This is a genomic window from Streptomyces sp. SCA2-17, from assembly GCF_044336695.1.
In genome coordinates this window covers 3,645,975-4,098,036 of the sequence record NZ_CP117521.1, presented here as the reverse complement: position 1 = coordinate 4,098,036, position 452,062 = coordinate 3,645,975, and the positions used below count along the sequence as shown (strand labels likewise).

At 72.2% G+C, this 452,062-nt stretch carries 432 protein-coding genes, 1 tRNA gene, 2 pseudogenes and 1 riboswitch (2 of these 436 only partly in view); of the genes and pseudogenes, 203 read left to right on the top strand and 232 right to left on the bottom strand.

Annotated features, from left to right (window positions below; translation table 11 throughout):
- The 6 genes from PS271_RS18645 to PS271_RS18620 all read left to right on the top strand — a co-directional run.
- Positions 1 to 638, top strand: partial view of a hypothetical protein gene (locus PS271_RS18645; protein WP_398383118.1) — the 3' portion only. It extends 460 nt beyond the left edge of the window; 638 of the gene's 1,098 nt are visible here — the last part of the coding sequence; its start codon lies off the left edge, out of view; its stop codon occupies positions 636 to 638.
- Between the two features lie 13 nt (positions 639 to 651).
- Positions 652 to 882: a hypothetical protein gene (locus tag PS271_RS18640; protein WP_398383116.1), complete on the top strand. Its 231-nt coding sequence runs from the start codon at positions 652 to 654 to the stop codon at positions 880 to 882.
- Positions 883 to 898: 16 nt separating this feature from the next.
- Positions 899 to 2,152 (top strand): tail fiber domain-containing protein, encoded by a 1,254-nt coding sequence (locus PS271_RS18635; RefSeq protein WP_398383114.1) that lies wholly within the window; start codon positions 899 to 901, stop codon positions 2,150 to 2,152.
- Positions 2,142 to 2,492 (top strand): hypothetical protein, encoded by a 351-nt coding sequence (locus PS271_RS18630; RefSeq protein WP_398383113.1) that lies wholly within the window; start codon positions 2,142 to 2,144, stop codon positions 2,490 to 2,492. The genes PS271_RS18635 and PS271_RS18630 overlap by 11 nt, the downstream gene beginning before the upstream one ends.
- Positions 2,493 to 2,565: 73 nt before the next feature.
- Positions 2,566 to 3,345 carry a C40 family peptidase gene (locus PS271_RS18625; RefSeq protein WP_398383112.1) on the top strand — a complete coding sequence of 260 codons (780 nt, stop codon included), beginning with the start codon at positions 2,566 to 2,568 and terminating at the stop codon, positions 3,343 to 3,345.
- Positions 3,342 to 3,569 (top strand): DUF7439 family protein, encoded by a 228-nt coding sequence (locus PS271_RS18620; RefSeq protein ID WP_398383111.1) that lies wholly within the window; start codon positions 3,342 to 3,344, stop codon positions 3,567 to 3,569. The genes PS271_RS18625 and PS271_RS18620 overlap by 4 nt, the downstream gene beginning before the upstream one ends.
- Positions 3,570 to 3,619: 50 nt before the next feature.
- Here the strand turns inward: PS271_RS18620 and PS271_RS18615 are convergent, their stop codons facing one another.
- The 3 genes from PS271_RS18615 to PS271_RS18605 all read right to left on the bottom strand — a co-directional run bounded on the left by PS271_RS18615 (position 3,620) and on the right by PS271_RS18605 (position 5,801).
- Positions 3,620 to 4,090, bottom strand: coding sequence for a hypothetical protein (locus PS271_RS18615; protein ID WP_398383109.1), 471 nt, complete (start codon positions 4,088 to 4,090; stop codon positions 3,620 to 3,622).
- Between the two features lie 76 nt (positions 4,091 to 4,166).
- Positions 4,167 to 4,868: a hypothetical protein gene (locus PS271_RS18610; RefSeq protein ID WP_398383107.1), complete on the bottom strand. Its 702-nt coding sequence runs from the start codon at positions 4,866 to 4,868 to the stop codon at positions 4,167 to 4,169.
- A gap of 48 nt (positions 4,869 to 4,916) precedes the next feature.
- Positions 4,917 to 5,801 (bottom strand): hypothetical protein, encoded by an 885-nt coding sequence (locus PS271_RS18605; protein ID WP_398383105.1) that lies wholly within the window; start codon positions 5,799 to 5,801, stop codon positions 4,917 to 4,919.
- A 272-nt stretch (positions 5,802 to 6,073) separates the two neighbouring features.
- Between PS271_RS18605 and PS271_RS18600 the strand changes: the two genes are divergently transcribed.
- From PS271_RS18600 to PS271_RS18465, 28 genes are all read left to right on the top strand, one after another.
- Positions 6,074 to 6,523, top strand: a complete 450-nt coding sequence (locus tag PS271_RS18600) for a hypothetical protein (RefSeq protein ID WP_398383104.1) — start codon at positions 6,074 to 6,076, stop codon at positions 6,521 to 6,523.
- A gap of 238 nt (positions 6,524 to 6,761) precedes the next feature.
- Positions 6,762 to 7,019 (top strand): hypothetical protein, encoded by a 258-nt coding sequence (locus PS271_RS18595; protein WP_398383103.1) that lies wholly within the window; start codon positions 6,762 to 6,764, stop codon positions 7,017 to 7,019.
- Positions 7,020 to 7,021: 2 nt separating this feature from the next.
- Positions 7,022 to 7,957 carry a hypothetical protein gene (locus tag PS271_RS18590; RefSeq protein WP_398383102.1) on the top strand — a complete coding sequence of 312 codons (936 nt, stop codon included), beginning with the start codon at positions 7,022 to 7,024 and terminating at the stop codon, positions 7,955 to 7,957.
- A 48-nt stretch (positions 7,958 to 8,005) separates the two neighbouring features.
- The gene (locus tag PS271_RS18585; protein ID WP_398383101.1) at positions 8,006 to 8,476 is read left to right on the top strand and encodes a hypothetical protein; all 471 of its coding nucleotides are present in this window, start codon (positions 8,006 to 8,008) and stop codon (positions 8,474 to 8,476) included.
- Positions 8,473 to 8,613, top strand: a complete 141-nt coding sequence (locus tag PS271_RS18580; protein ID WP_398383100.1) for a hypothetical protein — start codon at positions 8,473 to 8,475, stop codon at positions 8,611 to 8,613. Before PS271_RS18585 ends, PS271_RS18580 begins: the two co-directional genes overlap by 4 nt.
- A gap of 24 nt (positions 8,614 to 8,637) precedes the next feature.
- Positions 8,638 to 9,075, top strand: coding sequence for a hypothetical protein (locus tag PS271_RS18575; protein ID WP_398383099.1), 438 nt, complete (start codon positions 8,638 to 8,640; stop codon positions 9,073 to 9,075).
- Positions 9,076 to 9,143: 68 nt separating this feature from the next.
- Positions 9,144 to 10,010 carry an AAA family ATPase gene (locus PS271_RS18570; RefSeq protein WP_398383098.1) on the top strand — a complete coding sequence of 289 codons (867 nt, stop codon included), beginning with the start codon at positions 9,144 to 9,146 and terminating at the stop codon, positions 10,008 to 10,010.
- 59 nt (positions 10,011 to 10,069) lie between these two features.
- Positions 10,070 to 10,444, top strand: a complete 375-nt coding sequence (locus tag PS271_RS18565) for a hypothetical protein (RefSeq protein ID WP_398383097.1) — start codon at positions 10,070 to 10,072, stop codon at positions 10,442 to 10,444.
- The gene (locus PS271_RS18560; protein WP_398383096.1) at positions 10,441 to 10,587 is read left to right on the top strand and encodes a hypothetical protein; all 147 of its coding nucleotides are present in this window, start codon (positions 10,441 to 10,443) and stop codon (positions 10,585 to 10,587) included. Before PS271_RS18565 ends, PS271_RS18560 begins: the two co-directional genes overlap by 4 nt.
- Positions 10,584 to 10,727, top strand: coding sequence for a hypothetical protein (locus tag PS271_RS18555; protein WP_227726523.1), 144 nt, complete (start codon positions 10,584 to 10,586; stop codon positions 10,725 to 10,727). Before PS271_RS18560 ends, PS271_RS18555 begins: the two co-directional genes overlap by 4 nt.
- Complete coding sequence (locus PS271_RS18550) at positions 10,724 to 11,161, top strand: CHC2 zinc finger domain-containing protein (protein WP_398383095.1); 438 nt, start codon at positions 10,724 to 10,726, stop codon at positions 11,159 to 11,161. The genes PS271_RS18555 and PS271_RS18550 overlap by 4 nt, the downstream gene beginning before the upstream one ends.
- A gap of 34 nt (positions 11,162 to 11,195) precedes the next feature.
- Positions 11,196 to 11,663, top strand: a complete 468-nt coding sequence (locus PS271_RS18545; RefSeq protein ID WP_398383093.1) for a toprim domain-containing protein — start codon at positions 11,196 to 11,198, stop codon at positions 11,661 to 11,663.
- A complete protein-coding gene (locus PS271_RS18540; RefSeq protein WP_398383092.1) occupies positions 11,660 to 11,995 on the top strand; it encodes a hypothetical protein in 336 nt (111 codons plus the stop codon). Before PS271_RS18545 ends, PS271_RS18540 begins: the two co-directional genes overlap by 4 nt.
- Positions 11,992 to 12,141, top strand: a complete 150-nt coding sequence (locus PS271_RS18535) for a hypothetical protein (protein ID WP_398383091.1) — start codon at positions 11,992 to 11,994, stop codon at positions 12,139 to 12,141. The genes PS271_RS18540 and PS271_RS18535 overlap by 4 nt, the downstream gene beginning before the upstream one ends.
- A complete protein-coding gene (locus PS271_RS18530) occupies positions 12,138 to 12,338 on the top strand; it encodes a hypothetical protein (RefSeq protein ID WP_398383090.1) in 201 nt (66 codons plus the stop codon). The genes PS271_RS18535 and PS271_RS18530 overlap by 4 nt, the downstream gene beginning before the upstream one ends.
- Before the next feature lie 7 nt (positions 12,339 to 12,345).
- The gene (locus PS271_RS18525) at positions 12,346 to 13,539 is read left to right on the top strand and encodes a hypothetical protein (RefSeq protein WP_398383088.1); all 1,194 of its coding nucleotides are present in this window, start codon (positions 12,346 to 12,348) and stop codon (positions 13,537 to 13,539) included.
- Positions 13,536 to 13,856, top strand: coding sequence for a hypothetical protein (locus PS271_RS18520; RefSeq protein WP_398383087.1), 321 nt, complete (start codon positions 13,536 to 13,538; stop codon positions 13,854 to 13,856). Before PS271_RS18525 ends, PS271_RS18520 begins: the two co-directional genes overlap by 4 nt.
- A complete protein-coding gene (locus tag PS271_RS18515) occupies positions 13,853 to 14,236 on the top strand; it encodes an RNA polymerase sigma factor sigma-70 region 4 domain-containing protein (RefSeq protein WP_398383086.1) in 384 nt (127 codons plus the stop codon). The genes PS271_RS18520 and PS271_RS18515 overlap by 4 nt, the downstream gene beginning before the upstream one ends.
- A gap of 238 nt (positions 14,237 to 14,474) precedes the next feature.
- Positions 14,475 to 14,744 carry a hypothetical protein gene (locus PS271_RS18510; RefSeq protein WP_398383084.1) on the top strand — a complete coding sequence of 90 codons (270 nt, stop codon included), beginning with the start codon at positions 14,475 to 14,477 and terminating at the stop codon, positions 14,742 to 14,744.
- The gene (locus tag PS271_RS18505; protein WP_398383083.1) at positions 14,722 to 15,234 is read left to right on the top strand and encodes a DUF6879 family protein; all 513 of its coding nucleotides are present in this window, start codon (positions 14,722 to 14,724) and stop codon (positions 15,232 to 15,234) included. Before PS271_RS18510 ends, PS271_RS18505 begins: the two co-directional genes overlap by 23 nt.
- Positions 15,235 to 15,262: 28 nt before the next feature.
- Complete coding sequence (locus PS271_RS18500; protein ID WP_398383081.1) at positions 15,263 to 16,108, top strand: helix-turn-helix domain-containing protein; 846 nt, start codon at positions 15,263 to 15,265, stop codon at positions 16,106 to 16,108.
- Positions 16,109 to 16,202: 94 nt separating this feature from the next.
- Positions 16,203 to 16,580, top strand: a complete 378-nt coding sequence (locus PS271_RS18495) for a hypothetical protein (protein ID WP_398383079.1) — start codon at positions 16,203 to 16,205, stop codon at positions 16,578 to 16,580.
- On the top strand, positions 16,577 to 17,119 hold the full coding sequence (locus PS271_RS18490) for an NUDIX domain-containing protein (protein WP_398383077.1): 543 nt from the start codon (positions 16,577 to 16,579) through the stop codon (positions 17,117 to 17,119). Before PS271_RS18495 ends, PS271_RS18490 begins: the two co-directional genes overlap by 4 nt.
- Positions 17,120 to 17,202: 83 nt before the next feature.
- Positions 17,203 to 17,442 carry a hypothetical protein gene (locus PS271_RS18485; RefSeq protein WP_398383075.1) on the top strand — a complete coding sequence of 80 codons (240 nt, stop codon included), beginning with the start codon at positions 17,203 to 17,205 and terminating at the stop codon, positions 17,440 to 17,442.
- 56 nt (positions 17,443 to 17,498) lie between these two features.
- Entirely contained in the window at positions 17,499 to 18,299 is an 801-nt protein-coding gene (gene dapF, locus PS271_RS18480; protein WP_398383072.1) for a diaminopimelate epimerase, read from the top strand.
- Positions 18,296 to 19,387 (top strand): D-alanine--D-alanine ligase family protein, encoded by a 1,092-nt coding sequence (locus PS271_RS18475; protein WP_398383070.1) that lies wholly within the window; start codon positions 18,296 to 18,298, stop codon positions 19,385 to 19,387. Before dapF ends, PS271_RS18475 begins: the two co-directional genes overlap by 4 nt.
- 12 nt (positions 19,388 to 19,399) lie before the next feature.
- The gene (locus tag PS271_RS18470) at positions 19,400 to 19,960 is read left to right on the top strand and encodes a cysteine peptidase family C39 domain-containing protein (protein ID WP_398383068.1); all 561 of its coding nucleotides are present in this window, start codon (positions 19,400 to 19,402) and stop codon (positions 19,958 to 19,960) included.
- Positions 19,947 to 20,318 carry a glutamate ligase domain-containing protein gene (locus PS271_RS18465; protein WP_398383066.1) on the top strand — a complete coding sequence of 124 codons (372 nt, stop codon included), beginning with the start codon at positions 19,947 to 19,949 and terminating at the stop codon, positions 20,316 to 20,318. The genes PS271_RS18470 and PS271_RS18465 overlap by 14 nt, the downstream gene beginning before the upstream one ends.
- Here PS271_RS18465 and hemC read toward each other — a convergent pair.
- Positions 20,315 to 21,262, bottom strand: a complete 948-nt coding sequence (gene hemC / locus PS271_RS18460) for a hydroxymethylbilane synthase (protein WP_398383064.1) — start codon at positions 21,260 to 21,262, stop codon at positions 20,315 to 20,317. The two genes, PS271_RS18465 and hemC, sit on opposite strands and share 4 nt — an antisense overlap.
- 138 nt (positions 21,263 to 21,400) lie before the next feature.
- Here hemC and PS271_RS18455 point away from each other — a divergent pair, with 138 nt between their 5' ends.
- Positions 21,401 to 21,694, top strand: a complete 294-nt coding sequence (locus tag PS271_RS18455; protein ID WP_398383062.1) for a DUF6087 family protein — start codon at positions 21,401 to 21,403, stop codon at positions 21,692 to 21,694.
- Here PS271_RS18455 and PS271_RS18450 read toward each other — a convergent pair.
- A complete protein-coding gene (locus PS271_RS18450) occupies positions 21,691 to 22,743 on the bottom strand; it encodes a hypothetical protein (RefSeq protein ID WP_398383060.1) in 1,053 nt (350 codons plus the stop codon). The genes PS271_RS18455 and PS271_RS18450 overlap by 4 nt on opposite strands.
- A gap of 662 nt (positions 22,744 to 23,405) precedes the next feature.
- The gene (gene ychF / locus PS271_RS18445; RefSeq protein WP_398383058.1) at positions 23,406 to 24,494 is read right to left on the bottom strand and encodes a redox-regulated ATPase YchF; all 1,089 of its coding nucleotides are present in this window, start codon (positions 24,492 to 24,494) and stop codon (positions 23,406 to 23,408) included.
- A 200-nt stretch (positions 24,495 to 24,694) separates the two neighbouring features.
- Here ychF and PS271_RS18440 point away from each other — a divergent pair, with 200 nt between their 5' ends.
- Positions 24,695 to 25,309, top strand: coding sequence for a DUF6542 domain-containing protein (locus PS271_RS18440; RefSeq protein WP_398383056.1), 615 nt, complete (start codon positions 24,695 to 24,697; stop codon positions 25,307 to 25,309).
- Here PS271_RS18440 and ppgK read toward each other — a convergent pair.
- A complete protein-coding gene (gene ppgK, locus PS271_RS18435; protein ID WP_398383054.1) occupies positions 25,200 to 25,970 on the bottom strand; it encodes a polyphosphate--glucose phosphotransferase in 771 nt (256 codons plus the stop codon). The two genes, PS271_RS18440 and ppgK, sit on opposite strands and share 110 nt — an antisense overlap.
- Before the next feature lie 88 nt (positions 25,971 to 26,058).
- Positions 26,059 to 27,051, bottom strand: a complete 993-nt coding sequence (locus PS271_RS18430) for a 4-hydroxy-3-methylbut-2-enyl diphosphate reductase (protein WP_398383052.1) — start codon at positions 27,049 to 27,051, stop codon at positions 26,059 to 26,061.
- Between the two features lie 98 nt (positions 27,052 to 27,149).
- Here PS271_RS18430 and PS271_RS18425 point away from each other — a divergent pair, with 98 nt between their 5' ends.
- The 4 genes from PS271_RS18425 to PS271_RS18410 all read left to right on the top strand — a co-directional run bounded on the left by PS271_RS18425 (position 27,150) and on the right by PS271_RS18410 (position 30,814).
- Complete coding sequence (locus tag PS271_RS18425) at positions 27,150 to 28,511, top strand: APC family permease (RefSeq protein WP_398383050.1); 1,362 nt, start codon at positions 27,150 to 27,152, stop codon at positions 28,509 to 28,511.
- Positions 28,512 to 28,551: 40 nt separating this feature from the next.
- A complete protein-coding gene (gene xseA / locus PS271_RS18420; protein ID WP_398383048.1) occupies positions 28,552 to 29,796 on the top strand; it encodes an exodeoxyribonuclease VII large subunit in 1,245 nt (414 codons plus the stop codon).
- A 10-nt stretch (positions 29,797 to 29,806) separates the two neighbouring features.
- Positions 29,807 to 30,082, top strand: coding sequence for an exodeoxyribonuclease VII small subunit (locus tag PS271_RS18415; RefSeq protein ID WP_398383046.1), 276 nt, complete (start codon positions 29,807 to 29,809; stop codon positions 30,080 to 30,082).
- A gap of 138 nt (positions 30,083 to 30,220) precedes the next feature.
- The gene (locus tag PS271_RS18410) at positions 30,221 to 30,814 is read left to right on the top strand and encodes a malonic semialdehyde reductase (RefSeq protein ID WP_398383045.1); all 594 of its coding nucleotides are present in this window, start codon (positions 30,221 to 30,223) and stop codon (positions 30,812 to 30,814) included.
- Between the two features lie 62 nt (positions 30,815 to 30,876).
- On the opposite strand, the gene PS271_RS18405 is transcribed toward PS271_RS18410, so the two are convergent.
- Positions 30,877 to 31,434 (bottom strand): DUF4245 domain-containing protein, encoded by a 558-nt coding sequence (locus tag PS271_RS18405; protein ID WP_398383043.1) that lies wholly within the window; start codon positions 31,432 to 31,434, stop codon positions 30,877 to 30,879.
- Positions 31,435 to 31,647: 213 nt separating this feature from the next.
- Between PS271_RS18405 and glpX the strand changes: the two genes are divergently transcribed.
- Positions 31,648 to 32,679 (top strand): class II fructose-bisphosphatase, encoded by a 1,032-nt coding sequence (gene glpX, locus PS271_RS18400; RefSeq protein ID WP_367137940.1) that lies wholly within the window; start codon positions 31,648 to 31,650, stop codon positions 32,677 to 32,679.
- A 161-nt stretch (positions 32,680 to 32,840) separates the two neighbouring features.
- On the opposite strand, the gene PS271_RS18395 is transcribed toward glpX, so the two are convergent.
- Both PS271_RS18395 and PS271_RS18390 read right to left on the bottom strand, forming a co-directional pair.
- The gene (locus PS271_RS18395; protein ID WP_030367536.1) at positions 32,841 to 33,200 is read right to left on the bottom strand and encodes a WhiB family transcriptional regulator; all 360 of its coding nucleotides are present in this window, start codon (positions 33,198 to 33,200) and stop codon (positions 32,841 to 32,843) included.
- A gap of 238 nt (positions 33,201 to 33,438) precedes the next feature.
- Positions 33,439 to 34,188, bottom strand: a complete 750-nt coding sequence (locus PS271_RS18390) for a DUF1707 SHOCT-like domain-containing protein (RefSeq protein ID WP_398383040.1) — start codon at positions 34,186 to 34,188, stop codon at positions 33,439 to 33,441.
- Between the two features lie 151 nt (positions 34,189 to 34,339).
- On the opposite strand from PS271_RS18390, the gene PS271_RS18385 reads away from it, so the two are divergent.
- Entirely contained in the window at positions 34,340 to 36,004 is a 1,665-nt protein-coding gene (locus tag PS271_RS18385; protein WP_398383039.1) for a fumarate hydratase, read from the top strand.
- A gap of 65 nt (positions 36,005 to 36,069) precedes the next feature.
- Here the strand turns inward: PS271_RS18385 and PS271_RS18380 are convergent, their stop codons facing one another.
- The gene (locus PS271_RS18380) at positions 36,070 to 37,620 is read right to left on the bottom strand and encodes a ricin-type beta-trefoil lectin domain protein (RefSeq protein ID WP_398383037.1); all 1,551 of its coding nucleotides are present in this window, start codon (positions 37,618 to 37,620) and stop codon (positions 36,070 to 36,072) included.
- Between the two features lie 109 nt (positions 37,621 to 37,729).
- Here PS271_RS18380 and PS271_RS18375 point away from each other — a divergent pair, with 109 nt between their 5' ends.
- The 5 genes from PS271_RS18375 (at position 37,730) to PS271_RS18355 (ending at position 45,097) form a co-directional block, all read left to right on the top strand.
- The gene (locus PS271_RS18375; RefSeq protein WP_398383036.1) at positions 37,730 to 39,124 is read left to right on the top strand and encodes a class II fumarate hydratase; all 1,395 of its coding nucleotides are present in this window, start codon (positions 37,730 to 37,732) and stop codon (positions 39,122 to 39,124) included.
- A gap of 78 nt (positions 39,125 to 39,202) precedes the next feature.
- Positions 39,203 to 39,901 (top strand): cytidylyl-2-hydroxypropylphosphonate hydrolase, encoded by a 699-nt coding sequence (gene fomD / locus PS271_RS18370; RefSeq protein WP_398383034.1) that lies wholly within the window; start codon positions 39,203 to 39,205, stop codon positions 39,899 to 39,901.
- A gap of 187 nt (positions 39,902 to 40,088) precedes the next feature.
- The gene (locus tag PS271_RS18365; protein WP_398383032.1) at positions 40,089 to 40,766 is read left to right on the top strand and encodes a class I SAM-dependent DNA methyltransferase; all 678 of its coding nucleotides are present in this window, start codon (positions 40,089 to 40,091) and stop codon (positions 40,764 to 40,766) included.
- Positions 40,767 to 40,821: 55 nt separating this feature from the next.
- Positions 40,822 to 43,470: a SpoIIE family protein phosphatase gene (locus tag PS271_RS18360; protein WP_398383031.1), complete on the top strand. Its 2,649-nt coding sequence runs from the start codon at positions 40,822 to 40,824 to the stop codon at positions 43,468 to 43,470.
- Positions 43,471 to 43,633: 163 nt separating this feature from the next.
- Positions 43,634 to 45,097 (top strand): catalase, encoded by a 1,464-nt coding sequence (locus PS271_RS18355; RefSeq protein WP_398383029.1) that lies wholly within the window; start codon positions 43,634 to 43,636, stop codon positions 45,095 to 45,097.
- A gap of 27 nt (positions 45,098 to 45,124) precedes the next feature.
- Here PS271_RS18355 and PS271_RS18350 read toward each other — a convergent pair whose 3' ends face one another.
- The 3 genes from PS271_RS18350 to PS271_RS18340 all read right to left on the bottom strand — a co-directional run bounded on the left by PS271_RS18350 (position 45,125) and on the right by PS271_RS18340 (position 52,492).
- Entirely contained in the window at positions 45,125 to 47,401 is a 2,277-nt protein-coding gene (locus PS271_RS18350) for a protein kinase domain-containing protein (RefSeq protein ID WP_398383027.1), read from the bottom strand.
- Positions 47,402 to 47,409: 8 nt separating this feature from the next.
- The gene (locus PS271_RS18345; protein WP_398383026.1) at positions 47,410 to 50,133 is read right to left on the bottom strand and encodes a protein kinase domain-containing protein; all 2,724 of its coding nucleotides are present in this window, start codon (positions 50,131 to 50,133) and stop codon (positions 47,410 to 47,412) included.
- A 100-nt stretch (positions 50,134 to 50,233) separates the two neighbouring features.
- A complete protein-coding gene (locus tag PS271_RS18340; protein WP_398383024.1) occupies positions 50,234 to 52,492 on the bottom strand; it encodes a transglycosylase domain-containing protein in 2,259 nt (752 codons plus the stop codon).
- Positions 52,493 to 52,820: 328 nt separating this feature from the next.
- On the opposite strand from PS271_RS18340, the gene PS271_RS18335 reads away from it, so the two are divergent.
- From PS271_RS18335 to PS271_RS18325, 3 genes are all read left to right on the top strand, one after another.
- Complete coding sequence (locus tag PS271_RS18335; protein WP_120753503.1) at positions 52,821 to 53,345, top strand: PadR family transcriptional regulator; 525 nt, start codon at positions 52,821 to 52,823, stop codon at positions 53,343 to 53,345.
- The gene (locus PS271_RS18330) at positions 53,342 to 54,052 is read left to right on the top strand and encodes an ABC transporter ATP-binding protein (RefSeq protein WP_398383022.1); all 711 of its coding nucleotides are present in this window, start codon (positions 53,342 to 53,344) and stop codon (positions 54,050 to 54,052) included. The genes PS271_RS18335 and PS271_RS18330 overlap by 4 nt, the downstream gene beginning before the upstream one ends.
- A 113-nt stretch (positions 54,053 to 54,165) precedes the next feature.
- Positions 54,166 to 56,484, top strand: coding sequence for an ABC transporter permease (locus tag PS271_RS18325; RefSeq protein WP_398386923.1), 2,319 nt, complete (start codon positions 54,166 to 54,168; stop codon positions 56,482 to 56,484).
- 33 nt (positions 56,485 to 56,517) lie between these two features.
- Here PS271_RS18325 and PS271_RS18320 read toward each other — a convergent pair whose 3' ends face one another.
- Complete coding sequence (locus PS271_RS18320) at positions 56,518 to 57,468, bottom strand: hydrogen peroxide-inducible genes activator (RefSeq protein WP_398383021.1); 951 nt, start codon at positions 57,466 to 57,468, stop codon at positions 56,518 to 56,520.
- Between the two features lie 165 nt (positions 57,469 to 57,633).
- On the opposite strand from PS271_RS18320, the gene PS271_RS18315 reads away from it, so the two are divergent.
- Positions 57,634 to 58,188, top strand: a complete 555-nt coding sequence (locus PS271_RS18315) for a peroxiredoxin (protein WP_120753500.1) — start codon at positions 57,634 to 57,636, stop codon at positions 58,186 to 58,188.
- Between the two features lie 11 nt (positions 58,189 to 58,199).
- On the top strand, positions 58,200 to 58,739 hold the full coding sequence (locus tag PS271_RS18310) for an alkyl hydroperoxide reductase (RefSeq protein ID WP_120753499.1): 540 nt from the start codon (positions 58,200 to 58,202) through the stop codon (positions 58,737 to 58,739).
- Positions 58,740 to 58,802: 63 nt separating this feature from the next.
- On the opposite strand, the gene PS271_RS18305 is transcribed toward PS271_RS18310, so the two are convergent.
- The 4 genes from PS271_RS18305 to PS271_RS18290 all read right to left on the bottom strand — a co-directional run bounded on the left by PS271_RS18305 (position 58,803) and on the right by PS271_RS18290 (position 64,019).
- On the bottom strand, positions 58,803 to 60,326 hold the full coding sequence (locus PS271_RS18305; RefSeq protein ID WP_398383019.1) for an AI-2E family transporter: 1,524 nt from the start codon (positions 60,324 to 60,326) through the stop codon (positions 58,803 to 58,805).
- A gap of 159 nt (positions 60,327 to 60,485) precedes the next feature.
- Positions 60,486 to 61,208 (bottom strand): aggregation-promoting factor C-terminal-like domain-containing protein, encoded by a 723-nt coding sequence (locus tag PS271_RS18300; protein WP_398383017.1) that lies wholly within the window; start codon positions 61,206 to 61,208, stop codon positions 60,486 to 60,488.
- A 404-nt stretch (positions 61,209 to 61,612) separates the two neighbouring features.
- A complete protein-coding gene (gene phoH2 / locus PS271_RS18295; protein WP_398383015.1) occupies positions 61,613 to 62,935 on the bottom strand; it encodes an RNA 5'-3' helicase PhoH2 in 1,323 nt (440 codons plus the stop codon).
- A gap of 322 nt (positions 62,936 to 63,257) precedes the next feature.
- Entirely contained in the window at positions 63,258 to 64,019 is a 762-nt protein-coding gene (locus tag PS271_RS18290) for an isoprenyl transferase (RefSeq protein WP_398383014.1), read from the bottom strand.
- A gap of 110 nt (positions 64,020 to 64,129) precedes the next feature.
- Between PS271_RS18290 and mgrA the strand changes: the two genes are divergently transcribed.
- The gene (mgrA, locus tag PS271_RS18285; RefSeq protein ID WP_398383012.1) at positions 64,130 to 65,176 is read left to right on the top strand and encodes an L-glyceraldehyde 3-phosphate reductase; all 1,047 of its coding nucleotides are present in this window, start codon (positions 64,130 to 64,132) and stop codon (positions 65,174 to 65,176) included.
- A gap of 329 nt (positions 65,177 to 65,505) precedes the next feature.
- On the opposite strand, the gene PS271_RS18280 is transcribed toward mgrA, so the two are convergent.
- The 3 genes from PS271_RS18280 to PS271_RS18270 all read right to left on the bottom strand — a co-directional run bounded on the left by PS271_RS18280 (position 65,506) and on the right by PS271_RS18270 (position 68,429).
- Entirely contained in the window at positions 65,506 to 66,771 is a 1,266-nt protein-coding gene (locus PS271_RS18280; protein WP_398383011.1) for an MFS transporter, read from the bottom strand.
- 119 nt (positions 66,772 to 66,890) lie between these two features.
- A complete protein-coding gene (locus tag PS271_RS18275; RefSeq protein WP_398383010.1) occupies positions 66,891 to 67,472 on the bottom strand; it encodes a TetR/AcrR family transcriptional regulator in 582 nt (193 codons plus the stop codon).
- A 39-nt stretch (positions 67,473 to 67,511) separates the two neighbouring features.
- Positions 67,512 to 68,429: an endonuclease domain-containing protein gene (locus PS271_RS18270; protein ID WP_398383009.1), complete on the bottom strand. Its 918-nt coding sequence runs from the start codon at positions 68,427 to 68,429 to the stop codon at positions 67,512 to 67,514.
- 115 nt (positions 68,430 to 68,544) lie between these two features.
- Between PS271_RS18270 and PS271_RS18265 the strand changes: the two genes are divergently transcribed.
- Entirely contained in the window at positions 68,545 to 68,925 is a 381-nt protein-coding gene (locus PS271_RS18265; protein ID WP_398383008.1) for a DUF192 domain-containing protein, read from the top strand.
- Here the strand turns inward: PS271_RS18265 and PS271_RS18260 are convergent.
- From PS271_RS18260 to PS271_RS18170, 19 genes are all read right to left on the bottom strand, one after another.
- Positions 68,909 to 70,282: a hypothetical protein gene (locus PS271_RS18260; RefSeq protein WP_398383007.1), complete on the bottom strand. Its 1,374-nt coding sequence runs from the start codon at positions 70,280 to 70,282 to the stop codon at positions 68,909 to 68,911. The genes PS271_RS18265 and PS271_RS18260 overlap by 17 nt on opposite strands.
- Before the next feature lie 95 nt (positions 70,283 to 70,377).
- Entirely contained in the window at positions 70,378 to 71,145 is a 768-nt protein-coding gene (locus PS271_RS18255) for a prepilin peptidase (RefSeq protein ID WP_398383005.1), read from the bottom strand.
- A 78-nt stretch (positions 71,146 to 71,223) separates the two neighbouring features.
- A complete protein-coding gene (locus PS271_RS18250) occupies positions 71,224 to 71,664 on the bottom strand; it encodes a DUF3592 domain-containing protein (RefSeq protein ID WP_398383004.1) in 441 nt (146 codons plus the stop codon).
- A gap of 10 nt (positions 71,665 to 71,674) precedes the next feature.
- Positions 71,675 to 72,250, bottom strand: coding sequence for a hypothetical protein (locus PS271_RS18245; protein ID WP_398383002.1), 576 nt, complete (start codon positions 72,248 to 72,250; stop codon positions 71,675 to 71,677).
- 53 nt (positions 72,251 to 72,303) lie between these two features.
- A complete protein-coding gene (locus PS271_RS18240) occupies positions 72,304 to 74,277 on the bottom strand; it encodes a hypothetical protein (RefSeq protein ID WP_398383001.1) in 1,974 nt (657 codons plus the stop codon).
- 97 nt (positions 74,278 to 74,374) lie between these two features.
- A complete protein-coding gene (locus PS271_RS18235) occupies positions 74,375 to 74,983 on the bottom strand; it encodes an OmpA family protein (RefSeq protein ID WP_398383000.1) in 609 nt (202 codons plus the stop codon).
- Positions 74,984 to 74,987: 4 nt separating this feature from the next.
- On the bottom strand, positions 74,988 to 75,566 hold the full coding sequence (locus tag PS271_RS18230; protein ID WP_398382999.1) for a hypothetical protein: 579 nt from the start codon (positions 75,564 to 75,566) through the stop codon (positions 74,988 to 74,990).
- Positions 75,567 to 75,609: 43 nt separating this feature from the next.
- Positions 75,610 to 76,308, bottom strand: a complete 699-nt coding sequence (locus PS271_RS18225; RefSeq protein WP_398382997.1) for a pilus assembly protein TadG-related protein — start codon at positions 76,306 to 76,308, stop codon at positions 75,610 to 75,612.
- An 11-nt stretch (positions 76,309 to 76,319) separates the two neighbouring features.
- Positions 76,320 to 76,556 carry a Flp family type IVb pilin gene (locus PS271_RS18220; RefSeq protein ID WP_398382996.1) on the bottom strand — a complete coding sequence of 79 codons (237 nt, stop codon included), beginning with the start codon at positions 76,554 to 76,556 and terminating at the stop codon, positions 76,320 to 76,322.
- Between the two features lie 218 nt (positions 76,557 to 76,774).
- Positions 76,775 to 77,830 (bottom strand): response regulator, encoded by a 1,056-nt coding sequence (locus PS271_RS18215; protein ID WP_398382995.1) that lies wholly within the window; start codon positions 77,828 to 77,830, stop codon positions 76,775 to 76,777.
- A 27-nt stretch (positions 77,831 to 77,857) separates the two neighbouring features.
- On the bottom strand, positions 77,858 to 79,243 hold the full coding sequence (locus PS271_RS18210) for a DUF8745 domain-containing protein (protein ID WP_398386921.1): 1,386 nt from the start codon (positions 79,241 to 79,243) through the stop codon (positions 77,858 to 77,860).
- A gap of 21 nt (positions 79,244 to 79,264) precedes the next feature.
- Complete coding sequence (locus tag PS271_RS18205; RefSeq protein ID WP_398382993.1) at positions 79,265 to 80,134, bottom strand: DUF5936 domain-containing protein; 870 nt, start codon at positions 80,132 to 80,134, stop codon at positions 79,265 to 79,267.
- Between the two features lie 12 nt (positions 80,135 to 80,146).
- Positions 80,147 to 81,085 carry a type II secretion system F family protein gene (locus tag PS271_RS18200; RefSeq protein WP_398382992.1) on the bottom strand — a complete coding sequence of 313 codons (939 nt, stop codon included), beginning with the start codon at positions 81,083 to 81,085 and terminating at the stop codon, positions 80,147 to 80,149.
- Between the two features lie 17 nt (positions 81,086 to 81,102).
- Entirely contained in the window at positions 81,103 to 82,440 is a 1,338-nt protein-coding gene (locus PS271_RS18195) for a TadA family conjugal transfer-associated ATPase (protein ID WP_398382990.1), read from the bottom strand.
- Between the two features lie 49 nt (positions 82,441 to 82,489).
- Positions 82,490 to 82,873 carry a TadE/TadG family type IV pilus assembly protein gene (locus tag PS271_RS18190; protein ID WP_398382988.1) on the bottom strand — a complete coding sequence of 128 codons (384 nt, stop codon included), beginning with the start codon at positions 82,871 to 82,873 and terminating at the stop codon, positions 82,490 to 82,492.
- Between the two features lie 3 nt (positions 82,874 to 82,876).
- Positions 82,877 to 83,281: a TadE/TadG family type IV pilus assembly protein gene (locus PS271_RS18185; RefSeq protein WP_398382986.1), complete on the bottom strand. Its 405-nt coding sequence runs from the start codon at positions 83,279 to 83,281 to the stop codon at positions 82,877 to 82,879.
- Positions 83,278 to 84,591 (bottom strand): CpaE/TadZ family protein, encoded by a 1,314-nt coding sequence (locus tag PS271_RS18180; RefSeq protein WP_398382984.1) that lies wholly within the window; start codon positions 84,589 to 84,591, stop codon positions 83,278 to 83,280. Before PS271_RS18180 ends, PS271_RS18185 begins: the two co-directional genes overlap by 4 nt.
- Before the next feature lie 8 nt (positions 84,592 to 84,599).
- Positions 84,600 to 85,331, bottom strand: coding sequence for a Flp pilus assembly protein CpaB (gene cpaB, locus PS271_RS18175; RefSeq protein ID WP_398382983.1), 732 nt, complete (start codon positions 85,329 to 85,331; stop codon positions 84,600 to 84,602).
- 153 nt (positions 85,332 to 85,484) lie between these two features.
- Positions 85,485 to 86,372 carry a hypothetical protein gene (locus PS271_RS18170; protein ID WP_398382981.1) on the bottom strand — a complete coding sequence of 296 codons (888 nt, stop codon included), beginning with the start codon at positions 86,370 to 86,372 and terminating at the stop codon, positions 85,485 to 85,487.
- Between the two features lie 356 nt (positions 86,373 to 86,728).
- Here PS271_RS18170 and PS271_RS18165 point away from each other — a divergent pair, with 356 nt between their 5' ends.
- A complete protein-coding gene (locus tag PS271_RS18165) occupies positions 86,729 to 88,780 on the top strand; it encodes a hypothetical protein (RefSeq protein WP_398382979.1) in 2,052 nt (683 codons plus the stop codon).
- Positions 88,781 to 88,830: 50 nt separating this feature from the next.
- Positions 88,831 to 89,406, top strand: a complete 576-nt coding sequence (locus PS271_RS18160; protein WP_398382977.1) for a hypothetical protein — start codon at positions 88,831 to 88,833, stop codon at positions 89,404 to 89,406.
- A 12-nt stretch (positions 89,407 to 89,418) separates the two neighbouring features.
- Here PS271_RS18160 and PS271_RS18155 read toward each other — a convergent pair whose 3' ends face one another.
- The gene (locus PS271_RS18155) at positions 89,419 to 89,847 is read right to left on the bottom strand and encodes a DUF3592 domain-containing protein (protein ID WP_398382975.1); all 429 of its coding nucleotides are present in this window, start codon (positions 89,845 to 89,847) and stop codon (positions 89,419 to 89,421) included.
- 43 nt (positions 89,848 to 89,890) lie between these two features.
- Here PS271_RS18155 and PS271_RS18150 point away from each other — a divergent pair, with 43 nt between their 5' ends.
- Positions 89,891 to 91,693, top strand: a complete 1,803-nt coding sequence (locus PS271_RS18150) for a chitinase (protein ID WP_398382973.1) — start codon at positions 89,891 to 89,893, stop codon at positions 91,691 to 91,693.
- Positions 91,694 to 91,774: 81 nt separating this feature from the next.
- On the opposite strand, the gene PS271_RS18145 is transcribed toward PS271_RS18150, so the two are convergent.
- Complete coding sequence (locus PS271_RS18145) at positions 91,775 to 92,632, bottom strand: S1 family peptidase (protein ID WP_398382971.1); 858 nt, start codon at positions 92,630 to 92,632, stop codon at positions 91,775 to 91,777.
- A 344-nt stretch (positions 92,633 to 92,976) separates the two neighbouring features.
- On the opposite strand from PS271_RS18145, the gene PS271_RS18140 reads away from it, so the two are divergent.
- Positions 92,977 to 94,284 (top strand): M14 family metallopeptidase, encoded by a 1,308-nt coding sequence (locus tag PS271_RS18140; RefSeq protein WP_398382969.1) that lies wholly within the window; start codon positions 92,977 to 92,979, stop codon positions 94,282 to 94,284.
- A 48-nt stretch (positions 94,285 to 94,332) separates the two neighbouring features.
- Here PS271_RS18140 and PS271_RS18135 read toward each other — a convergent pair whose 3' ends face one another.
- From PS271_RS18135 to PS271_RS18120, 4 genes are read right to left on the bottom strand one after another with little or no spacing between them, the layout of a single operon-like run.
- A complete protein-coding gene (locus PS271_RS18135) occupies positions 94,333 to 95,880 on the bottom strand; it encodes a GntP family permease (RefSeq protein WP_398382967.1) in 1,548 nt (515 codons plus the stop codon).
- Between the two features lie 30 nt (positions 95,881 to 95,910).
- Positions 95,911 to 96,315, bottom strand: a complete 405-nt coding sequence (locus PS271_RS18130; RefSeq protein ID WP_398386920.1) for a RidA family protein — start codon at positions 96,313 to 96,315, stop codon at positions 95,911 to 95,913.
- Positions 96,316 to 96,338: 23 nt separating this feature from the next.
- Positions 96,339 to 97,109 (bottom strand): IclR family transcriptional regulator, encoded by a 771-nt coding sequence (locus PS271_RS18125; protein ID WP_120753476.1) that lies wholly within the window; start codon positions 97,107 to 97,109, stop codon positions 96,339 to 96,341.
- Positions 97,106 to 98,308 carry a PfkB family carbohydrate kinase gene (locus PS271_RS18120; protein WP_398382965.1) on the bottom strand — a complete coding sequence of 401 codons (1,203 nt, stop codon included), beginning with the start codon at positions 98,306 to 98,308 and terminating at the stop codon, positions 97,106 to 97,108. The genes PS271_RS18125 and PS271_RS18120 overlap by 4 nt, the downstream gene beginning before the upstream one ends.
- Before the next feature lie 184 nt (positions 98,309 to 98,492).
- Here PS271_RS18120 and PS271_RS18115 point away from each other — a divergent pair, with 184 nt between their 5' ends.
- The 4 genes from PS271_RS18115 to PS271_RS18100 all read left to right on the top strand — a co-directional run bounded on the left by PS271_RS18115 (position 98,493) and on the right by PS271_RS18100 (position 103,306).
- Complete coding sequence (locus PS271_RS18115) at positions 98,493 to 99,788, top strand: alanine racemase (protein ID WP_398382963.1); 1,296 nt, start codon at positions 98,493 to 98,495, stop codon at positions 99,786 to 99,788.
- A gap of 97 nt (positions 99,789 to 99,885) precedes the next feature.
- On the top strand, positions 99,886 to 101,490 hold the full coding sequence (locus PS271_RS18110; RefSeq protein ID WP_398382961.1) for an N-acyl-D-amino-acid deacylase family protein: 1,605 nt from the start codon (positions 99,886 to 99,888) through the stop codon (positions 101,488 to 101,490).
- A gap of 76 nt (positions 101,491 to 101,566) precedes the next feature.
- On the top strand, positions 101,567 to 102,778 hold the full coding sequence (locus tag PS271_RS18105) for a pyridoxal phosphate-dependent aminotransferase (protein ID WP_398382959.1): 1,212 nt from the start codon (positions 101,567 to 101,569) through the stop codon (positions 102,776 to 102,778).
- Between the two features lie 96 nt (positions 102,779 to 102,874).
- Positions 102,875 to 103,306 (top strand): SCO4983 family protein, encoded by a 432-nt coding sequence (locus PS271_RS18100; protein ID WP_398382957.1) that lies wholly within the window; start codon positions 102,875 to 102,877, stop codon positions 103,304 to 103,306.
- 541 nt (positions 103,307 to 103,847) lie between these two features.
- Here the strand turns inward: PS271_RS18100 and PS271_RS18095 are convergent.
- Positions 103,848 to 104,051 (bottom strand): hypothetical protein, encoded by a 204-nt coding sequence (locus PS271_RS18095; RefSeq protein ID WP_398382956.1) that lies wholly within the window; start codon positions 104,049 to 104,051, stop codon positions 103,848 to 103,850.
- Entirely contained in the window at positions 104,014 to 104,475 is a 462-nt protein-coding gene (locus tag PS271_RS18090; RefSeq protein ID WP_398382954.1) for an ATP-binding protein, read from the bottom strand. Before PS271_RS18090 ends, PS271_RS18095 begins: the two co-directional genes overlap by 38 nt.
- 128 nt (positions 104,476 to 104,603) lie before the next feature.
- Between PS271_RS18090 and PS271_RS18085 the strand changes: the two genes are divergently transcribed.
- On the top strand, positions 104,604 to 105,908 hold the full coding sequence (locus PS271_RS18085; RefSeq protein ID WP_398382953.1) for an NsdA family TPR-like regulatory protein: 1,305 nt from the start codon (positions 104,604 to 104,606) through the stop codon (positions 105,906 to 105,908).
- 8 nt (positions 105,909 to 105,916) lie between these two features.
- Here PS271_RS18085 and PS271_RS18080 read toward each other — a convergent pair whose 3' ends face one another.
- From PS271_RS18080 to PS271_RS18070, 3 genes are all read right to left on the bottom strand, one after another.
- Positions 105,917 to 106,450: an NUDIX domain-containing protein gene (locus tag PS271_RS18080; RefSeq protein ID WP_398382952.1), complete on the bottom strand. Its 534-nt coding sequence runs from the start codon at positions 106,448 to 106,450 to the stop codon at positions 105,917 to 105,919.
- Between the two features lie 403 nt (positions 106,451 to 106,853).
- The gene (msrA, locus tag PS271_RS18075) at positions 106,854 to 107,516 is read right to left on the bottom strand and encodes a peptide-methionine (S)-S-oxide reductase MsrA (RefSeq protein ID WP_398382950.1); all 663 of its coding nucleotides are present in this window, start codon (positions 107,514 to 107,516) and stop codon (positions 106,854 to 106,856) included.
- 30 nt (positions 107,517 to 107,546) lie between these two features.
- Positions 107,547 to 108,644 (bottom strand): hypothetical protein, encoded by a 1,098-nt coding sequence (locus tag PS271_RS18070; RefSeq protein ID WP_398382948.1) that lies wholly within the window; start codon positions 108,642 to 108,644, stop codon positions 107,547 to 107,549.
- Between the two features lie 131 nt (positions 108,645 to 108,775).
- Here PS271_RS18070 and PS271_RS18065 point away from each other — a divergent pair, with 131 nt between their 5' ends.
- Positions 108,776 to 109,921, top strand: coding sequence for a cystathionine gamma-synthase (locus PS271_RS18065; RefSeq protein ID WP_398382947.1), 1,146 nt, complete (start codon positions 108,776 to 108,778; stop codon positions 109,919 to 109,921).
- Between the two features lie 105 nt (positions 109,922 to 110,026).
- Here the strand turns inward: PS271_RS18065 and PS271_RS18060 are convergent, their stop codons facing one another.
- Positions 110,027 to 110,530 carry a MarR family winged helix-turn-helix transcriptional regulator gene (locus PS271_RS18060; RefSeq protein WP_120753464.1) on the bottom strand — a complete coding sequence of 168 codons (504 nt, stop codon included), beginning with the start codon at positions 110,528 to 110,530 and terminating at the stop codon, positions 110,027 to 110,029.
- 341 nt (positions 110,531 to 110,871) lie between these two features.
- On the opposite strand from PS271_RS18060, the gene ilvA reads away from it, so the two are divergent.
- The 3 genes from ilvA (at position 110,872) to PS271_RS18045 (ending at position 114,242) form a co-directional block, all read left to right on the top strand.
- The gene (gene ilvA / locus PS271_RS18055) at positions 110,872 to 112,122 is read left to right on the top strand and encodes a threonine ammonia-lyase (protein ID WP_398382945.1); all 1,251 of its coding nucleotides are present in this window, start codon (positions 110,872 to 110,874) and stop codon (positions 112,120 to 112,122) included.
- Between the two features lie 195 nt (positions 112,123 to 112,317).
- Complete coding sequence (locus PS271_RS18050; protein WP_398382944.1) at positions 112,318 to 113,385, top strand: ATP-binding cassette domain-containing protein; 1,068 nt, start codon at positions 112,318 to 112,320, stop codon at positions 113,383 to 113,385.
- A complete protein-coding gene (locus PS271_RS18045; protein ID WP_398382942.1) occupies positions 113,382 to 114,242 on the top strand; it encodes an ABC transporter permease in 861 nt (286 codons plus the stop codon). Before PS271_RS18050 ends, PS271_RS18045 begins: the two co-directional genes overlap by 4 nt.
- Before the next feature lie 69 nt (positions 114,243 to 114,311).
- Here PS271_RS18045 and greA read toward each other — a convergent pair whose 3' ends face one another.
- Together greA and PS271_RS18035 are read right to left on the bottom strand one after the other, a co-directional pair.
- Complete coding sequence (gene greA, locus PS271_RS18040; RefSeq protein WP_398382940.1) at positions 114,312 to 114,809, bottom strand: transcription elongation factor GreA; 498 nt, start codon at positions 114,807 to 114,809, stop codon at positions 114,312 to 114,314.
- Positions 114,810 to 115,098: 289 nt separating this feature from the next.
- Positions 115,099 to 115,509, bottom strand: a complete 411-nt coding sequence (locus tag PS271_RS18035) for a DUF4307 domain-containing protein (RefSeq protein WP_398382939.1) — start codon at positions 115,507 to 115,509, stop codon at positions 115,099 to 115,101.
- A gap of 126 nt (positions 115,510 to 115,635) precedes the next feature.
- Here PS271_RS18035 and mca point away from each other — a divergent pair, with 126 nt between their 5' ends.
- From mca to PS271_RS18020, 3 genes are all read left to right on the top strand, one after another.
- Positions 115,636 to 116,505, top strand: coding sequence for a mycothiol conjugate amidase Mca (gene mca, locus PS271_RS18030; RefSeq protein ID WP_398382937.1), 870 nt, complete (start codon positions 115,636 to 115,638; stop codon positions 116,503 to 116,505).
- A 4-nt stretch (positions 116,506 to 116,509) separates the two neighbouring features.
- A complete protein-coding gene (locus PS271_RS18025) occupies positions 116,510 to 116,737 on the top strand; it encodes a hypothetical protein (protein ID WP_398382936.1) in 228 nt (75 codons plus the stop codon).
- 346 nt (positions 116,738 to 117,083) lie between these two features.
- Positions 117,084 to 119,150, top strand: coding sequence for a thioredoxin domain-containing protein (locus PS271_RS18020; RefSeq protein ID WP_398382934.1), 2,067 nt, complete (start codon positions 117,084 to 117,086; stop codon positions 119,148 to 119,150).
- Between the two features lie 11 nt (positions 119,151 to 119,161).
- Here PS271_RS18020 and PS271_RS18015 read toward each other — a convergent pair whose 3' ends face one another.
- The 3 genes from PS271_RS18015 to trhA all read right to left on the bottom strand — a co-directional run bounded on the left by PS271_RS18015 (position 119,162) and on the right by trhA (position 122,294).
- Positions 119,162 to 119,785, bottom strand: coding sequence for a TetR/AcrR family transcriptional regulator (locus tag PS271_RS18015; protein WP_398382932.1), 624 nt, complete (start codon positions 119,783 to 119,785; stop codon positions 119,162 to 119,164).
- Between the two features lie 10 nt (positions 119,786 to 119,795).
- On the bottom strand, positions 119,796 to 121,334 hold the full coding sequence (locus PS271_RS18010) for an MFS transporter (protein WP_398382931.1): 1,539 nt from the start codon (positions 121,332 to 121,334) through the stop codon (positions 119,796 to 119,798).
- A gap of 201 nt (positions 121,335 to 121,535) precedes the next feature.
- Positions 121,536 to 122,294: a PAQR family membrane homeostasis protein TrhA gene (trhA, locus tag PS271_RS18005; RefSeq protein WP_398382929.1), complete on the bottom strand. Its 759-nt coding sequence runs from the start codon at positions 122,292 to 122,294 to the stop codon at positions 121,536 to 121,538.
- Between the two features lie 272 nt (positions 122,295 to 122,566).
- Here trhA and PS271_RS18000 point away from each other — a divergent pair, with 272 nt between their 5' ends.
- On the top strand, positions 122,567 to 124,411 hold the full coding sequence (locus PS271_RS18000; protein WP_398382927.1) for a phosphoenolpyruvate carboxykinase (GTP): 1,845 nt from the start codon (positions 122,567 to 122,569) through the stop codon (positions 124,409 to 124,411).
- Between the two features lie 66 nt (positions 124,412 to 124,477).
- Here the strand turns inward: PS271_RS18000 and PS271_RS17995 are convergent, their stop codons facing one another.
- Positions 124,478 to 125,932 (bottom strand): FAD-binding oxidoreductase, encoded by a 1,455-nt coding sequence (locus PS271_RS17995; protein ID WP_398382925.1) that lies wholly within the window; start codon positions 125,930 to 125,932, stop codon positions 124,478 to 124,480.
- 276 nt (positions 125,933 to 126,208) lie between these two features.
- Here PS271_RS17995 and PS271_RS17990 point away from each other — a divergent pair, with 276 nt between their 5' ends.
- Positions 126,209 to 127,156 carry a sulfotransferase gene (locus PS271_RS17990; protein ID WP_398382923.1) on the top strand — a complete coding sequence of 316 codons (948 nt, stop codon included), beginning with the start codon at positions 126,209 to 126,211 and terminating at the stop codon, positions 127,154 to 127,156.
- 36 nt (positions 127,157 to 127,192) lie between these two features.
- On the opposite strand, the gene PS271_RS17985 is transcribed toward PS271_RS17990, so the two are convergent.
- From PS271_RS17985 to PS271_RS17975, 3 genes are all read right to left on the bottom strand, one after another.
- A complete protein-coding gene (locus PS271_RS17985; protein WP_398382921.1) occupies positions 127,193 to 127,675 on the bottom strand; it encodes a hypothetical protein in 483 nt (160 codons plus the stop codon).
- Between the two features lie 9 nt (positions 127,676 to 127,684).
- A complete protein-coding gene (locus tag PS271_RS17980) occupies positions 127,685 to 128,041 on the bottom strand; it encodes a DUF1330 domain-containing protein (RefSeq protein ID WP_398382919.1) in 357 nt (118 codons plus the stop codon).
- A 92-nt stretch (positions 128,042 to 128,133) separates the two neighbouring features.
- Positions 128,134 to 128,703: a class I SAM-dependent methyltransferase gene (locus tag PS271_RS17975; protein ID WP_398382917.1), complete on the bottom strand. Its 570-nt coding sequence runs from the start codon at positions 128,701 to 128,703 to the stop codon at positions 128,134 to 128,136.
- Between the two features lie 55 nt (positions 128,704 to 128,758).
- Between PS271_RS17975 and PS271_RS17970 the strand changes: the two genes are divergently transcribed.
- The gene (locus tag PS271_RS17970) at positions 128,759 to 129,562 is read left to right on the top strand and encodes an AraC family transcriptional regulator (RefSeq protein WP_398382915.1); all 804 of its coding nucleotides are present in this window, start codon (positions 128,759 to 128,761) and stop codon (positions 129,560 to 129,562) included.
- Here the strand turns inward: PS271_RS17970 and PS271_RS17965 are convergent.
- The 3 genes from PS271_RS17965 to PS271_RS17955 all read right to left on the bottom strand — a co-directional run bounded on the left by PS271_RS17965 (position 129,559) and on the right by PS271_RS17955 (position 133,585).
- A complete protein-coding gene (locus tag PS271_RS17965; protein ID WP_398382913.1) occupies positions 129,559 to 130,827 on the bottom strand; it encodes a DUF2786 domain-containing protein in 1,269 nt (422 codons plus the stop codon). The genes PS271_RS17970 and PS271_RS17965 overlap by 4 nt on opposite strands.
- 206 nt (positions 130,828 to 131,033) lie before the next feature.
- On the bottom strand, positions 131,034 to 132,038 hold the full coding sequence (locus PS271_RS17960; protein WP_398382911.1) for a GNAT family N-acetyltransferase: 1,005 nt from the start codon (positions 132,036 to 132,038) through the stop codon (positions 131,034 to 131,036).
- A 272-nt stretch (positions 132,039 to 132,310) separates the two neighbouring features.
- Entirely contained in the window at positions 132,311 to 133,585 is a 1,275-nt protein-coding gene (locus PS271_RS17955) for a L,D-transpeptidase (protein WP_398382909.1), read from the bottom strand.
- 337 nt (positions 133,586 to 133,922) lie between these two features.
- Here PS271_RS17955 and PS271_RS17950 point away from each other — a divergent pair, with 337 nt between their 5' ends.
- Complete coding sequence (locus PS271_RS17950) at positions 133,923 to 134,216, top strand: hypothetical protein (RefSeq protein ID WP_398382907.1); 294 nt, start codon at positions 133,923 to 133,925, stop codon at positions 134,214 to 134,216.
- A gap of 92 nt (positions 134,217 to 134,308) precedes the next feature.
- Here PS271_RS17950 and hutH read toward each other — a convergent pair whose 3' ends face one another.
- The 7 genes from hutH to PS271_RS17915 all read right to left on the bottom strand — a co-directional run bounded on the left by hutH (position 134,309) and on the right by PS271_RS17915 (position 141,678).
- The gene (gene hutH, locus PS271_RS17945) at positions 134,309 to 135,853 is read right to left on the bottom strand and encodes a histidine ammonia-lyase (protein ID WP_194962712.1); all 1,545 of its coding nucleotides are present in this window, start codon (positions 135,851 to 135,853) and stop codon (positions 134,309 to 134,311) included.
- A 118-nt stretch (positions 135,854 to 135,971) separates the two neighbouring features.
- Positions 135,972 to 137,084 carry a GGDEF domain-containing protein gene (locus tag PS271_RS17940; RefSeq protein ID WP_398386918.1) on the bottom strand — a complete coding sequence of 371 codons (1,113 nt, stop codon included), beginning with the start codon at positions 137,082 to 137,084 and terminating at the stop codon, positions 135,972 to 135,974.
- Between the two features lie 200 nt (positions 137,085 to 137,284).
- Positions 137,285 to 137,830 (bottom strand): hypothetical protein, encoded by a 546-nt coding sequence (locus PS271_RS17935; protein ID WP_398382906.1) that lies wholly within the window; start codon positions 137,828 to 137,830, stop codon positions 137,285 to 137,287.
- A gap of 90 nt (positions 137,831 to 137,920) precedes the next feature.
- Positions 137,921 to 138,715 (bottom strand): enoyl-CoA hydratase/isomerase family protein, encoded by a 795-nt coding sequence (locus PS271_RS17930; protein WP_398382904.1) that lies wholly within the window; start codon positions 138,713 to 138,715, stop codon positions 137,921 to 137,923.
- 397 nt (positions 138,716 to 139,112) lie between these two features.
- Positions 139,113 to 139,280 carry a hypothetical protein gene (locus PS271_RS17925; RefSeq protein ID WP_398382903.1) on the bottom strand — a complete coding sequence of 56 codons (168 nt, stop codon included), beginning with the start codon at positions 139,278 to 139,280 and terminating at the stop codon, positions 139,113 to 139,115.
- Positions 139,281 to 139,547: 267 nt separating this feature from the next.
- On the bottom strand, positions 139,548 to 140,636 hold the full coding sequence (locus tag PS271_RS17920; RefSeq protein ID WP_120753440.1) for an adenylate/guanylate cyclase domain-containing protein: 1,089 nt from the start codon (positions 140,634 to 140,636) through the stop codon (positions 139,548 to 139,550).
- A 91-nt stretch (positions 140,637 to 140,727) separates the two neighbouring features.
- Positions 140,728 to 141,678 (bottom strand): biotin--[acetyl-CoA-carboxylase] ligase, encoded by a 951-nt coding sequence (locus PS271_RS17915; protein ID WP_398382902.1) that lies wholly within the window; start codon positions 141,676 to 141,678, stop codon positions 140,728 to 140,730.
- Between the two features lie 173 nt (positions 141,679 to 141,851).
- Here PS271_RS17915 and PS271_RS17910 point away from each other — a divergent pair, with 173 nt between their 5' ends.
- The 6 genes from PS271_RS17910 (at position 141,852) to PS271_RS17885 (ending at position 146,715) form a co-directional block, all read left to right on the top strand.
- Entirely contained in the window at positions 141,852 to 143,441 is a 1,590-nt protein-coding gene (locus PS271_RS17910; RefSeq protein WP_398382900.1) for an acyl-CoA carboxylase subunit beta, read from the top strand.
- 41 nt (positions 143,442 to 143,482) lie between these two features.
- Positions 143,483 to 143,692 carry an acyl-CoA carboxylase epsilon subunit gene (locus PS271_RS17905; RefSeq protein ID WP_398382898.1) on the top strand — a complete coding sequence of 70 codons (210 nt, stop codon included), beginning with the start codon at positions 143,483 to 143,485 and terminating at the stop codon, positions 143,690 to 143,692.
- Positions 143,693 to 143,700: 8 nt separating this feature from the next.
- Positions 143,701 to 144,306 (top strand): hypothetical protein, encoded by a 606-nt coding sequence (locus PS271_RS17900; RefSeq protein ID WP_398382896.1) that lies wholly within the window; start codon positions 143,701 to 143,703, stop codon positions 144,304 to 144,306.
- 48 nt (positions 144,307 to 144,354) lie between these two features.
- The gene (gene mmpB, locus PS271_RS17895; RefSeq protein ID WP_398382894.1) at positions 144,355 to 144,483 is read left to right on the top strand and encodes a morphogenic membrane protein MmpB; all 129 of its coding nucleotides are present in this window, start codon (positions 144,355 to 144,357) and stop codon (positions 144,481 to 144,483) included.
- Between the two features lie 121 nt (positions 144,484 to 144,604).
- Positions 144,605 to 146,068 carry a peptidoglycan D,D-transpeptidase FtsI family protein gene (locus PS271_RS17890; RefSeq protein ID WP_398382892.1) on the top strand — a complete coding sequence of 488 codons (1,464 nt, stop codon included), beginning with the start codon at positions 144,605 to 144,607 and terminating at the stop codon, positions 146,066 to 146,068.
- A 41-nt stretch (positions 146,069 to 146,109) separates the two neighbouring features.
- Positions 146,110 to 146,715, top strand: a complete 606-nt coding sequence (locus tag PS271_RS17885; RefSeq protein WP_398382891.1) for a nucleoside triphosphate pyrophosphatase — start codon at positions 146,110 to 146,112, stop codon at positions 146,713 to 146,715.
- A gap of 13 nt (positions 146,716 to 146,728) precedes the next feature.
- Here the strand turns inward: PS271_RS17885 and PS271_RS17880 are convergent, their stop codons facing one another.
- On the bottom strand, positions 146,729 to 146,932 hold the full coding sequence (locus tag PS271_RS17880; RefSeq protein WP_398382890.1) for a hypothetical protein: 204 nt from the start codon (positions 146,930 to 146,932) through the stop codon (positions 146,729 to 146,731).
- Positions 146,933 to 147,029: 97 nt separating this feature from the next.
- Positions 147,030 to 147,461, bottom strand: coding sequence for a hypothetical protein (locus PS271_RS17875; protein WP_398382888.1), 432 nt, complete (start codon positions 147,459 to 147,461; stop codon positions 147,030 to 147,032).
- A gap of 116 nt (positions 147,462 to 147,577) precedes the next feature.
- Between PS271_RS17875 and PS271_RS17870 the strand changes: the two genes are divergently transcribed.
- Together PS271_RS17870 and PS271_RS17865 are read left to right on the top strand one after the other, a co-directional pair.
- On the top strand, positions 147,578 to 148,411 hold the full coding sequence (locus PS271_RS17870; protein ID WP_398382886.1) for a helix-turn-helix domain-containing protein: 834 nt from the start codon (positions 147,578 to 147,580) through the stop codon (positions 148,409 to 148,411).
- Positions 148,408 to 148,668 carry a DUF397 domain-containing protein gene (locus PS271_RS17865; RefSeq protein WP_398382884.1) on the top strand — a complete coding sequence of 87 codons (261 nt, stop codon included), beginning with the start codon at positions 148,408 to 148,410 and terminating at the stop codon, positions 148,666 to 148,668. The genes PS271_RS17870 and PS271_RS17865 overlap by 4 nt, the downstream gene beginning before the upstream one ends.
- Here PS271_RS17865 and PS271_RS17860 read toward each other — a convergent pair.
- Positions 148,616 to 149,785 carry a methyltransferase domain-containing protein gene (locus PS271_RS17860; RefSeq protein WP_398382882.1) on the bottom strand — a complete coding sequence of 390 codons (1,170 nt, stop codon included), beginning with the start codon at positions 149,783 to 149,785 and terminating at the stop codon, positions 148,616 to 148,618. The genes PS271_RS17865 and PS271_RS17860 overlap by 53 nt on opposite strands.
- Positions 149,786 to 150,203: 418 nt before the next feature.
- On the opposite strand from PS271_RS17860, the gene PS271_RS17855 reads away from it, so the two are divergent.
- The gene (locus PS271_RS17855; protein WP_398382880.1) at positions 150,204 to 150,770 is read left to right on the top strand and encodes a DJ-1/PfpI family protein; all 567 of its coding nucleotides are present in this window, start codon (positions 150,204 to 150,206) and stop codon (positions 150,768 to 150,770) included.
- Positions 150,771 to 150,843: 73 nt separating this feature from the next.
- Positions 150,844 to 151,620, top strand: coding sequence for an IclR family transcriptional regulator (locus tag PS271_RS17850; RefSeq protein ID WP_398382879.1), 777 nt, complete (start codon positions 150,844 to 150,846; stop codon positions 151,618 to 151,620).
- Here the strand turns inward: PS271_RS17850 and PS271_RS17845 are convergent.
- A complete protein-coding gene (locus tag PS271_RS17845) occupies positions 151,578 to 152,039 on the bottom strand; it encodes a hypothetical protein (RefSeq protein ID WP_398382877.1) in 462 nt (153 codons plus the stop codon). The two genes, PS271_RS17850 and PS271_RS17845, sit on opposite strands and share 43 nt — an antisense overlap.
- Before the next feature lie 406 nt (positions 152,040 to 152,445).
- Here PS271_RS17845 and PS271_RS17840 point away from each other — a divergent pair, with 406 nt between their 5' ends.
- The gene (locus PS271_RS17840; RefSeq protein ID WP_398382876.1) at positions 152,446 to 154,206 is read left to right on the top strand and encodes an ATP-binding protein; all 1,761 of its coding nucleotides are present in this window, start codon (positions 152,446 to 152,448) and stop codon (positions 154,204 to 154,206) included.
- 64 nt (positions 154,207 to 154,270) lie between these two features.
- On the opposite strand, the gene PS271_RS17835 is transcribed toward PS271_RS17840, so the two are convergent.
- Positions 154,271 to 154,516 (bottom strand): type II toxin-antitoxin system RelE/ParE family toxin, encoded by a 246-nt coding sequence (locus PS271_RS17835; protein WP_398382875.1) that lies wholly within the window; start codon positions 154,514 to 154,516, stop codon positions 154,271 to 154,273.
- A complete protein-coding gene (locus PS271_RS17830) occupies positions 154,513 to 154,785 on the bottom strand; it encodes a type II toxin-antitoxin system Phd/YefM family antitoxin (RefSeq protein WP_398382874.1) in 273 nt (90 codons plus the stop codon). The genes PS271_RS17835 and PS271_RS17830 overlap by 4 nt, the downstream gene beginning before the upstream one ends.
- Before the next feature lie 121 nt (positions 154,786 to 154,906).
- Here PS271_RS17830 and PS271_RS17825 point away from each other — a divergent pair, with 121 nt between their 5' ends.
- Positions 154,907 to 155,509: an SbtR family transcriptional regulator gene (locus tag PS271_RS17825; protein WP_398382872.1), complete on the top strand. Its 603-nt coding sequence runs from the start codon at positions 154,907 to 154,909 to the stop codon at positions 155,507 to 155,509.
- A gap of 14 nt (positions 155,510 to 155,523) precedes the next feature.
- On the opposite strand, the gene PS271_RS17820 is transcribed toward PS271_RS17825, so the two are convergent.
- Positions 155,524 to 156,492, bottom strand: a complete 969-nt coding sequence (locus PS271_RS17820; RefSeq protein WP_398386916.1) for a DeoR family transcriptional regulator — start codon at positions 156,490 to 156,492, stop codon at positions 155,524 to 155,526.
- Positions 156,493 to 156,712: 220 nt separating this feature from the next.
- Positions 156,713 to 158,161 (bottom strand): NAD(P)H-quinone dehydrogenase, encoded by a 1,449-nt coding sequence (locus PS271_RS17815; RefSeq protein ID WP_194959735.1) that lies wholly within the window; start codon positions 158,159 to 158,161, stop codon positions 156,713 to 156,715.
- Between the two features lie 166 nt (positions 158,162 to 158,327).
- Between PS271_RS17815 and PS271_RS17810 the strand changes: the two genes are divergently transcribed.
- From PS271_RS17810 to PS271_RS17800, 3 genes are all read left to right on the top strand, one after another.
- Entirely contained in the window at positions 158,328 to 158,765 is a 438-nt protein-coding gene (locus PS271_RS17810; RefSeq protein ID WP_030369994.1) for a gamma-glutamylcyclotransferase family protein, read from the top strand.
- Positions 158,766 to 158,881: 116 nt separating this feature from the next.
- Positions 158,882 to 159,703: a purine-nucleoside phosphorylase gene (locus PS271_RS17805; protein WP_391831564.1), complete on the top strand. Its 822-nt coding sequence runs from the start codon at positions 158,882 to 158,884 to the stop codon at positions 159,701 to 159,703.
- A gap of 440 nt (positions 159,704 to 160,143) precedes the next feature.
- Positions 160,144 to 161,820 (top strand): phospho-sugar mutase, encoded by a 1,677-nt coding sequence (locus PS271_RS17800; protein ID WP_398382870.1) that lies wholly within the window; start codon positions 160,144 to 160,146, stop codon positions 161,818 to 161,820.
- A 49-nt stretch (positions 161,821 to 161,869) separates the two neighbouring features.
- Here the strand turns inward: PS271_RS17800 and PS271_RS17795 are convergent, their stop codons facing one another.
- A complete protein-coding gene (locus PS271_RS17795) occupies positions 161,870 to 162,430 on the bottom strand; it encodes a PH domain-containing protein (RefSeq protein WP_398382869.1) in 561 nt (186 codons plus the stop codon).
- A 159-nt stretch (positions 162,431 to 162,589) separates the two neighbouring features.
- On the opposite strand from PS271_RS17795, the gene deoC reads away from it, so the two are divergent.
- From deoC to PS271_RS17780, 3 genes are read left to right on the top strand one after another with little or no spacing between them, the layout of a single operon-like run.
- Positions 162,590 to 163,573, top strand: a complete 984-nt coding sequence (gene deoC, locus PS271_RS17790) for a deoxyribose-phosphate aldolase (RefSeq protein ID WP_398382867.1) — start codon at positions 162,590 to 162,592, stop codon at positions 163,571 to 163,573.
- 17 nt (positions 163,574 to 163,590) lie between these two features.
- Positions 163,591 to 165,030, top strand: coding sequence for an aldehyde dehydrogenase family protein (locus PS271_RS17785; RefSeq protein WP_398386914.1), 1,440 nt, complete (start codon positions 163,591 to 163,593; stop codon positions 165,028 to 165,030).
- Positions 165,023 to 165,934: an aldehyde dehydrogenase family protein gene (locus PS271_RS17780; RefSeq protein ID WP_398382865.1), complete on the top strand. Its 912-nt coding sequence runs from the start codon at positions 165,023 to 165,025 to the stop codon at positions 165,932 to 165,934. The genes PS271_RS17785 and PS271_RS17780 overlap by 8 nt, the downstream gene beginning before the upstream one ends.
- A gap of 82 nt (positions 165,935 to 166,016) precedes the next feature.
- Here PS271_RS17780 and PS271_RS17775 read toward each other — a convergent pair whose 3' ends face one another.
- On the bottom strand, positions 166,017 to 166,427 hold the full coding sequence (locus tag PS271_RS17775; protein ID WP_398382864.1) for a hypothetical protein: 411 nt from the start codon (positions 166,425 to 166,427) through the stop codon (positions 166,017 to 166,019).
- Between the two features lie 195 nt (positions 166,428 to 166,622).
- On the opposite strand from PS271_RS17775, the gene PS271_RS17770 reads away from it, so the two are divergent.
- Positions 166,623 to 167,279: a uridine kinase family protein gene (locus tag PS271_RS17770; RefSeq protein WP_398382862.1), complete on the top strand. Its 657-nt coding sequence runs from the start codon at positions 166,623 to 166,625 to the stop codon at positions 167,277 to 167,279.
- A 288-nt stretch (positions 167,280 to 167,567) separates the two neighbouring features.
- Here the strand turns inward: PS271_RS17770 and PS271_RS17765 are convergent, their stop codons facing one another.
- Positions 167,568 to 168,347, bottom strand: coding sequence for a SigE family RNA polymerase sigma factor (locus PS271_RS17765; protein WP_398382860.1), 780 nt, complete (start codon positions 168,345 to 168,347; stop codon positions 167,568 to 167,570).
- Positions 168,348 to 168,561: 214 nt separating this feature from the next.
- Here PS271_RS17765 and afsQ1 point away from each other — a divergent pair, with 214 nt between their 5' ends.
- The 5 genes from afsQ1 (at position 168,562) to PS271_RS17740 (ending at position 172,404) form a co-directional block, all read left to right on the top strand.
- Positions 168,562 to 169,239 (top strand): two-component system response regulator AfsQ1, encoded by a 678-nt coding sequence (afsQ1, locus tag PS271_RS17760; protein ID WP_398382858.1) that lies wholly within the window; start codon positions 168,562 to 168,564, stop codon positions 169,237 to 169,239.
- Positions 169,240 to 169,277: 38 nt separating this feature from the next.
- Complete coding sequence (locus tag PS271_RS17755; protein ID WP_398386913.1) at positions 169,278 to 170,768, top strand: ATP-binding protein; 1,491 nt, start codon at positions 169,278 to 169,280, stop codon at positions 170,766 to 170,768.
- On the top strand, positions 170,765 to 171,385 hold the full coding sequence (locus PS271_RS17750; RefSeq protein ID WP_398382856.1) for a hypothetical protein: 621 nt from the start codon (positions 170,765 to 170,767) through the stop codon (positions 171,383 to 171,385). The genes PS271_RS17755 and PS271_RS17750 overlap by 4 nt, the downstream gene beginning before the upstream one ends.
- Before the next feature lie 125 nt (positions 171,386 to 171,510).
- Positions 171,511 to 172,065 carry a VanZ family protein gene (locus PS271_RS17745; RefSeq protein WP_398386911.1) on the top strand — a complete coding sequence of 185 codons (555 nt, stop codon included), beginning with the start codon at positions 171,511 to 171,513 and terminating at the stop codon, positions 172,063 to 172,065.
- A 117-nt stretch (positions 172,066 to 172,182) separates the two neighbouring features.
- Positions 172,183 to 172,404: a PspC domain-containing protein gene (locus PS271_RS17740; protein ID WP_398382854.1), complete on the top strand. Its 222-nt coding sequence runs from the start codon at positions 172,183 to 172,185 to the stop codon at positions 172,402 to 172,404.
- A gap of 77 nt (positions 172,405 to 172,481) precedes the next feature.
- On the opposite strand, the gene PS271_RS17735 is transcribed toward PS271_RS17740, so the two are convergent.
- Together PS271_RS17735 and PS271_RS17730 are read right to left on the bottom strand one after the other, a co-directional pair.
- A complete protein-coding gene (locus PS271_RS17735; protein WP_398382853.1) occupies positions 172,482 to 172,922 on the bottom strand; it encodes a hypothetical protein in 441 nt (146 codons plus the stop codon).
- Positions 172,923 to 173,109: 187 nt separating this feature from the next.
- Positions 173,110 to 174,225 carry an adenosine deaminase gene (locus tag PS271_RS17730; RefSeq protein ID WP_398382852.1) on the bottom strand — a complete coding sequence of 372 codons (1,116 nt, stop codon included), beginning with the start codon at positions 174,223 to 174,225 and terminating at the stop codon, positions 173,110 to 173,112.
- Between the two features lie 102 nt (positions 174,226 to 174,327).
- Between PS271_RS17730 and PS271_RS17725 the strand changes: the two genes are divergently transcribed.
- The gene (locus PS271_RS17725; protein WP_398382850.1) at positions 174,328 to 175,146 is read left to right on the top strand and encodes an alpha/beta hydrolase; all 819 of its coding nucleotides are present in this window, start codon (positions 174,328 to 174,330) and stop codon (positions 175,144 to 175,146) included.
- Positions 175,147 to 175,371: 225 nt separating this feature from the next.
- On the opposite strand, the gene PS271_RS17720 is transcribed toward PS271_RS17725, so the two are convergent.
- The gene (locus tag PS271_RS17720) at positions 175,372 to 176,358 is read right to left on the bottom strand and encodes a LysR family transcriptional regulator (protein WP_398382848.1); all 987 of its coding nucleotides are present in this window, start codon (positions 176,356 to 176,358) and stop codon (positions 175,372 to 175,374) included.
- 62 nt (positions 176,359 to 176,420) lie between these two features.
- Here PS271_RS17720 and PS271_RS17715 point away from each other — a divergent pair, with 62 nt between their 5' ends.
- Complete coding sequence (locus PS271_RS17715; protein WP_398382846.1) at positions 176,421 to 177,728, top strand: MFS transporter; 1,308 nt, start codon at positions 176,421 to 176,423, stop codon at positions 177,726 to 177,728.
- A gap of 84 nt (positions 177,729 to 177,812) precedes the next feature.
- Here the strand turns inward: PS271_RS17715 and PS271_RS17710 are convergent, their stop codons facing one another.
- The 12 genes from PS271_RS17710 to PS271_RS17655 all read right to left on the bottom strand — a co-directional run bounded on the left by PS271_RS17710 (position 177,813) and on the right by PS271_RS17655 (position 192,491).
- Positions 177,813 to 178,406 (bottom strand): Uma2 family endonuclease, encoded by a 594-nt coding sequence (locus PS271_RS17710; protein WP_398382845.1) that lies wholly within the window; start codon positions 178,404 to 178,406, stop codon positions 177,813 to 177,815.
- Between the two features lie 101 nt (positions 178,407 to 178,507).
- Positions 178,508 to 179,791: a thymidine phosphorylase gene (locus tag PS271_RS17705; protein ID WP_398382843.1), complete on the bottom strand. Its 1,284-nt coding sequence runs from the start codon at positions 179,789 to 179,791 to the stop codon at positions 178,508 to 178,510.
- Positions 179,792 to 179,887: 96 nt separating this feature from the next.
- Complete coding sequence (locus tag PS271_RS17700) at positions 179,888 to 180,280, bottom strand: cytidine deaminase (RefSeq protein ID WP_398382842.1); 393 nt, start codon at positions 180,278 to 180,280, stop codon at positions 179,888 to 179,890.
- Complete coding sequence (locus tag PS271_RS17695; protein WP_398382840.1) at positions 180,277 to 181,566, bottom strand: ABC transporter permease subunit; 1,290 nt, start codon at positions 181,564 to 181,566, stop codon at positions 180,277 to 180,279. The genes PS271_RS17700 and PS271_RS17695 overlap by 4 nt, the downstream gene beginning before the upstream one ends.
- On the bottom strand, positions 181,563 to 182,669 hold the full coding sequence (locus tag PS271_RS17690; RefSeq protein WP_398382838.1) for an ABC transporter permease: 1,107 nt from the start codon (positions 182,667 to 182,669) through the stop codon (positions 181,563 to 181,565). The genes PS271_RS17695 and PS271_RS17690 overlap by 4 nt, the downstream gene beginning before the upstream one ends.
- Positions 182,666 to 184,354: an ATP-binding cassette domain-containing protein gene (locus PS271_RS17685; RefSeq protein WP_398386909.1), complete on the bottom strand. Its 1,689-nt coding sequence runs from the start codon at positions 184,352 to 184,354 to the stop codon at positions 182,666 to 182,668. Before PS271_RS17685 ends, PS271_RS17690 begins: the two co-directional genes overlap by 4 nt.
- A gap of 267 nt (positions 184,355 to 184,621) precedes the next feature.
- A complete protein-coding gene (locus PS271_RS17680) occupies positions 184,622 to 185,656 on the bottom strand; it encodes a BMP family lipoprotein (RefSeq protein ID WP_398382836.1) in 1,035 nt (344 codons plus the stop codon).
- 355 nt (positions 185,657 to 186,011) lie between these two features.
- Positions 186,012 to 187,259, bottom strand: a complete 1,248-nt coding sequence (locus PS271_RS17675) for an amidohydrolase (protein ID WP_398386907.1) — start codon at positions 187,257 to 187,259, stop codon at positions 186,012 to 186,014.
- 113 nt (positions 187,260 to 187,372) lie between these two features.
- Positions 187,373 to 188,695, bottom strand: coding sequence for a hypothetical protein (locus PS271_RS17670; protein ID WP_398386906.1), 1,323 nt, complete (start codon positions 188,693 to 188,695; stop codon positions 187,373 to 187,375).
- Positions 188,696 to 188,874: 179 nt separating this feature from the next.
- Positions 188,875 to 189,816, bottom strand: coding sequence for an N-acetylneuraminate synthase family protein (locus PS271_RS17665; RefSeq protein WP_398382835.1), 942 nt, complete (start codon positions 189,814 to 189,816; stop codon positions 188,875 to 188,877).
- Between the two features lie 75 nt (positions 189,817 to 189,891).
- Positions 189,892 to 191,121 carry a cytidylyltransferase domain-containing protein gene (locus tag PS271_RS17660; protein ID WP_398382834.1) on the bottom strand — a complete coding sequence of 410 codons (1,230 nt, stop codon included), beginning with the start codon at positions 191,119 to 191,121 and terminating at the stop codon, positions 189,892 to 189,894.
- Positions 191,122 to 191,150: 29 nt separating this feature from the next.
- Positions 191,151 to 192,491, bottom strand: a complete 1,341-nt coding sequence (locus tag PS271_RS17655) for a DUF6716 putative glycosyltransferase (RefSeq protein ID WP_398382833.1) — start codon at positions 192,489 to 192,491, stop codon at positions 191,151 to 191,153.
- A 187-nt stretch (positions 192,492 to 192,678) separates the two neighbouring features.
- On the opposite strand from PS271_RS17655, the gene PS271_RS17650 reads away from it, so the two are divergent.
- Genes PS271_RS17650 through PS271_RS17640 form a run of 3 tightly spaced genes read left to right on the top strand, consistent with a single transcriptional unit; the run spans position 192,679 to position 196,246 of the window.
- Entirely contained in the window at positions 192,679 to 193,716 is a 1,038-nt protein-coding gene (locus tag PS271_RS17650; protein WP_398386904.1) for a glycosyltransferase family 2 protein, read from the top strand.
- Positions 193,716 to 195,104 (top strand): polysialyltransferase family glycosyltransferase, encoded by a 1,389-nt coding sequence (locus PS271_RS17645; protein ID WP_398382832.1) that lies wholly within the window; start codon positions 193,716 to 193,718, stop codon positions 195,102 to 195,104. Before PS271_RS17650 ends, PS271_RS17645 begins: the two co-directional genes overlap by 1 nt.
- Positions 195,101 to 196,246, top strand: a complete 1,146-nt coding sequence (locus tag PS271_RS17640; protein WP_398382830.1) for an acyltransferase family protein — start codon at positions 195,101 to 195,103, stop codon at positions 196,244 to 196,246. Before PS271_RS17645 ends, PS271_RS17640 begins: the two co-directional genes overlap by 4 nt.
- Here the strand turns inward: PS271_RS17640 and PS271_RS17635 are convergent.
- Positions 196,217 to 196,876 (bottom strand): TetR/AcrR family transcriptional regulator C-terminal domain-containing protein, encoded by a 660-nt coding sequence (locus PS271_RS17635; protein ID WP_398382828.1) that lies wholly within the window; start codon positions 196,874 to 196,876, stop codon positions 196,217 to 196,219. The genes PS271_RS17640 and PS271_RS17635 overlap by 30 nt on opposite strands.
- A gap of 69 nt (positions 196,877 to 196,945) precedes the next feature.
- Between PS271_RS17635 and PS271_RS17630 the strand changes: the two genes are divergently transcribed.
- Entirely contained in the window at positions 196,946 to 198,577 is a 1,632-nt protein-coding gene (locus PS271_RS17630) for an FAD-dependent monooxygenase (RefSeq protein WP_398382826.1), read from the top strand.
- A 42-nt stretch (positions 198,578 to 198,619) separates the two neighbouring features.
- Here PS271_RS17630 and PS271_RS17625 read toward each other — a convergent pair whose 3' ends face one another.
- The 3 genes from PS271_RS17625 to PS271_RS17615 all read right to left on the bottom strand — a co-directional run bounded on the left by PS271_RS17625 (position 198,620) and on the right by PS271_RS17615 (position 201,371).
- Entirely contained in the window at positions 198,620 to 199,309 is a 690-nt protein-coding gene (locus PS271_RS17625; RefSeq protein WP_398382825.1) for a signal protein, read from the bottom strand.
- Between the two features lie 89 nt (positions 199,310 to 199,398).
- The gene (locus tag PS271_RS17620) at positions 199,399 to 200,796 is read right to left on the bottom strand and encodes a GntP family permease (RefSeq protein WP_398382824.1); all 1,398 of its coding nucleotides are present in this window, start codon (positions 200,794 to 200,796) and stop codon (positions 199,399 to 199,401) included.
- A 41-nt stretch (positions 200,797 to 200,837) separates the two neighbouring features.
- Positions 200,838 to 201,371 carry a gluconokinase gene (locus PS271_RS17615; protein ID WP_398382823.1) on the bottom strand — a complete coding sequence of 178 codons (534 nt, stop codon included), beginning with the start codon at positions 201,369 to 201,371 and terminating at the stop codon, positions 200,838 to 200,840.
- Between the two features lie 128 nt (positions 201,372 to 201,499).
- Here PS271_RS17615 and PS271_RS17610 point away from each other — a divergent pair, with 128 nt between their 5' ends.
- The 3 genes from PS271_RS17610 to PS271_RS17600 all read left to right on the top strand — a co-directional run bounded on the left by PS271_RS17610 (position 201,500) and on the right by PS271_RS17600 (position 203,069).
- Positions 201,500 to 202,201 carry a FadR/GntR family transcriptional regulator gene (locus PS271_RS17610; protein ID WP_398382822.1) on the top strand — a complete coding sequence of 234 codons (702 nt, stop codon included), beginning with the start codon at positions 201,500 to 201,502 and terminating at the stop codon, positions 202,199 to 202,201.
- A gap of 95 nt (positions 202,202 to 202,296) precedes the next feature.
- Complete coding sequence (locus PS271_RS17605; protein WP_398382821.1) at positions 202,297 to 202,482, top strand: hypothetical protein; 186 nt, start codon at positions 202,297 to 202,299, stop codon at positions 202,480 to 202,482.
- Positions 202,483 to 202,634: 152 nt separating this feature from the next.
- A complete protein-coding gene (locus PS271_RS17600) occupies positions 202,635 to 203,069 on the top strand; it encodes an ester cyclase (RefSeq protein WP_398382820.1) in 435 nt (144 codons plus the stop codon).
- A gap of 511 nt (positions 203,070 to 203,580) precedes the next feature.
- Here the strand turns inward: PS271_RS17600 and PS271_RS17595 are convergent.
- The 3 genes from PS271_RS17595 to PS271_RS17585 are packed head-to-tail and all read right to left on the bottom strand — an operon-like array spanning position 203,581 to position 204,818.
- Positions 203,581 to 203,772 (bottom strand): DUF397 domain-containing protein, encoded by a 192-nt coding sequence (locus PS271_RS17595; protein WP_398382818.1) that lies wholly within the window; start codon positions 203,770 to 203,772, stop codon positions 203,581 to 203,583.
- A gap of 4 nt (positions 203,773 to 203,776) precedes the next feature.
- Positions 203,777 to 203,950 carry a DUF397 domain-containing protein gene (locus tag PS271_RS17590; protein ID WP_398382816.1) on the bottom strand — a complete coding sequence of 58 codons (174 nt, stop codon included), beginning with the start codon at positions 203,948 to 203,950 and terminating at the stop codon, positions 203,777 to 203,779.
- A 16-nt stretch (positions 203,951 to 203,966) separates the two neighbouring features.
- Positions 203,967 to 204,818: a Scr1 family TA system antitoxin-like transcriptional regulator gene (locus PS271_RS17585; protein ID WP_398382814.1), complete on the bottom strand. Its 852-nt coding sequence runs from the start codon at positions 204,816 to 204,818 to the stop codon at positions 203,967 to 203,969.
- A 32-nt stretch (positions 204,819 to 204,850) separates the two neighbouring features.
- Here PS271_RS17585 and PS271_RS17580 point away from each other — a divergent pair.
- Positions 204,851 to 205,411, top strand: a pseudogene (locus PS271_RS17580) (ATP-binding protein); the annotation flags it as partial.
- Between the two features lie 18 nt (positions 205,412 to 205,429).
- On the opposite strand, the gene PS271_RS17575 reads toward PS271_RS17580, so the two are convergent.
- Positions 205,430 to 206,959: an amidase gene (locus tag PS271_RS17575; RefSeq protein ID WP_398382812.1), complete on the bottom strand. Its 1,530-nt coding sequence runs from the start codon at positions 206,957 to 206,959 to the stop codon at positions 205,430 to 205,432.
- Positions 206,960 to 207,057: 98 nt separating this feature from the next.
- On the opposite strand from PS271_RS17575, the gene PS271_RS17570 reads away from it, so the two are divergent.
- The 5 genes from PS271_RS17570 (at position 207,058) to PS271_RS17550 (ending at position 214,921) form a co-directional block, all read left to right on the top strand.
- Positions 207,058 to 207,513: a hypothetical protein gene (locus PS271_RS17570; RefSeq protein WP_398382810.1), complete on the top strand. Its 456-nt coding sequence runs from the start codon at positions 207,058 to 207,060 to the stop codon at positions 207,511 to 207,513.
- The gene (locus PS271_RS17565) at positions 207,510 to 208,130 is read left to right on the top strand and encodes a hypothetical protein (RefSeq protein ID WP_398382809.1); all 621 of its coding nucleotides are present in this window, start codon (positions 207,510 to 207,512) and stop codon (positions 208,128 to 208,130) included. The genes PS271_RS17570 and PS271_RS17565 overlap by 4 nt, the downstream gene beginning before the upstream one ends.
- The gene (locus PS271_RS17560; RefSeq protein WP_398382807.1) at positions 208,130 to 212,923 is read left to right on the top strand and encodes a putative T7SS-secreted protein; all 4,794 of its coding nucleotides are present in this window, start codon (positions 208,130 to 208,132) and stop codon (positions 212,921 to 212,923) included. The genes PS271_RS17565 and PS271_RS17560 overlap by 1 nt, the downstream gene beginning before the upstream one ends.
- A gap of 3 nt (positions 212,924 to 212,926) precedes the next feature.
- Positions 212,927 to 213,286, top strand: a complete 360-nt coding sequence (locus tag PS271_RS17555) for a hypothetical protein (RefSeq protein WP_398382805.1) — start codon at positions 212,927 to 212,929, stop codon at positions 213,284 to 213,286.
- A gap of 144 nt (positions 213,287 to 213,430) precedes the next feature.
- Complete coding sequence (locus PS271_RS17550; RefSeq protein WP_398382803.1) at positions 213,431 to 214,921, top strand: alpha/beta hydrolase; 1,491 nt, start codon at positions 213,431 to 213,433, stop codon at positions 214,919 to 214,921.
- A gap of 12 nt (positions 214,922 to 214,933) precedes the next feature.
- Here PS271_RS17550 and PS271_RS17545 read toward each other — a convergent pair whose 3' ends face one another.
- The 7 genes from PS271_RS17545 to PS271_RS17515 all read right to left on the bottom strand — a co-directional run bounded on the left by PS271_RS17545 (position 214,934) and on the right by PS271_RS17515 (position 224,653).
- Positions 214,934 to 215,152 (bottom strand): hypothetical protein, encoded by a 219-nt coding sequence (locus PS271_RS17545; RefSeq protein ID WP_106678233.1) that lies wholly within the window; start codon positions 215,150 to 215,152, stop codon positions 214,934 to 214,936.
- A gap of 53 nt (positions 215,153 to 215,205) precedes the next feature.
- A complete protein-coding gene (locus PS271_RS17540; RefSeq protein ID WP_398382801.1) occupies positions 215,206 to 216,786 on the bottom strand; it encodes an acyl-CoA mutase large subunit family protein in 1,581 nt (526 codons plus the stop codon).
- Positions 216,787 to 217,005: 219 nt separating this feature from the next.
- Positions 217,006 to 218,319: a hypothetical protein gene (locus PS271_RS17535; RefSeq protein WP_398382800.1), complete on the bottom strand. Its 1,314-nt coding sequence runs from the start codon at positions 218,317 to 218,319 to the stop codon at positions 217,006 to 217,008.
- Positions 218,319 to 219,062, bottom strand: coding sequence for an RNA polymerase sigma factor (locus PS271_RS17530; RefSeq protein WP_398382799.1), 744 nt, complete (start codon positions 219,060 to 219,062; stop codon positions 218,319 to 218,321). Before PS271_RS17530 ends, PS271_RS17535 begins: the two co-directional genes overlap by 1 nt.
- A gap of 16 nt (positions 219,063 to 219,078) precedes the next feature.
- Positions 219,079 to 220,080: a DUF4328 domain-containing protein gene (locus PS271_RS17525; protein ID WP_398382798.1), complete on the bottom strand. Its 1,002-nt coding sequence runs from the start codon at positions 220,078 to 220,080 to the stop codon at positions 219,079 to 219,081.
- A 477-nt stretch (positions 220,081 to 220,557) separates the two neighbouring features.
- Positions 220,558 to 222,642 carry a glycosyltransferase family 4 protein gene (locus PS271_RS17520; protein ID WP_398382797.1) on the bottom strand — a complete coding sequence of 695 codons (2,085 nt, stop codon included), beginning with the start codon at positions 222,640 to 222,642 and terminating at the stop codon, positions 220,558 to 220,560.
- A gap of 367 nt (positions 222,643 to 223,009) precedes the next feature.
- Entirely contained in the window at positions 223,010 to 224,653 is a 1,644-nt protein-coding gene (locus PS271_RS17515; RefSeq protein ID WP_398382796.1) for a beta-N-acetylhexosaminidase, read from the bottom strand.
- A gap of 218 nt (positions 224,654 to 224,871) precedes the next feature.
- On the opposite strand from PS271_RS17515, the gene PS271_RS17510 reads away from it, so the two are divergent.
- The 5 genes from PS271_RS17510 to PS271_RS17490 all read left to right on the top strand — a co-directional run bounded on the left by PS271_RS17510 (position 224,872) and on the right by PS271_RS17490 (position 229,071).
- Positions 224,872 to 225,441, top strand: coding sequence for a 2-oxo-4-hydroxy-4-carboxy-5-ureidoimidazoline decarboxylase (locus PS271_RS17510; protein ID WP_398386902.1), 570 nt, complete (start codon positions 224,872 to 224,874; stop codon positions 225,439 to 225,441).
- 231 nt (positions 225,442 to 225,672) lie between these two features.
- Complete coding sequence (sdhC, locus tag PS271_RS17505) at positions 225,673 to 226,053, top strand: succinate dehydrogenase, cytochrome b556 subunit (protein WP_043190173.1); 381 nt, start codon at positions 225,673 to 225,675, stop codon at positions 226,051 to 226,053.
- 8 nt (positions 226,054 to 226,061) lie between these two features.
- Positions 226,062 to 226,538: a succinate dehydrogenase hydrophobic membrane anchor subunit gene (locus tag PS271_RS17500; protein ID WP_120756893.1), complete on the top strand. Its 477-nt coding sequence runs from the start codon at positions 226,062 to 226,064 to the stop codon at positions 226,536 to 226,538.
- Positions 226,539 to 226,558: 20 nt separating this feature from the next.
- Positions 226,559 to 228,313 (top strand): succinate dehydrogenase flavoprotein subunit, encoded by a 1,755-nt coding sequence (sdhA, locus tag PS271_RS17495; protein WP_398382794.1) that lies wholly within the window; start codon positions 226,559 to 226,561, stop codon positions 228,311 to 228,313.
- Positions 228,313 to 229,071: a succinate dehydrogenase iron-sulfur subunit gene (locus PS271_RS17490; protein ID WP_398382792.1), complete on the top strand. Its 759-nt coding sequence runs from the start codon at positions 228,313 to 228,315 to the stop codon at positions 229,069 to 229,071. The genes sdhA and PS271_RS17490 overlap by 1 nt, the downstream gene beginning before the upstream one ends.
- An 85-nt stretch (positions 229,072 to 229,156) precedes the next feature.
- On the opposite strand, the gene PS271_RS17485 is transcribed toward PS271_RS17490, so the two are convergent.
- Positions 229,157 to 229,585 (bottom strand): TIGR03668 family PPOX class F420-dependent oxidoreductase, encoded by a 429-nt coding sequence (locus tag PS271_RS17485; protein ID WP_398382791.1) that lies wholly within the window; start codon positions 229,583 to 229,585, stop codon positions 229,157 to 229,159.
- Positions 229,582 to 230,430 (bottom strand): hypothetical protein, encoded by an 849-nt coding sequence (locus tag PS271_RS17480; protein ID WP_398382790.1) that lies wholly within the window; start codon positions 230,428 to 230,430, stop codon positions 229,582 to 229,584. The genes PS271_RS17485 and PS271_RS17480 overlap by 4 nt, the downstream gene beginning before the upstream one ends.
- A gap of 119 nt (positions 230,431 to 230,549) precedes the next feature.
- On the opposite strand from PS271_RS17480, the gene PS271_RS17475 reads away from it, so the two are divergent.
- Positions 230,550 to 230,963: a hypothetical protein gene (locus tag PS271_RS17475; protein ID WP_398382789.1), complete on the top strand. Its 414-nt coding sequence runs from the start codon at positions 230,550 to 230,552 to the stop codon at positions 230,961 to 230,963.
- A gap of 4 nt (positions 230,964 to 230,967) precedes the next feature.
- Complete coding sequence (locus PS271_RS17470) at positions 230,968 to 232,155, top strand: glutathionylspermidine synthase family protein (protein ID WP_398382787.1); 1,188 nt, start codon at positions 230,968 to 230,970, stop codon at positions 232,153 to 232,155.
- A 19-nt stretch (positions 232,156 to 232,174) separates the two neighbouring features.
- Here PS271_RS17470 and PS271_RS17465 read toward each other — a convergent pair whose 3' ends face one another.
- The 4 genes from PS271_RS17465 to rocD all read right to left on the bottom strand — a co-directional run bounded on the left by PS271_RS17465 (position 232,175) and on the right by rocD (position 235,084).
- Positions 232,175 to 232,747 (bottom strand): DUF4865 family protein, encoded by a 573-nt coding sequence (locus PS271_RS17465; protein ID WP_398382785.1) that lies wholly within the window; start codon positions 232,745 to 232,747, stop codon positions 232,175 to 232,177.
- Positions 232,748 to 232,806: 59 nt separating this feature from the next.
- The gene (locus tag PS271_RS17460) at positions 232,807 to 233,187 is read right to left on the bottom strand and encodes a cupin domain-containing protein (RefSeq protein ID WP_398382783.1); all 381 of its coding nucleotides are present in this window, start codon (positions 233,185 to 233,187) and stop codon (positions 232,807 to 232,809) included.
- A gap of 25 nt (positions 233,188 to 233,212) precedes the next feature.
- A complete protein-coding gene (locus PS271_RS17455; RefSeq protein WP_398382781.1) occupies positions 233,213 to 233,776 on the bottom strand; it encodes a TetR/AcrR family transcriptional regulator in 564 nt (187 codons plus the stop codon).
- Positions 233,777 to 233,878: 102 nt separating this feature from the next.
- Positions 233,879 to 235,084: an ornithine--oxo-acid transaminase gene (gene rocD, locus PS271_RS17450; RefSeq protein ID WP_398382779.1), complete on the bottom strand. Its 1,206-nt coding sequence runs from the start codon at positions 235,082 to 235,084 to the stop codon at positions 233,879 to 233,881.
- 124 nt (positions 235,085 to 235,208) lie between these two features.
- Between rocD and trpS the strand changes: the two genes are divergently transcribed.
- From trpS to PS271_RS17435, 3 genes are all read left to right on the top strand, one after another.
- Positions 235,209 to 236,222: a tryptophan--tRNA ligase gene (gene trpS, locus PS271_RS17445; RefSeq protein ID WP_398382777.1), complete on the top strand. Its 1,014-nt coding sequence runs from the start codon at positions 235,209 to 235,211 to the stop codon at positions 236,220 to 236,222.
- Between the two features lie 103 nt (positions 236,223 to 236,325).
- Complete coding sequence (locus PS271_RS17440; protein ID WP_398382775.1) at positions 236,326 to 236,913, top strand: 2'-5' RNA ligase family protein; 588 nt, start codon at positions 236,326 to 236,328, stop codon at positions 236,911 to 236,913.
- A gap of 50 nt (positions 236,914 to 236,963) precedes the next feature.
- Positions 236,964 to 237,833 (top strand): YihY/virulence factor BrkB family protein, encoded by an 870-nt coding sequence (locus PS271_RS17435; RefSeq protein WP_398382774.1) that lies wholly within the window; start codon positions 236,964 to 236,966, stop codon positions 237,831 to 237,833.
- A gap of 94 nt (positions 237,834 to 237,927) precedes the next feature.
- Here PS271_RS17435 and PS271_RS17430 read toward each other — a convergent pair whose 3' ends face one another.
- Positions 237,928 to 239,382, bottom strand: a complete 1,455-nt coding sequence (locus PS271_RS17430) for a D-alanyl-D-alanine carboxypeptidase family protein (RefSeq protein ID WP_495656756.1) — start codon at positions 239,380 to 239,382, stop codon at positions 237,928 to 237,930.
- Between the two features lie 10 nt (positions 239,383 to 239,392).
- On the opposite strand from PS271_RS17430, the gene PS271_RS17425 reads away from it, so the two are divergent.
- Positions 239,393 to 239,698 (top strand): SCO4848 family membrane protein, encoded by a 306-nt coding sequence (locus tag PS271_RS17425; RefSeq protein WP_495656755.1) that lies wholly within the window; start codon positions 239,393 to 239,395, stop codon positions 239,696 to 239,698.
- 28 nt (positions 239,699 to 239,726) lie between these two features.
- Here the strand turns inward: PS271_RS17425 and PS271_RS17420 are convergent, their stop codons facing one another.
- Together PS271_RS17420 and PS271_RS17415 are read right to left on the bottom strand one after the other, a co-directional pair.
- Positions 239,727 to 241,280: an ABC transporter substrate-binding protein gene (locus PS271_RS17420; protein WP_398382771.1), complete on the bottom strand. Its 1,554-nt coding sequence runs from the start codon at positions 241,278 to 241,280 to the stop codon at positions 239,727 to 239,729.
- Positions 241,281 to 241,361: 81 nt separating this feature from the next.
- Positions 241,362 to 242,144: an alpha/beta fold hydrolase gene (locus PS271_RS17415; RefSeq protein WP_398382770.1), complete on the bottom strand. Its 783-nt coding sequence runs from the start codon at positions 242,142 to 242,144 to the stop codon at positions 241,362 to 241,364.
- Positions 242,145 to 242,231: 87 nt separating this feature from the next.
- On the opposite strand from PS271_RS17415, the gene PS271_RS17410 reads away from it, so the two are divergent.
- On the top strand, positions 242,232 to 242,648 hold the full coding sequence (locus PS271_RS17410) for a MerR family transcriptional regulator (RefSeq protein WP_398382768.1): 417 nt from the start codon (positions 242,232 to 242,234) through the stop codon (positions 242,646 to 242,648).
- Positions 242,649 to 242,686: 38 nt separating this feature from the next.
- Here the strand turns inward: PS271_RS17410 and pdxR are convergent, their stop codons facing one another.
- Positions 242,687 to 244,168, bottom strand: coding sequence for a MocR-like pyridoxine biosynthesis transcription factor PdxR (gene pdxR, locus PS271_RS17405; protein ID WP_398382767.1), 1,482 nt, complete (start codon positions 244,166 to 244,168; stop codon positions 242,687 to 242,689).
- Positions 244,169 to 244,215: 47 nt separating this feature from the next.
- Between pdxR and PS271_RS17400 the strand changes: the two genes are divergently transcribed.
- Complete coding sequence (locus PS271_RS17400) at positions 244,216 to 244,698, top strand: carboxymuconolactone decarboxylase family protein (RefSeq protein WP_398382766.1); 483 nt, start codon at positions 244,216 to 244,218, stop codon at positions 244,696 to 244,698.
- Between the two features lie 77 nt (positions 244,699 to 244,775).
- Here PS271_RS17400 and PS271_RS17395 read toward each other — a convergent pair whose 3' ends face one another.
- The 13 genes from PS271_RS17395 to PS271_RS17335 form a co-directional block, all read right to left on the bottom strand.
- Entirely contained in the window at positions 244,776 to 245,756 is a 981-nt protein-coding gene (locus PS271_RS17395; protein WP_398382765.1) for an ABC transporter substrate-binding protein, read from the bottom strand.
- Positions 245,746 to 247,755: an ABC transporter permease gene (locus PS271_RS17390; protein ID WP_398382764.1), complete on the bottom strand. Its 2,010-nt coding sequence runs from the start codon at positions 247,753 to 247,755 to the stop codon at positions 245,746 to 245,748. The genes PS271_RS17395 and PS271_RS17390 overlap by 11 nt, the downstream gene beginning before the upstream one ends.
- On the bottom strand, positions 247,752 to 248,852 hold the full coding sequence (locus PS271_RS17385) for a quaternary amine ABC transporter ATP-binding protein (protein WP_398382763.1): 1,101 nt from the start codon (positions 248,850 to 248,852) through the stop codon (positions 247,752 to 247,754). Before PS271_RS17385 ends, PS271_RS17390 begins: the two co-directional genes overlap by 4 nt.
- A gap of 38 nt (positions 248,853 to 248,890) precedes the next feature.
- Entirely contained in the window at positions 248,891 to 250,456 is a 1,566-nt protein-coding gene (locus PS271_RS17380; RefSeq protein WP_398382761.1) for a GMC family oxidoreductase, read from the bottom strand.
- A 73-nt stretch (positions 250,457 to 250,529) separates the two neighbouring features.
- Entirely contained in the window at positions 250,530 to 252,038 is a 1,509-nt protein-coding gene (locus PS271_RS17375; RefSeq protein ID WP_398382759.1) for an aldehyde dehydrogenase family protein, read from the bottom strand.
- 126 nt (positions 252,039 to 252,164) lie between these two features.
- Entirely contained in the window at positions 252,165 to 253,154 is a 990-nt protein-coding gene (locus PS271_RS17370; RefSeq protein ID WP_398382757.1) for a serine/threonine kinase C-terminal domain-containing protein, read from the bottom strand.
- 13 nt (positions 253,155 to 253,167) lie between these two features.
- The gene (locus PS271_RS17365) at positions 253,168 to 253,743 is read right to left on the bottom strand and encodes a hypothetical protein (RefSeq protein WP_398382756.1); all 576 of its coding nucleotides are present in this window, start codon (positions 253,741 to 253,743) and stop codon (positions 253,168 to 253,170) included.
- A complete protein-coding gene (locus tag PS271_RS17360) occupies positions 253,740 to 255,497 on the bottom strand; it encodes an AbeC-like domain-containing protein (protein WP_398382755.1) in 1,758 nt (585 codons plus the stop codon). The genes PS271_RS17365 and PS271_RS17360 overlap by 4 nt, the downstream gene beginning before the upstream one ends.
- Before the next feature lie 238 nt (positions 255,498 to 255,735).
- On the bottom strand, positions 255,736 to 256,725 hold the full coding sequence (locus PS271_RS17355) for a malate dehydrogenase (RefSeq protein WP_398382754.1): 990 nt from the start codon (positions 256,723 to 256,725) through the stop codon (positions 255,736 to 255,738).
- Between the two features lie 169 nt (positions 256,726 to 256,894).
- Positions 256,895 to 258,055, bottom strand: coding sequence for a helix-turn-helix domain-containing protein (locus PS271_RS17350; protein ID WP_398382752.1), 1,161 nt, complete (start codon positions 258,053 to 258,055; stop codon positions 256,895 to 256,897).
- 409 nt (positions 258,056 to 258,464) lie between these two features.
- Positions 258,465 to 259,691, bottom strand: coding sequence for an NADP-dependent isocitrate dehydrogenase (locus PS271_RS17345; RefSeq protein WP_398382750.1), 1,227 nt, complete (start codon positions 259,689 to 259,691; stop codon positions 258,465 to 258,467).
- Between the two features lie 124 nt (positions 259,692 to 259,815).
- Positions 259,816 to 260,352, bottom strand: a complete 537-nt coding sequence (locus tag PS271_RS17340; RefSeq protein ID WP_398382749.1) for a DUF3017 domain-containing protein — start codon at positions 260,350 to 260,352, stop codon at positions 259,816 to 259,818.
- Positions 260,342 to 261,211: a bifunctional methylenetetrahydrofolate dehydrogenase/methenyltetrahydrofolate cyclohydrolase gene (locus PS271_RS17335; protein WP_398382748.1), complete on the bottom strand. Its 870-nt coding sequence runs from the start codon at positions 261,209 to 261,211 to the stop codon at positions 260,342 to 260,344. The genes PS271_RS17340 and PS271_RS17335 overlap by 11 nt, the downstream gene beginning before the upstream one ends.
- Before the next feature lie 251 nt (positions 261,212 to 261,462).
- On the opposite strand from PS271_RS17335, the gene PS271_RS17330 reads away from it, so the two are divergent.
- Positions 261,463 to 262,065, top strand: a complete 603-nt coding sequence (locus PS271_RS17330) for a hypothetical protein (RefSeq protein ID WP_398382746.1) — start codon at positions 261,463 to 261,465, stop codon at positions 262,063 to 262,065.
- 58 nt (positions 262,066 to 262,123) lie between these two features.
- Here the strand turns inward: PS271_RS17330 and purH are convergent, their stop codons facing one another.
- Positions 262,124 to 263,674 (bottom strand): bifunctional phosphoribosylaminoimidazolecarboxamide formyltransferase/IMP cyclohydrolase, encoded by a 1,551-nt coding sequence (purH, locus tag PS271_RS17325; RefSeq protein WP_398386901.1) that lies wholly within the window; start codon positions 263,672 to 263,674, stop codon positions 262,124 to 262,126.
- 11 nt (positions 263,675 to 263,685) lie between these two features.
- A complete protein-coding gene (gene purN, locus PS271_RS17320) occupies positions 263,686 to 264,318 on the bottom strand; it encodes a phosphoribosylglycinamide formyltransferase (protein WP_398382744.1) in 633 nt (210 codons plus the stop codon).
- Positions 264,319 to 264,647: 329 nt separating this feature from the next.
- Here purN and PS271_RS17315 point away from each other — a divergent pair, with 329 nt between their 5' ends.
- Entirely contained in the window at positions 264,648 to 265,403 is a 756-nt protein-coding gene (locus PS271_RS17315) for a hypothetical protein (RefSeq protein ID WP_398382743.1), read from the top strand.
- Between the two features lie 27 nt (positions 265,404 to 265,430).
- On the opposite strand, the gene PS271_RS17310 is transcribed toward PS271_RS17315, so the two are convergent.
- The 6 genes from PS271_RS17310 to PS271_RS17285 form a co-directional block, all read right to left on the bottom strand.
- A complete protein-coding gene (locus PS271_RS17310; protein ID WP_398382742.1) occupies positions 265,431 to 267,401 on the bottom strand; it encodes a cell division protein PerM in 1,971 nt (656 codons plus the stop codon).
- 207 nt (positions 267,402 to 267,608) lie between these two features.
- On the bottom strand, positions 267,609 to 268,493 hold the full coding sequence (gene sucD / locus PS271_RS17305; protein ID WP_398382741.1) for a succinate--CoA ligase subunit alpha: 885 nt from the start codon (positions 268,491 to 268,493) through the stop codon (positions 267,609 to 267,611).
- Between the two features lie 20 nt (positions 268,494 to 268,513).
- Positions 268,514 to 269,692, bottom strand: coding sequence for an ADP-forming succinate--CoA ligase subunit beta (gene sucC, locus PS271_RS17300; RefSeq protein ID WP_367135169.1), 1,179 nt, complete (start codon positions 269,690 to 269,692; stop codon positions 268,514 to 268,516).
- 227 nt (positions 269,693 to 269,919) lie between these two features.
- Positions 269,920 to 271,134, bottom strand: coding sequence for a VWA domain-containing protein (locus PS271_RS17295; RefSeq protein WP_398382740.1), 1,215 nt, complete (start codon positions 271,132 to 271,134; stop codon positions 269,920 to 269,922).
- Entirely contained in the window at positions 271,131 to 273,665 is a 2,535-nt protein-coding gene (locus PS271_RS17290; RefSeq protein ID WP_398382739.1) for a DUF5682 family protein, read from the bottom strand. The genes PS271_RS17295 and PS271_RS17290 overlap by 4 nt, the downstream gene beginning before the upstream one ends.
- Positions 273,662 to 274,786, bottom strand: coding sequence for an ATP-binding protein (locus tag PS271_RS17285; protein WP_398382738.1), 1,125 nt, complete (start codon positions 274,784 to 274,786; stop codon positions 273,662 to 273,664). The genes PS271_RS17290 and PS271_RS17285 overlap by 4 nt, the downstream gene beginning before the upstream one ends.
- A gap of 127 nt (positions 274,787 to 274,913) precedes the next feature.
- On the opposite strand from PS271_RS17285, the gene PS271_RS17280 reads away from it, so the two are divergent.
- Both PS271_RS17280 and PS271_RS17275 read left to right on the top strand, forming a co-directional pair.
- Positions 274,914 to 276,317, top strand: a complete 1,404-nt coding sequence (locus PS271_RS17280) for an SWIM zinc finger family protein (protein WP_398382737.1) — start codon at positions 274,914 to 274,916, stop codon at positions 276,315 to 276,317.
- 362 nt (positions 276,318 to 276,679) lie between these two features.
- On the top strand, positions 276,680 to 278,233 hold the full coding sequence (locus PS271_RS17275; protein ID WP_398382736.1) for a DUF5691 domain-containing protein: 1,554 nt from the start codon (positions 276,680 to 276,682) through the stop codon (positions 278,231 to 278,233).
- A gap of 13 nt (positions 278,234 to 278,246) precedes the next feature.
- On the opposite strand, the gene icmB is transcribed toward PS271_RS17275, so the two are convergent.
- A complete protein-coding gene (icmB, locus tag PS271_RS17270; RefSeq protein WP_367135157.1) occupies positions 278,247 to 278,660 on the bottom strand; it encodes a coenzyme B12-dependent isobutyryl CoA mutase small subunit in 414 nt (137 codons plus the stop codon).
- A gap of 354 nt (positions 278,661 to 279,014) precedes the next feature.
- Between icmB and PS271_RS17265 the strand changes: the two genes are divergently transcribed.
- The gene (locus tag PS271_RS17265; RefSeq protein ID WP_398382735.1) at positions 279,015 to 279,887 is read left to right on the top strand and encodes an esterase/lipase family protein; all 873 of its coding nucleotides are present in this window, start codon (positions 279,015 to 279,017) and stop codon (positions 279,885 to 279,887) included.
- A gap of 177 nt (positions 279,888 to 280,064) precedes the next feature.
- A complete protein-coding gene (locus PS271_RS17260; RefSeq protein WP_398382734.1) occupies positions 280,065 to 281,792 on the top strand; it encodes a M23 family metallopeptidase in 1,728 nt (575 codons plus the stop codon).
- A 54-nt stretch (positions 281,793 to 281,846) separates the two neighbouring features.
- Here PS271_RS17260 and pcrA read toward each other — a convergent pair whose 3' ends face one another.
- Together pcrA and PS271_RS17250 are read right to left on the bottom strand one after the other, a co-directional pair.
- Positions 281,847 to 284,324 (bottom strand): DNA helicase PcrA, encoded by a 2,478-nt coding sequence (gene pcrA / locus PS271_RS17255; protein WP_398382733.1) that lies wholly within the window; start codon positions 284,322 to 284,324, stop codon positions 281,847 to 281,849.
- A 94-nt stretch (positions 284,325 to 284,418) separates the two neighbouring features.
- Complete coding sequence (locus tag PS271_RS17250) at positions 284,419 to 284,772, bottom strand: hypothetical protein (protein ID WP_194959684.1); 354 nt, start codon at positions 284,770 to 284,772, stop codon at positions 284,419 to 284,421.
- Between the two features lie 320 nt (positions 284,773 to 285,092).
- Here PS271_RS17250 and PS271_RS17245 point away from each other — a divergent pair, with 320 nt between their 5' ends.
- Positions 285,093 to 286,154, top strand: coding sequence for a C40 family peptidase (locus PS271_RS17245; protein WP_398386899.1), 1,062 nt, complete (start codon positions 285,093 to 285,095; stop codon positions 286,152 to 286,154).
- Between the two features lie 33 nt (positions 286,155 to 286,187).
- On the opposite strand, the gene PS271_RS17240 is transcribed toward PS271_RS17245, so the two are convergent.
- The 4 genes from PS271_RS17240 to PS271_RS17225 form a co-directional block, all read right to left on the bottom strand.
- Entirely contained in the window at positions 286,188 to 287,303 is a 1,116-nt protein-coding gene (locus tag PS271_RS17240) for an alpha/beta hydrolase (protein ID WP_398382732.1), read from the bottom strand.
- A gap of 218 nt (positions 287,304 to 287,521) precedes the next feature.
- A complete protein-coding gene (locus PS271_RS17235; RefSeq protein WP_367135145.1) occupies positions 287,522 to 288,205 on the bottom strand; it encodes a LuxR C-terminal-related transcriptional regulator in 684 nt (227 codons plus the stop codon).
- Complete coding sequence (locus PS271_RS17230) at positions 288,202 to 289,482, bottom strand: PspC domain-containing protein (protein WP_398382731.1); 1,281 nt, start codon at positions 289,480 to 289,482, stop codon at positions 288,202 to 288,204. Before PS271_RS17230 ends, PS271_RS17235 begins: the two co-directional genes overlap by 4 nt.
- A 60-nt stretch (positions 289,483 to 289,542) precedes the next feature.
- Positions 289,543 to 291,303, bottom strand: a complete 1,761-nt coding sequence (locus PS271_RS17225) for a serine/threonine-protein kinase (RefSeq protein WP_398382730.1) — start codon at positions 291,301 to 291,303, stop codon at positions 289,543 to 289,545.
- A 133-nt stretch (positions 291,304 to 291,436) separates the two neighbouring features.
- Between PS271_RS17225 and PS271_RS17220 the strand changes: the two genes are divergently transcribed.
- The gene (locus PS271_RS17220) at positions 291,437 to 292,780 is read left to right on the top strand and encodes a PspC domain-containing protein (protein ID WP_398382729.1); all 1,344 of its coding nucleotides are present in this window, start codon (positions 291,437 to 291,439) and stop codon (positions 292,778 to 292,780) included.
- The gene (locus PS271_RS17215; protein ID WP_398382728.1) at positions 292,767 to 292,961 is read left to right on the top strand and encodes a hypothetical protein; all 195 of its coding nucleotides are present in this window, start codon (positions 292,767 to 292,769) and stop codon (positions 292,959 to 292,961) included. Before PS271_RS17220 ends, PS271_RS17215 begins: the two co-directional genes overlap by 14 nt.
- Positions 292,962 to 293,149: 188 nt before the next feature.
- Here PS271_RS17215 and PS271_RS17210 read toward each other — a convergent pair.
- From PS271_RS17210 to guaA, 6 genes and pseudogenes are all read right to left on the bottom strand, one after another.
- Positions 293,150 to 293,599, bottom strand: a pseudogene (locus PS271_RS17210) (DoxX family protein); the annotation flags it as partial.
- 153 nt (positions 293,600 to 293,752) lie between these two features.
- Positions 293,753 to 294,778, bottom strand: coding sequence for a L,D-transpeptidase (locus PS271_RS17205; RefSeq protein WP_398382727.1), 1,026 nt, complete (start codon positions 294,776 to 294,778; stop codon positions 293,753 to 293,755).
- Between the two features lie 174 nt (positions 294,779 to 294,952).
- The gene (locus PS271_RS17200) at positions 294,953 to 295,810 is read right to left on the bottom strand and encodes a class II aldolase/adducin family protein (RefSeq protein ID WP_398382726.1); all 858 of its coding nucleotides are present in this window, start codon (positions 295,808 to 295,810) and stop codon (positions 294,953 to 294,955) included.
- A 39-nt stretch (positions 295,811 to 295,849) separates the two neighbouring features.
- Complete coding sequence (locus PS271_RS17195) at positions 295,850 to 296,773, bottom strand: alpha/beta fold hydrolase (protein WP_398382725.1); 924 nt, start codon at positions 296,771 to 296,773, stop codon at positions 295,850 to 295,852.
- 120 nt (positions 296,774 to 296,893) lie between these two features.
- On the bottom strand, positions 296,894 to 297,505 hold the full coding sequence (locus PS271_RS17190; protein ID WP_398382724.1) for a Uma2 family endonuclease: 612 nt from the start codon (positions 297,503 to 297,505) through the stop codon (positions 296,894 to 296,896).
- A 131-nt stretch (positions 297,506 to 297,636) separates the two neighbouring features.
- Complete coding sequence (guaA, locus tag PS271_RS17185) at positions 297,637 to 299,238, bottom strand: glutamine-hydrolyzing GMP synthase (RefSeq protein WP_398382723.1); 1,602 nt, start codon at positions 299,236 to 299,238, stop codon at positions 297,637 to 297,639.
- A gap of 364 nt (positions 299,239 to 299,602) precedes the next feature.
- Between guaA and PS271_RS17180 the strand changes: the two genes are divergently transcribed.
- On the top strand, positions 299,603 to 299,893 hold the full coding sequence (locus tag PS271_RS17180) for a chorismate mutase (protein WP_398386897.1): 291 nt from the start codon (positions 299,603 to 299,605) through the stop codon (positions 299,891 to 299,893).
- Positions 299,894 to 300,554: 661 nt separating this feature from the next.
- Here the strand turns inward: PS271_RS17180 and PS271_RS17175 are convergent.
- From PS271_RS17175 to PS271_RS17155, 5 genes are all read right to left on the bottom strand, one after another.
- The gene (locus PS271_RS17175; RefSeq protein WP_398382722.1) at positions 300,555 to 302,411 is read right to left on the bottom strand and encodes a GMC family oxidoreductase N-terminal domain-containing protein; all 1,857 of its coding nucleotides are present in this window, start codon (positions 302,409 to 302,411) and stop codon (positions 300,555 to 300,557) included.
- Positions 302,412 to 302,484: 73 nt separating this feature from the next.
- The gene (locus PS271_RS17170; RefSeq protein WP_398382721.1) at positions 302,485 to 304,131 is read right to left on the bottom strand and encodes a succinic semialdehyde dehydrogenase; all 1,647 of its coding nucleotides are present in this window, start codon (positions 304,129 to 304,131) and stop codon (positions 302,485 to 302,487) included.
- A gap of 99 nt (positions 304,132 to 304,230) precedes the next feature.
- Positions 304,231 to 305,931, bottom strand: coding sequence for a serine/threonine-protein kinase (locus PS271_RS17165; RefSeq protein WP_398382720.1), 1,701 nt, complete (start codon positions 305,929 to 305,931; stop codon positions 304,231 to 304,233).
- A gap of 93 nt (positions 305,932 to 306,024) precedes the next feature.
- Positions 306,025 to 307,632: a serine/threonine-protein kinase gene (locus tag PS271_RS17160; RefSeq protein ID WP_398382719.1), complete on the bottom strand. Its 1,608-nt coding sequence runs from the start codon at positions 307,630 to 307,632 to the stop codon at positions 306,025 to 306,027.
- Positions 307,633 to 307,740: 108 nt separating this feature from the next.
- Positions 307,741 to 308,730 (bottom strand): PLL family lectin, encoded by a 990-nt coding sequence (locus PS271_RS17155; RefSeq protein ID WP_398382718.1) that lies wholly within the window; start codon positions 308,728 to 308,730, stop codon positions 307,741 to 307,743.
- A gap of 214 nt (positions 308,731 to 308,944) precedes the next feature.
- Here PS271_RS17155 and PS271_RS17150 point away from each other — a divergent pair, with 214 nt between their 5' ends.
- On the top strand, positions 308,945 to 309,733 hold the full coding sequence (locus tag PS271_RS17150; RefSeq protein ID WP_398382717.1) for a MerR family transcriptional regulator: 789 nt from the start codon (positions 308,945 to 308,947) through the stop codon (positions 309,731 to 309,733).
- Positions 309,730 to 309,900: a hypothetical protein gene (locus PS271_RS17145; RefSeq protein ID WP_398382716.1), complete on the top strand. Its 171-nt coding sequence runs from the start codon at positions 309,730 to 309,732 to the stop codon at positions 309,898 to 309,900. The genes PS271_RS17150 and PS271_RS17145 overlap by 4 nt, the downstream gene beginning before the upstream one ends.
- Here the strand turns inward: PS271_RS17145 and PS271_RS17140 are convergent.
- The 5 genes from PS271_RS17140 to PS271_RS17120 form a co-directional block, all read right to left on the bottom strand.
- Positions 309,884 to 311,134 (bottom strand): lanthionine synthetase C family protein, encoded by a 1,251-nt coding sequence (locus PS271_RS17140; protein WP_398382715.1) that lies wholly within the window; start codon positions 311,132 to 311,134, stop codon positions 309,884 to 309,886. The two genes, PS271_RS17145 and PS271_RS17140, sit on opposite strands and share 17 nt — an antisense overlap.
- Complete coding sequence (locus PS271_RS17135) at positions 311,135 to 312,679, bottom strand: class III lanthionine synthetase LanKC N-terminal domain-containing protein (RefSeq protein WP_398382714.1); 1,545 nt, start codon at positions 312,677 to 312,679, stop codon at positions 311,135 to 311,137.
- A gap of 83 nt (positions 312,680 to 312,762) precedes the next feature.
- Entirely contained in the window at positions 312,763 to 312,969 is a 207-nt protein-coding gene (locus PS271_RS17130; protein ID WP_398382713.1) for a class III lanthipeptide, read from the bottom strand.
- A gap of 96 nt (positions 312,970 to 313,065) precedes the next feature.
- Entirely contained in the window at positions 313,066 to 313,272 is a 207-nt protein-coding gene (locus tag PS271_RS17125; protein ID WP_398382712.1) for a DUF6255 family natural product biosynthesis protein, read from the bottom strand.
- Entirely contained in the window at positions 313,260 to 313,604 is a 345-nt protein-coding gene (locus PS271_RS17120) for a hypothetical protein (protein WP_398382711.1), read from the bottom strand. Before PS271_RS17120 ends, PS271_RS17125 begins: the two co-directional genes overlap by 13 nt.
- Before the next feature lie 161 nt (positions 313,605 to 313,765).
- Here PS271_RS17120 and PS271_RS17115 point away from each other — a divergent pair, with 161 nt between their 5' ends.
- The 3 genes from PS271_RS17115 (at position 313,766) to PS271_RS17105 (ending at position 315,264) form a co-directional block, all read left to right on the top strand.
- On the top strand, positions 313,766 to 314,635 hold the full coding sequence (locus tag PS271_RS17115) for a helix-turn-helix domain-containing protein (RefSeq protein WP_398382710.1): 870 nt from the start codon (positions 313,766 to 313,768) through the stop codon (positions 314,633 to 314,635).
- On the top strand, positions 314,632 to 314,877 hold the full coding sequence (locus tag PS271_RS17110; protein ID WP_398382709.1) for a DUF397 domain-containing protein: 246 nt from the start codon (positions 314,632 to 314,634) through the stop codon (positions 314,875 to 314,877). The genes PS271_RS17115 and PS271_RS17110 overlap by 4 nt, the downstream gene beginning before the upstream one ends.
- A gap of 314 nt (positions 314,878 to 315,191) precedes the next feature.
- Positions 315,192 to 315,264, top strand: a tRNA-Arg gene (locus PS271_RS17105).
- Between the two features lie 43 nt (positions 315,265 to 315,307).
- On the opposite strand, the gene PS271_RS17100 is transcribed toward PS271_RS17105, so the two are convergent.
- Positions 315,308 to 316,534 (bottom strand): serine hydrolase domain-containing protein, encoded by a 1,227-nt coding sequence (locus tag PS271_RS17100; protein ID WP_398382708.1) that lies wholly within the window; start codon positions 316,532 to 316,534, stop codon positions 315,308 to 315,310.
- A gap of 170 nt (positions 316,535 to 316,704) precedes the next feature.
- On the opposite strand from PS271_RS17100, the gene PS271_RS17095 reads away from it, so the two are divergent.
- The gene (locus PS271_RS17095; RefSeq protein WP_398382707.1) at positions 316,705 to 317,916 is read left to right on the top strand and encodes a winged helix DNA-binding domain-containing protein; all 1,212 of its coding nucleotides are present in this window, start codon (positions 316,705 to 316,707) and stop codon (positions 317,914 to 317,916) included.
- A 206-nt stretch (positions 317,917 to 318,122) separates the two neighbouring features.
- Here the strand turns inward: PS271_RS17095 and PS271_RS17090 are convergent, their stop codons facing one another.
- Positions 318,123 to 318,878: a helix-turn-helix domain-containing protein gene (locus PS271_RS17090; RefSeq protein WP_398382706.1), complete on the bottom strand. Its 756-nt coding sequence runs from the start codon at positions 318,876 to 318,878 to the stop codon at positions 318,123 to 318,125.
- Between the two features lie 255 nt (positions 318,879 to 319,133).
- Here PS271_RS17090 and PS271_RS17085 point away from each other — a divergent pair, with 255 nt between their 5' ends.
- A complete protein-coding gene (locus tag PS271_RS17085) occupies positions 319,134 to 319,799 on the top strand; it encodes a DUF4097 family beta strand repeat-containing protein (RefSeq protein ID WP_398382705.1) in 666 nt (221 codons plus the stop codon).
- A 221-nt stretch (positions 319,800 to 320,020) separates the two neighbouring features.
- Here the strand turns inward: PS271_RS17085 and PS271_RS17080 are convergent, their stop codons facing one another.
- From PS271_RS17080 to PS271_RS17060, 5 genes are all read right to left on the bottom strand, one after another.
- Entirely contained in the window at positions 320,021 to 320,914 is an 894-nt protein-coding gene (locus tag PS271_RS17080; protein WP_398382704.1) for an AraC family transcriptional regulator, read from the bottom strand.
- Positions 320,915 to 321,028: 114 nt separating this feature from the next.
- Entirely contained in the window at positions 321,029 to 321,775 is a 747-nt protein-coding gene (locus PS271_RS17075) for a rhomboid family intramembrane serine protease (RefSeq protein WP_398382703.1), read from the bottom strand.
- A gap of 72 nt (positions 321,776 to 321,847) precedes the next feature.
- Positions 321,848 to 323,407 (bottom strand): MFS transporter, encoded by a 1,560-nt coding sequence (locus PS271_RS17070; RefSeq protein WP_398382702.1) that lies wholly within the window; start codon positions 323,405 to 323,407, stop codon positions 321,848 to 321,850.
- Between the two features lie 121 nt (positions 323,408 to 323,528).
- Positions 323,529 to 324,836, bottom strand: a complete 1,308-nt coding sequence (locus PS271_RS17065) for a M64 family metallopeptidase (protein ID WP_398382701.1) — start codon at positions 324,834 to 324,836, stop codon at positions 323,529 to 323,531.
- Between the two features lie 158 nt (positions 324,837 to 324,994).
- The gene (locus tag PS271_RS17060) at positions 324,995 to 326,314 is read right to left on the bottom strand and encodes an alpha/beta fold hydrolase (RefSeq protein WP_398386896.1); all 1,320 of its coding nucleotides are present in this window, start codon (positions 326,312 to 326,314) and stop codon (positions 324,995 to 324,997) included.
- A 336-nt stretch (positions 326,315 to 326,650) separates the two neighbouring features.
- Here PS271_RS17060 and PS271_RS17055 point away from each other — a divergent pair, with 336 nt between their 5' ends.
- The 3 genes from PS271_RS17055 (at position 326,651) to PS271_RS17045 (ending at position 330,326) form a co-directional block, all read left to right on the top strand.
- Positions 326,651 to 328,033: a helix-turn-helix domain-containing protein gene (locus PS271_RS17055; RefSeq protein ID WP_398382700.1), complete on the top strand. Its 1,383-nt coding sequence runs from the start codon at positions 326,651 to 326,653 to the stop codon at positions 328,031 to 328,033.
- A 446-nt stretch (positions 328,034 to 328,479) separates the two neighbouring features.
- Positions 328,480 to 329,190: a response regulator gene (locus PS271_RS17050; protein WP_398382699.1), complete on the top strand. Its 711-nt coding sequence runs from the start codon at positions 328,480 to 328,482 to the stop codon at positions 329,188 to 329,190.
- Positions 329,187 to 330,326 carry a sensor histidine kinase gene (locus PS271_RS17045; RefSeq protein WP_398382698.1) on the top strand — a complete coding sequence of 380 codons (1,140 nt, stop codon included), beginning with the start codon at positions 329,187 to 329,189 and terminating at the stop codon, positions 330,324 to 330,326. The genes PS271_RS17050 and PS271_RS17045 overlap by 4 nt, the downstream gene beginning before the upstream one ends.
- A 62-nt stretch (positions 330,327 to 330,388) precedes the next feature.
- Here the strand turns inward: PS271_RS17045 and PS271_RS17040 are convergent, their stop codons facing one another.
- Positions 330,389 to 330,796, bottom strand: a complete 408-nt coding sequence (locus PS271_RS17040) for an STAS domain-containing protein (RefSeq protein ID WP_398382697.1) — start codon at positions 330,794 to 330,796, stop codon at positions 330,389 to 330,391.
- Positions 330,797 to 331,263: 467 nt separating this feature from the next.
- Between PS271_RS17040 and PS271_RS17035 the strand changes: the two genes are divergently transcribed.
- Entirely contained in the window at positions 331,264 to 331,830 is a 567-nt protein-coding gene (locus tag PS271_RS17035) for a sigma-70 family RNA polymerase sigma factor (protein ID WP_398382696.1), read from the top strand.
- The gene (locus PS271_RS17030; protein ID WP_398382695.1) at positions 331,827 to 333,101 is read left to right on the top strand and encodes a maleylpyruvate isomerase family mycothiol-dependent enzyme; all 1,275 of its coding nucleotides are present in this window, start codon (positions 331,827 to 331,829) and stop codon (positions 333,099 to 333,101) included. The genes PS271_RS17035 and PS271_RS17030 overlap by 4 nt, the downstream gene beginning before the upstream one ends.
- 64 nt (positions 333,102 to 333,165) lie before the next feature.
- Here PS271_RS17030 and purU read toward each other — a convergent pair whose 3' ends face one another.
- The 4 genes from purU to PS271_RS17010 form a co-directional block, all read right to left on the bottom strand.
- Positions 333,166 to 334,059 (bottom strand): formyltetrahydrofolate deformylase, encoded by an 894-nt coding sequence (gene purU, locus PS271_RS17025; RefSeq protein WP_398382694.1) that lies wholly within the window; start codon positions 334,057 to 334,059, stop codon positions 333,166 to 333,168.
- Positions 334,060 to 334,120: 61 nt separating this feature from the next.
- A complete protein-coding gene (locus PS271_RS17020; protein ID WP_398382693.1) occupies positions 334,121 to 334,615 on the bottom strand; it encodes an SCO4402 family protein in 495 nt (164 codons plus the stop codon).
- Between the two features lie 57 nt (positions 334,616 to 334,672).
- Positions 334,673 to 335,374, bottom strand: a complete 702-nt coding sequence (locus PS271_RS17015) for a hypothetical protein (protein ID WP_398382692.1) — start codon at positions 335,372 to 335,374, stop codon at positions 334,673 to 334,675.
- A gap of 1,063 nt (positions 335,375 to 336,437) precedes the next feature.
- A complete protein-coding gene (locus PS271_RS17010; RefSeq protein ID WP_398382691.1) occupies positions 336,438 to 337,826 on the bottom strand; it encodes an NsdA family TPR-like regulatory protein in 1,389 nt (462 codons plus the stop codon).
- A 344-nt stretch (positions 337,827 to 338,170) separates the two neighbouring features.
- Here PS271_RS17010 and PS271_RS17005 point away from each other — a divergent pair, with 344 nt between their 5' ends.
- Positions 338,171 to 338,845: a bifunctional DNA primase/polymerase gene (locus tag PS271_RS17005; RefSeq protein ID WP_398382690.1), complete on the top strand. Its 675-nt coding sequence runs from the start codon at positions 338,171 to 338,173 to the stop codon at positions 338,843 to 338,845.
- Between the two features lie 82 nt (positions 338,846 to 338,927).
- On the opposite strand, the gene PS271_RS17000 is transcribed toward PS271_RS17005, so the two are convergent.
- The 3 genes from PS271_RS17000 to PS271_RS16990 form a co-directional block, all read right to left on the bottom strand.
- Positions 338,928 to 340,367 carry an FAD-dependent monooxygenase gene (locus tag PS271_RS17000; RefSeq protein ID WP_398382689.1) on the bottom strand — a complete coding sequence of 480 codons (1,440 nt, stop codon included), beginning with the start codon at positions 340,365 to 340,367 and terminating at the stop codon, positions 338,928 to 338,930.
- A gap of 145 nt (positions 340,368 to 340,512) precedes the next feature.
- Complete coding sequence (locus PS271_RS16995; protein WP_398382688.1) at positions 340,513 to 341,400, bottom strand: alpha/beta fold hydrolase; 888 nt, start codon at positions 341,398 to 341,400, stop codon at positions 340,513 to 340,515.
- Positions 341,401 to 341,923: 523 nt separating this feature from the next.
- A complete protein-coding gene (locus PS271_RS16990) occupies positions 341,924 to 342,616 on the bottom strand; it encodes an iron-dependent transcriptional repressor DtxR (protein WP_030369085.1) in 693 nt (230 codons plus the stop codon).
- Positions 342,617 to 342,813: 197 nt separating this feature from the next.
- Here PS271_RS16990 and PS271_RS16985 point away from each other — a divergent pair, with 197 nt between their 5' ends.
- Complete coding sequence (locus PS271_RS16985) at positions 342,814 to 343,572, top strand: SIS domain-containing protein (RefSeq protein ID WP_398382687.1); 759 nt, start codon at positions 342,814 to 342,816, stop codon at positions 343,570 to 343,572.
- 105 nt (positions 343,573 to 343,677) lie between these two features.
- Here the strand turns inward: PS271_RS16985 and PS271_RS16980 are convergent, their stop codons facing one another.
- Complete coding sequence (locus tag PS271_RS16980) at positions 343,678 to 345,093, bottom strand: PAS domain-containing protein (protein WP_398382686.1); 1,416 nt, start codon at positions 345,091 to 345,093, stop codon at positions 343,678 to 343,680.
- Between the two features lie 391 nt (positions 345,094 to 345,484).
- Positions 345,485 to 346,114 carry a pyridoxamine 5'-phosphate oxidase gene (gene pdxH, locus PS271_RS16975; RefSeq protein WP_398386895.1) on the bottom strand — a complete coding sequence of 210 codons (630 nt, stop codon included), beginning with the start codon at positions 346,112 to 346,114 and terminating at the stop codon, positions 345,485 to 345,487.
- A 462-nt stretch (positions 346,115 to 346,576) separates the two neighbouring features.
- Here pdxH and PS271_RS16970 point away from each other — a divergent pair, with 462 nt between their 5' ends.
- The gene (locus PS271_RS16970; protein ID WP_398382685.1) at positions 346,577 to 347,695 is read left to right on the top strand and encodes a citrate synthase 2; all 1,119 of its coding nucleotides are present in this window, start codon (positions 346,577 to 346,579) and stop codon (positions 347,693 to 347,695) included.
- Positions 347,696 to 347,734: 39 nt separating this feature from the next.
- On the opposite strand, the gene PS271_RS16965 is transcribed toward PS271_RS16970, so the two are convergent.
- From PS271_RS16965 to PS271_RS16935, 7 genes are all read right to left on the bottom strand, one after another.
- Complete coding sequence (locus PS271_RS16965) at positions 347,735 to 348,334, bottom strand: TetR/AcrR family transcriptional regulator (RefSeq protein ID WP_398382684.1); 600 nt, start codon at positions 348,332 to 348,334, stop codon at positions 347,735 to 347,737.
- Complete coding sequence (locus PS271_RS16960) at positions 348,322 to 349,050, bottom strand: enoyl-CoA hydratase family protein (RefSeq protein ID WP_398382683.1); 729 nt, start codon at positions 349,048 to 349,050, stop codon at positions 348,322 to 348,324. Before PS271_RS16960 ends, PS271_RS16965 begins: the two co-directional genes overlap by 13 nt.
- A 15-nt stretch (positions 349,051 to 349,065) precedes the next feature.
- Positions 349,066 to 350,223, bottom strand: a complete 1,158-nt coding sequence (locus tag PS271_RS16955; protein WP_398382682.1) for an acyl-CoA dehydrogenase family protein — start codon at positions 350,221 to 350,223, stop codon at positions 349,066 to 349,068.
- Positions 350,220 to 352,463: an ATP-binding protein gene (locus PS271_RS16950; RefSeq protein ID WP_398382681.1), complete on the bottom strand. Its 2,244-nt coding sequence runs from the start codon at positions 352,461 to 352,463 to the stop codon at positions 350,220 to 350,222. Before PS271_RS16950 ends, PS271_RS16955 begins: the two co-directional genes overlap by 4 nt.
- Positions 352,464 to 352,483: 20 nt before the next feature.
- Positions 352,484 to 354,085, bottom strand: a complete 1,602-nt coding sequence (locus tag PS271_RS16945; RefSeq protein WP_398382680.1) for an acyl-CoA carboxylase subunit beta — start codon at positions 354,083 to 354,085, stop codon at positions 352,484 to 352,486.
- Complete coding sequence (locus PS271_RS16940; protein WP_398386894.1) at positions 354,082 to 355,773, bottom strand: acyclic terpene utilization AtuA family protein; 1,692 nt, start codon at positions 355,771 to 355,773, stop codon at positions 354,082 to 354,084. The genes PS271_RS16945 and PS271_RS16940 overlap by 4 nt, the downstream gene beginning before the upstream one ends.
- Before the next feature lie 204 nt (positions 355,774 to 355,977).
- Positions 355,978 to 358,944 (bottom strand): FAD-binding and (Fe-S)-binding domain-containing protein, encoded by a 2,967-nt coding sequence (locus tag PS271_RS16935; protein ID WP_398382679.1) that lies wholly within the window; start codon positions 358,942 to 358,944, stop codon positions 355,978 to 355,980.
- Between the two features lie 90 nt (positions 358,945 to 359,034).
- Here PS271_RS16935 and serC point away from each other — a divergent pair, with 90 nt between their 5' ends.
- Positions 359,035 to 360,153, top strand: coding sequence for a phosphoserine transaminase (gene serC / locus PS271_RS16930; protein ID WP_398382678.1), 1,119 nt, complete (start codon positions 359,035 to 359,037; stop codon positions 360,151 to 360,153).
- A gap of 128 nt (positions 360,154 to 360,281) precedes the next feature.
- Here the strand turns inward: serC and PS271_RS16925 are convergent, their stop codons facing one another.
- Positions 360,282 to 361,394: a TolB-like translocation protein gene (locus PS271_RS16925; RefSeq protein ID WP_398382677.1), complete on the bottom strand. Its 1,113-nt coding sequence runs from the start codon at positions 361,392 to 361,394 to the stop codon at positions 360,282 to 360,284.
- 272 nt (positions 361,395 to 361,666) lie between these two features.
- Here PS271_RS16925 and PS271_RS16920 point away from each other — a divergent pair, with 272 nt between their 5' ends.
- Both PS271_RS16920 and PS271_RS16915 read left to right on the top strand, forming a co-directional pair.
- Positions 361,667 to 361,981, top strand: coding sequence for a hypothetical protein (locus PS271_RS16920; RefSeq protein WP_398382676.1), 315 nt, complete (start codon positions 361,667 to 361,669; stop codon positions 361,979 to 361,981).
- A gap of 282 nt (positions 361,982 to 362,263) precedes the next feature.
- A complete protein-coding gene (locus PS271_RS16915; RefSeq protein WP_398382675.1) occupies positions 362,264 to 362,950 on the top strand; it encodes a GDSL-type esterase/lipase family protein in 687 nt (228 codons plus the stop codon).
- A 134-nt stretch (positions 362,951 to 363,084) separates the two neighbouring features.
- Here PS271_RS16915 and PS271_RS16910 read toward each other — a convergent pair whose 3' ends face one another.
- The 4 genes from PS271_RS16910 to PS271_RS16895 form a co-directional block, all read right to left on the bottom strand.
- Positions 363,085 to 364,080 carry an aldo/keto reductase gene (locus PS271_RS16910; RefSeq protein ID WP_398382674.1) on the bottom strand — a complete coding sequence of 332 codons (996 nt, stop codon included), beginning with the start codon at positions 364,078 to 364,080 and terminating at the stop codon, positions 363,085 to 363,087.
- A 352-nt stretch (positions 364,081 to 364,432) separates the two neighbouring features.
- A complete protein-coding gene (gene thpR, locus PS271_RS16905) occupies positions 364,433 to 364,996 on the bottom strand; it encodes an RNA 2',3'-cyclic phosphodiesterase (RefSeq protein WP_398382673.1) in 564 nt (187 codons plus the stop codon).
- Between the two features lie 170 nt (positions 364,997 to 365,166).
- Positions 365,167 to 366,576, bottom strand: a complete 1,410-nt coding sequence (locus PS271_RS16900) for an MFS transporter (protein WP_398382672.1) — start codon at positions 366,574 to 366,576, stop codon at positions 365,167 to 365,169.
- Between the two features lie 28 nt (positions 366,577 to 366,604).
- The gene (locus PS271_RS16895) at positions 366,605 to 367,042 is read right to left on the bottom strand and encodes a MarR family winged helix-turn-helix transcriptional regulator (protein WP_120756994.1); all 438 of its coding nucleotides are present in this window, start codon (positions 367,040 to 367,042) and stop codon (positions 366,605 to 366,607) included.
- Positions 367,043 to 367,360: 318 nt separating this feature from the next.
- Here PS271_RS16895 and PS271_RS16890 point away from each other — a divergent pair, with 318 nt between their 5' ends.
- Positions 367,361 to 368,137 (top strand): VC0807 family protein, encoded by a 777-nt coding sequence (locus tag PS271_RS16890; protein WP_398382671.1) that lies wholly within the window; start codon positions 367,361 to 367,363, stop codon positions 368,135 to 368,137.
- A gap of 55 nt (positions 368,138 to 368,192) precedes the next feature.
- Positions 368,193 to 368,384 carry a DUF1059 domain-containing protein gene (locus PS271_RS16885; RefSeq protein WP_356279243.1) on the top strand — a complete coding sequence of 64 codons (192 nt, stop codon included), beginning with the start codon at positions 368,193 to 368,195 and terminating at the stop codon, positions 368,382 to 368,384.
- Between the two features lie 121 nt (positions 368,385 to 368,505).
- Here PS271_RS16885 and PS271_RS16880 read toward each other — a convergent pair whose 3' ends face one another.
- Positions 368,506 to 370,983 carry an HAD-IC family P-type ATPase gene (locus PS271_RS16880; RefSeq protein ID WP_398382670.1) on the bottom strand — a complete coding sequence of 826 codons (2,478 nt, stop codon included), beginning with the start codon at positions 370,981 to 370,983 and terminating at the stop codon, positions 368,506 to 368,508.
- A 120-nt stretch (positions 370,984 to 371,103) separates the two neighbouring features.
- Positions 371,104 to 371,382: a DUF2530 domain-containing protein gene (locus PS271_RS16875; RefSeq protein ID WP_367135010.1), complete on the bottom strand. Its 279-nt coding sequence runs from the start codon at positions 371,380 to 371,382 to the stop codon at positions 371,104 to 371,106.
- Positions 371,383 to 371,698: 316 nt separating this feature from the next.
- Between PS271_RS16875 and PS271_RS16870 the strand changes: the two genes are divergently transcribed.
- Positions 371,699 to 373,171, top strand: coding sequence for an NCS2 family permease (locus tag PS271_RS16870; RefSeq protein ID WP_398382669.1), 1,473 nt, complete (start codon positions 371,699 to 371,701; stop codon positions 373,169 to 373,171).
- Between the two features lie 1,343 nt (positions 373,172 to 374,514).
- Here PS271_RS16870 and PS271_RS16865 read toward each other — a convergent pair.
- Positions 374,515 to 374,856: a hypothetical protein gene (locus PS271_RS16865; RefSeq protein ID WP_398382668.1), complete on the bottom strand. Its 342-nt coding sequence runs from the start codon at positions 374,854 to 374,856 to the stop codon at positions 374,515 to 374,517.
- Between the two features lie 129 nt (positions 374,857 to 374,985).
- Between PS271_RS16865 and PS271_RS16860 the strand changes: the two genes are divergently transcribed.
- The 4 genes from PS271_RS16860 to PS271_RS16845 all read left to right on the top strand — a co-directional run bounded on the left by PS271_RS16860 (position 374,986) and on the right by PS271_RS16845 (position 378,165).
- A complete protein-coding gene (locus PS271_RS16860) occupies positions 374,986 to 375,759 on the top strand; it encodes a GntR family transcriptional regulator (protein ID WP_398382667.1) in 774 nt (257 codons plus the stop codon).
- A 17-nt stretch (positions 375,760 to 375,776) separates the two neighbouring features.
- Positions 375,777 to 376,322 (top strand): GntR family transcriptional regulator, encoded by a 546-nt coding sequence (locus PS271_RS16855; RefSeq protein WP_398382666.1) that lies wholly within the window; start codon positions 375,777 to 375,779, stop codon positions 376,320 to 376,322.
- 73 nt (positions 376,323 to 376,395) lie between these two features.
- The gene (locus tag PS271_RS16850) at positions 376,396 to 376,899 is read left to right on the top strand and encodes a YceI family protein (protein WP_398382665.1); all 504 of its coding nucleotides are present in this window, start codon (positions 376,396 to 376,398) and stop codon (positions 376,897 to 376,899) included.
- 156 nt (positions 376,900 to 377,055) lie between these two features.
- Complete coding sequence (locus PS271_RS16845; RefSeq protein ID WP_398382664.1) at positions 377,056 to 378,165, top strand: hypothetical protein; 1,110 nt, start codon at positions 377,056 to 377,058, stop codon at positions 378,163 to 378,165.
- An 18-nt stretch (positions 378,166 to 378,183) separates the two neighbouring features.
- On the opposite strand, the gene PS271_RS16840 is transcribed toward PS271_RS16845, so the two are convergent.
- Genes PS271_RS16840 through PS271_RS16830 form a run of 3 tightly spaced genes read right to left on the bottom strand, consistent with a single transcriptional unit; the run spans position 378,184 to position 381,169 of the window.
- Positions 378,184 to 379,050, bottom strand: coding sequence for an ABC transporter ATP-binding protein (locus tag PS271_RS16840; RefSeq protein WP_398382663.1), 867 nt, complete (start codon positions 379,048 to 379,050; stop codon positions 378,184 to 378,186).
- Entirely contained in the window at positions 379,047 to 380,138 is a 1,092-nt protein-coding gene (locus tag PS271_RS16835) for a FecCD family ABC transporter permease (RefSeq protein WP_398382662.1), read from the bottom strand. Before PS271_RS16835 ends, PS271_RS16840 begins: the two co-directional genes overlap by 4 nt.
- Positions 380,135 to 381,169, bottom strand: a complete 1,035-nt coding sequence (locus tag PS271_RS16830; protein ID WP_398382661.1) for a FecCD family ABC transporter permease — start codon at positions 381,167 to 381,169, stop codon at positions 380,135 to 380,137. Before PS271_RS16830 ends, PS271_RS16835 begins: the two co-directional genes overlap by 4 nt.
- Positions 381,170 to 381,359: 190 nt before the next feature.
- Here PS271_RS16830 and PS271_RS16825 point away from each other — a divergent pair, with 190 nt between their 5' ends.
- Positions 381,360 to 382,016 carry an HAD family hydrolase gene (locus PS271_RS16825; RefSeq protein WP_398382660.1) on the top strand — a complete coding sequence of 219 codons (657 nt, stop codon included), beginning with the start codon at positions 381,360 to 381,362 and terminating at the stop codon, positions 382,014 to 382,016.
- On the opposite strand, the gene PS271_RS16820 is transcribed toward PS271_RS16825, so the two are convergent.
- Positions 381,974 to 382,231, bottom strand: a complete 258-nt coding sequence (locus tag PS271_RS16820) for a hypothetical protein (protein WP_398382659.1) — start codon at positions 382,229 to 382,231, stop codon at positions 381,974 to 381,976. The two genes, PS271_RS16825 and PS271_RS16820, sit on opposite strands and share 43 nt — an antisense overlap.
- Positions 382,232 to 382,456: 225 nt before the next feature.
- Here PS271_RS16820 and PS271_RS16815 point away from each other — a divergent pair, with 225 nt between their 5' ends.
- Positions 382,457 to 382,840 (top strand): cold-shock protein, encoded by a 384-nt coding sequence (locus PS271_RS16815; protein ID WP_120757004.1) that lies wholly within the window; start codon positions 382,457 to 382,459, stop codon positions 382,838 to 382,840.
- A gap of 134 nt (positions 382,841 to 382,974) precedes the next feature.
- On the opposite strand, the gene PS271_RS16810 is transcribed toward PS271_RS16815, so the two are convergent.
- From PS271_RS16810 to PS271_RS16795, 4 genes are all read right to left on the bottom strand, one after another.
- On the bottom strand, positions 382,975 to 383,829 hold the full coding sequence (locus PS271_RS16810) for a 1,4-dihydroxy-6-naphtoate synthase (RefSeq protein ID WP_398382658.1): 855 nt from the start codon (positions 383,827 to 383,829) through the stop codon (positions 382,975 to 382,977).
- The gene (locus tag PS271_RS16805; protein WP_398386893.1) at positions 383,826 to 384,638 is read right to left on the bottom strand and encodes a futalosine hydrolase; all 813 of its coding nucleotides are present in this window, start codon (positions 384,636 to 384,638) and stop codon (positions 383,826 to 383,828) included. Before PS271_RS16805 ends, PS271_RS16810 begins: the two co-directional genes overlap by 4 nt.
- 79 nt (positions 384,639 to 384,717) lie before the next feature.
- Positions 384,718 to 385,185: a DUF2771 domain-containing protein gene (locus PS271_RS16800; protein ID WP_120757007.1), complete on the bottom strand. Its 468-nt coding sequence runs from the start codon at positions 385,183 to 385,185 to the stop codon at positions 384,718 to 384,720.
- 26 nt (positions 385,186 to 385,211) lie between these two features.
- Positions 385,212 to 386,657, bottom strand: coding sequence for an MFS transporter (locus PS271_RS16795; protein ID WP_398382657.1), 1,446 nt, complete (start codon positions 386,655 to 386,657; stop codon positions 385,212 to 385,214).
- Positions 386,658 to 386,998: 341 nt separating this feature from the next.
- Here PS271_RS16795 and PS271_RS16790 point away from each other — a divergent pair, with 341 nt between their 5' ends.
- Positions 386,999 to 387,901, top strand: coding sequence for a DUF3027 domain-containing protein (locus PS271_RS16790; RefSeq protein WP_398382656.1), 903 nt, complete (start codon positions 386,999 to 387,001; stop codon positions 387,899 to 387,901).
- Positions 387,902 to 388,109: 208 nt separating this feature from the next.
- Entirely contained in the window at positions 388,110 to 391,376 is a 3,267-nt protein-coding gene (locus PS271_RS16785; RefSeq protein WP_398386891.1) for a sacsin N-terminal ATP-binding-like domain-containing protein, read from the top strand.
- A 132-nt stretch (positions 391,377 to 391,508) separates the two neighbouring features.
- Here PS271_RS16785 and PS271_RS16780 read toward each other — a convergent pair whose 3' ends face one another.
- On the bottom strand, positions 391,509 to 391,784 hold the full coding sequence (locus tag PS271_RS16780; RefSeq protein WP_398382655.1) for a hypothetical protein: 276 nt from the start codon (positions 391,782 to 391,784) through the stop codon (positions 391,509 to 391,511).
- A gap of 219 nt (positions 391,785 to 392,003) precedes the next feature.
- Here PS271_RS16780 and PS271_RS16775 point away from each other — a divergent pair, with 219 nt between their 5' ends.
- On the top strand, positions 392,004 to 392,648 hold the full coding sequence (locus PS271_RS16775) for a hypothetical protein (RefSeq protein WP_398382654.1): 645 nt from the start codon (positions 392,004 to 392,006) through the stop codon (positions 392,646 to 392,648).
- A 27-nt stretch (positions 392,649 to 392,675) separates the two neighbouring features.
- On the opposite strand, the gene PS271_RS16770 is transcribed toward PS271_RS16775, so the two are convergent.
- From PS271_RS16770 to PS271_RS16760, 3 genes are all read right to left on the bottom strand, one after another.
- Positions 392,676 to 393,167 (bottom strand): carboxymuconolactone decarboxylase family protein, encoded by a 492-nt coding sequence (locus PS271_RS16770; protein ID WP_398382653.1) that lies wholly within the window; start codon positions 393,165 to 393,167, stop codon positions 392,676 to 392,678.
- Positions 393,168 to 393,492: 325 nt separating this feature from the next.
- Complete coding sequence (locus tag PS271_RS16765) at positions 393,493 to 393,927, bottom strand: hypothetical protein (RefSeq protein WP_398382652.1); 435 nt, start codon at positions 393,925 to 393,927, stop codon at positions 393,493 to 393,495.
- A 264-nt stretch (positions 393,928 to 394,191) separates the two neighbouring features.
- The gene (locus PS271_RS16760) at positions 394,192 to 394,677 is read right to left on the bottom strand and encodes an anthrone oxygenase family protein (RefSeq protein WP_398382651.1); all 486 of its coding nucleotides are present in this window, start codon (positions 394,675 to 394,677) and stop codon (positions 394,192 to 394,194) included.
- Positions 394,678 to 394,748: 71 nt separating this feature from the next.
- Here PS271_RS16760 and PS271_RS16755 point away from each other — a divergent pair, with 71 nt between their 5' ends.
- Positions 394,749 to 395,687, top strand: a complete 939-nt coding sequence (locus PS271_RS16755; RefSeq protein WP_398382650.1) for a LysR family transcriptional regulator — start codon at positions 394,749 to 394,751, stop codon at positions 395,685 to 395,687.
- 238 nt (positions 395,688 to 395,925) lie between these two features.
- Here the strand turns inward: PS271_RS16755 and PS271_RS16750 are convergent, their stop codons facing one another.
- Entirely contained in the window at positions 395,926 to 396,741 is an 816-nt protein-coding gene (locus tag PS271_RS16750) for a class I SAM-dependent methyltransferase (protein WP_398382649.1), read from the bottom strand.
- Positions 396,742 to 396,799: 58 nt separating this feature from the next.
- Between PS271_RS16750 and PS271_RS16745 the strand changes: the two genes are divergently transcribed.
- From PS271_RS16745 to PS271_RS16730, 4 genes are all read left to right on the top strand, one after another.
- Positions 396,800 to 397,528, top strand: a complete 729-nt coding sequence (locus PS271_RS16745; RefSeq protein WP_398382648.1) for a GntR family transcriptional regulator — start codon at positions 396,800 to 396,802, stop codon at positions 397,526 to 397,528.
- A 74-nt stretch (positions 397,529 to 397,602) separates the two neighbouring features.
- Entirely contained in the window at positions 397,603 to 397,995 is a 393-nt protein-coding gene (locus PS271_RS16740) for a DUF6415 family natural product biosynthesis protein (protein WP_398382647.1), read from the top strand.
- Positions 397,996 to 398,562: 567 nt separating this feature from the next.
- Positions 398,563 to 401,067: a helicase-associated domain-containing protein gene (locus tag PS271_RS16735; protein ID WP_398382646.1), complete on the top strand. Its 2,505-nt coding sequence runs from the start codon at positions 398,563 to 398,565 to the stop codon at positions 401,065 to 401,067.
- Between the two features lie 179 nt (positions 401,068 to 401,246).
- On the top strand, positions 401,247 to 402,893 hold the full coding sequence (locus tag PS271_RS16730) for a DNA repair helicase XPB (RefSeq protein ID WP_398382645.1): 1,647 nt from the start codon (positions 401,247 to 401,249) through the stop codon (positions 402,891 to 402,893).
- Between the two features lie 13 nt (positions 402,894 to 402,906).
- Here PS271_RS16730 and PS271_RS16725 read toward each other — a convergent pair whose 3' ends face one another.
- A complete protein-coding gene (locus PS271_RS16725; RefSeq protein ID WP_398382644.1) occupies positions 402,907 to 403,050 on the bottom strand; it encodes a hypothetical protein in 144 nt (47 codons plus the stop codon).
- A gap of 281 nt (positions 403,051 to 403,331) precedes the next feature.
- Here PS271_RS16725 and PS271_RS16720 point away from each other — a divergent pair, with 281 nt between their 5' ends.
- On the top strand, positions 403,332 to 405,410 hold the full coding sequence (locus tag PS271_RS16720) for a HelD family protein (RefSeq protein WP_398382643.1): 2,079 nt from the start codon (positions 403,332 to 403,334) through the stop codon (positions 405,408 to 405,410).
- A 15-nt stretch (positions 405,411 to 405,425) separates the two neighbouring features.
- Here PS271_RS16720 and PS271_RS16715 read toward each other — a convergent pair whose 3' ends face one another.
- On the bottom strand, positions 405,426 to 405,770 hold the full coding sequence (locus PS271_RS16715) for an ArsR/SmtB family transcription factor (protein ID WP_398382642.1): 345 nt from the start codon (positions 405,768 to 405,770) through the stop codon (positions 405,426 to 405,428).
- Between the two features lie 166 nt (positions 405,771 to 405,936).
- Between PS271_RS16715 and PS271_RS16710 the strand changes: the two genes are divergently transcribed.
- On the top strand, positions 405,937 to 407,142 hold the full coding sequence (locus tag PS271_RS16710) for an MFS transporter (RefSeq protein WP_398382641.1): 1,206 nt from the start codon (positions 405,937 to 405,939) through the stop codon (positions 407,140 to 407,142).
- Positions 407,143 to 407,202: 60 nt separating this feature from the next.
- On the opposite strand, the gene PS271_RS16705 is transcribed toward PS271_RS16710, so the two are convergent.
- Positions 407,203 to 407,901, bottom strand: a complete 699-nt coding sequence (locus tag PS271_RS16705; RefSeq protein ID WP_398382640.1) for a copper homeostasis protein CutC — start codon at positions 407,899 to 407,901, stop codon at positions 407,203 to 407,205.
- Positions 407,902 to 407,959: 58 nt separating this feature from the next.
- Between PS271_RS16705 and PS271_RS16700 the strand changes: the two genes are divergently transcribed.
- The gene (locus PS271_RS16700) at positions 407,960 to 408,631 is read left to right on the top strand and encodes an HD domain-containing protein (protein ID WP_398382639.1); all 672 of its coding nucleotides are present in this window, start codon (positions 407,960 to 407,962) and stop codon (positions 408,629 to 408,631) included.
- A gap of 32 nt (positions 408,632 to 408,663) precedes the next feature.
- Here PS271_RS16700 and PS271_RS16695 read toward each other — a convergent pair whose 3' ends face one another.
- Both PS271_RS16695 and PS271_RS16690 read right to left on the bottom strand, forming a co-directional pair.
- Positions 408,664 to 408,930, bottom strand: a complete 267-nt coding sequence (locus PS271_RS16695; protein WP_398382638.1) for a DUF4031 domain-containing protein — start codon at positions 408,928 to 408,930, stop codon at positions 408,664 to 408,666.
- A gap of 10 nt (positions 408,931 to 408,940) precedes the next feature.
- A complete protein-coding gene (locus PS271_RS16690) occupies positions 408,941 to 409,309 on the bottom strand; it encodes a DUF8819 family protein (protein ID WP_030367232.1) in 369 nt (122 codons plus the stop codon).
- Between the two features lie 54 nt (positions 409,310 to 409,363).
- Between PS271_RS16690 and PS271_RS16685 the strand changes: the two genes are divergently transcribed.
- The 3 genes from PS271_RS16685 (at position 409,364) to PS271_RS16675 (ending at position 413,031) form a co-directional block, all read left to right on the top strand.
- Entirely contained in the window at positions 409,364 to 410,383 is a 1,020-nt protein-coding gene (locus tag PS271_RS16685; RefSeq protein ID WP_398382637.1) for an SIS domain-containing protein, read from the top strand.
- Between the two features lie 172 nt (positions 410,384 to 410,555).
- Positions 410,556 to 411,494 (top strand): N-acetylmuramic acid 6-phosphate etherase, encoded by a 939-nt coding sequence (murQ, locus tag PS271_RS16680; protein WP_398382636.1) that lies wholly within the window; start codon positions 410,556 to 410,558, stop codon positions 411,492 to 411,494.
- 7 nt (positions 411,495 to 411,501) lie between these two features.
- The gene (locus PS271_RS16675; RefSeq protein ID WP_398382635.1) at positions 411,502 to 413,031 is read left to right on the top strand and encodes a PTS transporter subunit EIIC; all 1,530 of its coding nucleotides are present in this window, start codon (positions 411,502 to 411,504) and stop codon (positions 413,029 to 413,031) included.
- A gap of 11 nt (positions 413,032 to 413,042) precedes the next feature.
- On the opposite strand, the gene groL is transcribed toward PS271_RS16675, so the two are convergent.
- From groL to thrC, 4 genes are all read right to left on the bottom strand, one after another.
- Positions 413,043 to 414,665, bottom strand: coding sequence for a chaperonin GroEL (groL, locus tag PS271_RS16670; protein WP_120757025.1), 1,623 nt, complete (start codon positions 414,663 to 414,665; stop codon positions 413,043 to 413,045).
- Between the two features lie 415 nt (positions 414,666 to 415,080).
- Positions 415,081 to 415,287: a cold-shock protein gene (locus PS271_RS16665; RefSeq protein WP_120757026.1), complete on the bottom strand. Its 207-nt coding sequence runs from the start codon at positions 415,285 to 415,287 to the stop codon at positions 415,081 to 415,083.
- Positions 415,288 to 415,711: 424 nt separating this feature from the next.
- Positions 415,712 to 415,987: a ubiquitin-like small modifier protein 1 gene (locus PS271_RS16660; RefSeq protein ID WP_398382634.1), complete on the bottom strand. Its 276-nt coding sequence runs from the start codon at positions 415,985 to 415,987 to the stop codon at positions 415,712 to 415,714.
- A gap of 52 nt (positions 415,988 to 416,039) precedes the next feature.
- Positions 416,040 to 417,356: a threonine synthase gene (gene thrC / locus PS271_RS16655; RefSeq protein ID WP_398382633.1), complete on the bottom strand. Its 1,317-nt coding sequence runs from the start codon at positions 417,354 to 417,356 to the stop codon at positions 416,040 to 416,042.
- A riboswitch (SAM riboswitch) is annotated at positions 417,350 to 417,498 on the bottom strand. It overlaps the preceding gene by 7 nt.
- A gap of 174 nt (positions 417,499 to 417,672) precedes the next feature.
- Here thrC and PS271_RS16650 point away from each other — a divergent pair.
- Together PS271_RS16650 and PS271_RS16645 are read left to right on the top strand one after the other, a co-directional pair.
- Positions 417,673 to 418,647 carry a glucosyl-3-phosphoglycerate synthase gene (locus PS271_RS16650; RefSeq protein ID WP_398382632.1) on the top strand — a complete coding sequence of 325 codons (975 nt, stop codon included), beginning with the start codon at positions 417,673 to 417,675 and terminating at the stop codon, positions 418,645 to 418,647.
- Positions 418,648 to 418,688: 41 nt separating this feature from the next.
- Positions 418,689 to 420,179 carry an alpha,alpha-trehalose-phosphate synthase (UDP-forming) gene (locus PS271_RS16645; protein WP_398382631.1) on the top strand — a complete coding sequence of 497 codons (1,491 nt, stop codon included), beginning with the start codon at positions 418,689 to 418,691 and terminating at the stop codon, positions 420,177 to 420,179.
- Positions 420,180 to 420,206: 27 nt separating this feature from the next.
- Here the strand turns inward: PS271_RS16645 and otsB are convergent, their stop codons facing one another.
- The 3 genes from otsB to PS271_RS16630 are packed head-to-tail and all read right to left on the bottom strand — an operon-like array spanning position 420,207 to position 422,656.
- Complete coding sequence (gene otsB / locus PS271_RS16640; RefSeq protein WP_398382630.1) at positions 420,207 to 421,052, bottom strand: trehalose-phosphatase; 846 nt, start codon at positions 421,050 to 421,052, stop codon at positions 420,207 to 420,209.
- A gap of 31 nt (positions 421,053 to 421,083) precedes the next feature.
- A complete protein-coding gene (locus PS271_RS16635) occupies positions 421,084 to 421,362 on the bottom strand; it encodes a DUF3263 domain-containing protein (protein WP_398382629.1) in 279 nt (92 codons plus the stop codon).
- Positions 421,363 to 421,372: 10 nt separating this feature from the next.
- The gene (locus PS271_RS16630; RefSeq protein ID WP_398382628.1) at positions 421,373 to 422,656 is read right to left on the bottom strand and encodes an extracellular solute-binding protein; all 1,284 of its coding nucleotides are present in this window, start codon (positions 422,654 to 422,656) and stop codon (positions 421,373 to 421,375) included.
- Between the two features lie 171 nt (positions 422,657 to 422,827).
- On the opposite strand from PS271_RS16630, the gene PS271_RS16625 reads away from it, so the two are divergent.
- From PS271_RS16625 to PS271_RS16605, 5 genes are all read left to right on the top strand, one after another.
- Entirely contained in the window at positions 422,828 to 423,763 is a 936-nt protein-coding gene (locus PS271_RS16625; RefSeq protein WP_398382627.1) for an SIS domain-containing protein, read from the top strand.
- Positions 423,764 to 423,988: 225 nt separating this feature from the next.
- On the top strand, positions 423,989 to 424,936 hold the full coding sequence (locus tag PS271_RS16620) for an ROK family protein (protein ID WP_398382626.1): 948 nt from the start codon (positions 423,989 to 423,991) through the stop codon (positions 424,934 to 424,936).
- On the top strand, positions 424,936 to 426,099 hold the full coding sequence (gene nagA / locus PS271_RS16615; protein ID WP_398382625.1) for an N-acetylglucosamine-6-phosphate deacetylase: 1,164 nt from the start codon (positions 424,936 to 424,938) through the stop codon (positions 426,097 to 426,099). Before PS271_RS16620 ends, nagA begins: the two co-directional genes overlap by 1 nt.
- A gap of 149 nt (positions 426,100 to 426,248) precedes the next feature.
- Complete coding sequence (locus PS271_RS16610) at positions 426,249 to 427,181, top strand: 1-phosphofructokinase family hexose kinase (protein ID WP_398382624.1); 933 nt, start codon at positions 426,249 to 426,251, stop codon at positions 427,179 to 427,181.
- Between the two features lie 34 nt (positions 427,182 to 427,215).
- Entirely contained in the window at positions 427,216 to 428,058 is an 843-nt protein-coding gene (locus tag PS271_RS16605) for a class II fructose-bisphosphate aldolase (RefSeq protein ID WP_398382623.1), read from the top strand.
- Here PS271_RS16605 and PS271_RS16600 read toward each other — a convergent pair.
- On the bottom strand, positions 428,042 to 428,989 hold the full coding sequence (locus PS271_RS16600) for a carbohydrate-binding protein (protein WP_398382622.1): 948 nt from the start codon (positions 428,987 to 428,989) through the stop codon (positions 428,042 to 428,044). The two genes, PS271_RS16605 and PS271_RS16600, sit on opposite strands and share 17 nt — an antisense overlap.
- A 129-nt stretch (positions 428,990 to 429,118) precedes the next feature.
- Positions 429,119 to 430,879 (bottom strand): diguanylate cyclase CdgB, encoded by a 1,761-nt coding sequence (cdgB, locus tag PS271_RS16595; protein ID WP_398382621.1) that lies wholly within the window; start codon positions 430,877 to 430,879, stop codon positions 429,119 to 429,121.
- 331 nt (positions 430,880 to 431,210) lie between these two features.
- Here cdgB and PS271_RS16590 point away from each other — a divergent pair, with 331 nt between their 5' ends.
- Positions 431,211 to 431,771, top strand: a complete 561-nt coding sequence (locus PS271_RS16590) for a flavin reductase (RefSeq protein ID WP_398382620.1) — start codon at positions 431,211 to 431,213, stop codon at positions 431,769 to 431,771.
- 36 nt (positions 431,772 to 431,807) lie between these two features.
- Here PS271_RS16590 and arfB read toward each other — a convergent pair whose 3' ends face one another.
- On the bottom strand, positions 431,808 to 432,236 hold the full coding sequence (gene arfB / locus PS271_RS16585; protein ID WP_398382619.1) for an alternative ribosome rescue aminoacyl-tRNA hydrolase ArfB: 429 nt from the start codon (positions 432,234 to 432,236) through the stop codon (positions 431,808 to 431,810).
- A gap of 226 nt (positions 432,237 to 432,462) precedes the next feature.
- Between arfB and PS271_RS16580 the strand changes: the two genes are divergently transcribed.
- On the top strand, positions 432,463 to 433,038 hold the full coding sequence (locus PS271_RS16580) for a TerD family protein (RefSeq protein WP_030367208.1): 576 nt from the start codon (positions 432,463 to 432,465) through the stop codon (positions 433,036 to 433,038).
- Between the two features lie 149 nt (positions 433,039 to 433,187).
- Here the strand turns inward: PS271_RS16580 and PS271_RS16575 are convergent, their stop codons facing one another.
- Positions 433,188 to 434,411 (bottom strand): Cmx/CmrA family chloramphenicol efflux MFS transporter, encoded by a 1,224-nt coding sequence (locus PS271_RS16575; RefSeq protein WP_398382618.1) that lies wholly within the window; start codon positions 434,409 to 434,411, stop codon positions 433,188 to 433,190.
- A gap of 322 nt (positions 434,412 to 434,733) precedes the next feature.
- On the opposite strand from PS271_RS16575, the gene PS271_RS16570 reads away from it, so the two are divergent.
- From PS271_RS16570 to PS271_RS16515, 12 genes are all read left to right on the top strand, one after another.
- A complete protein-coding gene (locus tag PS271_RS16570; protein WP_398382617.1) occupies positions 434,734 to 435,318 on the top strand; it encodes a TetR/AcrR family transcriptional regulator in 585 nt (194 codons plus the stop codon).
- A gap of 90 nt (positions 435,319 to 435,408) precedes the next feature.
- Positions 435,409 to 436,209 carry a cupin domain-containing protein gene (locus PS271_RS16565; protein WP_398382616.1) on the top strand — a complete coding sequence of 267 codons (801 nt, stop codon included), beginning with the start codon at positions 435,409 to 435,411 and terminating at the stop codon, positions 436,207 to 436,209.
- Between the two features lie 22 nt (positions 436,210 to 436,231).
- The gene (locus PS271_RS16560; RefSeq protein ID WP_398382615.1) at positions 436,232 to 436,672 is read left to right on the top strand and encodes a luciferase domain-containing protein; all 441 of its coding nucleotides are present in this window, start codon (positions 436,232 to 436,234) and stop codon (positions 436,670 to 436,672) included.
- A gap of 131 nt (positions 436,673 to 436,803) precedes the next feature.
- Positions 436,804 to 437,571, top strand: a complete 768-nt coding sequence (locus PS271_RS16555) for an oxidoreductase (RefSeq protein ID WP_398382614.1) — start codon at positions 436,804 to 436,806, stop codon at positions 437,569 to 437,571.
- Between the two features lie 352 nt (positions 437,572 to 437,923).
- Positions 437,924 to 438,109: a tautomerase family protein gene (locus tag PS271_RS16550; protein ID WP_398382613.1), complete on the top strand. Its 186-nt coding sequence runs from the start codon at positions 437,924 to 437,926 to the stop codon at positions 438,107 to 438,109.
- A 269-nt stretch (positions 438,110 to 438,378) separates the two neighbouring features.
- The gene (gene asnB / locus PS271_RS16545) at positions 438,379 to 440,193 is read left to right on the top strand and encodes an asparagine synthase (glutamine-hydrolyzing) (RefSeq protein WP_398382612.1); all 1,815 of its coding nucleotides are present in this window, start codon (positions 438,379 to 438,381) and stop codon (positions 440,191 to 440,193) included.
- Entirely contained in the window at positions 440,190 to 441,254 is a 1,065-nt protein-coding gene (locus PS271_RS16540) for a PrpF domain-containing protein (RefSeq protein ID WP_398382611.1), read from the top strand. Before asnB ends, PS271_RS16540 begins: the two co-directional genes overlap by 4 nt.
- A complete protein-coding gene (locus PS271_RS16535) occupies positions 441,233 to 442,372 on the top strand; it encodes an acyl-CoA dehydrogenase family protein (protein WP_398382610.1) in 1,140 nt (379 codons plus the stop codon). Before PS271_RS16540 ends, PS271_RS16535 begins: the two co-directional genes overlap by 22 nt.
- Before the next feature lie 17 nt (positions 442,373 to 442,389).
- On the top strand, positions 442,390 to 443,814 hold the full coding sequence (locus tag PS271_RS16530) for a dihydroorotase (RefSeq protein WP_398382609.1): 1,425 nt from the start codon (positions 442,390 to 442,392) through the stop codon (positions 443,812 to 443,814).
- Positions 443,815 to 443,829: 15 nt separating this feature from the next.
- On the top strand, positions 443,830 to 444,330 hold the full coding sequence (locus PS271_RS16525; RefSeq protein WP_398382608.1) for a flavin reductase family protein: 501 nt from the start codon (positions 443,830 to 443,832) through the stop codon (positions 444,328 to 444,330).
- A 226-nt stretch (positions 444,331 to 444,556) separates the two neighbouring features.
- The gene (locus tag PS271_RS16520; protein WP_398382607.1) at positions 444,557 to 444,757 is read left to right on the top strand and encodes a hypothetical protein; all 201 of its coding nucleotides are present in this window, start codon (positions 444,557 to 444,559) and stop codon (positions 444,755 to 444,757) included.
- A gap of 206 nt (positions 444,758 to 444,963) precedes the next feature.
- Positions 444,964 to 445,161: an antitoxin gene (locus tag PS271_RS16515; protein WP_398382606.1), complete on the top strand. Its 198-nt coding sequence runs from the start codon at positions 444,964 to 444,966 to the stop codon at positions 445,159 to 445,161.
- A gap of 28 nt (positions 445,162 to 445,189) precedes the next feature.
- Here the strand turns inward: PS271_RS16515 and PS271_RS16510 are convergent, their stop codons facing one another.
- Together PS271_RS16510 and PS271_RS16505 are read right to left on the bottom strand one after the other, a co-directional pair.
- The gene (locus PS271_RS16510; protein WP_398382605.1) at positions 445,190 to 445,753 is read right to left on the bottom strand and encodes a GNAT family N-acetyltransferase; all 564 of its coding nucleotides are present in this window, start codon (positions 445,751 to 445,753) and stop codon (positions 445,190 to 445,192) included.
- 34 nt (positions 445,754 to 445,787) lie between these two features.
- A complete protein-coding gene (locus tag PS271_RS16505; RefSeq protein WP_398386889.1) occupies positions 445,788 to 446,333 on the bottom strand; it encodes a GlcG/HbpS family heme-binding protein in 546 nt (181 codons plus the stop codon).
- A gap of 312 nt (positions 446,334 to 446,645) precedes the next feature.
- Here PS271_RS16505 and PS271_RS16500 point away from each other — a divergent pair, with 312 nt between their 5' ends.
- The 4 genes from PS271_RS16500 (at position 446,646) to PS271_RS16485 (ending at position 451,201) form a co-directional block, all read left to right on the top strand.
- On the top strand, positions 446,646 to 447,794 hold the full coding sequence (locus tag PS271_RS16500; protein WP_398386887.1) for a sensor histidine kinase: 1,149 nt from the start codon (positions 446,646 to 446,648) through the stop codon (positions 447,792 to 447,794).
- A complete protein-coding gene (locus PS271_RS16495; RefSeq protein ID WP_398382604.1) occupies positions 447,791 to 448,558 on the top strand; it encodes a response regulator in 768 nt (255 codons plus the stop codon). Before PS271_RS16500 ends, PS271_RS16495 begins: the two co-directional genes overlap by 4 nt.
- 422 nt (positions 448,559 to 448,980) lie before the next feature.
- Positions 448,981 to 450,600: a M4 family metallopeptidase gene (locus tag PS271_RS16490; protein WP_398382603.1), complete on the top strand. Its 1,620-nt coding sequence runs from the start codon at positions 448,981 to 448,983 to the stop codon at positions 450,598 to 450,600.
- A 103-nt stretch (positions 450,601 to 450,703) separates the two neighbouring features.
- Positions 450,704 to 451,201 (top strand): hypothetical protein, encoded by a 498-nt coding sequence (locus PS271_RS16485; protein ID WP_398382602.1) that lies wholly within the window; start codon positions 450,704 to 450,706, stop codon positions 451,199 to 451,201.
- Positions 451,202 to 451,213: 12 nt separating this feature from the next.
- Here the strand turns inward: PS271_RS16485 and PS271_RS16480 are convergent, their stop codons facing one another.
- Positions 451,214 to 451,918: a pentapeptide repeat-containing protein gene (locus PS271_RS16480; RefSeq protein WP_398382601.1), complete on the bottom strand. Its 705-nt coding sequence runs from the start codon at positions 451,916 to 451,918 to the stop codon at positions 451,214 to 451,216.
- A gap of 132 nt (positions 451,919 to 452,050) precedes the next feature.
- On the opposite strand from PS271_RS16480, the gene PS271_RS16475 reads away from it, so the two are divergent.
- A protein-coding gene (locus PS271_RS16475; protein WP_398382600.1) for a zinc-binding dehydrogenase crosses the window boundary here: on the top strand, positions 452,051 to 452,062 show its 5' end (the start). The gene runs 996 nt beyond the window's last position; 12 of the gene's 1,008 nt are visible here — the first part of the coding sequence; the start codon lies at positions 452,051 to 452,053; its stop codon lies off the right edge, out of view.

The following is a 452,062-nucleotide window of genomic DNA, read 5'->3' as shown; positions in this document are numbered from 1 at the left end:
CGCGGGGCGCGGCGAGCGGCGTCGCGACGCTGGACTCCTCCGGCCGCGTGCCGGCCGCCCAGCTCCCCGAGACCCTGCCGAACGTGTGGGGGCCCGACGACCACGGGCTCGTTGCGTGGGCCTTCGACCCGGCGGTGGCCAACTCGACGGGGCTCTATCCCGGCTCCGGGCCGATCCGCGTCACGGCCGTACGGCTGCGCCAGTCCGCGCAGGTGAGCCGGATCGTGTGGCACGCCACCGGCTACGCGGGCGGCCTGACCTCCGGCTCGTGGGCGGCGATCTACGACGCGAGCGGCAATCGCGTCGGGACGACGGGGGACATGTCGACGGCGACGTACGAACCGGCGGAGGTGCACACCGGGGGCGGCGCGGCCATCAGCTCGCCCCTGACCTCTGCCGTCACGCTGGCCGCCGGGACGTATTACGTCGCCTGGCGGATGCAATACAACACGACGACGGGCGATGGCCCCATGCTCCTCGCGGCCGAGTCGAGCGCGGGCGCCCCGCCGAACTTCTTCGGCCTCAACTCGCTGAAGAGGTTCGGCTACTACGCCTCCGGGGGCACGACCGCCCCGACCTCCATTGCCGTCGCTTCCATGCTCAACGGGGCCAACAGGTTCTGGGCGGCCCTCGCGTGACGAAAGGCCCTTCGTGAAAGCCATCTCCGCCAGCGTCCCGTTCCACCGGACCGGCGAATACCAGAAGGTCTACGGCCAGGTGGAAGTCGCCATCGGCGAGCCGTTCGCCTCCTACCCGGATCTGACCCCGCAGGAGCGCGAGGCCATCCTCCAGGCCGCCATCACCGCAATCCGCGGCGCCCTTCCGGCCGACCTGGAGTCGATGTTCCCCACTCTGCGCGTCGCCGAGGACCGCACCCTTTGAAAGGAGCTCGCCCTACGTGGCGATCACGTCCTACCCCTTCGACGGCCAGGCCGTCACCGAGAGCCAGTTCAGCCAGCTTTTCCGCGAGGCCGCGGACTCCGGAGTCGCCGCGTCGGCCGGGTCCAGCTCGTTCAGCGTCAGCGCCGACGGCACGGCCATGTCCGTCAAGGTCCAGCCCGGCTTCGCTGTGGTGCGGGGGCACGCCGTGCTCTCCACCGCAGTGGAGACGCTCTCGATTGCGGCGGCCGGCACGTCCGCGCGGTACGACCGAGTCGTACTGCGACTCGATCCGGCTGTGAACCAGATCACTCTGGCCGTTCTGCAGGGTGCTGCGGGCGGCAGCGTCCCCACCCTCACGCAGACCGACACGGGCATCTACGAGCTGCCGCTCGCGACCATCACCGTCGGCGCGAACATCACCGCGATCACCTCGGCCTCGGTGAACAAGGAGCGCTCCTTCGTCGGCAACTCGGTCGGCGCCTGGATCGACGCGACTCGCCCCGCCACCCCGCGCCTGGGCAAGCTCGGATACAACTACGACGCTGACGCTTTCGAGTTCTGGGACGGCTCGGCCTGGAATCCGCTGGTCTCCTCCGTCTCCTGGTCCAGCCTGACCGGCAAGCCGAGCACGTTCACGCCGTCCGCCCACGCGCATGACTGGTCCGAGATCACTGGTCGGCCGGCATCGCTGCCCCCGACCGCGCACAAGCATGCCTGGACCGACATCACCGGGACGCCTTCGACGTATCCCCCGTCCTCCCATTCGCACACGTGGGGGAGCATCTCCGACAAGCCGTCCACGTTTCCGCCGTCCGGCCACTCGCACGGGTCGTATCTGGAGGCCGGGGACACGATCGCGTGGGCCAACGGCTCGAAGCAGCCGCACAACAACAGCGCTTCCGGCTCGGGGACCTGGTACGCGGTGTGGGTCGAGGGCGACGGCCGGTTCTGTCGCAACACCTCCAGCATCCGGTTCAAGGAGAACGTGCGGGACTTCGAGATCCGTCCCGAGGACGTGCTCGCATTGCGTCCCGTCATCTACGACCGCAAGGCGTCCGAGGAGACGCCCGAACCTCGCAAGAACGAGGTGGGCCTCATCGCGGAAGAGGTCGAGAAGTCCCTCCCCTGGCTCGTGAACTACCTGGACGGCGAGGTCGACGGCCTGCGTTATGACCTCCTCGGCGTGGGGCTGGTGGCAGTCGCCAAGCAGCAGGCCGCGCGCATCGAGCGGCTGGAGGCCCTCGTCGAGGAGCTCGCCCGTGCCTCTTGAGCCCTCGGTGCAGGTCGCTTTCGTCTCTGCCGGCGGGGCCGTCACCGTGGCCCTCGTCGGAGTCCTCGTCGAACTCGTGCGCCGCCAGGGCGCCGCGCTGGCCGAGGTGCGCGAGCACACCCAGGAGGCCCGGGACCAGGTCTCCAACGATCACGCGACGAATCTCCGCGATGACCTCGACCGGGTCATCCACGGCCTCGATCGCGTCCTCGACGGCCAGGCCCAGCACACCCGGGACATCTCGTCCCTGCGCTCGGAGCTGGCCCACGAGCGGACAGAACGTCTCGCAGTCGCCGAGCGGCTCGACTCGCACATCACCACTTCTGTCCCCACCCCATAAGTCCCCTCCCCCCACCAAGGCCCTGTCCCCGACGGACGGGGCCTTTCGCATGTCCCGAAGGAGACCCCTATATATGGGCGACGCCCAGAACATAATCAAGATCGCTAAGGATCAGGTCGGCTACCACGAGGGCCGCTCCGGCGGTCACTGGAACAACGACCAGAAGTTCAGCGACGAGACCCCGGGCCTTGAGTGGTCCGACCGGATGGCGTGGTGCGCCACCTTCGTCTCCTGGTGCGCCATGAAGGCCGGACTCGCCTCCATCTACCCGCGCACCGCCTCCTGCCTCGACGGCGTGGCGTGGTTCAAGGCCCGCAAGCGATTCAGCGAGTACCCGGCCGTGGGCGCCCAGGTCTTCTACGGCTCCGGCGGCGGCACGCACACCGGCCTGGTCGTGTCCTTCGACGCCGACACGATCACTTGCGTGGAAGGCAACAGCAACGCGGACGGCTCGGCCGAGGGCGACGGCGTCTATCTCAAGACCCGCAACCGCCGGGACGCCTACGTGTACGGGTACGGGTACCCCGCGTTCAGCGAGGGCATCGAGTCGGCCGACCCGGCGTGGAAGGACAAGGCGCCCGCCCAGCCCGCCTCGCAGATCACCGCTCTGGCCGCAGGTGTGAAGCCGGGCGCGCGGCACGCCCAGGTGCGCGAGCTTCAGCAGCTCCTGATCAAGGCCGGGTACGGGCCCATCCCGGGCGCGGTCACCGACCTGTACGGCCCGGAGACGCAGCGGGCGGTGGGTCGCTTCCACGACGCCAATCCGCGGTACCGCTCGGCGGGCGTGGCCCACGACCCGAAGATCGGGCCGTCCGGATTCCTCGCCCTTCAGAAGCTGGCGGGCCGCCGATGAGCAAGATGAAGACGCCCGGCTTCAAGCCGATCAGCCTCGTCGCCCTGCTGCCCGTCCGCTACCGCTCCCGCGTCGGCGCGTTCCTCGCCGCGCTCGGTGTGGTGGTCTCCATCGCGTCGATCGTCTACGCCGACTCACCGGAGGTGGCCGTCATCGTGCAGATCCTCACCGCGCTCGGTGTGGTCGCCCCGAGCGAGGACGACTCGCCGGAGGAGCCGCAGTAATCCCAAGCCCCCCGCTGGCCCGTGTGGTCGGCGGGGGGCTTCGCTGCGTTTCAGGAGCCGGATGCGTCCTTGCTGGCACTGCCGGCCTTCTCAGCCTCGATCTCCTCCAGGGTCATCCTGCGAGCCCCGAGTCGCCCACGGCCAGTCGTCTTCTTGGCCGCGGCCTTCTTGGCCGTCGTCTTCTTCGCCGTCGCCTTCTTCGCGGCCGTTGCCTTCTTGGCGACCGTCTTCTTCGCGGGGGCGGCCTTCCTGGCGGGAGCCGCCTTCGGGGCCGCCGGAGGCGCAGTCTCCTCGGGGGCCTCTTCGGCGGGCGGCGTGGGCTCGGTGGCGGCAGCCTCTTCCTCGGCGAGGGACGCGAGGGACGCGCCGGGGTAGAACAGCTTGAGCAGGGGGGCCGCGTCGTCGAGGCACAGATCCTTGCGGATCGGCTCGCCGCCCTCCACGGCGAGCATGTACTTCCGGGCGGGGACGTCCCGTCGTTCGCATTCGTCGCAGACGAGCATGGTGACCTGTACTTCCACTTCTTCGTGTCTCCTCGCCGTACGGGACGTTCGTCTCGGTGATTGTCCCGTACGGCGGGGAATGGCGGGGTCTGGTTCAGCCGGTCGGGGCCTCGTTGAGCCGGGCGAGGTAGCGCGAGCCCTGACGGCGGTCACGGCCCATGGCCTTGGCAAGGGCGGGACCGGTGACCTTCTTTCCTTCGGCCTTGATCGCGTTCGCGGCGGCCTTCAGCTCCTCCAGGCTGGGACCGGGGCGGCCGGGGCGGCGTCGCTCGCGGGCCTGGGCCACCTCGTCGACCGGCACCTCGATGTCGAGGGCCTCCTGCTGGGGCTCGCCCTGCTCCGGCTCGGTCGGCATCTCGTTCTCCTGGTCCACGTGCGCGGTGACCGGCTCGGCGGCGGCTTCCCGGCGGGCGGCTCGGATGATCATGTGGGCGACGTGTCCGACGACGATGGCCGGCACCGAGGAGACGGCGGCGGTCAGCGCCATGGAGGACTGCATGTATCCGGCGGCTATCCAGTGGGCGACGACCTGACCCGAGAGGGTCATGGCCAGGGCGCAGATGGCCCCGACGATGGCCGTGCCCCGGCCCTTCTCGCCCTTGCGCCTGGTCTCGACGAACCAGACGGCGAAGGCGGTGTAGACGGACATGCAGACCGGCATTCCGGCCGCGACGATCTCGCCCCATCCGGCGGTGCGGGCGAGCTGGTACTCGCCAGGGGCGGACATCGCCAGGGCGACGGCGAGGACCAGGCCGCCGAGGACGTAGGCGTACCAGGGCAGGCGGGAGCTGGGCATGGGTGTCCTATCGAGTGGTGCGGTGAGGAAGGTATGCGAGGGCGCCGGTCAGGCGCGGGCGGCCTTGCGGGCGCGGATGGAGGCGATCAGCTCCGCCCCAGCGCCGGTGACGTGGCCCAGGAAGTCGTGCTCGGTCTCGGCTCCGCGGGCGAGCTCGGCGAACAGCGGCGAGGGAGCGATGCCAGCGCACACGGCGCAGATGCCGGAGCCCTGGCCTGCGGGCAGGAGTCGGCCGCAGCCGTCCGAGGCGCAGTCGGCGTAGGTCTTCCACTGGCGCCGGGGGGCGGGCATCTTGCGCTGGAGGCGGTCACCGATGAGCTTCGCGGCGGAGTACACGCGCGGCGGGAGGCCCTGCACCATGGCGTCGGTCAGCTCGGCGACGGTCGCTCCGCGACGCAGCCACTCGGCAGCAAGGGGGGCGAGGGCTGCGGCCTGGCGGGCGGAGAGCTTCAGGCGGGTGTCGATCGCACCGAGGCGGGCCAGCAATCGCGCGGCCTCGGTCGTGTGCTCGTTGTCGCCCTCCCCTTCGTTCGCCGGGGTGGCGTCGGTGTCAGGGGAGGTGGGAGGGGCCTTGGTCTCGTTCTTAGAGACAAGATCCTTAACGACCGAAGGGAGCCTTCCCGCAGCTCCGGGCGTCGCGGGGCCGGTTCCCGGCACAGGGGGAAGCGGAGAGAAGGTCTCCTGCGGGGTGTCGAAGACGTAGGTGTCCGTGCGGACCCGGCCCCGCTCGTCGCGGTAGGTGTGGCGGAAGTAGTACCGCTTGGCTATGAGCTCGTCCACCGCGTCGCGGATGCCTTTGCGGCCGATCCGCGGGTTCTTGTCGGCGAGCTTGCGCACGTCTTCGTCGGCGCCGTCGGGGAGGCTGAGGAGGTAGCCGAGGATGCCCCGGGCGGTGAAGGACAGCTCGCGGTTGCGGAGCACGTCATTGCCCACGATCGTGAAGTTTGCACGCCGAGGGGTACGCTGAATACGCACTGGGAGGTCTCATCTCCTGGTGTCATGCCCGGTCAGCGGTTCCAGCGCCAGCCGGGCTCGGCCTCGGTCTGCGTTCCAGCGCAGGTCGAGGCCCTCTTGTATGTGCCGTCGGCGTTCCAGCGCCGACGATCTTGGCGGGTCACAGTTTGACAGCCAAGTGAACCTTACGCAACTATGGCAATGCAGTGATCATCCTCAAGCATGAGTGAACGTGAGACGGAAGGAGGACGATGGGCGCCAAGAAGATCCGCGACGAGGACGAGGTCATCAAGTGGTTCCGCGAGGGCAAGACCTACGAGTTCATGATCGACTACTACAAGAAGCACTACAACGAGACGACCACGAAGGCCATGTGGTCAACCTTCCGTCGTCGCAAGAAGCTGCCCCGGCGCAACGTCCGTAACGCGGACCTCATCCCGTGGAAGGTCGAGGAGCAGCATCGCTACGACTATCCGGTGATGATGCTCCGCGCCGAGGCCCGCAGGCTGGCCGGCGAGACGCTGACCAAGGCGGACGAGAAGCGTCTGGCCTCGTGGAAGGCGGAGCTGAAGGCGGAGGACCTCGTCGTGCACTACGACCCGGAGACCAAGGACGGCTGGTTCCTCATCCCGCGCTCGGACGGTGACCACGAGCTGATCCACCCGCCAGTGAAGGCGACCGGGCGTAAGCCCCTGGACTGAGCCTCACCCTCGAACGCCTGTTCGTATCCTCCCCCCGTCGGATCACCGGCGGGGGCTTCTCATTCTCAGGGCGTATACAGGAACTCCACATTCCGCTTACTGTTTAGTAACCCCCTAGGGGGCAGCTCAGGGGGCGTGTGGGGGATCACAGGCCCGGCATCTCGCTCGGGTTGACACAGGTTTTACCGAGACATAGAACTGAGCTAGTCACAGGTTAAACAGAAGGAACCGTTACCTGATGAGCGCAACTGTGTCCCGGGGGGACACCATGCGCGTCGCCGAGGGTGTCGCGCTGTACGTCAACGACGAGGAGTGGGAGTACCACATGACCCTCGATCAGGACGTGAGACCGAATACGGTGCGCTCAGCTCTCGACGCGATACGGGCCATGGGTCTTGAACCGCTGGACGAGGACGAAGGTGAACCGTTCTTCCTTGACGACGGGCGCATCCGGATGGAGCTCGCCCGGTTCGACGACTTTGAAGGGGCCGCTTAGCTGTGCGATTCGTTGAGATACCCACGCCCGCTCCGGGCGTTCCCCGCGATGGCTGGGGCCGCCCGCTGGTCATCCCGAAGGAGGGCGGCAGACCCCGGCCTCTGACCCGGACCACCACGTTCATCGACGCCATCGAGGACAAGTCGGCGCTGAGCGCATGGGGCAGGCGCATGACGCTGGTCGGCGCCGCCCGGCAGCCGTCCCTCCTGGACGCGGCCCGCGCCCTGGACCCCGAGAACGCCGACGACAAGCGCCAGCTCAACGCGCTCGCGGACCGCGCGGTGGAGTTGTCCGGTGCCCACTCCAAGCGCGAGCGGGGCACGCACCTGCACACCTTGTCCGAGTACGCCGACCGCGGCGAGGCCCTGCCGGCCACCGCCTCGCGAGCCGACCTGCGGGACATGTCCGCCTACATGGCCCAGACCGTGGACTTCGACATCAAGGCCGTCGAGCAGTTCGTCGTCGTCCCCGAGCTCGGCGTCGGCGGCACCTTCGACCGCCTGCTGTCCTACAGCGGCCCCGGCCCCAACGGCGAGCCGATCGAGGGCCTGTTCATCGGCGACCTGAAGACCGGCAGCGTCCAGTACGGCGCCCTGAAGATGGCCTCGCAGCTCGCGGTGTACGCGCACGGTGAGTTCTACGACTACAGCCGCTTCCCCGTGGACGCCTCCGACAAGAAGGCCCTGGCCGCCTGGAAGAAGACTGCCGTGCCGGCCGAGGAGGCGGCGAAGGCGTACGCCCCGCTGCCCGAGGTCTCGCAGGAGTGGGGCATCATCATCCACCTGCCCGCAGGTTCGGGCGAATGCGCCCTGTACTGGGTGAACCTCGAGACCGGCTGGCGGGCCGCCAAGCTCGCCCGCGACATCCGGCAGATGCGCGGCGTCCGCGACGCCATGCGGCCCTGGGTGACCCGCATCACGCACGCGCAGGCCGCTTAAACCGGCCAGAGCTGTTAACCTTAATCAAGCCCCGAGAGAGACGACGGAGTGAGTCAGTCGCACGAGCACGGCATCAGCGTGACCATCAAGTACGGCGAGGGCTATAAGGACACCTGGGCGGTCTTCCGAGGCCCCTCGGAGGTCGTCCGCGCCCAGATCGTCGATTACTTCGGCTTCGATAGTGAACCTGTAACTAACCTGTCGTTGAGCGAGCTGGTGGTGGAAGCGACCAGCATCGCGCACGGTACCGGCAACATCGCCGGCCTCCTCGGCGGCCGGATCATCCCCGAGCAGGCGACGCCCGCACAGGGCGGCGAATCGGACCCGTGGGCGCAGGCCCAGGAAGCCCGGCAGCCGGAGGCCAAGGAGGAGCCGAACGGCTGGATTCTCGGCGAGATCGCCAAGCAGACCAGCATCGAGGGCCTCCAGCGGCTATGGGCCGCCAACCAGCCCTTCTTCTCCGACCAGTCCGTCATGGCCGCCTACAAGGCCAAGGGGCGAGAGCTGAAGGCCGCATGAGGGCCCGTCCCGTCCTCGCCGTGACCGTCGCCGCGGCCCTGCTCGCGGCCTCCATCTGGACCTGGGTTGCAGCCCCCTGCGGGCTGTGGACCTTCGCCAAGGCGGGCGACGTACCGGCCCGCTGCATCAACGAGTAACCGAACACCAGGAGACAAGACTTAGTGACCCTCAACTTCAAGGAAATCCCCACCCAGGGCGGCGGCTGGTTCAAGCCCAAGGAGAACCTCGACGCCATCGCCATCCTCATCGAGGTCAACTCCTTCGACCGGCAGCGCCCCACCCCGAACGGCCCCAAGGACTCGGCGTTGTGCGACATCTCCGTCTTCAAGTCCCGCGAGCAGCTCGACGCCCTCAACCCCGAGATCAACAAGGGCACGCGAGTCGAGCAGACGCTCCTCGCCCGCGACCTTGAGACCGTCGTCGGCAGCGCGACCATCGTCACCCTGGCCCAGGTGCCCGCGAAGCGACCGGGCGGCCATCCCGCGTGGGTGTGGAGGCCGGTCTCGGACGCCTCTGTCCGCCAGGCCGTCATCGACTACGCCACCAAGCGCGAAGCCGCGGTGGCCCAGGCCGTCGCGGACGCGCCCGACTTCGACTGACACAGCCAGACGCGGGGGCCGGTCTGCGGGCCGGCCCCCTGCCCCACCCCTGAGAGGAGAGCCCCGGTTTGCTCACCCCCGCAAGGTCGCTCGCCCTCCATGCCGAGTCCGGCAAGGAACTGCCGCGCGTCGAGGCATTCGAGGCGCTCTACGCGCTCGGATGCCGCCCCCGGCACGGCGAAGTCGTGATGATCGCGGGCCGTTCGGGCACGCAGAAGTCGGGCTTCGCCCTGTACTGGGTGGCGCAGATGAACCTGCCCACCTTGTACTTCAGCGCGGACATGTCGGCCTTCACCGCGTCCTCGCGCCTGGCGTCGATGGCGACCGGCGACACCACGGAGATGGTCGAGGCCGGCATGGCGGCCGGTGGCCGACACCGCCAGGAGTACCTGTCCGCGCTCGCGGGCTCGAACATCACCTTCGCCTTCGGCAGCCCGATCACATGGAAGGCAGTCGACGAGGAACTGGAGGCGTTCATCGAGCTGTGGGACGCGTTCCCGCAGGTCTTCGTGTTCGACAACTTGATGGACTTCGACTCGGCAGAGAGTGACTACACGGAGCAGATGTCGGTGATGAGCAACCTCACCGAGCTGGCCCGCGCGACCGGCGCGACGGTGATCGTCCTGCACCACGCCTCGGACAAGTCCTGGGAGGCCAAGAGCGATCCGTGGGCGCCGCCGTCCCGTGATCAAGTCAAGGGCGGGCTGTCGGAGAAGCCGGAGCTGTCGTTGTCGGTGGCGCTGGACCCGACCTCGTACGAGTACCGGGTCGCGGTGATCAAGCAGCGCATGGGCGCGTGCGACCCGACCGGGAAGCGGTACGCGTCGATGCGGTGCCACCCGGAGGTGACGCGGTTCTCCAAGCTGGAGACGCGCATCCCGCTCGCCTCGCCGACCCAGCCCTGGTCGCCGACGAAGATCCTGAACGCCGCCTAGTCTGTTAACCTTAATCAGCCCGCCGTAGCGGGCGTTTTTCCGAGGAGAAGTGTGAACCTGTGACTGAGATAGCGACGCGCAACCGGGCGAACAAGCGCAAGGGCGCGCAGTGGGAGACGGAGCTGCGCGAGGGTCTGCGGGCGATCGGTGAGGACGTGGAGAGCCTCCGCCTGGCCGGCACCGAGGACGAGGGCGACATGGTCATCCGGGAGGCCGACGGCCGCTTCCTGGTGATCGAGGCCAAGAACGCGAAGTTCGAGCCCGGCCCTTTCCTGGACGAGGCGATGCGCGAGCGGGAGAACTTCGCCAAGCACCGCACCCTTGACCCGGCCCTCGTGGACTCGGTGGTGGTGGTCAAGCGGCGCGGGAAGTCCTGGCGGAAGGCGTTCGTGCTCACCACGGTCGAGGAGTATTTCGACCTGGACCCCGAGTGATTACGTACGAGGAGGAAGCCGAGCTGGTGCGCCTGGCGAAGGAGCTCGGCGACCTTTTCGCCGAATTCACCGAGCCGCAGGGCCTTACCGAGCTCGGCTTCGACACGAGCGGCTGCTTCTTCCGGGGGGAGCGCATCGCGTGATCCCGGCCGAGGAAGTGCTCGGGTTCGAGGCGTTCCTCGACTGCCTGGGCGACTGCGAATTCGACGCCCCCCTCCTGATGGAGATCGAGGAGTTCTACGAGGTGCCCATGGGCGACCTGGACAGGTGGATGCTGCCGTGAGATTCCAGCGCATCGACCGAGGCCGCGACGACGGCCGCGAGGAGAAGCCCACGCTGGAGGCGGTCTTCGGGCACTACGACCTCGACTACAACCCCGAGCGGGCCATCGGCATGGCTCCCTGCCCCCTGCACGAGGACCGGACCCCGAGCTTCTCCTACAACCTCGACCGGCAGGTGTGGAAGTGCCACTCCTGCCAACGGGGCGGCGACAGCTACGAATTCATCATCCACTACGAGACGACCGTCAACAGGAACGAGATAGCTTTTGTCGGAGCCAAGTCTCTTGCAGCCTCTCTCGGCCTCGCAACGAGCGATGCTGGAGGAGGCGACGAGCACCTATCAGGCAGCTCTTACGGCGGACGCCGCAAGGTATCTGCTGAACCGAGGGATCGGAAAGGCGGAGGCGGGTACGTACCGGCTTGGCGTCGTCGGTAACGACGCCTTCCCCGGCCACGAGCGATTCCGCGGAATGCTCGCCATCCCCTACCTCGACCGCAATGGGCAGCCGCTCACGATCCGGTTCCGCTGCCTGGAAGAGCACGACCACCGGGCCCATTTCCACGGCAAGTACAACACCCTCAAGGACGACCCGCCGCGCATGTACGGCGTCGACTCGGTGCACACGGCCGGGGACACCATCGACGTCACCGAGGGCGAGCTCGACCGCATCATCCTGCGCAAGCTCGGCCTCCACGCGGTCGCCATCCCCGGCGCCGCCCTGTGGCTCGGCCGGCATCGCCGGATGCTCGCCGGGTTCAACCGCGTCCGCGTGTGGGGCGACCCCGACGACGCCGGGTCCGACTTCACCGCGAAGGTCTGCCGCTCCCTGCCCCGCTCCGCCCGGGGCATGAGGCTGCGGCTCGGTGACGTGACCGAGACCTACATGCAGGGGGGCGCGGCTGCCCTCCTCGACCTGACCAAGGAGGACGAGAAGTGACCGAGCCCAAGACGAAGCGGCCGGCATCCGTGACCGCGATCCTCTCTGAGGTCCGCGCTGCCCGGAAGACCATCGACGAGCGCCTGGTGCCCGTGGCCGGTGGCCGGCATCCGCACAAGGGCCGCGACCATCACCAGCGCGAGGCGAACCGCTGGCGCTCGATCGACATCAGCCGGGACTTGGACGGCGTGCCGGGCTGGGACTCCACCCTCCTCGCGGGCACCTTCGGCGCCCTGGCCGAGCAGGACCCCAAGCACGTGCGCGGCGGGCTCGTCCGGCTGGCAGCCCTCGCCGTGGCCGCGGTGGAGTCCATCGACCGGGAGGCGGCGTGACGGAGGCGGAAGTGCTGCACGAGGCCGCCGAGCGGCTGCTCAAGCACGAACTCAAGGACCCGTTGGGCGCCGACTTCTACGTCCCGCTCGGGCTCGGCGAGGCTGCGCGACTGCTGCGCGAGTGGGCGGAAGAGGGTGGGCAGTGACCGACCTTCCCGGCAACCCCGGCCCGACCCTTCAGCGCATCTACGACGAGTTGGAGCCCAGCGAGCGCGAGACGGTGATGATCCGGCTCCTGGACGGCTCCTCGGCCGAGCGGCTCGCCCTGGTCCTGCGCAAGCACGGCCACACCGTCAGCGCGTCCACCATCCGCACGTACCGGCGTTCCCTTTTGGAGGCTTAGTTAACCTGTGACTGAAACCCTGCTGGCCGACCTGCTGGCCACGCCCACCCCACCGCCCATACCCACCCGCCAGGCCGACCCGGAACGCGACTACACGCGGCAGATCGAGGTCTCCGGCGACGCGGCCGAGGTCACCGTGCGCGGCCCGGCCGAGATGGACCCGGACTCCTCGGCGGCCGATGTCCTGCGGGCCCACCGTCTCGACCCCGCCGAGTGGGAGGTCACGGGCTTCCGGTCGAGCGAGTGGACCATGGCGTCCGGCGAGCCGGGCGTCTCCGCCCGCTTCTCCTTCAGCCGCCGCAAGGGCCAGCCTGCCGAGCGGCCCAGCGTCGACGAGCTGCTGGCCGTCTTCGACCAGCACACCCCGCCCGTCCGCACCGCACTGGACACCAAGGGCGAGTGGACCTACGTGGTCGCCCTTGGTGACATGCAGCTCGGCAAGCTCGACGGCGACGGCCCCGAGGGCACGCTCCGCCGGGCGATGGACTGCATCGACAAGGCCGCCGACCTGCTGTCGGAGTACCGCCTGCGCTTCGACATCGACCACGTTCACCTGGCTTGGTTGGGTGATCATGTCGAGGGTTTCGTCTCCCAGGGCGGAGCGAACACCTGGAGGACACAGCTCACGCTCACGGAGCAGATCCGGCTGACCCGGCGCCTGATGGCGCACGCCGTGCTGAAGCTCGCCCCGCTCGCCTCCCGGCTGACGGTCGTCGCTGTCCCCGGCAACCACGGCGAAGCCGTCCGCCCGAACGGCCGGGGCGTCACCCGCTACGACGACAGTCACGACACCGACGCCCTGATCTCGGTCGCCGAGGCCCTCAGCCTGGCGGGCGAGGAGTACGCGCACGTCGAGGTGTTCGTCCCCGACTCGGACGAGCTGACCGTGGTCGTCGAATGCTCCGGCACCGTCATCGCGCACGCGCACGGCCATCAGTGGCGCAGCGGAAAGCACTTCGAATGGTGGAAGGGGCAGAGTTTCGACAAGACCTCGGCCATGCACCAGGCCGACGTTCTGCTGGCCGGCCACCTCCACCACGAGCACGTCGACACCGACGGGCCCAGGACGTTCGTGCAGATCCCGGCCATGGAGTCCGAGTCGACGTGGTGGCGGCACCGTACCGGCACCCGAGGCGCTCCGGGCCTGATGGTCATGGTCACCAAGGACGGCGAGGTCCCGGTGAAGGAAGTGGTCCGGTGAGCGAAGCCGCGGACTGGTCCGTCCTCACCCCCGACGTGACGGCCCTCGCGGGCCGGGCTGCACGGCGCATCGCGGACGGCTACGAGGACCGGCTCACGATGGAGTACGACGACGCATTCCAGGAGGCCCTGCTCATCCTGGCGACGAAGGCCGGCATGGTGCGCGAGTGCCTCGCCGACCCCGAGCTCGGCCTCGGCGTCCTGTACCACCGGCTCGTCCTCGACCTCACGGACCTCGTCAAGACGCAGGCCCGGCACCGCGCCCGGCACACCTCCTACGAGGCGGCCTGCGACGCCGCCGAGACGGGGCGCGTGTGAGCGGCTACGACAGGCGGCTGGTGGAACACCTCATGCCGGCCGTCTGGGACGTGGAGGCTGCGTACGGGATCAGGAACCCAACTGCGCCGGACTCGGACATGCCCAAGGGCGCCGTCGACAAGAAGGCCGCGGGCACCCTCTTCGCCCACCTCGCCGACATCCGCCAGGCGTGGAAGACGTGCGAGCTGTCCCTCGGCGAACGCCGAGCCCTGTTCCTGCGATACGCCCTCGACTGGCCGGATGATCTGATCGCGGCCCGCGACGGGGTCACGGACCGGGCGGTGCGGTACCGGCTCGAGCGGGGCGTTGGGAAGCTCGCCGCCCACCTGAACGGCGCCGAGTACGTGGACGGGTACGACCAGATTGGGGAAGCAGCCTGAACAAGGCGCTACCCGAAGGTGTGATCGTCAGGCAGTGAGGCCGAAGGTGGGCCGCGGGCGGCGATTGAATCCAGCCATCACCAGAGCGCTGCGACTGAACCACTGGTCGCAGCGCTCCCGCCCCACGTAAGGTCAACTTCCCCGGCACCTGGCAAGTTCGGGCAAGGTCCTCGCTCTCCAGCGAACTCCCGGGCAAGCTCTGGCACGGGAGTTATCACCGGCGACGGAGGAGGACATCATGGCCCTGCGCATGCTCGGTAAGGACCCGAACAGCCCTGACGGCAACTCGCCCACCATCTACGTGGACGAGGAGGCGGACAGGTACCTCGTCCAGGGGTACAAGGTTCTGGACGAGGAGCGGCTCAATCAGTTGAACCTCCCCGCGCACGAAGGGGCGGTTGAGATCCCCCGCTACATGGTGCAGTTCTTCCTGGCAGAGGACAGGGAGGCCGCCGCCAAGGACGCCGAGCCGGAGGTGGAGAAGGTTGTCGAGTCCCCCGACGTTTAAGGAGCTGTTCCGCAACTGCCAGCGGACGGCCGTACACCTGGAAGCCCGCGACGCCTACAGCAAGACGGACTCCGCCTTCGTCGACTGGAAGGCCGGCAAGCCGATCAACCCGGCCGAGCGCTGGGCGGCTTGGCACGGCATTGTCTCGGAGGCGGCCTCGCGAGGTGTCGAGGTTCGCCGGGCTCGCATCGTGTCGATGCCCGTCAGCGAATACATCCGCTTCGAGCACAGCGTCACCGATGGGCTGAACATCGCGGCGGGTGAGCAGGTGCGATGGCTTCCTCGGCGAGACGCTTCGGATCTGCTCCTTCCGGGCAACGACTTCTGGCTCTTCGACTCCCGGCTGCTGTACCTGAACCACTTCGACGGGGAAGGTGAGCCCACGGAGCCCGAGATCACAGAAGACCCGGAGATCGCGAAGCTCTGTGGGGCCGCGTTCGAGGCCGTCTGGCTCAGGGCGACGCCGCACGCAGAGTTCGAAGCGTACTGAGCCCTTCGCATAGGACCGTAACCCTCAAATGGAACCGCCGGCATCTTCGAGCGCCCAGGAAGCCCGCAAGGCGCTCGGGAAACGACTCGCGGAGATCCGGGTAGCGTCCGGACTCACCAAGCGTGCTCTTTCCGCGACTCTGGGCTGGCACGAGTCGAAGGCTTCGCGCTTCGAGAGCGGCGCACGCGCCCCCTCGGAGCGCGACCTTCGCGATTGGTGCAGGGCGTGTGGGGCAGAAGACGAGGCCGAGGATCTCGTCACGACGGCCCGCGGAATCGAGGGCATGTACGTCGAGTGGCGCAAGATGGAGCGCCACGGGCTGAAGTGGGCTCAAGAATCCGCACTTCCCCTTTGGGAGCGGACAGAACATTTCCGGTTCTACTCGCCGTGGCTCATCCCTGGCCCAATCCAAACAGGCGCATATATCAAGGCGTTGCTGACCTCCATTCGTGACCGTCGTGGCCTCATCGACGACGTGGACTCGGCTGTTGAGGTCCGCCTGGAGAAGCAGAAGATCGTCTACACGCCGCGCACCTTCGCCATCCTCCTGGAGGAGAGCGCCCTGTACCACCGGGTTGGCGGCACGGAGGTGATGGCAGGTCAGCTCGGCTACCTGTTGAGCGCCATGGCCTTGCCCAGGGTGAGCATCGGCATCATCCCCCGCAACCTCGACCGTCCGCTCATGCCGGTCGAGGGCTTCTTCATGTTCGACGACCACACCGTCAAAGTCGAACTGGTGTCTGCGCACCTCACGGTTGTCCAGAAGCACGAACTTGCCATGTATGCCAAGACGTTCACTGAGCTGAAGGAACTTGCCGTGTACGGCGCCGCAGCACGTGAACTCATCACCACTGCCATCGAATCTCTGGGGTGAACGTCGGGCAAGTTCCGGCACACTCCTGGAGCCTTTTGCCACCCCCTTCTTAGTTTTATAGCCATCGCTCAAAACTTGCCCGGAGGGGGCAGTGATGACTTTGGCAAGTACCGGCAAGACCGCCGAGGAAGCTGCGGTCGGCGAGCTCCCCATCGACGTTGAGGGAATCTCCTCGCGTACCGAAGCCGCCCTCGCCTTGCGGATGGACACCACCACTCGCGAGGTCATGGACGGCATAACGCCGGCCATCGTCGGTCACCTGAACCTCCTGCTCCGTGAGGAGCTGGGAGCGGACGAGGACCAGGGAGTGAAGGCGCTGGTCCGCCAGGGCCGCACCCTGATCGACTACAGCAACCGGCCGTCCGAAAGCACCCCGACCTTCGGCGCGTTCCTCTACCTGCGGGACGCCGCCCTCCTGACTCGACGGCTCCTGTGGATCTACACGCAGCACAATGGGCTGGGTGCGCCGTGAGCGTCGGGGAGGACCAGATCGTCCGGGAGCTCAACGGCTACATCCACAGACACCCAGAAGACCAGATGGCCTTGATGCCGGCGTACGACGCCGCGCTCGACCACTCGCGCCGTCAAGCCTGCACGCACAACCAGCGCTGCCCCCTCATCATGACTGCGGCCGTCGTCGTCGACGAACAGGACCGCGTCCTGTGCCTGCGGCACGAGGGGGGCTTCGCCCTCGCGGAAGCCCAGCCGGAGGACCAGGACAACTCGCTCGCCGAGGCGGCCCTCCGCCTCCTGGCCGAGGAGGTTGGCATCCGGGACGTGTGGACCCAGCCCGCCGACGAAGGCCCCTTCTTGGTCGACGCGACGGAACCGAGGCGGCACGCGTACGGACCGCGCCTCCGTGTCGGCTTCCGCTACCTCTTCCGAGCGCACTCGGGCGCGGTCTTTCCCTCATTGATCGACATGGGCGCGGCGGCCTGGGTGCCTCTCGCCGAGATCGGCATCACGTCGCTCCGCAGCCGCCTCGAAAGCCTTCTGATCGGAACCCGATGAGTCACCGGAATCAGCAACTCGCCTACGTCCTCAGCCTCGCAGCCATTGGCGGAGCCCTCCTGCTGGGAATCTGGAGGGGCTGAATGTACGAGCGCAGGAGCAAGGAGCAGCCCTCCGAGCCGCCTCCGCCGGTCGGAACGATGAAGGTCACCAAGCCGCCGACCGATGTCCGCATAGGGGACTTCATCCTCCTCGATGGCAGCTACCAGCGAATTCGGGACATGAGGGCCGCCGGCCCCCGCCGCATTCTGCACTTCGCCGGGCACGCGCCGCTGATCATGCACGCACCCGAGACCATTTGTCGGCCCATTTCGCCGCACTGAGCGCAGCAGTTCGGTCGCCACCTCCCATGTCACCTCATCACGCGAGGAGCTTTGCCGTGCGCTTTCGCAAGATCCACGGAGCGGGCAACGACTTCGTCCTCTTCACGAACCCCAGCCCGCGAGCCGAAACGGACTGGGCCAAGGAGGCGGAACGCCTCTGCGCCAGACGGACCGGCGTGGGGGCGGATGGCCTGGTCGTCAGCCGCTTCGTCAACGACACTCCTGCGGTGCTCGAAGTCGACTGCTTCAACGCGGACGGCTCGACCGCAACGATGTGCGGCAACGCGCTGCGCTGTGCGGCGTGGGCGGCCCAGTGCGATCAGGGCTTCCGAACGATGCAGCTTCACATGGCCGGCGTCATGCACGAGGCCACCGTCGACACAGGCACCGTGTGGGTCACGGCCGAAGTGGGCGCCATCCAGCCCCGCGTCTTACAGACGATCATCAACGGCAGGCCGACGTGGTTCGACAGTGCGCACACCGGCACGGAACACGTCGTCGCCATCGTGGAGAACGTGGACGCCATCCACGCCGAAGTGGTCGGCCGAGTCGTCCGGCACCACAAGAACGTGGCGCCGCTCGGCACGAACGTGAACTTCGTTCAGCGCCTCGGCTCCCAGGCGCTCAAGATCCGCACCTACGAACGCGGCGTGGAGGCAGAGACGCTCTCCTGCGGCAGCGGAGCCGTAGCAGCCGTCGTCATCGCCACCATGCGCGGCCTCGTCGCCAAGCGCGAGGTCACCGTCCACAACCAGGCCGGTGAACCGCTCATCGTCCGTCCGCACGACGACCGCCCGGATCGGTCCGCCTGGGTTGGCGGGCCGGTCACCCAAACCTTCGAAGGGGTACTCGCATGACCGTCTTTCTCGACTCCAGCTCGACGCAGGCGGCACACACGGCCGCCGAGGAACTCCGCGGGTGGGGGCAGAGCCGACAGGGCCTCGGCGTCGCCCTCATCTACGGGCCGGTGTCCGCCGAAGACAGGCTCTACCACTCCAAGTGCCCCGTCGAGCAGCGGTCCGTGACCGCCCTGGGCGAGGCGCTCGAAGAGATCGGCGCGCGGTGGAACGTGCTGGACCCCACTCAGCCCGACTTCATCAGGGAGCTGGTCTCGTACGACGTGGCCCTCTCGAACCTGCACGGTCCGTACGGCGAGGACGGCCGCCTTCAGGGCCTGCTCGACTACCTTCGCGTGCCCTACTGCGGCAGCGGGGTCGCGGCCTCCGCAGTGGCCGCCGACAAGATCCTCTGCAAGCGGGTCATGCTGACCCTCGGTGTCCCGACGCCCGGTTGGCGCGTCTGGTCCGGCGGTCCGGTGAACTGGGGCAGCCGGGCCGTCATGGTGAAGCCTCCCTTCGGCGGGTCCAGCGTGGGCATGAGCCTCGTCCGCGACGCGGCCGACCTGCCCCGCGCCCTGGCGGAGGCTGCCGGCGAAAGCGACGACGAGGTGCTCGTCGAGGACTACGTCGTCGGTACCCCCGTGACCGTGGGCATGCTAGAGCTTCCCGGCGGCTCGGTCATGATCTTCCCGCCTCTGACCACCGAGGCGACCGACGCCGAGTTCTACGACGCCGACACCAAGCTCGACGTGGACTCCAAGGGCGCCGTCACCGTCCGCGCCGCCGAGCTGGAGACCGTACCGACGAACCGGATCTCCAGGGATGTCCGGACGCTGTGGGACGGGATCGGACTGCGCGGCTCGGCCCGCATCGACTTCATCGTCACCGAGGACGGCGACGCGTACGTGCTGGAAGTCAACAGCACGCCGGGCATGTCCCGTGACAGCAACTTTACGGTCGGGGCGGCGATGGTCGGGCTCACGCACACGGATGTCGTACTGGCGATGCTGCACGAGGCCCTGGTCCGCCCGCCGTACGATGTTCCCCTGCCCACTCCCGTGTTCTCCAGCACCACGGCGACTCGGGAGGCTGCCGTCTCCCTGTAGGAGCCCGCCACTGTGCCGCGCGTCCACAATGTCCCCCTGTGCCGACAGCTCATCAACCCCGCCGAATGGGATCTGCACGGCGGATGGGCACTCGGAGACAGGATCGAATGGTCCAACCGGGCGTGCGGCCTGGCATCGCTGAGAGCGATCCTGCTCGCCTACGGGCGCGAGGCGCCCACGGTGACGGAGCTCCTGAAACTCGCGGTCAAGCAAGACGTTCTCACCCCGCGTGGAGCCCTTCACGCGGGGATTGCGAGCCTGGCGAGCGACCTCGGAGTGCCGTCCCACGCGGAGCCCGTGCCCGTCGAGGAACTCCTCACCCGACTCGACGATGCCCCGCTCATCGTGTCCGTGACCGAGCAGTTCCCCGACGACGGCCGAGCAGGCGGCCACCTCGTCATCCTTCGCGGCTACGAGGACGGCCCCGACCCGCTGGTCCTCTTCCGAGACCCGTCGGCGTGGGGTCAGACGCACGATCGCGTCACGCTCAGCCGCCTGTCCCATTCCTACACTGGCCGCGCGATCACCTTCGCGCCCCTGACCTCAACGGAGACTTTCGATGGCCGAGGCTGACGGCGAGACGACCGAGGCCGCAGGCGGCCGGAGGATCGCCGTACTCGGAGAAATGCTGGAGCTGGGCGATGAAGCGGTGGACGCTCACCGCGAGATCGGCCGCTTCGCGGCCGAGAGCGGCGTCGATCTCGTCGTGGCGGTCGGCGGAGACCTCGCGAAGCAGCTCGCCCTCGCGGCGGGCGCGGCAGGCGTCCCAGACATCGCGTTCGTCGGCGACAACGCGACCGCTGCCGCCTACCTCGACTCCATCCTCAAGCCCGGCGACGTTGTACTCGTGAAGGCATCGCGCGGCGGCCAACTCTGGCAGATCGCCCAGGCCCTCACGGGGCAGCCCGTCACCAGCCTCGGAGACCACTAGTTGGGTCCTCGTGCCCCCGAGTCGCCACGCACCACGTCAAGAATCGCTTGCGCACCCTGGTCGATGAGGTCCGCGGCCAGGGCTGCACCGAGCTTTTCCGGATCGTCGGACGGACCGACCAACGCCCCCGAGGCGCGCTGCCGGCCGTCCAGCGAAGTCACCTGGCCGTAGATTCTGAGGCTCCCGTCTAGCAGGGTCTCGGCGTAGGCACCTACGGGCACGCTGCACCCGCCGTGCAGCTCGGCTAGGAACGCGCGCTCCGCCCGCACCTGGGCGTCGACCGTCACGTCACCGACCGTGGAGAGAATCGCTCGGACGGCCGTGCTGTCCTCGCGAACCTGAATGCCGAGCGCCCCTTGCCCGGGGCTCGGCGGGAAGAGGTCGAGCGGGAGTTCCTCTCCGATCGCATCCTCCAGGCCGAGTCGACGCAGGCCGGCCACCGCGAGGACCACCGCGTCCAGCCCCATTGTTTCGATCTTCTTGAGGCGGGGCGGAACATTGCCCCGGATCGGCACAACTTCGAGGTCAGGGCGTACGGCGAGAAGCTGCGCGACCCTGCGAGGTGCGCCGGTGCCGACCCTTGCACCCTTCCGCAGCCCGGCCAGCGTCGAGCCGCAGAGCGCGTCGCTCACGTCCTCCCGTCCCGGCGGAGGCAGCAAGACAAGCCCTGGCGGATTGGAGGTAGGAAGGTCCTTCATGGAGTGGACGACCACGTCCACATCTCCGCGGACCAGTGCGGCTTCCTGTTCGGTGCTGAACGCCGACCCTCCGCTGGTGGCGGACACGCGCGACAGGAGGGACCTGCGGTCCTTGTCGCCCCCCTCCAAGATCGCACGGTGGGTGAAGGTCGTGTCGGGGAATCGCTCGCGGAGCGGACGCAGGTACTCGCGCACCTGAGCTTTGGCGAGGCTGCTTGCGCGCGAGCCGACGAGGTACTGAACCACCGTGACCTACCCTCCGGGCCTGACAGGTGGTCACCAGACTAGAAGCGGACGCAACGTGCTCATGCAGACACGAGGTCGGCATGGGCGAGTTACCACTACGCTCCCAGCGGAGCCACCACCGACGTAAGGAACGGCAGGATGGACGACGAACCGCTGTCGGAGTGGGCGGAACGCCGCGACGCGAAGATCGGTCGGCTTCGCGCGGTGCCCATCATTTCCGGCGACGGCCCCAAGGGTTCACACGTCAACCCGGACGCTCCCCGCGCCATCGAACGATGGAACGGGCACGCCTGGGAGCCGTACGCATTCGCGTCCAGCCTCGCCGAGGCTCAGCGCATCCTGTACCCCGAGGCGCAGAAGCCCGCGGCTCCGCCTGCCGGCCCGGCGCGGCAGCCGCTCGCACCGGGCACCGGCAGGCACAGGAAGCCCTAGGGCTGCCCCGGAGCGTCGGCCCCTCCGGGGGCGGACAGGCGCGGCTCCACCGCTTCAGCGGCCGGGGCAGGCCGCTGAGGCTCCTCGGGTGCGGCCGGGGCGGCGGAGGGCTCGGCGGTCGGCTGAGGCTGCTCAGGCTCCGGGAGGGACTCCAGGGCCTCTTCAGCGGTCGCGGCGGCCTCCTCCGCTGCGGCTGAGTCCCCGGGCTGGGCACTGTCCTCGGTGGCCGCTGTGATCACAGCGTCGACCACCTCTCCTATCGCCACCCTCGGGATGTCCTCGTGGCCGCCCTCGACGGTTTCCGTCTCGGTGGCGACGGTCACCACATCCGTCTGCGGGTCTGTGACAGTTACCGAGACCGTGCTCGGCGGGGCCTCGGGGGTCTGCTCGACGGGCGCGGTGACCTCGACCGTGACGGCCATGTTGTCGGTCACCTGCGACTCGGCGGTGACGGTGACCATGCCGCCCTCGGGCTCGCCGACGGTGAATGTGGGCACGGTGCCCGGCTGACTGATGGCGAACATGTACGAGCGGAAGGGGTTCATCCTGCCGAGCAGTTGCTCGACGGGCTCTTCAATGGGGTCCGGGAGTACGGTCTCGGCCGACCTCTTGAGCTGCTCCTTGAGGCTCGGCTTCTCGGACTTGTTCTCCTTGCCCTTTTCCTTCATCTGCCCAGGGGCATCTTGCCGGCCGGGCGATTTCTTGCCCTCGGCCGGACGGCTCGCTGCGGCGCCAGGGTCGGCGGCGTAGTCGCCGTCCTCCACTGAGCTCTGCTCCGCTGGGGCAACCTCGCGATAGACCGGTCCGGAGGCCAGGAATGTCACGCCGCCACCGCCGGTCGGCGGCCTCACGCTCGGCTTGACGACCGGCGCGGCCTCGTCAGCTTCCCCGTAGGCGAGCGCGTGAGCGTCCTCGGCCGAGACGCCCCGCCGCAAGGCTTCCTTCACGACGGCCTGGCGCTGTTCATCGGTCAGCGGTACTCCGGCGATTCCGCCTCGCCCGTCGAAGTACGTCGGGACGTACCCCTTCTTGGGGTTGTGGCGGTACACGTCGCCCACCTCCGGATCAATGCCCGGGGCGGCGTCTGGAACTGAAGGGGCGGGCCTCCTGTGCTTGCTCTGGGCCCCTTCTTCGTGAGCGGTCTGCGAGATGCCCATGGTGCCTGTATAGACGGCGGCGGTGGCCACTAGACCCCATGCAGTGATCGCTGTCTTTCTCTGCGGCTCGCCCTTCGCCGGCAGTGCGAGCGCACGGGACACAAGGCTTCGTTGGCAGGACAAAACAAGCTCCCCCGATCAATTGGAACGACAGCTTCCGCTCAGTAGAACACGGGAACGCTCGTTCGAAACTCGCGGGTAGCTTTCTGATCTTGAAAGTCATCCTTGGGGTTGATTGGGTCTAACCGCAGGGATGAGAAGTCGGTATTGGTTGGCCCGCTGAAAGGCGCGTCGGCGTGAATCCGATCACTTCGCTTGTTGAATTCCTAACCGCAATTGGGCGGCGCCTCGACCCGCATCCAGCACGGTGGTGCGGCACCTCTCCGTGAAGTCAGCACCAAGTCAGTACGGCATGGCGTCCGAGGGGTGATGAGGGGTGCTTCCAGGTCAGCACCAAGTCAGCACGGGAACGAAAAGGGGGCCTGGCCCCGAAGGACCAGACCCCCTCTGACCTGCATGTTTGTCAGATCAGTCGAGCCGTGCTATGTGACCCGCTACACGTTGAACCTGAACTCGACGACATCGCCGTCCGCCATCACGTACTCCTTGCCCTCCATGCGGGCCTTGCCCGCCGAGCGGGCCTCGGCCACGGAGCCGGTCGCGACGAGGTCCTCGAAGGAGATGACCTCGGCCTTGATGAAGCCCTTCTGGAAGTCCGTGTGGATGACACCGGCCGCCTCGGGGGCCGTGGCGCCCTTCTTGATCGTCCAGGCGCGGGACTCCTTGGGGCCGGCCGTCAGGTAGGTCTGGAGGCCCAGGGTGTCGAAGCCGACGCGGGCGAGGGTGGCCAGGCCCGGCTCCTCGGCGCCGACGGACGCCAGGAGCTCCATGGCGTCCTCCTCGTCCAGCTCGGCCAGGTCGGCCTCCAGCTTGGCGTTGAGGAAGATGGCCTCGGCCGGGGCGACCAGGGCGCGCTGCTCGTCCTTGAAGCCCTCGTCGGTCAGCTCGTCCTCGTCGACGTTGAAGACGTAGAGGAAGGGCTTGGTGGTGAGCAGGTGGAGGTCGTGCAGGAGCTCCGCCTTCTCCGAGCCCTGGACGATGCCGGCGGAGAAGAGGGTCGTGCCCTCCTCCAGGAGCGCCTTGGCGGCCTCGACGGCCGCGACCTTCGGGGCGACGTCCTTCTTGATCCGCGACTCCTTGACCAGGCGCGGCAGGACCTTCTCGATGGTCTGGAGGTCGGCGAGGATCAGCTCGGTGTTGATCGTCTCGATGTCGTCCTTGGGCGAGACCTTGCCGTCGACGTGGACGACGTTCTCGTCCTTGAAGGCGCGGATGACCTGGCAGATCGCGTCGGACTCACGGATGTTCGCCAGGAACTTGTTGCCCAGGCCCTCGCCCTCGGAGGCGCCGCGGACGATGCCCGCGATGTCGACGAAGTCGACCGTGGCGGGCAGGACCTTCTGCGAGCCGAAGATCTCCGCGAGCTTCTGCAGGCGGGCGTCGGGAACGCCGACGACGCCCACGTTCGGCTCGATGGTGGCGAACGGGTAGTTGGCCGCCAGCACGTCGTTCTTGGTCAGGGCGTTGAACAGGGTCGACTTGCCGACATTGGGCAGACCGACGATTCCGATCGTGAGCGACACGTGGCGACTTCCCGTAGGTTCCAAAGGGTCCGCGGCCCGTGGCGGGCCGGTCATGGCCCACTGCCGGGCCGGTCATCCAGTCTACGGGGCCGCCCCGCCGGGCGGCCCCGTGCGGACTATCAGTCGAACGCACGGCCAAGGTGGCTCAAACCGCGTGTCCCGTGCCGGATTCCTCCCGCCCGCCGACCTAGTTTGGTCAGGTGGAGCAACCCAGCACGCGCACGCCCCGGGGCAAGGCCCGCCGTGTCCCTCCCGTGCCGCGGCCGGCGGCGCCCGTGGGACAGGGCGCGGCCGCCGGCCTCCGGCGGCCCCGCGGCGGGCCCTCCGCCCCGCGGCTGCGGGGCCTGGGGCGGCTGCCGGCGCCCCGGCTGACCGGGCTCGGCAGCGGCCTGCTGACCACCCTGTGGATGCTCGGGGCCGGCTGGCTGGACTCCGTGACGGGCCGCTCCCCCGGCTTCTACGGGGTCGCCTTCCTGCTCGCGGGCGCGGTGTGCGCCCTGTGGGTGCGCCCGGCCGATCTGGCCACCGCGCCGGTCGCCGCCCCCATCGCCTTCGCGGTGGGGTCGGTGCCCCTGGTGGACGCCGGGGGCGGCGTGGGCAGCAGGGTCATGGGCCTGGTCACCCTGCTGTCGCTCAACGCGGGCTGGCTCTACGCGGGCACCCTGCTGACCGCGCTCGTCGCGCTCGCCCGCCGGGTCGCGGTCGTCAGGCGGCGGAGGCGGGGACGGCAGCGCCGGACGCAGCGGCAGCGGCCATCGCGGCCCCCACGATCCCCGCGTTGTTCTCCAGCACAGCGGGCACGATCTCGGCGCTGACGCCCTCGATCAGCGGCAGGAACTTTTCGGCCTTGCGGCTCACGCCGCCCCCGATGATGAACAGGTCGGGCGAGAACAGCATCTCCACGTGGGCCAGGTAGCGCTCCACGCGCCGGGCCCAGTGGTGCCACTTCAGGCCCTCCTCCTCCTTGGCGCGGGTCGAGGCGCGGGTCTCCGCGTCGTGGCCCTGGAGCTCCAGGTGGCCCAGCTCCGTATTGGGCACGAGCTTGCCGTCGCTGAAGACGGCGCTGCCGATGCCGGTGCCGAAGGTCAGCATGATCACGGTGCCGTTGCGGCCCCGGCCGGCGCCGTGGGTCATCTCCGCCAGCCCGGCCGCGTCGGCGTCGTTGAGCACGGTGACCGGGGCGCCGATCCGCTCGCCGAGGAACCGGGCGGCGTCCCAGCCGACCCAGCCCTTGTCGACATTGGCGGCCGTACGGGTCGTGCCGCCGACGACCACGCCGGGGAACGTCGCCCCCACGGGCCCGGCGGGCGCCCCGAAGTGCTCCACGACCTGCCGGACGCAGTCCGCGACCGCGTCGGGGGTCGCCGGGCGGGGAGTGAGGACTTTGAAGCGCTCCTCGGTGAGCTCGCCCCGCTTCACGTCGACCGGCGCGCCCTTGATGCCCGATCCGCCGATGTCCACGCCGAATACGTTCATGGCCACCACGCTACGGCGTGGTGGCCATGTGCGCAGGGGTCCTGCGCGGGTGTGCGGCGGGGCTCCTGATGCGGACCCGCGCCCGTCCTTACGCGGACTCGCCGCCGGTGAGCTTCGAGGCCGCCTCCGCGCGCAGGTCGCGGCGCAGCTCCTTGGGGAGCGAGAAGGTGATGCTCTCCCGGGCGGAGGTGATCGTCTCGACGTCGCCGTAGCCGCGCTCGGCCAGCCAGTCCAGGACGCCCTCGACGAGGATCTCCGGGACGGAGGCGCCGGAGGTCACGCCGACGGTGGAGACGCCGTCCAGCCACGCCTCGTCGATCTCGTCGGCGTAGTCCACGAGGTGGGCGTCCTTGGCGCCGGCGCCCAGGGCGACCTCGACCAGGCGGACGGAGTTCGAGGAGTTCTTCGAGCCGACGACGATCACCAGGTCGGCGTCGGCGCCCATCTGCTTGACCGCGGTCTGCCGGTTCTGCGTGGCGTAGCAGATGTCGTCGCTCGGCGGGGAGAGGAGGTTCGGGAAGCGGCCCTTGAGGGCGTCGACCGTCTCCATGGTCTCGTCGACCGAGAGGGTGGTCTGGGAGAGCCAGACGACCCGGTCCGGGTCGCGCACCTCGACGTTCGGCACGTCGCCGGGGCCGTCGACGAGGGTGATGTGGTCGGGGGCCTCGCCGCTGGTGCCGATGACCTCTTCGTGGCCCTCGTGGCCGATCAGGAGGATGTCGTAGTCCTCCTTGGCGAAGCGGACGGCTTCCTTGTGGACCTTGGTGACCAGCGGGCAGGTGGCGTCGATGGTGGCGAGCTTGCCGCGCTCGGCCTCCTCGTGCACGACCGGGGCGACGCCGTGCGCGGAGAAGATGACGATGTTGCCCTCGGGCACCTCCTCCGTCTCGTCGACGAAGATCGCGCCCTTCTTCTCCAGGGTCTTCACCACGTATTTGTTGTGGACGATCTCATGACGCACGTAGACGGGGGCGCCGTACTGCTCCAGGGCCTTCTCGACGGCGATCACGGCGCGGTCCACACCCGCGCAGTAGCCACGGGGGGCGGCGAGGAGGACCTTGCGGGCGGTGGGTGCAGTCATGCCGTCCATCGTAAGGGCCCGCGGTGCCGACCGGCGGCGGGCGGCGGGGTGGGGCACGATGACGGAAGCCGCGATTCCGTCAGCTTCAGGGACAGCCCATGACCGCACCCGTGACCGCAGCGCCCGGCGGCACCGGCGGAAAGCTCCACCGCACCCTCACCTTCCGGGACCTGGTCGTCTACGGGATGCTCTTCATCGCCCCCATGGCGCCGGTGGGGATCTTCGGCACGCTGGACGCGAAGTCGCACGGGGCGGTGGCCCTGGTCTACGTCGTCGCGACCGTCGCGATGGCCTTCACGGCCTTCTCGTACGCGCAGATGGTGCGGGTCGCTCCGCAGGCGGGCTCGGTCTACACCTACGCGCGCGTGGGGCTGGGTGAGGGGCCGGGGTTCGTCGCGGGCTGGATGGCCCTGCTGGACTACCTGCTGATCCCGGCGGTGGCGTACCTGTTCTCGGGCATCGCCCTGCACGCGCTGGTGCCGTCGGTGTCGCAGTGGGTGTGGACGGCCGTCGCGGTGGCGGTGACGACCGCGCTGAACCTCGCGGGCGTCCGGACAGCCGCCGTGGTCGGCTTCCTGGTGCTGGCGATGGAGATCGCCGTGCTGCTGGTCTTCGTGGTCTGCGCGATCTTCGCGCTCTCGGACCGCGGGGCGCAGCGGGACTGGCTGTCGCCGCTGACCGGAGAGGCCGGCTTCACCACGGGGGCGGTGGTCGCGGCGGTGTCGGTGGCGGTGCTGTCGTACCTGGGCTTCGACGCGATCGCCGCGTTCGCGGAGGAGGCGGCAGGGGGCTCCGAGCGGGTGGCGCGGGCGGTGGTGACGTCCCTGGCGGTGGCGGGCGTGCTGTTCGTTCTCCAGACGTACCTGGCGGCGCTGCTGGCGCCCATGCCGGCGGCGGAGCTGGCGGCGAACCCGGCCGCGCAGGGCTCGGCGTTCTACGACACGGTGGACTCGGCGACGGGCCGCTGGCTGCACGACCTGGTGGCGGTCAGCAAGGCGGTCGGGGCGGCGTTCGCGGCGCTGGCCGGGCAGGCCGCGGCGGGGCGGCTGCTGTTCGCGATGGCGCGTGACCGGAGGCTGCCGGGCGTGCTGTCGAAGGTGGACCGTGCCTCGGGCGTCCCGCGCGTGGCGGTGCTGGGGGCGGCGGTGGTCAACCTGGTGGCGGCGGTGTGGGCGGCGCGGCGGGACGACGGGCTGGACCGGCTGGTGTCGGTCGTGGACGTGGGGGCCCTGGTGGCCTTCGCGCTGCTGCACCTGTCGGTGATCGGCTGGTTCGCGGTCCGGAGACGGGGCGGCGAGCTGCGGCCCGTACCGCACGTGGTGGTGCCGCTGCTGGGACTGGCGGTGGTGATCGCGGTGATCGTCAAGGCGGCTCCCACGGCCCAGCTCGTGGGCGGCGCGTGGCTGGTGGCGGGCCTGGGGGTGCTCGGGGCGGAGGTGTTCCGTAAGGGCCCGGAGTAGGGGCCGCCCATTGTCAGCGCCCCCCACTACGCTCGCCCCCATGGCCCTCAACACGTCCCCCGAAGCCCCCGTCCCCGTGGGGCAGGTCTCGCGGCTCATCGGTGGCTGGATCGACCGGCTCGGCGCGGTGTGGGTCGAGGGGCAGATCACGCAGATCTCCCGCCGCCCCGGCGCCGGAGTCGTCTTCCTGACGCTGCGCGACCCGGCGCACGACATCTCGCTGTCCGTCACCTGCTACCGCGCGGTCTTCGACCGCGTGGCCGACATCGTCTCGGAGGGCGCGCGCGTCGTCGTGCACGCCAAGCCGGAGTGGTACGCGCCGCGCGGCCAGCTGTCCCTGCGGGCGGCGGAGATTCGGCCGGTGGGCGTCGGGGAGCTGCTGGCGCGGCTGGAGCAGCTGAAGAAGTCCCTCGCCGCGGAGGGCCTGTTCGCGGCCGGCCGCAAGCGGCCGCTGCCGTTCCTGCCGCAGCTGATCGGCCTGGTCTGCGGCCGGGCCTCGGCCGCCGAGCGGGACGTCCTGGAGAACGCCCGGCACCGCTGGCCCGCGGTCCGCTTCGAGGTCCGCAACGTGCCCGTGCAGGGCGTGCACGCGGTGCCGCGCGTCATCGAGGCCGTCGAGGAGCTCGACAAGGCCCCGGACGTGGACGTGATCATCGTGGCGCGCGGCGGCGGCAGCGTGGAGGACCTGCTGCCGTTCTCCGACGAGCGCCTCGTACGGACCGTGGCCGCGTGCCGCACGCCGGTGGTGTCGGCGATCGGCCACGAGCCGGACTCGCCGCTGCTGGACCTGGTCGCCGACCTGCGCGCGTCGACGCCGACGGACGCGGCGAAGCGCGTCGTGCCGGACGTCGGCGAGGAGCTGGCCCGCGTCCGCCAGCTGCGCGAGCGGGCCCTGCGCTGCGTCACCGCGCACCTGGACCGCGAGGAGCGCGGCCTGGCGTCGGTACGGGCCCGGCCGTGCGTGCAGCGCCCGCAGCGGATGGTGGAGGAGCGCGACGCCCAGGTCGGGGCGCTCACCGACCGCGCCCGCCGCACCCTCGGCCATCTGCTGGACCGCGCCGACTCGGAGCTGTCGCACACGCACGCGCGCGTGGTGGCCCTCTCCCCGGCGGCCACGCTGCGCCGGGGCTACGCCGTACTCCAGCACGCGGACGGCTCGGTGGTGCGGGACGCGGCGGAGGTGAGCGCGGAGGAGGAGCTGCGGGCGCGGGTCGCGGAGGGCGAGTTCACGGTGAAGGCCGTCCCCGGCTCCGTCACGGGGCCCGCTGTCGGACCCCCCGCATAGGCTGGTGGCCATGGCGACGACAACGGATGCGGCGGCGAACGCGCTGGGATACGAGCAGGCTCGCGACGAGCTGATCGAGGTCGTGCGCCGCCTGGAGGCGGGTGGCACGACGCTGGAGGAGTCGCTGGCCCTGTGGGAGCGCGGCGAGGAGCTGTCGAAGGTGTGCCGGCGCTGGCTGGAGGGCGCGCGGGCCCGGCTGGACGCGGCGCTGGCCTCCGAGGAGGCGGCGGAGGACGCGGGCGGGGCGGCCGAGGGCGGCCCGGAGGGCTCCGAAGACCAGGGCTGACCTGGGCGTACGTCATCGGGAGAGGACGTGTCGGCTTACCCTTCCCCTACCTAGTTGAAGTTTCAGTTGAATTTTCATCCACTTGGCGTAAAGTAGACCTCGCAAGCCTCCCTTTACGCATGCAAGTAGGTGTCTCCCATGTCCCTCGCCCTCGACTCCGCCGCTCAGGACCTGCTCTTCCGTGACGCGCACACGGCCAGCGCCTTCGCCGACGAGCCGGTGACCGACGAGCAGATCCAGGCGATCTACGACCTGGTGAAGTACGCCCCCACCGCGTTCAACCAGTCGCCGCTGCGCATCGTGCTGATCCGCTCCGCGGAGGCCCGCGAGCGCCTCGCGCCCCTCATGGCCGACGGCAACCGCGACAAGACCATGGCCGCGCCGCTCGTCGCGATCCTCGCCACGGACAACGAGTTCCACGAGGAGCTGCCGACGCTGTTCCCGCACTTCCCGCAGGCCAAGGACGTCTTCTTCGCGGAGCGCCCGGTCCGCGAGCAGTCCGCCGCGGCCAACGGCGCCCTCCAGGCCGGCTACTTCATCCTGGGCGTCCGCGCCGCCGGCCTGGCCGCCGGCCCGATGACCGGTTTCGACTTCGCAGGCGTCCAGAAGGAGTTCCTGGACGGCGACCACACCCCGCTGATGATCGTCAACATCGGCAAGCCGGCCGAGGAGGGCGCCTACCGCCCGCGCTCGCCGCGCCTGTCCTACGAGCAGGTCGTCACGACCGTCTGAGCCCGCGACTCCGCCCGCGCGCCGTCACGCGCGGGCGATCCGGCGGCACCGGCCGTCGCGCTCTAGCCCTTTTCGGCCGCCTTCACGGCGCCCTTCTCGGCCTTGAGCGCGGCGGCCATCTGCATGAGCCGCTCGTGGGAGGCGGTGCCGGTGACGACCGTGGTCACGCCCTTCTCCTCCCGCACGAGCGCGTTGTACTTCTCGCCCTCGTACTGCCGCCACGTGACGTCGCCGACCCGCTCCGTCTTCGGCGTCTTCTCCGCACGCTGGCTCGCGTCGTCGATGAAGGCCCCGGCCGGCCCGTCGCTCTGCTCGACGGCCACGTACTCGGTGTCCGGGTCGAGGAAGCCCAGGTGCCAGACGGAGCCGTCCTTGCCGCCCGCCTTGTACGAGACGGAGGTCGCGCGCCAGTCGCCGCCGAGCCCGGCGGGGGCCGCGACCGGGTACGGCGCCGCGCGCCGCGCCGTGTCCAGCTCGACGCGGTAGTCGACGGTGCGCACCGGGTCGTTGTTCTCGTCGTGCGGAATGAAGACATAGCTGACGAAGGCCACGGGGATCACCGCCGCCAACGCGAGCACCATGTTCCGTACGGTCTGCGCCTTGGGATTCCTACCTGCCACGCCCCCATCGTCCCCCATGGCCCGGCCGATCTTCCCGCGGCCCCTCCGGAAGGCTCCTCCGGGAGGCTCCCGCCGCCCCCTTGACGCCGCTCATGCGTGGGGCCCTCTGCTCACTCTCGCAGTGAACAGATAAAGTCATCAGCACCCTCACCTTCTGCCCCTTTCGGGGGAGAGGTTCCTGCGGCCGTCGCCGTACAGAAAGGTTGCGCTCCGATGACCGAGCATCATCTGCCGTCCCAGCTCGAGGTCAGCCCCGAGGCTCCCGACCGCAACCTCGCCCTGGAGCTCGTCCGGGTCACCGAGGCCGGTGCCATGGCATCGGGCCGCTGGGTCGGCCGGGGCGACAAGAACGGCGCGGACGGCGCCGCGGTCAAGGCCATGCGCGCACTGATCGGCACCGTCTCGATGAACGGCGTCGTCGTCATCGGCGAGGGCGAGAAGGACAACGCCCCCATGCTGTACAACGGCGAGCGCGTGGGCGACGGGACCGGCGCCGAGTGCGACGTCGCCGTCGACCCGGTGGACGGCACGACCCTCACCGCCAAGGGCATGGCCAACGCCGTCTCCGTGATGGCCGTCGCCGACCGCGGCACCATGTTCGACCCGTCCGCGGTGTTCTACATGGACAAGCTGGTCACCGGCCCGGAGGCGGCGGACTTCGTCGACATCAACGCCCCCGTCGCCGTCAACATCCGCCGGATCGCCAAGGCCAAGCACTCCTCGCCCGAGGACGTCACGGTCGTCGTCCTGGACCGCCCCCGCCACGACGGGCTCGTCAAGGAGATCCGCGAGGCCGGCGCCCGCATCAAGTTCATCGCCGACGGCGACGTGGCCGGCGCGATCATGGCCGCCCGCGAGGGCACCGGCGTGGACCTGCTGCTGGGCATCGGCGGCACGCCGGAGGGCATCATCGCGGCCTGCGCGATGAAGTGCATGGGCGGCACCATCCAGGCCCGGCTGTGGCCGAAGGACGACGAGGAGCGGCAGCGCGCGATCGACGCGGGCCACGACCTCGACCGCGTCCTGCACACGAACGACCTGGTCAGCGGCGAGAACGTGTTCTTCGTGGCGACGGGCATCACCGACGGCGAGCTGCTGCGCGGGGTGCGGTACCGGGCGGAGACGGCGACCACGCAGTCGCTCGTGATGCGCTCGAAGTCGGGGACGATCCGGCAGATCGACTCGACGCATCGTCTGTCGAAGCTGCGTGCCTACAGCACGGTGGACTTCGAGCGCCCCAGTTAGGGGTTCCACGTGACGGCCGCGGCGCGTGCGGATTCCGCCGGACCCTCGCCGTCGTGACGTCCCGCCGTTGCGGCGGGGAGACTTCTCGGGCCTCCGGCCCCCATCCCTCGGCCGCGGGGCGGTCTCCGTTCGGAGACCGCCCCGCGGCCGAGGGATGCACTTCAGCCCGCGGCAGCGACCCTCGTGGCGCGCGCCAGCTCCGCCTCGCGCCGGCGGCGGCGAGCCAGCACCACGCGGCGCTCGGCCGCGGTGAGACCGCCCCATACCCCGTAAGGCTCCGGCTGCAACAAAGCGTGCTCGCGGCACTCGACCATCACGGGGCAACGGGCGCACACGCGCTTGGCGGCCTCTTCACGCGACAAGCGGGCAGCCGTCGGTTCCTTGGATGGTGCGAAGAAGAGCCCGGCTTCATCCCGGCGGCACACCGCCTCCGAATGCCAGGGGCCGGCCTGATCCCGCGCGGACGAAATCCGCGGGGACGGTACGGCGGCTTCCTGCAGGGGCTGATGCGGTAGCAGCACGGTCTACTCCTGACGACGGCTTTTGCTTGGCCGGTTGAGTCACCCTTGCCCGCCTCCACTGCGCACGGCCATTCGCACCGGCAGCCGTACGAGAGACGATGCACCAAGCTTTACCCGCTGTGCGCGTGCTTATTCACACCGTTGCCATGAGCGGAACGCCGTAACCCGCAGTAAGTTTGCGGCAACAGGCCGCACGAGCCGCCGGCGGGCCGCCGCACGGACCGGCATCAGCCCGCCATCAGCCGCCCGCGCGAAGGTTCTTGAGCCGCTTACCCCGCTTCGGCTTCGCGTCCACCCCGCCGAAGACCGCGAATCCGGTGAGGGAAACGACCGGAGCGTCGGGGTCCGGCGCCTCGACCGTCTTCACGTCGAAGCCGCCGAAGACGCCGGTGCCCGTGGAGCGCAGGGTCACGTTCTCCGGGACCCTGATCTCGATGCCCCCGAAGATCGCGGTGGCGTTGATGACGATCTCCTGCTGCTCGAAGACCGCCTCGGTCAGATCGATCTCGATGCCGCCGAAGAGCGCGAACGCGTTCGTGCGCCGGCTCACCCGCCAGCGCCCCTTGCGCACCGCGCCACCGAAGATCGCAACGAGGTTCTCGGCGACGCCCGTGCCGGCGGGATGCGCCGGGGCGCCGTAGGCGCCATGGGAGCGCGCGGGCGCCGGGTGCTCGCCCCGGCCGGCTGCCGGCAGGTCGCTCACCAGCGGTTCCAGCTCGCCGAGCGTCTTGGCGCCGTAGACCGCACCGATCCGCTCGGAGTGCTCCTCGGCGGTGATCCGCCCCTCCGCCAGGGCGTTGCGCAGGATGTCCGCGAACCGGTCGCGGTCGGCGTCGGAGGCGCGCAGCGCGGGCGGCGCCGGGGCCGGGGCGGGCGCGGGCGCCCCCGGCTGCGGGCTCTGCTGCGGACTCCCCTGCGGGCCCTGGGGGCCCTGCGGGCGCTTCTCAAGGGAGTGCTTATCGAACGATGGCTCTTCCACGGCAAGCAAGCGTAGCCAATCGCGATAGATCGCGATAGGGGGCGGGCGGGGCACGGGTGAGCCTTACCTCACAAGAACACTCCCCCGCGCGCCGCCTACGCTGGTAGGCGCTGTCGAGGACGCCAGCCACCGCCGCCTGCCGAGTGAGGAACCCGCCGCAATGTCTGCCTCTGAGTTCGCCTATACGGACCTCCTGCCCCTGGGCGAGGACAACACTCCGTACCGCCTGGTCACCTCCGAGGGCGTGTCGACCTTCGAGGCCGACGGCCGCACGTTCCTCAAGGTGGAGCCCGAGGCGCTGCGCACGCTGGCCGCCGAGGCGATGCACGACATCTCCCACTACCTGCGCCCGGCCCACCTCGCGCAGCTGCGCCGCATCCTCGACGACCCCGAGGCGTCCGCCAACGACCGCTTCGTCGCCCTCGACCTGCTCAAGAACGCCAACATCGCCGCGGCCGGCGTGCTGCCGATGTGCCAGGACACCGGCACGGCCATCGTCATGGGCAAGCGCGGCCAGAACGTGCTGACCGGGGGCGAGGACGAGAAGGCCCTCTCGCACGGCATCTTCGACGCCTACACGAAGCTCAACCTGCGCTACTCGCAGATGGCCCCGCTGACCATGTGGGACGAGAAGAACACCGGCTCCAACCTGCCCGCGCAGATCGAGCTGTACGCGACCGACGGCGGCGCCTACAAGTTCCTCTTCATGGCCAAGGGCGGCGGCTCGGCCAACAAGTCCTTCCTCTTCCAGGAGACGAAGGCCGTGCTCAACGAGGCGAGCATGATGAAGTTCCTGGAGGAGAAGATCCGCTCGCTCGGTACGGCCGCCTGCCCGCCGTACCACCTGGCGATCGTCGTCGGCGGCACCTCCGCCGAGTACGCGCTGAAGACCGCCAAGTACGCCTCCGCGCACTACCTGGACGAGCTGCCGGAGGAGGGCTCCGCGCTCGGCAACGGCTTCCGCGACAAGGAGCTGGAGGACAAGGTCTTCGAGCTGACGCAGAAGATCGGCATCGGCGCCCAGTTCGGCGGCAAGTACTTCTGCCACGACGTGCGCGTCGTCCGCCTGCCGCGGCACGGCGCCTCCTGCCCGGTGGCCATCGCCGTCTCCTGCTCCGCCGACCGCCAGGCCCTCGCGAAGATCACGCCCGAGGGCGTCTTCCTGGAGCAGCTGGAAACCGACCCGGCGCGCTTCCTCCCGGAGACCACCGACGAGCATCTCGAATCCGAGGGCGACGTCGTCCGCATCGACCTCAACCGCCCCATGGACGACATCCTCGCGGAGCTGACCAAGTACCCCGTGAAGACCCGGCTCTCGCTGACCGGACCGCTCGTCGTCGCCCGCGACATCGCACATGCGAAGATCAAGGAGCGGCTGGACGCGGGCGAGGAGATGCCGCAGTACCTCAAGGACCACCCGGTCTACTACGCCGGCCCGGCCAAGACCCCGGAGGGCTACGCGTCCGGTTCCTTCGGCCCGACGACGGCCGGCCGCATGGACTCCTACGTCGAGCAGTTCCAGGCCGCGGGCGGCTCCAAGGTGATGCTCGCCAAGGGCAACCGCAGCAAGCAGGTCACCGACGCGTGCGGCAGCCACGGCGGCTTCTACCTCGGCTCGATCGGCGGCCCGGCGGCCCGCCTGGCCCAGGACTGCATCAAGAAGGTCGAGGTCGTCGAGTACGAGGAGCTCGGCATGGAGGCGGTCTGGAAGATCGAGGTCGAGGACTTCCCGGCGTTCATCGTCGTGGACGACAAGGGCAACGACTTCTTCGTGGACCCGGCCCCGGCCCCGACGTTCACGTCGATTCCGGTGCGGAGTTCCTGACGCCGGACGTTCCCCGCGCCCCTTCAGGGGCGCGGGGAACTGCGCGACCAGCCCCGTCCGGAGCGTCAGACGAAGCGCTGGCCCGCTGACCCGTCACACTTCTGGAGCCGTACGGGGTCCTTCGCCGACGCCAGCGTCAGGCACAGGTCCGGCGCGGCCTCGGGCCGGTAGCCGTCACCGCCGCGCGTGAAGCGCTGGTTCGCGCCGCCGTGGCAGTCCCACAGCACCACGGCCGTCCCCGCCGCGTACTTCCCGCCGGGAACGTCCACGCACCGGTCGTGCGACAGCGCCGTCCGCAGCGCCTTCGTCCCGGAGTCGTAGCCCCACTCCTGGTTGCGGTTCCCCGTGCAGTCCCAGCCACCGACGGCGGTGCCGTTGCGGCTGCTCGCCGCGTAGGCGTCGACGCAGGTGCCGGTGGCCTCGTTCTTCAGGGGCCGGAAGGCATCGTCCCACGCGCCCTTGGTCAGGACGGGCGTCCCCGTGCTCGCGGGGTCGGCGCAGCCGGCCTCCTGCAAGCCGGAGCGGTAGAGCTGGGTCAGGCAGGACGCGAACGCGCCGTGGCCGCGCTGGTTGGGATGGAAGGACTGCCGGACGGAGTTCTCGTTCGGCGGGAAGGGATTGGCCACGTCGACGTACAGCCCGCGGGCCCAGGTGTTGTCCGTGCACACCTCGTGGCCGTGGAAGAGGCGGGAGTTGTCGAGGTAGACGGCTCCGGTGTCGCGGGCGGCCTTGCGCATGCCGCGCTCGAAGGCGGGCACGGCGGCGTTGCGGCCCCAGGCGGCGTCGGAGGTGTAGCCGACGCAGCCGCCGGGGAGCTTGCCCGGGAAGGACGGGTTGTCCTCGAAGTCAGGGCCGATGGGGCTCGGGTAGCCCATGACGACGAGCTTGTAGTCGCCGTCGGCGTAACCGGCGTCCTTCATGACCGTGCGCAGGTCCCGTACGGTCTGCTCGACCTTGGGCACGAGGCCGTCGACGCGGGCCTGCCAGCCGGGCGCGTACTTGGGCGCGCACGTGCCCTGGAGGGTCAGGTAGCGGGTGACGCAGTCGGTCATGACGGGCCCGAACTGGAGGTCGTCGTTGGCGCCGGCGACGAGCAGGACCATCTTCACGCGGGTGTTGCGGGCCTTGACGGCGAGGCTGTCGCTCTGGACGAGCTCGTCCGCGTACTGCTTGCTGCCGCCGATGCGGATGTTGGCGGTGGAGGCCCCGGAGCAGGCGACGTTGTAGGTGACGTCGGCGGGGATGGCGGTGCGGTGGATGGCGGATTCGGGCGAGCGGTGGCACCAGTTGTCCGGGCCGTTCGTGCCCGGCTCGTAGGTGCCGACGCCCTCGCCCGATATCTCGCTGTCGCCGAGCGAGAGCAGTGAGGTCTTGCGCTCCTCCAGGGGGCGCACGGCGGCGTCCCCGTAGAGCTTGACGGCTTCGGCGGCGCGGATCTTCTCCAGCTCGGGAGCAAGGGGTGCCGCGGCGGCGGTGCGGGCCGCGGGGTGGGGCGCGTGAGGTGCGTGGGCCGCGTGGGCGGTGGGTCCGGTGACCGCGAGGCCGCCGAAGGCCGCGGCGAGCGCGGCGACGGCGGCGAGCGAAGAGCGCAGGGTGGGTCTGCGTCCGCGTGTCAAAGTGGCCTCCCCGATTTCAGTTGTTACCCGCGGTATTTACTAGGCGGTAGTGCCTTTTGGGAACACGGTGAACCGGACAAACGCTTGCTCTGTCAGGAGGTAAGTGACGATGACCGATGGTGAGCAGTACCGGATCGAGCACGACTCGATGGGCGAGGTGCGGGTGCCGGCGGACGCCAAGTGGCGGGCGCAGACCCAGCGCGCGGTGGAGAACTTCCCGGTGAGCGGGCAGCGGCTGGAGCGGGCGCACATCGCGGCGCTGGCCCGTGTCAAGGCCGCCGCGGCCAGGGTCAACGCCGAGCTCGGCGTGGTGGAGAAGGACGTGGCCGAGGCGATCGAGGCCGCCGCGGGAGAGGTCGCCGAGGGGCGCTGGGACGACCACTTCCCCGTGGACGTCTTCCAGACCGGCTCCGGCACCTCCTCCAACATGAACGCCAACGAGGTCATCGCCACCCTGGCGAGCGAGCGCCTGGGCCGCCCCGTGCACCCCAATGACCACGTGAACGCGTCGCAGAGCTCCAACGACGTCTTCCCCTCCAGCATCCACATCGCGGCGACGGCCGCCGTCACCGGCGACCTCGTCCCCGCGCTGGAGCACCTCGCCGCGGCCCTGGAGCGCAAGGCGGAGGAGTTCGCCGAGGTCGTCAAGTCCGGCCGTACGCACCTGATGGACGCCACTCCGGTGACGCTGGGCCAGGAGTTCGGCGGCTACGCCGCGCAGGTCCGCTACGGCGTCGAGCGGCTGCGCGCCTCCCTGCCGCGCCTGGCCGAACTGCCCCTGGGCGGCACGGCGGTCGGCACCGGCATCAACACGCCGCCCGGCTTCTCCGGCGCCGTCATCGCCGAGGTCGCCCGCACCACCGGGCTGCCGCTGACCGAGGCCCGCAACCACTTCGAGGCGCAGGGCGCCCGCGACGGCCTGGTGGAGACCAGCGGCCAGCTGCGCACGGTCGCCGTCGGCCTCACCAAGATCGCCAACGATCTGCGCTGGATGGCGTCCGGGCCGCGGACCGGCCTCGCCGAGATCAGCATGCCCGACCTCCAGCCGGGCTCCTCGATCATGCCGGGCAAGGTCAACCCGGTCATCTGCGAGGCCGTGCTGATGGTGGCCGCCCAGGTCACCGGCAACGACGCGACGGTCGCGACCGCGGGCGCCGCCGGGAACTTCGAGCTCAACGTGATGCTCCCGGTGATGGCGAAGAACGTCCTGGAGTCGGTGCGGCTGCTCGCCAACGTCTCCCGGCTGCTGGCCGACCGCACGGTCGACGGCATCACGGCCGACGTGGAGCGCGCCCGGGAGTATGCGGAGTCGTCCCCGTCCGTCGTCACGCCCCTCAACCGCTACATCGGCTACGAGGAGGCGGCGAAGGTGGCGAAGAAGTCCCTTGCGGAGCGGAAGACGATCCGCCAGGTCGTCCTCGAATCGGGCTACGTGGAGCGGGGCCTGCTGACCCTGGAGCAGCTGGACGAGGCGCTGGACGTCCTGCGCATGACGCGTCCGTAGGCGGGCCGGGCGGCGGGAGGGGGCGTCGTGCGTCATACGTCACGGCGCACCCGCGCCGCCCGCGCCTAGGATCTCCGCATGACAGCGGACGCGGATGCAGAGACGGTGGACACGGCAGGCGCAAGTGCGAGCGCGCTCTGGGCGCCGGGGGAGCAGATCCTCTGGCGCTACCGGGGCAATGCCACCGACCGCGTCCACATCTGCCGTCCCGTCACCGTCGTCCAGGACACCGGGGACCTGCTCGCCGTATGGGTCGCGCCGGGTACCGCGTGCGTGCGCCCGCTGCTCGCCGACGGCACCCCGGTCCACCAGGAGCCGCTCGCCACGCGCTACACCAAGCCCCGCACCACGGGCGTCGCGCCGTGGGCCGGCACGGGCGTGCTGAAGCTCGCCCGGCCCGGCGAGCCGTGGTCGGTCTGGCTGTTCTGGGACCGTGACTGGCGCTTCAAGAACTGGTACGTGAACCTCGAGGAGCCGCTGGCCCGCTGGGCGGGCGGCGTGGACTCCGAGGACCACTTCCTCGACATCGCCGTCTACCCGGACCGCCGCTGGGAGTGGAAGGACGAGGACGAGTTCGCGCAGGCGCAGCAGGCGGGCCTGATGTCCGCCGGGCAGGCCGAGCGGGTGCGCGCCGCCGGCCGGGCCGCGGTCGAGCGGATCGAGGCCTGGGCCGCGCCGTTCGCCGCGGGCTGGGAGGACTGGCGGCCGGACCCGGCCTGGCCCGTACCCGCCCTGCCGGCCGACTGGGACCGTTCCCCGGCCCGGATCCGGGCATGATCCGCGGGGAATCGGCGGGGAATCGGCAGGAAGGCGGCCAACCGCTTGGCACCCGCCCGCCGGGCAACCGTAGGATCGGCCTCCGCGGTACTGCACAGCAGCACGGCACGAGCACGGCAAGAACAGAGCACGGCATGTGACGCTTGTTCAGGGAATACGGTCAACGGTCACAGGGAGGGCGGGCGCCGTGAGCGGTGACGGGAACCGGCGGGACTACGACGGCTACGCCCGCGCGGGGCTGGACCGCAGCGGTCAGGCGGAGGCCTTCGACGCGATCGGCCACCGCTACGACGAGGCCTTCCCGCACAAGGAGGGCCAGCTCGGCGCGGGCGCCTGGCTCGCGGCCGCGCTGCCGCCCGGCTCCCGCGTCCTCGACGCCGGCTGCGGCACCGGCCTGCCGACCGCGCGGCAACTGACCGACGCGGGCCACCGCGTCGTGGGCGTCGACCTCTCCCCCGGCATGCTGGAGCTGGCGCGGGGCAACGTCCCCAAGGCCGAGTTCCACCTCGCGGACCTGGCGGACCTGCGGGACGGCCGCCTCGGCGAGTTCGACGGCGCGGCCGCGTTCTTCTCGCTGCTGATGCTGCCCCGTCCGGAGATCCCGCACGCGCTGCGGATGCTCCACGGGCTCCTGAGACCCGGCGGGTTGCTCGCCCTGTCGATGGTCGAGGCGGACGTCGACGACTACGCGATGCCGTTCCTGGGCAACACGATCCGGGTATCCGGATACCTGCGGGACGAACTGCGCCAGGTCGTGGGCGAAGCGGGTTTCGAAGTCGCCGGGGAGCACTCACTGGCGTACGCCCCGGCGAGTACGGACGTGCCACCCGAGATCCAGCTCTTCCTCAATCTGCGACGCGCCTGACCCACGGTGCACCCGCGCGAGCGGGCGCACGGTCCCGACGGATGGAACCCCACGCGTGACGGAGCACACCGACTCCCACGGAAACCAGCGGATCGCCGCGGTGCGGCAGGCCGCCGCGCCCGCCGCTGCCGCTGCCCCGGATCCGGAACCGGGTCGTCCCCGGTCGGCCCCCGAGCCGGGGCCGCAGGGCGTACCGCCCCAGCGGCGCGAGGACGCCCACGCGGGCACGCGCCCGGCCGCGGACGACCCGGCGGGCGCGGGCACGCGTTCCATCTCGCACCCCGAGCCGGGCGAAGCCCCCGGCCCGGGGGCGAGCCTCCCCCGGGCGAAGGGCACGCGGCCCGGCACGCCCCGCGCTCCCCGCCCCCGCACGGCGGACGCCCCGGCCACGGACTCCCCGGCCACGGGCACCCGGGCCGGGGAACCCCGCACGCCCAGGTCCCGGCCCACCGGATCACGGGCCGACGGGCCCGAGGCCGGCGGACCCCGTGCCGCCGAAGCCCCGGCTGCCCGGTCCCGCGCCACCGCCACCCCGGCCGACAACCCCCGGCCCACCGGATCCCCGGCCGACGGGCCCGAGGCCGGCGCGCCCCGGACCACGGAACCCCGTACGGCGAAGTCCGGCACCACCGGAACGCAGGCCGCCACCTCCCAGGCCACCGGACCCCGTCCTGCCGGATCCCCGGCCGACGGGCCCGAGGCCGGCGGACCCGGTGCCGCCGAGTCCCCGGCCGCCAGGCCCCGCGCCACCGCCACCCCGGCCGACAAGCCCGAGGCCGCCGGGTCCCCGGTTACCCGGTCCCGTGCCGAGCGGCCCCATGCCGCCGCCGCGGCCCCCGTCGTGTTGCCCGCCGGGATGGCCGAGCGGGAGGCCGTGGCGGCCTCTGACAACGATGCCCGGGAGGGTGCGCCGTCGCCGCAGGCGGTGCGCACCGTCAGCCACCCCGCCCCGGGCGGGCCGGACGGCGGCGGGGGCGGCCACGCCGGCGGAGGCGAGCGGCTGCGGTTCGTCGGGGCCGCCACGCGGCGGATCGCGCGCGGCATCGACCTGGACGAGATCGTGCTCGGCCTGTGCCGGGCCACCGTGCCGACGTTCGCCGACGCGATCCTGGTCTACCTGCGCGACCCGCTGCCGGTCGGCGACGAGCGGCCCGTCGGCCCCGTCGTGCTGCGCCTGCGCCGCACCGACCAGCTGCCCGAGCACGTGCGCGGCACGGGCGAGGGCGACGCCGCGGACCCGGAGGCCGAGCGCCCCGAGCCCGCGCCGGACCTCGCCGGCTGCGCCGCCGAGCGCTGCGAGGTGCGCATAGGAGGGCCGCTCGCGGAGGTGCTGCGGGGCGTCAGACCGGTCTTCGGGGACTCCTCCGCCGCGCGGGCGGCCCTTCCCGAGCTGCTCGGCGACGACCGGCCCGTCCCGGACCGGCAGCGCACGATCCTGGCGCCGCTGCGGGGGCGGCGCCGGGTGATCGGCGCCGCGGTGTTCGTCCGCCGCCCGGACCGGGCGGCGTTCGAGAACGACGACCTCCTGGTGGCGGCGCAGCTGGCGACGCACACCGCCCTGGGCGTCGACAAGGCCGTGCTGTACGGCCGCGAGGTCTACATCGCGGACGAGCTGCAGCGCACGATGCTGCCGGACTCGCTCCCCCAGCCGACCGGCGTCCGCCTCGCCAGCCGCTACCTGCCGGCCGCCGAGACGGCCCGCGTCGGCGGCGACTGGTACGACGCGATCCCGCTCCCGGGCAACCGCGTCGCCCTCGTCGTCGGCGACGTCATGGGCCACTCCATGACCTCCGCCGCGATCATGGGCCAGCTGCGCACGACCGCGCAGACCCTGGCGGGCCTGGACCTGCCCCCGGCCGAGGTGCTGCACCACCTGGACGAGCAGGCCCAGCGCCTGGGCTCGGACCGCATGGCCACCTGCATGTACGCGGTGTACGACCCGGTCGCGCACCGCATCGTGATCGCCAACGCGGGGCACCCGCCGCCGATACTGCTGCACCGCGGCGGCCGCGCGGAGGTCCTGCGCGTCCCGCCGGGCGCGCCGATCGGCGTGGGCGGGGTCGACTTCGAGGCCGTGGAGCTGGACGCGCCCGCGGGGGCGACGCTGCTGCTCTATACGGACGGCCTGGTGGAGTCGCGGATCAGGGACGTGTGGACCGGCATAGAGCAGCTGCGCGAGCGGCTGATCGAGACCGCCCGGCTGACCGGCCCGAACCCGCCGCCCCTGGAGCCCCTGTGCGACGAGGTGCTGGGCATGCTCGGCCCGGGCGACCGGGACGACGACATCGCCCTGCTCGCGGCCCGTTTCGAGGGCATCGCGCCCAGCGACGTCGCGTACTGGTTCCTGGACCCGCGCCCGCAGACGGCCCGCCAGGCGCGCCGGCTGGCCCGCCGCGCGCTCACCCGCTGGGGCCTGGAGGAGCTCACGGACGCCGTGGAGCTGCTGGTCAGCGAGGTGATCACGAATGCCGTGCGGTACGCGGAGCGGCCGATCACGCTGCGCCTGCTCCGTACGGACGTGCTGCGCTGCGAGGTGGGCGACGACGTGCCGCAGCTGCCGCGGCTGCGCCAGGCCCGGCCCTCGGACGAGGGCGGCCGCGGGCTGTACTTGGTGAACCGGCTGGCCCGGCGGTGGGGCGCGACCCGGCTGAGCACGGGCAAGGTGGTGTGGTTCGAGCTGGCGCTGCCGCCGCACGCCCGGTGAGGCGCGCCGCATGAGGCGGCGCCCGGCCCTTCACTCGTACGCGGTGAAATTCTGGACAGTGTCCAGACTGCGGTTGCCGACACCCCGTCGGCGGAGTTGACTGGCGGGGTGGAGGGCGGCATCGCCGTGCGCCCTCACCATTCCCCGTACCGGGAGGCGTCCCATGACCGATTCGGCGCAGCAGACCCCGTACACCACGAACAACGTCGGCATCCCCGTCGAGAGCGACGAGCACTCCCTCACCATCGGTGACACCGGCCCCATCCTGCTCCAGGATCACTACCTGATCGAGAAGATGGCCCAGTTCAACCGGGAGCGGGTCCCCGAACGGGTGGTCCACGCCAAGGGCGGCGGCGCGTACGGCACGTTCCGCGTGACCAACGACGTCAGCCAGTTCACCAAGGCGGATCTCTTCCAGCCGGGCCGCAGCACGGAGATGCTGGCCCGCTTCTCCACGGTCGCCGGCGAGCAGGGCAGCCCCGACACGTGGCGCGACCCGCGCGGCTTCGCCCTGAAGTTCTACACCCGGCACGGCAACTACGACCTGGTCGGCAACAACACCCCGGTCTTCTTCGTCCGCGACCCGCAGAAGTTCCAGGACTTCATCCGCTCGCAGAAGCGCCGCCCCGACAACGGCCTGCGCGACAACGACATGCAGTGGGACTTCTGGACCCTCTCCCCGGAGTCCGCCCACATGGTCACGTGGCTGATGGGCGACCGCGGCGTGCCGCGCACCTGGCGGAACATGAACGGCTACAGCTCGCACACCTACCTGTGGGTCAACGGCGGCGGCGAGCGGTTCTGGGTCAAGTACCACATCAAGACCGACCAGGGCATCGAGTTCTTCACCCAGGCGGAGGCCGACCGGATGGCGGCCGAGGACGCCGACTTCCACCGGCGCGACCTCTTCGACTCGATCAGGGGCGGCAACGCCCCGTCGTGGACGATGTACGTCCAGGTGATGCCCTTCGACGACGCCCCGGACTACCGCTTCAACCCCTTCGACCTCACGAAGGTGTGGCCGCACGGCGACTATCCGCTGATCGAGGTCGGCCGGATGACGCTCGACCGCAACCCCGACGATTTCTTCGTCCACATCGAGCAGGCCGCCTTCGAGCCGTCGAACCTGGTGCCGGGCATCGGCCCGTCGCCTGACAAGATGCTGCTGGGCCGGCTCTTCTCCTACCCGGACACGCACCGCTACCGCATCGGCCCGAACTACGCGCAGCTCCCGCCGAACCGCCCGCACTCGACCGTCAATTCGTACGCGAAGGACGGCCCGATGCGCTACGAGCCGGCGAACGTCGCCCGCCCGTACGCCCCCAACTCCTACGGGGGCCCCGCGGCCGACACCGGTCGCTTCGGCGACATCGCCGGCTGGTACGCGGCGGGCGAGATGGTCCGCGAGGCGTACAAGCTGCACCGCGAGGACGACGACTGGGGCCAGGCGGGCACGATGGTCCGCAAGGTCCTCGACGACGCGGCCCGCGACCGCCTCGTCTCCAACGTGGCGGGCCACGTCAGCAACGGCGTGAGCAAGCCGGTGCAGGAGCGCGCCGTGCAGTACTGGCGCAACATCGACAAGGAAGTGGGCGACCGCATCGCCACCAAGGTCAACGGCGGCTGACCGGCCCGGCCGCGGGCCGGCCGCGGGTTAAGGGGCGTAGCCGGAGAGGACGGTGCCGTCGGGGTAGGCGAGGAAGACCGCCTGCCCCACGGCCAGGGTCTGCGGAGCCAGCTGGGACTTGGACCAGCTGTGGCCGTCGTATCTCTTGCCCCGGCCCAGCCGCGCTCCCCGGTCGGTGCCGTAGGCGTAGAGCTCGTCGTTCGTGGCGATCAGCGCGCGGTCCCCGCCGAGCACCGGCAGGCTGTCCTTGAGGTCGTCGGCCCACAGCTTCTCTCCGGAGGCGGCGTCGTAGCCGGCGAGTTCCTGGTCTCCCTGGACGACGAGCACGCCGCGGTCCCCGACCGCGGGGGGCGCGGTGACGCGGGTGCCGGGGGCCAGCACCGTACGCGGCTCCAGGGTGCGCGCGTCGAGGACCTTGACCCCGAGGTCGCCGTTGAGGGCGCAGAGCAGGGCGTCCTTGTGCGCGAGGGGCATGGCGCACATGAGGCCGGGGCGGCGGGCCGCCTCCTTGCCGTCGCGGGTGCCGAAGGCGTACGTGGTGGTGGTCGACGACAGGTAGAGCCGGTCGCCGTGCACGAGCAGGCCGCCGAGGTCGCCCTTCTGCTCGGTTTGCCACAGCTGCTGGTGGCCGGCGTCGGCGCGGTGGGCCGTGATGCGGGTGCCGGGCTCATCGCCGTCCGCGCTCCAGACGGCGTAGAGGACGCCGCCGGACAGCTCCATCGCGCTGAGGAAGGTGCCGGCCGGTGCCGCGAGCGACCAGCGCCGCTGTCCGCCCGCGGAGTCGACGGCGGTGATGCCGCGGCCCTGCGGGACGTACGCGGTGCCGCCGGCGACGGCGGGGGCGGGCATCCCGGCCTTCGCCCCGCCCTCGGCGGTGATGTTCCACAGCCGCTTGCCCGTTGCGGCGTCCAGTCCCGTGGCGCCGCCGGCGGCGGTGCCGCAGACCAGGGCGGGGCCGCTGAGGGCACAGGCGGTCGCGCCCTCGTCCAGCCGGGTGTTCCACGGCGACCAGCCCGCCGGGCGGGCGGCCCGGTCGCGGGCGGCGGCCCCGAACTCCCTGCTGTGCCCGGCGTTGCCGTAGGGCAGGACCACGCGCGCGGCCTTCGCCCCCGCGGCGGCCGCGTCGGCGCCTGCCGCGGCGGCGTCCCCGGAGGCGTCCTCGCCTCCGGTGAGCTGCGGGAGCGCCACCGCCGCCCCGACCGCGGCGGCGGCCAGGAACGCGCCGACGCCTGCGAGCACGGCCTTGCGGCGCGAGCGCCGCGGGGCGGGGGGCACGGGCATGGCGGGGGCGTGCCCCAGCTGGGTGGGAACGTGCGGGACCACCGGCGGATGCGCGGGCCGCCGCGGTGCGGAGCGTACGGCGCCCGCGGGCGGGGCTCCGGCGCTCGGGGACCCGGTGCCCGCTTCGGCCCGTACGACGGCGGCCGCCGCCGCCTCGTGCTCGGCGAGCAGGGCCCGTACGGCGTCCGGCCAGGCGCAGGGCGGGCCGGACAGTTGCTCCGCGAGTTGCTGCGGCGTGGGGCGGTCGGCGGGGTCGAGGGCGAGGCAGGCGGTGACGGTCTCGCGCAGGCCGGCGGGGAGGGCCGCGAGCGTGGCCGGGTCGGCCTCGGCGCGCGAGATGCGGTAGACGACGGCGGCGAGCTCCTGGTCCTCGAACGGGCCGCGGCCGGTCGCGGCGAAGCACAGCACGGCGCCGAGGCAGAAGACGTCGGTCGCGGCGACGACGGCGCGGCTGCCTTCGAGGTGTTCGGGCGCCATGAAACCAGGCGTGCCGACGACGAGCCCGGCGGTGGTCAGGGCGGTGGCGTCGAAGGCCTGGGCGATGCCGAAGTCGATGAGCCGGGGGCCGTCCGCGGCGAGCAGGACGTTGCCCGGCTTGAGGTCGCGGTGCAGGACGCGGGCGGCGTGCACGTCGGCCAGCGCCCGGGCGAGGCCGGCGCCCAGGGCGCGGACGGCGCCGGCGGGCAGCGGGCCCGTCCGGGCGACGGCCTCGGCCAGCGAGGGGCCCGCGACGTACTCGGTCGCGAGCCAGGGCAGGGCGGCGCCGGCGTCGCCGTCCACGAGAGCGGCCGCGTACGGGCTGCGGACGGCGCGCGCGGCGTCGATCTCCCGGCGGAAGCGGGTCCGGAACTCCGCTGTCAGGTCGAGGTCCTGACGGACCGTCTTGACGGCGACGAGCCCGGTGCCGGCGGCGCCGTCCATGCGGCGCGCGAGGTAGACCTCGCCCATGCCGCCCGCGCCCAGCGTGCCCAGCAGGCGGTACGGGCCGGCCGTGCGCGGCGGCCCGGTGAGTGGTTGCGGCACGTGTTCCCCTAGTGCGGCAGCTCGACCGAGCGGATGGTGCCCTGGTCGTAGACGATGTGGACGACGCCGCCGATGGGCAGGGCGGCGGGCGGCCGGACGGACTTGGCGATGTCGACGCCGTTCTTCTTGTCGTAGGCGGGCTCGGGGCGGTCGCCGGGGGCGCCCTCGACGGGGGTCGTTCGCCCCTGCCCGGCGTCGAGCGGGGCCTGGACCAGGGCGCTGTTCGTGGCGAACACCAGCCGGTCGCCGACGATCAGCGGCGGGGACGCCAGGGTCCGCGGGAACGGGGCGTCGGTCTTCGGGGCCGTGCGGGCCAGCTCGGGCGTGCGGCCCGTGCGGTCGGCCACGACGACGCGCGAGGCCTTGTCGTCCACGCCCACGACCACCTTGTCGTTCACCGCCGTGATGCGCAGGTCGCGCCGGGCGGTGGCGTCCGCCAGGGGTACGTCCTGGCCTGCGGCGAGGCTGCGGGCGTCGAGCTGGTGCAGCGTCAGGCTGCCGCCCGTGCCTCCGCCGTGCTCGCCGCACAGGACCGAGCCGCCCTGGAGCAGCAGCTCCGTGCAGCCGTTCGCCACGGGCTCGCTCTCCCCGCGCTCGGCGCCGGTCGCGGCGTCGTAGGCGCTCACGCCGCGTTCGGAGCGTGCGTAGACGATGCCGTCCCTGGCCGCGACCGGTGCGAAGTCCTGCTGGAAGGCGCGGGCGAGCTGCACGCTGGCGAGGCGCTTGCGCCACAGTTCGCGGCCGTCGGAGAGGTCGTAGGCGTACAGGTCGTAGCCCTGGCCGGAGACGTTGACGCCGACGAAGGCGCGGCCGTCCACAACGAGGGGCTCGCCTTTGAAGGCCCCTTCGCCTTCGGGGCTCTTCTCCCAGCGGACCTTGCCGCTGGCCGCGTCCCGGGCCTGGATCCGGCCCCCGGCCGCGACGACGGCCGTGCCGGCGCGGACGGCGGGCGGCAGGCCGCCGCCGGGAATCATGATCAGGCCGGTGGGGCTGATCATGGCTGTGGTCCCGGTCTCCTCCGGCCTCTTGACCGGGTCGTACCGCCACAGTTGCTTGCCGTCCTTGGTGCCGACGGCCTCGTAGGAGCCGTCCACGAGCCGGCAGACGAGGGCGGTGGCGTCGGCGGCGCAGCCGAGGGGGCCCTTGGAGAGGCGGCCGGACCACGCGTGCCAGCCGGCGGGGCGGGCGGCGGCGTCCGGGGCCGGGAGCGTGCCCGACCTGTCGGGGCCGCCCGCTTCGTCGACACCGTCCTGCCCGGCCGCCGGGGCCTTGCCGGACGCGGCGGCCTCCGGCTTCCCGTCGGCGTCGCCGCCGCCGGAGCGGGTGCCCTGCCAGACCCCGAAGACGACCGCGCCGGCGACGGCGAGCGCGGCGACCCCGGCGATCCCGAGCTTGACCACGCCCCGGGCGGGCCGGCCCGCCTTGGCCTGCGGGGCGCCCATGGTCGGCAGGTCATGCCCGAAACCGGGCCCGCGCCCGGCCACCGCGGCGACTGGCGGTGCCGTACGCGCCTCAGGCCGGTCCGGCACCGCCGGATACCCCACCGGGGGCTGATCACCGTCGCGGCGGGAAGAACTACCCGGCCCAGCCGAACCCGCCGCTCCCACCCCGCCGCCACGGCGCTCAACCCCCGCGGCGACGCCCGGCGGTGTCGTACGAACCTCAGCGCGGCCCGGCACCGCCGGATACCCCGCCGGGGGCTGATCACCGTCGCGGCGGAAGGAAGCGCCCGGCACCGCCGCGTCCCCCGCCAGAGGCTGATCGCCATCGCGGCGGGAAGAAGCGCCCGGCGCCGCCGCCCACCCCGCCAGGGGATGGCCCCCGTCGCGGCGGAAGGCGGGGGCCCCCGCCGCCGCGGCCGCCGCCGCGTCGTCGTGGGCGATCCGTTCCCGGACGGCCGCCGGCCAGGCGAAGTCGCCCTCCGTCGGGGGGCCGAGGCGGGCCGCCAGGGCTTCCGTGCCGGGGCGGGCCGCGGGGTCGGGGCGGAGGCAGTCGGCGAGGACGGCCCGGAGGGGGTCCGGGACGGACGACAGGTCGGCCTTCGCCTGGAGGACGCGGTGGAGGACCGCGGCGAGCGGCCCGTCGCCGAAGGGGTCCTCGCCGGTCGCGGCGTAGCAGAGCACGGAGGCGAGGCAGAAGACGTCGGAGGCGGCGACGACGTGCCGGCCGCCCCTGACGTGCTCGGGGGACATGAAGGCGGGGGTGCCGACCATGAGCCCGGTGCCGGTCAGGGTGGTGGCGTCGGGGGCGCGGGCGACGCCGAAGTCGATGAGCCGGGGCCCGTCGGCGGCCAGCAGGACGTTGCCGGGCTTGAGGTCGCGGTGGAGCGCGGGCGCGGCGTGGACGGCGTGGAGGGCCCGTACGAGGTGGGCGCCGAGGGCCTGGACGGTCGTGGCCGGGAGCGGACCGGCGAGGCGTACGGCTTCGGCGAGCGTGGGCCCGGGCACGTACTCGGTGGCCAGCCAGGGCGGGTCGGCGTCGGCGTCGCCGCCGGTCAGCCGGGCGACGTAGGGGCTGTCCACGGACCGGGCGACGGCGATCTCGCGCCGGAACCGGGCGCGGAAGCCTGGCTCCCCGGCGAGGTCGGCGCGGACGGTCTTGAGGGCGACCGTGCCCTCGGGGCCGCGCGCGAGGTGGACGTCGCCCATGCCGCCCGAGCCGAGCCGGGCGAGGAGCTCGTAGGGTCCGATCCGCCGCGGCGTCGTCTCCCGCAACGGTTCCAGCACGGCCACGCTCGCGTCCCCCCACAGCTCTGGTACCGAGGTACCGAAAAACCCCGGCCGCTCACCCTACACAGAGGGTGAGCGGCCGGGGCCTGCGGTTGACGGTTGGTCAGTTGTGGATGGGGTCGCGGTTGCCGTTGGGCTCGAGGCCCCCGCCGCCGGTGGGCGGGATGCTCGGCGGCTTGCTGCTCGGGGTGACCGGCGGGACCGGGGGCCGCGAGGACGGGGGCGGCGACGACGGACCGTGGGACGGGGACCGCGAGGAGGAGGACGACGGCGACTGCGAGGGCCGGGAGGCCGACGGCGACGGGCTGTGCGACGGCGGCGCGGAGGGGGTGGACGAGGCGGGCGGGCCCGGGATGGCCGGGACCGTCGTGCTCATGTTGGTGTCGAGGTCGAACTCCTCGGCGTCCGAGCCCTGGAGCGCGTCGGCGGTGTAGGCGGCCCAGATCCTGGCCGGGTACGTACCACCGTTGACGCGGCCGTTGCCGCCGGTGCCCTTGAGGGTGACCTGCTTGCCGCCCTCGCCCTCGCCGAACAGGCCGATGGCGGTGACCAGGTCGGGGGTGTAGCCGGTGAACCAGGCGGACTTGTTGTCGTCCGAGGTACCGGTCTTGCCCGCGACCTGGCGGCCGACGCTCTGCACGACGGAGGCCGTACCGTCGTCGACCACGCCCTTGAGGACGGTGGTGACGCCGTCGGCGGTGTTGCGCGAGACCGCGTCGCCGCCGATGGGGTTGTCGAGCGTCAGCTCCTTGCCGTTCTGGGAGGCCGACTTGATGATCGAGGGCGTGACCTTCTTGCCGTGGTGGGCGAGGGTCGCGTAGACGCCGGCCATGTGCAGCGGGCTGTTGCCCATGGAGCCGAGCGACATGGCGGGCTTCTCCACGAAGTCCTTGACCTTGCCGTTCATGCCCATGTCGACGGCGGTCTTCTTCACCTCGGGCAGGCCGACGTCGATGGCCATCTGCGCGAAGACGGAGTTGACCGAGTCGTTCATGGCCTTCTGCACGGGGATCATGCCGTGCGAGTAGCCGTCCTCGTTCTCCGGCGCGAAGTGCTCGTCGGTGCCGGTGACCGCGCGCTCGGAGGTCGAGTCGTAGAGGGTGCCCGCGTTGATGCGCACCTTGTTCTGGGTGGTCGACTTGTTCTCCAGCGCCGACGCGAAGATCAGCGGCTTGAAGGTCGAGGCGACCTGGTAGTCCTCGCGGGTGGCGTTGTTGGTCCAGTGCTGGAGGGCGTCGGTGCCGCCGTAGAGGGCGACGACCTTGCCGGTCTTCGGGTCGACGGACGCGGCGCCGACCTGGACGTTCTTGTCGACCGCGCGGGCCTTGGGGTCGAGGTCGTCGAGGAGCTTGTCCTTGACGGCCTTCTCCAGGGCCTTCTGCTTCTTGTTGTCGACGCTGAGGGTGATCGTCCAGCCGCCGGCGTCGAGGTCGCTCTCGGGGCGGCCGTCCTTGACCAGCTTCTTGCGCATCTCGGCCTTGGCGGCCTCGATCAGATAGCCGTTCTGACCGGTGAGGCCCTTGGCGGCCGGCGGCTTGCCGGGCTCCTTGAACTGCATCCCGGCGCGCTTGCCCTTGTCGAGCCACTTCTGCTCGACCATCTTGTCCAGGACGTAGTTCCAGCGGGCCTTGGCGTTCTCCTTGCCCGCCGGGGTGGCCACCGACCAGTCGTACTGGCTGGGGGCCTGGAGCAGCGCGGCGAGGTAGGCGCCCTCCTCCAGGGTGAGCTTGTCGACGTCCTTGTTGTAGTACGCGCGGGAGGCGGCCTGGATGCCGTAGGCGCCGCGGCCGTAGAAGCTGGTGTTCAGGTAGCCCGCGAGGATCTCGTCCTTGGACGTCTCCTTCTGCACCTTGAGGGAGATGACCAGTTCCTTCACCTTGCGGGTGACGGTCTGGCGCTGGTCCAGGTAGTAGTTCTTCACGTACTGCTGGGTGATGGTCGAACCACCCTGCTTGCCGCGGCCCATGACGGTGTTGAGGACGCCTCGGGCGGTGCCCAGGACGTCGACGCCGGGGTCGGTGTAGAAGTTCTTGTTCTCGGCGGCGACGACGGCGTGCTGGACGTCCACCGGGATCTTGGAGAGCGGGACTTCCTGCCGGTTCACGTCACCGCTGCGCGCGATGATCTTGCCGTCGGCGTCCTTGAAGATGTTGCTCTGCAGCTTGGCCTGGCTGTTGCCCTTGGGGATGTCCACGTAGAGGTAGAGCGCCACGCAGGCTCCCGCCCCGAGGGCGATGAGCGCCACGAAGTAGGCGAGCAGCTTCTTCCAGGTGAAGAAGCGGCGTATGCCGGTCTTCTTGGCTTTCTTGCCCTTTGCTGTGCGGGTGCTTTTCTGCGCCCGTCGCGCTTCCGCTCGGCCCATCTCTCCCGTAGCTCCAGTCTTTCCGCCCCCAACCCAGCTCATGAAGCTAACACCGCAACTGTCACCAAACGCCCATTGATCAAGGCTTTGGGGCACGTGACATACAGCACCCCGGCTGGCGGGAACCGGGCGCGGCTCAGCGCGGGAAACCGTACAGGGCTTCGATCATGAACCTTCACCAGCGGGCGTTCTGTACGCGGTCGGCCGGTGCGTACGGAGATCAGGACGGGCCGTCCCGTCGGCCACTCCGCCAGCGATAGGCGAAATCAAGCCAGCTACTCATGGCACGTATACATGCGGTGTATACACACGGTGTACAGTCCCGCTCATGTCCATCGGTCACACCCTGCTCGCGCTCCTGGAGTCCGGCCCGCGCCACGGCTACGACCTCAAGCGCGCCTTCGACGCCCGCTTCGGCCACGACCGGCCGCTCCACTACGGCCAGGTGTACGCGACCATGTCGCGCCTCCTGAAGAACGGCCTGGTGGAGGTGGACGGGATCGAGCACGGCGACGGTCCCGAACGCAAGCGCTACGCCATCACCGACGCCGGCATCACGGACGTGGGGCGCTGGCTCGCCGAGCCCGAGAAGCCCGAGCCGTATCTGCAGTCCGTCCTCTACACCAAGGTCGTCGTGGCCCTGCTGACCGGGCGCGACGCGGACTCCCTCCTGGACGCCCAGCGCGCCGAGCACCTGCGGCTGATGCGCGAGCTCACCCGGCGCAAGGTGAGCGGCGACCTCGCGGACCAGCTGATCTGCGACCACGCCCTCTTCCATCTGGAAGCGGACCTGCGGTGGCTGGAAATCACCGCTGCCCGCCTCGACCAGCTGGCCGCGGCGGTGCGCCCGTGACCGCCTCCTCCCCCGCGCCCCCGTCCGGCTCCCTGCTCGCCGCGTCCGGGCTGCACAAGGCGTACGGCCCGACGACCGCGCTGGCCGGCGCGGACTTCTCCGTCCACCCGGGCGAGGTCGTCGCCGTCATGGGCCCGTCGGGCTCCGGCAAGTCGACCCTGCTGCACTGCCTGGCCGGAATCGTTCGCCCCGACGCCGGCAGGGTCCGCTACGGGGCGCGCGACTTGTCCGCCCTCTCCGACGCCGAGCGCAGCGCTCTGCGGCGCACCGAATTCGGCTTCGTCTTCCAGTTCGGCCGGCTGGTGCCGGAGCTGACCTGCCTGGAGAACGTGGCGCTGCCGCTCCGGCTGAACGGCGTCCGGCGCAAGGAGGCCGAGGCGCGGGCGGTGCACCGGCTGGAGCAGCTGGAGGTCGCCGACGCCCGCGGCAAGCGGCCCGGGGAGATATCCGGCGGCCAGAGCCAGCGCGTCGCCGTGGCCCGCGCCCTCGTGACCACCCCGCGCGTGATCTTCGCGGACGAGCCGACCGGTGCCCTGGACTCCCTCAACGGCGAGCGCGTCATGCGGCTGCTGACCGCGGCCGCGCGCGACACCCGCGCCGCGGTCGTCCTGGTCACCCACGAGGCGCGCGTCGCCGCGTACTCGGACCGCGAGGTCGTCGTACGGGACGGGCGGGCGCGCGACATGGCGGGAGTGGGGATGTCGTGAACGCACACGAGAACGGGTCCGGGCACGAGGGCGCGCCTCCGCGCCCCGGCCACGGCCCCGCCGACCGGCCCACCGGGCCCACCGGCGCCGCGGCCTGGCTCCGCGACCTGCGCATGGGCGCGCGCTTCACGGTCGCCGGCGGCCGCGAGGGGCTGCTGCGCGCGGCGCTCACCGCGCTGGCGGTCGGCCTCGGCGTGGCCGTCCTGGCGATCGCGGCGTCCGTGCCGCACCTGCTGGACGAGCGCGAGCGGCGCACGACGGCCCGCCAGGTGAGCACGCCCCTGGAGTTCGAACAGGCGGGCCACGAGCTGCGGAAGAGCAGCAGCACCCTGGTGTACCGCGACGCGAGCACCGAGTTCCGCAACCACAAGGTCGGCGGCGCGCTGCTGCATCCCGAGGGCCCCGGCGCCCCACTGCCGCCCGGCGTGACGGCCCCGCCCCGGCCGGGCGAGATGGCCGTCTCCCCCGCCCTCGGCAGGCTCCTGGACTCCGACGCGGGGAAGCTCCTGCGCGAGCGGCTCCCCTACCGGACCGCGGGCACCATCGCGCCCGCGGGCCTCATCGGCCCCAGCGAACTCTTCTTCTACGCGGGCGACGACAAGCTCGCACCGGGCGACGGCGCCGTGCGCATCGACCGCTTCGGCGACGGGGAATCCGGCCCGCCCACGGACGGCGGGGTCGTCATCCTGGTCGTCCTCGGGTGCGTGATCCTCATGCTGCCGGCCGGCGTCTTCATCTCGGCCGCCGTCCGGTTCGGCGGCGAGGGCCGGGACCGGCGGCTGGCGGCCCTGCGGCTGGTCGGCGCCGACGGCGCCACGACCCGGCGGATCGCGGCGGGCGAGGCCCTGTGCGGAGCGCTGCTCGGCCTGCTCGTCGGCACCGGGATCTTCCTCTTCGCCCGCGGGTTCGCCCCGCACCTCACCATCCGCGACGTCACCCTCTTCGCGTCGGACGTCACCCCGTCTCCCGTCCAGGCCGCGCTGATCGCCGTCGCCGTGCCCGTACTGACCGTCGTGGTGACCCTGTCCGCGCTGCGCCGCGTCGCCATCGAGCCGCTCGGCGTCGTCCGCGGCGCGCCCGCCCGGCGGCGCAGGCTCTGGTGGCGGCTGCTGATCCCCGCCGCGGGCCTGGCGCTGCTGGTCCCGAGCACGGTGACGGCCGCCTGGAGCCCCTACTACGGGCCGGTGGAAACCGCCATGGTCGCCGCGGGCGCGGCGCTCCTGCTGATCGGCGTCGCCGCCGTCCTGCCGTGGCTGGTGGAGGCGTGCGTCGCCCGGCTCCGCGGCGGGCCGCTGCCCTGGCAGCTGGCGACGCGGCGGCTCCAGGCCGGCAGCGGGCCGGCCGCGCGGGCGGTCAGCGGCATCACCGTCGCGGTGGCGGGGGCGATCGCCGTCCAGATGATGCTGTCCGGCATGCAGAGCGGCAGCGACAGGCCCGGCGGCAGCGTCGCGAGCTGGTCCCAGCTGCAGGCCTCGTACCGCCCGGGCACGCCCGAGGAGATCAGCGCGTACACGAAGGCGTTCCGGGCGACACCCGGCGTGCAGGACGCCGTCGCGTTCGTGGAGCAGTACGCGACCGTCCCCGGCAAGGAGCACGACGTCACCACGGTGCACGTCGCCGACTGCGCCGTCCTGCGCACGCTGGCCAGGATCGGCTCCTGCCGCGACGGCGACGTCTTCGTGGCCGCGGAGAAGGACGGCGACGTCGACACCGCCCACCGCTTCCCGCCGGGCACCGCGCTGGAGATGGACGGCTTCGAGCGGTCGAAGGAGCGGGGAACCCCCGCCTACCGGTGGACGGTTCCGGCCTCCGCGCGGGTCGTGGAGACCCTCCCCGGGCCGACCGGCGACCACCAGCACGGCATCCTCGCCACCCCCTCGGCCATCGACGCGCGGGCGATCCCGGACGCCAGGACGACCGTGCTGGCCCGGGTGGACCCCGGCGACCGCGACGACGCCGTCGAGCGGTTCCGCAACACCGCCGCGGCCATCGACCCGGGCATGCGGGTGTGGCGCCTGGGCGGCGTGGTGAAGGAGAACCACCTGGCGGCCGTCGAGGAGGGACTGACGACCGGCGCCGTCTGCGTGCTCGCGTTGATCGCGCTGAGCATGCTCGTCGGCACGCTGGAGCAACTGCGCGAGCGCAGGCGCGCCTTGTCCGTGCTCGTCGCCTGCGGAACGAGCCGCGCGACGCTCGGCTGGTCGGTGCTGTGGCAGACCGCGGTCCCCGTAGTGCTGGGGATGGCGCTGGCCGTCGGGGCCGGGCTCGGCCTGGGGCGGCTGCTGCTCGCCCTGGTGCACGAGGGGGTACGGGACTGGTTCGCGTTCGTCCCCCTGGTCTGCGCGGGGGCGGGGATGATCGTCCTGGTCACCGTGGCGTGCCTGCCCGCGCTGTGGCGGCTGACACGGCCGGAGGGGCTGCGGACGGAGTAGCACTCGGAGGGCCGCCCGCGGCCCCCCGCCCGCTCAGGCCGCCGCGATCCGCACCGGCAGCTTCCGCAGCTCCTTGCGCAGCGCCGCCGCGAACTGCCCGAACTCCCCCTGCCGCGCGGCGCCCGTCCGCATCGCCAGGGCGATCCTGCGCGAGGGCACCGGATCCGCGAACGACCCGGTGGCGAGCTGGGCGTTGCGCTCGGTCTCGACGCGCAGGGCCGTGCGCGGCAGCAGGGTGACGCCCATGCCGCCGCCGACGAGCTGGACGAGCGTGGAGAGCCCGGCCGCGCTGGTCGTGCCCGGCGCGCCGGACGTGCGGCCGACTTCGCGGCAGATGTCCAGGGCCTGGTCGCGCAGGCAGTGGCCCTCGTCGAGGAGGAGCAGGTCGAGCTCGCGCAGCGCCTCGCGCGGGATGTCGCCCCGCCCGGCCAGCCAGTGGTCGCGGGGCATGACGAGCACGAAGTCCTCGTCGAAGAGGGGCAGTTCGGTGATGCCGGGCACACCGAGCGGGACGGCGAGCAGCAGCAGGTCGAGCCGGCCCTGGGTGAGCCCGTCGAGCAGCGAGGACGTCTGCTCCTCGTGGACCTGGAGGTCGAGGTCCGGGTAGGCGTCGTGGACCAGGCGCAGGACGGTCGGCAGGAGGTACGGCGCGACGGTCGGGATCACGCCCAGGCGCAGGACGCCGGTGAAGGGCGCGCGGGCCGCGTCGGCCTCCTCCATGAGCGCGGCGACGGCGTCGAGGACGGTGCGGGCGCGGGCGGCGAGCCGCTCCCCCGCGGGACTGAGCAGCACCTTTCTCGTCGTACGCTCGACGAGCTGGACGTCGAGGACCTCCTCCAGGGCGGAGACGGCCCCGGAGAGCGCGGGCTGGCTCATCCCGAGGGCCGTGGCGGCGTCGCGGAAGTGCAGGTGTTCGGCGACGGCGGCGAAGGCCCGGAGCTGGGCGAGGCTGGGCTGGCGGGGACGGCCGCCCCCAGGGCTCATGGCAGCAGCGACTGCCGGTGCGGATGACATTTGATAAGCACCTCCGATCAACATCACCCAGTCTAGCTATTTCCGTTATCAATGCTCCCTGTGGCAGGGTGGCTCATGTCCAACCCCGAAGGAAACTCCTGTCACGGAGCTTCCTGCTCGCTGCAAGGAGAGCGCGTGCTCACTGTTGGTGACAAGTTCCCCGAGTTCGACCTGACCGCTTGTGTGGACCTCGACGCGGACAAGGCTTTCGCGCAGATCGACAACAAGACCCACGAGGGCAAGTGGAAGGTCGTCTTCTTCTGGCCCAAGGACTTCACCTTCGTCTGCCCGACCGAGATCGCCGCGTTCGGCCAGCTGAACGACGAGTTCGCCGACCGTGACGCCCAGATCCTCGGCGTCTCCGGCGACTCCGAGTTCGTCCACCACGCCTGGCGCAAGGACCACAAGGACCTGCGCGACCTGCCCTTCCCGATGCTGGCCGACGCCAAGCACGAGCTCATGCAGGCCTGCGGCGTCGAGGGCGAGGACGGCTACGCCCAGCGCGCCGTCTTCATCGTGGACCCGAACAACGAGATCCAGTTCGTCATGGTGACCGCCGGTTCCGTCGGCCGTAACCCCAAGGAGGTCCTCCGGGTCCTCGACGCCCTGCAGACGGACGAGCTGTGCCCCTGCAACTGGTCCAAGGGCGAGGAGACGCTCGACGCGGTCAAGCTCCTCTCCGGCGAGTGAGCTGATCTCCCATGGCGCTCGATGAGCTGAAGTCCGCCATACCGGACTACGCCAAGGACCTGAAGCTGAACCTCGGCTCGGTCATCGGCAACTCCGACCTCCCGCAGCAGCAGCTGTGGGGCACCGTCCTCTCCTGCGCGATCGCGACCCGCTCGCCGATCGTGCTGCGCGAGCTGGAGCCGGTGGCCAAGGCCAACCTGTCGCCCGAGGCGTACACGGCCGCCAAGGCCGCCGCCGCCATCATGGCGATGAACAACGTCTACTACCGCACCCGGCACCTGCTGTCGGACCCGGAGTACGGCAACCTGCGCGCGGGCCTGCGGATGAACGTCATCGGCAACCCGGGCGTGGACAAGGTCGACTTCGAGCTGTGGTCGCTGGCCGTCTCGGCCATCAACGGCTGCGGCCTGTGCCTCGACTCGCACGAGCAGGTCCTCCGCAAGGCGGGCGTCTCGCGCGAGACGATCCAGGAGGCGTTCAAGATCGCCGCGGTCCTGCAGGCCGCCGGCGCCACCCTGGACGCCGAGCAGGTCCTGGCGGACAACGCCTGACCCGCACCTCGCACGTGAGTGGGCCCCGGACGTCACCGACGTCCGGGGCCCACTCGTCTGTGCTCAGCCGGCCGGCTCCGCCGGGGGCGGCGGCCCGTCCGGCGGCGCCGCGGCCAGGGCCTTGTCCCTGGTGTACGCGCGGAGATATCCGACGACCGTATTGGTGACGGCGACCAGCGGGACGGCGACCACCGCGCCGCCGATGCCCGCCACCAGCGAGCCCGCGACCACCGACAGGACCACCGCGAGCGGGTGGACGCGCACGGCACGGCCGAGGATGAACGGCTGGAGGATGTGGCCCTCGATCTGCTGCACCGCGAGCACCACGATCAGCACCATCAGGGCCGTGAACACGTCCTTCGTCACCAGCGCCACCACCACCGCGAGCGCGCCGGAGACCACGGCGCCGACCAGCGGCACGAAGGCGAACAGGAAGATGAAGACGGCCAGCGGCACCGCGAGCGGCACCTTGAGGAAGAACAGGCCGATGCCGATGAAGATCGCGTCGATCAGGGCCACTATCACCGTGCCGCGCACGTAGGCCGTCAGCGTCGCCCACGCCCGCGGGCCCGCGCCCGCCACGCCCTCGCGCGCCGCCGCCGGGAACAGCTTCAGCAGCCATCCCCAGATCCGCGGCCCGTCGTAGAGCAGGAAGAGCGTGCTGAACATCGCCAGCAGGATGCCGGTCAGCACCTCCAAGATCACCTGGACGCCCTCTATGCCGGCGGAGGTGATGTCCTTGGTGTTGGCGCCGATGGCCGTGCTGAGGTTGTCGGCGATGTTGTTGATCTGCGTCTCGGTGACGTGGAACGGGCTGGTCAGCAGCCAGTGCTTCAGGTCCTTGATGCCCTGCTGCACCTGCCCGGACAGGTCGTCGAGGTTGTCCGTCACCTGCCACACCACGAACCAGCCGACCAGGCCCATGACGACGAAGCCGGAGATGAAGGTCATGGCCGTGGCGAGCCCCCGCGGCACGCCACGTCTCTTCAGCCAGGCGACCGTGGGCTGGAGCAGCGCGGTGATCAGCAGGCCGACGACGAAGGACAGCACCACCAGGCGGACGGCGCTGATCACCCGCATCAGCACCCAGAGGGTGCCGGCCAGGATCAGCAGCCGCCAGCCGACCTCGGCCGCGACCCGCACGCCCCAGGGGACGGCGGCGACGGGGTCGGGACGGGCGGGGACGGCGGGGGCGTAGCCGGGAGGCGGCGGTACGTGGTCGCCTGCGGCGGGCGTGGCGCCGAGGACATGGCTGCCGGCGGATGCCGCACCGGCGGCCTGCGGCTCGCCCGGCCGGCCGGGCATGCCGACGCCGGGGCTGCCGGCGTGACCGGGACGATCGGCACCACCGGGGCTGCCCGCGCCGCCGGAGGGGCCTGCACCCTCGGACGGGCCCGCGCTGCCGGAACGTATCGGCAAGGAGGTTCGTACGGGATCGGCGGCTCCGAGCGGCTCGGGGGCACCGCCGGCACCGGCGGCGGCGCCTTCCGGCACACCCTCCGCCTCGGCCGAGCGCTCCTCGAGCCGCCGGGCGAGGCGGGTCAGACCCGCCCCCACACCGCCGACCCATCGTGGCAATCTGGACATTTCTCTTCCTCTACCCCCACTCCCCCGTGGCCAGGGTGAACGTTACCCGTGCCGCGTCGCCGGGAAGGACGGGGAAAGACGGGACGAGCCCCCGGTCTGGTGAAGACCGGGGGCTCGCTGATGCGGGAGGTGACCGGCGTTACGGCCGGGCGCCGCGCCCTAGTACCACTGGTTGGCCTGCCAGAACGACCAGGCGCCGCAGGGGCTGCCGTAGCGCTCGTTCATGTAGCCGAGGCCCCACTTGATCTGGGTGGCGGGGTTGGTCCGCCAGTCGGCGCCGGCCGAGGCCATCTTGGTGCCGGGCAGCGCCTGGACGAGACCGTACGCGCCGGAGGAGGCGTTGGTCGCGGTGTAGTCCCAGGTGCTCTCGTTGTTCACGATGTTGCTGAAGCACTGGAACTGATCGCCGGGGACCATGGAGCGGGCCATCGCCTGGACCTCGGCGGTGGAGTAGGAGCTCTTGGCGGGGAAGGACGACGCGTCGCGCGTCGCGGAGCGGCTGCCGACCTGCTCCTTCTCCTCCTTCTCGCGCTCCTTGGCCTTCTCCTCGGCCTCCTTCTTCTTGGCCGCTTCGTCCGCGGCTTCCTTCTTCGCGGAGGCGTCCTCGGCGGCCTGCTTGCGCGCGGCCTCCTCGGCGTCCTTCTTGGCCGCGGTCGAGGCGGCCTCGGACTGCGTGTCCGCCTGCTGGGTCAGGGAAGCGGCCTGTGCCCGGACGTTCTGTCCTGCGGGGATGTCCGCGAGGAGCGTCGTGTCCGCTGCGGTCGCCTCGACCCGGTCGGTCGTGCCCTGGTCATGGCCTGCAGCGACACCTACGACGGCGCCGACGGTGGTGACCGCGGTGGCGGATGCCACGGCGAATCCCCGGACCGAAATCCGGCTCACACGTTTTCCTTCCAGCATCGCCCGCACGGGTGACCTCGCGAGCGCGATCGTGCCCCTGGCGCTGGCCTCCGTAACGGTCACGGGAGGCACGGGCCCGTGGGGCCTCCCGCGAGGGAGGTCCGCGTGACGCTCGGGCGGCATACGGCGGCGCTGTTCAGTTCTACGAGCTGGCTATGCACTACCCCCGGAGGGGCTTCAAGTGCCGTATGCGGGGCCTGACAGGAGGCAGACTCTGCCGGAACGGGAGGCCCGGAGGCAATTCCGGGTTACGTGGGAAAGGTCACACCTCGTTTATGCCCGGGCATTTACGGAAAGCCCGGCGCACGGCAGTGGCGCGCGGCTAAGCTCCTTGGCTTTGCCGCGCGCCACCGCCGGCGTCGGACCCGTCAGATCCGTCAGACCCCTCAGATCCTGCCGTCCTCCAGCATTTCGGTCACCAGCGCCGCGATCGGTGAACGCTCCGAACGCGTGAGCGTGACGTGCGAGAAGAGCGGGTGTCCCTTCAGCTTCTCGACGACGGCGACCACGCCGTCGTAGCGCCCCACGCGGAGGTTGTCGCGCTGGGCCACGTCATGGGTGAGCACCACCCGCGAGTTGGCGCCGATCCGGGACAGAACGGTCAGCAGGACGTTCCGTTCGAGCGACTGCGCCTCGTCCACGATCACGAAGGCGTCGTGGAGGGAGCGGCCGCGGATGTGGGTGAGCGGCAGCACCTCCAGCATGCCGCGCTCGACGACCTCGGTGATGACCTCGGAGCTCGTCACCGCGGAGAGGGTGTCGAAGACGGCCTGGGCCCACGGGCTCATCTTCTCGGCCTCGCTGCCCGGCAGGTAGCCCAACTCCTGCCCGCCGACCGCGTACAGCGGCCGGAAGACCATCACCTTGCGGTGCTGCCGGCGCTCCAGGACGGACTCCAGGCCCGCACACAGCGCCAGCGCGGACTTGCCCGTGCCGGCCCGGCCGCCCATCGACACGATCCCGATGTCGGGGTCGAGCAGCAGGTCGAGCGCGACGCGCTGCTCGGCGCTGCGGCCGTGGATGCCGAACGCCTCGCGGTCGCCGCGCACCAGCCGCACCGAGCCGTCGGCGGCGACCCGGCCGAGGGCCTTGCCGCGCTCGGACTGGAGCACGAGGCCGGTGTGCACGGGCAGTTCCGCCGCCTGCTCGATGCGGGCGACCTCGGCGGCGAAGAGCTCGTCGACCTGCTCGGCGGTGACGGTGAGCTCCGCCATGCCGGTCCACCCGGAGTCGGTGATGGCCAGCTCCGCGCGGTACTCCTCCGCGAGCAGGCCGACCGCCGAGGCCTTGATCCGCAGCGGCAGGTCCTTGGAGACGACCGTGACGTCGTACCCCTCGGCCTGGAGGTTGCGGGCGACCGCGAGGATGCGCGAGTCGTTGTCACCGAGGCGGAAGCCGGCGGGCAGTATGCCCGTATCCGAGTGGTTGAGCTCGACCCTGAGCGTCCCGCCCAGATCACCGATCGGAATCGGGGAATCCAGTCGGCCGAATTGCACCCGGTACGTGTCCAGCAGACGCAGCGCCTGCCGCGCGAAGTAACCGAGCTCCGGATGGTGCCTCTTGGCCTCCAACTCCGTGACCACCACCACGGGAAGCACGACCTCGTGCTCCTCGAAGCGGGACATGGCGCCTGGGTCGGCCAGCAGGACGCTGGTGTCGAGGACGTAGGTGCGCCGGTCGTTCTCACGGCGCTTCTTGCTGGTCACCACGGGTGGACGAACCCCCTCGGGGAGGTCGGGGCGCGACGGCGTCGCCGGGGACTGGGCCGGGGAGCAAGCCCTTCGAGGGCCGGACCGCAGCCCTCCGCGGGCGGAGCCGCGCGGCCGCACAGAGCCGCTCGGTCCGCACGGTCGTCGTCCGTGTGCAAAGGGCCTCCCGGGCGGGCGGCCCCATGCCGCCCGCTGGCAGAGCGACGGTCTTAGGACAGACCGCCGGCCTGGAGGGGATATTCCCGCTGGACCGCTTGACCATGCAACGGCATATGCGGTGACGTGGTGAGCCGCCGCTCCGTCAGGAGCCGTACCTGAGCCGTCAGGAGCCGTACCGCCGGTGCCTGGCCGCGTAATCGCGCAATGCGCGCAGGAAGTCGACCTTCCGGAAAGCGGGCCAGAAGACCTCGCAGAAGTAATACTCCGAGTGCGCGCTCTGCCAGAGCATGAAACCCGACAGCCGCTGTTCACCGCTGGTGCGGATGATGAGGTCCGGGTCGGGCTGGCCGCGTGTGTACAGGTGCTTGGTGATGTGCTCGACATCGACCATTTCGGCCAGTTCCTCGAACGACGTCCCGTTCTCGGCCGCTTCGAGCACCAGCGACCGCACCGCGTCCGCGATCTCCTGCCGGCCGCCGTAGCCGACGGCCACGTTGACCAGTATGCCGCGGGTGCCGATCGTGTCCTGCTCGGCCTCCTTCAGCACCTGCTGGGTGCGGGCCGGCAGCAGGTCCATCGTGCCCACGTGGTGGACGCGCCAGCGGCCGTCCGCGGCCAGGCCGCGCACCGTGTTCTCGATGATGCCGAGCAGCGGGTTGAGCTCCACGGCCGGGCGGTCGAGGTTGTCGGTGGAGAGCATCCAGAGGGTGACGACCTCGACGTCGGTCTCGGCGCACCAGCCCAGCAGCTCGGAGATCTTGTCGGCGCCCGCCTGGTGTCCCTGCTCGGTGGTGCGGCCGTCGGCGCGCGCCCAGCGGCGGTTGCCGTCGAGGATGACGCCGATGTGCTTGGGCACCTGCGCATGGTCGAGGCGGCCTTCCACCCGGCGTGCGTAGAGCCTGTACACCAGGTCGCGCAACTTCACGTTTCCAGCCCCTCCAAGCCACGGCGGTCGCCCCGAGGGCGCCACATTACTGCCCGCGTGTCACGGGAACCCAACTCGGTCTGTCACAAGACCGTGATAGTCAGATGCACATGACCGATTCCACACATTCCGCTCACTATCGAGCGGCCGATAACCGCTACGACACGATGGAGTACCGGCGCACGGGCCGCAGCGGCCTGAAGCTGCCGGCCGTCTCCCTGGGACTGTGGCACAACTTCGGTGACGACCGCAGCCTGGAGTCGCAGCGCGCCATTCTGCGCCGCGCCTTCGACCTCGGGGTCACGCACTTCGACCTGGCCAACAACTACGGGCCGCCGCCCGGCTCCGCCGAGCTGAACTTCGGCAAGATCTTCGCACAGGACTTCAGCGCCTACCGCGACGAGATCCTGGTCTCGACCAAGGCCGGCTATCTGATGCACCCCGGGCCGTACGGCGAGTGGGGCTCGCGGAAATACCTGCTGTCGTCGCTGGACGCGTCGCTGCGCCGGACGGGTCTCGACTACGTCGACATCTTCTATTCGCACCGGTTCGACCCGGAGACGCCGCTGGAGGAGACGATGGGCGCGCTCGCGTCCGCCGTCCAGCAGGGCAAGGCGCTCTACGCGGGCGTGTCCTCCTACAACGCCGAGCAGACCGCCGAGGCGGCCCGGCTGCTGCGCGGCATGGGCGTGCCGGCCCTCATCCACCAGCCGTCGTACTCGATGATCAACCGCTGGACCGAGGACGACGCGCTCCTGGACACCCTGGAGGCGGAGGGCATGGGCTGCATCGCCTTCGCGCCGCTCGCGCAGGGCCTGCTGACCGACAAGTACCTGCACGGCATCCCGGAGGGCTCGCGCGCCTCGCAGGGCAAGTCCCTGGACCCGGGACTGCTGACCGAGGACGTGGTGGGCCGGCTGCGGGGCCTGAACGCGATCGCCGGGCGGCGCGGGCAGTCGCTCGCACAGCTGGCCCTGAGCTGGGTGCTGCGCGACCCGCGGATGACCTCGGCGCTGATCGGCGCGTCGAGCGTGGCCCAGCTGGAGGCGAACGTGGCCGCGCTGGGGGCGCCGAAGCTGACCGAGGAGGAGCTGGCGGAGATCGACGCCCTCGCGGTAAGCACCGAGGGCGTCAACATCTGGGCCCGCCGGGGCTGACCCCGGGCCTGAGGGGCCCGGGTCGCACGGATCGTCACCCAGGGTGATGAAGGGGAAAGAAAACGGGCCGGTCCGTGGGGGGGATACGGACCGGCCCGAGGGGGGGTTTCCACCTTAACCGGTCTGAGGCGGTGCTCGTTGCACCGGCGAGGGTGACGACCCGCGTGATGCTGACACTGGGTGACTTTTTGATCATGAACGGGCGGGCCGGGGCGGGTGCGCCCGGAGGCCCCGGGGGCCCGCCAGTACTGGGCCTACGGCGTAGAACCGGCCATTCCGCGATCGGCTCCGGCGGGCGCTTGGGCACACTTCGATAACGTCCGGAAAAATCACGGCCGACTTGACGCGGCGATGGGCCCGGGCGCGTCGGAGGGCCGTCCGGGGGACGCGGGGAGCCGTTCGGGGGAGGGTGCGGGTGCGGCTTCTGCGGCTGCGCCGCGACCAGCCGGGGTGGCGGCCGTCTTCCGGCGGGCGAGGTCGGGGACGAGGGTGACGAGCCCGACGACGGCCAGGGCGGCGCCGAGCCACAGCGGGGCGCGCAGGCCGAAGCCGTCGACGGCCAGGCCGCCGACCGAGGAGCCGATGACGATGCCGAGGGTGATGCACGAGGAGTGGATCGTGTTGACCAGCGGCCCGGCGTTGCCGGCGCGCTGGACGCGGGTGACCATCGCGGGGTTCATGGTGACGCCGACCAGCCCCATGCCCACCGTGAACGCCACCGCCGGGACGGGCAGGTGCGCGGTGAGGGCGAAGCCGGCGAGGAAGAGGGCGTTGAGCGCGAGGCCCCACAGCAGGACCGGGACGGCGTGGCGGTCGGCGAGGCGGCCCACGACCCAGTTGCCGGCGACGGTGGCGGCTCCGTAGGCGATGAGCAGCACGGGGACGGCGCCCGCGGAGAATCCGGTGAGCCCGGTGAGGACCGGGTTGAGGTAGCTGAACGCGGAGAACGTCGCCCCGATGACGAACGTGCTGGTCGAGAGCGTGAGCCAGAGCTTGCGGCGCTTGAAGACGGCCAGCTCCCGGCGGAGGCCCCCACCCTCGGCGGCGCGCTCGACGGCGGGGATGCCGGCGGCGGTGCAGAGCGCGGCGAGGGCGGCGAGGCCGGAGATGGCCCAGAAGGCGGCGCGCCAGCCGAAGTGCTCGCCGACGAGCGTGGACAGCGGGAGGCCCAGCAGCGTGCCGAGCATGAGGCCGTTCAGGGCGACGGCGACGGCGCGGCCGCGCAGCTCGGGACGGGTGAGCTGGGCGCAGAGGGAGAGGGAGACGCCGAAGAACGCCTGTGAGGCGACGCCCGTGACGATCCGCGCCGCCAGCATGGCGCCGTAGGTGGTGGCGGTCGCGGCCAGGAGGTTGCCGGCGAGGAAGACGGCGAACAGCACCAACAGCGCGGTCTTCGGCCGCAGCCGCATCACGGCGACGGTCAGGAAGGGGCCGCCGAACGCCATGGCGAGCGCGAAGGCGGTGATGAGGTAGCCGATCTCCGGAATGGTGGCGCCGAGCCCGTCGGCCATCTGCGGCATCAGTCCGGCAACGACGAATTCGCTGGTCACCATGGCGAAGATGCCGAGGGCGAGGAGATGGACGGCGCGGGGCATGGCGGGGGTGCTCCTTGGTTGCTGGGAGAGTTGCGGAGAGAAATTTTGGATTGACCAGTACAAAACTGAGGCATGCGGGTGCCCGGCAGGACGAAGGCCGGGGGACGAAAGGAAAGCGGTCAGACGGCGCCGAGGGTGGTGCGGACGATGCCCTCCAGCGCATCCCGCCCGACACCGGCCCGCGCGGAGACGCGCAGGCCGCCGATGGCCGCGATGACGAAGTGCGCGAGCGCGCCGGGGTCCTTGGCCCGGTCGATGTCGCCGTCCCGCTGCCCGGACTCGATGGCGGCCTTCAGCAGTTCGAACCGCCGCTGATAATCGCGCTCCAGCACCCGGGCCACCTCGGCGTCCCTGGCCGCGAGCTCGATACAGGAGTTGACGACAAGACAGCCGCGGCCGTCCTCCGCGTAGAGCTCTTCTTCCTCGACGATGACACCGAGGAGCGTCCGGAGCTTGTCGCGGACGGGGAGCTCGCTGCCCAGGATGACCTCGGCGTTCTCGGTCTTGCACTCCATATAGCGGAGCAGGGCGCGCCGGAAGAGGTCGTGCTTGCTCTTGAAGGCGTTGTAGATGCTGCTCCGGCCCAGCCCTGTGGCCTCGCACAGGTCCTGGGTGGAGGTCGCCTCGTACCCGGCGGTCCAGAACGCTTCAAGCGCGGCGTCGACCGCCCGCTCCTCGTCGAACTTCCTCGGTCGGGCCATGATCCGACAGTAGCAGTTTTGGATCGGGCGATCCAATAGTCATGGATCCGTCACCTGCGAGCGGAGGCCGTCGAGGGTCTGCCGAATCGTGCGGATCATGAGCCGGGGACGGTAGAAGACGTCGTCCCGGGTGAAGCGGAGGATGCGGCGGACTCCGGGGCAGCCGGCGAGTTCGTTGAAGCGCATGGCGTCGTTCTGGTGGGCGGCCCTGGTGCCGTGCCAGGTGAACCCTTCGATTTCGATGCCGAGGCCCTCCTCGCGGAAGAGGAAATCCAGCCGCGCCCTACGCCCCCGGGCCGTCGTCACCTCGGCCTGCGATTCCGGGTGCAGCCCCGCCCGCCCCATCTCCAGGCGGGCCATGGACTCCGCCGGAGAACCGCTGGCCGGGTCCGCGAGCGCGAGCGCCCGGCGTGCCGCACGGGTGCCCGGCCGGCGCGGCGCCTCCGCCAGGGCCCGCGCGGCCTCCTCCCGGCATACCAGCCCCTGGGCAAGCACGGAATCGGCGACGATGACCGCCTCGTCCTCCGGCAGCACCCGCAGCAGATCGCACAGCGTCCGCACGGCCGTGGTGACCCGGACGCCCGACACGACCGTGACGTCGCCCTCGGGGAGCGGGACCCGGTGGACGACGGCCCCCGCCCCGCCCCTCCGGCCGGTGGAGGACGTGAACTCGGGCCCGGCGGGCCTCATCAGGGCGAATCCGTGGGCGGCGGCGGCCGCGCCATGACTCGCGACCAGCTCCGGGCGCTGCCGCTGCAGCGCCCGCACCTTCAGCCCGAGACCGGCCTTCCGGCCGGGCTCCGCCCACGCTCCGGCGTGCAGCCGGGACCAGCCCGCGCGACGGAGCGAGCGAGCCGCCCCACCGCGGGACAACCCCATGGCCACGGCCTGGGACGTCAGAACGAATCCGCCTTGCGCAACGGCCAGTTCGCGCAGGCGCGGGTGCGCTGCCTTCATCCACCAAGAACAGCGCATCTCCAGCCGCACGGCGACCCCTGTGGACAACGCGGAGCGAGTGCCGTGGCCACAAGTGATACAACGTCGAACACAAGGCGACGGAAGGACACGGGACATGGGCCGCTGGCAGGACGGTCGGGCGATGCTGCGCATCGCCGACAGCGCGACCGGAGCAGCGGTGCCGTCGGCTCCGGCGGCGATCCCGCTGGAGATCGCCTCCTCATACCGGGCGCGCACGCGCGGACTCCTCGGGCGCGACGGCATCGACGGCGCCCTCCTGCTGACGCCCGCCGGCAGCGTCCACACCTTCCGCATGCGGTTCGCCATCGACGTCGCCTATCTGGACCGCAGCCTCCGGGTGCTGGCGGTCCGCACCATGAAGCCCGGCCGGCTCGGCGCGCCCCGCCTCCGCTCCCGGCACGTGCTGGAAGCGGAAGCGGGCGCCATGGAGGCGTGGGGGCTGCGGCCGGGCGTCCGGGTCACCGTGGAGAGCTGATCCCGCCCGGCCGGGCGCGGCGCCCGCCGTGGTGACGCCTCCCGGTCCCCGGACGGGCCGCCGGACGGCGGCCGTTCCGGTGGGCGATCAGCCACCATCCGCCGAGCCAGCAGAGCAGCGCGCTCCCAGTGGAAACGCCCACGTAGCCGCCGATCCGCAACGCCTCCCGCCGCGCGCTGCCGTCGTCCGCGACGGCCTGCGGATCCGCCGTGACGCCGAACCCCGCGGCCGCGGCGTCCCCGTCGTAAGCCGGGGCGGCCTTCGGTGATCCCTCCACCGACACCCGCAGGGTCACCGGCACGGGGTGGCTGACGACCTCACCCACCTTGGGGTGCAGGCCGACCTGAAGGTAGTACCAGCCCGCGACGCGCATCGCGTTCGCCGGATCCGTACGGCCCCGGGAGCGGTTGTCGTACGCGACCGGAGCGGTGCTCAGGGAAATCGTCTCGGACGCGCCCCGGTAGTCCTCGAACACCTCTCCCGCGAAGCCCCGGGCCGGGTTGTTGAGCCCGAGCCGCACTCCTCCCGGCGCGTGGAAGCCGGGCGGCGCGAACGCCTTGGGGACCTCCGCCACGACGGAGAGGCGCTGCCCCCAGGACACGGGGATCCGGTAGAACCGGGTCTGGCCGGGCAGCGCGTCGTCCCTCCAGGCGCCCGTGGTCACGGGCGGGGCGTCGTTGAAGCCGGTGCCGCCGGCGACCCGCTTGACCGCCTTGTCCGACGAGGAGGCCGCCACGGAGCGCCAGGTGCCGGGGCCCGGGGCGGTGACCGTGCCGCCGGGCTTGAGGCCGGGCTCCGTCATGTACTTCAGCTCGGTCGGATAGACGGCTCCGGCGGTGCCGGCCGCCGCGGTCCGCTCCACGACGACGCGGTACCGGCCCGCGTACCGGCACGTGCTCGCGGCCGGGTCCGGGCCGGCGTCCGGCCGGAGCCTGCGCACCGCGTAGTCGGCCAGCGGATGGCCGCTGTCATCCTCCCGGAACCTGGCCTCGCCCGCACCGCACTCGTGCCCGTCCTCCTGCTGGAGGAGCACGCGGATTCCGTCGTCGTGCTTGACGGTGGTTCCGGGGGCGGGGGCCGCGACCGCCGAGACGTAGACGTCCGACTTCGCGTCGAGCTCCACCGCGTAGAACTTCTTCTCGCCGGGGCCGATCGTGTCCGTGTACGTCCCCGGCCGCAGTAAGGGACCGCCCGTGACGGACGCCGAGCCGGTGACCTCCTTGGCCCGGGCCGACGTTCTGTAGGCCGACAGGTCGTCGGCCTCGGCGGCGAAGGCCGCCTCTCCCTGCCCGAGCGGAAGCACGCAGAGCGCCGCCGCCGTGGCGAGGGCGGTCCTGTGCCCGCGCCGGTACCGCATCACGCGCCTCCCCGGCATAGCGAATTCGGTCCGGCCCCATCCTGCACGTGCGGGTGTCAACTGCGCAGGCGTTCCAGCCGCTCACGCCCCCTTCGTCAGCCGGAAACGCTCGCCGCACCCAGGAACAGCCCGAGCAGGGCGCCGGCGAGCATGAACGGGCCGAACGGCACGGCCGACTTCCTCCCGGCGCGGCGCAGCACCATCAGGCCGATGCCGTAGGCGGAACCCAGCACCAGTCCCAGGAAGAAGCCGGCGAACAGCACCGTCCACCCGTACCAGCCCAGGGCGGCGCCCACGAGGAGCGCCAGCTTCACGTCCCCGAAGCCCATGCCGCGGGGATGGATCAGGAAGAGGACGAAGTACACGCCGGCCAGGGCGAGCGCCCCGCCGGCGGCTCCGGCCCAGGAGCCGCCGCTGCCGTCGACCAGCGAGGCCGCACCGAGCAGGACGACGGCGGCGCCCGCCAGGGGGAGGGTCAGCACGTCCGGCAGGCGGTGCACGGTCGCGTCCACCACGGCCAGGACGGTCGCGAACGGCGTGAGCAGGAGCCAGACCGCCAGTTCGGGCCGCGGCCCGACGACGGCGGCGAGGGCGGCGCACACCAGCGTGCAGAGCAGGGGCGCCGCCACGGCGGCCGCCCCGTAGCCGGAGCAGCGCCCGGAGGCGTCCGGCGCCGTGGTCGCCGCGGTGCAGCGCGCCCGCCCGAGCCAGCCCCGTGCCCATCCCGTGAGGGGGTGGCCGGCCGGGCAGGCCGTGCGCCACGGCTCCTCGGGCTCCACGGCCAGCCGGTAGGCGGCACGGGGAACGAGGAGCCCGCTGAGGGCGCCGAAGGCGGTGGCGAGGAGGATGAGCGGCAGATGCACGTCACGACCCTACGGGCGGGCGGGCGCGCAGGCATGGGCCCAGGGGCCCAAGGGGCGGGGACACGGCCCGGCCGCGGTTCACAGGACCCCGGTGACGAGCCCCGCCACGACGACCAGAACGACGGTCACCAGTCCCAACACCGTGCCCAGGAACGCCGGTACGGCCACGGCGCCCCAGTTCTCGCGGTCGGCCACGGTCGCGGTCTTCACGGGGGCCCGGGGGTCGTAGGACACCCGCACGGGCGATCCGACGGTGAAGCCGCGGAACGCCCGCGCGTGGTCTTCGAAGCGCACTTCGCGGCCGTCCGCGTCCTCGAAGGCGAAGACGTAGTGCTTGGTGTCCGTGTCGCTGTCCGTGCTCCGGTGCCTGCGGATGCCGACGCAGCGGCCGGTCGCGCGCTCGCCGTGCCGGAGCACGCGCAGGACGGTGAAGAGACGCCGGAGGTAGTGGACGGAGAACACTCCGAAGAGCGCCGCCGCGAAGAGGGGCAGCAGGCCGTCGCCGGCACGGGCGGGCATCGGTGGCCCGTCAGCCGGTGACGCGGACGGATTTGATGATCTCGCTGATGTCGTCGTCGGAGAGCTTCCCCTTCACCGCGTTGATCCGGACCAGGAACGCCTCGTCCTTCTTGTCCATGCCTACGACGTCCACCCCGGTCATCCGGGTCCCCTTGGGGGGCGTGTTCTGCAAGCCGGTCGACGTGAACTCGTAGTCGACGCGCCGCGCGTCGTCCGTCCCCCGGACCGCGATCTTCTTCTGGCCGCCGAGCGTCGAGCCCAGCTGGACGCTGGCCTCGGCGCCGATGGCCGCCGTCTCGGCCGAGGTGGCCGTGGTGAAGTTGAGCTGCACGCCGATCTTGGCGACCGTCTTCTCACCTTCGCTGAGCACGGCGGCCGCCGCGGTGTGGCTGCCCCGGTCGGCGGCGCCGAGCTCGGTGAAGCCGGGCGGGCAGGAGACCGTGAGCCGCTGGGCGTCCAGGGACTTCCAGCCCTCGCCGGGCGCGGCGCCCGCGCCCTTCTCGCTGCCGCAGCCGGCGAGCAGCACCGCGGCCAGGGCCCCGGCCCCGGCGGCCTTCAGGGAGCGCAGCACTTGCTTCACGTCCATGCCCTTTCCATCCTGGCCATCCGGCCCTCTTCCGTCGCGTGGCGGCCCACCGGTCACTTCGCGCAGTAGCTGTACGGTACGTACCCGCGCTTGCCGTTCGCAGGTGCACCCAGGAACTGGGCCTCGTCCAGCTTCTGCTTGCTGTGCTCCGTGGTCACCTTGAAGCCGAGGCTGAGTCCCAGCGTGAGGTCGAAGCCGTACTCCGCCGCGCTGGATTCGCCGTTGTAGTGCATCTTGCTCGACATGCCCTTGTCGAAGAGGAGCCGGCCGAAGGGGTCGTCGTCGCCGGGCCGGTCCGTCGGCGCGTGGTCGCCGAACATGTACGAGAACGGGGCCGTGTTGTCGCCGGACCCGTCCAGCCATTTCTCGGCGACGGCACGGTCGGCGTCGCCCTGGTCGCCCTTGTCGAACACGATGGAGTTCGTGACCACGTCGACGTCGCTCGTCTTCGAGCTGCCGCCCGCCTTGGCGCCGCCGCCCTTCTTGTCGTCCCCGGACTTTCCGTTGTCCTTCGAGCCGGCGGCCTTGCCGCCGTCGTTGGCCTTCCGGTCGACCGTCTGGGTCATGTCGATGCGGGTGAGCTTGCCGGTCTTCTTGTCCCGGGTGACCGTCATGGTCCCGGTGCGGGCGACCGTGCCCTCGGAGGTCCCGCTGAGGCCGCCGGCCTCGACGCCGGCCTTGCCGCCGTACTCCATGCCGGCCGAGTACGTGTACGCCTTGGTACCGGTGATGTCGTTGTTGGTGAAGGTGACCTCCGGCGAGAACTTGAACTTTCCGCCCAGCTGGGCGGACAGCTTCTTCTCATCAGCGGCGGACAGCTTCAGCCCGGCTTCGGCGGACGCCTCCAGACCGATCTTGCCGTAGCCGATGTGCCGGTCCCCGAGCTTCTTCTCGATCTTCTCGCGCTCCTTGGCGTACTGGTACCCCGCGTACCAGTTGCCGCCGCCCATGCCGCCGTACTTCGCGGAGGTCTCCCAGGTCTTCATGACCTCGATGTCCTTGCGGAACTTCTCGGCCTGCTCGGGGCTGTCGAAGGCCCACGTGTCACCGTTGGTGACCTTGACGCCCGCACCGAGCTCGACCTTGTCGGTGCCCAGCTTGCCGACCTTGAGGCCCGGCTTCCACTCTCCGGTGGCCCCGACCGAGGCGGCGTCGGTGAAGGTCAGGTAGACCTTCTGGTCCTTGCCGTCGACCTTGCCGTCCCCGTTGACGTCGGTCTTCGCCTGGAAGGTCTGCTGCTGGAAGCCGTACTCGTTGCCCCACTTGAACCAGGCGATCTTGGCCTCGCTGCCGGCGGTGTCGGCGACGGTGGCGATGTTGCACAGCGGGGGTTCGTAGTCGGCGTCGGTCTTCCCCTGTGCCGTGCCACCGTCCGCCGGTCCACCGCAGGCACCGCCCAGCGCCCGGCAGATCTTGTCCTTGATCTGGCCGCCGATCGACTGCCCCACCTCCGTGGTGAGGAGAGCGGCGATGACGGCGACGACCACGACCACCGTGCCGATGTAGTCGGTGGTGGTCTGCCCGAGATCGCCCCAGGGCCGGCCGGCTCGTTCGTGGCGCCCCTCCAGGAGCCGGTCCAGCAGGAAGGCGGCCGTCCCGCCGAGGAAGAGGGAGGCCACCGCCATCCACACGCCCTCCGCGACGAGGACGTCCCGGCTGTTCACCAGGCCCCGCAGCGTCGCGGCGGCCGGCACCGCGGCCACGGCCACCGCGTGCGGCAGCGGCCGGTGCCGGTACGGCTCGCGGTGCAGCCGGGCCGCGGCCAGTCCCGTGAGCAGGGCGACGAGCGCGTTGGGCACGTGGATCAGGGCGACCCGCCAGCCGAACGCCTCCAGCCTCGCCGCCGTGCCCAAGGCGTCCAGCGGCAGGAACCCCAGCAGATAGCCGGCGGCGAACATCACCAGCAGGGCGGCCGCCCAGGCCCGCGCCAGGGCGAAGAGGGCGCCGGCGCGGGACGGGGGCAGTACTCCGGGAGCGCCGCCTCCGGGCTCCGCCGACCAGTTGTGCCGTGCTCCGCTGCCGCCCATGCCCCGCGCCTCCCCCAGGTGATCACGTTGTCGTCACGCTAGCGGGCGGGGGATGCGCGGTCTTGGGCCCGGAGACCCAATCCGGGCCCAACGGCGGTCAGTTGGAACGGGGGAAGGACACCTCCACGCGGCGGTTCTTCGTACGCCCCTCTTCCGTGTCGTTGGACGCTATGGGCGCGTCCTCGGCGTAGCCGCGGATCTCGTAGCGCACGTCGGAGCCGAGCGTCTTGGAGAGCTCCTTCTGCACGGCGTCGGCGCGCTGCTTGGAGAGCTCCATGCCGTGCTCGTGCGAACCGAGGTTGTCGGTGAAGCCGAAGACGTTGACCTGCCGGGCGTTCTGCTTCTTGATCTCGTCGGCGATGGCGGTGATGCGGTCGTTCGCGGCGGGGTTGAGGTCCGCGCTGTCCTTGGGGAAGAGCACCTCGGCCTGGAGCTGGAACTTCACGTCCGACTCGGAGTCCTCGCGGCGCTCGGACTCGCTCTCGTCGCCGACGATGGTCTTGAGGTCGAGGACCTTGGGCGGGGCGAGCGTCCTGCCGGGCTCCAGCTTGAGGCCGGGGGCCTTGGGGTCGACCTTCCCCTTGAAGACGGAAGGGGCGGCGGGCGCGTCGTCGGCCGCCGCGGTCGTGACGGCGGTTCCCGTCAGGGCGGTGGCGAGGACGGCGGAGGCCAGCAGGGTCGCGCTGTGCGTGCGGAGCTTCCTCATGGGGTCACGCATCCGTCAGCTTCAGGGTGGCCGCCTGGAACGTGGGGATCTGGATGTCCACGGCGGTCGTGCTCTTCGGCGGCGCGGGGAACTGCATGAACACCTTCTGCTCGGACTTGGCCTTGATGATCCCCAGGCTCATGCTCGCCAGCGGGCGGTTCTCCGTGTCGCGCAGCGTGTAGTAGCGCTTCTTCTCCGTGGCGTCCACGAGCGTGGCGCCTCCCAGGGAGTCACCGGCCGCCTGCTTCACGGCGATCTCCGGCCCGGACCACTGGCTGGTCTCGGTGAAGTCCTCGTCGGCCACGTTGCGGAGGGTGCCGCTGACGGTCACGAAACCACTGGCGCTGCGGGCCGCGGACGTGATGTCGAGGGAGATGCCCTGCGCCCCCTTGAGCGTCGCGATCACCTTGGTGTCGCTCGCCCGGCCGGGCCCGGAGTCCTGCTTGGCCGGCTGGTCGGCCGCGGCGGGCTTCTCCTCCTTCTTGTCGTCGCTTCCGCAGGCGGACAGCGTCAACGCGAGCGCCGCCGCCAGGGATACGGCCGCCGCAGCGCGACGCACCTGGGAGATCTGCCTCATGGCCATTACCGCTCGTCCTCTGCTCATCGTTCACGCACTCGGCGCATGGTCAGTCGGAAAGCTTCACTGAAAACAGGTCCGCCACCGTCGGGAAGTTCCGCATGCCGTCCGGGGCACCGGGGTCGAGGTCCCACGTCCGTCCGTCGGCGCAGCGCAGTTTCACGTGCGCGGGGGCGTCCTGCCCCTTCTCCGGCTTCCCGGGCTTGTCCGGCACGTCCGGCTTCCGGTCGCCCCGGGCGGGGACGTCGTCCTTCGTGTCCTTCGCGGGGGGCTGCACGGAGCAGGCCCTGGGGACGATGACGGCGGTGGCCGTGGCTTCCGGGTGTTCCTTCTCGGTGCCCGGGATCACGGAGCTGCCCATCGACTCCCGGGTGCGCACGGTGACCGTGAAGCCGGTGCGGCCCCACCCGAGGGAGCGGCAGCCGCGGTCCCCGGGGAGCACGTCGGAGCCGTTCCGCCCGGCGAACCGGCCGGCCGCCTCACAGGCGCGCTTGGTGAAGAAGCCGCGGCCCTTCAGCAGGCCGTCCCAGCTCGCCGGGTCGGCAAGGGCGTTGAGCAGCCCGGCACGGAGCTGTTCCCTGGCGTCCTGCGCCGCGGCCAGCGCCGCGGCGTCGGCGGCGGACTGGGCGCCGTTGCGCGAGGCGGCGGCCTGCCCCACCGCGAAGTACGCGAACGCGAGGAAGAGCAGGCCCGCCACCACCGTGATGTAGATGGGGAGGGCCTGCCCTGCCTCGCGATGCCGCCGCACGCTCGTGACGATCAGGTCTTGACCTTGTTGATGGCCGCCTTGATCTTGTTCTTGATGACGTCGCCGATGTCCGTGAAGCCCGCGATGGCCGCCATGATCGCGACGACCACGACGATCATTCCGATGTACTCGACGGCGGTCTGGCCCTTGGTGCGCTCGTGACGGAACATCCGCTCGATGCAGGTGTCCCGCCACGAAGCACAGCGGACCTGTGTGCCGACCGCTGTCTTCAGCAGCTTGTCGTTCATTGTCTTCCCCTCCGGCTCCGGCCGGCTCCCTGCCGGCCGTTGCGTAAGTCCGTGCGTCGCCCACGACCCGGGTTGCCACCTGGCCCGGCTCGTCCGCGACATGAGAAACGTACGCTCCGACACCGGCTCCGGTCGTGGGCCCCAAGGCCCATTGCCGGACCCAAATCCCTCCCTGGGTCTCACGGGTGACGTCCTGGGCCCGGGGCCGCGGCCGGCGCTCAGCCATGGCTCCGCCCGTTCTCCCGGGCCGCGTCGAGCCAGAGCACGATGGCCTGGCTGCGGCTGGCGGCGTGCAGCTTGGCGAAGATGCGGTTGATGTGGTTCTTGACCGTCTTCTCGCTGATGAAGCAGGTGGCGGCTATCTGCGCGTTGGACATCCCCGACGCGATCAACCCCATCACCTCCTCCTCCCGCCGGCTGAGCCCGTACCGGGCGGAGCCGCTGCCTTCCCGCCGCACGGCTTGCTCAGAGGCAGACTGTGCCACATCAGCTTGTCCCGGCGAAGGGCGTCTCAGCCGCCGCAGGGGCGCGGAAAGCCTGCGGGCATGCCCGCCTTCGCCGCTCCGGTCGCCGTTCTCCCCTCCCCGGCCTCCCGTTTCGCCGCCCGGCCCGCGAACGGGCGGCGCGGCAGGGGCCCCCGGAACCGGCGGCACCATGGGGTGGGCGGTGCCCGCCCCGCTGCCGAGCCCGTCCGGCAGCCCCTGCGCCGGCGGGCCGAACCCCGCCCCGTCCCGCAGCTGTGCCAGCAGGGCGGTGGAGGCCGTCGCCGTGAAGTGGGCCCGGCCCGCCTTGATGTTGCGCACGGCCGCGACCAGTTCGTCGGCGGTGAACTCGCCGTGCACCAGGTAGCCGCTCGCGCCCAGGCGCAGCGCCTCGTGCACGATCTCGGCCTCCTGGCTGTACGTCAGCATCATGACGGCCGACAGGCCCACGAGGTACGGCAGTGCGGAGATCCCGTCCACGCCGGGCATGCGCACGTCCAGCAGCACGACGTCCGGCCGGTGCAGGTACGCGGCCTCGTACGCCTGCCGGCCGTCGGCGGCTTCGGCGACCACCTCGATGTCCGCGCGGCCGGAGAGCAGGGCGGTGAGACCGGCGCGGACGACGGGGTTGTCGTCGGCGACGACGACGCGGAGCGGCGCGGTGCCGGCCGCGAACGGCGGTCCGGCGGGCTGCGCTTGCCCGGCCGGGGGCGCCTTCGGCTGTGCGGCCGCGGGGAGCGGGCCGGGGTGGGGGCGGGCCTGCGGCGGGGCGAAGGGGGTGTCGTGGGACATGGGCGGCCTCCTCTCGGTGGGGACGGGTCAGGGCGAGCGGCGGAACGGCCGGCGCTTCGGCGGGCTCACGGGCGGGACGGCCGGCAGGGCGGTCCAGTCCTCACCGGGGGGCGGCGGTGCCTGGACGGCCGGTCCGAGCGCCGCCAGCGGGAACTCGATGCGGACCTCGGTGCCTTGGACGGCCCGGCCCTTGCCGATCCGCAGCCGGGCCCCGATGCGTGCCGCGCGCTCCACCATGCCGACGAGGCCGAAGTGCCCGGCCCGCCGGAGGTCGTCGAGCGAGGTGCCGGGCGGCAGCCCGCGCCCGTCGTCGCGGACGCAGATGCGCAGGCTGCCGCGGATCACCTCGGCGGAGACGTCGAGGCGTTTCGCCCCGGCGTGCCGGTGGGCGTTCTCCATCGCTTCGGAGGCGATGGTGAGCAGGTGCCGGGCGACGGCCTGGGGCACGGCAGGCACGGGGGCCCGGTGGAAGGCGGCTTCCAGGCCCGTGCGGCGCCCGAAGTCGGCCACGCGGCCCTCCAGTTCCTCGGAGACGTCCACGCCCCCGTCCAGACCGGATTCCCGCCTGAGGTCGGAGAGGAGCTCGCGGGATTCGGCGGCGGCGCGGCGCGCGGACCGGGCCACCAGCTCGGCCCGGCCCTTGAGCTGCTGCGGATCCATGCGGTCCGCCGAGTGGGCGAGGCCGTCGGCCGCCAGGGCCAGGCCGTGGAGGGTCTTGGCGACGGAGTCGTGCATCTCCCGGGCGAGCCGGGCCCGCTCGCTGCCGACGGCCTCGCTCACGGCGAGCCGCGACCGGGTCACGGTGAGGGCTTCGCTCGCGGCCCCGATGCGGAGCACGAGGCCGCGCAGGGTGGAACCGACGGCCCCCGCGAGGACGCAGACGCCGGGCAGGAAGGTGACGTCGGCCGCCGTGAAGGAGAGGTGCCGGTCGCCCGCGTAGGCGAGCAGGACGATCAGGATGGTCAGGCAGGCGAAGATCCCCGCCCCGCGCAGGCCGTACACCAGCCCCGCGAGCAGCGGGGTGCAGATGGTGACGTAGGCCAGCGGGCTGTCCGGGGTCGCCGTGAAGAGCATCAGGGCGCCGAAGACCGTGTCGAGGCCCAGCAGGGCGGGGTGCCGGAGCAGCAGCGGTCCGAACCGCTCCCAGTCGCGGATGAGGATGTACGAGCCCATGAAGGTGCCGAGGACCGCGCCTCCGACGAGCCAGGTCGGCCAGCCGCGCTGGGCGCCGTAGAGCGTGAAGGGCGTGGCCAGCGCGATCATCGCGAGGCGGAAGCCGAAGACCTGCCGGCACAGCGCCTGCAGGGCGCTGAGCTGGATGGCCGGCGCGGGTTCGCCGCCGCCCGTGCCCGCCGCGGGGGCGGGAAGGGGGCCGGGCGGGGCCGCCGCCGAGGGGCCGGTGTGGTGCGCCATGGTGTCGTCGGGTCTCACGGGTCAGCCCGTCAGGCCGGAGCCGAGGAACATTCCGGCGCCGATCAGGATGATCGTCGCCGGCACCATGATCATGGTGACGATGGTGGTGGCCTTGGGCACGGCCTTGGCGGCCTTGCGCCGGGCGTTCTGGGCGTCCGTGCGGCGCATGTCGTTGGCGATGGCGATGAGCGTGTCGACGATGGGCGTGCCCAGCTCCTCGCCCTGCTGGAGCGCGGTGACGAACATGGCGACCTGTTCGGAGTCGTTGCGCTTGCGCAGCCCGGCGAAGGCCTGCCGGCGGCTGACGCCCATGTCCATCTGGCGCAGGGTGATGCGCAGTTCGTCGGACCAGGGGCCGTCGTACTTCTCGGCCGTCCGGTCGAGGGCCTGCCGGAAGCCGAGGCCCGCGGAGACGACGACGGCGAGGACGTCGAGGAAGTCGGGCAGGGTGCGCTCGATGGCCTCCTTGCGCGCGCGGATGGCCGACCAGATGCCCACCTCCACCCAGACGGCGCCGAAGCCGAGCATCACGAGGGCCAGCAGCACCTGCTGGTTGGCGACCATGGCCAGGGCGCCGATCGCGCCGGTGAATCCGTAGACGAAGCGGCGTGCGGCGTACCGGTCGATGGTGAGACCGCCCGGGTTGCCCGCCATGTCGATCCTGCGGCGGGTCTTGTTGACGCGTTCCGGGCCCATCATGCGCAGCACCATCGGCGCGTAGCGCATGCCCATGCGGTCGATGGCGGATCCCGCGGCGCTGGTGCGGGTGGCGCCGACCTCCAGGGCGATGGCGAGGTCCGGCGGGAGCTTGGCGTCGGAGCGGTAGAGCCGGTAGCCCGAGAAGACTCCGACGATGGAGAGGCCCATGACGAGGGCGAGCAGAAGTCCCATGGAAAAGGCCTCTCAGACGTCGATCTTGCCGAGGCGGCGGACGAGGAAGAACCCCAGCGTGTACAGGCCGATGGAGATGATCACGGCGCCCTGGCCGATCGCCGAACCCGTGATCTTGTCGAGGGCCCCGGGCCAGATCCGGTCCATGACGAGCATGGCGCCCAGGCCCATCGCGGGCACGATGTAGGCGGTGGCGGTGACCTGCGAGAGCTGGGTGCGCACCTCGCGGCGGGTCTCCTTGCGCTCCTCCAGCGTGACGGTGAGGTTGCGCAGCGAGCTGACGACCGTACCGCCCGCCTTGTTGGACAGGACGAGCGTGGTGACGAGGACGACCAGCTCCCGGGAGGGCAGCCGCTTGGCCAGTTCGTCGAGGGCGTCGTCCAGGGTGTGGCCGACGGCCAGCTGGTCGGCGACCCGGGCGAGCTCCTCGCCGGCGGGGTTCTCCAGCTCCTCGGCGGCCATGGCGAGCGCCGTGCGCAGGGCGAGTCCCGCCTGGGTCGCGTTGGCGACGACGCGCGAGAGCTCCGGCAGCTGGTTGATGAACTTCTCGTTGCGCTTCTGGCGCTGCCAGTTGAGGTAGGCGAAGGCACCCCAGAGGCCGGCGCCCGCCGCGATGGGGCCGAAGAACGGGGCGAGCAGCAGGCTGGCCAGCAGCCACAGGCCGACGACCGCGCCGACCATGGCGACGAAGAACTCGCCGGGGGTCAGGGTGAGGCCGGTGGCCGCGAGCCGGTGCTCGATCTTCTTGCCGAAGGCGGTCCTGCGTATCCGGCGGTCGATGCCCCGGAAGGAGCGCCGCTGTCCGCCGCCCCTCGCCCGGTGCGACCGGGCGAGCCGGTCGACCAGCGCCGCGCGCTCCGCCTTGCCCGAGGCGTAAGCGTGCACGCCCGTGATCGCGAGCACGCAGCCCAGCAGCGTGGCGCCGATCGTCAGTAGCGCGTACTTGTCCATGTCCGTGAGCAGGCTTCCTAGTTGGCTTCTCTGGTGGCGAGCTGGTCGTCGGAGGCGGCCACCCCGAAGGCGGGCGGGACGGGCTCGTTCTTGAGGTAGAGCCGGTCGGCGACGCGGCGCGGCAGCGGGAAGTAGGCGAATTCGCCGTGCACGACGCCGTCCGCCGAGATGGGCCGGGCGTGGAACCGGCACACCGTGGTGATCTTGTAGTCCTCCCGGCCGCGGGAGTCGAGGACCGCTATCTCGCTGATCTTGCGGGTGCCGTCGGCGTTGCGGCTCAGCTGGACGATGACGTCCACCGCGCTGTTGATCTGGTCCTTCAGCGCCGGGAACGGGATCTCGACCTCGGACATCGAGGCGAGCGTCTGCAGGCGCATGAGGGCGTCCTCGGCGTTGTTGGCGTGGACGGTGGCCAGGGAGCCGTCGTGGCCGGTGGACATGGCCTGGAGCATGTCGAGCGTCTCGCCGCCGCGGACCTCGCCGATGATGATCCGGTCGGGGCGCATCCGGAGCGAGTTGCGGACCAGGTCGCGAATGGTGATCTGGCCCTTGCCCTCGACGTTCGGGGGCCGCGACTCCAGGGTGATGACGTGCTCCTGCTGGAGCCGGAGCTCCGCGGAGTCCTCGATGGTGATGATGCGCTCGTGCTCCGGGATCAGCCCGGAGAGGGCGTTGAGCAGGGTCGTCTTCCCGGAGCCGGTCGCCCCGGAGACGATGACGTTGAACTTGGCCCGCACCAGCGCGTTGAGGAGCACCAGCATGTTCCCGTCCAGCGAGCCCAGGCCGATCATCTCCTGCAGGGTGTAGGCCCGGGGGAAGCGGCGGATGGTGAGCGTCGCGCCGGAGAGCGCCAGCGGCGGGATGATCACGTTGACGCGCTCGCCGGAGGGCAGGCGGGCGTCCACCATGGGGTTGGACTCGTCGACGCGCCGGTTGACGGTCGAGACGATCCGCTCGATCGTCTGCAGCAGCTGTTCGTCGGAGGCGAAGCGGAGCGGCAGCCGCTCCACCCGGCCGGCCCGCTCCACGAAGATCTGGTCCGGACCGTTCACCATGATCTCGGTGATGGAGGCGTCTTCCAGCAGCGGCTCCAGGATGCCGAGGCCGAGCGCCTCGTCCACCACGCGGCGGATGAGCATGGAGCGCTCGTGCGTGGAGAGGACCGGCCCCTCCCGGCTGATGATGTGGCCGAGGACCCTCTCCAGCCGGGCCCTGCGCTCGGCCGCGGCCAGCGAGGACATCTCCGCGAGGTCGATCTCCTCCAGCAGCTTGGCGCGGTAGACCGCGACGAGGTGGTTCTCCTCGTGCTGTCCGCCGGCCGCCTCGGGAGCGTGGATGCGCGCCCTCAGGCTCATGATCGGGACTCCTTCTGATGGGTGCTCGGGCTGGTGGGGTGGCTGCGCCTCAGGGCCGGGCGGCGTCCGCGGGCATGGTCACGGACTTCGTGGTGCTGCCCAGGTCGAACGCGATGACCGACGGGATCCGCACCGTGACCGTCGCCGTGACCTCCCCGGGCCCGGTCCGGCACCCGACCTCGGCCCGCTTCGCGATCCATCCGCTCATGGCGGCGTGCCCGGCCGCCCGGCACCCGGCCGGACCGGGGCGCGAGGCCGCCCGGGCCGCGGCGCGCGCCCCGGTGCCGGCCTGCTCCACCGCGTAGGCGGCGAGGCCGATCTGCACCAGGGCCAGCCCCAGCAGGACCAGCAGGGGGAGCATGCCGATGAACTCGACCGCCGCCTGCCCCCGGTCCCCGCGGGCCGTCCGTCGCTTCCGTCTCTCCACGGCCATCGTTCAGCCCTCCTTCGCGGCCGCGGCCTCGCCGGTGACCGTGAAGGGAAACCCGCCCAGCCCCGGGAAGACCACCGGGATCTCCAGCTCGACCTCCGCCCGGTACAGCCCGGCGCCGAAGTCGTCGCGGCACGTGACCGCCGCGGAGTCCCGCCAGTCGCCCGACAGGCTCTTCAGGGCGGCGTCGCGGCACGCGCCGCCCTCCTGCCCCGCCCTCGCGACGGCGCCCCGGCGGGCCGCCTTGTCGGCGGCGTCGCCGGCGAGGGTGTAGGTGTAGCCGGCGAGCGCGCACTCCCAGAGGACGAGCAGCACCAGGATGATCAGCGGCAGGATGCCGAGGAACTCGACGGACACCTGCCCGTGGTCGCGGTGCGCCCGCACGGCGAGCCGTGCGCGTCGCCGCGTCACCGTCCCGCTCCCGCGGTTCCGTCCGGCCCGGCGTCCGGTCGTATCTCCTCGTCGTCCCCGCGCCGCCGCAGGAAGCCGGCCGCTCCCCGGTCGCCGCGGTACCGGGGGCGCCGGCCCTTGCCGGCCGCGTGCTGGCCGGCGCTGCGCACCAGCCCCAGCTCCCCCGCCAGCGCCCACATGGCCTGCTTGACCACGCTGCGGCTGTCGAGGTCCTGCATCCGCCCGGCGTCCACCGCGGGCTGCAAGTCCTTGAAGTGGGCCGGGATGGCCGACCGGGCGACCCGCGCGCCCACGATCCGCTCGACGAGCGGCGGCTGGATCTCGGTGTTGCGCACGGCCCGGTTCACCACGGCCAGGGTCTCCTCGGCCTTGCGGACCTGGAGGCGCTCCCACATCCCCACCATGCGCTTGGCGGCCCGGACGGAGACGACGTCGGGGGTGAGGACGAGGGCGGCGATGTCCGCCATCTCGACGGCCGCCGCATTGGCTCCGGTCACCTGCGTTCCGCAGTCGATGACCACGACCTGGTAGCGGCTGCGGAGCGCGCTGACGAGCTGGCGGGCCGTCCGCTCGCTGACCTCTTCGGCGCGCTCGCCCTCGCCGGGGGCGAGCAGCAGGCCGAGACCGGTCTCGTGGTTGAAGACGACGTCTTGCAGGACGCGCGGGGAGATGTCGTGTATGTCGGCGAGGTCGGCGACGGAGCGCCGGAACTGCACGTCCAGGTACGAGGCGATGTCGCCGCCCTGCAGGTCCAGGTCCACCAGCGCGACGTGCCGGCCGGAGGCCCGGGCGGCGAGCGCGAGCTGGATGCTGATGACCGACGTGCCCACGCCGCCCTTGGCTCCGGTGACGGTGACGACCGTGCCGCCGGGCCCGCTGGGGACGTCGACGTCCGCGGCCAGGTGCTTGCGCACGCCGACGGCCCAGTTCCCGGTGGCGCGGACCCGGGCCTGGAGTTCGTCGTACGACAGGGGCAGGCCGACGACTCCCCGCGCGCCCGCGTCCATGGCCGCGGAGAACAGGGCGGGGGTGGTGTCCGCCGTGATGAGGATGACGCCGGCCGCCGGGAACCGGAGCGCCACCTCCCGGACCAGTTCCAGGGCGGGCAGCGGTCCGATGCGCTCGTGCACGAGGACGACCTCGGGGAGGTCGGCGACGGATTCGTGGGCGAGCTGGGCGAGGGTGTCCAGCAACAGGGTGGAGTTGCCGACGGGCTGGGCGGGATCGGTGTCCGGGAGCTGGCTCAGCAGCGCCGTAACCGAACGGGCGGCGTCCGCGTCACCGACGGCCGGGAGGATTCTTGTGGCCATCCGTTACCTCACTTGTCGCCGTTCAGGGTGTAGTCCCGCTGGTTCGGCGGGATGGTGGTGTCGCTGCCGGGCGCGACGAGCGCGAGGCGGACGTGGGAGGCGAAGGATTCGGCGTAGGCGACGCGCTGGGCGTCGAGGGTCTCCAGGGCGAAGGTGATCGGAACGGCCTCGCCGCCGCTCTGGGCGTCCCCCTGCTTGGGCTGCAGGGCGGTCAGCTTGCCCACGTCGATGACCTTGGCGTTGCTGACGATCACCTTGGACCGCGGCTGGCCGGCGCCGTCGGAACCGCTGCCGCTGCCACTGCCGCTCGTGGCGGCGAAGGTCGCGTAGATGTTCACGGTGGCTCCGGGCGTGATCTTGCCCGCGACGCCCGTCGCGGCGTCGATCATGATGGCGATCTCCTGCTGTCCCGGCTTCAGGGCGGGCCGGTCGGCGATCATGTCGGACTGCAGGAGCGACCCCTCGCGCAGGGGGTTGACCGCTATCTTCCCCGTGACGTCGTCCAGGTTGGTCACGGCGGTCTTCGGCAGCCAGCGCTTGGGCAGGGACACCTTCCGGAACTGCCCGGCCTCCAGCGACCGGTAGGCGGGCACGTCCGACTTCAGCTCGTACGCCGTGACCTCCGGGCCCACCTTGGAGTCGACATCACTGATCACCGAGAGGACCCCGACGAAGGCGGCGAAGGCGCACACGACGGAGAGAAGCAGCAGGATGACGCCGCGTCGCTGGCGTGAGTTCATGGTTGCGGACTACCTCGTTCAAGGGTGGGTTCGATGAGCGGCGGTGCGGGGCGCGCCGGGACGTGCTCCGTGCAGCCCGGTGCTCGTGCGGTTGCCCGGGCACGCGCCGCCCCGCCGCGGAGCGGCGAAGGGCCGGGCGGTGCCCTCTGTGCGTCACTCGGAGGACTGTCCCTGCGGCCCGGCTTCGGCGGTAACGACGCCGCCGGAGGCCGGTTGGTTCGCGTGAGGCGTGAGAGGTGCGGCGCAGAAGACGCAGCGGTCGCCGATGAGCTCCAGACCGCACCACCTGCACGCCTGCCGGCGGACGGAGAAGACGAGCTGGGCGAGCACCGAGGCGTCCCCGATCCCGGCGACGAACTCGACCAGCTTGTCGGTTCCCCACCAGCGCGCGGATTCTTCCGGCAGGCCGGCCTGATGGAGCGTCTGGACGCCCCACGCGGGGGCCAGCTCGCCCGTGACCCAGTCCGCGCCGGCCTTCCCCTGGGCGACGGTCATGTAGGTGCCGAACTTCGGGCCGGGGAGGGTGGCGCCGTCGCCGATCCGGATCAGCCGGGGCTCCGGCCCGGCCAGCACCCCGAACTGGGAACCGGGCAGCCAGGACTTCGCGTGGGCCTTGAGCCCCACCGGGACGTGGTCGAGCCGTGCGACGGAGTTCAGGAGCGCGCCCGCGTAGAGGTAGTGGGGGAAGAGGCGCGCGGCCGAACCGACGACGCCGGGGCCGAGGTCGAAGACGGAGATCTGCCGCAGCTGCCGGGCGAGGACGGCCAGGGCCAAGGGCGGCAGGTCGACCTGGAGCAGCGCGATCCGGCCGTCCGCCATGACCGAGCGGATCGTCTGCAGCCGCCGCCGGTGGGCCGCGGGGAGCGAGGCGGGGTAGAGCACGACGACATGGCCGGACCGCTCCACCAGCGCCTGCACGCCGGCGAGGGCCTCGTCCAGCGACTGCCCGCCCGGCGCCCGGAGCACCGCCGCGGACGGCGTCTGCGCTTCCAGCGGCGCCAGCACCAGATCGTCACCGGTAACTGCTATGGCGGTCGGCACGTCTGACTCCCCGTCCCCTCCGGCCGCTTCGTGGATCAAGCGGTCGCAAATCAGTCTCCCCCGTCGTGCTGCCTCAGCACTTTATCCGTGCCATAGGAGCCCGGAGAACACCTTCTCTTTCCCCGGCAGGAGCCGCCGGCAGCACCAACTGGAAGCAAATCCGGACAGACTGGGCGCCCCGCTCCGCACGCCTTGCGGATCCTACGCCGGACCGGAATTCGAAAAATCGAATTTCCACCCGGAAGGCACCTGCGGAGCAATGGACGCCCGCCCCGGCGAACCATGATCTTTTTGGGCCCCGCGGTGGGCCCGTGGGCCCACGACCCGGCCGTCTCCGCGGGCTAGCGTGACCGGGAATGATCAAGTACAGAGGGCGCGGGGGCATGAGCGGCGGCATAGGCAACAACTTCGGTCCCGGCAGGGCGGACCATCTTCACGGACCTCCGCCCCGGCAAGGGTCCGGCGTCTTCTTCTCGACGATGCGCTCCTGGGCGGCCGCGGTCGCCCTCCTCTTCGTCAGCGGGTACGTGCTCGACGCGGTCGCCCTCGACGACCTGGCGACCGCGGGCCGGCTCGCCTCCTTCGGCTGGCGGGTCGCGCTCATCCACGTCCCGAACACGCTGTACGTGACGCTCGCCGTCTGGGCGGCGGCACGGCTCCACCCGGAGCCGCACCGGGACTCCCTGCCGCTGCACCTCCTGGCCGCGCTGGGCATACCGTTCCTCACCTGCACCCGGACGGTCGTCGAGGGCTGGGACGTCCTCGCCCCCGAAGGCATCGGCATGACCGCCGCCGCCCTCGTCCTGGGCGGGGCCTGCGGGCTCCTCCTGGCCAGGCTGCGGCGTTCCCGGCCCGAGCCCGGGGCCTACGCCTGGGGCGATTCCGGAGTGACCGCGACCGAGTACATCGGGACGGTCGTCGTGGTGGTCGCCGTGATGGCGAGCCTCATCAGCACCGCCATGGGCAAGTCCATCGCCGACACCATCAAGGGCAAGCTCTGCCAGGCTTTCGGCGGCGCGTGCGGCGACGGCACGGAGACCCGGGCCGGGGACGGGAGCAAGCTCAGCAACGCCGACTTCGAGCCGACGATGTGCAACACCGCCAACACGAGCAGCACGGCGGGCCAGGAAGTGAAGATCGCCTGGTTCAAGCTGGGCAACGAGTACGGCTTCCAGCAGCAGAAGTTCAAGGTGCGGGAAGTCGACAAGGACGGGAAGCCCGTTCTGGGCAAGGACGGAAAACCCGTCTACAAGGACCGGGTCCGGCTCACTTTCAGCGAGGCCGGAAAGGCGGGCGTTGCTTTCTCTCCCAAATGGGGCGGGAAGCTCGGCAAACTCGACGAGGACGGCAAGTCCGAAGTGGAGCTGTCCGGTGGCGTGAAGGTCACCGCGGGCGACACCTGGCAGTTCGACAGCCAGGAGGAGGCCGACAAGTTCCGCGACAAGCTGGAGCGGCTGCAGAGCGCCAAGGCCGGAATGCAGTACGCCAGGGATTCGCCCCTGGTGGCCGCCCGCTCGGCCGACCATTACATGAAGCTCCAGAAAGAGGTCAACAACACGATCAACGCGGGCCACCTCTCCTACGGCTCCGTGGGCCTGGAAGGCGCCGGCGACCTCAAGCTCTCCGGCTCGATCGACGACCAGATCGAGGGCAAGCTCGGCGGCAAGGTCAAGGTCGCCCCCACCGCGACGATCACCAAGGACGGCATCAACCACACCACGTCCAAGACCTTCGCCTTCAAGGTGGAGGGCAGCACGGGCGGAGAGGCCAGCGCCGGGGGGACCAAGGTCTCGGCGGAGAACGGAGCCGGGGTCACCGGCGCCATCACGGTCACCCGCGACGAGGGCCATCACCTGAAGCGGATCATCATGACCCGCACCCAGGAGAACTCCGGCAAGGCCGGCGGCAAGCACGAGGCCTCGAGCGACGAGAAGGTCCCGGACCAGAACGACAAGGGCAAGGACAACAAGAACGCCGGCAAGTCCAAGGGCAAGGGGTCGGTCAGCGGCTCGGCCAAGGACACCGTGACCGAGGTCGTCACGACCACGCTCGACATCAACGACGACACGCAGCGGGATACCGCCGAGAAGTGGCTGAAGGGGAACGGCAAGTACGGGACGCCCCTCGAAATGCTGCTCTTCGACGGGGCTCCCACGGAGAAGCCCGGTGACGACGACAAGTTCGGCCAGCTGATGTTCGAAGACGGCAAGTCCAGCAAGCTCACCTACGACGGCGTCACCGACGCCGCGGAGTTCGGCGCCGAACTCAACCTCGGCATGGTCTCCTTCGGCTACACCGCGAACGTGGAGGCCAGCAAGGACCACGTCCGCCAGAAGGACGCGGAGTTCCTGGGCGCCCCGCAGGACGGAAAGCGCAGCTACCTGCCGATGACGCTCTGCTCGAAGTAGCGGCCTCGAGTGATATCACTGCCGGACAGCCATCCAGAGAGCGAGACCCGATGATCAGCGCCACCGTACGCCGCGCCACGGCAGCCGCCGCGACCACCGCCCTCGCGGGCCTCCTCGCGGCCGGCTGCGGTAGCGAGAAGGCCGGGGAGGCGGCCGTCCCCGAGGGGTGGCGGACGCTGGACGCACAGCAGGTCAGCGTCGCCTACCCGAAGGGGTTCGCGGAGCTGGCCGAGGACAAGCTCCCCAAGTCCGCCACGGCCGAGGCGGACCTGGTGGAGGGCGGGAAGACCGTCGCCCGCGTGATCGTGCAGGTCCGGTTCATGGAGACGAGCGACCTGGACATGGCGGTCGCGGGCGCGGACGCGGCGTACGAATTCGGCGGCACGGCCAAGGACAAGGAGGACGTGAAGGTGCCCGGGACGAGCCGGGCCACGCGGATCGGCCACGAGTTCACGTCCAGCGGCGCCGACGGGTCTCCTCCGCGGGGCACCGAGATGACCGCCGTCGACGTCGTCGGCATGGACAAGGACGACAAGCCCTGGGTCGTACGGGTCACCGCGCCGAAGGGGAAGCTCTCGCAGGACGACCTGGACGGGATCCTGAAGTCCATCAAGGTGACCGGCTGACGGTCCCGTGCGCTAGCGCTTCGGCCACACGTCCGTCACGTACAACCAGAGAACCACCAGGCTGGTCAGAAAGAAGGAACCGCTCACCACTATCCCGAAAAGGCCCCCGAGCAAGGGGGAAAGGGTGCGCGCTCCCATGACGGTCGCCGTCCGCTCCGGGTCCTCGGTCCGGTAGCGGACGGTGACCGTTCTGCCTTCCCGCATGAGCATGGTGGGTTCCTCGAACTCCACCGCCCGGCCGTCGGCCGTGGTGAAGCCGTAGACGTGGTGCATGCGCGTGAAGCCGTCGGAGCCTTCCGTTCCGTAGCTGCGCACGCAACGGCCTTCCGCGCGCTCGCCGAAGAAGACGGACCTCAGCGAGGTCAGCCATTCGTGCACGCACTTGCAGAGGATCCATGCGGTGCCCGCCACGAAGAGCAGAAGGACGATCAGGGTGGTCATGCCCGCAGCCTAATGACGGCTGCCGGAACCCTTGACAGGGCAAATGGTCTGGACCAACTTGTACGCCACGGCGGCCACCGTTCCCACCCTCCCTCGCCTGTTCTCCCACTCCCCACCGGAGGCACCAGTGGAGCACTCACGCCTGCCCCGTCACAGACGCCGCACAGCCCGTCTCTGCACCCTCCTGGCCGCGGGCCTCGCGCTCGCCGGTCTCCCCGCCTTCCCCGCCTTCGGTGCAGGGCCGGCGCATGCCGCCGTTGACGGCAACCTCGCCAAGAACCCCGGTTTCGAGTCCGGTCTGGCCGGGTGGACGTGTTCCGGCGGCAGCGGCGCCGTCGTCGCGTCCCCCGTGCACTCCGGAAGCGGTGCGCTCAAGGCCGTGCCCGCCGGGGCGGACCACGCCCGGTGTGCGCAGACCGTCGCTGTACGGCCCGGCTCCTCGTACACGCTGAGCGCGTGGGTGCAGGGCTCCTACGTGTATCTCGGCGCCGACGGCACGGGGACGACGGACGTGTCCACATGGACGCCGTCCGCGGGGTCCTGGCAGCAGCTCACCACCACCTTCACCACGGGCCCCGCCACCACCTCCGTCACCGTCTACACCCATGGGTGGTACGGGCAGCCCGCCTACTTCGCCGACGACATCACCCTGACGGGGCCGGGCGGCGGCGACCCCGGGGAGCCGGTGCCCGGTGCTCCGGGCGGGCTCAGGGCAGGGGCCGTGACCGCCTCGTCCGTGGCCCTGGCCTGGGACGCGGTGCCCGGCGCCACGGGCTACAACGTCTACCGGGACGGCACCAAGGTGCTCTCGGCGGAGGCGGCTTCGGCCACCGTGACGGGGCTCGCGGCCTCGACCTCGTACCGGTTCGAGGTCTCGGCCACCAACGCCGCCGGAGAGTCCCCGAAGTCGGCAGCGGTGACGGCCACGACGAGCCCGGGCGGCGGCGACCCGGGCCCCGGGCCCTCGGTACCCGAGCACGCCGTCACCGGCTACTGGCAGAACTTCAGCAACGGTGCCACGGTCCAGAAGATCAGTGACGTGCAGAGCCAGTACGACATCATCGCCGTCGCCTTCGCCGACGCCACCGCCACGCCCGGCGCGGTCGACTTCCGGCTCGACCCCGCGCTGAACTACACCGAGGCGCAGTTCAAAGCCGACATCGCGGCCAAACGGGCGGCCGGGAAGAGCGTCGTCCTCTCCATCGGCGGCGAGCGCGGCACGATCACCGTCAACGACGCCTCCTCCGCGGCGCACTTCGCGGACAGCGTCTACGCCCTGATGCGGGAGTACGGGTTCGACGGCGTCGACATCGACCTGGAGAACGGGCTGAACCCCACCTACATGACGCAGGCGCTGCGCGCGCTGTCGGCGAAGGCAGGAAGCGGGCTCGTCATCACCATGGCGCCGCAGACGATCGACATGCAGTCGACGTCGGCGGGCTATTTCCGGACCGCGCTCAACATCAAGGACATCCTGACCGTCGTCAACATGCAGTACTACAACTCGGGTTCCATGAACGGCTGCGACGGCAAGGTCTACGCGCAGGGGTCGGTCGACTTCCTCACCGCGCTCGCCTGCATCCAGCTCGAAGGCGGCCTCGACCCCTCACAGGTCGGCCTGGGCCTGCCCGCCTCGCCCCGCGCCGCGGGCAGCGGCTACGTGTCCCCGTCGGTGGTCAACAGCGCGCTGGACTGCCTGGCGAAGGGCACGGGCTGCGGGTCGTTCAAGCCGTCGCGGACGTATCCCGGGATCCGCGGCGCCATGACGTGGTCGACCAACTGGGACGCGGCAAACGGCAGTTCCTGGTCGGGCACGGTCGGCCCGCACGTGCACGGGCTGCCGTAACCCTGGGCGCCCACCGCACACCCGCCCGCTGCCGGACCGGCCCGGAGGCCCGTCCGGCAGCAGGGCGTGGGTGGCGGAACGTTACGGCTTGGGAAGCTCGCAGCCCGGGAGGCTCAGGTCCAGCTTGTTGCCGGTGGCGAAGCACTTGGCGATGCCGTACGTCTCCTGGGCGTAGTTGATGCCCTGCCGCACGGTCACCTGGCCGTTCTCGTCGACCTCGCACGGGTTGTTCATCGTGCAGCGCTCGCCGCTCTCGTTGCCGGTGTTGTTGATCGCGATGACCTTGCCGGTGTTCGCGTCGACCACCGGCGAGCCGGACGTGCCGCCTATCGTGTTGCACGACGAGGTGTAGCGGAGCGAATCCTTCCAGGTCCAGTCGGCCTCGCGGAGCTGGTGGACGAACCCGTCGGCGTTGCAGCTGTAGATCCGCTTCCAGAAGCCGGAGACGACCTTGATGGCCGTGCCGGCCACGGGGTGGTCGGGTGACAGGTTCAGAGCGTCGATCTTGTACCGCTGCTTGATCTGCGCGTACGTCGTGTTCAGCTCGTAGAGGGTGACATCCGTGTCCGTCATCGTGGCGTATGAGACTTTTGCGGCACGCAGTGTGGCAACCTTGCCCGCACTGGAGTTCAGCAGGCTGAAGGTCCGCGTGGACGGCCGGTCGGTGATGACCTCGCCGGGCCCCGGCATGCCGGTCTCCAGGCAGTGTCCGTTGGTCATGACGAGGCCGGGGTCGTTGTCCGACGAGCCCGGAAGGCGGATCAGGGAGCCTGAACAGTTGCTGAGCGCCACGGTGCCCGCGAAGTCGACCGCCTTGGACCCGGCCTTGGCGGCGCCCGCCGCGCCGTCCGGGGAAGCCGCGGTGGCGGTGCCCGCACCGGCCACGGTCGCTCCGGTGAGGAGCAGTGTGGCGAGCGCACCGACGAGAGGTCTTCTCATGGGGGGTGGTTCCTCTCTGAGCCGAGCCGAAGCCCTGTTCGGTTTTGACATGCGCATTGTTGGTGCCGGTGGGGGCGGGCGCAATCAACAGGACCGAAGTCACCGGAGTGGCGCACAACTTGGCCGGATTCCCCCGCCTCCCTTACGTTGACCCGTTCATGACACAGCTCGACACTGACCACGCACCCCCTGTACCCCCTTTTCCCTCCCTCGCGTCACCCCCCACGTGACACCCCCCAGCGAGATCTGTCCACGCGAGACCTGTCCACGCGACCTGTCCACGCGACAGCTCTCCACGCGACACCCCCCACCCGTCGCACGACCGGAACCCCCCAGGAGACCGCATGCGACCGCGTTCGCGCGGCAGATGGGCGACCGCCCTCGCCGCCGTGCTCACCCTGGCCCTGGCCGTCCCCGCCGCCTCGCGCGGCGCCGAGGAGGCCCGCGGGACCCACGAGTACGAGGTCACCGGCCCTCGTACCGCAGCCCAGCGCACCGCCGTCGCCGCGACCGGCGTCTCCGTCGACGCCGTGCGGGGCGCCTCGATCGTCGTCACGGCCGACGACGCCCAGGCCGAGCACATCCGCCGGATGGGCTACAAGGTCAGCCGGCTGCCCGGCCCGCCGGACCGCTCGGGCGGCCGGGCCACCGAGCCGTACGACTTCCCGCCGGAGGACGCGAAGTACCACAACTACAAGGAGGCCATGGCGGAGATCGACGCCGGCGTCGCCGCCCACCCGTCGATCATGAGCAAGAAGGTCATCGGCAAGTCCTACGAGGGCCGTGACATCGTCGCCGTCAAGATCAGCGACAACGTCGCCACGGACGAGGACGAGCCCGAGGTGCTCTTCACCGCGCACCAGCACGCGCGCGAGCACCTCACCATCGAGATGGCCCTCTACCTGCTCAAGGAGTTCGGCTCCAAGTACGGCAGCGACCCGCGCGTCACCAAGATGGTCGACTCGCGCGAGATCTGGGTCGTGCCCGACGTCAACCCCGACGGGGGCGAATACGACATCGCCACCGGCTCGTACCGCGGCTGGCGCAAGAACCGCCAGCCCAACGCCGGCTCCGCCTCCCGCGGCACCGACCTCAACCGCAACTGGAACTACAAGTGGGGCTGCTGCGGCGGCTCCTCCGGCAGCCCCGGCTCCGAGACCTACCGCGGCACGGCGGGCGAGTCCGCGCCCGAGGTGAAGGTCGTCGCCGACTTCGTCCGCAGCCGGATCGTCGGCGGCAAGCAGCAGATCAAGTCGGGCATCGACTTCCACACGTACAGCGAGCTGGTCATGTGGCCCTTCGGCTACACCTACGACGACACCGGGCCCGGCATGAGCCAGGACGAGCACGACGTCTACGCCACGCTCGGCAAGTCCATGGCCGCCAGCAACGGCTACAAGCCCGAGCAGTCCAGCGACCTCTACACCACCGACGGGACCATCGACGACTGGCTCTGGGGCGACCAGCGGATCTTCTCGTACACCTTCGAGATGTATCCGAACGAGAGCGGCGCGGGCGGCGGCTTCTACCCGCCCGACGAGGTGATCGACCGGGAGGTCGTGCGCAACCGCGAAGCGGTGCTGCAACTGCTGGAGGCCTCGGACTGCATGTACCGGGTCATCGGCAAGGAGGCGCAGTACTGCAAGAAGTAGCCGTGCGTGCGGCCCCGCCGGTCCGGAGGGAGGACCGGCGGGGCCGCGTCACGGCACCACCGCGCTCAGCGCCGCCGCCACCGCGAACCCCGCCACCGACAGCACCGACTCCAGGACCGTCCACGACGCCAGCGTCTCCCGCTCCGGGATGCCGAAGTACGTGGAGACCATCCAGAAGCCGCCGTCGTTGACGTGCGAGGCGAAGACCGAGCCCGCCGAGATCGCCACGACGACCAGGGCCGCCTGCGCCTGCGAGGGGCCGCCGCCGGGACCGCCGGCCAGCAGCGGGGCGACGATGCCCGCCGTCGTCACGATCGCCACCGTCGCCGAGCCCTGCGCCACCCGCAGGACGACCGCGATCAGCCACGCCAGCACGACGACCGGCAGGCCGGCCCCGGCGAACGCGTCGGCCAGCGCCTGGGCCACGCCGCTCCCCTTGAGGACCGCGCCGAAGACGCCGCCCGCGCCGACGACGAGCAGGATGTTGCCCACCGGCTTGAGCGAGGCGGTCGAGACGGCCTCCAGCGACGTACGGGACCAGCCGCGCCGCAGACCCAGCAGCCAGTACGCCAGCAGCAGGGCGATCGTCAACGCCACGAACGGGTGACCGAAGAACTCCACCACCGAGCGGCCCGTGCTCGGCGCGAACGCCACCGAGGAGAAGGTCGCGAGGAGGATGAGCAGCAGGGGCGTGCCGATGACGGCGAGCAGGGTGCCGAGCGCGACCGGTTGCTCGGGGGCCGGCCCCTTCGATGACGGGCCCTTCGATGACGGGCCCGGCGGGCCTGACGAGCCCTTCCGCGCCGCCGTCGCCGTCGCCGCCGTCCGCTTCGCCTCCTCGGCCGCCGCCGCCATCTCCTCGGGTACGGGGACGAAGACGCGGCGGCCGATCCACGCCGCGTACGCCCACGCCGCCACCACCGCCGGCACGCCCGCCGCCGCGCCCATGAGGATCACCAGACCGAGGTCCACGTGCAGCAGCCCGGCCGCGGCGACCGGGCCCGGGTGCGGCGGTAGGAAGGCGTGGGTCATGGAAAGGCCGGCCAGCAGCGGCAGCGCGTACAGCAGAATCGATTTTCCGCTGCGCCGGGCGGTCGCGTACACGATCGGCGCGAGGACGAAGATGCCGACGTCGAAGAAGACCGGTATGCCGAAGACCACGCCGGTCACGCCCATCGCGAGGGGCGCGCGGCGCTCGCCGAAGAGGGCGCGGAGCCGGCCGCTGAGGGCCTCCGCGCCGCCGGAGGCCTCCAGGACCGAGCCGAGCATCGTGCCGAGCCCGACGATGACGGCGATGTGGCCGAGGGTGCCGCCCATGCCGGACTCGACGAGCGAGACGGCGCCGGACTTCTGGACCGTGCCGAAGAGCTCGGTCACGGACAGCCCGGCGCCGAGGCCGACGGCGATCGAGACGGCCAGCAGGGCCACGAAGGGCTGGAGCCTGGCCTTGATGATGAGGAAGAGGAGCAGGGCGATGCCGAGGGCGGCGACGGTCAGCAGACCGGCGGTGCCCGGGACGAGGGCGAGCAGCCCTCCGGTGCGGCGCTCGGCCGCGTACGTGACGGTCTCGGCGGACACGTCGGCAGCGTCGGGCACGACGGGCACCCCCCGGCCTCGTGACGGCCGTCAGCCGAGGACGGCGAGTGCGTCGATCTCGACGAGCAGACCGGCGGGGAGGCCGACGTAGACGGTCGTACGGGCGGCGGGGACGGCCGTCAGCCCGGCGAAGTACGCGTCGTAGAGCTCGTTGAACTCGGCGAAGTGGGCGGTGTCGGTGAGGTAGATCCGCATCATGATCACGTCCTCCCAGGTCGCGCCGCCCTCCTCCAGGACCGCCTTGACGTTGGCGAGGGTCTGGAGGGTCTGGGCGCGCAGGGTGTCCCCGGCGGGCGTCGGCGGCCGGCCCTCTTCCGCCGGCAGGAAGCCGACCTGGCCGGCGACCTGAAGGATGTTGCCCTTCCGCACGCCGTGCGAGAACTTCGCGGGCGGGGTGGTGTGCGTGGCGGGAGTGAGAGCTGTCTTCTCGGTCATGCCGGTCATGCCGGTCACGTCAGTCATGAGTTCGCTTTCTGGAGGGGTGGCGGTGTCGTACCGGAGTACTCCGCGCTGATGGCGTCCGCGGTGCGGCGCAGCAGCGGGAGGAGTTCGAGGAGTTCGCCCGTGCCGACGACGACGTTCGGCGCGGAGACCGAGCAGGCGGCGACGGTGCGGCCGTCGGTGCCGCGGACGGGTGCGCCGATGCAGTTGATGGACTCCTCGTGGCCGCCGAAGTCCGTGGCCCAGCCCTGTTCCCGTACGGTGGCGAGCTCCTTGAGGTACGCGGCGGCGTTCGGCGTCGAACGGGCCGTGTAGGCGGGGTAGTCGAGGCGCTCGGCGACGGCGCGCCGCTCGGGTTCGGGCAGGTCGGCGAGGAGCAGTTTGGCGACGGCGGCGACGGTGATCGCGACGGGCTTGCCGATGCGCGAGTACATCCGTACGGGGTAGCGGCTCTCGACCTTGTCGATGTAGAGGACCTCGCCGTCCTCGTACACGGCGAGGTGCACGGTGTGCCCGCAGCGCTCGTTGAGCGCGGCGAGGTGCGGGTGGGCGATCTCGCGGACGTCGAGGTTCTCGGCGGCCTGCTGGGCGAGGGCGAACAGGCGGGTGCCGAGGCGGTAGCGCTGGTCCTGCTGCCGGTAGACCATGCCGTGTTCGTGGAGGGTGCGCAGGAGGCGCAGCGCGGTCGACTTGTGGACACCGAGGCGGGCCGCCACCTGCTCCAGGTTGGCCGGCCCCTCGGCGAGGAGCGGCAGGATCCGCAGGGCGCGGTCGACGGTCTGGCTCATGGGGTGCGTTCCTTCGCGCTGGCGGGGGCGGGGGCGGCCGTGGACCGGGGCGGGGGCTCCGTCGTGGGCCCGGTCGTGGGCCCGGTCGTGGGCTCGGTCCAGCCCGGGGCGAGTCGCAGTCTCCCCCACGCCGCGGGGCCGAGGGCGGCGAGCCGGTCGGCGTGCTCGCGGCGGGGCGGGGCGGCGAGGTCGCCGGGGACGGTGAGGGCGGCGGCGGCCATGAGGTGACCGTGACGCAGGCACTGTTCGATGCCCAGCCCGCGGAGAGTGCCGGAGAGGAAGCCCGCGGCGAAGGCGTCCCCGGCGCCGACGGGGGCGACGACGCCGACGGAGGGGGCGGGGACGGAGACGACCGCGTCGGCGGGCGGCGTCGTGCCGGAGCCTTCCGCGTCAGCGCGTACGTACGCCGTCGCCCCCGCCGCGCCCTGTTTCACGACGAGGATCCGCGGTTCGGGGAGGGCGGCGCGGATCGCGGCGGGGCCGTGGAGGCCCCAGGCGGCTTCGGCTTCGTCCTCGCCGACGAAGACGAGGTCGCTGCGGCGGGCGAGGGAGGCCAGGACGGCGGGTCCGTCAGGGGCGTTCCGCCACAGCGCCACGCGGTAGTTGACGTCGAAGGAGACGAGGGGGCGGCCGGGGCGGCGCTCGGTGAGGGCGCGGAGGAGGGCGAGGCAGCCGGCGGAGAGGGCGGCGGTGATGCCGGTGAGGTGCAGGACGCGGCCGGACCAGGCGGTGGCGCGGCGGACCAGGGCCGGCGACATGGCGGAGGCGGCGGATCCGGCGCGGTAGTAGAGGACTTCGGAAGGGGGCGATCCGTCGGTGACGGACGGCAGGACCGGCAGGCCCACGGACCGTTCCCCTGCCGTACGGAAGTACACGCCCGTCGGCCGGGCGGGGTCGCGCTGGACGGCGGAGACGTCCACGCCGTACGCGGCGATCGCGGCCACCAGGTGGTCGCCGAAGGCGTCCGCGCCGACCCGGCTCACCCATGCGGCCCGGTGCCCGGCGGCGGCCAGGGCGCAGGCGACGTTGGACTCGGCGCCGCCGATGCCCCGGGCGAAGAGCGCGGCGTCGGCGAGCGGCTCCCGTTCCGCCGCGGGCCGGAAGGCGGCCATCGACTCGCCGAGGCACACGACGTCGGGGCGCGGGGCCGCGCCCGGGCCGGCGTCCGGGGTGCCCCTCGGGGCGGCGGCTGCGGTCACGGTCGGCCCTCGCTCCTCGCTCCCGTCCGGGGTCTTTGTACGCGTCCTGTCACGGTCGCTCCCGGGGCGTGAGACGACCGTTGACCCGGTACTTGGCGGGATGTTAGACAGCAGCCAGCGCAGTACGCAACGGTCGTTGCACAGAGTGCAACAACAGCACACCCCAGACACCCCGGGAGGCTCCATGGCCACTACCGACGCCACCGACGCCGCCGATGCCGTGGCCCGGCTCGCGGACACCCGCGTCGACCACCGCTTCAAGGGCCTGCCCCCGGACGCCGAAGGCCTGACCGTGGGCGCTCTGGCCGCCGAGCGCCGCTCGCTGTTCACGGGCGGCTTCACCACGCCCGTGCTCGCCCTGTCGGCGGAGGCGCTCGACCACAACCTCGCCCTCATGGAGCGCTGGTCCGCCGGGCACGGCCTGGCCTTCGCCCCGCACGGCAAGACCACGATGGCGCCGCAGCTGCTGGAGCGGCAGATCGCGCACGGCGCGTGGGGGATCACCGCGGCGACCGTCTCCCAGGTCCGCGTCTACCGCGCGCACGGCATCCGCCGCGTCTTCCTCGCCAACGAGGTCGTGGACGCCGCGGCCCTGCGCTGGCTCGCCACCGAGCTGGACGCCGACCCGGGCTTCCGGCTCTTCACCTACGTCGACTCCGTCCGCGGCGTCGAACTGATGGACGCCGCCCTGCGCGCGGCCGGGGCCCGCCGCCCCCTCGACGTCGTCGTCGAGCTGGGCGCCGAGGGCGGCCGTACGGGCGCCCGCACCGAGGCCGACTGCACGGCCGTCGCCGACGCCGTGGCCGCCGTGACCACCCTGCGGCTGGCGGGCGTCGGCGGCTACGAGGCGGAGATCCCGGGCGCGGACGGCGACCTCGTCCGTACGTGGCTGCGCCGGCTGACCGCGCTGGCCGCCGAGTTCGACAAGGCGGGCCGGTTCGGGGACGTGGCGGAGATCGTCGTGAGCGCGGGCGGCAGCGCGTGGTTCGACGCGGTCGCCGAGGTCTTCGCGGAACTGCCGGCGCTGTCGGTGCCCGTGCTGAAGCTGCTGCGGTCGGGCGCGTACATCACCCACGACGACGGGGCGTACCGGAAGAAGACCCCCTTCAACCGGCACCCGGACGAGGGCGAACTCCGCCCGGCGTTCCGCCTCTGGGCCCAGGTCGTCTCCCGCCCCGAACCGGGCCGCGCCTACCTCAACGCCGGCAAGCGGGACGTGCCGTACGACCTGGACCTGCCGGTCGTACGGGCCGTGCGGTCCGCACGGGACGGCTCCCTGCGGGGCGGCGACGGCATGACCGTGATCGGCCTCGCCGACCAGCACGCGTTCGTGGAACTCGCGGAGGGGGCGGAGGTGGAGGTCGGCGACTGGGTGGGCCTGGGCCTGTCGCACCCGTGCACGGTGTTCGACAAGTGGCAGTTGATCCCCCTGGCCACGGAGAACGGCACGGTCACGGACTACATCCGCACGTTCTTCTGACGGGCGCGGCCGGCGCATTTTCCCGCCGCAACGGCGCGCAACCCCACCGGACGTGCCCGGCGGTGCCGGGCCGTCCTCGACCCAGGGAGCGCAATCAATGGACACCGTGTTCCGGAACGTGCGCGTCATCGACGGCTCCGGCGGCCCCTCCTACCGGGCCGACGTCGCGCTGGCCGCAGGCCGCATCGCGGAGATCCGGCGCCCGGGGGACGGCCCGCGCCCCACCGCCCGCCGCGTCGTGGAGGCGGACGGCCTCGCCCTGTCCCCCGGCTTCATCGACATGCACGCGCACAGCGACCTCGCCCTCCTGCGCGACCCCGCCCACACCGCGAAGGCCGCCCAGGGCGTCACCCTGGAGGTCATCGGCCAGGACGGCCTGTCGTACGCGCCGGTCGACGACCGTACCCTCGCCGGCGTCCGCGCCCAGATCACCGGCTGGAACGGCGACGGTGCCGACATCGACTTCACGTGGCGCACCGTCGGCGCATACCTGGCCCGCCTGGACCAGGGCATCGCCGTCAACGCCGCCTACCTCCTCCCCCAGGGCACGCTCCGCGCCCTCGTCGTCGGCTGGGAGGACCGCCCCGCGACCCCCGCCGAGACCGGGCGCATGAAGCGGCTCGTCGCGGAAGGGCTGGCGGAGGGGGCGGTCGGCCTGTCGTCGGGGCTGACGTACACGCCCGGCATGTACGCGACGGACGCCGAGCTCACGGAGCTCTGCCGCGTCGTCGCCGCGTACGGCGGCTACTACTGCCCGCACCACCGTTCGTACGGGAAGGGCGCCCTCGCCGCGTACGAGGAGATGATCGCGCTCACCCGCCGCGCCGGCTGCGCCCTGCACTTGGCCCACGCGACCATGAACTTCGGCGTGAACGAGGGCCGCGCCCCCGAGCTGCTGGCCCTGCTCGACGCGGCGCTCGCCGCGGGCGCGGACATCTCCCTCGACACGTACCCGTACACCCCCGGCTGCACCACGCTCGCCGCGATGCTGCCGAGCTGGGCGGGCTCGGGCGGCCCGGAGGCGGTCCTGGCGCGCCTGCGCGACGACGCGACGGCCGGCCGCATCCGGTACGCGATGGAGACCGAGGGCGCGGACGGCTGCCACGGCGTACCGATCGACTGGGAGACGATCGAGATCTCGGGCGTCGCGCACCCGCACCTCGCCGCGGGCCACGTCGGCCGCACCGTCGCCCGCGCCGCCCGCGAGCGCGGCGAGGAGCCGTGGGCGACGGCGCGCCGCCTGCTGGTCGAGGACCGCCTGGGGCCGACGATCCTCCAGCACGTGGGCCACGAGGAGAACGTCCGCACGATCATGCGGCACCGCGTGCACACGGGCGGCAGCGACGGCATCCTGCACGGCGCGAAGCCCCACCCCCGCGCCTACGGAACGTTCCCGCACTACCTCGGCCGGTACGTGCGCGAGCTCGGCGTGCTCTCCCTGGAGGAGTGCGTGGCGCATCTCACGTCGCGCCCCGCGGCCCGGCTGAGGCTGCCCGACCGGGGTCTCATACGGGTCGGGCACCGCGCGGACCTCGTCCTCTTCGATCCGGAGACGGTGGCCGCCGGCGCCACTTTCGAAGCCCCGCGAACGCTTCCGACCGGCATTCCTTATGTCCTGATTGCCGGACGCTTTGTGATGGAAGACGGCCGCCGGACGGACGTCCTCGCCGGCCGGGCCGTCCGGCGCACCGCACGGCCGTGATCAGCGGCTTCGGGGCGGCGACGGCGCACCCGGAAACGGCGCGCACCCCGTGCCGCACCCCCGTATGGTGGCCGTCATGCAGGTGATCCAGTCAACGAAGCTCGCCAACGTCTGCTACGAAATCCGTGGCCCGGTGCTCGAGGAGGCCATGCGGCTGGAAGCGGCAGGTGAGCGCATCCTCAAGCTGAACACCGGCAACCCCGCGATCTTCGGGTTCGAGTGCCCGCCGGAGATCCTCGAGGACATGGTGCGCAACGTCGGCGACGCGCACGGCTACGGCGACGCCAAGGGCCTGCTCTCCGCCCGCCGCGCGGTGGTGCAGCACTACGAGACGAAGGGCATCGAGCTCTCCGTCGAGGACGTCTACCTCGGCAACGGCGTCTCCGAGCTGATCCAGATGTCGATGCAGGCGCTGCTGGACGACGGCGACGAGGTCCTCGTCCCCGCGCCGGACTACCCGCTGTGGACGGCCTCGGTCTCCCTGGCCGGCGGCACCGCCGTGCACTACCGCTGCGACGAGCAGGCGGACTGGATGCCGGACCTCGCCGACATCGAGCGCAAGGTCACCGACCGCACCAAGGCCCTCGTCATCATCAACCCGAACAACCCCACGGGTGCGGTCTACGACGACGAGATGCTGCGCGGCCTGACCGAGATCGCCCGCCGCCACAACCTGATCGTCTGCTCCGACGAGATCTACGACAAGATCCTCTACGACGGCGTCACGCACACCCCGACCGCCGCCATCGCCCCCGACCTGCTGACCCTCACCTTCAACGGCCTCTCGAAGGCCTACCGGGTGGCGGGCTACCGCAGCGGCTGGATGGCGGTCTGCGGCCCGAAGTCCCACGCCGACAGCTACATCGAGGGTCTGACGATCCTCGCCAACATGCGGCTGTGCGCCAACATGCCGGCGCAGCACGCGGTGGCCACGGCCCTCGGCGGCCGGCAGACGATCAACGACCTGGTGCTGCCGGGCGGCCGGCTGCTGGAGCAGCGCGACGTCGCGCACGAGCTGCTGACGCAGATCCCGGGCGTGACGTGCGTGAAGCCGAAGGGCGCGCTGTACGCCTTCCCGCGCCTCGACCCCAAGGTCTACAAGATCAAGGACGACCGGCAGATGGTGCTGGACCTGCTCCGCGCCGAGAAGATCATGGTCGTCCACGGCACGGGCTTCAACTGGCCCGAGCCGGACCACTTCCGCCTGGTCACGCTGCCGAGCGCCAAGGACCTGGCGGACGCGGTGACCCGCATCGGGAACTTCCTGGACGGCTACGGCCAGCCGTAAGGCACCCGGGCCCGACCCCCTCTCCCTGTAGAGAGAACAACTTTAGACGCCGTCTAAGTTAGGATGGCCTTCTGAGGCATTCCCAGGAGGCCATCCATGTACGAGCCGATCCGGACGCAATCGGTCCACACCATGGCCGCACAGCGCTGCGGCATGCGCGGCCTGCACCGCTCCCGCGAGGAAGAGCTGGACATCCGGCTCGCCTGGCATCTGACCGCCCTGCTGACCCTGACCGACGAGCTCCGCGCCCTGAGCCCGTCCCCCGCCCTGGACGCCGCCGCGGACCGGCTCGCCGACCGCATCACGCACATGCGCGGCCACGCCCCGCTCCGCGCCACTCCCTCGACCCCCACCGCGGACCACAGCACCCCCGCCCGCATCACCGCCCTGCACCAACGGGCCCACCAACTGGCCGGCCAGGCCCTGGTCGTCGCGACCACAGCCGGGGACACAGCGGGCGAGGCCCTCGCCGCGGAGCGACTGTCGGCACATGCGGCGGCGCTGGGGATCCCCGGGGCCGGCCACTAGGCGCGGCCGGCGTGGCTGCGGCGCAACTAGCGGCCTTGCACCCACCACAGCACGAAGCCGACAGCCCCGGTTCCGCACGCATACGAGGCGCCACGCAGGAAGTTCGTGGCGACGAGTCGAACATAGCTGCGCAATTGACCGTTCAGGCGGCCGGAAGCCGGCGGACGACCCTCCAAAGACTGCACACTGAGCCCCTCTCGTCCCTTTACCGTGAACTGGCTTAGTACCGAGCGGAGTTCGGTGCGCTGACATGCGGCGACCACCCCGGTACCATCGGTACCGGGGTTCTTGATCGTTCCCCTGCCGGACCACCTCATTGCTTCCAGGCTCGGAGGTGGTCCGGTTTTGCGTGTGACGGTTGTCGTACGCGTCGGCCCCGTCTACGGGGGAGCCTGCCCTTCCCGCTGCCGCCGAGCCACGCGATCAAGGATCCGCCGCAACGCGGCTTCGCTGTCCTCCGGCGTCACCGGCGGCAGGCGCAGTCGAAGATCATTGAGTACCTCATCCAGGCTCTGTTCCAAGAGGTGCGCCCGAACCACCGTCATCGCCTCAGCTGACGCCAGTACAGCGAGGTCTGGACTTCGTCCGTCGGCTGCAGACGCACAGGAGATCCGGCCTTGAAGACCAGCACCAATTCCCTACCGCGCGATGTCTCCAAGCTGCGGATGTCCTTGATCTCGCGGATGTCGCCGCGGATGCTCACCATGTCATCGGGCTGCAGTTGTGACGCACTGATGAGTGCCACTGCGATCTCCTTTCACGGCCGGTACTGCCAGCACCGCCCACACTGATTTGCCGACGCCCACCCGGTTGCTTACGCCCCAGGTGATCGACAGCTCGCCGACCAGAGTCAGCCCGCGTCCCCCCTCTGCACGCTGCGAGCGGGCGGAGGGCCACTGCTCGCAGGCGTCATCGACCTTGATGCGGAGGGCTCCGGCCTCCAGCTGGAACCGGGTTTCGATCTCCCGGCCCGGTGAAACCCGCCCATGAACCACTGCGTTGGTGAGAAGCTCCGAGAGGACCAGGAGCGCGGCGTCCTCGACCGACGCCAGCCCCCAGGTCTCAAGTGCCTCGCTCAGCACCGCGCGCGCCAGGCCTACGCAGCGGGGGTGGCGGGACCAACGCCACACCACCTCTTGCTCGTTCGTGCGTACCTGTCTTCCCGACATGCGCCCAAGATTTCCAAGCAAGCGGGCGCGCCATAAGGCCCAATGGATTACCCAGGGTGGGTAGCATCGCGTGAGGGAGAACCGCAGCGATGATCAGCGCAAGCCGACCGCCAGCTGGAGCGCCGCGTATGCCGAACCAGTCCGAAGTCCCTGACCTGCCCGCCAGGTTGCTGTCCGACCCGGAGATGGTCGCCGCCTGCCGCGAACGGGATTTCGCCAAGGTCTTCGTGCTGGTGAGGCGAGCTGGGCTGTATCCGTCCCTGATCGCGCAACGGATCGGTCAGACACCGAGCCGAGTCGGGGAAGTGATCTCCCGCAAGCGCGCCTTCCGGGACATGCACGTCATCGAGCGAATCGCGGACGGCCTGCGGATCCCCGGGGCCATGCTCGGCTTGGCCGGCCGGGAATGGGAAGTCCAGCCGGCGGCGGGCCCCGTCCCGCAGCGAGCGACGCCCAGCCCCGCGCCCATGCCGACCAGCACGATTCCCGGTACGGACCTGGACAGCATTCTTGCCGTCGCCACCGGCCCGCGGCTCAGCCCGTCCACGCTCCGCGCGCTCCACTCCTCCATCGAGGACTACTGGCGGCGCGACGACGAGCACGGCGGCGAGGTACTGCGCCCTGCTGTGGTGGGCCAGCTTCGCTACGTCGTTGAGCTGATCAAGGATGCTGCCGACGACCTGTACCGGCGCGGCCTCTACGGAATCGCCGCTGAGCTTGCCCGGCTCACCGGCTGGACGTACTTCGACGCCCGGCAGTACAGCCAGGCCCGCACGTATTTCACCGAGGCGCTGCAACTCGCGAAGGCCGTTGACGACCGCCGGTTCATGGCCAATGTCCTGGCGTGCATGAGCCTGCAGGCCACCTACGAGGACCGCCCGGCGGACGCTGTGGCGCTGTCCACCGCCGCGCAGGATGCGGCCCGTGGGCACGGCGGTACGCCCCGGGTCATGTCGATGCTGTCGATGCGGGAAGCGTTCGCGCACGCCTCCATGAACGACCACGCCGCCACCCACTCCGCGCTCGCGGAGGCTCACCGTCAGTTCGAGCAGATCTCGTCCGGCGACCCGGACCCGGCGTGGGTGACGTACTTCGATGAACCCAAGCTGATCGTCGACACCGGCATCGCCCACGGCCGGCTCGGTGACGCCCGCACTGCCGAGCCTTTGATCGCAGACGCTCTGCGGCGGGAGGACGCCCGTAACCAGCGCGGCCGCGCCTTCCACGCCTACTGGCTCGCCACCACCCAGCTCCAACGCGGCAACGTCGACCAAGCATGCAGCACGGCCACTCTCGCTCTGGAGACGGCAGCCTCCGTCGGATCCGAGCGGGTCATGGGGCACCTGCGGGACTTCCAGATGCAGCTCACCCCGTACAGCCGACAGCCCGAGGTCGCGGCCTTCCGGAGGCGGCTCCGGGCTGCCCAGCGGTGACCAAGTGATCAGCGGATCGCTTCGTCCATCAGCACGTACAGCACGCCCACCAGCGAGCCACTGCTGACGATCTCCCGTCGGTCGATCATGCCGCGGACCTTGTCCAACGGGACCCACTCGATCCGGTCGGACTCGTTCTTCTCGGTCGGCGGGCCGATGTACGTGGCGCTGTCGGCGCGGAACACGTAGTGCTGCGAGTCCGTGATCCCATTGGCAGGCTCCGCGTACACCAGTGGTCTTACCGACTCGGGACGCCAGCCCGTCTCCTCCTCGACCTCCCGGACGGCGGCTTCCTCGGGGGTCTCGCCCACCTCGATCAGTCCCATGGGCAGTTCCCAGGCCCAGGAGTCCGTGATGAACCGGTGCCGCCACATCATGAGGAGCTCACGCCGCTCGTTCACCACGGCCGCCACGGCGAGGTGCCGCAGCCGGACCACGTGGTGTTCCCACCGCCGGCCGTCCGGCTGCTCCACGTCGACCAGGCACAAGTTCACCCACTCGTTCGTATAGATCTGCCGCTCGCCATGGGTCTTCCACTGCATGTGAGTTGCCCTCCGTCGCCGACTGCCGTCCAGCATCCCAGAGGGGTATCCCAAGTGGGTAAGTCCCGGTCAGGCCCAGTAGGGGAGTTGGCGCGCGACGGCGCCCTCGCTCGTTCAGCGCTTCTGGAAGCAGGGGTCCGGCCATGCGGCGATCGGGTCGCCGACCGTGTAGACCTCCAGCAGGGAGAGGTAGCCGTCCCTCGCGAAGACCATGACGCCTGCGTTCTACGGCACTTCGTACCAGGCCTCCGCGGCCGGGGTGCTCGGCGCCGGAGCAGGCGGGACCGCCGCCCGGTCCACCGTCAGGTCGAGCGTCGCGCAGCCCGGAGGGCGCTGCTGACCGGATCCGGTCCCGCCAGCAGCGCCTCCAGCGTCGCCACCGCGCCCGCAGGCAGCGGTTCAGTCACGCGCTGTCAGCCTCGGCCACACCGATCGGGCACGAGACACCCGTACCGCCGATCCCGCAGTAGCCCGACGGGTTCTTGTCCAAGTACTGCTGGTGGTAAGGCTCTGCGTACCAGAACGGGCCCGCCGGGAGGATTTCCGTCGTGATGGGGCCGTAGCTCGAGCCCGTCAGGACCTGCTGGTACGCGTCCCGGGAGGACTCGGCCGCCGACTGCTGGGCGGCGGAGTGGGTGTAGATCGCGGAGCGGTACTGCGTGCCGCGGTCGTTGCCCTGGCGGAAGCCCTGGGTGGGGTTGTGGGACTCCCAGAAGAGCTTCAGGAGCGTTCCGTACGAGACCTTTGCCGGGTCGAAGACCACGCGGACCACCTCCGTGTGGCCCGTCAGGCCGCTGCAAACCTCTTCGTACGCCGGGTGCGGCGTGTGGCCGCCCTGGTAGCCGACGAGGGTGGTCCATACGCCCTCCGTCTGCCAGAACTTGCGCTCCGCTCCCCAGAAGCAGCCGAGGGCGAAGTCCGCGACCTCCAGGCCCGCCGGGTAGGGGCCGCCCAGGGGCGTGCCCAGGACCGTGTGGCGCTCCTGGAGGGGGAATTCCGGCTCCGGGCGGCCCTTGAGGGCCTCCTCCGGGGAGGGGAGGCGGGGTTCTCGGGTGGGGAAGAGCATCTCAGGCCTCCAGTACGCGCGGCGGGACTGCTACAGCCAACGGTTGGCCGGCCCCGGCGATTCCCCGCCCGCCAGCGCCACCGCCCGGTACGCCGCGTACGCCGCGACCGGATCCGCCTCGTACGACCACGGCACCGCACCGATGTGCCCGTCGACGCGGCGCAGCTGCTCCAGGGCCTCCGGATAGCGCTCGGCGTTGACCAGGAACCACACCAGCAGGTGCCGGACGTGCGGCAGCACGGGGTGGTCGGACGGGGCGTGGAGCGCCGCGAACTGCGCCGCCTCGACGGCGCGGGTGACCACCTCGCTGCGGTAGAGGCCCTGCACCAGGTTCACGTCCGGCAGGTGGTCGTGGACGGCGAACAGCGGCAGCGCCGGCAGCAGGCTGCCCTTCGCCGCGCCCGCGGCGGCCCGCTGGGCGAAGGTGTCCGCCTGCTCGCGGGAGCCGTGCCACTTCGCGCTCCAGTAGCGCAGCGCGGCCAGGTGGGCGCCCATGTGCTGGGGCGCGCGGGAGGCGACCCGCTCCCACACCGACTGGAACTCCGCCGCTCCCACGCCCATGCCACGCGCCACGCCCAGCTCGACGATCAGCGGGACCACGTCCTCCGGGGCCAGCCGGGCGGCTTCCGCGCAGACTGTGCGGGCCTCCTCCAGGATCATGCGGTAGTCCTGCGAGGACGGGTCGCGCAGGGCCTGCTGGACGAGGAACTCGGCCTGCACGGCCGCGCCGCCCGCGTCCTCCGGGGCCACCACCCTCCAGTGCCGCAGCCACAGGCCGCCCGTGCCCGGCGCCTCGGCCAGCTCGCGGACCGCCGCGCCCGCCAGCGTCTGCACGCGCTGCCAGCGCTGCTCCGGGTCGTGGGTGCGCGAGAGCAGCTCGGCGGCCGGCTTCCAGTCCTGCGAGCGGCGGGCCTCGTCCACGGCGCTGAGCAGCTCGGGGTCGGGGCCGGGCAGGCGGACGTCCAGCTGCTCGGGCGGCAGGAAGCCGTGGGCGGCGGCCGCGGCGCCGGGGCCGGCGGCCGGCCCCGCGCCGAGCAGCTCCGCACGGGCCCGGCGGCGGCGCAGCGCGGGCCCGGCGACGACGGCGGCGATCGCGACGACGGCCAGCAGGATGAGCAGAAACTCCATGAGCGGTCCTGAACGTGGATGGGGCAGCGTAGGGCTATGTGAGGAACAACGCGCGGCATCCGCGGATCGTTCATCCTCCGGTTACAAGTGAACACGGGTGTTCGGGTGTGCGGAGTACTAGGCTCGGGAAAATGAGCGATCAGCATGCCTTCGAAACCCTGGCCATCCACGCCGGGCAGGAGCCGGACCCGCTGACCGGGGCCGTCGTGCCGCCGATCTACCAGGTGTCCACGTACAAGCAGGACGGGGTCGGCGGCCTGCGCGGCGGCTACGAGTACAGCCGCAGCGCCAACCCCACCCGCACCGCTCTCGAGGAGAACCTGGCGGCGCTGGAGGGCGGTGTCCGCGGCCTGGCCTTCGCGTCCGGCCTCGCCGCCGAGGACACCCTGCTGCGTACGCTCCTGGCGCCCGGTGACCACGTGGTCATCCCGAACGACGCCTACGGCGGCACGTTCCGCCTCTTCGCCAAGGTGATCAGCCGCTGGGGCGTGGAGTGGTCGGTCGCCGACACCTCCGACCCGGCCGCCGTGCGTGCCGCCTTGCGCCCCTCGACCAAGGCGATCTGGGTCGAGACCCCGTCGAACCCGCTGCTGGGCATCAGCGACATCGCCGCCCTCGCCGAGGTCGCGCACTCGGCCGGGGTCCGCCTGGTCATCGACAACACCTTCGCGAGCCCGTACCTCCAGCAGCCGCTCGCGCTCGGCGCGGACGTCGTCGTGCACTCCACGACCAAGTACATGGGCGGCCACTCCGACGTCGTGGGCGGCGCGCTGATCACCGCGGACGCGGGCCTCGCCGAGGAGCTCGCCTACCACCAGAACGCGATGGGCGCCGTCGCCGGCCCCTTCGACTCCTGGCTGACGCTGCGCGGGATCAAGACCCTCGCCGTGCGCATGGACCGGCACAGCGCCAACGCCGAGCGCGTGGCCGAGCTGCTCGTCTCCCACCCCAAGGTCACCCAGGTCTACTACCCGGGCCTGCCCGAGCACCCGCTGCACGAGGTGGCCGCCAAGCAGATGAAGTCCTTCGGCGGGATGGTGTCCTTCCGCGTGGCCGGCGGGCAGGAGCAGGCCGTCGAGATCTGCAACCGCACCGAGGTGTTCACCCTCGGCGAGTCCCTCGGCGGCGTGGAGTCGCTCATCGAGCACCCGGGCCTGATGACGCACGCGTCGACCGCCGGGTCGCAGCTGGAGGTCCCCGCGGACCTGGTCCGCCTGTCGGTGGGCATCGAGTCCGTCGACGACCTGCTCGCGGACCTCACGCAGGCGCTGGGCTAGTTCTCCGATCCGCCCCTACGGCGGGCGGGCCGCGAAAAGCGGCTCGCCCGCCGTATGCGTTTTTTACGGCGCCCACGTACGGAATGCGCGTATCTACGGAAGCTGTCAGGCCGTCGTCGGCGTCACCGGCGGCAGCGCGTTGTGCACCTCGGACAGCGCGGTGTTGAAGCGCGTGAGCAGCGAGCAGAACGCGTCCCGCTCGTCCTCGCTCCAGCCGTCCGTCACCAGCGCCATCAGCGCGCGCCGCGAGGCCCGCACCTCCTCCAGGCGGGCCTTGCCGCGCGGGGAGAGCTGGAGGACGACGGCGCGGCCGTCCTCGGGGTGGGACGTGCGCTTGACCAGGCCGGTGTCGACCAGCGGCGCCACCTGACGGGTGACGGTCGAGGAGTCGATGCCCATCCCGGCGGCGAGCGCCTTGACGCCCATCGGGCCTTCCTGGTCGAGGCGGTTGAGCAGCAGATAAGCGGCGCGGTCCATCGAGTTGCGGACCTGTCCCACGCCGCCGAGCCGCGTCTGTTCGGCGCGGCGTGCGAAGACGGCAACCTGGTGCTGGAGCGCGTCGAGGACACCTGGGGCGAGGTCGGTCGTCATGTCCGAAGGGGTGGGCATGGCCTGGGGCTCACTTCGTGCGTCGGGCAGGGAAGATTGGGGGACAGAGTACGCGGCCGGGAGGTCCCCTGGGCCGGTGGCGGACAATCCGCTGGAGCGGTGCCTCACAATCCGCTCGGTATGCATGGATATGCACGGCGATGCCCACCGGAATCGGCCGTGCGATATGCGTCGGCCACGACGGTCGTTACATAAGGTCGTTACGTAAACGAGGCGCAAGCGAGCCGAAACCGAGCCGCGGGCAGGCCGGACACGAGCCGCGGGCACGCCGGAAGCGGTCGCGAGCAGAGCCCGCTCCGGCCGCCGGCACGCCCCGTCCGCCCGGCTGCCACACTGGCCTCATGGCTGTACGCGCAGCGGGCCGGCCCGTCCTGCCCGCTGTCACCCTCGACGACGTCCGGCGCGCCCAGGCGGGCCTCTCGGGCGTCACCCGCGTCACGGCCCTGGAGGGCAGCCGCCACCTCTCCCGCCTGATCGGCGGCCCCGTCCACCTCAAGTGCGAGAACCTCCAGCGGACCGGATCCTTCAAGGTCCGCGGCGCGTACACGCGTATCGCCGGGCTGTCGCGGGGGGAGCGCGCGGCGGGGGTCGTGGCCGCCAGCGCGGGCAACCATGCGCAGGGCGTGGCCCTGGCGGCCGCGCTCCTGGGCGTGCGCGCCACGGTGTTCATGCCGGTGAGCGCGCCCCTGCCGAAGGTCGCCGCGACCCGCGCGTACGGCGCCGAGGTGCGCCTGCACGGGCAGGTCCTGGACGAGGCGCTGTCCGAAGCCCGGCAGTACGCCCGCGCGACGGGCGCCGTCTTCGTCCACCCCTTCGACCACCCGGACGTCATCGCCGGTCAGGGCACCGTCGGCCTGGAGATCCTCCAGCAGTGCCCCGAGGTGCGCACGGTCGTGGTGGCCATGGGCGGCGGCGGGCTCGCGGCCGGGATCGCGACCGCGGTCAAGGCGCTGCGCCCGGAGGTCCGGATCGTGGGCGTGCAGGCGGCGGGCGCGGCCGCGTACCCGCCCTCACTGGCCGCCGGGCACCCCGTGGCGCTCGCGAAGCCGGCGACGATGGCCGACGGCATCCTGGTGGGCCGCCCCGGGGACGTGCCCTTCGGCATCGTGCGGGAGCTGGTCGACGCGGTCCGTACGGTCTCCGAGGACGCCCTGGCCGGGGCGCTGCTGCTCTGCCTGGAGCGGGCCAAGATGGTCGTGGAACCGGCCGGCGCGGCCCCGGTGGCGGCGCTGCTGGCCGGTCCCGACTCGTTCGAGGGACCTCTCGTCGCGGTGTTGTCGGGCGGCAACGTCGACCCGCTGCTGCTCCAGCGCGTCCTGCGGCACGGAATGGCCGCGGCCGGCCGTTACCTGAGCCTGCGGCTGCGGCTGACCGACCGCCCGGGGGCGCTCGCCGCGCTCCTGGAGGTGCTCTCCGCGGCCGACGCCAACGTCCTGGACGTCGGCCACGTCCGCACCGATCCGAGGCTCGGCCTCGCCGAGGCGGAAGTCGAGCTGCACCTGGAGACGAAGGGGCCCGCGCACTGCGAGGAGGTGGCGGCGGCCCTGCGGGAGGCGGGGTACCGGATGGCCGGACAAGAAGGCTCCGGATGAGAGGGCTACGGCCGCGCGGGCTCAATAACCGTACGAGGAAAGGGGATTGCCCTGCACCACGCTGTATCACCCCTCTGTATCGCTCCTCTGTATCGCTCCGTGGTGCCTGCACAAGCGGCGAACGGCATTCACAGGGCGAGACCGCACCACCGAACGTAAAATCAGGTAATACGTCACCCAGCGGGGAGAACTTCCATGCCAGGCGCCATTTACGCCGAAGGCCTGGTGAAGACCTTCGGCGACGTCAGAGCTCTGGACGGCGTCGATCTCGACGTACCGGAAGGAACCGTTCTAGGACTGCTCGGCCCGAACGGCGCCGGCAAGACCACAGCGGTACGCGTCCTCACCACGCTCATCAAACCCGACAGCGGCTCCGCCTCCGTGGCGGGCATCGACGTCCTCAGGAAGCCCGACCAAGTACGGCGTTCCATCGGCCTCTCGGGCCAGTTCGCCGCCGTCGACGAATACCTGACGGGGCGTGAGAACCTGCGGATGGTCGGCCAGCTCTACCAGATGTCCGCCCGTGACGCGAAGACGCGGGCCGGCGAGCTGCTGGAGCGCTTCGACCTCGGCGACGCCGCCGACCGCATCGCCAAGACCTACTCCGGCGGCATGCGCCGCCGCCTCGACCTCGCCGCGGCCCTCGTCGTCAGCCCGCCCGTGATGTTCATGGACGAGCCCACCACCGGCCTCGACCCGCGCAACCGGCAGGCCCTGTGGGAGGTCATCCAGGAGCTGGTCGCCGGCGGCACGACCCTCCTGCTCACCACGCAGTACCTGGAGGAGGCCGACCACCTCGCGCACGACATCTGCGTGGTGGACCACGGCAAGGTCATCGCCCGCGGCACCTCCGACCAGCTCAAGGCCCGTACGGGCGGCGAGCGCGTCGAGGTCGTCGTGCGCGATCCCGAGCACATCGCCCTCGCCGACGCGGTCCTGCGCGGCTTCGGCAAGGGCACGTCCACGGTCGAGAAGCACACCCGCAGGGTGACGATGCCGGTCTCCGGCGGCGCGAAGCTGCTCGCCGAGGTCATCCGCGAACTCGACGGCCGCGGCATCGAGATCGACGACATCGCGCTGCGCCGCCCGACCCTGGACGACGTCTTCATCTCGCTCACCGGGCACGCCGCGGAGGCGGACACCGACGAGACCGGCGAGAGCGGCGACACCGGCGAGAGCGATGAGCGCGGCCGGAGCGGCGAGGCGGATGAGACCGGCGGGACGTCCGGGGAGCCCGGCGCACAGCAGGAGGTCACGTCATGAGCGTCATCGGAAGCCCGGCCTCCAGAGCCGCCGCCCTCCGCGTCCACGGCGGCATCGGCCGCTCCGTGCGCGACTCCCTCGTCGTCGCCAAGCGCAACCTGATCCGGATGATCCGCATCCCCGAGGTGGTCATCTTCGGGCTCATCCAGCCGATCATGTTCGTGGTGCTGTTCAGCTACGTCTTCGGCGGCTCGATCGCCGTCGGCGGCAGCACGGACCCGTCCACGTACCGCCAGTTCCTCATGGCGGGCATCTTCGCCCAGACGGTCACCTTCGCCACGGCGGGCGCCGGGGCGGGCATCGCCGACGACATGCACAAGGGGCTCATCGACCGCTTCCGGTCCCTGCCCATGGCCCGCGGCGCCGTCCTCACCGGCCGCACGCTCGCCGACCTCGTCCAGACCGCGCTCACGCTCGTCGTGCTGGCGGTCGTCGCCGTGATCGTCGGGTGGCGGGTCCACAACGGCATCCCCGAGGCCGTGGCGGGCTTCGCGCTGCTGCTCCTGCTCGGCTACGCCTTCTCCTGGATCGGCGCGCTGATCGGGCTGTCCGTGCGCACCCCGGAGGCGGCCACCTCGGGCGGGCTGATCTGGCTCTTCCCGCTCACCTTCATCTCCAACGCGTTCGTGCCCGCCGACAACATGCCGACGGTGCTGCGCACCATCGCGGAGTGGAACCCCTTCAGCGCGACCGTGCAGGCGGCGCGGCAGCTCTTCGGCAACCTGCCGGACGGCTATCCCGTGCCGGCGGCGTGGCCGATGCAGCACCCGGTGTGGGCGTCGCTGATCTGGTCGGTGCTGATCATCGTGCTGTTCCGGACGCTGGCGGTGCGGAAGTTCCGCTCGGCGACGGCCTGAGCACGGCGAAGGCCCTCCCGTCCCCTGCCGGGGGCGGGAGGGCCTTCGCGCGGCGCACGGGCCGAAGGATCAGCCGCTGTACGGCTTGGCCTCCAGGATGCGGACCATGGCCTTCTTGCCGTTCGGCAGCTCGTACTGGGCGTCCTCGCCGACCTTCTTGCCGTTGACGCCGGAGCCCAGCGGGGACTGCGGCGAGTACGTCTCGATGTCCGAGCTGGCGTACTCGCGGGAGGCGAGGAGGAAGTCCAGGGTGTCGTCCACGTCACCGTCGAAGGCGATGGTCACCACCATGCCGGGCGCGACGACGCCGGTGGCCGCGGGGGCCTCGCCGACCTTCGCGTTCTCCAGCAGCTGGGTGAGCTGGCGCACACGGAGCTCCTGCTTGCCCTGCTCCTCCTTGGCCGCGTGGTACCCGCCGTTCTCTCGCAGGTCACCCTCCTCGCGCGCGGCCGCGATCTTGGTCGCGATCTCGGTGCGAGCGGGACCAGACAGGTACTCCAGCTCGGCCTTGAGCTGGTCGTACGCCTCCTGAGTCAGCCAGGTGACGTTGTCGCTGGTCTGGGTCACAGGTGCTCCTCGTCGGTACTGGGGAAATGCTTGGGATACATCGCGATAACAAATGAACGCCCTACTCAGAAGGGTGCACCTTCAAAGCGGGGCGAAACCACGAGCCTAACAATTGGGCCCGGAGAGGGGGAAGAAGCAAACGGGAGAAATCGCGCAAGAGTCACGTCAATGCAGGTCAGCGACGTCCACGCGGACCGTATCGGATCAGCTGCGGCGCGTCAGCCCCCTGGACGCCCGGCCGGCGGCCCGGCCGGCAGTACGGTCATCAGTACGGCCGGCAGTGCGGGCCTCAGCGCCCCGGCCGCGCCTGGCAGCCCTCGAGCTCCGTGGCCGCCGCGTGCTGCGTCGTACGGATCGTGACGGACTCGGTGAAATGCTCCTCGCGGCGGTCCAGGGTGACGTCCTTGCGGCCGACCTCGGAACCGTCGGCGCCGAGCGAGCGCAGCGTGCACACGCCGGTCTGGTCCTTGTCCTTGCGGATCTCCAGGACCGCCTCCACGGCGGTGTCCGAGACCGATTTCGAGCGGATGAGCTGGCCGCTGACGTCCGTCTTGGTGATGTAGTGGATCCCGGACCAGGCGATCACGCCCAGCAGCCCGGCGCCCAGCACCGCGCCGACGATCTTGAGCTTGCGGTCCGCGCGCGCGTCCGCCGAGCGGCCGTAGCGACCGTCGGGCAGCCCCTCGCGTGCCGCAGCCATGATCTTTCCTCCGGGTCGGTGCCGCTCGGGAGAACTCGGAATGAAACGACTCCCGCTTCGGTCACTATAGGAGGCGCCCCGACACACCGATAAGACGGGCCATGACCAGTGACTGAGGATCGAGCCTTGACTGAGCAGCTGCGACTGATGGCCGTGCATGCCCACCCCGACGACGAGTCGAGCAAGGGCGCGGCCACGATGGCCAAGTACGTGTCCGAGGGGGTGGACGTGCTGGTGGCCACCTGCACGGGCGGCGAGCGCGGCTCCATCCTCAACCCGAAGCTCCAGGGCGACCCGTACATCGAGGAGAACATCCACGAGGTCCGCGCCAAGGAGATGGCCGAGGCGCGCGACATCCTGGGCGTCAAGCAGGAGTGGCTGGGATTCGTCGACTCCGGCCTGCCCGAGGGCGACCCGCTGCCGCCGCTGCCGGAGGGCTGCTTCGCCCTCCAGGACGTGGACGAGGCGGCCGGGCGGCTGGTGAAGCTCATCCGCGAGTTCCGTCCGCACGTGGTCACCACGTACGACGAGAACGGCGGCTACCCGCACCCCGACCACATCATGACGCACAAGATCTCGATGGTGGCGTTCGAGGCGGCCGGTGACCCGTCCCGCTACCCCGAGGCCGGCGAGCCGTGGCAGCCGCTGAAGCTCTACTACAACCAGGGCTTCAACCGGCCGCGCACCCAGGCGCTGCACGACGCGCTGCTGGAGCGCGGCATGGACTCCCCGTACGGGGAGTGGCTGGAGCGCTGGCACACCATGGGCCGCGAGCGCACGCTGACCACCTACGTTCCGTGCGGTGACTTCTTCGAGATCCGTGACAAGGCGCTGATCGCGCACGCCACGCAGATCGACCCGGACGGCGGCTGGTTCCGCGTGCCGCTGGACCTCCAGCGGGAGATCTGGCCGACCGAGGAGTACGAGCTGGCGAAGTCCGTCGTCGGCACGTCCCTCCCCGAGGACGACCTCTTCGCGGGCATCCGCAACAATTGACCCCATGATGAGCTCCCTCGCCGCCGCCCAGCTGGTGCCGCTCGCCGAAGAACTCGACAAGAACAAGGTCACCCCGGGTGTCCTCGGCTTCATCGTCTTCGCCGTCATCGGCGTGGCGGTGTGGTTCCTGATGAAGAGCATGAACAAGCACATGAAGCGGGTGGACTTCGTCGAGGAGCCGGCGGCCGACGCGGCGCCGGCGTCCTCGGCTCAGGCGCCGAAGACTTCCTGACGGCTCAGGCGCCGAAGACCTCCTGACGGCTCAGGCCGATCCGGCACCGCCGGGATGCGCCGCTGTGGCTGTTCGCCGCCGCGGCGGAAGAGAGGGTGCCCGCCCGCACACTTTTCCGCCGCAGCGGTGAGCAACCACTGACCGGCCGTTCCGGCGGTGCCGGACCCGCGCCTGCCACCGGGCGGTGCGCCGGGCCTGCCCGGCCGCACGGCCGTCAGCCCGCGCCGGGCCGCCCGGGCCACCCGGCCGCACCGCCGTCGGCCCGGGCCCGGCCGGCCAGGCCTCCCGTGGACACGGCCCCACGGCCACCCGCCCGGGAGGGCGCACCGTGCGCAAGGATGGGCCCATGCCCAACCGCCTGGCGCACGAGACGTCCCCTTACCTCCTCCAGCACGCCGAGAACCCGGTCGACTGGTGGCCGTGGTCGCCCGAGGCCTTCGCCGAGGCCCGGCGCCGGAACGTGCCGGTGCTGCTGAGCGTCGGCTATTCGAGCTGCCACTGGTGCCACGTGATGGCGCACGAGTCCTTCGAGGACGAGGCGACCGCCGCGCTCCTCAACGAGCACTTCGTCGCCGTCAAGGTCGACCGCGAGGAGCGGCCCGACGTCGACGCCGTCTACATGGAGGCCGTGCAGGCCGCGACGGGCCGGGGCGGCTGGCCCATGACGGTGTTCCTGACGCCCGAGGCCGAGCCGTTCTACTTCGGCACGTACTTCCCGCCCGCGCCCCGGCACGGCATGCCGGGCTTCCCGCAGGTCCTGGAGGGCGTGCGGGCCGCGTGGCGGGACCGCCGCGAGGAGGTCGGGCAGGTCGCGGGCCGCATCGTGCGCGACCTCTCCGAGCGCACGCTCGCCCTCGGCGTCCCCGCGGACAAGGACGCGCCCGCGCGGCCGCCCGCCGCCGAGGACCTGGGCGCGGCCCTGCTGGGGCTGACCCGCGAGTTCGACGCGGTGCGCGGCGGCTTCGGCGGGGCCCCGAAGTTCCCGCCGTCCATGGCGCTGGAGTTCCTGCTGCGCCACCACGCCCGTACGGGCTCCGAGGGCGCCCTGGAGATGGTGCAGGCCACCTGTGAGGCGATGGCCCGGGGCGGCATCTACGACCAGCTGGGCGGCGGCTTCGCGCGCTACTCCGTCGACGCGGAGTGGGTGGTGCCGCACTTCGAGAAGATGCTCTACGACAACGCCCTGCTCTGCCGCGCCTACGCGCACCTGTGGCGGGCCACGGGCTCGGAGCTCGCCCGCCGGGTGGCGCTGGAGACGGCCGGCTTCCTGGTCCGCGAGATGCGCACCGAGCAGGGCGGCTTCGCGTCCGCGCTGGACGCCGACAGTGACGACGGGACCGGCCGGCACGCCGAGGGCGCGTACTACGTGTGGACGCCGCGGCAGCTACGTGAGGTGCTCGGCGAGGAGGACGCGCTGCTCGCGGCGGCCCACTTCGGCGTCACCGAGGAGGGCACCTTCGAGGAGGGCGCCTCCGTCCTCCAGCTCCCGGACTCCGAGCGGCTCCTGGACGCCGGCAAGCTCGACTCGGTGCACCGCAGGCTCCTCGCGGCGCGCGAGCAGCGGCCGCGGCCCGGCCGCGACGACAAGGTGGTGGCCGCCTGGAACGGGCTGGCGATCGCCGCGCTGGCCGAGACGGGCGCCTTCTTCGACCGGCCGGACCTCGTCCAGGCCGCCACCGACGCCGCCGACCTGCTCGTCCGTACGCACATGGACTGGCACGCCCGGCTCTTCCGCACCTCCCTCGACGGCACGGCCGGCGCCCACGCGGGCGTCCTGGAGGACTACGCGGACGTCGCCGAGGGCTTCCTCACGCTCAGCGCCGTCACCGGCGAGGGCGTGTGGGTGGACTTCGCGGGCCTCCTCCTGGACACGGTCCTCACCCGCTTCACCGGCCCGGACGGCACCCTCTTCGACACCGCCGACGACGCCGAGGCCCTGATCCGGCGCCCCCAGGACCCGACGGACAACGCCGCGCCGTCCGGCTGGACCGCCGCCTGCGGCGCGCTGCTGACGTACGCCGCGTACACCGGCAGCACCCTGCACCGCGAGGCCGCCGAGCGCGCGCTGGGCGTCGTCCGGGCGCTGGGCCCGAAGGCGCCGCGCTTCATCAGCTGGGGCCTGGCGGTGGCGGAGGCGCTGCTGGACGGGCCGCGCGAGGCCGCCGTGGTGGGCCTGCCCGAGGACCCGGCGACGGCCGTCCTGCACCGCACCGCCCTGCTGTCCACGGCCCCCGGCCTGGCCGTCGCCGTCGGCGCCCCGCCGCCGGCGTCCGACCCCACCGCCGTGGAGGTGCCGCTGCTGGCGAACCGGCCCCTGGCGGACGGGCGCGCGGTCGCGTACGTCTGCCGGGGCTTCGTGTGCGACGCGCCGACGACGGACCCGGCGGAGCTGGCGGAGAAGCTGCGCGGGTGACGCGCGGGCGGTCAGAGCGTCAGGCCGCGGGCCAGGACGTCCAGCGTGCGTTCGACGAGCGCGATGATGTCCTCCCGCTGGCCCCCCTCGACCCAGTGCAGGAGGGCCTCGTTCAGCGAGGCGAAGATCGCGGTGACGACGATGCGCACCTCGATGTCGTCCGCGTCGCGGCCGGTGCGCTCGGCCAGGACGGCGCAGAGCATGGGCCCCGACTCGCCCAGGCCCTCGGCCGCCCGGCGGCGCAGCGCGGGCACCTCGCGCAGGAGCCGGGCGCGCTGGCGGTACTCGTCCATCTCGTGGGCGAGGATGTGCCGCAGCGAGACGATGACGGCCTGCCGGACGGCCTCGACCGGGGGCTCCTCCGCGGGGCGCGCGCGGATCGCGGCCTCCATGGCCGGGTCGTGCTCGTCGGTGAGGACGATGTCTTCCTTGGTGGGGAAGTAGCGGAAGACGGTGCTGGGGGAGACCTCGGCGGCTTCCGCGATCTGGTCGACCGTCGTCGCGTCGTACCCCTGCTGTGCGTAGAGGCGGTAGGCGGCGCGGCGGATCGCCTGACGGGTCTGGATCTTCTTCCGCTCGCGCAGGCCGAGCCGGGGCCCGGCCTGCGCGAGGGGAGGCGTTTCTGCGGAGGCCATGGCTGCATTCTCAGGCATCCGTCTTCCGGGGGCCCACTTCGTGGGCGGCCGCGGGCGCCGGTGCGGCGGCGGGCCTGCCGGGCAGGAAGGCGGCGGTGAGCAGCGCGGCGGCGACGGCCCCGGTGCCGCAGGCCAGCAGGGCGAGGTCCATGCCGTGGAGGAAGGCGGCGTCCGCCGACCGGGCGAGGGCCGTGTCACCGAGCCGCGCGGCCACCGCGTGCGCGGCAACGGCGGACTCGCCCGCGGCGTCGGCGGCGGCCCGCGGCAGGCCGTGGGTGTCGAGCCGGCCGGCGAACGAGCCGGCGAGCAGGCTGCCGAGCACCGCGACGCCGATCGCCCCCGAGAGCTGACGCAGCGTCATCAGCAGGCCGGAGCCGCTGCCCGCGCGGTCCCGCGGCAGGGCGCCCAGCGCGCCGTCCATGGCCGGGATGATGCCGAGGCCGAACCCGAGACCGGCGAGCGTCAGCCACACGGCGGTGAACCCGTAGCCGTCGGGGAGGCTCGTACGGCTGCCGGTCAGGGCGGCGACGGCCAGGACGAGCAGGGCGCCGGGGATGACCGTACGGGGACCGAAGCGTTTGACGAGGGGTCCGGCGGCGCGGGAGGCCACGAGCAGACCGCCCATCATCGGCATCATGCGCAGCCCGGTGCCGAAGGCGCCCTGGCCCCGGACCGTCTGCAGGTACTGGGGCACGACGAACAGCAGGCCGGTGAGGGCGAACGTGACCAGGGCCGCGGCGAGCGTGTTCCACCGGAACGCGCGGTGCCGCAGCAGCGTGACGTCCAGGACGGGCCGGTCCGCGCGCCGCTCGCGCAGCACCAGGGCGGTGAGCAGGACGGCGGACGCGGCGAGTGCGGTGGTCACGAAGGGTGAGGTCCAGCCGCGCGCCGGGCCCTCGTTGACGCCGGAGACGAGGGCGGCGAGGCCCGTGACGGTGAGGGCGGTGGACAGCAGGCTCAGCTTCGGCGCGGCGGGATCCCGGGTCTCGGGGAGCAGGAAGACGCAGGCGGCGATGCCGAGGGCGACGAGCGGGACGTTGACGAGGAAGACGGAGCCCCACCAGAAGTGGTCGAGCAGCCAGCCGCCGACGACCGGCCCGAGAGGCAGGCCGAGCGCGGAGCCGGCGGAGACCGCCCCGAGCGCCTTGGAGCGCTCCTCCGCGGGGAACAGCGAGGGCAGCACGGACAGGGCCAGCGGCATGATCAGCGCCCCGCCGGCGCCCAGGACCACGCGGGCGGCGATGACCTGGCCGGGGCTGGTGACGAAGGCGCCGAAGACCGAGCCCACGAGGAAGATCCCGAGGCCGGCGAGGAGCATCCGGCGGCGCCCGAACCGGTCGCCGAGCAGGCCCGCGGGAAGCATCAGGGCGGCGAAGACGACGAGGTAGGAGTCGGCGATCCAGGTTTGCTCGGCCGTGTCGGCACCGAGCTGGGCGGCCATCTCCGGCAGGGCCACGTTGAGGATCGTGCCGTCGAAGCCGAGCACGAGCATGCAGGCGACGAGGGAGCCGAGCGCCCACCAGCGGCGGGGGTCGGGACGGGTGCTCATGGCACACCTCCGAAGGGAGAATTGACGTCAAGTGACAGTAACTCTCAAAAGATTGTCGCTGTCAATCGACAGTTTCTTTCATCGAGCGAGGGGCGCCCGGGCGGCCGCGACGGGGCACTGCGGGCCGCGGGCATGAGAAACGGCCGCGACCCGTGGGTGGGTCGCGGCCGTTTGCCGGAGAACCGGAGAAGGGGTGGCGCCTCAGGCGTGGGTGTACGCCACCAGCGAGATGCCGACGTAGTGCACGATGAACGCCGCCAGCGTGAGCGAGTGGAAGACCTCGTGGAAGCCGAACCAGCGCGGTGACGGATTCGGCCTCTTGATGCCGTAGATGACGCCGCCCGCGCTGTAGAGCAGCCCGCCGATGACCACCAGGACGAGGACGGCGATGCCGCCCTTGCGCAGGAAGTCCGGCAGGAAGAAGACCGCCGCCCAGCCCATCGCGATGTAGCAGGGGGTGTAGAGCCAGCGCGGGGCGCCGACCCAGAAGACGCGGAAGGCGATGCCCGCCGCCGCGGCCGCCCACACGGCCCACAGGAGCAGCTGCCCCCGGCCGCCGGGGATCAGCAGCATCGTCAGCGGAGTGTACGTACCGGCGATGATCAGAAAGATGTTCGCGTGGTCGAGGCGGCGGAGCACGGCGTTCACGCGCGGGCTCCAGTTGCCCCGGTGGTAGAGGGCGCTGATGCCGAAGAGCGACCCCGCGGTGAGGACGTAGACCGCGCAGGCGATCCGGCCGCGGGTGCTGTCGGCGAGGGCGGTCAGGAAGACGCCGGCGATCAGCACGGCGGGGAACATTCCCGCGTGCAGCCAGCCGCGGAGGCGCGGCTTGACCGGGATCGGCGGCTCGGCGAGCGGGGAGGCGGCGGAGTGGGCAGCATCGGCGGGGAGGGCTGCTGCTGCCGCGGCGCCGGCGGGCGCGGGGAGCGCGGGAGGCGCTGCGTCGGGCGCGGAAGTCATGCACGTCATGCTACCTACGCCACCGTAAGTTACGGATCAGTATCACGTGGCGATGGTCACGGGAGCGCCCCCTGGACAGAACGTCAGCGGAGTCGGATGATCAAATGAGTGCGGGCGGCACCGGATGAGCGGTCACGAAGCGTCTGGGTCGCAGCCCCCAAGGGGCAGACAACGACGAAGCGGGCTTTTCCGTGCGCCGAGCGCCGGGAGGGCCCGTTCAACCCTCAATCTCTACGCCGGGGCAGCGTGGTTTCCGGCGGGACGGAGCGATCGTGGCGCGCAGCAGTGCGGCTCCCACCACCCCCACCCAGCACCAGGAGCTGATCTCCTGGGTCGACGAGATCGCCGCCCTCACCCAGCCGGACCGCGTGGTCTGGTGCGACGGTTCCGAGGCGGAGTACGAGCGCCTGTGCGAGGAGCTCGTCGCCAAGGGCACCTTCAAGAAGCTCGATCCGGTCAAGCGCCCCAACTCGTACTACGCCGCCTCCGACCCCGGTGACGTGGCGCGCGTCGAGGACCGCACGTTCATCTGCTCCGAGAAGGAGGAGGACGCCGGCCCGACCAACCACTGGAAGGCCCCCGCCGAGATGCGCGAGGTCTTCCAGGGCAAGGACGACCAGGGCGGCATCTTCCGCGGCTCCATGCGCGGCCGCACGATGTACGTCGTGCCGTTCTGCATGGGCCCGGTCGGCTCCCCGCTGTCCGCCATCGGCGTCGAGATCACCGACTCGGCCTACGTCGCCGTCTCCATGCGCACCATGACCCGCATGGGTCAGGCCGTCCTCGACGAGCTCGGCGCCGACGGCTTCTTCGTCAAGGCCGTCCACACCCTCGGCGCGCCGCTCGCCGAGGGCGAGGCCGACGTCGCCTGGCCCTGCAACCCCACCAAGTACATCTCGCACTTCCCCGAGGACCGCGAGATCTGGTCCTACGGCTCCGGCTACGGCGGCAACGCCCTGCTCGGCAAGAAGTGCTACGCGCTGCGCATCGCGTCCGTCATGGCGCGCGACGAGGGCTGGCTCGCCGAGCACATGCTCATCCTCAAGCTCACTCCTCCTCCTTCTACCTCCGGCCGGGTTGAGTCCAAGTACGTCGCCGCGGCCTTCCCGTCCGCCTGCGGCAAGACCAACCTCGCCATGCTGGAGCCCACCGTCTCCGGCTGGACGGTGGAGACCATCGGCGACGACATCGCCTGGATGCGCTTCGGCGAGGACGGCCGCCTCTACGCCATCAACCCCGAGGCCGGCTTCTTCGGCGTCGCCCCCGGCACCGGCGAGCACACCAACGCCAACGCCATGAAGACCCTCTGGGGCAACTCCGTCTTCACCAACGTCGCCCTCACCGACGACGGCGACGTGTGGTGGGAGGGCATGACCGAGGAGCAGCCCGCGCACCTGACGGACTGGAAGGGCAACGACTGGACCCCGGCCTCGGAGACCCCGGCCGCCCACCCCAACGCCCGCTTCACCGTGCCCGCCTCGCAGTGCCCGATCATCGCGCCCGAGTGGGAGGACCCCAAGGGCGTGCCGATCTCGGCGATCCTCTTCGGCGGCCGCCGCGCCTCCGCCGTCCCGCTGGTGACCGAGTCCTTCGACTGGCAGCACGGCGTCTTCCTCGGCGCGAACGTCGCCTCCGAGAAGACCGCCGCCGCCGAGGGCAAGGTCGGCGAGCTGCGCCGCGACCCGTTCGCCATGCTGCCGTTCTGCGGCTACAACATGGGCGACTACATGGGCCACTGGATCAAGGTCGGTCAGGACCGGGACGCGTCCCTGCTGCCGAAGATCTTCTACGTGAACTGGTTCCGCAAGGACGCGGACGGCCGGTTCGTGTGGCCGGGCTTCGGTGACAACAGCCGCGTCCTGAAGTGGATCGTCGACCGCCTCGACGGCCGCGCCGAGGGCGTCGAGACCCCCATCGGCATCCTGCCGACCCGCGAGGCCCTCGACACCCAGGGCCTGAACATCTCCGACCAGGACCTCGACCTGCTGCTCACGGTGGACGAGGACGTGTGGCGCGAAGAGGCCGCGCTCATCCCCGAGCACCTGAACACGTTCGGCGAGCACACGCCGAAGGAGCTGTGGGACGAGTACCGGGCGCTGGTGCGGCGCCTCGGCTGACGGATGACGGCCCCCGGCTTCGGTCCGGGGGCCGTGCGTGGACACTCCCGCCGGGTGACGCTCCCGCTAGGGGGTGGGGGCGATGCCCTGGGGGTGGCTGAACAGACGGCCCGGGTCGACGGTCTTCTTGACCGTCTGCAGCCTCGCGTAGTTCCTGCCGTAGTAGGCGGACTGCCAGTTCCTGAGCTCCGGGTCGGGGAAGTTCTGGTAAGCGTCCGTGCCGAGGCTCCTGCTCAGCGAGCGGTAGAGCCCCCGGAGCTGCCGCCTGTTGGCGTCGGGCACCGGCGCCGGGTCCGCGTCGGACCAGTGCGCGGCCAGGTCCACGATGAAGGTGGCGTCACGGTGGACGTACGCGGTGTCCGCGGGGCGCAGCGCCGCGTCCGCGCCGCCCATGGCGAAGAAGGAGACGGTGGCCCGGGAGGCCGGGGACGCGGGCTGCCAGTTGCCGAGCGAGCCGACGAGCTCGTCGACGACGGACGCGCCGAGGTCCTTTCCGGCCACGATCGAACCGGCGGCGTACGGGTCTCCCGGCGGGGTCTCGTGGAAGCGGCGCATGCACTCCCCGATGCCGGCCGTGCCGGTGGCGCTGCTCTGCGGCCGCAGCCGGGTGATGAGCCGGCGCAGGGTCTCCTCACGGCCGAAGAAGAACCCCTGGGCGTAAACGCGCTGCTCTCCGGAGGTGCGGAGGCCGAACTGGCAGGTGAGGCTCTTCCTGTACCGGGGCTCCGCGATCAGTTCGGCGAGCCTCTTCAGGGCGGGCGCCGCGTCCTTCCAGGCCCATGACAGGTCGTACCAGGCCATCGCCTGGTGGACCGGGTGCAGGGTGAACGTGAACGAGGTGTTGATCCCGAAGTTGCCGCCCGCCCCTCCGCGGCACGCCCAGAACAGCTCGGAGTTGCTGTTCTCGTCGCAGCGCGCGGTGTACGCGTCGCCCGTCACGACGGTGGTGCCGGTGAGGCTGTCGCAGGTCAGGCCGTAGGCCCGGGTGGCCGGGCCGATGCCGCCGCCCAGCACCAGGCCGCCGACGCCGACCTCGGGGCACCGCCCGCCGGGCAGCAGCAGGTCAGTGCCCTTCAGTGCCGCGTACACGTCGAGTTCTCGGGCGCCGCCCCCTGCGGTGAGGGTCGTGCCGTTCACCGTCACGTCGCGCATGCCGCCCAGGTGGACGAGGAGGCCGCCGTCCGACGTCGAGTAACCGGCGTAGCTGTGGCCGCCGCCGCGCGGCACGACGCCGATGGCGTTACGGCCCGCCCACTCGACCGTCGCGAGCACTTCCTCGTGGCTGCGCGGGCAGGCGATGGCCGCCGGGACGCGGTGGGAGTAGAGGTGGTTGGCCGGCATGTTCAGCGGCGCGAACCGGGGGTCGCCGGGAAAGTACAGCCGCCCGCCGAGCAGCCGCTTCAGGCCGGCCCAGTCGCGCCCCTCGCCCCCTCCCGCCGCCGCAGCCCTCCCTGCGGGCGCCCATAACCCCGCGGCGATCCCCGCCCCCGCTCCCGCGCGCAGCACGGTGCGTCTGTCCACAGCCCTCACGATGGTGCCCCTCTCGTGTCGGAGACGGGGCAGCACGGTACGCGTGGGGAATGAGGGCCGGAAGACAAAGGGACGGCGCCGGCTGCTTTTCCGCCGACGGGCGATGACCGGATACGGCCGTGGCCCCCCCGGTCGCCGGTGCCCCGGGTGCGGCATGCCGGGAAGGGATCGGGGGTAGGCGGGGGTATGCGTAGCGTGACCTTTGTTGTCGGGTCGGGGCGGTGCGGGTCTACTGCTCTGTCCCGGATCGTGCATGCTCATCCGGACGTGCTCAGTCTCAATGAGTTCTGGGCATCGGTCGGTACGCGGGCGCTGCCCGGCCGGGCCGTTGACGGGGCCGGGTTCTGGCGGCTGGTGGCGGAGCCCCATCCCGTCTTCGATTCCATGGTGCGGAGCGGGATGCCGATCCCGGAATTCCTCCATCCCCGGGCGGCGGCGGGGCGCGGGGAAGAGGGGGCGGGAATTCCCGCCCTGTCGCTCATGGTGCTGCCGCATCTCACGGACGACCCGGACGGGCTCCTCGAAGAGCTCAAGGGGGCGGTGACCACGTGGCCTCGCCGCCCGGCCCCCGAGCACCATGAGGAGCTGTTCGACGTGCTGTGCGCGCGGTTCGGGCGGGCGGCTGTCGTCGAGCGGTCCGGCTACTCGGGGCACAGAGTGCCGCAGTTGCATGCGGCGTTTCCCGGGGCGAAGTTCGTGCACATGTTCCGCGACGGGCCGGACTGCGCGCTGTCCATGAGCCGGCACGCGGGGTTCCGGCTCATCCTCCTCCAGCGCGAGATCCTGACCCGGACGGGTGCCGCAAGTGCCGACGCGCTGACCGAGGAGCACGTGCGGTCCCTGCCTCCGGAGCTGGCAGGCCTGCTGGACGTCCCCTTCGACCCGGCGCTGGTCCTGGACCGGCACCTCCCCGTGGCGGAGTTCGGCGGGCTGTGGTCACAGCTCGTCACCGAGACGGCGGACCACCTCAGCCGGTTGCCCCGAGAACAGTGCGCGACGCTCGCGTACGAGGATCTGCTCGACGCACCGCGCCGCGAGCTCAGCCGCATTGCGGCGTTCTTCGGCGTCGAACCGCTCCCGCAATGGCTCGACACCGGGTGCGCGATGCTCGACGCGCGCCACCGGGGTGCCGCGCTGCGCCTCCCGCCCGGCGAACTCGCCGCGCTGCGGCAGCAATGCGCCCCCGGCACCCGAGCGCTCAAGGCGTCCGGCTGAGCTTCTTCTCCCTGAAGGGGCACCCTACGGCGCGGCTCACGAGAGGAAGAGGGGGAGGTCCTCCAGGGTGCCGGGGCCCGTGAAGAAGGCCTCCGCCGCCGCCAGTTCCCTTCCGAAGCCGGGGTGGCGGTCCTCAACAGCCTGGGCCGGCGTAAGGCCCCGGTCCTTTTCGAAGGCCCGGGCCGTGCTCAGCAGAAGCTCCTGCCACTTCTCCCCCTGCTCGGCCAGCGCGTAGACGGCCGACAGCAGGTCGGCCATGCCGGCGGGCCGGGTGAGGGCCGAAGGGTCCCGGCCCGCCACCGGGGAGAGCTCCCAGCCGCCGGCGCGTGCGGCGAGGCGCAGCGCGCCGGCCCAGTTGGCGATACGGCCGATACGGACGTACAGGGAGTCCCCGGTGTGGGGCGGCAGGTTGCCGCCGTGGAGCGGGTTGGTCGCGGCGACGAGGTCGGCGAGGACGCACCGCTCCGTGTTGTCCGCCTCCCAGTCGCCCTCCTGCGCGTGCCGTCCCCTGTGCGGCACGCGCAGGGCTCAGACGCCCGCCGCTCGCATCTTCGCCGCCAGCTCCGCCGGGTCGTAGCCCGGAGCGACGCCGTCCACGAGGATGATCACGCCCTCCACGTGCTCCGTACGCAGCGGAACGATGGCCTGGTACGCCGGTGATGCGTACCAGGCACGGGCCTCCGCCGGGCCCGGAAAGGCGATCAGGACCATGTTGCCGGGCCAGGTACCCTCCAGGACCTCCACCTCGGCGCCATGGACGAGGAAGCGGCCGCCGAACGGGTCGAGGGTGGCCTGGATGCGTTCCACGTACGCGATGATGTCGGGGTGGGGGCCGGCCGCTGCGGGGACGATGTCACGGAAACTGCCCAGTGCGTACGCCGTCATGGGGGTTCTCCCTCTCCTACGGTGTGGTGATCTTCGTCGGTCCGAAGTCTTCCGCCCGCCCTCCCGTCCTGTCGATTACCTGCGCGGTCATCTCACCGCCCCCGCTTCGCCACGAAGCGGAAACTCCCCTTCCCCACCGTGACCGTGCACTCCTCGAAGCCCGCCATCCGCAGCCGGGCCTCCAGGGTCTCCGGTGGCACCGGGACGCACGTGTCGCCGAGGTGGATCAGCTGGAAGCGGCGGCTGCTGAGGGCGTCGCAGCCGGTGAAGACGCCGCCGGGGCGCAGTACGCGGTGGGCCTCGGCGAAGAGGGCGTTCTGGGCGGTGAGGGTCGGGACGTGGTGGAGCATCGTGAAGCAGGCGACCGAGTCGAAGTGCCCGTCCGGCAGCGGGAGGTCGGCGCCGTCCCCGTAGATGACGTCGACGCGGTCGCCGAAGAGGAGCCGCAGCCGGGCCGCGTACGACGCGTCCGACTCCACGACGCTGAGCTTCCCGACCTTGCGCACGAGGACCCGCGTCGTCGCCCCGTAGCCCGGCCCGATCTCCAGGCAGTCCTCGCCCAGCGGGACGTCCTCCAGGGCCCAGGGCAGGAGTTCGTCCCGGATCGCTCGGAACCATCGGTCGGAGGAACACAGGCGGCGGTGGATGAGGTTCATCGGCATGGGTCGAGGCTAGGGAGAGGATGGCGGTGTCGGATACGGGCCAGGAGGTCAACTCATGTCGCCGAACGGACAGTCGCAGCAGCTCCCCCGCCTCATCAATCCACCCGGCGCCGCCGTCGCCGTCGCCAGCTTCCCCCTCGGCCACGGCCAGTGGTTCGCGCGCCACCAGCACCCGGCGCACCAGCTCGCCTGGGCGCCCCACGGCGTCCTGGCCGTGCGCGCCTGCGGCCGTACGTGGGTGCTGCCGTCCACCGTCGCGCTGTGGATCCCCGCGGGCACCCCGCACGCCACCGGCGCGACCTCGCCCGCGCTCCTCCGCAGCCTCTACTTCTGGCCGGACCGCTGCCCGCTGACCTGGGACGAGCCCCAAGTCGTCCCGGTTTCCGGCCTCTTACGGGAGCTGATCACCTACCTGGCGCAGGATCCGGAGGCCCTCCCCGCGGAGCCCCGGCAGCGCGCCGAGGACGTCGTCCTCGACCTCCTCCGCCCGGTCTCCGTGACGACCGTCCGCGCCCCGCTGCCCGCCGACCCCCGTGCCCGCCGCGTCGCGGAGGCCCTCCGCGCGGACCCCTCGGACGGGCGCACGCTCGCGGAGTGGGGCGCGGTCGTGGGCGCGAGCGCGCGGACGCTCGCGCGGGCCTTCACCGCCGGTACGGGCATGACGTACGGGCAGTGGCGCACGCAGCTGCGGCTCCAGGCCGCGATGCCGATGCTGGCGGCGGGCTCGACGGTCTCGGCCGTGGCGCGGCGCGTCGGCTACGGATCGCCGAGCGCGTTCGTGGCCGCCTTCCGCCGGGGCGTGGGGGTGCCGCCGGGCACCTACTTCGCGCCGGCGGAAAAGCCCGGCCGGCCCCGCTAGCGCTCCCCCAGCTCCGCCGCGTCAGCCGCCTCCGCGCCCCGCGCCCAGCCGTCCGCGTCGCGCCCCCGCAGCCGGTGCGACGTGGTCTGCGGGAAGAGCCGCTCGGCGGTCTCGCCGACGGCGAGGTCGCGCGCGGCGAGCACGGGCAGCACCTCGGGCCGCGCCTCCTGCGCGACGGCCTCGGCGGTCGCGTCCCGCACCGCCGCCGCGAGCCGTTCGCTGATCCGGGACGCGTAGGCGATCAGGAAGGACTCGCGGAAGTCGCGGGTGCGGCGCGAGCGCCCGCCCGCGTGGTGCGCGTCGGCGGCCCGGTTCATGGCGGTGGTGGCCTGGACCAGCAGGGACGTGTACATGAGCTCCACCAGCTCCAGGTCGGCGTCGAAGCCGACGACGGTGGAGAAGCAGTGGTCGGCGGACCAGACCGCCTGGCAGTGGTTCGCGCCGGCCACCGCGTCCAGCAGCAGCGCCTTCGCCGACTCGTACGGGCCCTCGACGCCGATCCGGCAGGCCCCGGGCCCGTCGGCGGCGGCCCCGTCCGCGTGCGCGGCCAGCAGCGCCTCGTCCATGGAGTGGCGGGCCATGAGCTCCTGGGCCTTGGCGGAGAGGGCCTCGGCCTCCTCGGGGAAGTCCGTGGACTCGGCCTTGGCCAGCAGCGCGCGGATCCGGCCCAGGACGCGCGGCTCGACGGGCGCGCCCGGCCGGGCGTACGCGGCGCCGGGCAGCGGCCCGACCGCGCCCGTCCGCGGCAGCAGGGCGGCCAGCCGCAGCGCACTGAGCGCGCACGCGACCGTCTCGAAGCGGCTGAGCCGCTCGCGCTGCGCGAAGCCTTCCAGGAAGGCCTCGTCGTCGTCCCACCACACCCGCGCCTGAAGGTCGTGCAGCTGCGCGGTCCAGCGCGCGCCGAGGGTGTCGGAGGCGTAGCGCCGCGCCTCGGCGGCCACCGCAGCGACGGCGAACCGCACCTCGACCGGGCCGAGTTCCCGCCGGGCGAGCCGGATCACGTCGGCCGGCTGCCAGCCGCGCTCCCAGCAGCCCCGTACGGTCGCGGAGGCGGTGCGCACGACGGCGCGGCTGAGGGCCTCCCAGCCGGCGGGGGCGGAGGCCAGGGCCGAGGCGGCGGCGTAGAGGGCGTCGTCGAGGGTGTCCGGGCCGTGCGCGCGGAGGGAGGCGAGCGCCTCCTCGACGGTGTCCAGCAGGGCGGCGTCCTCCTGCCGGTCCTGCCGGCGGCCCTGCTGGCGGCCCTGCTGCTTGCTGCGTTCGGCCACGGGACTCTCTTCCTTGCAGGACGCATGACGGATCACCGCGTCGGACGACGGGTTCACCGCGGTACGACGCCGGTTCGGCGCCGGTACGGTCCATTGTCCGTGACGCCCGCCGCACCGGGTGTTACCGCCCAGGTCAGGGGCCGGAGGCTACCATTCCGCAGGCGGTCCGGGGGAGCCCCCGGAGCCGACCCCGTCGGGGCCCGGCGCTACACCACCTTCGCCTGGAAGATCCCCACGGACCGCTCCGGCCGGTAGCCGAGCAGCTTGTTGACGGCCCGCATCGGGCCGTTGTCGTCGGCGACGTGCGTGCAGACCTCCCGTACGGGCGCCTCCTGCGCGCGCAGGAGCTGCACCATGCGGAGCTTGACGGCCCGTCCGAGGCCGAGGCCGCGGTGGGCGGGGGCGACGGCGGTCTCGTACTGCTGGGCGCGCAGGTCGCCCGGGGAGCGCACGCCCACCTCGGTGAGGGCGGCGTACGTGCCGTCGGGCGCGGCGACCGTGACGGTGAACAGGTGCCCGCCGCGCTCCACGAAGCCGCGCTGGGCCGCGGTGATGCTCGCCGCGTCCCACTGCATGGGCTGCTGGTCCAGCTCGCCCATGGGGGCGTCGGCCATGGCGTTCCGCACCCCGGCGAAGAGGGCGGCGTTCGCGGCGGGGACGACGCCCGTCCACTCCACGAAGCGGTATCCGTCCGGAAGCTCAGGAGCCTCGGTCGCGTCGGCGATCCGCTGCACGTACAGCACGAGCTGCAACCCGCACGCGAACCCGCGCTCCTTGGCGAACTGCTCGCCCACGCTGCCGATTTCCAGCTCCAGGCTCACCGAGTCCCGCTGCTCGCGCTCCAGGACCGCCCGTATCTCGTGCCAGAGCAGGCTGCCGACGCCGCGGCGCCGCTGGTCGGGCCGGACGGCGAGCCGCCCGATCCATGCGGTCCTGCGGTTCACGTCGTCCTCGAAGAGCCGGAGCAGGGCGACACCGGCGTAGCCGTCCCCGCCCCCGCCGGGTGACGGCACGGCCAGCCGGACGATCCGGCTGCGCGCCGCGGGCACCCGCAGCTGCCCGGCCGTCTCCACCCGCCCGGGCCCGGGCACGCCCGCCGGCATGTCGTGGCGGTGGGCGGCGGTGACGACGGCGTGCCAGGCGTCGACCTCGGTCTCGGAAGGGGTGCTGCTCAGGCGCTCGACGACGCCCGGTCGCGGAAGATCGCTCATCCTGCGCACGGTACGGAGATCGCTGCCGCTTGTCGTGCGGATTACGGCTCGCACGGGGGCGGCCCCGGCGGCGGGCCCTTCTCGGCGGACCGCTAAGCGGGCTTGCCGAAGTGCGGTACGGGTCCGCGCCCGGAAGGGGCGCGGGGAACTGCGCGACCAGCCCCCACCGGCCCGCAGATGCCGCGACGCGCGGCACCCCACGCGAAAAGGCGGTGGCCCCCACTCTCGTGGGGGCCACCGCCCTGCACCTTCCGCTTACCTGCCCGGAGGGCCTACGCGCCCGTGGCGCTGCCCGCCACCCACGCGCTCCAGTCCATGTTCCAGCCGTTGAGGCCGTTCTCCGGGGCGATCGTCTTGTCGGGCGAGTTCTTCACCTCGACGACGTCACCGACCTGGGAGTTGGAGAAGAACCAGGCACCGGAGGTGTTGGGGTCGTCGGCGCCCTGCTTGTCCTGGAGGCCGATGCAGCCGTGGCTGGTGTTCGCGGTCCCGAAGATGCCGCTGCCCCAGTAGTTGCCGTGGATGAACGTGCCCGACGTGGACAGCCGCATGGCGTGCGGCACGTCCTTGATGTCGTACTCGCCCTTGCCGTCGCCCTTGGTGAAGCCGACGGTGGAGCCGTCCATCCGGGTCTCCTTGAACTTCTCGGAGATCACCATCTTGCCGTTGTACGTGGGGTTCTCGGGGCTGCCGGCCGAGATCGGGATGGTCTTGATGGTCTTGCCGTCCCGGACGACCGTCATCTGGTGGGTCTTGGTGTCGACCGTGGACACCTGGGAGTGACCGACCTTGAAGGAGATGGTCTTCTGCTGGACGCCCTTGACGCCCGGGGCACCCTCGACGCCGTCGAGCGCGAGCTTCAGGGTGACCTCGGAGTTGGCCTTCCAGTAGTCCTGCGGGCGGAAGTCGATGCGCTGGTCACCGAACCAGTGACCCACGACCTTCTGGCCGCTGCTCGAATTCACCTCGATGTGCGACTGGACGGCCTTGCGGTCCTTGATCGGCTTGTCGAAGTTGATCGACACGGGCATGCCGACGCCGACGGTCGAGCCGTCCTCCGGCGTGAACGAGCCGATGAAGCTGTTGGTGGGCGAGACGGTCGTGAACGAGGAGTTCTCCGTGGCCTTGCGGTTGCCGGAGTCCACCGCCTCGACCACGATCTTGTACTTGGTCGAGCGCTCGAGCTGGCCCTTGGGCTGCCACGACGTCTTGTCCGGCGATATCGTGCCCTCGACCGGGGTGCCCTTGTCCGTCGTCATCTTGACGCTCGTCAGGGTGCCGTCACTGACGGTGACCTTGGCGTTGTCCGCCGTGATGCCCGCGTTGGTCGAGCCGTCCTTCTGAGCGATCTTGATCTGCGCCTTGGAGGCTTCCTTGGCGGCCGCGGCATCGACCTTGTTCTGCTCCTTGCCGCTGCTGCTGGAGCTGCTCTTGCCGCCGTCGTCATCGCCGCCGCAGGCGGCGAGGGTCAGAACACCGCCGAGCACAGCGGCCGCGGCCGCGAGGGCCTTGCGGCGCTTGCCGTACGTCATCACACGCTTCTCCATTGCTCCTGCGGCCCCAATCCCCGAGCCGAACCGTGGGGCAGCACGATTCCCGGCTACTACTTCAAGGAACGCCTGCACCGGTTCGTCCGTTCCACACCCCTGGGGAATGTGGGGAAGGCCACGCATGCCTGCTCACCTCGGAGGGGCGCCATGATAGCGGGGCGGCCGGTGACGGCGGGGCGGTCCGCGGCGCGCGGGGCGGCGGTGACCGACGGAAACCCCACGGCTTCCTCCCGGCCGTTCGTATCACTACCATCAGGTCACTGACATCGAGTCAGCCCCGGGGAGGCGGCCGCGCCGCGCCCCCAATCTCCGCCGCGTCAAGGGGGATTCGTCCGTGACCGCACGCCGACCGCTGCTGACCGCCGTCGCCGCAGGGTCGCTCCTGTGTGCGGTGTGGTTCATGCCGACCGCGAACGCGACGGCCGAACGGGCGGAGCGCCCCGCGCCGCGCCCGGCCTCCGCCGCGCAGCCCGCACAGTCCGCGCAGGCCGCTGAGCAGCACCTTTCCCTCGCCGACTCGGGCAGCGTGGACACCACTCCCTACGTATTCGGGGGAGTTGCGTTCGTGGCGGCGGGCGGTGCGCTGGTGACGGTCGCCGTGCGCAGGACGCGCACGGCGAACCGCTGACCAACTTTTACCTTCTTTACCTAAGGCTTTACCTCAAAGGGCCTCAGGAGCTACGAGGAGCCACGGGCGGCTACGGCCCGGCGGCTACGCACTTACGCCAGCGGACCAGTTACGGGTTCAACCGCCTCAACGAGCTTCCCGGCCCGGACGAACTCCTCCGCGCGCGCCAGGTCCGGCGCGAGGAAGCGGTCCCCGCCGGGACCCTCCACGCCCGCCGCCCGTACGGCCTTGAGGACGGCCTGCGTGGCGGGCGAGGGGGTGAGGCCCTCGCGCAGTTCGACGCCGCGGGTCGCGGCGACGAGCTCGACGGCGATGACGCGCGCGAGGGCGGCCACGGCCGTGCGGAGCTTGCGGGCGGCGGACCAGCCCATGGAGACGTGGTCCTCCTGCATGGCGGAGGAGGGGATGGAGTCCACCGAAGCGGGGACGGCCAGCCGCTTCATCTCGCTGACGAGCGCGGCCTGCGTGTACTGCGCGATCATCAGGCCGGAGTCGACGCCGGCGTCGCCCGCGAGGAACGGCGGCAGGCCGTGCGAGCGGTTCTTGTCGAGCAGCCGGTCGGTGCGGCGCTCGGCGATGGAGGCGAGGTCGGCGGCGGCGATGGCGAGGAAGTCCAGGACGTAGGCGACGGGCGCGCCGTGGAAGTTGCCGTTGGACTCGACGCGGCCGTCGGGCAGGACCACCGGGTTGTCGACGGCGGAGGCGAGCTCGCGGTCGGCGACGAGGCGGGCGTGCGCGAGGGTGTCGCGGCCGGCGCCGGCGACCTGCGGGGCGCAGCGGATGGAGTACGCGTCCTGGACGCGCGGCGCGTCGTCCTGGTGGTGCCCGGTCAGGCCGGAGCCGGCGAGGACGCGCAGCATGTTGTCGGCGCTGGCGCCCTGGCCCGGGTGGGGCCGGATGGCGTGCAGCTCGGGCGCGAGGACCTTCTCGGTGCCGAGCAGGGCCTCCAGCGACAGGGCGGCGGTGATGTCGGCCGAGGTCAGCAGCCTGCCGAGGTCGGCGCAGGCCATGACGAGCATGCCGAGCATGCCGTCGGTGCCGTTGAGGAGGGCCAGGCCCTCCTTCTCGCGCAGCTCGACGGGCTCGATGCCGTGCTCGGCGAGCAGCTGCCCGGCCGGGCGGACGACGCCGTCGGGGCCCTCGGCGTCGCCCTCGCCCATGAGCGTGAGCGCGCAGTGGGAGAGCGGCGCGAGGTCGCCGGAGCAGCCCAGCGAGCCGTACTCGTGCACGACGGGGGTGATGCCGGCGTTGAGGATGGCCGCCATGGTCTCCACCACGAGCGGGCGCACGCCGGTGCGGCCCGAGGCGAGGGTCTTCAGGCGCAGGAACATCAGGGCGCGGACGACCTCGCGCTCGACGCGCGGGCCCATGCCGGCGGCGTGCGAGCGCACGATGTTGCGCTGGAGCTGGGCGCGCAGCTCGGGGCTGATGTGGCGGACGGCGAGGGCTCCGAAGCCGGTGGAGACGCCGTAGACGGGGTCGGGCTTGGCGGCGAGGTCGTCGATGACGCGGCGCGACTGCGCCACCGCGGCCAGCGCCTCGTCCGATACGACGACGCGCGCGGCGCCTCGTGCCACGGCGATCACGTCTTCCGCGGTCGTCCCGGCCGTCCCCACCACCACAGTGTGCATATCCATATTCAGGCACCCTAGAGACTGAATCGCTGCCTGTACATAGCCGATGGGTGGCCTGTCAGGTACAACGCGTAGGGACCCGTTCCGCATGCCGGGCCGGGGTGCGCGCCCAGGGCTTCCGTCACGGCCGCCGCCCCCGGAACCGCCGCCGCTCGGCCAGGGGCGCGGCCGGCGGGTGGTCGGCGAGCTGGACCACGGGGTCGGCCGGACCCCCGGCCCGCCCGGCGACGACCGGCCCGGTCGCCCGTGCCGCCTTCGCCCGGTACTGCGCGGCGTCGGCGAGCCGGAACAGCCGCCGCGCCGTGGCCACGGGGCCGATGGGATCGCCCGTCGACGCGATGCCGCAGGAGACCCCCTCCCCCAGCTCCAACGCGGCGGCCCGGTCGCACAGTTCGGCGGCGACGCGGACCACTTCGTCCGCCTCCGGGCCGACCGTCAGCAGGCAGAACTCGTCCCCGCCCAGCCGCGCGGCCAGCGCCCCCGGGAGTATCGCGCCGCACAGCGACAGCACGGAGCCGAAGCGCTCCAGGAGGCGGTCGCCGACCGCGTGCCCCAGCGTGTCGTTGACACGCTTGAGCCCGTTGAGATCGCACACGACGAGACTGACGACGGCCCCGTCCGCGAGGTGCCGCTCCACCGCCTCGTCCAGCCGCGCGTCGACCGCGCGCCGGTTGGCGAGCCCGGTCAGCGGGTCGGTGAAGGCCAGCCGCCGGACCTCCTCCAGCCGCTCGGTCTGCGCGATCCCCGCGGCCGCCACGGCCGCCAGGACGGTCGCGAAATCGGCGTCCGCACGGTCGAAGGCCGGTCCGCCCGGCGGCCGGGCCACGTACAGCTCGCCCCAGGCCCGCCCGTGCAGGACGACCGGCGCGACGACGCAGCAGCCCCGGCCGCGGCGGCGCAGCGCCGCCACCCGCTCGTGCCGGTACGCGCCCTGCCCGCCGCCGGCCTCCGCGGCGCCGTCCATGCTCTCGACCCACGCGCGGGGCTCGGTGCCGCCGCCCGCCCACTCCTCGTGCAGGAACTCGGCGATCTCGGGAAAGTCGTGCACCGGATACGACTCGTCCGCCGGGAAGCGCTCCTCGCCCGCGGTCAGCTCCCCCGCGTTGACCAGGACGCGCAGCCGCCCGCGCTCGCGCTCCCACACGGACACGGCGGCGAAGCTGCCGCCCAGGGCGGTCATCACGCGCTCCGCCGCGGCGGACACGGTGTCCAGCGGGGTGCGCGCCGCCGCCATCGCCTGCGCCAGCTCCACCACGGCGCGCAACCGACCGTCGCACTCCCCGCCTGCTGCCACCCGAGCCTCACATTCCGTTGCTGAGCGCAGATTCTGCACTCCAGCCTAAGAATGTCGACCCCATTCCGCCCCATGACGGCCTTAGCGCCCTCCTGTCACTCGGCCCTCAGAGGCAACGGGAGAGCGCCATGGGGCGTGCGTCAGCGCTTGGCCTGACCGAGCCCATCGGTTCTATGGGCCCACACGGTTGCCCCCGGGTCTACATAGGGGGCCGCCCCGGCGGCCCGGTCCGCGTCATGCCCGCACCGCATGCTGATGGTGGTGGCACTGGTGCTGGAGAAGGCACCCTGGGCGCTCACCGTGGCCGCGAAGACCCCGGTGCCGGCGCTGCCGGCGCCGGGGTTGCCGACCATCGTGGTCGCCCCTCCGACGGCGGTGCCGCCCGCGTACAGCGTGCAGCGGGTGTAGTCGCTGGGCCCCCAGCCCACCAGCGTCGCGTTGCCGGACAGCACCCACGAACCGGCGGGCAGCGTCTCCGAGATCACCGTCGTGGGCGCCCCGCCCGCGGTACTGAGCTGCACCGCGGACGAGCTCTGTCTCACCACGTCACCTGCGGCCGTGAGACGCGGTTCCGCCACGACGGACCCGGAGGCGCCCGCCAGGGCCGGGGCGGCCGTCAGAACACCACCGGCCACGAGCCCGCCGGCGCCCAGCACCATCATCAACCGGGACGACATCATCTTCATGGTCTTCCTCTCGGTAGAGCCGGTGCGTCCCTTGCCTGGCAAAGGATGCTGGTCCTACCGGGAGCCGGATAGGGAAAGTCCGGCCGAGTCTCAGTGCCCCGGCCAGTCCGGCTTGCGCTTCTCGTTGAAGGCGGCGACGCCCTCGGCGCGGTCGCCGGAGAAGGCCACGGAGCGCCAGGCGGCGTCCTCGACCTCCAGGCCGGCGCGCAGGTCGAGGCCGTGTCCCAGCCGGAGGGCGCGCTTGGCGGCGCGGAGGCCGACAGGCGAATTGGCAGCGATCCGCGCAGCAAGAGCGAGCGCCTCGGCCCGGTCCTCCCCCTCGCCGACCAACTGATCGACCAATCCCAGTTCCCGGGCCTCCACGGCCTCAACCCGCCGAGCACTGAAAATCAACTCGGCAGCCCGGGCAGCCCCCACCCGCCGGGGCAGAAGCTGCGTACCGCCACCACCGGGAATGACTCCCACGGACACCTCGGGCAGCCCCACCACGGCCGTCGTATCGGCGACGATGACGTCGCACGACAGGGCCAGCTCGAACCCGCCCCCGAGCGCGAAGCCGTGCACGGCGGCGACGGTGGGCATCGGCAGCTCAAGCACACCGGTGTAAGCAGCACGAGCACGGGGCCTCTGCCGGACGAGCTCAGCATCACTGAAGGAGTTCCGCTCTTTCAGATCGGCCCCCACACAAAATGCACGCTCATGCGTAGAAGTAAGAACGACAACCCGCACGGATTCATCCGCGGCAAGCGCCCCGGTGGCCTCGGCAAGCCGCCCGGCCAGCTCACTGGAGACGGCGTTCATGGCCTTGGGCCGGTCCAGGACGAGCTCGGCGACATGCCCGTGCCGCCGAACCGCAATCCACTCTCCGAAACGCTGCTCGCTCATTGCCTTCACCCTCCGGGTACGGGTTAACGCTCGTAAACGCACGATCCCCAGATCATGCCCCGAGCCCACCCGGCGGGGCCATACGAGCCGCGGAATCACCTCAGCTTCGAACGCCCCCCGCTAGGGCGGTGAGGCCTCGCCCGCCGCCGAGCCCGCTCCGGAAGCGGCGAAAGCTCCCGCCCCATCCACCACGAGGCCCGCACCCACGCCTGCTTGACCATCAGGGCCCGCAGCGGGGCGGGAATGTCATCGACACGCCGCCGGCACAACGGCGCACCGCAGTGCAACGGAGAAGCCTCGGTACCCAGCTCCGGGTACGTCATCGTCTTGGGAGGCAGATAGGTACATCCACAGCCCACGCAAACGAAGACCGGACGCATCTGACCTTCGGGTGTGCTCATCCTGAGACCTTTCCGGTTCCGGAGCACTGCGAGCAGGGCGAAATGAACGAATGCGCCACGGGCACCTGGTTGCCGTGCTCGTCGAGCTCGACCGAGTGCTGCGTCTTCTCCGTCAGGCCGTCACCGCTACAGGCGTAGCAGGTCTGCTCCTGCTCTCCGGACATGTCGCATGCCCCCTCTCGGCGGTACGAACCGAGACTACCGAAGGCAAGCCGGGCAAGGCGGGCGAACGGCGGGAGGGGGTGGGGGCGTAGGGGTGGGGGGCCGGGGCGCTGACGTGTATTTGTGGGCCCCATACCGGGGCGCCCTTGGCGTCCGCGGCAACGGGCCCGTAAATATACGGCCCCGGACCCCCACCCCGGAGCCCCCGCCACCGGACCCGAGACGCACCCGCACCCGCACCCGCTGACGCACCCCGCAGCGCCGGACCGTCAGCCGCCCCTCCGGCTCAGGAGCCACGGTTCCACCATGCCCAGCCCCCGCACAGGCCGCTGCCACATCGGCTGAAGAGCGAACCGGTACCCGTTCCCGGCGCCCTCCTCCACCTCCGCCTCCGACTTCGGCGCGTCCCCGCTCCGCGTCAGCTCCTCCGCCAGCGCCTGGTCGACCAGCACCGCGTCCTTGGGCGCTATCGACGTCAGCCGGGACGCCAGGTTCACCGTCGTGCCGAAGACGTCGCCCATCCGCGTCGTCACCGTCCCGAACGCGATCCCGACCCGCAGCTCGGGCATCGTCTCGTCGTGCGTCATGGTCTCGATGAGCCGCAGCCCGATCTCGGCCGCAGTCCCGGCATCATCGGCGGAGTACAGAACCTCGTCCCCCAAGGTCTTGATCAGCCGCCCCCCGTGCGCCGCCACCAGATCGGCAGCCGTCGTCTCGAAGGCCTCGACGAGCTCCCCGAGCTCCTCCTCCTCCAGACGCCGCGTCAGGCGCGTGAACCCGACCAGATCGGCGAAACCGACCGCCAGCCGCCGGTCGACCATCTCCGCATCGTCCTGCGCCTGGACGACCCGGCCCGTGGCCGCCGCCAACTGCCGCCGCCACACGTAGATGAGGAACTCTTCCAGCTCCGGAAGCAGCAGCTCCACCAGCGGATACGTGATCTCCGTACGCGTCATGCCGGGTTCCTGGGGCTCCGTCAGCCCCTCCAGGAACGAGTCGATCTGCCAGTCGGCGAGCCGCGACGTCGTCTGCCCGGTCGACCGGGCGACCTGCACCGCCATCGGCTCGCTGAGCAGCCCCGCCTCCACCAGGCCCGCGAGCCGCCGCAGCGCCAGCACGTCCGCTTCGGTCAGCGCCCGCGCCTGCCCGATGTCGGCGAAGCCCATGGCCCGCCAGAACCGGGAGGCGAGGTCCATGGAGACGCCCGCCGCGCGGGCGGCCTGGAAGGGGGTGTAGCGACGCTCCGCACCGAGGATCAGCGCTTCGAGGCGCAGCGCGATGGGGTCTCCGCCCTCGTCGCCGCCGTCGTACTCCTCGACGCCACCAGTGGCGGCACCCTCGACCCCGTCGGCGGTCACCGCCCGCCCCCTGTCCGATCCGTGCGCACTGCCCTGCCGATCACTGCTCGCTTAGGTTCCGGGCACAACGATACGACAGGTGTGCCGTAGCTCACTCTTCCGACGGGGCGGACGGCCCGCCGGGGGACCCGCCGGCCTCTCCCGCCGAGCCGGCAGACCCGCCGGATCCGGCCGAGCCGCCGGACCCCGCAGGCCGCACATGAACAATGTCCCCCGCCCCGACCGGCCGCTGCACCCCGTCCCCCGTGGCCAGCACCAGCCGCCCGTCCCCGTCGACGGCCACGGCCTCCCCGACCAGCTCGCCCCCGCCCGGCAGTTCGGCCCGTACGCTGCGCCCGAGCGTCGCGCACCCCGCCGCGTACGCCTCTTGCAGCCGGCTCGCCGCCGGATCGCCCGCCGCGTCCCGCCACAGGCCGTACCACTCCTCCAGCGACCGCAGCACGGCGCGCAGCAGCGGATCGCGGTCGAGGACCTGCGCCCCGGCCAGGGCGAGCGACCCCGCCGTGGGGACGGGCAGCTCGTCCTCCCGGAGGGAAACATTCAGGCCGATCCCCACGACCACCGCGTCCCCGGTGCGCTCGGCGAGGATCCCGCCGGCCTTCCGCTCCGCTCCCTCCACGGTCACGAGCAGGTCATTGGGCCACTTGAGCGCGGTGTCGACCCCGGCGGCCCGGGACAGCGCGGAGGCGGTCGCGACCCCGGCGAGGAGCGGCAGCCACCCCCACCGCTCGACGGGCACCCCCGCGCCGGGCCGCAGCAGGACGGAGAAGAAGAGCCCGGACCGCGCCGGCGCGGTCCACGTGCGGTCCAGCCGCCCGCGCCCGGAGGACTGCTCCTCGGCGACGAGCACGGCACCCTCGGCCACGCCGGGACCGGAGGACGCCGCCTCGACGAGGTCCGTGTTGGTGGACCCGGTGCGCGCGACGACCTCCACGGAGGTCCACAGCGAGCCGGGCCGGAGGAGCCCGCGCCGCAGCGCGGTGACGTTGAGCGGCGGCCGGTCGAGATCGGACCAGCGGCTTCCAGCAGAAGGAGGCGTCATGGGGCCCACCATAGGAGAGGAAGCGGAAGCGATCCGGTGTGGCCAACGCCGCACTGCCACGGCGGATCCGCGCGGATACGCTACGGACCGGTAGCAAGCCAGGTAGCAAGGCAACAGGTCCCGGACCGTACGTCCCGTCAGCCCACCTCTGGACGAGCAGGAGCCGCATCCCGATGTCCGAGCCGGAACACGACATCCACACCACCGCGGGCAAGCTCGCGGATCTCCAACGCCGCATCGAGGAGGCCACGCACGCCGGCTCCGCCCGTGCCGTGGAGAAGCAGCACGCCAAGGGCAAGCTGACCGCCCGCGAGCGGATCGAACTCCTCCTGGACGAGGGTTCCTTCGTCGAGCTCGACGAATTCGCCCGCCACCGCTCGACGAACTTCGGCATCGAGAAGAACCGCCCGTACGGCGACGGCGTCGTGACCGGCTACGGCACGGTCGACGGCCGCACCATCTGCGTCTACTCGCAGGACTTCACGGTCTTCGGCGGCTCGCTGGGCGAGGTCTACGGCGAGAAGATCGGCAAGGCCATGGACTTCGCGCTGAAGACCGGCTGCCCGATCGTCGGCATCAACGACGGCGGCGGCGCCCGCATCCAGGAGGGCGTGGTCGCCCTCGGCCTCTTCGGCGAGATCTTCCGCCGGAACGTGCACGCCTCGGGCGTCGTCCCGCAGATCTCCCTGATCGTCGGCCCGTGCGCGGGCGGCGCGGTCTACTCCCCCGCGATCACCGACTTCACGGTCATGGTCGACCAGACGTCGCACATGTTCATCACCGGCCCGGACGTGATCAAAACCGTCACGGGCGAGGACGTCGGCTTCGAGGAGCTGGGCGGCGCCCGCACGCACAACACCACCTCGGGCGTGGCGCACCACATGGCCGGGGACGAGAAGGACGCCATCGAGTACGTGAAGGCGCTCCTGTCGTACCTGCCCTCGAACAACCTCTCCGAGCCCCCGGCCTTCCCCGAGGAGGCCGACCTGGAGATCTCGCCGGCCGACAGCGAGCTGGACACCCTCATCCCGGACTCGGCCAACCAGCCGTACGACATGCACACCGCGATCGAGCACGTGCTGGACGACGGCGAGTTCCTGGAGACCCAGGCCCTGTTCGCGCCGAACATCATCACCGGCTTCGGGCGTGTCGAGGGCCGGCCGGTCGGCATCGTCGCCAACCAGCCCCTCCAGTTCGCCGGCTGCCTCGACATCAACGCGAGCGAGAAGGCCTCCCGTTTCGTCCGCACGTGCGACGCGTTCAACGTGCCGGTGCTCACCTTCGTCGACGTGCCGGGCTTCCTGCCGGGCACCGACCAGGAGTACAACGGGATCATCCGCCGCGGCGCCAAGCTGATCTACGCGTACGCGGAGGCGACCGTCCCGCTGATCACGGTGATCACGCGGAAGGCGTTCGGCGGTGCGTACGACGTGATGGGCTCCAAGCACCTCGGCGCCGACCTCAACCTCGCGTGGCCCACGGCGCAGATCGCCGTCATGGGCGCCCAGGGCGCGGTCAACATCCTGCACCGCCGCACGATCGCCGCGGCGGAGACGGACGAGGAGCGGGAGGAGCTGCGCGCGAAGCTGATCGCGGACTACGAGGACACGCTGCTCAACCCGTACGCGGCCGCCGAGCGCGGCTACGTGGACGCGGTGATCATGCCGAACGAGACGCGCCGCCACATCGTGCGGGGCCTGCGGGCGCTGCGCGACAAGCGCGAGGCGCTGCCGCCGAAGAAGCACGGCAACATCCCCCTCTAGATCCCTTCCAGATCCCTCTAGATCCCTCCGGGAGGCGTCCGGTGATCAAGGTAGTACGGGGCAATCCGACCCCCGAGGAGCTCGCCGCCGCCCTGGCGGTGGTCCAGGCCCGCGCGGCGGCGGGCAGCGCCGCCGCGCCCGCGGCGGGCGAGGCCCGCCCGGAGTGGTCGGCGCCGGCGCGGCGCCTGGCGGCGAGCCGGATGGCACAGCCGGGCCCCAGGGCGTGGCGTACGACGTACTGGCCGTCATAGTCGTACAGGTGAATCTTCGTTCGAGTTCGTTGCTCCTGTCCGTTTCGCTGGCCTTCGGGGCAGGACCGGCCGCGGCCTCACCGGCCGCGGCCGACGGACGCCCGCAGGAGTGCAAGCGGAAGCCGCTCGACTACTACCCCCCGTCCGCCACGCTGTCGCTCGACAAGGCGGAGGTCGGGCAGGGGGAAGAGGTCGAGGTCGACTGGCTGGACGAGTGGAGGGACGCCGGGGAGAAGACGGTGACCGTCACGTCGGCGGCCTTCGAGCGCCCGGCCGTCCTCACCTTCGCGGGCCGCCAGTACACGGGGACGGCGAAGATCAAGGCCGGGGCCGGGCCGGGACCGCAGTACGCGACGCTGACCAGCCACGGCGGGTGCGGGCGGCTGACGAAGACGTTCGTGATCACAGCTCGGGGCGGCACCGCCGCCGCGACCCCGGAAGCGGACGAGGCCCCCTGGACGTTCACCATCACCAGCGGAGCTCCGGAAGCGGACGAGGACGCCGGCGAGGACTCCTGGCAGGGCCCGGCCCTGGCGGCGGGCGGCGCCGCGGCCGTGCTGGCGGCCGCGGGCGCCCTCGCCCTCCGGCGCCGCCGAGGAAAGTCCCCGAGCTGAGTACGGGTACTCAGGCGGTAACGCCCCGCTCGCGCCACGATGGATCCGATGCTGTGGTCAGACCCGTCGAACGAACCCCCCGAGGAGCTGCGCGAGGCGCAGGCGATGCTCCGCCGGGCCGGTCTCGTCATCGCGATCAGCATGATCGCGGCGTTCATCCTCCTGGGCCTGCACTGAGCCGCGCCTCACCACGAGCCGGCCCCACAGGAAACCCACAGTTACAGGGGCCCTGCAACCAAATCCTCCCCACCCGCATCATCGCTAGTGAAATGCCGCGAACCGGGGAGTGCGTCACACCATGAACAAGCCCGTGCGCCACATATCCGTCTTTGTCGGAGTGCTGATCCTGGCGCTGCTGGTGCAGGCGACCTGGGTGCAGTTCGTCCGCAGCGACGAGCTGTCCAACCACAAGGACAACAAGCGGGTGAAGATCGCCTCCTTCGCCCAGCCGCGCGGCAACATCATCGTCGGCGGCCAGCCCGTCACGGGCTCCGAGGAGACGACCGGCGACTACAAGTACAAGCGCACGTTCAAGGACGGCGAGATGTACGCCCCGGTGACCGGCTACTCCTCGCAGCTCTACGGCAACAGCCAGCTCGAATACGTCAACAACAAGCTGCTCAGCGGCACCGACGACAAGCTGTTCCTCCAGCGCACCACCGACATGCTCACGGGCAAGAAGCCCCACGGCGGCGACGTGGTGACGACGATCGACCCCAAGGCGCAGGAAGCGGCGTTCAAGGGCCTCGGCAAGTACAAGGGCGCCGTGGTCGCCCTGGACCCGCGGACGGGCAAGATCCTCGCGCTCGCCTCCACGCCCTCCTACGACCCGTCCGTGTTCTCCGGCAACACGCTGAAGGACCAGGAGGCGTACAAGAAGCTGGAGGCCGACAAGGACAAGCCGCTGGTCAACCGGGCGATCAAGGAGCGCTACCCCCCGGGTTCCACCTTCAAGATCCTCACCGCCGCGGCCGCCCTCGAACACGGCATCGTCACGGACATCAACGCCAAGGGCAGCGCCCCCGTCCCGTACCCGCTGCCGCTGAGCACCACCAAGGTCCGTAACGACGTCCAGACCGACGAGTGCGTCAACGGCTCCCTGATGGCCGGCCTCCAGTGGTCCTGCAACAACGTCTTCCTCGACCTGGCCGACAAGCTGGGCAAGGACAAGATGCGGGAGACCGCGGAGAAGTTCGGCTTCAACAACAAGGACATCTTCATCCCCAACGGCACCGTCGAGAGCATCTACCCCAAGAACCTCGACCGCCCGCAGACCGCCCTCACCGGCATGGGCCAGGGCAGCCTCGACAGCACCCCGCTCCAGATCGCGATGATGACGGCCGCCCTCGCCAACGACGGCAAGCTCATGAAGCCGTACCTCGTCGAGGAGCTGCGCGACCCGAACCTCAACACGCTGGAGAAGCACAAGCCCGAGCAGATGTCGCAGGCCGTCTCCGCCGACACGGCGAAGAAGGTCCAGCAGATGATGGAGAACACCGCCAAGAACGGCACCGGCAAGGCGGCCCTCATCGACGGCGTCACCGTCGGCGCCAAGACCGGCACGGCGCAGCACGGCGTCAACAACGAGAAGCTCCCGTACGCCTGGTTCGTCTCCTACGCCAAGCAGGCCGACGGCTCCCCCGTCGCGGTCGCCGTCTTCATCGACCCGGACGGCTCGGGCATCGACCGCGACGAGATCCACGGCGGCGCGCTGGCGGGCCCGATCGCGAAGAAGGTCATGGAGGCCATCGTCAAGAAGTGAGGCCCGGGAGGTCGACGACGAGGTTGTCTACGATGGCGGACATGACCGCTCAGCGCCGCCGTCTCGTCCTCGGCTCCCAGTCCCCCGCCCGCCTCGGCCTGCTCAAGGCCGCGGGGCTCGACCCCGAGGTGATCGTCAGCGGCGTGGACGAGGACGCCCTGACGGCCGCCACGCCCGGTGAGCTCGCCCGGGTCCAGGCCGAGGCCAAGGCCGACGCGGTCGCCGCCCGGCCGGAAGCGGCCGGGGCGCTGGTCATCGGCTGCGACTCCGTCCTGGAACTGGACGGCCGGGCCCTAGGCAAGCCCGCGGACGCCGAGGACGCCACCGCCCGCTGGAAGTCGATGCGCGGCCGGTCCGGGATCCTCCGGACCGGCCACTGCATCATCGACACGGCCACGGGCCGCCGGGTGTCGGCGACCGCCTCCACGACCGTGCGCTTCGGCGAGCCCTCCGACGCCGAGATCGCCGCGTACGTCGCGACGGGTGAGCCGCTGTACGTCGCGGGCGCCTTCACCCTCGACGGCCGCTCCGCCCCCTTCATCGAGGGCATCGAGGGCGACCACGGGAACGTCGTCGGCCTCTCCCTGCCCCTCCTGCGCAAGCTCCTCGCGGAGGTCGGGGTCCCGATCACGGACCTGTGGGTCTAGGCCCGGCAGCGCACTACATCGGCAGCAGACCGGTCACCGGCGCGAGCACCCCGAGCACCGGGTCGATCGCCTTCGTGACCTGCCCCAGCTGGTTGAGCTGGTTCAGCTTGTTGAGCTGATTCGTCCCGTCCGGGTAGATGCTCGTCGGCGGGTGCGCGTCCATCCCGTCCGGCGGAGCGATGACGCCTCCGGCGTGGGTGACGGGGGGTTGCGGCATGGGAGCGGCCGAAGCGGCAGTGGCGGTCAGGGTGAGAGCGGCGCCGGTGAGAGCGGCGGCAGCAACAATGCGCTTCATCATGACCGCCACAACGAGGTCACGGCGCCTCGGTCACCATTCCTTCCGCCACTCGGGGGGTGCTCCCCAGAAATGCACGGGCCGTACTGAGCAGAAGAAGCGTATGCACGAGCCGCGGCCCGTCCGGGGCGGGCCGCCACCACCATGAGAGCGGCCATGTGGCGCCGTACAGCGCGGGAATGAGGACGTAGTCGAGCCGCTCGACGCCTGCCGGCCAAGAACGGTGGGATGTACTTCCCGGCTTCAGAAGGAAGTACATGGCCTTGCCGTTGTTCGCTTCCGCGATGATCGGACCGGGTTGGCCGGCGGTGAGCATGGCCATGGCATGGGCCAAGCGCCGACCGCTGTCGCCGCGGACGCGGACGGCGTCGAAGTGGACGCCGGTCTTTCGAAGTTGGTGACCGGCGGCGGGCAGCCACGCGTTTTCGGTCAGGTGACCTTCCTTGTTCATGTGACGAGTGTCACCGAGCTTCGCTAGGTTTTCCATCACGGAGCGTCAACCACTGCTAACGGTGCGATCTGATCGAACGCTCCTTGAGCCCGTTTGAGTCCAGTTGAGGGGGAGCGGTGGCGCGTCCGGAGAACAAGGACAGGACAAACACGGCGACGCATCTTGCAGCGGAGATTGCCAAGTTGATGCGGCAGCACTCGCGAATGACACAGGAGGAAGTCGGTGCGCACATCGGGTATACGGGGTCGGCCATCAGCGCTCTGGAAACGGGCGCACAGCCCCCCACCGAGAAGATGCTGGACGGCCTGGAGAAGGCAATCGGGGGCGGAATCGGCATCTTCACGGCAGCCAAGAAGTACCTGATGCTGGACAAGTACCCCACGCACTTCCGGGATTACGCGGGTCTGGAACGTAGGGCGCTCTCGGTCAGCTCATACATGACGTTCGTGGTCGACGGCTTGTATCAGACCGAGGACTACGCGCGCGCAATCATCGGCGGCAGCTACCCCCCACTGCCGGAGGCCAGAGTGGAGGAACTGGTCGAAGCGAGGATGGCGCGCAAGGCCATCCTCGACCGCGAGCCGACAGCACTGCTGGAGCTGATCCTTGAAGAGTCGGTGCTCCGCAGGCCGTTCGGCAGCAGGGAGATCATGCGGAATCAGCTGCTCTACCTCGCCGAGTGTGCAAAGCGGCGAAACGTCACGATCCAGGTGCTGCCCATGGACCGAGGGCTGAGCGGTGACTACGCCGGTGACCGCGACAAGATGAAACTGCTGGAGACGCCAGAGCATCGCCTAGTGGTCTTCGTGGAGAGCCAGGGCATCACCAACTTGATCAGCGCCCCAGAAGAGGTATCAGAACGGGCGCACCGATACGCGAAGATCCGCGCACAGTCTCTGAGCCCGATCCAATCATTGGACCTCATCGAACGGTTGGCAGGAGAGCAATGAGCACAACCCGCCTTTGGCGCAAGTCCAGCTACAGCGACGGGAGTGGCGGCGACTGCGTCGAAGTCGCCACCGCCTGGCACAAGTCCAGCTACAGCGACGACAGCGGCGGTCACTGCATCGAAGTCGCCAGACGCCCGAACCGGCCCCCGGTACACATACAAGGGGTCCACATACGCGACTCCAAGAACCCCACCGGCCCCACCCTCACCGTGGACCCCCGCACCTGGTCGGCGTTCCTCGGCTACGCGACGCGATGACGTTGCCGGGGTCGTCCAGCCAGACCTGCTCACCCTCGCAACCGACGGCAAGGCCCGCGCGGTCGCGGCCGGGGCGGCCGTACCGCTCCCATCGCCGGTAGGCCGCTTCGACCTCATCCCAGAGCCGCCGGGGCCCGTACTGCTCGACCTCGTAGTCGGCCTGGTCGCCGGGGACGTACTCGGCCGTGGCCCAGGACTTCTTGTCCTGGGAGAAGAGCCAGAGGGTGGATTCGCCGCTGCCGTCGTCGGCCTTGCCGACGAAGTGCCACGCGTCGCGCACGGCGAGGTCGACGTAGAACAAGGCGTCGGGGTCGTCGGTGACGCACAGCGGGCTGACCGTGGTGCGGCCGGGAACGCCGTCGTCCTCGTGGTGGAGGAAGTCTCGCAGACGCCCTCCCCCACCGGGGCGGCTGCGGGTGTGCATGAACGCCGGGTTGCCGGTGAAGCGGCCTTCGGCGCGCCCGTCGGAGACGTCAAGGACGGCGAAGCTGTAGTGGAACAGACCGCCGCCCCACGGTGCGACGATCCGCCCGCGCGGGGCCTGCGCCACCCAGGCGTAGGGGATCTCGGGCACGGTGTACGTGGCGAGGATCCGGTCGTACGGCGCGCCCTGGGGCCGGCCTTCTTCGGCGTTGCCGCACAGGACTCGGGGGGTGAAGCCGGCTCGGGCGAGGTTGTCCTCGGCTTGCTCGGCGATGCGCGGGTCCACGTCCATGGTGGTGACCCGGTCGGATCCGAGGCGGTGACAGAGCCAGGCCGCGTTGTAGCCGGTACCGGCTCCGCCTTCGAAGACGGTCTGACCTTCGCGAACGTCCAGCAAGTCGAGCATGTCGAGCATGACGGTCGGCATGGAGCTGGAGGACGTGGGGCGCTGGTAGGCGTCCTCGCCGAGGTCCACGCCCTCGTTGACCTGGGTGATGAGCGGCAGGTCGGCATAGACGGCCCGGGCCCAGCGCTCGGGGTTCCCGGAGCGGTCGAACGTGCGGCCGCCGGCCTCGAAGGTGTCGGGAAGGAAGAGTTCCCGCGGCACACCTTGGACCGCGGCCCTCCAGGGGGACTCCGGCGGCAGGGAGCCCTTGTTGGTGAGGATCTGGACCAGGCGTGCCGGGGTGCTCATCTACGCGCTCACTTCTTCTTCGGCGGTTCGGTGACGGGCTTGTTCCACTGCCCGTCACTCTCGCGAGGGGACTGCTGTTTGTCTCCTTCTTCTCCGCCCTTGTCGTCACCGTGCTTTCCCACGGGCATCTCCTTCTGCCGGGCTGCCGTAGAGCCCCGAGCGGGGCCTGCTGCCTGCCCTTCGGGGGTTCGCCCGATACGGTGCAGGTGTCGTAGGGGCGCCCGCAAGAGGACAGGGCGGCTCGTACCTCAACTGTCGTCAACAGTTGAGGAGCACAGGCCCGCAGTAGGGCGCATGGAGCCTGACGCACGGGAGTGCGCCGTCGGAAACCCACCACGTGGTCAAGTTTCCTTGGGCATGTCAAGGCGCATATTCCGGTAGAGCCAACGACTCCACCCCGAGGAGCGAGGAGCCAGCCATGCCGAGGATCCTGATCACGACCGGTGACGCCGCCGAGGACCTGGAGGTCCTCTACCCCTACCAGCGCCTGCTGGAGGAGGGCTACGAGGTGGACATCGCCGCCCCCACCGTGAAGCAGCTCCAGTTCGTCGTGCACGACTTCGTCGCGAGCTTCGACACGTACACGGAGAAGCTCGGGCACAGCTGGCCCGCGGACGTCGCGCTGGCGGACGTGAACCCGGGCGACTACGCCGCGGTCGTCATCCCCGGCGGCCGCGCGCCGGAGTTCCTGCGGCTGGATCCGGACTTCCAGCGGATCATCAAGTGGTTCTTCGCGCGGAACAAGCCCATCGCGCACATCTGCCACGCCGTGACCGCCCTGACCCCGCTGGGCGTCCTCAAGGGCCGCCGCACGGCGGCCTGGCCCGCGTGCCGGCCGGACGTCCAGCTCGCGGGCGGCACGTTCGTGGACGCGGAGGCCGTCGTGGACGGCAACATGGTGTCGGCGCGGGCCTGGAACGACCAGCCGGCCTGGATGCGCGCCTTCGTGGAGCTGCTGCGGGAGCAGGCCCCCGTCAAGAGCTAGGTCAAGAGCTCGGTCCCTGTGCGAGGCTGGTAGGTCCGTCCGCCGCCTCGCCCGAAGGGAACCCCCTACCGCCATGTCCCAGTCCGTGGACCGCGCCCTGGACGTCCTGGACGCCGTCTCGGCGGCCAGCGCCCCTGTGCCGGCGAAGGCTCTGGCCCGGCAGCTCGGCTACAGCCTCTCCACGGTGTACGAGATCCTCGGCACGCTGACGGCCCGCGGCCATCTGGTCCGCACGTCCGGCGGGTACGCGCTCGGCTACCGCGTACCCGCCCTGCACCAGGCGTTCCAGCGGCAGATGCAGCTGGACGACGCCGTGCACGCGCTGCTGCTGCGGGCGCGGCGGGAGGCGGGGGCGGACACGTACTTCAGCACGTACCGGGACGGGGCGATCGCCGTCCTCGCGGGGAACGCGGCCGTGCCGTCCACCGGCGGGTTCACCGTGGGCCGGGACTTGGACGGGCACGCCACCGCCCACGGGAAGGTGCTGCTGTCCGCTCTGCCGCGGGCGGCGCGGATGCGCTACCTGACCGGTACGGGGATGCGGGCGATCACGCCGCGGACGATCACGTCCCCGGCCCGCCTGGACGCGGAGCTGCTGCGCGTGCGGCGGGAGGGTGTCGCGGTGGAGGTGGAGGAGTGCGCGCCGGGAGTGGCGTGCGTGGCGGTGCCCGTGCCGGCCACGGCGGGAGGCCGCGCCGTGACGGCCGTATCGGCCGCGGTGCCGCTGGAGGATTTCCACCGCCGGCGCGCGCAGCTGACGGGGACGCTGCGCCACGTGGCGGCGGAGGCGGCGAAGTTGGCCGCGCGTCACCGCGGCGCGGGGGCCGCCTCCACGGCTTCCGGCGGCTGACCCGGCCCCCGGCTCCAGGCCTCCGGGTCGTACGCGAGCAGCGTCCAGACGACGAGCGCGAGGACGGCCATGACGGCCGCGAACGCGCCCCAGCCGACGAGGGCGACGCAGAACGCGCCCAGAAGGCCGTGTACGACGCCGCAGGTGATCAGCAGGATCCTGCCGGCTGTACGGGGCGGGCGGTCGCGCAGGGCCGCGCGGAGGGCGACGAAGGCGCAGACGAGCAGGTAAAGGGCGAAGAGCCCGCCGGCGATCCACGCGGCGAGGGACATCAGCCCCGGGTCGCTCCCCGCGAGGGACATCCGCTGGCGGCGGACGACGACGCCGAGGATCCAGTTGATGAATGCGATGCCGAGTCCCTCGCCGGCGAGGGCGAGCGCGGCGAGGCCGGCGACGGACCGGCGCAAGCGGGTGGTCATGGGTCACCCCCTGAGACCTTCGGGTTACCGCGGGTATGGGCGTCATAAAGGACGCTACTCACGGGTAGATCCCAGGGCAAGGGGTCCGGCCGAGGCCGCGCCCGGGACCGCTACCGCGGCGCTCCGCCCCGCGGCGCGGAACCCGGATCCGCAAACTTTGGCCCACCCGTTCGTAGGGACTCGACAAAGAATGCTGTTTCCCGCTCACCGCCGCGGTGGGAGAGCTCTGCCACAGTCAAAGGTCGGCGGAGACCCTCATACCCGGCGTACCGTGGGAGAACTGGGGACTTTGGCGCGCACACGGCCTCCGGTTCACGCTCCGTGTGGGCAAGCTCACCTCGGGAGTCGGCTCGGCACAGAGTGTCGCCAGTACCTAAACTCACCTTGTTTCAAGGAGGGAGCCATCGTGCGCAAGGTGCTCATCGCCAACCGTGGCGAAATCGCTGTCCGCGTTGCTCGCGCGTGCCGGGATGCCGGGATTGCCAGTGTGGCGGTCTACGCGGATCCGGACCGTGACGCGTTGCATGTCCGCGTTGCTGATGAGGCGTATGCGCTGGGCGGTGACACCCCGGCGACGAGTTACCTCGATGTGGCCAAGGTGCTGGCCGCGGCCGCCGAGTCGGGAGCCGACGCTGTTCACCCGGGTTACGGGTTCCTTTCCGAGAACGCCGACTTCGCCCAGGCCGTCCTGGACGCGGGGCTGACGTGGATCGGCCCGCCGCCGCAGGCGATCCGGGACCTGGGCGACAAGGTGGCGGCCCGTCACATCGCCCAGCGCGCCGGTGCCCCCCTCGTCGCGGGCACCTCCGACCCCGTCGCGGGGGCGGAGGAGGTCGTGGCGTTCGCCGAGGAGCATGGCCTGCCGATCGCGATCAAGGCCGCCTTCGGCGGCGGCGGGCGCGGTCTGAAGGTCGCCCGCACCCTGGAGGAGGTCCCCGAGCTCTACGACTCCGCCGTCCGCGAAGCCGTAGCCGCCTTCGGCCGGGGGGAGTGCTTCGTCGAGCGCTACCTCGACCGTCCCCGCCATGTGGAGACCCAGTGCCTGGCGGACAAGCACGGCAACGTCGTGGTGGTCTCCACCCGTGACTGCTCTTTGCAGCGCCGTCACCAGAAGCTGGTCGAGGAAGCCCCCGCGCCGTTCCTCTCCGCCGAGCAGAACGCCGAGCTCTACCGCGCTTCGAAGGCCATCTTGCGCGAGGCCGGCTACGAAGGCGCCGGCACGTGCGAGTTCCTCGTGGGGCAGGACGGGACGATCTCCTTCCTGGAGGTCAACACCCGCCTCCAGGTCGAACACCCCGTCACCGAAGAAGTCACCGGCATCGACCTGGTGCGGGAGATGTTCCGCATCGCTGACGGTGAGGAACTCGGCTACGACGACCCGCCGCTGCGCGGGCACTCCTTCGAGTTCCGCATCAACGGCGAGGACCCGGGCCGTAACTTCCTGCCCGCCCCCGGCACCGTCACCCGCTTCGAAGCCCCGACCGGGCCGGGTGTGCGCCTGGATGCGGGGGTGGAGTCCGGCAGTGTCATCGGCCCGGCCTGGGACTCCCTGCTGGCCAAGCTGATCGTCACCGGTGCCACCCGTGAGCAGGCGTTGCAGCGGGCGGCGCGGGCGCTGGGAGAGTTCACGGTCGAGGGCATGGCCACCGCCCTTCCCTTCCACCGTGCCGTGGTCGCCGACCCCGCCTTCACCTCCGATCCCTTCCACGTCCACACCCGCTGGATCGAGACGGAGTTCGTCAACACCATCGAGCCGTTCACCGGCGCCGGTGCGGGCGGTGAGGAGGACGAGGAGGCTGCGGGCCGTGAGACGGTCGTGGTCGAGGTCGGCGGCAAGCGCCTGGAAGTCTCCCTGCCCTCCTCGCTGGGGATGACACTGGCGCGTACCGCGGCTGCGGGTGGGGCGAAGCCGAAGCGCCGTGCGGCGAAGAAGGCCGGCTCCGCCGCCTCGGGTGATGCGCTGACCTCGCCGATGCAGGGCACGATCGTGAAGGTCGCGGTCGAAGAGGGCCAGGAAGTCGCCGCGGGCGAACTCATCGTGGTCCTTGAGGCGATGAAGATGGAACAGCCCCTCAACGCCCACCGCGCGGGCACCGTCAAGGGCATCACCGCCGAAGTCGGCGCCTCCGTCTCCTCCGGCGCCGTCATCTGCGAAATCAAGGACTGACAGCAGCCATACGCAGGTGGGCCCCAGCCGAGGTCGGCTGGGGCCCACCTGCGTATACAGAACCTCAGGGGACGCGGCCGACCAACATGACGACGACGATGTCCCCGTCCACGCGGTACAGCACCCGCCATGTACCGACCGGAAGTCTGTAATAGCCGGACCCGCCAAGAGGAACAGCCGCCTCAGGGCAAGCTCTGTCGGCCAGTTCACGGACAGCCGAAGCGCATGCCTTGGCACCGATCGCGTCACGCTGACGTAAGCGACGGTATTCGTCCATAGCGCGTGGGTTCCAGATCAACGTGAAGCTCACTCCGCAGCCGCCCTGTCCTCAGCTTCCAGCTGCGCCATGAACTCGTCATGCGCGACCCCAGCGCTCCCCGTCTGCTCCCACCGGGCCTGCGCTTCTGCTAGATCATCCTTGTCCCGGAACCTCTGAAGTTCTTCCAGCTCCTCTATCGGGATCAGTGCGGCCGCCGGCTTCCCGTACTCGGTGACGATGATGTGCTCGTGCCCGTGACGCACACGGCCAACGAGCTGCCCGAGCTGGTTCCGGGCCTCGACGAGGGAGTAGGTATCCATACTCAAACGGTACGCACCCGCCACTGTGTACAACAGTCGCCCGATCGGATGACCCCCCTTCGGCCGGCAAGGCCAGTGGCATCCTTGGCAGGCGGGGAGCGAGAGGGAGGACTCGGCAGCCATGGCCACGGAGATCACACAGGCGTCACCACGCCCCATGCGCGCGGACGCGCGGCGCAACTACGAGCGGCTGCTCGTGGAGGCGCGGACCGCGTTCACCGAGCACGGCACGGACGCCTCTCTGGAGGACATCGCCCGCCGGGCCGGCGTCGGCATCGGGACGCTCTACCGCCACTTCCCCAACCGCACGGCGCTCATGAGCGCCGTCTTCCAGGTCGAGGTCGACGGCCTCCTCGCCCGCTCCCGTGAGCTCCTCGCCTCCCCCGAGCCGTGCCGGGCCCTCGTCGAGTGGCTCCGGGCATGCGTGACGCACGCCAGCACGTACCGGGGCCTCTCACGGGCCCTGCTGGCCGCCCAGTCGGACGAGGCCTCGGCGATGTCCCGGTGCAGCCTGCCGCTGCGGGAGGCGGGCAGCGTGCTCCTCGCCCGGGCGCAGGGGGTGGGCGCGGTCCGCCCCGACGTCGGCATCACCGACGTCATGCAGCTGACGAACGCGATCTCCCTGGCCGCGGAGCAGTCCCCCGACGACCCGGAACTCCCGGACCGCCTCCTGAAACTCACCCTCCGCGGCCTTCAGGGAGCCCCCTGCTCGGACCCCGAGTAGCCCTGTAAGCCCCCTCAGCGGCGCCTCGGGGCCAGGTCCGCCACCCTTGCCGTCGGGGGCTCCGCGCCCAGCGACCCCGCGCTGCGGAGCGGGGGGGCGGAGCCGCCTTGGGGCTGGGTGCCCGGGGGGAGCGGGTGGTGCGTCCGCCGCTGGCCCGGCAGCGGCGGGACATCCCGCCGCCGCTGCTGCTGCGGCACCTGCTCGGGCCCCGGCATCGCCCCCGCGGGGGCCCCCGCTCCGGGCCCGGCGACCGAGATGTGCACACCCTGGTCCGCGAGCGCTTGCAGCTCCGTCGCCGCGCGGTCGTCGTGCGACGGCGGCTCGTCCGTCACCAGCCGCGTGATCACGTCGGTCGGCACCGTCTGGAACATCGTGTCCGTGCCCAGCTTCGTGTGGTCCGCGAGCACGACCACCTCCGCCGCCGCCTGCACCAGCGCCCGGTCCACGCTCGCCGAGAGCATGTTGGACGTGGAGAGGCCCCGCTCCGCGGTCAGCCCGCTCCCGGACAGGAACGCCCGGGTGACCCGCAGGCCGTGCAGGGACTGCTCCGCCCCGCTGCCCACCAGCGCGTAGTTGGACCCTCTCAGCGTGCCGCCGGTCATGACGACCTCGACCCTGTTGGCATGGGCGAGCGCCTGGGCGACGAGCAGGGAGTTGGTGACGACGGTCAGACCGGGCACCCGCGCGAGCCGGCGGGCCAGCTCCTGCGTGGTCGTGCCGGCGCCGACGACGACGGCCTCGCCCTCTTCGACGAAGCTCGCCGCGAGATCGGCGATGGCCGTCTTCTCGGCGGTCGCTAGATGGGATTTCTGCGGGAAGCCGGACTCCCGGGTGAAGCCGCCCGGCAGCACCGCACCGCCGTGCCGGCGGTCGAGGAGTCCTTCGGCCTCCAGTGCCCGCACGTCCCGCCGTACGGTCACTTCGGAGGTCTGGACGACGCGGGCGAGCTCACGGAGCGAAACCGCCCCGTTGGCCCGCACCATTTCGAGGATCAATTGGCGACGTTCTGCAGCGAACACGAAACCGACAGTAACGCCAACGACCATCCGTTTTCAGCAGGTTGCAGCAATTAACGGAAGTTGTCCGCTCCGGAACGCTCAAAGTGGTATAGGAGGCCCGGTCCCAAGGCCAAAGCCTCCACCACCACTCAGCGCGACAATCGCTACCCAAACCCTCGCGGAGCGTCTATACCGAATCGGGCTATTACGCCTCGCGCTGCGTCTTCCGCGTGTGCAGCTGCCGCGCGACCTCCGCCAGCGAGCCGGAAAGCGACGGGTAGACGGTGAACGCGTTCGCGATCTGCTCGACCGTGAGGTTGTTGTCCACGGCGATGGCGATCGGGTGGATGAGCTCACTGGCCCGCGGGGCGACCACGACGCCGCCCACCACGATGCCCGTGCCCGGACGGCAGAACATCTTCACGAAGCCGTCCCGGATGCCCTGCATCTTCGCGCGCGGGTTCCGCAGCAGCGGAAGCTTGACGACCCGTGCGTCGATCTTGCCGCTGTCGACGTCGGCCTGGGTGTACCCGACCGTCGCGATTTCGGGATCCGTGAAGACGTTCGCCGAAACCGACTTCAGATTGAGCGGCGCCACCGCGTCACCCAGGAAGTGGTACATGGCGATGCGTCCCTGCATGGCCGCGACCGACGCGAGCGCGAGCACGCCCGTGCAGTCACCGGCGGCGTAAACGCCCGGGGCGCTCGTCCGCGACACCCGGTCGGTCCAGACGTGCCCGGAATCCTTGAGCCGGACCCCGGCCTCCTCCAGCCCGATCCCTTCGGTGTTCGGAATGGAGCCGACCGCCATGAGGCAGTGCGTACCGGTAATGACCCGACCGTCGGCCAGCGTGACCTCGACCCGGTCACCCACCCGCTTCGCGGACTGGGCCCGCGACCGCGCCATGACGTTCATGCCACGGCGCCGGAAGACGTCCTCCAGGACAGCGGCAGCGTCCGGGTCCTCACCCGGCAGCACGCGGTCCCGCGACGACACCAGCGTCACCTTGGATCCCAGCGCCTGGTACGCACCGGCGAACTCGGCACCGGTCACACCGGAGCCCACCACGATGAGCTCCTCGGGGAGCTCGTCCAGGTCGTAGACCTGGGTCCAGTTCAGGATGCGCTCGCCGTCCGGCAGCGCGTCGGGGATCTCCCGCGGGTGGGCGCCCGTGGCGATCAGCACCGCGTCGGCGACCAGCGTCTCCTCGGTGCCGTCGGCGGCCGTCACGATCACGCGGCGCGACCCGTCCGGCGCCTGGTTCGGCTCCAGCCGGCCCCGGCCGCGCAGCACGCGCCCGCCCGCCCGGGTCACGGACGCGGTGATGTCGTGCGACTGCGCGAGCGCCAGCCGCTTCACACGGCGGTTGACCTTCCCCAGGTCCACGCCGACGACCCGCGCCGCCTGCTCGATGTGCGGCGTGTCGTCGGCGACGATGATCCCGAGCTCCTCGTACGAGGAGTCGAAGGTCGTCATCACCTCGGCCGTCGCAATGAGCGTCTTAGAGGGCACGCAGTCGGTGAGCACCGACGCCCCGCCCAGACCGTCGCAATCGACGACGGTCACCTCCGCGCCGAGCTGCGCGGCGACGAGCGCCGCCTCATAGCCGCCGGGTCCGCCACCGATGATCACGATCCGAGTCACGTACTCCATTGTCCCGTACCCGTCGAAGCGACTTCTCCCGGGGCCTCCCCCGCGGATCCACGCCCGTAGGCCGTACGGCAATCCGTGCGAGAACCGGCAGGAGGTTCCGGACGAACCTCCCTTCGAGACTGCCATCCCAAATGCCGTCGCGCCTCACTCCCGTACCCTCGAAACCATGTCGCTCTACGCCGCGTACGCCGGCAACCTCGACGCGCGGCTGATGTCCCGCCGCGCACCCCACTCGCCCCTGCGCGGCACGGGCTGGCTCGCCGACTGGCGGCTGACCTTCGGCGGCGAGCAGCTTGGCTGGGAGGGCGCGCTCGCGACCGTGGTCGAGGCACCCCGCTCCCAGGTCTTCGTCGCGCTCTACGACATCGCTCCGATGGACGAGGACTCGATGGACCGTTGGGAGGGTGTCGGCCTCGACATCTACCGCCGGATGCGCGTCCGCGTGCACACTCTGGACGGCGAGGAGCCCGCGTGGATCTACGTCCTGAACGGCTACGAGGGCGGCCTGCCCTCCGCCCGCTACCTCGGCGAGATCGCCGACGCGGCGGAATCCGCCGGCGCGCCCCACGACTACGTCATGGAGCTGCGCAAGCGCCCCTGCTGAGGGGCCGCGCCCGGGTTGTGACGACTGCATCTCGTCACAACCCACAAAGCAACAATCGGAACACCGTGACCAGTGACATCTACGCGCGTAGGCGATAAGCGGCTACCCTCGTCCGCGTGAACGCATCAGTTACTCCCGACATCCAGGCCGACCCGTACGCCGCGGCGGACGCCGCCGCCGCCCGTCTGCGCGAGCTCACCGGCGCCGAGACCCACGACGTCGCCCTGGTCATGGGCAGCGGCTGGCTCCCCGCGACCGAGGCGCTCGGCACCCCCGAGGCCGAGTTCCCGGTCACCGAGCTCCCCGGCTTCACCGCGGCCGCCGTGGCGGGCCACGCCGGCACGGTCCGCTCGTACAAGATCAACGAGAAGCGCGCCCTGGTCTTCCTCGGCCGCACGCACTACTACGAGGGCCGCGGCGTCGCCGCCGTCGTCCACGGCGTCCGCACGTCCGTCGCCGCCGGCTGCAAGACCGTCGTCCTCACCAACGGCTGCGGCGGCCTCCGCGACGGCATGCGCCCCGGCCAGCCCGTGCTGATCAGCGACCACATCAACATGACGGCGACCTCGCCGATCGTCGGCGCCAACTTCGTCGACCTCACCGACCTGTACTCCCGCCGTCTGCGCGCCCTGTGCAAGGAGGTGGACGAGACCCTGGAGGAGGGCGTCTACGTCCAGCTCCCCGGCCCGCACTACGAGACGCCGGCCGAGATCCGCATGGTCCGCACGCTCGGCGGCGACCTCGTCGGCATGTCCACCACGCTCGAGGCCATCGCGGCCCGCGAGGCGGGCGCCGAGGTCCTCGGCATCTCCCTCGTGACGAACCTCGCCGCGGGCATGACGGGCGAGCCCCTCAACCACGAAGAGGTTCTCCAGGCCGGTCGCGACTCCGCGTCCCGCATGGGCCAGCTCCTGGCCCAGGTCCTCCCGAAGCTCTGACCTTGCCGGTCTTACGGCGCCGCACCCCGTTCATGGCTGAGCCATCGTTCACGGTGCGGCGCCGTTCCCCTTCCCGGGGGGGGCGCCGTACGGTGCGGGCCCGGCCCCGTACCCCCGCGCGCCTGCGGCGCGCGACACGCCCACCCACCCGCCCGATTGCCCGGAACCGCGCGGTTCACGGTCAGGGGCGGGCCCGGCAGCCACCGGCGTACCGCGGGCCACAAGCCCGAGCGGGCCCGCAGAATGCGTACGCGCGGGAGGGTGCGGGGCGGGCCGGGCCCGGCAAGGGGCGTAAAGCGTGATTTGTGGGCCCACCTTCCGGGCACCCAAAGCTTGGGCCAGAGGGCCCGTAAATCATGCAGCCCCGTAGGGCTCGGCCCGCACCGCACCCGCCCCACCCGACACAGACCCCATACCCCGAACCCTCCGTAGGAGACACCGTGGAGCGAGACGACGCCCTCATCGCCCAGGCCCGAACCTGGCTCGCCGAGGACCCCGACCCCGACACCCGCGACGAGCTCGCCCGGCTCATCGACGACGGGGACACCGCCGAACTCGCCGCCCGCTTCGCCGGCACCCTCCAGTTCGGCACCGCCGGCCTCCGCGGCGAACTCGGCGCCGGCCCCATGCGCATGAACCGCTCCGTCGTCATCCGCGCCGCCGCCGGCCTCGCCGCGTACCTGAAGAACCAGGGCCACAGCAACGGCACCGTGGTCATCGGCTACGACGCCCGCTACAAGAGCGCCGACTTCGCCCGGGACACCGCCGCCGTCATGGTCGGCGCCGGCCTGAAGGCCGCCGTCCTCCCCAAGCCGCTCCCCACCCCCGTCCTCGCCTTCGCGATCCGCCACCTCGGCGCCGTCGCCGGCATCGAGGTCACGGCCAGCCACAACCCGCCCCGTGACAACGGCTACAAGGTCTACCTCGGCGACGGATCCCAGATCGTGCCGCCGGCCGACGCCGAGATCGCCGCCGAGATCGCCGCGATCAAGAGCCTGGACGACGTCCCGCGCCCCTCCGCCGGCTGGGAGACCCTCCGCTACGAGGACGTCGTCGGCGCCTATCTGGCCCGCACCGACGCCGTCCTGACCGGCGGCTCCGCCCGCGACGTCCGCGTCGTCTACACGCCCATGCACGGCGTCGGCCGCGACGTCCTGACCGCGGCCTTCGAGCGCGCCGGCTTCCCCGCCCCGACGGTGGTCGCCGCCCAGGCCGAGCCGGACCCGGACTTCCCGACCGTGGTGTTCCCCAACCCGGAGGAGCCGGGCGCCATGGACCTGGCGTTCGCCACGGCCCGCGAGGCGCAGCCGGACATCGTCATCGCGAACGACCCGGACGCGGACCGCTGCGCCGTCGCCGTCCCCGACCCGGGCAGCGCCGAGGGCTGGCGCATGCTCCGCGGCGACGAGGTCGGCGCGCTGCTCGCCACGCACCTGGTGCACAAGAACGCCCGCGGCACGTTCACGACGACGATCGTCTCGTCCTCGCTGCTCTCCCGCATCGCCGCCGCGAGCACCGGCACGCCGTACACGGAGACCCTGACGGGGTTCAAGTGGCTGGCCCGTGTCGACGGCCTGCGCTACGCCTACGAGGAGGCGCTCGGCTACTGCGTCGACCCCGAGGGCGTCCGCGACAAGGACGGCATCACCGCGGCCCTGCTGGTCGCCGAGCTGGCGGCGGAGCTCAAGGAGTCCGGCCGCACGCTCAGCGACCTGCTGGACGACCTGGCGGTCGAGCACGGCCTGCACGCCACGGACCAGCTGTCGGTGCGTGTCCAGGACCTGTCGCTGATCGCGGACGCGATGCGGAGGCTGCGGGAGCAGCCGCCGGCGGTCCTGGCGGGCCTGCACGTGACGTCGGCGGAGGACCTGGCCAAGGGAACCGACGAGCTGCCGCCGACGGACGGCCTGCGGTACCACCTCGCCGGTGACGCCACCGGAACGGTCTCCGCGGCGCGGGTGATCGTCCGCCCGAGCGGCACGGAGCCGAAGATCAAGTGCTACCTGGAGGTAGTGATCCCGGTCGCCGACGCGGCGGCGCTCTCGGGCGCGCGCGCCAAGGCGACGGAGGTCCTGACCGCGATCAAGGCGGACCTGTCGCAGGCAGCGGGCATCTAACGCCGAGGGGGTCCGGGGCTGAGCCCCGGACCCCCTGAGTGGTTGCCGGTCAGCCGACCACCAACAGCACCACGAACAACACCAACCCGGCCCCCGCAGGCGCCAGCACCTCATACGCCCACCGCACGCCCACATCCCCCTTCGCGTCCTCCCGCGAAGCCCCCCGCTCCGCAAGCTCCTGGAGCTCCGCGACGGTCTGGTCGGCCGGAGCCGACTCCCCGGCGCCCCGCGCGGCCTTCTTCCGCTTGCGCAGGGAAACCGGCACGGCCCACAGCTGGTACGTGGAACCTCCGGCCAGCACCTCGCTCGAATACCCGGCCCGTACGGCGTCCACCGCCGCCCACGGCAGCGTGATCGTCCGGAACGGGTTCCGCACGAGCAGCCGCGAAGCACCGGCGAAGACGGCCGGCCGCAGCGTGAAGGCGATGATCAGCGGTACGACGCAGAGCAGGCCGGCCAGGGCCAGCCAGGGCGTACGGCCCTCGCCGCGGGCCACGGCGTCGCCGCCCAGCCAGCCGGCGAGGGCGAGGAGCAGCACGCCGCCGGCGACGCCGGCGGGCGAGCGGTAGCGCCTGTCGGCGTATTCCTGTTCGGGGCTAGGGCTCGTCATGGGCAGATTCTGCCTGACGCCTCCGACAGCGAAGCCGCAGTACGCCCGCAGCCGCGGCGGAGGAACATCGGGCGGCTGCACAAGACGCCCGAACAAGACGCCCGGAGAACCCGAGGGGTGTACACACGCTACGCGCGTAGATATGCTCATCTGGTGACCATGCCCACCACAGTTCCCGCACACGGCAACGACGCCGCGGGGCGGCTGAAGGAGCTGGCGGACGCCACCGCCTCCGACAGTGCGCTGCGCCGCTTCCTGCACGGACTCCCGGGGGTCGACGCGGTCGGGCTGGAGGCCCGCGCCGCCTCGCTCGGCACCCGCTCGATCAAGACCACGGCGAAGGCGTACGCCATCGACCTGGCGATCTCGATGATCGACCTCACGACGCTCGAGGGTGCCGACACCCCGGGCAAGGTCCGGGCCCTGGCCGCCAAGGCCGTCAACCCCGACCCGACCGACCGGACGACGCCGCGCACCGCCGCCGTCTGCGTCTATCCCGACATGGTGGCGACGGCCAAGGCCGTCCTCGCCGGCACGGACGTGAAGGTCGCCTCCGTCGCCACCGCGTTCCCCGCCGGCCGCGCCGCGCTGCCGGTCAAGCTCGCGGACACGCGCGATGCGATCGAGGCCGGTGCCGACGAGATCGACATGGTCATCGACCGCGGCGCCTTCCTCGCGGGCCGCTACATGGACGTCCTCGAAGAGATCCGCGCCGTCAAGGCCGAGTGCGGCGACAAGGCCCGCCTCAAGGTGATCTTCGAGACGGGCGAGCTGTCGACGTACGACAACATCCGCCGCGCGTCCTGGATCGGCATGCTCGCGGGCGCCGACTTCATCAAGACCTCGACCGGCAAGGTCGCGGTCAACGCGACCCCGGCGAACACCCTGCTGATGCTGGAGGCCGTGCGGGACTTCCGCGCGCTGACCGGCGTCCAGGTCGGCGTGAAGCCGGCCGGCGGCATCCGCACCACCAAGGACGCGATCAAGTTCCTGGTCCTGGTCAACGAGACCGTGGGCGAGGACTGGCTGGATAACCACTGGTTCCGCTTCGGCGCCTCCAGCCTCCTCAACGACCTGCTGATGCAGCGGCAGAAGCTGAGCACCGGGCGTTACTCCGGTCCCGACTACGTGACGGTGGACTGACCGACATGGCGAACCACATGGCCCCCAAGGCATTCGAATACGCACCCGCACCCGAGTCGCGCGCGGTCGTCGACATCGCCCCGTCCTACGGCCTGTTCATCGACGGCGAGTTCGCCGAGGCGACCGGCGGCAAGGTCTTCAAGACGATCAGCCCCTCCACCGAGGAGGTGCTCTCCGAGGTCGCCCACGGCTCCGCCGAGGACGTGGACCGCGCGGTGAAGGCCGCCCGCAAGGCCTTCGAGAAGTGGTCGGCGCTGCCGGGCGCCGAGCGCGCCAAGTACCTGTTCCGGATCGCCCGGATCATCCAGGAGCGCAGCCGCGAGCTCGCCGTCCTGGAGACCCTGGACAACGGCAAGCCGATCAAGGAGACCCGCGACGCGGACCTCCCGCTGGTCGCAGCGCACTTCTTCTACTACGCGGGCTGGGCCGACAAGCTCGACCACGCGGGCTACGGCGCGAACCCCCGCCCGCTGGGCGTCGCGGGCCAGGTCATCCCGTGGAACTTCCCGCTGCTGATGCTGGCGTGGAAGATCGCCCCGGCGCTGGCGACGGGCAACACCGTCGTCCTGAAGCCCGCCGAGACGACCCCGCTGTCGGCGCTGTTCTTCGCGGACATCTGCCGCCAGGCGGGCCTGCCCAAGGGCGTCGTCAACATCGTCACCGGTGACGGCACCACGGGCGCCGCGCTCGTCGCGCACGAGGACGTCAACAAGGTCGCGTTCACCGGCTCCACGGCGGTCGGCAAGGCCATCGCCCGTACGGTCGCGGGCACGGACAAGAAGCTCACGCTGGAGCTGGGCGGCAAGGGCGCCAACATCGTCTTCGACGACGCGCCCATCGACCAGGCCGTCGAGGGCATCGTCCAGGGCATCTTCTTCAACCAGGGCCAGGTCTGCTGCGCGGGCTCGCGCCTGCTGGTCCAGGAGTCGATCCAGGACGAGCTGCTGGACTCCCTCAAGCGCCGCCTGTCCACGCTGCGCCTCGGCGACCCGCTGGACAAGAACACCGACATCGGTGCGATCAACTCCGCCGAGCAGCTGGCCCGGATCACCAAGCTGGCCGACAGCGGCGAGGCCGAGGGCGCCGAGCGCTGGGCCCCGGCGTGCGACCTGCCGGAGAACGGCTTCTGGTTCCGCCCGACGCTGTTCACGGGCGTCACCCAGGCCCACCGGATCGCCCGCGAGGAGATCTTCGGCCCGGTCCTGTCGGTGCTGTCGTTCCGCACCCCGGGCGAGGCGGTCGCCAAGGCGAACAACTCGCAGTACGGCCTCTCCGCCGGCATCTGGACGGAGAAGGGCTCGCGCATGCTGGCCGTCGCGAGCAAGCTGCGCGCGGGTGTCATCTGGGCCAACACGTTCAACAAGTTCGACCCGACGTCGCCGTTCGGCGGCTTCAAGGAGTCGGGATTCGGCCGCGAGGGCGGCCGCCACGGCCTGGAGGCGTACCTCGATGTCTAAAGAGTCCATCAGCAGCTTCGCTGCGGGCCGACTGAGTGTCTTCAAGACCTACAAGCTGTTCGTCGGGGGCAAGTTCCCCCGGTCCGAGAGCGGGCGGGTGTACGAGGTGACCGACTCCAAGGGCAACTGGCTGGCCAACGCCCCGCTGTCCTCGCGCAAGGACGCCCGTGACGCGGTCGTCGCGGCCCGCAAGGCCGTCGGCGGCTGGTCCGGCGCCACCGCGTACAACCGCGGCCAGGTCCTCTACCGCGTCGCCGAGATGCTGGAGGGCCGCCGCGACCAGTTCGTGGCGGAGGTCGCCGAGGCCGAGGGCCTGTCGAAGGCGAAGGCCGCGGCCCAGGTGGACGCCGCGATCGACCGCTGGGTCTGGTACGCGGGCTGGACCGACAAGATCGGCCAGATCACCGGTGGGACGAACCCGGTGGCGGGCCCGTTCTTCAACGTCTCCTCCACCGAGCCGACCGGTGTCGTCGCCGTGCTCGCGCCGCAGGAGTCGTCGTTCCTCGGCCTGGTCTCGGTGATCGCCCCGGCGATCGCCACCGGCAACACCGTGGTCGTGGTGGCCTCGGAGAAGGCCCCGCTGCCCGCCCTGTCGCTGGGCGAGGTGCTGGCCACCTCCGACGTCCCGGGCGGCGTCGTGAACGTCCTGTCGGGCCGTACGGCGGAGATCGCGCCGTCGCTGGCCGCGCACCAGGACGTCAACGCGATCGACCTCGCGGGCGCGGACGCCGGGCTGGCGAAGGAGCTGGAGATCGCCGCGGCGGACAACCTGAAGCGCGTGCTGCGTCCACAGCCTGTGGACTGGGCGGCGGCGCCCGGCACGGACCGCATGACGGCGTTCCTGGAGACGCGCACGGTCTGGCACCCGACGGGGTCGCTGGGCGCGGGCGGTTCCTCGTACTGAGCCGCATCAGCCTGAGCTGACATGCCGGAGGCCGGAGCGGATGGTGATCCGCTCCGGCCTCCGGCATGTCCTGCGTCCGGCCTCAGTGCGCCTTGGGCGGCACCGCGGGCCGCCCGGTCGGCAGCAGCGACGTCAGGTTCCCCGCCACGGGCAGGTCCGTCAGGCTGCCGCCCTTGGAGATCGGCTGCGTCGCGGGCTTGGTGGTGAGCGGCTGCATGGAGCCCACCTTCGTGCCCACCGTGTTGTCGAACGGGTCGACGGGCGTGCCGGCCAGCGGGTTGGTCCGCAGGGTCTTGACCGTGTCGAAGATCCCCTCCGCACCCGCCTCCAGCCCCTTGTCGGCCCCCTCGAGGGCGGCGGGGATGTTGGTGTCGCCGAACTGGGCGCGGGCCACCCCGGTGCCCATGCCGTTGGTGCCCATGCCGGCGTCGGCGCTCGCGGAGGCCGCGCCGCCCGCCGCGAAGGCCGCACCCGCCGATACCGTCAGCCCCACGCGCAGCAGCATCCGGCGCCGGAGCGCTCTGGACGCCTTGCTGGCGGAGTGTGCGTGTCGTGCGTGCGAGGCCATGGCCACCTGCCGGGATCGTGAGGAGCAAACGGAAAACGGAAGAGAAGAAGCGAACGGACGACAACGCAGAGTATGCGAGTGGTGACGCTGAGCGCACCATGCGACCCGGGGGGATCCCCCATGCGGACCAATGCCTCACACTGGTGTCCCGTGACTCCCCACTTGAGCCCCGCGCGCGTCATCCTGCTGACCGGTCCGTCCGGTTCCGGAAAGTCGTCCCTCGCGGCCCGTACCGGGCTGCCCGTCCTCAACCTGGACGACTTCTACAAGGAGGCCACGGACCCCACGCTGCCGCTCCTCGCGGACGGCTCGGGCCCGGACTGGGACTCCCCGCTCTCGTGGAACGCCGACGCCGCCGTCACGGCGATCGAGACGCTGTGCCGCGCGTCGCGCACGGAGGTGCCGCTGTACTCGATCGCCTCCAGCTCGATCACGGGCACGGGCGTCCTGGACATCGGGCGGACGCCGCTGTTCATCGCGGAGGGCATCTTCGCCGCCGACATCATCGACCGCTGCCGCGACCTGGGCGTGCTGGCCGACGCCCTGTGCCTGCGCGGCCGCCCCGCGACCACGTTCCGCCGCCGCCTGGCGCGCGACCTGCGCGAGGCCCGCAAGCCCGTGCCGTACCTGGTCCGGCGCGGCCTGCGGCTGATGCGCGCCGAGCGCGGCATCGTGGCCCGGCAGACGGCGCTGGGCGCGTACGCGTGCGGCAAGGAGACGGCGATGGGCCGGATAGCCGCCGCGGCGGCGGGCCGCCGCGAGAGCGTACGGATCTGACGGATCCGCAGCGTACGGGCCCGGCGTTTCCGGCCGTACGGGTACGGAGCGGCCGCCTCGTCATCACCGTGCGCGCCGCCTGACCGGGACTCCGGAAGCGGGCGGTAGCGCGCGGAAGCGCGCCGGGGCGCACGGCCCCGGCGCGGAAGACCCGCGGAAGAAGCACGCGGACGCGCAGAAGCGGGTCAGGACAGGCCCCCCGGCTGTCCGACCCGCTTCCGCCCCCCATGGCCCTGTCCGCGCTCCCCCGAGCGCCCCCCCCGTTCAGGGCCCCTCATCGTCCGTTCGTCAGGCGACCAGTTCGCCGAAGGACTCCAGCTGGTCCCGGCCGGAGCCGATGACCTCGTCGTCGCGCAGGCGGCGCAGCGAGCGCCAGATGCTGCTCTTGACCGTGCCGACGCTGATGTCCAGGATCTCGGCGATCTCCGGGTCCGTCCGGCCCTCGTAGTAGCGCAGGACGAGCATCGTGCGCTGGAGCTCGGGCAGCCGGGCCAGCGCCTGCCAGAGGACGGCGCGCAGCTCGGTGCCGCGCATCGCGTCGCTCTCGCCGGCCATCTCCGGCAGTTCCTCGGTCGGGTACTCGTTGAGCTTGCGCCGGCGCCAGGCGCTGATGTGCAGGTTGGTCATCGTGCGGCGCAGGTAGCCGCCGACGGCCGCCTTGTCCGTGATCCGGTCCCAGGCGCGGTAGGTGGAGAACAGCGCGCTCTGGAGCAGGTCCTCCGCCTCGTGCCGGTCGCCGGTCAGGTGGTAGGCGGTCGCGTACAGGGAGGCGCGGCGCTCCTGGACGTAGGCGGTGAACGCCGCTTCGGCGGACTCGGCCTGCGTCCGGGACGCCGCCGTGACGTCCCCCGTCTTCTCCCCCGTCACCGCCGGAGCCGCCCCCGCGGCTCCCTTGGCCTGCCCGTACGTGACCGCGTCGATCGCCACCATGTACGGCGGCCGGACGCGTCCGGTGCCGCGGGCGCACCCCCGCCCGCCCACGGCACCGGACTTCTCCGGGCCCCGCCCGGCGTCGTGCAGGCGCGTGCGAATGACTGCGCTGGTCGTGGTGCTGTGCAGTGTGTTCATCTCGCGCCCCCCGTCGGTGGAGCCAGCCTCGGTCCGATTTCCGTACCGGGCTCCGCTGCCCGATGAACAGAAGCCTGCCGGGCCAGTTTCATCGCGTTGTCCGCCGACTGTCACAGCCCTGCAACAGCCCGGCGGGGCTCGGAAGACCCCGGCGGGACCCCGCGCGGAGGGCGGCGGTCGAACTACCGGGCTGTCGTAGGCCAGAATGACCACCGTGCCTTCCCTGTTGCTGATCGAGGACGACGACGCCATCCGGACCGCTCTCGAGTTCTCCCTGTCCCGTCAGGGCCACCGTGTGGTGACCGCGGCGACGGGCGAGGACGGCCTGAAGCTGCTCCGCGAGCAGCGGCCGGACCTGATCGTGCTGGACGTGATGCTGCCCGGCATCGACGGCTTCGAGGTGTGCCGGCGCATCCGCCGCACCGACCAGCTGCCGATCATCCTGCTCACCGCGCGCAGCGACGACATCGACGTCGTGGTGGGCCTGGAGTCCGGCGCGGACGACTATGTGGTCAAGCCCGTGCAGGGCCGGGTGCTGGACGCCCGGATCCGCGCGGTGCTGCGCCGCGGCGAGCGCGAGACCAACGACTCGGCCGCCTTCGGCTCGCTGGTCATCGACCGCTCCGCGATGACCGTGACCAAGAACGGCGAGGAGCTCCAGCTCACGCCGACCGAGCTGCGGCTGCTGCTGGAGCTCAGCCGCCGGCCGGGGCAGGCGCTCTCGCGCCAGCAGCTGCTGCGCCTGGTCTGGGAGCACGACTACCTGGGCGACTCCCGGCTGGTCGACGCCTGTGTGCAGCGGCTGCGCGCCAAGGTCGAGGACGTGCCGTCGTCCCCGACCCTGATCCGCACCGTGCGCGGCGTCGGCTACCGCCTGGACACTCCGCAGTGACCGCACGCGTGCGCCGCTGGGCGACCGCCCGCAATGTGATGAAGCTCAGCCTGCGCTGGATAAGCCTGCGGCTGCGGCTGATGCTCGTCTTCGCCCTGGTCGCCCTGGCCGCAGCCGTCTCCGCGTCGGCGATCGCGTACTGGCTCAACCGCGACGCGGTGCTCACCCGCACCCAGGACGCGGCCCTGGACGACTTCCGCAAGTCCCTCCAGGACAACACCGGCACGCTGCCCCTCGGGCCGACCTGCCAGGAGCTCCAGGCGGCGGCCGACCGGATGGCGGCCACCTCGCAGAAGTACGAGGTGCTGCTGATCGGCAGCGGCGAGGGCGGCAAGGCCTGCGCCGCGCCCTCGGACCGCGACCTGTTCTCGCTGAAGGTCGTGCCGAAGTCGCTGCAGGCGGCCGTGGACCGCGAGCGGCGCGTGGACGACTCCAACCGCTACGCGTACCACCTGTACTGGCAGCGGATCACGCTGGAGGGCAAGCCGTACCTGGTGGGCGGCGCGAAGGTGATCGGCGGCGGCCCCACGGGCTACCTGCTCAAGTCCCTGGAGAACGAGCGCGCCGACCTCAATTCGCTGGCCTGGTCGCTGGGCATCGCCACCGGCCTGGCGCTCATCGGCTCCGCGCTGCTCGCGCAGGCCGCCGCGTCCACCGTGCTGCGGCCCGTGCAGCGGCTCGGCGACGCGGCCCGGCGGCTCGGCGAGGGCAAGCTGGACACCCGGCTGCGCGTCTCCGGCACGGACGAGCTGGCCGACCTGTCGCGCACCTTCAACAAGACCGCGGAGTCGCTCCAGAAGCGCGTCGAGGAGCTCAGCGCCCGGGAGGCCGCGAGCCGCCGCTTCGTCGCCGACATGTCGCACGAGCTGCGGACCCCCCTCACGGCCATCACGGCGGTGACCGAGGTGCTGGAGGACGAGGCGGACAACCTCGATCCGATGATCGCCCCGGCGGTGCAGCTCGTCGTGAGCGAGACCCGCCGGCTGAACGACCTGGTGGAGAATCTGATGGAGGTCACCCGCTTCGACGCGGGCACGGCCCGGCTGGTGCTGGACGACGTGGACGTCGCCGACCAGGTCACCGCCTGCATCGACGCCCGCGCCTGGCTGGACGCCGTCGAGCTGGACGCCGAGCGCGGCATCGTGGTCCGGCTCGACCCGCGGCGCCTCGATGTCATCCTCGCCAACCTCATCGGCAACGCCCTCAAGCACGGCGGCTCCCCCGTGCGCGTCTCGGTCCGCACGGAGGACGACGCGCTGCGCATCGACGTGCGCGACCACGGCCCGGGCATCCCCGAGGACGTCCTGCCGCACGTCTTCGACCGCTTCTACAAGGCGAGCGCGTCGCGGCCGCGCTCCGAGGGCAGCGGCCTCGGCCTGTCCATCGCCCTGGAGAACGCCCACATCCACGGCGGCGAGATCACCGCCGCCAACTCCCCCGAGGGCGGCGCCGTCTTCACGCTGACCCTGCCGCGGGACGCCTCGGACCTGGCGGAGCAGCCGGCCGGGGACGGGGAGGGCGGCAAGTGAGAAGCGCTCCCCCGACCAGCGCCTCGCGCCGGAGAACGGCCCTGCGCGGCACCGCTCTGGCCCTCGCCCTGCTCGGCACGGCCACGGCCTGCGGCATCCGCGGTACGGCCGTGCCGGTGGACGCGGGCGGGGCGCCGTCGCGCTCGTCGTGCGTCGTCAAGCCCGGCCGCACGCTCCCTTCGGGCGCCGCCACCGTGACCGTCCAGCTGGAGTGCACCTCGCAGCTGGTGCCCGTCACCCGCGCGGTGCCCGGCCCCGACACCTCCGAGGACGGCGTGGCCGTCGCCCGCCTGCTGCTCGAAGAGCTCCGCAAGGCGCCCTCGAACGAGGAGGCCGAGGCGGGCATGTCCACGGCCGTGCCGCAGCGGCTGACCGTGTCCGGGCCGCGGCCCGGCGACCCGGCCGGGACGCTGCGGCTCGGCCGGGACCCCGGCGAGCTGCCGCAGGTCGGGCTGGCGCAGCTCGTGTGCACGTACGCGGGGACCGCCGCGGCCGACGGCAAGCGCGTGGTGATCCTGGGCGGGCCGGCCGAGGAGCGCCCCAGGAGCTACGCCTGCACCGACGAGCTCCGGGTGCACCCCGACAGCGCGGACATCACGGGGACGCCCGTCTCGTAGGGACTGCCGCTGCCGGTGAGATTCCCGTGGCATATGCGGCGGCCGGACCCGGCGCGCGCCGCGGGAACCGCCGGAGGCTCCCGCAGGCCGGAACCGTGCGACCGGCGCACCGCGTCATGTGGGGCGTGCAGGGTCATGGTTACGGCGGTACGCCCGCCCTCCGATACCGCTACCGCCTCGCGGGCTGCGTGCTCCTCGTCGTCCATCTGCTGGCGGTCGGCTATCTCGCCCTGCGCCCGCTGACCGTGCCCTGGGTGTCGGCCGCGCACCTGGAGCCGCTGGCCACGATCCGGGCCGATCTCGCCCTCGGCCCCTGGGAGGCGGCGCGGGCCATAGGGGCCGGCGTGCTGCCGCTCGCCCCGCTGGGCCTGCTGCTGCCCTGGGCGCGGGGCCGGGTCGCGGCGTCGCCGCTGGGCTCGCTGACCCGCACGGTCTTCACCAGCGCGATGGTGTCCCTGGCGCTCCAGGTGGTGCAGAGCGGCGTCGTGGGCCAGGTGCTGGACGTGGACGCGCTCCTGCTGAACGTGACGGGGGTGGCGGCCGTGCACCTGGCCGTGGTCCCCGCGGCGAGGGCCCGTCTCCGTCGCAGGGGTGAGGGGCGGCGGCCGGAGCCCATACGCCGGGAGGAGGCCCCTCAGGGTGTCACCCCGACGATCCCCAGGGTCGGGATCGCCCCGTAGACCGACGCTCCGGCAGGGTCCGTGGACATAGCTTTGAGTCATCGGGAAGCCGACGGGAGAGACGGGAAAAACGTTCCCGCGCCGTATCGGGTCCCCGCAAGACGAGGAGTCGCCGCCATGTCCGCCAAGCTGGTCCGTCCCCGCAACCACAGGATGATCGCCGGGGTGTGCGCCGGTCTGGCCGAGCGCTTCGGGACGTCCCGCACGACGATGCGGGTGATCTTCCTGCTCTCGTGCCTGCTGCCCGGCCCGCAGTTCCTGCTCTACATCGCGCTGTGGATCCTGCTGCCCTCGGAGGGCGCGCACCAGGGCCGCGGCACGGCCGCGCAGTCCTGGTAGAGCACGCACACTTAAGGCGGCGGGCCGTTCCCCCGGGTCGGGGGAACGGCCCGCCGCCGTACGAGCGGTCCGCGGGGTCAGCCGCCGATGCCCGAGATCGGCAGGCTGCCGAGCGGCAGACCGGACAGGGGCGCCAGCAGGCCCGTGTTCCCCTTGTTGTCGGCCGGCAGGGTCTTGGCCGGGATGCCCTCGGCCGGGCCCTGGACGGACCTCGTCGCGCCCTTCGGGGCGAGCTCGTGCGGGAGCTGCGGCGCGACGGCCTTGTCCACGGCCTGGGCCGGGGCCGTCAGCATGCCGCTCTGGATCGCGCGGTCCGCTGCGGAGATCACCGGGCCGCCGGCGGGAGCGACCTCGGCGACCTGCTGGATGGGCAGCCCCGCCGTCGTGGTCCGGGCGGTGGTCGTGAGCGATTCGACGGCCCCCGCGGGGCCCGCCGCCTGCGCGCTCCCCGCCGCCGCGGCGGCGAAGGCAACACCGAGGGCGGCGGCACCGAGAGTCCTGAAGTTTCCGAGCTTCATCTGAATTCTGTCCTCGCGACGGGGGATTCTTCGAGCGGCACTGCAACCTAGCCACGACTTCCCGGCCGCCGCAATGATTGACACGGCCGGGACGATTAACGTCCCGGCCGTCGTACGCTATTCCCCGCGGATTCACCGTCCGTTGCGGCCGGTGAAATCGCCGCTGGTCAGAAAGGCCCGCCCACTCCTACTGGAAGAGCCACTCGGCCTTGATCTCGGCGTAACCCGGCTTGATCACGTCATTGATCATCGCCAGACGTTCATCGAATGGGATGAATGCGGACTTCATCGCGTTGACGGTGAACCACTGCATGTCGTCCAGCGTGTAGCCGAAGGCCTTCACCAGGTGCTCGAATTCCTGGCTCATGCTGGTGCCGCCCATCAGGCGATTATCGGTATTGATAGTCGCCCGGAAATGCAGTTTCCGGAGCAGACCGACCGGGTGCTCCTCGTACGAGCTGGCCGCGCCGGTCTGGAGGTTCGAGGTGGGGCACATCTCCAGCGGAATGCGCTTGTCCCGGACGTAGGACGCGAGCCGGCCGAGCTTCGCCTTCCCGTCCTCGCCGACCTCGATGTCGTCGGTGATGCGGACGCCGTGGCCGAGCCGGTCCGCGCCGCACCACTGCAGCGCCTGCCAGATCGACGGCAGGCCGAAGGCCTCGCCCGCGTGGATCGTGAAGTGGTTGTTCTCGCGCTTGAGGTACTCGAACGCGTCCAGGTGACGGGTGGGAGGGAAGCCCGCCTCGGCGCCCGCGATGTCGAAGCCGACGACGCCAGAGTCGCGGTAGCGGTTGGCGAGTTCGGCGATCTCCAGGGCGCGGGCGGCGTGCCGCATCGCGGTGAGCAGCGCGCCCACCCGGATGCGGTGACCGGCCGCCTTGGCGCGGCGCTCGCCCTCGCGGAAGCCCTCGTTGACGGCCTCCACGACCTCTTCGAGGGTGAGGCCGGCCTCCAGGTGCTGCTCCGGTGCGTAGCGCACCTCGGCGTAGACGACGCCGTCCTCCGCCAGGTCCTCGGCGCACTCCGCGGCCACCCGGACGAGGGCGTCGCGGGTCTGCATCACGGCACAGGTGTGCGCGAAGGTCTCCAGGTAGCGCTCCAGGGAGCCGGAGTCGGCCGCCTCGCGGAACCAGACGCCCAGCTTGTCCGCGTCGGTCTCGGGCAGACCGGTGTAGCCCGACTCGCGGGCCAGCTCGACGATCGTGCCGGGGCGCAGCCCGCCGTCCAGGTGGTCGTGCAGGAGGACCTTGGGGGCGCGACGGATCTGTTCGGGGTTCGGTTGGGAGATGGTCTCGGTCGTCATTTCGGCACTCTAGTCCCTACGCGCGTAGATATCAGCGAACGATACGGAACGGTGACCCGTCGGCGGGGTGGACACCACCGGTCCTTCTGCCATCGTTCTGCCATGGCTCAGCAAGCGTTGCCTCAGCGGGAACCGGAAGGAACGCACGGACAGCCGAACACCCCGCGGGACAAGAGGGATACGGCGCGGCCCACGGCGCGGCTGGGGAAGCCGCTCGGCGCCGGGCACACGGTGCACGGCGTGGCGCTGCTGCTGCCGGGCGGCCGGGCCGCGGGCACGGGGCGGCCCTCGCCGCTCGTCCTCGCGGCGCAGCGGCCGCTGGCCCGCCGGCTGGCCGCGGCGGCCGCGGCGGACGGGCTGGTCACGCACGTCGTCCACTACCGGCGGCGCGGGTGGAACGGTTCCGCGGCGGACCCGGTGCGGGATGCGGAGTGGGCGGCGGACGAGGTGGTGCGGCGCTACGGCGACGTGCCGGTGTGCCTCGTCGGCACGGACATCGGCGGGCGCGCCGCGCTGCTCGCCGCGGGGCATCCCGCGGTGACCTCCGTCCTGGCGATAGCGCCCTGGCTGCCGGGCCCGGAGGTCCTCCCCGAGCCGGATCCGGTGCGGCAGTTGTCCGGGCGGCGGGTGCTGCTCGTGCACGGCACGAACGACGAGCACACGGACCCGGATCTGTCGCTGCGCCTCGCCCAGCGGGCGAAGAAGGTCAACCGCGACGTGTGCCGCTTCGAGGTCCACTCGGACGGGCACGGCCTGCGGCAGCACCGCGCGGAAGTGCAGGCCCTGGCGGCCGACTTCGTCCGCGGCGCGCTCTTCGGCCACCACTTCGCGAGGCCGGTGGCGGACGCGCTGGCGGCTCCGCCGCCACTGGGGCTCCGCATGCCGCTTGCCTCCGGCTTCGGGGCGGGGTTGGGGCACTGAGGGGGCGGTTCGGCACCGGGCCGCCCCGCGGGGAGATTCGCCGGGTGCGGCACCGCCGGGCTGCGACGTCGGGCTTGATCGCCGTTGCGGCGGGAGTTGTTTGCCTGCGGCAAAAGGGCGTGGCTGCACACGAGTCGAGAGGCCCGGCCTCTCGACTCCGCCGCAGCGGCGAGCAACCCGGCTCGGCCTGCCCGGCGGTGCCGGGCCCTGCGTACCCCGTAGCCCTCAGCGCGGCAGCAGCTGGCCCCTCCTCGACAAGAGGAAGCGTTTGAACGCCGCCACCGGCGGCGTGTCCGGGTGGCCGTCCAGCCAGGCCACGCCGATCTCGCGGAAGGCGCGCGGCGCGGTGACCGTCAGTTCGGCGACGCCTGGCCGCGGGACGGCCGGCGGGGGCAGGAGGGCCACCCCGAGGCCCGCGGCCACCAGGCCGCGGAGCGTCTCCGCCTCCTCCCCCTCGAAGGCGATCTTCGGCGTGAACCCCGCCTCCGCGCAGACCGCGTCGGTGATGCGCCGCAGCCCGTAACCGGGTTCGAGGGTGACGAAGAGCTCGGACGCGGCCTCGGCGAGGCGGATCCGCTTGCGCGACGCGAGCGGGTGGTCGTCGGGGACGACGAGCCGCAGCTTCTGCTCGTCGAGGCGGCGGGAGACGAGGTCCGGGGCGTCCGGGACGGGCGAGGTGAGGCACAGGTCGAGCTCGCCGTCGCGCAGCCGTTGCAGCATGGACTCGCCGTAGTTCTGCACGAGCTGGAACCGTACGCGCGGATGGTCGGCGCGGAAGGCGCGGATGAGCTCGGGTACGGTCTCGGTGCCGAGGGTGTGGAGGAAGCCAAAGGCGATCTTGCCGGCGGCGGGGTCGGCGTCGGCCCGTACGGACTCGGCGGCGCGGTCGACCTCGGACAGGGCGCGGTCGACGGTGGCCAGGAAGGTGCGGCCGGCCGCGGTCAGGGAGACCGTGCGGCCGTGGCGGGCGAACAGGGCGACGCCCAGGTCGGCTTCGAGGCGGGCCATCGAGCGGCTGAGCGTGGACTGCGGCACGCCGATCTGCTGCGCGGCACGCGTGACGTGCTCGTGGCGGGCGACGGCGACGAACTGCGCGAGCCGCGGGGTGAGGGTGGCGGCCCAGGAGTCGGCCTCGACGTCCGCTGTTACGGGGATGTCTTTTTCATTGCCGGGCGGTGACAAGGGCGGCCGTGACCTGCGTTCATGCAACACAGGATCGATTATCGCCATTCTGTGCATTGGACGCATCAGCCCAGGCTGCCTACGGTTTTCGTATGCCTCCTGCCGATACCGGGGCATCCAGCGTCATCGTGCGTTCGGGTGCCTCTGCTCTGTCGTCCCTTCACTTCTCCCACTCCTCCGACGAGGACACCCGGCTGGAGCCGGGCGGCCCCGGCTACCGCCGGATGAGCTTCGCCCTGTTCGCCGCGGGCGTCGCCACGTTCGCCCTCCTCTACTCCACGCAGGCGCTGCTGCCCGCCATCTCGGGCGGCCTCGGAGTGACGCCTGATCAGGCCAGCTGGACGGTCTCCGCCGCGACGGGCGGCCTCGCCCTCGCGGTCGTGCCGCTCAGCGCCCTCTCCGAGCGCTTCGGGCGCCGCACGATGATGACCGCCTCGCTGTGCGTGGCCGCGTTCGTGGCCCTGCTCGTGCCGCTCGCGCCGAGCCTGGGCTGGCTGGTCGCGCTGCGCGCGGTGCAGGGCGCGGCGCTGGCCGGGGTGCCGGCGTCGGCGATGGCCTACCTCGCGGAGGAGGTCCGGCCGAGGGCGCTGATCGGCGCGATCGGCCTGTTCGTGGCGGGCAACAGCGTCGGCGGCATGACCGGCCGCATCCTCGCGGGCTGGGTGGCCCAGGCGTGGGGCTGGCGGGCCGGCCTGGCCGCGGTGAGCGTGCTGGCGGTGGTGTGCGCGCTGGTGTTCCGGCTGCTGATCCCGAAGGCGCGGCACTTCAAGGCGGCGGCGGTGTCGCCGAGGCGGCTGGCCCGTACGGTGGGCGGTCATCTCTCGGATCCGCTGCTGCGGCGCCTGTACGCGATCGGCGCGCTGTTCATGACGGTCTTCGGCGCGGTGTACACCGTGATCGGCTACCGGCTGGCGGAGGCGCCGTTCTCCCTCCCGCAGGGCGTCGTGGGCTCGATCTTCCTGATCTACCTGGTGGGCACGGCGTCGTCGGCCGCGGCCGGCAAGCTCGTCGGCCGGCTGGGGCGGCGCGGGGCACTGTACCTGGCGGTCGGCACGACGACGCTGGGCCTGCTGCTGTCGGTGTCGTCGTCGCTGCTCGCCGTCCTGGCGGGGCTGGTGCTCATCACGGCGGGCTTCTTCGCCGGCCACGCGGTGGCGTCGTCCTCGGTCAGCCGCGCCGCGAAGACGGGCCGGGCCCAGGCCTCGGCCCTCTACCAGACGGCGTACTACCTGGGCTCGTCGCTCGGCGGCACGCTCGGCGCGCTCGCCTTCGGCGCGGCGGGCTGGGACGGCACGGTGGTCCTGGGCCTGCTGGCGATGGTGGGCGCGGCGTCGATCACGCTGTACGCGACGCGGCGGGCGCTGGTGGAGCGCCGGCGCGAGGCGGCGGTCCGGGCGTAGCCCGGCCGCCCGGACGAACACGAAGGGGCCGCCCCACCGCCTGTCCCGGCGGGGGGGCGGCCCTTTCACCGTCGCCGGGAGCCGTCAGCTGACGGGGAACGTCTCCGTCACCAGCGTCAGGTCGAATGGCCCTGGCAGGTGAATGTCCTCGCCGAACTTGCCTGCTTGCAGAATGCGGTAGACGTCATCCTTCGGCTCACCGTAGAGGGTCATCGTCGGGCCTCCGGGGGCCCAGCGGTCGACGAGCAAGTACAGGGGAACCCCAGCACTGGCGTACCCGGCGGCCTTCTTGATGCGGTCGTGGTTCGCGTTGGCCTTGGAGGTAATCTCAACGACCAGCTCGGCGGCAGCCAGCGGGACGTAATGACCCGGCTCTTCCTGCAGGACCGCCTCTGGCACGACAGCCAGATCTGGAATGTACAGGCCGCTGCGCGACGGCACGGCCACCCCCAGCGTCTGGTAGACCCCCCAGTCGTCCGGAATCGCCTTGGCCAGCTGGCGAAGCAGCTTGTACGCGATGAAGTTGTGGTCATTGGCAGGTGCGGGTGACACGGTGACGATCCCCTCAATGATCTCCACCTTGCACCCCTCCGGCGCGTCCGTCTCCTCCCAGATACGGACGAGCTCGTCCCACCCGGGGCTGTCGCCCGACGAGTGGTCAACGGTGAGTGCGCTCACGGCGGTCTCCTTCGTTCGGCGTCACCGATGCCAGCATGCCGAACGGGACCGGCGGAGGTCCACCGGTCCCGTTGACCCGTACGAGTAGTGACGGCTAACGCTTACGCGATGCGGTCCAGGACGATCGGGTTCGCCGTGAAGTCCGTGCCCTCGGGGGCGATGTCCACGCCGCCGTCCAGCGCGGCGAGCGCGTAGTCGAACTTCTCCGGGGTGTCCGTGTGGAGGGTCATCAGGGGCTGGCCCTCGGTGACCTTCTCGCCCGGCTTGGCGTGCATCTCGATGCCCGCGCCGAACTGCACCGGGTCCTCCTTGCGCGCGCGGCCCGCGCCCAGGCGCCAGGCGGAGACGCCGACGGCGTAGGCGTCCAGCTTGGTGAGCACGCCGGAGGCCGAGGCCTTCACGACGTGCTGCTCGCGCGCGACCGGCAGCGCCGCGTCCGGGTCGCCGCCCTGGGCCTGGATCATGCGGCGCCAGTGGTCCATGGCGCTGCCGTCGCGCAGCGCCTTCGCCGGGTCGGCGTCCTTGATGCCGGCCGCGTCGAGCATCTCGCGGGCCAGGGCGATGGTCAGCTCGACGACGTCGGCCGGGCCGCCGCCGGCGAGGACCTCGACGGACTCGCGGACCTCGAGGGCGTTGCCCGCGGTGAGGCCGAGCGGGGTGGACATGTCCGTCAGCAGGGCCACGGTCTTGACGCCGTGGTCGGTGCCGAGGCCGACCATCGTGGACGCCAGCTCGCGCGCGTCCTCGATGTTCTTCATGAAGGCGCCGGAGCCGACCTTCACGTCCAGGACGAGCGAGCCCGTGCCCTCGGCGATCTTCTTGGACATGATGGAGGAGGCGATCAGCGGGATCGCCTCGACCGTGCCGGTGACGTCGCGCAGCGCGTAGAGCTTCTTGTCGGCCGGGGCGAGGCCGTCGCCCGCGGCGCAGATGACGGAGCCGACGTTGCGCAGGACGTCCATCATCTCGTCGTTGGAGAGCAGGGCGCGCCAGCCGGGGATGGACTCCAGCTTGTCCAGCGTGCCGCCGGTGTGGCCGAGGCCGCGGCCGGACAGCTGCGGGACGGCCGCGCCGCACGCCGCGACGAGGGGCGCCAGCGGCAGCGTGATCTTGTCGCCGACGCCGCCCGTGGAGTGCTTGTCGGAGGTCGGCACCGGCAGCGAGGAGAAGTCCATGCGCTCGCCGGACTTGATCATCGCGGCGGTCCAGCGGGCGATCTCCGCACGGTCCATGCCGTTGAGCAGGATGGCCATCGCGAGCGCGGACATCTGCTCGTCGGCGACCTCACCGCGCGTGTACGCGTCGATGATCCAGTCGATCTGCTCGTCGGTCAGTCGACCGCGGTCGCGCTTGGCGCGGATCACGGAAATGGCGTCCATCAGCACATTTTCCTTAAGTTCGTGCGTCCTCAGTCTTCCCGGGGCCGGAAAGTGACCCGGACGGACTGCGTTCAGCAGACCGTCCGGCGCTTGGGGACATCTTTATCGATTCAGGTCAGCGGGCCCAAACGCATCCGGCAGGAGCTCCGCCAGCGGGCGGATGCCGGAGGTCGTGTCGACGGCCAGCTCGGGCCCGCCGTGCTCCCACAGGAGCTGGCGGCAGCGCCCGCAGGGCATGAGCACGTTGCCGTGCCGGTCGCAGCAGGTGAAGGCCACGAGCCGGCCGCCGCCCGTGGCGACCAGCTCCGAGACGAGGCCGCACTCGGCGCACAGGGCGACGCCGTAGGCCGCGTTCTCCACGTTGCAACCGGACACGATGCGGCCGTCGTCGACGAGGGCCGCCGAGCCGACGGGGAAGCCGGAGTACGGGGCGTAGGCCCGGGACATCGCGTCCCGGGCCTTCCCGCGCAGCTCCTCCCAGTTGGGAGAGGTCACTTTCCTTGGCCCTTCCGGTACGGCTTGCCGTTGGCCTTGGGCATCCGCAGGCGTTGCGAGGACACCGACAGGACGAGCAGCGTCGCCACGTACGGGGTCGCCACGACGAGCTCCAGCGGCACGGTGTCGGTCGTGACGTACCAGACGACCAGCAGGGCGCCGATGACACCGGCGATGATCGCGGCCCGCATCTTGCCGGCCGTGAGCCGCCACGCGGCGAAGCCGATCAGCAGCACGGCCAGGAGCAGCAGCAGCGCGTGGACGGTCGGGCCGCCGGAGCGCAGCTGGAGGCTGTCCATGAAGCCGAACAGGCCGGCGCTCATGGCCACGCCGCCCGGCCGCCAGTTGCCGGAGATCATGGTCGCGAGACCGATGTAGCCGCGGCCGGCGGTCTGGCCGTCGGAGTACATGTGCGTGCCGATGGCGAGGAACGCGCCGCCGAGGCCCGCGAGGGCGCCGGAGACGACCACGGCCGCGTACTTGTACGTGTAGACGTTGACGCCGAGGGACTCGGCGGCCACCGGGCTCTCACCGCACGAGCGCAGGCGCAGACCGAAGGCGGAGCGCCACAGCACGTAGAAGGTGGCGGCGAAGAGCAGCGCGGCGACGATCGTCAGCCAGGAGACGTCGGTGACCAGGCCGCGGACGATGCCGGCGAGGTCGGAGACGAGGAACCAGTGGTGCTTCTCGAGGGTGCCGAGCCAGTCGGACAGGCCGGGGATGGAGAAGTTCGGCATGTCCGGCATGACGGGCGACTGCTTGTCGTTGCCGCCGGCCTGCTGGGCCGCGCTGCCCTCCGCGCCGAAGAGCAGCTTGGCGAAGTACTGCGTGACGCCGAGGGCCAGGATGTTCATGGCCACACCGGAGATGATCTGGTCGACGCCGAAGGTGACGGTGGCGATCGCGTGCACGAGGCCGCCGACCGCGCCGCCGATGAGGCCGGCGAGCGCCGCGATCCACGGGCCGTGCTGCCAGCCCATCCAGCCGGCGCAGAAGGTGCCGAGCATCATCATGCCTTCGAGGCCGATGTTGACGACGCCCGCGCGCTCGGCCCACAGCCCGCCGAGGCCGGCGAGGCCGATCGGCACGGCGGCGGCGAGGGCGGAGCTGTACTGGCCCGAGGAGGTCAGGTCGTTGGCGTCCGTGATCATCCGCAGGGCGGAGAGCAGAAGCAGGGCGCCCGCGATGATCAGCAGGACGACGGGGTAGGAGAGCTTCCGCCCCTTGCCGTCCTTGTTCTTGCCGCTCAGCCGCCCGGCGAGGGCGGCGGTGAAGGTCGTACTCACGCGGAAACCTCCGCCTTGTCGCTCTTACGGGCCTGGGCGGCGAGCTCCTCGCCGACCTTGCGCTGCTGCATCTTGAGGCCGTACCGGCGCACGAGCTCATAGGCGATGACGACGCTCAGGACGATGACGCCCTGGATGACTCCGACGATCTCCTGGGCGTAGCCCTCGAACTCCAGCTGGGTGCCGGTGCGGTCCAGGAAGCCCCAGAGCAGGGCGCCGGCCACCATGCCGATGGGGTGGTTGCGGCCCAGGAGGGCGATGGCGATGCCGGTGAAGCCGATGCCGGCGGGGAAGTCGGTGCCGTAGTTGTACGAGACGCCGAGCAGGGTCGGCATGCCGACGAGGCCGGCCATGGCGCCGGAGAGCAGCATGGCGGTGATCACCATGCGCTTGACGCTCACGCCGGAGGCCTGGGCGGCGGACTCGGACTGGCCCACGGTGCGCAGGTCGAAGCCGAAGCGGGTGCGGCCGAGCACGAACCAGTAGGCGAGGCCGGCCAGCGCCGCGACGATCACGAAGCCGTAGATCGGCTTGGGCGTGGTCGGGATCTCGAAGAAGTGCGCCGAGTCGGGCAGGTAGGGCGTGTGAACGAGGTTGCCCTCCTTCACCGCGAGCCGGCCGTCCTTGAGGAAGTAGGCGATGACCGAGGCGCCGATGGCGTTCAGCATGATCGTGCTGATCACCTCGCTGACGCCGCGGGTGGTCTTCAGCAGACCGGCGATGCCCGCCCAGAGGGCGCCCACCAGCATCGCGACGAGGATGATGACCGGGATCTGGATGATGCCGGGCAGCGCGAGCGCGCCACCGACCGCGGCGGCGAAGAAGGCCGCGATGCGGTACTGGCCGTCGACGCCGATGTTGAACAGGTTCATCCGGAAGCCGATGGCGACGGCCAGCGCGGACAGGTAGTACGGGGTGGCCTTGTTGATGATCCAGACCTGGCTGTCGGACTTGAAGCCGAAGTCGACCATCACCTCGTAGGCGTGGAACGGGTCCTTGCCGGTGGCGGCGATGATGATCGAGGTGATCACCAGGGCGGCCACGATGGCCAGGAGCGGGGCGGCGATGCCCAGGATTACCTTGTTCTTGTCGAACTTCTTCACTTCTCGTCACCCTCCCCCGCGGCCTCGTCGGTAGCGTTCTCTTCACCGGCGGCGGGCGTGCCGCCGGCCTCGCCGGCAGCGGTGGCGTCCCCGCCGCCGGCCGTGGTCTCTTCGCCGTCCTCGGTGTGCTCGAGGTGGCCGGTTGCGGCGCCGGTCATGGCCGAGCCCAACTCCTCCGGGGTGATCGTGGCGGGGTCGGCGTCGGCGACCAGGCGGCCGCGGAACATCACCCGCAGGGTGTCGGAGAGCCCGATCAGCTCGTCCAGGTCGGCGGAGATCAGCAGCACCGCCAGGCCCTCGTGGCGCGCCTCGCGGATCTGGTCCCAGATCTGCGCCTGCGCGCCGACGTCCACGCCCCGGGTGGGGTGCGCGGCGATGAGGAGCTTGGGCGCGTGGCTCATCTCGCGGCCGACGATCAGCTTCTGCTGGTTACCGCCGGACAGGGACGCCGCGGTGACCTCGATGCCGGGCGTGCGCACGTCGTACTCGCGCACGATGCGCTCGGTGTCGGTGCGGGCGGCCTTGTTGTCGAGGACGCCGCGCTTGCTGTTGGGCTTCTCGGTGACGTGGCCGAGGATGCGGTTCTCCCACAGCGGGGCTTCCAGCAGCAGGCCGTGCCGGTGGCGGTCCTCGGGGACGTAGCCGATGCCGCCCTCACGCCGCTTGCGGGTCGGCGCGTGGCTGATGTCGGTGCCGTCGAGGACGATGGTGCCGCCGTCGGGGTCGCGCATGCCCATGATGGCCTCGACGAGCTCCGCCTGGCCGTTGCCCTCCACGCCGGCGATGCCGAGGACCTCGCCCTTGTGGATGGTCAGGGAGATGCCGTCGAGGACCGCGCGGACGACGCCGTCGGGGTCCGTCGCCGACAGGTGCAGGCCGTCCACCTTCAGCATCTCGACGTCGGTGACGGTCGACTCGCGGGTCTCCGGCGAGGGCAGCTCGCTGCCGACCATCAGCTCGGCGAGCTGCTTGGGGGTGGTCTCGCTGGGGACCGCGGTGCCGACGGTGGTGCCGCGCCGGATGACGGTGATGTCGTCGGCGACGGACAGCACCTCGCCGAGCTTGTGCGAGATGAAGATGACCGTGAGGCCCTCGGACTTGAGCTCGCGCAGGTTGTCGAAGAGCGCGTCGACCTCCTGCGGGACCAGGACGGCGGTCGGCTCGTCGAGGATCAGGGTGCGGGCGCCGCGGTAGAGGACCTTGAGGATCTCCACGCGCTGGCGGTCGGCGACACCGAGGTCCTCCACGAGGGCGTCGGGCCGGACGGCCAGGCCGTACGCGTCGGAGATCTCCTTGATCTTCGCGCGGGCCTTGCCGGCGATGCCGTGCAGCTTCTCGGCGCCCAGGACGACGTTCTCCAGGACGGTGAGGTTGTCGGCGAGCATGAAGTGCTGGTGCACCATGCCGATGCCGCGCGCGATGGCGTCGCTCGGGCTGTGCAGGGTGACCTGCTCGCCGTCGAGCGTGATGGTGCCCTCGTCCGGCTTCTGCATGCCGTAGAGGATCTTCATCAGGGTCGACTTGCCGGCGCCGTTCTCGCCGCAGAGGGCGTGAACGGTGCCGCGGCGGACCGTGAGGCGGATGTCGTGGTTGGCCACGACTCCGGGGAACCGCTTGGTGATGCCCTCGAGTTCTACTGCGGGGGCCTGCGTACCTTCGGCTTCGGTACTGGTGGACGCTTTGATGGCGCACTCTCCTCGGGGAAGGGAGCGGGAGGAAGAAGCGGAGCCGCCCGGGCGGGGACCGGGTGGAGCTCCGTGGGGCGGGGGCGACGCTACACGCGTCAATGGCACGCTACGCGCGTAGCGTTGGCCGCAGTGCCCCCGGCCGGGGGCCGGGGGCGTGTCTACGGGCCCGGCGGAGAGGTCCTCTCTCTCACCGGGCCCGGGGCCTTGCGGTTCCGGCCGGTCAGGCGGACCGGCCGGGAGGCGCCGGTCGGAACCGGCAGGGGGTCAGGACTTGACCGTGGAGTTGACCTTGACCTTGCCGTCCACGATGTTCTTCTTCGCTTCCTCGATCTTGGCCTTGATGTCGTCGATGAAGCCGCCCGAGGTGGCCAGCGAGACGCCGCCGTCCTTGAGCAGGTACTGGTGCGGGCCGGTGAGCGGCTTGCCGTCCTTGACGCTCTTGATCATGTCGAAGACCGCCACGTCCACGTTCTTCACGACCGAGGTGAGGATGTGGTCCTTGTACTTCTCCAGGCCCGGCTGCTGGTACTGGTCGGAGTCGACGCCGATCGCCCAGGCGTCCTTCTGGCCCGCGACGGCCTCGATGGAGCCGTTGCCGGAGAGGCCGGCCGCCGTGTAGATCACGTCGATGCCGCCGTCGAGCATGCCCTTGGCCTTGTCCTTGGCGGCCGCCGGGTCGTTGAAGCCCTTGTCGGAGCTGCCGAGGTACCCGGAGGTGACCTCGATCTTCGGGTTGGTCTCCTTCGCGCCCTGCTCGAAGCCCGCCTGGAACTTCTTGATCAGCTCGTTGTCCACGCCACCGATGAAGCCGACCTTGCCGGTCTTGGACTTCAGCGCGGCGGCGACACCGGCGAGGTAAGAACCCTCGTGCTCACCGAAGGTGATGCTGTCGACGTTGGGGCTCTGGACGACGGAGTCGACGATCGCGAAGTTGGTCTTCGGGAACTCCTTGGCGACCTTCTCGATCGACTTCGCGTAGTTGAAGCCCACGCCGATGACCGGGTTGTAGCCCTTGTCCGCCAGGGAGCTGAGGCGCTGCTCGCGCTCGGCCTCGGTCTCGCCGTTCTTGGCGGTCATCATCTTGCTCTTGATGCCCAGTTCCTTCTCGGCCTTGTCCAGGCCACGAGCCGCGGACTCGTTGAAGGAGTGGTCGTCACGGCCGCCGACATCGAAAGCAAGACCGACGCCCTTGCCTCCGCCGCCACTGGACTCGGTGGAGGACTCACCGCAGGCGGTGAGGGTGAATGCGAGAGCCGCGGTGCTGATGCCCGCGACAGCGATGGTGGATACCCGGCGCACGAGGGGCCCCTTCACTCGAAGCGCCTCCATTGGCGCTGGTCGCCGGAATCGTAACGCGCGTAGATGGAGGGAAAAGGGGTACTTCAAAGCCGTTATCGGATCGACGCGAACCACTATTGACCCGTTTGCGTCCTTGTTAGACGCATCCGGCCCAGTCCCGCCAGGGATCGCCCATCCGCTCCAGGGATAGGTTTTACGTACAACGTGATCTGGCCCCAATCGGCCAGGTTTTACGTACAACGTGACCTGCGACGCTTGTTCCGCGCCCGGCCCGGCATCAAACGGCTTCAACGGCAGCAGCAATATGCACGTCAATGTGCAGGCAATGCGCACCGAAATCCGGTGCTTGCTACAGCTAAATCAGCTGGCCGTCCAGCAATGCGGCGGCGGTGAAGAGTTCGACTCCGGCGGTGATGGAACCCTCATCCACGTCGAAATCGCCACAATGCAGGTCGCGGCGGGTCGTATCCCCCACGGGCCGGACTCCCAGCCGGGCCATGGCTCCCGGCACGTGCTCCAGATACCAGGAGAAGTCCTCGCCGCCCAGGCTCTGCTCGGTGTCCTCCACGGAGTCGGGTCCGCGGCGGGCGGCCATCGCGCGCCGCAGCAGGTCCGTGACCTCGGCGTCGTTGACCACCGGGGGCACCCCGCGGACGTAGTTGATCTCGGACTTGGCCCGGTGCAGGGCCGCCACCTCGTCGATCGCGGCGTGCACCAGGTCGGGGGCGTCCCGCCAGGCGTGCAGGTCGAGGCAGCGGACGGTGCCGGAGAGCTCGGCGTGCTGCGGGATGACATTGGGCGCGTGGCCCGTCTCCATCCGGCCCCAGGTGAGGGAGAGGCCCGAGCGGGCGTCGACCCGGCGGGCCAGCACCGCGGGCACGTCGATGGCGATGCGGGCGGCGGCGGTCACCAGGTCCGTGGTGAAGTGCGGGCGGGCGGTGTGGCCGCCGGGGCCGCCCAGGGAGACCTCCAGCCGGTCGCACGCGGAGGTGATGGGGCCGACGCGCAGCCCGATGCGGCCGACCTCGACCTTCGGGTCGCAGTGCACCGCGATGATCTTGCCGACGCCCTTGAGGGCCCCGCACTCGATGGCGTCGAGGGCGCCGCCCGGCAGCACCTCCTCGGCGGGCTGGAAGATCAGCCGGACGGGGCCCGGCAGCCGGCCCTGCTCGGCGAGGTCGGCCAGGACCAGACCGGCGCCGAGGACCGTGGTGGTGTGGACGTCGTGCCCGCAGGCGTGGGCCATCCTGGGGACGGTCGAGCGGTACGGGACCGTCTTGGTGTCCGGGATGGGCAGCGCGTCGAGATCGGCACGGATCGCCAGCATGGGCCGGGCGGGCACGCCCGGCTCCCGGCCGATGTCGCAGAACAGCCCCGTGCCCGTGGACAGCGTCCGCGGGGAGAGCCCGGCCCGCTGCAGTCTCGCCTTGACCGCCGCCGTGGTGCGGAACTCCCGGTTGCCCAGCTCGGGGTGCATGTGCAAATCCCGCCGGAACGCGATGAGTTCATCACGCAGCCCCGGGGGGAGCACGCCGGCGAGCACCCCCTCGCCCGTCCCCTGAGAAGTGACCTGAGAAGTGGCAGTCCCGGCGTCGCAAGGCATCAGATGGTTCACGCAGGGAAGAGTAGAGCCCCCGCCCGGGCAACTGCCCCCCGATCAAGAAAAGTTCAGCCGCATGGATGGCGCATCTGAGGGGTATGACCAGTCTTTACGGCTCAGGGAGCGGTCAGCGGGCTGGCCGGAAGTCGCCGCACATCCCGGGCCGTGTCCGTCACCTCGGACAGGAAGCCCTCGGCCCGCGGCGAGGCGTGCTCCGTAAGCCATACGGGGTCGATGTCGCAGACCGCGACCGTGATCCCGGTGCCCGCGAGGGCCAGCGGCAGCGTGTGCACGACGGTCGAGGGGAAGCTGAGGACGGTGCGGCCGACGGGCCCCCGGCGGGCCACGATCTCCAGCGGCAGTTCGGGGCGCACGACTTCCAGCCCGGTGCGGTCCGCTATGCGGCGCAGCTTCTCCGCGCTCTCGCGGCGGTGGGCGAAGTAGCGCGTGGCGCCGTGGGCGCGGGCCAGCTCCTCGACGGCCCCGAGATAGTGCTCGGGGTCCACCACCCCGGTCTCGACCAGGGACGTTCCCACGAGGTCCGTGCCGCGGGAGATCCGGGGCGGGCCGAAGGCGGAGCGCGTCCAGGCGAAGTCGTTGGCCCTGACCTGTACGCCGGGTGGCGGTTCGACCGGGAGGGAAGTGAAGGAAGTGAACACCTCCACGCTCCGGCGATCGTTGGGCGTCAGCATCCGGCGCGCTGAAGCAGAGACCGGCGCGAAAAGCAGATCGCGCGCCCCTCGACTGCCACGCCGGTGCCACCGTACGAGGCTTTCGCCCCGCGCCAGTTGGGCGACGAACTCCATGGTGGCCGTGCCGTCGTCAACGACCACCAGCTCCCGGGCCCGGGTGATCGTCAGCAGCAGCTGGACGTAGCGCGAGAACGGGTCCCCGATCACGATCCGCCACGCCCGGCGGAGCGGGCCCGCGAGGCCGCCGACGGTAGCCACGGGCGCCGTGGGCCCGCCCCGCGCCTCCTCCCAGCGCACCTCGTGCCCCTGGTCGCGGGCCAGCTCGGCCATCCGGCGGAGCTGGCCGCGCGACATCGGGTCGTGCGGCGCGAGCACGACGACGACGAGGCCGGTGGGGCGGGGCCGTACGGGTGACGGCCCCGGCCCGGCACCGGCGCCCTGGTCGCGCGGCCCGGGCTGCCGGGGAACCCCGCGCGCCAGGGGCGAACCGGGCAGTCCGGGGGCGGGCCGGTCGGCGGTGCGGGGTGCCCGGGCCTGCTGTCCGTCCGCAGCCGTCGCGTACGCCCATTCGAGGACGTTGAGGAGCTGGACGGGGCTCTCGACGAAAGCGAGGGTGCCGCCCCGGCCGGGGGCCGGGTCGCGGGCGGGCTCCGGCGAGGCCGGCGATTCCGGCGGGGCGGGCTGCCGCTCCTTCGTCCTTTCGCGACCGCGCTCGGCCCCCGCGGCGGTGGCCGGCCGTTCCGGCACCGCCGGCGGCGTGGCGAGTGGTTGCTCGCCCTCGCGGCGGGAGCGAGGTGCCCGCCGGGCCGGCGGGCCCGGCGCGGGAGCGCCCTCGGCGGCGTCCGGGGCCGGCCGCGGCGGGCGGGCCCGTGGGCCCGGTGCGGAGCCGCCCTCGTCGGCGGCGCTCGGGGTCACGTGGCAGCCCGTCAGGCCGAGACCGGTTCGCGGTCGCCCGCCTCGGCGACGACGCCCGCGACCCGGCGGAGCTTGCGCATCGGGCCGAGCTCGCTGTCGTAGACGCGCTTCACGCCGTCACCGAGGGACTCCTCGACGACGCGGATGTCGCGCACGAGGCGCTGAAGGCCTCCGGGCTCGACGGAAGCGGCCTGGTCGGAGCCCCACATGGCGCGGTCGAGGGTGATGTGGCGCTCGACGAAGGCGGCGCCGAGGGCGACGGCGGCGAGGGTGGTCTGCAGGCCGGTCTCGTGGCCGGAGTAGCCGATGGGCACGTTGGGGTACTCGGCGCGCAGGGTGTGGATCACGCGGAGGTTGAGCTCGGCGGCCTTGGCCGGGTACGTGGAGGTGGCGTGACAGAGCAGGATGTTCTCGCTGCCGAGCACCTCGACGGCGTGCCGGATCTGCTTCGGGGTGGACATGCCGGTGGAGAGGATGACCGTGCGGCCGGTGGCGCGCAGGGCGCGCAGGAGCTCGTCGTCGGTGAGGGAGGCGGAGGCCACCTTGTGGGCGGGGACGTCGAACTTCTCCAGGAAGGCGACGGCCTCGGTGTCCCAGGGCGAGGCGAACCAGTCGATGCCGCGCTCGCGGCAGTGGGCGTCGATGGCGCGGTACTCGTCCTCACCGAACTCCACCCGGTGGCGGTAGTCGATGTAGCGCATCCGGCCCCAGGGCGTGTCGCGCTCGACGTCCCACTGGTCGCGGGGCGTGCAGATCTCGGGGGTGCGCTTCTGGAACTTGACGGCGTCGCAGCCGGCGTCGGCGGCGGCGTCGATGAGGGCGAAGGCGTTGCCGAGGTCGCCGTTGTGGTTGATGCCGATCTCGCCGGTGACGTAGACGGGGTGGCCCGGGCCCGCGAGCTTGCGGCCGAGGGCGCGGACCGGGGCGTACGGGGCGGCGTGGACGGAGTTCATACGGGGCGGTTCCTTCGCAGTACGGGGACGGAGGGGCGTGGTGTGCGGGGAGGGGCTCGGGGTGGCCGTGGGGGCTCAGGGGGTGGTCAGGGCGGGCCCCAGGAGCCAGGAAGCGATCTCGCGGAGGGCGCCGCTGCCGCCGGGCGCGGTGGTCACGGCCCGGGCCGCGCCGCGGACGGCGTCGTGGGCGTCCGCGACGGCCACGGGCCAGCCGACGAGCCCGAGGCAGGCCAGGTCGTTGACGTCGTTGCCGACGTAGAGCACGCGGTCGGGGGCGATGCCCTGCTCCTCGCACCACTGCTTGAGCGCGCGGTCCTTGCGGTCGACGCCGTGCAGGACGGGCACGCGCAGCTTGCGGCCGCGCGCGGCGACGACGGCGTTCTCCTCGGTGGAGAGGATCAGCAGGGCGAGCCCGGCGCGGCGCAGGGCGGCGACGCCGAGGCCGTCGCCGCGGTGGACGGCGACGAGTTCGCGGCCGTCGGCGTCGATGAGGACCCGGTCGTCGGTCTGGGTGCCGTCGAAGTCCATGACGACGGCGTCGATGTCGGCGCGGGCGGGGAGCGCGGTGCTGCCGGGGCCGTCGAGGAGGGGGGCGAGGGCGCGGGCGCGGGCCAGGTCGTGGGGGTCGTCGACCTCCAGGACGCGGGCGGCCTCGGTGCGGACGAGTTCGGTGCGGCCGAAGAAGCGGTGCCGGGCGGCGCGGAAGCCGTCGGCGCGCATGGCGTAGGCGGCGCCGGTCTCCAGGAGATCCTGGGGGCGGTCCTGGCGGCGGGGGCGGTGGGACTTGTCGTGGTTGACGCCGTGGGCGCCGCGGTCCGCTTCCTCCTCCGCTTCCCCCTCCGCGCGCCATACGAAGCCGTGGAAGGGGGCGACCGTCAGGGCGCTGTCGGCGCCGCCCTCGACCACGGCCTCGGCGACGCCGTCGACGTCCCCGCTGGTCAGGAAGGGGCTCGTGCACTGCACCAGCAGGACGGTGCCCACTTCGGTGCCGTGCATCGCCTCGTACGCGTCCATGGCGTGCAGGACGGCCGCCTCGCTGGTGGCGGTGTCGCCCGAGAGGGCGGCGGGCCGCTGGACGACGACGGCTCCGGCGCCGCGCGCGGTGGCGGCGATGCCGGGGTCGTCGGTGGAGACGACGACGTCGGTGACGAGGCGGGCGGCGCGGCACTCGCGGACGGCGCGGGCCACGAGGGGCACGCCGCCGATGGGTGCGAGGTTCTTCGCGGGCACGCCCTTCGACCCGCCGCGAGCGGGAATGACGGCGAGGACGGCGGGGGCGGCCGGTTCAGCCGTGGCGGCTTGCATGGGAGCTCCTTGCGGTGCGAACGGCTCGGTCACAGCTCCCCCACGCGCCGGATGAGCGGCGCGACCCGCTGCACGCCGTGCCGGTACGCCCCCCGGGCCGCGTCGCGGAGCGCGGCGCGCCCCGCACGCCGCAGGGCGCTCTCCTCGCGGGCCGTCCCCGCCCGGCCGGGAAGGGGTCGGCCCCGGTGGTCGAGGCCGTGGCGGGCGAGGACGGCGGGGAGGTAGCCGGGTGCGGTGGCAGCGGTGTAGTAAGGGGCCAGAGGGGGCAGGGAGGGCAGGGCGGCGAGCGCGGCGACGCGCTGCCGGGCGGCGGCGAAGACGGCCTCGCCGGAGCCGTCCGCGGGCACGCCCTGGCGGGCGGCCCACTCCGGGTCGGCCTCGGGCACGTGCCCGGCGTCGAGCCGGTCCCAGGAGGCGAGGCAGCCGGAGCCGAGGAAGTGGTGGTTGCCGAGGGCCTCGCGGATGCCGAGGTCGGTGAGCACGGCCGTGGGGATGCCGCGGTGGAGGGACTCCAGGGCCGCGGTGGAACTGACGGTGACGAGGAGGTCCGTGCGGTCGAGGACCTCGCCCATGTGCCCGTAGACGAGGCGGCAGTTGGCCGGCAGCCCGCCGGGCAGGCGCGCGGCCAGCTTCTGGTACGGGAGTTCCTCGATGTGCGTGGTGTGCTCGCCGGGCTTGCTGCGCAGTTTGATGAGCACCTCGCGCTCCGGGTGCTGCCGGGCGTGTGCGACGGCGCGGCGGAGCAGGTAGCCGCGGTCGGCGCGGCTCTCCGGCACGGAGGGCTGCGCGGCGAACACGACCGTGTACGGCCGCACTTGATCGTCCGGCGGCCCGGTGCGCCGCTCGCCGAGGAACGGCAGCGCCCACTCGGTGACGCAGCCGGCGTCCGCGCCGACGCCCTCGTAGACGGCGCGGAAACGGTCCGCGTCGTCCGGGGAGTTGGCGAGGACGACGTCCGCGCCGTGGCGCAGCAGCAGCCCGTCGGCGAGCTTCTCGTAGACGACGCCCACGTAGCCGGTCACCACGACGGGCCTGGAGGGCGCGCCCTCCCACGCGGCGGCGAGCCCGTGCAGCATGGCCTGGACGGCGCCGCCGACGCAGGCGAGGACCACGACGTCGTAGCGGTCGCGCCCGGCGGTGCGCACGAACTCGGTTCCGGTGACCTCGCCGATCTCCGCCGCGCGCACGCCCACCTCGCCGAGCTGGCGGGCGGTGGGCGTCGCGCGGCCCCGCAGGAGGCGGCCGTCGAGCCGGGCGCCCGGGGCGAGCCGGTGCGCGGTGAGCGCGCCCCATTTCCACCGGGTGTCGGAGTCGGCGAGGACCGCGATCCGCGGCGGCGGTCCGGTACGGGATGGCGTACGTGATGGCACGTCGCCGACGATAGAAATCCATTCCGTTTCGTTGCCCAACGTGAGGGCAACAGCCGGTAAACAGCACACCGACGATCGGCGAATCAGCCCGGCGGAGGGGCGGGTTCATCATTCCGCCGCGCTTCGTTCACCTCCGCGCCCGCCCGTGGACAAGACGAATGCCGGGGGGCCGCCTAATGTCGCCGGCGTGGTCAAGCTCTCCGTGATCGTCCCGTTCTTCAATGTGCAGACCTTTGCGCCCGACGTGCTGAGAAGCCTGCGGGCGAACGCCCGTGAGGATTTCGAATTCATTCTCGTGGACGACTGTTCGACCGACGGCACGCCGGCGCTGCTGGAGCGCGCCGGACGCGAGCTGCCGGGGGCCGTGGTCATCCACCACGAGCACAACGGCGGCCTCGCCACCGCCCGCAACACCGGGCTCGGCGCGGCGCGCGGCGAGTACCTGACCTTCCTGGACGGGGACGACTGGCTGGCCCCCGGCCACTACGACCGGCTCGTCTCGTACATCGAGGAGCTGGCCGTGGACTTCGTGCGCACGGACCACGTGCAGTGCACCGGCCGCACCCGCACCGTGCAGCGCGTGCCGCACGGCCGCCGCGGGGTGGTCCTGGACCCGCGGAGCGCGATCCTGCCGGCGGACCGCTCGACGTCCGTCGACTACCCGTACGCGTGGGCCGGGATCTACCACCGGCGGCTGCTGGACGAGGGCCTGCTGCATTTCACGGACGGCCTGCGGACGGCGGAGGACCGCCCCTGGATCTGGCGGCTGCACCGCGAGGCGCGCACTTTCGCGGTGGCCGGGCTGCTGGGCGTCTTCTACCGGCGCGGGGTGGCGACGTCGCTCACCCAGATCGGGGACGTACGGCAGCTCGATTTCCTGCGGGCATTCGATCAGGTCATCGAGGAGACGGCCCGCGATAAGGATGCGAAAGAATTCCTGCCGAAGGCCGTTCGAACGTACTGCGCAATCATTGCCCACCACCTTTCGAATATCGAACGTTTTGAACCGCAGGTGGCTCGCGCATTGCGCGCGAAGAGCGCGGGCGCACTGCGCCGGCTGCCACCGGAACTCGTCAAGGACGCCGTGAATTCCATGGACTACGACCGCGCGGTCCTCCTGCGCAGGCTGCGACGGCGGCCGGCGGGGCCTTCGGGGGGCGGGCCTTCGGGTGCCAGGCCTTCGGGCGGCGGCAAAGCCTCTGGTGCTTCCGGGGTGGCCGCCTGATGTCCGTCGCCCGGCCTCCCGCTCCCCGCCGCACGCAGATCTTCCTCGCGTCCACGCTGTACGGCGCCGCGACGCTCGCCGCCGCCCTGGACGCCGGCTGCTTCGCCCCGGCCGACCGCCGGCTGCTGCTCGTCGCCAACACCGCCGCCGTGCCGGAGACCACCCCGGCCCTCGACGAGGCGCCCGGCTTCGGGCGGCTGCGCACCCGCTTCGACGGCGTCCTGTCCTGGAACGAGGCGATCCGCCCCTTCCACCCGTCCGGCTGGTCGCCCCGGCCCGACGACGCGCCCCTGTGGGAGCGGTACCTGAGGCTGCTCTGGGGCCTGGGCGACGACGACGTGTCGCTCGTCGTCGAGTCCATCCAGGTCAGCCCGGCGGGCGCGCTCGCCCAGTGCTTCGCCGACGCCCCGCTCGACGTCTACGCCGACGGGCTCATGAGCTACGGCCCCACCCGCAACAAGCTCGACCCGCTGATCGGCACGCGCGCCGGCCGGCTGCTCCACCTGGACCTCGTACCCGGACTGCGGCCGCTGCTGCTCACGGAGTTCGGCGTCGCGCAGGAGATCGTCCCCACGGAGGCCTTCACCAAGGTCCTGGCCGAACTCGCCGAGGCCGCGCCCGCCCTGGACGCGCCCGAGGGCGCGGCGCTCCTGCTCGGCCAGTACTTGTCGGCGCTCGACATCCTCTCCCCCGAGGAAGAAGAACAGCTGCACGTGCGGATGCTGCGCGGGGCGGCCGGGCGCGGCCACCGCGAGATCGTCTTCAAGCCGCACCCGACCGCGCCGGCCCGCTGGTCGCGGATGCTGGAGGAGGAGGCGGACCGGCTCGGCGTCGGCCTGACGGTCCTGGACACGCCCGTCCTGGCGGAGGTGGTCTACCAGCGGTTGCGGCCGGCGCTGGTGGCCGGCTGCTTCTCGACGGCGCTGGTGACGGCGGGAACGTTCTACGGCCTGGAGGCGGCGTGCACGGGCACGGACCTCCTGCTGGAGCGGCTGAGCCCGTACCAGAACAGCAACCGCGTACCGGTGACATTGGTGGACGCGTTGCTGCCCACGTTGTGCTCACCCGAGGACGGCCCTCCGGCCGACCTCAACGGCCTCCTGGCCGCAGTCGGCTTCGCGATGCAGCCCCAGATCTACCCCGGCCTGCGCGAGGCCGCAGAGAACTACCTCAGCGCCCACCTGACAACCCGCACCCGCCGCTACTTCAAACGCCGCCGCCTCACCGCCCTCGCCCTCCCCGGCGCGCTCCCGTCCCAGCTGTCGTTCCTCCCGAGGAACCAAACCGTACGAAGGGTCGCCCGGCGCGCAAGGGCCTTGCAGCGGCGCCTGGCCAGGACGAAGGCACCAAAGACGGCCAAGGCGGCAAAGACGACGGTGACGACATGACCGCCCCCGCCCTGCCCCGTCCGCGCCGCGAAACCAGCGCCGCCGAGGAGCGACCGGCGCCCTTACAGCGCCCCCACGGCGGCAGCCGCCTCCGCGCGCTGGACGCCCTGCGCCTCATAGCCGCCCTGATGGTGGCCCTCTACCACTACGGCGGGCGCGACGGCGACGTGAGCCGCGCGTGGGGCACGTCGCCGCGGCACGAGTTCCCCACCCTCTCGAACGCGTTCGCCTACGGCTGCCTGGGCGTCGAGATCTTCTTCGTCATCAGCGGCTTCGTGATCTGCATGAGCGGCTGGGGCCGCCCCCTGCGCTCGTTCTTCGCTTCCCGCGCGGCGCGCCTCTACCCGGCCTACTGGGCGGCGATCCTGCTGGTCACCGTGGCGTTCGCGCTGCCGTGGGTGACGTACAAGACGGTGTCGTTCAGCGACACGCTCGTGAACCTGACGATGCTGCAACAGCCGGTGGGCGCCCAGCGCGTCCTCGGGGTGTGCTGGACGCTCTGGGCGGAGCTGCGGTTCTACGCGCTCTTCGCTCTCTTCGTGGTGCTGCCGGGCGCGACCCGGCGCCGCGTGGTGCTGTTCTGCGCGGTGTGGACGCTGGCGACCGTGGTGACGACGGCCTCGCACGTGGAGTTCCTGCGGGTCGTCGTGATGCCGGAGTACTCGTCGTACTTCATCGGCGGCATCGGCCTGTACCTGGTCCACCGCTTCGGCAACGACCTCCTGCACTGGGGCATCGTGGCCGTGAGCTTCCTCGTGGGGCAGCACTACGCGGTGGCGGGCCTGTGGCACGCGCCGAACCCGCACTACTTCTCGTACCGCTCCGCGTACGTGATCGTGGCCGTCGTGGCGCTCGGGTACGCGGCGGTCGCGGCCGTCGCCCTGGGCAAGCTCAACTGGATGAACTGGCGTTGGCTGACCGTCGCGGGCGCCCTGACGTACCCCTTCTACCTGGTGCACGAGCACCTGGGGTGGGTCGTGATCGGCGCCCTGCACCGCGGCCTCGGCATCCCCTCGTACGCGACGCTCGGCCTGACCCTCGCCCTGATGCTGGGCCTGGCCTGGCTTCTGCACCGCTGCGTTGAGCGGCGGCTGACGCCCGCGCTGCGCAGGTCACTCGACCCCGGCGCGGCCCGGCGGTAGCAGCGTGGCCTCGATGCCGGCGACGACGGCGTGCAGGCCGGCCTCGAAGCCGGCGTCGAGGTCGCCGAAGAACTCCGCGCCGGCGGTGATGGCGAGGGGATAGCCCGCCAGGCGGTCCGAACGGTCCTCCAGGTCGTAGCCGGGGTCGCGCTCGCCGCCCGGCACCGGGTACACGGACTGCTCCTCCATCACGTACCCCATCGTGTAGGTGTTGACGGTGAACCAGGCGCGGGCGGCCGCGCTCGGCGTGAAGCCCGCCGCCACGACCTTCTTCATCAGCTCCTCGACCGGGCCGGCGTAGTCGGTGCCGGTCAGACGCGTGCCGCCGTAGACCTTGGCGCCGTCGCGGTAGCCGAGCAGGAAGCTGCGCATCACGCGGGCCGCGTCGGTCAGGAACGCCTGCCACGTGCTGCTGTCGACGGCCAGCAGCGGCTCGGACATGCGCCGGAACATCTCCGTGGCCACCTCGTCGAGCAGCTCCTGCTTGTTCTTGAAGTGCCAGTAGAGCGCCGGGGCCTGGACGTCCAGCTCCTTGGCGATCCTGCGCAGGGTCAGGCCTTCGAGGCCCACCTCGTTCAGCAGGCGGAGTGCGGTTTCGGCCACTTGGGCGCGGTCGATGCGAGTTGCCACCTTGACAGCTTAACGGTGTTCAGTTCACGCTGGGGTCACTGCGAACTTAACAACGTTAAGGGGGATCTCGTGGAGACTGTGCCCACGGCAGCACCGACCACTGCCGCATCGGACACCGCAGGGCCCGGCGGTGGTGCCGCCCCGCTGGATGTCGAAGTCCTCATCGCCGGAGCCGGCCCCACCGGCCTCGTCCTGGCCATCGACCTGACCCGGCGCGGCATCCGCCACCGGCTCGTCGAGCAGGAAGGGCGCGGCTTCCCCGGCTCGCGCGGCACGGGCATCCAGCCGCGCAGCCTGGAGGTCATGGATGACCTGGGGGTCCTGCCGGCCCTCTTCGCCTCGGGCCGCCCCGTCCCGCCCATGCAGACGTGGGAGGGCACCGAGCGCGGGCGCGTGTGGGATCTCGTCGAGTCCGGCGAGCGCTCGCCCGGCGTGCCCTACCCCGACCCGCTGATGTGCCCCCAGTGGCGCACGGTGGAGGTGCTGTACGAGCGCCTTGAGGAGCTCGGCGGCCGGGTGGACTTCAGCACCGGCCTGGCGGGTTTCACGCAGGACGAGCACGGCGTCACGGCCGAGCTGCGGCACGCCGACGGCACGGTGGAGACGGTGCGGGCCGGCTATCTCGTCGCCTCGGACGGCGGGCGCAGCGCCGTGCGGAAGGCGCTCGGCGTGCCCTTCGAGGTCGAGATCGTCGACGCCCGCGCGGCGCTGGTCGCCGACGTGCGGATGTCCGGCTTCGAGCGCGCGGGCGTCGACCGCGAGCACTGGCACGTATGGCCCGCGGCGCCGGGCGGGCTCCTCGGCCTGCGCCCGCTGGAGTGCGTGGAGGACACCATCCAGGTCATGGCCTTCTGGGAGGACGTCTCCTACGAGCCGGATCCGGAGCGCGACGCGACGCCCGAGGCGCTGGCCCGGCTCATCACCGAGCGCACGGGGCTCGCGGACCTCGTGCCGGAGGAGATCATCTGGGCCTCGTCCTACCGGCCCAAGGCGGGCATGGCCGAGCGCTTCCGCACCGGCCGGGTCCTCCTCGCCGGGGACGCCGCGCACATCCACTCCCCCGCCGGCGGGCAGGGCCTCAACACCAGCGTGCAGGACGGCTACAACCTCGGCTGGAAGCTGGGCGCCGTCCTGCGGCACGGCGCGCCGGACTCCCTGCTCGACACGTACGACACCGAGCGCACGCAGGTGGCCGCCGACGTGCTGAACCTGAGCACGCGCGTCCACGGGCAGGACCGCAGCCTCGGCTTCGAGCGGGGCCTGTCGCGGCGCGGCAAGGAGACCCACCAGCTCACCCTCACCTACCGCGACGGCCCGCTGGCCCGCGAGCTGCGCCGGGATCTGCCGGAGGACGGGCTGCGGGCGGGCGACCGGGCGCCGGACGCGCCCTGCACCGACGCCTCGGGCGCGCCCTTCAGCTTCTTCGACGCTTTCCGGGGCCCGCACTTCACCCTCTTGGACCTCACCGGTTCGGAGGCCGTGGGCGGGGCCGCCGCGGCTGCGGTGGCGGACGTGGAGTGGGTGCGTTCGTACCGGGTGGGCGGGCCCGCGCCCGACCTGGTCGACGCCGGCGGGCACGCCAAGGCGGCGTACGGCACGGGGCTGTTCCTGGTCCGGCCGGACGGCTATGTCGGGCTGGCCACGGACGATGCGGCGGACGTACGGGCGTATCTGGCGCGGGTGTCGGCGATACGGGGCTGAACCGCGGGGGGGGGGGGTCGGACCGCGGGCTCAGCCGGGGGCTCAGACCGCGTCGTGGTTGGTGGCCGCCCCGGCCGCAGGGACCTTGAGGGTGTAGTCGACCGAGACGGCGAACCGGCCGGAGGAGCCGCGGATCTCCAGCGTGTGGTTGCCGGGCTTCAGCGGCTCCGTCTGGACCCACAGCCCGCAGGCGTGGGAGCGGAAGGTGCCCCCGCCGTCGGTGAGCGGGTTGCCCTCCTCGGCCGTCACCCGTACGGGCGTGGCGTCGTAGCGCTCCACGCGCAGGGGCTTGCCGTCGAGGGTCGCGGTGCCCTTGGCGGGGGCCATGAACTCGGAGCAGCCGGCCTGATCGCTCATCAGGTTCACGAGCGGGAAGGCGATGCGCCGCTTCGCGGGGACGGCACAGGTGCGCTCGGCGCGCTCCCCGAAGGTGCCGGCCAGGAACCAGACGCCGGCGTTCTTCTGGCCCTGGGCGCACATGCTGCCGTCCCGGTCCTCGACGGGGTTGGAGCCGCTGGGGCTGGAGGACGCCCAGGTCCACCAGCGTCCCTGGAGGTCGGAGGCGCTGAGCGGGCCCGCCGCCGCTTCGGGGGCCGCGGTGGCGGTGGCGCCGCTGTTCGGGGTGCTCTTCGCGTCCGCGTGCTTCGGGGAGGGCGCGCCCGCGCAGCCGGCGGCCAGCAGGGCGGTGCCGAGCAGCAGAGCCACGGGGGCGATAGGTCTACCAATACGCATACGCGAACCCTAATGTCTGATATGCCCATTGGGGTGGGAGCAACGCAGAGGGGCCGGGGCCGAGAGGAGCAACGGAGGGGACGGGACGGTCAGAGGACCAGTGACAGCAGCAGGACGAGCACGAGGGAGACGACGGAGATCACGGTCTCCATCAGCGACCAGGTCTTGATCGTCTGGCCGACGTCCATGCCGAAGTACTCCTTCACCATCCAGAAGCCGGCGTCGTTGACGTGGCTGAAGAACAGCGAGCCGGCGCCGACGGCGAGGACGAGCAGCGCGGTGTGGGTCGTGCTCATGCCCTCGGCGAGCGGGGCGACGAGGCCCGCGGCCGAGATCGTGGCGACCGTGGCCGAGCCCGTGGCGAGCCGGATGCCGACGGCGATGAGCCACGCCAGCAGCAGGGCCGAGACCGACCAGTCCTTGGAGAAGTCGAGGATCATCCGGCCGACGCCCACGTCGATCAGGGTCTGCTTGAAGCCGCCGCCCGCGCCGACGATCAGCAGGATTCCGGCGATGGGGGCGAGGGACTTCTCGACGGTCCCGGCGAGCCGGTCGCGGCCGAAGCCGGCGGCCCGGCCGAGGGTGAACAGCCCGACGAGGACGGCGGCGAGGAGGGCGATCAGCGGCGAGCCGACGACGTCCGTGACGCGCTGGACGTGATCCTTGGGGTCGTCCACGACGATGTCGACGAGCGCCTTGGCCAGCATGAGGACGACCGGCAGCATGACCGTGGCGACGGTGACGGCGAAGCTCGGGCGGCGCTCCAGGCCGGCCGAGGGGCGCTGGGGTATCAGCTTCTCGGGCGGGGCGATGTCCACCCAGCGGGCGGCCACCCGCGAGAACAGCGGACCGGCGACCACGGCGGTGGGCACGGCGATCAGCACGCCGAGGGCGAGGGTCACGCCGAGGTTCGCGCCGATGGCGTCGATGGCGGCCAGCGGGCCGGGGTGCGGGGGCACGAGGCCGTGCATGACGGACAGCCCGGCGAGCGCGGGAATGCCGATCCGCATCAGGGAGTGGTTGCCCCGCTTGGCGACCAGCAGCACCACCGGGATCAGCAGCACGATCCCGACCTCGAAGAACAGCGGCAGGCCGATGACGGCCGCGATCAGCACCATCGCCCACGGCATCGAGCGCGGCCCGGCCTTCGCCAGGATCGTGTCGACGATCTGGTCGGCGCCGCCGGAGTCGGCGAGGAGCTTGCCCAGGATCGCGCCGAGCGCGATCAGGACGCCGACGCCCGAGACCGTCGACCCGAGCCCGGCGGTGAAGCTCGCGATGCCCTTGTCCATCGGCGCGCCCGCCGCCGCCCCGAGCACCAGCGAACCGATGGTCAGGGAGAGGAAGGCGTGCAGCTTGAGGCGGGTGATGAGGAGGACGATGACGGCGATGCCGACGAGGACGGCGATCCCCAGCTGTGCGTGACCCGCCGACGTGATCGGTCCGGCGGGGGCCGCGGCCAGCATCTCGACGCTGAGAGTGCTCACGGGGCTTCCTTGGTGGAGGAGGTGTGGAGGAGGGAGAGGGGTTAGAGCTGCCTCAGGGCCAGGACGGCCCGCTCGGCGATGACCTGCGGCCCGGGCGCGACGTCGACGTCGACGCCCGCTTCGTCCGCGCCCAGGGGTTCGAGGGTCGCGAACTGGGAGTCCAGCAGCCTGGAGGTCATGAAGTGGCCCTTGCGGGCCGCCATGCGGCCGGCGATCAGGTCGTGGTCGCCGGTGAGGTGGAGGAACACGAGACCGGGCCCGTCGGGGCCGCCGGGCGCGGCGGCGCGCAGCCGGTCCCGGTAGGCCCGCTTGAGCGCGGAGCAGCTGACGACTCCGCCGCGGCCGGCCCGGCCCGCGGCCCATGCCCCGATGGCATCGAGCCAGGGGGCCCGGTCGGCGTCGTCCAGCGGGGTCCCGGCGGACATCTTGGCGATGTTGGCGGCCGGGTGGAAGTCGTCGCCCTCGGCGTAGGGGACCCCGAGGGCTTCGGCGACGAGCGGGCCGACCGTGGTCTTGCCGGTGCCGGCGACGCCCATCACGACGACGACGCGGGGGTATGCCGGACGGCTGCTCATCAGGGCCTCGCTGTCTCCGTTGACGGTGGGGTGCGGCCACTGAAACGCATTACGTACGACATATTCAAGCCCTTGTGACTCAAACGTCATACTTAATTTGCCGCGGGCGAGGATCGTAGGCTTGCCCCATGGAAAACCAGGGGCAGGGGCTGCACGCGCGCGTGCTGGAGTCCCTCGGGCCCGCGATCACCTCGGGCACCTACCCGCCGGGCAGCGTCCTGCGCACCGACGAGCTGGAAGAGCGCTTCGACGTCTCCCGCACGGTCATCCGGGAGGCGATACGCGTCCTGGAGTCCATGCACCTGGTCACGTCCCGGCGCCGGGTCGGCGTCACCGTCCGCCCCACCGAGGAGTGGAACGTCTACGACCCGCAGGTCATCCGCTGGCGCTTGGCCGGCGCCGACCGGCCGCGCCAGCTGCGCTCCCTCACCGTGCTCCGCTCGGCCGTCGAACCGGTCGCGGCCGGGCTCGCCGCCCGCCACGCCACGCCCGAGCAGTGCGAGGAGCTCACCCGGCACGCCCTCGGCATGGTCGCCACCTCACGCGGCCAGCAGCTCGGCGCCTACCTGGTCCACGACGTGGCCTTCCACCGGGTGATCCTGCGCGCCTCCGGCAACGAGATGTTCGCCCGCCTGGGCGACGTCGTCGCCGAGGTCCTCACCGGCCGCACGGAACACCAGGTCATGTTCACCGACCCGGACCCGGCCGCCGTCACCCTCCACGTCCGCGTCGCCGAAGCCGTACGGGAACACGACGCCGAGCGGGCGGAGGCCCTCACGCGCGAGATCACGGCGGGCGCGATGGCGGAACTGGACATCCTCGCGCCGTAGCGGCGCTGTAGCGGGAATGTCCCACCCGCGCCACAAAACAACAGAGGTGCGACAAAATGATCGCCATCTCGAACGACCGTCCGTAGCCTGGCCTCATGCGCCACGAGAACGACCACGCCCGGGATCGCGCGGACGACGACCAGCCCGTCCTCATCCGCCAGCGCTACGGCACCCGCTGGGTCTACAACCACCGCAACCCCATGGGCCTCGCCCTCATCGTGATCACGCCCCTGATCGCCATCGGAGCGCTGCTGCTGATGACGCGGGGGGCGGGGAGGTAGGGCCGGGGGGCCGGCCGGGGCCGGTGCCGCATTTCGAGTGACGTCCGCGGCGGTCCGGCGCGCCGGGGAAACGGCCGGGCGACGCGACGGGCGACGATGCGGACCGTATCCGCCTCTCCGGCATACCGCAGCGAACGCGCAGAGGGGTTCCCGTGTCCACCGAGGAGAACAAGAGCCTGGTACGCCGCTTCTACCAGGAGATCGACGCAGGCAACCTCGACGCCATGGATGCTCTCGTGGCCGAGGACTACCAGGACCACTCGCCGCCGCCGTTTCCAGGGTTCGCACCCGGCCGGGAGGGGCTCAAGCAGGCGTTCCGCCTGTTCTGGGAGGCCACACCCGGCACCCACGAGATCGAAGACCAGATCGCGGAGGGCGACAAGGTCGTGACCCGCCTGACGGCCCGGGGCGTACACGAGGGGGACCTCCCGGGCATCCCTGCCACCGGCAGGCCGATCACGATGACCGCGACGGTGGTTCATCGCGTTGAGAACGGCAAGCTCGCCGAAAAGTGGTCGGACAAAGATGCCCTCGGCTTCCTTCAGCAGCTCGGCGTCATCCCGACGCCGGGCGCGGCCTCGGAATAGCCCGCGGCAACGCTGCGAGCCGGCACGCGGCCAACGCTCCCGGGCGACTTGTACGCCGCGCACGGCCGCCGGGCCGGGTGACTTCCGGCCCGGGAGGACCAGCCACCACTCCCCGCGGCCGAACGCGAGGCCTACGAGGCGCGGGCTGTCGGGCGGGGCCCTTGGGGGCGTACTGCCAGCACTTCTAGCCCACTTGTGCGCCACGCAGCCCGGCCGGGCCGGTGGATTTCCGCGCCCGGAGGGCACCAACCCCCGCCCTCCCGCACCCGGCCGCTCAGCCACGACGGCGAACAAGTGAGTGAAACGCCCACGACGGGCCCAGCCACATCGCGGCAGCAGCCCGCTCCCCCTCAGCCCAGGCTGATGGGGAGGTCTCCTCACGCTCGTGCATCCGTGACGGCAGGAGTACGGCGCCCAACCACCCACCGGGCGACGGACACCCGACGTGCGCGAGCCCCCCACCCCTCCCCCTGCTGCCAGCCTGTTCTGACCCGCACGCGAACCACGGATCTCAGCCGAGGCCGGCTCCCACCTTGAGGGTGCGTATCAATGCGCCGAGGGCGGACGGGGTTGTCCGCACCACGGTGCGGGGGGCGTCGCTCTCGCGGAGCACGACCGCGTTGCCGATCGCGGCGACCTCCACGCAGTCGTTGCCGCCGTCGCCGGTCCCTGAGTACGTGGACTTCTGCCAGGCATCGCCCATGGCCTTATCCCGCCTTGAGCATGCGTATCAGGGCGCCGAGGGCAGGTGGGGTGGTCCGCACGATGCTGCGGGGGACATCGCTCTCACGGAGGGCGATCACCTCACCGGCTGCGGCGACCTCCAGGCAGTCGTTGCCGTCCCCGGTTCCTGAGAACGTGGACTTCTGCCACGTGGCCATGCACATCTTCAGTCCTTCACAGCTCGCGTGCGATCCGATGGATGAAGTCGCGAGTCTCTCGCGGACCGAGTGCTGCACGCTCCACCTTGCTCCAACGGTTGCGATATTTGGCGAGTTGCTCCTCGGCGTAAAAGAAGCCACTCCCATGCGCGTGATCAACCTGCACGGTATCCAAGTCGGCGACACGGTCGGCCGCGTAGAGCATCGAGTACCCCATACCCGCGAACCCCTCCGCCTCGAACGGCACTACCTGGATCGTAAGCCCTGGACGGTCGGATACAGCCAACAGGAAATCGAGTTGATCGCGCGCAACCTTACGATCTCCCACCCTCATACGTAGCGCGGCCTCATGCACGATCGAAGTGAATGCCGGTGGATTATCGCGTTCAAACACCTCACGACGCTGCACTCGAAATGCAACCACCGTTTCGAGATCGTACGACTCAGCTTCACTAGCCACGTAGGCGAACAGGGAACGCACGTAAGCCTCAGTCTGCAACAGTCCAGGCACGTTGACGATCTGCAAGCTCCGTAGGGCGTACGCATTCCATTCCAGTTCCGCCAGGTCCAAGGCGGCCGCAACCATTCGACCCCGGTACTTCTCCCACCACCCCCGCGATCGCTCGGCCGCCCGCTCCGCCAAGGCCTCAACCAGAGCCGCGTCCTGCACGCCGTACCGAGCTGCAAGAGCGCGGGCCCGCTCCGCGCCCACCGCGGCGTTGCCCGCCTCGATGTGGGACAGCCACGCCTGATCGCGGCCGACAGCCGTGGCAGCGTCCCGCGCCGAAACACCCGCCCGCTCGCGCAGCTTCCGCAGCTCGGCGCCCAGCCGTTCCTGCCGGGCCGTGACGATGCTCCGCCTCGCCATGTCGTCCTCTTTCTCGCGCGCTTGCGGCGCCAATGTGTCACAGCGGGCCCCGATGGGGCGAACTTCACAGGATTGGTTGCGCGGTCCCAAAAATGGCACCTACGTTGGGTGTTGCGCAGCTCACACCGCGAGCCCGCCACCCCGGAAGCGCACCGCCCCGCCCTGCCCTGCCCCGCGCAGTAGCACCGCAACGCGGCAATGACACCGGGCGCCGCACCACTTCACCCCACCCCGCCGGAGGCGACATGCTCCTGCCTGCACCGAAGTTCGACTCTCTGTTCGTTCCCGAGATCGAGCCGTTCGAATACCGCCTGCGCGTGCCGAACGACGCACGCGCCGTACCCATCGCGCGCGGCACCGTACGGGCCGTCCTCACCGCCCACGGCCTGGCCGAACTACTGCCCCGCGCCGAACTGTTGGCGTCCGAGCTGCTCACCAACGCGATCGTGCACACCGTGGACGACGCCGATCTCTCCATCTCCTGGTCGCAGTGGGAGGTGCTCAGGCTGACCGCATGCGACACCGATGACGCCCCACTGCCGGTGCATCCGGACCCCCACGCCCATCCCCACCCCTACGCCGTCAACGGCCGCGGCCTGACGCTCCTCCGTTCACTCGCCGACGACTGGGGGCATTACTCCGAACCCCACGGCTTCACCTGTGGGGCCACCAAGGCCGTCTGGTGCTCGATCACTCACCCCCGCCCCACCGACGGCCCCCGGCCACCGCTCGAACCAGCGCTCTCCCGCTTCGAGTTGGGCCGCGAGTGAGATGAGCCGCGGCTCGCTCCCCGCCGGGCCGAGGAGCTGGGCGCCCAGAGGGAGGCGGAGGTCGCCGGGCGTGAGGCCGGCGGGGACGCTCATGCCCGGCCAGCCGAGGACGTTCCAGGGCCAGGAGTACGGGCAGGCGGAGATCATCGCCGCGTCCGTACGGCTGCTGGAGAGGCCGGACAGGTCGCCGATGCGGAGCGGCGGGACGGCCGTGGTCGGGGTCAGGACGACGTCGAAGCGGTCGAAGATCTCCCCCACGCGCCGCCGTAGCGGCTCCTCCGCGGCGCGGGCCACGCGCAGGACGCCGCCGCCGAGGAGCAGCCCGCCGCGGGCGTTGACCTTCGTTCGGACGTCCAGCAGGGCGGGGTCGGGTACGCGCCCGGCCCACTCCCGTACGCCGGACATCGAGCGCGGCACGAAGGTGAGCCCGATCAGCCCGTAGCGGGGCTCTTCCTCGACCACTTCGTGCCCGAGGGCCGCCAGCCGTTCGGCGATGCGGACGGTGGCGGCCCGGGCCTCGGGGTCGAGCCGTTGCCGGGCGGCGGCGAAGGCGGGGCGCAGGGAGAGCGCGATCCGCAGCCGGCCGGGGTCACGGTGCGCGGCGGTGAGGACGTCGACGGGCGGCGGCCGGTGGAGGTCCCCGGCGTGGCTGCCGCTCGCGGCGTGGAGCAGGAGTGCGGCGTCGGCGACCGTGCGGGCCAGGGGGCCGTAGCAGGTGATGCCGCGGAAGGACTCCGGTTCGGGCCAGGTGGAGATGCGTCCCCGCTGCGGTTTGATGCCGACCAGGTGCGTCCAGGCGGCGGGGATCCGTACCGAACCGGCGCCGTCCGAGCCGAGGGCGGCCGGTACGAGGCCCGCGGCAACGGCCGTGGCGGCGCCGCCCGAGGAGCCGCCGGGCGTGTGCTCCGCGCTCCACGGATTGCGGGTCGCGCCGAAGGCGGGGCCTTCCGTGACGGGCCACTGGCCGAGCTCCGGCGTGTTCGTCTTGCCGACGATGACGGCGCCGGCGGCGCGGAGCCGCCGCACGGCCTCGCTGTCGGCACATTTCGGCGGGAAATCGCCTGCGCAGCCGAAGGCGGTGGGCTCGCCGGCGACGTCGACGTCGTCCTTGACCGCCACCGGGACTCCGAGGAGGGGCAGCCGTGGCCCGGCCTCGCCCGCCGCCAGCCGCCGGTCCGCCGCGTCCGCTTCGGCGAGGGCGGCCTCGGCCCGTACGCGGCGGAAGGCGTTGAGCGTGGGCTGGGTCTCCGCGATGCGGGCCAGCGAGCGTTCGACGAGCGCGCGGGACGAGACGTCGCCCGCGGCCAGGGCCCGCACCTGAGCGGTCAGCCCACTGCCCGTCAGGTCCATTAAGTGCGTGATGTCTTCCATCGGGCCTCTCCCCCGTGGTGCGAAGCTCTTCGCTCCGAATACCGTGAGTGCACCTCTGGCCTCATTTTGTACCCTTCCTCTGGCTTGGGGAGGCGAGAGTGACGTCATCGACGGCGTTGACGGACGAAATCCGCGCACTGTACGCGGAGGAGGGGCGGCCGGCCGCGCTGGTCGGCTGGTTCCGCAGGACGGCGGTGCTGGTTCCGTCGGACGGTCAGGACGGCTTGTGGTCCGCGGAGTACGGCGGGATCCGGTGGATCCACGCGTTCACGGACAAGGCGGCGCTCGGGCGGTTCGCGCTCGCACAGGGGGCGGACGGAACGGCCGACTGGGCGTACCGCACCGTGCTGGGCGCGCGGCTGCTGGACGTGGTCGTGCCGGCGGTCGGCGTACCGGCGGGCGTCGCGCTCGATGTCGGCGGTCCGCAGCCCGTGCTGTTCCCGCCGGTCGTCGGGATCGTGCCGGACGCGTACGCGATCGACGCGGACGCGATCGACGCAGACACCGACATCACCGGCCTCACCGGTCTCACCGGCCGGGAGGGCTCCGCGTGACCGACTCCGACCTCGCGGCCGACGCCGCCGCCCTCGGCAACATCGCCAAGGGCATCAACGAAGCCATCGGCGAGCTCAAGTCCCTCGGAACCCCCGGAGAGGCGGCCGTGGGCCGCGGCTTCGACGAACTCGCCCTCAGCGGCGTGGAACTGGGGCACGAGGGGCTGGCCGCGGCCTTCAAGACGTTCTGCAACCGGTGGGACTGGGGAGTGCGCGCGCTGGTCCACGACGGCAGCCAGTTCGCCGAGCGGGTGGGCCTCGCCGCCGGTTACTACCACGAGCAGGACGTGTACATCCGGGACTCGTTCAAGGTCGGCGTCAACGCCGCCATGGGCAACCCGCACCTCCTCGAAGAGGACGTCGAGAAGAAGTCCATGCGCGAGATCCTCGCCGACAACCCCATCAATGACCTCCGCAACCCGGACTACAGCGCCGAATCCTTCCGCAAGGCCGGGGAGAACAGCAGCCAGGTCTGGGCGAACACCCTCCGCGACGCCCGCACCGGCGCCGCCAACGGCTTCGGCAAGGGGCCGCTCGGCCGGCAGGGCACGGACGTGGCGAACAAGCTCGCCGACAAGCTGGACGGCGGCACGCCGCCGGAGGAGGAGCGCGGCTGATGGGCCTCTGGGACCCGATCGACGCCCTCGGCGAGCTCGCCGAAAAGGGCGTCCACAAGGTCGAGAAGAAGGCCGGCGAGGCCGTCGAGTGGGGCGCCGGGAAGGTCGCCAAGGGGCTCGACAAGATCGGCGCCCATGACGAGGCGCTCGCCGTCAAGTACCTGGGCGACCGGACGGCCTCGGAGCTCGGCGCGGAGATCAAGGAGGAGCAGCTCGGCCGGACCGAGAACCCGCTCGCCCTGATCCACGGCGAAGTCTGGGGCATCGAGGCCGCCGCCAAGCACCTGCACGGCTTCCACAACGCCTTCAACACCGCTCACTCCGGCCTCCAGCGGGTCCACTCCGGATCTTGGAAGGGCGAGGGCGCGAAGGGCTTCGACACCCGCTTCGCGCCGGAGCCGAAGAAGTGGGCGCAGGCCGCCGACGCCTGCGACAACGCCGCGAAGGCGCTTTCGTCGTACGCGCACACCGTCCGCTGGGCGCAGAAGCAGGCGCTGGAGGCGATCCGCCTCTACAAGCAGGGCACGGAGGCCACGAAGGAGGCCAGTGACGCCTACAACGACAAGGTCGACGCGTACAACGCGAAGGTGAAGGAGGGCAAGGACCCGGGCGAGCGGCCGGGAGCGTTCCACGACCCCGGTGCCGCCGACGTCAAGGAAGCCCACCGCATCCTGAACGAGGCCCGCAAGCAGCGCAATACGGCGGCGGCCGAGGCCAAGGCGAAGATCGACAAGGCGGTCGAGGCGGCGCCCAAGGAGCCGGCCTTCCACACCCGCATGAAGGGCGACGCCGAGGACTTCGCACAGGGCGCACAGGTCGAGCTGCTCCACTTCGGCGGCGGTGTCTTCCGGGCCGGTACGGACCTGGTGAAGTTCGGCCGCAGCATGAACCCGCTGGACCCGTACAACGTCACCCACCCCGCGGAGTACCTCAACGGCATCAGCAACACCGCGGCCGGACTCGTCTCCCTCGCGTCCCACCCGGAGCGCATTCCGGGCGCGCTGCTCGGCCCCGGCTGGGGCTCGGACCCCTCCGAGGCCGGCGGACGCCTCCTCGGCAACTTCCTCCTCTCCCTGCCCAGCGGCGGGGTGGCGGGAGCGGGGACGCGGTTCGGGGCGGGGGCGGCGCGGGAGGGGGCGGAGATCGGCGCGCGGTCGGCTGCGCGGGCCGGGGCGAAGGCCGGGTCGAAAGCCGGGTCGAAGGCCGGGGAGGAGGGGGCTGAGGGTGCGGCCCGCCAGGGAACCAGGCAGCATCCGCACGAGCCGAACACCGACCCCGGCAAGGTGGAGGTCTGCGAGACGGACCCCGTGGACATCGCGACGGGCCGCATGTTCCTGCCGCAGACGGACGTCACCCTCCCCGGCGCGCTCCCCCTGGTCTTCTCCCGGCACCTGAAGTCCGGCTACAGCTGTGGCCGCTGGTTCGGCCCGTCGTGGGCGAGCACCGTGGACCAGCGTCTGGAGATCGACGACGAGGGCGTGATCTTCGTCGACGAGCACGGGCGGCTGCTGGAGTACCCGCACCCGGTGCCGGGTGTGCCGACGCTGCCGGCGAAGGGGCCGCGGTGGCCGCTGGCGATCGAGCGGGACGGCACGTACGCCGTCACCGAACCGGATACGGGCCTGACGCGGCACTTCGCTCCTCAGGAGGCCGGCCGTGAGGCCCTCCTGCACCAGCTGACCGACCGCAACGGCCACTGGATCACGTACGAGTACGACGCCGACGGCACGCCGGCCGCGATCGTCCACTCCGGCGGCTACCGCCTCCGGATCACCACGGACACGGAGGTGGAGGCGGACACGGAGGCGGGGGCGGGGGCGGGGCGCATCACCGCCCTGCACCTGGCGGACGACACGGAGCTGATCCGCTACGGCTACGACGAGGCCGGAAACCTTACGGAGGTCGTCAACTCTTCGGGGCAGCCGCTGCGTTTCGGCTACGACGAGCGCGGCCGGATGACGTCGTGGACCGACCGGAACGGCACGCATTACGCGTACACGTACGACGACAAGGACCGCTGCGTCTTCCAGTCGGGGACCGAGGGGCACATGCGCTCCTCGCTCGTCTACGGGGAGCCGGACCCGGACACCGGCCTGCGCGTCACCAAGGTGACCAATTCGCTGGGTCACACCACCACCTTCACCATCAACAGACGCTCGCAGATCGTCGCCAGGACCGATCCGGCCGGGGCCACGACGCTTTCGGCCTGGGACCGCCACGACCGGCTCCTCTCGCGTACGGATCCGCTGGGTGCGAGGACGGAGTTCCGGTACGACGCCGAGGGGCGCCTGACGGAGGTGTTCCGCCCGGACGGGCGCCGGCTGTCGGCCACGTACAACGGTCTGGGCCTGCCGGAAACGATGACGGGCCCGGACGGGGCTTCCTGGCGCTACGGATACGACGAGGCGGGCAACCGGACGTCGGCGGTCGACCCGTCCGGCGCGGAAACCCTGTACAGCCACGATGCCCTGGGCCACCCGGCGACGGTGACGGACGCCCTGGGCGGCGTCACCCGCATCACCTGCAACGGGGCGGGCCTCCCGGTCGAGGTCACCGACCCGCTCGGCGCCGTCACCAGCTACCGCCGGGATTCCTTCGGCCGCGTGACGACCGTCATCGATCCGCTCGGTTCCACGACCCGGCTGACGTGGACGGTGGAGGGCCGGCTCGCGCGGCGCATCGCCGCGGACGGCGCCGAGGAACGGTGGACGTACGACGGCGAGGGCAACTGCACGACGTACGTGGACGCCGTCGGCGGCGTCACGCGCTACGAGTACGGGCCCTTCGACCTCCTGACGGCGCGGACGGGCCCGGACGGCGTACGCCACGAGTTCACGCACAACACCCACCTCCAGCTCACCCGCGTCACCAACCCCCAGGGCCTGACCTGGGACTACGCGTACGACCCGGCCGGCCGCCCGGCCGCCGAGACCGACTTCGACGGCCGGACGCTGACGTACGCGCACGACGCCGCGGGCCGGCTGGTGTCCCGTACGAACGGGCTCGGCGAGACGATCGCGTACGAGCACGACGTGCTGGGGCGCGTGGTCCGGAAGGACGCGGCGGGCGCGGAGACCGTGTACGTGCACGACGCGGCGGGCCGCCTGATGGAGGCGTCCGGCCCCGGCGCTTCGGTGGTCTACAGCCGGGACCGCCTCGGCCGCGTCAAGTCCGAGACGACGAACGGCCGGACGCTGACCTTCGCGTACGACGCGCTGGGGCGGCGCACGCGCCGGGTGACGCCGGGCGGGGCGGTGAGCACGTGGACGTACGACGCGGCGGGGCGGCGTACGTCGCTGACGGCGTCGGGACAGGTCTTCGACGTCGAACACGACGTGGCGGGCCGGGAGGTGGCACGCCGCTTCGGGCAGGGCCTGACCCTGTCGTCCGCGTGGGACGCGGTCGGGCGCCTGGTGTCCCAGGGCCTGGAGGGCGCGGGGGAACTCCTCCAGCACCGCGCCTACACCTACCGCCGCGACGGCCACCTCACCGGCATCACGGACGTGACGAACGGCTCCCGCGCGTTCGACCTGGACGCGGCGGGCCGGGTGACGGCGGTCAACGCGCCGGACTGGCAGGAACGGTACGTCTACGACGAGGCGGGCAACCAGACCGAGGCGGCGTGGCCCGCGGGCCACCCGGGCGCGGAGGCGCAGGGCGCGCGCACGTACACGGGCACGCGCATATCCCGGGCGGGCGGAATCCGCTACGAGCACGACGCGCAGGGCCGGGTGGTCGTACGGCAGAAGACCCGCCTGTCGCGCAAGCCGGACACGTGGCACTACGAGTGGGACGCGGAGGACCGCCTCTCGGGTGTGACCACCCCGGACGGCAGCCGCTGGCGCTACACGTACGACCCGCTGGGCCGCCGCATCACCAAGGAACGCCTGACGGAGTCGGGCGGGGTGGCGGAACGCGTGGACTTCACGTGGGACGGCGCGACGCTGACGGAACAGACGTCGTGGTCGCCGTCCCTGCCGAACCCGGTAACCCTGACCTGGGACCACGACGGCCTCCACCCGATAGCCCAGACGGAACGCATATCGGCGGCGGAAGCGCCGCAACGGGAGGTGGACCGGCGGTTCTTCGCCATAGTGACGGACCTGGTCGGCACGCCGACGGAACTGGTGGATGCGTCGGGCGAGGTGGCATGGCGCACGCGCTCCACGCTCTGGGGCACGACGGCGTGGTCGCGCGACAGCACGACGTACACCCCACTCCGCTTCCCAGGCCAATACTTCGACCCCGAAACGGGCCTCCACTACAACTACCACCGCCACTACGACCCGGAATCGGCCCGCTACACGTCCCCGGACCCCCTGGGCCTGACCCCGGCTCCCAATCCGGCGACGTACGTTGAGAACCCCCACTTTTGGGCGGACCCTCTGGGTCTGGCACCCTGCCCTCCCGAACACGTGGCCTTGGGAACCGTACGGGAGGGCAAAATACAAGAGTTTGCCGAATCTCAGGGCTATACACACTTCATGAATCAATCACTGGAAGACGCATTGGCTTCCGTGCGCCACGCAGCCCACGAACTTCCTGAAACCCGATTGCACATCCTCATGGATGGATTTCGCGGCCACCAGCAGCAGCTCACCCACGACCCGGCAGAGCTATTTGAAGCGGCATACAATCGAGGCAAGGGGCAGGACTGGTACACCACCGAACGAGAAATGGCCCACGTAGGAGACGCGGTAAAGAGAGGAAATCGATCATGGGATAGCATAACATTCTATTACGGCGGAAAAGAGATCGAAAATTTCCCCAAACCACCATTCCTAGGGAACTGATAGATGCAAGAGATCGCAAGCTGGGACCGTCGATTCCACATTTGGACCTTCTCCGTAAGCTACTCTCGGCTGCTCCTGAGGAGCGTCAACGTAGACGACCAAGACACCCGCATTGATGTGCTCTTCACCGGCGTAGAGCGGATAAACATGCCCTCTTCCCTTGAGCGTCTTCGGATCGACAAGGCCGAGACCTCGGAAGTCCAGAAAGCCGTACACGAAGTACTGGAAAATCTACATCGCACCGAAGTCTTCCTGATTAACGGAGGAAAGTTCTTCATTCAGGCCACCAAGTGCCAGTGGCATCAGGACATCGGCGGGCCGGCGATGCCTTCGAAGTTCGGCCCTTTCAGGAAAGTTGAGTAGAAAGGCGAACCGGCTGCCCACGGCTCCCCGTCCTCCGTGCACAGAATCTTGGGCTCCACGCTTCAGACGGGGGGTTATCCCCATCCCTCGACCGCCAGTTGGCCCCATAGCCCAACTGCTGCTCCGTCAACCAGCCTTACTCGCATGACTTCTCGCAGCCGCATCGCCCTTCTCCTCACGCTCTCCGCCGCCGCCTGCGCCTCCGTCCTCACCTCTCCCGTGCAGGCGGCGGCTCCCACTAGCTCCCCCGTGCTCAAGTGGCACCCCTGTACCGCCAAGGGCAGTGCCCCCGGGTCTGAGTGCGCCACCCTCCCCGTCCCCCTCGACTACCGGAAGCCCTCCGGGCCCACCGTCGGCATTGCCGTCTCCCGGCTTCGGTCTGACCGGCCGCAGGCGCGGCGTGGGGCGTTGTTGCTGATTGCCGGGGGGCCCGGAGGGTCGGGGGTGGAGGGGCTTGCGCGGCGCGGGGAGAAGGTGCGGGAGGCCACCAAGGGGGCTTACGACATCGTCAGTTTCGATCCGCGGGGGGCAGGGGGCAGTACCACCGCCGACTGCGGCATCTCCGCGGACGACCGGCGGATGGTGGAGTTCCGGGCCTGGCCCGGCCCCGGCGGGGACATATCCGACGGCGTCGCCCGGGCCCGGCGTGTTGCCGAGGCGTGTGCCCGCAACGGCGGCGACGTCCTGCGCAGTCTCACCACCCGCAACGAAGCCCGTGACATCGACAGCCTCCGTAAGGCCTTGGGCGAGAAGAAGCTGTCCGCGGTCGGCAGGTCCTACGGGACCTACGTCGGCGCCGTCTACGCGCAGATGTTCCCCGAGCGCACCGACCGCTGGGTCCTCGACAGCAACGACGACCCCGACCCCTCCCGCGTCGCGCGCGGCTGGCTGGCCAACATGGGGCAGGGCGCCGACGACGCCTTCCCCGACTTCGCCCGCTGGGCCGCCGACCCGGCACGCGGCAAGGACCGGCTCGCCGAGCGCGCCGAGGACGTCCGCCCGATGTTCCTCGCCATGGCCGCGGAGCTCGACCGCAGGCCCCGTACGTTCAAGGACACCGGCCACCCCCTCACCGGCAACCTTCTGCGGCAGGTGATGCAGGCGAATCTGGACGACAGCGAGGGGTACCCCGCCATCGCCACGCTCATGCAGGCCGTCCGCAACGACAGCGGCACCGGCCCGCTCACCGTCGCCGACCCCCTCCCCGGACCGCTCTCCCAGAGCCAGGCCGCCGTCTCCGCCGGCGTCATCTGCAACGACGTGGCCTGGCCGCGCGACGTCGCCTCCTACGAGCGGGCCGTCACCGCGGACCGCGCCCGCCATCCCCTCACCGCGGGCCTGCCGGCCACCATCACGCCGTGCGCGTTCTGGAAGGACGAGCCCGCGGAGAAGCCCACCCGCATCACGTCCCGGGGCCCGTCCAACATCCTGATGGTGCAGAACCTGCGCGACCCGGCCACGCCCTACTCCGGCGCCCTGAAGATGCGCGAGGCCCTCGGCGACCGTGCCCGCCTCGTCACCGTGGACGCCGGCGGCCACGGCGTGTGGCTCGACACCGGCAACGCGTGCAGCGACCGCACCGTCAGTGAGTTCCTCGTCAGCGGCAGGCGGCCGGCCGGCGACACGGCCTGCTAGACGGCTCCCCGCTCAGAACAGCTGCTGCTGGCCGTCCATCGGCGGCTCCTCCGGGTCGAACAGCCTCGGCTCCGTCGCCAGCAGCGGCGCCGAGCGGCGCGAGCCCGGGCAGGAGACCAGCTCGTACGAGAAGGCGGGGCGGCGGCCCGGCGGGTCGTGGCGGGCGTAGCGGCCGCCGACGACGGCGATCTCGCGAGTGCATACGGGGCAGGCGCGGCGGGGAGCGGACATACCCTCCAGTGTCGCTCACGGAGAGCACACGAAGAACACGGACGGGACCGCGCTCAGAAGGCGTCCGCCGGGACGTGCGTCCCCCACACCTCCCGCAGCGCGTTGCACGCCTCCCCCACCGTGGCCCGCGCCCGCAGGGCGTCCTTCAGGGGATACAGGACGTTGTCGGTCCCGGCCGCGGCCGCACGCAGGGCGGCCAGGGCCGTCTCCACCGCGCGCCCGTCCCGCTCCTCGCGCAGCCGCGCGAGCCGCTCCCGCTGCCGGGCCTCGATGGCGGGGTCGACGCGCAGCGGTTCATACGGCTCTTCCTCGTCGAGCCGGAAGCGGTTGACGCCGACGACGACGCGCTCGCCGCTGTCGGTCTCCTGGGCGATGCGGTACGCGTTGCGCTCGATCTCGGCCTTCTGGAAGCCCTGTTCGATGGCGGCGACGGCCCCGCCGCGGTCCGCCACCCGGCCCATGAGGTCCACGGCCGCCTCCTCGACCGCGTCGGTGAGGGACTCGACCGCGTACGAGCCGGCGAAGGGGTCGACCGTGGCCGTCACGTCCGTCTCGTACGCGAGGACCTGCTGCGTGCGCAGCGCCAGCCGGGCCGCCTTGTCCGTCGGCAGGGCGATGGCCTCGTCGAAGGAGTTGGTGTGCAGGGACTGGGTGCCGCCGAGGACGGCGGCGAGGCCCTGGACGGCGACGCGCACCAGGTTGACCTCCGGCTGCTGCGCGGTGAGCTGGACGCCGGCCGTCTGGGTGTGGAAGCGCAGCATCTGCGACTTGGGGTCGCGGGCGCCGAACTCCTCCTTCATCACGCGCGCCCAGATCCGCCGGGCCGCCCGGAACTTGGCGACCTCCTCCAGCAGCGTCGTGCGCGAGACGAAGAAGAAGGACAGCCGCGGGGCGAAGGCGTCGACGTCCATCCCGGCGGCGACCGCCGTACGGACGTACTCGATGCCGTTGGCGAGGGTGAAGGCGATCTCCTGCGCGGGCGAGGCGCCGGCCTCGGCCATGTGATAGCCCGAGATCGAGATCATGTTCCATTTGGGGAGCTCGGCGCCGCAGTACGCGAAGGTGTCGGCGACCAGCCGCAGCGACGGCTTCGGCGGGAAGATGTACGTGCCGCGGGCGATGTACTCCTTGAGGACGTCGTTCTGGATCGTGCCGGTGAGGCGGTCCGCGGGGACGCCCTGTTCCTCGCCGACGAGCTGGTACATCAGCAGCAGGAGCGCGGCGGGGGCGTTGATGGTCATCGACGTGGAGACCTCGCCGAGCGGGATGCCGCCGAAGAGCACCCGCATGTCCTCGACGGAGTCGACGGCGACGCCCACCTTGCCGACCTCACCGCTCGCGATCTCCGCGTCGGAGTCGTGGCCCATCTGCGTGGGCAGGTCGAAGGCGACGGACAGGCCGGTGGTGCCGTGGGCGATGAGCTGCCGGTAGCGGGCGTTGGACTCGGCGGCGGTGCCGAAGCCCGCGTACTGGCGCATCGTCCAGGGCCGGCCCGTGTACATCGTGGGGTACACGCCCCGCGTGAAGGGGTACGCGCCGGGCTCGCCGAGCCGCTCGGCGGGATCCCAGCCGGCGAGGGCTCCGGGGCCGTAGACGGGCTCGACGGGCAGGCCTGATTCGGTCGACCGGGTCATGGGATGCGACGCCTCCCGCTCTCCGCTCCCGCTCTCCGCGCTTCGGAGCGTCCTCGGTTTCTGAGGTTCCTCCACCGGACTCTAGCGGCGGGACGGGCGGAAGAGAGGGGGGCGCGGGCAGAGCCGGGGGAAGAGCTCCGCCCGCGCCGATGCGCAGGAGCCGACGGTATGGGGGGAACTCCGGCTCGTGCGCAGCCGATGACCAGTCGGCTTCATTTACTACAGCGCCGCGGGGTCGGAAAACGTCACACCGGGGGCCGGAGCACCGAAACCCGTACTGCTCCGGACGGGCGGCACAAGGCGGAACACACCGTTCGGCCCGCCGTTCTGACTGTCGCCGTCGCCGGTGCCGCCGCCCTTGCCGGTGCCGGTCCGGCCGCCGGTGAGCCCGCCGGATGCCTTGGCGTCGTCCGCCTTGACCAGGCGCTCGCAGAAGGCGCGCAGGTCGACGGCGCTGCCGATGCCGGCGGAGCGCTCCAGGGTGCGGACGTCGTCCTCGTCGACGGCCTTGCCGCGGTGCTGCTGGGCGTCCAGGTAGTCGCGGCACATGCGGACGGCCCAGGCCGTGCCGGGCTTGGCGGCGTCGCCGCGGCCGTCGTCGTCCTTGTCGCCGCCCTTGCTCTTGCCGGGGAGCGGCGAGGCGGACGGGGAGTCGCCGGGCTCGTTCTTGCCGCCGGGCCCCCGGCTCCTGCCCGCGCCGGGCGCGGAGCTGCCGGAACCGTCCGGGGTGCCCGGGCCGCTCGGGCTGCCGTCCCGGCCGCGGGACGGGGACGCGCCGGGCACGCGGCGGCCGTCGGGGGAGACGCCGGTGGCGGGGTCGTCGCCGAAGGCGGACACGCTGGGCGCGGCCGCGGGCTCCCCGCTCGCCCGGCCGAAGGGCGCGGGCAGCACGCCCGCGCCGGCGGCCACCGCGACCCCGCCGATCGCACAGCCCGCGAGGGCCATGGCCAGCGCGGCCTTGACGGGCTGCCAGCGGGGGAAGAAGCGGCGGGCGAGGGAAGGGGCGGGGGTGGCGGGAGCGGCGCCGAGCCGGACGGAGGGCTCGGGCGCGGCGGAGGTGGCCGCTGCGGGCGTGGCGGCTCTCGCCTCCCGGAACGCGGCCAGCGCGGCCTCCTCCCCGGGCAGCGGCACGCCTGCCGCGGCGGGCGGCGGCACGAGCTCCCGGAGCGCGGCGACGAGCCGCTCGGCCTCGGCCGGTACGAGGGTGCCGCCCGGGGCGGGGCCGGCGGAAGCGCCGTCGCCTACGGACGAACCGTCGCCGCCCGACGAACCGTCGCCATCCGACATGCCGTCACGTACAGCCGAGCCCTCCCGTACAGCCTCGTCCCCGTCCGCGTTCTTGTCCTCGCCCTCGTGCCCGTCCGCCTTCTCCTTCGTACGGGCGCGGCCGCCGGCCGGGCCCGTCATCGCATCCTGGTCGGCAGCCGCGCTGCCTCGTGCCGGACCGGCGGCGGGCGAGCCGTTCAGCAAGCGCTCCACGGCGTCGTCGTCCAGCCAGTCTTCCAGCCAGTCGTACCGGTGGTCGTCCGCCATCACATGTCCTTCTGCGTCCGAGCACGCATTTGCGTCACACCGGCAGAAGCGTTCGCTCCGGGGTGGTCCCCGGGAAGTGCCCGCCGCTGCTGGGGCACGGTGTCGGTGACCCGCTTCCCCGCCGGCACCGATCCGTTCGCCCCCATGGTCCCGGTCGCCGCGTCGACCCCGCCGGTTCCCGCCGTGACCATTTCGGCCAGCCGGCGCAGCCCGCGGTGGGCGGCGGTGCGCACCGCGCCCGGGCGTTTGCCGAGCACCCCGGCCGCGCTCTTCGCGTCGAGGCCGACGACGACGCGCAGCACGACGGCCTCGGCCTGGTCCTGCGGGAGCTGCGCTATCAGCGCGAGGGTGTTCCCCGTGCCGAGGGCCTCCAGTGCCTCCCCCGCGGTGTCCGCGTCGGCGGCGCGGCCGGCGAGCTCGCTCTCGTCGCCGCCGATGGCCGGGCGCCGGCCGCGCATGCGTATGTGGTCCAGGGCGCGGTTGCGCGCGATCCGTGCGGCCCAGCCCCGGAAGCGGTCCGCGTCGCCGCTGAAGCGGCCGAGGTCGCGGGCTATCTGCAGCCACGCCTCCGAGGCCACGTCCTCCGCGTCGGCCTCGCCGACGAGCGTCCGCACGTACCCGAGCAGGCGGGGCTGCACGGAGCGGTAGACCGTACGGAATGCCGTCTCGTCCCCACCCTGGGCCGCGTTCACCGCGGCCGTCAGCTCGGCGTCGTCCCCCTGCACGCCCTCATCCTGCACCACTCGGAGATTCCGTGGCTCAGTAGCCCGCCGGCCCGCTGCCGTAAGGATTCTGCGGCGGGTGGGGCCAGCCGGCCGCGGGGCCGCCGGGCTGCTGCTGCCCAGGGGTGTACCCGGGGGCGCCGTACGGCATGCCGGCGTGCACCGGTGCGCCGGGCATCCCCGGCATGCCGGGCGCGGCGGCCGGGCCCGCCGTCGCGCGCCGCTCCTGTAGGGCGCCGAGCTGGCGGACGACGAGGAGGGCCAGGACGCCGGCGACGATCATCAGCAGCGTGCCGAAGGCGGAGACGTTCGCGGCGTTCTTCAGCGCCTCGACGTCGTCGCGCCAGGAGGAGCCGTCGTAGCCCTTGGCGGCGATGCGCGCGGCGGCGCCGGCGCTCATCGCGGACGAGGCCACGGCGCAGACGCCGGAGGCGATCCACACCGTCCACCAGGCGTTGAGCAGGCCCTTGGGGGCGCGGGCGCCCGGCAGGACGCTCGCCTTGTAGATGTCGTTGACGATCTGCTTGGGGAACCAGAAGTTGACGACCGGGGTGAACCACGCGCCCGCCGCCCAGCCGATGCCGAAGCGGTGGCTGCCGGGGGCGAAGAACTCGGCGTTGATGCGGGCCCGGCGGAACCAGACGGCCCACAGCGCGGCCGAGGCGGCCAGGGTGACGAAGTTCAGCACCGCGGCGATCGTGGCCGCGGCGTCCGTGTCCTGGATGTCCTGCTCCGTGGTGGAGGTCACGCCGTTGTCGAGCATGTCCTGGAGGGCCATGCGCGTCTGGGTGTCGGTCCAGAAGACGAACAGCAACACTGCCGTGCTCACGCCGAGCACGGTCATCAGCGCGATCCGCAGACCGCGGCGCAGGTCGACGCCGCCGACGGGCATCGGAGCGGCGGGCATCACGGGGGCGTACGGGTAGGCGGGCGCGGGGCCGGGCGCCATGCCGGCGGCCTGCTGCTGGTAGGCACCGCAGGCGGCGCAGCGGCCGTCCGGGCCGACGGCGGCGGCGCGGCAGTTACCGCACGGATACATAGGTGAGAACCCCCTGGGAGCGGCCGGCTTCCGGTTCGTCCGGTTTGCCCGGCCGCTGGGACCAACAAGCGAGAGATGCGCACCGGCAGCGGCGCGGACCCGCACGTTACGGGCAGTGACCCGGCTACGTCCAGAAAGGGTCACCGGGGCCACAGCGCGGGGGCCGCGGACCGGCCGGTGTGACAGTGTGACGAATTGATGGCCTGCGGCGCTGTAGGAGATGTGGGCCCCACCAGGGTTCGCACCGGACGGCGGTCGGGGCCTCTCCTGTGGGGGGTGGCGGCCCCGGCCGTCTGCCGTCCCGGCGGGTCATGACGTAACGCGCCGGGTCCCCGGCCGGTCATTCCGCCGGACCCTCGCCGTCGTGGTCGCGCGCCGTGGCGGCGGAGGAAAGTTTTCGACCGCGTCGAACGCACTGCGTCGAACGACCTGCGTCGCGGCCCGGCGGAGATCCGCCGGACCAGGCCCGCGCAAGCCCTACGCGTCCTCCCCCGTCACATCCTTCGCCACGTCCTTCACCGTGATCGTCAGGTCGTTCGTGACCGTGAAGTACGGGCGCAGCCGCACCTCGCCGCGGACGGCGCCCGGGAAGGTGTCGACGCCCTTGCGGTCGGCGAAGTCGCCGGCGAGCCGGCCGACGCGCACGAGTGCCGCGCCCGCCTTCGGCCGCACCCACAGGTCCCACAGGTCCTGCTCCTCGTCCGGCTTCTGCCGCTGCTGCATCGGCTCGTAGGGCAGGGTCCCCGAGCCGCCCTCCAGCGGTGCGCGGACGTCGCCGGCCGAGCCGTCGCCGTGGCGCAGCCGCGCGATCAGCTCGCCGCCCTCGCCGAGCTCGGTGCCGTACGCCCGGACGGCGACGCGGATGCCGTCGGCGCCGACGGTCACCTCGGCGGCCTCGGCGTGCTGGGGGCGCAGCCAGGTGCGGACGGCGAGGAAGCCGTCGCTCGTCTCGTACGGGACGGCGGCGGCGACACCGGCCGCGGTCTGCGCGAGGTCCAGGCCGAGCAGGCCCTTCTGCTCGACGAGCGCGGCGGTCAGGCGGCGGCGCGACTTGTCGCCGGAGCGCTCGGCGTAGGTGTCCCAGCGGCCCTCGGCGAGGGTGTGCGCGGCGCGGTCGAGGCGGGCCTCGACCCAGGTGCCGGGCTCGCGGCGGGCGGGAAGCGGCACGCGTACGGCCTCCTTGCCCTTGGTGCCGCGGTGGCGCAGCAGCAGGTGCGTGTCGGCGGCGGTGAGCTCGTCGGCGCGCAGGCGGACGACGAGGGAGCCGTCGGCGGCGACGGCACAGCGCGCGCCCGGGTGGGCGACGGCGCCGGGGGCGGGGGCGGCCGCGGCCGGCTGCTTCTTGCGGCCGCCGCCGAAGAGGCCGCCGAACAGGCCCTTCTTCTTCTCGGCGGCGGTGGTGGAGCCCGGGCGCAGCTCCTCGAACAGCTCCTCGTAGCGGGCGGCGATGCGGGAGGGCTCGTAGCGGCCGGCGGTCTCGCGGGCGGCGGCGCCGAGGCGGGCGCGCAGCCCGGCGTCCCCGGTGACCTTCAGCAGGGCGTCGGCGTACGCGTCGACGGCGCCCGCGTCGTCGAGGGGCACGAGCACGCCGTCGGTGCCGTCGGTGAGGATCTCGCGCGGGCCGTACGGGCAGTCCGTCGCGACGACCGGCAGGCCCGCGTGCATGGCCTCGACGATCGTCATGCCGAAGGACTCGGCGTCGGAGGCGACGGCGGCGACGGCGCCCTTGGACCACTCGGTCTCGATGGGCGAGCGGGCGCCCATGAGCGTGATCCGCTCGTACAGGCCGAGCTCCTCGATCTGCTTGCGCAGCTTGGCCTTGGCGGGGCCGCGGCCGTAGATGCGCAGGTGCCACTCGGGGCGCTCGGCGGCGACCTTGGCGAAGGCGGCGATCAGCCGGTCGTAGCGCTTCACGGCGACGAGGCGGCCCGCGGAGACGATCAGGCGGGAGGTGCCGTCGGAGGGCTCCGCGGCGGGGGCCGGGACGGCGTTGGGGATGGAGAGAATGCGCGCCCGGGCGTCGGGGAGGGCCTCCCGGTAGTGCCCGGCGTCGGCCTCGGAGACGGTGGCGAAGGCGTCGAGGGCGGAGATCGCCGGGTCCATCACCGCGTGCAGCTCGGGGACGTGGGCCTCGTGCGTGAGGTGCTCCTGGCCGAGGCGCAGGTAGCGGTCCGCGCCGTACGTCGCGAGGTAGCCGATGAGCTTGGGGCGGGTGGCGATGACGACGTCGGCGTCGGTGGCGGCGAGGTGGTCGCGGACGCGCTCGTCGGTGAGGGCGGTCGAGGCCATGCGGCCGTTGTCGATGCGCTCGTCGCGGAAGATCGCGCTGGGCTGCTGGTTGAGGGGCGCGTCGTACTCGTCGGCCTCGTGGCCCTCGCGCAGGTCGACCAGGGGTGTCAGGCGCACGCGCGGGTCGATGGCCAGCTCGGGTTCGTCCACGGGCCGGTTGACGCTGATGATCCGGACCTCGTGCCGGTCCGCGAGGGCGGCGGCGAGGTTGACGGTCGAGCGGATGGTGCCGCCGATGCCGTACGCGTTGTGCAGCAGGAATTCGATCTTCATCGGGCCCTCGTTCGGATGCGCGTGCCTTCCCCCCGGAGGTTAGGCCCTCCGGAGGGAGGGTCGCACGCGCCGGGCGCGCCCGCGGATCCCTTGGCCGGGCTTGTACGGGTTCAGGTGGCTTCGGCACCGCGGGGCGCCGCGGCGGCGCTCGGCGGTGCCGTACGGGCTGCGGTGGCTTCGGCGCCGCCGGAGACCGCCGTTTCGGTTGCTCGCCGCGGCGGCGGATTCAAGGATGCGGCAGCATCCTTGACCTGCCGGGGCCGGTGAAGGGTGGCGCCCGCCACCCTTCAAGCCGCCGCCGCGGCGCCCCGCCACCACGGCGAGGGTCCGGCGGAATCCTGCGCCACCCGTACCCGTACGTGGCCGCCTACCTGAGCCGCGCGTCGAGCGCGGCGAAGTCGCGCCACGGCAGCGTCGGGCGCCGCGCGTCCCACAAGCGTTGGGCGGTCGCCGCCAGCGGCAGGCGGATGCCTGCCGCGACCTGTTGCGGCGTCTGCGCGGCCGCGCGATCGCACCAGACGGCGAGCCGGCCGCCCGCCACCCGGTCCGGCCCGGCGGGCGCCGGCACCGGGGCCGTGCCGCGCAGCACGGCCGGCGACCACTGCTCGTAGATCCGCTGGCCGGTCGGGTACGTGAACTGGTTGGGCTCGCCGAGGACGTAATAGAGGTATTCGTCGTTGAGGTTGACGAGCGTGCGGCCCTCGTTCAGGTAGTCCTGCGGGGCGCGGGCGCCGATCTCCTTGCCCGTCCAGTACTCGACCTCGATGTCCTTCTTCGCGGTGACGACGCCGCCGGGGAAGAAGCCGTCGTTCCAGGCCTTGGCCTTCTTGCCGAGGGTGCGCACGAACGCGGCGCGGTCGTTGAGCCAGCCGGTGGCCAGGTCCTGGACGCGGGCGCGGGCCCCGTACTTCTCCTTGGCGCGGGCGGCCAGGCGGGGGTAGGAGGCCTCGGGGTTCTTGGCCATCAGGGCGCGGTATTCGTCCGCGCCGAGGTGGAAGTACGGGCCGGGGAAGAGGGGGGCGTACTCGCGCAGCAGGTCGTCGACGATGCGGGCGGAGTCGGCGTTGGCGATGTCGATCGCGCCGCGGGCGGCGGTGCCCGAGGCGTCGCGCAGTTGCAGCGTGGGGTGGGCGGCGATGACCGCGCCGAGGTGGCCGGGCGAGTCGAGCTCGGGGATGACGGTGACGTGCAGGGACTCGGCGAGGGCCACGATGCGGCGGACCTCGGCCTTGGTCAGGTGCTGCTTGGAGACGATCTCGGGGTGGGAGTCGCTCTCGATGCGGAACCCCTGGTCGTCGGAGAAGTGCAGGGCGAGCTGGTTGAGCTTGAGGGCGGACAGCTCGCGCAGCCGGGCCTCGATCCAGCCGGCGGTGAAGTGCTTGCGGGCGATGTCGAGGTGGAGGCCGCGCTGGGCGCGGTCGGGGGCGTCGCGGACGACGCCTTCGGGGAGCCCGCCGCCGGAGCGCACGGCCTGGAGGAGGGTGCGCGTGCCGTAGAACACGCCGGCCTCGCCGGCCGAGGCGACCAGCACCTTGCCGTCGCGGGCGGTCAGCTCGTACCCCTCGGCCGCGAGCGGGCCCGTGCCGGAGCTGCCGGGGCGCTGGGCGAGCTCGACGTCGCCGGAGCGGGCGGGGCCCGCCGCCGCGTACTGCAAGTGCAGCTCGCCGGCCAGCCGGCGGCCCTCGTCGGCGAGCGGGCCGGAGGCGATCACGCGCGCGCCGTCGACGGGCCGCCAGCCGGGGCCGGGGGCGGCCTCGGCGGAGCGGACGGCGGGGATCGCGCGGGGGATGCCCGCGGGGACGGGGGCCTGTGCGGCGGACTGCCGGGCGGGCGAGCTGGGCGCCGAGGGGGAGGCGGAGGAGGCGCCCGGAGAGCGCGAGTCGTCCTGGCTCGGCCGGTGGCCGCCGCCCTCGCGGGGGCAGCCCATCAGCGTCATGGTGACGAGGAGGACGCCGGCGCAGACGGTCCCGCGGACGGCCGAAGCCCGTTTCGTCCTGAGGCGCAGTCCCATGGAGCAAGCCTCCCTTTATACGACCTTTCGGTCACTTGCTCCAAAAGTAGAGGCTTTTGTCCGCTAAGAGGCCGTCCCCGTCCACCGCGCGCCGCGAACCGCCCCCGTCCGAATGAAATTCCTGCACCGGTCGGCCGGTGTCCGGTAGGCGTCGCTACGGTGGCGGCCCGGTTCGGCTCCTCGCCGGCAGACGGGGGACGCTCGCCGGAGATGGGGGGATCGCGCTGTCCTACCTCGACCGCCACGGCCCGGACCGCCACGGCCTCGACCGGCTCAACTCCGCCGCCCCGGGCGCCGCCGAAGCCGCGCTCCTCGCCTGCTGCGGGAGCCGCCGCTGGGCCCGCCGCCTCGCCGACCTGCGGCCCTACCCCGACCTGCGCACCCTGCTGAGCACGGCGGAGCACGCCGCCCGCGCCCTCTCCCCCGCCGACCTGGCGGAGGCGCTGGCCGACGAGACGGTCCCCCCGCACCTGTTCACGAGCCCCGGCCGCACACCCGCCCCGCCCTCCCCCGCGACCGAGGCGGCCCGCCGCGCGCTGCGCCGGGCCCACGCCGCCTACGAGCACCGGTTCGGCCACGTTTTCGTGCTGTGCCTGGACGGCTGCCGCCCCGGCGAGGCCCTGGACCGCTCCCTGGCCGCCCTGCACACCCGCCTGGCCGCCGCCCCGGCCGACGAGGCCGCGGTCACCGCCGCCGAGCTCGCCCGCCTCGCCCGCGGCCGGCTCGCCCGGCTCGCGCCGGACACCCCGCCGCCCCGGCCCCGTACCGTCCGGCCCTGCGGGACATAACACCCATTCAGTCGAACATCGCAGGTCAAACGGGTGTCGTCCGACCCCCCGGAATCACTCCTTCCGGCCCTTGACCGGCCCGCACATGCCTGTTTGATCACACCTGCGGACCCCGGGACGCCGAACCGACAAGGCGTCGCTACGATGGCCAGGGCCGGTGGACCGTACCCGGCCGGGCCCGACCGACAGAGAAGCCGGCAGGCCCTGATCCCCGCTCCCGGAGGGTTTTCCGTGCCGGCTGGAACGCTGTACCGCGGCCGGGAAGGCATGTGGTCCTGGGTGGCTCATCGAGTCACCGGCGTCCTCATTTTCTTCTTCCTGTTCGTGCACGTCCTGGACACCGCTCTCGTCCGCGTCTCCCCCGAGGCGTACGACGACGTCGTCGCGACGTACAAGACGCCCGTCGTGAATGTGATGGAGTACGGCCTCGTCGCCGCCATCCTCTTCCACGCGCTCAACGGCCTCCGCATCATCGCGGTGGACTTCTGGTCCAAGGGACCGCGGCACCAGAAGCAGATGCTGTGGTGGGTCGTCGGAATCTGGGTCGTGCTGATGGGCGGCGCCTTCTACCCCGTGCTCCAGCACACGCTGCGCACGCTGTTCGGGAGCTGAGTCGCGAAATGTCTGCTGAAACCACCCCCGCCACCGCCGCCGCGCACGACGTCTCCCTCTACGACGTCGACAACCCGGCCCCGGTCATCGAGGCGCCGCGCAAGCGCACCAAGAAGACCCCGAAGACGACGCGCACCAACTTCGAGCTGTACGGCTGGCTGTTCATGCGGCTGTCCGGCATCGTCCTGGTCGTCCTGGTCCTCGGCCACCTGCTGATCCAGCTCGTCCTCGACGGCGGCGTCAGCAAGATCGGCTTCGCCTTCGTGGCCGGCCGCTGGGCCTCGCCGTTCTGGCAGGCCTGGGACCTGGTCATGCTCTGGCTCGCGATGCTCCACGGCGCCAACGGCCTCCGCACGGTCATCAACGACTACGCGGAGCGCGCGACGACCCGTTTCTGGCTGAAGAACCTGCTGTACGCGGCCACGGTGTTCACCGTCCTGCTGGGCACGCTGGTGATCTTCACCTTCGACCCGAACATCCGCTAGAGCCCGGGGCTGACGACACCATGAAGATCCACAAGTACGACACCGTCATCGTCGGCGCCGGCGGCGCCGGCATGCGCGCGGCCATCGAGTCGACCAAGCGCAGCCGCACCGCGGTGCTCACCAAGCTCTACCCGACCCGCTCCCACACCGGCGCCGCCCAGGGCGGCATGGCCGCCGCCCTCGCGAACGTCGAGGAGGACAACTGGGAGTGGCACACCTTCGACACGATCAAGGGCGGTGACTACCTGGTCGACCAGGACGCCGCCGAGATCCTGGCGAAGGAGGCCATCGACGCGGTCCTCGACCTCGAGAAGATGGGCCTGCCGTTCAACCGCACCCCGGACGGCACCATCGACCAGCGCCGCTTCGGCGGTCACAGCCGCAACCACGGCGAGGCCCCGGTCCGCCGCGCGTGCTACGCCGCGGACCGCACCGGCCACATGATCCTCCAGACGCTGTACCAGAACTGCGTCAAGGAGGGCGTGGAGTTCTTCAACGAGTTCTACGTCCTGGACCAGCTGATCACCGAGGTCGACGGCGTCAAGAAGTCCGCCGGCGTCGTCGCGTACGAGCTGGCCACCGGCGAGATCCACATCTTCCAGGCGAAGGCGGTCATCTACGCCTCCGGCGGCACCGGCAAGTTCTTCAAGGTGACGTCGAACGCCCACACGCTCACGGGCGACGGCCAGGCGGCCTGCTTCCGCCGCGGCCTGCCGCTGGAGGACATGGAGTTCTTCCAGTTCCACCCGACGGGCATCTGGCGCATGGGCATCCTGCTGACGGAGGGCGCCCGCGGTGAGGGCGGCATCCTCCGCAACAAGGACGGCGAGCGCTTCATGGAGAAGTACGCGCCGGTCATGAAGGACCTCGCCTCGCGCGACGTCGTCTCGCGCTCCATCTACACGGAGATCCGCGAGGGCCGCGGCTGCGGTCCCGAGGGCGACCACGTCTACCTCGACCTCACCCACCTGCCGCCGGAGCAGCTGGACGCCAAGCTGCCGGACATCACCGAGTTCGCGCGCACCTACCTCGGCATCGAGCCCTACACGGACCCGATCCCGATCCAGCCCACCGCGCACTACGCCATGGGCGGCATCCCGACCAACGTCGAGGGCGAGGTGCTGGCCGACAACGACACCGTCGTCCCCGGCCTCTACGCCGCCGGCGAGGTCGCCTGCGTGTCCGTGCACGGCGCCAACCGCCTGGGCACCAACTCGCTGCTCGACATCAACGTCTTCGGCCGCCGCGCGGGCATCGCCGCCGCGGAGTACTCCGTGAAGGCCGACTTCGTCGAGCTGCCGGAGAACCCGGCCGAGTTCGTCGCCGAGCGGGTCGAGCAGCTGCGCAACTCCACCGGCAACGAGCGGGTCGCCGAGCTGCGCAAGGAGCTCCAGGAGACCATGGACGCCAACGTCATGGTCTTCCGCACCGAGCAGACCATCAAGACGGCCGTCGAGAAGATCGCCGAGCTGCGCGAGCGCTACAAGAACGTGTCCGTCCAGGACAAGGGCAAGCGCTTCAACACCGACCTGCTGGAGGCCATCGAGCTGGGCAACCTGCTCGACCTGGCCGAGGTCATGGCCGTGTCCGCGCTGGCGCGCAAGGAGTCCCGCGGCGGTCACTACCGCGAGGACTTCCCCAACCGCGACGACGTCAACTTCATGCGCCACACCATGGCGTACCGCGAGGTCGACGCGGACGGCAAGGACTCGGTCCGCCTCGACTACAAGCCGGTCGTCCAGACCCGCTACCAGCCGATGGAGCGTAAGTACTGATGAGCACCGCGACTCTCGACAAGGTCGAGGCCGAATCCGCGGCCTCGCCCTACATCACGGTCACCTTCCGTATCCGCCGGTTCAACCCGGAGATCTCGGACGAGGCCCACTGGCAGGACTTCGAGGTCGAGATCGACCCGAAGGAGCGCGTCCTCGACGCCCTGCACAAGATCAAGTGGGATGTCGACGGCACGCTGACGTTCCGCCGCTCCTGCGCGCACGGCATCTGCGGCTCCGACGCCATGCGGATCAACGGCAAGAACCGCCTCGCGTGCAAGACCCTGATCAAGGACATCAACCCCGCCAAGCCGATCACGGTCGAGCCCATCAAGGGCCTCACGGTCCTGAAGGACCTCGTGGTCGACATGGAGCCGTTCTTCCAGGCCTACCGCGACGTCATGCCCTTCCTGATCACCAAGGGCAACGAGCCGACGCGCGAGCGCCTGCAGTCCGCCGAGGACCGCGAGCGCTTCGACGACACCACCAAGTGCATCCTGTGCGCCGCGTGCACGTCCTCGTGCCCGGTGTTCTGGAACGACGGCCAGTACTTCGGCCCGGCGGCGATCGTCAACGCCCACCGCTTCATCTTCGACTCGCGCGACGAGGCCGGCGAGCAGCGGCTGGAGATCCTCAACGACAAGGACGGCGTGTGGCGCTGCCGCACGACGTTCAACTGCACGGACGCCTGCCCGCGTGGCATCGAGGTCACGAAGGCGATCCAGGAGGTCAAGCGAGCGCTGATCACGCGCCGCTTCTGACCTCCGGTCCGGTTCGCACGACGCGGGCCCCGTCTTCCCTTGGGGGAAGGCGGGGCCTTCGCCGTGCCGGGCGTGAAGGGGGCACCTAGGAGCCGGTGGCTGTGAAGGCCCAGCCGCTCCACGTCGCTACCTCGACCTCCACGAGCGGGCCTTGCGGCGGGTGGGTGCGGTACTGGGGGTACTTCTCCGCCAGCAGGGCCGGCGCGGGGGCGTCCTGTGCCGGGGTCGTCCGGATCGTGGCCAGGCCGTCCGCCCGGGCCCACCACAGGGTGGTCCAGTCGTCGGCGTAGTGGTCAACCAGGAGGCTGACGCGGGGGTTCTGTGCGATGTTGCGCAGGCGGCGGAGGTCCCGCGTGCGCTTCGGCTTGTGGTCGACCGCGAAGTACAGCGTGTCCCCGGCCACGGCGAACGTGACCGGGACGAGGTGCGGCACGCCCGCCGCGTCGGCCGTGGCCAGGCGGGCGACCGGCGCCGCCGCGAAGCGCGCCCGCGCCTCGGCGGATCCCAGCCTCATGTCTCGACCGTAGCGCCCTCGCCGCCCTCCCCGAAGCGGGCCAGGGCCAGCGCGCCGGCGACCGCGAGGGCGAAGCCCGCGGCGGCGAGGGGGAGCAGGCCCGGGCGGGTGCGGTCGCCGAGCCAGACGATGCCGACGAGGGCCGGGCCGAGGGTCTCGCCGATGACCATGCCGGCCGTCGCGGCCGTCACCGAGCCGCGCTGCAAGGCCGACGTCAGCAGCAGGAAGGCCGCGCCGCCGCCGAGCAGCAGGGCGTACGCGGCAGGGTTGCGGAGCAGCGTGCCGAGGGAGAGGTCGTCGATCAGCCGGACGGCGACCTCCACCACGCCGAAGCCGAGGCCCGCGCCCAGGCCGAGCGCGGCCGCCCGGGCCCGGCCCGGCAGCCGCCCGGCCGCCCCGCCCAGGGCCAGGACGCCGGCCGCCACGGCCAGCGTGCCGGTGCGCAGGGCCGCGGAGCCCGTGCCGCCGCCCTCCGCGCCCGAAGCGAGCCCCAGCATCGCCAGGCCCCCGCACACCACGGCCACCGCGCCCCACTCGATGCCGCTGAGCCGCACCCGCAGCACCCGCGACGCCACGACCGCCGTCACCGCGAGGCTCGCGGCGAGGGCCGCGCCCACGGCGTAGATGGGGAGGGAGCGCAGCGCGACGAGCTCCAGCAGGAAGCCCGCGGCGTCCAGGGCGAGCCCCGCCAGATAGCGCCACTGCCGCAGCACCCGCAGCAGCAGGACGGGGTCCACGCCCGAACCGCTGCCGGGCGCGGACGCCCGTGCGGCGACGGCTTGCAGGACGGACGCGGTGCCGAAACACACCGCCGAACCCAGCGCGCACAGCATCCCGAGAAGCATCGTCCGACTGTAGGCCGCCCGGGGCCGCGCGGGTGCATCCCCGCCGTCGGGCGGCCGGATGCGCCCTTTAGGGTGAGGGGCCTGCACGACATGAGCAGTACATGACGGGGGTCATCTGCATGGCAGAAACAACGACAGAAGCAACGGCAGAAAAAGAAGACATACCGGGAATACCCGGGAAGGCCCGGAAGACGCGGCGCCGACTGCGCTCCTCCACGGTCGTCCTCGGCAGCATGGGCGCGCTCGCCGCCGCCCTCACCTCCTGCGGGTCCGAGCCGGACAAGCGCTGCGTCGACCCGTACAGCTACGACGCGGGCCGTGGCGGCTACCGCCTCCTCGACCCCAAGGCCTGCTCGAACAAGAGCGGCAGCGGCTCTTCCAGCGGCGGCTCGTCCACCAGCGCCTCCTCCGGCCGCTGGTACTACGGCTCCAACCGCTCCGACGGCTTCGCCAAGAGCGGCACGTTCAGCAAGAGCCAGGCCGTCGACCGCGGCGGCTTCGGCTGCTCGAACTCCGGCTCCGGCGGCGGCTGACCGCATGCGCCGCCACCGCACCGAGCCCCGCCCCGGCTGGCAGGCCACCGTCGAGGAGCAGGGGGTGATCTACCCCCTGACCCGCCTCCCCGACGGCTCCCTGCGCCCGTACTGGGACGAGAGCGCGTACTACTCCTTCACGCTCCCCGAGGTCGAGGCCCTGGAGGAGACCGTCGCCGAGCTGCACGAGATGTGCCTGGAGGCCGCCGCGCACATCGTGGCGCGCGACCGCTTCGCCGAGCTCGGCCTCACCGACCCGCGGCTGACCGCCCTGATCGCCGAGTCCTGGCACCGCCGCGGCGAACTGCCCTCCCTCTACGGCCGCTTCGACCTGTGCTACGACGGCGGCGGCCCGGCCAAGCTGCTGGAGTACAACGCCGACACGCCGACCTCCCTGGTGGAGGCGGCGAGCGCCCAGTGGTTCTGGATGGAGGACCGCTTCCCCGGCCTCGACCAGTGGAACTCGCTCCACGAGCGCCTCGTCGACGCCTGGCGGCGCCAGGCCCCGCTGCTGCCGCCCGGCGCGCCGCTGCACTTCGCGCACTCCTCCGCCGACGAGCTCGGCGAGGACCTGATGACGGTCGCCTACCTGCGCGAGACCGCCGAGCAGGCCGGCCTCGCGACCCGCGCCATCTCCATGGAGAACATCGGCTGGGACGCCCTCTCGGGCCGCTTCGTCGACGAGCGGTACGCGTTCATCCGCGCCTGCTTCAAGCTCTACCCGTGGGAGTGGCTGACGGACGACCGCTTCGGCCCGCACGCGCTGGACACGCTCGACAACGGCGGCGGTACGGGGTCCACGCTGTGGATCGAGCCGGCGTGGAAGATGCTGCTGTCCAACAAGGCGCTCCTGGCAATCCTGTGGGAGCTCCACCCCGGCCACCCCAACCTGCTCCCCGCCCACACCGGCGGCCCCCGCGAGCTGGCGCGCACCGGCGGCTACGCGGCGAAGCCGCTGCTGGGCCGCGAGGGCGCGGGCATCACCCTGCACGAGCCGGGAGCGGCCCCCGTCCTGCGCGACGAGCCGTGCTGCTACCAGCAGTTGTGCCCCCTCCCGGACTTCGACGGCAACCGCACGGTCCTCGGCGCGTGGGTGGTCGACGGGGAGCCGGCGGGGCTGGGCATCCGGGAGTCGTCGGGCCTGATCACGGACGAGTACGCGCGCTTCGTCCCGCACGTGATCAACGGCTGAGCCGCCGGCGGCCGAGCCGTCAGCGCAGCCCGGGCGCGGAGAGGTGCAGCACCTCGTACCGCTCGGTGACGTCCTCACCGGGCGGTACGGCCTCCGCCCACAGCACGAAGCGCAGCAGCTGCCAGTGGTGCGGGTCCACGGCGAGGGCGGCCGTGTGCACGCCGTCGCGCGCGGCGAGTTCGCGCAGCGCCGCGGTCTCCGCCGCGACCGCCTCGGTCAGCCCCTCGGCGGGCAGCGGCGTCAGCCGCCGGGACGCCGCGCGCGGCGCCGCGGCGGCGCCGCGGGCGGGCCCGGCCTCGCAGGCGACCCCGGCCCAGTGCCGCACGACGGGCCGCCCGAAGTCCCGGACGATCCCCTCGAACCCGCCCCCGCCGACGAGGAAGTGACTCATCGCGGCCGTGTCGTCCCACACGTAGAACGGCGCGTACTGGTTGACCGGCGACCCGCCGGTGCCCTTCTCCCGGATCACGTACGCCTTGAAGGCCAGACCGGCACGGTCGTCGAGGACGTGGCCCCGGGTGGCGACGCGCTCGCGGATGATCCCCATGTCGTAGTCGGCGGGGAGGGTGATCTCGTACTGCTTGGCGTACACGGGTCGTTGCGCCTTTCGTCGGTCGGGAAGTGTCAGTCAGAGCACATGGCTGTCAGCGGTCAGAGGACGACGGGGTCGCCGCGCTCGGCCTCGGCACCGTCCTCGGCGGCTGTCAGGACAGCCAGGTGGGTCATCGACGTGGTGGGCCCGGCGCCGTGCCAGTGCCACTCGCCGGGGGCGATGACGACCCGGTCGCCGGCCCGCACGACCTCGACCGGTCCGCCCCGGCGCTGCATCAGCCCGGTGCCTTCGGTGATGTGGAGGACCTGGCCGTGGGGGTGGCGGTGCCAGTGGGTGCGGCTGCCGGGCTCGAAGCGGACGTCGTCGATGCGCAGCCGCGAGGTGTCCCCCGCGGCGGCGATCGGCGTGACGTGGACGGTCCCGGTGACCCACTCGGGAGCGGCGGTGCAGGCAGCGGGCGGGTCGCGGTGGATCAGCATGGGTGCGCTCCAGGAGAGTGACGGATCAGGCGGACTGTGCGGCGAGGAGTCCGAGCACCCCGTCGACGGCCTGCTCGAACGGTGCCGTCGAGCTGGCCGCGCGGGCCAGGACGTAGCCGCCCTGGAGGACGGCGACGACGGTCGCGGCCGTGGCCGCCGGGTCGAGGCCCGCCGTGAGCTCGCCGCGCGCGACTCCCTCCGCCAGCACGTCGCCGAGCCGCCCCCTCAGCCACCCGAACGTCTCGTCCACGGGCGCCCGCAGCACCGGATCGGCCATGACGTCGGGGTCCTGGGTCAGCCGCCCGACGGGGCACCCCTTGAGCACGTCCCGCTCGCGCCGCAGGTAGGCCGTGATCCGCTCCACGGCCGTGCCCGGCCCGCCGAACTGCTCCTCCGCCTTGGCCCGCATCTCCTCGGCGGTCCGCCGGATGGCCGTCAGCGCGAGCTCCGGCTTCCCGCTGAAGTGGTGGTACATGCTGCCCTGGCCGGCCCCGGCCCGTTGCTGGATGGCCTTGGGGCTGGTGCCGACGTAGCCGCGCTCCCACAGCAGTTCGCGGGTGCTCTCGATGAGGCGTTCCGAGGTGGTCATGGCCGGAGTGTACATACCAGTAGGTACAGAAGATCAAATTTGCTAAGCAGGGAGGGGCCGGCGTCACGCCGGCCCCTCCCTTTTCCCTCCCGGACCACTCCGTCAGGAGCCGAGCACCGCCCGCAGCTGGTCCAGCCCCCAGTCCAGGTCCTCCTTGCTGATCACCAGCGGCGGGGCGATGCGGATCGTCGAGCCGTGGGTGTCCTTGACCAGGACGCGGCGCTCCATCAGGCGCTCCGAGATCTGCCGGCCCGTGCCGTGGGACGGGGTGATGTCGACGCCCGCCCACAGGCCGCGGCCGCGTACCGCCTCGACCGCGCCGGTGCCCACCAGCAGGTTCAGCTCCTGGTGGAGGTGCTCGCCCAGCTCCGTGGCGCGCTGCTGGAACTCGCCGGACTTCAGCATCGCCACGACCTCCAGCGCCACCGCGCAGGCCAGCGGGTTCCCGCCGAACGTCGAGCCGTGCTCGCCCGGCCGGTACACGCCGAGGACGTCGCGGTCCGCGACCACGGCCGACACCGGCACCACGCCGCCGCCCAGGGCCTTGCCCAGGACGTACACGTCGGGGACGACGTCCTCGTGGTCGCACGCGAACGTTCTGCCCGTGCGGCCGAGCCCGGACTGGATCTCGTCCGCGATGAAGAGGATCCCGCGCTCGGCGGTCAGCCGCCGCACGCCCGGCAGGTAGCCGGCCGGCGGCACGAGCACCCCCGCCTCGCCCTGGATCGGCTCCAGCAGCACGGCGACCGTGTCGTCGTCCAGGGCCGCCTCCAGCGCGGCCAGGTCGCCGTACGGGACGATCTCGAAGCCCGGCGTGTACGGCCCGAAGTCCGCGCGCGCCTCCTCGTCCGTCGAGAAGCTGACGATCGTGGTGGTGCGGCCGTGGAAGTTGCCGGCGGCCACGACGATCTTCGCCCGGCCGTCCGGCACGCCCTTCACGCGGTAGCCCCACTTGCGGGCGGTCTTCACGGCCGTCTCGACCGCCTCCGCGCCCGTGTTCATCGGCAGCACCATCTCCTTGCCGCACAGCGCGGCCAGCTCGGTGCAGAACTCCGCGAAGCGGTCGTGGTGGAAGGCGCGCGACGTCAGCGTCACCCGATCGAGCTGCGCCTTCGCGGCGTTGATCAGCCGGCGGTTGCCGTGCCCGAAGTTGAGCGCGGAGTACCCGGCGAGCATGTCGAGGTAGCGCCGCCCCTCGACGTCCGTCATCCAGGCGCCCTCCGCGTACGCCACGACGACCGGCAACGGGTGGTAGTTGTGCGCGCTGTGGGCCTCGGCGGTGGCGATGCTGCGTTCCGTGGATGTCACCGTGTGCTCCGTTCGTGTACGAGCATGCGTGTGCGGGCATTGCTGTGCCCCCTGTTCCACCTTTCTACTACTGACGGCCCCACCGTCGGACGGAGTCGGGCACGGCACCTGAGAGAATGTGCGCATGGCCCTCGATCGACCGCGCGCACTCTCCGGTATCCAGCCCACCGCAGGCTCGTTCCACCTGGGGAACTACCTCGGTGCCGTCCGCCAGTACGTGGCCCTGCAGGAGACCCACGACGCCTTCTACATGGTGGTCGACCTGCACGCGATCACCGTGCCGCAGGACCCGAAGGAGCTGCGCGCCAACACCCGCCTCGCCGCGGCCCAGCTGCTCGCCGCCGGCCTCGACCCCGAGCGCTGCACCCTCTTCGTCCAGAGCCATGTCCCCGAGCACGCCCAGCTCGGCTGGGTGATGAACTGCCTCACCGGCTTCGGCGAGGCCTCCCGGATGACGCAGTTCAAGGACAAGTCCGCCAAGCAGGGCTCCGGCGCCACCACGGTCGGCCTGTTCACGTACCCGATCCTCCAGGTCGCCGACATCCTCCTCTACCAGGCGAACGCCGTCCCGGTGGGCGAGGACCAGCGCCAGCACGTCGAGCTCACGCGCGACCTGGCCGAGCGCTTCAACGGCCGCTTCGGCGACACCTTCACCCTTCCGGCCGCGCACATCGTCCGCGAGACCGCGAAGATCTACGACCTCCAGGACCCGTCGGCGAAGATGAGCAAGTCGGCGGCGAACCCCAAGGGCCTGATCAACCTCCTCGACGAGCCCAAGGTCTCCGCCAAGAAGATCAAGAGCGCCGTCACCGACACCGACACGGTGATCCGCTTCGACCCCGCGAACAAGCCCGGCGTCAGCAATCTGCTCACCATCTACGCCACGCTCACCGGCACGGGAATGGCCGAACTGGAGCAGAAGTACGAGGGCAAGGGCTACGGTGCGCTGAAGACGGACCTCGCCGAGGTCATGGTGGAGTGGGTGACGCCGTTCCGCGCCCGCACGCAGGAGTACCTCGACGACCCGGAGACGCTGGACTCCGTCCTCGCCAAGGGCGCCGAGAAGGCCCGCGCGGTCGCGGCGGAGACGCTCGCCCAGGCGTACGACAAGGTGGGCTTCCTGCCCGCCAAGCACTGAGGGCACGGCCGGGGCACGGAGAGACCAGGAGCTCTGGCACGGGGTGCGGCACTGCCGTCACACTGGCCACGGGGACATACAGGCGCACAGGAGGGAGAACGCAATGGGGACCGTGACGCTCGGCGTGTCGATCGCGGTCCCGGAGCCGTACGGCAGCTTCCTCCAGAAGCGCCGCGAGGGCTTCGGGGACCCGCACGCGCACGGCATCCCCACGCACGTCACCCTCCTGCCGCCCACCGAGGCGGACGCGTCCTCGCTGCCCGCGATCGAGGAGCACCTCGCCCGCGTCGCCGCCGAGTGCCGCCCCTTTCCCATGCGCCTCTCCGGCACCGGCACCTTCCGGCCGCTGTCCCCCGTCGTCTACGTGAACGTGGTCGAGGGCTCCGCCTCCTGCGCCTGGCTGCAGAAGCGCATCCGCGACGAGGCCGGGCCCGTCGCCCGCGAGCTCCAGTTCCCCTACCACCCGCACGTCACCGTCGCCCACGGCATCGCCGAGGAGGCCATGGACCGGGCCTACGCCGAGCTGGCCGGGTTCGAGGCCGCCTGGACGATCGGCGCCTTCGCCCTCTACGAGCAGGGCACGGACGGCGTGTGGCGGCTGGAGCGCGAGTATCCGTTCGGGGAGGGGGAGGGGACGGCGCCGGCCGTCCCCCACCAGACGGGCGTCCGACCGCCCGCCCCTTCGCGCTAGCGCCGCCCTGACGTGGGCGTATCCCCACGTCAGGGTGGTAGACGTACGCCATGGAATGGCTGACCCGGCTGCCCGGCATCGGGCCCCTGATCTCCCGCCTGATGCGGACCCACGCATGGCGCTCGTACGAGACCCTGGACCGGGTGAAGTGGACCCGGCTCGCCGCGGCGATCACGTTCACCAGTTTCGTCGCCCTGTTCCCCCTGCTCACCGTGGGCGCCGCGGTCGGCGCGGCCGTCCTAAGCGAGGAGCGCATGCGGGAGCTGGAGCGGCGCCTGGCCGAGCAGGTCCCCGGCATCTCCGGCCAGCTCGACCTCAGCAGCCTCGTCGACAACGCGGGCACGGTCGGGGTCGTCGCCGGAGCGCTGCTCCTCTTCACCGGCATCGGCTGGATCGGCTCCCTGCGGGAGTGCCTGCGCGCGGTCTGGGAGAAGGAGGAGAACCCCGGCAACCCCGTCCTCCTGCGGCTCAAGGACGGGCTGCTGCTGCTCGGCCTCGGCGGCGTCGCCCTGCTCTCGCTGGCCTGCTCGGTCTTCGCGTCGGCGGCCGTGGACTGGGTGGTCGGCCGGGCCGGGCTGGACGGCGTCGGCGGGCTGCTGACCGCGGCCGGCTTCTGCATCGCCGTCCTCGCCGACTTCCTGCTGATGCTCTACGTCCTCTCGCGGCTGCCCGACGTGCAGCCGCCGGTGCGGCGTCTCGTCGTCGGGGCGCTGATCGGGGCGATCGGCCTGGAGGTCCTGAAGCTGCTGCTCGGCGGCTATCTGCGGGGCGTGGCGGCGAAGAGCATGTACGGCGCGTTCGGCACGCCGATCGCGCTCCTCCTGTGGATCAACTTCATGGCGAAGCTGGTGCTGTTCTGCGCGGCGTGGACAGCGACGCGATCTGCGGACGAGCCGCGGGAAGACGACCGTAAGGGTTGAGGCCGGCTCGGCACCGCCGAACGCCGCCGTCGTGGTTTCGCACCGCGGCGAGGGTCCGGCGGAATGCGGAACCGCCGGAACCCGTACGTACCGGCTAAGCCTTCGGGCGGGGCCAGCGGCGGTGGACGACGAACGCTCCCGCGCCCAGCGCCACCAGCGCGCCGCCCGCGATGCCCACCGCCGTCCACATGCCGCCGGAGTCCGAGCCGGCGACCGAGGCCTGGGCGTGGTCGCCGCCGGCCCGGCCGTCGCCCTTGGCGTTGCCGGCGGCCCCCTTCGGGGGAACCAGCATGCCGACCGGCTTGACGCGCCCGGCGGCCTCGAAGCCCCAGTCCAGCAGCCGCTCGGTCTCCTTGTAGACCTCGTGCGGCTCCTGGATGTCCGGGTTCATCACCGTCACCAGCAGCTTGCGGCCGTCGTGCTGGGCGACGCCCGTGAAGGTGTTGCCCGCGTTCGTGGTGGAGCCGTTCTTGACGCCCGCCATGCCCTTGTACGGGCCGTGCTCCATGCCCTGGCCCGTCAGCAGCCGGTTGGTGTTCACGATCGCGAAGCTCTCGCGCTTCTTGCCGGGCTCCTCCTCGCCGGGGAACTGCGCCGACACCGTCGAGCAGTACTCCCGGAAGTCCGCCTTCTGCAGGCCCGAGCGGGCGAACAGCGTCAGGTCGTACGCGCTGGAGACCTGATGGTCGGCGTCGTAGCCGTCGGGGGTGACGACGTGGGTGTCGAGCGCCTGGAGCTCCTCGGCGTGCGCCTGCATGTCCTTGACGGTCTTGGGGATGCCGCCGTTCATGGACGCCAGCACCCGCACGGCGTCGTTGCCCGAGCGCAGGAAGACGCCGAGCCACAGGTCGCGGACGCTGTACGAGGACCCTTCCTTGACACCCACGGCGCTGCTGCCCGCGCCCATGCCCTCCAGGTCGGAGGGGACGACCTTGTGGGTCTTGGTGCGGGGCAGCTTCGGCAGGACCGTGTCCGCGAAGAGCATCTTCAGCGTGGAGGCGGGCGGCAGCTCCCAGTGCGCGTTGTTCGCGGCGAGGATCTCGCCCGACTCGGCGTCCGCCACGAGCCACGAGCGGCCGCTGAGCTCGGTGGGCAGCTCCGGGGCGCCCGGGCCGCGCTGGACCTGCGGGCCGGGGCGGCCCAGCAGCTCCCCGCCCACGGTGGACATCCGGGAGGGCGGCGTCCGCGGCGCACGCCGGCCGATGCCCTTGCCGTCGTCCTCCTGGGCGGCCCCGCCGTTCGCCGAGGGGGCCGGGTTCCCCCGCGCACCGGACGGGCTCGGGCTCACGCTGGGGCGGCTCGCGCTCGGGGTCGGCGTGGGATCGGCCAGGGCGGGGGCAGCGGTCGCCAGCGGGACGAGCAGCGAGGCGGTGGCCGCGAGCGCGGCGGCCCCGCGGCGGCGGCGCGTCGCGGCGGCCCGCGTGGGGTGTGATGTCGTCGTCGGCACGTCCGTGAAACTACCCCGCCACCTGGGGGTTCCAGTCGCCGCCTCACTGGCTCGGATGACGGCCGGGGACCCGATAGGACTATTGCGCTGACCCGAACGCATACTGAAACCCATGCCGAGCACTACGCCTGACGCGCCCGCCGCGGCCGCCGCTCCCGCCGCGACGCCCGCCCCCGCCGTCCTCTCCCGTCCCGTCTCCTGGTTCCTGCTCGCCTTCGGCGTGTGGAGCTGGGTCATCTGGATCACCTTCGCGAAGAATCTGTGGAAGGACGGCAGCGGTCTCGCCTTTGACGACGCGGGTGACCCGACCGCGTACTTCTGGGTGCATCTGCTGCTCGCGGTCACCTCGTTTCTTCTGGGGACGGCTGTGGGGCTGATCGGGTTGCGCGGGGTGCGGGCGCTGCGGCGCACGTCATAGGCGGCGCCCGGCGACGGGGCGGGCCGCGTCAGATGCGGCCGAGCTCCCAGAGGCGCCACTGGCCGGTGCCGTCCGTGAGGTACTGCGTCCCGGAGACGGACGACGAGCTCAGCACGTAGTCCTTCTTCTGCCACAGGGGCACCACGGGCACGTCCCGGGCGACGATCTCCTGGATGGTCCGGAAGTCCTTCGTGACGCGGCTGCGCTGGTAGCTGCTCTGCGTGGCCTGGATGAGCTTCTCGACCCGGGGGTTGTCGTAGCCGGAGCGGAAGCTGGAGGTCCGGCCGACGAGCGGGCCGGTGAAGTTGTCCGGGTCGGGGAAGTCGGCGAGCCAGCCGACGCAGTACGCGTCGTAGGCCCCGGCGGCGTAGCCCTTCTGGAACTCCGTCCACTCCACGTACTGCGTGCGCACCTCGAACAGCCCGGTGCTCTCCAGCTGCTTCTTCAGCAGGGCCGCCTCCTCCACGGTGGCGGCGCCCTGCGAGAAGGCGATGGTGAAGCGGACCGGGGTGGAGATGCCGGCCCGGAGCAGCAGGGCGCGGGCGGCCTCGGGGTCGGGCCGGGGGTTGAGGTCGAAGAAGGCCGTGGAGTGGCCCGTGAGGCCCTGGGGGATGAGGGAGTACAGGGGCTCGACGGTGCGGCGGTGGACGTCGCGCGCGAGGGCCTCGCGGTCGATGACGGCGGCGACGGCCTGGCGGACCGGCTGCTGTTCGAACGGGGAGCCGCCGCGCAGGTTGAAGAAGAGGGAGCGGGTCTCGGAGCCGGTGCTCTCCATGAGCTTCACGCCGCTGTCCGACAGGGAGTGCCCGGCGATGTCGGCCGGCGGCATCAGGCGCCCGGCGACGTCGATGGACCGCTGCTTCCAGGCCCGGCTCATCGCCGCCGAGTCGCGGTAGTAGCGGACGGTGACGGCGCCGCCCTTGTGCTTGACGGCTCCCTCGTAGGTCTTGCTGGGCCGCAGCTCGGCGACGGCCTTCGGCCGGTAGCTCTCCAGGCGGTACGGGCCGGAGCCGTCGGCCTCGGTGCCGGAGCGGAGCCGGTCGGCGGGGTAGCGCGTGCTGTCGACGATGGCACCGGCGCCGGTGGCTATCTTGAACGGGAACGTGGCGTCGGGGACCCGTAATTGGAAAGTGACCGTCCGGTCTTCGGTGGTGACCGACTGCAGGGTGTCGAGCAACGACTCCGGTCCCTGGGGGGACTTGATCCGCCTGATGCGCTCGAAGGAGAACTGCACGTCCTGGACGGTCACGTCGCGGCCGTTGCCGAACTTCAGCCCCTCGCGGAGCTCGCACTGGAACGTCCGCAGGTCCCCGCCCTGGAAGCCGCAGCGGCTCGCCGCGTCCGGCACGGGGACCCCCGTGCCGGGGGCGAAGGTCAATAACGACTGGTAGAGGTTGCTGAACAGCGCCCAGGAGCCGGCGTCGTAGGCGCCGGCGGGGTCGAGCGTGGTGACGGTGTCCGTGGTGCCGACGCTGATCGGCCCCTGGTCGTCGTCGCCCGGGGACATCAGCTCGCACCCCGCCGTCCCACTGCCCAGCACCACGGCGGCCACCAAGGCCGCCACCGCCCGCACCCCGCGCATCCCCGTGCCCCCTCCGCCCAGTGATGCGCCACACTCAAACACAGGAACGCGCGTACGTCCGGCGATTCGGTCAAGTGATCGTCAGAGTTCCTTACGGGCGAGGAAGTCCGTGATCAGCTTCTCCCACTCGCGCGGCTTCTCGGCCATGGGGACGTGGCCGGTGTCCAGCTCGGCGTACTCCGCGCCGGGGATCTGCCGGGCCAGGAAACGGGAGTTGGCGGGCGAGACGAGGGTGTCCTGGAGGGTGGCGATCACCAGGGTGGGGACGGAGATGCCGGCGAGGTGCGGCGTGGTGTCGGCCTCCGCGACCACCGCGGCCTGCTGGGCGGCCCCGGCCGGGATGCCCGCGGCGATCATCTTCAGGAGCGCCGGCACCTCCCGCGCGGGCACGGCGTTGAAGAACTCCTCGCTGAAGCCGCTCAGCGCGACGAAGTGGGCGAACCCCTCGGTGTCGCCCGCCGCGAGCAGCCGCTGCCACATCGCCAGGGAGGACCGCGTCCGGTTGTCCGCCGCGGCCAGGCCGGCCGTGAGCACCAGGCCGCGCACCCGGTCCGGGTAGCGGGCCGCCGTGCGCACGGAGACCAGGGTGCCCAGCGAGTAGCCGAGCAGGGTGAAGGTGTCGAGGCCCGCCTCGTCGGCGGCGGCCACGATCCCGTCCACGAGGCCGTCCAGGGTCAGCGGGCCGGCGGGGAGCGGGGTCGCGCCGGAGCCGGGGTAGTCGGGGGCCACGACGGTGTGGTGCTCGGCGAGGGCCGGGATGACCGGGGCGTAGTTGCCCTGGATGCTGCCGCCCGCGCCGTGCGCGAGGAGCAGACCGGGGCCGGAGCCGTGGACGGTGCCGGCGAATGCGGGAATCTGTGTCATGAGCAGCACGTTTCCCTATGACACCAGTGTCAAGGTCAAGCTCTCGGGGCGAAACGGGTGCTCGGGGGAGAACAGATGGGGGATCAGATGGGGGCTCGCGTAGGGGATCAGGTGGAGGAACGGCTGCGGATCGGCGAGCTGTCGCGGCTCACCGGCGCCAGCCCGCGCTCGCTGCGCTACTACGAGCAGCAGGGCCTGCTGCACGCCGAGCGCGACGCCAACGACTACCGCAGCTACCCGCCCGGCGCCGCCGCGACCGTCACCCGGATCCGCGAGATGCTCGCCACCGGGCTGAGCACCGAGGCGATCCGCGACCTGCTGCCGTGCGCGCAGGGCGGCCCGGCGCTGATGCCCTGCGCGCTCTCCTGGGACAGGATCGAGGACCGGATGCACCGTCTGGACGAGGAGATCGCCGAACTCACCCGCCGCCGCGCCGCCCTGGCCCGCTACGCCGACGTGATGCGGCAGCGGGAGGCGGAAGCTCATGAGGCGAAGGCCCCTTAGGCGGAGACCCCTCAGGCAGAGGCCCCTCAGGCAGAGGCTCATTCCGCCGGCGGGAGCACCCTCAGCAAGGCCTCCAACGCGCCCGGGAACGCGTGGTCCGGCGGGGTGCCGTAACCGACGATGAGGCCGTCGGGGGTGGGGTCGGAGGTCGCGGGCGGGGTGGAGCGCAGGTGCGCGAGGCCCTCCAGGGCCAGGCCCTCCCAGGCCGCGGCCTGCAAGGTCGGGTGCTCGGTGCCCGGCGGGAGTTCGAGGACGGCGTGGAGGCCCGCCGCGATGCCGGTGACCTTGATGTGCGGGGCGCGCTCGGCGAGGACCTCGACGAGCCGGTCGCGCCGCCGCCGGTACCGCAGCCGCATCGCGCGGACGTGCCGGTCGTACGCCCCGGACCGGAGGAACTCCGCGAGCGTCAGCTGCTCCAGGGCCCCCGAGCTCCACTCCCCCGCCTGCTTGTGGGCCAGCACCTCGCCGGCGAGGTGCTCCGGCAGCACCATCCACGCGAGCCGCAGCCCCGGCGCGAGGGACTTGCTGGCCGTGCCGAAGTAGACGATGCGCTCGGGGGCGAGGCCTTGCAGGCAGCCCACGGGCTGCCGGTCGTAGCGGAACTCGCCGTCGTAGTCGTCCTCCAGGATCGTCCCGCCGGTGCGGGCCGCCCAGTCGACGACCGCGGCGCGCCGGTCGGGGTGCAGGGGCACGCCGGTCGGGAACTGGTGCGCCGGGGTGATGAGCACCGACCGCGTGGCCGCCTTGCCGCCCTCCAGCACGCCGATGTCGGCGCCTCCCGCGTCCAGCGGCATCGGCAGGCACCGCAGCCCCGCCCGCTCCAGCGCCTCCCGGTGGAACCACAGCCCGTACTCCTCCACCCCCATCTCCCGCGTCCCGCGCTGCCGCAGCACCCGGCTCACCAGCCCCAGGCCCTGCGTGAACCCCGCGCACACCACGATCCGCTCCGGGTCCGCGTGCACGCCGCGCGCCCGCGCCAGGTAGCCCGCGAGGGCGGTCCGCAGCTCGATCCGGCCCCGCTCGTCGACGTGCCCGAAGGCGTCGTGCGGGGCGGCCGCCATCGCCCGGCGGGCCGCGGCGAGCCACGCGGCGCGCGGGAAGGCGGAGACGTCGGCGGACCCGGGGCGCAGGTTGTAGGCGGGCCGCCGCGGCGTCCGCACGGGCGGCGTCCGGCGCTCGGGCGCGCGCGCCGCCGCCCGCCGGGCCACCCTGGTGCCCGAGCCCTGCCGGGCGGTCAGCCAGCCCTCGGCGACGAGCTCGCCGTAGGCGTCGGCGACGGTGTTCCGGGCCAGGCCGAGGTCGGCCGCGAGCGTACGGGAGGAGGGCAGCCGGCTGCCGGGGGCGAGCCGCCCGCTGCGGACGGCCTCGCGCAGGGCGCCGATCAGGGAGGCGCGGACGCCGCCGGGCCCGCTCAGGTCCAGGTGGAAGTCCGCGCCCGCACCGGCCTCCGCCGCGCCCCCCGGAGCGGCCTCCGGAGCACCCTCCGGGGCGGTCTTCGAAGTGGCCCAGGTTTTCTCCATGGGAATGGACCATACCTGTGGGCTGCCCGCGTCCTAGTGTCGTCCTCATGACGAACACGAACGCACAGGTCACCGGCCACCACCACGCCCCCCGCATGCTGCTCCACGAGTTCGCCCCCGAGGTCCAGAAGGCGATGCTGAACCTGGAGCGGGCGGCCCGGAAGGGCCTGGAGACCTCCCTCATCGAGCTGGTCAAGATCCGCGCCTCGCAGCTCAACCGCTGCGCCTTCTGCCTCGACATGCACACCAAGGACGCCCGCAAGCTCGGCGAGTCCGAGGAGCGCATCTACCTCCTCAACGCCTGGCACGAGGCCCCCGGCCTCTACACCGAGAAGGAGCAGGCGGCGCTCGCCCTGACCGAGGCCGTCACCCTGCTGCCCGGCGGCGTGTCCGACGAGGTGTACGACCGTGCCGCGCAGCACTTCCCGCAGCAGGAGCTCGCCCAGCTCATCGCCATGATCACGACCATCAACGCGTGGAACCGGATCGGCGTGACGACGGGCCTGGGCCCGGGCGCGTACGCGGTCTGAGCCGGAACACGCGAGCGGCACCGGTCACGGGAGAACCGGTGCCGCTCGGTCAGTCACCACTCAGTGGCAGTCGTCTTTCACTGCAGCCACTTCTTCCACACCGCCGGGTTCTCCTTCACCCACCGCTTCGCCGCCTCGTCCGCGCTCAGCTTGTCCTCGGCGATCATCTGCGCCACGGCGTTCTGGTCCGCCTTCGACCAGTGGAAGTTCTTCAGGAACCGGGCCGCCTTGCCGCCCTTCCGCGAGAAGTCCGCGTTGAGGTACTTCTTCAGCGGCGTGGTGGGGTAGGCGCAGTTGACCGTCGACGGGTCCTTCGCGCCCTTGTCCGCGCACTCCTGCGTGTACGAGGGCAGCTTCACCTCCACCATCGGCACCTCGTTGAACAGCCACTGCGGCTCGTACCAGTACGTCAGGAACGGCTTCTTGTCCTTGGCGGACTGCTGGATCTGGGTGATCTGCGCCGCCTCGGAGCCCGCGAAGACGACCTTGTAGTCCAGGCCGAGGTTCGAGACGAGCGCCTTGTCGTTCGTGACGTACGACGGCGAGCCGTCCAGGAGCTGGCCCTTGCCGCCACTCTCCGGGCCGCGCAGCTGCGACGCGTACTTGTTGAGGTTCCGCCAGTCGAGCACGTCGGGGTGGGCGTCCGCGAAGTACTTGGGCACCCACCAGCCGATGTGGCCGGTGACGCCGAGCTCGCCGCCGGGGGCGATGGTCTTCTTGTCCTCGACGTACCGCTTCTCCTGCTCGGGGTGGCCCCAGTCCTCCATGATCGCGTCGACGCGGCCCTGGCTGAGCGCGTCCCACGCGGGAACCTCGTCCACCTGCACCGTGTCGACGCGGTAGTCGAGCTCGTGCTCCAGCAAGTACTTGGCGACGGCCGTGTTGGCCCGCGCGCCCACCCACGACTGCACGGACAGCGTGACGGTCTTCGTGCCCGCCGCGGCGGCGTACGGGGAGGCCTGCTTGGTCATGTCGGCCGCACCGCAGGCGGTGGTCGCGGCGGCGGCCAGGGCGCAGAGCGCGGCCGCGGCCGCCATGGCCTTCGTCCTACGCGCCATCACGCGCTCCCTTCGTCGGCTGGGTGACCCGGTCGAGCATCAGCCCCAGGCAGGCGATGGCCACGCCCGCGGTGAGACCGGTCGCCAGGTCGCCCTGCGCGAGGCCGAACACGACCTCGTAGCCCAGCGCGCCGCCGCCCACGAGGCCGCCGATGATGACGACGGACAGCACCAGCACCACGGCCTGGTTGACCGCGAGCAGCAGCTGCGGGCGGGCCAGCGGGAACTGCACCTGGCGCAGCTGCTGGCCGCTGGTCGCGCCCATCGAGCGGGCCGACTCCATCGCGCCCGGGTTCACCCGGCGCAGGCCCTCGCTCGCGATGCGGACGACGGCGGGCAGCGCGTACACGACGGCGGCCGCGGCGGCCGGGGCCCGGCCGATGCCGAACAGCGCCACGACGGGGATCAGGTACACGAACTGCGGCATGGTCTGGAAGACGTCCAGGACCGGGCGCAGCAGCCGCTCCACGCGCGGGCTGCGCGCGGCGGGCACGGCGATCGCGAAGCCGAGGACGAGCGTGACGGCGACGGCGGCGATGACCTGCGAGAGCGTGTCCATGGACAGCTCCCAGCGGCCCAGCACGCCGATCGCGGCGAGCGAGAGGACCGCCGTCAGGGCGGTGCGCCACGTGCCGATCAGCCAGGCGAGGGCGGCCACGATGAGGAGGGCGCCCCACCAGGGGAGGGCCTGGAGGCCGTCACGGAGGGGGTTCAGGATCCAGGTGGTGTAGTGCGCGGCGAGGTCGGCGGTGCCGCCGATGCCGGGGATTCCTGTGTAGAGGTGGTCGACGATCCAGTCCTTGGCGGTGTTCACCGGGCCGGCGATGGCGACGGTCCAGGTGTCCGGCCACGACTGGCTGGACAGCCGGCCCAGGCCCAGGACGGCCAGGACGGCCACTGCCCACGTGGCTGCCGTTCGGGTGCGGCTCCGCGGGCGGGTCTGTGCCCGCCCGTCCCGCCCTGCGGGACGATCGCCCACAGACGAGGTGGTCCGGTCCAGGACGATCGCCAGGAGGACGATCGGGATGCCCGCTGCCAGGGCGCTGCCCACGTCCACCGTGGACAGGGCCTGGTAGACGCGGTCTCCCAGGCCGTCCGCGCCGATGACGGAGGCGATGACGGCCATGGAGAGGGCCATCATGATGGTCTGGTTGACGCCCAGGAGCAGCTCGCGGCGCGCGAGCGGCAGCCGGGCGGTCAGCAGGCGCTGCCGCCCGGTCGCGCCGAGCGAGTCCACCGCTTCCATGACGCCCTTGTCGGTGGCGCGCAGGCCGAGCGCCGTGAGGCGGGCCATGGGCGGGGCGGCGTAGACGACGGTCGCGAGGACCGCGGGCGCCACGCCGATGCCGAAGACGAGGACGACGGGCAGCAGGTACGCGAACGCGGGCAGCGCCTGCATCGTGTCGAGGACGGGCCGCAGCGCGCGGAAGGTGCGGTCCGACAGGCCCGCGGCGAGGCCGAGGAGCGCGCCGACGGCGACGGACACCGCCACCGCGACGATCATCAGCGCGAGGGTGCGCATCGTGGGCACCCACATGCCGAGCAGGCCGCAGGCGGCGAACGAGGCGAGGGCGGTGACGGCGACCCGTACGCCCGCGACCCGCCAGGCGATCAGCGCCGCCGCTGCCGTCACACCGGCCCAGCCGAGGGCCAGGAGGACGGTGTAGACGGCGTGCACGGCGCCGATGATCGCGCCGCTGATGTGCCCGAAGAAGTAGAGGAAGGCCCAGTGGCTGTCGCGGTTGTCGATGATCCAGTCGCTGGCCCCGGTGAGGGGCTTGGTCAGGTCGACGGTGAACGCGGACGGCCAGGTGCCGCTGCCGTGGGTGGCGGCCGCCACGGGGCCCAGGACGGCCGCGGCGACGGCGAGGACGAGCAGCTTGCGGGCGGCGGGCCGGGCCCACAGGGAGCGCAGGAGGAGGACCGCGGGGTGCGGCGCCGAGGCGTCGCGGCCCTGCGGGGCCCTCTTCACCTGCGGCGAGGCGGTGTGTACGGTCATGCCGCCGTCCTCTCGCCGGCGTCCAGTCCCGCCACCACGTCCAGCAGGCTGCGGTGGTCGACGACGCCGACGCAGCGGCCGCCCTCGACGACGCGGGCCGAGGTGCCCGTACGGGCCACGGTCTCGATCGCTTCGGCGACGGTCGTCGTGGGGGCGAGGGACTCGCCCGTCTCCGACTCGTCCGCGGCGGCGGGGCGCATGGCGCGGCGCACGGTGAGGACCTGTTCGCGCGGGACGTCCCGGACGAAGTCGCGCACGTAGTCGTCGGCCGGGGAGCCGACGATCTCCTCGGGGGTGCCGCACTGCACGACGCGGCCGCCGCGCATGAGCGCGATCCGGTCGCCGAGGCGCAGGGCCTCGGACAGGTCGTGGGTGATGAAGACCATGGTGCGGCCCTCGTCGCGGTGCAGGCGGACGACCTCTTCCTGCATGTCGCGGCGGATGAGCGGGTCGAGGGCGCTGAACGGCTCGTCGAAGAGGAGGACTTCGGGGTCGGCGGCGAGGGCGCGGGCGAGGCCCACGCGCTGCTGCTGGCCGCCGGAGAGCTGGCCGGGGCGGCGGTCCTCCAGGCCGGCGAGGCCGACCTTCTCCACCATTTCGGCGGCCTTGGCGCGGCGCTCGGCCTTGCCGACGCCCTGGATCTCCAGGCCGTAGGCGACGTTGTCGAGGACGGAGCGGTGCGGGAGCAGCCCGAAGTGCTGGAAGACCATGGCCGCGCGGTGGCGGCGCAGCTCGCGCAGGGCGCCCTTGTCCATGCCGCACACGTCCTCGCCGTCGATGGCGATGGTGCCGGAGGTCGGCTCGATGAGCCGGGTCAGGCAGCGGACGAGCGTGGACTTGCCGGAGCCGGACAGGCCCATGACGACGAAGACCTCGCCCTGGCGGACGTCGAAGGAGACGTCGCGGACGGCGACGGTGCAGCCGGTCTGCTCGCGCAGCTCCTCGGGGGAGAGCGCGGCGAGTTCGCTGCCCGGGACGCGGTCGGCCTTCGGGCCGAAGACCTTCCACAGGTTGCGGACGCTGAAGACGGCGGGCGCGGTGGCCGCGTCCTGCACGGCCGGGGCGTCCGCCTCGGCCTGCGGCGCGTGCTCGGTCATGGGGTCGGTGGTATCGCCTGTACCGGCGCTATTGCCGTTCATCGGGGGTCACCCCCGGTGCCGGGGCCTGCCACAAGCATCTCCGCGCACTTCTCCCCCACCATCAGGACTCCGATCATCGGGTTGACCGCGGGCATCGTCGGGAAGACGGATGCGTCCGCGATGCGGATGTTCTCCAGGCCGCGGATGCGCAGCTCGGGGTCGACGACGGCGAGTGCGTCGTCGGCGGCGCCCATGCGGCAGGTGCCCGCGGGGTGGTAGACGGTGTGCGCGGCCTTGCGGACGAGCTCACTGATCTCAGCATCCTCGGTGACGTCCGGCCCGGGGAAGACCTCGCGCTTGAGCCACTTCTTGAACGGCTCGGCCTTGGCGACCTCGCGGGCGAGCTTGATGCCGTCGACGAGGGTGCGGCCGTCGTAGTCGTCCTCGTCCTCGAAGTAGCGGAAGTCGAGGGCGGGCTTGGCCTCGGGGTCGGCCGAGGTGAGGTAGAGGCGGCCGCGGGCGCGGGACTTGGGGATGTTGGGGGTCATGGACACGCCGTGCTCGGGGCGTTCGTAGCCCAGGCGCTCGGGGTTGTCCGTGAAGGGGATCTGGTAGAAGTGGAACATCAGGTCGGGGCCCTGGTGCTCCGGGTCGCGCTTGATGAACAGGCCCGCGTCGGAGTCCATCGCGGAGTTGCCCGGGAGGGGTCCGTTCGTCTCCCAGACGATGACCGACTCGGGGTGGTCGATGAGGTTCTCGCCGACGCCCGGCAGGTCGAGCACGCAGGGTATGCCGAGCGCTTCGAGGTCCTTCTTCGGGCCGATGCCGGAGTGCATCAGCAGCCGGGGCGTGTCGACGGCGCCCGCGCACACCAGCACCTCGCGGCCTGCCTCGACGTAGATCTCCTCGCCGTCCTTGGTGCGGACGTGGACGCCCTTGGCGCGGGTGCCGTCCAGCTCCAGCTTGTGCGCCCAGGTCTCCAGCATGAGGCGGAGGTTGGGGCGGTCGCCGGCCTCCATGTGGGGGTGGAGGTAGGCGACGGAGGCGGAGGAGCGCTTGTTGTTCTCCGGGTGGTAGGAGAGGTCGAAGAAGCCGACGCCCTCGTCGAAGGGCTGGTCGTTGAAGCCCACGACCTCGGGGACGCCGAGCGCGCTCTTGACGGCCTCGATCCAGTCGGAGGCGATGGCGTTCTGGTCCTTCTTCGCGACCCGCACGATGTTGTTGCGGAGCTTGCCGAAGTAGGGGTCCATGGCCTTCGCGCCCCAGCCGGCGGCGCCCGCGGCCTCCCACTCGTCCCAGTCGGAGGGCAGCGGCTTGAAGGAGATCAGGGTGTTGTGGGAGGAGCAGCCGCCCAGCACCTTGGCCCGGCTGTGCAGGATGTGCGAGTTGCCGCGGGGCTGTTCGGTGGTCGTGTACTCGTAGTCCAGATCGCCGCCCAGCAGGCCGAGCCACTTGCGCAGCGTCAGCACGTCCTCGCGGTCGATGTCGGACGGGCCGCCCTCGATGACGACGACGGAGGTCGCCGGGTCCTCGGCGAGGCGGGAGGCGATGACCGAGCCGGCGGTGCCGCCGCCGACGACGACGTAGTCAGCGGTGATCTTCTGGGCTTCGGCAGGGGGCATGGGGGTGCTCCTCGGGGCAGGAAGGTTCTTCGCTTACGGAATGGGTGCGGTTCGCTTGCGGAAGGGGTCCGGCTCAGCCGGCGAACCAGCGCACCGGCTCGGGTGCGAGGTTCTGGTAAATGTGCTTCGCCTCGCGGTATTCGGCCAGGCCCGCGGGGCCGAGCTCGCGGCCGGTGCCGGACTTGCCGAAGCCGCCCCACTCCGCCTGCGGCAGGTAGGGGTGGAAGTCGTTGATCCACACGGTGCCGTGGCGCAGCCGGCCGGCGACGCGGCGGGCGCGGCCCGCGTCCTTGGTCCACACCGCGCCGGCCAGGCCGTACTCGGTGTCGTTGGCCAGGGCGACGGCCTCGTCCTCGGTGCGGAAGGTCTCGACGGTGAGGATCGGCCCGAAGGTCTCCTCCCGGACGACCTTCATGGCGCGGTGGCAGCGGTCGAGGACGGTCGGCGCGTAGAAGTAACCGCCCTCGGGGCGGACCTCGTTCGGCTCGGGCTGGGCGCCGCCGCAGCGCAGCTCCGCGCCCTCGGCGAGGGCGGAGGCGACGTAGGCCTCGGTCTTGTCGAGCTGCTGCGCGGAGACCAGCGGGCCGCACTCGACGCCTTCCTCGGTGCCCCGGCCGAGGCGGATCTTCTCGGCGCGGCGGGCGAGTTCGGTGACGAAGCGGTCGCGGACGGACTCCTCGATGATGAGGCGGGAGCCGGCCGAGCAGACCTGGCCGCTGTGGATGAACGCGGCGTTGAGGGCCTGGTCGACGGCGGTGTCGAAGTCCTCGTCGGTCGCGCAGGCGTCGGCGAAGACCACGTTGGGGTTCTTGCCGCCGAGTTCGAGGGCGACCTTCTTCACGGTGGGAGCGGCGGCCTGCGCCACCTTGACGCCCGAGGTGAGGCCGCCGGTGAAGGAGACCAGGTCGACGTCGGGGTGCTCGGACAGACGGGCGCCCACGGGGTCGCCCGCGCCGGTGACGAGGTTGCCCACGCCGTCCGGGAGGCCGGCCTCCACCAGGAGCTTCATCATCAGCACGGTGGACAGCGGGGTGACCTCGCTGGGCTTGATGACGAAGGTGTTGCCCGCGGCCAGCGCGGGGGCGACCTTCCAGCTGGCCTGGAGCAGCGGGTAGTTCCAGGGGGTGATCAGCGCGCACACGCCGACCGGCTCGTGGACGACGATGCTGTGCAGGGTGTCCGAGCCCGCGTCGACGACGCGGCCGGCGCCCTCGCCGATGACGAGGTCGGCGAAGTAGCGGAAGGCGTCGGTGACGCAGTCGACGTCGACGCGGCCCTCTTCGAGGGTCTTGCCGGTGTCCCGGCTCTCGGTCAGCGCGATCTCCTCGCGGTCGCGCTGGAGGAGGTCCGCGACGCGGCGCAGCAGCGCCGCCCGCTCGGCCACGGGCGTGCGCGGCCAGGCGCCCTGACCGCCGTCGAAGGCGCGGCGGGCCGCGGCGACGGCGGCGTCCGTGTCGTCGGCGCCGCCTTCGGAGACCACGGCGAGGGTCTTGGCGTCCGCGGGGTCGAGCACCTCCCGCTGGGCGCCGGACGCGGCGGCACGCCACACCCCGTCGATGTGGATGGTCTCGGCTGACGACATGTTCTTCTCTGCCTTCCGGTTCCTGGACGGTCCGCTGCCGCCGGGCAGGACGCTCGGGCGGCAACGGGACGCGCCTAACCAAAAGGCGAAAAGCTATGCCTCATTCTTTACAAAGAGTGACACGGGTCACTGAGCGTCGCTGCTCGCGCAGTAGCCGGAAGGACAGAACGAGCCCAGCAGCACACGGAAGATCTCCTGGTGACGCGTCCACTCGTCCTCCGGCCCGGCGACCAGCAGGGCGTACTGCCGGTGGTCGGGACCGGTGAACGCACGGTCGACAACACGCCGCACCGATCCGTCCGGCCGTACGTAGGTGTACGCCAGCTCGGCGGCACCGGCCGACGGGGCGTTCTCCTGCGTCAGCCACAGCTTGCGGTAGCCCTTGTTCCGGGCCACCGACCGCTCCGTCTCCTCCAGGGACGCGTACGGCGTCGGTTCCGGGCCGTCGAGCGTGAACACCTGGATCAGGCTTTTGCCGTCCGCCTGCTTGAAGAAGACGCTGGCGCCCTCCTCGCTGCGCTCCCAGCCGGACGGCACGTCGGCACGGAAACCGGCCGCGTCCTGCGTGCGCTCGAAGCCGGCGGGGGCGGAGGCGGCACTGCCCAGGAAGGGGGTGACGGCGGCCGGAGGACTCGGGCTGTAACCGCCCGGGAAACCACCGCTGAAGCCACTGGTGGCCGTCCCCGTGGAGCCCGTGGTGCCCATACTGCCCGTGGCACCCGTAGTGCCCGTGCCTGTGCTGCCCGTCGCGCCCGCGGTCATGCCGTAGGACGACGATCCGTCATAGCTGTACGACGGGCCGGGCGTCGGCAGTCCGCTCACGCTCGGCCCCGGCGACGGGCCCCCGCGCCCGCCCGTGTCCGTACCGTCGTCCCGCAGCATGGCCCAGGCACCGACGCCCAGGCCGCCCGCGAGGACCACGCCCGCCAGCGCACCGGCCAGGATCGCCGCGTGCGACGGCCCTTCCGGCAGGCCGTCCGGAGGGCCGGGCAGCAGGCGGACCTCGGGCTCGTCGCCGTCGTACGAGTCGCCGTACGGGTCGTCGTCCGCGCGCGGCCCGCGCCCCGGCGGGCCGTCCTCCACCCACTGCTGGAGATCCGCGTCCCAGCGGCTCATGCGCCCCGCCCCCTCACGCCAGCAGCCGGCCGGCCGCATCGGCGACCGCCGCCGCCGAGGCCAGACCGCCGACGGTCGTGGCTCCGCTGCTCAGCAGGGCCCGCAGCCGCACCAGGCGGCCGCGCTGCGTACGGCCCGTGCGGCGGGCCTCCGCCTCCAGGCCCGCGAGCTCGTCGCCGACCGCGTCGACGCCGTCGCCCTCGGACCGCACGAGCAGGGGCAGTTGCGCGCGCAGCGCCGTGACGGCCTCCAGCAGCTCGGGCGGTACGGCCGGCGCGTCGCGGGAGTCGACGGCCCGTGCCTCCCGGCCCGCGGCGACCGCGCCCCCGGAGAGCTCGCCTACGGCGATGCCGCCGGCGCGGGGCACGTCCGCGGGCACCCTCGCGGGCGGGTTGTCGCTTAAGCGGCCGCTCGCGCCGCCGCTCCCACCGGCGTCCTGACCGGCGTTCTGCCGCCCCGTACCGCGGTGTTCGGCCTGGGCCCGCTCCCCCGCGGCGACGGCTCCGCCGCTCATCCGCCCGATGGCGATGCCGCCGCCGGTGCCGTTCCCGTCGTCCTGGTGCGTCCCGTGATCCTTGCGATCCGTCATGATCCCCCGTCCTTCGTGGTGTTCCTGGCCTGCGCGCCGCTGCCCGCGGCCACGGCGCCGCCGCTCATCGAGCCGATGAAGACGCCGCCCTCACTGACCTGCACGATCTGCTGCTCGAACTGGTCGGTCTCGTAGCCCTGCGAGCGCAGGGCGTCCCGCACGCCGCTCGCGATCCGGTCCTGGACCGTCTTCACGTAGCGGCTGATGTCCATCTCCTGGAACAGCGAAATGGAGTGCACTCCGGCGATCTCCCGCACCGAGCCGGCCGGCCCGTCCGGGACCGCGCGGCGCGGGTCGGCCAGCCACGTGCGGAAGCCGGCGACGGCCGTGCGGACCGCCGAGACGGCGGACGCGAACCCGGCGGCGGGCGCGGTGAGGAAGGCGCGGGCGCCGTCGCGCAGGATGTCGTCCTCGCCGCGGGACGCGATCACGTCGACAGCGCGGAACTCCGGCTTGACCGGCATGAGCACGTGCGGCACGACCTCCAGCACCAGCATGCCGCCCTGGGTGTGCACCCTGACCAGCACGGACACGACGACCTGCTCGTCCCACGCGCCCACGCGGACCCGCAGGAAGTAGCGGCGCGCCTCGCCGCCCTCGTCCACGGCCTCGCTCAGGTGCTGCCGGACGACGGGCTCGTCGTAGCGGACCTCGGGCCGGTACGGGCCCACCGGGAGGTAGACGAACTCCTCGATCTCCAGGTCCTTGAGCCGGTCGCGGCTGGTCGCGGCGGCGGAGTCGCGCAGCGCCTCCAGGCGGGGCCGGATCAGGTCCACGACGGCACGGGCGGTGAACGCGGGGCCCGCGTCGCCGTTGCCGCCGTCCTTGCCGCCGTCCTTGCTGCCGTTCTTACGGACGTCCTTGCTGACGTCCTTGCCGCCGTTCGCGCCGTTCATCCCGCCGGACCGGGGCTTGAGCTCCAGGACGAACGACCACGGCTCGTACGGGCGGCCCATGCCGATGAACGGGCGGGAGGGGTCGTAGATGGTCAGGCCCGCGTACTGCTCGCGGTCGATCGTCGCCGCGATGCGGCGGTGGTAGCTCGAACGGGGCACGGCGCGGGGGTGGCGGGCGAACGCCTCCCGCCCGAGCTCCATCCGCATGACGCCGGCGACCCGCGAGCGGTGCATCCACACGGGCAGCACCAGCAGCAGCGGGAAGAGGACGGCCGTCCAGCTGCCCACGCCGTCCAGCAGGGCGGCGACGACCCCGATCCAGTAGCCGATCTGGAGCACGGGCGGGCCGACCGCCCGCAGGGCGCGCAGCGAGGCCCGCCCCTTGAGGGCCTGGCGCAGGGTCGACTTGTCGACGGCGTAGACGGCGCTCCCGCGGCTGGCGGCGGCCTGCCCGATCCAGTGCGCCACGCACACCAGGGCGTAGATGCCGGCCCACGGAAGCGGCACGTCCGGGAGGCTGCCCGAGTCGCTCACGAACCCGGAGACGAAGAACGCGGCCCATAAGCAGGCCAGCAGCACCGCCGTGAGCACGTCCTGCGTCCGCGCCCGCAGCGCGTGCGTGAGCACCGGCACGACGTCGATTCCGAGCGACGGCGCGATCGGCCGCTCTTCGTGCTCCACCAGCTCCTCGATGACGCGCCGGCGGAAGTCGAGGTCGAGATAGGCCCCCGCGCACAGCAGCCGGGTGGCTTCGCTCCGCGCGTCCGGCCTGGCGCTTCCGGCACTCGTACCGGCCGTTTTCGCCGACGCGGACGACGTGGCCTGATCAGTTCTTGCGGATCCTGCGGATAAGGTCATGAACTCTCCGATCGTCGAACTCACCTGCGAGGGAGCAGGAGTTGACGGCTTTTCGGAGAACTCACAATAAGCCAATCCGCTTCTCGCGAACCCCTACTTGCACCCGAATGACGGGCCGAAAGACGCCCCCGTACGGGCGTACCGCGGAACGCCTGTACGCACAAAACGGGAGTGCCCCGGCAGCTGTTGCTGCCGGGGCACTCCCGTGGAAGGCCTTCGAAGGCCCTGCGGGCCGGGCTCAGATGAGGCCGAGGGCGCGGACGGCGTCGCGCTCCTCCGCCAGCTCCTGGACCGAGGCGTCGATGCGGGTGCGGGAGAACTCGTTGATCTCCAGGCCCTGGACGATCTCGTACTTGCCGTCCTTGCAGGTGACCGGGAAGGAGGAGATCAGGCCCTCCGGGACGCCGTAGGAGCCGTCCGACGGGATGCCCATGGAGGCCCAGTCGCCCTCGGCGGTGCCGTTGACCCAGGTGTGGACGTGGTCGATGGCGGCGTTGGCGGCCGAGGCGGCCGAGGACGCGCCGCGGGCCTCGATGATCGCCGCGCCGCGCTTGGCGACGGTCGGGATGAAGGTGTCGGCGAGCCAGGCCTCGTCGTTCACGACCTCGGCGGCGTTCTTGCCGGCGATCTCCGCGTGGAAGATGTCCGGGTACTGGGTGGCCGAGTGGTTGCCCCAGATCGTCAGGCGCTTGATGTCGGCGACGGACGAGCCGGTCTTCTGGGCCAGCTGCGTCAGGGCGCGGTTGTGGTCCAGGCGGGTCATCGCGGTGAAGCGCTCGGCCGGGACGTCCGGCGCGGCGGCCTGGGCGATGAGGGCGTTGGTGTTGGCCGGGTTGCCGACGACGAGGACCTTGATGTCGTCCGCGGCGTGGTCGTTGATGGCCTTGCCCTGCGGCTTGAAGATGCCGCCGTTGGCCTCCAGCAGGTCACCGCGCTCCATGCCCTTGGTGCGCGGGCGGGCGCCGACCAGCAGGGCGACGTTCGCACCCGCGAAGCCGACGTTCGGGTCGTCGGTGATGTCGATGCCGCGGAGCAGCGGGAAGGCGCAGTCGTCGAGCTCCATGGCGGTGCCCTCGGCGGCCTTCAGGCCCTGCGGGATCTCCAGCAGGCGCAGCTTGACCGGCACGTCGGCGCCGAGGAGCTGACCGGAGGCGATGCGGAAGAGCAGCGCGTAGCCGATCTGGCCGGCTGCACCGGTGACGGTGACATTGACGGGAGTGCGGGTCATGGCGATCTCCTGCTGCGAACTGGGGTGGGTGTCCCTGCCCATGATGTTCGGATCTCTCTCGGTATCAAGAGATCCGGCGTCAGGCTATCCGACCCGGCCCGCTCCGAACCCCCGGCCCGGTGTGGGACGCCTCACCGTGGCGCGGGAGGGGCCCCGCCCGGGGCCCCGCCTAGCCCGTCGCGGGCGTCCCCTTGGGCGTCGTGCAGCCCTTGGCACCCGTGGTCAGCGTTGCGCAGGCCTTCGCCTTGCCCGGCTCCGGGACCGCCACCATCGGCGTGTAGCCGTCGGCGTCGCGCACGACCTTGCCGGACTCCGAACGGGCGGGCGCGCCGCCGTCCGCGGCCGCGTCTATCCGGACGGCGTCGCCCGGGACGGCCTGTGTTATCCGCGCCCAGGCCGCGCCGCACACCTGGCTGTAGCGGACCTCGACGTACGACGTGCCGACGGTCGCGGAGCCGGCGGTCGTCGCCCTGCCGCCGCCGCACCCCATGGCCTCGGGGTCCTTGCCGCCGCACTCCGCGCCCGTGCACTTCACCCCGGCGGGCAGGACGGCCGAGGGCGAGGCCGCCGGTGCCACCGGGCCGGACCCGGAGTCCGTGCCGTCCCCCACGCCCAGCAGCAGGACCGCCGCCGCGACGACGAGCAGGGCGCCCACGACGCCGGTGACGAAGAGGGCCGCGCGACGGCGCGCCGGGGGGCCGTCGGCCGGGATGGCGTTCGCCCGGTAGTCGGGCGGCTGAGCCGACCGCGGGACGGTCTGCGGCCCGGGGGCCGGGCCGGAGGGGTCGGAAGCGGCGGAAGGAGCGGAAGGGGCAGAGGGGCTGGAGGCGCCTGAAGGGGCCGGGGAGCCGCCGGGCCCCGCAGCGCCCGCAAGCCCCGCCGCGCCCGAAGCGCTCTCCTCCTCCGTCGCCCGCCGCGCCGCCTCATGGCACAGCGGCTCCGAGATGACCGCCCCCGGCTGCCCGTCGGCCCGGGAAGCCTGCACGGGCCCGTACCCCGGCCCCGCGGCCTGCGCCACGCCCTCCGGCGGCCCGAACTCGCCCAGCGCGGCCCGCGCCCGGGCGATCCGCGCCGACTCCAGCGTCGAGTCGTGCCGCAGTTCGCTCCGGCTCCACGCCCGATCGGCCAGCTCCCACATCGTGCTCAGGTGGACCACGTCGGTCCCGGTCGCCTCGGCGAGCGCCTCCGCCGCCCCCAGCGGCGGCAGCAGCCGCCCGCCGAGATAGCGCTCCCACGACGTCTTGCTGTATCCGGTGCGGTCCGCGACGGCGCCGACGCTCAGCCCGCTGCGCTCCACGAGTCTGCGCAGCTGTTCGGTGAATTCGCGCACTTCCGGGTCAAGTTCCTCCGGTAGCGCCCTCCAACGAGGCATTGCACTCCCCTGTCCCCCGATACGTACGGGTCGGTCGTCCCGTTCCGTGACCCCTGCCGTGACGTGCTGTGGCGCGGCGCCCCATCCGCAGCCACCGGTGCTGGCTACCCAGGGGGATGCCGCAATCCAGCATGGCAGTTCCCCCGGGCGGGGCGCATCGTGGCATTTGGGTTAATCAGGGGCCACGCCCCGCGCCCTGTCACATCTGCTGCACAACTGATACGGGACGGCGAACTCGTCGCGGATCCGTCACCTCCCCGCCACAGCGGGATTGAAGATCTTGAAACCGGAACATCGGTTCAAGATCCTCATAACCGGGCGGTGGCCGGTCCTCCCACGGGGGTGGAGGACCGGTCACCGCGGCCGCTCACACGGCCGCCGGCACCGTCTTCCGCCGCAGGTTCGCGTCGAGGGCCGCGAGGAACTCCTCGGTGGTCAGCCAGGGGCTCTCCGCCCCGACGAGCAACGCCAGGTCCTTAGTCATCTGCCCGCCCTCCACCGTCTCGATGCACACCCGCTCCAGAGTCTGCGCAAACGTGGTGACTTCGGGCGTGCCGTCCAGCTTGCCGCGGTGGGCCAGGGCCCGGGTCCAGGCGAAGACGGAGGCGACCGGGTTGGTGGAGGTCGCCTTGCCCTGCTGGTGGTGGCGGTAGTGGCGGGTGACGGTGCCGTGCGCGGCCTCGGCCTCCAGCGTGCGGCCGTCGGGCGTCATGAGGACGGAGGTCATCAGGCCGAGCGAGCCGAAGCCCTGCGCGACGGTGTCGGACTGGACGTCGCCGTCGTAGTTCTTGCAGGCCCACACATAGCCGCCGGGCCACTTCAGCGCGGACGCGACCATGTCGTCGATGAGCCGGTGTTCGTACGTCAGCCCGGCCCGCTCGAACTCCGGCCGGAACTCGGTGTCGAAGACCTCCTGGAAGAGGTCCTTGAACCGGCCGTCGTACTTCTTCAGGATCGTGTTCTTGGTGGACAGGTAGACCGGGTAGCCGCGGTCCAGGCCGTAGCGGAACGAGGCGCGCGCGAAGTCGCGGATCGACGCGTCCAGGTTGTACATCGACAGGGCGACCCCGGGGCCCGGGAAGTCGAAGACCTCCAGCTCGACGGGGTCCGAGCCGTCCGCCGGGGTGAAGGTCATGGTGAGGGTGCCCGGGCCGGGGACCTTCAGGTCGGTCGCGCGGTACTGGTCGCCGAAGGCGTGGCGTCCGACGACGATGGGCTTCGTCCAGCCGGGGACGAGCCGCGGCACGTTCGCCATGATGATCGGCTCGCGGAAGATCACGCCGCCGAGGATGTTGCGGATGGTGCCGTTGGGCGAGGGGTACATCGCCTTGAGGCCGAACTCCTCGACCCGCGCCTCGTCCGGTGTGATCGTCGCGCACTTCACGCCGGCGCCGTGCTCCAGGATGGCGTGCGCGGCGTCGACGGTCACCTGGTCGCCGGTGGCGTCGCGGTTCTCGATGCCCAGGTCGAAGTACTTCAGGTCGATGTCGAGGTGAGGCAGGATCAGCCGGTCCTTGATGGACCGCCAGATGATCCGGGTCATCTCGTCGCCGTCGAGCTCGACGACCGGGCCGACTACCTTGATCTTGGCCATGACGGGGACCGTCCCTCTCCCGGGCAGCACCGGCCCTTCCCCGCCCGCAAGGGCAGGAAAGGGATCACCTCGTCATCAAGCTACTCGAAATCGGGCAATCCCGGTCACGTATGAGCGGCCGGGTCTAGACCGTGAAGTGGAGGATGTCCTCCAGGAAGGGCACCTTCAGCCACGGGTGCGGCTGCGCCATCAGGGACAGCAGCAGGATCGCCGCCCCCAGCCCGCCGTACGTGATCATGTCCGTGAACCGGGAGCGCACGGCCAGCATGCCCACGGACGGCAGCGCCCAGCGCAGCACCGCGCCGCCGATCATCGCCAGCCCGATGAGCAGCGTCCCGAACCGGAACGCGTCGAAGGCGACGATCAGCAGCCCGAGCCCGGTCACGCCCATGACCGCGAGCAGCGGCCACTGGCGCGCCGGCGCGGGGGCGCCCCCGGGGGCGGCGCGCCCGCCGCCCTCGGGGCGGGCGGTGTCCCGCGTGAGCTGGAAGCGCCGGCCGCGGCCCGCGCCCGGCTCCTGCCGGGGCTTGCCGGCCCCGGCCCCGTTCGCCCCGGCCGGCCCGCCGGTCCCGGCCGATGCGGCCGCCCCGCCGGATCCCGCCGCGCCGTCGGACCCGGCGGGTCCGCCCGGCCCGGCCGGGCCGGAGGACTCAGCCCGCATGCCCGCCGCCGGCGGCGCGCTCCGCGGCCTCCACCACGTTGACCAGCAGCAGGGCCCGGGTCATCGGGCCGACGCCGCCCGGGTTCGGGGAGACCCAGCCGGCGACCTTGGCGACCGCCGGGTCCACGTCGCCCATGATCTTGCCGTCGCCGTCGCGGCTGACGCCGACGTCCAGCACGGCCGCGCCGGGCTTGATGTCCTCCGGCTTGATCAGGTGGCCCACGCCCGCCGCGGCGACGACGATGTCGGCCTGGCGCAGCTGCGCGGAGAGGTCACGGGTGCCGGTGTGGCAGAGGGTGACCGTGGCGTTCTCGGTCCGGCGGGTCAGCAGCAGGCCGATCGAGCGGCCGACGGTGATGCCGCGGCCGACGACGACGACGTGCGCGCCGTTGAGCTCCACGTCGTGGCGGCGCAGCAGCTCGATGATGCCGTTGGGGGTGCAGGGCAGCGGGCCGGGCTCGTTCAGCACGAGGCGGCCGAGGCTCATGGGGTGCAGGCCGTCGGCGTCCTTGGCCGGGTCCATCAGCTCCAGGACCCGGTTGGTGTCGATGCCCTTGGGAAGGGGGAGTTGGACGATGTAACCGGTGCACTCGGGGTTGTCGTTGAGCTCGCGGACGACCGCCTCGATCTCCTCCTGCGTGGCCGTGTCCGGCAGTTCGCGCTGGATGGACGCGATGCCGACCTCGGCACAGTCGCGGTGCTTGCCGGCCACGTACCACTTGCTGCCGGGGTCGTCGCCGACGAGGAGGGTGCCGAGACCGGGCTGGACGCCGCGGGCCTTCAGCGCCTCCACGCGCACCGTGAGTTCGGACTTGATCGCTGCTGCCGTGGCCTTGCCATCGAGAATCTGGGCGGTCATGACACCATCCTCCCGGATGGGGCGGCCATGGTTCCAATCAGGGCGGCCCGCGGTTGGTGACGAATTCGCACCGGTTATTACCGGGAGCCCCTGCGGCCCCGCCGATACGGGTATCGGCTGGACAAATGTCACAGCCCCGATAACGATGATCCGCGTGCCGCGGGCGAAAAACGGGGGCGAGCCGCCGACACAACTCTCCTCCGAATGCCCGCGCCGTCCCCGCACGACAGCAACGGAGGAAATAGCCAGCCATGAGCTTCGGCGATCAGAACAACCCGTACGGCGCGCCCCAGCAGGCGCCCGGTTACGGCTATCCGCAGCAGCCCCAGGGCGCCCAGCCCGGCCAGCCCTACGCCGCCTACCCGCAGGGCCAGGGCGGCTACGCCGGTGCGCCGCAGGGCCCGCAGGTGATGCCGGGCGTCACCAAGGCGGCCCGCATCATGCTGTACGCGATCGCCGCGGTGCACGTGATCGTGGCGGGCCTGTGCGTCGCCGCGGTCGCGGCGATCAGTGACGCGAAGAAGACCCACGGCGGCGGTTCGGTCACCACCGCCAAGGGCGACACCGTGGATGCCGACACGGTCTTCGACGCCGGAAAGGGCGCATTCGCGTTCCTGGCCGCGCTTGCCGTGATCTTTGCGATCCTCGGCATCATTCTCGCGGTGCGCTACGCCAAGGGCGGCAATGGCGTCCGCGTCGGTTCGATCGTCTACGCGTCGTTCGGCATCATCAGCGGCCTGGTCTGCATCATCTTCTACGGGATCGGCATCATCGGTCTGATCCTGTCGATCCTGGTGATCGTCTTCGCGGCCAAGCAGGCCTCGAACGAGTGGTTCCGCCGTCCGCGCTACTGAGCCCGGCGGCCCCGGAGGCCCGTACCCGCGAGCCGCGGGTACGGGCCTCCGTCCGTTCCTAGTGGAAGAAGTGCCGCGTGCCCGTGAAGTACATGGTCACGCCCGCCGCCTTCGCGGCCTCCACGACCTGCTCGTCGCGAACCGAACCGCCCGGCTGCACCACGGCCTTGACGCCGGCGGCCGTGAGCACCTCCAGCCCGTCCGGGAAGGGGAAGAACGCGTCGGACGCGGCGTACGAGCCGCGCGCCCGCTCCTCGCCCGCGCGCTGCACCGCGAGCTTCGCGGAGTCGACGCGGTTGACCTGGCCCATGCCGACGCCGACGGTCGCGCCGTCCTTGGCGAGCAGGATGGCGTTGGACTTCACGGCGCGGCAGGCGCGCCAGGCGAAGGCCAGCTCGGCGAGCTCGGCGGCGGGGAGCGCTTCGCCCGTGGCGAGCGTCCAGCCCGCCGGGTCGTCGCCCTCGGCCTGGAGGCGGTCCTTGGTCTGGAGCAGCAGGCCGCCCTCGACGGGACGTCCCTCGGTGACCGCGCACGGGGCGTCGGCGCAGCGCAGCACGCGGATGTTCTTCTTGCGGGCCAGCACCTCGACGGCGCCGTCCTCGTAGGCCGGGGCGACGATGACCTCGGTGAAGATCTCGGCGACCTGCTCGGCCATGGCGACCGTCACCGGGCGGTTGACGGCGATCACGCCGCCGAACGCGGACAGCGGGTCGCACTCGTGCGCCTTGCGGTGGGCCTCGGCGACGTCCGAACCGGTGGCGATGCCGCACGGGTTGGCGTGCTTGATGATGGCGACGCAGGGGTCGGCGTGGTCGTACGCCGCCCGGCGCGCGGCCTCGGTGTCGACGTAGTTGTTGTACGACATCTCCTTGCCGTGCAGCTGCTCGGCGTGCGCGAGTCCCTTGCCGGAGGCGTCGGTGTAGAGGGCGGCGGGCTGGTGCGGGTTCTCGCCGTAGCGCAGCACGTTCGCGCGGGTGAAGGTGGCGCCGAAGAAGGCGGGGAAGCCGCTCTCGTCCTCCGCCGCGTAGCCGTCGGCGAACCAGCCGGCGACGGCCACGTCGTACGCGGCGGTGTGCTGGAACGCCTCGGCGGCCAGGCGCTTGCGGGCGGCGAGGTCGAAGCCGCCGTCGGCGACGGCCTTGAGGACGTCCTGGTAGCGGCCGGGGCTGACGACGACGGCCACGGAGGGGTGGTTCTTGGCGGCGGCGCGGACCATCGAGGGGCCGCCGATGTCGATCTGCTCGACGCACTCGTCGGGCGAGGCGCCGGAGGCGACGGTCTCCCGGAACGGGTAGAGGTTGACGACGACCAGCTCGAAGGGCTCCACGCCCAGCTCGGCGAGCTGCTCGCGGTGCGCGTCGAGGCGCTGGTCCGCCAGGATGCCGGCGTGGACGCGCGGGTGCAGCGTCTTCACGCGGCCGTCCAGGCACTCGGGGAAGCCGGTGAGCTCCTCGACCTTGGTGACGGGGACGCCGGCCGCGGTGATCCGGGCGGCCGTGGAACCGGTGGAGACGAGCTCGACACCGGCCTCGTGCAGACCACGGGCCAGCTCCTCCAGCCCGGTCTTGTCGTAGACGCTGACCAGCGCCCGGCGGATGGGCCGCTTCATACCTTCGGCGGTCACGGAATCCTTACCTTTCGTCCCTCTATGCGGTAGCCGTTACGGGCCAGACGCCCCACGACATCGACGAGCAGCTCGCGCTCGACTTCCTTGATGCGCTCGTGCAGCGCGGATTCGTCGTCCTCGTCCCGGACCTCGACCACCCCTTGGGCGATGATCGGGCCGGTGTCGACGCCGTCGTCGACGAAGTGGACGGTGCAGCCGGTCACCTTCACGCCGTACGCGAGCGCGTCGCGCACGCCGTGGGCGCCGGGAAAGCTGGGCAGCAGTGCGGGGTGGGTGTTGACGATGCGCCCGCCGTAGCGCGCGAGGAACTCCTTCCCCACGATCTTCATGAAGCCGGCCGAGACGACGAGGTCCGGCTCGTACGCCGCCGCGGCCTCGGCCAGCGCGCGGTCCCAGGCCTCGCGCACGGGGTGGTCCTGGACGCGGCAGACGAAGGTGGGGATGCCGGCGCGCTCGGCCCGCTCCAGGCCGGCGATGCCGTCCCGGTCGGCGCCCACGGCCACGACCCGCGCGCCGTAGCCCTCGGGGTCGGCGGCGATCGCGTCGAGCAGGGCCTGCAGGTTGGTGCCGGAGCCGGAGACGAGGACGACGAGGCGGGCGGGGGGCGCGGGAGGCGGGGAGGCCACGGTGGGGCCCTTTCTCGCGGGCGGGGCGGTCTGTTGGCCGCACCGGTCGTACTGGACGGCCGTACTGATGGCCGTACGGTGGACAGGGCCGTACGGTTTGTATGGTCGTACGAGACGAGGGTGCCGCGGAATACGGGGGACTCTACGAACCCGCCGACCGCCAGCAACGATACCGGCACACCGAACGGCCCCCGCGGGACGGGGGCGGCCGTGGAAGGTAGCGTCTGGAAGCAGTGCCCGGAAAGCGCGGGTGCCACATGCACGGAATCCGGGCGCGACGCCGTACGTTCGGAGTGCGGTAGACGACACAAGGGGAAGACACACTCCACATGCCGGACCGACGCCGTGACGCGGCTCACCGCCCCTCCCCGTCCCCGGACGAGCAGCGGGACAACCCCTTCGCGCCGCCGCCCGAGGGACAGCCCGACCGGCCGTGGCAGCCGCGCGAGCCGCAGCGGCCGCAGGGCCGGGAGAGCGGCGAGGGCGAAGGCGAGGGCGGCGACGGCGGCCCGGAAGGCTCCGGGGGGCCTGACGGGCAGCAGCCCCCGGCGTGGGGCAGCCAGTGGAGCAGCCGGCAGCCCGGCCGCCACGACGGCGGCTTCGGCGGCGGCCCGGGCGGCCCCGCGGGCGGGCCCGGCGCCCCGGGCGGAGGCGGCGGCCTGCGCTGGGACCCCACGGACCCCTCCCAGCGGCGCGCCCGCTACGCCCTCCTCGCGGGCATGTGGGGCTTCTTCTTCGCCCTCTTCAGCATCCCGTACGTGGCCCTGCTGCTCGGCGCCCTCTCGATCTACTGGGGCGTCAGCGCCCTGCGCGCCAAGCAGCGGCCCCAGCGCACCGACCCGGACATCCCGGCGGGCCCGCCGACGCCCTCGCCCGGCGCGTTCAAGCCGCAGACGACGGCGGCGGTGAGCGGCCTGGTGACGGGCGGGCTGGCGCTGGCCATCGTGGCGGCGACGTTCACCTTCCGGGTCGTCTACAGCGACTACTACACGTGCGTGGACGACGCCCTGACGCAGAGCTCGGAGCAGGCGTGCGAACGCCACCTCCCGAAGCAGCTGAGGCCGCTGCTGGGGAACCGGGACTAGACGCCTGCCCGGCGGGGCCCGAACCGGTCAGCGGCGGTCGCGGTTCGCGGCGTCGCGGGGTTCGAAGTCCGGGACCAGGCCGCCGCCGAATTCCCGTAGTGCCGCCCAGCGCACCTGCCGCGCCCGCGAGTCGTGCCAGGCCGGTACGACCGTTCCCGCCCGGGCCGCCTGGGGCCGTGCCCCCTTCGGCCGGGCGCGGCGGCCGAACCAGCCGCGCCGCTCCCCCCGGGCCTCCGGCCCGCACGCCGCGGCCGGCGCCGCCGGGAAGGGCGCGGGCGCAGGCCGTACGGGAAGCGCCTCCACCGGCGTACGGGTGGCGAACGACAGCGTCGGCGTGTCGGCACAGGCGCCGGCTCCCCGGACGGCGCGGGGCGGCCCGAAGCCCAGCCACGCCCCGACCGCCCGCGCGGCCCGCGCACCGGTCCACCAGCGCCCGCGGCCCCGCCCACGCCGCTCGTGCCGCTCCGGACGCACCCGCCGGTGGGCACCCGCGGGGATCCGTACGGACGACGCCGCGGGGCGCGCGGACCCCGAGGACATCGCGGCCGCACCCGCCAGGGCGACGGCTCCCACCGGGCGGGCAGGGACGGCGGCAGCGGCCTCCACGGGCCGCTCGACCGGCATGCCGCCCAGCGCGATCCGCCGCCGCAGCCACCGCAGCACCAGCGCCCCCGGCACGCTCACGACCGTCGTCCAGGCGAGCGCGGCCGCGCCGACGAGCCGGCACGAGGGCCCGAACGTGGCGAGGACGGACGCGCCCAGCGAGCCGCCCGCCGCGTAGGCCAGGAGGGTGACGGCCAGGGCGCAGAAGACGGAGCCGAGGGCGGCGATGCCCGCGGTCTCGCCGGCCCCGCTCCGCGCGAGGTCCGCGGAGCGCCGCGGCACGGCGGCGTAGGCGACGGTCGTTCCGGCCGCGAGGCTCACCGCGGCCGAGGCGGCGAGGGGCAGCGGCTCGGCGGGGCCCGGCGTGGGGAGGATCGCGAAGAGCGGGAAGGACGGCAGCAGCGGGTAGGCCGTGATCCCGAGGGGCGCGACCGCGCCGGCCGTGCCGACGGCGAAGCCCGGCCCGAGCCCGTAGGCCGCGGCCCAGACCACGGCGTTGGGCAGCAGCGCGAGGCACAGCAGGAGCACCGCGGCGCGGCCCGACCAGGCCGCCGTGATCTGGAGGAGGGACTCGCGGGCGGCGCCCGCGTGGACGGCGAGGGAGCCCGCGAGGAGGACGGCCGCGCCGCTGAGCAGGACGACGGTGCCGGCCGTCGCGGCGCCGGCGGCCGCCGCGACCCGGTCCCGGGTGAACCAGCCCCGCAGCCGCGCGGGGACGCCGGCGAGCGCACGCCGCACGAACGGCGGCGGCGTCCCGCAGGGGAAGCCCAGCGCGGCCCATGTCCCGGCGGCTACGGACGCGCCCGCGACGACCGGGACGTGCAGCAGGGCGCTCAGCGGCTCGACGCGTACGGGGCCGGAGGAGGCGTAGACGACGGCGCCCACGGAGACGAGCAGATAGCCGCCGAGGAGGGTCAGGGCGGCCCTGCGCGGGGCGGGCCCGGGGAGGGCCGGCCGGGGAGCGGCAGCCGGCTCCTCGATGCCCAGCAGCATGACGTCCGGGTACGGAGCCTCGTCCTCTTCGTCCGCGGGCTCCTCCGGCGGCTCCAGGGCGTGCCGCGCGGCGCGGTAGAGCAGCCAGCAGGGCAGGACGGTCAGCAGCATCGGGGTGAGGCCGATCGGGGCGGGCGCCCCGGTGAGGGTGTCGGTGCGGACGAGGTCGGCGCCGTGCGCGAGCAGCCACAGGCCGGCGGCGGAGCGCAGGGCCTCGCCCGCGCCGCCGTCCGGGTACGGCGAGGTGATCCACAGCAGCAGGACGACCACGGCCAGCGCCCCGAGCCCCAGGCCCGCGGCGATCGCCCCGCCGACGAACACCGTTCCCGCAGGTGGCGGCGCGCTCGCGGCGGGCCGGCCGGGCGCGGGCAACGGCGGGACGTGCTCGGCATCTTGGGTCACATGGTCATGCTGCCAAGAACACGGCTTTCGTTCGGGTAGCAGGTAAATGACCGTCGTGTCGCTTTTGATACCCGGATAAACCTATTTGCCGGAGATTGGCCTCAATGGCTCTCGGGCCGGGCCGGAACCCCGCCCCGGAACGCGCACGGGCCCGCGCCCCTCGCGGGGTGCGGGCCCGTGCTGCGGAACCGTCAGGAGCCGTCAGGCTCAGGCGCCCAGCGCGGCGCGCGCGAGGCGGGCCGTCTCGGACGGGGTCTTGCCGACCTTCACACCGGCGGCCTCCAGGGCCTCCTTCTTCGCCTGGGCGGTGCCGGACGAACCGGAGACGATGGCGCCGGCGTGGCCCATGGTCTTGCCCTCGGGCGCGGTGAAGCCCGCCACGTAGCCGACGACCGGCTTGGTGACGTTGGCCTTGATGAAGTCCGCGGCACGCTCCTCGGCGTCGCCGCCGATCTCGCCGATCATCACGATCAGCTCGGTCTCCGGGTCGGCCTCGAACGCGGCGAGCGCGTCGATGTGCGTGGTGCCGATGACCGGGTCGCCACCGATGCCGACGGCGGAGGAGAAGCCGATGTCACGGAGCTCGTACATCATCTGGTAGGTCAGCGTGCCGGACTTGGACACGAGACCGATGCGGCCGGGCTTGGTGATGTCGCCCGGGATGATGCCGGCGTTGGACTGGCCCGGGGTGATGAGACCGGGGCAGTTCGGGCCGATGATGCGGGTCTTGTTGCCCTTGGCCTGCGCGTACGCCCAGAAGGCGGCGGAGTCGTGGACCGCGATGCCCTCGGTGATCACGACGGCCAGGCCGATCTCGGCGTCGATCGCCTCGATCACGGCGGCCTTGGCGTGCGCCGGCGGGACGAAGACGACGGTGACGTCAGCACCGGTCTTCTCCATCGCATCGGCGACCGAGCCGAAGACCGGCACGGCGGTGCCGTCGAAGTCGACCTCGGTGCCGGCCTTGCGCGGGTTCACGCCACCGACGATGTTGGTGCCGTCGGCCAGCATGAGCTTGGTGTGCTTCATGCCCGTGGCGCCGGTCATCCCCTGGACGATGACCTTGCTGTCCTTGGTGAGGAAGATAGCCATGGTTGTGGAGTCCTCGTCCCTTACTTAGCCGCAGCCAGCTCGGCGGCCTTGTCGGCCGCGCCGTCCATGGTGTCCACGCGCTGGACCAGCGGGTGGTTGGCGTCGGACAGGATCTTGCGACCCAGCTCCGCGTTGTTGCCGTCGAGGCGCACGACCAGCGGCTTGGAGACGTCCTCGCCCTTGCTCTTGAGGAGCTCCAGGGCCTGGACGATGCCCTTGGCGACCTCGTCGCACGCGGTGATGCCACCGAAGACGTTGACGAAGACGGACTTGACGTCCGGGTCGCCGAGGATGATCTCAAGACCGTTCGCCATGACCTCGGCGGAGGCGCCGCCACCGATGTCGAGGAAGTTGGCGGGCTTGACGCCGCCGTGGTTCTCACCGGCGTACGCGACGACGTCGAGGGTCGACATGACCAGACCCGCGCCGTTGCCGATGATGCCGACCTGGCCGTCGAGCTTGACGTAGTTCAGGCCCTTGGCCTTGGCGGCCGCCTCGAGGGGGTTGGCCGCGGCCTTGTCCTCCAGGGCCTCGTGCTCCGGCTGGCGGAACTCGGCGTTCTCGTCGAGCGAGACCTTGCCGTCGAGGGCGATGACGTCGCCGCTCGCGACCTTGGCCAGCGGGTTGACCTCGACGAGGAGGGCGTCCTCGGCGACGAAGGTCTTCCACAAGGTCACCATGACCTCGGCGACCTTCTCGGCGACCTCGGCCGGGAACTTCGCCAGGGCGACGATCTCGCGGGCCTTCTCGATGCTGACGCCCTCGATGGCGTTGACCGGGACCTTCGCGAGCTTCTCGGGGGTCGTCGCGGCGACCTCCTCGATGTCCATGCCGCCGGCGACGGACGCCATGGCGAGGAAGGTGCGGTTGGTCCGGTCGAGGAGGTACGAGACGTAGTACTCCTCGAGGATCTCGGGAGCCGTCTCGGCAATCATGACCTTGTGGACCGTGTGGCCCTTGATGTCCATGCCGAGGATGTCCGTCGCGCGGGCGACGGCCTCGTCCGGCGTGGCGGCCAGCTTCACGCCGCCGGCCTTGCCGCGGCCACCGACCTTGACCTGGGCCTTGACGACAGACTTGCCGCCCAGCCGCTCGGTCGCCGCGCGGGCGTCCTCAGGCGTGTCAATGACTTCACCGGCCAGCACCGGTACACCGTGCTTGGCGAAGAGGTCCCTCGCCTGGTACTCGAACAGGTCCACGCGCGTCCGTCCCTTTTCCATGGATATCGCGGTTCGTTGTCTTCTGCGCGGGCGTGCCGCAAGGCAGCGTGACGACGCGATCTTTTACGAGGGCGGCACACGTTCACCGTTGACGCGGCATGTCCGTCTCGCAGGTTATCCCCGCCGGAGGGGCGGCCCTAAATCACAGGTCACACTACGGCCGTGATTACGCTCACAGATCGCGACGGAATCCGTACGCATCCGGCCTACGGAGCGTGCGCGGCCGGTATCCCGGCGGCCGGGTCGGGCACGGGCAGCGGGCGCTTCTCCAGGGCCGCGGCCATCACCTCCGGGAAGAGGTCCGGGGTGCAGGCGAAGGCGGGAGCGCCGAGGGCCGCCAAGGCCGCCGCGTGCTCGCGGTCGTAGGCCGGGGCGCCCTCGTCGGAGAGGGCGAGCAGCGTCACGAACTGCACGCCGGCCGCCTTCATGGCCGCCACCCGTTTGAGCATCCCGTCCCGGATCCCGCCCTCGTAGAGATCACTGATGAGGACCACGACGGTTTCCGCCGGGCGGGTGATGCGGGACTGGCAGTAGGCGAGCGCCCGGTTGATGTCGGTGCCGCCGCCGAGCTGGGTGCCGAAGAGGACGTCGACCGGGTCGGACAGCTGGTCGGTGAGGTCCACGACGGAGGTGTCGAAGACGACGAGGCGGGTGTCGAGGGAGCGCATCGAGGCGAGGACGGCGCCGAAGACGGAGGCGTAGACGACGGAGGCGGCCATGGAGCCGGACTGGTCGATGCAGAGGATCACGTCCTTCTTCACCGACCGCGCGGCCCGGCCGTAGCCGACGAGGCGCTCGGGGACGACCGTGCGGTACTCGGGCAGGTAGTGCTTGAGGTTCGCCCGGATGGTGCGGTCCCAGTCGATGTCGCGGTGGCGGGGGCGGCTGATGCGGGCCGAGCGGTCGAGGGCGCCGGTGAGGGTGGCGCGGGTGCGCGCGGCCAGGCGCTTCTCCAGGTCCTCGACGACCTTGCGGACCACGGCCCGGGCGGTCTCCTTCGTCGTCTCGGGCATCGCCTTGTGGAGGGAGAGCAGCGTGCCGACGAGGTGGACGTCGGCCTCGACGGCCTCCAGCATCTCGGGCTCCAGGAGCAGGGCCGACAGGCCGAGCCGGTCGATGGCGTCGCGCTGCATCACCTGAACGACGGAGGCCGGGAAGTACGTACGGATGTCCCCCAGCCAGCGGGCGACGCGGGGCGCGGAGCCGCCGAGGCCGGCCTCGCGCGGGCCGGAGCCCTGGGCGGCGGGGTCTCCCTGACCTCCGTAGAGCGCTTCGAGGGCGCGGTCCATGGCGCTGTCGGCGCCGCTGAGGGCGGCGAGCCCGCCGCCGGTGCGCTCGGCGGGGTCGGCGCCGAGGACGAGCCGCCAGCGGCGGAGGCGCTCGGCGGCGGGGTCGGTACGGGTCGTGGCCTCTGCGGTCATCCTCGGGATCCCCCTCTGTTGTCTGCCATGCCGAGCAGCAGGTGCATCGTCGGCAGCACTGCCGCCGCGCGTTCCTCGTCGAGGCGTGTCCCGCTGCCGCGGGGCGGCGTTCCCGCCGTCCCCGGCCCGCCCCGGCGGATCTGCTGACCCACCGCACGGCGCGTTCCCTGGTCGAACGACGAGAAGGTGCGGCGCAGCAGGGGCAGGACACCGGCGAAGGCGCCGGCCGGCACGCCGGTGAGCCAGTCGTCGATGAGGGCGAGCAGGCGCTCGTCGTGGACGAGGAGCATGCCGCCGGGCCCGCCGCTGCCGAGGAACCCCTCGATCCAGGCGGCGGCCTCGGCCGGCTCCGTACCGGCGGAGAGGGCGAGCCCCATGAGCCGGGCGGCGCGCCCGCCGGGAAGCAGCCCGTCGTCGAGCAGCAGCCGTACGGCCCGCCCGCGGATCCCGCCGGGCAGCCCGTCCCGCCCGGCGAGCACGCCGAGCACGGCGGCCCAGCGGTGCCGGAGGGCGGACGGGGCGGCGCCGCCCCGGGGGTGACAGCTCGCACCGGAGCGGGTGCCGGGGCCGGGGCCGGGGCCGGGGCCGACGCTGGTGCCGGAGCCGGTGCCGGCTTCCGTGACGGCTCCGGCCGCGTTGTCAGGCCCCGGGCCTGCCCCGGACTCCGGGCTGCTGCGTCCCTCCGGGACGGGCCCCCGCTCCGCGGCCAGCAGGCCCACCGCCTGGTGAACCTCGTCCACCAGATCCCGCATGGTCGCCGCGGCGTCCGCGTCAAGGCCCGCACACGCGGCGGGAAGGCCGACGAAGACCCGCTCGGCGAGGCCTTCGGCCACCTCGCCGAGCGCCGCGGTGCCCGTGCGGCGGACGTCGCCGTAGCGCACGGCGCGGACGAGGGCGGGGAGGGCCTTGGCGAGGTGGGCGACGTCCGTGTCGAGCGCGGCGCGGTCGGCCAGGGCGCGCATCACGGTGGGCAGCGCGCCGGACAGGCCGGCGAGCAGGCAGTGCTCGGCGAGGGCCGTGACCTCGGCGAGGGAGGCGGCTCCTGCGGCCCGGGACTCGGCCTTGGCGGTGGCCGCGGCGTGCACGGTCGTGCCCCAGGCGGAGGCTTCGGCGACCCGGACCGCCAGCTCGGGCTCCCAGCTCAGCCGCCAGGACTCGCGGAAGGTGCCGGTCCCCCCGCGGGGGCGGACGGGCTCGCCCCAGTCGACGCCGAGGAGCCGCAGCCGGTGGAGCAGGCGGCTGCGCGCGGCGTCGGTGTCCTTACGCAGGTCGAACTCCCGGTCGCGGGCGTCCGCTTCGGGCTTGAGGCGCAGGCTGCGCTGGAGGCCGGCGAGGTCGCGCTGGAGGGGCGTGGCGGGGGCCGTGTCGGGGACCTCGCCGAGGACGTTGCCGACGACGAGCCGGTCCCGTACGAGCGCGAGCGGCACGTCGGAGCCGTCGCACATCACGGCCCTGACGGCGTCGGTGGTCTCGGTGAGCCCGGCGAGCGGGCGTCCGCGCAGCGCGGCGAGGGTGCCGGCGAGCCGGACGGCCTCGATGACGTGGGCGGAGGAGACGGGGAAGTCCTCGTCCCGGAGCAGGCGGGCGACCTTGGTCAGCCAGCGTTCGAGCGGGCGGTCGGGGGCGTGGAAGAGGTGGCCGTACCAGCCGGGCGAGTCGATGCCGGCGCCGTAGCCGCTGTGGCGGGAGAGCCGCCGGTGGGTCCAGGGGACCCAGCTGAGCTCGGCTTTGACCTTGGGCAGGCCCTTGAGGGCCTGCCGGTCGGCGGTGACGGTCCGCTTCACGGCGAGGGCGGGGACGTGCCAGGCGCCGCAGACGACGGCGATGCCGTCGCCGAACTGCCGCCGGGCGTCGCGGATCCTGAGCCGCATGTGGGCTTCGCGGACGAAATCCCGCGCGCCGTCGGAGCCGTCGCTGTCGCCGTCGCTCTCACCGCATGCGGTCCGCAGCTCGGCCATGGCGTCGGCGAGCGCGGCGAAGGGCGCGAGGGCGTCACCGCCGTCCGCGCCGCGGCGGTGCTCGACGGCGTCCTCCCACCACAGCTCGGGGTCGTCGTACCCGGCGGCCGCGGCGAGCACGGCGAGGGGGTCGGTGCGGGGGGCGGCGTGCGGGGCGGGGGTGCCGGACGGCTCCGGGCCGGGGCGCGGCTCTTCGTCCCGGCCGTCGCCCCTGTCCCCGTCCCCGCTCAGCGCGAGCGTGTGCGCCGCGGGCAGGTCGATGAACCGTACGGGCACCCCGTGCGCGAGGGCCCAGCGGATCGCCACCCACTCCGGGGAGAACCCGGCGAGCGGCCAGAACGCGGCGCGGCCCGGGTCGTCCGCCGCGTGGGCGAGCAGGGCGACGGGCGGCCGCATGCCCTCCTCGTCCGCGAGGTGGACGATCGCGTCGGCCTCGGGCGGGCCCTCGACGAGCACGGCCGCGGGCCGGCACTGCTCCAGGGCGGCCCGTACGGCCCGCGCGGAGCCGGGGCCGTGGTGGCGGATGCCCAGCAGGAAGGGACCGGTGCCGGTGCCGGCGCCGGGGCGGGTCACGCGGAGACCTCGCGGCAGGCGCGGTAGAAGTCCTTCCAGCCGTCGCGCTCGCGGACGACGGTCTCCAGGTACTCCTGCCAGACGAGCCGGTCCGCGGCCGGGTCGCGGACGACCGCGCCGAGGATGCCCGCGGCCACGTCGCCCGCGCGCAGCACGCCGTCGCCGAAGTGGGCGGCGAGGGCGAGGCCGCCGGTGACGACGGAGATCGCCTCGGCCGTGGAGAGCGTGCCCGAGGGCGACTTGAGCTTCGTACGGCCGTCGGTGGTGACGCCGTCGCGCAGCTCGCGGAAGACGGTGACGACGCGCCGGATCTCGTCGGCGCCGTCGGGCACGGACGGCAGGTCGAGGGAGCGGCCGATCTGGTCGACGCGCCGGGAGACGATGTCGACCTCGTCCTCGGGCGTGGCGGGGAGGGGCAGGACGACGGTGTTGAAGCGGCGGCGCAGGGCGCTGGAGAGGTCGTTGACGCCGCGGTCGCGGTCGTTGGCGGTGGCGATCAGGTTGAAGCCGCGGACGGCCTGCACTTCCTCGCCCAGCTCGGGGATGGGCAGGGTCTTCTCGGAGAGGATGGTGATCAGAGTGTCCTGGACGTCGGCGGGGATGCGGGTGAGCTCCTCGACGCGGGCGGTCAGGCCCTGGGCCATGGCCCGCATGACCGGGCCGGGCACGAGCGCCTCGCGGCTCGGGCCGTGGGCGAGGAGCCGGGCGTAGTCCCAGCCGTAGCGGATGGCTTCCTCCGGGGTGCCGGCCGTGCCCTGGACGAGGAGCGTGGAGTCGCCGCTGACGGCGGCGGCCAAGTGCTCGGAGACCCAGGTCTTGGCGGTGCCGGGGACGCCGAGCAGGAGCAGGGCGCGGTCGGTGGCGAGGGTGGTGACGGCGACTTCGACGACGCGGCGCGGGCCCACGTACTTGGGCGTGATCACGGTGCCGTCGGGCAGGGTGCCGCCGAGCAGGTAGGTGGCGACGGCCCAGGGCGAGAGGCGCCAGCGCTCGGGGCGGGGCCGGTCGTCGGCGGCGGCGAGGGCCTTCAGCTCGTCGGCGAAGGCGTGCTCCGCGTGCGGTCGCAGGGCTTCGGATACGGGTGCGGATACGGGTGCGGATTCGGCTCCGGGCACGGTCACAAGTCCCCCTCGGTGTGCGGTTCCGGGATGCGTGAACCACCCTGCACCACCCCACTGACAACGGGCCGTGAGGTGTGGAAACCGCAGGTCAGGGCGATTGTCAGTGGGGGGTCCTAGCGTGTGGGGCATGAATCCGCAGGGGGATCGATGGACGGCGGAGACGGTGCTGGCACTGGCGCCTGACGCCGCGTCACGCAAGGCAGGGAGCAAGCTCGCGGTGCCCGGTCCGTGGTCGGGTGCGGGGGCGCGCCCGGAGGAGGGCGGGGGCGCGGTCTGGGGGGAGTGCTCCGGCAGCGGCAGCACGCCGTACCGCACGGTGGTGGATCTGTCCGGGGAGGGCGGGCCGGGCTTCAACTGTTCGTGTCCGAGCCGCAAGTTCCCGTGCAAGCACGCGCTGGGACTGCTGCTGTTGTGGGCTGCCGACGAGGCCGCGGTGCCGGTCACGCAGGATGCTCCGCCCGGCTGGGCGGGGCAGTGGCTGGACCGGCGGCGGCAGCGGGCCTCGCGGGCCGCCGAGGTGCCTGGCAGCGCGGGGCCGGGCGCCGCCGCGCCGGCGGCGCCCGCGGACGAGGAGGCGGCCCGGCGGCGAGGGGAGCGCCGGGCCACGCGGATCGCCGCGGGCATCACGGAGTTGGAGCAGCGGCTTACGGATCTGCTGCGCGGCGGGCTCGCGGCCGCGGAGGGTGCGGGCTACGGGCAGTGGGACGAGACGGCGGCCCGCATGGTCGACGCCCAGGCGCCGGGGCTGGCCTCGCGGGTACGGGAGTTGGCGGCGCTGCGGGGGGCCGGGGCGGACCGTGCGGGGCGGCTGCTGGAGGAGTGCGCCCTGCTGCACACCCTCAACCAGGGCTGGCTGCGCCTGGGTGAACTGCCCGATCCGCTGGCCGCGACGGTGCGTTCGCGGGTGGGCCTGACCACGGACGCCGCGGCGCTGCTCGCGTCCGGGCCGCCGGTCCGCGACCACTGGCTGGTCCTGGCCCAGCGGGACAGCGACGACGGCCGGCTGACCACGCGCCGCATCTGGCTCCACGGCCGCGGCTCGGGCCGGATGGCCGTGCTCCTCTCTTACGGGGCGGCCGGGCGGGCTCCCGAACTGTCGCTTCCTGTAGGCCTGTCCATCGACGCCGACCTCGTCTACTACCCGGCGGCCCGCCCGCTGCGGGCAGCACTCGGCACGCGTCACGCACCGCCCGTGGAGAGCCCCGGGCCGCCGCCGGGGGGCGGGGTGGAGGCGGCCCTCTCCGCGTACGGGGAGGCTTTGCGCGACGACCCGTGGCTGGAGGCGTGGCCGGTCGTCCTGGAGGGCGTGATCCCGGTCCCGCCGCCGCTGTCGCCGGAGGCGGGAAGCTGGCAACTGGCGGACGCGGAGGGCGAATCCGCCCTTGAGGTCGACCCAAGGCACCGGGACAGCCGGCCCCTGTGGCAACTGGCCGCGATATCGGCCGGCACCCCGATAACGGTCTTCGCGGAATACGGCCACGACGGCGCGACGCCGCTGGCCACGTGGGCCCCGGAACCAGTGCCACTCTGACGGCCGGGGGCCGTACGGCACCGCCGGACACCGCCGCGGGGGGCGAGGCCCGGACCCCAAGGCCCGCGACCCCTCGGTCACCCCGCCAGACCACACACCCCCGCCGCAACGGCGAGCAACCGCCCACAACCGACCCGGCGGTGCCGAACCCGCCCAGGCCGTACGGCACCGCCGGACACCGCCGCGATGGCTGATCACCGCCGCGGCGGAGGGATTTACCCCTGACCCACCCCTTTCCCGAAACCCCTGCGGGGGGCTGCGGGGCCGAGCCCAGCGCCCTTCCTCCCGCCGCGGCGGACATAAGAGGCCCGGCGGTGCCGGAATCGCTCAGGGCCTCCGGTACGCATACGAAAGGCAAGCGCATGGACCACATCTGGGACTCGCTCGTCGGGTCCGCTCTGCTCGGGACCGGGCGGCGGGTGCCGCCCGTGGTGGCCCGGGACGGGCAGGACGTGGCGGCGGCGTTGCTGGACGCCGCCGCGGTGGAGACCGTGCGGCGGCGCGCCGGGGCCGTGGCGGCCGTGGCGCGGGCCCGGCCGGAGCCGGCGCCGGAGGACGTACGGCCGCCGCTGCCCCCCGCGGCCCGGCGCCGCCTCGCCCTGCTGCTGGCCGGAGGCGGGCGCCGCGGCGCCGCCCCGGATCTCACGGAGCTGCTGCCCCAGTGGCTGGCCGCCGCCAACCGGCACGGCTACCAGGCGCCGAAGGCCCTGCTGCCCGCCCTCCTGGAGGCGGCCAGGGCCCGTACGGACCTGCGGCAGGAGGCGCTCGCGCTCGGCGGCCCGGGGGCCCGCTGGCTGGCCGGGCTCAACCCGCAGTGGAAGTACGCACTGCGGGGCCCTGCGGTCGCGGATCCCACGGACACGGCCGTGTGGGAGGAAGGACTGTTCGCCGAGCGAGCCGCGTTCCTCACCGCCGTACGGCGGCGTGACCCGGCGGCGGCCCGCGAGCTGCTCGCCGGCTCGTGGGCGACGGAGCGGGCCGAGGACCGCCTGATGTTCCTGGACGTGCTGCGCGAGCGGCTGTCCGCGGCGGACGAGCCGTTCCTGGAGGGCACCCTCTCCGACCGCAGCCGCAACGTCCGGGCGACCGCGGCGGAGCTGCTGTCCGCACTGCCGGGCTCGGCGCTCGCGGCCCGGATGGCGGACCGGGCCCGCAGCTGCGTGTCCCTGGACCGCACGGGCGCCGGCGAGGGCCCGAGGATCGTCGTGGAGGCGCCGCACGAGTGCGACAAGGGCATGCAGCGCGACGGCGTCGTCGTCAAGCCGCCGGCCGGGCGCGGCGAGCGCTCATGGTGGCTGAGCCAGATCGTGGAGGCGGCCCCGCTGGCGGCGTGGCGCGAGCGGTTCGGCGGCCGCGGCCCGGCGGAGATCGTGGCGCTGCCGGTCACCGACGGCTGGCAGCCGGAGCTGCACGCCGCCTGGTGCCGGGCCGCGGTCCGGCAGCGGGACGCGGAGTGGGCGCGGGCCCTGCTCGGCCCGGCGTCGGAGCCGCCCGCGGCGGAGGGCGCCTCGTGGAAGGACCCGGCGAAGCTGCTGTCGGCGCTGCCGGCGGACGAGCGGGCGGAGTGGGCCGCGGAGTTCGTCTCGGCGCACGGCCTGTCGGACGCGTTCCGGCTGCTGGGCGTGTGCGCCGTGCCGTGGGCGGAGCCGCTGGGCCGGGCGATCGTGGACGCCCTGGACACGGCCCGCGACGCCGGCGGCTATCCGTGGAGCTTCAGCGGGGTGATGGGCCTGGCCGAGCGCTGCCTGGACCCGGCGCAGGCCGACCGGCTGGAGGCGCTGACCCTGCTGCCGGAGGAGCCCTCCGCGGACGCCCCCGGGCATGCCGGGGCCGCCGCGTACTGGGCGGAGGCGTTCCAGCGCCTCATCGGCACGCTGCGGCTGCGGGCCACGATGCGGGCGGAGCTGGCGGGGTGACCCGCCGGGGCCGTCAGGCCTCCGCCGACTGGCGGACGTTCGCGTTGACCCACTCCACGATCGAGGCCGTCGTGGCCCCGGGAGTGAAGATCGCGGCGACGCCCTGCTCCTTCAGCGGTGCGATGTCCGCCTCGGGGATGATCCCGCCGCCGAAGACCTTGATGTCCTCCGCGTCGCGCTCGCGCAGCAGCTCCAGGACCTTGGCGAAGAGGGTGTTGTGGGCGCCGGAGAGGATGGACAGGCCGATCGCGTCGGCGTCCTCCTGGATCGCGGTGTCCACGATCTGCTCGGGGGTCTGGTGGAGGCCGGTGTAGATGACCTCCATGCCCGCGTCGCGCAGCGCCCGCGCGATGACCTTGGCGCCGCGGTCATGGCCGTCCAGCCCCGGCTTGGCCACCACTACGCGGATCGGACCGGTCACTCCCATCACTGCCTCCATGTACGACCGCCGGTAACCGGCGCCCAGGGATGTGAACGAACGTTATCTCCAGCATCCCGCACGCGGCCGTTTCGCGGTGCGGAGCGAGGGGGAAATCACACGTGGGACAACACGTCGCTACGCACCGTCCGCGCGCTTCCGCGTCTTACGGGTCGCCCAGCCACCCGCGTCGCCGGGGCGGCGAGTCTCCGGGCGGTCGCGAGGGGAGCCGCGGGTGAGGCCGCCGCACCACTGTGCCGACAGCCGCACGGCACAGCGGTGCGGCCGGCCGCGCGCAGCTGCCCGTGGGCGCACACGGGGGACGAGAGCCGCGCTTCCCGGGTGCCGTTCGGGAGGCCGGCCATGAGGACCAGAACCCTGCCGTTCATCACCATCCTCGCCGCACTGCTGCGGCCGTCGACCGCGCTCGTCCGGTCCTCGGTGCTGGAGCTGGCGATACTGACCGGCCATCTGCTGCTGTATCCGACCGGGGTGGTGCAGGAGCGGCCGCCGCCGCGCCGGGCGCTCCCCGCGCTTCCGGCCGCCGGCGACACGCCCGACACGCCCGCACTGCACGAATCCGTCGAAACAGAACAAGAAGGTCATCTGCCTGTTCTGTTGCTGCACGGCTTCATCGACAACCGTTCGGTGTTCGTGCTGTTGCGCAGATCCCTGCGCCGGCACGGCTGGAAGCAGGTCGAATCCCTCAACTACTCGCCCCTGACCTGCGACATCCGCACCGCGGCCCGCCTGCTGGGCCGGCACGTGGAGGACATCTGCGCCCGCACCGGGCAGCAGCGGGTCGACGTGGTCGGACACAGCCTCGGCGGCCTGATCGCGCGGTACTACATCCAGCGGATGGGCGGGGACGTGCGCGTCCGGGTCCTGGTCACGCTGGGCACCCCGCACGCCGGCACGCGCGCGGCATCGCTGCTGCCCGCGCATCCCCTTGTGCGCCAGATGCGCCCGGGATCGGACGTCGTCGCCGAACTCGCGGGCCCCGCACCGGATTGCGCAACGCAATTCATCAGTTTCTGGAGCGACCTGGACCCATTGATGGTGCCCGTGGAATGCGCGCGCATCGACCACCCGGATCTGAGCGCGCGCAATGTCCGCGTGACAGGCGTGGGGCACCTGGCACTGCCCGTGCACTGGGAGGTCGCGGCCGGCATACGACAGGCCCTGACCACGGAAGAAACGGCACAGGATGCTTCGGGAGCGGCCTCGGTCGCCTGAAAGTCGCCCGCAAACCGAACGCAAGTCGAACGTCAAATCGGTTTTCGGGGGTTCAGTCCGCCAAAAGGCGGCCAAATGCCCGGGCCCCCGCCGCCCGAAACGTGACGAAGATTGTCGCCGTACCGTACCGCCGGGTACAGTCGCCGCTAATTCTCCTCCCTCGGCGAAAGAGACGTGGTGGTGAACGACCGTCACCCGGCGGCGGGCCCCGGCCCGTCCGTCCCCGCTCAGGACGGCTCCTACGGGCACTACGCGTCGTACGGTCAGCAGAGCGCACCGCACAACTACACCGGGCACGACGGCTATGACAGCGGCCAGTGGGAGACCACGGGCTGGGGGCAGTCCCCGGACGGGGCCTGGGGGAGCAGCACCACCAGTCAGTGGGGCGCCACCGGCCAGACGCAGATCTGGGACTTCAGCGCCTACACCGCCGTGGACACCGGGCAGGCCGACTCCACCGGCCAGTGGGACACCTCGGGTGCCATCGCGACTCCCCCCACGGGCCAGTGGGACACGAGCGCCATGACGCCGAGCGCCTGGGGCGCGAACGGTGCCTACGACACCTCCGGGCACTGGGAGATGACCGGGCAGACCGACTTCTCCGCGGGGGCACAGGCGCAGGCGCAAGCCCAGGCGCACGCCCAGGGCCAGAGCTGGGACGCCGGCGGCACCGGGCAGTTCTCTTCCTGGGACACCGGCGCGGGGCAAGCCGCCACGACGGGTCAGTGGGAGACCTCCGGGCAGTGGGACACGTCCGGGCAGTGGGACACCTCGGGAGCCCAGAGCTGGGGGCACCGCCCGGACGAGGTCTGGGGGAGGGACACCGGCGCCGGGCAGACCCAGATCTGGGACACCAGCGCATACGCAGCCATGGACACCGGCCAGGGCCCCGAGGCCGGCGGCGAGCCGCAGCACGCCCCGACCCTCATGACCGACCTTTCCGGCATCGAGGCGATGGAGGCGGCCGCGGCCGGTACGGCGAGCGCCGCGGACCCGCAGGACTCCCCCGCCGGTGCCGTCGCGAACGCCGAGACGCAGGCCATGCTGTTCGTCCCCCCGGCCCGCGACGGCGACGTCCCGGCCCCGGGCGATGACACCCCCGGTGAGGCCCGCGCCCACGGCGGCGAGCCCCGCGGACGCGACGCCCACTCCCGGTCCGGCCGCCGCAAGAGCGCCCCGTCCCGCATCGGCTACCGCCCCCGCCGCAAGGCCCTGCTGACCGTCGCCGTGCCCTCGGCCGCCGTCATAGGGGTCGCCGGGATCGCCGCCGCGACCGTCTCCGGCGGCGGGCAGAGCGACAGCAAGCCCCAGGCGGCCTCCGCCCCGGACAGCGCCCCCGCCCCGGCCATGGCCAACAGCAAGCTGGACACCCAGCTCGCGAGCCTCAGCCACGGCGCCGACGACTTCGCGACCCGCGCCAACCGCACGCAGGAGCGCATCGACCTCAAGGCGCGCCAGGAAGCGGAGAAGAAACGTAAAGCGGAGGAAGCGGCCCGCAAGGAGGCCGAGCGGCCGAAGTACTCCCTCCCCGTCACGCAACATGGCCTCAGCGCCATGTACGGCCAGGCCGGCGTCAACTGGATGTCGGTCCACACAGGCATCGACTTCCCCGTCTCCTACGGCACGCCCGTCATGGCGGCCACGGACGGCACGGTCCGCACCCAGTACAACGTGGCCTACGGGAACATGGCCATAGTGACCTCGCCCGACGGGGTCGAGACCTGGTACTGCCACCTGAGCAGCACCAAGCTCCGGTCCGGCCAGGTCAAGGCCGGTGACGTCATCGCCTACTCCGGCAACTCCGGCAACTCCACCGGCCCGCACCTGCACTTCGAGGTGCGGCCCGGCGGCTCGGCCGTGGACCCCCTGCCGTGGCTGCGGGCGCACGGCTTCGACCCGACGTAGGCCCCCGGCACGGCCCGGCGCACCCGGCCCCGCCCGCCGGGGCGGGGGCTACGGCTACAGCTTCTCGACCGGGGCGTAGCGCAGGAGCAGCCGCTTCGGCTTCTCCTCGCCGAAGTCGACCGTGGCCTCTGCGTTGTCGCCGCTGCCCTTGACGGCGACGACGGTGCCGAGCCCGAACGAGTCGTGCGTGACGCGGTCGCCCACGGCCAGGGCCACCACCGGCCGGTCCTTCGCACGGCGCGTGGCGAAGCCGGACGGCCCCGCCTTGCGCGTCGTGAAGCCCGAGGTGATGCCCGCGCCCAGGCCGCCGCCCGAGCTCCCCGAGCCGATCGAGCTCATCGACGCCGACGGCTTCGAGGGGCCGGTGCGCCGCCACTCCACGTACTGGTCCGGGATCTCCTCCAGGAACCGCGACGGCGGGTTGTACGCGGGCTGGCCCCAGGCGCTGCGCATGCTCGCGCGCGTCAGGTACAGCCGCTCGCGTGCGCGGGTGATGCCCACGTAGGCCAGGCGGCGCTCCTCCTCCAGCTCCTTGGTCTGGCCGAGGGCGCGCATGTGCGGGAAGACGCCGTCCTCCATGCCGGTGACGAAGACGACGGGGAACTCCAGGCCCTTCGCCGTGTGCAGGGTCATCAGCGTGATGACGCCGCCGCCCTCCTCGTCCTCGTCGGGGATCTGGTCGGAGTCGGCGACGAGGGCGACCTTCTCCAGGAACTCGGCCAGCGTGCCGGGGTTCTCGCCCTCCTCGGAGGCGCGCTCCTGCTCGAACTCCAGGGCCACGGCCGCGAGCTCCTGGAGGTTCTCCACGCGGGTCTCGTCCTGGGGGTCGGTGGAGGACTGCAGCTCGGCGAGGTAACCGGTGCGCTCCAGGACCGCTTCCAGCACGGTGGCGGGGCCGGCGCCGGACTCGGCGATGGTGCGGAGCTCCTCCATCAGGACGTTGAAGCGCTTGACGGCGTTGGCCGAGCGGGCGGCCATGCCGTAGGCCTCGTCGACGCGGCGCAGCGCCTGCGAGAAGCTGATCTTCTCGCGCAGCGACAAGGCGTCGATCATGGCTTCGGCGCGCTCGCCGATGCCGCGCTTGGGCACGTTGAGGATGCGGCGCAGGGGGACGGTGTCCTCGGGGTTGGCGAGGACGCGCAGGTACGCCAGGACGTCGCGGACCTCCTTGCGCTCGTAGAAGCGCACGCCGCCGACGACCTTGTAGGGCAGGCCGACGCGGATGAGGATCTCTTCGAAGACGCGGGACTGGGCGTTGGTGCGGTAGAAGACGGCGACGTCGCCGGCCTTGGCGTCGCCGGCGTCCGTGAGGCGGTCGATCTCCTCGGCGACGAACTGGGCCTCGTCGTGCTCGGTGTCGGCGACGTAGCCGGTGATGGCGGGGCCGGCGCCGGCCTCGGTCCACAGGTTCTTCGGGCGGCGGCTCTCGTTGCGCTCGATGACCGCGTTGGCGGCGTTGAGGATCGTCTGCGTGGAGCGGTAGTTCTGCTCCAGGAGGATCGTCGTGGCGTCGGGGTAGTCCTCCTCGAACTGGAGGATGTTGCGGATCGTGGCGCCGCGGAAGGCATAGATCGACTGGTCGGCGTCGCCGACGACGCACAGCTCGGCCGGGCCCTCCTCGGGCGAGGACTCCGCGGTGCCGACGAGCTCGCGCACCAGGGTGTACTGCGCGTGGTTGGTGTCCTGGTACTCGTCGACCAGGACGTGCCGGAAGCGGCGGCGGTAGTGCTCGGCCACGTCCGGGAAGGCCTGGAGCAGGTGCACCGTGGTCATGATGATGTCGTCGAAGTCGAGGGCGTTGGCCTCGCGCAGCCGCGACTGGTACATCGCGTACGCCTCGGCGAGCGTCTTCTCGAACCCGTCGGCGGCCTGGGCGGCGAAGGCTTCCTCGTCGATGAGTTCGTTCTTGAGGTTGGAGATCTTCGCGCTGAACGACTTCGGCGGGAACTTCTTCGGGTCGAGGTCGAGGTCCCGGCAGACGAGCGCCATGAGCCGCTTGGAGTCGGCCGCGTCGTAGATCGAGAAGGAGGAGGTGAAGCCGAGCTTCTTGCTCTCGCGGCGCAGGATCCGCACGCACGCGCTGTGGAAGGTCATCACCCACATGGCGTTGGCCCGCGGGCCGACGAGCTGCTCGACGCGCTCCTTCATCTCGCCCGCGGCCTTGTTGGTGAAGGTGATCGCGAGGATCTGGCCGGGGTGCACGTGCCGGGCGCCGAGCAGGTGGGCGATGCGGTGGGTGAGCACGCGCGTCTTGCCGGAGCCGGCGCCGGCGACGATGAGCAGCGGGGAGCCCGTGTGCACCACGGCGGCGCGCTGCTGGTCGTTCATGCCCTCCAGCAGCGCGGCCGGGTCCACGACGGGCCGGTGGGCGCCGTCGCGGTAGTAGGCCTCGCGGGGGACGGGCACGTCGAACGCGCCCTGGAAGAGGTCGTGCGGCACCGGCTCCGGGGCCGTGTCCTCCGGGGGCGGGGGGTGCTCCTCGTCCGCGGGGCCGAGGTCCGCCAGGAAGCTGTCGTCAAAGAGGCTGCTCATCGCCTCCCGAGTCTAGGCGGCCCCACTGACACCCGGCCCCGCATTCACGGCGACAGTGGTCACCCCCACAGCCGGGGCGGGCGCCCGCCGCTGGTCACACCCACATCACCGCGATGAAGATGTTCGCCGCGGTGAGCGCGCCCACCGCACCGAAGACGGGGGCCGGGACCTTCTCGTCGTCGCGCTTGACGTAGACGAGGCCGAGGATCACCACCAGCAGCGCCAGCTTGGTGCCGAGCTTGACCATGTTGAGGGTGTCGTCCTGGGACTGGTGGAGGCCCACCAGGGCCACGCCGGTGACCAGCATGGTCAGCGCGCCGTGCAGCATGGCGGGCACCATGCGCGCCTCGCCCTTGCCCATGGCCTTCATCTGGGTCATGAAGCCGCCGAGCAGTGCGCCGATGCCGACGATGTGCAGGCCGACGACGGCGTGAATGAGTACGTCCATGGGGCCAGACCCTAGCCGGGGCCATATCACCCACCGGCAGCCAGGTGGGGCGCAATCGCCACTTCGGTCACGCGCAGCCTCCATCCCTCCGCGGGGGCGGGACCGACATGATCACCGCTCAGCGCGGGCCGATCGATTTCATCCACTACCGGTCATCGGCGTTCTGGAGCGTGACCTTGCGGAATAGCGTCCTGGCGCAGACGGCGGCGGTCCGCACGCTCCCCCCTCGTGGCGGGCCGCCGCCGGCACCGTCCGGCGGCGCCATTCCGGTCCCGCGGGCGGAGCAGGAACAGCAGGTCTGGAAGGAAGTGACGGCCGGCGTGGCAGCGCACCGCAAGCCAAGGCAGCACCCGCTCACCAGCAGCACCGTACGGACCGCGGCCGGTCTCGCCCTCGCGGGCGCCGCCACCGCCACGCTCCTCGACGGCACCGCGCAGGCCGCTCCCCCGCCCTCCACGGCCCAGCTCAGAGCCCGGGTCGACCAGTACTACCGCGAGGCCGAGGAGGCCACCGAGCACTACGACGGCGCCAAGGAGAAGGCCGACAAGGCCGAGGCCGACCTGGAGGGGCTGCGGGATCAGGCCGCCCGCCGGACCGAGCGGCTCAACGCTGCCCGCAACGCCCTGGGCTCCTACGCCACCGCCCAGTACCGCGAGGGCGGCATGCCGGCGAGCGTGCAGCTGATCCTGTCCTCCTCCCCCGGGCAGTACCTGGAGCGGGCCTCGCTGGCCCACCAGGCGGGCAGCAGGCAGGCCGTCGCCGTCAAGCGGTACGAGCGGGAGGTGCGGGAGGTGCAGCAGGTCCGTACGGCCGCCGACGCCCGCCTCGCGGAGCTCAAGCACGAGCAGGCCGACCTCGCCCGCCACAAGCACGCCGTCGAGGACAAGCTCGCGCAGGCGCGGCGCGTGCTGGCGGAGCTGCCGGACGAGGAGCGTGCCGCCGTGGAGCGCGGGGACGCCGCGGGGCCCGCCCCCGCCGCCCCCGCCGCCCGGGCCGACCGCTCGGAGCTCCGGGACGGCCTCCAGGCCCCCACGGAGCGGGCCGCGCGGGCGGTGGCGTTCGCGTACGCCGCGCTCGGCAGGCCCTACGTGTGGGGGGCGACCGGCCCCGCCGCCTTCGACTGCTCGGGCCTGACCCAGGCCGCCTGGCAGGCGGCCGGCGTCTCCCTGCCGCGCACCACGTACACGCAGATCAACGCGGGCCGGCGGGTCTCCAGGAGCGCGCTCGCCCCCGGCGACCTGGTGTTCTTCTACTCCGGCATCAGCCACGTCGGGCTCTACGTCGGCGGCGGGAAGATGATCCACGCCCCGCACCCGGGCGCGCCCGTACGGATCGCGCCGGTCGATGAAATGCCGTTCGCGGGGGCCGCCCGGCCTGTGTGACCGGCCTGTGTGATCAGCCCCTCAGGGCCGGGGCTACGACTTGATCTGGTGCGACAGCCACGTGAAGACGTCGGGGACCTGCCGCTTCCACACGGCCGTGCCGTGGCCGCCCGCACCCGCGGGCACCTTCGTCACCTGCACGGTCGTCGGCGGCTTGGCCGCCTGCTTGAGCGCCATGCCGCCCTGGTAGCCGTCGGCCTCCGCGCCGGAGACGAACAGCGCCACGCGCGGCGGCGTCTTGGCGCGCTCGAGCATCTTCAGCGGGTTGTTCTCGGCGCGCAGCTCGGGCGACTTCGCCGTCAGCGAGGAGGGCTCGCCGACGGGGTCGTTGTAGCCGGAGAGGCTCACGCCCGCGCGGTAGCGGTCGGGGTGGGCGACGGCCAGCTTGGCGGCGCAGTGCGCGCCCGCCGAGTAGCCCGCGACGGCCCAGCCGTCGGGCTTCTCCTGCGCGCGGAAGGTGTCCGTGACCATCTTGCGGACGTCGACGCTCAGCCAGGTGTCGGCGTTGACCTTGCCGGGGATGTTGGCGCAGCCGGTGTCGGTGTCGCCGAGGAGGGTGGTGCGGGGCGCGACGATGATGAAGGGCTCGACCTCGCCCTTCTTCATCATCGGCGCCAGCTGGGTGTTGACCTCCAGCGTGCCGAACCAGGCCTTCGCCGAGCCCGGGAAGCCCGGGAGGACCTCGACCACGGGGAACTTCTTGTCCTTGTACGCGGGGTCGTCGTACTGCGGCGGCAGCCAGACGTACACCTCGCCCTCGACGCCCGATATGCGGCCCTTGAGCTGGGTCTCCTGCACCCCGGGGCCCATCCGCTTGTCGGAGGCGGGCGTGAACTTCTGCGGGTGCTTGGGCGTCTCGTCGACCTTCTTGCCGCCGGTGCCGTCGGGGCCGAGGTCAGCCGCGGCCCGGACGTGGTCGCCGGTGCCGAGGAGGTCGTCCCAGTTGTCGAAGAGGCCGTTGGCGTTGTTGACGATCACGAACACCATGGTGATGGCGGTGACCTGCGCGAACAGCAGCATGAGCAGCCGTGCCGCCTGCCGTACGAGCTTCGGGCCGCCGATCCTGCTCCACAGCGCCAGGGGCAGGACGAGGGCCGTCACGACCAGCGCGACCGTGGTGAGGAGGAAGGGCGTCCCCGTCAGGCTCATCGGGCTCTCGTTTCGGATCTCGGGCCCCGCGCGGGGCCGGGGCCCTGCGTGCGTGAGAGCCTCTCGTCCGTTCAAGAGGGCCGGCGAGCCGGGGAGGTTCCTCGTCCTCCCCCGTACGGCGCACACATATCCGAATTCGGACCCGGCCGCCGGGGACAATCCGGAAGCCGGGGTCCGGACCGGGCCGGGGCCGGGCCCGGGTGCGGGCCGGCCGGGGCTCAGACCAGGCGGCGGGCGGTCGCCCAGCGGGTGAGCTCGTGGCGATTGGAGAGCTGGAGCTTGCGCAGCACCGCCGAGACGTGCGACTCGACGGTCTTCACCGAGATGAAGAGCTGCTTGGCGATCTCCTTGTACGCGTAGCCGCGGGCGATCAGGCGCAGCACCTCGCGCTCGCGCTGGGTGAGCCGGTCGAGGTCCTCGTCGACGGGCGGGGCGTCGGTGGAGGCGAAGGCGTCGAGGACGAAGCCGGCCAGCCGCGGGGAGAAGACGGCGTCGCCGTCCTTGACCCGGAAGACGGCGTCGACGAGGTCCGTGCCGGTGATGGTCTTGGTGACGTAGCCGCGGGCGCCGCCGCGGATGACACCGATGACGTCCTCGGCGGCGTCCGAGACGGACAGCGCGAGGAAGCGCACCGGGCGCTCGGCGTCGGCCATCAGGGAGGCGCTGCGGCGCAGCACCTCGACCCCGCCGCCGCCGGGCAGGTGGACGTCGAGCAGGACGACCTCGGGGCGGGTGGCGGTGATGACGGTGACCGCCTGGTCGACGTCGGCGGCCTCGCCGACGACCTCGACGCCCGTCCGGTCGGTGGCCCCGATCTCGGCCTGCACGCCCGTACGGAACATGCGGTGGTCGTCCACCAGCACGACCCGTGCGTGGCGCTGCACCGTCTCTTCGGTCGTCATGACGCGTTCTCCGCCCTCTCCATTTCCAGCTCCACTTCGGTTCCCCCACCGGGCACGGACCGCAGCCGGGCCGTGCCGCCGTTGCGCTGCATCCGGCCGATGATGGACTCGCGGACGCCCATGCGGTCGTCCGGCACCGCGTCCAGGTCGAAGCCGGGGCCGCGGTCGCGCACGGAAAGGAAGACCGTACGCCCCTCGACCTCGGCGTACACCTGGACGGCGCCGCCCTCGCCACCGTACTTGGCGGCGTTGACCATGGCCTCGCGGGCGGCTTGCATCTGGGCGGCGAGGCGCTCGTCGAGCGGGCAGTCGCCGACGACGACCACCTCTATGGGCACGCCGTGGTGGTCCTCGACCTCGGCGGCGGTGGCCTTGACGGCCTCGGCCAGGGTGTCGGGCTGCTCGGCGTCGTCCTTCCCGCGGCCCTCCGGGCGGTAGAGCCAGGCGCGCAGCTCGCGCTCCTGGGCGCGGGCCAGGCGGGCCACCTCGCGGGGATCCTCGGCGTTGCGCTGGATCAGGGTGAGGGTGTGCAGGACGGAGTCGTGGACGTGGGCCGCGACCTCGGCGCGCTCCTGGGCGCGGATGCGCATCGTGCGCTCGGCGGACAGGTCCTGGGTCATGCGGACGAGGGAGGGGCCCGCCAGCAGCGCTATGCCGACCAGCACGGCCAGGGAGGCCTGGAGGACCGTGCCGAGGTGCTCGGCGGAGCCCTGGAGGACGACGATGCCCGTCACGCCCGCGGCGGCGAGGACGACCCCGGCCGCGACGCGCGCGAGCGGCAGGACCCGCTTGCTGCGGCCGACCTGCATCCAGTGCGCCCGGCGGGCGTTGTCGGCCTGGCGCCAGACGAGGGCGACGCCGGCGCCGACCAGCAGCAGGGGCCAGATGTAGGCGTTGGCGCGGCCGAGGTGGAGGTTGTCCACGAAGATCGCGGCGCCGATGACCAGGGCCGCGAGGGCGACGACCTGCCCGCGGTCCGGCTTGCGGGCCAGGAGGCGCCGGCGGCCGTCGGGGGCCGTCTCGGCGGGCAGCGGGCGCGGGGCCTCGACGCCGCCCACGCCGAGCGGCACCACGAACCAGAACACCGCGTAGAGCACGGCGCCCATGCCCTGGGCCAGCAGCAGCGCGACGAAGACCAGGCGCACCCAGGACACGGGCAGGCCCAGGTGACCGGCGAGACCGCGCGCGACACCGCCGAACATGCGGCCCTCGGCGCTGCGGTAGAGCTTGCGCAGCGGCGGGGCGTCGGGGTGCTGCGGACGGGACGGCACGGTCATGTACTGATCGTCACATGTCCGCGGGGGCCCGGGCATCAGGGTTTGCCCCTGACGGGACCCCTAGTGGGCGGTGGTCCGGAAGCCGTCGCGGACCGCGTCGAAGACGGGGCTGTGCTTGTCCCACTCGGCCGCGGGCGCCGAGAGGTAGATCGCGTACTCCTTCTCGCCCGGCCGGCCGAACCCGAGGTCGGCGGCCCGGTAGTCGCGCGCCCGGCCCTTCCAGGAGAACTCCCAGATCGCCGCGGGCATCCCGCGGTACTCCGTGCTCTGCATGCGCCGCTGGTGGTAGCCGGGCAGCTTGCCCTCGCTGACGGACTTGGCCTCGTCGTCCTTCCAGCGCTGGAGGGGGTCGCTGCTCGCGAGGTCGAGGACGGAGACCCGCAGGCCCACCAGCCCGCTCGGGTCGACGTAGAGGATCTCGTTGCTGTCCTTGAGGTTCCCGCGCTTCCAGCCGTCCGGCACGGGGAAGGAGATGCCGGCCTCCTTCTCCGTCACCAGGTGGTAGCCGGGCGGCGGCGGCTTCGGGGCCGTGCTCGGGCTCGCCTTCCCGCTCGGGTGGGCGGAGGAAGCGTCGTGGGCGGGTGCGGCCTGGTTCGAGCTGTCGTCGTCCGCCTGCCCCTGGGTCAGGAAGAACGCGCCGGCCGCGACGCCCGCGACGGTGACGAGGGCCAGGGTGCTCCACAGGACGGGGCGGCGGCGGCCGGCGGCCTTGGCGGGGGCGGCAGGGGCCGGGGCCGGAGCCGGGGCCGCGGGGGCGGGTGCCGCGGCCTTCGTCGGCGCCGTCAGCTCGGTGGAAGCGCCAGGAAGGCCAGGAGCGGCGGGAGCGGCGGGCACGGCGGCAGCGGTGGGGGCTGTGCGGGCCGTGGCGGCGGTCGCCGTCATGGTGCCGCGGTCCGGCCGGTCGCCCCAGGGCGCGGGGCCGGGGGCGGCGGGCCGCGGCCCCGCGGCGGATATGTGCGCCGTGTCCGCCGCGGCCGCGGGCTCGCGCAGGATCTGCTCGGCCAGGTCGGCCGGGGGCCGCACGGCCGGGTCCTTGGCGAGCAGGGTCTCGATGAGCCGGGTGAGCTCGCCCGCGTTGCGCGGCGGCTCCAGGGGGTCCATGGCGATCGCGTACGCCGTCTCGACGGCGGTGTCCTTGCGGAACGGCGGGCGGCCCTCCAGGGCCTGGTACAGCGTCGCACCGAGCGCCCACAGGTCGGAGGCGGGCCCGGGCTTGGCGCCCTTGACGCGCTCGGGCGCGATGTAGTCGATCGAGCCGACCATCTCGCCGGTCTTGGTGAGCGTGGAGGTGCCGGTGGACTGGGCGATGCCGAAGTCGGTGAGGACGACCCGGCCGTCGTCGCCGAGCAGCACGTTGCCGGGCTTCACGTCGCGGTGGAGCACTCCGGCCGCGTGGGCCGCGCGGAGCGCCGCGATCATGCCGCGGCCGATGCGGGCGGCTTCCTCCGGGGTGATGGTGCCGTGCTTGAGGACGTCGCCGAGCGTCCTGGAGGGCACGTACTCCATGACGATGCAGGGCAGGCCGTGGTCGTCGACGACGTCGTGCACGACGACCACATTGGGGTGGGTGATCCGGGCGGCGCTGCGGGCCTCGCGGCGGGTGCGCTCGTAGAGGGTGGCGAGCTCGTCGTCGTCCAGGTACGGCGAGACGTGCAGCTGCTTGAGCGCGACCTGACGGTCGAGCAGCTCGTCCTGGGCACGCCAGACCGTGCCCATGCCGCCGCGGCCTATCCGCTCGGCGAGGCGGTACCGCCCGGCGACCAGCCGGCCCTGGTCCGGCCCTGGACCGGACGCCGCCTGCCCGGGCACTGACCCATCCACGCCGAACTCCTCCGGTTCCCCTGCTGTGCACTGTCGCGCCACGATATACGGCACCTTCTCAGGGGCGATCTCAGGGAACGGCCAGGGTTGCAGGGTGTGCCGCAAGCCCGTTCCGGTTGACACCATGTTCTTTATGACCGACACACCCACCCCCCAGGACGCGCATCAGGCGGGTCCGGTTCACGGTGATCCGCAGGACGCCCGGCCGCCGCTGCGGCGCAGCCGTGAGCAGAAGGTGGTCTCCGGCGTGTGCGGCGGCCTCGGCCGCTTCTTCGACGTCGACCCCGTGATCTTCCGGGTGGTGCTCGGTGTGCTGGCGGTCTCCGGCGGCCTGGGCCTGATCCTCTACGGCTTCGCCTGGCTGCTGATCCCCCTGGAGGGCGAGGAGGAGAACGAGGCCCGGCGGATGCTCTCGGGCCGCGTCGAGGGCCCGGCGCTGACGGCGGTGCTGTGCGCGCTGGTGGGCTGCGGGCTGTTCCTGTCGATGCTCAACAACAGCGCGGTGATGTCCTTCGCGCTGATGCTGACGGCCGCGATGGCCGGCGCGGCCTACTGGTCGTACCACCGCCACGAGCCCGGCGGCGAGGCCGCGGTGTCCGCGGCCCAGAAGGTGCACAAGGTGCAGAAGACGGCGGCGCCCCCGCCCGAGACCAAGGCGCCGCCCGCGCCGGGCGGCCCCTCCTGGTGGCGCGACCCGATCATCAAGGACGGCACGACGGGCCCGATAGGCGCCGGCACCGGCTATCTGTGGGGCCCGGACGACGGCCCGCAGGCCGAGGCGGAGCGGGCCCCGTTCAGGCTCCGTCCCGCGCGCGCCGGCGCCCCGCCCGGGGGCACCCCCCTCGGCGGCACGCCGCTCGGCGGCTGGACGTTCCTGGCCGCCGTCGTCGCCCTCGCGCTCGGCACCGGCCTCACCTGGCGCCACCACCCGCTCGGCACCTGCCTGGAGGTCGGCCTGGCCTGTGCCCTGGCCGTCTTCGGCCTCGGCATGACCGTCAGCTCCCGCTACGGCCGCACCGGCGGCGGCACGGTCGTCGCGGCCGTCCTGACCGCCCTGCTGCTGGCGGGCGCGGCGGGCCTGCCGAAGTCGGTCTCCACCCGGTGGACGCACTCCACCTGGCGCCCGGAGACCGTGGCCGCCGTCCGCGACGAGTACCGCGTGGGCAGCGGGGTGGGCGAGCTCGACCTCACCGGCCTGCCGTGGCAGCGGGGCGGCACGGTCGCCACCCGCGCGGAGGTGGGCGCGGGCCGGCTCAAGCTGATCGTTCCGGACGATGTCACGGCCCGGATCACGATGGACGTCGGCGTGGGCGACATCCGCCTCCCCGGCGAGGCGCGCGACGACGTCGACGTCCGCCCGGAGCAGAAGGAACGCGTGACGCTGGAGCCGCGGTCCGGGAAGCCCTCCCGCGGCACTCTCGATATCCGGCTCAAGGTCGGTATCGGCCGAGTGGAGGTGGACCGTGCGTCGTCATGACTTCGAGCCGGGGAAGCTGGTGATCGGGCTCGTCCTGCTGGTGTGCGCGGGCGCGTACCTGGCGGCGGCCCACGGAGATCTTCACTTCCCTTCGTATGCGCTGCTGCCCGTGCTGGTGGCGGGGTTCTGCCTCGCGGGCGTGGTGTCGTTCGTGGCCTTCGCGATACGGCGCCGGCGGTAGCCTCCACCGCCTGCACGTCCGCCGCGGGCTTATTTCTTGGTGCGACGGGGCGCCTTGGCGGGTGACTTGGCGGGGGCCTTGGCATGCGCCTTGGCCGGCGACCTGCCGCCCGACCGGGCAGCCGCCTTGACCGACGGCTTGCGCGGCCGCCTGCCGGCCGGCCTGCGCGCCGGCGCCCTGAGCGGGCCCGCGTCCACCGACCAGACGGGCGCGCCCGCCACCACCAGCGGCAGCCACGCCATCAGGTAGATCAGGTCGTTGCCGTAGTAGTACGGCGTGGTCTGCCAGCTGACGGTCAACCAGAGGCTGAGGGAGATGAGCGCGCCGCCCGCCGCGGCGACGCGCGCGAATATCCCGAAGAGGGTGCCTATGCCCACCGCGAACTCGCCGAGGCCCATCGCATAGCCGAAGCCCTCGGGGTCCTTCAGGGCCAGGTCGACCAGATCCGGCACGGCGGACGTGCCGCGGACCGTACGCATCAGCTCGCCGATCGAGCCGGGCCCGGTGTCCGCCAGGAAGCCGGAGTCCGTCAGCTTGTCGAGGCCCGCGTAGATGAACGTGACGCCGAGGAAGACGCGCAGCGGCAGCAGTGCGTACCGCGCGCTCTCCCCCTGCTTTCCGCGCCCGATGAATGCCATGGCGTCCGCCGCCTCTCCATTCCGCCTTGTCCGTCCTGGCCCTCATCCGGAATCCGGAATCCGAACCAGTGGTCCTCCGAACCATACGGACGGAAGGCGGAATGCGTTCACCCCTGTGGATAACCTTCCCGCGGACGAGCCCCGGCACCGCGGTCAGGCGCCGGTGCGGATCCCCAGCGCGCTGCCCTCCAGCCACTCCTCCCAGCTGAGGTTCCAGTCGCCGTAGCCGTTGCCGAAACGGTCCATCGGCTTCGGCTTGGTGCTGCCGGTGACCTGCACGACGTCTCCCTTGAGGCTCAGCCCGTACAGCCACTTCGCGTCGGCCGTCGACATGCCGATGCACCCGTGGCTGACGTTCTCCTTGCCGAACGACTCGGCGTTGTCGGGCGCGGCGTGCACGTACTCGCCGCTGACCGTCTCGCGCATGCTGTATTCGTACGACCCGTAGAAACCGTCGGGGTGGTTGCGCGGGATGCCGATGGAGAGCGAGTCCATGACGACCTTGCCCTCCTTGGCGAGGATCGTCTTGATCCCCTCCCGGGTGCCGAAGCCCTTGCTCTCGTCGCCGCCGCTGACCGGGATGGTGCGCAGCGTCTCGCCGTTGCGCACGACGGTCAGCTTGCGGGTCTTGAGGTCGACGGTGTTCACCATCGAGTCGCCGATGGTGAAGGAGACCGTGCGGTCGCCGGCGGCGGCCGTGCCTTCGGCGAGCTGCACGCCGGACAGGCGGGCGTCGAGGGTCACTTTGGTGCCCGCGGGCCAGAACTTCTCGGGCCGGAAGTGGACGCGGGTGTCACCCTTGGTCTCGTTCCAGTGCCAGGCGCCGGGGACCTTCGGCGAGGTGGAGACCTTCAGGCGGCCCTCGATGCCGGCGCGCAGCTTCTCGGAGACCTTCTGCTGCTTGAAGACGATCGCGATGGGCTGGCCGACGCCGACCTTCTCGCCGTCGGCGGGGGCGATCTCGGGCCGGACGACCTTGGCGGCTCCCTTGAGCAGCGCGGCCTCGGGGGCGGGCTGCTCCGTGACGGGCGCGGGGCTCGGCGGGGCGGTGGCGGGCGAGGACGGCGCGGAGGACTTCGCGGGCCGCTGCTCGGCCTCGGCTCCGCCACCGCACGCCGTGACGGCCAGGCCGGTCAGGGCGAGGGCGGCGGTCAGCCCGGCGGCACGGGTGGGGCGCATGGTTCTCCTACCGGTTCACGACACGACGGAGCCGAGGCGCGGCCGCCTCGGCTCCCCACCATCGTAAACAAGGTAAAGGAAAAGCAAAAACCCCCGGAAGAACGAGCCACCCCCGCCGAACGGCGGGGGTGGACGAGCCCCGGGCCGGGGGCCCCGCGGTGGTCCCGGCGGCCCTCAGCCCAGCAGCTCCGGCTCACTCCGCGTGATCTGCTGGTACAGCGGCTGGTAGTTGATCCACGCCGCCAGGTCGTTGCCGAGCTGGCCCCGCGTGTGCCGGGCACTGGCCTGGTCGATCAGGACGGGCTTCCCGGCCGCCTTCGCCGCGAGCTGCACCTGGCAGGAGCGCTCCATGGTGATGAACCACCACGCCGCCGCGTCCACCGTTTCCCCCACGGTCAGCAGCCCGTGGTTGCGCAGGACGACCGCCTTGTGCGGCCCGAGCGCCGTGGCGATCCGGCGCCCCTCCTCCTCGTCCACCACGACACCCGTGTAGTCGTCGAAGAGGGCGTGGTCCTCGTAGAAGGCGCACACGTCCTGCGTGATCGGCTCCAGCAGCTCCCCCAGCGCGGACAGCGCGCGCCCGTACGTGGAGTGGCTGTGCGCGGCGGCCACGACGTCCGGCCGCGCGCGGTGGATCTGCGAATGGATCGCGAACGCCGCCTGGTTGACGTGGTAGCGGCCCTCGACGACCTGCCCCTTGTGGTTCACGAGGATCAGGTCGCTCACGGTGATGTGCTTGAACGACATCCCGAACGGGTTGACCCAGAAGTGATCCGTGAACTCCGGGTCGCGCGCGGTGATGTGCCCCGCGACGCCCTCCTCGAAGCCGAACCGGCCGAACAGCCGCAGCGCCGCCGCGAGCCGCTCCTTGCGGTGACGCCGCTCCTCCTCGGGGGTGTCGTGCTTGGGCGGCATCGCGAAGTGCAGTTGATCAGTGGGTACGGGTACGGGTACGGCTACGGGGGCGGGCGCGGCTGCGGGTACGGCCGGGACTGTGGCTGCGGGCTCCTGCCCGGACGGCGTTTGCGACACGATCGGCACTCCTCTGCTCCGTTCGGTACGGAACGGAAGCTACCGCCGGGTACCCGCGGAGAACAGGCCCTCCGCAGCCGCCGCGTGCTCCAGGATCGCCTCGGCCAGCGGCCCGAGGCACTCCCGCGGCAGGGCGTGCCCCATGCCCGGCATCGCCACCGTGCGGGCGTTGCCGATCACTTGGGCGATGTGGCGGGGGTGGGGCGGCGGGAAGACGGGCTCGGCGGAGGCGTCGGTCACCAGCGTGGGGACGGTGTTGCGCGCCAGCTCCTCCGTACGGTCCATGTCGGAGTGATCGGCGCGGCCGTGAGCGGTGGAGACGTCGTAGCGCCCCGCGTGCTCGATGATCCGCCGCTCGCGCTCCCGCATCTCGTCGGCGTGGAAGGGCAGTTCCTCGCCGCTGAGCAGCCGCCAGTGCTCCACGCGCCGGTCCAGCTCGGCCTCCAGGCCGTGATCCTCTACGGGCCGGGCCCACATCTCCAGGACGCGCGGGTCGATGGGAGGCAGGTCGGCGGCGGCGGTCTCCGCGCCCCCGGCCTCGACGAGCGGCTTCCCGCTCAGCGCGCAGGTCCCGATGAGGGTGGCGCTGAGGATGCGGTCGGGGTGATCGGCGAGCAGCAGCTGCGCCAGCATGCCGCCGAGCGACAGCCCGACGATGTGGGCCCGCTCGACGCCGTGGGCGTCCAGGACGGCGAGGGCGTCCTCCGCGAGGTCGTTGATCCGGTAGGGCTGCTCGTCGAACGACCAGGTGGAGCGGCCGGCGTCGCGGTGGTCGTAGCGGATGACGCGGTGGCGCGCGGCGAGAGCGTCGGCGAACTCCTCGGGCCAGGCCATGCCGGAGGCTTGCGCGCCCATGATCAGGAGCAAGGGCGTGGCGTCGTCGGCTGCGCCGCGCTCGTCGGTCCACAGGTGGACGCCGGGGGCGACGGTGACGGTGCGGGTACGGGTGGGGATTCGGGGCATGGTGGATTCCTCCTGGGTTCGTACGCGGGGCGCGCACCTCAGGACTGAAACGATACGTCTCGTCTCGCCCTCGCGCCAGGGCTGCCGCCCTCCTCGCAGGAGGTCGGCAGAGTCGCAGGCTTACGCGCGACGGGGGCGACGCTGGTTGACGATGGTGAGATCGATGTCGATATCGAACGGGACCGACAACTTCAGCCGACCATGGAAGATCCCGCTCGGAACATACGAGCGGGTCGCCGGATCGAGCTCGTAGACGTAAACGACCGGAAGCTTCTCGTTCTCCTCCACGCGCCAGAAGTGCGGGATGCCTGCGGCTGCGTACTTACGAGGCTTAACCTCGCGATCACGTTCGAGAGAGTCTTCGGAGACGACCTCGACCGCGAGAATGACATCCTCCGGCTTGAGCCAGGTGCCCTTCGGGCCCGTGTCCGCACCAGTCGGCGCCACCAGGAGGTCTGGATCCGGGCGGTTTCGCTTGTCCAGCCTGACGGTGAACTCCCGGAAGACATCAAGCTCGTCCGGCGCCTGCTCCAGGAGAAGGTTCTCCAGCAGCCGCATGGCCCGGAAATGAAACTCGGTCTGCGGACTCACGAAGACGAGACTCCCGTCAATCAGCTCGGTGTGCCGCGGCAAGTCCGGGAGCCGGTCGAGGTCATCTGCTGTCCAGCCACCGGGCGGGGGAACCGGGTAGTGGTACTGCTCGTCCAGCTCGAACTCGGGTGCGGCGCTCATGATTGCTCCCATGGGACGGAGTCTCGCCTGTACGGCCAGCGTACCCACGCCAAACGCCGATGCCGCCGCCCAAACGAATGGACGACGGCACCGGCGTTCGATCAGAGGATCCGATCAGCGGAGGGGGAGGACTACTCCCACTCGATCGTCCCCGGCGGCTTGCTCGTGATGTCCAGGACCACGCGGTTGACCTCGTCCACCTCGTTCGTGATGCGGGTCGAGATGCGCGACAGCACGTCGTACGGCAGACGCGACCAGTCGGCCGTCATGGCGTCCTCGGACGAGACCGGGCGGAGCACGATCGGGTGGCCGTAGGTGCGGCCGTCGCCCTGGACGCCGACGCTGCGGACGTCCGCGAGGAGGACGACCGGGCACTGCCAGATCTCACGGTCCAGACCGGCCGCGGAGAGCTCCTCGCGGGCGATGGCGTCGGCCTCGCGCAGCAGGTCGAGGCGCTCCTTGGTCACCTCGCCGACGATGCGGATGCCGAGGCCCGGGCCCGGGAAGGGCTGGCGCTGGACGATCTCGTCGGGCAGGCCGAGCTCCTGGCCGACCATGCGGACCTCGTCCTTGAAGAGCTGGCGGAGCGGCTCGACGAGCTCGAACTCCAGGTCCTCGGGGAGGCCGCCCACGTTGTGGTGGGACTTGATGTTGGCGGTGCCGGTGCCGCCGCCGGACTCGACCACGTCGGGGTAGAGCGTGCCCTGGACCAGGAAGGCGACGTCCTCGCCGCCCGCGCCGGCCTCGGCCACGATCTCGGCCTGGGCCTGCTCGAAGACGCGGATGAACTCCCGGCCGATGATCTTGCGCTTGGTCTCCGGGTCGGAGACGCCCGCGAGGGCGCTCAGGAAGCGCTCCTGCGCGTCGACGACCTTGAGCTGGACGCCCGTCGCGGCGACGAAGTCCTTCTCGACCTGCTCGGTCTCGCCCTTGCGCATCAGGCCGTGGTCGACGTAGACGCAGGTGAGCTGGTCGCCGATGGCCTTCTGGACGAGGGCCGCGGCGACAGCGGAGTCCACGCCGCCGGACAGGCCGCAGATGGCGCGCTTGCTGCCGACCTGCTCGCGGATCGCGGCGACCTGCTCCTCGATCACATTGCCCGTGGTCCACGTGGGCTCGATGCCCGCGCCGCGGTACAGGAAGTGCTCCAGGACCTGCTGGCCGTGCGTCGAGTGCATGACCTCCGGGTGGTACTGGACGCCGTAGAGCTTCTGCGCGTCGTTCTCGAAGGCGGCGACGGGCACGACGTCCGTGGACGCGGTGACCGTGAAGCCCTCGGGGGCGGCCGAGCAGGCGTCGCCGTGCGACATCCACACCGACTGCTCCGCCGGCGTGCCCTCGAAGAGCGTCGAGCCGGTCTTGGAGACGTGCAGCGGCGTACGGCCGTACTCGCGCGCGCCGGTGTTGTCGACCGTGCCGCCGAGGGTCGCCGCCATCAGCTGGAAGCCGTAGCACATGCCGAAGACCGGGACACCGGCCTCGAACAGGCCGCGGGCGTCGTCGAGGCGGGGAGCGCCCTCCTCGTAGACCGACGAGGGACCGCCGGACAGGATGATCGCCTTCGGGTTCTTCGCGAGCATCTCCGCCACCGGCATGGTGGACGGGACGATCTCGCTGTAGACCCGCGCCTCGCGGACGCGGCGGGCGATGAGCTGGGCGTACTGCGCGCCGAAGTCGACAACGAGCACCGGCTCCGCGGTGTTGTCGTGGGCGGCGGGGGGTGCTGCTGACACGGGAGCGGCCTTCCGGCGGTGGAGGAGGGGTCTGTATTTGTCGATTCTACCGGGGCGCGGGTGCTTCCTTTTGTCTCACCATCCGAAAGCACACCGGACCACGTTGGCCCCCGGGCCGTCCGCGGGCCATACTGTCCCCCATGCGCAAGCACCAGACCTTCGTCTTTACCTATGGCATCCGGCCCGTCCGGCTGCCATGGTCGTGCTGCTTGAGCAACTGACAAGCGACTTCCACAGGCGCCCCGGGCCGACAAGGCCCGGGGCGCCTGTCGCTTTTCCCGGGCCGTGCCGCTCCGGGGGGCCACCGCCCCTTTTTGGAGGATCAGACATGAGCGCCGGCATCAGCACTGTGAGCAGCAGCACCATGAGCCCCCGCCCCGCCCCCGCCGAGACCGGCGCCCGCACCGACGCGGCCGCCGGCGTGATCACCGGTGCCCGGCAGCGGATCGACGATCTCGACGGCAGGATCATCGGGCTCATCCAGGAACGGATGGCCGTCTCGGCCGTGATCCAGCAGGAGCGCATCGCCTCCGGGGGGCGCCGGGTGAACCTCTCCCGCGAGATGGAGATCATCGGCCACTACAGCGACCAGCTCGGCAAGCCCGGCACCACGCTCGCCATGACGCTGCTGGAGCTGTGCCGCGGCCGCGTCTGACGACGACCTTCACGGAGCCGCAGGCGCCCCTGCACAGACGCCTCTCAGGCGCCCTGTACCGGCGCCTCTGTACAGGCGCCGCATGCGGGTTCGGAGGACCGGGCCGTCACGTCACCCGGACGGCGCGTGACCGTACGGCGCCCCGCTTCGTTGAGCCGGGTGCCCGCGCCATCCAGGAGCGGCCCACCTGAAATCCACGCGTGGCTTCCGCCCCTGTTCACCTGGGCGCCCGGCACCGACAGGGCGGATCCACCGGAGTGTGAGACGTGCGAGTGCGCGCGTCGTGGGACCTCACTCCGGTGCACGGCGACCGGTCAGCAGGGGACAGCAGCCCGGTTGCCACCAAGGACGGTCGGTTCCGGGGACGCCTGGAACCGACCGTATCCGGTCGAAACGGTTGCGCCGAGTCCGGCCCATCCCGCACGATGCCAGGAGAGCACCAACCTCCTGGTCCCGTACCGCCATTGGTCGAACCAGTGAGGCCCGTACGCCCCGCACCACCCGCGCACGACCCATGACCCGCGGCGCTCCCCCCGGCGCCGCTCCGCGGCACCGACCCTGCCCTGACCTCGGTGCCGGCAGTCAAGGGCCCCGAGGCCGCCCGCACGCCCCCGCGGAGGCGGCCCGGGGCCCTTCGCCGTGAGCCGCGCCCCTCAGGCCCTCAAGAAGACCCGCACCCGCGCCCGTTCGGCCGCCCCTCCGGCGGGAGCACCGGCAGCAGCCTCAGCAATGGCCGCCCCTCCGGCGCCGGCTGCACCGACGACACCTCCGGCGCCGCCTTCAACTTCAGTTCCCCGTACGCCCCTTCCGGCACGGCCGGCCGTACGGGCGCGACCGCCTCGATCCGTTCGTACGTCTGTCCCTGCTCCGGCCGCGGGTCGGGCTCGCCCTTGTTCGGCCAGAAGGACATGGCCCGTTCCGCCTGGGCCGTGATGGTGAGCGACGGATTGACGCCGAGGTTCGCGGAGACGGCCGCGCCGTCCACGACCGAGATGCCGGGGTGCCCGTACAGCCGGTGGTACGGGTCGATGACGCCCTGCGCGGCGTCCGCGCCGATCGGGCAGCCGCCGAGGAAGTGCGCGGTCAGCGGGGTGCCCATCAGCTCGCCCACATTGCTGCCGGGGAAGCCGTTGATCTCCTCGGCGATGATGTCCGCGGCCATCGCCGCCGCGGGGATCTGCTTCGGGTTGGGCGCCCCGTGGCCCTGCCGCGCGGTCAGCAGGCCCTTGCCGGGGCCGCGGCTCCGGCGGTACGTGGTCAGGGAGTTGTCGAGCGACTGCATCACGAGCCCGATGATCGTCCGCTCGGACCAGCGCCGGTTGGAGAGCGACCGCAGCAGCTGCACCGGGTGCCGTACGCAGCGCGCCGCCCACGCGACGGCCCGCGGCGACCGCGTCCCCACCGGCACTTGGAGGACGGACATCAAGCCCATCGCGTTCGACCCCTTGCCGTAGCGGACGGGCTCGATGTGCGTGTGGTCGTCCAGATAGGCGGAGGAGGTGATGGCGACGCCCCGCGTGAAGTCCGGCCGGGCCCCGCCGTGCGCGGTGCCGTAGCGGCGGTCGTCGGTCTGCGCGCCCACCAGGGCCTCGGAGTTCGTCCGGGTCAGCCGGCCCAGCCCGGACGGGATGCGGGGCAGCAGGCCCTTGTCCTTCATGGTGTGCAGCAGCGTCTGGGTGCCGTACGTGCCGGCGGCGATCACGACCCGCTCCGCGCGCAGGACCCGCGGCCGGGCGGCCCCGGAGCCGCGCCGCTTGTCGGTCGGGACGGTCACGACGCGGTAGCCGCCCTCCCGGTGCTCGGTCACCGCGACGACGGTGGTCATGGGGTGGACGACGGCGCCCGCCCGCTCGGCCAGGTACAGGTAGTTCTCGTTGAGGGTGTTCTTCGCGCCGTGCCGGCAGCCGGTCATGCACTCGCCGCACTCGGTGCAGGCCCGGCGGGCGGGGCCGGCGCCGCCGAAGTAGGGGTCGGCGGTCTCCTCGCCGGGCCGGGCCCGGTGCGTGCCGTCGGCGTCCTCGCCGTCCCCGAAGAACACCCCGACCGGGGCCTTGCGGAAGGTCTCCCCCACGCCCAGCCGCTCGGCCGCCGCCTTCAGGTGGATGTCGGAGGGCGTCGTCGTGGGGTTGAGGCGGACACCGAGCATGCGGCTCGCCTGGTCGTAGTACGGCCGCAGCTCCTCCTCCCAGTCGGTGATGCCGGACCACTGCCGGTCCTGGAAGAACGCCTTCGGCGGCACGTAGAGGGTGTTGGCGTAGTTGAGCGAGCCGCCGCCGACGCCGGCGCCCGCGAGGACCATGACGTTGCCGAGGAGGTGGATGCGCTGGATGCCGTAGAGGCCGAGTGCGGGCGCCCACAGGTAGTTGCGCAGGTCCCACGAGCTCCTGGGCAGGTTGTCGCGGGTGAAGCGGCGGCCCGCCTCCAGGACGCCCACGCGGTAGCCCTTCTCGGTCAGGCGCAGCGCGGAGACCGCGCCGCCGAAGCCCGAGCCGACGACGATCACGTCGTAGTCGAACACTGCCTCTCCGTTCCTCCGTGTCGTACGTGAACGTGAACGCGAACGTGAACGCGTGTTGCGCGGCAGGGGGCCGTCAGCGCAGGCGCAGCGTCTTCAGCAGCCGCAGGCCCCGGGTCATGATCTCCGCGTACTTGGCGTCGTCCAGCCCGAAGGCCGGGCCGAGCGGTACGACGCGCTGGTGGGCGACCGTCTGGGCCTCGGTGTACTTGAGGATGCCCTCGGAGCCGTGGCGGCGGCCCAGCCCCGACTCGCCCATGCCGCCCATGGGGGCCTGCGCGCTGCCGTACGCGGCCGCGTAAGCCTCGTTGACGTTGACGGTGCCGGTGCGCAGCCGCGCCGCGATCGCGCGGCCGCGCCGCCCGTCGGCGGTCCACACGCTCGCGTTGAGCCCGTACGGGGTGGCGTTGGCGAGGGCGACGGCTTCGTCCTCGTCCCGGAAGCGGTAGACGGAGACGACGGGCCCGAAGGTCTCCTCGGCGCACACGGCCATGGACGGCTTGACGCCGTCGAGGATCGTCGGCTCGTAGAAGAACGGGCCGACGTCGGGCCGCGGGCGGCCGCCCGCGAGGACGGTGGCGCCCTGCGCGACGGCGTCGTCGACGTGCCGGGTCACCGCGTCCAGCTGGCGCTGTGAGGCGAGGGAGCCCATGTCGGCGCCGTAGGCGAGGCCCGTGCCGAGCCGCAGGGCCTTGGCGCGGGCGGTGAAGCGCTCCAGGAACGCGTCGGCGACGGACTCGTGCACGTACAGCCGCTCGATGGAGATGCACAGCTGTCCCGCGGACGAGAAGCAGCCGCGGACGGCGCCCGCGGCGGCCTTCTCGACGTCGGCGTCGTGGAGGACGAGCATGGCGTTCTTGCCGCCGAGTTCGAGCGAGGAGCCGATCAGGCGGGCCGCGGCGCCCTGGGCGACCTCGCGGCCGGTGCGCGTGGAGCCGGTGAAGGAGACGTAGTCGGCGTGCGCGACGAGCGCCGGGCCGATGACCGGGCCGTCGCCGATCACGACCTGCCAGACCTCCTCCGGCAGCCCCGCCTCGACCAGCAGCTCGCGCGCCCACAGGGCGGTCAGGGCCGTCCCGGTGTCGGGCTTCATCACGACGGCGTTGCCGGCCACGAAGGCGGGCAGGGCGTCCCCCACGGACAGTTCCAGCGGGTAGTTCCAGGGGGCGATCTGGCCGACGACGCCGCGCGGGTGGCGCAGCTCGGTGACCTTGGTGAGGACGGGGAGCACGCCCGCGTGGCCCTTCGGCCGCAGATAGGCGGGCCCCCTGCGCCCGTAGTGGCGGGCGCCGACGGCCACGGCCTGCACTTCCTCGTGGGCGTGCAGGCGGGCCTTGCCGGTCTCCGCCTGGATGAGGTCGAGGACCTCGGACTGCCGCCCGAGCAGCAGGTCGTGGAAGCGCAGCAGGACGGCGGCGCGCTCGGCCACGGGCACGGCCGCCCACTGCTGCTGCGCCTCGCGGGCGCGCGCGAAGGCGGTGGCCACGTCGTCCGGGGAGGACTCGGGCAGTTCGGCGAGCCGCAGCCCGGTGAGGGGCGTGCGGCTGCCGGTGGTGCCGGAGCCTACGACGGGGCGGGTGAGGCGGGCGGCGAGGGCGGGAGTGACGACGTCGGCGGGGGTGCGACTGCCGGGCGGGGCTACGGGGTTGCCGCCGGCGGGCGGGTGCGCCGCCGCCGCGGGCGCCGGTGCTGCTACGGGTGCGGTGTGTGCCGAGTCCGTCATACGAGGGAGCGTATGACGGACCCGTACCGCTTGAATACCCGTGGGTAATTACTGATCGCGGATCTTCAGTACGTACTGAACTTGCTGAACTTACTGAACCTACTGATCCTGGATCTTCAAGTACTTGAGGGCATCCTCGAAGAGCTTGTCGCCGTCCTTGCGCAACCGGCCCTTCTCGGGCATCCGGACTTCCATCAGCCAGAGCGCGGTCTTGGCGTCGTTGACGATGATCTTGCTGCGGATGGCGCTCCGGGGACCGTCCTCATCGGAACCGGGCCTGTAGGTGGTGAGCACCTCCGCCGCCTGCATTCCCTGGACGGCGGCGGACTTGGAGACGGTCGCCTTGGCGTCCTTGAGCTTGTACGAAGGGTCGACCGTGTAGTAGTCGGCGAGCCGCTTGGCCTCGGCGTCGACGGTGCCGATGTCCTTCGGCTCCCGGTCCAGGACGTTCTTCTTGCGCTGTTCGAGGGTGTCCCGGTCCAGGGAGATGGAGAAGACCCCGCTGGGGTCCCTGAAGGTCACCCAGCTTTTGTCGACGTCGAAACCCTTCACGTAGTCCTCGGGCACCGCCATCGACGCCCGTACGATCTCCGGCTCGTCCCGCACCTTCCAGTGCAGCGGGACGGCCGGCCCGACCGCGAACGGGTTGACGATCAGCAGCGTGGTGGCCGTCGCCACGGCCACCACGCCCGCGCCGAGCCCCCACTGCGCCTTGCGGTTGCCGTGCAGGACGGGCGGGACCCACTTGCTGCCGGTGCTGCCGGCGGCCGGCACGCGCGACGCGCTGAACGCGGACTGCTGCGCCGGTACGGGGCGGGCGACCGCCTCCAGCGTGCGGCGGATCTCGGCCGCGGAGGGGCGGGCCGCCGGGTCCTTGCTGAGCATCCGCAGGACGAGCCCGCCGAGCAGGCCGGCGCCGCGCGACGGCGCCGGCGGCTCCGCCGACAGGATGGCCTGCATGGTGGCCTGGGCGTTGGAGCGGCGGAACGGTGAGACGCCCTCGACCGCCGCGTACAGCACGACGCCGAGCGACCACAGGTCGGACTCGGGGCCGGGGTGCCGGCCCAGGACGCGCCCGGGCGCGACGTACTCGGGCGAGCCGACGAACGCGCCCGTCTCCGTGAGGCCCTGCTCGCCCTCGATCCGGGCGATGCCGAAGTCGGTGAGGACGATGCGGTCGCCGTGGCCGAGGAGCACGTTGTCCGGCTTGACGTCGCGGTGCAGCACGCCGGCCTCGTGGGCGGCGCCGAGCGCGTCGAGGACGGCCAGGCCGATGCGGGCGGCCTCGCGCGGGTCCAGGGTGCCGTCGTTCAGCCGGTCGCCCAGCGAGTGGCCGCGGACGAGTTCCATGACGATCCAGGGGCGCCCCTCCTCGACCACGACGTCGTGGACGGCGACGACCGAGGGGTGGGAGACGCGGGCCGCGGCGCGGGCCTCGCGCTGCATGCGCTGGTGGACGTTCTCCCGCACGGACGCGGGGAGGTGGTCCGGTACGCGCGGCTCCTTGACGGCGACGTCGCGGTCGACGACCTCGTCGTGGGCCTTCCAGACGGTACCCATGCCGCCGTGGCCGAGGCGGGAGATCAGCCGGTAGCGGTTGCCGATGCGGCGGCCGGCGCCGGGATCGGCGGGGGCGGGGGCGCTGTACGGGCTCGGTGCTGCCGCCGGAGCCGCAGGAGCCGCCGGAGCCGTGGCGACCGCCCGGTTCGGTGGCTGAAGGTCGTAGCTGGTGGGCTCGGCTGCTCTGGTGGGCTCGCCGGCGCTGCCGGGCCGGTGCGGCCGTCCCCCGTCGTTCGTCATGGCCCCATCATTACCAAGGGGGCGCGGGGAGGCGCACCTTGACGGAGCAAACTATCCCCATACGGGCTTACAGAATCAAGCGAACCAACCGCACTAAGGACTGGATACCGTCCTGATCCGCACGAACGTCTCCAGGGCGACGTCGAAGTGCCGTTTCGTCCGTGCCGCCTTCGCCTCCGGGCCCGCGACCCACACCTCGTACATCTTGCCGCCCTCGTCCCAGCAGGAGTCGTACGTCCGCACCGCACCGCCGGCCCCGCCCGCGCCGACTTCGGGGCCGTCCCAGGTGAACTCCCAGGAGGCGGCCGGGTATCCCTTGCGGGTGGTCTCGCGGACGGTGGCGGCGCGGTAGCCGGGATAGCGCTGGGGGGCCGCGGCGGCGGAGGCGCGCAGGGCGGCCGCGGCGCCGCCGGGCTGCGCGTCCTGGATGACGACGGCGAGGCGGGTCTGCCGGTCCGGCGCGTAGTAGAAGACGCGCGGGGGCTCGAAGGAGCGGGTGAAGCCGTCCGGCACGGCGAGCGCGAACCCGGCCGGGTCCTGCACCGCGTGATAGCCCTCCGGGGCCCGTACGGGAGCGCTGGCCGGGGGCTCGCGGGTGACGGGCGGGCCGGGCGAGCGGCCGAGGGTCCCGCTGGACACCTGCGCGGGGCGGCCGCCGGTGTCGTCCGTGCCGCGCTCGGCCAGCAGGACGGCGAGCCCGGCCCCGACCCCGGCGAGGGTGACGACGGCGACGGCGGCCATGAGGACGGTGCGGCTGCGGGGGCTGTACGGGGATCCGCCCGGCGGGTACGGACCCCGGTACCGGCCGAGGCCCCCTCCCGGGCCGCCGCCCCCGCCGCCGCCGTCCCCGTCCGCCCGTCCGGACGACAGGTAGCCCCGTAACCGCCGCTCCGCTTCGTCGGCGCCCATCCGCCGCGCGGGATCGCGCTCCAGCAGCCCTTGGACGACGGGCAGGAGGGGCGCCGCGGCGGCGGGCGGGCGTATCTCGTCGTGGACGACGGCGTGCAGGATGCCGCCCAGCGAGTCGCGGTGGAACGGGGTCACCCCGCTGAGCGCCGCGCACATCAGCACCCCCAGGGACCACAGGTCGGACGCGGGCCCGGCGGAACCGCCCGACATGCGCTCCGGCGCGGTGTACTCCGGCGAGCCGACGAACGCGCCCGTCTCGGTGAGCGTCGTCGCCCCGCGGACCTGGGCGACACCGAAGTCGGTCAGCACGACGCGGCCCGTCGCCGTCTCCAGGAGGACGTTCGGTGGCTTGATGTCGCGGTGCAGGACGCCGCGGGCGTGCGCGGCGCGCAGGGCGGAGAGCAGGGCGATCGCGATCCGCGCGGTCTCGCGCGGGCCCACGGGCCCCTCCGCGGCGAGCAGTTCGGACAGGGCGCGCCCGTCCACGAGTTCCATCACGATCCAGGGGCGCCCGTCCTGCACGACGATGTCGTGGAGCGCGACGACGTTGGGATGACTGATGAGCGCGGCCGCACGCGCCTCGCGGAGCGTGCGGTCGCAGTCGGACAGGCCTGCGGGACACGTGCTGTCGCCGCCCTCACCGCCGTCCATGTGCAGCTCTTTGACGGCGACTTGGCGCTCCAGCAGCTCGTCGGTGGCACGCCATACCGTGCCCATGCCGCCGCGCCCTATCCGCCCGGACAGGCGGTACCGGCCGGCGATCAGACCATCGTGCGCAGCGAAGGTCCCCATAGGCCCATCTTGCCCCACACCTCCCCGCCCCACGGCTGCCCGCGGGGTCCGGTTCCGGCCAGCTGGGCGGAGCAGGTGAGCCGCGGACGGCATGGGGTCTCGGTCCCGTCAGCCTCTCAGCAGTCCGTCGAACTGCGCCCAGTTCGACCAGGGCCCGCCGAGGCCGGTCTGCCAGCGGTGATAGACGTATCCGCCGCTGTTCACGCCGAACAGCTCGATGCGGCCGTCGGCGTTCGTCTCCGCGGCGACCTGACTCAGCGCTCCGTCGAACTGCGCCCAGGGAGACCAGTTGCCGCCGATGGTGGTCTGGAAGCGGTGGTAGATCGCGTCCCCGCTGTTGGTGCCGAAGATCTCCAGGCGGCCGTCGGCGTTACGCGCCACGGCGATCGACGTCAGAGCGCCGTCGAACTGCTCCCAGTTCGACCACGAGCCACCGGGGGACGTCTGCCAGCGGTGATAGATGCCCCCGCCGCTGTTGACGCCGAACAGCTCGATACGGCCGTCCGCGTTCGTCTCGGCGGCGACCTGCGTCAGGCCGCCGTCGAACTGGGCCCAGCCGGACCAGGCGCCGCCGAGGGCGGTCTGCCAGCGGTGGTAGATGTTGCCGGCGGCGTTGGTGCCGAAGATCTCCAGGCGGCCGTCCGCGTTGCGGGCGGCGGCGATCGACGTCAGAGCGCCGTCGAACTGCTCCCAGTTCGACCAGGAGCCACCGGGGGACGTCTGCCAGCGGTGATAGATGCCCCCGCCGCCGTTCACCCCGAACAGCTCGACGCGGCCGTCCGCGTTCGTCTCCGCGGCGACGGCCCGCAGCGCTCCGTCGAACTGCGCCCAGGGCGACCAGTTGCCGCCGATGGCGGCCTGGAAGCGGTGGTAGATCGCGTCCCCGCTGTTGGTGCCGAAGAACTCCAGCCGTCCGTCGGCGTTCCGGGCGGCGGCGATGGACGACCCGAAGACGGCCGCGGTCGCCCTGGTCCCGGCCCGGGCCCCGGCATCCGCCGGCGCGGGGTCGGCGGCGGCGACTCCGGGAGCGGCGGCGGCCATCGCCACGACGGCGAGGGAGGCGACCAGCCGGCCGATGCGTCTGTGCCTCTTCCTCATGTTCCTTATGTTCTTCAGGTTCCTCAGGTTCCTCATGCAACTGCCTTCCTACGAAGGAACGTGCTGCGGTCCGTGCAGGAGCTGAAGCAGAGAGCGGGGCGCACCCTACTGCGCGGGAGTGCCGAAGGACAGCGTCGGGCAGGAGGGGGCGGCCCGTACGGGGTCCTACGGCTCGGCTTGAACCTCACGTCGCGTGAGGAGGCATGGTTGCCTGATGAACGCTTCCGGCACCTGGAAAGTGGGCGCCCTCGCCGAGGCGAGCGGCCTCACCGTGCGCACGCTGCACCACTGGGACACCATCGGTCTGCTCAGCCCCTCCCGGCGCACGCCGGGAGGGCACCGGGAGTACACCGAGGACGACCTCGTCCGCCTCTACCAGGTGCTCGCCCTGCGGAGCCTCGGGCTCGGCCTGGAGACGATCGCCACCTGCCTGGACAGCGGCGTGGGCAGCGGCGGTGGCGTCGATCCTGCCCGCCTCGTACGGGATCACCTGGCCGGTGTGGAGGCCGCCCTCACCGCGCTCACGTCCCTGCGGGAGCGCCTCCGGCGGATGGACGCCGAGTTGTCGGCCGGCCGCGCGCCCACGGCCACCGCGCTGCTCGACGCCCTGCGCGCCACCGGCGCCACCGCCCCGGACCGCGCGCACGTCCTCCGGGACCGCCTCGACGCCGGCCGGCTCCGGCTCCTCCAGGACAGCGCCGGCGCGGTGGGCCCCGCCGCGCACTACCTCCTGGAGGTCGAGTGGCCCGAGCTGTACCGCCGGGCCGACCGGCTCCGTACGGCCGGGGTCCCTCCCACGGATCCGCGGGTGCGGCGGCTGGCGGCCCGCATGGACGAACTGAGCGCCCTCTTCTCCGGCGGCGACACCGCCACGTCGGCGGCCGTACGGGACGCCTGGCACGACGACCCGCACGCCATGTCCGGCGAGCCGCCCGCCACGACCGAGGGCTGGGGCGACCTGGCCGACTACCTGGACCGTGCCCGAGAAGGAACCTCCCGATGACCCGCCACCTGAGCACCGCCCTGACCCCGTCGTCCTACCCGACGCTCCTCACCCTGCCGGCCCTCGCCGCCTTGGCAGTGGCCGACCTGGCCCCCTGGAGCGTCCTGTTCTCCGTAGCGGTCGCTCTGGCCGTGCTCACCTTCGTGAGGGTCAAGCGGGGTCGTTGAACCGGATCGTGTCGGCGTCGGAGTCGGAGTCGGTATCGGAGTCGGCGTCGGCGTCGGCGTCGGGCAGACCGTCGTCCAAGAACGCCATCCCGCCCGGGCGCAGCAGCCGGGTGAAGTACAGGCCCACCCCGGCCGCGCCGGTCGCGTAGTCCGCCGAGATCCGGCTGAGTGCGCGCCCGGGGTACGCGATTCCCTCCGGACGTTCGATGCGGAACATCAGCATCGTCTCGGCAATGTCGAATGCTTGGTGAAGGTAGCCTCGTTCGGCAGTGCTCCGGAACATGTCCAGCTGGAATTCCCCGAGGCCGGCCATTCCCTCGAAGAGGTTCGGCAGCAGGGCGTAGGTGAGGTAGGCGTCCTCCGCGATGCGGCACGCCAGGGCCAGGTAGCGCTCGTCACCGAGCATCCGGTGGAACCGGATCAGTACGCTGCCGATCCCGGCGCTTCCGTAGATCAGGTACGGATACCGCACCATGTCGTTCTCGAATCGGCCCCACTGCACGCCCACTTCGGTGTCGGTCCAGTTCGCCAAATCGAATTCCAGGCCCCGGACGGCAGCGGAACGGAAGTCGTCCCGGCCGGTCACCAGGGACAGCCGCAGCAGGAACAGCGCGATGCCGCTCGCCCCGTAGCCCAGTCCGTAATGCACTCTCCCTTCGGCCCGGTACGGCCAGCAGCAGGTGCCGCCCCGCCGCTCCGCCGTCGCCAGCAGGTGCTCGCCGGCACGCACCGCCGCGTCCAGGTGCATCTGGTCGCCGGTCCGGGCATGGAACCGCAGGCTCACCGTCCCCCAGCCGGCCGCCCCCAGGAACAGGCCCGGTTCCGCTTCGAGCAAGGGGGAGCGGTACAGCAGCGCCAGGGCGTCCAGGGCTTCCTCGGCCAGGCCGATCCGCCAGAAGGTCTCGGCGATGCCCGCCAGCCCGAGGAACAGCCCGGGCGGATACGACTCCACGTCCAGCGGCCGGTTCCGTATCCAGGCCCGGATGTCCTCCGGCAGCCCCGCGGCGCGTTCCGCGGTGGGCAGGGAGGTGGGGAGGGTGTGCAGGAACAGTGCCGGGCCGCAGGCGCCGTAGGCCACGTTCAACGGGTTGGTGGCGAAGACCAGGAAATGGGCGGGCCAGAGCCGGTCGGAGCGCTCCCGGTCGGCGGTGCCCAGCAGGTACCGGGCGATGCCCTCCGCGGTGTCCGCCACCTCCGCCCGCAGCCGGGCCAGTACCGCCACCGCCGCGCTCACTCAGGGGCTCCAGCCGGTCAGGATGTCCGTGGCTTCCGCCGCCGCGCCCCGGCGCAGGCAGTCGATCACGGATTTCACCTCCGCCGGCACGCCCAGCGCAACGAACCGGTCCAGGAACGCCCTGTCCGCCTCCGGGTGCAGCGCGAAGAGGGCGGTGGCCGGCACGATGCAGCCGTAGAGGACCATTCCGGCGGCGTACCAGTCGTCCTTCCGCTCCAGGCGACCACCGGGGGAGGTCCGTTCCGGGCGCATGAAGCCCGGCGTACCCCAGTGGGCCGCATAGGCGGCCGGCTCGCCCTCGCCGCCCTCCCGGATCGCGCTCTCGAAATCGATGAACCACATCCGCTGCGTGTCGGGGTCGATCAGGATGTTCTGCGGCGAGAGGTCCCCGAGCAGGACTCCCCGTTCGTGGACCGCGGCCACCATGCCGATGAGCGTTGCCGCCACGCGCCGGAACACCGGCAGGAACCGTTCCAGCCGGCCGGGTCGCCGGATGTACGGGGCGAGGATGATCTCCTCGCGCGCCCAGAAGTCGTGGAACCCGATGGCGTCCACCCGTTCCTCGGCCAGGAAGGTGTGCTCCCACTCCCGGAACAGCTCGACCGGCCGCGGCACGAAGGGCAGCCCGTCCAGTCGGCGCATCATCTCGTACTCGTGGCACAGCAGGCGCGGCGCGTCCCACCACTCCCCGTCGACCGCCCAGCAGTTGGTGCCGGGACGGGCCTCCTTGACCACCACGGGCCGCCCGGTTCCGGTGTCCAGGCCGTGGTAGACCCCGCCGGCGTTGGAGAAGACCATGGCGCCTTCGATCAGGTAGCGCCCGTTGAGCAAGGCGCTGCCGGTTTCCTCGTCGCTGCGGCGGTGACCGGCGTCATCGTCACCGTCGTCGAACGGGTCGCGGACCCATGACGGCAGCGTGAAGTACGGCGTACGGTCGTCGGCTACGGGTTCGCCACTGGGCGACAGGATGTACGTGCTCTGCGTGCCGTCGGCATGAAGCTCGTACGACGGGCGGAAGCCGCCGTAGCGGTAGAACAGCACCTTGCTGTCCCGGTAGCGGCGGTCGGAGAGGATGTACGGCCCTGCCACCGGCCGGTCTTTCGTCCGCTTGTGCAGCTCGTCCAGCAGGCGGAGGAACGTCCCCATGTCCGGTGGGTACAAGGTCATGAACTTGCCGGAGCTCCCCCGCGCTTGGAGCTTGGAGTTGAGCAGATCCAGCAGGGCCGGATCCCCTGCGATCTTGAAGGCGACCCGTTCCCTGACACACACGGGCACGACGAGCTCCAGCAGGAGCGGGGCGCATGCGGTGGTGGCGGAAACGTGAATCTTGAATCCCTGGGCGACCCCGGCCGGGGCCCCGGAAGCATCCGGGGGCGGTGGCAGCGCGTGCAGCCATACGTCGCCGCGTTCAAGATGCCAGGAATCCGGCAGGCGTTCACGCAGAAGGGAGCGGTACTCGTCGGTCAGGGGGTGGCGATCCGGGACCTCATAGAATTCCGGGTGAGCGAAGTAGTAGAGGTACCCGGCGGCGGCGGAACGGTTCATGGCACCTGCCGATGACCTAGCACGCCGAGGCCGCGTGAGGGCCCCGGCGCGTCCGGCGTCTGATCGCGTTCATCGGGCCGCCGCTATCGCTGCATCGTCCGACAGCCCACGCTCAAGGCGCTGCACCCAATACTGATGGTGCTCCCGTACCCCGCGGCAGCAACGTCATCGGCCGCTCCGGGCGTGAGCTTCTGCAATTCCAGTACGTCGTTCACGGCCTTCGCCGCCCGGTCCAGGTGGTCCCTGAGCTGGTCCAGCCCCGGGCCACCCGTAGCTGGGGTGTCGCCCATGGCCCTCGCCTCCTACATCCGCGGAACAGTGACCCCTCTTTCAGGCAAACACCGCCCCTTGCACTGCGCCAGCGGAGGGACGACCCCGAAAGCGGGTCACAGCCCCCACCAGGCCCTGCGCGCGGCGGCGGAACGGTCCGCCGCGAGGGCGGTGCGGCGGGGCGGGGTGGCCGCGTCCGGGAGGCCCGGCGGCCGGAGGGCCCCGTAATCCGTGAAGCGGACGGTTCCGCAGTCGCGGCAGCGGGCCTCGCCCCGGGTCCGAGCCGCCCAGCCGCCGCGGTGCGTGCACCTCAGCACGGCCATCCGCCCGCCATGTGCGCCATGCGCCAGTGGCGGCGCTGGACGACAAGGGCCTCCCCCGTCTTGACGTGATCGTCCCCCGCGGCGGCCGCGTGATACGCGGCCTCCAACTGCACGCACTCCTCACACCCGTACGACGGCCGCGAACCGGTCGGCCACAGCCCGGCGGCCTCCCGGTCTTCCCGGGTCGCGAGCCTGAGCGAGGCGAACGGCGCCTCCCACTCGGCCCCGCCCCCGGGCCGCCGCAACGTCAGGCGGCTACCCCGCTCCCCGATCACCTGCGCGATCCGTCCCTCACGCGTGTCCACCACGAACGCGCCGATCCTGTAGGTCATTGCCCCACGCCTTCCCGAGCTCCCTCTGTGACAGCGAAAACGATGCGCTCGCTAACAGTTCCACGCAACCTTGCTCGAGATGATTAGCCCGAGTGAGTGAACGAGGCTCCGCCCCACGGCAGTTAGGGTCGGTAGAGTCGCTGCTCAGGGGAGGTGATCGCATGGCCGATGCAACGCCCACGTTGCTACGCCGACGACTTGGCACGATCTTGAAGACCATGCGCATGAGGGCCGGGCTGAACCTCACGGATGCAGCCAAACTGCTGGGCCTCTACGGCGCCCCGTCGCTGAGCAAAATCGAGAACGGCAAGCAGCGCCCGGACCTGGAAAAGTTCTTCACTGTCTACGGAGTTGACGACGCCGACCGCATCGCAGAGACGCGAGAGATCGCAAAGCTCGCCAGCAGCAGTCGGCAGCATGCCCTTTACACCCAGTACCGGGACGTGATCCGCTCTCCGTTCGCCGACTTCATGGAACTGGAGGAGATCGCCACCCGCACCGACGCCTACGCCGCGCTTGTCATGCCTGGGCTGTTGCAAACAGTGGACTACGCCCACGCGGTCATCGAGGGCAGCAGCGTATGGAAGACAACACGTGAGGTGCGAGCCTTCGCCGAGTTGCGCATGAAGCGTCAAGGCATCCTCGTTCACAACGACGAAGCAGGCCGGCCTCCACTCGTGCTGAGATGCGTACTTGACGAGGCTTGCCTGAGGCGGGAGGTCGGCGGCCCCGGAGTCCTCCGAGGGCAGCTTGAGCATCTCCTCACCGTATCGATACAGCCGAATATTGAGCTGCAGGTTCTCCCGTTCGCGGCAGGGGCGCACACTGGAATCAACGGCGCCTACACGGTCTTCAACTTCAATGTCGGCGAGCCAGTGGTCGCCGTCGAACCCCTCGCGAGGTCCATCTACTTCGAGGAAGACGCTCACGTCGTGCGCTACGCCATCGCGTTCGAGCACTTGCAGGCCCAGGCGCTGGACGCGGAGATGTCCCGCGACTTCATCCGCAGGATCGCCAAGGAGACTCGGTGAGGTTCAGGAAGAGCACCTACAGCGCGGCGGCTGAGGACTGCGTGGAGATCGCCCTCCCGGAGGGCATACGCGCCCCCGCCCCGATACTCATACGCGACTCAAAGCGGCCCGGAGGGCCGACCATCCGCGTTGCCGCCGAGCCGTATCGTTCCTTCACCCGCGCCGTGAGACGGGACGCCCTCAGAACGAGGCACGGCGAAGGCCGAAACGGTCGCGCGCGGCAGGCTCGGCCGATCCCGTAGGGACGGCCCCCTTCCGTCCCGGCCAAAGCAAGCGGCCCTCGCCACGGCGGCTACCGTGGTCGAGGACCAACCGCAAGTAGACGGTTCCGGTCGTCAGCCCTCAGGTGTTCGGAGGACTGGCGGCCACCGTCCAGCGGCTTTCGCCGGTCATCGCAGCTGCGAGCCGTTCGCGGTGACGCCCCACGGCGGGGCGATCGAGGGACCCGGGGTCCGCCACCGCACTGTCACACACGGTGGCGGTAAAAAGCACCCCGCCCCGTCGGGTAATATTGTTCCCGCAACGCCGACGGGTGATCACCATCCCCGGACGCCGAGCGCTCGTAGCTTAACGGATAGAGCACTTGACTACGGATCAAGAGGTTGCAGGTTCGAATCCTGCCGAGCGCACACTTCCCTGAAAGGGCCGGACGCCGGAGCGTCCGGCCCTTTCTCATTCCTTCGGGGCCGCGAAGGCCGCCTTCGCTATCCCCAGGACGTACGGCAGCTCGCTCGACCCCGGTGGGTTGTTGTAGTTGAGCGAGTACACCACGCGCCGCGAGAGATCGCGTTTCGCGAAGACCCCGTTGACGTAGCCCGGCAGTGATCCCGTCTTGCCCCAGACGACCGTGCCGTCCGGCAGCTCGGTGCGCATGAGGCCGATGCGGCTGAAGCAGGCCGTGCCTCGGCCGGCGGGGTCGGTGAGGCTCGCGCAGTGGTGGTTGCCGGGGGCGTTGGGGACGGCCGGGAGGTCGAAGATGTGCTGCTGCTGGGAGGGCGGGAGGAGCCGCCCGCGCATGAGCTCCGTGAGGAAGCGGTCCAGGTCGGCCGCGGTGGAGATCATGCCGGCCTCCGCCCAGGCGTACGGGCTCTGCTCGGTCACGTCGACGAGCGAACCGTCCACCGTGCGGTAGCCGTGGGCATGCGGCTCCGGGAGGGAGACGTCGGCCGCCGCCGGAACGTAGGTGTGGCGCAGCCCCAGGGGGCGGGTGATGCGGTTGCGGACCTCGTCCGCGTACGGGTGGCCGGTGACGCGTTCGATGATCATGCCGGCCACGTACGAGTTGATGCCGTTGTACTGCTGGGCCGTGCCCGCGGGGAAGGCCGGGGCCTTTCCGTCGGGCACGGCGGCCTTGACGATCTCCGTGGGGGTCCACGAGCGGAGGCGGTTCTCGGCGAACCACTGGTTGGAGCCGTCCCCGTAGGTCAGCGCCGAGGGGCCCGGCAGCCCGCTGGTGTGGTTGAGGAGCTGGCCCACCCGGACGTCCTGGAAGGCGTCGGGGAGCAGGCCCGGTACGTAGCGCCGGGCGGGCGCCTCCAGGTCGACCCGGTGCTCGGCGGCGAGCTGGAGCATCACCGTGCCGGTGAAGAGCTTGGTGATGCTGCCGATACGGAAGGAGGAGCCCGAGCGGACGGAGGCGCCGGTGACCTTGTCGGCCGCGCCGGACGTGCCCCACCAGTGGCCGCCGGGGCCGGCGACGCGGACCAGGGCGCCGCTCACGTCCGCGTTCGGGAAGCCGGCGATCGACTGCTCCAACGCCTTCTTGTCCGGCCGCGGCGCTGCGGCAGCGCCGGCGGCAGTGGCCGTCCCCGCGGCGAGCGCGGCGGCCAGGACCACCGCCAGCCGGGCGCGGGCGGGGATACCGCGGCCGGGGGCCTTCTGCCTCTTCAGTTGCTCCATGGCCCCGAGTCTTCCGAACCAAGATCATCACCACATCGGGCATCACCCTGGTACGCCCCTTACACTGCCCCGATCCCGCTCCAGGGGTTGTCCCGGACACGAGCCGGGGGGCGGAGGCGCGGAAGCGTGGAGGACGGATTCCGTCCTACATCCCCTCTACGCTCGCCCCCATGAACCGCAGCCCCGTCCGTGCCGCCGCCGCCCGCATCTCCGACGACCAGCGGCGGGCCCGCCTCGCCCGGCGCCACCTGCTCCACCCGGCGCACCGGGCCGGTTCCACCGAGGAGGTCGCGGACGCCCTCGTCGGACTGCACGCGAGCGACCCCGCGACCGTCTACCTGTCCGCCTGCGCACGGCTGGCCGAGCCCTCGCCCGGCGACGTGGACCGGGCGCTGTACGAGGACGTGTCCCTGGTCAAGCTGCTGTCCATGCGGCGCACGCTCTTCGCCGTCACCACGGACCTCGCCCCGTACGTGAGCTCCTCGACCGCCCGCGCGGTCGCGCTGCGCGAGCGGGCGACGCTCCTCAAGCACCTGCGCGAGAACACCGAGGGGTCCGAGGGGCACGCGCCCTGGGACGAGCAGCGGCTCGCCCGCACCGAGCGGGAGGTCCTGGACGCGCTGGCCGCGCGCGGCGAGGCCACCACCGCCGAACTCAGCAAGGACGTGCCCGCCCTGCGCGAGACGCTCCTGATGGCGCCGGGCAAACCGTACGAGGCCCGGCAGAGCATCGGCAGCCGGGTGCTGCGGGTGCTGGCCGCGGACGGGCACCTGCGGCGCGCCCGGCCGCGGGGTTCGTGGACCAGCAGCCTCTACCCGTGGGCGCCGGTGCCGCAGATCCCCGAGATGGACGTGCGCGAGGCGAAGGCGGAACTCGCGCGACGCTGGCTCGCCGCGTACGGGCCGGCCACGGAGGCCGACCTGAAGTGGTGGACGGGCTGGACGCTCGGCGACGCGCGGCGGGCGCTGGCGGATGTGGGTGCGGGTGCGGTGGAACTGGCGGGAGGGGAGACCGCCCATGTCCTGGCCGACGACTTGGACGACGACCCCGCCCCGGACCCCTGGTGCGCGCTCCTGCCCGGTCTGGACCCGACCGCGATGGGCTGGCGCGGCCGCGACTGGTACCTCTCCCCCGACCACGTCCCCGCCCTCTACGACCGCGCCGGCAACGTCGGCCCCACGGTGTGGTGGAACGGCCGCATCATCGGCGGCTGGGCCCAGCGCGCGAACGGCGAGATCGCGTGGCGGCTGCTGACGGACGCGGGCAGCGAGGCGGAGGAGGCGATCGCCGCCGAGGCGGGGCGGTTGTCGGCGTGGCTGGGTCCGGTACGGGTCACCCCCCGCTTCCGCACGCCACTGGAGAGGGAGCTGGGGGTGGGGTGACGGGCGGGGGCTCAGATCCGTGGCTCGGGTGCGGGTCAGAACAGGCCGAGTGAGGCCGGGGTCAGGGAGGCGCGGACGGCCGGGGGGCCGGTGAGGCGGGCGCCCGACGCTCCCGGGTCATTTGTACGCCGCGCGACCCCACCCCGCCGGTGGATTTCCGCGCCGAGAAGACCCCAACCCCCACACACCCGCAGTCGGCGTCGCACTCAGCGGCGGTCCGGGCTCGGCTCGGTCGTAGCGTCTGACGGCCGTTCCGGTTTGGTGTGGAGGATCTCGCGGGCCTGGTCCGCGGCGCGGAGCATGCTTTCGCCGACGAAGTCGACGAAGCGGGCGATGTTCTCGAGGCGGACGGCTGCCTGGGTGCCGGGGCCGAGGAGGGTGACGCCCTGCCGTGCGGTCTCGGCGAGCCGGGCGTGGGAACGGGCGGCGGCGACCATCCCCTGGTACCAGACGTCGCCGTCGACGACGTAGCGGTCGCGGCGGCGTTCGTCGCGTTCGCGGCGGATCAGGTCCATGCCTTCGAGCAGCGTGGTCGCCTTGGAGATGGACGCGGGGCTGACCTGGAGGCGCTGGACGAGTTCGGACGCGGTGAGGCTGCCCGCGTCGGAGGTGTAGAGGCAGACCAGCACCCGGGACATCATCTTGGGCAGGCCCTGCTGCATGAGGAGGGTCGTGAACGCCTCCTCGTACTCGCGCACCGCCTCGGCGTCGCGCCCCTGGACGTGCGGGGGCGTCTCCGCCCCCCGGGGCGCGGCCTGCCTGCGCCGGTGGGCGCGGCGTTCGGTGGCGCGGTGGGCCAGGTCGGCGCGGTAGGCGGTGGGGCCGCCGTTGCGCATGACCTCGCGCGTGACCGTCGAGGTCGGGCGCTCCAGGCGTCTGGCGATCTCCGCGTAGGCGAGGCCGTCGGCCAACCCCAGCGCGATCTGCTGGCGTTCCTGCTGGGTGAGCCTGCCTCCCGGCATCGCACTCTCCTTCGTGGTCAGCGATCTGCGGCCCCGTGATCCGTGGCGCCCCACAGCATAGCGTTCACCTTTCTTCCATTGCAACGAACAAGGCGTGTGACGTTGCATTAGATTTCCGACCGTTGCAACGAAATCTCTTACTTGACCTGCGTAAATGGCATTACTGCGCAACGACCTCGTTGCCAGATCATCGAACGCAACGTAGCTTTTCCATTGTCAGAAACGACGACGCCACCACGCGAAGGACCCACCACCATGCAGAAGTTCGCCACCACCGCCCCGATCTCCGCCGTCCTCGACATCCCCGCCGGTCGCATCCAGTTCATCGCCGCCGACCGCACCGACACCACCGTCGAGGTCCGGCCCGCCGACGCCACCAAGAACCGCGACATGAAGGCCGCGGAGGAGATCGAGGTCTCCTACGCCGACGGCATCCTGCGGATCGAGGCCCCCGAGGCGAAGAACCGCGTCCTCGGGCACTCCGGGGCCGTCGAGGTCACCGTCCAGCTGCCCGCCGGCTCCCGCGTCGAGGGGAAGTCCGGCGCCGCCGAGTTCCGCGGCGTCGGACGGCTCGGCGACGTCGTCTTCACGGGGGGCTACCGCTCGGTCAAGCTCGACGAGGCCGCGAGCGCCCGCCTCACCGCCCACGACGGCGACGTCTCCGTCGGCCGCCTGGGCGGCCCCGCGGAGATCAGCACCCAGCGGGGCGACATCCGGATCACCGAGGCCATGGGCGGCACCGTCACCCTGACCACCCAGTCCGGCGACATCTCCGTCGGCGCCGCCCGCGGCGTCTCCGCCTCCCTGGACGCCGGCACCGCCTACGGCCGCATCAGCAACACCCTCATGAACGCCGGCACCGCCGCGCTCGACATCCGCGCCACCACCTCCCACGGCGACATCACCGCCCGCAGCCTCTGACCGCAGCCGCCCCACGTCCGGCACATGTCCGGCCCGCATCCGTCCCGCATCCGTCCCGCATCCGTCCCGCTGCTCGGCAGCGGGATCGGCAACTAAGCGCTCCGCGGGAAGTGGAGTGCGTCATCTGCGGGCCGGTGGGGGCTGGTCGCGCAGTTCCCCGCGCCCCTTCGGGGCACGGACCCGCACCGCACTTCGGCAAGACCGCTTAGGAAGGGACGGGCTCAGGCCGTCGCCCTCTCCACCGGAATCCACAGCTCCGAATCCGCCTGTGCCTCCGCGTCCGCCGTCCCCTGGGAGACCCGTACGCGCAGGATCTCCGGTCCCGGCCGGCTCCGGTACGGATTGGACGGGAACCACTGGGTGAAGACGTCCCGCCACAGGTGCTGGAGCGCCTGCGGGAACGGGCCGGAGTTCTCGAAGACCGCCCAGGCACCCGCCGGCACCGTGAGCGCGTCGAAATCCTCCGGTACGGAGGCGGAACCGGTCACCACGCCGTGGTAGTAGTCGAATTCGGTTCCCTCGGCCCGGCTCGGGTCGAGGTCGTCGCTCACCGCGACGATCCCCGCCGGCTCCTGATCGGACAGCGCGGAAATGCGCCCGATCGTCTCCTGATCGATGCTCCGGATGAAATCGGCGAGCGCCGGATTCACCCCTTCGTGCACCAGCGGAGCACGGACCTTCTTTCCGGCCACACGGAACTCCGCCTTTTCCACAACCCGGTATCGCATGCTGCTCCTTCCCTCCACAACAAGACGGAAGGAGATCCGCTGCTGGGACCGCAGAGAGGCACCGCTCCGCCGGGCCTCGCCCGGGCCCACGCCGTGCATGGCGCGGAACGCACGCGCGAACGCCTCCCCCGAGCCGTAGCCGTGACGCACCGCGATCTCCAGCAGCGTCCGCTCCCCGGCGAGGACTTCGGCACCCGCCACGGTGAGCCGCCGGCGCCGGACGTATTCCGACAGGGGCATCCCCGCCAGCGCGGAGAACATCCGCCGGAAGTGGTACTCCGACGTCATCGCGATCCGCGCCAGCGCAGCCACGTCGAGCTGCCGGTCGCTCTGCCGGCCGAGATGCGACTCGATGTGATCCAGGGCCTCGTTCAGCTGATCCAGCACTGCGGACCTCCTTCCCTTTACGTCCTTCACGTTAGGAAGGCGGCGTGCTCCCGGACCCGACATCCTGTGCCCGGTCCGGTCAGGGGCGGCCGGCCCCCTTACAGCCCTACAGCCTTACAGCAGTCCCAAGTCGTCGAGTTCCTTGTACAGGGCCGCCCGCGGGTGGTCGGCGGCGCGGGCCGGGAGGTGGCCGGGCTTCGGGGCGGGCCCGGGTCCACCGTCACGGGCACGGTCGCGGTCGCGATTGCGCCGGGCACCGCGGTCGCGGAAGGCCCACGCCCCCGCCACCCCACCCACCAGGCCGCCGAGGTGACCGAGCCAGCTGACGCCGGGCGTCCCCGGCACGGCGACGGTGAGGAGATACGCGTACGAGGCCGCCATGACGACGCCGATGAGGGTGTCGATCAGGTGCCGGTCGAAGAGGCCCCGGACCACGACGTACGCGAAGAACCCGAAGACCAGGCCGCTGGCGCCGACGGTCCGGGTGCCGCCGTCCCCGAACACCCACTCCGCGAGCCCGCTGCTCACCATCACCAGGACGCTCAGCCCGAGAAAGCGGGCCACGCCCCGGTAGGCGGCAAGGAATCCGAAGACGAAAAGCGGCCCGGAATTCGCCTCGATGTGCTGCCAGTTCCAGTGGAGGAAGGAGGAGGCGAAGACGTCGGGAAGCGTGCCGATGTCACCGGGGACGACCCCGTGGTCGCGGGAGAAGGCGTAGTCGCTCGCCCAGTTCGCGAGCTGGACCGCCCATATCAGGGCCAGGAATCCGAACATCACGAAGAAGGCCTTGCGCGCCTCCGCGAGGATCCTTTCCGCGTCCACCTGCCCTCTGCCGGTGGCACCGCTGCCGAGCCCATTCATGTGAAACGTGCTTCCCTTCCGGACTGCCTTCCCTGACGGCCTTCCCGTCGCAGTCGTAGGCATAATGCCTGATCAGCGATGCCGCCCCGGCCCGGGGCCGCTCCTGCGCGAATCCCGGCCGGACCGGCGGCCTTCCTCTCCCCCGGTCTTGCGCGGCAGCGCCAGCGCCCCCACCCCCGCGCCCGCCGTGCACACCGCTCCCACCAGCAGCGCCCTCCCGTATCCCACCGCTCCCCCGCCCGCGTGCGCGGCCACCGTGCCGAGCATGGCCACGCCCAGGGCGCCGCCCACCTGGCGGGAGGTGTTGACGAGGCCGGAGGCCAGACCCGCCTCGTGGGATGCCGTACCGCTGGTGGCAGCGCTGGTGACGGGCATGAGGGACAGGCCGGCGCCGAGCGTGGCCAGGACGAACGGCCCGAGGACGTCCGCCACGTAGCCCCCGTGAGCACCGTGGGGGCCGTGATCCCCATGGGCCCCGATGCGCGACAGCCACAGGAACCCCACCGTGCTCAGCGTCATCCCCGTGAGGATGAGGGGGCGCGGCCCCGTGCGGGCGATGAGGCGGGTGGAGATCTGTGCGCCGGCGACGATGGCGGCCGAGCCGGGCAGGAAGAACAGCCCGGCGACGAGGGCGCTCTCTCCGAGGACTTGCTGGAAGTACAGGGAGAGCATGAACCACATCGAGAACGCGGCCGCGCCCATGGCCAGCACCAGCAGGTTGGCGGTGGCGACGGTCCGCCGCCGCAGGGTCGCGAGCGGGACGAGCGGGTGAGCGGCCCTCGTCTCGACGGCCACGAAGGCCGCGAGCAGCAGCGCCCCCGCCGCCAGCGAGCCCCACACCACCCACGTACCCCACCCGTGCGTCTCGCTGGCGACGGTGCCGTACACGAGGGCGGTCAGGCCGGCGGTCACGGAAACGGCGCCCGGGATGTCGAGACGGCGCAGCCCGCCCGCGGCAGCCCCGTCCTCCCCGGCCGGCTCCCCGGCCGCATCCCCGGCCGGTACGCAGTACATCGCCGCGGCCAGCAGCCCCGCCCCGATGGGCACGTTGACGAACAGCACCCAGCGCCACCCGGCGTACTCCGTGAGCACTCCGCCGACGACGCCGCCCACCGCGCCTCCCGCCGCCATGACCGCGCTCCAGGCGCCCATGGCCCGCGTACGGGCGGCGGGTTCGGTGAACGTGCGCATGATCAGGGTGAGCGTGGCGGGGGCGAGGACGGCGCCGCCGGCGCCCTGGACCGCGCGGGCGGCGATCAGCAGGGAGCCTTCGGTGGCGAAGCCGCCCGCGAGGGAGGCGAGCGTGAACGCGGTGACGCCGGCGAGGAAGGCGCGCCTGGTGCCGACGAGGTCGGCCGCCCGGCCGCCGAGGAGCAGCAGGCCGGCGAAGGCGAGGGTGTAGGCGTTGACGATCCACTGCTGGCCGGCCGCGCCCAGCCGGAGCTCGGCGCGCATGGCCGGGAGGGCCACGTTCATGACCGACACGTCGAGGATGACCATGAACTGGGCCGTGCAGGCGATCACGAGGATCGCGGTCGTGGCGCGTGCGGACGGTGACCGGCCGGTCCGGGACCGGCCGGCCCCGCGTATGACGGGGCGGGGCTGGGGTGACGAGGGGTCGGCGGCTCGCATGGCAGTGACGTCCTCCAGCGGCAGGTGTTCCAGCGGGCGGACCAGCAGACGCTCAGGAGGCTTCCCAGCGCCGCCCCTCAGCAGACGCCCAGCAGACGTGCAGCCGACGCTCAGCAGACGCTCAGCGCGTCACCCTCCACGTCAGCGCCCCCTTCAGCCGCCCCCGCAGCTCCGGGTCGAGGACGGCGTCCGTGCGGTCCACCGCCCGTGCCGTCAGCGCGTGCGGGCGGCCGTCCGCCGGTACGCCGAGCGCCCGCGGGACGACCTCGGTCCGGCCACGGGCGGTCACGACCTCCAGCCCGTCCACGTACCAGCGCACGGTGACGGTGGGCGCCCCGGGCCGGACGGTCACGGGCTGACGGCGCGAGACCGTACCGTTCGGGCCGCTGTCGCTGCTCAGCACGCTCGCGTGGCGGTAGAAGCCCGCGATCATCGCCTCCCGCCCCGGCAGGTTGAACTCCCGGCCCAGCGTACGCATGATCGAGTTGTCGGTGGGGCGGTAGAGGCCCTTGGGGTAGTAGCCGCCGCCCTCGTACGAGCCGACGGTGCCGCCGTCCGGCGAGGTCCGGCCGATCCAGCGGTACCACTTCTGCCGCTGCTGCGCCTGCTGCCCGGCGTCCAGCGTGCTGATGTTGACCTCGTGCGGCTCGGCGCCGGTGTACGTGCCGTACTCGTCGTACTGGTACTCGTCGGCGAGCTTGCCGAGCGAGTGCCCGGTCTCGTGGACGGCCACCTGGTCGGACTTGGGGTGCCCGGACGACGCCGTGGCGACGCCGTCGTAACCGGGCTGCGAGACGACGTCGTTGTAGCCCGCGCCGCCGTATTTCGTGGAGTTGGAGAGGACGACGACGAGGTCGGCGGCCGGCGCCTTCGCCGCGTACGACTCGACGCGCGCGGTGTCGACGCACAGCAGCCGCTCGATGTCGTCGCAGAAGAAGTACGAGCGCAGGGCGGTGTCCTTCGTGACGCCCTTGGCGGGGTCGTTGGTGACGCCGGACTCGCGCGAGACCGCGTCGACCGCCCACACGTTGAAGAGGTTCGTGTAGGAGGCGTACGGCTCGACGGCCGACATCTTCGCCCACTTGGTGCGCACGGCGGCGTGGAAGTCGCCCTGCTGGTCGGCGGTGTAGCCGTCGCCGATGAAGACGACGTCGAGCTTGGAGCCGACCGGGCCGTTGGTGACGACGGGGGTGACGTCGCCGTCGCCCTTCGCGGAGGGGCGCAGCGGGTGGGGCAGGGCGGGCGACGCCGCGATGGTGGTGTGACGGGGGTGGCCGTCCGGGCCGGTGAAGTACTCGACGTCTTGCGTGCGTTGGGCACGGCCCGGGTCGGGGGCGGGGCTCGCGGCCGCGGCGGGCGCCGTGACCGTGGCGGCCAGGGCCGCCGCGAGGGCCAGCCCGCCGGCCGCGAGGGATATGCGTCGTCTCATGGGGGGTTCCTCCCGGGCTCCGCCGCCGCGAGCTTCGCTTAAGCGGCGGGTCAAGTCGCTTTAAGGTGCGGCTTAACGTAGGGGCCCGGGAGTCCCCCGGCAATGGACGGGATCAGAGGAGACTTGGACTGGTGAGCTTCACGCTCGGCTCTCGACCGTCACGCCTCGTCCCGTACGAGCCTCAGCAGCCGGTCCAGTACCGTCCGGCCCCCCGCCCGTACGCCGTCGTGCTCGTACTCGTCCGTCACCCACGTCCGCAGCCCGCGGATCGCGCGCGCCGTGCGCAACGAGTGCGCGGTGTCGACGTACAGGTCGTCGTGGTAGACCGCCGCCGCGACCGGCACGGTGTTGCGGGCGAGTTGGGCCGCGTCGTAGAGCGGTGTCCAGCCCTTGCGCTCGGCGAGGAGTTCGGCGGTGCGGCGCAGCGGGCGCAGGGCGGGGTGGGTGTGCAGCATCCAGGGGTGGACGGTCTCGCCCGTGAAGAGGAAGCGGTCGCCGCCGGCCCCGGATCCGCTGCCGCCTTCGGCGCCGTGCCGGTCGAACTGCGGGAACTCCGCCCGTACGCGCTCGGCCGCCCAGTGCGTCGCCGCCCCGTCCTGGGCATAAATGGCTTCGTGGAGCAGCGCGTAGAGCGGGCAGTGGGCGCGGGAGAGGATCGCCGCGACCTGCTCGCCGAACGCGTCGGAGAGCCGCGGCCCGGCGGGCGTGTCCGCGAAGGCGTCCTCCAGGAGGTAGTGCAGGCGGTGCGAGCCGTCGCCCGTGCCGAGGAGGATGCCGAGCTGCTGGAAGGCCCGGACGGTCAGGTGGGTGCCGTCGGCGAGGACTTCCTCGTGCTCGGCGAGGTGGGCGGCGATGCGGCGGGCGGCGGCCTCGTCGCCGGGGTAGCGGTCGTAGTGGGCGAGGGTCTTGCGCTCCATGCGCGGGTAGGCGGCGCGGTAGACGGCGTCCGCGTCGGCGTCGAGGCCCGGGAGGCCGCCGGTGATCAGCACTTCGGCGAGGCCCTCGGGCGCGAGGGAGAGGTAGGTGACCGCGCAGAAGCCGCCGAAGCTCTGCCCGAGCACGGTCCACGGCCGGTCTCCGGTGAGCCGGCGGCGGATGTGCTCGCAGTCGCGGACGATGGAGTCCGCGCGGAAGTGCGCGAGGTAGCCGGCCTGCTGGGCGGGGGTGCCGCGGAGCGGGAGGGTCTGGCGGGTGGCGGGGGTGGAGCGGCCGGTGCCGCGCTGGTCGAGGAGGAGGACGCGGTAGTCCTCCAGGGCGCGGTCGAGCCAGCTCTCGCGGCCCACGGGGCGGCCGGCGGGGAAGCCGGGTCCGCCCTGGAGGTAGACGAGCCAGGGCAGTTCGTCGTGCTCGCGGCTCGTCGCGACGACCTCGCGCGCGTAGACCCGTATGTGCTCGCCGGCGGGGTCGTCGTGGTCGAGCGGCACGTCGAAGTGGTGGTCGGTGAGGACCAGTCCGGGCTGGCGGTGCCGGCCGGTCACCGACGGCGCCGCCGCCCCGGCCCGTACGGCTGCACCGGCGGGTGCGGCGCCGAGCGCCCCTCCGCGCCTCTGTGCGCCCCCTGCGAGATCCTGCCCGGCGCGGGCATCCGGCATGTTTCCATCCTCACGTCGTCACGTAGTACCTGAAATGCGTACCTGAAATGCACGGCACACCCGACACGCACGGCGCATCGCACACGCGCGCCGCACCTGGCACGCGCGGCGCATCCGAACTGCACCACACACCCGAAGCGCACAGCGCATCCGGAGCGCACGGCGTGCCTGAACCGCACGGCGTACCTGAAAATGCACGGCGTAACCTACCGAGGGGCAGCAGTGGCCGAGAACAGCACCCACGGCATACGGGCCGACGGGCCCGCCGAGATCGGCCGGCGCGTGCTGCGGCTGCGGACGGCCAAGGGCCTCACCCAGCGCCAGCTCGCCGAGCCCGCCTACACCGCCGCCTACATCTCCACCCTGGAGGCGGGCCGGGTCCGCCCCTCCGAGACCGCCCTGCGCCACCTCGCCGACCGCCTCGGCACCACCGTCGACGAACTCGCCACCGGCCGCCCCGCCCATCTCGCGACCCGGCTGCGGATGCGGCTCACCGACGCCCGCCGCACGCTGGCCACCGGCGCCGCCGAGGACGCCGCCGTGCGCTACGCGGTGCTGCGCGACGAGGCGGCCGGCGCGGAGCTCACCGCCGAGCAGGCCGCCGCCCACCTCGGCCTCGGCGACTGCGCCCTGGAGACGGGCGAGCTGACCGAGGCGCGCGACCACTACGCCGCCGCCGAGGCCCTGCTGGCCGGCGAGCCGCTGCCGCGCCGCGTCCCCGCGCTGCGCGGCCGTGCCACCGCCCACCTCCTGGCGGGCGAACTGCGCTACGCCTGCTACCTGCTGGAGACCGCGCTGGACGAGCTGAACGCCTCCGGCCTGCACGACCCCGACGCGCTGCTGCTCCTCTACACGGCGTCCATCGCCCCGTACATGGACATGGGGGCGCACGCCCGCGCCGCGCACGCCGCCGAGCTGGCCCTGGCGCTGGCACCCCAGGTGGGCGACCCGGCGCTCGTCGCCGGCATGCACCGCGGCGTGGCCCGCACGCTGATCGCCGAGGGCCGCATCAAGGAGGCCGACGCCTCCCTCGCCAAGGCCCAGGAGCTCTACCAGCAGCTGCACATCCGCACCGAGCTCGCGCACTGCCACTGGATGCGCGGCTACGTGCGCGCGCAGAACGGCGACCTGGAGGGCGCCGAGAGCGAGCTGCGGACGGCGCGCGACATGCTGGCGTCGAAGCGGGCGCCGCTGTTCACCGTGCAGGTGGAGGTGGAGCTGGCCGACGTGCTGCGGCGGCGCGGCAAGACGGCCGAGGCGGAGGGGCTGCTGAGCCCGCTGCTGGCGCCGACGGCCGCGGAGTCGGCGCTCGGCGCCGAGCGCGGCGCGGTCCACGCGGGCGGCGCGCACCGGCTGCTGGGGCTGATCGCGGAGGAGCGGGGCCTGACCGAGACGGCGGAGGAGCACTACTGCGCGGCGCTGTCGCTGCTGGAGCGGACGGGGGCCGCGGGAGACCTGGCGGACCTGTGCCGGCTGCTGGGGGACCTGCTGCGGCGGACGGGCCGCGTCGAGGCGGCGCTGGACGCGTACCGCACGGGCCTCGGCCACCGGGCCGCCCCGGGCACGACGACCCTGGGACCGGCACCGGCGGCGCCGCCGCTGTAGCGACGGCACCGCACGGCTCCGGCCCCTGTGAACAAAGGCATTCCCTTACGCAGAAGGGCATCCCCTCGCCAACAGGGCATTCCCCCGGCCGCGGGCCGCCGCTTGTGGGGGATGCGGCGGTCCGCGGCCGTGTGCCGCAACACCTCACTGCCGGTAGGTCAGTCCCGGCATGCTGCAGTACGGACAGCACTCTGCCGCCTGCCCGCCCCGTGCGGAATCCGCCGCGGGTCCCGGCTCGCCCCCGCCGATCGGAGGGGGTGCCTCCGCCGACCGGCGGGGAGTCCGAAGGGCGGTCGCGCGGAGCGCCACGCTCCGTTTTCGGCCATGGTTGTCCGACCGGTACGGCAGGCTGGGGGGCGTGACCGGAACCGGACCCCCCTGAACAGGGTCTAGCGGGTCGTGAGCGCACAGAGCAGCGGCAGTAGGCGTGGAAGAGGTAACGGCAGGTGATCCGTGTTGCGGTGGTGGACGACGAGCAGCTCGTCCGGTCCGGGCTGCGGATGATCCTGGGCACGGCCCCGGACATCGAGGTGGTCGCCGACTGCGGCGGCGGCGAGGCCGTGGCGACCGTGCGCGACTGCGCCCCCGACGTCGTCCTGCTGGACATCCGGATGCCGGACGTCGACGGGCTGACGGTCCTGCGCGCGCTGCGCGGCGCCCCGCGCCCGCCCGCGGTCGCCATGCTCACGACCTTCGACGCCAACGAGTACCTGGCGGCGGCCCTGCGCGGCGGCGCGACCGGCTTCCTGCTCAAGGACACCGACCCCGAGCAGCTCGTGCAGGCCGTGCGGACCCTCGCCGCGGGCGGCAGCGTCCTCGACCCCGGCGTGACCCGCGCGGTGATCGGCGGCTACCTCGCGTCCGAGGCGGAGACCACGGCCGCCGAGGCGGTGTCGGCGCTCACCCCGCGCGAGCGGGAGGTGCTCGCGCACCTCGGCGCGGGGCTGGCCAACCCGCAGATCGCCGAGCGGATGGGGCTCGCGCCCAGCACGGTCAAGGACCACGTCCGCGCGGTCCTCGGCAAGCTCGGCGGGCTGAACCGCGTGCAGGCCGCGATCATCGCCGACCGGGCGGGCCTCGTCACGGCGCAGGGCAAGCAGCGGCCGCAGGGCGAAAACGAGGGGGCCGGCGCGGGCGGCGCGGGCGGGTCCCGGTGACGGCCGCAGCGCGCCTCCGCCGGCTGCCCCCGCGCGTCCGCGCCGCCCTCCCGATCGCCGTCCCCGCGCTGATAGCGGCCCTGGACGCCCTGCTGGTCAACGGGCCGACGCCCGGCCTGCAATCCGGGGTGTCGCTCGCGGCCGCGGCCGCGCTGCTGTGGCGCCGGCGCTTCCCGCTCAGCGTCTTCGCGGTGACGCTCGCCGGCATCTACATCGGCTACATCTGGTTCGCCCCGATGATCGCCCTCTACACGGTGGCGACCCTGCGCACCGACCGGCGGCTGCTCGTCGGGGCGGCCGCGCTGCTCGCCGCCGCGCACTTCCTGCCGTACCCGATCTCCCAGCTCTCGTTCGCCGACCGGCGCGACGTGGCCCTCCAGTTCGTCGACGCGTGCGTCACCGCCGCCACGCCCGTCGCACTCGGCCTGCTCACCCGCACCCGGCGCGAGCTCGGCGCCCGGCTGGACGAGCTGACGCGCAGCCGGGCGCGCGAGGACCGGCTGCTCGCCGACCAGGTCCTGGCCACCGAGCGCGCCCGGCTCGCCCGCGAGATGCACGACGTCGTCGCCCACCAGGTCAGCCTGATCAGCCTGCAAGCGGGCGCCGTGCAGATCAGCACGGGCGACGAGCGGGCGCGCGAAGGCGCCCGCAGGATCCGCGAGCTGTCGGTGCGCACGCTGGAGGAGCTGCGGCACATGGTCGGCATCCTGCGCGCCGCCGGGGCCGACACCGAGGAGCTCACCCCGCAGCCGCGGCTCGCGGACCTGCCCCGGCTGATCGAGCTGAGCGCGCTCGACGTGACCTACGAGAGCGCGTGCGATCCGGAGACCGTACGCTCCGAGGCCGTCGAGCGCGCGGCGTTCCGCACGGTGCAGGAAGCGCTGACCAACGCCCGCAAGCACGCGCCCGGTGCGCGGGTACGGGTGCGGCTGGCGGAGGACGCCGCGGAGAGACTGCTGGTGGAGATCCGCAACGGGCCGCCGGACGCGGCCGTACCGGCACCGGGGCTGCCCGGCGGCGGGCACGGGCTGGTGGGACTGCGCGAGCGGGCGCAGAGTCTGGGCGGAACGCTTGAGGCGCACGCGACGCGGGAGGGCGGCTTCGTCGTACGGGCGGGGTTCCCGCGCGAGCACTGAACGGACGGTGAGCCGGACGGTGAACCGGCCAACGAGAACCGGGTAACGACTCGGGCGATGCGTCAGGCGGACTGCGCGGGGAGGGTGCCGAGGGCGTCGCCGGCGCCGTCGTGCCCCTCGTGGGTGGCCGCGGCCAGGTCCGGGTAGATCTCGAAGAGCCGGCGCACCCCGAGTGCGCCGAGCACCCTGTTGACGTGCGAGCCGTCCGCCGCGCCGCCCTGCGGGGGCAGGATCAGCCTCAGGCGCCCCTGGCACGAGCGCATCAGGCGGCGGGCGGCGATGAGCACGCCGACGCCGCTGGAGTCGCAGAAGCGCACCTCGGCCAGGTCCAGCACGAGGCTGCGCCGTCCGTCGGCGACCGCGTCGTGCACGCGTTGCCGGACCACCGGCGACGTCACCAGGTCCATCTCGCCGGAGACGCGGAGGACGGCCCAGTCCCCGCGCTCGGCGTCCTTCACCTTCAACGTCACGCGCTCGAAGCCCCTTCGCTCGGTCTCTCGATCCCCGGAACGGACCTTTCCGCAGCCGTGGCTGCCCGGCGTCTCCCCTGTCTGTCCCTCGTGAAACACCGAGGGGCCCGACCGGCCCCCAACGAGCCTATGCCCAGCTCGAACCGTTAATCCCCAAAGTTCCGGTCACACCCGCATAACACATCGGCACATTCGCGCACGTACGATCCGTAACGATCGGCCAGATGTGCGGAACGTGACCGTGGCAATACCATCCGGAGCCGCTCGGCGGGGCGATCTTCACGATGTTCCCCGCAAACGCGGTCGGACTGTCGGACCCGGCCACTACATTCGAGGAGTATGTGACCGTGGGCACAAGCACGGTGCGGCGCGGCACCGGGCATGAGTGCGACGCACACCCTTACGGGCAGACTTACGGACACGCTTTCAGCGATCGAGGGACCGGCGGCGGAGCGGAGGGGGCAGCCATGGCGACCGACGGAGCACCACCCCGGTGGGACCGGAAGATGCAGCAGCGGCTCGCGCACGGCGAGGCGGCCGCCCTCGGCGAGCTCTACGACCGCTTCGCCTCCCTCGTGCACACCCTCGCCCACCGCGTCCTGGAGGACGAGGCCGCCGCCGACCGCGTCACGCGCGAGGTTTTCGGCCACGTCTGGGAGCACCCCGGCGACTTCGACCCCAAGGAGGGCTCGCTGCGCTCCTGGATCGCCGGGCTCACCCACCGTCAGGCGGTGGAGCGGCTGCGGCAGTCCCAGAGGGAGGGGGCCGCCACACCCGAGGAGATCGAGGAGAAGGTACGGGCGGCGTCCGCCGCGGCCCGCGCCGACTACATCGTCACGTCCATGCCGGCCCCGCTGCGCGCCGCGCTCGACCTCGCCTACCTGCGCCGCCTCGACTACCGCAGGGCCGCGGCCCAGCTCGGCGTCACGGAGGACGAGGCGCGGCGCCGCCTGCGCCTCGGGCTCCAGCTGCTCTCCACCGCGCACCGCGGGCCGCGCGTCGTCGCGCCGCCGGCGCACGGAGGGGCACGGTGAGCGAGGAAGCCGGCCGGGGCGGCGCGGGCCCGCACGGCGGAAACGGCGCTTCCGGTCCGGCGGGTCGGCCGCGGATACCGCTGCCGCGGACGGCGGCGGAGGACGGCCCGCGCTGGCCGAAAGCGGCCTCTCCCTCAGCCCCTGCCCCTGCCCCTGCCCCTGCCCCCGAAACGGCCCCGGCGTCGCACAAGGTCCTCAAATCCCTCCTCGGCGCGTGGGCGCTGGCCGTGTGCTCCCCCGAGGAGACCGCGGCCGTCGAGGCCCATCTGACCGACTGCGCCACCTGCGCGGACGAAGCCGTACGGCTGCGTGAGGCCGTCGCCCTGCTCCACCCGGAGGACAATCTGGACCTCGACCCGCGGCTGCGCTCCCGCGTGCTCGCCTCCTGCCTGGGCCGCCGCCCGGCCCGCGTCCCGGTGCCCGCGTGGGCCGCGCCCTACGACGCGGAGACCGCCCGCCTCGACGCCCTCCTGCACGACATCGGCGAGGCGGAGTGGCAGGCGCCGGTGCGGCTGCGCTGGTTCGACGGCGAGCGGTCCGCCGGGCGGGACGCCACGGTGGCCGCGGTGATCGGCCACCTCACGGCCGTCGACGGCCTCGTCGCGAGCACGCTGGGCCTGCCGGACCCGCTGGGGGACGTCACGGGCTCCCCCGGCGAGCGCACGGAAGCCCTGTGGGCGGCCCGGTCCGCGACCCCGCCGGGGGCGGTGCGGGCCGAGTGGCGGGAGCAGGGCCGCGCGCTGATACGAAGCGCGTCGTTCGCCGACGACGAGGCGGCCGGACTGCCCGTCCCGTACGGCCCGTCCACGCTCCCCGTACGCGACGCGTTCCTCGACCGGGCCTTCGAGTGCTGGATCCACGCGGAGGACATCGCCGACGCCGTCGACTACCCCTACCGCCCGCCGTCCCCCGGCCACCTGCACGAGCTGGTCGGCCTCGCGGCCCGCATGCTCCCGGCAGCCATCGCCGCCCGCCGCCGCGCGGGCCTCGCCCCGCCGGCCCGGGCCCTGGCCCCGGCGGGCGCGCCGGGCCGCTCCCTCCACCTGGAGGTGGAAGGCAGCGGGGGCGGCCACTGGCACATCGCCCTCGACTCCCCGGCGGCCACGACGTCGCCGGAGACCGAGGTCGCTCACGTGGCGCTGGACGCCACCGAGTTCTGCCGGCTGGCCGCGGGCCGGGTCCACCCGGAGGACGCGGCGGCGGGCCAGTCAGGCGACCGCGAGGCGATCCTGGACGCGCTGTACGCGACGGCGTCACTGTCACGCATGTGAAAACGGGCTGCGGCCCGCATCCGAAGATGCGGGCCGCAGCCGCTCACCAAGAAGGAACCACGCCCTAGGCGAAGACGACCGTCCGCCGGCCGTTGAGCAGCACGCGGTGCTCGCTGTGCCACTTGACCGCCCGGGCGAGCGCCTGGCACTCGACGTCGCGGCCGATGGCGACCAGCTGCTCCGGGGTCACCTCGTGGCCGACGCGCTCGACCTCCTGCTCGATGATCGGGCCCTCGTCGAGGTCGGCCGTCACGTAGTGCGCCGTGGCACCGATCAGCTTCACGCCGCGAGCGTGCGCCTGGTGGTACGGCCGGGCGCCCTTGAAGCTCGGGAGGAAGGAGTGGTGGATGTTGATGATCTTCCCGGAGAGGACCTTGCAGAGGTCGTCCGAGAGGACCTGCATGTAGCGGGCGAGGACGACGAGCTCGACGTTCTCGGCCTGGACGAGCTCAAGGAGCTTCGCCTCCGCCTCGGCCTTGGTGTCCTTCGTGACCGGAATGTGGTGGAAGGGGACCCCGTAGGAGCCGACGAGCTCGGCGAAGTCGGTGTGGTTGGAGACCACGGCGGCGATCTCCACCGGCAGGGCGCCGATCCGCGAGCGGAAGAGCAGGTCGTTCAGGCAGTGCCCGAACTTGGACACCATCAGGACGACGCGCATCTTCTCGTCGGCCCGGTGGATCTGCCAGTCCATCTGGAAGGAGTCGCCGATGGCGGCGAAGCTGGCGCGCAGCTTCTCCAGGGTGACGGGCGCCTCCGCGCCGAAGTGGACGCGCATGAAGAAGAGCCCGGTGTCGCGGTCACCGAACTGCTGGCTGTCCTCGATGTTGCACCCGGTCATGAAGAGGTAGCTGGACACCGCGTGGACGATGCCCTGCTTGTCGGGGCAGGAGAGGGTGAGGACGTACTGCTCGGGCTGCGCTGGGGCCCCTTCGGCGGCAGGGGACTGGGAGGCGTTCATAGCCCAATAGCCTCGCACACCCGCGGGGCCCCCTGAACCGCGCCGCGGTCGGGGCCGCGGCTCAGCGCACCTGCGTGAGCCGCTCCAGCACCTCCAGCGGGCGCGGCGGGGCCTCCGGCTCGTCGCCGTCGTTCAGCGCGAGCCGTACGTGCGCCTCCCGGGCGGCCCGGACGGCCTCCGGCCAGCCGTGGTGCTCCAGATACGCCGAGACGGGGGCGTCCGGCCCGACCTGGTGCATGATCCGCAGGACGCGCAGCACGGCGAGGTCGACGAGCGCGGCCTCGCCCGAGTCGCGGAAGATCGTCCCGATGTATTTCTCGGCCGACCAGTTGTCCAGCCAGGTGTCCTCGACGAGGCGGTAGACGGCGTCCGTCACATCCCCGAAGCCCTCGTCGCCGGCGAGCCAGCGCTCGCGCTGGAAGACCGGGTCCGAGAGCATGTGCAGCGCCGAGCGCACCTGCGCACGCCAGCGCCACCACGGCATGTCATTGAGCGGCATGCCGTCCATGGTGGTCGAGCGGCGGCCGCGGCGGGAAGACTTCTCCGAACCCTGCATAGCAATCGATCGTACGTTCCCCCACTGACATCGGGCCCGAGACCCCGGGAGTCACCCTCAGAGCTGGGCCCACGAGTGCTGCGACAGCCCGTACTTCTTCGCGATCGGGTTCCAGAGATCCGCGGCCGCCTTCTTGGCGGCCGTGGCGTCGCCGCTGGCGCGGTCACCCGCGGCGCTCTCACCCGAAGGGCGCGCGTGCCCCTTGATGCAGCCGTGCTTGCCGCCCACCTCACCCGCCCACGCGGCGTAGTGGCTGTCCGCGGAGGAGGACGACTGCCACGCCTTGGTCAGCTGCGCCGACAGCTGTGCGCTGTTGGGCAGCTTGTCGATCGCGGTCTTCTGGAGCCGGGTGACGAGGCCGTCGCGCTGCTTGGCGGCGTCGCGCAGGTCGGACGCGGACTTGTCCAGGTCCTTGCAGCTGCGGGTCGAGTCGACGGCCTTGATCACGGCGTCGCGGCTGTTGTTGCTGTCCTTCAGCAGGGCGTCCAGGGCCTTGGCCTGGGCGATCGCCGGATCCGCCGGATCGGCCGACGGCTCCTTCTTGCCGCCGTCGTCACCCTTGGGCGCGTCGCCGGGCGCCTCGGAGCTGACGGCGGCGTTCTGCGGGGTGTCCTTCTTCTCGTCTCCCCCGCCACTGAGCAGCGCACCGGCAGCAAGCCCGGCGACGGCACAGCCGGCGACGACGATGCCGACGATGGCCGCGGTGGGCAGCTTCCGCCGAGGGGCCGGGGAGACGGGAGCGGGCTGCGGGGCCGCCACGTGCGGACCCGCCACGTGCGGGGCACGCGGCGGCGGTACGTGCCCGGGGGCGGCGCCCCCGGAGGCGGCGGCGGAGGCCGCGGAGGCCCGGAACAGCCCGTCGAACTCGGAGGGCGGAGGCCGCTCGCCCTGAGCGGGGGCACCGCCGAGCGGCGACTGATAGGGGGGCGGCGGTACGGGTCCGCCTCCGGCGACGGGGGGCAGGTACTGCGTAGCAGCGGCGGAATCCCCGCCACCGGAACCACCGCCGGAAACAGGCGGCAGATACTGCGTAGCGGCAGCAGCGGAAGCATCCCCGGAAGCAGAAGCAGGCGCCCCACCACCCACAGGCGGCAGATACTGCGTAGCGGCAGCGGAATCCCCACCCGCGGGGCGGCCCCCACTGACGGGCGGCAAGTACTGGGTGGCGGCGGCAGCAGAATCGTCACTGCTGACGGGCGGCAGGTACTGGGTAGCGGGCTCGTCGCCCCGTGCGGCCCCCTGGGCATAAGGAGCGGGCGGCCGCGGTGCACCGGGCAGCGGCCCGGAAGCGACCGGCGGCAAGTACTGAGTGGCCTCGGAGGAAGGGTCCGGTGCAGCAGGCCCAGGGGCAGAGGTACCCAGGACGGGCGGCAGGTACTGGGTGGCTTCGGAGTCGCCGGGGCGCGCGGGGCCGCCCGGCGGCATCTCGGGCGGCAGGGGGGCGCGCTGTGCGTCGGGACCCCACGGCTCGCCCCAGGGCCGGCCGGCGGCCGGCTGAGGCGCGTTGCCCTGTCCGCTCTGCGTCACCGGGACTCCTCAAGCTGTACGGCAACTTATCGATAGCGCGGCCACGCTACCGGGTCACCGCACGGCAGGGCCATGCGGCAGGAGACGGCGGGGAGGGCGGCGGGGGCGCAGGGGTGTTCCGGAATGCTGCCGGATATTTGTGGGCGAGGTTCCGGGTACGTCTGCGACTGACGGTTCCCGCCCGTAAATATCCGATTCCGGAACACCCCGGAGCCCCCGCCGCCCGGCACCGGACAACGGGCCCGCACCCCCACGCCACGCGGCCCGCACCGGACAACGCGCCCGCACCGGACAACTAAGCCGCCTGCACCTCCAACCGCGCCCCGAACTCCCGCACGACCGGCTCCTCCCGGTAAGGAGCCAGCCGCTGCTGGAAGTCCTCCAGATACTCCGCCCCCCGGTTGGACCTCAGCGTCCCCAGCAGATCCAGCGCCCGGACCCCCGTCGCGCACGCCTCGTCCACGTCCCGCTGCTGGACCTGCGCCGCGGCCAGCAGCAGCATGCCGATGGCGCGCCTGCGCACCCGCCCCTCCGCGTGCCCGGCGATGGCGTCCTCCGCGTGCCGGCGGGCCTGCTCGGCCTGCCCGAGGTCGCGGTGGCAGTGCGCCAGCTCGTCCGCCAGGTAGGCCTGGTCGAAGTGCCGGATCCAAGCCGGGTCACCGGAGTCCGCGGACGGCTCCCCGGCCTCCTCCAGCTTGGCCGTGGCCTTGGCCGCGACGACCTGGCAGGAGCGGGCGTCGCCGAGCAGCGCATGCCCCCGCGCCTCCGCCGCGTAGAACATCGCTTCGGCCCGCGGCGTGACGTGCCCCCGAGCCCCCTCCTGCGCGGCCTTCGCCAACTGCGCGATCTCCCGCGGGTTTCCCAGCGACGCCGCCAGGTGACTCATGCTGGCGGCCAGCACATACCCCCCGTACCCACGGTCCCCCGCAGCCTGGGCGAGACGCAGCGCCTGGATGTAGTACCGCTGGGCGAGCCCGGGCTGGCCGGTGTCGACTGCCATGTACCCGGCGAGCTCGGTCAACCGTGCGACGGCGGCGAACAGTTCGCGCCCCACGGACTCCCGGTAGGACCCGGCGAGCAGCCCGGAAACGACGCTGTTGAGGTAGTGCACGACAACGGGCCGCACATGCCCACTGCCGTACCGGTGATCGAGCTCAACGAGCGCCTCCGTGGTAGCTCGCACAGCATCCACGTCGGAAGCCCCGACCCGCGCCCCCGCGTTCCGCGCGACCTGCGGATCGGCCCCGGTGATGAGCCAGTCACGGCTCGGTTCGACGAGTGCGGACGAGGCGACGGACGTCCCGCTGAGGAAGTCCCGGCGCCCGACGTCGCTGCGCCACAGCTCACACACCTGCTCGATCGCGCCGAGCACGGTGGGCGAGAACTGGAGGCCGACGCCGGAGGCGAGGTTCTTGCCGTTCGCCATGCCGATCTCGTCGATGGTGACGGTGCGCCCGAGCTTGCGGCCGAGCGCCTCGGCGATGATGGCCGGGGCGCGCCCGCGCGGCTGCTGGCCGCGCAGCCAGCGGGCTACGGACGTTTTGTCGTAGCGCAGGTCGAGCCCGTGCTCGGCGCCGCACATATTGACGCGCCGGGCGAGGCCCGCGTTGGAACAGGCGGCTTCCTGAATGAGCGCCTGCAGCCGTTCGTTCGGCTGCCGCGCCACGAGTGGCCGTGCGGCCATGCTGTACCCCCTGGGACTGCTAAGCGTTCGCGGCGCGGTCCGCCGCGGAATGCGGAGAAGCTGTGACAGCTGACACTGACTGCTGCGCTGCTGACTGCGTCTTCCCCTGTGATCTTTGCCCCCTGAATGTCCGGAGAATGCGGACTTACCGGTAATGACAGCAAAGGCGGCAATGGCCAGACAATGACGGTCTCGCCCCGTCGCCGGACAGGTGGCTACCCACCCTCGGCGGCCAACCCGCGTCTGCGCCCCCGTACATGCATCCGTGCGCCCCACGTGCATGCCCTGGCACCGCCCACAAGCGTGAGCCTGAGCCGTAACCCCTCGTGACAAGGGGAGTTGTGATGGGCGTGGAAGAGACCATCGCAGTAGGAGCCCCGCACCTCCCCCAACAGCGCAGCGAGCAACTGCTGGACGCCGCTGTCAGGTACGCGGAGGAGCGGCACTGGGACGTATTCGGCGGCACGTGGCTGACGGTGGAGGAGGGACGGGAGTACTGCTCGTGCGGTGATCTCGGCTGCCCCTCCCCCGGTGCGCACCCGGACCGCCCGGACTGGGCCACGCAGGCCACCGGCAGCGCGGTCGCCATCCGCCGCATGTGGGAGCAGCAGCCCGCCGCTTCGGTCCTGCTTCCGACGGGCCGCACGTTCGACGCGCTGGACGTCCCGGAGACGGCGGGCTGCCTGGCGCTGGCCCGGATGGAGCGGATGAACGTCCAGCTGGGGCCCATCACGTGCACCCCGTTCCGCCGGATGCTGTTCTTCGTGCTGCCCGGCGGGGCGCTGAAGGTCGGGGACGCCGCCCGGAAGCTGGGCTGGCACCCGACGTCGCTGGATCTCATCGCGCGCGGCGAGGGCGACTACGTGGTCGCGCCGCCCACCCGCGTGGGGACGCGCGGTTCGGTGCAGTGGGCGCGCCAGCCCACGGTCGCCAACCGCTGGCTGCCGGACGCGGACGAGCTGGTGAGCGCGCTCGCCTACGCGTGCGGACGGGATGCGGCGGACGCCCGCCGCAGGTGACGCGCACTGCGCGCACTGCGATGGGCGTCGTAGACGGGCGCCGTAAGGGCCCGGGCGCGGACCGGCCTTCGCGCCGGGGAGGTCAGCCGAGCTCGCGCGCCTCGGCCACGTACCCGTCGGGCCGTACGAGAAGGGCCGTGCGACGGGCGTCGGCGCGGGTGACCGTGGTGACGCCCGTCTCCTGCTGGGGCGATGCGCCCGCCTCGCGCGGCAGCACGCGCACGTGCGTCCCGGCGCGCAGCGCCTCGTACAGGCGAGTGGGCTCGCCCGCGCGCTCCGCGAGCGGCAGGTCGGGCGCCCGCTGCCCGGTGAGCGGGTGGGCTCCGGGCGGGGCGGGATAGCCGATGCCGATGCCGGAGACCACGAGGGCGCCGCGGTCCGCGGCGAACGGGAGGGACATGGCGGCCACGGCGGCCGCGTCGCGCAGGCGGCGGGTGACGGGCGAGGTGAGCAGGACGCCCCGCACGATGGCGCCGCTGACGCGCAGCACCAGCTTGCCGACGGGGTGGCGCTCGTCGTGATAGCTGTCGAGCAGGGATTCGGGCGCCGTGCCCTTGAGGACGGCGGCGAGCTTCCAGGAGAGGTTGGCGGCGTCCTGGAGGCCCGTGTTCATGCCGAGGCCTCCGGCGGGCGAGTGGACGTGGGCGGCGTCGCCGGCGAGGAAGACGCGGCCCGCACGGTAGCGCGGCACCTGCCGCTCGTCGCTGTGGAAGCGCGAGGTCCAGCGCGGGTCGTGCATGCCGAAGTCGGTGCCGAAGGCGGCCCGGGTGACGGCCTTGAGCTCCTCGAAGTCGACGGGGGCGGTGGACGGCAGGTCCGAGCCGTGCGCCCAGACGATGGCGCGGTAGTAGCCGTCGCCGAAGGGCACGAGGAAGGCGAAGCCTTCCTTGACGCCCCGGAAGGCCGGCAGCCCCGGCGGCTCGGTGTCGAGGCGCACGTCGGCGAGCATGACGGACCGGAGCACGGACTTCCCGGGGAAGGGCAGGCCGAGCGCCTTGCGGACGGCGCTGCGCACGCCGTCGGTGCCGACGGCGTAGGCGGCGCGCAGGGTCTCGGTCGCGCCGCCGGCGGTGCGGAGCTCGACGTCGACGCCGTCCGCGTCCTGGCGCAGCCCGGTGACCTCGGCGCCGCGCCGCAGCACGGCCCCGGCCTTCAGGGCCCGCTCCTCCAGCACCCGCTCCGTCTCGTACTGCGGCGTGAGCAGGACGCCGGGGAAGCGGGTGGGCAGCCGGGTCATGTCGATCCCCCCGCGGCCGAAGAACCGCACGCCCGGGTTGAAGGACCCGGTGGCGATCAGGGCCTCGGCGATGCCGCGGGCGTCGAAGGTCTCCAGCGTGCGCGCGTGCACGGCGAACGCCCGGGTGAGGTTCGACTCCTGAGCCCGTTTCTCCACCAGCGTCACCCGCACGCCGGCGGCGGCGAGATCCCCGGCGAGCAGCAGCCCGGTGGGACCGGCGCCGACGACGAGGACGTCGGCAGGGGCAGGGACGGGGGCGGCCTGGGAGGAGAGCGAGGACGACATGACGGCACCTCGGATGGCTCGTGGCTCATGGCTCGTGCGGGCATCTGGCCTTACTGCCAGTGCACACCCGCGCCCGAGATATGTCAACGCTTGTTGAATTAATGTGCAGCACCCCCCGTGCGCCCGCACGGGCCGGCTCCGCCGCCTACGCCGGCAGGACCGACTCCAGGAACGACTCCACGGCGCGGCGCCAGCCCTCGGGCTGTTCGTAGTGGACGAGGTGGCCCGCGTCGGAGATCTCGGCGTACGTGCCGCGGGGCAGGACGCGGACCATCTCCTGGGCCTCGGCGCGGCCGAGCTCGCTGTCGGGGCCGCGGACGACGAGGGCCGGGCACTCGACGAGGGCGAGCTCTTCCCAGTGCGCGTCGTGGGCGTAGGTCTCGCGGGCCTGGAGCATCTGGCGGCGGGAGAAGGCCGGACGCCAGCCGTCGGCGCGCTCGGCCATGATCTCGGCGTAATAGTCACCGCGGGCGGGCCGGGGGCGCTCCAGGGTGGGGTCGCCCTCGGCGAACCACTTGCGGACGTCCGCGAGCGTGGCGAAGGGGACCGGCCAGGAGCGGAACCACTCGCCCCACTCGCGCTGGGTGGCGGCGCCCAGCGCGGACGCCCGCATGTCGCAGATGACCAGGGCGCGGACCAGGTCGGGGCGGCGGGCCGCGACCTGCCAGGCGGTGAGCGCGCCCATGGCGTGACCGATCAGGACGGCGGGGGCGAGCTCCAGGGACTCGATCACGGCCACGGCATCGGCGATATAGGCGTCGCGGGTGTACGGGCCCTCCGCCGGGCGCTCGCTGCGGCCGTGGCCCCGCTGGTCGAGGGCGACCGCGCGGTGCCGGCCGGACAGCCAGCGGGCGGTCTCCGCCCAGTGCGCGGCGCGGCCCATCAGGCCGTGGAGCATCAGGACCGCGCCGGGGCCGCGCCTCGCGGCCTCACCGGCTCCCCCCGCCCCGCAGGGCTGCTTGGGCGGATCGGCGAACTCCCAGGCCGCGAGCCGCACCCCGCCGCTCCCACTCACGTCGATGCGCCGAACCATGAGCCCTGGCACCTCCTACTCTTCCCCGAGCAGCTCCACGATCACGATATCGAACTCAGATTCGAATACAGGCTCAACGCGCACAACACCCCTCGTTCGAGTGACCTCAGGGAAGGGTTGACCGGCGGCACCCAGGGGATTAATCGACCTGGGCGCGGACTGCTCGGGGAAGAAGGTCCGCGGGGCGGACCCTGGGAGCTCGGGGCTCCGGGTCGCCACGGGGGTAAATGGGGAGGCAGGGCCCCGGCTGCCCGGAAGGGCGCCGGGGCCCTCGTCACGCCCCGCCGGCCTCATCGCAGCCCCCCTCCCCGAGACAGCGGCGTGCCGCGCATATGCGCGCCAGCGACAGCGTGGCACGGCCGGGGCGGCTCCGTGCCCGTTCCGCCGACTCCAGCCAGATTCAAGGGAGTTGGCGCAGCAAGACGCCCCGCGGCGGGCTGCGCGGGGCAGCCCGGGCCGGCGGGGCGTGAGGGAGACGCGAGGCGGCGGCCCCGGCGTCTCGCAGTGGTCCGGCAGTAAGAGCTCAGCGCTTGGCGACGAAGACGTGCGCCGCGATGTCCGGCTCCAGCTCCGTGGCCTCGCCGCTGCTGCCGACGATCACGCCGCCGGCCGAATCCGTCACGCTGACCACCGCACCGGGCTGCACGCCCGCGCGCCGCAGCGAATACATCAGCTGGGCGTCCGTCTGGATGGGCTCACCGATCCGGCGTACGACGACGGTCTTGCCGTCGGACCCGGCGTCCAGGTCCATCAGGCTGACCATGTCCTCATTGAGCAGCGGGTCCGGCTCGGCCTTCTCGCCCAGCTCCTCCAGGCCCGGGATGGGATTGCCGTACGGCGACTCGGTGGGGTGGCGCAGGAGCTCCAGCACGCGGCGCTCCACGGCCTCGCTCATCACGTGCTCCCAGCGGCAGGCCTCGGCGTGGACCTGCTCCCACTCCAGGCCGATCACGTCGACCAGCAGGCACTCGGCGAGGCGGTGCTTGCGCATGACGCGCGTGGCCAGCCGGCGGCCCTCCTCCGTGAGCTCCAGGTGCCGGTCGCCCGCGACGGACACCAGGCCGTCGCGCTCCATGCGTGCCACGGTCTGGCTGACCGTCGGGCCGCTCTGGTCGAGCCGCTCGGCGATCCGGGCACGCATGGGGACCACACCCTCCTCCTCCAGCTCGAGAATGGTGCGGAGATACATCTCCGTGGTGTCGATCAGTCCGGACATGCGTGCCCCTCGATAAGTCGTGCGCGTGGCCCCTGGCCCCAATTCTGACGCATGACACCGACAACGGTGGCGGGTACGGCCCCGGCCCGCCCGCCGTATTGACAGGGCCGTGGTCCAGACCGCAACGTGATCCGCGCCACGAGCGTACGCCCAGACCGTACGCGCCACCGGATCTCGATCTAAGGAGCCCCGCAGCGATGAGCGAGAACAAGCTGGCCGGGCAGTTCTTCGACGCCGCGATCGGGCTGCTCCAGCGGGTGCGCGACGAGGAGGCCGAGCCCATCGCGGCCGCGGCGGCGCTGCTCGCCGACACCGTGGCCGGCGGCGGCCGGCTCTTCGTCTTCGGCGCGGGCCACTCCGCGCTCCCCGCCCAGGACGTCGTCTACCGCGCGGGCGGCCTCGCCCTGATCAACCTCCTCGCTGTCCCCGGCGTCGTCGGCCTCGACGTCATGCCGGCCACGCTCGGCAGCGCCCTGGAGCGCGTCGACGGCCTGGCCGGCGCGGTCCTCGACACCAGCCCCGTCCAGGCCGGCGACGTCCTGGTCGTCATCTCCCTCTCCGGCCGCAACTCCCTGCCCGTCGAGATGGCCATGAACGCTCGCGCGCTGGGCGTCCGCGTCATCGGCGTCACCTCCCTCGCCTACGCCGAGCACACCAAGTCCCGCCACGCGTCGGGCACCTTCCTGAAGGACCACTGCGACCTCGTCATCGACAGCAAGATCGACATCGGGGACGCGGAGCTCACGGCGGACAACATCGCGGCCCCCTTCGGCCCCGCGTCGACGGTCGTCACCAGCGCCCTGATGCAGGCGGTCGTCGCGGCCGCCGCGGGCGAACTCGCCGCCCGCGGCATCGACCCGCCGATGCTGCGCTCGGGGAACGTCGACGGCGGACACGACTGGAACGGGCGGCTGCTGGAGGAGTACGGGGACAGGATCTTCTTCCGTCACCGGTGACAGTGCGCGGGGCGGGGGTACGGGTGCGGTGCCGGTGGTCCGGCTGCGGGTCCGTCGTGGCTGGTCGCGCAGTTCCCCGCGCCCCTTGCGGGGCGGGGCGCGGGGTTAAAGGGCCGGGTCCGCCAAGTCGATCGATGCCGCCACCCGGCAGGCGATGTCCTCCGCGTACGTCGCGTCCGAGCGGTCGAAGGGGCGGCGGGACGGGCCGCGGAGGAAGGTGACCGCGCCCAGCGTGCGGCCGCGGCTGCGCAGGGCCGTGGCGAGGGCGTGGACCGTGCCTTCGGGCCACTTGCGGAGGGTGGCCCACGTCTCGGTGCAGTCGGAGGCCGCACGGACCGAGCCGCAGCGCTCGACGGCCTGCACGGCGGGATGCCCTTCCGGATACGGCACGGGGAGGCCGCCGCGGCCCATGGCCGGGCAGGGGCCCGGCGTGCCCGCGGGCGTGGCGGTGGCCCTGATCAGCCGGACCGGGGAGTCGGGGGTGGCCTGCGGCTCGGGAAGCAGGTCGATCAGGGCGTGGTCGGCGAAGCCGGCGAGGGCGAAGTCCAGGTAGAGGGAGGCCGCTTCCATGGGGTCCTCGCACTCGGCGACGGCCCGCCCCGCCCGGTGCAGCTGGCTGGCGCGGAAGCGCAGCCGCGCGCTGTCCTGCTCGGTGAGCCGGGCGGCGGTGACGTCCAGGAACAGCCAGGCCACCCCCAGCGGCACCGGTTCCTCGGCGAGCGGCGAGGCCAGCCGCACGAAGCCGCTGCGCCAGCAGCGCCGCTCGGGCGGGGCGCCGCCCTGGTCGCGGAGGGTCACCCACAGGTCGGTAGGGGCGGGCGGGGCGCCCGCCGCGAGGACGTGCTGGAGAGCTCCCTCGACCTCCTCCACGCCCTGCTCCAGCAACTCGCCGAGCGGGCGGCCGAGGAGCGCGGTGCGGCCGGTACGCAGGGCCCGCGCGGCATGGGCGTTGGCGAGGGCGGGCCGCAGGTCGGCGTCGACGAGCACGACGCCCCACGAGGCGTCCCCGAAAAGGGCCTCGCTGAGCGCGATGGAGCGCTCCAGGTCGATCTGGGTGTGCACCTCGCTGAACGCGCAGTACACCCCGGCGGGCCGCTCGCCCGCGCCCGGCACCGCCGACAGCTGGGTGCGGACCAGCACCCGCCCGCCGTCCTTGGTGAGCAGCGCGAATTCGTGGACGTGCCGCCCGGGGGACGCCATCGCCTCGGCCAGCCGTGCCGCGACCTCGGCGGCGTCCGCGGCCCGCACCGCCCAGCCGGCCAGGCCCTGCCGGCCGACGGCCTCCGCCGCGGTCCAGCCCAGTATCCGTTCGGCCTCGCGGTTCCAGTGGGTGACCGTGCCGCCGGCGTCGAAGGCGCACAGCGCGGTGTCCATGCCGTCGAGGAGCGCCGCGAGGAGGCCGGAGTCGTCGCTGCCGGAGGCTCGTTCGGAAGCGCGTTCGGCGGCGCCGCCCGCGGCTTCCCCGGCACCGGGTGCCGGGGAAGCCGGGCGGGCAGGGCCTGACTTGTGTGGTGCGGTCACGAGGTACCCCCAGCTGGACGCGTCTGCATGTCCTGCACGACGGGCCATTCAACTCGACCGTGATGGGCACCACACCGTCTTCGGGGAAATCGTTGCCCACCGGAAATTCGGTTGTCGCTCACCGGGGCGCTTCCTAGGGTGGTGCGCACACGAGAAGGGAGGTGGTTCGGGACATGATTTCAGTCCGGACGCGTGAGGTGACTGCGGGCTAGCGCCCGTCGTCGCGCCAAGCGCAACGCCGGAGCCTCCCGGACTGCAGCCGGGGGATGCGCCGGTCAATCCCAAGCAGTCACCCGATCCGTGGGCCGCCGAGTCGTCCGCTCGGCACCGCCGCGCCCCAGGGCGCGGCGGTAACCGGCCCACGGATCGCCTGCTTTATCGCTTTATCGCCTTACGGGCTGAGCCGCTCCACCCGCCAGCCCCCGCTCTCGCCCTCACTCACATACCGCAGCCGGTCGTGCAGCCTGTTCTCGCGCCCCTGCCAGAACTCCACGCTCTCCGCGGTCACGCGATAGCCGCCCCAGCCCGTCGGCACGGGCACCGGCTCTCCTTCCGGATAGCGGGCGAGCAGCCGCGCGTACGCGGCGTCGATCTCCTCGCGCGAGGCCACGACGGCGGACTGGGCGCTCGCCCACGCCCCGAGCTGCGAGCCGCGCGGCCGCGAGTGGAAGTAGACGGCCGTCTCCGCCGGGTCCACGCGCTCGGCCGTGCCGGCGACGATGACCTGACGGCCGATCGGGTGCCAGGGGAAGAGCAGCGAGACGTACGGATTGCGCGCGAGGTCGGCGGCCTTGCGGGAGCCGTAGTTGGTGTAGAAGACGAAGCCCCGGTGGTCGTAGCCCTTGAGCAGCACGGTCCGGGAGCTGGGCCGGCCGTCGGGGTCGGCCGTGGAGACGACCATGGCGTTGGGCTCCCGCAGCCCCGCGGCGAACACCTCGGCGAACCAGATAGCGAACTGCTCGTACGGATCGGGGGCGAGGTCCGCTTCCGAGAGGCCCTGGGAGCGGTACTGCTCGCGCATGGCTGCGGCGTCCAGCGCGCCGCCGTGGAACTCGGGGGCGGGGAACTCGTCGGCATGGGTCACGGGCCCATCCTGTCAGCAGGGGCGTCCCCGGGCAGCAGATGAGCTTGCCCCCGACCGGACCTCCGTAACCCTCCCGCGCGCAAAACCCCCACTGTGCCGGACATCACCTTTCGCCGCATGTGGCGAACCCCCCAAAATCGCAGGGCGGGAAGCTGTGGTACCCGCACATCACCGGCTATCGTTTCCGGCCGGAATCCGGAACGAGCCCGCCCGTCAGGGGTCCGGGCGCGGAACCGGGTGAAGACCCGTCGCACGGGGCATGACCCGGTTGACCGATGAGGGACCCGCAAGGCCGTACGCAGCGACGCACGGACCGCGGACCGCACCAGGGACAGGCAGCAGCCGCGCCCGACCGGGCCTCGCGCCCCAGCTGTCGCACACGTCATGAGGAGCCGCCTGATGTCCGACTTCGTACCCGGGCTCGAAGGAGTCGTCGCGTTCGAGACGGAGATCGCCGAACCCGACAAGGAAGGCGGCGCTCTCCGCTACCGGGGCGTCGACATCGAGGACCTGGTCGGCCAGGTGTCCTTCGGCAACGTCTGGGGTCTGCTGGTCGACGGCTCGTTCAACCCCGGCCTGCCACCCGCCGAGCCGTTCCCCATCCCCGTCCACTCGGGTGACATCCGCGTCGACGTCCAGTCCGCGCTCGCGATGCTGGCCCCCGTCTGGGGCCTCAAGCCCCTCCTCGACATCGACGAGGCCACCGCCCGCGACAACCTCGCCCGCGCCGCCGTCATGGCCCTCTCCTACGTCGCCCAGTCGGCGCGCGGGCAGGGCCTGCCGATGGTGCCGCAGCGCGAGATCGACAAGGCGGAGACCGTCGTCGAGCGCTTCATGAAGCGCTGGCGCGGCGAGCCCGACCCCAAGCACGTCAAGGCCGTCGACGCCTACTGGACGTCCGCCGCCGAGCACGGCATGAACGCCTCCACGTTCACGGCCCGCGTCATCGCCTCCACCGGCGCGGACGTGGCCGCGGCGCTCTCCGGCGCGGTCGGCGCCATGTCCGGCCCGCTGCACGGCGGCGCGCCGTCCCGCGTCCTCGGCATGATCGAGGAGATCGAGCGCACGGGCGACGCCGTGGCGTACGTCAAGCGCGCCCTGGACAACGGCGAGCGCCTCATGGGCTTCGGCCACCGCGTCTACCGCGCCGAGGACCCGCGCGCCCGCGTCCTGCGCCGCACGGCCCGGGAGCTGGCCGCGCCGCGCTACGAGGTCGCCGAGGCCCTGGAGAAGGCGGCCCTGGAGGAGCTCCACAACCGCCGCCCGGACCGTGTCCTCGCCACGAACGTCGAGTTCTGGGCGGCCATCGTCCTGGACTTCGCCGAGGTCCCGGCGCACATGTTCACGTCGATGTTCACCTGCGCCCGTACGGCGGGCTGGAGCGCGCACATCCTGGAGCAGAAGCGCACGGGCCGCCTGGTCCGCCCGTCGGCCCGCTACGTGGGCCCGGGCTCGCGCGACCCGCGCGAGATCGAGGGCTTCGCGGACATCACGGGCAAGGCGGCGTCGGCGGCCTGACCCCGGGGGCGGTTGCGCGGCCGGCGCAACCGCCCGCCCTCACAGCAGCCCGCTGAGGACAGCCGTCCAGTGCCGGACCACCCGCTCGCGGCGGGCGGTGTCGTCCGTCAGGAGGTGGGCGAGGCCCAGGCCCCGGCACATGTCGAGGAAGCCCTGGACGGTTTCGCGGACGCCGGGGCGGCGTTCGTCGGCGCCGAGGAGCTCCACGGCCATGCGGTGCACTTCGCGGCCCACGCGCGCTTCCAGTTCGGTGACCGGGGCGCGCAGCGCGTCGTCGTCGGCGGCGGCGACCCACAGGTGCAGGGCGGCGCGGAACAGCGGCCCCGTGCAGAGGTCCACGAGCTGGCCGACGGCCATGTGCGTACGGGCCGGGCCGGTGATCAGCTGCACCTGGGGCAGCAGGCCCCGTACGGCCGCGGACCGCTGCTCGGCGACGTATTCGACGGCGGCGGTGAAGAGTTCCTCGCGGGTGCGGAAGTGGTGCTGGGCGGCTCCGCGCGAGACGCCGGCGCGCTCGGCGACGACGGAGACCGTCGACCCGCCCCAGCCGCGCTCGGCGAGGCAGGCCACGGCCGCCTCCAGGAGGCGCTGCCGGGTGGCGCGGCTGCGGTCCTGCTTGGGGAGGCTCAGCGGGCCCATACCGGCTCCCTGCGCTCCAGAAAGGCGGCCATGCCCTCGCGGGCCTCGGAAGAGGCGAAGAGCCGGGCGGACAGGGCGGTGAGGGCCTCGGCATCACGCTCGAAGGCACGCCGCACGCCAGCCGTGGCCAGGGCCTTCGACTCGGCGAGCCCTTGCGGCGAGCCGCGCCGCAGCCCGTCCAGGACGGCCTCCAGTTCGTCCTCCGCCGCGGTGACGAGCCCGATCCGTACGGCCTCGGCCGCTCCGAACCGCTCGCCGGTCAGGTAGTAGCGGGCGGCCGCGCGGGCGTCGAGGCGCGGCAGCAACGGCAGGGATATCACCGCGGGCGCGAGCCCGATCCGGGCCTCGGTGAAGACGAACGTCGCGCCCTCCCCCGCCACGGAGATGTCACAGGCACCCAGCAGCCCGAGCCCGCCGGCCCGCGCGTGACCGTCCACCCGGGCGACGACGGGCTTCGGCAGCTCCACGACAGCACGCATGAGCCGTACGAGAGCTTGCGGCCCGTCGGCGCCGGCCTCGGTCAGGTCGGCGCCGGAACAAAAGGTGTTGCCGGTATGGGCCAGCAGCACAGCGCGCGTTCCCGCGTCCTCCCCGGCCGCCACCAGCCCTTCCACCAGCTCGGAGACCAACTGTGCCGACAGGGCGTTGCGATGGTGCGGGGAGTCCAGGGTCAGGGTGGTGATGCCGTGCTCGGAGGAGCGGCGGACGAGCGACACAGGAAGCCACCTTTCTCAGTACGACTTGGGAAGGCCCAGCGTCGTGTGCGACACGTAGTTGAGGATCATCTCCCGGCTGACAGGGGCGATCCGCGTCACGCGCACCGCGGTGAGCAGGGACGCCAGCCCGTACTCGCTCGCGAGGCCGTTGCCGCCGAGGGTGTGCACGGCTTGGTCGACGGCGCGGACGGCGGCGTCGGCGGCGGCGTACTTGGCCATGTTGGCCGCTTCTCCGGCCCCCATGTCGTCGCCCGCGTCGTAGAGATGGGCGGCCTTGAGCATCATGAGCCGGGCGAGCTCGATCTCGATGTGGGACTGGGCCAGGGGGTGCGCGATGGCCTGGTGGGCGCCGATGGGCTCGCGCCAGACGGTGCGGGTACGGGCGTAGTCGACGGCGCGGGCGAGGGCGTAGCGGGCCATGCCGAGGGCGAAGGCGGCGGTCATGATGCGCTCGGGGTTGAGGCCGGCGAAGAGCTGGAGGAGCCCGGCGTCTTCGTCGCCGACAAGGGAGTCAGCAGCAAGCCGCACATGGTCAAAAACAAGCTCGAACTGCTTCTCAGCGGCAGCGAGTTCCATAGGAATGGGAGTCTTCAGAAAACCCTCCACATCCCTCTCCACAATGAACAAACAGGGCTTGAGCTTCCCGGTACCCCTGTCCTCCATCCGCCCCACAATCAACGTCGCATCCGCGACATCGACCCCGGAGATGAAGACTTTGCGACCGTTGAGCACCCACCCGTCGCCCTCGCGCCGGGCGGTGGTCGTTATGCGGTGGGAATTGGACCCGGCTTCGGGCTCGGTGATGCCGAAGGCCATTCTGAGCGTCCCGGCGGCCAGTCCCGGCAGCCATCGCCGCTTTTGTGCGTCGGTGCCGAAGCGGGCGATGACGGTGCCGCAGATGGCGGGTGAGACGACCATCATCAGCAGGGGGCAACCGGCGGCGCCGAGTTCTTCCAGGACGATGGCGAGCTCGGTCATGCCGCGGCCGCCGCCCCCGTACTCCTCGGGAAGGTTCACGCCCAGGTAGCCGAGCTCGCCGGCTTCGGCCCAGAGCTCGTCGGGGTGCCGGCCGTCGCGGACGGCTTCGGTGACGTAGGCGCGCCCGTAGCGCTTGCCGAGCGCGGCGACGGCGGTGCGCAGGTCGCGGTGTTCCTGGGATTCGATGAGGCTCATGGCGTCGGCTCCTCGGTGACGACGGCGAGCAGGGACCCGACCTCGACCCGGTGGCCGGGGGCGGCGTGCAGAGCAGTGAGCGTGCCGGTGGCCGGCGAGACGACGCGGTGCTCCATCTTCATGGCCTCCAGCCACAGCAACACCTGTCCGGCCTTGACCGGACCCCCCTCGGCGACCCCGTCCGCGAGGCGGACGACGGTCCCGGGCATGGGGGCCAGGAGGGAGCCGGGTTCGGCGGGCGCGGCGGTGGGGTCAGGAAAGCGGGGCAGAGGGATGAAGGCGTAAGAGCCGGACGGAGCGTCCACATGAACGCGATCGTCATAGGCGGACACGTCGTAAGGAACACGAAGCCCGCCCACCTCCAGCACCACGTGACCACGGGACGCCTCGAGAACACAGACTCCGCCTTCGGCCTCCAGGCCGTGCCGGGTGAGGCGGTACCGCACGGTGTACTCCTCACCGTCCGGTACGGAGCGGTAGCGCTTCTCCTGCGGCTGAGAGGGAAGGTTGCGCCAGCCGCCGAACCGGGAGCGTCCCTGGGCGTCGGCGATCGCGGCGGCGAGGGCGGCGGTTGCGCCGTCACGGCGCGGCGCGGTGAGCTCGCCCAAGTACCGCTCATAGAAAGCCGTATTCATGCACCCAGCGGCGAACTCCTCGTGCCGGAGCGACCGTACGAGAAGATCGCGGTTGGTCACGGGGCCGTGAATGCGGGCGCGCTCCAGCGCGTGGGCCAGCCGCCGCACGGCCTCCGGCCGGGTGGGAGCCCAGACAATCACCTTCGCCAGCAGCGGGTCATAGTAAGACGTGACGGTGTCGCCCGGCCCGAAGCCCGCGTCCACGCGAAGGTACCCCGCGCCTTCGGCGCGGGTTTCCGCCCACCCACCCGCCCGTTGAGGTTCGTCCAACCCTTGGAGGTTGTCGGGACGTTGAGGTGGGCCAGGACGTTGAGGTTCGTCCATCCGTTGAAGCTCGGCCGGACGTTGAGGTTGGCCGGATGACAGGGAGGTCGGGGTGCGGCGGGAGGGGGTGGGGGCGTAGGGGTGGGGGTCCGGGGCGCTGACGTGTATTTGTGGGCCCGAAGGAGAAGAGGGCGCGGGCACGTCGCGGGGGGCGGGCCCGTAAATATACGGCCCCGGACCCCCACCCCGGAGCCCCCGGCCCCGGACCCCGAACGCACCCGCACCCGCACCCGCACCCCGAAGCGGCGCCGCACCCGGCACCGACAACGCCCGCACCACCCCCACCTGCGGCCGCCACCCCGCCCCGGGATCCTCCGCGTACAGCCGCGCCTCCACCGCATGCCCCACCGCCTCCGGCGGCGACCCGCCCAGCGCCACCCCCTCCGCCACCCGGATCTGCAGCGCGACGAGATCCAGCCCGTACACCGCCTCCGTCACCGGATGCTCCACCTGGAGCCGCGTGTTCACCTCCAGAAAGAAGGGCCGTCCCTCCGGCGTCACAAGGAACTCCACCGTCCCCGCGCCCACGTACCCGATCGCCCGCGCCGCGGCCACCGCGGCGCGGGTCAGCTCCTCCGAGAGGCGCGCGCCCAGCCCGGGCGCAGGCGCCTCCTCGATCACCTTCTGGTGCCGCCGCTGCAACGAGCAGTCCCGCGTTCCGAGCGCCCACACCGTGCCGTGCACATCGGCGAGGATCTGCACTTCCACGTGCCGCCCGCCCTCCACGTACGGCTCGACGAAGACCTCGTCGTCACCAAAGGCGGCCATGGCCTCGGCCCGAGCGGAGGCGACCTCAGCATCGAGCAAGGAAAGGTCACGAACAACCCGCATCCCCCGCCCCCCACCCCCCGCAGCGGCCTTGACGAGAAGCGGCGGCTCCCCCGCCACCAGCACCGGAACCCCCGCCTCCGACATGATCCGCTTGGCGCGCGTCTTCGAGGCCATGGCCTCGATCACGGTGGGCGGCGGCCCGATCCACACCAGCCCCGCGTCGCCGACGGCCCGTGCGAACGCCGCGCTCTCGGAGAGGAACCCGTACCCCGGGTGCACGGCGTCCGCGCCCGCGGCGAGCGCGGCCCGGACCACGGCGTCGCCGCGCAAATACGTATCCGCAGCGGCCGTTCCGGGCAGTCGGACCGCAACATCGGCTTCCCGTACGTGCAGCGCACCGGCATCGGCATCCGAGTACACAGCAGCCGAGGCGATACCCAACTCCCGGCACGTGCGGAACACGCGGCAAGCAATCTCACCCCGGTTGGCGACAAGCACCGACCCGATCATCAACCCACCCCCGAAGACCGTCACATCCGAAAGACACCGAACCCACCCCGCACGCCCTCAACCGGCGCAGAGTGAATGGCGGAGAGGCACATGCCCAGCACCGTCCGCGTGTCGCGCGGATCGATGACACCGTCGTCGTAGAGCCGCCCGGAGAGGAACATGGCAAGCGACTCCGCTTCGATCTGCCGCTCGACCATCTCCCGCAGCGCGGCATCCGCTTCGTCGTCGTACGGGCGCCCCCTGGCCACCGCGGACTGCCGGGCAACGATGGACAACACCCCGGCAAGCTGCTGCGGCCCCATGACGGCGGACTTCGCGCTGGGCCAGGCGAACAGGAACCGCGGGTCGAAGGCGCGCCCGCACATGCCGTAGTGCCCGGCGCCGTAGGAGGCACCCATGAGCACGGAAAGATGCGGGACACGGGAGTTGGCCACCGCGTTGATCATCATCGCGCCGTGCTTGATGATGCCGCCTTGTTCGTACTCCCGCCCGACCATGTAGCCGGTCGTGTTGTGCAGGAAGACAAGGGGGACATCGCGCTGGTTGGCGAGCTGAATGAACTGCGCGGCCTTCTGCGACTCCTCGCTGAAGAGAACGCCTTGCGCGTTGGCGAGGATGCCCACGGGATACCCGTGAAGACGGGCCCACCCCACCACCAGACTCGTCCCGTACCGAGCCTTGACCTCATCAAAGTCGGACCCGTCAACGACCCGCGCAATCACCTCACGAGGATCAAAGGGAACCTTGAGATCCCCGGGCACAATGCCGAGCAACTCATCAGCGTCGTACAGGGGCGGAGAAACGACCTCCGCCGGATCAGGAGAGGCTTTGCGCCAGTTAAGCCGCCTGACAACCCGCCGAGCGAGCCGCAACGCATCGAGCTCATCAACGGCAAAGTGGTCCGCCAGGCCGGAAACGCCCGCGTGCATCTCCGCCCCGCCCAACGACTCGTCGTCGCTCTCCTCCCCCGTGGCCATCTTGACCAGCGGCGGGCCGCCGAGGAAGACCTTCGCCTGCTCCTTCACCATGATCACGTGATCGGACATGCCGGGTACGTAGGCGCCGCCGGCCGTCGAGTTGCCGAACACGACGGCCACGGTCGGCACACCGGCCGCCGACAACCGGGTCAGATCCCGGAACAGCCCGCCCCCGGGGATGAAGATCTCCTTCTGGCTGGGGAGATCGGCGCCACCGGACTCCACGAGCGAGATGACCGGCAGCCGGTTGGCGAACGCGATCTCGTTCGCCCGGAGGGCCTTCTTCAGCGTCCAGGGGTTGCTGGCCCCGCCCCGTACGGTGGGGTCATTCGCAGTGATGACGCACTCGACGCCCTCCACGACACCCACACCCGTGACGATCGACGCGCCCACCGTGTAGTCGCTGCCCCACCCCGCGAGGGGCGACAGCTCAAGGAACGGCGTGTCGGGGTCGAGGAGCAGTTCCACACGCTCGCGGGCGAGGAGTTTGCCGCGCGCGCGGTGCCGGGTGACGTACTTTTCCCCACCCCCCGCGAGCGCCCGGGCGTGCTCGGCGCCGAGCGCGTCGAGCCGCTCCAGCATCGCGGCGCGGGCGGCGGCGTAATCGGGGCCCGCGACATCGAGGGAGGACGACAAGACCGTCACAACAACACCTCCGGTATGTCCACGTGCCGGGAGCGCAGCCACTCCCCCAGCGCCTTGGCCTGAGGGTCGAAGCGGGCCTGGGAGGCGACGCCGGCGCCGAGCAGCCCGTCGATGGTGAAGTTGAGGGCGCGCAGCCCGGGGTACACGTGCCGCTCGACGGGCAGCCGGGCGACCTCGGGCAGGAGCCGGCGGAAGCGGGAGCCGGTGAGCTCGTGGGCGAGCCACCGCCACGCCTGGTCCGACCGGACCCACACGCCCACGTTCGCCGAGCCGCCCTTGTCGCCGCTGCGGGCCCCCGCGACGAGCCCGAGGGGGGCACGGCGGACGGGCCCGGTCGGCAGCGGAACGGGCAGCGCGGGCGGCTCCACAGGGACCGGACCCGGCGCCGGAGCCGAGGACGCCCGCGAGACCGACCCCGACGCCGGATCTACGGCGGCCGCCACAGGCGCCGCAGGCACCCGCAGCCGCGTCCCGTCCGGCAGCACGGCCGTATGCCGGACGGCGTACGCGTCCACGAACGCGGCCTCGAACACGCCGTACGGAGAGCCCGGCCCGGGCGGCGCGGTGACGTGAAAGCCGGGGTAGCCGGCCAGGGCCAGCTCGACGGCGGCCCCGCTGACCGCGCGGCCCACGGCCTCCGGGTCGGGGTCGCGCACCGTCAGGCGGAGGAACGCGCTGGCCTCCTCCTGCACGTCCGCGTCGGCGTGATCCGTACGGGCGAGGGTCCACCGGACCTCGGCCGGCCGGCGCTTCGCGAGGGCGTCCTCCATCTGCGCCCGTACGAGGCGGGCCTTGGCCTCGATGTCGAGGCCCGTCAGCACGAACACGACCTCGTTGCGCCAGCCGCCCACGCGCGTGAGCCCCACCTTGAGCGTGGAGGGCGGGGCCTCGCCGCGGACGCCGCTGATCCGTACGCGGTCGGGTCCCTCCTCCGTGAGCCGGACGGTGTCGAGCCGGGCGGTGACGTCGGGCCCCAGGTAGCGCGGGCCGCCCGTCTCGTAGAGGAGCTGGGCCGTGACCGTGCCGATGGTGACGGCGCCGCCCGTGCCGGGGTGCTTGGTGATGACGGCCGAGCCGTCGGAGTGGATCTCGGCGATGGGAAAGCCGGGCCTGCGCGCGTCGTGCTCGCTGAAGTGCTCGGTGAAGAAGGAGTAGTTGCCGCCGGTCGCCTGCGTGCCGCACTCCAGAACGTGCCCGGCGACGACGGCGCCGGCGAGCCGGTCCCGGTCCTCAGCGAGCCAGCCGAAGTGCGCGGCGGCGGGGCCGGTGACGAGGGCGGCGTCGGTGACGCGGCCGGTGACGACGACGTCCGCGCCCGCGCGCAGACAGGCGGCGATGCCGGCGCCGCCGAGGTAGGCGTTGGCGGTGAGGACGTCCTGGCCCCAGTCGCGGCCGGGCTCGTGCAGCAGGTCGTCGCCCTCGACGTGGGCTACGCGGACGTCGGCACCGACGCGGCGGGCGAGGCCGCGGATCGCTTCCGCGAGACCGCCGGGGTTGAGGCCGCCGGCATTGGTGACGATCTTCACGCCGCGGTCGGCGGCGAGGCCGAGGCCCTCCTCCAGCTGGCCGAGGAACGTCTTCGCGTAGCCGCGGGAGGGGTCCTTGAGGCGGTCGCGGCCGAGGATGAGCAGGGTGAGCTCGGCGAGGTAGTCACCGGTGAGGACGTCGAGGGGGCCGCCGGTCAGCATCTCGCGGAGGGCGTCGAAGCGGTCGCCGTAGAAGCCGGAGGCGTTGCCGATCCGTAAGGGGCTCGTCCGTAAGGGACATGCGGGGTCTGTCACTGCGTGCCGCTCCCTCAGGGGTCGTGTCAGGCGGGAGATCGTGTCAGGACGGAGAGAGCGTGACAGCGCGAGCAAAAACAATCAAGCGTGCTTGCCTTTATTTTCGGCCAGTTACGCGGCCGGGCCGTCGGCCGCACGGGTTCCCTCCGCACGGATCGCCTCCGCGAGGAGTTCGGCAAGGTGGACGGCACGAGGCCCGTCGCCCGCGAGCTGGGCGATCTGCGTACGGCAGGAGAACCCGTCGGCGAGGATCGCGGCGCCGTCGCCGCGCAGGGCGGCCGCCTGGAGCGAGGGCAGCAGCTGCTCCTCCGCGCAGGCCACGGAGACTTCGTAATGTTCTTCCTCAAAACCGAAGTTGCCGGCTAGTCCGCAGCAGCCGCCGCTCAGCTCGCCCGCCAGGCCGGCGCGCTCGCGGAGACGGCGCTCGGCGGCGTCGCCGAGGACGGCGTGCTGGTGGCAGTGGGTCTGCCCGGCCACGGGGCGGTCCAGGCGGGGCGGCTGCCAGTCCGGGGCGAGCTCCTCGAGGGACTGGGCGAACGTTCGCACACTACCCGCTAGTTGGTGGGCGCGCGGATCATCCGGGAGCAGTTCGGGAAGATCGGTGCGGAGGGCGGCCGCGCAGCTGGGCTCCAGGACGGTGACGGGGAGGCCGGCGTCGAGGGCGGGGCCCATCAGGGCGAGGGTGCGGCGCAGGGTGCGGCGGGCGCGGTGGAGCTGGCCCGTGGAGATCCATGTCAGCCCGCAGCAGGGCGCCTTCGGCGGGACGGCGATGCGGAGCCCGGCGCGCTCCAGGACGGCCACGGCGGCGCGGCCGGTCTCCGGGGAGAGGTGATGGGTAAAGGTGTCGGGCCAGAGCACGAGGTCGGCACCGCCGCCCGAGCCGCCGCCCGAATCGCCCGCCGAACCGCCCACCGACCCGCCCACCGCCCCCGCGGCGCGCCTCCGCTCCCCCCACCACCGTAGAAACGTCTCCTCCGCGAGCCGCGGAATCGCCCGCTCCGGGGCGATCCCCCCGAGCCGTTTCGCCGCTGCCGCCACCGGCCCGGCGCCGGAGAGCCGGTTCACCGCACGCGCCCCGCGGACCGCGGCCACCCCCCGCAGCCACACCGGCAGCCACCCCATCGCGTAGTGCGAGGCGGGCCGCAGCCGGCCCGCGTAGTGGTGGTGGAGGAACTCCGCCTTGTACGTGGCCATGTCGACGCCGACCGGGCAGTCGCTGCGACAGCCCTTGCAGGCCAGGCACAGGTCGAGCGCCTCGCGGACCTCCTCCGAGCGCCAGCCGTCCGTGACGACCTCGCCGGCGAGCATCTCGTGCAGGAGCCGGGCGCGGCCGCGCGTGGAGTGCTGTTCCTCGCGCGTGACCCGGTACGACGGGCACATGACGCCCGCGCCGCCCGGCGTCGTCTCGCGGCACTTGGCCACGCCCACGCACCGCCGCACCGCGCCCGCGAAGTCGCCGCCGTCGTCCGCGTAGCCGAAGACGACCGGCAGGGGGCGCCGCGGGAGCACCTCGAAGCGGAGGTTCTCGTCCAGCGCGTACGGCCGGACGAGCATGCCCGGGTTGAGGCCGCCGTCGGGGTCCCAGAGGTCTTTGAAGCGCTCGAAGAGCCGGACGGCCTCCGCCCCGTACATCTTCGGCAGGAGTTCGGCCCGCGCCTGTCCGTCGCCGTGCTCGCCGGACAGGGAGCCCCCGTGGGCGACCACCAGCTCCGCGGCCTCGCCGGAGAAGTCGCGGAAGCGCCGCACGCCGTCCGCGCGGAGCAGGTCGAAGTCGATGCGGACGTGGATGCAGCCGTCGCCGAAGTGCCCGTAGGGCGCGCCGCGCAGGCCGTGGCGGCGCAGGAGGGCGCGGAAGTCGCGCAGATAGGCGCCGAGGCGGGCGGGCGGAACGGCGCAGTCCTCCCAGCCGGGCCAGGCCTCGGTGCCGTCGGGCATGCGGGTGGCGGTGCCGGCGGCGTCGTCCCGCACGCGCCACAGGGCACGCTGCCCGGCCGCGTCCGTGACCACCATGGCGCCCGTGGTCTCGGACGCGGCGGCCCGTACGAGCTCCTCCGCCCGCGCCCGGGCCTCGGCCTCCGTGGCCCCGCCCGTCTCGGCGAACAGCCAGGCCGCGCCCTCCGGCAGGCCGGCCGCGGCCGCGCCGCCCACCAGGTCGGCGGCCATGCCCTCGACCGTCAGGGGACCGTGCGGCAGGAGCAGGTGGGCGGCGTCCGCGGCGGCGCTCTCGTCCGCGTACGCCAGCACGGCCAAGGCGCGCGCCCGCGGCGCCTCCACGAGCCGTACGGTCGCCTCCGTCAGCACCCCGAGCGTGCCTTCGCTGCCCGTGAAGGCACGGGCCACGTCGGTGCCGCGCTCCGGAAGCAGGGCGTCCAGCGCGTAGCCGGAGATGCGGCGCGGAAGGTCGGGGAAGCGGGTGCGCAGCGCCGCCAACTCGCCGCCGACCAGGGACCGGAGGCCGCCGGCGAGCCGCTCCGGCAGCCTGTCCCATCCCCGCCCGAGCCGGGCCCGCTCGCCCGCGTACGTGAGGACGTCCAGCGCGTGCACGTTGTCGGCGGTCGTCCCCCAAGCCACGGAGTGCGCGCCGCACGCGTTGTTGCCGATCATGCCGCCGAGCGTGCAGCGGGCGTGCGTGGACGGGTCGGGGCCGAACGTCAGGCCGTGCGCGCCCGCCGCGTCCCGCAGCGCGTCGAGGACGACGCCGGGCTGGACGACGGCCGTACGGGCCTCCGGGTCGATCCCCGCGATCGCGTGCATGTGGCGGGTGAAGTCGAGCACCACGCCCTCGCCCGTGGCCTGCCCGGCGATCGACGTGCCGCCGCCGCGGGCCACGACCGGCGCCCCGTGCGCGCGGCAGACGGCGAGGGCGGCCGCCACGTCGTCGGCGTCGCGCGGGGCGACCACGCCCAGGGGCACGCGCCGGTAGTTGGAGGCGTCCATGGTGACGAGGGCGCGGTCGGCGGCCCCGAAGCGGACGTCGCCGCGCACGGTTTTCCGCAGGGCGGCGGCCAGCTCCTCACGGTCCGCACCGCCGGCACTGCCCGCACCGCCTTCAGCATCACCCTCCACAAGATCAGCCATAAGGCCCATACTGCACGCCTTCCCCCCTCCCCCGTCTCACCGAACGGACGTTTTACTGATCGGAAACTCCGCACGGACTAGGCTGCCTCCGTGGCTGATATCCAGATCCCCGCTGACATCAAGCCCGCCGATGGTCGCTTCGGCGCGGGCCCGTCCAAGGTGCGTACGGAGGCGCTCGCCGCGCTGGCTGCCACCGGAACCTCCCTGCTCGGCACGTCGCACCGCCAGGCCCCGGTCAAGAACCTGGTCGGCTCGGTGCGCGACGGCGTGCGCGAACTCTTCTCCCTGCCCGACGGCTACGAGGTGATCCTCGGCAACGGCGGCTCGACGGCCTTCTGGGACGTCGCGACGCACGGCCTGATCGAGAACAAGTCGCAGCACCTGTCCTTCGGCGAGTTCTCCTCCAAGTTCGCGAAGGCCGCGAAGCTCGCGCCGTGGCTGGCCGAGCCGACCGTCGTCTCCTCCGAGCCCGGCACCCACCCGGAGCCGAAGGCAGAGGCGGGCGCCGACGTCTACGCCCTCACCCACAACGAGACCTCCACCGGCGTCGCGGCGCCCATCCGGCGCGTCGAGGGTGCCGACGAGGGCGCGCTCGTTCTGGTCGACGCCACGTCCGGCGCGGGCGGCCTGCCCGTCGACATCGCCGAGACCGACGTCTACTACTTCGCCCCGCAGAAGTCCTTCGCCTCCGACGGCGGCCTGTGGCTCGCGGTCTTCTCCCCCGCGGCCCTGGAGCGCGCGGCCCGCGTCCACGCCTCCGGGCGGCACATCCCCGAGTTCTTCTCGCTGCCGACCGCGATCGACAACTCCCTCAAGAACCAGACGTACAACACCCCGGCCCTCTCCACCCTCTTCCTGCTGAACCAGCAGCTGGAGTGGCTCAACGGCCAGGGCGGCCTGGACTGGGCGGTCCGCCGCACCGCGACCTCCGCCCGCACCCTCTACGGCTGGGCCGAGGCCTCCAAGCACGCGACGCCCTTCGTGGCGGACCCGGCCAAGCGGTCGGCCGTCATCGGCACGATCGACTTCACGGACGACGTGGACGCGGCGGCCGTCGCCAAGGTCCTGCGCGCCAACGGCATCGTCGACACCGAGCCGTACCGCAAGCTGGGCCGCAACCAGCTGCGCATCGCGATGTTCCCGGCGATCGACCCGTCGGACGTCGAGGCCCTGACGGCCTGCGTCGACTACGTGATCGAACAGCTCTGACGACATGACGGAACGACGGACGGCCCCGCGGTGATCCGCGGGGCCGTCCGTCGCGTAACGCCCCGGCGCCCCGTCGCGCAACCCCCCGGCGCCCTCAGCGGCGCTTCAGCGTCAGCGGCACTTCGGCATCAGCGGCGCTTCAGCAGCCGTCGTAGGCCCACTGCCAGGCCCGCGACCACGGCCAGGGCGCCCGCGCCCACGAGCAGGTTGCGGTTGTCGGCGCCGGTGGTGCTGCCGGACTGACGGTCCGCGGCGCCGTCGCCGTTCTTCGCGTCGTCCGGGCGCTTGGGCGCCGAGTCCGGGAGCAGGTCGCCGTCCAGCGCTACGGGCTGCACCGTGCTGTTCTTGCCCTCCGAGCCGTACATCAGGGTGCGGCCGTCCGTGGTGAAGGTGACCGACTCGCCCTGGCGCTGGAGCGGTACGTCCGGGCGGCCGATCTCCTGGGGCCGGCCGTCCTGCCAGCGGTACGCGCGGGCGTCGAAGTAGCCGCGGACGACGAGCCGGCTGCCGTCGGGGGAGAACGCGCCGTCCGTGGCCCACAGGTCGATGTCGGCGGTGCGCCGGAAGACGTTGACGCCGGACGCGGAGAGCCGCTCCGGCGCCTCGTACAGGGCGCCCTTGCCGGAGCGCTTCTTGCTGACGATGTACACGCGCCCGGTCTTCGGGTGCACCATCAGCGACTCGGCGTCGCGCGGGCCGTCGTCGTAGCGGACGGTGTAGCGGGTGGGGGTGAGGGTGGTGTCCTTGAGGGTCTTCGGCTCGGGGAAGCGGTAGATCCACACCTCCGGCCAGCGGCCGCCGAAGTTGTCGCCGATGTCACCGAGGTAGATGTTGCCGTCGGGGCCGATGGAGATGGCTTCGACGTCGCGCGGCTCGATCCCGGCGAGGGTGACGGTGGCGACCGTGCGGCCGGTGCGGCCGTCGACGGCGTAGACGTACGCGCCGTCGCCGCTGTCGTTGTGCGTCCAGTACACGCCGGGGTGGGCGCGGCTGGCCGCCAGGCCGCTGGACTCCTTGATCCGGGGGTCCGCGATGGTGAAGGCAGCCGGGGCGGAGGCGGCGGACGAAGCGGAGGGGGAAGCGCCGGCGGCCGGCCGTGCGGCGGCGCCGTCGTCGGCCAGGGCCGGGCCGGCAGGCAGCAGCACGGCCGGAGTGACCAGCGCGGCCAGTGCGGCCAGTGCGGCCGGCGTGGTGGCCGCGAAGGCGGCGCGTGCGGCGGCGGGGAGCGGGCGTGGGCGCATGGATCCAAGCCTGCCATCCGGGCGGGCCCCGCAGGGGTGAGCATCGCCGCACCGCGCCACCCGCCCGGAACTCGACACTCCCCCTATCCCTCGCGCCTCTCCCATCTGCACCGCACCTCGGACGAACCATCAAATGCGATAGGTATTCGCCAGTCCTGCGGCTGAAAACCACCCAGAGAAAAGAACGCATTGGCGAATTCCCGCACTGCCGTACGCGGCCGACCCGTATAGGTTTCCGACCGAACGGCAACCAGCTCCAGGGAGGGAAAGCAATGACGCGCATCAAGCGCCGCTTGGCCTATGCCGCCGTGGGTTCGATCATGGCGGCCGGCACCAGCCTGGTGGGGGCCACGGCCGCCTCGGCCGCGCCGGCACCGCACGTCTCGTCCTGCGACAGCTACCGCAACAACGGAACCGTATGGACGGCCAACTGCCGCGTCGACTACGGCAAGTCCCAGTCGTGGACGCGCTGTTCCGACGGCACGGTGCTGTACGGCGCCTGGGTGGGTCCGGGCTACTGGATCTTCAGAGGCGACTGCTCCGGCCACGGCCGGGTCTCCAGCTACGGCCACACGGACAGCCCCTGACGGGCAGCGCCGGCCGGTCCGCGGCCGAAACCGGAATGAGGCAATGAGACAATGAGGTGATGACGCCGCCCCGCCGGAATGCCGGCGGGGCGGCGCCGCCGCATTTATGAACCCGTCCCTCCGGTTCGCATTTCCGTATTTCTGCATTCCGCCACTCGGCTCGGCGGAATGCCCCCGTTCGCGCTCCGAGCAGAAAACGGGACCGGAATCCCCGGCCCCGCGCCCGCCCCGCAGGCCACCCTCGTGCACCGTGCCCGTCCCGCCATCCGCGATGATGTGCACATGCGGATCATGTTCGTCGGCGACTCGATGACCATCGGTAGCGCCGGTGACCTCACATGGCGCTACCGCATGTGGCAGCACCTCAACGCGACGTACGGCGGCCCGTACAAGATCGTCGGCCCGCGCAGCGAGCTGTACGACCCGGCCGCCGACGCGCCCGTCTCGTACGCCTACGGCGCCCCCGAGTTCCCCGAGCGCGCCCGCGCGCACCTCGCCGGCTGGGGCGAGGGCTGGCAGCACATGGCCCCGCTCATCGGGGACGCGGTCCGGGCCGGCCGCGCCGACACCCTGCTCGTCTCGCTCGGCCTCATCGACCTGGGCTTCTACACCAACGCCGAGCAGACGGCCGGCAACGTACGCCGCTTCGTCGCCGAGGCGCGCGACGCCAACCCGCGCATACGGGCCGTGCTGCTGCCCGTCATCCGGAACGTCCGCGCCGCCAACGACCCGCCGTTCGCCGCCGAGTGCGAGCGCTTCAACGAACTCCTCGGCAAGACCGTCGCCGACCTCTCCTCCCCCGGCTCACCGCTGCTCCTCGCCTCCAGCCCCGAGGGCTGGGACATCGACCGCGACACGTACGACGGGACACACCCCAACGCGGCCGGCGAACACCGCCTCGCCGGTGCCTTCGCGGACGCGATGCATCAGGCGTGGGACGTGGGCGGGGCGTACGAGGCGGGGGCGTAGGGCGCTCCCCGCCGACACGCGCGACGCGCCTCTGCTCGTACGAGCGCCTCTGCCCGTACGAGCCTTCCCGTACGAGACAGAGGCGCTCATGGCGTGCTGCCGCGCTCAGGGTCTCTCGCCCCGCGCTGAGGGCCTCACCAGGCGAAGGCCTCCGGCGACGGCCCCGGGCCCGGGAAGATCTCGTCGAGCTGAGCGAGCAGCTCGGCGGAGAGCTCCAGCTCCACGGCGCGCAGGGCCGAGGCGAGCTGCTCGTTCGTGCGCGGGCCGACGATCGGGCCGGTCACTCCGGGCCGGGTGAGCAGCCAGGCGAGGGCTACTTCGCCCGGTTGCAGGCCGTGCTTGTCGAGCAGATCTTCGTAGGCCTGCACCTGTTCGCGGACCTTGGTGTTCGCGAGGGCGTCCGCCGACCGGCCGGACGCCGCGCGGGCGCTGCCGCCCTCCTTCTGCTTGCGGATGACGCCGCCGAGCAGCCCGCCGTGCAGCGGCGACCAGGGGATGACGCCGAGGCCGTAGCCCTCGGCGGCCGGGATGACCTCCATCTCGGCGCGCCGCTCGGCCAGGTTGTACAGGCACTGCTCGCTGACGAGCCCGAGCGAACCGCGCCGCCGGGCGGCCTCGTTGGCCTGGGCGATGTGCCAGCCGGCGTGGTTGGACGAGCCCGCGTAGACGATCTTGCCCTGCTGGACGAGGACGTCGATCGCCTGCCAGATCTCGTCCCACGGCGTCGCCCGGTCCACGTGGTGGAACTGGTAGAGGTCGATGTGGTCGGTCCGCAGCCGCTTGAGGCTCGCGTCGACGGCCCGCCGGATGTTCACGGCGGACAGGCGGTCGTGGTTCGGCCAGTCCGCGCCGTCCGGGCCCATGTTGCCGAAGACCTTGGTGGCGATGACGACCTTCTCGCGGCGGCCGCCGCCCTTGGCGAACCAGGTCCCGATGATCTCCTCGGTCCGGCCCTTGTCGTCACCCCAGCCGTAGACGTTGGCGGTGTCGAAGAAGTTGACGCCCGCGTCGAGCGCGGCGTCCATGATGGCGTGGCCGCCGGCTTCGTCGGTCTGCGGACCGAAGTTCATGGTGCCGAGGACGAGCCGGCTGACCTTGAGGCCTGTACGTCCGAGCTGCGTGTACTCCATGGCGCCCTAGCCAACGCCTTCGAGCGCACTCAAGGCAAGGGTGACCCGGCCGAGGGCACTGCCGGCGTCGCTTCGCCGGCTCTACTTCACCGCTGCCACCACGGCGACGACGACGAGGATCGCGGCGAGCGCGGCGGTCATGATGCGGTTTCTGGTCTTCGGGTCCACGCATCGAGCGTAACCGGAGGGGCGGGGGTGCCCTGTCCACGGGCCGGTGCGGGCGGTGTGGGCGGCGGGGCTGGTGCGGGCGGTCCGGCCGGTCCGGTCCGGTCCGGGGGCCCGGGGGCCCGGGGGCCCGGGGGCCCGGGGGCCCGGGGGCCCGGGGGCCCGGGGGCCCGGGGGTGCAGCCGGTCTAGCCGCCCAGTTCCCACGCCGCCACCGTCTCGTAGCGCGGGCGCTCGCCGGGGACGCCGCCGCCCGGGAGGCGGCTGCGCATGAGCTCCAGGCGCTGCACGGTCCAGGGCGTGCCGCTGAAGCCGGCGAGGCTCTCGGCGTACGGGCGGAGGTGTACGGGTCCTGCGGCCCGGGCGAGGGTGAGGTGCGCGCGGAAGTCGTGCGTGGTGTCGACGGCCACGCCCGCGCGGCGCGCTCCGGCGGCGGCGGAACGGGCGAGGTCGCGCAGGATCGTCCGCTCGCCGTCCGCGCCGACCCACAGGATCCGGTCCCCGAACCGGCCGCCTCCGGCGAACCGCAGTTCGTGCGGAGGGTGCCGGTGGGCGGCGCGGCCGAGGCGCTCGGTGAGCTCCGGGAGCAGGGCGGGGTCGACCTCGCCGAGGAAGGCGAGCGTGAAGTGCCAGCCGGCCGGCTCGGTCCATCGGAGCCGGTCCGCGCCCGGGAGCGTGTGCAGGGGCGCCGTGGCCCCGGCCAGCTCGGCGACGGGCGCCTCCGGCGGCACGACGGCGGCGAAGAGTCGCATAGCCCCAGTCTCCCCTTCGGGGGTGGCTTTACGACGCCGGGCGGCCTCCGGCGGGGCGGGAGGGCTTCGACGGGCGCCGGGGCGGTTACGTCGGCCCGGGCCACGCAGGCGCCGCCCGGGGCGCCCGGACGACAAGCCCCCCGCCGGACGGCGACCGCGCGGCCACACGGCTACGCCACCGCCGCCAAGCCCTCCGCCGACTGTGCCTCCGGCTCGCGCGGTACGAAGGCCACGTGCGTGCGGCCGCGCCGTAGGTCGATCTTCAGGCGGAGGCCGCCGACCCGGGCCAGGACCAGGCCCACGCCGACCGCGGCGAGCGTGGCGACCACACCGCCGGCGAGGAAGCCGACGCGCGCCCCGTAGGCGTCGGTGACCCAGCCGACCAGCGGGGCGCCGAGCGGCGTGCCGCCGACGAACACCATCATGAACAGGCTCATGACGCGCCCCCGCATCGCGGGATCCGTGGCGAGCTGGATGCTGGTGTTGGCCGTCACGTTGATGGTGAGGCCGAACATTCCGATCGGCACGAGCAGCGCCGCGAAGACCCAGTACGAGGGCGCGAGCGCCGCCGTGATCTCCAGGAGGCCGAAGAGCAGGGCCGCGCCGACGAGGAGCCGAAGCCGCGAGCTGCCCCGGCGCGCGGCGAGCAGGGCGCCCACCAGGGAGCCGCCCGCCATCAGCGTGTTGAGCAGGCCGTACGTGCCGGCGCCGGCGTGGAACACGTCGTTGACGAAGGCCGTGAGCCAGATGGGGAAGTTGAAGCCGAAGGTGCCGATGAATCCGACGAGGACGATCGGCCAGACGAGGTCGGGCCGCCCGGCCACGTAGCGCAGGCCCTCGCGCAACTGGCCCTTGCCGCGCGGCGCGCGGTCGACCTTGTGGAGCTCGGCGGTGCGCATCAGCAGCAGCCCGGCGACGGGCGCGACGAAGGACAGGCCGTTGAGGAGGAACGCCCAGCCGCTGCCCACGGCGGTGATCAGCACACCGGCGACGGCGGGCCCGATCAGGCGCGCGGACTGGAAGTTGGCGGAGTTGAGGCTGACGGCGTTGCGCAGGTCGGCGGGGCCGACCATCTCGACGACGAAGGCCTGGCGGGCGGGGTTGTCGACCACGGTGACGAGACCGAGGACGAACGCGGTGAGGTAGACGTGCCAGACCTGCACGTGCCCGGAGAGGGTGAGGACGGCGAGCGCGAGGCCGGTGAGGCCCATCGCGGCCTGGGTGAGGACGAGCAGCCGGCGCTTGGGGCAGCGGTCGGCGATCACGCCGCCGTAGAGCCCGAACAGCAGCATGGGCAGGAACTGCAGGGCTGTCGTGATGCCGACGGCGGCGGAGGAGCCGGTGAGGCTGAGGACCAGCCAGTCCTGGGCGATGCGCTGCATCCAGGTGCCGGTGTTGGAGACGACCTGGCCGGTGGCGAAGAGACGGTAGTTGCGGATTCTGAGGGAACTGAAGGTGCCGCCCTTGGGCCCGGGCTCCGGACTCGTGGCCGGTGCGGGCTTGTTCAGGGCGGCGCTGCGTGCGGCGTCGTCGTGGCTGTTCGGTGCGGGTGCGGAGTCTGCTCCGGGTCCCGTACTCAAAGTGGGTTCGCCTCCTCCTGGCGCGTCTTTACAGGTGCGCGAGTTTCTCGAGGACGGGTGCGGCGGCGCGCAGCGTCGCCCACTCCTCCTCGTCGAGCCGCCCCACGAGCTCGGTGAGCCAGACGTTCCGCTTGCGGCGGCTCTCTTCGAGCATGGCCTCGGCCCGCTCGGTCTGGGTGACCACCTTCTGGCGGCGGTCCTCGGGGTGCGGCTCCAGCCGGACCAGGCCCTTGGCTTCGAGCAGGGCGACGATGCGGGTCATCGACGGGGGCTGCACGTGCTCCTTGCGAGCGAGCTCACCGGGGGTGGCACGGCCGCAGCCGGCGAGCGTGCCCAGCACCGACATCTCCGTGGGACTGAGCGATTCGTCGACCCGCTGGTGCTTGAGCCGACGCGACAGGCGCATGACACCGGAACGCAGGGAGTTCACTGCGGCGGTATCGACTTGGGGGTCCCGGTCCGACATGTCTTTAGCCTAACTCATTACCCGAACTAAATAAAGTGGATACGCCGGGGCGCCCGGTGGCATGGAGCACATCGCCGGAAGCAGGCCGCTTCGCGGCCCACGCGCCCCACGCGCGGGGGCAAACCCTATGATCTCTAGATCATTACGGCGAATCGGCGGGCACCGGCGGCGGCAGGCGGGCACTACGACCGTTGGCCGCTGCTGACAAAAGTCATGCCTGGTCGATTATCGACGGCACTGCCGGAAGCCCGGGCCGGCCGCGAGAGTGGAAGCAGCGCAAGCCGCACGGCTACGGGACGCCTCGGGGGGACACGGATCATGAGCGACACGACCATCGCCGCGCAGCCGGCCACCGGCATGGCGGGCGCCACCGGCACCGGCACCGGCACCGGTACGACCGGCGCCACTGGCACCACCGCTGTCGCTACCGCTGCCGTCCCGCGCAAGCAGGCGGTCCTGGACAGCTTCGTGCCGCTCCTCGTGGACGGCGTCCTGCCGATGGCCGCGTATTACGCGCTCAGCAAGGGCTTCGGCATGGGCACGGTCGCGGCCCTGGGCTGGAGCAGCGCGCTGCCCGCCGCGCGGACCCTCTGGAGCCTGATCAAGGACCGGCAGGTCAACGGGCTCGCCGCGCTGATCCTCATCGTCAACGTCGTAGGGCTGGCGCTCAGCGGCGTCAGCGGGGACGCCCGGCTGATGCTGGCCAAGGACAGCGCCGTGAGCAGCGTCGTCGGTCTGATGGTGCTGGTGTCCGCCGTCGCCGGGCGGCGGCCGATGATGACGAACGGGCTCAAGCCGTGGGTGGTCAAGGGCGACCCCGCGCGCCTGGCCGCGTGGGACAGGCTGGCGGTCCGCGAAGCGCGGTTCCGGCGCACGGAGCGGACGTTCTCCCTCGTCTGGGGCTGCGCGCTGCTGGCCGAGTGCGTGGCGCGGGTCGTGGGCGCGTACACCCTGCCGGTCGACACGATGGTGTGGCTGGGGAACGTGATCCTGGGCGTGGCGATCGTCGCCGCGATGGTGATAGGCGGAGCGCTGGCCGCGGACCCGATGGAGAAGATGGTCGACGCCGAGACGGCCGCGCCCGCGGCGGGGTGAGGTCCCGGCCTACGCTGGGAGTGCGGCCCAGTGAACGAAGCCCCGGGAGGCCGTCATGACCAGGAAAGTCGCCGACTGCCGCAGGTTCCCCAGCGAGACGGACTGCTCGCTGACCATCACCGGCGAGGAGGACGAGGTCGTCCGCGCCGCCAGCGAGCACGCCGTTTCCGTCCACAAGCACAAGGACAGCCCCGCGCTGCGCGAGCAGATCCGGGAAATGCTGGAGGACGAGCAGGCCAGCGCGTAGACCGTGGAACGGTAGAGCCATAGAGCGGGTAGAGCGGTAGAGCGGTAGAGCCGTAAACGCCCTGCGCCGGAAGGCTCTGCGCCGGAAGGCCCTGCGCCGGAACGTCCTGCCCTGCGAGGCTCTACGCCGGGAAGCGCCGGTCCACCCAGCGCCATGCCAGTTCCAGCACCGCGGCCGCCACCGCCGCGATGGCGACGGCGGCCCACGGCATGGTCGTACCCACCAGCTTCAGTGCGAAGAAGTGCTGGAGCCACGGCGTGGCGAGCACGACGAGGAATCCCGCGGCCATCGCCAGGACCAGGCCGATCCGCCACCACGTGTACGGGCGCGCGATGATCGCCAGGACCCACAGCGAGATCAGGAACAGCGTCAGCGTCGCGGCGCTGGTCTCCGCGTCCAGGGCGCCGGGGCCCGTGTAGTAGTGCCGCGCCAGCAGGTACGCGGCGAAGGTGGCGACCCCCGCGATGGTCCCGGCGGGAATCGCGTACCGCATGACCCTGCGGACGAAGTGCGGTTTCGCGCGCTCCTTGTTCGGCGCGAGGGCGAGGAAGAAGGCCGGGACGCCGATGGTGAGCGTGGAGAGCAGCGTCAGGTGACGCGGCAGGAAGGGGTACGGCACCTGGGAGCAGACCACGAGGATCGCGAGCAGCACCGAGTAGACCGTCTTGGTCAGGAACAGCGTCGCCACGCGCGTGATGTTGCCGATGACGCGGCGGCCCTCCGCCACCACCGACGGCAGCGTCGCGAAGCTGTTGTTCAGCAGCACGATCTGGGCGACGGCCCGGGTCGCCTCGGAGCCCGAGCCCATCGAGACGCCGATGTCGGCGTCCTTCAGTGCCAGGACGTCGTTGACGCCGTCTCCCGTCATGGCGACGGTGTGCCCGCGGTGCTGGAGCGCCCCGACCATGTCCCGCTTCTGCTGCGGGGTGACCCGCCCGAAGACGGCGCCCTCGTCCAGCACGCGCCCCATCGCCTCCCGCTCTGCCGGGAGGCGCCGCGCGTCGACCGGTCCCTGGGCGCCGGTCAGCCCGAGCTTGGCGGCGACGGCGCCGACGGAGACGGCGTTGTCGCCCGAGATGACCTTCGCGGAGACGTCCTGCTCGGCGAAGTAGCGCAGGGTGGCGCCGGCGTCCGGGCGCAGCCGCTGCTCCAGGACGACCAGCCCGGTGGGCCGTACGCCGTCGGTGACGCCCGGGTCGTCCAGGCCGCGCGTGGCGCGCGCGAGCAGCAGCACCCGCAGCCCTTTGGCGTTGAGGTCCTCGACGTGCGCGAGCGCGGGGTCGCCCGCGGGCAGCAGCACGTCGGGGGCACCGAGCAGCCAGGTGGCGCTCTCGCCGTCGGGGGAGCGCAGGGCGGCGCCGCTGTACTTGCGGGCGGAGGAGAAGGGGAGGGAGTCGGTGCACTGCCATTGCGGCGGGGTGCCGCCTGTCTCCCCGGCTGGTCCGGCCGCCCCGTCCGACCCGTCCGCCCCGTCCGACCCGTCCGACCCATCGGGGGCCGGGTAGGCGTCGATGATCGCCTGGAGGCTCGCGTTGGGGCGAGGGTCGGCCTTGCCGAGCGCGCCGAGCACTTGGCGGACGTAGGCCTCGCGCTCCTTGCCGCTCCCCTCGCCGTCCAGCAGCCGCAGCTCGCTGACGTCCATGCCGCCCTCGGTGAGCGTGCCCGTCTTGTCCAGGCAGACGACGTCGACGCGCGCCAGACCCTCGATCGCGGGCAACTCCTGCACCAGGCACTGCTTGCGCCCCAGCCGGATCACGCCGATCGCGAAGGCCACGGACGTGAGCAGCACCAGACCCTCCGGGACCATGGGCACGATCCCCGCGACCATCCTCCGGACGGCCTCCCGCCAGTCGTGGTCCTGGACGAAGAGCTGGCTGACGACCAGGCCGAGGGCGGTCGGGGCCATCATCCACGTCACGTACTTGAGGATCCGGCTGATGCCCGTGCGCAGCTCCGAGTGGACGAGCGTGAACCGGGACGCCTCCTCGGCGAGCTGGGCCGCGTACGCTTCCCGCCCGACCTTGGTCGCGGCGAAGGCGCCGCCGCCGGCCACGACGAACGAGCCGGACATGACGGGGTCCCCGGGCCGCTTCAGCACGGGGTCGGCCTCGCCGGTCAGCAGTGACTCGTCGATCTCCAGCCCGTCGGCCTCCAGGACGCGCCCGTCCACGACGCACTTGTCACCCGGCCCGAGCTCGATCACGTCGTCGAGGACGATCTCGGAGGTGGGGACCGGGCAGGGGGCGCCGTCACGGCGGACGGTCGGCCTGGCCTCGCCGATGACGGCGAGCGAGTCGAGGGTCTTCTTGGCCCGCAGCTCCTGGATGATGCCGATCGCCGTGTTGGCGACGATCACGAAGCCGAAGAGGCCGTCCTGGATGGGGCCCACGACGAGGATGATCAGGAAGAGGACGCCGATGATGGCGTTGAAGCGGGTGAAGACGTTGGCCCGCACGATGTCCGCGGTGGAGCGCGAGGAGCGGACGGGCACGTCGTTGACGTCGCCCCGGGCCACGCGCTCGGCGACCTCGGGCGAGCTGAGGCCCGGGTGCGGCGCGGGCAGGTGCTCCTCGGTCGCGGTCTGCGCCGGATCGCTCATGAGTCCGACGGTACGGGGACGCCGGGCGCTGTGCCTTTCGAAACAACCGCAACCGGCCTCGGCGCCGGCGCGCCCGCGGAGTGGGTGCGCGCCGCCGTGAATCCGCCGCGGCGGCGGCCCCTAACGGGTCGCGTCCGCCGTCCCCCGCGGAGCGGCCGCCGCCGCGCGGCGGATCGCCGCGTCGCGCTTGCGTACGTACCAGACGCCGATCAGGCCCAGCCCGCCGCCGGCCAGACAGGTCCACAGCCACCACAGGTGACCGTGGTCGTCGAACCAGCCGTAGAAGGGCAACTGGACGAGGAAGAGGACGAACCAGATGACCGTGCCGCCGGTGATCGTGGCGACGACGTTGCCCTCCAGGGGCTCCGGCGCTTCGTGCCTCGGTGTCCACTTCGTCATGGACGCAAGCGTAGTGCGTGGGGGTCCGCGGCCCGGCGCGAGGCGGCGGTCAGCGCGGGGGCGGTGAACGGAGCCCTTGGCGCATAAGGGTCTACGCGCGGAGATAGCAATCCCGCGCTTGTTTATTCATACTGAATCGAACGGATAATGACCGGCTGGTTTTGTTTGATCATACAGCTCACGGCCGATTCATGATCCAAGTTCGGTCCGCGTTCATGAACGGCGTTCGTGAGCCGCGTTCATGGGCCACGTTCGTGAACCACCGCGTGTCCCCCGCCGCCTGCGCCCCGCAGGCCCACTCCGACTGAGGTCCCGTATGCCCACCTCGGCCACTTCCCCGGTCGACGCCCAGCAGCCCCCGCCGCCGTCCTCCCAGCCCAAGGGCGCCCTCGACCGGTACTTCCGGATCAGCGAGCGGGGCTCGTCCGTGTCCCGGGAGCTCCGCGGCGGCCTGGCCACGTTCTTCGCGATGGCCTACATCGTCGTGCTGAACCCGATCATCCTCGGCGCCGGCCAGGACAAGTTCGGCCACCAGCTGGACAACGGCCAGCTCGTCACGGCCACCGCCCTGATGGCCGGCCTCAGCACCGTCCTCATGGGCGTCATCGGCAACGTGCCCATCGCGTGCGCCGCCGGCCTCGGCATCAACGCCGTCGTCTCGCTCCAGCTCGCCCCCAAGATGAGCTGGCCCGACGCGATGGGCATGGTGGTGCTGGCCGGCCTGGTGCTGATGCTGCTGGTCGCCTCCGGTCTGCGGCAGCGCGTCATGGACGCCATCCCGAACGGGCTGCGGCGCGCCATCGCGATCGGCATCGGCCTCTTCATCTCGCTGATCGGCCTCGTCGACTCCGGCTTCGTCACCCGTAACCCGGACGGCGCGCACACCACTGTCCCCATGGGTCTCGGCCAGGGCGGCCAGCTGCACGGCTGGCCCGTACTGGTCTTCGTCGTGGGGCTCGCGCTGACGTTCATCCTGGTCGTCCGCAAGACGCGCGGCGCGATCCTCATCGGCATCGTCGTCATGACGTTCGTGGCGATCGTCATCAACTCCCTCGCCAAGATCCCGGGCACGGGCTGGGGCCTGTCCGTCCCCCAGGTGCCGGACAAGATCGTGGGCGCCCCCGACTTCGGCCTCATCGGCCACATCAGCCTCTTCGGCGGCTTCCGCGAGGTCGGCCTGCTGACCGGCTGCCTGTTCGTCTTCACCGTGCTGCTGTCGGGCTTCTTCGACGCGATGGGCACGATCATCGGCGTCGGCGAGGAGGCCGGACTCACCGACGAGAACGGCCAGCTGCCCAACATGGGCAAGATCCTCATGGTCGACGGCATCGCGGTCGCCGGCGGCGGCCTCGGCTCCGCCTCCGCCAACACCTGCTTCGTGGAATCCACGGCCGGCGTCGGCGAGGGCGCCCGCACGGGCCTCGCCAACCTGATGACCGGCGGCCTCTTCCTCCTCACCCTGGTCTTCACCCCGCTCGCCACGGTCGTCCCCTCCCAGGCGGCCACGCCCGCCCTGCTGGTCGTGGGCTTCCTGATCATGGCGGCGAACGTCAGGGAGATCGACTGGAGCGACTTCACCATCGCGGTGCCGGCGTTCCTGACGATCATCGCGATGCCGTTCACGTACTCGATCACCAACGGCATCGGCATCGGCGTGCTCGCCTTCATCCTGCTCCGCATCGCCGACCGCCGCGCCCGCGAAATCCCCTGGCTGCTGAACGTCGTCGGCCTCTGCTTCCTCGTGTACTTCTTCCTGGACCCGATCGAACAGATGCTGGGCGTGAAGTAGCGCCGACCGACCGATCGACCGGGTGCGGCGCGCCGCACCCGTCTCACACCGCCCCTGGTGATGGCCTGTTTCGGGTTGTCGCCGGGGGCGGTGCGTTGTGTGGGGTGGGTGGGTTCGGATCGGTGGGGCGGGTGGGGGTGCGGGTGAGAACAGGCTGACCTCCGACCCCGGACGTGGCATCCACCGGGCTCCGGGGCGAGGTGGCCAGCCAGTGGCTGGGATCCGTGGGGTGGGTGCGGGTTAGTGCGGGTTGGGGGTGGGCTGGGATCCGTGGGTCGGGTGCGGGTCAGAACAGGCTGGCAGCGGGGGGAGGGTGGGGGGCTTGCGGCTGTCGGGTGTCCGACGCCCGGTGGGTGGTGGGCCGCCGTACTCCTTCCGTCACGGATGCAGGCGCGTGAGGAGACCTTGCGCATAGGCCTGGGCTGAGGGGGAGCGGGCTGCTGCCGCGATGTGGTTCCTGCCGTCGTGGGCGTTCCACTAGGCGTGCCAGGTTTTGTGGTTGCGCAGGCGGCTGGAAGGTGGAGTGGGGCTGGGGTTAGTGAGGCGCGGGCGGCCGGGTGGGGCCGGTGAGGCGGGCGGCCTACGCTCTCGGGTCACTTGTACGCCGCGCACGGCTGCTGGGCGGTTGACTTCCGGCCCGGGAAGGCCACCCACCACTGCCCGCAGCCGAGTGATGGGGCAGCAGAGGCACGGGCCATCAGGTGGGGCCGCTGAGGCGTTCCGCCGCCATTCCCTGGCCACTTGTACGCCGCGCAGCCCGGCCCCGCCGGTTGATTTCCGCGCCGCGAGGACACCAACCCCCACCACCCGCACCCGGCCGCTCAGCCACGACGGCGAACAAGTGAGTGGAACGCCCACGACGGGCCAAGCCACATCGCGGCAGCAGCCCGCTCCCCCTCAGCCACAGACGAAGGGACCGGTCTCCTCACGCGCCTGCATCCGTGACGGAAGGAGTACGGCGGCCCACCACCCACCGGGCGTCGGACACCCGACAGCCGCAAGCCCCCCACCCTCCCCCCGCTGCCAGCCTGTTCTGACCCGCACCCAACCCACGGATCCCAGCCCACCCCCAACCCGCACTAACCCGCACCCACCCCACGGATCCCAGCCACTGGCTGGCCACCTCGCCCCGGAGCCCGGTGGATGCCACGTCCGGGGTCGGAGGTCAGCCTGTTCTCACCCGCACCAACCCCCGGATCCCAGCCCACCCCCCACCCCACCCCCCCACCCCGTGCGGCAAGTTCGCGCACCACGTCGCTGCGGCACGGCCCGCCCTCCGGGCATCCCTCGGCTCCGGAGTGAGCACGGTGCGCGCACGCCCGCGTAAGCACGCACCCGCGCAGTCACGCGCCTCCGCCCGCCATGTGCACCATGCGCCAGTGACGGCGCTGGACGACAAGGGCCTCCCCCGTCTTGACGTGATCGTCCCCCGCGGCCGCCTCGTGATACGCGGCCTCCAACTGCACGCACTCCTCACACCCGTACGACGGCCGCGAACCGGTCGGCCACAGCCCGGCGGCCTCCCGGTCTTCCCGGGTCGCGAGCCTGAGCGAGGCGAACGGCGCCTCCCACTCGGCCCCGCCCCCGGGCCGCCGCAACGTCAGGCGGCTACCCCGCTCCCCGATCACCTGCGCGATCCGTCCCTCACGCGTGTCCACCACGAACGCGCCGATCCTGTACGTCATCACTGCGCACCCCTCAGGCAACTGTATCGCTATTCGCGAATAGTGATACAGTGCTGGAGCGGTATCAATCCTCGTCAAGTCGCATACGGTGGGGGCCATAGGGCGTAAGGGCGACAGCCGGAGGGCATCGTGGGTAACAGTGGGACAGGTGCAGCAGACCGCCGCTCACTGCATGAGCGGATCGCCGCGGATCTTCGTGACGAGATCATGAGCGGCGACCTGGCACCCGGCGACGACCTGCCGAGCACGACACAGCTCAAGGCAAGGTTCGACGCCTCCAGCGCCACAGTGCAGAAGGCGCTGCAACTCCTCAAAGAGGAGCGTCTGGTCATCGGCCGCCCCGGAGCTGCGGTTACCGTGCGGCCACGTCGGCAGCGGACCATGCGGCCCGCCGCCTACATGGCTCCGGCAGACGCCGGTGCGCCGTACCGCTGGCTCACCGAGGCGTCGAAGCACGGCGGCCGGGCGAGCGCCAGGCTGCTGGAGGTCGTTGAGACCGCACCGCCGGCGGACGTGGCGGCAGCTCTGGGGCTCAGGGAGGGCGACACCGCGCTGCTGCGCCGCCAGCTCCTGCTCATCGACGACGAGCCGGTCGAACTGGTCAAGTGCTACTACCCCTGGGGCATCGCCCGCGGCACCGCCCTCACAGAGCGCCGCCGGATCAAGGGCGGCACGCCGACCCTCCTCGCCGAGCTGGGGTTTCCGCCGCGCCTCAGCGTGGACAAGGTCTCGGCGCGGGTGCCCACTCAGGAGGAGTACAACGCTCTTCAATTGCCGAGCAGCCTGCCCGTGCTCCGGACGCTCCGGGTGCTGTACAGCGATGACGAGCGGCCCGTCGAGGCAGCCGTCATGGCCAAGGCCGGGCATCTGTACGAATTGCAGTACGAGTTCACCGCCGAGTGACTGGATAGGGGATACGCATGCAGAGTGACAGTCGCTGGGTCAGCAATTCCCTGCCCTACCTTCAGGCGCGCCCCGACGGCAGCCCCGACGCCTGGAGTGCGGAGACCGCCGCGCAGGGGCGCCGGGGGCGGCAGAGGATCGTTCATGCAGGGGAGGTTCCCGCGCCGGAAGTCGTCGCCGAGTTGCTCGGGGTGCAGAGCGGGGACGTCGTGGTTGTACGGCGGCGGCTCATGTTGCTCGATGAGCGGCCCAGTGAGCTCACCGACACCTACTTTCCCGCCGCCATCGCCCGCGGCACCCCGCTCGCCGGGACCGCGAAGATTCCCGGCGGGGCCGTCACCCTGCTCGCGCGGCTCGGGTACGCGGGGGCGACCGTGCGGGAAGATGTCGTCGCGCGGATGCCTACCGATGACGAGCGGCAGGCGCTCGGGACTGAGTCCGGCGAGCCTGTTCTCCGGGTCACCCGGGTCACCCTCGACTCTTCCGGGCGGCCGATTCAGGTGGATCTGATGACCATGCCCGCGCACCGCCAGCGCCTGCGTTACGAGATCGCGCTGCCGTAGGGCGGGAAGCCCGATACCGTACCGGTGAGGGGCTGTTGCACCGGCACCGCCGGAATCGGGAGGGGACTGCTCCATGAAGAACGGGCCGTTACCGGGCGTCTACCGCATCGACCCCGGCGCTTCGAGGATCCGGTTCCGGATGCGGGCGTTCTTCGGGCTGTTCCCCATCAAGGGGACCTTCTCCGTCGCGCACGGCAGCATCACCGTCGCGGAGCCCGAATCCGCCTCCACCGTCGAGGCCGTGATCCCCGTCGACAGTTTCTCCAGCGGGCACGCCCCGCGCGACCGGCACGTCCGTTCAGCCGATTATCTCGACTCGGCGCTCCACCCCGAGATCCGCTTCCACGGCGCCGAAGTCCAGCGCGCGGAGGGAGAAGTGACCCTGCGCGGCGAGCTGACTGTGCGTGGCGTCACCCGGCCGGCCGTCCTCACCCTGGAGGAGGTCATCGTGGACGGCCCGCGGCTGAGCGTACGGGCCACGACCGTCGTCGATCGCTACGCCTTCGGAGTCACCAACGCCAAGGGAATGACGGGCCGTCGGCTGCGGATCGTGCTCGACGTGGTGGCCGTGCGCTGAGGCCCGGCGAGGCGGCGCGAGCCGTGTTCCGGGACCCCGTACGCTCCCCGCGCCGCCCCCGTTCCCCCTGTCACGGCCGTGCGGAACCGGTACCTTCGGGGGGAAAGCGGCCGGTGGTCTCGGACGGTCTTAGGGGATGCGGTCTTAGGGGATTCGGTGGGGATCGAGAGCGATCAGCTTGTGTACGACTATCTGAGCCGGGTCGGTGACATCGCCCAGCGGCAGGCGGAGCTCACCTCCGCCGACCGCATGCGGCTGGTCTCCCGGCTGCGGACGGAGATCGAGCGCCGCAGGGCCTCCGAGGGCGCCGATACGCCCGCCGCCGTCCAGCGCATCCTCACCGGCCTCGGCACGCCGGACGAGGCCGTCGCCGACGCGGGTGCCTCGGCCGCGGCCTCGGCGGGGGCCGCCGCGGCGGGCGGGTTCGCCGACACCGGCAGGCGCGTCCCGGCGCCCCGGCGCGAGGGCGAGCCCGTACGCGCCACCCCCTCCGTCCCGTCCCGCCCCCCCGGCCCGCCCTCGTACGCCGCGCCCGAGCGGCCCGCGGCCGAGGTGACCGCGGGGGCAGCCCCGGGGGCCGGGGCCGGGGCCGGTGACGTGCAGGACTGGTGGAGCGTCGAGGCCGGTTCCTCCCCGCTGTCCTCCCCCTTCGCGGGCGCGGGCACCGGTACGGCCCAGGGCACGATCCACGGCTTCACCGGCGGCATCGAGATCCCCGACATACTGAAACCGCCCCCGCGGCCCGGCGACGACCCCGATGACCGCAGTGACCGCAGTGACCGCGATAACCGCGATAACCGCGATAACCGCGACGAGCCCGAAGGCCCCGCCACCGCACGGCAGGGCGAGCACGGTGCGGAAGGCACCTGGGACGAGGAGGACGACGACGGCGGCCCGAGCCGCCCGAGCCTCTTCCGGCGCGCCGACGGCGCCCCCGTACCGCCGCTGCTCCTGCTCGTCGCCCTGGTCCTGGTCGTGGGCGCCGTGCTCAGCAACTGGATCGTCCTCGCGGCCGGCTGGGGCCTCGCCTACCTCACCCGCAAGCTCTCGCAGACCGAGTCCAAGTGGGCCGTCATGGGCGTGCCCGGCCTCGTCGCGGCCGCAGGCGTCGTGTGGCTGTGGGGCCGTACGGAGGGGCGCTGGGGCGATCCCGTACCGGACGGCGGGCTGGGCGCGGCCATGTCGGACACGTGGCCCTGGGTCCTGCGGGGGGCGGCCGTCGCCTCCGCGGCGTTCGTCGTGTGGCGCTCACGCCGCCCGGGGTGAGCGGCGCCTTCCGGCCCCTCAAGCCCGTTCCGCAGCCTCCGGCTCCGGTACGTCCCCCCGCTCCCCTTCCCACGGCTTCCCCGGGATCACCAGCGGGCTGCCCGTCACCGGGTCCGGTACGACCACCGCGTGCAGGCCGAAGACCTCCCGCACCAGGTCCGCCGTCACGATGTCCGCCGGCCGGCCCTGGGCGACGATGCGGCCCGCCTTCATCGCGACGAGGTGGTCGGCGTAGCGCGCCGCCTGGTTGAGGTCGTGGAGGACCGCGACGACCGTGCGGCCGCGCTCGCGGTTGAGCCGCCGCACCAGGTCGAGGACCTCCACCTGATGGGAGATGTCCAGGTACGTCGTGGGCTCGTCCAGCAGGAGCAGATCCGTCTCCTGGGCGAGGGCCATGGCGATCCAGACGCGCTGCCGCTGGCCGCCGGAGAGCTCGTCGACGGACCGTTCGGCCAGCGCGGTCGTGTCCGTACGGCCCATGGCGTCGGCCACGGCCCGCTCGTCCTCCTCCGACCACTGCTGCCACCAGCGCTGGTGCGGCTGGCGGCCGCGGGCGACGAGGTCCGCGACGGTGATGGCCTCGGGCGCGACGGGCGTCTGCGGGAGCAGGCCGAGGGACTTGGCGATGGTCCGGGTGGGTATCCGGGAGAGCTCCTCGCCGTCGAGCAGCACGGTGCCGCGGGCGGGCTTGAGCAGCCGGCCGAGCGCCCGCAGCAGGGTCGACTTCCCGCACGCGTTGGGGCCGATGACGATGGTGACCTCGCCGTCGGGGACGGCCAGGTCGAGGCCGTCGACGACCGTGCGGTCCTCGTAGGCGAGGGTCAGGTCGCGGGCGGTCAGCCGGCTTCCCCCGAGCTTCGGACGATCCGTCACGCTCTCCGTCACGCTGTTCCTCCGGAGTTCCGGGTGCTGTGGCCCTTGATGATGAGCCGGATCAGGTACGGGGCGCCGACCGCCGCGGTCAGCACGCCCACGGGCAGCTGGGTCGGTTCCAGCAGCTTGCGGCCCAGCAGGTCCGCGACGACCACGATGAGCGCGCCGGTCAGCGCCGAGGCCAGCAGCGGGATCTGCGCGGTGCGCGTCATGCGGCGGGCCAGTTGCGGGGCGAGGAGCGCCACGAAGTCGACGGGGCCGGCCGCGCCCGTGGCGATGGACGCGAGGACAACGCCGAGGAGGACGAGCCCGCCCCGTACCCGGTTCAGCCGCACGCCCAGCGCGGTCGCCGTGTCGTCGTCCATGGTGACCGTGCGCTGCGCGCGGGCGGCCCAGCAGAGGAACGGCACGAGCGCGAGCAGCGCCCAGGCGAGCGGGGCGGCCTCGTCCCAGCCGGGGCCGTTGAGCGAGCCGGTCATCCACACCTGCGCGCGCTGGGCGACGAGATAGTCGCCCTTGGTCATGAACAGGTGGGTGACGGAGCGCAGGGCGACGGCGAAGCCGATGCCGATGAGGACGAAGCGGGTGGCGTGCAGGCCGCCGCGCCACGCGAAGACGTAGACGAGGGCGGCGGCGAGGAGGCCGCCGGCGACGGACACGTAGGGCAGGGCGGCGTACGAGGTGACGCCGAAGGTCATCGAACCGACGGCGAGGGCGCTCGCGCCCTGGGTGATGCCGATGACGTCGGGGCTGGCCAGCGGGTTGCGGGCGACGGTCTGGATGAGCGCGCCGCCGGCGCCGAACGCGAGGCCGACGAGCAGGCCCACGGTCATGCGCGGCAGCCGCAGCGTGCCGACGGTGACCTCTTCGCGCGAGGGCTCGCCGAGGAGGACCTTCAGCACCTCGCCGGGTTCGGCGTAGGTCTTGCCGATGCACAGGTAGGCGAGACAGGCGGCGGCGAGCAGGAAAGCGAGGCCGGCGGCGACCGCGGTGCCGCGCCGGTGGACGAGGAAGGAGCCGCGCCCGGCCCGTACGAGGGCGTAGCCGGCGGGGCGCGCGGAGCGGGCGGCGGCGGGGCCGCGGGCTGCTGCGGTGCTCATACGGCGGCCACCCGCTTCCGGCGGACGAGGGCGACGAGGAAGGGGACGCCGATCAGGGCCGTCATGACGCCGGCCGGGACCTCGCCCGGCGGGAAGAAGACGCGGCCCGCGGTGTCGGCGGCCAGCAGGACGACGGGGCCGAGGAGGGCGGACGTGGGCAGCAGCCAGCGGTGGTCGCCGCCGACGAGCGCGCGGGCGATGTGCGGCACGGCGAGGCCGACGAAGGCGATGGGGCCGGCGGCGGCCACGCCGGCACCGGTCAGGACGGTGGCGCCGAGCCCGCCCGTGATGCGGACTGCGGCGACGTTCTGGCCGAGGCCCTTGGCGACGTCCTCGCCGAGCGCGAGGGCGTCCAGGCCGCGGGCCACGGACAGCACCAGTACCGCACCCACCAGCAGGAACGGCCAGATCCGGCCGGCCAGCCCGGTGTCGCTCCCGGAGAGCGAGCCGACCTGCCAGAAGCGGAACTTGTCCAGGACGGACGCCTGGGTGGTCAGCACGGCGGTGGTCAGCGAGACGAGCAGGGCGTTGATCGCGGCGCCGGCCAGCGCGAGTTTGACGGGCGAGGCGCCGCCGCGGCCGCGCGAGGCGATCGCGTAGACGGCGACGGAGGCGAGCGCCGCGCCGCCGAACGCCCACCACACGTAGCCGGTGAGGCTCTCCACCCCGGCGAGCATGATCGCGAGGACGACGCCGACGGCCGCGCCGTGGCTGATGCCGAGGATGCCGGGGTCGGCGATGGGGTTGCGGGTGATGCCTTGCAGGGCCGTGCCGGCGAGGGCGAGGCCCGCGCCGACCATCAGGCCGACGAGCGTGCGCGGCAGCCGCATCTCGCGGACGACGGTGGCGTCCTTGCCGTCGCCGCCGTGCAGCAGGGCGTCGAGGACGTGGCCGGGAGCGACCGGGCGGGCGCCCACGGCGAGGCTGAGGAGCACCGCTGCGAGGAGGGCGGCGACCGCGGCCACCGTCCAGCCGATGCGGCGCCTGACCAGGGAGGATCTGGGGGTGCTGAGCGGGACGGCGGCTGACATCGCTTCCACGGGGGTCGGACGGCCGAAAGGCCGGAATGGGGTGGTTAGGGCAGGCTAAGCGTACGTCGGGGCCTCCGGGGAGACCGGGGCGGGCCGGGGGCCCTTGCCGTGCGGGGAAAGCCCAGGAAGGCCCGGGAAGACTCGGGAAGGCTCGGGAAGGCTCGGGAAGCACCCCCGGCACAATGGGCTCATGAGCCCAGCCCCGCGCACGCCCCGCTTCACGGTCGGCTTCGACCTGGACCTCACCCTGGTCGACTCCCGGCCGGGCATCCGGGCCGCGTACGAGACGCTCGTCGCCGCCACGGGCGCGGCCATCGACATCGACCTCGTCCTGAGCCGGATCGGGCCGCCGCTGGAGCAGGAGCTGGCGCACTGGTTCCCTGAGGACCGCATCGCCGAGGCCGCCGCCTTCTACGTGGCCGCCTACCCGGAGCACGGCATCGCCCCCTCCCCCGCCCTGCCGGGCGCCCGCGAGGCCGTGGCCGCGGTGCGCGAGCTGGGTGGGCAGGCGGTCGTCGTCACCGCCAAGAACCCCCGGAACGCCCGCCTCCACCTCGATCACCTGCGCATCGAGCCGGACGTGCTCGTGGGCTCGCTGTGGGCGGAGGGCAAGGCCGTGGCGCTGCGCGAGCACGGCGCGGACGTGTACGTGGGCGACCACGTCGGCGACGTGCGCGGTGCGCGCGCGGCGGGGGCGCTGTCGGTCGGCGTGACGACGGGGCCCTGCCCGGCGGACGAGCTGCGGGCGGCCGGAGCGAACGTCGTCCTCGCCGGCCTGACGGACTTTCCGCGGTGGCTGCGCGGCTACCTGGCCGCGGGCGAGCCCGTCGCGGAGGCGCGGGCCTGACGCCGCTGGGCGGCGATCGACTGCAGCACCCCGCCGCCCGCGATGAGGAATCCCACCCCCATCAGCATGCAGACGAAGTACGCTGCGGGAGGCAGCGGGTCGGCGCCCAGGAAGAGCGGGGCGACCGTCGCCAGGGTGGCCACCGCGCCGACGAGGAAGACGATGGCGCCGATGCGTACCAGCAGATCCCCGGCCCGGGGCGTTTCGCTACTCACCCGACCAGGGTAGATGCCTGGGCGTGGGGTGGGGCCGGGGACATCTTGTCACCGGGCCCGGGACCATTAGCCTGGGGGGTAGCGGGTCTTGCGACCCGCTGTAGTGCTATCAAGAGCTGTTTTTCCGTCGATCGATCGTCATCGATTGCCGAGCGTTTCGACGGGTTTCGACGGTCTCTCCCTTCAATTCCCCATTTCCGACGAGATACGAGGACGAGGACAGACGTGCCTACCGGCAAGGTCAAGTGGTTCAACAGCGAGAAGGGCTTCGGCTTTCTCTCCCGCGACGACGGCGGAGACGTCTTCGTGCACTCCTCGGTGCTCCCGGACGGGGTCGACGCTCTCAAGCCCGGCCAGCGGGTGGAATTCGGCGTCGTGGCCGGTCAGCGGGGCGACCAGGCCCTGTCGGTGATGCTGCTCGACCCCACGCCGTCGGTGGCGGCGGCCCAGCGCCGCAAGCCCGATGAGCTGGCGTCGATCGTCCAGGACCTCACCACCCTGCTGGAGAACGTCACCCAGCAGTTGGAGCGCGGCCGTTACCCGGACAAGGCCCACGGCGGCAAGATCGCCGGCATGCTGCGCGCCGTCGCCGACCAGCTGGACGTCTGACACTCGGCTGCCCTTCGGCCATTTCCGATCGGACAGATCCGACGAACCGACCACCGTACGAGCGCCGGCGTTCACGAGGGACGCCGGCGCTCGTACGAGTGCTACGAGTGCCGCGAGTGCTCCGGGTGCCGTGCTCAGACGAACGCCAGCGCATCCGGCCCCAGGGGCGGTACGAGCCCCTCGGCCGCGGCCCGGGTCAGCAGCCCGCGGACCGCCGCGTAGCCGTCCTCCCCGAGGCCGGCCGTGAATTCGTTGACGTAGAGCCCGATGTGCTGGTCGGCGACCTTCGGGTCCATCTCCTGCGCGTGCTCCAGCACATACGGACGCGAGGCCTCCGGGTCGTCCCACGCCATGCGTACGGACGTCCGCGCCGCCTCCGCCAGTTCGCGCAGCCGCTCGGCACCCAGCGAGCGCTTGGCGATGATGGCGCCCAGCGGGATGGGCAGGCCCGTGGTGTTCTCCCAGTGCTGCCCCATGTCGGCCAGGCACTCCAGCCCGTAATTCCCGTACGTGAAGCGCGCCTCGTGGATCACCAGGCCCGCGTCCACCTTGCCGTCCCGCACGGCCGGCATGATCTCGTGGAACGGCAGGACGACGACCTCGCCGACCCCGCCCGGCACCTCCGCGGCCGCCCACAGCCGGAAGAGCAGGTACGCCGTCGAGCGCTCGCTCGGCACCGCCACGGTCTTCCCCGCGAGGGACTCGGGGCCCTGCCCCGCGTCCCGCGTGAGCACCAGCGGGCCGCAGCCGCGGCCCAGGGCGCCGCCGCACGGCAGCAGGGCGTACTCGTCCAGGACCCACGGCAGGACCGCGTAGGAGACCTTCAGGACGTCGAACTCGCCGCGCTCGGCCATGCCGTTGGTGACGTCGATGTCGGCGAACGTGACGTCCAGGGCGGGCGCGCCGGGGACCCGGCCGTGGGCCCAGGCGTCGAAGACGAACGTGTCGTTCGGGCAGGGCGAGTAGGCGATCTTCAGGGGCTCACTCATGGGCTGCTCCAGGTCTCGGCGGGAGCCGCCTCCAGCGCCTCCCGCAGGGCGGCGGAGGCACCGGCGAGGGCCTCCAGGGCATCGCCGATGCGCCACGCGGCACGGTCGCGCGGGCCGACGGGGTTGGAGACCGCCCGGATCTCCAGGACGGGCACGCCGTGCGCGGCCGCCGCCTCGGCCACACCGAAGCCCTCCATGGCTTCGGCGAGCGCCCCGGGCCGCGCGGCCACGAGGGCCGCGGCCCGCTCGGCGCTGCCGGTCACGGTCGACACCGTCAGCACCTCGCCGCGCTGCGCGCCGGCGGCCTCGGCGACGGCGCGCACCAGCGCCGCGGGAGGCCGGTGCTCCACCGTCCCGAAGCCGAGCTCGGTTACGGGTACGAAGCCGGCGGGCGTCTCGGCGCCCAGGTCGGCGGCCACGATCGCGTCGGACACGACGACGGAGCCCACGGGCGCGCTGCGGCCGGGGGCGGTGGCCGTGGTCGTGGCTGCGGTCGTGGCGGTGAAGCCGCCGCCGATGCCGGCGGAGACCGCCAGGTCGTAGGGGCTGCCGGAGAGCGCCGCGGCGGCGAGGGCCGTCGCCGTGCCCGCGGCAGCGGCGGCCGGGCCCACGCCGGCGGCCAGCACGTCGACGACGAGCGGCTGCGGGCCGGCCGGGGCGGGCCGGTGCAGCACGTAGCCGGGCAGGGCGAGCTCGACGACGCGGCCGGGCGCCTCTTCTGCGGGACCGGCGCCGGTGGTGGCCGGCGCCGCGCCGCGGACGACCGCGTCGCGTTCCGCCGCGACGGCGGTGACGACGAGGACGCGCATCAGCGGGACCACCGGTCCGTCGCCCCGGGGCCCGCCGGGACGCGGCCTGCCGGCCGCCGGCCCGTCAGCGCTCGTCCGCTCAGCCCTTGTCCAGTTCGAGCTTGACGTTCCACACGCCGTCCTCGGTGATGACCGACAGGATCACGTCCTTCTCGAAGCGCTGCTCCATGCGGTTGACGAAGAGCTGCTCGCCGTTGAGGGTCGTGTAGGTCTGCTTGAGCTGATTGGTCTGCTGCTGGGCGTTGACCGCCACGAGCCAGCCCTTGTCGGCCATCTTGGGGTCGACACCGACGCGGACCTTGTCGCCCGGCTGGACCTTCACGGTCTTGACGGACTTGTCGGCCATGCACTTGTTGAGGGCGCCCTGGTCGAGCTTCTTGCCCTCGTCGAAGCAGGCGGCCTCGGTGGTCACGGTGGTCGAGCCGACGGTCACCGTCGCCAGCGGCGTCGGCTTGTCGCAGGCGGACAGGGCGACGAGCCCGAAGGCCACGGCGCCGACAGCGGCAGCGGCACGGCGGCGCTTGCCCCGGAAAATCGCAGCGGTCATGCGGGCAGGCTATCGGGCCGTCCAGGTCAGGCCACGCGGGGGTGCGGTGAGCCACGCCGTGCGGCGGTCAGCAGGCCCCGTACGGCTGTGGCGACCCCCAGGGCGAGGACCGCGGCGGCGACCGCCATGCCGAGGGTGCCGTTGAGCGGCAGCAGGATGCCGATCGCGCCGCCGACCACCCAGCTCATCTGCAACAGCGTCTCGGAGCGGGCGAACGCGGAGGTGCGGACCTCCTCCGGCACGTCCCGCTGGATGAGGGAGTCCAGGGACTGCTTGCCCAGCGCCTGGGAGATGCCCGCGACGGCCGCGACGACCACGACGAAGAAGGCCCCGTAGAACACGGCCGTCACGACGGCCGTGCCCAGCGACACCGTCAGGACGAGCGCGATCGTCTTCTCCGGGCCGCGCGAGCGCAGCAGCGCGCCGATCGCCGTGCCGAGGGCGTTGCCGCCGCCCGCCGCGACCGCGACGACGCCCAGCGAGAAGGCCGGGCTCAGGCCGCCGAGGGGGTGGACGCGCAGGAGGAAGGCGAGGAAGAAGGTGAGGAAGCCGGAGAGCATGCGCAGGGCGCTGTTGGCCTGGAGCGCGTGCAGGACGGAGCTGCCGACGGTGCGCAGGCCGGGGGGCTTGTTCTTCTTGCTGCCGTTCTTCCGGCCGTTCCACCCCCTCCCGTTCCTCGCGCTCCTTTTCCCGGGTTTCCCGGCGAGGGCCGGGGTCCGGCGGTACGAAGAGGGCTCGCCGGACACCAGCCGGGCCCGGGCCTCGCCCTTCGCCGAGTCGACCTTGTGCGGGAGCGAGAACGACAGCACCGTGCCGAGGATGAACACGACAAAAGCCCCGTAGAGCGGGAATTCCGGCCCGATCGTGTGCAGCCCCGCGCCCAGCGGGGCCGCCGCGCCCGTGGCCAGCAGCCCGCCGAGCGTCACCCGGGAATTGGCCTTCACCAGCGAGATCCGCGGGGGCAGCAGCCGCGGCACGACCGCCGAGCGCACCACCCCGTACGCCTTCGAGGCCACCAGGACGCCGAGCGCCGCCGGATACAGCTCCAGGCCGCCGGTCGCCACCGCGCCCGACATCGTCAGCGCCAGCAGCGCCCGCGTCAGCATCGCGCCCGCCATCGCCGCCCGGCGGCCGTGCGGCAGCCGGTCGAGGAGCGGCCCGATCACCGGGGCCAGAAGGGTGAAGGGCGCCATCGTGACCGCCAGGTAGAGCGCCACGCGGCCGCGCGCCTGGTCCGTGGGGACCGAGAAGAACACCGTGGACGCCAGTGCGACGGTGATCAGCATGTCGCCCGCGGAATTCACGGCGTGCAACTCGATCAGCTTGCCCAGGCCCGACTCCCCCGCGCCGTGCGCGTGCGTCGCCCTCCGCACGCCCCGCGCGGCAGCCGTGAACGGGGCGCGCAGCACGCGGCCGGCGCCCCGGGCCGTGCGGCGCAGCAGTCCGCCCTCGACCGACCTGATGGCTCCCACCACGCCATACTGCCCCAACTCGCACGGCGCAGGGCACTTTCACCGCCACGAGCAGCCGCTCCCGACCGGGTCGGCGCACGGGCCGGAGGAGGGCTCGCCGCGGCCCGGCTATCCCCGGCGGCGCTGAGCGGGGTAGCGTGCGTAGCGCGCCACCGGCGGTCGTTCCTGGCCGCGCTCCGAGTCTCGATCCCGCAGAATGGGAGGGACTAGGTGTGCCCGAAACCGTTCGGGCGCGGACGTCGACGCGGCCCTGCGGTCCGCTCCGTCCGCCGACCCGGCCGATCGGCTGGCGCACTCGTGAGACGGCGTGGAAGAGAGAATCGATTCTTGTGAGTGCTGCGATGCGAAGCCGGACCCCGGACCGCCTGTGCGCCGAGGCGGTCGACATGGCCCGTGCGGCGGCCGAGGAGGCCGCCCTGCCCGGCATGGTCGGCGAGCATGTCCAGGCCGTCGCCGACGGGGACCGCGTCGTCACGCACTACTTCCTCTGCCTGGACCCCGGCTACCGCGGCTGGCGCTGGGCCGTCACCGTCGCCCGTGCCTCCCGCGCCAAGGTCGTCACCCTCGACGAGACGGTGCTGCTGCCCGGGCCGGACGCCCTCCTCGCCCCCGAGTGGGTGCCCTGGAGCGAGCGGCTGCGCCCCGGCGACATGGGCCCCGGCGACCTGCTGCCCACCGACGCCGAGGACCTGCGCCTCGTGCCCGGCTGGAGCGGTGAGGACGTCCCGCCGCCGAACTCGGCCGTCTCCGAGGAGATGGACCGCCTCGCCGACGCCGAGGACGCCGACGTCGTCGCCGGCTCCCCCGCCGCCCAGCCGGCCGTCCCGGCGCGCGGCACGATGGCGGCCGTCGCCGAGGAGCTCGGGATGCGGCGCGCCCGCGTCCTCTCCCGCTACGGGCTGCACACCGCCGCCGACCGCTGGGACGAGAGCCACGGCGGCAAGACCCCCATGGCGCAGGCCGCGCCGGCCTCGTGCGTCAGCTGCGGCTTCCTCATGCCGATCGGCGGCTCCCTCGGCCAGGCGTTCGGCGTCTGCGCGAACGAGTTCGGGCCGGCGGACGGGCACGTCGTGTCCCTGTCGTACGGCTGCGGCGGGCACTCCGAGGCGGCGGTCATGCCGAAGCCGCCGCGGCCGGCGCCGCCGGTGATCGACGAGACGCTGGTCGATCCCCTGCCGCTTCGCCTCGCGGCGGACGAGGCGGAGAGCGCGCCTGAGGGCGACGAGGAGCTCGGGCACTCGTAGCGCGCCCCGGTTCGGGGATGCCCCGCTTATCGCGCCCGGCGGCGCTCGTCCTCAATCGCCGGACAGGCTTTTTATAGCCTGGGCTCAGCCCGGATCCAGCCCGTCCGGCGGCTCCCGGGCCCGCGCACGTGGCCCGCGGCCACCCCGCGGTACGTTCTGCCCAGGAACACCCACCGGCGGCAGGAGACGACACGTGAGCGGCACGGCAATGGTGCGGGGCGCAGCCGAAGGGGCGGATCCGTTCGGGACGGGTCGCCTGCGGCGTGGCGTGCTGGACGCCTGGGCGGCGTCGCCGGCCCGCTTCCGGGAGGACGCCAACGCCGAGGAGGACCTCGCGCTGGGCGGCTACCGCGACCGCCTCGTCGTCGAGCTCGCCCAGAACGCCGCCGACGCGGCCGCCCGCGCGGGCGTGCCCGGCCGGCTCCGGCTGACGCTGCACGCGGGCCGCAACGGCCGCCCGGCCGTGTTCGCCGCGGCGAACACCGGCGCGCCGCTGGACGCGGCGGGCGTCGAATCCCTGGCCACGCTCCGGGCGTCGGCCAAGCGCAGTGGGGAGAAGAGCAGCGTCGGGCGGTTCGGCGTGGGCTTCTCCGCCGTCCTGGCCGTCAGTGACGAGCCGGCGGTCGTCGGCCGCTCCGGGGGCGTCCGCTGGTCCCTCGCGGAGGCGCGGGCGCTGGCGGCGCGCGAGGCGGTCCAGGCTCCCGGCCTGGCCGAGGAGATGGCCCGCCGCGAGGGCCACGTGCCGCTCCTGAGGCTTCCGCTCCCCGCCGAGGGCTCCGCCCCGGCCGGCTACGACACCGTCGTCGTCCTGCCGCTGCGCGACGGTGCCGCCGAGGACCTGACCGCCCGTCTGCTGGCGGGCGTGGACGACGCGCTGCTGCTGACCTTGCCGGGCCTGTCCGAGGTCGTCGTCGAGACGGACGGCGTCGTACGGACCCTGACGCGCCGCCAGGAGGGCCCGTACGTCCTGGTGGACGACTCGGAGCGCGGCTCGGCGGCCCGCTGGCGCATCGCCCAGGAGGCGGGCCCCCTGGACGCCGCGCTGCTGGCGGACCGCCCCGTGGAGGAGCGGCTGCGCCCGCACTGGTCCGTGACGTGGGCCGTGCCGGTGGGCGAGGACGGCGCGCCCGTACGCCCCTCCACCGCGCCCGTGGTGCACGCGCCGACGCCGACGGACGAGCCGCTGGGCGTGCCGGCGCTGCTCATCGCCACCTTCCCGCTGGAGCCGACACGCCGTCACGCCGCGCCCGGCCCGCTCACGGACTTCGTCACCGGCCGCGCTGCCGAGGCGTACGCGCAGCTGCTGCGCGACTGGCACCCCGTGGGCCCGGGAACGCTCGACCTCGTACCGTCGCCGCTCGCCCAGGGCGCGCTGGACGCGGAGCTGCGCCGGCAGATCCTGGACCGGCTGCCGCGCGTCGCGTTCCTGCCGAGCGCGGCCGGGGGCCCCGCCCAGGAGCCGGCCGTGCCGCGGGGCGGCGGCGTGGAGGGCATTCCGTGGACGGAGGGGCCGGACGCGGCCCGGCACACGCCGGAGCCGTCCCCCGCCCCGGCCGGCGGCCCGGAGGCCGCCGACACGTGGGACGACCCGTTCGCCCGCAGCGGGCCCGAGCCGTACGCGCTGCGGCCGGCCGACGCCGAGGTCGTGGAGGGTGCGGGCGCGGAGACCGTCGCCGTGCTCGGCGAGCTCTTCCCGAACCTGCTGCCCGCCGGGCTGGAGCGCCGCCCCGAGCTGCGCTCCCTGGGCGTCGCGCGGGCGCCGCTCGGGGAGGTCGTCGACCGCCTCGCCGGTGTCGAGCGCGCCCCGTCCTGGTGGCAGCGGCTCTACGACAGCCTCGCCGGCATCGATCCCGACCGGCTCAGCGGCCTGCCCGTGCCGCTCGCGGACGGCCGTACGGCCATCGGCCCGCGGCAGGTGCTGCTCCCGCCGCCGGACGGCACGGATTCGGAGCGGCTCTCCCGCCTGGGACTGAAGGTCGCGCACCCCGACGCCGCGCACCCGCTGCTGGAGAAGCTGGGCGCCACCCCGTCCTCGCCGCGCGCGGTCCTGACGACCCCGCAGGTGCGGGCCGCGGTGGCGGCGTCCCTGGACGCCGACGAGATCTGGGACGAGGACGCGCTGGACGCGGACGGCCTCGCCGAGCTCGTCCTCGGCCTCGTGCGCGACGCGGGGCTCGCCCCCGGCGACGAGCCGTGGCTCGCCGCGCTCGCCCTGCCCGACGAGGACGGCGAGCTCGCGCCCGCGGGCGAGCTCGTCCTGCCCGGCAGCGCCTTCGAACGCATCATCCGGCCGGGCGAGCTCGCCGCCTGCGACGCCGCCCTCGCCGAGCGCTGGGGCGAGCAGCCGCTGACCGCCGTGGGCGTCCTGGCCGGCTTCGCGCTCGTCCGCGCCACGGACGTCGTCCTCGACCCGGACGAGCTCGAACCGCGCGACGGCGACTTCCCCGAGCCCGACGACGCCGGCCTCCTCGACGCCGTCGACGTCTGGTGCGAGGACATCCTCGACCAGCTGCCGCAGACGACCGTGCCGCCCGTCGCGACGGAGCTCGTCGCCGTCCGCGACCTCGATCTCGTCGACGACGACGCCTGGCCGGAGGCCCTCGCCCTCCTCTCCGAGCCGCCCCTGCGCGACGCCCTCACCGCGCCCGTGCGCGTCCTGCTGCCCGACGGCACGACCGAGTCCGTCCGGCCGTACACGGCCTGGTGGCTGCGCGGCCACCCCGTCCTCGGCGGCCGCCGCCCCGCGGGCCTGCGCGTAGCGGGCGGCGACCCGCTGCTGCGCGGACTGTACGAGGCGGCGGACGCGGGCGACCTGGCGGACGAGCAGGTGCTGCGCGCCCTGGGCGTACGGACCTCGGCCGCCGCCCTGCTGGACGAGCCCGGCGGCGCCGCGGAGCTGCTGGCCCGCCTGGCCGACCCTGACGCCGAGGCCGGCGCCGCCCAGCTGCACGCCCTCTACGGCCTGCTGGCCCGCCTCGACCCCGACCAGGTCACCCTGCCGGACGAGCTCCGGGCCGTCGTGGACAGCGAGGTGCGGGTCGTGGACGCGGCGGACGCGGTCGTGGCGGACGCCCCGGACCTGCTCCCCCTCGCCGCCGGCCACGCCCTCCTGCCCGTGCCGCCCGCGCGCGCCGCGGACCTGGCCGAACTCCTCCAGGTGCGCCGCCTGAGCGAGACGCTGGAGGCCGCCGCCCCGGCGGGCGAGGGCGAACTCCGCGAGGTCCCGGAAGGCGTACGGACCCTGCTTCCGGGTGCCCCTTCTGCATACGTGGAACACGAGGAACTCCTCGTCGACGGGGTGGAACTCGACTGGCGCCTGGGCCCCGACGGCGTCCTGCACGCGGCAACCCTGGAGGGCGTGGCGGCGGGCCTCGCCTGGGCCGCGGGCGCGTGGTCCCGCCGCTTCGAAGCGGCGGCCCTCCTGGAGGACCCGAGCCGCACGGAAGAACTGGCCCGGGCCCGCTGGTTCGACTAGGGGGTGCGGGGCGGGTATTCGACTAACGAGTGGGGAGCGGGTGTTCGGCCGGCGGATGGGGAGCGGGTGGGGGCCAGGCAGGGGGCGGGTGCTGCCGTGCCCGCCCTGCGCCCGCCCCTCCTCAGCCGGCGGCTAGACCTCCTCGACGAGGCGGACCGTGCACCGGACGTGCCCCTTGCCGCTCTTCTTCGGCAGGACCAGGAAGGACCCGTCGCTCTCCTGCCCCACCACGCACGCCATGCCCTTGAGTGCGGCGGGACGGTACTTCTTGGCCTCCTTGCGCAGCTCCACGAGCGCCTGCTCCCGGGTCCTGCCCCCGCCCACGGTCCGCAGGACCTCGATCTGCTGGTGCGGCGCCTCTCCCTCGGTCAGCACCGTCACCTCACCGATGATCAACCACTTGGTCACAGAGCTCTCCCCTCGGCGCCCAACAGGGCGCGGCTGGTCGGCTGTTCACGCAAGTCGTAGAGAGAACCTTCCGGAGCACGGCCGAGTTCCCGACCGTGAACGTTCAGCGAGGGGTTCCTTCCTTCCGGCCCGGGGCTCAGGGCATGGGGGACCAGGGCCCGGAGGGCGTGCACCCAGGGGCTTGCGGGACGGGGGCCATGGTCCGCCTATGCTGCCTTGATGACTGAAGTGGACATAAAGAAGCCGCAGAGCGGGACCGTAGATCGGGGCGGGTACTTCCTGTTCACTCTCGCCGTGCTGGTGCTCGGCTGGGTCATCGCCGCGGCCAACACCGGTATCTCGTACCTCACGCCGGGCACCGAGGTGATCTCGATCGTCACCGGCTTCATCGGCTGCCTCGTGCTCGCCGTCGTCCTCCGCTTCCTCCACCGCGCGTGGTGGCTCGCCGCCCTCTCCCTTCTGCCGTCGCTGTTCGTCCTCGTAGGCTCGGTCCAGTACGCCCGCGAGGCCGCGCTCGACCACCGGGGCGTGCGCGAGACCGTCCGGATCACCGCCGACAGCGCGGAGTCCGACGGCGGTTCGAACCACCGCTTCACCCTCGTCGGCTCGTCGGGCAAGCTCAAGGACACCCTGGACTACAGCGGGGACCACCCGCAGTGGAAGGTGGGCGACCGCCTCGTGGTCGTCAGCGACCCGGACGGCGCCATCCCGCTGGAGGCCGCCTCCGACCTCGATCCGGGCGGCCGGCTCGCCTCCCTCCTCGCAGGCGTCGCCGGATGGACCGGCATCACCCTGCTGGCCGGCCGCCGCGGATTCGTACGGCGCCGCGCCGGCCGGCGCCCCTTGTTCGACGACGCCGCCTGAACCGGGCCGCCGGCCCGCCGCTCCGGCTTAGCGCGCAGTCCACTGATCCGTCTCGGCGAACGTCCTGCCGGGCAGGGGCTTGCCTATGAGCGCGATCGGGATGAAGAAGCTGACCTGGCTGATCGCCATCATCAGCGTGGCGAACGCCTTCTCGTCGTAGTGCTTCGCCACCTCGGCGAACAGCTCGTCCGAGACCCGCTCCCCGTCCGGGTTGGGCTGGAGCACCGCCTCCACCAGGGCCAGCGCGGCCCGCTCCGCGTCCGAGAAGTACGGCGCGTCCCTCCAGGAGGACACCGCCGTGATGCGCTCCTCCGACACGTCCGCCTTCCGCAGGAGCGACGAGTGCAGCACGGTCAGGTAGGTGTTGGCCACGATCTGGCCCGCACGCAGGTGCATCAGGCTGATCGTGGCTCGCGGCACGGACTGGTTGCCGACGGCCTTGAAGAGAGCGCCGGCGATCTCCGCAATCTCGGGGATGAACTCCTGGGGGTCGGACATCCGGGAACGCATGGCAGACATGGCTTCCTCCGCAGTGATCGAGCGTGTTGTCGTTGTCGTTGCTGTTCACTGCTTTGACGGATCTCGGCGGGCGAGTGTGACAGCCGGCCGCGATCTTTTTTGCCGGTCCGCCGGAGTGCGGGTGCGGGTGTGTCTCGGGTCCGGTGGCGGGGGCTCCGGGGTGGGGGTCCGGGGCCGTATATTTACGGGCCCGTTGCCGCGAACGTCGAGGGCGCCCCGGTATTGGGCCCACAAATACACGTCAGCGCCCCGGACCCCCACCCCTACGCCCCCACCACCTCCCGCCGTACCTCGCCGCGGGCCGGGCGCGGCTCGATGCCCCTGGTCAGCCTTTCACCTGTGTTGTCGTGCGCTGTCTGTAGAGAACCGCGGAGGTGAGGGCGCAGATGAGCGTGAGGAGCAACAGGATGGCGACGGTTGGGTTGAGGTAGCCGGGGATGACGATGGAGTAGTCGTGGCCGTTCGATGTCTTGCACACGACGCGCAGCGGGATGAAATCGCCTCTGAGGCCGACCAGGGTTGCTGTTCCCGCGGGACGGTGCCGCTCGCACCTCTGGGCCAGTTCGTGGTCCACGAGGAAGAGGAGGTGGAGACATCCCCACAAGTAGACGGCGAGCGCGGCGGCGGTCGTCAGCAGGGACAGGTCCCGCCATAGGCGGAAGGGGGCGTATTGCCGGCGATCCTGTCGGGTGAGCCGCGAGCACAAGTACCCGATAAGGCTCAGCAAGGTCGCCGGGCAAGTAATCAGGATGAGGAGCATGCCGGTGAAGCTGTGCCCTTGCCAGGGGTCGGATGCCGTGATCATCTGTAGTCGTCGGGATGACGGCTCATGAATGCCTGAGGCCGGGATGCGGTGGATTCGATGAGGGCCTCCCGATGCCCATGCGTACCTGCACCAGCTAGGTTGAGGTGTGGGTCCGTTGAGGTCTGATGGCGTGGACGGTAGCTCTGGAGCGGCAGTGCCGCAAGTGCTTTCGTTGGCCACGAATGCGCAAGATCTCGCCAGAGGTGCCGCCTCCCGCTGTCAGGCACTGTTCCTGCCGGTCTGCCGCAGGGCGACGGCGATCAGGACGGCGAACGCAACGATCGCGGTGCAGGTGCGGGCATCGTTGAACAGCTCCCAGCGGTGAAGGATTTCCGCATGGCCGGCCGGCGGCGTGGTCGCGGCCCACTGCTTGATGCGTCCGTTGATCGGGACGTTTCCGAACCGGGTGATCAGGAAGGACGTGACGATCAGGAGCCCTGCCGTGGCTGCGAGGAGCCGGGCCCGTTCGCGTGTCAGGGCAGCCAGGGCGAGGGTGCTGAGAGCCGAGACCGCCATGGCGGCTTGCATGGTGATCCCGTTCATCTTCATCAGCTCGGTGTGGAAGTCGAGTCTCATCTCGATCGGCACGGAGTTGAAGGTCGGGACGAGGTTGGCGGCGCCGTAGCCGAAGGCTCCGGCGAGCAGACCGGTGGACAGCAGGGCCGTGCCCAGGAGGAGCCGGGTGCCGGCTGTCGTGGTTTTCATGCGATCAAGCCTGTGGCCGACCTGGCGATAGCGCCAATAGATAGTTCTGTTGATACCTAGAATCATTGGTTATGGAGCTTCGTCAGCTGCGCTACTTCGTCTGTGTCGTCGAGGAGGGCGGTTTCACCCGGGCCGCCGTCCGGCTGCACCTTGCCCAGCCCGGCCTCAGCGCCCAGATCCGCCAGCTGGAGAAGGAGTTGGGGCAACCCCTGCTCGACCGCTCCAACCGATCGGTGACTCCGACCGAGGTGGGCCGGGCGGTCCTGTCCTACGCCCGCGCCGCACTGGCCGCCGCGGACGCGGTGCAGCAGACCGTTGATGCGTACACGGGGCTGCTGCGCGGCCGGGTCACGCTCGGGCTGGTCTCCGGTGCCACCGGCCACGCCTTCGACATCGCCGCTTTACTCGCCGACTTCCACGACGCCTACCCCGCGGTCGAGGTGACACTGACCGAGGACACGACGGAGCGGATGCAGGCCGCGCTCCTGGCCGGCGAGCTCGACATCGCCGTCCTCGGGCAGGTGGAGGAAGTGCCCCCGCCCGGAGTGGACTTCCAGACGGTCATCGACGTCCCGTTGGTTGCCGCGGTCGCGCCGGGCGCCCCGCTTCTCGACGGCTACGTCGCCGGCGCGAGCGTTCCGCTTGCCGATCTCCGCGACCGGCCGTTGATCTGCCTGCCACGCGGCACCGGCGTGCGCGCGGCCCTCGAACGCGGCTGCGCACGCGCAGGATTCCGGCCCCGGGTGACCTTCGAGGCGGCAGCTCCGCACGTGCTCGTACAGCTCGCGGCGCGGGGCCTGGGCATTGCCGTACTGCCCGCTGGAGAGGACGATCCCACCCCTGATGGACAGCTCCGCACCCTGCGGATCGTCCAACCCGAAATGCGCGCCCGCATCGCGCTCGCCTGGCAGGCGAACGGTCCCTCAAGCCCCGCGGCCCGGGTATTCCTCGACCGCCTGCGCGAAGCCCTCCCGAAGCCGCCGAGGCCTGAAGAACCCTGTGCCCGGTAAACGCTGCCAGCACGTTCCGCACGTTCGTGAAATCTTCCGTGCCCGCCTGCGGATTGTCGAGCAAAGTTGTACGCCGCGCAGCCCAGCCCGGCCGGTTGATGACCGCGCCCGGAAGGCCCCCACCCGCCACCCTGCTGCCGGCCTGTTCTGACCCGCGTCAGAGGCGGCCGGAGCGAACCCCATGGAGGTACGGGGTCCAGGCCGCCGACTGCACGCGGAGCGGCACGTCGCTCGCCCTTCAGCACCGGCCCGTGGCCAGCAGATGTGAACTGGCAGCGAGGAGATCCGGGTACGGTTCTGCGGCGCGGGCGGCGGCGAGTGCCGCGCGGAAGAGCGGGGAATCGAGGGAAACAGGCTCTCCCGTGTGCTGCTCGGCCGCCTTGAGCAGCGACCACGTGGGCCCTTCGATCGCGTAGACGCGCACGTCACGCAGGCCGGCGGCACGCATTTCGTCCGCCAGTTCCTGCCCGGTGTGGAAATAGGCCGCCGTGAACCCCTTGCGGCCCGGCTCGTGGACACCCGTGGCGAGGATGTCGGCCACGGCATCGCGAACACTCTCGCGGTCCAGCCACGTGGTGGCGGTGTGCTCGAAGAGCGACGCGTACCGATTGATGGCCGCTGCCAGGATCAGCCCACCCGGTACGGTGACGCGCCGCGCTTCGGCCAGAGCCTGGTCACGGTCGGCGCGTTCGAGCAGGTGGTAGAGCGGCCCGAGGAGGAGCGTGGCGTCGTAGGAGCCGTCGTCGGCGGTGAGGCTCCGCGCGTCCCCGACCTCCGCAGTGATTCCGGCCTCGACGGCCTGTGCCACATGTTTGACCACCGGGTCCACGAGGTGGACCCGGTACCCGTCAGCAGTGAGCCACCGCGCGTGGACTCCGGGCCCGCCGCCCACGTCGAGAATCGCGGCCGGGGCGGGAGGGAGGTGACGTCGGAGCAGCTCCTGAGTGCGGGCCATCTCCAGCATGCCGTCCGCTGTTGCCGTCAGCCGGGTGGCCTCGTCGAAGGTATCGGTGTAGAAGTCGATGATCTCCGGGTCCACTTGGGGGAGCGTCATGACAGCGATGCTCTACCGTGACCGGTCAACATGTCCAGTGAAGCGGGAGTGCCCAGCCGTGCCGATGCTGAAGTACGAACAGATCGCCGATTCCTTGCGGCGCCGCATCACCGAAGGCGAGTTCGCGCCGGGTGACCTTCTGCCCTCGGGCCGGGATCTTTGCGAGCAGTGGGGTGTGTCTCGGGCGACGGTGAACAAGGCGCTCGATGTGCTGCGGGCCGACGGAGTGATCGTCGCGCGGCAGGGCTTGGGATTCCGGGTCACTGATACGCCGTTGGCCAGGCCCGCCGGGGGACGGAGGAGCGGCGCCGCGCGAGTAGTGAGCGGCCGTCCTTTCCGGCGGCTGGGCCCGCCGGTCACGGAAGCCCCACCCGCTCATGTTGCCGAGGCCCTGGAACTGCAGCCCGGAGAAACGGCCCTGCGTCGCGACCGGCTGGTACTGCTCGCCGACGGGGCGCCGCTGTCGCTGGTGAGCGCGTGGTTCCCGGCGGATGTGGCCGACCGGTGCCCGAAGTTGTCCCATGCGAAGCCCATTGCGGAGGGAACCACGCACTACGTAGCTCGTCAGACCGGACGTTCGCCTGTGCGGGGAACGGACATCACCACGGTGAGGCTGGCGACTGCCGCGGAGGCCGAGGTGCTCGATCGGCAGCTGCCGATGGCAGTGGCAATTGATCTACATGTTGCCCGGGATGCCGATGATGCCCCTCTGGTGTGCGAGGTGGGAGTGACACCGTCAGACCTGTGGGAACGGACCGAGAACTACGAGATGGGAACGGTGAGTTGACGCCAGCTTGACTGGACCGGTTAACCGGTCCAGTGTGGAGGAGTGGCGCCAGTCACACCCTCGAAGGAGCCGCTATGCCTCCGTTCCCCCGTACCGCCCACACCTGTGGCGAGATCACGCTCACCCGCTCCGAGTCGTCGTCCGTCTCCATCGGCCAGGCCATCCGTGAAGCCACCGACATGGAGACGTGGCTGCCCGCGCCGCCGCGGCTGAGCGCGGTCACGGACCGGCTGCTCGGCTACATCCGGGAGACCGCCGCGGCGGTGGAGGCGGCGGCCGGCGAGCGGCCCGTGGGCTGCCTGGTCCGCCGGGCCGCCCTCGCCGCGGCGCAGGAGGCGCGGCTGCGGGCTGAGGACGGGCCCGGGAACGGGTACGCGTCCGCGATCGCCTACGCCCGGAGCCTGGGCAAGGCCGCCGGGAACCTGCTGCACCAGGAGCGGCGGCTGGAGCGGGAAGGCGGACGGTGAGGCGGCTCGCGGCGCGTGTGCGCACGTGGTGGTGCCTGTACGGGCAGTTCTCCCGCCCCGTACGCGTTCTCCGGCCGAGCCGCCGCCGGGCCCACGAAGCCACCGAAGCGGCCGAAGCGGCCCACGTCGAAGAGTCGCTGCGACTCCTCGAACTGCGCATCAGGGTGGTGGCCGTTCCGCACACCAGCGGCTCGTCCGCACGTGAGCGTCCGCCGAACTGCGTTTGCCCGTAGGCGGCGACCTCGTCCGTCCACGAGCCACGGACCGGCCCGCAGCAAGGTACGGCGGGAGGTGGTGGGGGCGTAGGGGTGGGGGTCCGGGGCGCTGACGTGTATTTGTGGGCCCAATACCGGGGTGCCCTCGACGTTCGCGGCAACGGGCCCGTAAATATACGGCCCCGGACCCCCACCCCGGAGCCCCCGCCACCGGCACCCACCACCCACCGGCACCCGAACCGCCCCGCACCCGAACCACCCCGCACCGCACCGCACCCCGCACCGCCACCGGCCCCCACCCCGCACCCGCAACCCCCTGGCCAGCCCCCCGCAACCCGGTACCGTAAACAGAATGACCACACCGCGGGAGACAGGCAGTAGCGGCGGCGCCGCGCGCGGCGGGCCGCGGACGCTGGCCGAGGAGCTGCGCGCGCGGCCCGACGACGCGCTCGCCCGGCTCCTGCGCGCGCGCCCCGACCTGCTGCACCCCGTGCCGGGCGACCTCACCCAGCTGGCCACCCGCGCTGGCACCCGCGCCTCCGTCGTGCGCGCCCTGGAGCGCCTGGACCGCTTCGTCCTCCAGACGGCCGAGGCCCTCGCCGTGGCCCCCGACCCCTGCCCGTACGGCACGCTCGCCGCCCTGATGTGCGGCGACGCCGCCGACGATCCCCGCATCGCCGACGCCCTGCCCGGCGCCGTGGCCACGCTGCGCGACCAGGCCCTGGTGTGGGGCGGCGAGGACCGGATGCGCCTGGTCCGCACCGCCCGCGAGCTGCTCGCGCCGAGCCCCGCGCACCCGTCCCCCACCGGCCTCGGCCCGACCGTCGCGGAGGCCACGGCCGGCATGTCGCCGGGCCGGATCCAGCAGATCATCGCCGCGGCCGGCCTGCCGGGCACGCACGACCCGGTGTCGGCCGTCGCCGCGCTCACGGCCCTCTTCGAGGACCGGACGCGCATGGCAACGCTGCTGGCGGGGGCGCCCGCGGAGGCCACCGCCGTCCTCGGCATGCTGCTGTGGGGCCCGCCGTACGGCACGGTCACCGCCGACCCCGCCCCGCACCTGCGCTGGCTCCTCGACCGCGGCCTGCTGCTGCCCGCCGCGCCCGGCAGCGTCGTGCTCCCCCGGGAGGCGGCCCTGCACCTGCGCGCGGGCCGGGCGCACCGCACGCCCGAGCCCACCGCTCCCGAGCTCGCCCCGGCCACCCCGCACTCCGCCCGCACGGTCGACGCGACCGCCGCCGGCCAGGCGTTCATCGCGCTGAGCGCGGTGGAGGAGCTGCTCACGGCCTGGCAGTCCGACGGCCCGCTCGTGCTGCGCGCCGGCGGCCTGAGCGTGCGCGATCTCAAGCGCACCGCCACCCTCCTGGACACCACGGAGACCGCGGCCGCCTTCTGGACCGAGCTGGCGTACGCGGCCGGGCTGCTCGCCTCCGACGGCGAGGTCGACGAGCGCTACGCCCCGACCCCCGCCTACGACGACTGGCTGCATCTGCCTGCCGAGCACCGCTGGGCCCGCCTGGCCACGGCCTGGCTCGCCGCCACCCGCACCCCGGGGCTGGCCGGCGGCCGGGACGCCAAGGCCCGTCCCCTCAACGCCCTCGGCCCGGACCTGGACCGCTCCCCGGCCCCCGAGGTCCGCCACCGCGTTCTCGCGCTCCTGGCCACGCTCCCGCCGGGCGCGTCGGTGACGCCGGAGACCCTGCTGGCGCGCCTGCACTGGGAGCGCCCGCCGCGCACGCCCGCCGAGCCCGGTACGGAGGACCTGCGCACCCGTCTGGCCCGCTGGACCGTCACCGAGGCGGAGCTGCTCGGCGTCACGAACCGCGGCGCGCTCTCGGCACCGGGCCGCGCCCTCCTGGGCGACGGCGAGACGGAATCCGCCGAACCACTCACCGACGCCGAAGCCGGCGCCCGAGCCGTCCGCGCGGCCGCCGCCCTCGCCCCGCTCCTCCCCGAGCCGCTCGACCACATCCTCCTCCAGGCCGACCTGACGGCCGTCGCCCCCGGCCCGCTCAAGCGCCCTCTCGCGCAGGTGCTGTCGGTCCTCGCGGACGTCGAGTCCAAGGGCGGCGCCACGGTCTACCGCTTCACGCCCGCTTCCGTGCGCCGCGCGCTGGACGCCGGGCGGACCGCGGCCGACCTCAAGGCGTTCCTCACGGAGCACTCCCGTACGCCCGTGCCCCAGCCGCTGGCCTACCTGATCGACGACGTGGCCCGCCGCCACGGCCACCTGCGTGTCGGCGCGGCCTCCTCGTACCTGCGCTGCGACGACGACGCGGTGCTCGCCGAGATCCTCGCCGACCGCCGCTCCGCCCCGCTGCGGCTGCGCCGCCTCGCCCCCACGGTCCTGGCAGCGCAGGCCCCGCCGGACGAGCTCCTGGAAGGCCTGCGGGCCATGGGGTACGCCCCGGCGGCGGAGTCCGCGGAGGGCGACGTCGTCGTCACGCGCGCCGACGCCCGCCGCACCCCGCCGCGCACGGCCCCCGTCCCCGTCCCGGAGGGCCCGCCGGTCCCCGACGCGACGCTGCTCGGCGCCGCCGTGCGGGCGATCCGGGCCGGCGACATGGCCTCGACGGCCGAGCGCAAGCCGGTCGCCGCCCCCGCCCCGGCCGGCGGCGGCCTGCCCCGTACGACGTCCGCGGACACCCTGGCCACGATGCAGGCGGCGGTGCTCACCGGGTCCGCGGTGTGGATCGGCTACGTGAACGCGGAGGGCGCGGCGAGCCAGCGCGTGATCGCTCCGGTGCGGGTCGAGGGCGGCTTCGTCACGGGCTACGACCACACGGCCGACGAGGTCCGCACGTACCCGCTGCACCGCATCACGGGCGTCGCGGAACTGGCGGACGAGCACGCGTGACCAGGCAAAAGCCCCCACGGTAAAGGGCCCTCACCGCAAAGCCCCGCGCTCGATTCCTCCCACCGTAAACGGCCCCCACCGCAAAGCCCCGCGCCCGATTCCCCCCGCCCCCACGCCCGGGCAAGTAAACTCAGGAGTTTGGCGCGAAGGGCCCGCCGGGCCCGGTAGTGGAGGTACGAGTGTCCTGCTTGATCGTCCAGAGCGACAAGACCCTGCTCCTGGAAGTCGACCACGAGCAGGCGGACGCGTGCCGCCGCGCCATCGCCCCCTTCGCCGAGCTGGAGCGGGCCCCCGAGCACATCCACACCTACCGGGTCACCCCGCTGGGGCTGTGGAACGCCAGGGCCGCCGGCCATGACGCCGAGCAGGTCGTCGACGCGCTCGTCACGTACTCCCGCTACCCCGTCCCGCACGCCCTCCTCGTCGACATCGCCGAGACGATGGACCGCTACGGGCGGCTGCGGCTGCTCAAGCACCCCACGCACGGGCTGGTCCTGGAGTCCACGGACCGGCCCGTCCTGGAGGAGATCCTCCGGTCGAAGAAGATCCAGCCGCTGGTCGGCGCCCGGATCGACCCGGACACGGTCGCCGTGCACCCCTCCGAGCGCGGCCAGATCAAGCAGACGCTGCTCAAGCTGGGCTGGCCGGCGGAGGACCTCGCGGGGTACGTCGACGGCGAGGCCCACGCCATCGAGCTGGACGAGGACGGCTGGGCGCTGCGCCCGTACCAGCAGCAGGCCGTCGACGGCTTCTGGCACGGCGGCTCGGGCGTGGTCGTGCTGCCGTGCGGCGCGGGCAAGACGCTCGTGGGCGCGGGCGCGATGGCCAAGGCGAAGGCGACGACGCTGATCCTCGTGACCAACACGGTCTCCGCCCGCCAGTGGAAGCACGAGCTGGTCAAGCGCACGTCGCTGACCGAGGACGAGATCGGCGAGTACAGCGGGACGAAGAAGGAGATCCGGCCGGTCACCATCGCCACGTACCAGGTCCTCACGACGAAGCGGAAGGGCATCTACCCGCACCTGGAGCTGTTCGACTCCCGGGACTGGGGCCTGGTCGTCTACGACGAGGTGCACCTGCTGCCGGCGCCGGTCTTCAAGTTCACGGCCGACCTCCAGGCGCGGCGGCGGCTCGGCCTGACGGCGACGCTCGTGCGCGAGGACGGGCGCGAGTCGGACGTCTTCTCCCTCATCGGCCCGAAGCGCTTCGACGCGCCGTGGAAGGAAATCGAGGCGCAGGGCTACATCGCGCCGGCGGACTGCGTGGAGGTGCGGGTGAACCTCAGCGACTCCGAGCGGCTCGCCTACGCGACGGCCGAGGCGGAGGAGAAGTACCGCTTCTGCGCGACGACCGCCACGAAGCGGCGCGTCACGGAGGCGCTGGTGGCCAAGCACAAGGGCGAGCAGACGCTGGTCATCGGGCAGTACATCGACCAGCTCGACGAGCTGGGCGAGCACCTCGGCGCCCCCGTGATCAAGGGCGAGACCAGCAACGCCCAGCGCGAGAAGCTCTTCGACGCCTTCCGGCAGGGCGAGCTCTCGGTGCTCGTGGTCTCGAAGGTCGCGAACTTCTCGATCGACCTGCCGGAGGCGACGGTCGCCATCCAGGTCTCGGGCACGTTCGGCTCGCGGCAGGAGGAGGCGCAGCGGCTCGGCCGGGTGCTGCGTCCGAAGGCGGACGGGCACGAGGCGCGCTTCTATTCGGTGGTCGCCCGCGACACCATCGACCAGGACTTCGCGGCCCACCGGCAGCGGTTCCTGGCCGAGCAGGGCTACGCGTACCGGATCGTGGACGCGGACGAGCTGCTGGCGGGCGAGGAGGCGTAGCGGCTGTGCGCCGTCAGGCCCTGCGCGTGTCCGCGTACTGGCCGAGGACGACGACGCTGACGGCCGCGCCGGCGAAGGCTTTGATCGCGCGGAGGGCGTGGGCGAGGGGGGATTCGGCGGACGTGCCGGAGTCCGGGGTCATGGTTGCTGAGGTCATGTCTCCATGATGGTTTCGCGGACCGCCCCGGACATCGGTCTGCCGGTGTAAAACCGCAGGCCCGCGCGTACGACCCGAGGATCATGGCGTCCCCTACGGGAGGTGGACGCCGACCCTGAGAACCTCCCCCGGGGCGCGGGAAAATCATTCGCGCGCCCCTTTCCGGCTCACTACAATTCCCCCTTCCCGCCGCCTCCCGCGTCACTTCAGGGAGCGCCGCCGACCGGACGGAAACCGGCGGCTTCCGATCGTCCGCCGCATGTACGCCTGGAGGCCCCGCCGTGCCCGCGCCACACGTATCGACCGCGAACGCCGTATCGAACGCGAACGACCCCCTGGAGCGGGAGCGCGCCCACCTCTCCTCCTCCCGTGCCGCCCTGCGGGCGATGCGCGCCGACGTCGAGGCGCTCGACATCAAGGACGTGACGGCGAACTGGGTCAACGCCGCCGTCCTGGAACGGCAGATCGAGGACCGCATCACGGCGCTGGCCGACCTCGCGCACACCCCGCTCTTCTTCGGGCGGCTGGACTACGCGCACGCGCCGGGCGCCGATCAGGCGGAGGGCGCAGAGGGCGAGCGCTTCTACATCGGGCGCCGGCATGTCCACGACGCCGACGGCGACCCGATGGTGATCGACTGGCGCGCGCCCGTCTCGCAGCCGTTCTACCGCGCGTCCAAGAAGGAGCCGATGGACGTGCGGATGCGCCGCCGCTTCGGCTACACGGGCGGCGACCTCACCGCGTACGAGGACGAGGACCTGACGGACGCGGCCGCCGCCGATCAGGCCAGCAAGCTGCTCCAGGCGGAGATCGAGCGCCCGCGCGTGGGCCCCATGCGGGACATCGTGGCCACGATCCAGCCCGAGCAGGACGAGATCGTGCGCGCCGGGATCGGCGGCACGGTGTGCGTCCAGGGCGCGCCGGGCACGGGGAAGACGGCGGTCGGCCTGCACCGCGTGGCCTACCTCCTCTACGCGCACCGCGAGCGCCTCGCCCGTACGGGCACGCTCGTCATCGGCCCGAACCGGTCCTTCCTGCACTACATCGAGCAAGTGCTGCCGGCGCTGGGCGAGTTGAACGTGGCGCAGGCGACGGTGGACGACCTGGTCGCGCACGTGGAGGTGCGAGGGACGGATTCCGCCGCGGCCGCCCGCATCAAGGGCGACGCCCGCATGGCGGAGGTGCTGCGGCGCGCCGTGCGGGCGGGGGTGACGATGCCTCGGGAGTCCGTGGTCGTGGTGCGCGGCTCGCGGCGCTGGCGGGTGCCGGCGTACGAGATCGAGGAGATCGTCCGCGAGCTCCTGGACCGCGACATCCGCTACGGCGCGGCCCGCGAGGCCCTGCCGCAGCGGATCGCGCACGCCGTGCTGGTGCGCATGGAGCAGGCCGGCGAGGCGCCGGACGACCGCGTGCAGGACGCGGTGGCGCGCAACGCCGCCGTGAAGGCGGCCGTCAAGGAGGTCTGGCCCGCGGTCGATCCGGCGAAGCTGGTGCTGCGGCTGCTGTCCGACGCGGAGTTCCTGGCGGAGCACGCGGAGGGGGTGCTGTCGGCGGAGGAGCAGGCGGAGGTCCTGTGGGCGAAGCCGGCGCGCGGTGTGAAGTCGGCGAAGTGGTCGGCGGCGGACGCGGTGCTGATCGACGAGGCGGCGGACCTGGTGGCGCGGACGCCGTCGCTCGGCCACGTCGTGCTGGACGAGGCGCAGGACCTGTCCCCCATGCAGTACCGCGCGGTGGGCCGCCGCTGCACGACCGGTTCCGCGACGATCCTCGGCGACCTCGCGCAGGGCACGACGCCGTGGGCGACGGCCAGCTGGGAGGAGGCGCTCGCGCACCTCGGGAAGCCGGAGGCGGCCGTCGAGGAGCTCACGCAGGGCTTCCGCGTGCCGCGCGAGGTGATCGCCTACGCGTCCCGCCTGCTACCCGCCATCGCGCCGGGCCTGGCCGAGGCCACGTCGGTCCGCGAGGCCGCCGGTGACTTCTCGGTGCGCCCGGTGGCCGCCGGGGAGCTGGACGCGGCGGTCGTGGCGGCGTGCCGGGAGTCGCTGGAGCGCGAGGGGTCGACCGGCCTGATCGCGGCGGACGCGCGGATCGCCGCGCTGGGCGCGCTGCTGGTGGAGGCGGGCCTGCCGCACCTGGCGCCGGGCGAGGAGACGACGGCGGAGGCCCGCCTGACGCTGGTGCCGGCGTCCCTGGCGAAGGGCCTGGAGTACGACTACGTGGTGCTGGACGAGCCGGCGGCGGTCGTCGCCGGGGAGCCGGACGAGCGGACGGGGCTGCGGCGGCTGTACGTGGCGCTGACGCGAGCCGTTTCCGGGCTGACGGTGCTTCACGCCGAGCCGCTGCCGGGGCAGTTGAGCTGACCCCCGCCCGGCCGGCTACTGCGCCTCCAGCCCCTTGAGCAGGGCGTCCAGCAGTCCGGGGAAGCGCCCGTCGAGGTCCTGCCGCCGCAGCCGTACGAAGCGGTTGCGGCCGGCCACGCGCGTCGCGGTCACGCCCGCCGCGCGCAGGACCTTCATGTGGTGCGACAGCGTCGACTTGTGCAGGTGGTCGAGGCCGACCCCCTCCAGGGTGCAGCTGACCTCCCCGCCCTCCAGGTAGAGCGACAGGAGCCGCAGGCGCACCGGGTCGCCGAGCGCGTGCAGCACCTTCACGAGCTCGATGTCCTCGGTGGCGGGCTGCGGGAGCCACTCCTCCGTTACCGGCAGGCGTTCGTCCGTCATGCGTTCTTCCCTCCTCGGCCCCCCGACGACTGTTTGACAATCATCCACCCATCGATGATTGTTTGACGAGCATCCAACGATCTTGGGTCCGCCAGTCCGCCAGTCCGCCACTCTGTCTGCCGGCTGCCGCCTGCCGTCTGCCGGCCCCTCCGATGGGAAGGCCCCCGTGCGCCTGCGACTCCTCCTGCTAGCCCTCGGCACGTTCGCCGTCGGCACCGACACCATGGTCATGGCCGGCATCCTGGGCCGGATCTCCGGCGACCTCGGCGTCTCCGTACCGGCGGCCGGGCAGCTGGTGACGGTCTTCGCGCTCTCGTACGCCCTGCTCGCGCCGGTCCTGGCCGCCGTGACCGCGCGCTGGCCGCGCCGCCGCCTGCTGCTCACCGCGCTCACCGTGTTCACGGTCGCGAACGCCCTGAGCGCCCTCGCCCCCGACTACCCCACCCTGCTCGCGACCCGCGTCCTCGCCGCCGCCGGAGCCGCGCTCTACACCCCGACCGCCAGCGCCGCGGCCACCGCCCTCGTCCCGCCGGAGCGTCGCGGCCGGGCCATCGCGACCGTCCTCGGCGGAATGACCGTGGCCACGGCCCTGGGCGTGCCGCTCGGCACCTACGTGGGCCGGGCGGACTGGCGGCTGACGATGTGGCTCGTCACCGCGCTCGGCGCGGTGGCCCTGCTGGGCCTGGCCGCCTTCCTCCGCGAACTGCCCGCCCCCGCCCAGTCGGTGGGCCTGCGGGAACGGATGGCGCCGCTGCGCGACCGGCGGGTGCTGGGCGCCGTCGCGACGACCTTCACGTTCTTCGTGGCCTTCCAGTCCGTCTACATCTACCTGGGCACGGCCGTCCGCCCGGCGACGGGCGGGGACGCGGACCGGCTCAGCGCCGTCCTGCTGGCGACCGGCGTCGCCTCGGTCGCGGGCAGCTGGCTGGGCGGCCGCGCCGTGGACCGCTGGGGCGTGCGGCAGGTCCTGCTGGTGGGCAGCGTGATCGCGATCGTGTGCTTCGCGGCCCTGCCGTGGCTGGGCCGGACGATGCCGGGCGCGTTCGCCTACGCCCTGCTGGTCCCGCTCGCCGGCTGGTCCATCTCGGTCGCCCAGCTCCACCGCCTGGCCTCTCTGAGCCCCGGCAACGCCCCCTTGCTGCTCTCCCTCAACAGCAGCGCCCTCTACCTGGGCATGGCCGCGGGCGGCACCGTGGGCAGCCTGGCGATCGCCCTCCTGGGCGAGCGGTGGTTCCCGCTGGCGGCTTCGGTGCTGGGGGTGGCGGCGCTGGTCCTGGCCGCAGGGACGACGCGCCCCGCGGCCACTGCCGGCAAGGCCCCGGCCGGGACCCCGGCCCCGGCTCCGGAACCGGTCAAGAGCGCGGCCGGGTGAACCGGCCCGCCGCTCCCTTCCGGGTCGTGCGGTGTCGTCGCGCCGCTGACGCTACCGACGCTACGCGTCCAGCGCCGACCGCCAGGTGCGGACCGCGCCCGCGTCCACCGGGCCGGTCCAGCCGTCCGGGCGGGCCGCGCCGCCGATGTGGAAGGCGGAGATGCCGGCTCCGCGGAGGACCGGGAGGTGCTTGAGCTGGAGGCCGCCGCCGACCATGATCCGCGGTTCGTAGCCGGGCTCGTCGGAGCGGCCGGCCTCGGCGAGGAGCGTCGCCAGGCCGTCGTCGACGCCGGACGCCGAGCCGGCCGTCAGATAGGTGTCCAGGCCGGGCAGGTCCGCGAGCTGCTTGCGGAGGGCGTCCCGGTCCGCCGCGCGGTCGATGGCGCGGTGGAAGGTCCAGCGCGCCCGCGGGCCGATCGCCTCGGCGAGCGCGGAGACGGCCGTGAGGTCCGCCCGGCCGTCGTCGGTGAGGAAGCCGAGGACGAACTCCGAGGCACCCTCCGCGACCAGGGCCCGGGCGGTGCCGCACAGCGCGGACAGGGCGGCCGCGTCGCCCGCGGAGAAGCCGTCGGCGGCACGCAGCATGACCCGTACGGGGATGTCGACGGCGTCCCGGACGGCGGTGAAGGTCTCCAGCGGCGGGGTGAGGCCGTCCGCGGCCATGTCGGTGACCAGTTCGAGGCGGTCCGCGCCGCCGTCCTGCGCCGCCCTCGCGTCCCGCGGGTCGAGCGCGATCACCTCAAGAATTGGTCTAGACATATTGCACAGCCTGCCACACCCGCGCCCCGCGCCAAAAGCGGTGTTCCACAATTGGCCTATGACAGTCCCGAGCGAGCACCCGTCCGGCCCCGCCCTGCGCGCCCGCTGGCAGGAGACCGTCGAGCGCGCCCGTGGCGCCGGCGCCCCGGAGGACGCCCCGGACCCGGGCCCGTACGCCGACGACCTGCTGCGCCGCTGGGCGGAGCCGCAGCGCCGCTACCACACGACCGACCACCTCGCGGCGGTCCTGGACCGGGTCGACGAGCTCGCCGCGCACGCCGGCGACATCGACGCCGTACGCCTCGCGGCCTGGTTCCACGACGCCGTCTACCGCCCGGACCGCTCCGAGAACGAGGAGCGCAGCGCGCACCTCGCCGAGCGCGCCCTGCCCGAGCTGGGCATCGGCGCCGCCCGCACGGCCGAGGTCGCCCGGCTCGTACGGCTCACCGTCGGCCACAACCCGGCGGCCGGAGACCTCGACGGCGAGGTGCTGTCCGACGCGGACCTGGCCGTGCTCGCGGGCACCCCCGAGGAGTACGCCGCCTACGCCGCCGCCGTCCGCGAGGAGTACGGCTTCGTGCCGGACGAGGCCTTCCGCGAAGGGCGCGCGGCGGTGCTGCGGCAGCTCCTGGACCTGCCGCGGCTCTTCCGCACACCTTTGGGCTACGACCGCTGGGAGGCGGTCGCGCGCCGCAACGTCACGACGGAACTCGGCCTGCTCACGAGCTGAGCGGGCTCACGCTTTCCCGGGCCGGCTCAGCCTTACGGCCGCTCGTGCTTCGGCCGCCGCAGCCCCGCGACCACCAGCAGCCGCACCAGCTCCTTGCTGCTCGCCTCCACCGCGCCGAGCCGCACGGCGTCCCCGTAGGACGTCGACGGCACGTCATAGTGATCGCGGTCGAACGCGCGGGCGGGAGCGCCGAGCCGCGCCGCGAAGGCGTGCAGCTCGTCGAAGGACAGGTCGCTGATCAGGTGGGACCACATGCGGCCGTGCCCGGGCCAGACGGGCGGGTCGATGTACAGCGTCATCGGCGGCGCCTCACCGCAGCGCGTCGGACAGCGAACCGACCGGGGCGACCAGGACCGTCTGCTTGGTGCACGCCCAGTGCGGGTCGGGTCCCAGCTCCGGCTCGACCTCCAGGGCGTGCAGGTCTCCGTCCTGGCTGCACACCGGGCACAGCGGCCAGCGCCCGTGCCGCTCCAGCAGGGCGTCCTGGACGTCCTGGGCTATGAGCCCGACCACGAAGCCGGCGCCCTCCGGCCACTGCTCGACCCACCACCGCCGCTGCGCCACCGCGTCCTCCACGAGCGAGACGACGTCGGCCTCCGCCACGTCACCCGCGACGAGGTCGGCGAGGATCAGGGCACGCGCCGTGTGCAGCGCTTGTTCGAGCTCCATACGGTCCATTGTCCCGGACGTGGGCGGTTGACGGTTCACCACCCTGAAAATACCTTTCAAAAGGTGAGCAGCAAATTGAAAGAAACTACCGAAGCTGCCGGGACCGCCCGGCCCGCCGGAGCCGCGGGCGGCGAGCGGCAGGTCCCCGCACCGGCCGAGGCCCCCGCCGCGGGCCGCAACGCCGCCGGACACGGCCGCACCGTGCCCGCGCCCGGCGCCCTCGCCGCCAAGGTCCGCACCCTCGCGCCCTCCATGACCCGCTCGATGCAGCGCGTCGCCGAAGCCGTCGCCGGGGATCCCGCGGGCTCCGCCGCGCTCACCGTCACCGGGCTGGCGGAGCGCACGGGCACCAGCGAGGCCACCGTCGTGCGCACCGCCCGCCTCCTGGGCTACCCCGGCTACCGCGACCTGCGGCTCGCCCTCGCCGCCCTCGCCGCCGAACAGGCGGCCGGCCGCGCCCCCGCCGTCACCGCCGACATCGCGGTCGACGACCCCCTGCCCGCCGTCGTCGCCAAGCTCGCCCAGGAAGAGGCGCAGTGCCTGGCGGACACGGCCGCCGCCCTCGACACCGCCCAGCTGGAGGCCGCCGTCGCCGCGCTCGCCGGCGCCCGGCGCATCGATGTCTACGGCATCGGCGCCTCCCACCTAGTCGGCCAGGACCTCGTCCAGAAGCTGCTCCGCATCGGCCTGATCGCCCACGCGCCGGCCGACCCCCACCTCGCCGTCACCAACGCCGTCCAGCTGCGGGCGGGCGACGTCGCGGTCGCCATCACCCACTCAGGCCGCACCACCGACGTCATCGAGCCGCTGCGGGTCGCCTTCGAGCACGGCGCGACGACGCTCGCGATCACCGGCCGCCCGGACGGCGAGATCGCCCAGTACGCGGACCACGTCCTGACCACGTCCTCCGCGCGGGAGAGCGAGCTGCGGCCCGCGGCCATGTCGAGCCGCACCAGCCAGCTCCTCGTGGTGGACTGCCTGTTCATCGGCGTCGCCCAGCGGACGTACGAGACCGCCGCGCCGGCCCTGTCCGCGTCGTACGAAGCACTCGCCCACCGCCACGCCCCGCGCCCACCGCGCTGACCCGCCGGCCCGCCCGGCCACGCCTGGAAAGAGCCGTCCGCCCATGGTTTTTTCTGCTTCGTCGCCCGTGCCGCCCGACTCGCCGACGCCGCCCGGCACTTCACCATCCGGCGCCTCGCCGTTCCCTTCCGGCTCATCCGGCTCATCCGCACACGCAGGCCCCTCCACCCACGTGGGCGCGCCCGCGCACGAGCCGTCCGACCTCCGCGCCGAGCTCGCCGCGCTCACCACCGAGGCGTTCCGCCCCGATCTCGCGGAGATCGACCGGCTGCCCACCCTCGACATCGCCCGGATCATGAACGGCGAGGACGCGCAGGTCCCCGCCGCCGTCGCCGCCCGGCTGCCCGAGATCGCCGCGGCCGTCGACGCGACCGCCGCCCGGATGGCCCGCGGCGGGCGGCTCGTCTACGCGGGCGCGGGCACCGCCGGCCGCCTCGGGGTGCTCGACGCGAGCGAGTGCCCGCCGACCTTCAACACCGACCCCTCGCAGGTCACGGGCCTGATCGCGGGCGGCGCCACGGCGCTCGTCACGGCCGTCGAGGGCGCCGAGGACAGCAAGGAGCTCGCCGCGGGCGACCTGGCCGCGCTCGGCGTCGGCCCGGCCGACACGGTCGTCGGGGTCTCCGCCTCCGGCCGCACCCCGTACGCGATCGGCGCCGTCGAACACGCCCGCGCGGCCGGGGCGCTGACGATCGGGCTGGCCTGCAACGCCGGTTCGGAGCTCGGCCGGGCCGCCGAGCACCCCATCGAAGTCGTCGTCGGGCCGGAACTCCTCACGGGCTCCACCCGGCTGAAGGCGGGCACCGCACAGAAGCTCGTCCTCAACATGCTCTCGACGATCACCATGATCCGGCTCGGCAAGACGTACGGGAACCTGATGGTCGACGTGCGCGCCTCCAACGAGAAGCTGCGCGCCCGGTCCCGGCACATCGTCGCCCTGGCCACGGGCGCCTCCGACCGGGAGACGGAGGCCGCCCTGACGGAGACCGGCGGCGAGGTGAAGAACGCGATCCTCGTCATCATGGGCGGCGTCGACGGGCCCACCGCCGCCCGCCTCCTGGACGCGTCGGGCGGTCACTTGCGGACGGCGCTCCGCACGGCGCGGGGATAGCCGCGCCGTGCCCCCGGACGCCTCCCTCGCCGCGCTCCTCCTCCCCCTCCTCGGCGGCCCGGCGAACCTCACGTCCGTCACGAACTGCATGACGCGCCTGCGGGTCACCGTCCGGGACGCGTCGGCCGTCCGGCGCGAGGAGTTGCGGGCGCTGCCGGGGGTCCTGGGCGTCGTCGAGGACGGCACGGCCCTCCAGGTCGTGCTCGGCCCGGGCAGGGTGGCCGAGGTCGCGGTGGAACTCGCCGGATACGCGGAGCGCGCGGAATCCGCGGAAGCCCTGGAAGCCCTGGAAGCCCTGAAAGCAGAACCCGTCACCGCCGCCGCCCTCGCCGAGCGCGGCGCGGCGATCCGGGCGGAGCGCAAGGCCCGCAACGCGACCCCGGTGAAGCTGTTCCTGCGCCGGATCGCGCAGATCTTCGTCCCGCTGATCCCGGCCCTGATCGGCTGCGGCATCGTGGCGGGCCTGGCCGGCCTGCTCACCAACCTGCACCGGCTGCCCGCGCTCGCCACGGCCCTGACCGCGTGCGCGTCGGGCTTCATGTCCCTGATCGCGGTCTTCGTCGGCTACAACACGGCCAAGGAGTTCGGCGGCACGCCCGTCCTCGGCGGCGCGGTCGCGGCGGTCATCGTCTTCCCGGGCGTGGACCGGGTGACCGCGTTCGGCGAGCGGCTCGTCCCCGGCCAGGGCGGGGTCCTCGGCGCGCTGGCCGCGGCGCTGCTCGCCGCGCACGTCGAACGCCGGTGCCGGCGCCGGGTGCCGGAGGCCCTCGACGTCCTGGTCACCCCCACGGTGACGGTCCTGGTGGCCGGCCTGGTGACGCTGTACGGGCTGATGTACGCGGCCGGGGTGGTCGCCACGGCCATCGGGCACTTCGCCGACCGGCTGCTGACCGGCGGCGGCGCGGCGGCGGGCTTCGTCCTGGGCGGGCTGTTCCTGCCCCTGGTGATGCTGGGCCTGCACCAGGCCCTCATCCCCATCCACACCACCCTCATCCAGCAGCAGGGCCACACGGTCCTCCTGCCGATCCTCGCGATGGCGGGCGCCGGCCAGGTGGGCGCGGCGCTCGCGGTCTACGCGCGGCTGCCGCGCAACGGCTCGGTGCGCAGGACGATCCGCTCCGCCCTGCCGGCCGGCCTCCTGGGCATCGGCGAGCCACTGATCTACGGAGTCTCGCTCCCCCTGGGCCGCCCGTTCGTCACGGCGTGCGTGGGCGGGGCGTTCGGCGGGGGCTTCGTGGGGCTGCTGGCCCAGCTGGGCGACAGGGTCGGCTCGACCGCCATCGGCCCGTCGGGCTGGGCCCTCTTCCCCCTCCTCCAGGGCAGCCACGGCCTGGGCCGGGCGGCGGCCGTCTACGGGGCGGGCCTGCTGGTGGGCTACGCGGCGGGGTTCGTTCTGACGTACGCGTTCGGCCTGAGCCGCGCGTCGCTGCGGGAGCTCAACGCGGCGCCGGGCGCAGAGCCTGCGCATACGCCCGAGGGCGGTGCCCCCCTCGCGGGGGGCACCGCCCTCGGGTGCGTACAGCGTCAGGACAAGTGATCCGGGGAGGATCAGAAGTCCATGTCACCGCCCGGCATGCCGCCCGGAGCGGCCGCGGCGGCCTTCTCCGGCTTGTCGGCGATGACGGCCTCGGTGGTGAGGAAGAGCGCGGCGATGGACGCGGCGTTCTGCAGGGCGGAGCGCGTGACCTTCGCCGGGTCGATGATGCCCTCGGCGATCATGTCGACGTACTCGCCCGTGGCGGCGTTCAGGCCATGGCCGACGGTCAGGTTGCGCACCTTCTCGACGACGACGCCACCCTCGAGACCACCGTTGACGGCGATCTGCTTGAGCGGGGCCTCCAGGGCCAGCTTGACGGCGGCGGCACCGGTGGCCTCGTCGCCCTCGAGCTCCAGCTTCTCGAAGACCGAGGAAGCCTGGAGCAGAGCCACGCCACCACCGGCGACGATGCCCTCCTCGACGGCCGCCTTCGCGTTGCGAACGGCGTCCTCGATGCGGTGCTTGCGCTCCTTGAGCTCGACCTCGGTCGCGGCACCGGCCTTGATGACGGCCACGCCGCCGGCCAGCTTCGCGAGGCGCTCCTGGAGCTTCTCGCGGTCGTAGTCCGAGTCGCTGTTCTCGATCTCGGCGCGGATCTGGTTGACGCGGCCCTGGACCTGGTCGCTGTCGCCGGCACCGTCGACGATGGTCGTCTCGTCCTTGGTGATGACGACCTTGCGGGCGCGGCCGAGCAGGTCGAGACCGGCGCTCTCCAGCTTGAGGCCGACCTCCTCGGAGATGACCGTGCCACCGGTGAGGATGGCGATGTCGCCCAGCATGGCCTTGCGGCGGTCGCCGAAGCCCGGGGCCTTGACGGCGACGGACTTGAAGGTGCCGCGGATCTTGTTGACGACCAGGGTCGACAGGGCCTCGCCCTCGACGTCCTCGGCGATGATCAGCAGCGGCTTGCCCGACTGCATGACCTTCTCCAGCAGCGGGAGCAGGTCCTTGACCGAGGAGATCTTCGAGTTGACGATCAGGATGTACGGGTCGTCCAGGGACGCCTCCATACGCTCCATGTCGGTGGCGAAGTACGCCGAGATGTAGCCCTTGTCGAAGCGCATACCCTCGGTGAGCTCCAGCTCCAGACCGAAGGTCTGGGACTCCTCGACGGTGATGACGCCTTCCTTGCCGACCTTGTCCATCGCCTCGGCGATGAGCTCGCCGATCTGGGTGTCGGCGGCGGAGATGGAGGCGGTGGAGGCGATCTGCTCCTTGGTCTCCACGTCCTTGGCCTGCTCGAGCAGCGCACCGGAGACGGCCTCGACGGCCTTCTCGATGCCGCGCTTCAGCGCCATCGGGTTGGCACCCGCGGCGACGTTGCGCAGACCCTCGCGGACCAGTGCCTGGGCCAGGACGGTCGCGGTCGTCGTGCCGTCACCGGCGACGTCGTCCGTCTTCTTCGCGACCTCCTTGACCAGCTCGGCGCCGATCTTCTCGTACGGGTCCTCGAGCTCGATCTCCTTGGCGATGGACACACCATCGTTGGTGATCGTGGGGGCGCCCCACTTCTTCTCGAGGACGACGTTGCGGCCCTTGGGGCCGAGGGTGACCTTGACGGCGTCGGCGAGCTGGTTCATCCCGCGCTCGAGACCGCGCCGTGCCTCCTCGTCGAACGCGATGATCTTGGCCATGTGAAGTGGTCCTCCCAGGACGGGGTGGATTTCTCCGGACCGCGCTGGCGCCCGCGACGGACGGCCTGCGGACCTGGCGGTTCCTTGCCCCACCCGGTCCGCCGACCTCACCGACGGTCCAAATCTGTCACTCTCACCCGGAGAGTGCTAAGCCCAATGATTAGCACTCGACCACCCCGAGTGCAAGCGGTTCACCCTCCAGACCCTCCGCAAGTGACAGGGGGGCACCTCCCAGCGTTAGCTGGGGGCGCAAGCGGTCCACACGTACGCCCCTCGCACGAGGAGGGCGGGGGTGCCGGAGGGCAAGAGAGAGCCGTACCCATACACAGGCACCCGCACACGCGCGAGGGGTCCGCACCTCAGTGAGGTGCGGACCCCTCCGCAAACCGAGCGAGCCGGTGGTCGATGCGCCGCGTCAGACCTGCGACAGCTTCACCATGTCCGCCTGCGGCCCCTTCTGGCCCTGCGAGATCTCGAACTCGACCCGCTGACCCTCCTCGAGGGTGCGGTAACCGTCCATCTGAATCGCGCTGTAGTGGACGAATACATCCGCACCACCGTCGACCGCGATGAAGCCGTAGCCCTTCTCCGCGTTGAACCACTTGACGGTGCCCTGAGCCATGCCTAACTCCCCTATTACTGGCCCTTGCGCAGGACCGCACTTCGCGGACCCGGGTCAGACCTCACCCCCTGGCAGCCCAGTGGGTGTGCGCCGGAACGCGTCGACCGCGGCTGAATGTATCTGCACGGATGCCGTCTGCAACAGGTCACTCGGACGAGAATTCCGGGCATGGCCGAGCGAGAGAAACGGCTGAACTCCGGGTATTTCAGGGCAAGTCGGGCCGGGAAAAACACAACCAACCCGGCATTTCGTGCACACACTTCGCGCACAACTTGACGGGTTCTCATATGCGTTCGGCACTGACGCCGGGCGGGGATCGCCTCAACTGTATCGCGCTCAACAGCCGGAATCGCCCCGTCCGCTACTGCGGTCGGGGCGATTCCGGGGCCGTCGTGCGGCAATAACGGAAGAACCCTGTGAAACCTCAGCCGCCGGCGACGGCAGGGATGACGGAGACGGCGGAGCCGTCGGGGGTGGGCGTCTGAAGGCCCTGCTCGAAGCGGACGTCGTCGTCGTTGACGTAGACGTTCACGAAGCGGCGCAGCTTGCCGCTGTCGTCGAGCACGCGGGCGGCGATGCCGGTGTGGTTCTCCTCCAGGGACTGGAGGACGTCGGCGAGGGTCGCCCCCTCGGCGGAGACCTCGGCCTGACCACCGGTGTAGGTGCGCAGGATGGTGGGGATACGAACGGTGACGCTCATGGGTGTACTCACCTTCGGGGTGCGTAGGAACAAGAAGTGGGGGCGGCTGACGTCAGCGGCCGGACAGCCCCGCGGCGCGGAACGCCTCCAGCGACGGCCGGATCGTCGCCGCCGGCCCGGCCGCAACGGCATCAAGCGTCTTGAGCCCGTCCCCCGTGTTGAGCACGACCGTGGTCAGCGCCGGATCCAGCACCCCGTCCTCGATCAGCTTCTTCGTCACCCCCACCGTCACCCCGCCCGCCGTCTCCGCGAAGATCCCCTCCGTCCGCGCGAGCAGCCGGATCGCGTCCACGATCTGCGCGTCGGTGACGTCCTCCACCGCGCCGCCCGTCCGCCGCGCGATGTCCAGCACGTACGGGCCGTCCGCCGGGTTGCCGATGGCCAGGGACTTGGCGATCGTGTCCGGCTTCACGGGCCGTACGACGTCGTGCCCGTCCTTGAAGGCGCGCGAGACCGGCGAGCACCCTTCCGCCTGGGCGCCGAAGATCCGGTACGGCCGGTCCTCGACCAGCCCGAGCGCGACGAGCTCCTTCAGCCCCTTGTCGATCTTCGTGAGCTGGGAGCCGGAGGCGATCGGCACCACGATCTGGTCCGGCAGCCGCCACCCGAGCTGCTCGCAGATCTCGTAGGCGAGGGTCTTCGAGCCCTCGCCGTAGTACGGCCGGAGGTTGACGTTGACGAAGCCCCAGCCCTCCCCCAGCGGGTCGCCGATCAGCTCGCTGCAGAAGCGGTTGACGTCGTCGTACGTGCCTTCGATGCCGACGAGCTCGCCGCCGTAGACCGCGGCCATGACGACCTTTCCGGCCTCCAGGTCGTGCGGGATGAACACGCAGGACCGGAATCCGGCGCGGGCGGCCGCGGCCCCGACCGCTCCGGCGAGGTTGCCGGTGGAGGAGCACGACAGGGTCGTGAAGCCGAAGGCGCGGGCGGCCTCGACCGCGATCGCGACCACCCGGTCCTTGAAGGAGTGCGTGGGGTTGCCGGAGTCGTCCTTGACGTACAGGCCGCCGGTCACGCCCAGCTCGCGGGCGAGGTTGCCGGCCTTGACGAGCTTGGTGAAGCCGGGGCTGAGGCCGGGCTTGTCCGCCACGTCGGCGGGGACGGGCAGCAGCGGGGCGTAGCGCCAGATGTTCGCGGGGCCGGCCTCGATCCGCCGCCGCAGCTCAGCGGCTTGACGGGGCCCGCCGGCGGGCAGCTCGTAGGCGACTTCGAGGGGGCCGAAGCACAGGGCGCAGGCGAAAATGGGGCCGAGGGGGAAGCGCTCTCCGCACTCGCGGCAGGAGAGCGCAGCGGCGGGTCCGAGGTCCACAGAAGTGGTAGAGGGTTCAACAGACTGCACAGCCATGGAGGCGAGGCCCTTTCTCCTCATCTTCCTCGCGGCGTACGTCGCCACGAGACGGAATTGGCACCTTCCCCGCCGGGAGCCTCGCATCGAACGATGTCGACGGAGACCGGCTGGAGGGTTGCCGGGGCTTCAACGGGCCGTATCCCTCTGCCCCTCTGGATGAGCGGTATGGCGCTGGGCGGGGCCCAGGCGTTTGTGGCACGCGGTGACCCCGACATAGGACGGCGGTCCGCGTTGTTCAAGACTGTAACGGAAGCGATGGCCCGTTGAGAGGGCCGTCCGTAAGGCGAGATGCGTCACAGCGCATCGCGGCAGCGCATCACAACGAGGAGTCGTACACGTGCTGGAAGAGGTGGAGCGCTGGCTGGCCGAGCGGTCCTGGTCGGCTGCTGATCGTCCGCTCGACGTGCTTCTGGCCGCCAAACGGGAGTCCGGCACGACGGTGAGCGTCGTCCTGCCCGCGCTGAACGAAGAGCCGACGGTGGGCGCGATCGTGGCGGTGATCCGCCGCGAGCTGATGACGGACGCGGTGCCGCTGGTGGACGAGCTGGTGGTCGTGGACTCGGGCTCCACGGACCGTACGGCCGAGGTGGCCGCGGCGGCCGGGGCGCGCGTGGTGCACCGCGACGAGCTGCTGCCCGGCCTGCCCGCCGTGCCCGGCAAGGGCGAGGTCCTCTGGCGCTCGCTGCTCGCGACGACGGGCGACGTCGTGGCCTTCGTGGACGCCGACCTGCGCGAGTTCTCGGCGGATTTCGTGTCCGGGATCGTCGGTCCGCTGCTGACCGACCCGGGCGTGCAGTTCGTCAAGGCGATGTACGACCGCCCGCTGGGCCCGGAGTTCGACGTCCCCGGTGCCGCAAGGTCCGCGGGCCAGGGCGGCCGGGTCACCGAGCTCGTCGCCCGCCCCCTGCTCAACCTGCACTGGCCGCAGCTGGCCGGCTTCGTGCAGCCGCTGGGCGGCGAGTACGCGGCCCGCCGGTCGCTGCTCGAACAGCTGCCCTTCCCCGTCGGCTACGGCGTGGAACTGGGCCTTCTGGTGGACGCGCTGCACACCGTGGGGCTGGACGCGCTGGCCCAGGTGGACGTGGGCGTGCGCAAGCACCGCCACCAGGACGGGCAGGCGCTCGGCCGGATGGCCGCCGCGATCTACCGCACCGCGCAGCTCCGGCTGGCCCGCGGGCACCTGGTGCGACCTGCGCTCACGCAGTTCGAGCGCACCGCGGAAGGGTTCGTTCCGCGCACGTACGCGGTGGACACCGAGGAGCGCCCGCCGATGGCCGGCATACCCGAGTACGCGAAGCGACACGCCGCGTAAGCGTACGTTTGAGCGGTTCACCCGGGGGCAAGGCTGGGCACATGGTCGCTGAGCACGTGCCCACCGCATCGATCGACGACGACAACGCCGCCGCCGCACCGATCGTGGTCGCCTCCAACCGCGGCCCGGTCTCGTACCGGCGCGGCCCCGACGGCGCCCTCGTGGCCGGGCGGGGCGGCGGGGGGCTCGTCTCCGGGCTCAGCTCCATCGAGCGCGAGGCCGGAGCCGTGTGGGTGTGCGCGGCGCTCGGGGAGGGCGACCGCGAGGCGGCCCGCGCGGCCGGCCGGAGACTCGCCCCGGAAGACACCGGCGGGCACCGCGTACGGATGCTGGACATCCCGCCCGGTACGTTCGCCGCCGCGTACAACGGCATCGCCAATTCAGTGCTGTGGTTCGTGCACCACATGCTCTACCAGACGCCCCTGGAGCCCGTCTTCGACAAGGCGTTCCGGGAGCAGTGGGCGGCCTACGAGGCGTACAACGCGGCCTTCGCCGACGCCGTCGCCGAGGAGGCCGCGCAGGGCGCCGCGGTGCTCGTGCAGGACTACCACCTGGCGCTCGTCCCCGGCCTGCTCCGGGCGCGCCGCCCCGACCTGCGCATCGGCCACTTCTCGCACACCCCGTGGGCCCCGCCGGACTACTTCCGGATGCTGCCGGACGACGTGGCCGGGCAGCTGCTGCGCGGCGTGCTCGGCGGCGACCGGGCCGCGTTCCTGACCCCGCGCTGGGCCGAGGCGTTCGCCGCGTGCTGCGCGGACGTGCTGGGCGCGGAGGTCGTCCGCGACGGCGAGGGGCGGGCGGCCGAGGTGTGGTCCGAGGGGCGGGTGACGCGATTGGGCGTGCACGGTCTCGGCGCCGACGGGGACTTCCTGCGCGAGCGGGCGCACCGGGCGGACGTCGAGGAGCGCATGGCGGCGCTGAGGGCGCAGATCGGCGGGCCGGACCGCAGGACGATCGTGCGCGTGGACCGCACGGAGCTGTCGAAGAACATCGTGCGGGGGCTGCACGCGTACCGGCGGCTGCTGGAGGAGCACCCGCAGTGGCGCGGCCGGGTCGTGCACATCGCGTTCGCCTACCCGTCGCGGCAGGACCTCGCCGTCTACCGCGAGTACACGGCCGAGGTGGAGCGGGTCGCCCGCGAGATCAACTCCGCGTTCGGCACGGAGGGCTGGGAGCCGGTCGCCCTGCACGTCAAGGACGACTTCGCGCGCTCCCTGGCCGCGTACCGGCTCGCGGACGTGGCCCTGGTGAACCCGATCCGCGACGGGATGAACCTGGTGGCCAAGGAGGTCCCGGTAGTCTCCGACCACGGGTGCGCGCTGGTGCTGTCGCGGGAGGCGGGCGCGGCGGCCGAGCTGGGTGACGAGGCGATCCTGGTGAATCCGTACGACGTGGAGGCCACGGCCCGCGCCCTGCACTTGGCACTGCTGATGGACCCCGGGGAGCGGGCGGAGCGCACGAAGCGGCTGGCCGCGGCGGCGACGGCGCTGCCGCCGGCGCGGTGGTTCACGGACCAGCTGCGGGCGCTGTAGCCGGCCCGGCCCCGGCGCTCCCCCGGATCAGGCGCCGCCGAGGCGCTCGGCGAGGGCGGTCAGCAGGTCCACGACGCCTGCCGGGCCGTCGACCACGAGGTCGGCCCGGTCGGCGAGTTCGGCGACCTCGGCGCTTCCGCTGCACACCAGCAGCCCCGGCAGCCCCTCGGAGCGCAGTTTCTCCACGGCGGCGAAGGCGGCGAGGTCGCCGAGGTCGTCGCCCGCGTAGAGGACCGAGCGCGCGCCGCTCTCGCGGACGTACGAGGTGAGGGCGGCGCCCTTGTCGACGCCCGGCGGGCGCAGCTCCAGCACCAGCCGGCCGGGCTCGACGATCAGGCCGTGCCGGTCGGCGAGGGCGTGCAGCGGCTCGCGCAGGGCGTCGAACGCGTCCTGCGGGTGGGGGGCCCGGCGGGTGTGGACGGCGAGGGCGCGGCCCTTGTCCTCGATCCAGGTGCCGCGGCCGGCGCCCGAGCCGGCCAGGATCCCCGGCAGCTCCGTGCGGACGGCTCCGACGCCGGGGGGCGGGGCGTCGGCGGTCACGGTGGCGCTCGCCGCGTCCCAGCGCTCGGCGCCGTACTGGCCGAGGACCACGAGGTGCTCCAGGCCCGCGGCCCCGGCGAAGCCGCCGTGGTGGACGGCGACGGCGGCCGGGCGGCCGGTGATCACGGCGACGGACCCGAGCCGCGGGGCGAGCCGGGCCAGCGCGGGCACGGCGCCGGGGTGCGCGCGGGCCTGCTCGGGGTCGGGGACGATCTCGGCGAGCGTCCCGTCGAAGTCGAGGGCCACGACGGCGCGTTGCGGGCCGGCCAGGAGGGCGGCGAGCCCGTCGCGGCCGGCGGGGGTGGAGGGAACGGGGAGGGGGTGGCTGCCCATGGGACCGACCCTACTGGGCGGGGCCCGTCCGCTACCGGCGTTCGCGCCGGGCGTCGCGGATGCGTCGCAGCCGGTTGACGGTGACGGGGTCGTGGGCGAGGGCCCGCGGATCGTCCAGGAGGGCGTTGAGCAGCTGGTAGTAGCGGGTCGGGGTCATCCCGAGCCGCTCCCGCACGGCCCGCTCCTTGGCACCGGGCCCGGAGAAGGCCCGGCGCTCCAGGGCGAGCACGGCGAGGTCGAGCCCGGAAAGCTCCTGCTCGGAGGGGCCCTTCTCGGAGGGCTCCCGCTCGCCGTGCTGTGCGTCGCTCACGCCGGCCAGCCTACTTGCCGGCGCCGGCCAGCTCCGTGGCGTCGGCCTCGCGCTGGATCTCGCCGAGGACGCTCGCGGGGTCGCCGCTCTTGGCGACGACCGAGCCGATCTTCTCCTTGAGGGCCTTGCTGACCTTCGCCCAGGAGGTCTTGTCGACGGGGTAGTAGACGGCGTTGTCGAGCTGCTCCAGGAACGGCTTCAGATGGGCCTTGTTGCTGTCGGCCTGCATCTTCTCGGAGGCGCTGCTGGTCACGGGCAGCAGGTCGTACTGGCCGGTGAGGTTCAGGACGTTCTTGGTGCTGTAGACGAAGTCGAGGAAGAGGCCGGCCTCCTCGCGGTGGCCGCCCGCCTTGAACGCCATGATCCAGTCGGCGACGCCCATGGTGGACTTGGCCTTGCCGGACCTGCCCGGCAGCGGGGCCAGCCCGTACTTGATGCCCTTGGCCTCGGCCTGCTTCATCAGCGTCGGGTGGCCGTTGAGCATGCCGACCTGGCCGCTGCAGAAGGCGTCGAAGACCTCCTGGCGGTTGGTGCGGGCGGGGTCTCCGGAGCCGGTGAGGCCCTTGCCGACGAGCTCGTCGCGCAGCCACTTGAAGGTGTCGACGTTTTCGTCGGAGCTGATCGTGTACGTGCCGTCGTGGTCGGTGTAACCGCCGCCGCCGCTGAGCATCCACAGCAGGGTCTCGGCGGGCGCCTCCTCGGGGCCGAGCGGCAGCCCGTACGGGATCTTGACCCCGGCGGTCTGGAGCTTCTTGGCGGCGGCCTGGAGCTCGTCCCAGCTCTCGGGGGCCTTGGCTATGCCGGCCTTGGCGAAGTGGGCCTTGTTGTAGAAGAGCATGCGGGTGCTGGAGACGAACGGCAGGCCGTACTGCACGCGGGCCACCTCGCCCGCGCGGGCGATCGAGGCGATGATGTCGGCCTGGGTGGGGATGGTCAGCAGCTGGTCGGCGCTGTAGAGCTTGCCGGAGGCGGCGAAGTCGGCGTAGGCGCCGATCTGCGCGATGTCGGGGGCCTTGCCGGACGCGACCATCTCGGCGACCTTCTTGTCGACCTCGGTCCAGCTGAGGACCGTGGCCTCGACCTTGATGCCCTTGTGCTTGGCCTCGAAGGCGCGGGCGAGGGAGTCCCAGTACTTCTGGGAGCTGTTCGCCGCCTTGTCACCGTAGTCGGCGGCGACGACGCGCAGCGTCTTGCTGCCCGAACCGCCGTCGCTGCCGCACGCCGTCAGTGCGGGCGCCAACGCCGCCGTGGCGGCACCTGCCGCCGTCAGACCCAAGAACCGCCGCCGCTGCACTACTGCTTCCCACCTTCGGGGTTTGTGTTGGAGACCGTGAGTTTCCCCCGCGGGCCACCATACGTTCCAGCCGGTTCCGGTTTCGCTTCGGTATCGCTCTTCCCGCGGCCGACAGGGGCTGCTATGCACGGGAATCACACGGAGATCGCCGGTGTAAGGAGACGAAAGCGCATGTCCGAGCCCTCTCTCACCTCGCCCTCGCTCACTTCCCTGGAGATCACTACGCAGCCGGACTGCTGGCGGCGGGCGGCGCGGGCCGCGGCGGGCGCGGCCGGAATGCCGGGGCCCGGGGAGCGGGTGGCTGTGACCGGGTGCGGCACGTCGTGGTTCATGGCGCAGGCGTACGCGGCGCTGCGGGAGGGGTCGGGGCAGGGGGAGACGGACGCCTTCCCCGCGTCGGAGTTCCCGGTGTCGCGGACGTACGACCGGCTGGTGGTGATCACGCGGTCGGGGACGACGACGGAGGTGCTCGACCTGATCGCGGAGGTGCGCGAGCGGTGGGAGGTCCTCGCGCTGACCGCGGATCCGGCGTCGCCGGTGGTGGGGGCGGCGGACGAGGCGGCGGTGCTGGACTGGGCGGACGAGGAGTCGGTCGTCCAGACGCGGTTCGCGACGACGGCGCTGGCGTTCCTGCGGGCGGGCCTGGAGCAGACCGGAGGCCTGCCGGAGGGCGTGAAGGGGGTCGCGGAGGCGGCGGCGGACGCGGAGACGGCGCTGATCGAGCCGCTGCCGCGGGCGGTGCTGTCCGCGGAGCAGTGGACGTTCCTGGGCGGGGGCTGGGCGTACGGGCTCGCGCAGGAGGCGGCGCTGAAGATGCGCGAGGCGGCAGGGGCGTGGACGGAGGCGTACCCGGCCATGGAGTACCGCCACGGCCCGGTGGCGATCACGGGCCCGGGCCGGGTGGCGTGGATCCTGGGCACGGCCCCGGCGGGCCTGGAGGCGGACGTCTCCCGCACGGGCGGGGCCCTGGTGTCGGACGGCGCCCGCCTGGACCCGCTGGCGGACCTGATCCGCGCGCAGCGCCTGGCGGTGGCGGTGGCGGAGGGCCGCAGCCTGAACCCGGACAGGCCGCGGGGCCTGACGCGCAGCGTGATCCTCAACGGCTAGCCGGCCCGAGCACTCGTCTCGCTGCCGGGCCCGGCAATCCGCTCCCGCCGCGGCGGCGCGTAACCACCGGCAAGGCACCCGGCGGTGCCGAACCGACCCGAGGCGCGCACGGCATCGCGCCCACGCCCGTGAATCCCGCCAATCCCGCCCGCCGCCCGCCGGGAAACACCCACCCACGAGTGAGTGGACTAGACCTTTCGACCGGGGACGCGCGACACTGTCCCCGTGAGACACGTCATCGCGCTCGACGTCGGCGGTACCGCCATCAAGGCCGCCCTGATCGGCCCGGACCACGAGCTGTTGCACGAGGCACGCCGGCCCACGGGGCGGGAGCAGGGGCCGGAGGCCGTGGTCGCCGGGATCCTGGACTTCGCCGCCGAGCTCGCGGCCACCGGCGAGGCCGCCTACGGCGAGCCCCCGGCGGCCGCGGGCCTCGCCGTGCCCGGCATCGTGGACGCCGAGGCCGGCACCGCGGTCTACGCCGCCAACCTCGGCTGGCGCGACGTCCCCCTGCGCGATCTGCTGGGCCGCCGCCTGGGCGGCACCCCCGTGGCCCTCGGCCACGACGTCCGCACCGGCGGTCTCGCCGAAGGGCGCCTCGGCGCCGGCGAGGGCGCGGACCGCTTCCTGTTCGTCGCCCTCGGCACCGGCATCGCCGGAGCCATCGGCATCGACGGCCGCATCGAAGCCGGCGCCCACGGCTGCGCGGGCGAGATCGGCCACATCGCCGTCCGCCCCGGCCCCGCCGGCAGGCCGTGCGGCTGCGGCGGCCGCGGCTGCCTGGAGACGGTCGCCTCCGCCGCCGCCGTCAGCCGCGCCTGGGCGGAGGCCTCCGGCTCCCCGGACGCCGACGCCGCGGACTGTGCCCGCGCCGTGGAGGCGGGCGACCCCCGCGCCCGCGCCGTCTGGCAGGAGGCCGTCGACGCCCTCGCCGACGGCCTCGTCATCGCCCACACCCTGCTCGACCCCCGCACGCTGATCATCGGCGGGGGCCTCGCCGAGGCCGGCGACACCCTCTTCACACCGCTGCGCGCGGCGGTCGCGGACCGCATGACGTTCCAGCGGCTCCCCCGCATCATCCCGGCCGCCCTCGGGGACGCCGCCGGCTGCCTGGGCGCGGGCCTGCTCGCCTGGGACCTGCTCACCACCCACCTCACGGAGGTTTCCGCCTGATGGTCGAACGAACGGTTCTCGCCGGCGCCCGCGTGGTGCTGCCGACCGGCGTGGTCGAGGACGGGCGGGTGACGGTCGAGGGCCGGCGGATCGCCGCGAACGAGTCCGCCGAGCAAGCGACGCTCGACCTCTCCGGCAAGGGCGGCCACTGGATCGTCCCCGGCTTCGTGGACATGCACGTCCACGGCGGCGGCGGCGCGTCCTTCTCCGCGGGCGACCCCGAGGAAGCCCTCACGGCCATCCGTACGCACCGCGCGCACGGCACCACGACGATGGTCGCCTCCACCGTCACCGGCGACCTGGACGACGTCGCCCGGCAGGCGGCCGTCCTGTCCGAGCTGACCGAGCAGGGCGACCTGGCGGGCATCCACTTCGAAGGCCCGTTCATCTCCCCGCACCGCTGCGGCGCCCACCAGCCGGAGCTGCTGCGCGATCCGCACCCGGCGGACGTCCGCAAGCTCGTCGACGCGGCGCGCGGCGCGGCCCGCATGATGACGCTGGCCCCTGAGCTGGCGGGCGGCCTGGACTCGGTCCGCCTCCTCGCCGACCTCGGCGTGATCGCGGCCGTGGGCCACACGGACTCCTCGTACGAGGCGACCCTGGACGCCATCGAGGCGGGCGCGACGGTCGCCACCCACCTCTTCAACGCGATGCCCTCGCTGCTGCACCGCGCGCCCGGCCCGATCGCCGCCCTGCTGGAGGACGAGCGGATCACCGTAGAGCTGATCAACGACGGCACGCACCTGCACCCCGCCGTCCTGGAACTGGCCTTCGCCCGGGCCGGCGCGGACCGCGTCGCGTTCATTACCGACGCCATGGGCGCGGCCGGCATGAGCGACGGCATGTACCCGCTCGGCCCGATGAGCGTCGAGGTCAAGGACGGCGTGGCCCGCATCGCCGGCGGCCCGACGGCGGGTTCGATCGCCGGCTCGACGCTGACGCTGGACACGGCGTTCAAGCGCGCGGTGACGGTCGACGGGCTGCCGGTGGGCGACGCCGTACGCGCCCTGTCCGCGACCCCCGCCCGCCTGCTGGGCGTGGCCGACCGGACCGGCTCCCTGGAGCCCGGCAAGGACGCCGATCTGGTCATTCTCGACGCCTCGTACGACCTGGTGGGCGTCATGCGCAAGGGCGACTGGGTGGTCAGTCCCCAAGTGCACTGATTCCTCCCGCTCTTGACGCGCGGTCGCACGCCGGCCGGAACAGCGGCGGCAGTCCCGAGGTCTGGGCCTGCCGCCGCTGTTTTGGCATGATCGCTGGCGGTCGACGGTCACGGTTCTTCGGTTTCTTCGGTCAAGGGAGGGAAACGCCGGTGATCCTCACGGTCACGCTCAACGCAGCGCTCGATCTGACCTATCGCGTTCCGCGGCTGCAGCCGCACGCGTCGCACCACGTCACGACCGCCGCCGAACGGGCCGGCGGCAAGGGCGTCAACGTCGCCCGCGTCCTGGCCGCCCTCGGCCACACCACCGTGGTCACGGGCTTCGCCGGCGGCACGACGGGCGAGACCCTGCGCCGGCTCCTCGCGGAGACCGCCCCCGGCACCGGCGGGCGGATCACCGACCGCCTCGTCCCCATCATCGGCACCACCCGCCGCACGGTCGCCGTCGTGGACGCCTCCACCGGCGACACCACCCAGCTCAACGAGGCCGGCCCCGACGTCACCGCCGAGGAGTGGGGCGCCTTCACGGACACCTACGCGAGCCTCCTGCGCGAGGCTCGCGCCGTCGCCCTGTGCGGCAGCCTTCCGCCGGGCGTGCCGGTGGGGGCGTACGCCCATCTCGTACGGCAGGCGCGCGCCGCCCGCGTCCCCGTGCTGCTGGACACCGGCGGCGAACCGCTGCGCCGCGGCATCGCCGCCCGCCCCGACCTGGTCACCCCCAACACCACCGAACTCGCCGCCCTCACCGGCTCCACGGAGCCCCTCCGGGCGGCCCTCGACGCCCGCCGCCGCGGCGCCCACGCCATCGCGGCGACCCTCGGCCCGGAGGGCGTCCTCGCCGTCACCCCCGACGGCACCTGGCGCGCGGTCCCGCCCCGCCGCCTCACCGGCAACCCCACGGGCGCGGGCGACTCGGCCGCGGCCGGCCTCCTGTCGGCCTGGCTGGACGGCCTGCCCTGGCCGGACCGCCTGACCCGGGCGGTGGCCCTGGCGGCCGCCACGGTAAAGGCCCCCACGGCGGGCGAATTCGACGCCGAGACGTATGAGGACGTGCTGCCGCGGGTGAAGGTCACGGCGGCCTGACTGAACTCCCCCAGCGAGCGGAAAGGCACGGCACATGCCCCTCGTACGCACCGCCGAACTCGTCACGGAAGCCCGGGCCGCGGGCACGGCCGTTTGCGCCTTCAACGTCATCACCGTGGAACACGCGGAAGCCATCGCCGCGGGCGCGGAATCCGCGGGCCGCCCCGCGATCCTCCAGATCTCCGAGAACGCGGTGAAATTCCACGGCGCACTGGCACCGATCGCCGCCGCGGCAAAAGCAGTCGCCGCGGCGTCCTCCGCCCGCCTGTCCCTCCACCTGGACCACGTGGAAAGCGAGAACCTCCTACGTCAGGCGCATGCCCACGACTTCACCTCGGTCATGTTCGACGCCTCGAAACTGCCTTACGGAGACAACGTCAAAGCGACGGGGGAGGCGGTCCGTTGGGGCCACGAACGCGACATCTGGGTGGAGGCGGAACTGGGGCGCGTCGGCGGAAAAGCGGGCGACGCGCACACGCCGGGCGTACGGACGGACCCCGCGGAAGCCGCCGCCTACGTGGCGGACACGGGCGTGGACGCCCTGGCGGTGGCGGTGGGCAGCACCCACGCGATGACGGACCGCACGGCGGCCCTGGACCACGCGCTGATCGCGTCCCTCCGCGACGCGGTCCCCGTGCCCCTGGTCCTCCACGGCTCGTCAGGGGTCCCGGACGGGGAACTCCGCCGCGCGGTCGCGGCGGGAATGACGAAAATCAACGTGGGCACGGCCCTGAACAAGGCCTTCACCGGCGCGGTAAGAGCCTTCTTGGAGGCCCACCCCTCCACCACGGACCCGCGCAAGTACCTGACCCCTGCGCGGGCCGCCATGACGGAAACGGTGGCGGGTTTCCTCCGGACCGTCAGCCGCCGCTGGTGAGCCACAGCTGGTCGAGGTGCGAATCGCAGCCGCTGCCGCTGCCGCAGTACATCTTGATGGTGTTCTTGCCCTGGTTCAGGTCGACGCGGGTCCAGCTCTGCTGCCAGTTGGTGGGCCAGTCGCCCGGCTTCGTGTCGCCCCAGATCTTCATGCGCATCGGCAGGCTGTTGGTCTTGCCGTTGACGTCGACCGCAAGGTTGGCGTCCTTTCCGGGAACGCCGTAATGGACGTACAGCCGGTAGGCGCCGGTCGACGGAACCTCGACCTCCCACTCGACACCGGAGCCCGTCTGATTGGTGACCACCGCATAGGCACCGTTTGCGGACTTGGTGCCCTTGACCTCCGTGTCCGTGGTCGCGCCACCCACCAGCTTCATGGTGGACGCATCCCGCAACAGGTTCCCGGCCGCCGACGGATTGCTCGGCTGGTTCTTCTTCTCCGGCTCCTTGGACGGCTTCTTGTCCTCGTCCTTGCCCTTGGGGTCCTTCTTCTCCTCGCCCCCCGACGCCGCCTGATCGCTCCCGCCGTCGTCCGACGTGCCGCCGTTCGTCAGCATCGCCGCGGTGATGCCGCCCGCCACCACCGCGACCACGGCTATCGCCGCGACCAGCAGGCCCGTCCGCTTGGGGCGGGAGCCGCCGCCGTGGCCGCCGTGGCCCGTGGGGGCCGGCTGGCGGGGGGCGGCGCCGCCCGGGAGGGTTTCCGGGGCCGCGTAGTGCGGGGCGGGCTGCAACGCGTGCGGCGGCTGCGGCTGGCGCGGGCCGTACTGGCGTGAGCCGACCGTCCGTACCTGGTTGTACGAAGTGCGGGGAACTCCCGGCTGCGGCGCGGTCGGAGCACTCTCGTTGGACCCGCCGCCCTCCGAGCGGTACAGGTGCGCGAACGGGTCTTCGCTCTCCGGCGTACCCGTGCCGTTATTACCGGCCGTCATCCCCTGTCACTCCCAACCCATGGGCCCATCGCCCACTGGCCAAATCTTTGCGTTCGATTTCACGGTAGGCGGCGGTGCCGCGTTCGGCGAAGACTACCGCGACGCGGCGACACCTCGCCGTGGGCCGCCTCAACCCGCCCGCCGACCTGCCTTGGCGCGCGACCGCTTTTCGACGTACATCCGCTGGTCGGCGGAGTGCAGCACCTCGTCGGCGGACATTCCGCAGCCCGCCCAGCCGATGCCGAAACTCGCGCCTACCCGGACCGCACGCCCGTCAACCCTGATCGGCGGGAGGATGGCGCTGCGCAGCCGGACGGCGAGGTCCTCGGCGTCGGCCTGGGTGAGGCCGTCGGCGAGGACGACGAATTCGTCGCCGCCGAGGCGGGCGACCGTGTCGCCCTCGCGGACGCCGTTGCTGAGGCGGCGGGCGACCTCTATGAGGACAGCGTCGCCCGTGTGGTGGCCGAAGCGGTCGTTGATCGCCTTGAAGCCGTCGAGGTCGCAGAAGAGGACGGCCAGGCCCTTGGTCCCGTCGTCGGGGCCGTCCTCCGGCGGGGCTATGGCGTGAACATGCCCCGGGTAGGCGTGGTCGTGCGTGCCGCAGCCGAACTCGTCCGGGGCATAGTCGGGCCCGCAGTCCGGCGCGTGGTCCGGGCCGCCCTCGGAGCCGAAGCCGTGGGCGTAGGAGACGTCCTGCCCGTACGGGACGGCGCCCACCGGACCCTCGACGCCCTCCACCTCCGCGAAGCCGTCGAGACAGCCGTACGGGGCCGCCACGGCCGCCGCGTGCGGCTCGCTGCCCGGGGCCCGGCCGCACAGCCGGCTGCTGAGCCGGGCCCGCAGCTCGGCGCTGTTGGGCAGGCCGGTGAGCGAGTCGTGGCTGGCGCGGTGGGCCAGCTGGAGCTCGTGCCGCTTGCGCTCCTCGATGTCCTCGACGTGGGTGAGCAGGAAGCGGGGCCCGTCCGCGGCGTCGGCCACCACCGAATTGCGCAGGGACACCCAGACGTACGTGCCGTCGCGGCGCGCGAGGCGCAGCTCGGCCCGGCCGCCCTCGGCGGAGGTGCGCAGGAGGGTGCCGATGTCCTCGGGGTGGACGAGGTCGGAGAACGAATAGCGGCGCATCTGGGACGCGGAGCGCCCGAGGAGGCGGCACAGGGCGTCGTTCGTGCGGTGCAGGCGGCCGTGCTGGTCGCCGCCCATCTCGGCGATGGCCATGCCGCTGGGCGCGTACTCGAAGGCCTGGCGGAAGCTTTCCTCACTGGCCCGCAGGGCCTGCTGCTCGCGCTCCAGGCGGACGAGGGCGCGCTGCATGTTGGCCCGCAGGCGCGCGTTGCTGATCGCGATGGCGGCCTGGAAGGCGTACATCTGGAGCGCCTCGCGGCCCCAGGCGCCGGGCCGGCGGCCGTTGCGCGGCTTGTCGACGGAGATCACGCCGAGGAGCTCGCCGCCCGCCGTCCCCGCCGTGTACATGGGCGCGAAGAGGCGGTCCATGGGGTGCCACTCGTCCGGGAAGCGGGGCGCCGGGCCGGCGGTGTGCCACTGGGGCACGTCGTCGTTGTCGAGGACCCAGCCCTCCGTGTACGGGATGAAGCGCAGCGAGCCCCACTGGTCGGCCATGGCGAGCCGCCGCTCCCACGAGACGCGCGAGCCGACCCGCCCGGCCATCAGCGCTTCGGCGCCGGCGCTGCCGGCGACGGCGGCCACGACCAGGTCACCGTCGGGCCGTACGAGATTGACGGCGGAGAGCTCGTACCCCAGCCCGGTGACGATGCCGTCCGCGACGGTCTGCAAGGTGTCCGCGAGACTTCGCGCCGTGTTCAGGTCGGCCACCACCTGATGCAGCCCGCGCAACGTGGCCAGGCGGACATACGGCTCCGACTCGGTCTCCATCTTCGCTCTCCCCCGAGACCTCGACAGCAACTCCAGGCTTCTTGTCGTCCGTTTACCACGGCCACTGAATCACAGCGAGCTGACCACTCGGTACACAGGGTCAACAATTACGGCCCTCTGTGACTCATGTCACAATGCGTGATGAGATCCCGCTACTGGCGGGACAAGAAGTCCTTATGCTTCGTGAACGCAAATCCGGAACCGTACGGACACTGATCCGAACGCCATCCTGAACCCATACGAACAACTTCCGGAACGGTTCCGGCACCCTTTCGACCTAGGACCCGACTGGTCCTGCAGCCCGATGCGAGGGTGCCGCGGCCGGGCTAGCGTGCACAGCGTGTTGCAGACGACTCAGCCCTACGAGACCGCCATACCCCATCCTGAAGGGGTGAGCGCCGACGAGTTCCGTGCCGCCCTCGCCCGCCTCGCCGCGGGCGTGGTGCTGGTGACCGCGCACGACCCGGAGCACGGTCCGCGCGGCGAGGACGTCGGAATGACGGCGACCGCTTTTCTCTCCGTATCGCTCGACCCGCCGCTCGTCATGGTGAGCGTTCGCAACGATTCCCGTATGGACGACCTTCTGGAGCGGCAGCCGCTGTGGGCGGTGTCCGTCCTCTCCGAAAGCCAGCGGCACATCGCCGGGCGCTTCGCGATGAAGGGAAGAATCAGCGACCGGCTCCTCTTCGAGGACATCCCCCACGCGCCCGGGGCGGCCACCGGGGCGCCCGTCGTGCGGGGCGCGCTGTCGGCGCTGGAGTGCCGGACGGAGCAGCGGGTGACCGCCGGGGACCACACGCTGGTGATCGGAAGGGTGCTGACGGCGACGGCGCCGAGCACGGAGAGCGGGCCGCTGATGTACTTCAAGGGGAAGTACCGGCAGCTGGGGTGAGCCCGGGGGACCCTTTAACCGGGTTAACCGGGCGCCCTACGCCCAATCCCTGCCGGTGCGCCCGCGCTTGGTCTCGGCGCGCTGCTTCTTCTGCCGCAGCCGGCGCTCGTTGATGCCGCGCGGGATCTTCGTGGCGCGGCGCGGCTTCGGCGGCGGCGCCGTCGCCTCGGCGAGCAGCGACGCGAGGCGTACGGCGGCGGTCTCGCGGTTGCGCCACTGCGAGCGGTGCTCGGAGGCCCGCACGGTCACGACGCCGCCGACGAGCCGGCCCGCGAGCCGCGCCAGGGCGCGCTCCTTCCACACCTCCGGCAGCGCTTCGGTGCGCGCGAGGTCGAACCGCAGCTCGACCTGGCTGTCGCTGGTGTTGACGTGCTGGCCGCCGGGGCCGGAGGAACGCGAGAAACGCCACTGGAGCTCGGCCTCCGGCAGGGAGACCGAACCGCGGATGACGTAGGGGCCGGACATGCCCCCATGATCCCGCGTCAGCGGGGACACGTCACGCCGTTTTGCGCCATGGACGGGGACGGCTGCCGGAGACGTGCGTCAGGGGCCCGCGTCAGGAATGTGCAAAGAAGGTAAAGCCGGATGGAACCCCGGGGCCCTCGGTCGGCGTTAACAAGGGTGACGGTGACCCGCGTGCCGCGGTGCGCTGCAGATCCGACGCAGACCTGACCAGAAAGGGACAATTCCCATGGCTGTAAGCCTGTCCAAGGGCGGCAACGTCTCCCTCACCAAGGAGGCCCCGGGCCTGACGGCCGTCACGGTCGGCCTCGGCTGGGACGTCCGCACCACCACCGGCACGGACTTCGACCTCGACGCGAGCGCGATCGCCGTGAACGCGGGCGGCCGGGTCTACTCCGACGCCCACTTCGTCTTCTTCAACAACAAGTCGACGCCGGACCAGTCCATCGTCCACACCGGTGACAACACCACCGGCCAGGGCGAGGGCGACGACGAGTCGATCAACGTCAACCTCGCCGCCCTGCCCGCCGACGTCGACAAGATCGTCTTCCCGGTCTCCATCTACGACGCGGTGGCCCGCAGCCAGAACTTCGGCCAGGTCCGCAACGCGTACATCCGCATCGTCAACCAGGCCGGCGGCGCGGAGCTCGCCCGCTACGACCTGAGCGAGGACGCCGCCACCGAGACCGCCATGGTCTTCGGCGAGCTGTACCGCAACGGCGCGGACTGGAAGTTCCGCGCGGTCGGCCAGGGCTACGCCTCGGGCCTCCAGGGCATCGCCCAGGACTTCGGCGTCAACGTCTGAGGTCCGCCGGTTCCCGGAAAGGACCGGGACCCGGCCGGCTCCGGTCCGCTGCTCGCTCAGCGGACCGGAGCCTTCCGGCGTGAGGCCCGGGGGTTGGCCTCACATCTGTGGCACCCTCCCGGCCCGGGGCCGGCGGAGGGTGAGCCGGCTCAGCCGACGGGGCTCGCCGGAGCGGCGGCCGCGGCCTCCTCGGTGGTCTGCGCACCGCCCGCGGACTGCCCGCGCCGGCGCTCGGCGGCGTCGACGGCCGTGCCCGCCAGAGCGGTGACCAGCGCCCCGAGGGCGAAGACGAGCCCCACCCAGCTCGGTGACAGATAGCCGTGGCCCGCGCTGATGGCCAGTCCCGCGACCCACGGCCCCGCCGCGTTGCCGATGTTGAAGGCGGAGATGTTGCTGGCGCTCGCCAGCGTCGCGGCGCCCTTGGCCTCGTTGAGCACCCGGGTCTGCAGCCCCGGGTTGATGAGGAAGCCGGCCACGCCGAACACGACGATCGTCACGGTCATGAGGACCTTGTTGTGCGCCGTCGCGGAGAACAGCGCAAGGCTGGCCGCCAGCAGCACCATCCCCATCCACAGCGTCCGCATGAGGTTCTTGTCGGCGAACCGTCCGCCCAGCGCACTGCCGCAGAAGGTGCCCACGCCGAAGAGGACCAGCAGGACGGGGACGACGCCGGAGGAGAAGCCGGTGATATCGGTGAGCAGGGGCGCGATGTAGGAGTAGCAGCCGAACAGGGCGCCCTGGCTGAGCGCGGTCGTGGCCAGGCCCAGCCACACCCTGCCGCTGCGGAAGGCGGCCAGCTCCTTGCGGATGCTGGTCTCTTCGGCGGACTTGTGGGAGGGCACCAGGGTGATGACGCCGATGAGGCCGATCAGGGCGAGCCCGTTGACGACCCAGAACGGCGACCTCCATCCCCAGTGCTGCCCCAGGAAGGCACCGAGCGGCACGCCGGCGATCGTCGAGATGGTGAGCCCGCCGAACATGATGGCGATGGCGCTCGCCCGCTTGGAGGGCGGCACGAGGTCCGCGGCCACCACGGCGCCGATGCCGAAGAAGGCGCTCTGGACCACGGCGGTGACCACCCGGGCGACCAGGAGCACGTTGTAGCTCTGCGCCGTGGCCGCCATGGTCTGACCGACGAGGAAGACGATGAGGATCACCACGAGCGTGGCCTTCTTGGGCAGCCGTGCGGAGACCAGCGCCACGGCCGGCGCACCGACGGCGGCGCCCACGGCGAACGCGGAGATCAGGACGCCCGCGGCGGGGATGGAGACGCCGAACGCTTCGGCCATCTCCGGCAGGAGCCCGGCGATCATGAATTCGGTGGTGCCTAGGCCGAAGATCGTCAGACCCAGGACAAACAGGGCAATGGGCACGGGAACGCTCCAAGGGCGGAGTGAGGCGCTGCAAGAGGATGCAAGGGCTGCGGCCGGCCCCGGCCCGTAACGGGCCTCTCGGGCACCCGAACACGCGCAAGTCCTCGGCGAAGTGAGGCACCGAGCGGCGGCGACAGCCGGAGCGATGGGTCCAGACGCTAACCATGCTGGATCGATCAGTCCAGTAAACGAGAAGGGCGTATCGCTCAACTCACCTTAAATCGCCGCCACATGCGGGAATTCCAGCCATGTACTGACTGAAATCACTACCATCGAACGACATTTACTTGACCGCTCGTTCCAGACTTCATACGGTCGAGCCATGACGAGACAGCGCAGCTTCGCGACCGACGAGGCCCTGCTCAAGATCATGCAGCTGTTCTGGACGAAGGGGTACGAAGCGACCTCGATCGCGGATCTGTGCGAAGTCACCGGCCTGGGGCGCGGCTCGCTCTATGCCGCCTTCGGCAGCAAGCAGGAGGTGTACGAGCGGTCCCTGCGCCACTACGTCGACACCACCAACCGCCACCTCCGCGATCAGCTCGCGAGGCGGGTGCCGGTCCGGCAGGCCGTGCGCGCCCTGCTGCTGGAGCGTGTCGAGGGCTCGCTGACCGACGCGGAGCGCCCCGGCTGCCTCCTCGTGGGGGCGATCGTCGAGCGGGCCGCGCGGGACCACAGCGCGGCCCGCATCGCACGGGACGCCATCAACGCCACCCGAGCCGCCTTCGCGTCCGCGCTGCACTCCGCCCGGGCCGCGGGAGAGATCCCGTACGAGACCGACGTGGACGCCGTCGCGGCGTTCCTCACCATGACCGTGCAGGGCCTGCGCGTCATGAGCATCTCCGTGCCCGACCGGGAGCTGCTCGTCTCGATCATCGACACGGCACTCGTCGCACTGCCCGGGTAACTCGCCGCTCGCCGCAGGGTGCCTTTGCCACGGGGGACCGTGAGCCGTACGAACAACCGCGTTCCGAACTGCTCAAGGAAGGAATTGCCCATGCCTGTCAGCGACTCCAAAGGGTGCATCATCCGCCGTTCCGAGTTCGCCTTCTCGTCCTTCGACTGGGGCCGGGTGGCCGAGCCGGTGGGACCCGCCATGGGGGCGGAGCTCGTCAAGCTCAACGTCGTGGAGGTCGCCCCGAACTCGGTGTGGCGCCTGGGCTGGGCCTTCGAGGAGGAGAACACCGTCGTCGTCCTCGAAGGCTCCGGCCACGGCGACGTGACCGGTGAACGGTTCGCGCTGGAGCGGAAGTCCTCCCTCTACTCGCCCACCGGCCGGACGCTCGAACTCGCCGCCGGCGAGGCGGGCATGACGGCCTACGTGTGGCGCACCAAGCTCCAGGGCGGCGAGAAGCTGGGTGACGCGCCCAAGATCTCGGGCGCCCTGAGCGACGACGACGTGCAGCTGCGCGGTTTCTCCGGCATCGGCGAGGGTCCCGCCGAGGGAGAGGGCGCGGTCATGAACTTCGTCTTCTGGCCGGGGACCGGCAGTGCCCGGCTGTGCCTGCACTGCGGCATGCAGGAGCCCGGGCAGACGTTCAACGTCCACATCCACCCGGAGAGCGAAGAGGCGTTCATCGCCGTCGAGGGCCTCGGCCAGCTCTACATGCACGACCAGTGGAACGACGTCACCGCCGGAGACGTGCTCTTCGCGCCGCCCGGCGTCCCGCACGGCGCCCGGAAGCCGGCCACCGACGAGCAGGGCGCACAGGGCGCGACCTTCATCACCTGCGGCGGGCCCACCCCGTTCGACCCCGCCCTCTACCGTGCCGCCGGCGTGTCCGCCGACGTCAAGTGACCACCAGGACAGGAGAACTCACATGAAGCTCCCGCAGAGGCCGGGGCCCGCCCCCCGCACCCGTGGTCCTGTCCCGCACGGGCAGCTGGACCAGGTCGCGCCGACACCGCTCCAGGAAGAACTCTGGCAGCGCATGCGGTCGCTCAGCGGCGTGTACCTGGCGCCCACGCACGTCCCTTATCCCGAGGCCCGCGCCATCCACCTCGCGCCCGAGTTCGGCACCGGTCCCGACGACGCCTTCATCCGCAGCAGCCGTGAGTTCGCCCACCAGCACCCCCCTCAGGACGGCAGCCTGCACCTCACGCTCCCCGGCGAGCTGAAGAAGTCGGTCACGGAGGCGGGCTGGGGCGTCCCGCACCCGGTCCAGAACACCCAGCTCGTCTTCGGCCCCCGCGACCGGGACGAGCTGGAGGTGATCTGGCAGGTGCTGCTCGCCTCGTACGACTACGCCCGGGGCCGCTGACTCGGCCGTCCCGCCGCCCTTCTCTTGTTCACGCGACGTCAGAGCTTCACGAACTTCATGAACTTCACGAGCTTTATGGGCTTTACAAGCTTTACGAACGCCTTGTCAGGTCTTGAGGAAGGAACCAGCAAATGACGGTGAAAACGGCCGTGGTGACGGGTGCCAGCAAGGGCATCGGCCTCGCGGTGACCCGCTTCCTGGAGGAGGACGGCTTCCGTGTGGTCGGGGCCGCCCGCACCATCACCCCGGAGCTGAAGGAAACGGCCTCGCTCGCCGTCTCCGTCGACCTGGCCACCCCGGAGGGACCGGCGGAGCTGATCCGGCAGGCCCACTCGGCCTTCGGCTCCGTGGACGTCCTCGTCAACAACGTCGGCGCGTTCTCGCCCCGGACCAGTGGGTTCGCGGCGATCGACGACGCGGAGTGGCAGCGGACCTTCGAGCTCAACTTCTTCGGCGTCGTCCGCGCCGTGCGCGCCGCGCTGCCGCACCTGATCGAGAGCCAGGGCGCGATCATCAACGTGTCGTCGGCACGGGCCCGCGGCCCCCAGCCGCCCACCGTGGACTACGGCGCCGCCAAGGCCGCGCTGACCAACCTGAGCAAGGCGCTGTCGATGGAGCTGGGCCCGAAGGGCGTCCGGGTGAACACCGTGTCGCCCGGCCCCACCCGCACCCCCGCCTGGACCGACGCCGACGGCTTCGGTGCGGGCCTGGCCGCTTCGGCGGGCAAGTCGCTCGACGAGTTCCTCGAGGGCTTCCCCGCCATGGCGGGCCTGACCACCGGACGCCTGACCGAGCCGGAGGAGGTGGCCGAGGTGGTGCGCATGCTCGCGTCCGGCCGCACCCGGGCGGTCAACGGCGCCGACTTCACGGTCGACGGCGGGCAGCTCAAGACCGTCTGACGCCCGAGCGCGAGGGGCCCGGCTCTGACCGACAGGGCCGGGCCCCTCGCCCTTTTCCGCGCCCGAAAAACAACTTCGAAAAAGAAATCTCCGCGCCGGTTTATTGTGAGCACGCACACTGCCGGCGGCTTCGCCATGCCCGCACTCCATCGATAGATGTAGACTAAATGTGATCCCGATCGCAGAGCATTGATCACCCCTCCAAGGGTGTGGTGACATGGAGCCAGAGCGATCGGGGGACGTCTTTTCGGAGCATCCGTCGCGCCCAGGAAATCCGGCGCGACAGGCAAAGACGCCGAAGCGCCATCCCCTTGAACGCCGCCGAAGCAGACACAGGGGGAATTCAGCAATCATGCCCGTTATCACCGTTGACTGGTGGCGCGGAAACGACCACGACGATCGGCGCGAACTGATCGAAGAAGTCTCGGCCACCGTCTCCCGGATCGCCGGCTGCCCGCTCGAAGCGGTCACGGTCGTCATCCGCGACGTCGATCCGAGCTACTGGGGCAAGGGCGGAAAGCCGGCCTCCGAGCTCTGAGGCCCCACGGGCCCAGCGGGCCGACGCGTTCGCCTTCACCCGCGCCTGCGCACGCTCTCTCGGCGAGCATTTCCCGGCCCCAATTTCCGGCCCAATTTCCAACCCATTTTTCCGGGCACATTTCCCGGCTACGCAAGACACGCACACCGCCGCGCGCGGGATGGGCATGCAATCCTTCCCTGCGCCTTATTGCGGCCAGCCATACCACCCGTTGACCAGGCGCTTCCCCACCGGCGCCGAAATCGCGAACAAGGTTCGGTGATGCAGTCATGTGCAGGATCTTCGGACATTTTGACGCCGAGGCGACACCCCACGAATTGAAGACGGTCGCCGCCCTCCAGCGGCACGGCGGACCGGACGCGCAGACCCGGGCGGCGGGCGCCGGCTGGGCACTGGGAAACAACCGGCTGGCGATCATGGACCTCGACGCCGGGGACCAGCCGTACCGGCTGGGGGACCACATCATCGCGGTCTTCAACGGCGAGATCTACAACCACGCCGAGCTGCGCCGGAAGCTGACCGCGAAGGGCCACACCTTCACCGACACCTGCGACGGATCGATCATTCCCGCCCTCTACGCCGAGTACGGGCAGGAGTTCGTCGAGCACCTCGACGGCATGTACTCGATCGCCCTCGTCGACCTTCGTGGTGAACCCACGATGCTGCTGGTCACCGACGAGGTCGGCATGAAGCCGCTCTACTACCACTGGAACGCGTCGGCGCGGCACCTGTACTTCTCGTCCGAGCTGCCGGCCCTGCTGTCCTTCCGCAACGTCCCCGCACGCCCGTGGGAGCCCGGGCTGGACGCCTACCTGGCGACCAAGACCCCCTTCGGCGAACAGACGATGTTCGACGGGATCGGCGTGCTGCCTCCCGCCGCGACCGCGTCCGTCACACGGAGCGGCGGCCTGCGCATCACCCGCCGCCCGGTGCGGAACGCACCGTTCGCCCATGGCGACGCGACCGAGGCCGCCGGCCACGTCCTGGCGAGCCTGCGCGAGGAGGTCCACCGCCTCACCCTCGCCGACGTCCCCGTCTCCACGATCACCAGTGGCGGGCTCGACTCCAGCCTGATGACGGCGCTCGCGGCCGGCAAGGTGAGCGGTCTCCACACCTTCAACATCGCCTACCGGGGCACCTGGCCGTCGGACGAGCGTGCCTTCGCCCGTGAGGTCTCCGAGCGCTACGGCACGCAGTATCACCAAGTGGAGATCGACCCCGCGTCGTTCCCGTCCCTGCTGCCGGACGTGGTCTGGCACCTGGGCCAGCCCAACGCCGACCCGATCACCCTCAGCACGTACGCCCTGTTCGCGGCCGTCCGCGACGCCGGGTTCAAGGTCGCCATCACCGGCGACGCCGCGGACGAGCTCTTCGGCGGCTACGACCGCATCAAGGCGGCGGTCAACGCCCCGTACGGCACGGACTGGGTCCCGGACTACGTCGAGGCGCTGGCGGCAGTGCCGCGCTCCCTGCGGGAATCGCTCTACTCGCCGGAGTACCGGTCCTTCGCCGGCGACCACGGCTCGCCGTCCGACGCGATCGCCGAGAGCCTGCGTGCGTCGGGCACGGACACGATGGCCACGCTGACCGAGTTCGAGATCGGCGTCCGGCTGCCCGCCTACCACCTCCGCCGCGTGGACCACCTGAGCATGTCGGCCTCGGTGGAGGTGCGGCTCCCGTTCTGCCAGCCGGGCGTCGTGCGCTACGCGCGCTCGATCCCCGCGGAGTTCAAGGTCTCCGGGGACAAGGGCAAGAAGATCCTCTACGAGGCCGCGGCCGGGCTGCTGCCCGATTCCGTGCTCAACCGTCCCAAGCAGCCGTTCACCCTGCCGGTCAACGCCATGCTCCGGCCCGGACAGCCGCTGATGGAATTCGCCCGGGACGTCCTCTCGCCCGAAACGGTCCGCCGGCGCGGCCAGTTGGACCCGCAACGGATCGACGCGCTCTTCCGGACCCAGGCGACCGCTCCGAACGACCCCGCGGCCATGGCGATCTGGTCCCTGATGGTCCACGAGCTGTGGCTCCAGCAGTTCTGCGGGCCCACCGCCCGGGCCGCGGCGCTCCCGGTCGAGAGCCCGCGGTGATCGGCCACATCGCCCGGGCGGAGGGCGCCCCGACTCCGACCATCGTCCTGGACGGCACCCGGCTGCCCCGCGACGAGGCGCGGCTCCGGCCCGTGCTGACCGTCATCCGCAAGTGGCTGGACGGCATCGGCCAGGGACACGTCCTCAAGATCGCGCTGGTGTCCCCGTCCGCGCACCCCCTCTTCGACCTGGACTACCAGTTCGTTCAGGCGCTGCCCGGAGGCCCCGACCTGTTCGACTTCCAGGGAAGCTGCGGCCACTCGATCCTGGCCTCCGTGATCTCCGCCGAGGAGCGCAACTGGCTGCCCCGGCTCGCCCCCGGCGGCCGGGTCCGGGTCAAGGTCCTCAACAACGGCGACCACGTGGTCTGCGAAGTGGACGAGGCGCGCCGCCGGAGCGGCAGCTTCACGGTGCACTTCCTCCAGGACACCGAGGTGCGGCTGCGCGACCTGCTGCTCACCGGGCGGCCCACGGACCAGCTGGTCACCCGCTTCGGCGTCCACGAGGCCTCCCTGGTGTCCATGGGGAACCCGTACGTCTTCGTCGACGCCCGCGGGCTGGGCCTTGAGGACGAGCCGGCCCTCTTCACCGCGGGTGACGACGTCTACGAGCGCCTGCTGAGCATCCGCGAGGCGGCCGCCGACCTGCTGAACTGGCCCAGGACCGGCACGTTCCCGAAGATCGCCGCACTGGGCTGCTACGCCCCCGGACGGCTGTCCGTCCGGGCCGTGTCCGTGCCCAAGTGGCACCCCAGCGTGGCTCTGACCGGCACGATCTGCCTGACGGCCGCCACCGGCATCGCCGGTACGGTGCCCGCCCGCCTCGCCCAGGAGGCGGGGATGGCACGGGACTTCCTCGAAATCGAGACCGTCTCCGGCGGCACGGCCGCCAAGGCGTCGGTCGCCCCGGCCGCCGGCGGCGCCGCGGACGGCAGCGACGACGTCCTGCACTGGGTGAGCGTCAGCCGGAAGCTCGCCCAGCTCACCGCGCCCACCGACATCGTCCCGCTGCGGGACTACCACTACCAGGAGGACCCGGCATGCCTGCCACTGACCGTCTGAGCCCGGCCCCGTCCCGGGAGCACCTCGCCGGGCGTTACGAGCCCCTGCTGGAGGTCCTCCGCGCCACCGCCTCCGCTTCCGACGACGCCGCGGAACTGCCCGAGGACGTCTTCACCGCGCTGCGCTCCTCGGGGATCCTGGGCGCCGCGATCCCCGCGGAGCACGGCGGGCTCGGCGGCGACGCCGTCCTCACCAACCGGCTGGTCGAGCTCGTCGCGACGGCCGACCCCTCCCTGGCCATCATCCTCTTCCAGCACTACGCGGTCAGCGCGCGCATCGTCGAGTGGGGCTCCCCCTCCCAGCAGGAGCGCTACCTGCCGCTGCTGGCGAGCGGCGAATGGCTCGCCGCGTCGGCGTGGAGCGAGAGCGGGGCCGGTGCGGACAAGCGCAACCTGTCGACCACGGCGGAACGCCGCGACGGCGGGTGGCGGCTGAACGGGGCCAAGACCTTCACCACGGGTGCCGGCCTCGCCCGGATCTATCTCGTGCTCGCCCAGTCCGCCCGCCCGAGCGGCACGCACACCACGTACGGCAGCGACGGCCAGACCTTCTTCCTGGTCGAGGCCGACACCCCCGGACTCGTCGCCGACACGGGCATGGACCTGGTAGGCATGCGCGCCTCGGCCACGGGCTTCGTGGAGCTGAACGACTGCGGGGTCGGCGAGGACGCCGTTCTCGGGCCGATCGGGAAGGCCGCGTCCATCATCGCCGGGGTCCGCGAGTCGGGTGCGACGCTGGGGGCGGTGTCCGCCGGCATCGCCGCCTCCGCCTACCGGCTGGCCCGTGCCCACGCCGAGCGCCGCGGCTCGGCCGGCCGGCAGGCCGTGCGCCACCGCCTGGTCGATCTCGCCGCGCGTGCCGAAGCCGCCGCGGCCATCGTGGAGCGGGCGGGCCGCAAGGACGGTGCCGAGCCCGGAATGACCACCCTGTACAGCAAGCTGGTCGCTTCCACGATCGCGGAAGAGGTGTGCCAGGAGGCCCTGCGGCTGCTCGGCAGCGCCGGCTTCCTGCGCGGCCACCAGCTCAACAAGCTGGCCCGCGACGCCCGGGCCGTCGGCCACATGGGACCGACCAACGACCTGTGCAGGGACCTGGTGAGCGCCGGGTGGTCGGCGTGAAGCGGACGGACGAGAACATGACCGCCACGGCAGCGCCCGCCACCGGCACGGAGCCCCGGCCGGGAACGGCGTTCGACCTGCTCGTCACGAACGCCCGCGTCGTCACTCCCCAGGGCGTGACGGCCGGCGGCGTCGCCGTCCTGGACGGCCGCATCGCGAAGATCGCCGAGGCGGGGGAAGCCCTTCCCGCACGCCGCACGATCGACGCCGAAGGGCGCTACCTCCTGCCCGGAATCATCGACTCCCACGTGCACTTCCGAACTCCCGGGCTGCTCTACAAAGAGGACTGGGAACACGGCAGCCGGGCCGCGGCGGCCGGCGGCGTGACGACCGTCATCGACATGCCGAACACCCAGCCGCCGCTGATCGATCCCGACGCGGCGGCCGGCAAGTCCGCCCTGGTCGAGGGCAGGTCCCTGGTGGACTACCGGTTCCACTTCGGTGTGACCGAGACCAGCGTGGACAACCTGCGCCGGCTCCGTCCCCGCCAGGCCACGTCCGTGAAGGTCTTCATGACCGGGCACCACACGGCCCCGCACGTCATCCGGGACCCCGGGGTGCTGGACGAGATCTTCGCGATCGCCGCCGAACGCGGGCTGCGGGTGGTCCTGCACGCGGAGGACGATGCCGTCTTCTCCCTCCTCGACGAGCTCAAGGGCGAGCCCGCCGCGTACCGCGACTACGAACCGTCGCGCCCCCGGAGCGGCGGCATCGTGGCCGCGGCCCGCGTCATCGAACTGGTCCGCAAGCACGGCACGTCCGTCCACGTGGTCCACGTGTCCTCCGCCGAGGAGTCCGAGCTGCTGCGCGCGGCGCACCACGCCGGCCTGCCCGTCACGCACGAAGTGACCGCCCACCACCTGTCGTTCTCCGCCGACGACACCGAGCGGCTCGGCGCGCGCATCCGCCTCAGCCCGGCCATCCGCTCGGTGCGGGACCAGCAGGGGCTGTGGCAGGCGCTCGCCGACGACGCCGTCGCCACGATCGGCAGTGACCACGCTCCGCACACCGTGGAGGAGAAGACACGGTCCGTCCAGGACTCCCCGCCCGGACTGCCCGGTGTGCAGGAGCTCCTCACCGCGGTGTTCACCGGCATGCGCCGGAGGTTTCCGGACATGCCGCTGGACGAGGTCATGAGCCGTATCGCACGGTTCGCCTCCCGGCGGCCGGCGGAGCTGTTCGGCATCGCCGGGCGCAAGGGAAGCGTCGCGCCCGGCCTGGACGCCGACTTCACGCTCTTCGACCCGGACGCGGTGTGGATGATGTCCGCCGGCGACGTCCGGTCCAAGTGCGGCTGGTCGGCGTACGAGGGCTGGACGTTCACCGGACGGCCCGACGTCACCGTGCGCCGGGGAGAGATCATCTTCGACAACCGCGGAGACGGCCCCGTCTTCGGCGCCCCGACAGGTGAGTGGCTGGACGCCGCACCGGCCGCGACGTGAGGAGTGGACGCCCCCATGCCCATCGATCCCCGTGACTTCACCCGGGCCATGGCCCGGGTGCCCGGCCCCGTGACCGTGGTCACCACCGTCAGCCCCTCCGGGGAGCCCCGGGGGTTCACCGCGAGCTCCTTCAGCTCGCTCTCCCTGGACCCCCCGCTGATACTGGTCTGCCTGGACAAGGGCGCGAGCACGCACGAAGTGTTCGTGGACACGGACCGGTTCCTGGTCAACGTTCTCGCGCACGAGCAGTCCGGCGTCGCCCTGCGCTTCGCCGCCTCGGGCACCGACCGTTTCGCCGCGGGCGACATGGTGCCCTGCGAGTTCGGGCTGCCCGGACTGGTGGCGGCCACGGCCCGGCTGGCCTGCTCGACGCACGAGATCCTCGACGGCGGCGACCACAGCATCCTGGTCGGCCGGGTCGAGACGGCGCACTCCGGTGACCGCCCCCCGCTGGTCTACTGCGACCGCTCCTTCGCCCGGCCCGCCCCCGCCGAACCGGCACTGGCCACCCGGTGACCACCGGGGCGGAAGGCCCCTCATGGTTCTGCTGCCCGCAGGCCATGAGGGGCCGGCGCACGAGCACCGTGAAGCTGGGTAGAACCAAGGGGAGCATGCTCGCCATACCACACGGCCGACCGGTTGCGCACACTCCGTAACCACCTGCTGAGCAGCGGAGTTGGGCTTCTTCGGGGCGGGTAGGTGTACCCAAGGAGGGGACCCGTGAAGACAGGACTCACGCACCATGGACGACGGCGACTCACTCGAACGCATTCTTGCCGCGGCGATCAGGGACCGGGACCGCGAGCCCGAGCTCTGCCCGGGGTGCCTGCGGCCCCTGCGGGTCGTCGTCGTGGCGGAGAATCCCGGCGACGCGACGTCCCCGGTGATCGTGCGCGGCGTCTGCCCCGTGTGTCCCGAGGGGCTGGGCGCCGCGGCCCCCTGAAACCCCTGGCCCTGGCCTGCCCGAACTGCCAGAACATGATGCAGCAGATGGGCAATGGTGTGTACAAGTGCTGGAGCTGCGGATACACCAGCACGGGGTGACGTCCGGTGGGAGCCCAGGGTGAAGCCCAGGGCTACGGCCGCGGATGCGGGCCGCGCCGAATGCGGAGATGCTGGGTGGGTCAGCGTTCCGTGAGGAGGACGGCCATGTCCATGCTCGACAAGCTCAAGGGCCTGCTCAAGGGCCATGAGGACCAAGCTCGGCAGGGCGTCGAGAAGGCGGGCGACGCGTTCGACGCCAAGACGCAGAACAAGTACCAGAGCCAGGTCGACACCGCCCAGCAGAAGATCAACGAGCAGTTGGGCAAGCAGCAGCAGCCGCCCGAGGACCGGCCGCCGACCTGATCCTCAAAGGCTCATTGCCGGACACTCATCACCACAAGCGGTCCGTCTCGCCCGGGTAGAGCCCGATGCGGCTCTGCTCGAAAGCGCCCGCGGCCGCGTCCGCGCGGGCCCGCGCCGTGAAGAAGGCGCCCATGGTGACCTTGTCGAAGCCCGGCTGATCACTGGGGAAGGGGTTCCGCGGCGTGCCGCCGATCAGCGACGTGCCGGGCAGGAGCTCCCAGCCCGCGCTCTCGTAGAAGGGCTGGAGCGGGCGGTCGCAGGTGAACAGCCCCACGTCCGCGCCGCTCGCGGCGATCACCTCACGGGCGGCGGCCACCAGCCGCCGCCCGTGTCCCTTGCCGCGGTGCGCCGTGTCCGTGACGACCGCGCTGAGGCCGGACGCCCGGTAGGTCCGGCCCCCGTGGGTGATCTCCTTGGACAGGATGTCCAGCGCCGCCCGTACGCCGCCGTCCGGCGCCACGAGCAGCATCGCGACGGGCCGCAGGGCCGGGTCGTGGGGGCCGCCGCCGGGCCACGCCTGCTCGCGCAGGGCCTCGGCGGCCGCCCGCAGCTCCGGCGGGGTCTCCGCCTCCGGCACCGTGACGATCCGCATGCTCCCCGCCCCTCCCGCGTCCTGGCCCCGCAGGTTAGCCCAGCGCCGCCGCGCCTGCCTGCGCGAACTTCTCGTCCAGGTCGCCGCTCGGGGCCCCGGCCACGCCGATGCCGGCCACCGGCGCGCCCTTGACCTGGACCGGCGTGCCGCCCGGCAGGAACAGGGTGCCGGGGATGTCCTTGAGGTTCGGGACGCTCTGGAGGCGCTTGACGAGCTCCGAGGTGGGAGCGTTCCAGGAGACGGCCGTGAAGCCCTTCCGTACCGCCGACTCGTAGGACTGCGGGCCCGCGCCGTCGCCGCGCAGGGTCACCAGCGTGTTGCCGTTGCGGTCGACCACCGCGACGGACACCTTCTGGCCCTCCTTCTTCGCCGCGGCCAGCGCGGCCTGGGCGGCGCGCGTCGCCGCGTCCACCGACAGGTGCGCGGACTCGGTCACCCCGCTGCCGGCCACGGTCACCGGAGCCTGGCGCTGCGCCGCGGGCGAGGCCGTCGCGGAGACCGCCCCGAACGTGCCGGCCGCGACGACGGCGGCCCCGGCCGCGCCCACGAGCACGCGGCTGCGGACGGAGAGCTTCCGCAGCGCGGACTTCGCGGGCTGTGCAGGCGTCGCAGACTTCATTTCGGCTCCTCATGCAGGTGCAGGCCAGTGATTGCTTGTGTCTCCATCGTTGGCGACCGCTTCCGCCCCCGCATCGGCGTCCCGGCTGCCCCCGGGGTCAACCGATCGGCTGATGCGGACGCCCGCCGCGCGGGTTAGGAACAGGGGGTGACCCTTCCCGACGACGGCCCGTACGGCGGCCCCGACGACGGCCCGGCCGACGCCCCCGGCACCGAACCCGGCACCGGCCCCGGCCCCGGCACCGAACCCGGCGCCCGCCGCCTCGCCCTCGTCATGCACGCCGCCTTCTTCCTGCTCCTCTCCGCCTCCTTCGCCCGCTTCCTCATCCGGCACCCGGGCGAGCCCCGCACCCCGTGGATCACCGTCCTCAGCGTGCTGCTCGCCCTGCTCTACGTGCTGAGCCCGGCCTTCGTCCGCCTGAGCCCGGCCCTCGCCCGCCCCCGGCCTCAGCTCCTGTGGCTGGCCGCCGTCGTCGCGACGTGGGTCGTCCTCGTCGTGCTCGCGCCGAGCTTCGCGTGGTGCTCGGTGCCGCTGCTCTACACGGGGCTGCGCACGCTCCCCGCCCGCGCCGCCGTCCTCCTGGTCGCCTTCCTCACGGCCCTGGTCGTGGTGGCCCAGCTCCGGCTCTCGCACGGCTTCGACCCCACCCTCGTGCTCGCCCCGCCGGCCGTGGCCGCGGTCGCCACCGCCGTCTTCCTCCACACGCAGCGCCAGACGGAGCGGCAGCGCGCCCTGATCGACGACCTGGTCCGTACGCGCCGCGAACTGGCCGCGACCGAGCGCCGCGAGGGCGCGCTGGCGGAGCGGCAGCGGCTGTCGATGGAGATCCACGACACGCTGGCCCAGGGGCTGTCCAGCCAGCGCATGCTGTTGCAGGCCGCGGACCGGACGTGGGACACGGACCCGGAGGCGGCCCGGCGCCACACCCGTACCGCCGCCGACATCGCCGCCCGCGGCCTGGCCGAGGCCCGCCGGTTCGTCAACGACCTGGCCGCTCCGCAGTTCGACGGCGGCGCGCGGCTGGAGGACGCGCTGCGGGCACTGGCCGCCTCGGAGACGGCCGAGGGGACGGGAGCCCCGGTGCTCTTCCACCTCGACGGGGTCCCGGTCGCGCTGCCGGACGGGGTGCGGGCCGCGCTGCTGCGGATCGCCCAGGGCGCCCTGGCGAACGTCCGCGAGCACGCCGGCGCGGCGACGGCCGCCCTCACCCTGAGCTACCTCGGCGACCAGGTCGTCCTCGACGTCGCCGACGACGGGCGCGGCTTCGCGCCGGGCGCGCCGCCCTCCCCCGCCCGCGGGCGCGGCCACGGCCTGCCCGCGATGCGGGCGCGCGTGCGGCAGCTCGGCGGCACCCTGACCATCGAGTCGGCGCCCGGCGAGGGCACCGTCGTCTCCGTCTGCGTTCCCCTGGAGCCCCAGTGACCGGTCCTGAACCCCGCCGTCCCGTCCGCATCCTCCTGTGCGACGACCACGCCGTCGTCCGGGCCGGGCTGCTGGCGCTGCTGGCCAGCGCGCCCGGCATCGAGGTCGTGGGCGAGGCGGGCGGCGGCGAGGAGGCGGTCGCGCTGGCCGCCCGGCTGCGGCCCGACGTCGTCCTGATGGACCTTCAACTGGGGCCGGGCATGGACGGGGTCGAGGCGACGCGCCGCATCGTCGCGGAGGCGGCGGACTCCACGGCCGGACCCCGGACGGCCGCGTCTCACACGACCACATCCCGTACGACCCCACCCGGAACAACCACATCCGGAACTACCGCATCCAGTAAGGCCGCAGGAGCGGAACGCGGCGGTCCGTACGTCCTCGTCCTCACCACGTACGACACGGACGCCGACGTCACCCGTGCCATCGACGCCGGCGCGACGGGGTATTTGCTGAAGGCCGAGCGCCCGGAGGAGCTGTTCTCGGCCATCCGCGCGGCCGCCGAGGGGCGTACGACGCTGTCGCCGCCCGTCGCGAGCCGCGTCATGGCGCGGGTGCGCGGCGCCGGGCGGCCCTCGCTGACGGACCGCGAGCGGGACATCCTCGGTCAACTCGCCCGTGGACTGGGTAACCGGGAGATTGCTCGCGCTCTGTTCATCAGCGAGGCGACGGTGAAGACCCATCTGGGGCGGATCTACGACAAGTTGGGCGTCGATACGCGGGCGGGTGCCGTCGCGGTGGCAAAGGAACAGCGCCTGCTGCCCTGACAACCCGTGCCGCCCAGGCCCGTTGACCTGACATTCCAAGCCTTCCAGGCCGGTTGGCCGGACTTCACGCCATCTTGATGCCGCCGGCCCTAGCCTGTCGGCGGTCCGTAGCGGCCCGCTCCGCTCCGCTTGTATGCAATCCCATCGGATCGCATACAACTGCTGTCCTCGAACTGAGATGCGGCGGATTTCAAGTCCGGACCAGCCTCGGTCAGTTCACCGCATAGCGGAATCAATCAACCGCGTTTCGGAGAACGGCAGATCAAATCCTTGTTGCGCCCCTGTCAATGTCGGTCAGGGGATGGCACTCTCTCCTCAATCCACTCCTGCACCACTCCTGCACCACCGGGCAGCCGTAACCCGTGCTGCCCTAACCCCCCTCAAAGGGACGTGAGTTCACGGCCCGCACATAGGAGACAGAGTTGAGAAGCGTCACCTCCACCTCCCGCAAGAACACCCTGCGCGCCGCCGCGCTCGTCGCCTCCGCCGCCATGGTCGTCGTGGCCGTGCAGACCGGCTCCGCGAGCGCCACCCCCGACAAGGCGAGCGAGGCTTCGCCCCTCGCCGTCTCCGCAGGGCAGCGGGTCGCCGCGATCAAGGACGCGCAGTCCGCGGCTCCCTCCACCGCCGCGAAGCTCGGCCTCGGCGGCAAGGAGAAGCTCGTCGTCCGTGACGTGATCAAGGACGCGAACGGCACGGTCCACACCCGCTACGAGCGCACCTTCGACGGTCTGCCGGTGCTCGGCGGCGACCTCGTCGTGCACGAGGCGAAGAGCGGCTCGAAGAGCGTCGACAAGGCGACCGACGCCGAGATATCCGTGCCCAGCACCACCCCCGCCCAAGCCCCCGCCGCCGCGAAGAAGAGCGCGCTCAGCGCCGCCGCGGACGAGAAGACCGCCAAGGCCGGCGCCGACAGCGCGCCGCGCAAGGTCGTCTGGGCCGCCTCCGGCAAGCCGGTCCTCGCCTACGAGACCGTGGTCACCGGCGTCCAGAAGGACGGCACGCCCAGCAAGCTGCACGTGATCACGGACGCCGACACGGGCAAGAAGCTCTTCCAGCGCGAGGCCATCGAGACCGGCTCGGGCACCAGCACCTACAGCGGCACCGTGCAGCTCTCCACCACCAAGGGCGGCGACGGCTACCAGCTCCAGGACGGCGAGCGCGGCGGCCACAAGACCTACAACCTCTCCCAGGGCACGGACGGCACCGGGACCCTGTTCACCAACTCCACCGACACGTGGGGCGCGGGCGACCAGAAGGCTGCCGTCGACGCCCACTACGGCGCGGCCGTGACCTGGGACTTCTACAAGAACGTGCTCGGCCGCACCGGCATCAAGAACGACGGCGTCGCCGCGTACTCCCGCGTCCACTACGGCGACAGCTACGTCAACGCCTTCTGGGACGACGAATGCTTCTGCATGACCTACGGCGACGGTGAGGGCAACAAGAACCCGCTGACCTCGCTCGACGTGGCCGCGCACGAGATGAGCCACGGCGTCACCTCCGCCACGGCCGGCCTGAACTACAGCGGCGAGTCCGGCGGCCTCAACGAGGCCACCTCGGACATCTTCGGCACCGCCGCCGAGTTCTACGCCAACAACTCCACCGACAAGGGCGACTACCTCATCGGTGAGCAGATCAACATCAACGGCGACGGCACCCCGCTGCGCTACATGGACAAGCCCAGCAAGGACGGCAAGTCCAAGGACTCCTGGTCCTCCTCGCTCGGCCGCCTGGACGTCCACTACTCCTCGGGCCCGGCCAACCACTTCTTCTACCTGCTGTCCGAGGGCAGCGGCGCGAAGACGATCAACGGCGTGTCGTACGACAGCCCGACCGCCAACAACGTCAAGGTCGCCGGCATCGGCCGGGACAAGGCCACCAAGATCTGGTACAAGGCCCTGACCACGTACTTCACCTCCACCACCAACTACAAGGCCGCCCGCACCGGCACCCTGAAGGCCACCGCGGACCTCTACGGCTCCAGCAGCGCGGAGTACAAGGCAGTCGCCGCCGCCTGGACCGCGATCAACGTGAAGTAACGATCAACCGCACATGAGTCCGGGGTGCCCCGCCGCCGACGCGGGGCACCCCGGACTCGTACACGTTTACGCGTACGGCCCGGCGCCGTGACACCATCGAGGCGTGATCGACCTCGGCTACTCGCTCTCGCGCCGCTTCCCCGACCCCCCGCAGACGGACTACCGCACCGCTGACGTGCGGGCCCTGCGGCACGACCTGTTCTGCGGGGACGTCTACATCGCCGACGTGAAGACCGACCGCGAGCTGTCCACAGCCTGGGGATGGGTCCCGGTGCTCGACTTCGCGTGGGCGTTGTGCGACGTCATGGAGCGGATCGACCGCGACCCGCGGGGCAACCGCTCGGCGACCCCGCAGTTCGCCGAGCTCGACTTCACCGAGTCCACGGACTGCATGCTCTTCGAGCGGCGCTTCGGCTGGGTGGAGGTCTCCGCCGACTGGATGCCGGCCGACGAGCCCGCGCTCACCTTCGACCACCGCGCGCTGCGCCGCGAGGCCCGCGACTTCCTGCACGACCTGATCGCCGACCTGTGCGACATGCACGAGGGCCTCGCCGACAACCCCGTCGTCTGGGACCTCCAGGCCCGCTTCCCGCGCGTGTGACCGACGGCGGGATCACTCCGCCGCCGGCTCCACCCGTACGCCTATCTGCGCCGCGAACGCCGGGGCCAGGTCCAGGAGTTGGGACGGGCTGATCACCGCGCCCGACAGGTGCTCGATGCCGCGGGCGACGTCGAGCTGCGTCACCGCCCGCAGGTCCACGTCCGTCATCCGGGCCCCCGTGAAGTCGGCGCGGCGCAGCGCGCAGTCGCGGAAGGCGACGCGCTCCAGGCGCGCGCCGCCGAAGTCGGGCTCGGAGAGGACGACGCCCTCGAAGGTGACGTCCTTCAGCACGGCCCCGCGCAGATTCAGATAGTCGATCTTCCCGCCGCGGATCACGACCCGCTCCAGCGCCGCGCCGTGCAGCTGGGTGCCGCCGAGCCGGGCGTCGAGGATCTCCACGTCCCGCAGGCCGGCCTTCGACAGGTCGGTGCCCACGCCGCGGACGCCGTCCAGCACGCAGTCCGTGAACCGGGCCGCGACCAGCTCCGTCTCGTCCAGCGCGCAGCGGTACAGCCCGCAGTCCAGGAAGCGGGCGCCTATGCCCGGCTGCCCCGCGAAGTCGGTGTCCGTGAACGCGAGGCCGTCGTAGTCGCCCTCGGGCTCCAGCTCCGCGCCGTCATGCGGCCGCAGCTCGGGCAGCCGCACCTCCGGGAGCTTCGCCTCCGGGCGCGCCGCACCCGTCCGCTTCCTGCCGTGATCCGTCCCGCGCGTCGTCATGCCGTCCACGGTGGCACAGGCCACTGACAACGGCGCTTGACCTCAACCATGGCTGAGGTTGAAAGATCAAAGGCAACACCGGCACGACACGCGAACGACGACACGTACCCGCGAGACGCCCTGGAGACCGCCATGCACGCCGTA

Coding starts and splice junctions, on each gene's coding strand:
- PS271_RS18625 (WP_398383112.1), top strand. CDS start 2,566: ATGGGCGACGCCCAGAACATAATCAAGATCGCTAAGGATCAGGTCGGC.
- PS271_RS18620 (WP_398383111.1), top strand. CDS start 3,342: ATGAGCAAGATGAAGACGCCCGGCTTCAAGCCGATCAGCCTCGTCGCC.
- PS271_RS18610 (WP_398383107.1), bottom strand. CDS start 4,868: ATGCCCAGCTCCCGCCTGCCCTGGTACGCCTACGTCCTCGGCGGCCTG.
- PS271_RS18600 (WP_398383104.1), top strand. CDS start 6,074: ATGGGCGCCAAGAAGATCCGCGACGAGGACGAGGTCATCAAGTGGTTC.
- PS271_RS18595 (WP_398383103.1), top strand. CDS start 6,762: ATGAGCGCAACTGTGTCCCGGGGGGACACCATGCGCGTCGCCGAGGGT.
- PS271_RS18580 (WP_398383100.1), top strand. CDS start 8,473: ATGAGGGCCCGTCCCGTCCTCGCCGTGACCGTCGCCGCGGCCCTGCTC.
- PS271_RS18545 (WP_398383093.1), top strand. CDS start 11,196: ATGCTCGCCATCCCCTACCTCGACCGCAATGGGCAGCCGCTCACGATC.
- PS271_RS18510 (WP_398383084.1), top strand. CDS start 14,475: ATGGCCCTGCGCATGCTCGGTAAGGACCCGAACAGCCCTGACGGCAAC.
- PS271_RS18500 (WP_398383081.1), top strand. CDS start 15,263: ATGGAACCGCCGGCATCTTCGAGCGCCCAGGAAGCCCGCAAGGCGCTC.
- PS271_RS18495 (WP_398383079.1), top strand. CDS start 16,203: ATGACTTTGGCAAGTACCGGCAAGACCGCCGAGGAAGCTGCGGTCGGC.
- PS271_RS18485 (WP_398383075.1), top strand. CDS start 17,203: ATGTACGAGCGCAGGAGCAAGGAGCAGCCCTCCGAGCCGCCTCCGCCG.
- PS271_RS18475 (WP_398383070.1), top strand. CDS start 18,296: ATGACCGTCTTTCTCGACTCCAGCTCGACGCAGGCGGCACACACGGCC.
- PS271_RS18465 (WP_398383066.1), top strand. CDS start 19,947: ATGGCCGAGGCTGACGGCGAGACGACCGAGGCCGCAGGCGGCCGGAGG.
- PS271_RS18455 (WP_398383062.1), top strand. CDS start 21,401: ATGGACGACGAACCGCTGTCGGAGTGGGCGGAACGCCGCGACGCGAAG.
- ppgK (WP_398383054.1), bottom strand. CDS start 25,970: ATGAACGTATTCGGCGTGGACATCGGCGGATCGGGCATCAAGGGCGCG.
- PS271_RS18430 (WP_398383052.1), bottom strand. CDS start 27,051: ATGACTGCACCCACCGCCCGCAAGGTCCTCCTCGCCGCCCCCCGTGGC.
- PS271_RS18425 (WP_398383050.1), top strand. CDS start 27,150: ATGACCGCACCCGTGACCGCAGCGCCCGGCGGCACCGGCGGAAAGCTC.
- xseA (WP_398383048.1), top strand. CDS start 28,552: ATGGCCCTCAACACGTCCCCCGAAGCCCCCGTCCCCGTGGGGCAGGTC.
- PS271_RS18415 (WP_398383046.1), top strand. CDS start 29,807: ATGGCGACGACAACGGATGCGGCGGCGAACGCGCTGGGATACGAGCAG.
- PS271_RS18410 (WP_398383045.1), top strand. CDS start 30,221: ATGTCCCTCGCCCTCGACTCCGCCGCTCAGGACCTGCTCTTCCGTGAC.
- glpX (WP_367137940.1), top strand. CDS start 31,648: ATGACCGAGCATCATCTGCCGTCCCAGCTCGAGGTCAGCCCCGAGGCT.
- PS271_RS18385 (WP_398383039.1), top strand. CDS start 34,340: ATGTCTGCCTCTGAGTTCGCCTATACGGACCTCCTGCCCCTGGGCGAG.
- PS271_RS18375 (WP_398383036.1), top strand. CDS start 37,730: ATGACCGATGGTGAGCAGTACCGGATCGAGCACGACTCGATGGGCGAG.
- fomD (WP_398383034.1), top strand. CDS start 39,203: ATGACAGCGGACGCGGATGCAGAGACGGTGGACACGGCAGGCGCAAGT.
- PS271_RS18355 (WP_398383029.1), top strand. CDS start 43,634: ATGACCGATTCGGCGCAGCAGACCCCGTACACCACGAACAACGTCGGC.
- PS271_RS18340 (WP_398383024.1), bottom strand. CDS start 52,492: ATGGGCCGAGCGGAAGCGCGACGGGCGCAGAAAAGCACCCGCACAGCA.
- PS271_RS18335 (WP_120753503.1), top strand. CDS start 52,821: ATGTCCATCGGTCACACCCTGCTCGCGCTCCTGGAGTCCGGCCCGCGC.
- PS271_RS18325 (WP_398386923.1), top strand. CDS start 54,166: ATGGGCGCGCGCTTCACGGTCGCCGGCGGCCGCGAGGGGCTGCTGCGC.
- PS271_RS18320 (WP_398383021.1), bottom strand. CDS start 57,468: ATGAGCCCTGGGGGCGGCCGTCCCCGCCAGCCCAGCCTCGCCCAGCTC.
- PS271_RS18310 (WP_120753499.1), top strand. CDS start 58,200: ATGGCGCTCGATGAGCTGAAGTCCGCCATACCGGACTACGCCAAGGAC.
- PS271_RS18305 (WP_398383019.1), bottom strand. CDS start 60,326: ATGTCCAGATTGCCACGATGGGTCGGCGGTGTGGGGGCGGGTCTGACC.
- mgrA (WP_398383012.1), top strand. CDS start 64,130: ATGACCGATTCCACACATTCCGCTCACTATCGAGCGGCCGATAACCGC.
- PS271_RS18280 (WP_398383011.1), bottom strand. CDS start 66,771: ATGCCCCGCGCCGTCCATCTCCTCGCCCTCGGCATCTTCGCCATGGTG.
- PS271_RS18275 (WP_398383010.1), bottom strand. CDS start 67,472: ATGGCCCGACCGAGGAAGTTCGACGAGGAGCGGGCGGTCGACGCCGCG.
- PS271_RS18270 (WP_398383009.1), bottom strand. CDS start 68,429: ATGAAGGCAGCGCACCCGCGCCTGCGCGAACTGGCCGTTGCGCAAGGC.
- PS271_RS18265 (WP_398383008.1), top strand. CDS start 68,545: ATGGGCCGCTGGCAGGACGGTCGGGCGATGCTGCGCATCGCCGACAGC.
- PS271_RS18260 (WP_398383007.1), bottom strand. CDS start 70,282: ATGCGGTACCGGCGCGGGCACAGGACCGCCCTCGCCACGGCGGCGGCG.
- PS271_RS18250 (WP_398383004.1), bottom strand. CDS start 71,664: ATGCCCGCCCGTGCCGGCGACGGCCTGCTGCCCCTCTTCGCGGCGGCG.
- PS271_RS18245 (WP_398383002.1), bottom strand. CDS start 72,250: ATGGACGTGAAGCAAGTGCTGCGCTCCCTGAAGGCCGCCGGGGCCGGG.
- PS271_RS18240 (WP_398383001.1), bottom strand. CDS start 74,277: ATGGGCGGCAGCGGAGCACGGCACAACTGGTCGGCGGAGCCCGGAGGC.
- PS271_RS18235 (WP_398383000.1), bottom strand. CDS start 74,983: ATGAGGAAGCTCCGCACGCACAGCGCGACCCTGCTGGCCTCCGCCGTC.
- PS271_RS18230 (WP_398382999.1), bottom strand. CDS start 75,566: ATGGCCATGAGGCAGATCTCCCAGGTGCGTCGCGCTGCGGCGGCCGTA.
- PS271_RS18220 (WP_398382996.1), bottom strand. CDS start 76,556: ATGAACGACAAGCTGCTGAAGACAGCGGTCGGCACACAGGTCCGCTGT.
- PS271_RS18215 (WP_398382995.1), bottom strand. CDS start 77,830: ATGTCCCACGACACCCCCTTCGCCCCGCCGCAGGCCCGCCCCCACCCC.
- PS271_RS18210 (WP_398386921.1), bottom strand. CDS start 79,243: ATGGCGCACCACACCGGCCCCTCGGCGGCGGCCCCGCCCGGCCCCCTT.
- PS271_RS18205 (WP_398382993.1), bottom strand. CDS start 80,134: ATGGGACTTCTGCTCGCCCTCGTCATGGGCCTCTCCATCGTCGGAGTC.
- PS271_RS18200 (WP_398382992.1), bottom strand. CDS start 81,085: ATGGACAAGTACGCGCTACTGACGATCGGCGCCACGCTGCTGGGCTGC.
- PS271_RS18195 (WP_398382990.1), bottom strand. CDS start 82,440: ATGAGCCTGAGGGCGCGCATCCACGCTCCCGAGGCGGCCGGCGGACAG.
- PS271_RS18190 (WP_398382988.1), bottom strand. CDS start 82,873: ATGGCCGTGGAGAGACGGAAGCGACGGACGGCCCGCGGGGACCGGGGG.
- PS271_RS18180 (WP_398382984.1), bottom strand. CDS start 84,591: ATGGCCACAAGAATCCTCCCGGCCGTCGGTGACGCGGACGCCGCCCGT.
- cpaB (WP_398382983.1), bottom strand. CDS start 85,331: ATGAACTCACGCCAGCGACGCGGCGTCATCCTGCTGCTTCTCTCCGTC.
- PS271_RS18165 (WP_398382979.1), top strand. CDS start 86,729: ATGATCAAGTACAGAGGGCGCGGGGGCATGAGCGGCGGCATAGGCAAC.
- PS271_RS18160 (WP_398382977.1), top strand. CDS start 88,831: ATGATCAGCGCCACCGTACGCCGCGCCACGGCAGCCGCCGCGACCACC.
- PS271_RS18155 (WP_398382975.1), bottom strand. CDS start 89,847: ATGACCACCCTGATCGTCCTTCTGCTCTTCGTGGCGGGCACCGCATGG.
- PS271_RS18150 (WP_398382973.1), top strand. CDS start 89,891: ATGGTCTGGACCAACTTGTACGCCACGGCGGCCACCGTTCCCACCCTC.
- PS271_RS18145 (WP_398382971.1), bottom strand. CDS start 92,632: ATGAGAAGACCTCTCGTCGGTGCGCTCGCCACACTGCTCCTCACCGGA.
- PS271_RS18140 (WP_398382969.1), top strand. CDS start 92,977: ATGCGACCGCGTTCGCGCGGCAGATGGGCGACCGCCCTCGCCGCCGTG.
- PS271_RS18130 (WP_398386920.1), bottom strand. CDS start 96,315: ATGACCGAGAAGACAGCTCTCACTCCCGCCACGCACACCACCCCGCCC.
- PS271_RS18125 (WP_120753476.1), bottom strand. CDS start 97,109: ATGAGCCAGACCGTCGACCGCGCCCTGCGGATCCTGCCGCTCCTCGCC.
- PS271_RS18115 (WP_398382963.1), top strand. CDS start 98,493: ATGGCCACTACCGACGCCACCGACGCCGCCGATGCCGTGGCCCGGCTC.
- PS271_RS18110 (WP_398382961.1), top strand. CDS start 99,886: ATGGACACCGTGTTCCGGAACGTGCGCGTCATCGACGGCTCCGGCGGC.
- PS271_RS18105 (WP_398382959.1), top strand. CDS start 101,567: ATGCAGGTGATCCAGTCAACGAAGCTCGCCAACGTCTGCTACGAAATC.
- PS271_RS18100 (WP_398382957.1), top strand. CDS start 102,875: ATGTACGAGCCGATCCGGACGCAATCGGTCCACACCATGGCCGCACAG.
- PS271_RS18090 (WP_398382954.1), bottom strand. CDS start 104,475: ATGTCGGGAAGACAGGTACGCACGAACGAGCAAGAGGTGGTGTGGCGT.
- PS271_RS18085 (WP_398382953.1), top strand. CDS start 104,604: ATGCCGAACCAGTCCGAAGTCCCTGACCTGCCCGCCAGGTTGCTGTCC.
- PS271_RS18080 (WP_398382952.1), bottom strand. CDS start 106,450: ATGCAGTGGAAGACCCATGGCGAGCGGCAGATCTATACGAACGAGTGG.
- msrA (WP_398382950.1), bottom strand. CDS start 107,516: ATGCTCTTCCCCACCCGAGAACCCCGCCTCCCCTCCCCGGAGGAGGCC.
- PS271_RS18070 (WP_398382948.1), bottom strand. CDS start 108,644: ATGGAGTTTCTGCTCATCCTGCTGGCCGTCGTCGCGATCGCCGCCGTC.
- PS271_RS18065 (WP_398382947.1), top strand. CDS start 108,776: ATGAGCGATCAGCATGCCTTCGAAACCCTGGCCATCCACGCCGGGCAG.
- PS271_RS18060 (WP_120753464.1), bottom strand. CDS start 110,530: ATGCCCACCCCTTCGGACATGACGACCGACCTCGCCCCAGGTGTCCTC.
- ilvA (WP_398382945.1), top strand. CDS start 110,872: ATGGCTGTACGCGCAGCGGGCCGGCCCGTCCTGCCCGCTGTCACCCTC.
- PS271_RS18050 (WP_398382944.1), top strand. CDS start 112,318: ATGCCAGGCGCCATTTACGCCGAAGGCCTGGTGAAGACCTTCGGCGAC.
- PS271_RS18045 (WP_398382942.1), top strand. CDS start 113,382: ATGAGCGTCATCGGAAGCCCGGCCTCCAGAGCCGCCGCCCTCCGCGTC.
- PS271_RS18035 (WP_398382939.1), bottom strand. CDS start 115,509: ATGGCTGCGGCACGCGAGGGGCTGCCCGACGGTCGCTACGGCCGCTCG.
- PS271_RS18025 (WP_398382936.1), top strand. CDS start 116,510: ATGATGAGCTCCCTCGCCGCCGCCCAGCTGGTGCCGCTCGCCGAAGAA.
- PS271_RS18020 (WP_398382934.1), top strand. CDS start 117,084: ATGCCCAACCGCCTGGCGCACGAGACGTCCCCTTACCTCCTCCAGCAC.
- PS271_RS18015 (WP_398382932.1), bottom strand. CDS start 119,785: ATGGCCTCCGCAGAAACGCCTCCCCTCGCGCAGGCCGGGCCCCGGCTC.
- PS271_RS18010 (WP_398382931.1), bottom strand. CDS start 121,334: ATGAGCACCCGTCCCGACCCCCGCCGCTGGTGGGCGCTCGGCTCCCTC.
- trhA (WP_398382929.1), bottom strand. CDS start 122,294: ATGACTTCCGCGCCCGACGCAGCGCCTCCCGCGCTCCCCGCGCCCGCC.
- PS271_RS17980 (WP_398382919.1), bottom strand. CDS start 128,041: ATGACGGCGTACGCACTGGGCAGTTTCCGTGACATCGTCCCCGCAGCG.
- PS271_RS17975 (WP_398382917.1), bottom strand. CDS start 128,703: ATGCCGATGAACCTCATCCACCGCCGCCTGTGTTCCTCCGACCGATGG.
- PS271_RS17970 (WP_398382915.1), top strand. CDS start 128,759: ATGTCGCCGAACGGACAGTCGCAGCAGCTCCCCCGCCTCATCAATCCA.
- PS271_RS17960 (WP_398382911.1), bottom strand. CDS start 132,038: ATGAGCGATCTTCCGCGACCGGGCGTCGTCGAGCGCCTGAGCAGCACC.
- PS271_RS17955 (WP_398382909.1), bottom strand. CDS start 133,585: ATGGAGAAGCGTGTGATGACGTACGGCAAGCGCCGCAAGGCCCTCGCG.
- hutH (WP_194962712.1), bottom strand. CDS start 135,853: ATGGATATGCACACTGTGGTGGTGGGGACGGCCGGGACGACCGCGGAA.
- PS271_RS17940 (WP_398386918.1), bottom strand. CDS start 137,084: ATGGCGGCGGCGCGCACCCCGCTGGACACCGTGTCCGCCGCGGCGGAG.
- PS271_RS17935 (WP_398382906.1), bottom strand. CDS start 137,830: ATGAAGATGATGTCGTCCCGGTTGATGATGGTGCTGGGCGCCGGCGGG.
- PS271_RS17930 (WP_398382904.1), bottom strand. CDS start 138,715: ATGAGCGAGCAGCGTTTCGGAGAGTGGATTGCGGTTCGGCGGCACGGG.
- PS271_RS17925 (WP_398382903.1), bottom strand. CDS start 139,280: ATGTCCGGAGAGCAGGAGCAGACCTGCTACGCCTGTAGCGGTGACGGC.
- PS271_RS17915 (WP_398382902.1), bottom strand. CDS start 141,678: ATGACGCCTCCTTCTGCTGGAAGCCGCTGGTCCGATCTCGACCGGCCG.
- PS271_RS17910 (WP_398382900.1), top strand. CDS start 141,852: ATGTCCGAGCCGGAACACGACATCCACACCACCGCGGGCAAGCTCGCG.
- mmpB (WP_398382894.1), top strand. CDS start 144,355: ATGCTGTGGTCAGACCCGTCGAACGAACCCCCCGAGGAGCTGCGCGAG.
- PS271_RS17890 (WP_398382892.1), top strand. CDS start 144,605: ATGAACAAGCCCGTGCGCCACATATCCGTCTTTGTCGGAGTGCTGATC.
- PS271_RS17885 (WP_398382891.1), top strand. CDS start 146,110: ATGACCGCTCAGCGCCGCCGTCTCGTCCTCGGCTCCCAGTCCCCCGCC.
- PS271_RS17880 (WP_398382890.1), bottom strand. CDS start 146,932: ATGCCGCAACCCCCCGTCACCCACGCCGGAGGCGTCATCGCTCCGCCG.
- PS271_RS17875 (WP_398382888.1), bottom strand. CDS start 147,461: ATGAACAAGGAAGGTCACCTGACCGAAAACGCGTGGCTGCCCGCCGCC.
- PS271_RS17865 (WP_398382884.1), top strand. CDS start 148,408: ATGAGCACAACCCGCCTTTGGCGCAAGTCCAGCTACAGCGACGGGAGT.
- PS271_RS17860 (WP_398382882.1), bottom strand. CDS start 149,785: ATGAGCACCCCGGCACGCCTGGTCCAGATCCTCACCAACAAGGGCTCC.
- PS271_RS17855 (WP_398382880.1), top strand. CDS start 150,204: ATGCCGAGGATCCTGATCACGACCGGTGACGCCGCCGAGGACCTGGAG.
- PS271_RS17850 (WP_398382879.1), top strand. CDS start 150,844: ATGTCCCAGTCCGTGGACCGCGCCCTGGACGTCCTGGACGCCGTCTCG.
- PS271_RS17845 (WP_398382877.1), bottom strand. CDS start 152,039: ATGACCACCCGCTTGCGCCGGTCCGTCGCCGGCCTCGCCGCGCTCGCC.
- PS271_RS17830 (WP_398382874.1), bottom strand. CDS start 154,785: ATGGATACCTACTCCCTCGTCGAGGCCCGGAACCAGCTCGGGCAGCTC.
- PS271_RS17825 (WP_398382872.1), top strand. CDS start 154,907: ATGGCCACGGAGATCACACAGGCGTCACCACGCCCCATGCGCGCGGAC.
- PS271_RS17820 (WP_398386916.1), bottom strand. CDS start 156,492: ATGGTGCGGGCCAACGGGGCGGTTTCGCTCCGTGAGCTCGCCCGCGTC.
- PS271_RS17815 (WP_194959735.1), bottom strand. CDS start 158,161: ATGGAGTACGTGACTCGGATCGTGATCATCGGTGGCGGACCCGGCGGC.
- PS271_RS17810 (WP_030369994.1), top strand. CDS start 158,328: ATGTCGCTCTACGCCGCGTACGCCGGCAACCTCGACGCGCGGCTGATG.
- PS271_RS17795 (WP_398382869.1), bottom strand. CDS start 162,430: ATGACGAGCCCTAGCCCCGAACAGGAATACGCCGACAGGCGCTACCGC.
- deoC (WP_398382867.1), top strand. CDS start 162,590: ATGCCCACCACAGTTCCCGCACACGGCAACGACGCCGCGGGGCGGCTG.
- PS271_RS17785 (WP_398386914.1), top strand. CDS start 163,591: ATGGCCCCCAAGGCATTCGAATACGCACCCGCACCCGAGTCGCGCGCG.
- PS271_RS17780 (WP_398382865.1), top strand. CDS start 165,023: ATGTCTAAAGAGTCCATCAGCAGCTTCGCTGCGGGCCGACTGAGTGTC.
- PS271_RS17770 (WP_398382862.1), top strand. CDS start 166,623: ATGCGGACCAATGCCTCACACTGGTGTCCCGTGACTCCCCACTTGAGC.
- PS271_RS17765 (WP_398382860.1), bottom strand. CDS start 168,347: ATGAACACACTGCACAGCACCACGACCAGCGCAGTCATTCGCACGCGC.
- PS271_RS17755 (WP_398386913.1), top strand. CDS start 169,278: ATGAAGCTCAGCCTGCGCTGGATAAGCCTGCGGCTGCGGCTGATGCTC.
- PS271_RS17740 (WP_398382854.1), top strand. CDS start 172,183: ATGTCCGCCAAGCTGGTCCGTCCCCGCAACCACAGGATGATCGCCGGG.
- PS271_RS17735 (WP_398382853.1), bottom strand. CDS start 172,922: ATGAAGCTCGGAAACTTCAGGACTCTCGGTGCCGCCGCCCTCGGTGTT.
- PS271_RS17730 (WP_398382852.1), bottom strand. CDS start 174,225: ATGACGACCGAGACCATCTCCCAACCGAACCCCGAACAGATCCGTCGC.
- PS271_RS17725 (WP_398382850.1), top strand. CDS start 174,328: ATGGCTCAGCAAGCGTTGCCTCAGCGGGAACCGGAAGGAACGCACGGA.
- PS271_RS17715 (WP_398382846.1), top strand. CDS start 176,421: ATGCCTCCTGCCGATACCGGGGCATCCAGCGTCATCGTGCGTTCGGGT.
- PS271_RS17675 (WP_398386907.1), bottom strand. CDS start 187,259: ATGCCTTGCGACGCCGGGACTGCCACTTCTCAGGTCACTTCTCAGGGG.
- PS271_RS17665 (WP_398382835.1), bottom strand. CDS start 189,816: ATGAACTCCGTCCACGCCGCCCCGTACGCCCCGGTCCGCGCCCTCGGC.
- PS271_RS17660 (WP_398382834.1), bottom strand. CDS start 191,121: ATGCAAGCCGCCACGGCTGAACCGGCCGCCCCCGCCGTCCTCGCCGTC.
- PS271_RS17645 (WP_398382832.1), top strand. CDS start 193,716: ATGTCCGTCGCCCGGCCTCCCGCTCCCCGCCGCACGCAGATCTTCCTC.
- PS271_RS17640 (WP_398382830.1), top strand. CDS start 195,101: ATGACCGCCCCCGCCCTGCCCCGTCCGCGCCGCGAAACCAGCGCCGCC.
- PS271_RS17625 (WP_398382825.1), bottom strand. CDS start 199,309: ATGCGTATTGGTAGACCTATCGCCCCCGTGGCTCTGCTGCTCGGCACC.
- PS271_RS17615 (WP_398382823.1), bottom strand. CDS start 201,371: ATGAGCAGCCGTCCGGCATACCCCCGCGTCGTCGTCGTGATGGGCGTC.
- PS271_RS17610 (WP_398382822.1), top strand. CDS start 201,500: ATGGAAAACCAGGGGCAGGGGCTGCACGCGCGCGTGCTGGAGTCCCTC.
- PS271_RS17605 (WP_398382821.1), top strand. CDS start 202,297: ATGCGCCACGAGAACGACCACGCCCGGGATCGCGCGGACGACGACCAG.
- PS271_RS17595 (WP_398382818.1), bottom strand. CDS start 203,772: ATGGGCGATGCCTGGCAGAAGTCCACGTACTCAGGGACCGGCGACGGC.
- PS271_RS17590 (WP_398382816.1), bottom strand. CDS start 203,950: ATGGCCACGTGGCAGAAGTCCACGTTCTCAGGAACCGGGGACGGCAAC.
- PS271_RS17585 (WP_398382814.1), bottom strand. CDS start 204,818: ATGGCGAGGCGGAGCATCGTCACGGCCCGGCAGGAACGGCTGGGCGCC.
- PS271_RS17575 (WP_398382812.1), bottom strand. CDS start 206,959: ATGGAAGACATCACGCACTTAATGGACCTGACGGGCAGTGGGCTGACC.
- PS271_RS17560 (WP_398382807.1), top strand. CDS start 208,130: ATGGGCCTCTGGGACCCGATCGACGCCCTCGGCGAGCTCGCCGAAAAG.
- PS271_RS17555 (WP_398382805.1), top strand. CDS start 212,927: ATGCAAGAGATCGCAAGCTGGGACCGTCGATTCCACATTTGGACCTTC.
- PS271_RS17550 (WP_398382803.1), top strand. CDS start 213,431: ATGACTTCTCGCAGCCGCATCGCCCTTCTCCTCACGCTCTCCGCCGCC.
- PS271_RS17545 (WP_106678233.1), bottom strand. CDS start 215,152: ATGTCCGCTCCCCGCCGCGCCTGCCCCGTATGCACTCGCGAGATCGCC.
- PS271_RS17540 (WP_398382801.1), bottom strand. CDS start 216,786: ATGACCCGGTCGACCGAATCAGGCCTGCCCGTCGAGCCCGTCTACGGC.
- PS271_RS17535 (WP_398382800.1), bottom strand. CDS start 218,319: ATGGCGGACGACCACCGGTACGACTGGCTGGAAGACTGGCTGGACGAC.
- PS271_RS17525 (WP_398382798.1), bottom strand. CDS start 220,080: ATGTATCCGTGCGGTAACTGCCGCGCCGCCGCCGTCGGCCCGGACGGC.
- PS271_RS17520 (WP_398382797.1), bottom strand. CDS start 222,642: ATGAAGATCGAATTCCTGCTGCACAACGCGTACGGCATCGGCGGCACC.
- PS271_RS17515 (WP_398382796.1), bottom strand. CDS start 224,653: ATGGGACTGCGCCTCAGGACGAAACGGGCTTCGGCCGTCCGCGGGACC.
- PS271_RS17500 (WP_120756893.1), top strand. CDS start 226,062: ATGTCTGCTGAAACCACCCCCGCCACCGCCGCCGCGCACGACGTCTCC.
- sdhA (WP_398382794.1), top strand. CDS start 226,559: ATGAAGATCCACAAGTACGACACCGTCATCGTCGGCGCCGGCGGCGCC.
- PS271_RS17490 (WP_398382792.1), top strand. CDS start 228,313: ATGAGCACCGCGACTCTCGACAAGGTCGAGGCCGAATCCGCGGCCTCG.
- PS271_RS17485 (WP_398382791.1), bottom strand. CDS start 229,585: ATGAGGCTGGGATCCGCCGAGGCGCGGGCGCGCTTCGCGGCGGCGCCG.
- PS271_RS17480 (WP_398382790.1), bottom strand. CDS start 230,430: ATGCTTCTCGGGATGCTGTGCGCGCTGGGTTCGGCGGTGTGTTTCGGC.
- PS271_RS17475 (WP_398382789.1), top strand. CDS start 230,550: ATGGCAGAAACAACGACAGAAGCAACGGCAGAAAAAGAAGACATACCG.
- PS271_RS17470 (WP_398382787.1), top strand. CDS start 230,968: ATGCGCCGCCACCGCACCGAGCCCCGCCCCGGCTGGCAGGCCACCGTC.
- PS271_RS17460 (WP_398382783.1), bottom strand. CDS start 233,187: ATGCTGATCCACCGCGACCCGCCCGCTGCCTGCACCGCCGCTCCCGAG.
- PS271_RS17455 (WP_398382781.1), bottom strand. CDS start 233,776: ATGACCACCTCGGAACGCCTCATCGAGAGCACCCGCGAACTGCTGTGG.
- trpS (WP_398382777.1), top strand. CDS start 235,209: ATGGCCCTCGATCGACCGCGCGCACTCTCCGGTATCCAGCCCACCGCA.
- PS271_RS17440 (WP_398382775.1), top strand. CDS start 236,326: ATGGGGACCGTGACGCTCGGCGTGTCGATCGCGGTCCCGGAGCCGTAC.
- PS271_RS17435 (WP_398382774.1), top strand. CDS start 236,964: ATGGAATGGCTGACCCGGCTGCCCGGCATCGGGCCCCTGATCTCCCGC.
- PS271_RS17430 (WP_495656756.1), bottom strand. CDS start 239,382: ATGCGTTCGGGTCAGCGCAATAGTCCTATCGGGTCCCCGGCCGTCATC.
- PS271_RS17425 (WP_495656755.1), top strand. CDS start 239,393: ATGCCGAGCACTACGCCTGACGCGCCCGCCGCGGCCGCCGCTCCCGCC.
- PS271_RS17420 (WP_398382771.1), bottom strand. CDS start 241,280: ATGCGCGGGGTGCGGGCGGTGGCGGCCTTGGTGGCCGCCGTGGTGCTG.
- PS271_RS17415 (WP_398382770.1), bottom strand. CDS start 242,144: ATGACACAGATTCCCGCATTCGCCGGCACCGTCCACGGCTCCGGCCCC.
- PS271_RS17410 (WP_398382768.1), top strand. CDS start 242,232: ATGGGGGCTCGCGTAGGGGATCAGGTGGAGGAACGGCTGCGGATCGGC.
- pdxR (WP_398382767.1), bottom strand. CDS start 244,168: ATGGAGAAAACCTGGGCCACTTCGAAGACCGCCCCGGAGGGTGCTCCG.
- PS271_RS17400 (WP_398382766.1), top strand. CDS start 244,216: ATGACGAACACGAACGCACAGGTCACCGGCCACCACCACGCCCCCCGC.
- PS271_RS17395 (WP_398382765.1), bottom strand. CDS start 245,756: ATGGCGCGTAGGACGAAGGCCATGGCGGCCGCGGCCGCGCTCTGCGCC.
- PS271_RS17390 (WP_398382764.1), bottom strand. CDS start 247,755: ATGACCGTACACACCGCCTCGCCGCAGGTGAAGAGGGCCCCGCAGGGC.
- PS271_RS17385 (WP_398382763.1), bottom strand. CDS start 248,852: ATGACCGAGCACGCGCCGCAGGCCGAGGCGGACGCCCCGGCCGTGCAG.
- PS271_RS17380 (WP_398382761.1), bottom strand. CDS start 250,456: ATGCCCCCTGCCGAAGCCCAGAAGATCACCGCTGACTACGTCGTCGTC.
- PS271_RS17375 (WP_398382759.1), bottom strand. CDS start 252,038: ATGTCGTCAGCCGAGACCATCCACATCGACGGGGTGTGGCGTGCCGCC.
- PS271_RS17370 (WP_398382757.1), bottom strand. CDS start 253,154: ATGAGCCGCTGGGACGCGGATCTCCAGCAGTGGGTGGAGGACGGCCCG.
- PS271_RS17365 (WP_398382756.1), bottom strand. CDS start 253,743: ATGACGGATCGCAAGGATCACGGGACGCACCAGGACGACGGGAACGGC.
- PS271_RS17360 (WP_398382755.1), bottom strand. CDS start 255,497: ATGACCTTATCCGCAGGATCCGCAAGAACTGATCAGGCCACGTCGTCC.
- PS271_RS17355 (WP_398382754.1), bottom strand. CDS start 256,725: ATGACCCGCACTCCCGTCAATGTCACCGTCACCGGTGCAGCCGGCCAG.
- PS271_RS17345 (WP_398382750.1), bottom strand. CDS start 259,691: ATGGCCAAGATCAAGGTAGTCGGCCCGGTCGTCGAGCTCGACGGCGAC.
- PS271_RS17340 (WP_398382749.1), bottom strand. CDS start 260,352: ATGCGGGCTGAGTCCTCCGGCCCGGCCGGGCCGGGCGGACCCGCCGGG.
- PS271_RS17335 (WP_398382748.1), bottom strand. CDS start 261,211: ATGACCGCCCAGATTCTCGATGGCAAGGCCACGGCAGCAGCGATCAAG.
- PS271_RS17330 (WP_398382746.1), top strand. CDS start 261,463: ATGAGCTTCGGCGATCAGAACAACCCGTACGGCGCGCCCCAGCAGGCG.
- purH (WP_398386901.1), bottom strand. CDS start 263,674: ATGAAGCGGCCCATCCGCCGGGCGCTGGTCAGCGTCTACGACAAGACC.
- PS271_RS17315 (WP_398382743.1), top strand. CDS start 264,648: ATGCCGGACCGACGCCGTGACGCGGCTCACCGCCCCTCCCCGTCCCCG.
- sucD (WP_398382741.1), bottom strand. CDS start 268,493: ATGGCTATCTTCCTCACCAAGGACAGCAAGGTCATCGTCCAGGGGATG.
- PS271_RS17295 (WP_398382740.1), bottom strand. CDS start 271,134: ATGACCGCAGAGGCCACGACCCGTACCGACCCCGCCGCCGAGCGCCTC.
- PS271_RS17280 (WP_398382737.1), top strand. CDS start 274,914: ATGAATCCGCAGGGGGATCGATGGACGGCGGAGACGGTGCTGGCACTG.
- PS271_RS17275 (WP_398382736.1), top strand. CDS start 276,680: ATGGACCACATCTGGGACTCGCTCGTCGGGTCCGCTCTGCTCGGGACC.
- icmB (WP_367135157.1), bottom strand. CDS start 278,660: ATGGGAGTGACCGGTCCGATCCGCGTAGTGGTGGCCAAGCCGGGGCTG.
- PS271_RS17265 (WP_398382735.1), top strand. CDS start 279,015: ATGAGGACCAGAACCCTGCCGTTCATCACCATCCTCGCCGCACTGCTG.
- pcrA (WP_398382733.1), bottom strand. CDS start 284,324: ATGAGCAGCCTCTTTGACGACAGCTTCCTGGCGGACCTCGGCCCCGCG.
- PS271_RS17250 (WP_194959684.1), bottom strand. CDS start 284,772: ATGGACGTACTCATTCACGCCGTCGTCGGCCTGCACATCGTCGGCATC.
- PS271_RS17240 (WP_398382732.1), bottom strand. CDS start 287,303: ATGAGCCTGACGGGGACGCCCTTCCTCCTCACCACGGTCGCGCTGGTC.
- PS271_RS17235 (WP_367135145.1), bottom strand. CDS start 288,205: ATGACGACCGAAGAGACGGTGCAGCGCCACGCACGGGTCGTGCTGGTG.
- PS271_RS17230 (WP_398382731.1), bottom strand. CDS start 289,482: ATGACCGTGCCGTCCCGTCCGCAGCACCCCGACGCCCCGCCGCTGCGC.
- PS271_RS17220 (WP_398382729.1), top strand. CDS start 291,437: ATGACCGACACACCCACCCCCCAGGACGCGCATCAGGCGGGTCCGGTT.
- PS271_RS17205 (WP_398382727.1), bottom strand. CDS start 294,778: ATGCGCCCCACCCGTGCCGCCGGGCTGACCGCCGCCCTCGCCCTGACC.
- PS271_RS17195 (WP_398382725.1), bottom strand. CDS start 296,773: ATGCCCCGAATCCCCACCCGTACCCGCACCGTCACCGTCGCCCCCGGC.
- PS271_RS17190 (WP_398382724.1), bottom strand. CDS start 297,505: ATGAGCGCCGCACCCGAGTTCGAGCTGGACGAGCAGTACCACTACCCG.
- PS271_RS17180 (WP_398386897.1), top strand. CDS start 299,603: ATGAGCCCCCGCCCCGCCCCCGCCGAGACCGGCGCCCGCACCGACGCG.
- PS271_RS17170 (WP_398382721.1), bottom strand. CDS start 304,131: ATGACGGACTCGGCACACACCGCACCCGTAGCAGCACCGGCGCCCGCG.
- PS271_RS17165 (WP_398382720.1), bottom strand. CDS start 305,931: ATGACGAACGACGGGGGACGGCCGCACCGGCCCGGCAGCGCCGGCGAG.
- PS271_RS17160 (WP_398382719.1), bottom strand. CDS start 307,632: ATGGGGACCTTCGCTGCGCACGATGGTCTGATCGCCGGCCGGTACCGC.
- PS271_RS17155 (WP_398382718.1), bottom strand. CDS start 308,730: ATGAGGAAGAGGCACAGACGCATCGGCCGGCTGGTCGCCTCCCTCGCC.
- PS271_RS17150 (WP_398382717.1), top strand. CDS start 308,945: ATGAACGCTTCCGGCACCTGGAAAGTGGGCGCCCTCGCCGAGGCGAGC.
- PS271_RS17145 (WP_398382716.1), top strand. CDS start 309,730: ATGACCCGCCACCTGAGCACCGCCCTGACCCCGTCGTCCTACCCGACG.
- PS271_RS17135 (WP_398382714.1), bottom strand. CDS start 312,679: ATGAACCGTTCCGCCGCCGCCGGGTACCTCTACTACTTCGCTCACCCG.
- PS271_RS17130 (WP_398382713.1), bottom strand. CDS start 312,969: ATGGGCGACACCCCAGCTACGGGTGGCCCGGGGCTGGACCAGCTCAGG.
- PS271_RS17125 (WP_398382712.1), bottom strand. CDS start 313,272: ATGGCCGTGCTGAGGTGCACGCACCGCGGCGGCTGGGCGGCTCGGACC.
- PS271_RS17120 (WP_398382711.1), bottom strand. CDS start 313,604: ATGACCTACAGGATCGGCGCGTTCGTGGTGGACACGCGTGAGGGACGG.
- PS271_RS17115 (WP_398382710.1), top strand. CDS start 313,766: ATGGCCGATGCAACGCCCACGTTGCTACGCCGACGACTTGGCACGATC.
- PS271_RS17100 (WP_398382708.1), bottom strand. CDS start 316,534: ATGGAGCAACTGAAGAGGCAGAAGGCCCCCGGCCGCGGTATCCCCGCC.
- PS271_RS17095 (WP_398382707.1), top strand. CDS start 316,705: ATGAACCGCAGCCCCGTCCGTGCCGCCGCCGCCCGCATCTCCGACGAC.
- PS271_RS17090 (WP_398382706.1), bottom strand. CDS start 318,878: ATGCCGGGAGGCAGGCTCACCCAGCAGGAACGCCAGCAGATCGCGCTG.
- PS271_RS17085 (WP_398382705.1), top strand. CDS start 319,134: ATGCAGAAGTTCGCCACCACCGCCCCGATCTCCGCCGTCCTCGACATC.
- PS271_RS17075 (WP_398382703.1), bottom strand. CDS start 321,775: ATGAATGGGCTCGGCAGCGGTGCCACCGGCAGAGGGCAGGTGGACGCG.
- PS271_RS17070 (WP_398382702.1), bottom strand. CDS start 323,407: ATGCGAGCCGCCGACCCCTCGTCACCCCAGCCCCGCCCCGTCATACGC.
- PS271_RS17065 (WP_398382701.1), bottom strand. CDS start 324,836: ATGAGACGACGCATATCCCTCGCGGCCGGCGGGCTGGCCCTCGCGGCG.
- PS271_RS17035 (WP_398382696.1), top strand. CDS start 331,264: ATGGCGACCGACGGAGCACCACCCCGGTGGGACCGGAAGATGCAGCAG.
- purU (WP_398382694.1), bottom strand. CDS start 334,059: ATGAACGCCTCCCAGTCCCCTGCCGCCGAAGGGGCCCCAGCGCAGCCC.
- PS271_RS17020 (WP_398382693.1), bottom strand. CDS start 334,615: ATGCAGGGTTCGGAGAAGTCTTCCCGCCGCGGCCGCCGCTCGACCACC.
- PS271_RS17010 (WP_398382691.1), bottom strand. CDS start 337,826: ATGGCCGCACGGCCACTCGTGGCGCGGCAGCCGAACGAACGGCTGCAG.
- PS271_RS17005 (WP_398382690.1), top strand. CDS start 338,171: ATGGGCGTGGAAGAGACCATCGCAGTAGGAGCCCCGCACCTCCCCCAA.
- PS271_RS17000 (WP_398382689.1), bottom strand. CDS start 340,367: ATGTCGTCCTCGCTCTCCTCCCAGGCCGCCCCCGTCCCTGCCCCTGCC.
- PS271_RS16995 (WP_398382688.1), bottom strand. CDS start 341,400: ATGGTTCGGCGCATCGACGTGAGTGGGAGCGGCGGGGTGCGGCTCGCG.
- PS271_RS16990 (WP_030369085.1), bottom strand. CDS start 342,616: ATGTCCGGACTGATCGACACCACGGAGATGTATCTCCGCACCATTCTC.
- PS271_RS16985 (WP_398382687.1), top strand. CDS start 342,814: ATGAGCGAGAACAAGCTGGCCGGGCAGTTCTTCGACGCCGCGATCGGG.
- pdxH (WP_398386895.1), bottom strand. CDS start 346,114: ATGCGCGAGCAGTACCGCTCCCAGGGCCTCTCGGAAGCGGACCTCGCC.
- PS271_RS16970 (WP_398382685.1), top strand. CDS start 346,577: ATGTCCGACTTCGTACCCGGGCTCGAAGGAGTCGTCGCGTTCGAGACG.
- PS271_RS16965 (WP_398382684.1), bottom strand. CDS start 348,334: ATGGGCCCGCTGAGCCTCCCCAAGCAGGACCGCAGCCGCGCCACCCGG.
- PS271_RS16955 (WP_398382682.1), bottom strand. CDS start 350,223: ATGAGCCTCATCGAATCCCAGGAACACCGCGACCTGCGCACCGCCGTC.
- PS271_RS16950 (WP_398382681.1), bottom strand. CDS start 352,463: ATGATCGGGTCGGTGCTTGTCGCCAACCGGGGTGAGATTGCTTGCCGC.
- PS271_RS16940 (WP_398386894.1), bottom strand. CDS start 355,773: ATGCTGACCGGCGGCCCCCTCGACGTCCTCACCGGTGACTACCTCGCC.
- PS271_RS16935 (WP_398382679.1), bottom strand. CDS start 358,944: ATGGCTGATCTTGTGGAGGGTGATGCTGAAGGCGGTGCGGGCAGTGCC.
- PS271_RS16925 (WP_398382677.1), bottom strand. CDS start 361,394: ATGCGCCCACGCCCGCTCCCCGCCGCCGCACGCGCCGCCTTCGCGGCC.
- PS271_RS16920 (WP_398382676.1), top strand. CDS start 361,667: ATGACGCGCATCAAGCGCCGCTTGGCCTATGCCGCCGTGGGTTCGATC.
- PS271_RS16915 (WP_398382675.1), top strand. CDS start 362,264: ATGCGGATCATGTTCGTCGGCGACTCGATGACCATCGGTAGCGCCGGT.
- PS271_RS16910 (WP_398382674.1), bottom strand. CDS start 364,080: ATGGAGTACACGCAGCTCGGACGTACAGGCCTCAAGGTCAGCCGGCTC.
- thpR (WP_398382673.1), bottom strand. CDS start 364,996: ATGCGACTCTTCGCCGCCGTCGTGCCGCCGGAGGCGCCCGTCGCCGAG.
- PS271_RS16895 (WP_120756994.1), bottom strand. CDS start 367,042: ATGTCGGACCGGGACCCCCAAGTCGATACCGCCGCAGTGAACTCCCTG.
- PS271_RS16890 (WP_398382671.1), top strand. CDS start 367,361: ATGAGCGACACGACCATCGCCGCGCAGCCGGCCACCGGCATGGCGGGC.
- PS271_RS16885 (WP_356279243.1), top strand. CDS start 368,193: ATGACCAGGAAAGTCGCCGACTGCCGCAGGTTCCCCAGCGAGACGGAC.
- PS271_RS16880 (WP_398382670.1), bottom strand. CDS start 370,983: ATGAGCGATCCGGCGCAGACCGCGACCGAGGAGCACCTGCCCGCGCCG.
- PS271_RS16875 (WP_367135010.1), bottom strand. CDS start 371,382: ATGACGAAGTGGACACCGAGGCACGAAGCGCCGGAGCCCCTGGAGGGC.
- PS271_RS16870 (WP_398382669.1), top strand. CDS start 371,699: ATGCCCACCTCGGCCACTTCCCCGGTCGACGCCCAGCAGCCCCCGCCG.
- PS271_RS16865 (WP_398382668.1), bottom strand. CDS start 374,856: ATGACGTACAGGATCGGCGCGTTCGTGGTGGACACGCGTGAGGGACGG.
- PS271_RS16855 (WP_398382666.1), top strand. CDS start 375,777: ATGCAGAGTGACAGTCGCTGGGTCAGCAATTCCCTGCCCTACCTTCAG.
- PS271_RS16850 (WP_398382665.1), top strand. CDS start 376,396: ATGAAGAACGGGCCGTTACCGGGCGTCTACCGCATCGACCCCGGCGCT.
- PS271_RS16835 (WP_398382662.1), bottom strand. CDS start 380,138: ATGAGCACCGCAGCAGCCCGCGGCCCCGCCGCCGCCCGCTCCGCGCGC.
- PS271_RS16830 (WP_398382661.1), bottom strand. CDS start 381,169: ATGTCAGCCGCCGTCCCGCTCAGCACCCCCAGATCCTCCCTGGTCAGG.
- PS271_RS16825 (WP_398382660.1), top strand. CDS start 381,360: ATGAGCCCAGCCCCGCGCACGCCCCGCTTCACGGTCGGCTTCGACCTG.
- PS271_RS16810 (WP_398382658.1), bottom strand. CDS start 383,829: ATGAGTGAGCCCCTGAAGATCGCCTACTCGCCCTGCCCGAACGACACG.
- PS271_RS16805 (WP_398386893.1), bottom strand. CDS start 384,638: ATGCGCGTCCTCGTCGTCACCGCCGTCGCGGCGGAACGCGACGCGGTC.
- PS271_RS16800 (WP_120757007.1), bottom strand. CDS start 385,185: ATGACCGCTGCGATTTTCCGGGGCAAGCGCCGCCGTGCCGCTGCCGCT.
- PS271_RS16790 (WP_398382656.1), top strand. CDS start 386,999: ATGCGAAGCCGGACCCCGGACCGCCTGTGCGCCGAGGCGGTCGACATG.
- PS271_RS16785 (WP_398386891.1), top strand. CDS start 388,110: ATGGTGCGGGGCGCAGCCGAAGGGGCGGATCCGTTCGGGACGGGTCGC.
- PS271_RS16775 (WP_398382654.1), top strand. CDS start 392,004: ATGACTGAAGTGGACATAAAGAAGCCGCAGAGCGGGACCGTAGATCGG.
- PS271_RS16770 (WP_398382653.1), bottom strand. CDS start 393,167: ATGTCTGCCATGCGTTCCCGGATGTCCGACCCCCAGGAGTTCATCCCC.
- PS271_RS16765 (WP_398382652.1), bottom strand. CDS start 393,927: ATGCTCCTCATCCTGATTACTTGCCCGGCGACCTTGCTGAGCCTTATC.
- PS271_RS16760 (WP_398382651.1), bottom strand. CDS start 394,677: ATGAAAACCACGACAGCCGGCACCCGGCTCCTCCTGGGCACGGCCCTG.
- PS271_RS16755 (WP_398382650.1), top strand. CDS start 394,749: ATGGAGCTTCGTCAGCTGCGCTACTTCGTCTGTGTCGTCGAGGAGGGC.
- PS271_RS16750 (WP_398382649.1), bottom strand. CDS start 396,741: ATGACGCTCCCCCAAGTGGACCCGGAGATCATCGACTTCTACACCGAT.
- PS271_RS16740 (WP_398382647.1), top strand. CDS start 397,603: ATGCCTCCGTTCCCCCGTACCGCCCACACCTGTGGCGAGATCACGCTC.
- PS271_RS16735 (WP_398382646.1), top strand. CDS start 398,563: ATGACCACACCGCGGGAGACAGGCAGTAGCGGCGGCGCCGCGCGCGGC.
- PS271_RS16725 (WP_398382644.1), bottom strand. CDS start 403,050: ATGACCTCAGCAACCATGACCCCGGACTCCGGCACGTCCGCCGAATCC.
- PS271_RS16715 (WP_398382642.1), bottom strand. CDS start 405,770: ATGACGGACGAACGCCTGCCGGTAACGGAGGAGTGGCTCCCGCAGCCC.
- PS271_RS16705 (WP_398382640.1), bottom strand. CDS start 407,901: ATGTCTAGACCAATTCTTGAGGTGATCGCGCTCGACCCGCGGGACGCG.
- PS271_RS16700 (WP_398382639.1), top strand. CDS start 407,960: ATGACAGTCCCGAGCGAGCACCCGTCCGGCCCCGCCCTGCGCGCCCGC.
- PS271_RS16695 (WP_398382638.1), bottom strand. CDS start 408,930: ATGACGCTGTACATCGACCCGCCCGTCTGGCCCGGGCACGGCCGCATG.
- PS271_RS16690 (WP_030367232.1), bottom strand. CDS start 409,309: ATGGACCGTATGGAGCTCGAACAAGCGCTGCACACGGCGCGTGCCCTG.
- groL (WP_120757025.1), bottom strand. CDS start 414,665: ATGGCCAAGATCATCGCGTTCGACGAGGAGGCACGGCGCGGTCTCGAG.
- PS271_RS16665 (WP_120757026.1), bottom strand. CDS start 415,287: ATGGCTCAGGGCACCGTCAAGTGGTTCAACGCGGAGAAGGGCTACGGC.
- PS271_RS16660 (WP_398382634.1), bottom strand. CDS start 415,987: ATGAGCGTCACCGTTCGTATCCCCACCATCCTGCGCACCTACACCGGT.
- thrC (WP_398382633.1), bottom strand. CDS start 417,356: ATGAGGAGAAAGGGCCTCGCCTCCATGGCTGTGCAGTCTGTTGAACCC.
- PS271_RS16645 (WP_398382631.1), top strand. CDS start 418,689: ATGGTCGCTGAGCACGTGCCCACCGCATCGATCGACGACGACAACGCC.
- otsB (WP_398382630.1), bottom strand. CDS start 421,052: ATGGGCAGCCACCCCCTCCCCGTTCCCTCCACCCCCGCCGGCCGCGAC.
- PS271_RS16625 (WP_398382627.1), top strand. CDS start 422,828: ATGTCCGAGCCCTCTCTCACCTCGCCCTCGCTCACTTCCCTGGAGATC.
- nagA (WP_398382625.1), top strand. CDS start 424,936: ATGGTCGAACGAACGGTTCTCGCCGGCGCCCGCGTGGTGCTGCCGACC.
- PS271_RS16605 (WP_398382623.1), top strand. CDS start 427,216: ATGCCCCTCGTACGCACCGCCGAACTCGTCACGGAAGCCCGGGCCGCG.
- PS271_RS16600 (WP_398382622.1), bottom strand. CDS start 428,989: ATGACGGCCGGTAATAACGGCACGGGTACGCCGGAGAGCGAAGACCCG.
- cdgB (WP_398382621.1), bottom strand. CDS start 430,879: ATGGAGACCGAGTCGGAGCCGTATGTCCGCCTGGCCACGTTGCGCGGG.
- arfB (WP_398382619.1), bottom strand. CDS start 432,236: ATGTCCGGCCCCTACGTCATCCGCGGTTCGGTCTCCCTGCCGGAGGCC.
- PS271_RS16580 (WP_030367208.1), top strand. CDS start 432,463: ATGGCTGTAAGCCTGTCCAAGGGCGGCAACGTCTCCCTCACCAAGGAG.
- PS271_RS16570 (WP_398382617.1), top strand. CDS start 434,734: ATGACGAGACAGCGCAGCTTCGCGACCGACGAGGCCCTGCTCAAGATC.
- PS271_RS16565 (WP_398382616.1), top strand. CDS start 435,409: ATGCCTGTCAGCGACTCCAAAGGGTGCATCATCCGCCGTTCCGAGTTC.
- PS271_RS16560 (WP_398382615.1), top strand. CDS start 436,232: ATGAAGCTCCCGCAGAGGCCGGGGCCCGCCCCCCGCACCCGTGGTCCT.
- PS271_RS16555 (WP_398382614.1), top strand. CDS start 436,804: ATGACGGTGAAAACGGCCGTGGTGACGGGTGCCAGCAAGGGCATCGGC.
- PS271_RS16550 (WP_398382613.1), top strand. CDS start 437,924: ATGCCCGTTATCACCGTTGACTGGTGGCGCGGAAACGACCACGACGAT.
- asnB (WP_398382612.1), top strand. CDS start 438,379: ATGTGCAGGATCTTCGGACATTTTGACGCCGAGGCGACACCCCACGAA.
- PS271_RS16535 (WP_398382610.1), top strand. CDS start 441,233: ATGCCTGCCACTGACCGTCTGAGCCCGGCCCCGTCCCGGGAGCACCTC.
- PS271_RS16530 (WP_398382609.1), top strand. CDS start 442,390: ATGACCGCCACGGCAGCGCCCGCCACCGGCACGGAGCCCCGGCCGGGA.
- PS271_RS16525 (WP_398382608.1), top strand. CDS start 443,830: ATGCCCATCGATCCCCGTGACTTCACCCGGGCCATGGCCCGGGTGCCC.
- PS271_RS16520 (WP_398382607.1), top strand. CDS start 444,557: ATGGACGACGGCGACTCACTCGAACGCATTCTTGCCGCGGCGATCAGG.
- PS271_RS16515 (WP_398382606.1), top strand. CDS start 444,964: ATGTCCATGCTCGACAAGCTCAAGGGCCTGCTCAAGGGCCATGAGGAC.
- PS271_RS16510 (WP_398382605.1), bottom strand. CDS start 445,753: ATGCGGATCGTCACGGTGCCGGAGGCGGAGACCCCGCCGGAGCTGCGG.
- PS271_RS16500 (WP_398386887.1), top strand. CDS start 446,646: ATGCACGCCGCCTTCTTCCTGCTCCTCTCCGCCTCCTTCGCCCGCTTC.
- PS271_RS16480 (WP_398382601.1), bottom strand. CDS start 451,918: ATGACGACGCGCGGGACGGATCACGGCAGGAAGCGGACGGGTGCGGCG.